Source organism: Massilia sp. P1_C10, assembly GCF_056406475.1.
The window spans coordinates 111,984-567,910 of the sequence record NZ_JBFUAC010000001.1 but is presented as its reverse complement, the minus strand read 5'-3'; the positions used below and the strand labels follow the sequence as shown (position 1 = coordinate 567,910).

At 65.0% G+C, this 455,927-nt stretch carries 422 protein-coding genes, 3 tRNA genes, 2 other RNA genes, 1 pseudogene and 1 riboswitch (2 of these 429 cut by a window edge); of the genes and pseudogenes, 185 read left to right on the top strand and 243 right to left on the bottom strand.

The genetic code is table 11. The features are described 5' to 3' along the window. The 5 genes in view from aroA to serC are tightly spaced (at most 48 nt apart) and all read right to left on the bottom strand, a layout consistent with a single transcriptional unit that may run on beyond the window. Positions 1-841, bottom strand: the 5' portion of a protein-coding gene (gene aroA / locus AC1D02_RS02695; RefSeq protein ID WP_477313435.1) for a 3-phosphoshikimate 1-carboxyvinyltransferase. The gene continues 464 nt to the left of window position 1, outside the view; the window shows 841 of its 1,305 coding nt (coding positions 1-841); it begins with the start codon at positions 839-841; its stop codon lies beyond the left edge, outside the window. Positions 842-858: 17 nt separating this feature from the next. After that, positions 859-1,758: a prephenate dehydrogenase gene (locus AC1D02_RS02690; protein WP_477313433.1), complete on the bottom strand. Its 900-nt coding sequence runs from the start codon at positions 1,756-1,758 to the stop codon at positions 859-861. Next, the gene (gene hisC, locus AC1D02_RS02685) at positions 1,758-2,864 is read right to left on the bottom strand and encodes a histidinol-phosphate transaminase (RefSeq protein WP_477313431.1); all 1,107 of its coding nucleotides are present in this window, start codon (positions 2,862-2,864) and stop codon (positions 1,758-1,760) included. The genes AC1D02_RS02690 and hisC overlap by 1 nt, the downstream gene beginning before the upstream one ends. A 21-nt stretch (positions 2,865-2,885) precedes the next feature. Next, positions 2,886-3,956 carry a prephenate dehydratase gene (gene pheA / locus AC1D02_RS02680; RefSeq protein WP_477313429.1) on the bottom strand — a complete coding sequence of 357 codons (1,071 nt, stop codon included), beginning with the start codon at positions 3,954-3,956 and terminating at the stop codon, positions 2,886-2,888. A gap of 48 nt (positions 3,957-4,004) precedes the next feature. Next, the gene (serC, locus tag AC1D02_RS02675) at positions 4,005-5,090 is read right to left on the bottom strand and encodes a 3-phosphoserine/phosphohydroxythreonine transaminase (RefSeq protein WP_477313427.1); all 1,086 of its coding nucleotides are present in this window, start codon (positions 5,088-5,090) and stop codon (positions 4,005-4,007) included. A 42-nt stretch (positions 5,091-5,132) separates the two neighbouring features. Here serC and AC1D02_RS02670 point away from each other — a divergent pair, with 42 nt between their 5' ends. Next, complete coding sequence (locus AC1D02_RS02670; RefSeq protein WP_477313425.1) at positions 5,133-5,294, top strand: hypothetical protein; 162 nt, start codon at positions 5,133-5,135, stop codon at positions 5,292-5,294. Positions 5,295-5,340: 46 nt separating this feature from the next. Here the strand turns inward: AC1D02_RS02670 and AC1D02_RS02665 are convergent, their stop codons facing one another. After that, on the bottom strand, positions 5,341-5,880 hold the full coding sequence (locus AC1D02_RS02665; RefSeq protein ID WP_477313423.1) for a DUF2059 domain-containing protein: 540 nt from the start codon (positions 5,878-5,880) through the stop codon (positions 5,341-5,343). Positions 5,881-5,939: 59 nt separating this feature from the next. Beyond that, positions 5,940-8,558, bottom strand: a complete 2,619-nt coding sequence (gene gyrA, locus AC1D02_RS02660) for a DNA gyrase subunit A (RefSeq protein ID WP_477313421.1) — start codon at positions 8,556-8,558, stop codon at positions 5,940-5,942. Positions 8,559-8,925: 367 nt separating this feature from the next. On the opposite strand from gyrA, the gene ompA reads away from it, so the two are divergent. The 8 genes from ompA (at position 8,926) to AC1D02_RS02620 (ending at position 18,017) form a co-directional block, all read left to right on the top strand. Then, positions 8,926-9,645 carry an outer membrane protein OmpA gene (gene ompA, locus AC1D02_RS02655; RefSeq protein WP_477313419.1) on the top strand — a complete coding sequence of 240 codons (720 nt, stop codon included), beginning with the start codon at positions 8,926-8,928 and terminating at the stop codon, positions 9,643-9,645. A 119-nt stretch (positions 9,646-9,764) separates the two neighbouring features. Beyond that, positions 9,765-10,460, top strand: a complete 696-nt coding sequence (gene ubiG / locus AC1D02_RS02650; protein WP_477313417.1) for a bifunctional 2-polyprenyl-6-hydroxyphenol methylase/3-demethylubiquinol 3-O-methyltransferase UbiG — start codon at positions 9,765-9,767, stop codon at positions 10,458-10,460. Between the two features lie 28 nt (positions 10,461-10,488). Continuing rightward, a complete protein-coding gene (locus AC1D02_RS02645) occupies positions 10,489-11,184 on the top strand; it encodes an HAD family hydrolase (protein WP_477313415.1) in 696 nt (231 codons plus the stop codon). 146 nt (positions 11,185-11,330) lie between these two features. Beyond that, positions 11,331-11,876: a glycine zipper 2TM domain-containing protein gene (locus AC1D02_RS02640; RefSeq protein ID WP_477313413.1), complete on the top strand. Its 546-nt coding sequence runs from the start codon at positions 11,331-11,333 to the stop codon at positions 11,874-11,876. 72 nt (positions 11,877-11,948) lie between these two features. Continuing rightward, positions 11,949-12,309, top strand: a transfer-messenger RNA (tmRNA) gene (gene ssrA / locus AC1D02_RS02635). A 163-nt stretch (positions 12,310-12,472) separates the two neighbouring features. Next, on the top strand, positions 12,473-13,681 hold the full coding sequence (locus AC1D02_RS02630) for a tyrosine-type recombinase/integrase (RefSeq protein ID WP_477313411.1): 1,209 nt from the start codon (positions 12,473-12,475) through the stop codon (positions 13,679-13,681). A 2,433-nt stretch (positions 13,682-16,114) separates the two neighbouring features. Beyond that, on the top strand, positions 16,115-16,537 hold the full coding sequence (locus tag AC1D02_RS02625) for a hypothetical protein (protein ID WP_477313409.1): 423 nt from the start codon (positions 16,115-16,117) through the stop codon (positions 16,535-16,537). Beyond that, positions 16,530-18,017, top strand: coding sequence for an ATPase domain-containing protein (locus tag AC1D02_RS02620; protein ID WP_477313407.1), 1,488 nt, complete (start codon positions 16,530-16,532; stop codon positions 18,015-18,017). The genes AC1D02_RS02625 and AC1D02_RS02620 overlap by 8 nt, the downstream gene beginning before the upstream one ends. Before the next feature lie 35 nt (positions 18,018-18,052). Here the strand turns inward: AC1D02_RS02620 and AC1D02_RS02615 are convergent, their stop codons facing one another. Beyond that, complete coding sequence (locus AC1D02_RS02615; protein ID WP_477313405.1) at positions 18,053-18,625, bottom strand: type 1 glutamine amidotransferase domain-containing protein; 573 nt, start codon at positions 18,623-18,625, stop codon at positions 18,053-18,055. A gap of 355 nt (positions 18,626-18,980) precedes the next feature. Between AC1D02_RS02615 and AC1D02_RS02610 the strand changes: the two genes are divergently transcribed. From AC1D02_RS02610 to AC1D02_RS02585, 6 genes are all read left to right on the top strand, one after another. Continuing rightward, positions 18,981-20,312: a sigma-54 dependent transcriptional regulator gene (locus tag AC1D02_RS02610; RefSeq protein WP_477313403.1), complete on the top strand. Its 1,332-nt coding sequence runs from the start codon at positions 18,981-18,983 to the stop codon at positions 20,310-20,312. 439 nt (positions 20,313-20,751) lie between these two features. Continuing rightward, entirely contained in the window at positions 20,752-22,926 is a 2,175-nt protein-coding gene (locus AC1D02_RS02605; RefSeq protein WP_477313401.1) for a hypothetical protein, read from the top strand. A gap of 59 nt (positions 22,927-22,985) precedes the next feature. Next, positions 22,986-23,399 (top strand): hypothetical protein, encoded by a 414-nt coding sequence (locus AC1D02_RS02600; protein WP_477313399.1) that lies wholly within the window; start codon positions 22,986-22,988, stop codon positions 23,397-23,399. An 11-nt stretch (positions 23,400-23,410) separates the two neighbouring features. Further along, entirely contained in the window at positions 23,411-24,082 is a 672-nt protein-coding gene (locus AC1D02_RS02595; RefSeq protein ID WP_477313984.1) for a C39 family peptidase, read from the top strand. Between the two features lie 13 nt (positions 24,083-24,095). Then, positions 24,096-24,635, top strand: coding sequence for a hypothetical protein (locus AC1D02_RS02590; RefSeq protein WP_477313397.1), 540 nt, complete (start codon positions 24,096-24,098; stop codon positions 24,633-24,635). Between the two features lie 30 nt (positions 24,636-24,665). Continuing rightward, the gene (locus AC1D02_RS02585; protein ID WP_477313395.1) at positions 24,666-26,024 is read left to right on the top strand and encodes an acetate kinase; all 1,359 of its coding nucleotides are present in this window, start codon (positions 24,666-24,668) and stop codon (positions 26,022-26,024) included. An 80-nt stretch (positions 26,025-26,104) separates the two neighbouring features. Here the strand turns inward: AC1D02_RS02585 and AC1D02_RS02580 are convergent, their stop codons facing one another. Beyond that, entirely contained in the window at positions 26,105-26,419 is a 315-nt protein-coding gene (locus AC1D02_RS02580) for a chaperone modulator CbpM (RefSeq protein ID WP_477313393.1), read from the bottom strand. Further along, positions 26,420-27,343, bottom strand: coding sequence for a DnaJ C-terminal domain-containing protein (locus AC1D02_RS02575; protein ID WP_477313391.1), 924 nt, complete (start codon positions 27,341-27,343; stop codon positions 26,420-26,422). A gap of 311 nt (positions 27,344-27,654) precedes the next feature. On the opposite strand from AC1D02_RS02575, the gene AC1D02_RS02570 reads away from it, so the two are divergent. Then, positions 27,655-28,302, top strand: a complete 648-nt coding sequence (locus AC1D02_RS02570) for a lysozyme inhibitor LprI family protein (protein ID WP_477313389.1) — start codon at positions 27,655-27,657, stop codon at positions 28,300-28,302. A 123-nt stretch (positions 28,303-28,425) separates the two neighbouring features. Then, positions 28,426-29,331 carry a c-type cytochrome gene (locus tag AC1D02_RS02565; protein WP_477313387.1) on the top strand — a complete coding sequence of 302 codons (906 nt, stop codon included), beginning with the start codon at positions 28,426-28,428 and terminating at the stop codon, positions 29,329-29,331. 43 nt (positions 29,332-29,374) lie between these two features. On the opposite strand, the gene AC1D02_RS02560 is transcribed toward AC1D02_RS02565, so the two are convergent. Beyond that, positions 29,375-29,917 carry a PH domain-containing protein gene (locus AC1D02_RS02560; RefSeq protein ID WP_477313385.1) on the bottom strand — a complete coding sequence of 181 codons (543 nt, stop codon included), beginning with the start codon at positions 29,915-29,917 and terminating at the stop codon, positions 29,375-29,377. Between the two features lie 89 nt (positions 29,918-30,006). On the opposite strand from AC1D02_RS02560, the gene AC1D02_RS02555 reads away from it, so the two are divergent. Beyond that, on the top strand, positions 30,007-31,395 hold the full coding sequence (locus AC1D02_RS02555; protein ID WP_477313383.1) for an MATE family efflux transporter: 1,389 nt from the start codon (positions 30,007-30,009) through the stop codon (positions 31,393-31,395). Positions 31,396-31,428: 33 nt separating this feature from the next. Here the strand turns inward: AC1D02_RS02555 and AC1D02_RS02550 are convergent. After that, positions 31,429-31,686 (bottom strand): annotated as a pseudogene (locus tag AC1D02_RS02550) (DeoR family transcriptional regulator); the annotation flags it as partial. Positions 31,687-31,817: 131 nt separating this feature from the next. After that, entirely contained in the window at positions 31,818-32,066 is a 249-nt protein-coding gene (locus AC1D02_RS02545) for a hypothetical protein (RefSeq protein WP_477313381.1), read from the bottom strand. 214 nt (positions 32,067-32,280) lie between these two features. Here AC1D02_RS02545 and AC1D02_RS02540 point away from each other — a divergent pair, with 214 nt between their 5' ends. Next, positions 32,281-34,488 (top strand): S9 family peptidase, encoded by a 2,208-nt coding sequence (locus AC1D02_RS02540; RefSeq protein WP_477313379.1) that lies wholly within the window; start codon positions 32,281-32,283, stop codon positions 34,486-34,488. Between the two features lie 88 nt (positions 34,489-34,576). Here the strand turns inward: AC1D02_RS02540 and AC1D02_RS02535 are convergent, their stop codons facing one another. The 6 genes from AC1D02_RS02535 to AC1D02_RS02510 form a co-directional block, all read right to left on the bottom strand. Then, positions 34,577-34,756, bottom strand: a complete 180-nt coding sequence (locus AC1D02_RS02535; protein WP_477313377.1) for a CsbD family protein — start codon at positions 34,754-34,756, stop codon at positions 34,577-34,579. 156 nt (positions 34,757-34,912) lie between these two features. After that, on the bottom strand, positions 34,913-35,095 hold the full coding sequence (locus tag AC1D02_RS02530; RefSeq protein ID WP_477313375.1) for a CsbD family protein: 183 nt from the start codon (positions 35,093-35,095) through the stop codon (positions 34,913-34,915). Positions 35,096-35,167: 72 nt separating this feature from the next. Then, on the bottom strand, positions 35,168-35,791 hold the full coding sequence (locus AC1D02_RS02525; RefSeq protein WP_477313373.1) for a class I SAM-dependent methyltransferase: 624 nt from the start codon (positions 35,789-35,791) through the stop codon (positions 35,168-35,170). A 60-nt stretch (positions 35,792-35,851) separates the two neighbouring features. Then, positions 35,852-37,870: a M13 family metallopeptidase gene (locus AC1D02_RS02520; RefSeq protein WP_477313371.1), complete on the bottom strand. Its 2,019-nt coding sequence runs from the start codon at positions 37,868-37,870 to the stop codon at positions 35,852-35,854. Positions 37,871-37,940: 70 nt separating this feature from the next. Then, complete coding sequence (locus tag AC1D02_RS02515) at positions 37,941-39,995, bottom strand: M13 family metallopeptidase (protein WP_477313369.1); 2,055 nt, start codon at positions 39,993-39,995, stop codon at positions 37,941-37,943. A gap of 34 nt (positions 39,996-40,029) precedes the next feature. After that, complete coding sequence (locus AC1D02_RS02510; protein WP_477313367.1) at positions 40,030-42,657, bottom strand: M1 family metallopeptidase; 2,628 nt, start codon at positions 42,655-42,657, stop codon at positions 40,030-40,032. A gap of 256 nt (positions 42,658-42,913) precedes the next feature. Between AC1D02_RS02510 and AC1D02_RS02505 the strand changes: the two genes are divergently transcribed. The 3 genes from AC1D02_RS02505 to AC1D02_RS02495 all read left to right on the top strand — a co-directional run bounded on the left by AC1D02_RS02505 (position 42,914) and on the right by AC1D02_RS02495 (position 43,974). Further along, a complete protein-coding gene (locus AC1D02_RS02505) occupies positions 42,914-43,192 on the top strand; it encodes a flagellar protein FliT (RefSeq protein WP_477313365.1) in 279 nt (92 codons plus the stop codon). Positions 43,193-43,384: 192 nt separating this feature from the next. After that, a complete protein-coding gene (locus AC1D02_RS02500) occupies positions 43,385-43,651 on the top strand; it encodes a type II toxin-antitoxin system Phd/YefM family antitoxin (protein ID WP_477313363.1) in 267 nt (88 codons plus the stop codon). Further along, positions 43,648-43,974, top strand: a complete 327-nt coding sequence (locus tag AC1D02_RS02495; protein ID WP_477313361.1) for a type II toxin-antitoxin system RelE/ParE family toxin — start codon at positions 43,648-43,650, stop codon at positions 43,972-43,974. The genes AC1D02_RS02500 and AC1D02_RS02495 overlap by 4 nt, the downstream gene beginning before the upstream one ends. A 324-nt stretch (positions 43,975-44,298) precedes the next feature. Here AC1D02_RS02495 and AC1D02_RS02490 read toward each other — a convergent pair whose 3' ends face one another. Further along, positions 44,299-45,288, bottom strand: coding sequence for a type IV pilus assembly protein FimV (locus AC1D02_RS02490; RefSeq protein ID WP_477313359.1), 990 nt, complete (start codon positions 45,286-45,288; stop codon positions 44,299-44,301). A gap of 113 nt (positions 45,289-45,401) precedes the next feature. Here AC1D02_RS02490 and fumC point away from each other — a divergent pair, with 113 nt between their 5' ends. The 3 genes from fumC to AC1D02_RS02475 all read left to right on the top strand — a co-directional run bounded on the left by fumC (position 45,402) and on the right by AC1D02_RS02475 (position 47,482). Then, entirely contained in the window at positions 45,402-46,790 is a 1,389-nt protein-coding gene (fumC, locus tag AC1D02_RS02485; RefSeq protein ID WP_477313357.1) for a class II fumarate hydratase, read from the top strand. A gap of 54 nt (positions 46,791-46,844) precedes the next feature. Continuing rightward, entirely contained in the window at positions 46,845-47,063 is a 219-nt protein-coding gene (locus tag AC1D02_RS02480) for an RNA-binding S4 domain-containing protein (protein ID WP_477313355.1), read from the top strand. A 134-nt stretch (positions 47,064-47,197) separates the two neighbouring features. Continuing rightward, positions 47,198-47,482 (top strand): DUF883 family protein, encoded by a 285-nt coding sequence (locus AC1D02_RS02475; RefSeq protein WP_477313353.1) that lies wholly within the window; start codon positions 47,198-47,200, stop codon positions 47,480-47,482. An 89-nt stretch (positions 47,483-47,571) separates the two neighbouring features. Here the strand turns inward: AC1D02_RS02475 and bufB are convergent, their stop codons facing one another. The 8 genes from bufB to AC1D02_RS02435 all read right to left on the bottom strand — a co-directional run bounded on the left by bufB (position 47,572) and on the right by AC1D02_RS02435 (position 53,908). Beyond that, entirely contained in the window at positions 47,572-49,179 is a 1,608-nt protein-coding gene (gene bufB, locus AC1D02_RS02470; protein WP_477313351.1) for an MNIO family bufferin maturase, read from the bottom strand. Between the two features lie 18 nt (positions 49,180-49,197). Beyond that, a complete protein-coding gene (locus tag AC1D02_RS02465; RefSeq protein ID WP_477313349.1) occupies positions 49,198-49,461 on the bottom strand; it encodes a BufA1 family periplasmic bufferin-type metallophore in 264 nt (87 codons plus the stop codon). Between the two features lie 92 nt (positions 49,462-49,553). After that, entirely contained in the window at positions 49,554-49,745 is a 192-nt protein-coding gene (locus tag AC1D02_RS02460) for a YjfB family protein (protein ID WP_477313347.1), read from the bottom strand. Positions 49,746-49,799: 54 nt separating this feature from the next. Continuing rightward, positions 49,800-50,318 carry a molybdopterin-guanine dinucleotide biosynthesis protein B gene (gene mobB / locus AC1D02_RS02455; protein ID WP_477313345.1) on the bottom strand — a complete coding sequence of 173 codons (519 nt, stop codon included), beginning with the start codon at positions 50,316-50,318 and terminating at the stop codon, positions 49,800-49,802. After that, entirely contained in the window at positions 50,305-50,877 is a 573-nt protein-coding gene (locus AC1D02_RS02450) for a general secretion pathway protein GspB (protein WP_477313343.1), read from the bottom strand. The genes mobB and AC1D02_RS02450 overlap by 14 nt, the downstream gene beginning before the upstream one ends. A gap of 1 nt (position 50,878) precedes the next feature. Then, positions 50,879-52,486, bottom strand: coding sequence for an ExeA family protein (locus AC1D02_RS02445; protein WP_477313341.1), 1,608 nt, complete (start codon positions 52,484-52,486; stop codon positions 50,879-50,881). Between the two features lie 4 nt (positions 52,487-52,490). Beyond that, positions 52,491-52,973 carry a hypothetical protein gene (locus AC1D02_RS02440; protein ID WP_477313339.1) on the bottom strand — a complete coding sequence of 161 codons (483 nt, stop codon included), beginning with the start codon at positions 52,971-52,973 and terminating at the stop codon, positions 52,491-52,493. 8 nt (positions 52,974-52,981) lie between these two features. After that, positions 52,982-53,908 carry a LysR family transcriptional regulator gene (locus AC1D02_RS02435; RefSeq protein WP_477313337.1) on the bottom strand — a complete coding sequence of 309 codons (927 nt, stop codon included), beginning with the start codon at positions 53,906-53,908 and terminating at the stop codon, positions 52,982-52,984. 114 nt (positions 53,909-54,022) lie between these two features. Here AC1D02_RS02435 and AC1D02_RS02430 point away from each other — a divergent pair, with 114 nt between their 5' ends. The 17 genes from AC1D02_RS02430 (at position 54,023) to AC1D02_RS02350 (ending at position 72,462) form a co-directional block, all read left to right on the top strand. Then, positions 54,023-54,238 (top strand): hypothetical protein, encoded by a 216-nt coding sequence (locus AC1D02_RS02430; protein ID WP_477313335.1) that lies wholly within the window; start codon positions 54,023-54,025, stop codon positions 54,236-54,238. 127 nt (positions 54,239-54,365) lie between these two features. Continuing rightward, entirely contained in the window at positions 54,366-56,309 is a 1,944-nt protein-coding gene (locus AC1D02_RS02425) for a CocE/NonD family hydrolase (RefSeq protein ID WP_477313333.1), read from the top strand. 241 nt (positions 56,310-56,550) lie between these two features. Then, a complete protein-coding gene (locus AC1D02_RS02420) occupies positions 56,551-57,423 on the top strand; it encodes a glucosamine kinase nucleotide-binding domain-containing protein (protein WP_477313331.1) in 873 nt (290 codons plus the stop codon). Further along, a complete protein-coding gene (nagA, locus tag AC1D02_RS02415) occupies positions 57,420-58,532 on the top strand; it encodes an N-acetylglucosamine-6-phosphate deacetylase (RefSeq protein WP_477313329.1) in 1,113 nt (370 codons plus the stop codon). The genes AC1D02_RS02420 and nagA overlap by 4 nt, the downstream gene beginning before the upstream one ends. Then, the gene (locus AC1D02_RS02410) at positions 58,525-59,535 is read left to right on the top strand and encodes an SIS domain-containing protein (protein WP_477313982.1); all 1,011 of its coding nucleotides are present in this window, start codon (positions 58,525-58,527) and stop codon (positions 59,533-59,535) included. Before nagA ends, AC1D02_RS02410 begins: the two co-directional genes overlap by 8 nt. Before the next feature lies 1 nt (position 59,536). Next, a complete protein-coding gene (nagZ, locus tag AC1D02_RS02405; RefSeq protein WP_477313327.1) occupies positions 59,537-61,015 on the top strand; it encodes a beta-N-acetylhexosaminidase in 1,479 nt (492 codons plus the stop codon). A gap of 237 nt (positions 61,016-61,252) precedes the next feature. Further along, the gene (locus AC1D02_RS02400; RefSeq protein WP_477313325.1) at positions 61,253-62,569 is read left to right on the top strand and encodes a tetratricopeptide repeat protein; all 1,317 of its coding nucleotides are present in this window, start codon (positions 61,253-61,255) and stop codon (positions 62,567-62,569) included. Positions 62,570-62,707: 138 nt separating this feature from the next. After that, entirely contained in the window at positions 62,708-63,778 is a 1,071-nt protein-coding gene (locus AC1D02_RS02395; RefSeq protein ID WP_477313323.1) for a flavodoxin family protein, read from the top strand. An 85-nt stretch (positions 63,779-63,863) separates the two neighbouring features. Then, a complete protein-coding gene (locus AC1D02_RS02390) occupies positions 63,864-64,535 on the top strand; it encodes an ABC transporter ATP-binding protein (protein ID WP_477313321.1) in 672 nt (223 codons plus the stop codon). Next, positions 64,532-66,475 (top strand): HlyD family secretion protein, encoded by a 1,944-nt coding sequence (locus AC1D02_RS02385; RefSeq protein ID WP_477313319.1) that lies wholly within the window; start codon positions 64,532-64,534, stop codon positions 66,473-66,475. The genes AC1D02_RS02390 and AC1D02_RS02385 overlap by 4 nt, the downstream gene beginning before the upstream one ends. Next, entirely contained in the window at positions 66,472-67,782 is a 1,311-nt protein-coding gene (locus AC1D02_RS02380) for an efflux RND transporter periplasmic adaptor subunit (RefSeq protein WP_477313317.1), read from the top strand. Before AC1D02_RS02385 ends, AC1D02_RS02380 begins: the two co-directional genes overlap by 4 nt. Beyond that, positions 67,779-69,014, top strand: coding sequence for an ABC transporter permease (locus AC1D02_RS02375; protein WP_477313315.1), 1,236 nt, complete (start codon positions 67,779-67,781; stop codon positions 69,012-69,014). The genes AC1D02_RS02380 and AC1D02_RS02375 overlap by 4 nt, the downstream gene beginning before the upstream one ends. A 77-nt stretch (positions 69,015-69,091) precedes the next feature. Next, a complete protein-coding gene (locus AC1D02_RS02370; protein WP_477313313.1) occupies positions 69,092-69,412 on the top strand; it encodes a hypothetical protein in 321 nt (106 codons plus the stop codon). Positions 69,413-69,549: 137 nt separating this feature from the next. Beyond that, complete coding sequence (locus AC1D02_RS02365; protein WP_477313311.1) at positions 69,550-70,569, top strand: energy transducer TonB; 1,020 nt, start codon at positions 69,550-69,552, stop codon at positions 70,567-70,569. A 313-nt stretch (positions 70,570-70,882) separates the two neighbouring features. Continuing rightward, on the top strand, positions 70,883-71,260 hold the full coding sequence (locus AC1D02_RS02360) for an energy transducer TonB (protein ID WP_477313309.1): 378 nt from the start codon (positions 70,883-70,885) through the stop codon (positions 71,258-71,260). 35 nt (positions 71,261-71,295) lie between these two features. Next, on the top strand, positions 71,296-71,745 hold the full coding sequence (locus AC1D02_RS02355) for a hypothetical protein (RefSeq protein WP_477313307.1): 450 nt from the start codon (positions 71,296-71,298) through the stop codon (positions 71,743-71,745). Between the two features lie 162 nt (positions 71,746-71,907). Beyond that, positions 71,908-72,462, top strand: a complete 555-nt coding sequence (locus tag AC1D02_RS02350; protein ID WP_477313305.1) for a sugar O-acetyltransferase — start codon at positions 71,908-71,910, stop codon at positions 72,460-72,462. A gap of 39 nt (positions 72,463-72,501) precedes the next feature. On the opposite strand, the gene AC1D02_RS02345 is transcribed toward AC1D02_RS02350, so the two are convergent. The 10 genes from AC1D02_RS02345 to rpsP form a co-directional block, all read right to left on the bottom strand. Next, positions 72,502-73,287, bottom strand: a complete 786-nt coding sequence (locus AC1D02_RS02345) for an SDR family oxidoreductase (protein WP_477313304.1) — start codon at positions 73,285-73,287, stop codon at positions 72,502-72,504. Between the two features lie 111 nt (positions 73,288-73,398). Continuing rightward, positions 73,399-76,110: a M16 family metallopeptidase gene (locus AC1D02_RS02340; protein ID WP_477313302.1), complete on the bottom strand. Its 2,712-nt coding sequence runs from the start codon at positions 76,108-76,110 to the stop codon at positions 73,399-73,401. Between the two features lie 109 nt (positions 76,111-76,219). Further along, positions 76,220-76,708 carry a CBS domain-containing protein gene (locus AC1D02_RS02335; protein WP_477313300.1) on the bottom strand — a complete coding sequence of 163 codons (489 nt, stop codon included), beginning with the start codon at positions 76,706-76,708 and terminating at the stop codon, positions 76,220-76,222. Between the two features lie 131 nt (positions 76,709-76,839). Then, positions 76,840-77,166 (bottom strand): DUF3579 domain-containing protein, encoded by a 327-nt coding sequence (locus AC1D02_RS02330; RefSeq protein WP_477313298.1) that lies wholly within the window; start codon positions 77,164-77,166, stop codon positions 76,840-76,842. Between the two features lie 131 nt (positions 77,167-77,297). After that, entirely contained in the window at positions 77,298-78,257 is a 960-nt protein-coding gene (locus AC1D02_RS02325) for a CobD/CbiB family protein (RefSeq protein ID WP_477313296.1), read from the bottom strand. 93 nt (positions 78,258-78,350) lie between these two features. Then, positions 78,351-79,013: a CoA pyrophosphatase gene (locus tag AC1D02_RS02320; RefSeq protein ID WP_477313294.1), complete on the bottom strand. Its 663-nt coding sequence runs from the start codon at positions 79,011-79,013 to the stop codon at positions 78,351-78,353. Between the two features lie 98 nt (positions 79,014-79,111). After that, on the bottom strand, positions 79,112-79,498 hold the full coding sequence (gene rplS / locus AC1D02_RS02315; protein WP_477313292.1) for a 50S ribosomal protein L19: 387 nt from the start codon (positions 79,496-79,498) through the stop codon (positions 79,112-79,114). A 102-nt stretch (positions 79,499-79,600) separates the two neighbouring features. Then, positions 79,601-80,347: a tRNA (guanosine(37)-N1)-methyltransferase TrmD gene (gene trmD / locus AC1D02_RS02310; RefSeq protein ID WP_477313290.1), complete on the bottom strand. Its 747-nt coding sequence runs from the start codon at positions 80,345-80,347 to the stop codon at positions 79,601-79,603. 38 nt (positions 80,348-80,385) lie between these two features. After that, positions 80,386-80,922: a ribosome maturation factor RimM gene (gene rimM, locus AC1D02_RS02305; protein WP_477313288.1), complete on the bottom strand. Its 537-nt coding sequence runs from the start codon at positions 80,920-80,922 to the stop codon at positions 80,386-80,388. Positions 80,923-80,938: 16 nt separating this feature from the next. Continuing rightward, positions 80,939-81,190 (bottom strand): 30S ribosomal protein S16, encoded by a 252-nt coding sequence (gene rpsP, locus AC1D02_RS02300; RefSeq protein ID WP_477313980.1) that lies wholly within the window; start codon positions 81,188-81,190, stop codon positions 80,939-80,941. Positions 81,191-81,415: 225 nt separating this feature from the next. On the opposite strand from rpsP, the gene AC1D02_RS02295 reads away from it, so the two are divergent. Continuing rightward, on the top strand, positions 81,416-81,832 hold the full coding sequence (locus AC1D02_RS02295; RefSeq protein ID WP_477313286.1) for a hypothetical protein: 417 nt from the start codon (positions 81,416-81,418) through the stop codon (positions 81,830-81,832). 85 nt (positions 81,833-81,917) lie between these two features. Here the strand turns inward: AC1D02_RS02295 and AC1D02_RS02290 are convergent, their stop codons facing one another. From AC1D02_RS02290 to AC1D02_RS02255, 8 genes are all read right to left on the bottom strand, one after another. Continuing rightward, on the bottom strand, positions 81,918-83,894 hold the full coding sequence (locus tag AC1D02_RS02290; RefSeq protein ID WP_477313284.1) for a hypothetical protein: 1,977 nt from the start codon (positions 83,892-83,894) through the stop codon (positions 81,918-81,920). Between the two features lie 179 nt (positions 83,895-84,073). Then, positions 84,074-85,864 carry an acyl-CoA dehydrogenase gene (locus AC1D02_RS02285; protein WP_477313282.1) on the bottom strand — a complete coding sequence of 597 codons (1,791 nt, stop codon included), beginning with the start codon at positions 85,862-85,864 and terminating at the stop codon, positions 84,074-84,076. Positions 85,865-86,015: 151 nt separating this feature from the next. Then, positions 86,016-86,948 (bottom strand): electron transfer flavoprotein subunit alpha/FixB family protein, encoded by a 933-nt coding sequence (locus tag AC1D02_RS02280; protein WP_477313280.1) that lies wholly within the window; start codon positions 86,946-86,948, stop codon positions 86,016-86,018. Positions 86,949-86,986: 38 nt separating this feature from the next. Then, positions 86,987-87,736 carry an electron transfer flavoprotein subunit beta/FixA family protein gene (locus tag AC1D02_RS02275; protein ID WP_477313278.1) on the bottom strand — a complete coding sequence of 250 codons (750 nt, stop codon included), beginning with the start codon at positions 87,734-87,736 and terminating at the stop codon, positions 86,987-86,989. A gap of 147 nt (positions 87,737-87,883) precedes the next feature. After that, complete coding sequence (locus AC1D02_RS02270) at positions 87,884-88,111, bottom strand: sulfurtransferase TusA family protein (RefSeq protein WP_477313978.1); 228 nt, start codon at positions 88,109-88,111, stop codon at positions 87,884-87,886. A gap of 229 nt (positions 88,112-88,340) precedes the next feature. Then, positions 88,341-90,950, bottom strand: coding sequence for an alanine--tRNA ligase (gene alaS / locus AC1D02_RS02265; protein ID WP_477313276.1), 2,610 nt, complete (start codon positions 90,948-90,950; stop codon positions 88,341-88,343). A gap of 157 nt (positions 90,951-91,107) precedes the next feature. Further along, positions 91,108-91,845: a glycerophosphodiester phosphodiesterase gene (gene ugpQ, locus AC1D02_RS02260; protein WP_477313976.1), complete on the bottom strand. Its 738-nt coding sequence runs from the start codon at positions 91,843-91,845 to the stop codon at positions 91,108-91,110. A 2-nt stretch (positions 91,846-91,847) separates the two neighbouring features. After that, positions 91,848-92,846, bottom strand: a complete 999-nt coding sequence (locus AC1D02_RS02255; protein WP_477313274.1) for a GlxA family transcriptional regulator — start codon at positions 92,844-92,846, stop codon at positions 91,848-91,850. Positions 92,847-92,944: 98 nt separating this feature from the next. Here AC1D02_RS02255 and AC1D02_RS02250 point away from each other — a divergent pair, with 98 nt between their 5' ends. After that, positions 92,945-93,733 carry an MBL fold metallo-hydrolase gene (locus AC1D02_RS02250; RefSeq protein ID WP_477313272.1) on the top strand — a complete coding sequence of 263 codons (789 nt, stop codon included), beginning with the start codon at positions 92,945-92,947 and terminating at the stop codon, positions 93,731-93,733. Here the strand turns inward: AC1D02_RS02250 and AC1D02_RS02245 are convergent. Together AC1D02_RS02245 and AC1D02_RS02240 are read right to left on the bottom strand one after the other, a co-directional pair. Beyond that, positions 93,704-94,291, bottom strand: coding sequence for a hypothetical protein (locus AC1D02_RS02245; protein WP_477313270.1), 588 nt, complete (start codon positions 94,289-94,291; stop codon positions 93,704-93,706). The genes AC1D02_RS02250 and AC1D02_RS02245 overlap by 30 nt on opposite strands. A gap of 60 nt (positions 94,292-94,351) precedes the next feature. Beyond that, a complete protein-coding gene (locus AC1D02_RS02240; RefSeq protein ID WP_477313268.1) occupies positions 94,352-94,717 on the bottom strand; it encodes a DUF1294 domain-containing protein in 366 nt (121 codons plus the stop codon). A 198-nt stretch (positions 94,718-94,915) separates the two neighbouring features. Between AC1D02_RS02240 and AC1D02_RS02235 the strand changes: the two genes are divergently transcribed. The 3 genes from AC1D02_RS02235 to AC1D02_RS02225 all read left to right on the top strand — a co-directional run bounded on the left by AC1D02_RS02235 (position 94,916) and on the right by AC1D02_RS02225 (position 97,736). Further along, the gene (locus AC1D02_RS02235) at positions 94,916-95,440 is read left to right on the top strand and encodes a hypothetical protein (RefSeq protein WP_477313266.1); all 525 of its coding nucleotides are present in this window, start codon (positions 94,916-94,918) and stop codon (positions 95,438-95,440) included. Between the two features lie 36 nt (positions 95,441-95,476). Further along, positions 95,477-95,872: a DUF3597 domain-containing protein gene (locus tag AC1D02_RS02230; protein ID WP_477313264.1), complete on the top strand. Its 396-nt coding sequence runs from the start codon at positions 95,477-95,479 to the stop codon at positions 95,870-95,872. 109 nt (positions 95,873-95,981) lie between these two features. After that, positions 95,982-97,736 carry a cation:proton antiporter domain-containing protein gene (locus AC1D02_RS02225; protein WP_477313262.1) on the top strand — a complete coding sequence of 585 codons (1,755 nt, stop codon included), beginning with the start codon at positions 95,982-95,984 and terminating at the stop codon, positions 97,734-97,736. Positions 97,737-97,787: 51 nt separating this feature from the next. Here AC1D02_RS02225 and AC1D02_RS02220 read toward each other — a convergent pair whose 3' ends face one another. Together AC1D02_RS02220 and AC1D02_RS02215 are read right to left on the bottom strand one after the other, a co-directional pair. After that, positions 97,788-99,410 (bottom strand): NAD(P)-binding protein, encoded by a 1,623-nt coding sequence (locus AC1D02_RS02220; RefSeq protein WP_477313260.1) that lies wholly within the window; start codon positions 99,408-99,410, stop codon positions 97,788-97,790. Next, entirely contained in the window at positions 99,410-100,921 is a 1,512-nt protein-coding gene (locus tag AC1D02_RS02215; protein WP_477313258.1) for a polyamine aminopropyltransferase, read from the bottom strand. Before AC1D02_RS02215 ends, AC1D02_RS02220 begins: the two co-directional genes overlap by 1 nt. Before the next feature lie 66 nt (positions 100,922-100,987). Between AC1D02_RS02215 and AC1D02_RS02210 the strand changes: the two genes are divergently transcribed. The 7 genes from AC1D02_RS02210 (at position 100,988) to AC1D02_RS02180 (ending at position 106,575) form a co-directional block, all read left to right on the top strand. After that, a complete protein-coding gene (locus tag AC1D02_RS02210) occupies positions 100,988-101,374 on the top strand; it encodes a DUF350 domain-containing protein (RefSeq protein ID WP_477313256.1) in 387 nt (128 codons plus the stop codon). Positions 101,375-101,400: 26 nt separating this feature from the next. Further along, positions 101,401-102,441 carry an SPFH domain-containing protein gene (locus AC1D02_RS02205; RefSeq protein ID WP_477313254.1) on the top strand — a complete coding sequence of 347 codons (1,041 nt, stop codon included), beginning with the start codon at positions 101,401-101,403 and terminating at the stop codon, positions 102,439-102,441. Positions 102,442-102,451: 10 nt separating this feature from the next. Next, complete coding sequence (locus AC1D02_RS02200) at positions 102,452-103,912, top strand: DUF4178 domain-containing protein (RefSeq protein ID WP_477313252.1); 1,461 nt, start codon at positions 102,452-102,454, stop codon at positions 103,910-103,912. An 82-nt stretch (positions 103,913-103,994) separates the two neighbouring features. Continuing rightward, positions 103,995-104,174 (top strand): hypothetical protein, encoded by a 180-nt coding sequence (locus AC1D02_RS02195; RefSeq protein ID WP_477313250.1) that lies wholly within the window; start codon positions 103,995-103,997, stop codon positions 104,172-104,174. Beyond that, on the top strand, positions 104,171-104,548 hold the full coding sequence (gene speD, locus AC1D02_RS02190) for an adenosylmethionine decarboxylase (RefSeq protein ID WP_477313248.1): 378 nt from the start codon (positions 104,171-104,173) through the stop codon (positions 104,546-104,548). The genes AC1D02_RS02195 and speD overlap by 4 nt, the downstream gene beginning before the upstream one ends. Positions 104,549-104,703: 155 nt before the next feature. Continuing rightward, positions 104,704-105,939, top strand: a complete 1,236-nt coding sequence (locus tag AC1D02_RS02185; protein WP_477313246.1) for a CaiB/BaiF CoA transferase family protein — start codon at positions 104,704-104,706, stop codon at positions 105,937-105,939. Positions 105,940-106,056: 117 nt separating this feature from the next. Next, positions 106,057-106,575, top strand: coding sequence for a hypothetical protein (locus tag AC1D02_RS02180; protein WP_477313244.1), 519 nt, complete (start codon positions 106,057-106,059; stop codon positions 106,573-106,575). 14 nt (positions 106,576-106,589) lie between these two features. Here AC1D02_RS02180 and AC1D02_RS02175 read toward each other — a convergent pair whose 3' ends face one another. Further along, positions 106,590-106,883, bottom strand: a complete 294-nt coding sequence (locus AC1D02_RS02175; RefSeq protein WP_477313242.1) for a hypothetical protein — start codon at positions 106,881-106,883, stop codon at positions 106,590-106,592. A 173-nt stretch (positions 106,884-107,056) separates the two neighbouring features. On the opposite strand from AC1D02_RS02175, the gene AC1D02_RS02170 reads away from it, so the two are divergent. Beyond that, the gene (locus AC1D02_RS02170; protein WP_477313240.1) at positions 107,057-107,851 is read left to right on the top strand and encodes a hypothetical protein; all 795 of its coding nucleotides are present in this window, start codon (positions 107,057-107,059) and stop codon (positions 107,849-107,851) included. A gap of 86 nt (positions 107,852-107,937) precedes the next feature. Here the strand turns inward: AC1D02_RS02170 and AC1D02_RS02165 are convergent, their stop codons facing one another. The 3 genes from AC1D02_RS02165 to AC1D02_RS02155 all read right to left on the bottom strand — a co-directional run bounded on the left by AC1D02_RS02165 (position 107,938) and on the right by AC1D02_RS02155 (position 110,362). After that, positions 107,938-108,264 carry a hypothetical protein gene (locus AC1D02_RS02165; protein ID WP_477313238.1) on the bottom strand — a complete coding sequence of 109 codons (327 nt, stop codon included), beginning with the start codon at positions 108,262-108,264 and terminating at the stop codon, positions 107,938-107,940. A gap of 62 nt (positions 108,265-108,326) precedes the next feature. Further along, positions 108,327-109,085 carry a DUF1223 domain-containing protein gene (locus tag AC1D02_RS02160; RefSeq protein ID WP_477313236.1) on the bottom strand — a complete coding sequence of 253 codons (759 nt, stop codon included), beginning with the start codon at positions 109,083-109,085 and terminating at the stop codon, positions 108,327-108,329. Positions 109,086-109,156: 71 nt separating this feature from the next. Further along, complete coding sequence (locus AC1D02_RS02155; RefSeq protein ID WP_477313234.1) at positions 109,157-110,362, bottom strand: MFS transporter; 1,206 nt, start codon at positions 110,360-110,362, stop codon at positions 109,157-109,159. Positions 110,363-110,462: 100 nt separating this feature from the next. Between AC1D02_RS02155 and AC1D02_RS02150 the strand changes: the two genes are divergently transcribed. Further along, entirely contained in the window at positions 110,463-111,422 is a 960-nt protein-coding gene (locus AC1D02_RS02150; protein ID WP_477313232.1) for a LysR substrate-binding domain-containing protein, read from the top strand. Here the strand turns inward: AC1D02_RS02150 and AC1D02_RS02145 are convergent. Genes AC1D02_RS02145 through AC1D02_RS02130 form a run of 4 tightly spaced genes read right to left on the bottom strand, consistent with a single transcriptional unit; the run spans position 111,413 to position 113,896 of the window. Further along, positions 111,413-112,285 carry a hypothetical protein gene (locus tag AC1D02_RS02145; RefSeq protein ID WP_477313974.1) on the bottom strand — a complete coding sequence of 291 codons (873 nt, stop codon included), beginning with the start codon at positions 112,283-112,285 and terminating at the stop codon, positions 111,413-111,415. The two genes, AC1D02_RS02150 and AC1D02_RS02145, sit on opposite strands and share 10 nt — an antisense overlap. A gap of 17 nt (positions 112,286-112,302) precedes the next feature. Further along, positions 112,303-113,082 carry a hypothetical protein gene (locus tag AC1D02_RS02140; protein ID WP_477313972.1) on the bottom strand — a complete coding sequence of 260 codons (780 nt, stop codon included), beginning with the start codon at positions 113,080-113,082 and terminating at the stop codon, positions 112,303-112,305. Further along, positions 113,079-113,573 carry a hypothetical protein gene (locus AC1D02_RS02135; RefSeq protein ID WP_477313230.1) on the bottom strand — a complete coding sequence of 165 codons (495 nt, stop codon included), beginning with the start codon at positions 113,571-113,573 and terminating at the stop codon, positions 113,079-113,081. The genes AC1D02_RS02140 and AC1D02_RS02135 overlap by 4 nt, the downstream gene beginning before the upstream one ends. Positions 113,574-113,605: 32 nt before the next feature. Then, positions 113,606-113,896: a DnaJ domain-containing protein gene (locus tag AC1D02_RS02130; protein WP_477313229.1), complete on the bottom strand. Its 291-nt coding sequence runs from the start codon at positions 113,894-113,896 to the stop codon at positions 113,606-113,608. Positions 113,897-114,022: 126 nt separating this feature from the next. Here AC1D02_RS02130 and AC1D02_RS02125 point away from each other — a divergent pair, with 126 nt between their 5' ends. The 5 genes from AC1D02_RS02125 (at position 114,023) to AC1D02_RS02105 (ending at position 122,663) form a co-directional block, all read left to right on the top strand. After that, positions 114,023-115,774, top strand: coding sequence for a glutamine--tRNA ligase/YqeY domain fusion protein (locus AC1D02_RS02125; RefSeq protein ID WP_477313227.1), 1,752 nt, complete (start codon positions 114,023-114,025; stop codon positions 115,772-115,774). Between the two features lie 188 nt (positions 115,775-115,962). Then, positions 115,963-117,801 carry a CHASE domain-containing protein gene (locus AC1D02_RS02120; protein ID WP_477313225.1) on the top strand — a complete coding sequence of 613 codons (1,839 nt, stop codon included), beginning with the start codon at positions 115,963-115,965 and terminating at the stop codon, positions 117,799-117,801. Positions 117,802-118,088: 287 nt separating this feature from the next. Continuing rightward, positions 118,089-118,814, top strand: coding sequence for a glycine-rich domain-containing protein (locus AC1D02_RS02115; protein WP_477313223.1), 726 nt, complete (start codon positions 118,089-118,091; stop codon positions 118,812-118,814). A 348-nt stretch (positions 118,815-119,162) separates the two neighbouring features. Continuing rightward, a complete protein-coding gene (locus AC1D02_RS02110; RefSeq protein ID WP_477313221.1) occupies positions 119,163-119,744 on the top strand; it encodes a glycine-rich domain-containing protein in 582 nt (193 codons plus the stop codon). 21 nt (positions 119,745-119,765) lie between these two features. Then, positions 119,766-122,663: a TonB-dependent receptor domain-containing protein gene (locus AC1D02_RS02105; RefSeq protein ID WP_477313219.1), complete on the top strand. Its 2,898-nt coding sequence runs from the start codon at positions 119,766-119,768 to the stop codon at positions 122,661-122,663. A 100-nt stretch (positions 122,664-122,763) separates the two neighbouring features. Here AC1D02_RS02105 and AC1D02_RS02100 read toward each other — a convergent pair whose 3' ends face one another. From AC1D02_RS02100 to AC1D02_RS02090, 3 genes are all read right to left on the bottom strand, one after another. Continuing rightward, entirely contained in the window at positions 122,764-123,024 is a 261-nt protein-coding gene (locus tag AC1D02_RS02100; protein ID WP_477313217.1) for a hypothetical protein, read from the bottom strand. Between the two features lie 111 nt (positions 123,025-123,135). Next, complete coding sequence (locus tag AC1D02_RS02095; RefSeq protein WP_477313215.1) at positions 123,136-123,339, bottom strand: hypothetical protein; 204 nt, start codon at positions 123,337-123,339, stop codon at positions 123,136-123,138. 22 nt (positions 123,340-123,361) lie between these two features. Further along, the gene (locus AC1D02_RS02090) at positions 123,362-124,255 is read right to left on the bottom strand and encodes an SDR family oxidoreductase (protein WP_477313213.1); all 894 of its coding nucleotides are present in this window, start codon (positions 124,253-124,255) and stop codon (positions 123,362-123,364) included. A gap of 12 nt (positions 124,256-124,267) precedes the next feature. On the opposite strand from AC1D02_RS02090, the gene AC1D02_RS02085 reads away from it, so the two are divergent. The 5 genes from AC1D02_RS02085 to AC1D02_RS02065 all read left to right on the top strand — a co-directional run bounded on the left by AC1D02_RS02085 (position 124,268) and on the right by AC1D02_RS02065 (position 128,706). Next, positions 124,268-125,299: a CDP-6-deoxy-delta-3,4-glucoseen reductase gene (locus AC1D02_RS02085; RefSeq protein ID WP_477313211.1), complete on the top strand. Its 1,032-nt coding sequence runs from the start codon at positions 124,268-124,270 to the stop codon at positions 125,297-125,299. Positions 125,300-125,389: 90 nt separating this feature from the next. Further along, entirely contained in the window at positions 125,390-126,121 is a 732-nt protein-coding gene (locus AC1D02_RS02080) for a class I SAM-dependent methyltransferase (protein WP_477313209.1), read from the top strand. Positions 126,122-126,235: 114 nt separating this feature from the next. Continuing rightward, positions 126,236-127,468 (top strand): MFS transporter, encoded by a 1,233-nt coding sequence (locus AC1D02_RS02075; protein WP_477313207.1) that lies wholly within the window; start codon positions 126,236-126,238, stop codon positions 127,466-127,468. A 40-nt stretch (positions 127,469-127,508) separates the two neighbouring features. Beyond that, a complete protein-coding gene (locus AC1D02_RS02070; RefSeq protein ID WP_477313205.1) occupies positions 127,509-128,180 on the top strand; it encodes a DUF1345 domain-containing protein in 672 nt (223 codons plus the stop codon). A 151-nt stretch (positions 128,181-128,331) separates the two neighbouring features. Continuing rightward, positions 128,332-128,706, top strand: a complete 375-nt coding sequence (locus AC1D02_RS02065) for an HPF/RaiA family ribosome-associated protein (RefSeq protein WP_477313203.1) — start codon at positions 128,332-128,334, stop codon at positions 128,704-128,706. Positions 128,707-128,760: 54 nt separating this feature from the next. Here AC1D02_RS02065 and AC1D02_RS02060 read toward each other — a convergent pair whose 3' ends face one another. Beyond that, on the bottom strand, positions 128,761-129,555 hold the full coding sequence (locus AC1D02_RS02060; RefSeq protein ID WP_477313201.1) for a helical backbone metal receptor: 795 nt from the start codon (positions 129,553-129,555) through the stop codon (positions 128,761-128,763). Positions 129,556-129,697: 142 nt separating this feature from the next. On the opposite strand from AC1D02_RS02060, the gene AC1D02_RS02055 reads away from it, so the two are divergent. From AC1D02_RS02055 to sbcB, 3 genes are all read left to right on the top strand, one after another. After that, positions 129,698-130,645: a GGDEF domain-containing protein gene (locus AC1D02_RS02055; RefSeq protein WP_477313199.1), complete on the top strand. Its 948-nt coding sequence runs from the start codon at positions 129,698-129,700 to the stop codon at positions 130,643-130,645. 120 nt (positions 130,646-130,765) lie between these two features. Continuing rightward, the gene (locus AC1D02_RS02050) at positions 130,766-130,924 is read left to right on the top strand and encodes a diguanylate cyclase domain-containing protein (protein WP_477313197.1); all 159 of its coding nucleotides are present in this window, start codon (positions 130,766-130,768) and stop codon (positions 130,922-130,924) included. Positions 130,925-131,106: 182 nt separating this feature from the next. After that, positions 131,107-132,552, top strand: a complete 1,446-nt coding sequence (sbcB, locus tag AC1D02_RS02045) for an exodeoxyribonuclease I (protein WP_477313195.1) — start codon at positions 131,107-131,109, stop codon at positions 132,550-132,552. Between the two features lie 43 nt (positions 132,553-132,595). On the opposite strand, the gene pyrF is transcribed toward sbcB, so the two are convergent. After that, positions 132,596-133,414, bottom strand: coding sequence for an orotidine-5'-phosphate decarboxylase (gene pyrF / locus AC1D02_RS02040; RefSeq protein WP_477313193.1), 819 nt, complete (start codon positions 133,412-133,414; stop codon positions 132,596-132,598). A 122-nt stretch (positions 133,415-133,536) separates the two neighbouring features. Between pyrF and AC1D02_RS02035 the strand changes: the two genes are divergently transcribed. The 16 genes from AC1D02_RS02035 (at position 133,537) to AC1D02_RS01960 (ending at position 148,184) form a co-directional block, all read left to right on the top strand. After that, complete coding sequence (locus AC1D02_RS02035; RefSeq protein WP_477313191.1) at positions 133,537-134,148, top strand: LemA family protein; 612 nt, start codon at positions 133,537-133,539, stop codon at positions 134,146-134,148. After that, positions 134,149-134,961: a TPM domain-containing protein gene (locus AC1D02_RS02030; protein ID WP_477313189.1), complete on the top strand. Its 813-nt coding sequence runs from the start codon at positions 134,149-134,151 to the stop codon at positions 134,959-134,961. It abuts the gene before it with no gap. Further along, entirely contained in the window at positions 134,961-135,473 is a 513-nt protein-coding gene (locus tag AC1D02_RS02025; RefSeq protein ID WP_477313187.1) for a TPM domain-containing protein, read from the top strand. Before AC1D02_RS02030 ends, AC1D02_RS02025 begins: the two co-directional genes overlap by 1 nt. Before the next feature lie 76 nt (positions 135,474-135,549). After that, a complete protein-coding gene (locus AC1D02_RS02020) occupies positions 135,550-136,314 on the top strand; it encodes an SDR family NAD(P)-dependent oxidoreductase (protein WP_477313185.1) in 765 nt (254 codons plus the stop codon). A gap of 606 nt (positions 136,315-136,920) precedes the next feature. Then, positions 136,921-137,244, top strand: coding sequence for a hypothetical protein (locus tag AC1D02_RS02015; RefSeq protein WP_477313183.1), 324 nt, complete (start codon positions 136,921-136,923; stop codon positions 137,242-137,244). Positions 137,245-137,326: 82 nt separating this feature from the next. After that, entirely contained in the window at positions 137,327-137,719 is a 393-nt protein-coding gene (locus tag AC1D02_RS02010) for a VanZ family protein (protein ID WP_477313181.1), read from the top strand. A 300-nt stretch (positions 137,720-138,019) separates the two neighbouring features. After that, positions 138,020-138,511 (top strand): hypothetical protein, encoded by a 492-nt coding sequence (locus AC1D02_RS02005; protein ID WP_477313179.1) that lies wholly within the window; start codon positions 138,020-138,022, stop codon positions 138,509-138,511. Positions 138,512-138,664: 153 nt separating this feature from the next. Continuing rightward, complete coding sequence (locus AC1D02_RS02000) at positions 138,665-139,522, top strand: pirin family protein (protein WP_477313177.1); 858 nt, start codon at positions 138,665-138,667, stop codon at positions 139,520-139,522. 123 nt (positions 139,523-139,645) lie between these two features. After that, positions 139,646-140,977 carry a sigma-54 dependent transcriptional regulator gene (locus AC1D02_RS01995; protein WP_477313175.1) on the top strand — a complete coding sequence of 444 codons (1,332 nt, stop codon included), beginning with the start codon at positions 139,646-139,648 and terminating at the stop codon, positions 140,975-140,977. 358 nt (positions 140,978-141,335) lie between these two features. Further along, on the top strand, positions 141,336-142,880 hold the full coding sequence (locus AC1D02_RS01990; protein ID WP_477313173.1) for a hypothetical protein: 1,545 nt from the start codon (positions 141,336-141,338) through the stop codon (positions 142,878-142,880). A gap of 65 nt (positions 142,881-142,945) precedes the next feature. Further along, on the top strand, positions 142,946-143,368 hold the full coding sequence (locus tag AC1D02_RS01985) for a hypothetical protein (protein ID WP_477313171.1): 423 nt from the start codon (positions 142,946-142,948) through the stop codon (positions 143,366-143,368). Between the two features lie 2 nt (positions 143,369-143,370). Continuing rightward, positions 143,371-144,051, top strand: coding sequence for a C39 family peptidase (locus AC1D02_RS01980; RefSeq protein WP_477313169.1), 681 nt, complete (start codon positions 143,371-143,373; stop codon positions 144,049-144,051). Between the two features lie 12 nt (positions 144,052-144,063). After that, on the top strand, positions 144,064-144,579 hold the full coding sequence (locus tag AC1D02_RS01975; protein ID WP_477313167.1) for a hypothetical protein: 516 nt from the start codon (positions 144,064-144,066) through the stop codon (positions 144,577-144,579). A gap of 35 nt (positions 144,580-144,614) precedes the next feature. Next, positions 144,615-146,012 carry an acetate kinase gene (locus AC1D02_RS01970; protein WP_477313165.1) on the top strand — a complete coding sequence of 466 codons (1,398 nt, stop codon included), beginning with the start codon at positions 144,615-144,617 and terminating at the stop codon, positions 146,010-146,012. 141 nt (positions 146,013-146,153) lie between these two features. Then, the gene (locus tag AC1D02_RS01965) at positions 146,154-147,179 is read left to right on the top strand and encodes an asparaginase (RefSeq protein WP_477313163.1); all 1,026 of its coding nucleotides are present in this window, start codon (positions 146,154-146,156) and stop codon (positions 147,177-147,179) included. A gap of 165 nt (positions 147,180-147,344) precedes the next feature. Further along, positions 147,345-148,184 carry an alpha/beta hydrolase gene (locus AC1D02_RS01960; protein ID WP_477313161.1) on the top strand — a complete coding sequence of 280 codons (840 nt, stop codon included), beginning with the start codon at positions 147,345-147,347 and terminating at the stop codon, positions 148,182-148,184. Here AC1D02_RS01960 and AC1D02_RS01955 read toward each other — a convergent pair whose 3' ends face one another. Beyond that, the gene (locus AC1D02_RS01955; RefSeq protein ID WP_477313159.1) at positions 148,185-148,772 is read right to left on the bottom strand and encodes a DUF4337 domain-containing protein; all 588 of its coding nucleotides are present in this window, start codon (positions 148,770-148,772) and stop codon (positions 148,185-148,187) included. It lies immediately after the preceding gene. A 188-nt stretch (positions 148,773-148,960) separates the two neighbouring features. On the opposite strand from AC1D02_RS01955, the gene AC1D02_RS01950 reads away from it, so the two are divergent. Next, the gene (locus AC1D02_RS01950) at positions 148,961-149,221 is read left to right on the top strand and encodes a hypothetical protein (protein ID WP_477313157.1); all 261 of its coding nucleotides are present in this window, start codon (positions 148,961-148,963) and stop codon (positions 149,219-149,221) included. A 94-nt stretch (positions 149,222-149,315) separates the two neighbouring features. On the opposite strand, the gene AC1D02_RS01945 is transcribed toward AC1D02_RS01950, so the two are convergent. Both AC1D02_RS01945 and AC1D02_RS01940 read right to left on the bottom strand, forming a co-directional pair. Next, positions 149,316-149,687: a hypothetical protein gene (locus AC1D02_RS01945; protein ID WP_477313155.1), complete on the bottom strand. Its 372-nt coding sequence runs from the start codon at positions 149,685-149,687 to the stop codon at positions 149,316-149,318. Then, on the bottom strand, positions 149,674-151,521 hold the full coding sequence (locus AC1D02_RS01940) for a carbamoyltransferase family protein (protein WP_477313153.1): 1,848 nt from the start codon (positions 151,519-151,521) through the stop codon (positions 149,674-149,676). Before AC1D02_RS01940 ends, AC1D02_RS01945 begins: the two co-directional genes overlap by 14 nt. A 255-nt stretch (positions 151,522-151,776) precedes the next feature. Between AC1D02_RS01940 and AC1D02_RS01935 the strand changes: the two genes are divergently transcribed. The 3 genes from AC1D02_RS01935 (at position 151,777) to AC1D02_RS01925 (ending at position 153,626) form a co-directional block, all read left to right on the top strand. Continuing rightward, the gene (locus AC1D02_RS01935; protein ID WP_477313151.1) at positions 151,777-151,983 is read left to right on the top strand and encodes a DUF6494 family protein; all 207 of its coding nucleotides are present in this window, start codon (positions 151,777-151,779) and stop codon (positions 151,981-151,983) included. Positions 151,984-151,990: 7 nt separating this feature from the next. After that, positions 151,991-152,272: a KTSC domain-containing protein gene (locus tag AC1D02_RS01930; protein ID WP_477313149.1), complete on the top strand. Its 282-nt coding sequence runs from the start codon at positions 151,991-151,993 to the stop codon at positions 152,270-152,272. Positions 152,273-152,351: 79 nt separating this feature from the next. After that, positions 152,352-153,626 (top strand): M28 family metallopeptidase, encoded by a 1,275-nt coding sequence (locus tag AC1D02_RS01925; RefSeq protein WP_477313147.1) that lies wholly within the window; start codon positions 152,352-152,354, stop codon positions 153,624-153,626. A gap of 96 nt (positions 153,627-153,722) precedes the next feature. On the opposite strand, the gene AC1D02_RS01920 is transcribed toward AC1D02_RS01925, so the two are convergent. The 3 genes from AC1D02_RS01920 to acs form a co-directional block, all read right to left on the bottom strand. After that, a complete protein-coding gene (locus AC1D02_RS01920; protein ID WP_477313145.1) occupies positions 153,723-155,255 on the bottom strand; it encodes a glutamate carboxypeptidase in 1,533 nt (510 codons plus the stop codon). A gap of 175 nt (positions 155,256-155,430) precedes the next feature. Next, positions 155,431-155,521: transfer RNA gene (locus tag AC1D02_RS01915), tRNA-Ser, on the bottom strand. A gap of 76 nt (positions 155,522-155,597) precedes the next feature. Then, on the bottom strand, positions 155,598-157,598 hold the full coding sequence (gene acs, locus AC1D02_RS01910) for an acetate--CoA ligase (RefSeq protein WP_477313143.1): 2,001 nt from the start codon (positions 157,596-157,598) through the stop codon (positions 155,598-155,600). Between the two features lie 204 nt (positions 157,599-157,802). On the opposite strand from acs, the gene AC1D02_RS01905 reads away from it, so the two are divergent. From AC1D02_RS01905 to AC1D02_RS01885, 5 genes are all read left to right on the top strand, one after another. Then, a complete protein-coding gene (locus AC1D02_RS01905) occupies positions 157,803-159,344 on the top strand; it encodes a fumarate hydratase (protein ID WP_477313141.1) in 1,542 nt (513 codons plus the stop codon). A 3-nt stretch (positions 159,345-159,347) separates the two neighbouring features. Continuing rightward, entirely contained in the window at positions 159,348-160,193 is an 846-nt protein-coding gene (gene murI, locus AC1D02_RS01900; protein WP_477313139.1) for a glutamate racemase, read from the top strand. Between the two features lie 84 nt (positions 160,194-160,277). Continuing rightward, positions 160,278-160,353, top strand: a tRNA-His gene (locus AC1D02_RS01895). A 405-nt stretch (positions 160,354-160,758) separates the two neighbouring features. Next, positions 160,759-162,597, top strand: coding sequence for a S8 family serine peptidase (locus AC1D02_RS01890; RefSeq protein ID WP_477313137.1), 1,839 nt, complete (start codon positions 160,759-160,761; stop codon positions 162,595-162,597). Positions 162,598-162,813: 216 nt separating this feature from the next. Continuing rightward, a complete protein-coding gene (locus tag AC1D02_RS01885) occupies positions 162,814-163,173 on the top strand; it encodes a response regulator transcription factor (RefSeq protein WP_477313135.1) in 360 nt (119 codons plus the stop codon). Here AC1D02_RS01885 and AC1D02_RS01880 read toward each other — a convergent pair. Continuing rightward, positions 163,098-163,556 (bottom strand): hypothetical protein, encoded by a 459-nt coding sequence (locus tag AC1D02_RS01880; RefSeq protein WP_477313133.1) that lies wholly within the window; start codon positions 163,554-163,556, stop codon positions 163,098-163,100. The genes AC1D02_RS01885 and AC1D02_RS01880 overlap by 76 nt on opposite strands. A gap of 217 nt (positions 163,557-163,773) precedes the next feature. Between AC1D02_RS01880 and AC1D02_RS01875 the strand changes: the two genes are divergently transcribed. After that, the gene (locus tag AC1D02_RS01875) at positions 163,774-164,109 is read left to right on the top strand and encodes a PilZ domain-containing protein (RefSeq protein ID WP_477313131.1); all 336 of its coding nucleotides are present in this window, start codon (positions 163,774-163,776) and stop codon (positions 164,107-164,109) included. On the opposite strand, the gene AC1D02_RS01870 is transcribed toward AC1D02_RS01875, so the two are convergent. From AC1D02_RS01870 to AC1D02_RS01755, 24 genes are all read right to left on the bottom strand, one after another. Further along, entirely contained in the window at positions 164,087-164,296 is a 210-nt protein-coding gene (locus AC1D02_RS01870) for a hypothetical protein (RefSeq protein WP_477313129.1), read from the bottom strand. The two genes, AC1D02_RS01875 and AC1D02_RS01870, sit on opposite strands and share 23 nt — an antisense overlap. 152 nt (positions 164,297-164,448) lie before the next feature. Then, positions 164,449-165,762 (bottom strand): DUF3422 family protein, encoded by a 1,314-nt coding sequence (locus AC1D02_RS01865; protein WP_477313127.1) that lies wholly within the window; start codon positions 165,760-165,762, stop codon positions 164,449-164,451. Positions 165,763-165,828: 66 nt separating this feature from the next. Continuing rightward, positions 165,829-167,043 carry an MFS transporter gene (locus AC1D02_RS01860; RefSeq protein WP_477313125.1) on the bottom strand — a complete coding sequence of 405 codons (1,215 nt, stop codon included), beginning with the start codon at positions 167,041-167,043 and terminating at the stop codon, positions 165,829-165,831. A gap of 156 nt (positions 167,044-167,199) precedes the next feature. Next, a complete protein-coding gene (locus tag AC1D02_RS01855) occupies positions 167,200-167,550 on the bottom strand; it encodes an energy transducer TonB (RefSeq protein WP_477313123.1) in 351 nt (116 codons plus the stop codon). Between the two features lie 44 nt (positions 167,551-167,594). Next, a complete protein-coding gene (locus AC1D02_RS01850) occupies positions 167,595-167,933 on the bottom strand; it encodes an energy transducer TonB (protein WP_477313121.1) in 339 nt (112 codons plus the stop codon). A gap of 54 nt (positions 167,934-167,987) precedes the next feature. Then, positions 167,988-169,748 carry a methyl-accepting chemotaxis protein gene (locus AC1D02_RS01845; RefSeq protein ID WP_477313119.1) on the bottom strand — a complete coding sequence of 587 codons (1,761 nt, stop codon included), beginning with the start codon at positions 169,746-169,748 and terminating at the stop codon, positions 167,988-167,990. Between the two features lie 406 nt (positions 169,749-170,154). After that, on the bottom strand, positions 170,155-171,153 hold the full coding sequence (gene dusA, locus AC1D02_RS01840) for a tRNA dihydrouridine(20/20a) synthase DusA (protein ID WP_477313117.1): 999 nt from the start codon (positions 171,151-171,153) through the stop codon (positions 170,155-170,157). 33 nt (positions 171,154-171,186) lie between these two features. Next, a complete protein-coding gene (gene typA, locus AC1D02_RS01835) occupies positions 171,187-173,022 on the bottom strand; it encodes a translational GTPase TypA (RefSeq protein ID WP_477313115.1) in 1,836 nt (611 codons plus the stop codon). A 208-nt stretch (positions 173,023-173,230) separates the two neighbouring features. After that, a complete protein-coding gene (locus tag AC1D02_RS01830; protein WP_477313113.1) occupies positions 173,231-173,380 on the bottom strand; it encodes a hypothetical protein in 150 nt (49 codons plus the stop codon). Between the two features lie 94 nt (positions 173,381-173,474). Further along, a complete protein-coding gene (locus tag AC1D02_RS01825) occupies positions 173,475-173,720 on the bottom strand; it encodes a type II toxin-antitoxin system Phd/YefM family antitoxin (RefSeq protein WP_477313970.1) in 246 nt (81 codons plus the stop codon). 94 nt (positions 173,721-173,814) lie between these two features. Then, the gene (locus AC1D02_RS01820; protein WP_477313111.1) at positions 173,815-174,363 is read right to left on the bottom strand and encodes a DUF2059 domain-containing protein; all 549 of its coding nucleotides are present in this window, start codon (positions 174,361-174,363) and stop codon (positions 173,815-173,817) included. A 76-nt stretch (positions 174,364-174,439) separates the two neighbouring features. Further along, positions 174,440-174,988: a DUF2059 domain-containing protein gene (locus AC1D02_RS01815; RefSeq protein ID WP_477313109.1), complete on the bottom strand. Its 549-nt coding sequence runs from the start codon at positions 174,986-174,988 to the stop codon at positions 174,440-174,442. Between the two features lie 74 nt (positions 174,989-175,062). Beyond that, positions 175,063-175,983 (bottom strand): tRNA pseudouridine(55) synthase TruB, encoded by a 921-nt coding sequence (truB, locus tag AC1D02_RS01810; protein WP_477313107.1) that lies wholly within the window; start codon positions 175,981-175,983, stop codon positions 175,063-175,065. 51 nt (positions 175,984-176,034) lie between these two features. Beyond that, complete coding sequence (rbfA, locus tag AC1D02_RS01805) at positions 176,035-176,445, bottom strand: 30S ribosome-binding factor RbfA (protein WP_477313105.1); 411 nt, start codon at positions 176,443-176,445, stop codon at positions 176,035-176,037. 85 nt (positions 176,446-176,530) lie between these two features. Continuing rightward, positions 176,531-179,350 carry a translation initiation factor IF-2 gene (gene infB / locus AC1D02_RS01800; protein ID WP_477313103.1) on the bottom strand — a complete coding sequence of 940 codons (2,820 nt, stop codon included), beginning with the start codon at positions 179,348-179,350 and terminating at the stop codon, positions 176,531-176,533. A 46-nt stretch (positions 179,351-179,396) separates the two neighbouring features. Beyond that, the gene (nusA, locus tag AC1D02_RS01795) at positions 179,397-180,962 is read right to left on the bottom strand and encodes a transcription termination factor NusA (protein ID WP_477313101.1); all 1,566 of its coding nucleotides are present in this window, start codon (positions 180,960-180,962) and stop codon (positions 179,397-179,399) included. Beyond that, positions 180,959-181,447: a ribosome maturation factor RimP gene (gene rimP / locus AC1D02_RS01790; RefSeq protein WP_477313099.1), complete on the bottom strand. Its 489-nt coding sequence runs from the start codon at positions 181,445-181,447 to the stop codon at positions 180,959-180,961. Before rimP ends, nusA begins: the two co-directional genes overlap by 4 nt. 315 nt (positions 181,448-181,762) lie before the next feature. Further along, entirely contained in the window at positions 181,763-183,610 is a 1,848-nt protein-coding gene (gene rluB / locus AC1D02_RS01785) for a 23S rRNA pseudouridine(2605) synthase RluB (RefSeq protein WP_477313097.1), read from the bottom strand. Then, the gene (scpB, locus tag AC1D02_RS01780; protein WP_477313095.1) at positions 183,597-184,346 is read right to left on the bottom strand and encodes an SMC-Scp complex subunit ScpB; all 750 of its coding nucleotides are present in this window, start codon (positions 184,344-184,346) and stop codon (positions 183,597-183,599) included. Before scpB ends, rluB begins: the two co-directional genes overlap by 14 nt. Before the next feature lie 370 nt (positions 184,347-184,716). Continuing rightward, positions 184,717-185,754: a glucokinase gene (locus AC1D02_RS01775; protein WP_477313093.1), complete on the bottom strand. Its 1,038-nt coding sequence runs from the start codon at positions 185,752-185,754 to the stop codon at positions 184,717-184,719. Between the two features lie 135 nt (positions 185,755-185,889). Then, positions 185,890-186,678: a VTT domain-containing protein gene (locus tag AC1D02_RS01770; protein ID WP_477313091.1), complete on the bottom strand. Its 789-nt coding sequence runs from the start codon at positions 186,676-186,678 to the stop codon at positions 185,890-185,892. Between the two features lie 130 nt (positions 186,679-186,808). Then, positions 186,809-188,497, bottom strand: a complete 1,689-nt coding sequence (locus AC1D02_RS01765) for an ABC transporter ATP-binding protein (RefSeq protein ID WP_477313089.1) — start codon at positions 188,495-188,497, stop codon at positions 186,809-186,811. Between the two features lie 7 nt (positions 188,498-188,504). Further along, positions 188,505-189,524 (bottom strand): ABC transporter permease, encoded by a 1,020-nt coding sequence (locus AC1D02_RS01760; protein WP_477313087.1) that lies wholly within the window; start codon positions 189,522-189,524, stop codon positions 188,505-188,507. A 4-nt stretch (positions 189,525-189,528) separates the two neighbouring features. Beyond that, a complete protein-coding gene (locus AC1D02_RS01755) occupies positions 189,529-190,467 on the bottom strand; it encodes an ABC transporter permease (protein WP_477313085.1) in 939 nt (312 codons plus the stop codon). A 325-nt stretch (positions 190,468-190,792) separates the two neighbouring features. On the opposite strand from AC1D02_RS01755, the gene AC1D02_RS01750 reads away from it, so the two are divergent. Continuing rightward, the gene (locus AC1D02_RS01750) at positions 190,793-193,579 is read left to right on the top strand and encodes a TonB-dependent receptor plug domain-containing protein (protein WP_477313083.1); all 2,787 of its coding nucleotides are present in this window, start codon (positions 190,793-190,795) and stop codon (positions 193,577-193,579) included. Between the two features lie 508 nt (positions 193,580-194,087). After that, entirely contained in the window at positions 194,088-196,868 is a 2,781-nt protein-coding gene (locus tag AC1D02_RS01745) for a TonB-dependent receptor (protein WP_477313081.1), read from the top strand. A 65-nt stretch (positions 196,869-196,933) separates the two neighbouring features. Here the strand turns inward: AC1D02_RS01745 and aroG are convergent, their stop codons facing one another. Beyond that, positions 196,934-197,992 (bottom strand): 3-deoxy-7-phosphoheptulonate synthase AroG, encoded by a 1,059-nt coding sequence (aroG, locus tag AC1D02_RS01740; RefSeq protein ID WP_477313079.1) that lies wholly within the window; start codon positions 197,990-197,992, stop codon positions 196,934-196,936. Between the two features lie 408 nt (positions 197,993-198,400). On the opposite strand from aroG, the gene AC1D02_RS01735 reads away from it, so the two are divergent. Next, positions 198,401-201,205, top strand: coding sequence for a TonB-dependent receptor plug domain-containing protein (locus tag AC1D02_RS01735; protein WP_477313077.1), 2,805 nt, complete (start codon positions 198,401-198,403; stop codon positions 201,203-201,205). A 148-nt stretch (positions 201,206-201,353) separates the two neighbouring features. After that, positions 201,354-201,641: a hypothetical protein gene (locus tag AC1D02_RS01730; RefSeq protein ID WP_477313075.1), complete on the top strand. Its 288-nt coding sequence runs from the start codon at positions 201,354-201,356 to the stop codon at positions 201,639-201,641. A 75-nt stretch (positions 201,642-201,716) separates the two neighbouring features. Here the strand turns inward: AC1D02_RS01730 and tldD are convergent, their stop codons facing one another. From tldD to AC1D02_RS01715, 3 genes are read right to left on the bottom strand one after another with little or no spacing between them, the layout of a single operon-like run. After that, positions 201,717-203,177, bottom strand: coding sequence for a metalloprotease TldD (tldD, locus tag AC1D02_RS01725; protein ID WP_477313073.1), 1,461 nt, complete (start codon positions 203,175-203,177; stop codon positions 201,717-201,719). A 59-nt stretch (positions 203,178-203,236) separates the two neighbouring features. Next, complete coding sequence (locus AC1D02_RS01720) at positions 203,237-204,034, bottom strand: carbon-nitrogen hydrolase family protein (protein WP_477313071.1); 798 nt, start codon at positions 204,032-204,034, stop codon at positions 203,237-203,239. A 13-nt stretch (positions 204,035-204,047) separates the two neighbouring features. Next, positions 204,048-208,211, bottom strand: a complete 4,164-nt coding sequence (locus tag AC1D02_RS01715) for a YhdP family protein (RefSeq protein WP_477313069.1) — start codon at positions 208,209-208,211, stop codon at positions 204,048-204,050. A 181-nt stretch (positions 208,212-208,392) separates the two neighbouring features. Here AC1D02_RS01715 and glnE point away from each other — a divergent pair, with 181 nt between their 5' ends. After that, positions 208,393-211,131: a bifunctional [glutamate--ammonia ligase]-adenylyl-L-tyrosine phosphorylase/[glutamate--ammonia-ligase] adenylyltransferase gene (gene glnE / locus AC1D02_RS01710; protein WP_477313067.1), complete on the top strand. Its 2,739-nt coding sequence runs from the start codon at positions 208,393-208,395 to the stop codon at positions 211,129-211,131. An 84-nt stretch (positions 211,132-211,215) separates the two neighbouring features. Here glnE and AC1D02_RS01705 read toward each other — a convergent pair whose 3' ends face one another. The 5 genes from AC1D02_RS01705 to tkt form a co-directional block, all read right to left on the bottom strand. Further along, entirely contained in the window at positions 211,216-213,018 is a 1,803-nt protein-coding gene (locus AC1D02_RS01705; RefSeq protein ID WP_477313065.1) for a DUF885 domain-containing protein, read from the bottom strand. 161 nt (positions 213,019-213,179) lie between these two features. After that, a complete protein-coding gene (locus AC1D02_RS01700) occupies positions 213,180-216,008 on the bottom strand; it encodes a TonB-dependent receptor plug domain-containing protein (RefSeq protein ID WP_477313063.1) in 2,829 nt (942 codons plus the stop codon). Positions 216,009-216,280: 272 nt separating this feature from the next. Next, positions 216,281-218,260 (bottom strand): alpha/beta hydrolase family protein, encoded by a 1,980-nt coding sequence (locus AC1D02_RS01695; protein WP_477313061.1) that lies wholly within the window; start codon positions 218,258-218,260, stop codon positions 216,281-216,283. Between the two features lie 207 nt (positions 218,261-218,467). Then, positions 218,468-219,481, bottom strand: a complete 1,014-nt coding sequence (gap, locus tag AC1D02_RS01690; protein ID WP_477313059.1) for a type I glyceraldehyde-3-phosphate dehydrogenase — start codon at positions 219,479-219,481, stop codon at positions 218,468-218,470. A gap of 77 nt (positions 219,482-219,558) precedes the next feature. Next, positions 219,559-221,553, bottom strand: coding sequence for a transketolase (tkt, locus tag AC1D02_RS01685; RefSeq protein ID WP_477313057.1), 1,995 nt, complete (start codon positions 221,551-221,553; stop codon positions 219,559-219,561). Positions 221,554-221,686: 133 nt separating this feature from the next. Here tkt and AC1D02_RS01680 point away from each other — a divergent pair, with 133 nt between their 5' ends. After that, the gene (locus AC1D02_RS01680) at positions 221,687-222,412 is read left to right on the top strand and encodes a 16S rRNA (uracil(1498)-N(3))-methyltransferase (protein ID WP_477313055.1); all 726 of its coding nucleotides are present in this window, start codon (positions 221,687-221,689) and stop codon (positions 222,410-222,412) included. Between the two features lie 7 nt (positions 222,413-222,419). On the opposite strand, the gene AC1D02_RS01675 is transcribed toward AC1D02_RS01680, so the two are convergent. Both AC1D02_RS01675 and AC1D02_RS01670 read right to left on the bottom strand, forming a co-directional pair. After that, entirely contained in the window at positions 222,420-223,193 is a 774-nt protein-coding gene (locus AC1D02_RS01675) for a tetratricopeptide repeat protein (RefSeq protein WP_477313053.1), read from the bottom strand. Positions 223,194-223,372: 179 nt separating this feature from the next. After that, positions 223,373-226,477, bottom strand: coding sequence for a TonB-dependent receptor (locus tag AC1D02_RS01670; RefSeq protein WP_477313051.1), 3,105 nt, complete (start codon positions 226,475-226,477; stop codon positions 223,373-223,375). A 403-nt stretch (positions 226,478-226,880) separates the two neighbouring features. Here AC1D02_RS01670 and AC1D02_RS01665 point away from each other — a divergent pair, with 403 nt between their 5' ends. Together AC1D02_RS01665 and AC1D02_RS01660 are read left to right on the top strand one after the other, a co-directional pair. Continuing rightward, positions 226,881-228,509 carry an NAD(P)/FAD-dependent oxidoreductase gene (locus AC1D02_RS01665; RefSeq protein WP_477313049.1) on the top strand — a complete coding sequence of 543 codons (1,629 nt, stop codon included), beginning with the start codon at positions 226,881-226,883 and terminating at the stop codon, positions 228,507-228,509. Positions 228,510-228,873: 364 nt separating this feature from the next. Continuing rightward, positions 228,874-231,585, top strand: a complete 2,712-nt coding sequence (locus AC1D02_RS01660; RefSeq protein WP_477313047.1) for a TonB-dependent receptor — start codon at positions 228,874-228,876, stop codon at positions 231,583-231,585. Positions 231,586-231,646: 61 nt separating this feature from the next. On the opposite strand, the gene corA is transcribed toward AC1D02_RS01660, so the two are convergent. From corA to glnA, 5 genes are all read right to left on the bottom strand, one after another. Beyond that, on the bottom strand, positions 231,647-232,612 hold the full coding sequence (gene corA, locus AC1D02_RS01655) for a magnesium/cobalt transporter CorA (RefSeq protein ID WP_477313045.1): 966 nt from the start codon (positions 232,610-232,612) through the stop codon (positions 231,647-231,649). 106 nt (positions 232,613-232,718) lie between these two features. Then, entirely contained in the window at positions 232,719-234,203 is a 1,485-nt protein-coding gene (ntrC, locus tag AC1D02_RS01650) for a nitrogen regulation protein NR(I) (protein ID WP_477313043.1), read from the bottom strand. Between the two features lie 70 nt (positions 234,204-234,273). Next, positions 234,274-235,350 (bottom strand): nitrogen regulation protein NR(II), encoded by a 1,077-nt coding sequence (gene glnL, locus AC1D02_RS01645; protein ID WP_477313041.1) that lies wholly within the window; start codon positions 235,348-235,350, stop codon positions 234,274-234,276. After that, a complete protein-coding gene (locus tag AC1D02_RS01640) occupies positions 235,347-235,847 on the bottom strand; it encodes a DUF4124 domain-containing protein (protein ID WP_477313039.1) in 501 nt (166 codons plus the stop codon). Before AC1D02_RS01640 ends, glnL begins: the two co-directional genes overlap by 4 nt. A 180-nt stretch (positions 235,848-236,027) precedes the next feature. Further along, the gene (gene glnA, locus AC1D02_RS01635; RefSeq protein WP_477313037.1) at positions 236,028-237,443 is read right to left on the bottom strand and encodes a type I glutamate--ammonia ligase; all 1,416 of its coding nucleotides are present in this window, start codon (positions 237,441-237,443) and stop codon (positions 236,028-236,030) included. Positions 237,444-237,705: 262 nt separating this feature from the next. On the opposite strand from glnA, the gene AC1D02_RS01630 reads away from it, so the two are divergent. Next, a complete protein-coding gene (locus tag AC1D02_RS01630; protein ID WP_477313035.1) occupies positions 237,706-238,164 on the top strand; it encodes a rhodanese-like domain-containing protein in 459 nt (152 codons plus the stop codon). Here the strand turns inward: AC1D02_RS01630 and AC1D02_RS01625 are convergent. The 8 genes from AC1D02_RS01625 to AC1D02_RS01590 all read right to left on the bottom strand — a co-directional run bounded on the left by AC1D02_RS01625 (position 238,161) and on the right by AC1D02_RS01590 (position 247,662). Further along, positions 238,161-239,498, bottom strand: coding sequence for a TAXI family TRAP transporter solute-binding subunit (locus AC1D02_RS01625; protein WP_477313968.1), 1,338 nt, complete (start codon positions 239,496-239,498; stop codon positions 238,161-238,163). The genes AC1D02_RS01630 and AC1D02_RS01625 overlap by 4 nt on opposite strands. A 161-nt stretch (positions 239,499-239,659) precedes the next feature. Continuing rightward, on the bottom strand, positions 239,660-243,157 hold the full coding sequence (locus AC1D02_RS01620; RefSeq protein WP_477313033.1) for a transglycosylase domain-containing protein: 3,498 nt from the start codon (positions 243,155-243,157) through the stop codon (positions 239,660-239,662). A gap of 329 nt (positions 243,158-243,486) precedes the next feature. Continuing rightward, positions 243,487-244,323 (bottom strand): EI24 domain-containing protein, encoded by an 837-nt coding sequence (locus AC1D02_RS01615; RefSeq protein WP_477313031.1) that lies wholly within the window; start codon positions 244,321-244,323, stop codon positions 243,487-243,489. Beyond that, positions 244,323-245,288, bottom strand: a complete 966-nt coding sequence (locus tag AC1D02_RS01610; RefSeq protein ID WP_477313029.1) for a sterol desaturase family protein — start codon at positions 245,286-245,288, stop codon at positions 244,323-244,325. The genes AC1D02_RS01615 and AC1D02_RS01610 overlap by 1 nt, the downstream gene beginning before the upstream one ends. Further along, a complete protein-coding gene (locus tag AC1D02_RS01605) occupies positions 245,285-246,052 on the bottom strand; it encodes a polysaccharide deacetylase family protein (RefSeq protein ID WP_477313027.1) in 768 nt (255 codons plus the stop codon). The genes AC1D02_RS01610 and AC1D02_RS01605 overlap by 4 nt, the downstream gene beginning before the upstream one ends. Beyond that, a complete protein-coding gene (locus AC1D02_RS01600) occupies positions 246,052-247,023 on the bottom strand; it encodes a YncE family protein (protein WP_477313025.1) in 972 nt (323 codons plus the stop codon). Before AC1D02_RS01600 ends, AC1D02_RS01605 begins: the two co-directional genes overlap by 1 nt. A 157-nt stretch (positions 247,024-247,180) precedes the next feature. Continuing rightward, positions 247,181-247,357 (bottom strand): hypothetical protein, encoded by a 177-nt coding sequence (locus AC1D02_RS01595; protein ID WP_477313023.1) that lies wholly within the window; start codon positions 247,355-247,357, stop codon positions 247,181-247,183. Next, positions 247,354-247,662, bottom strand: a complete 309-nt coding sequence (locus AC1D02_RS01590; protein ID WP_477313021.1) for a hypothetical protein — start codon at positions 247,660-247,662, stop codon at positions 247,354-247,356. Before AC1D02_RS01590 ends, AC1D02_RS01595 begins: the two co-directional genes overlap by 4 nt. A gap of 152 nt (positions 247,663-247,814) precedes the next feature. Here AC1D02_RS01590 and AC1D02_RS01585 point away from each other — a divergent pair, with 152 nt between their 5' ends. Both AC1D02_RS01585 and AC1D02_RS01580 read left to right on the top strand, forming a co-directional pair. Next, positions 247,815-248,171 carry an FKBP-type peptidyl-prolyl cis-trans isomerase gene (locus AC1D02_RS01585; RefSeq protein WP_477313019.1) on the top strand — a complete coding sequence of 119 codons (357 nt, stop codon included), beginning with the start codon at positions 247,815-247,817 and terminating at the stop codon, positions 248,169-248,171. Positions 248,172-248,206: 35 nt separating this feature from the next. Then, a complete protein-coding gene (locus AC1D02_RS01580) occupies positions 248,207-248,464 on the top strand; it encodes an acyl-CoA-binding protein (RefSeq protein WP_477313017.1) in 258 nt (85 codons plus the stop codon). Positions 248,465-248,508: 44 nt separating this feature from the next. Here AC1D02_RS01580 and AC1D02_RS01575 read toward each other — a convergent pair whose 3' ends face one another. Together AC1D02_RS01575 and AC1D02_RS01570 are read right to left on the bottom strand one after the other, a co-directional pair. Further along, a complete protein-coding gene (locus AC1D02_RS01575) occupies positions 248,509-248,790 on the bottom strand; it encodes a polyhydroxyalkanoic acid system family protein (protein ID WP_477313015.1) in 282 nt (93 codons plus the stop codon). Positions 248,791-248,837: 47 nt separating this feature from the next. Continuing rightward, on the bottom strand, positions 248,838-250,037 hold the full coding sequence (locus tag AC1D02_RS01570; protein ID WP_477313013.1) for a citrate transporter: 1,200 nt from the start codon (positions 250,035-250,037) through the stop codon (positions 248,838-248,840). Between the two features lie 135 nt (positions 250,038-250,172). Between AC1D02_RS01570 and AC1D02_RS01565 the strand changes: the two genes are divergently transcribed. The 7 genes from AC1D02_RS01565 (at position 250,173) to AC1D02_RS01535 (ending at position 259,291) form a co-directional block, all read left to right on the top strand. Beyond that, on the top strand, positions 250,173-251,648 hold the full coding sequence (locus tag AC1D02_RS01565; RefSeq protein ID WP_477313011.1) for a hypothetical protein: 1,476 nt from the start codon (positions 250,173-250,175) through the stop codon (positions 251,646-251,648). A 254-nt stretch (positions 251,649-251,902) separates the two neighbouring features. Then, positions 251,903-252,226: a ferredoxin FdxA gene (gene fdxA, locus AC1D02_RS01560; RefSeq protein WP_477313009.1), complete on the top strand. Its 324-nt coding sequence runs from the start codon at positions 251,903-251,905 to the stop codon at positions 252,224-252,226. Positions 252,227-252,274: 48 nt separating this feature from the next. Further along, the gene (locus AC1D02_RS01555) at positions 252,275-253,366 is read left to right on the top strand and encodes an NAD(P)/FAD-dependent oxidoreductase (RefSeq protein WP_477313007.1); all 1,092 of its coding nucleotides are present in this window, start codon (positions 252,275-252,277) and stop codon (positions 253,364-253,366) included. A gap of 259 nt (positions 253,367-253,625) precedes the next feature. Next, the gene (locus AC1D02_RS01550) at positions 253,626-254,861 is read left to right on the top strand and encodes a polyhydroxyalkanoate depolymerase (RefSeq protein ID WP_477313005.1); all 1,236 of its coding nucleotides are present in this window, start codon (positions 253,626-253,628) and stop codon (positions 254,859-254,861) included. 73 nt (positions 254,862-254,934) lie between these two features. Beyond that, a complete protein-coding gene (rsxB, locus tag AC1D02_RS01545) occupies positions 254,935-255,627 on the top strand; it encodes an electron transport complex subunit RsxB (protein ID WP_477313003.1) in 693 nt (230 codons plus the stop codon). Next, a complete protein-coding gene (gene nth, locus AC1D02_RS01540) occupies positions 255,624-256,271 on the top strand; it encodes an endonuclease III (RefSeq protein WP_477313001.1) in 648 nt (215 codons plus the stop codon). Before rsxB ends, nth begins: the two co-directional genes overlap by 4 nt. A 74-nt stretch (positions 256,272-256,345) precedes the next feature. Further along, the gene (locus AC1D02_RS01535) at positions 256,346-259,291 is read left to right on the top strand and encodes a bifunctional diguanylate cyclase/phosphodiesterase (RefSeq protein ID WP_477312999.1); all 2,946 of its coding nucleotides are present in this window, start codon (positions 256,346-256,348) and stop codon (positions 259,289-259,291) included. 36 nt (positions 259,292-259,327) lie between these two features. Here AC1D02_RS01535 and proB read toward each other — a convergent pair whose 3' ends face one another. The 5 genes from proB to rplU all read right to left on the bottom strand — a co-directional run bounded on the left by proB (position 259,328) and on the right by rplU (position 262,698). Further along, complete coding sequence (gene proB, locus AC1D02_RS01530; RefSeq protein ID WP_477312997.1) at positions 259,328-260,446, bottom strand: glutamate 5-kinase; 1,119 nt, start codon at positions 260,444-260,446, stop codon at positions 259,328-259,330. A gap of 12 nt (positions 260,447-260,458) precedes the next feature. Further along, positions 260,459-260,854, bottom strand: coding sequence for a DUF4345 family protein (locus tag AC1D02_RS01525; protein ID WP_477312995.1), 396 nt, complete (start codon positions 260,852-260,854; stop codon positions 260,459-260,461). Position 260,855: 1 nt separating this feature from the next. Then, positions 260,856-261,971, bottom strand: coding sequence for a GTPase ObgE (gene obgE, locus AC1D02_RS01520; protein WP_477312993.1), 1,116 nt, complete (start codon positions 261,969-261,971; stop codon positions 260,856-260,858). Between the two features lie 102 nt (positions 261,972-262,073). After that, entirely contained in the window at positions 262,074-262,346 is a 273-nt protein-coding gene (gene rpmA / locus AC1D02_RS01515) for a 50S ribosomal protein L27 (RefSeq protein ID WP_477312991.1), read from the bottom strand. A 40-nt stretch (positions 262,347-262,386) separates the two neighbouring features. After that, entirely contained in the window at positions 262,387-262,698 is a 312-nt protein-coding gene (rplU, locus tag AC1D02_RS01510) for a 50S ribosomal protein L21 (protein WP_477312989.1), read from the bottom strand. Positions 262,699-262,959: 261 nt separating this feature from the next. Here rplU and ispB point away from each other — a divergent pair, with 261 nt between their 5' ends. From ispB to AC1D02_RS01480, 6 genes are all read left to right on the top strand, one after another. Beyond that, on the top strand, positions 262,960-263,949 hold the full coding sequence (ispB, locus tag AC1D02_RS01505; RefSeq protein WP_477312987.1) for an octaprenyl diphosphate synthase: 990 nt from the start codon (positions 262,960-262,962) through the stop codon (positions 263,947-263,949). A gap of 177 nt (positions 263,950-264,126) precedes the next feature. After that, positions 264,127-264,435 carry a hypothetical protein gene (locus tag AC1D02_RS01500; protein ID WP_477312985.1) on the top strand — a complete coding sequence of 103 codons (309 nt, stop codon included), beginning with the start codon at positions 264,127-264,129 and terminating at the stop codon, positions 264,433-264,435. Positions 264,436-264,443: 8 nt separating this feature from the next. Beyond that, positions 264,444-264,875 carry a hypothetical protein gene (locus tag AC1D02_RS01495; RefSeq protein WP_477312983.1) on the top strand — a complete coding sequence of 144 codons (432 nt, stop codon included), beginning with the start codon at positions 264,444-264,446 and terminating at the stop codon, positions 264,873-264,875. 51 nt (positions 264,876-264,926) lie between these two features. Further along, positions 264,927-265,003 (top strand) — tRNA-Pro (locus tag AC1D02_RS01490). Between the two features lie 71 nt (positions 265,004-265,074). Then, on the top strand, positions 265,075-265,464 hold the full coding sequence (locus AC1D02_RS01485) for an ASCH domain-containing protein (protein ID WP_477312981.1): 390 nt from the start codon (positions 265,075-265,077) through the stop codon (positions 265,462-265,464). 94 nt (positions 265,465-265,558) lie between these two features. Then, positions 265,559-266,764 (top strand): cyanophycinase, encoded by a 1,206-nt coding sequence (locus AC1D02_RS01480; RefSeq protein ID WP_477312979.1) that lies wholly within the window; start codon positions 265,559-265,561, stop codon positions 266,762-266,764. A gap of 8 nt (positions 266,765-266,772) precedes the next feature. Here AC1D02_RS01480 and AC1D02_RS01475 read toward each other — a convergent pair whose 3' ends face one another. The 5 genes from AC1D02_RS01475 to AC1D02_RS01455 are packed head-to-tail and all read right to left on the bottom strand — an operon-like array spanning position 266,773 to position 271,770. Continuing rightward, complete coding sequence (locus AC1D02_RS01475; protein ID WP_477312977.1) at positions 266,773-267,294, bottom strand: cytochrome b/b6 domain-containing protein; 522 nt, start codon at positions 267,292-267,294, stop codon at positions 266,773-266,775. Then, on the bottom strand, positions 267,281-267,550 hold the full coding sequence (locus AC1D02_RS01470; RefSeq protein WP_477312975.1) for a PepSY domain-containing protein: 270 nt from the start codon (positions 267,548-267,550) through the stop codon (positions 267,281-267,283). The genes AC1D02_RS01475 and AC1D02_RS01470 overlap by 14 nt, the downstream gene beginning before the upstream one ends. A gap of 22 nt (positions 267,551-267,572) precedes the next feature. Beyond that, entirely contained in the window at positions 267,573-268,256 is a 684-nt protein-coding gene (locus AC1D02_RS01465) for a Fe2+-dependent dioxygenase (protein ID WP_477312973.1), read from the bottom strand. Then, on the bottom strand, positions 268,250-269,359 hold the full coding sequence (locus AC1D02_RS01460) for an alpha-hydroxy acid oxidase (RefSeq protein WP_477312971.1): 1,110 nt from the start codon (positions 269,357-269,359) through the stop codon (positions 268,250-268,252). The genes AC1D02_RS01465 and AC1D02_RS01460 overlap by 7 nt, the downstream gene beginning before the upstream one ends. Before the next feature lie 53 nt (positions 269,360-269,412). Next, entirely contained in the window at positions 269,413-271,770 is a 2,358-nt protein-coding gene (locus AC1D02_RS01455) for a TonB-dependent receptor (RefSeq protein WP_477312970.1), read from the bottom strand. A 270-nt stretch (positions 271,771-272,040) separates the two neighbouring features. On the opposite strand from AC1D02_RS01455, the gene AC1D02_RS01450 reads away from it, so the two are divergent. Together AC1D02_RS01450 and AC1D02_RS01445 are read left to right on the top strand one after the other, a co-directional pair. Continuing rightward, a complete protein-coding gene (locus AC1D02_RS01450; protein ID WP_477312968.1) occupies positions 272,041-272,310 on the top strand; it encodes a hypothetical protein in 270 nt (89 codons plus the stop codon). A gap of 473 nt (positions 272,311-272,783) precedes the next feature. After that, a riboswitch (cyclic di-GMP riboswitch) is annotated at positions 272,784-272,872 on the top strand. A gap of 93 nt (positions 272,873-272,965) precedes the next feature. Continuing rightward, the gene (locus tag AC1D02_RS01445; RefSeq protein WP_477312966.1) at positions 272,966-274,723 is read left to right on the top strand and encodes a S8 family serine peptidase; all 1,758 of its coding nucleotides are present in this window, start codon (positions 272,966-272,968) and stop codon (positions 274,721-274,723) included. 76 nt (positions 274,724-274,799) lie between these two features. On the opposite strand, the gene AC1D02_RS01440 is transcribed toward AC1D02_RS01445, so the two are convergent. Beyond that, positions 274,800-275,513: a PEP-CTERM sorting domain-containing protein gene (locus AC1D02_RS01440; protein ID WP_477312964.1), complete on the bottom strand. Its 714-nt coding sequence runs from the start codon at positions 275,511-275,513 to the stop codon at positions 274,800-274,802. Between the two features lie 457 nt (positions 275,514-275,970). Here AC1D02_RS01440 and AC1D02_RS01435 point away from each other — a divergent pair, with 457 nt between their 5' ends. Beyond that, on the top strand, positions 275,971-278,328 hold the full coding sequence (locus tag AC1D02_RS01435) for a S9 family peptidase (RefSeq protein WP_477312962.1): 2,358 nt from the start codon (positions 275,971-275,973) through the stop codon (positions 278,326-278,328). Between the two features lie 43 nt (positions 278,329-278,371). Here AC1D02_RS01435 and AC1D02_RS01430 read toward each other — a convergent pair whose 3' ends face one another. From AC1D02_RS01430 to AC1D02_RS01405, 6 genes are all read right to left on the bottom strand, one after another. Continuing rightward, a complete protein-coding gene (locus tag AC1D02_RS01430; protein WP_477312960.1) occupies positions 278,372-278,641 on the bottom strand; it encodes a hypothetical protein in 270 nt (89 codons plus the stop codon). Positions 278,642-279,241: 600 nt separating this feature from the next. Beyond that, the gene (locus AC1D02_RS01425) at positions 279,242-280,798 is read right to left on the bottom strand and encodes a tryptophan halogenase family protein (RefSeq protein ID WP_477312958.1); all 1,557 of its coding nucleotides are present in this window, start codon (positions 280,796-280,798) and stop codon (positions 279,242-279,244) included. Positions 280,799-280,814: 16 nt separating this feature from the next. Then, entirely contained in the window at positions 280,815-281,507 is a 693-nt protein-coding gene (locus AC1D02_RS01420) for a DUF6445 family protein (RefSeq protein WP_477312956.1), read from the bottom strand. Between the two features lie 4 nt (positions 281,508-281,511). Further along, positions 281,512-282,378 (bottom strand): PEP-CTERM sorting domain-containing protein, encoded by an 867-nt coding sequence (locus AC1D02_RS01415; protein WP_477312954.1) that lies wholly within the window; start codon positions 282,376-282,378, stop codon positions 281,512-281,514. A gap of 269 nt (positions 282,379-282,647) precedes the next feature. Continuing rightward, positions 282,648-283,877: a M20/M25/M40 family metallo-hydrolase gene (locus tag AC1D02_RS01410; RefSeq protein ID WP_477312952.1), complete on the bottom strand. Its 1,230-nt coding sequence runs from the start codon at positions 283,875-283,877 to the stop codon at positions 282,648-282,650. A gap of 8 nt (positions 283,878-283,885) precedes the next feature. Then, positions 283,886-285,088, bottom strand: a complete 1,203-nt coding sequence (locus AC1D02_RS01405; protein WP_477312950.1) for a urate hydroxylase PuuD — start codon at positions 285,086-285,088, stop codon at positions 283,886-283,888. 121 nt (positions 285,089-285,209) lie between these two features. Here AC1D02_RS01405 and AC1D02_RS01400 point away from each other — a divergent pair, with 121 nt between their 5' ends. After that, a complete protein-coding gene (locus AC1D02_RS01400) occupies positions 285,210-286,145 on the top strand; it encodes a LysR substrate-binding domain-containing protein (RefSeq protein ID WP_477312948.1) in 936 nt (311 codons plus the stop codon). A 60-nt stretch (positions 286,146-286,205) separates the two neighbouring features. Further along, complete coding sequence (locus tag AC1D02_RS01395; RefSeq protein ID WP_477312946.1) at positions 286,206-287,960, top strand: allantoate amidohydrolase; 1,755 nt, start codon at positions 286,206-286,208, stop codon at positions 287,958-287,960. 55 nt (positions 287,961-288,015) lie between these two features. On the opposite strand, the gene AC1D02_RS01390 is transcribed toward AC1D02_RS01395, so the two are convergent. Beyond that, positions 288,016-289,176 (bottom strand): zinc-dependent alcohol dehydrogenase, encoded by a 1,161-nt coding sequence (locus AC1D02_RS01390; protein WP_477312944.1) that lies wholly within the window; start codon positions 289,174-289,176, stop codon positions 288,016-288,018. Between the two features lie 256 nt (positions 289,177-289,432). On the opposite strand from AC1D02_RS01390, the gene AC1D02_RS01385 reads away from it, so the two are divergent. Continuing rightward, positions 289,433-290,635, top strand: a complete 1,203-nt coding sequence (locus AC1D02_RS01385) for an ammonium transporter (protein WP_477312942.1) — start codon at positions 289,433-289,435, stop codon at positions 290,633-290,635. A 56-nt stretch (positions 290,636-290,691) separates the two neighbouring features. Here the strand turns inward: AC1D02_RS01385 and AC1D02_RS01380 are convergent, their stop codons facing one another. The 7 genes from AC1D02_RS01380 to aptA form a co-directional block, all read right to left on the bottom strand. Continuing rightward, positions 290,692-291,933 (bottom strand): Zn-dependent hydrolase, encoded by a 1,242-nt coding sequence (locus AC1D02_RS01380; protein WP_477312940.1) that lies wholly within the window; start codon positions 291,931-291,933, stop codon positions 290,692-290,694. A 17-nt stretch (positions 291,934-291,950) separates the two neighbouring features. Continuing rightward, on the bottom strand, positions 291,951-293,345 hold the full coding sequence (gene hydA, locus AC1D02_RS01375) for a dihydropyrimidinase (RefSeq protein WP_477312938.1): 1,395 nt from the start codon (positions 293,343-293,345) through the stop codon (positions 291,951-291,953). 24 nt (positions 293,346-293,369) lie between these two features. Continuing rightward, entirely contained in the window at positions 293,370-294,848 is a 1,479-nt protein-coding gene (locus tag AC1D02_RS01370) for an NCS1 family nucleobase:cation symporter-1 (RefSeq protein ID WP_477312936.1), read from the bottom strand. Between the two features lie 80 nt (positions 294,849-294,928). Beyond that, positions 294,929-296,200 carry an NAD-dependent dihydropyrimidine dehydrogenase subunit PreA gene (preA, locus tag AC1D02_RS01365; protein WP_477312934.1) on the bottom strand — a complete coding sequence of 424 codons (1,272 nt, stop codon included), beginning with the start codon at positions 296,198-296,200 and terminating at the stop codon, positions 294,929-294,931. After that, the gene (locus AC1D02_RS01360) at positions 296,188-297,564 is read right to left on the bottom strand and encodes an NAD(P)-dependent oxidoreductase (RefSeq protein ID WP_477312932.1); all 1,377 of its coding nucleotides are present in this window, start codon (positions 297,562-297,564) and stop codon (positions 296,188-296,190) included. The genes preA and AC1D02_RS01360 overlap by 13 nt, the downstream gene beginning before the upstream one ends. Before the next feature lie 83 nt (positions 297,565-297,647). Continuing rightward, on the bottom strand, positions 297,648-299,150 hold the full coding sequence (locus AC1D02_RS01355) for a CoA-acylating methylmalonate-semialdehyde dehydrogenase (protein ID WP_477312930.1): 1,503 nt from the start codon (positions 299,148-299,150) through the stop codon (positions 297,648-297,650). A 13-nt stretch (positions 299,151-299,163) separates the two neighbouring features. Then, positions 299,164-300,480 carry an omega-aminotransferase AptA gene (aptA, locus tag AC1D02_RS01350; RefSeq protein ID WP_477312928.1) on the bottom strand — a complete coding sequence of 439 codons (1,317 nt, stop codon included), beginning with the start codon at positions 300,478-300,480 and terminating at the stop codon, positions 299,164-299,166. A gap of 174 nt (positions 300,481-300,654) precedes the next feature. Here aptA and AC1D02_RS01345 point away from each other — a divergent pair, with 174 nt between their 5' ends. Genes AC1D02_RS01345 through AC1D02_RS01335 form a run of 3 tightly spaced genes read left to right on the top strand, consistent with a single transcriptional unit; the run spans position 300,655 to position 303,312 of the window. Continuing rightward, complete coding sequence (locus AC1D02_RS01345) at positions 300,655-302,112, top strand: aminotransferase-like domain-containing protein (RefSeq protein ID WP_477312926.1); 1,458 nt, start codon at positions 300,655-300,657, stop codon at positions 302,110-302,112. Next, a complete protein-coding gene (locus tag AC1D02_RS01340; protein WP_477312924.1) occupies positions 302,109-302,768 on the top strand; it encodes a TetR family transcriptional regulator C-terminal domain-containing protein in 660 nt (219 codons plus the stop codon). The genes AC1D02_RS01345 and AC1D02_RS01340 overlap by 4 nt, the downstream gene beginning before the upstream one ends. After that, complete coding sequence (locus tag AC1D02_RS01335; RefSeq protein ID WP_477312922.1) at positions 302,755-303,312, top strand: GNAT family N-acetyltransferase; 558 nt, start codon at positions 302,755-302,757, stop codon at positions 303,310-303,312. Before AC1D02_RS01340 ends, AC1D02_RS01335 begins: the two co-directional genes overlap by 14 nt. Here the strand turns inward: AC1D02_RS01335 and AC1D02_RS01330 are convergent. Further along, positions 303,302-304,429 carry a GGDEF domain-containing protein gene (locus AC1D02_RS01330; protein ID WP_477312920.1) on the bottom strand — a complete coding sequence of 376 codons (1,128 nt, stop codon included), beginning with the start codon at positions 304,427-304,429 and terminating at the stop codon, positions 303,302-303,304. The two genes, AC1D02_RS01335 and AC1D02_RS01330, sit on opposite strands and share 11 nt — an antisense overlap. 265 nt (positions 304,430-304,694) lie before the next feature. Here AC1D02_RS01330 and AC1D02_RS01325 point away from each other — a divergent pair, with 265 nt between their 5' ends. The 6 genes from AC1D02_RS01325 to AC1D02_RS01300 are packed head-to-tail and all read left to right on the top strand — an operon-like array spanning position 304,695 to position 307,892. Continuing rightward, positions 304,695-304,943, top strand: coding sequence for a hypothetical protein (locus AC1D02_RS01325; RefSeq protein WP_477312918.1), 249 nt, complete (start codon positions 304,695-304,697; stop codon positions 304,941-304,943). Between the two features lie 2 nt (positions 304,944-304,945). Further along, positions 304,946-305,836 (top strand): sensor histidine kinase, encoded by an 891-nt coding sequence (locus tag AC1D02_RS01320; protein ID WP_477312916.1) that lies wholly within the window; start codon positions 304,946-304,948, stop codon positions 305,834-305,836. Further along, the gene (locus AC1D02_RS01315; RefSeq protein WP_477312914.1) at positions 305,836-306,597 is read left to right on the top strand and encodes a LytR/AlgR family response regulator transcription factor; all 762 of its coding nucleotides are present in this window, start codon (positions 305,836-305,838) and stop codon (positions 306,595-306,597) included. Before AC1D02_RS01320 ends, AC1D02_RS01315 begins: the two co-directional genes overlap by 1 nt. A 60-nt stretch (positions 306,598-306,657) precedes the next feature. Continuing rightward, complete coding sequence (locus tag AC1D02_RS01310) at positions 306,658-307,089, top strand: VOC family protein (protein ID WP_477312912.1); 432 nt, start codon at positions 306,658-306,660, stop codon at positions 307,087-307,089. A gap of 14 nt (positions 307,090-307,103) precedes the next feature. Continuing rightward, on the top strand, positions 307,104-307,490 hold the full coding sequence (locus AC1D02_RS01305; protein ID WP_477312910.1) for a VOC family protein: 387 nt from the start codon (positions 307,104-307,106) through the stop codon (positions 307,488-307,490). A gap of 9 nt (positions 307,491-307,499) precedes the next feature. Next, positions 307,500-307,892 carry a YybH family protein gene (locus tag AC1D02_RS01300; protein WP_477312908.1) on the top strand — a complete coding sequence of 131 codons (393 nt, stop codon included), beginning with the start codon at positions 307,500-307,502 and terminating at the stop codon, positions 307,890-307,892. Between the two features lie 54 nt (positions 307,893-307,946). On the opposite strand, the gene AC1D02_RS01295 is transcribed toward AC1D02_RS01300, so the two are convergent. The 7 genes from AC1D02_RS01295 to xapA all read right to left on the bottom strand — a co-directional run bounded on the left by AC1D02_RS01295 (position 307,947) and on the right by xapA (position 316,504). After that, a complete protein-coding gene (locus AC1D02_RS01295; RefSeq protein WP_477312906.1) occupies positions 307,947-309,164 on the bottom strand; it encodes a nucleoside deaminase in 1,218 nt (405 codons plus the stop codon). A 1-nt stretch (position 309,165) separates the two neighbouring features. Next, positions 309,166-309,570: a cytidine deaminase gene (locus AC1D02_RS01290; RefSeq protein ID WP_477312904.1), complete on the bottom strand. Its 405-nt coding sequence runs from the start codon at positions 309,568-309,570 to the stop codon at positions 309,166-309,168. Between the two features lie 10 nt (positions 309,571-309,580). Continuing rightward, on the bottom strand, positions 309,581-310,903 hold the full coding sequence (gene deoA / locus AC1D02_RS01285; RefSeq protein ID WP_477312902.1) for a thymidine phosphorylase: 1,323 nt from the start codon (positions 310,901-310,903) through the stop codon (positions 309,581-309,583). 190 nt (positions 310,904-311,093) lie between these two features. Continuing rightward, positions 311,094-313,472: an aldehyde dehydrogenase family protein gene (locus AC1D02_RS01280; RefSeq protein WP_477312900.1), complete on the bottom strand. Its 2,379-nt coding sequence runs from the start codon at positions 313,470-313,472 to the stop codon at positions 311,094-311,096. Between the two features lie 17 nt (positions 313,473-313,489). Beyond that, positions 313,490-314,446, bottom strand: a complete 957-nt coding sequence (gene deoC / locus AC1D02_RS01275; protein ID WP_477312898.1) for a deoxyribose-phosphate aldolase — start codon at positions 314,444-314,446, stop codon at positions 313,490-313,492. Beyond that, positions 314,443-315,636 (bottom strand): phosphopentomutase, encoded by a 1,194-nt coding sequence (locus AC1D02_RS01270; protein ID WP_477312896.1) that lies wholly within the window; start codon positions 315,634-315,636, stop codon positions 314,443-314,445. Before AC1D02_RS01270 ends, deoC begins: the two co-directional genes overlap by 4 nt. A 25-nt stretch (positions 315,637-315,661) precedes the next feature. Continuing rightward, entirely contained in the window at positions 315,662-316,504 is an 843-nt protein-coding gene (xapA, locus tag AC1D02_RS01265) for a xanthosine phosphorylase (protein WP_477312894.1), read from the bottom strand. 272 nt (positions 316,505-316,776) lie between these two features. Here xapA and AC1D02_RS01260 point away from each other — a divergent pair, with 272 nt between their 5' ends. The 7 genes from AC1D02_RS01260 to AC1D02_RS01230 all read left to right on the top strand — a co-directional run bounded on the left by AC1D02_RS01260 (position 316,777) and on the right by AC1D02_RS01230 (position 324,783). Further along, positions 316,777-317,913, top strand: a complete 1,137-nt coding sequence (locus tag AC1D02_RS01260; RefSeq protein ID WP_477312892.1) for a carbohydrate kinase — start codon at positions 316,777-316,779, stop codon at positions 317,911-317,913. A gap of 2 nt (positions 317,914-317,915) precedes the next feature. Then, complete coding sequence (locus tag AC1D02_RS01255) at positions 317,916-318,845, top strand: pseudouridine-5'-phosphate glycosidase (protein ID WP_477312890.1); 930 nt, start codon at positions 317,916-317,918, stop codon at positions 318,843-318,845. A gap of 10 nt (positions 318,846-318,855) precedes the next feature. Continuing rightward, a complete protein-coding gene (locus AC1D02_RS01250; RefSeq protein ID WP_477312888.1) occupies positions 318,856-319,764 on the top strand; it encodes a LysR family transcriptional regulator in 909 nt (302 codons plus the stop codon). Between the two features lie 352 nt (positions 319,765-320,116). Continuing rightward, a complete protein-coding gene (locus AC1D02_RS01245; protein ID WP_477312886.1) occupies positions 320,117-321,112 on the top strand; it encodes a BMP family lipoprotein in 996 nt (331 codons plus the stop codon). Between the two features lie 87 nt (positions 321,113-321,199). Beyond that, on the top strand, positions 321,200-322,729 hold the full coding sequence (locus tag AC1D02_RS01240; protein WP_477312884.1) for an ABC transporter ATP-binding protein: 1,530 nt from the start codon (positions 321,200-321,202) through the stop codon (positions 322,727-322,729). Then, positions 322,726-323,811 (top strand): ABC transporter permease, encoded by a 1,086-nt coding sequence (locus AC1D02_RS01235; RefSeq protein WP_477312882.1) that lies wholly within the window; start codon positions 322,726-322,728, stop codon positions 323,809-323,811. The genes AC1D02_RS01240 and AC1D02_RS01235 overlap by 4 nt, the downstream gene beginning before the upstream one ends. Before the next feature lie 3 nt (positions 323,812-323,814). Beyond that, entirely contained in the window at positions 323,815-324,783 is a 969-nt protein-coding gene (locus tag AC1D02_RS01230) for an ABC transporter permease (RefSeq protein ID WP_477312880.1), read from the top strand. Positions 324,784-324,863: 80 nt separating this feature from the next. On the opposite strand, the gene AC1D02_RS01225 is transcribed toward AC1D02_RS01230, so the two are convergent. From AC1D02_RS01225 to AC1D02_RS01205, 5 genes are all read right to left on the bottom strand, one after another. Further along, on the bottom strand, positions 324,864-325,676 hold the full coding sequence (locus AC1D02_RS01225) for a MipA/OmpV family protein (RefSeq protein WP_477312878.1): 813 nt from the start codon (positions 325,674-325,676) through the stop codon (positions 324,864-324,866). Continuing rightward, entirely contained in the window at positions 325,676-326,725 is a 1,050-nt protein-coding gene (locus AC1D02_RS01220) for a S1/P1 nuclease (RefSeq protein WP_477312876.1), read from the bottom strand. The genes AC1D02_RS01225 and AC1D02_RS01220 overlap by 1 nt, the downstream gene beginning before the upstream one ends. 12 nt (positions 326,726-326,737) lie before the next feature. Next, complete coding sequence (locus AC1D02_RS01215) at positions 326,738-328,408, bottom strand: bifunctional metallophosphatase/5'-nucleotidase (RefSeq protein ID WP_477312874.1); 1,671 nt, start codon at positions 328,406-328,408, stop codon at positions 326,738-326,740. Positions 328,409-328,554: 146 nt separating this feature from the next. Further along, complete coding sequence (locus AC1D02_RS01210) at positions 328,555-330,939, bottom strand: TonB-dependent receptor (protein WP_477312872.1); 2,385 nt, start codon at positions 330,937-330,939, stop codon at positions 328,555-328,557. A 532-nt stretch (positions 330,940-331,471) separates the two neighbouring features. Beyond that, entirely contained in the window at positions 331,472-332,965 is a 1,494-nt protein-coding gene (locus tag AC1D02_RS01205) for an adenosine deaminase (RefSeq protein ID WP_477312870.1), read from the bottom strand. Positions 332,966-333,238: 273 nt separating this feature from the next. Here AC1D02_RS01205 and AC1D02_RS01200 point away from each other — a divergent pair, with 273 nt between their 5' ends. Together AC1D02_RS01200 and AC1D02_RS01195 are read left to right on the top strand one after the other, a co-directional pair. Further along, the gene (locus AC1D02_RS01200) at positions 333,239-333,562 is read left to right on the top strand and encodes a hypothetical protein (RefSeq protein ID WP_477312868.1); all 324 of its coding nucleotides are present in this window, start codon (positions 333,239-333,241) and stop codon (positions 333,560-333,562) included. 11 nt (positions 333,563-333,573) lie between these two features. Further along, the gene (locus tag AC1D02_RS01195) at positions 333,574-333,939 is read left to right on the top strand and encodes a response regulator (RefSeq protein WP_477312866.1); all 366 of its coding nucleotides are present in this window, start codon (positions 333,574-333,576) and stop codon (positions 333,937-333,939) included. A gap of 55 nt (positions 333,940-333,994) precedes the next feature. Here AC1D02_RS01195 and guaD read toward each other — a convergent pair whose 3' ends face one another. The 5 genes from guaD to puuE all read right to left on the bottom strand — a co-directional run bounded on the left by guaD (position 333,995) and on the right by puuE (position 341,180). Next, positions 333,995-335,302, bottom strand: coding sequence for a guanine deaminase (gene guaD, locus AC1D02_RS01190; RefSeq protein ID WP_477312864.1), 1,308 nt, complete (start codon positions 335,300-335,302; stop codon positions 333,995-333,997). Positions 335,303-335,322: 20 nt separating this feature from the next. Continuing rightward, the gene (gene xdhC / locus AC1D02_RS01185) at positions 335,323-336,321 is read right to left on the bottom strand and encodes a xanthine dehydrogenase accessory protein XdhC (RefSeq protein ID WP_477312862.1); all 999 of its coding nucleotides are present in this window, start codon (positions 336,319-336,321) and stop codon (positions 335,323-335,325) included. Next, complete coding sequence (xdhB, locus tag AC1D02_RS01180; RefSeq protein WP_477312860.1) at positions 336,321-338,648, bottom strand: xanthine dehydrogenase molybdopterin binding subunit; 2,328 nt, start codon at positions 338,646-338,648, stop codon at positions 336,321-336,323. The genes xdhC and xdhB overlap by 1 nt, the downstream gene beginning before the upstream one ends. Next, a complete protein-coding gene (gene xdhA, locus AC1D02_RS01175) occupies positions 338,645-340,126 on the bottom strand; it encodes a xanthine dehydrogenase small subunit (protein WP_477312858.1) in 1,482 nt (493 codons plus the stop codon). Before xdhA ends, xdhB begins: the two co-directional genes overlap by 4 nt. 118 nt (positions 340,127-340,244) lie before the next feature. Next, positions 340,245-341,180 (bottom strand): allantoinase PuuE, encoded by a 936-nt coding sequence (gene puuE, locus AC1D02_RS01170; RefSeq protein WP_477312856.1) that lies wholly within the window; start codon positions 341,178-341,180, stop codon positions 340,245-340,247. Positions 341,181-341,252: 72 nt separating this feature from the next. Here puuE and uraH point away from each other — a divergent pair, with 72 nt between their 5' ends. The 8 genes from uraH to AC1D02_RS01130 all read left to right on the top strand — a co-directional run bounded on the left by uraH (position 341,253) and on the right by AC1D02_RS01130 (position 348,801). Continuing rightward, positions 341,253-341,606 carry a hydroxyisourate hydrolase gene (gene uraH, locus AC1D02_RS01165; protein WP_477312854.1) on the top strand — a complete coding sequence of 118 codons (354 nt, stop codon included), beginning with the start codon at positions 341,253-341,255 and terminating at the stop codon, positions 341,604-341,606. Positions 341,607-341,672: 66 nt separating this feature from the next. After that, positions 341,673-342,233: a ClpP family protease gene (locus tag AC1D02_RS01160; protein WP_477312852.1), complete on the top strand. Its 561-nt coding sequence runs from the start codon at positions 341,673-341,675 to the stop codon at positions 342,231-342,233. A gap of 141 nt (positions 342,234-342,374) precedes the next feature. Next, on the top strand, positions 342,375-343,667 hold the full coding sequence (locus tag AC1D02_RS01155) for an HlyC/CorC family transporter (RefSeq protein WP_477312850.1): 1,293 nt from the start codon (positions 342,375-342,377) through the stop codon (positions 343,665-343,667). A 206-nt stretch (positions 343,668-343,873) separates the two neighbouring features. After that, on the top strand, positions 343,874-345,559 hold the full coding sequence (pilB, locus tag AC1D02_RS01150) for a type IV-A pilus assembly ATPase PilB (protein ID WP_477312848.1): 1,686 nt from the start codon (positions 343,874-343,876) through the stop codon (positions 345,557-345,559). An 8-nt stretch (positions 345,560-345,567) separates the two neighbouring features. Beyond that, positions 345,568-346,797, top strand: coding sequence for a type II secretion system F family protein (locus tag AC1D02_RS01145; RefSeq protein WP_477312846.1), 1,230 nt, complete (start codon positions 345,568-345,570; stop codon positions 346,795-346,797). Positions 346,798-346,972: 175 nt separating this feature from the next. After that, on the top strand, positions 346,973-347,155 hold the full coding sequence (locus AC1D02_RS01140) for a hypothetical protein (protein ID WP_477312844.1): 183 nt from the start codon (positions 346,973-346,975) through the stop codon (positions 347,153-347,155). A gap of 32 nt (positions 347,156-347,187) precedes the next feature. Continuing rightward, positions 347,188-348,237, top strand: coding sequence for a GAF domain-containing protein (locus AC1D02_RS01135; RefSeq protein ID WP_477312842.1), 1,050 nt, complete (start codon positions 347,188-347,190; stop codon positions 348,235-348,237). Positions 348,238-348,297: 60 nt separating this feature from the next. After that, the gene (locus AC1D02_RS01130) at positions 348,298-348,801 is read left to right on the top strand and encodes a hypothetical protein (RefSeq protein ID WP_477312840.1); all 504 of its coding nucleotides are present in this window, start codon (positions 348,298-348,300) and stop codon (positions 348,799-348,801) included. Positions 348,802-348,856: 55 nt separating this feature from the next. Here the strand turns inward: AC1D02_RS01130 and AC1D02_RS01125 are convergent, their stop codons facing one another. From AC1D02_RS01125 to AC1D02_RS01110, 4 genes are read right to left on the bottom strand one after another with little or no spacing between them, the layout of a single operon-like run. After that, positions 348,857-349,693, bottom strand: coding sequence for a copper resistance D family protein (locus AC1D02_RS01125; RefSeq protein WP_477312838.1), 837 nt, complete (start codon positions 349,691-349,693; stop codon positions 348,857-348,859). A 33-nt stretch (positions 349,694-349,726) separates the two neighbouring features. After that, positions 349,727-350,080 (bottom strand): copper homeostasis periplasmic binding protein CopC, encoded by a 354-nt coding sequence (copC, locus tag AC1D02_RS01120; protein ID WP_477312836.1) that lies wholly within the window; start codon positions 350,078-350,080, stop codon positions 349,727-349,729. Between the two features lie 38 nt (positions 350,081-350,118). Continuing rightward, positions 350,119-350,574 carry a universal stress protein gene (locus AC1D02_RS01115; protein WP_477312834.1) on the bottom strand — a complete coding sequence of 152 codons (456 nt, stop codon included), beginning with the start codon at positions 350,572-350,574 and terminating at the stop codon, positions 350,119-350,121. A gap of 9 nt (positions 350,575-350,583) precedes the next feature. Then, the gene (locus AC1D02_RS01110; RefSeq protein ID WP_477312832.1) at positions 350,584-351,411 is read right to left on the bottom strand and encodes a universal stress protein; all 828 of its coding nucleotides are present in this window, start codon (positions 351,409-351,411) and stop codon (positions 350,584-350,586) included. A 214-nt stretch (positions 351,412-351,625) separates the two neighbouring features. Between AC1D02_RS01110 and AC1D02_RS01105 the strand changes: the two genes are divergently transcribed. From AC1D02_RS01105 to AC1D02_RS01090, 4 genes are all read left to right on the top strand, one after another. Continuing rightward, the gene (locus tag AC1D02_RS01105; protein WP_477313966.1) at positions 351,626-352,495 is read left to right on the top strand and encodes a prepilin peptidase; all 870 of its coding nucleotides are present in this window, start codon (positions 351,626-351,628) and stop codon (positions 352,493-352,495) included. 25 nt (positions 352,496-352,520) lie between these two features. Beyond that, positions 352,521-353,168: a dephospho-CoA kinase gene (gene coaE, locus AC1D02_RS01100; protein WP_477312830.1), complete on the top strand. Its 648-nt coding sequence runs from the start codon at positions 352,521-352,523 to the stop codon at positions 353,166-353,168. 64 nt (positions 353,169-353,232) lie between these two features. Then, positions 353,233-353,988: a cell division protein ZapD gene (gene zapD, locus AC1D02_RS01095; RefSeq protein WP_477312828.1), complete on the top strand. Its 756-nt coding sequence runs from the start codon at positions 353,233-353,235 to the stop codon at positions 353,986-353,988. 18 nt (positions 353,989-354,006) lie between these two features. After that, the gene (locus AC1D02_RS01090; protein ID WP_477312826.1) at positions 354,007-354,189 is read left to right on the top strand and encodes a DNA gyrase inhibitor YacG; all 183 of its coding nucleotides are present in this window, start codon (positions 354,007-354,009) and stop codon (positions 354,187-354,189) included. A 39-nt stretch (positions 354,190-354,228) separates the two neighbouring features. Here AC1D02_RS01090 and AC1D02_RS01085 read toward each other — a convergent pair whose 3' ends face one another. Genes AC1D02_RS01085 through argJ form a run of 4 tightly spaced genes read right to left on the bottom strand, consistent with a single transcriptional unit; the run spans position 354,229 to position 358,137 of the window. Next, positions 354,229-355,524, bottom strand: coding sequence for a D-amino acid dehydrogenase (locus AC1D02_RS01085; protein ID WP_477312824.1), 1,296 nt, complete (start codon positions 355,522-355,524; stop codon positions 354,229-354,231). A gap of 30 nt (positions 355,525-355,554) precedes the next feature. Then, entirely contained in the window at positions 355,555-356,019 is a 465-nt protein-coding gene (locus AC1D02_RS01080; protein ID WP_477312822.1) for an NUDIX domain-containing protein, read from the bottom strand. Then, complete coding sequence (locus tag AC1D02_RS01075; protein WP_477312820.1) at positions 356,016-356,894, bottom strand: ATP-binding protein; 879 nt, start codon at positions 356,892-356,894, stop codon at positions 356,016-356,018. Before AC1D02_RS01075 ends, AC1D02_RS01080 begins: the two co-directional genes overlap by 4 nt. Positions 356,895-356,898: 4 nt before the next feature. Further along, positions 356,899-358,137 (bottom strand): bifunctional glutamate N-acetyltransferase/amino-acid acetyltransferase ArgJ, encoded by a 1,239-nt coding sequence (argJ, locus tag AC1D02_RS01070; RefSeq protein WP_477312818.1) that lies wholly within the window; start codon positions 358,135-358,137, stop codon positions 356,899-356,901. Positions 358,138-358,318: 181 nt separating this feature from the next. On the opposite strand from argJ, the gene AC1D02_RS01065 reads away from it, so the two are divergent. Next, complete coding sequence (locus tag AC1D02_RS01065; RefSeq protein WP_477312816.1) at positions 358,319-359,893, top strand: DUF945 family protein; 1,575 nt, start codon at positions 358,319-358,321, stop codon at positions 359,891-359,893. Between the two features lie 15 nt (positions 359,894-359,908). Further along, a complete protein-coding gene (locus AC1D02_RS01060) occupies positions 359,909-360,973 on the top strand; it encodes an AI-2E family transporter (RefSeq protein WP_477312814.1) in 1,065 nt (354 codons plus the stop codon). 2 nt (positions 360,974-360,975) lie between these two features. Here the strand turns inward: AC1D02_RS01060 and AC1D02_RS01055 are convergent, their stop codons facing one another. Both AC1D02_RS01055 and secA read right to left on the bottom strand, forming a co-directional pair. Beyond that, complete coding sequence (locus tag AC1D02_RS01055; RefSeq protein ID WP_477312812.1) at positions 360,976-361,995, bottom strand: lipase family protein; 1,020 nt, start codon at positions 361,993-361,995, stop codon at positions 360,976-360,978. A gap of 83 nt (positions 361,996-362,078) precedes the next feature. After that, positions 362,079-364,841, bottom strand: coding sequence for a preprotein translocase subunit SecA (gene secA, locus AC1D02_RS01050; RefSeq protein ID WP_477312810.1), 2,763 nt, complete (start codon positions 364,839-364,841; stop codon positions 362,079-362,081). A 226-nt stretch (positions 364,842-365,067) separates the two neighbouring features. Here secA and AC1D02_RS01045 point away from each other — a divergent pair, with 226 nt between their 5' ends. After that, positions 365,068-365,562 carry a DciA family protein gene (locus AC1D02_RS01045; RefSeq protein ID WP_477312808.1) on the top strand — a complete coding sequence of 165 codons (495 nt, stop codon included), beginning with the start codon at positions 365,068-365,070 and terminating at the stop codon, positions 365,560-365,562. 171 nt (positions 365,563-365,733) lie between these two features. On the opposite strand, the gene lpxC is transcribed toward AC1D02_RS01045, so the two are convergent. The 19 genes from lpxC to mraZ form a co-directional block, all read right to left on the bottom strand. Beyond that, positions 365,734-366,669 (bottom strand): UDP-3-O-acyl-N-acetylglucosamine deacetylase, encoded by a 936-nt coding sequence (gene lpxC, locus AC1D02_RS01040; protein ID WP_477312806.1) that lies wholly within the window; start codon positions 366,667-366,669, stop codon positions 365,734-365,736. Positions 366,670-366,687: 18 nt separating this feature from the next. Then, on the bottom strand, positions 366,688-367,584 hold the full coding sequence (locus AC1D02_RS01035; protein WP_477312804.1) for a DMT family transporter: 897 nt from the start codon (positions 367,582-367,584) through the stop codon (positions 366,688-366,690). A 65-nt stretch (positions 367,585-367,649) separates the two neighbouring features. Continuing rightward, positions 367,650-368,153, bottom strand: a complete 504-nt coding sequence (locus tag AC1D02_RS01030) for a redoxin family protein (protein WP_477312802.1) — start codon at positions 368,151-368,153, stop codon at positions 367,650-367,652. A gap of 74 nt (positions 368,154-368,227) precedes the next feature. Continuing rightward, entirely contained in the window at positions 368,228-368,761 is a 534-nt protein-coding gene (locus tag AC1D02_RS01025; RefSeq protein ID WP_477312800.1) for a TlpA disulfide reductase family protein, read from the bottom strand. 161 nt (positions 368,762-368,922) lie between these two features. Continuing rightward, positions 368,923-370,125 (bottom strand): cell division protein FtsZ, encoded by a 1,203-nt coding sequence (gene ftsZ / locus AC1D02_RS01020; RefSeq protein WP_477312798.1) that lies wholly within the window; start codon positions 370,123-370,125, stop codon positions 368,923-368,925. A gap of 166 nt (positions 370,126-370,291) precedes the next feature. Then, complete coding sequence (ftsA, locus tag AC1D02_RS01015; RefSeq protein WP_477312796.1) at positions 370,292-371,524, bottom strand: cell division protein FtsA; 1,233 nt, start codon at positions 371,522-371,524, stop codon at positions 370,292-370,294. An 11-nt stretch (positions 371,525-371,535) separates the two neighbouring features. Then, positions 371,536-372,354 carry a cell division protein FtsQ/DivIB gene (locus AC1D02_RS01010; protein ID WP_477312794.1) on the bottom strand — a complete coding sequence of 273 codons (819 nt, stop codon included), beginning with the start codon at positions 372,352-372,354 and terminating at the stop codon, positions 371,536-371,538. A 4-nt stretch (positions 372,355-372,358) separates the two neighbouring features. After that, positions 372,359-373,321: a D-alanine--D-alanine ligase gene (locus AC1D02_RS01005; RefSeq protein ID WP_477312792.1), complete on the bottom strand. Its 963-nt coding sequence runs from the start codon at positions 373,319-373,321 to the stop codon at positions 372,359-372,361. 2 nt (positions 373,322-373,323) lie between these two features. Continuing rightward, positions 373,324-374,715, bottom strand: a complete 1,392-nt coding sequence (murC, locus tag AC1D02_RS01000; RefSeq protein ID WP_477312790.1) for a UDP-N-acetylmuramate--L-alanine ligase — start codon at positions 374,713-374,715, stop codon at positions 373,324-373,326. Further along, positions 374,712-375,791: an undecaprenyldiphospho-muramoylpentapeptide beta-N-acetylglucosaminyltransferase gene (gene murG / locus AC1D02_RS00995; RefSeq protein WP_477312788.1), complete on the bottom strand. Its 1,080-nt coding sequence runs from the start codon at positions 375,789-375,791 to the stop codon at positions 374,712-374,714. Before murG ends, murC begins: the two co-directional genes overlap by 4 nt. After that, entirely contained in the window at positions 375,788-376,999 is a 1,212-nt protein-coding gene (gene ftsW / locus AC1D02_RS00990) for a putative lipid II flippase FtsW (protein ID WP_477312786.1), read from the bottom strand. Before ftsW ends, murG begins: the two co-directional genes overlap by 4 nt. Then, a complete protein-coding gene (gene murD, locus AC1D02_RS00985; protein ID WP_477312784.1) occupies positions 376,999-378,495 on the bottom strand; it encodes a UDP-N-acetylmuramoyl-L-alanine--D-glutamate ligase in 1,497 nt (498 codons plus the stop codon). The genes ftsW and murD overlap by 1 nt, the downstream gene beginning before the upstream one ends. After that, positions 378,495-379,664, bottom strand: coding sequence for a phospho-N-acetylmuramoyl-pentapeptide-transferase (gene mraY, locus AC1D02_RS00980; protein ID WP_477312782.1), 1,170 nt, complete (start codon positions 379,662-379,664; stop codon positions 378,495-378,497). Before mraY ends, murD begins: the two co-directional genes overlap by 1 nt. 1 nt (position 379,665) lies before the next feature. Next, positions 379,666-381,051: a UDP-N-acetylmuramoyl-tripeptide--D-alanyl-D-alanine ligase gene (locus AC1D02_RS00975; RefSeq protein ID WP_477312780.1), complete on the bottom strand. Its 1,386-nt coding sequence runs from the start codon at positions 381,049-381,051 to the stop codon at positions 379,666-379,668. Continuing rightward, on the bottom strand, positions 381,051-382,580 hold the full coding sequence (locus AC1D02_RS00970) for a UDP-N-acetylmuramoyl-L-alanyl-D-glutamate--2,6-diaminopimelate ligase (RefSeq protein ID WP_477312778.1): 1,530 nt from the start codon (positions 382,578-382,580) through the stop codon (positions 381,051-381,053). The genes AC1D02_RS00975 and AC1D02_RS00970 overlap by 1 nt, the downstream gene beginning before the upstream one ends. A 6-nt stretch (positions 382,581-382,586) precedes the next feature. Then, the gene (locus AC1D02_RS00965; protein WP_477312776.1) at positions 382,587-384,347 is read right to left on the bottom strand and encodes a peptidoglycan D,D-transpeptidase FtsI family protein; all 1,761 of its coding nucleotides are present in this window, start codon (positions 384,345-384,347) and stop codon (positions 382,587-382,589) included. Further along, complete coding sequence (ftsL, locus tag AC1D02_RS00960) at positions 384,344-384,616, bottom strand: cell division protein FtsL (protein WP_477312774.1); 273 nt, start codon at positions 384,614-384,616, stop codon at positions 384,344-384,346. Before ftsL ends, AC1D02_RS00965 begins: the two co-directional genes overlap by 4 nt. Continuing rightward, positions 384,613-385,575, bottom strand: coding sequence for a 16S rRNA (cytosine(1402)-N(4))-methyltransferase RsmH (gene rsmH, locus AC1D02_RS00955; RefSeq protein ID WP_477312772.1), 963 nt, complete (start codon positions 385,573-385,575; stop codon positions 384,613-384,615). The genes ftsL and rsmH overlap by 4 nt, the downstream gene beginning before the upstream one ends. 9 nt (positions 385,576-385,584) lie before the next feature. Continuing rightward, a complete protein-coding gene (gene mraZ, locus AC1D02_RS00950) occupies positions 385,585-386,013 on the bottom strand; it encodes a division/cell wall cluster transcriptional repressor MraZ (protein ID WP_477312770.1) in 429 nt (142 codons plus the stop codon). A 428-nt stretch (positions 386,014-386,441) separates the two neighbouring features. Between mraZ and AC1D02_RS00945 the strand changes: the two genes are divergently transcribed. Continuing rightward, positions 386,442-387,434, top strand: coding sequence for an AAA family ATPase (locus tag AC1D02_RS00945; protein WP_477312768.1), 993 nt, complete (start codon positions 386,442-386,444; stop codon positions 387,432-387,434). Between the two features lie 68 nt (positions 387,435-387,502). Then, positions 387,503-387,679: a DUF3606 domain-containing protein gene (locus AC1D02_RS00940; protein WP_477312766.1), complete on the top strand. Its 177-nt coding sequence runs from the start codon at positions 387,503-387,505 to the stop codon at positions 387,677-387,679. Here the strand turns inward: AC1D02_RS00940 and glpK are convergent, their stop codons facing one another. From glpK to AC1D02_RS00925, 3 genes are all read right to left on the bottom strand, one after another. Continuing rightward, complete coding sequence (gene glpK / locus AC1D02_RS00935; RefSeq protein ID WP_477312764.1) at positions 387,680-389,182, bottom strand: glycerol kinase GlpK; 1,503 nt, start codon at positions 389,180-389,182, stop codon at positions 387,680-387,682. A 54-nt stretch (positions 389,183-389,236) separates the two neighbouring features. Next, an RNA gene (gene rnpB, locus AC1D02_RS00930) (RNase P RNA component class A) lies at positions 389,237-389,576 on the bottom strand. A gap of 129 nt (positions 389,577-389,705) precedes the next feature. Further along, positions 389,706-390,098, bottom strand: coding sequence for a hypothetical protein (locus AC1D02_RS00925; RefSeq protein WP_477312762.1), 393 nt, complete (start codon positions 390,096-390,098; stop codon positions 389,706-389,708). Between the two features lie 212 nt (positions 390,099-390,310). Here AC1D02_RS00925 and AC1D02_RS00920 point away from each other — a divergent pair, with 212 nt between their 5' ends. Further along, positions 390,311-392,020, top strand: coding sequence for a thiamine pyrophosphate-binding protein (locus tag AC1D02_RS00920; protein ID WP_477312760.1), 1,710 nt, complete (start codon positions 390,311-390,313; stop codon positions 392,018-392,020). Here AC1D02_RS00920 and AC1D02_RS00915 read toward each other — a convergent pair. The 9 genes from AC1D02_RS00915 to AC1D02_RS00875 all read right to left on the bottom strand — a co-directional run bounded on the left by AC1D02_RS00915 (position 392,010) and on the right by AC1D02_RS00875 (position 399,893). Next, on the bottom strand, positions 392,010-392,816 hold the full coding sequence (locus AC1D02_RS00915; protein WP_477312758.1) for a DUF1365 domain-containing protein: 807 nt from the start codon (positions 392,814-392,816) through the stop codon (positions 392,010-392,012). The genes AC1D02_RS00920 and AC1D02_RS00915 overlap by 11 nt on opposite strands. A gap of 295 nt (positions 392,817-393,111) precedes the next feature. Then, the gene (locus AC1D02_RS00910; protein WP_477312756.1) at positions 393,112-393,543 is read right to left on the bottom strand and encodes a nuclear transport factor 2 family protein; all 432 of its coding nucleotides are present in this window, start codon (positions 393,541-393,543) and stop codon (positions 393,112-393,114) included. Then, positions 393,540-394,307 carry an SDR family NAD(P)-dependent oxidoreductase gene (locus tag AC1D02_RS00905; RefSeq protein WP_477312754.1) on the bottom strand — a complete coding sequence of 256 codons (768 nt, stop codon included), beginning with the start codon at positions 394,305-394,307 and terminating at the stop codon, positions 393,540-393,542. The genes AC1D02_RS00910 and AC1D02_RS00905 overlap by 4 nt, the downstream gene beginning before the upstream one ends. Then, positions 394,304-394,825 (bottom strand): DUF3833 domain-containing protein, encoded by a 522-nt coding sequence (locus tag AC1D02_RS00900; protein ID WP_477312752.1) that lies wholly within the window; start codon positions 394,823-394,825, stop codon positions 394,304-394,306. The genes AC1D02_RS00905 and AC1D02_RS00900 overlap by 4 nt, the downstream gene beginning before the upstream one ends. A 12-nt stretch (positions 394,826-394,837) precedes the next feature. Beyond that, on the bottom strand, positions 394,838-396,067 hold the full coding sequence (locus AC1D02_RS00895) for an MFS transporter (protein ID WP_477312750.1): 1,230 nt from the start codon (positions 396,065-396,067) through the stop codon (positions 394,838-394,840). Then, positions 396,064-396,588 (bottom strand): chalcone isomerase family protein, encoded by a 525-nt coding sequence (locus AC1D02_RS00890; protein ID WP_477312748.1) that lies wholly within the window; start codon positions 396,586-396,588, stop codon positions 396,064-396,066. The genes AC1D02_RS00895 and AC1D02_RS00890 overlap by 4 nt, the downstream gene beginning before the upstream one ends. Beyond that, positions 396,588-397,817, bottom strand: a complete 1,230-nt coding sequence (locus AC1D02_RS00885) for a class I SAM-dependent methyltransferase (protein ID WP_477312746.1) — start codon at positions 397,815-397,817, stop codon at positions 396,588-396,590. The genes AC1D02_RS00890 and AC1D02_RS00885 overlap by 1 nt, the downstream gene beginning before the upstream one ends. Then, the gene (locus tag AC1D02_RS00880) at positions 397,814-398,617 is read right to left on the bottom strand and encodes a DUF1365 domain-containing protein (protein ID WP_477312744.1); all 804 of its coding nucleotides are present in this window, start codon (positions 398,615-398,617) and stop codon (positions 397,814-397,816) included. The genes AC1D02_RS00885 and AC1D02_RS00880 overlap by 4 nt, the downstream gene beginning before the upstream one ends. After that, positions 398,604-399,893, bottom strand: coding sequence for an NAD(P)/FAD-dependent oxidoreductase (locus tag AC1D02_RS00875; protein WP_477312742.1), 1,290 nt, complete (start codon positions 399,891-399,893; stop codon positions 398,604-398,606). The genes AC1D02_RS00880 and AC1D02_RS00875 overlap by 14 nt, the downstream gene beginning before the upstream one ends. Before the next feature lie 316 nt (positions 399,894-400,209). Here AC1D02_RS00875 and AC1D02_RS00870 point away from each other — a divergent pair, with 316 nt between their 5' ends. The 6 genes from AC1D02_RS00870 to AC1D02_RS00845 all read left to right on the top strand — a co-directional run bounded on the left by AC1D02_RS00870 (position 400,210) and on the right by AC1D02_RS00845 (position 405,692). Beyond that, on the top strand, positions 400,210-401,154 hold the full coding sequence (locus AC1D02_RS00870) for a MerR family transcriptional regulator (RefSeq protein WP_477312740.1): 945 nt from the start codon (positions 400,210-400,212) through the stop codon (positions 401,152-401,154). 109 nt (positions 401,155-401,263) lie between these two features. Continuing rightward, entirely contained in the window at positions 401,264-402,394 is a 1,131-nt protein-coding gene (ftsY, locus tag AC1D02_RS00865; protein WP_477312738.1) for a signal recognition particle-docking protein FtsY, read from the top strand. A 6-nt stretch (positions 402,395-402,400) separates the two neighbouring features. Then, positions 402,401-403,063 (top strand): cell division ATP-binding protein FtsE, encoded by a 663-nt coding sequence (locus tag AC1D02_RS00860; protein ID WP_477312736.1) that lies wholly within the window; start codon positions 402,401-402,403, stop codon positions 403,061-403,063. Then, positions 403,060-403,980, top strand: a complete 921-nt coding sequence (gene ftsX, locus AC1D02_RS00855; protein WP_477312734.1) for a permease-like cell division protein FtsX — start codon at positions 403,060-403,062, stop codon at positions 403,978-403,980. Before AC1D02_RS00860 ends, ftsX begins: the two co-directional genes overlap by 4 nt. A 304-nt stretch (positions 403,981-404,284) precedes the next feature. Further along, positions 404,285-405,184 (top strand): RNA polymerase sigma factor RpoH, encoded by a 900-nt coding sequence (gene rpoH / locus AC1D02_RS00850; protein WP_477312732.1) that lies wholly within the window; start codon positions 404,285-404,287, stop codon positions 405,182-405,184. A gap of 106 nt (positions 405,185-405,290) precedes the next feature. Continuing rightward, on the top strand, positions 405,291-405,692 hold the full coding sequence (locus AC1D02_RS00845) for a hypothetical protein (protein WP_477312730.1): 402 nt from the start codon (positions 405,291-405,293) through the stop codon (positions 405,690-405,692). Between the two features lie 136 nt (positions 405,693-405,828). Here AC1D02_RS00845 and AC1D02_RS00840 read toward each other — a convergent pair whose 3' ends face one another. The 9 genes from AC1D02_RS00840 to AC1D02_RS00800 form a co-directional block, all read right to left on the bottom strand. Continuing rightward, positions 405,829-406,377, bottom strand: a complete 549-nt coding sequence (locus AC1D02_RS00840; RefSeq protein WP_477312728.1) for a hypothetical protein — start codon at positions 406,375-406,377, stop codon at positions 405,829-405,831. Between the two features lie 135 nt (positions 406,378-406,512). Further along, complete coding sequence (locus AC1D02_RS00835; protein ID WP_477312726.1) at positions 406,513-406,746, bottom strand: hypothetical protein; 234 nt, start codon at positions 406,744-406,746, stop codon at positions 406,513-406,515. An 11-nt stretch (positions 406,747-406,757) separates the two neighbouring features. Next, on the bottom strand, positions 406,758-408,134 hold the full coding sequence (locus AC1D02_RS00830; protein ID WP_477312724.1) for a hypothetical protein: 1,377 nt from the start codon (positions 408,132-408,134) through the stop codon (positions 406,758-406,760). After that, on the bottom strand, positions 408,131-408,853 hold the full coding sequence (locus AC1D02_RS00825; protein WP_477312722.1) for an ABC transporter ATP-binding protein: 723 nt from the start codon (positions 408,851-408,853) through the stop codon (positions 408,131-408,133). Before AC1D02_RS00825 ends, AC1D02_RS00830 begins: the two co-directional genes overlap by 4 nt. After that, positions 408,850-409,248 (bottom strand): GntR family transcriptional regulator, encoded by a 399-nt coding sequence (locus AC1D02_RS00820; protein WP_477312720.1) that lies wholly within the window; start codon positions 409,246-409,248, stop codon positions 408,850-408,852. Before AC1D02_RS00820 ends, AC1D02_RS00825 begins: the two co-directional genes overlap by 4 nt. Positions 409,249-409,428: 180 nt before the next feature. After that, complete coding sequence (locus tag AC1D02_RS00815) at positions 409,429-410,010, bottom strand: TerD family protein (RefSeq protein WP_477312718.1); 582 nt, start codon at positions 410,008-410,010, stop codon at positions 409,429-409,431. 15 nt (positions 410,011-410,025) lie between these two features. After that, positions 410,026-410,724 (bottom strand): TIGR00266 family protein, encoded by a 699-nt coding sequence (locus AC1D02_RS00810; protein WP_477312716.1) that lies wholly within the window; start codon positions 410,722-410,724, stop codon positions 410,026-410,028. Between the two features lie 160 nt (positions 410,725-410,884). Beyond that, positions 410,885-411,460 carry a TerD family protein gene (locus AC1D02_RS00805; RefSeq protein WP_477312714.1) on the bottom strand — a complete coding sequence of 192 codons (576 nt, stop codon included), beginning with the start codon at positions 411,458-411,460 and terminating at the stop codon, positions 410,885-410,887. A 91-nt stretch (positions 411,461-411,551) separates the two neighbouring features. Then, positions 411,552-412,601, bottom strand: coding sequence for a DUF475 domain-containing protein (locus AC1D02_RS00800; RefSeq protein WP_477312712.1), 1,050 nt, complete (start codon positions 412,599-412,601; stop codon positions 411,552-411,554). Between the two features lie 104 nt (positions 412,602-412,705). Here AC1D02_RS00800 and AC1D02_RS00795 point away from each other — a divergent pair, with 104 nt between their 5' ends. Together AC1D02_RS00795 and AC1D02_RS00790 are read left to right on the top strand one after the other, a co-directional pair. Next, a complete protein-coding gene (locus tag AC1D02_RS00795) occupies positions 412,706-413,614 on the top strand; it encodes a LysR family transcriptional regulator (RefSeq protein WP_477312710.1) in 909 nt (302 codons plus the stop codon). Positions 413,615-413,686: 72 nt separating this feature from the next. After that, a complete protein-coding gene (locus AC1D02_RS00790; protein WP_477312708.1) occupies positions 413,687-415,027 on the top strand; it encodes a hemolysin family protein in 1,341 nt (446 codons plus the stop codon). A 19-nt stretch (positions 415,028-415,046) separates the two neighbouring features. On the opposite strand, the gene AC1D02_RS00785 is transcribed toward AC1D02_RS00790, so the two are convergent. From AC1D02_RS00785 to AC1D02_RS00755, 7 genes are read right to left on the bottom strand one after another with little or no spacing between them, the layout of a single operon-like run. After that, positions 415,047-415,277 carry a hypothetical protein gene (locus AC1D02_RS00785; RefSeq protein WP_477312706.1) on the bottom strand — a complete coding sequence of 77 codons (231 nt, stop codon included), beginning with the start codon at positions 415,275-415,277 and terminating at the stop codon, positions 415,047-415,049. 56 nt (positions 415,278-415,333) lie between these two features. Beyond that, positions 415,334-416,407 carry an AI-2E family transporter gene (locus tag AC1D02_RS00780; RefSeq protein WP_477312704.1) on the bottom strand — a complete coding sequence of 358 codons (1,074 nt, stop codon included), beginning with the start codon at positions 416,405-416,407 and terminating at the stop codon, positions 415,334-415,336. Continuing rightward, the gene (locus tag AC1D02_RS00775) at positions 416,407-416,991 is read right to left on the bottom strand and encodes an SCO family protein (protein WP_477312702.1); all 585 of its coding nucleotides are present in this window, start codon (positions 416,989-416,991) and stop codon (positions 416,407-416,409) included. Before AC1D02_RS00775 ends, AC1D02_RS00780 begins: the two co-directional genes overlap by 1 nt. A 2-nt stretch (positions 416,992-416,993) precedes the next feature. Beyond that, a complete protein-coding gene (gene cyoE, locus AC1D02_RS00770) occupies positions 416,994-417,896 on the bottom strand; it encodes a heme o synthase (RefSeq protein ID WP_477312700.1) in 903 nt (300 codons plus the stop codon). Next, positions 417,893-419,002, bottom strand: a complete 1,110-nt coding sequence (locus tag AC1D02_RS00765; RefSeq protein WP_477312698.1) for a COX15/CtaA family protein — start codon at positions 419,000-419,002, stop codon at positions 417,893-417,895. Before AC1D02_RS00765 ends, cyoE begins: the two co-directional genes overlap by 4 nt. Before the next feature lie 3 nt (positions 419,003-419,005). Next, positions 419,006-419,638, bottom strand: coding sequence for an SCO family protein (locus tag AC1D02_RS00760; protein WP_477312696.1), 633 nt, complete (start codon positions 419,636-419,638; stop codon positions 419,006-419,008). After that, the gene (locus AC1D02_RS00755; RefSeq protein WP_477312694.1) at positions 419,616-420,332 is read right to left on the bottom strand and encodes an SURF1 family protein; all 717 of its coding nucleotides are present in this window, start codon (positions 420,330-420,332) and stop codon (positions 419,616-419,618) included. Before AC1D02_RS00755 ends, AC1D02_RS00760 begins: the two co-directional genes overlap by 23 nt. 32 nt (positions 420,333-420,364) lie before the next feature. Here AC1D02_RS00755 and AC1D02_RS00750 point away from each other — a divergent pair, with 32 nt between their 5' ends. Further along, a complete protein-coding gene (locus AC1D02_RS00750) occupies positions 420,365-420,568 on the top strand; it encodes a twin transmembrane helix small protein (RefSeq protein ID WP_477312692.1) in 204 nt (67 codons plus the stop codon). 229 nt (positions 420,569-420,797) lie between these two features. On the opposite strand, the gene AC1D02_RS00745 is transcribed toward AC1D02_RS00750, so the two are convergent. From AC1D02_RS00745 to AC1D02_RS00720, 6 genes are all read right to left on the bottom strand, one after another. After that, positions 420,798-421,655 (bottom strand): cytochrome c oxidase subunit 3, encoded by an 858-nt coding sequence (locus AC1D02_RS00745; RefSeq protein ID WP_477312690.1) that lies wholly within the window; start codon positions 421,653-421,655, stop codon positions 420,798-420,800. Positions 421,656-421,741: 86 nt separating this feature from the next. After that, on the bottom strand, positions 421,742-421,957 hold the full coding sequence (locus AC1D02_RS00740; protein ID WP_477312688.1) for a DUF2970 domain-containing protein: 216 nt from the start codon (positions 421,955-421,957) through the stop codon (positions 421,742-421,744). A 9-nt stretch (positions 421,958-421,966) separates the two neighbouring features. Then, positions 421,967-422,515, bottom strand: a complete 549-nt coding sequence (locus tag AC1D02_RS00735; protein WP_477312686.1) for a cytochrome c oxidase assembly protein — start codon at positions 422,513-422,515, stop codon at positions 421,967-421,969. Positions 422,516-422,648: 133 nt separating this feature from the next. Further along, positions 422,649-424,250, bottom strand: coding sequence for a cytochrome c oxidase subunit I (gene ctaD / locus AC1D02_RS00730; RefSeq protein ID WP_477312684.1), 1,602 nt, complete (start codon positions 424,248-424,250; stop codon positions 422,649-422,651). A 13-nt stretch (positions 424,251-424,263) separates the two neighbouring features. Continuing rightward, positions 424,264-425,448 carry a cytochrome c oxidase subunit II gene (coxB, locus tag AC1D02_RS00725; RefSeq protein WP_477312682.1) on the bottom strand — a complete coding sequence of 395 codons (1,185 nt, stop codon included), beginning with the start codon at positions 425,446-425,448 and terminating at the stop codon, positions 424,264-424,266. 306 nt (positions 425,449-425,754) lie between these two features. Further along, positions 425,755-426,654: a methyltransferase domain-containing protein gene (locus AC1D02_RS00720; RefSeq protein WP_477312680.1), complete on the bottom strand. Its 900-nt coding sequence runs from the start codon at positions 426,652-426,654 to the stop codon at positions 425,755-425,757. Between the two features lie 72 nt (positions 426,655-426,726). Here AC1D02_RS00720 and AC1D02_RS00715 point away from each other — a divergent pair, with 72 nt between their 5' ends. Next, positions 426,727-427,455 carry a ComF family protein gene (locus AC1D02_RS00715; RefSeq protein ID WP_477313964.1) on the top strand — a complete coding sequence of 243 codons (729 nt, stop codon included), beginning with the start codon at positions 426,727-426,729 and terminating at the stop codon, positions 427,453-427,455. 119 nt (positions 427,456-427,574) lie between these two features. Beyond that, the gene (gene trmL, locus AC1D02_RS00710; protein ID WP_477312678.1) at positions 427,575-428,045 is read left to right on the top strand and encodes a tRNA (uridine(34)/cytosine(34)/5-carboxymethylaminomethyluridine(34)-2'-O)-methyltransferase TrmL; all 471 of its coding nucleotides are present in this window, start codon (positions 427,575-427,577) and stop codon (positions 428,043-428,045) included. A gap of 216 nt (positions 428,046-428,261) precedes the next feature. On the opposite strand, the gene rfaE2 is transcribed toward trmL, so the two are convergent. Genes rfaE2 through AC1D02_RS00695 form a run of 3 tightly spaced genes read right to left on the bottom strand, consistent with a single transcriptional unit; the run spans position 428,262 to position 430,181 of the window. Beyond that, complete coding sequence (rfaE2, locus tag AC1D02_RS00705) at positions 428,262-428,741, bottom strand: D-glycero-beta-D-manno-heptose 1-phosphate adenylyltransferase (RefSeq protein ID WP_477312676.1); 480 nt, start codon at positions 428,739-428,741, stop codon at positions 428,262-428,264. A gap of 8 nt (positions 428,742-428,749) precedes the next feature. Next, the gene (locus tag AC1D02_RS00700; protein ID WP_477312674.1) at positions 428,750-429,004 is read right to left on the bottom strand and encodes a DUF3717 domain-containing protein; all 255 of its coding nucleotides are present in this window, start codon (positions 429,002-429,004) and stop codon (positions 428,750-428,752) included. A gap of 4 nt (positions 429,005-429,008) precedes the next feature. Beyond that, entirely contained in the window at positions 429,009-430,181 is a 1,173-nt protein-coding gene (locus tag AC1D02_RS00695) for a PilT/PilU family type 4a pilus ATPase (RefSeq protein ID WP_477312672.1), read from the bottom strand. Positions 430,182-430,339: 158 nt separating this feature from the next. Between AC1D02_RS00695 and AC1D02_RS00690 the strand changes: the two genes are divergently transcribed. The 5 genes from AC1D02_RS00690 (at position 430,340) to AC1D02_RS00670 (ending at position 433,259) form a co-directional block, all read left to right on the top strand. Further along, a complete protein-coding gene (locus AC1D02_RS00690; RefSeq protein ID WP_477312670.1) occupies positions 430,340-431,284 on the top strand; it encodes a hydrogen peroxide-inducible genes activator in 945 nt (314 codons plus the stop codon). Between the two features lie 115 nt (positions 431,285-431,399). Then, positions 431,400-432,254, top strand: coding sequence for a 4-hydroxybenzoate octaprenyltransferase (gene ubiA / locus AC1D02_RS00685; protein WP_477312668.1), 855 nt, complete (start codon positions 431,400-431,402; stop codon positions 432,252-432,254). 59 nt (positions 432,255-432,313) lie between these two features. Continuing rightward, the gene (locus AC1D02_RS00680) at positions 432,314-432,637 is read left to right on the top strand and encodes an ElaB/YgaM/YqjD family protein (protein WP_477312666.1); all 324 of its coding nucleotides are present in this window, start codon (positions 432,314-432,316) and stop codon (positions 432,635-432,637) included. Positions 432,638-432,640: 3 nt separating this feature from the next. Next, positions 432,641-433,024 carry a phage holin family protein gene (locus tag AC1D02_RS00675; RefSeq protein WP_477312664.1) on the top strand — a complete coding sequence of 128 codons (384 nt, stop codon included), beginning with the start codon at positions 432,641-432,643 and terminating at the stop codon, positions 433,022-433,024. Beyond that, the gene (locus tag AC1D02_RS00670; protein ID WP_477312662.1) at positions 433,011-433,259 is read left to right on the top strand and encodes a hypothetical protein; all 249 of its coding nucleotides are present in this window, start codon (positions 433,011-433,013) and stop codon (positions 433,257-433,259) included. Before AC1D02_RS00675 ends, AC1D02_RS00670 begins: the two co-directional genes overlap by 14 nt. Before the next feature lie 36 nt (positions 433,260-433,295). On the opposite strand, the gene proC is transcribed toward AC1D02_RS00670, so the two are convergent. Together proC and AC1D02_RS00660 are read right to left on the bottom strand one after the other, a co-directional pair. Further along, positions 433,296-434,114 carry a pyrroline-5-carboxylate reductase gene (gene proC / locus AC1D02_RS00665; protein WP_477312660.1) on the bottom strand — a complete coding sequence of 273 codons (819 nt, stop codon included), beginning with the start codon at positions 434,112-434,114 and terminating at the stop codon, positions 433,296-433,298. Next, on the bottom strand, positions 434,111-434,827 hold the full coding sequence (locus tag AC1D02_RS00660; RefSeq protein WP_477312658.1) for a YggS family pyridoxal phosphate-dependent enzyme: 717 nt from the start codon (positions 434,825-434,827) through the stop codon (positions 434,111-434,113). Before AC1D02_RS00660 ends, proC begins: the two co-directional genes overlap by 4 nt. Positions 434,828-434,918: 91 nt before the next feature. Here AC1D02_RS00660 and AC1D02_RS00655 point away from each other — a divergent pair, with 91 nt between their 5' ends. The 4 genes from AC1D02_RS00655 to AC1D02_RS00640 all read left to right on the top strand — a co-directional run bounded on the left by AC1D02_RS00655 (position 434,919) and on the right by AC1D02_RS00640 (position 439,691). Beyond that, entirely contained in the window at positions 434,919-435,962 is a 1,044-nt protein-coding gene (locus tag AC1D02_RS00655) for a type IV pilus twitching motility protein PilT (protein ID WP_477312656.1), read from the top strand. Positions 435,963-435,979: 17 nt separating this feature from the next. Continuing rightward, complete coding sequence (locus tag AC1D02_RS00650; protein ID WP_477312654.1) at positions 435,980-437,116, top strand: PilT/PilU family type 4a pilus ATPase; 1,137 nt, start codon at positions 435,980-435,982, stop codon at positions 437,114-437,116. 2 nt (positions 437,117-437,118) lie between these two features. Beyond that, positions 437,119-437,601 (top strand): glutathione peroxidase, encoded by a 483-nt coding sequence (locus AC1D02_RS00645; protein WP_477312652.1) that lies wholly within the window; start codon positions 437,119-437,121, stop codon positions 437,599-437,601. Between the two features lie 170 nt (positions 437,602-437,771). Then, entirely contained in the window at positions 437,772-439,691 is a 1,920-nt protein-coding gene (locus AC1D02_RS00640) for a PAS domain-containing hybrid sensor histidine kinase/response regulator (RefSeq protein ID WP_477312650.1), read from the top strand. Positions 439,692-439,757: 66 nt separating this feature from the next. On the opposite strand, the gene glcF is transcribed toward AC1D02_RS00640, so the two are convergent. The 3 genes from glcF to AC1D02_RS00625 are packed head-to-tail and all read right to left on the bottom strand — an operon-like array spanning position 439,758 to position 443,519. Beyond that, a complete protein-coding gene (gene glcF / locus AC1D02_RS00635) occupies positions 439,758-440,978 on the bottom strand; it encodes a glycolate oxidase subunit GlcF (RefSeq protein ID WP_477312648.1) in 1,221 nt (406 codons plus the stop codon). Further along, positions 440,978-442,030: a glycolate oxidase subunit GlcE gene (gene glcE, locus AC1D02_RS00630; protein ID WP_477312646.1), complete on the bottom strand. Its 1,053-nt coding sequence runs from the start codon at positions 442,028-442,030 to the stop codon at positions 440,978-440,980. Before glcE ends, glcF begins: the two co-directional genes overlap by 1 nt. Positions 442,031-442,037: 7 nt before the next feature. Beyond that, a complete protein-coding gene (locus AC1D02_RS00625; protein WP_477312644.1) occupies positions 442,038-443,519 on the bottom strand; it encodes an FAD-linked oxidase C-terminal domain-containing protein in 1,482 nt (493 codons plus the stop codon). 64 nt (positions 443,520-443,583) lie between these two features. On the opposite strand from AC1D02_RS00625, the gene AC1D02_RS00620 reads away from it, so the two are divergent. Continuing rightward, complete coding sequence (locus AC1D02_RS00620) at positions 443,584-444,135, top strand: cob(I)yrinic acid a,c-diamide adenosyltransferase (protein ID WP_477312642.1); 552 nt, start codon at positions 443,584-443,586, stop codon at positions 444,133-444,135. Between the two features lie 61 nt (positions 444,136-444,196). On the opposite strand, the gene dxs is transcribed toward AC1D02_RS00620, so the two are convergent. From dxs to AC1D02_RS00605, 3 genes are read right to left on the bottom strand one after another with little or no spacing between them, the layout of a single operon-like run. Continuing rightward, positions 444,197-446,065: a 1-deoxy-D-xylulose-5-phosphate synthase gene (gene dxs / locus AC1D02_RS00615; protein WP_477312640.1), complete on the bottom strand. Its 1,869-nt coding sequence runs from the start codon at positions 446,063-446,065 to the stop codon at positions 444,197-444,199. After that, positions 446,066-446,962, bottom strand: a complete 897-nt coding sequence (locus tag AC1D02_RS00610) for a polyprenyl synthetase family protein (protein WP_477312638.1) — start codon at positions 446,960-446,962, stop codon at positions 446,066-446,068. It abuts the gene before it with no gap. Beyond that, positions 446,959-447,219 carry an exodeoxyribonuclease VII small subunit gene (locus AC1D02_RS00605; protein WP_477312636.1) on the bottom strand — a complete coding sequence of 87 codons (261 nt, stop codon included), beginning with the start codon at positions 447,217-447,219 and terminating at the stop codon, positions 446,959-446,961. Before AC1D02_RS00605 ends, AC1D02_RS00610 begins: the two co-directional genes overlap by 4 nt. A gap of 342 nt (positions 447,220-447,561) precedes the next feature. Between AC1D02_RS00605 and AC1D02_RS00600 the strand changes: the two genes are divergently transcribed. The 3 genes from AC1D02_RS00600 to AC1D02_RS00590 are packed head-to-tail and all read left to right on the top strand — an operon-like array spanning position 447,562 to position 450,459. Next, the gene (locus tag AC1D02_RS00600) at positions 447,562-448,677 is read left to right on the top strand and encodes an aromatic ring-hydroxylating oxygenase subunit alpha (protein WP_477312634.1); all 1,116 of its coding nucleotides are present in this window, start codon (positions 447,562-447,564) and stop codon (positions 448,675-448,677) included. After that, on the top strand, positions 448,677-449,600 hold the full coding sequence (locus AC1D02_RS00595; protein ID WP_477312632.1) for a DMT family transporter: 924 nt from the start codon (positions 448,677-448,679) through the stop codon (positions 449,598-449,600). Before AC1D02_RS00600 ends, AC1D02_RS00595 begins: the two co-directional genes overlap by 1 nt. A gap of 7 nt (positions 449,601-449,607) precedes the next feature. Then, complete coding sequence (locus tag AC1D02_RS00590; RefSeq protein ID WP_477312630.1) at positions 449,608-450,459, top strand: sulfurtransferase; 852 nt, start codon at positions 449,608-449,610, stop codon at positions 450,457-450,459. Between the two features lie 37 nt (positions 450,460-450,496). On the opposite strand, the gene AC1D02_RS00585 is transcribed toward AC1D02_RS00590, so the two are convergent. From AC1D02_RS00585 to AC1D02_RS00560, 6 genes are all read right to left on the bottom strand, one after another. Beyond that, positions 450,497-451,147, bottom strand: a complete 651-nt coding sequence (locus AC1D02_RS00585; RefSeq protein ID WP_477312628.1) for a hypothetical protein — start codon at positions 451,145-451,147, stop codon at positions 450,497-450,499. Then, a complete protein-coding gene (locus AC1D02_RS00580; RefSeq protein WP_477312626.1) occupies positions 451,110-451,286 on the bottom strand; it encodes a hypothetical protein in 177 nt (58 codons plus the stop codon). Before AC1D02_RS00580 ends, AC1D02_RS00585 begins: the two co-directional genes overlap by 38 nt. A 91-nt stretch (positions 451,287-451,377) precedes the next feature. Then, positions 451,378-452,187 carry a ZIP family metal transporter gene (locus AC1D02_RS00575; RefSeq protein ID WP_477312624.1) on the bottom strand — a complete coding sequence of 270 codons (810 nt, stop codon included), beginning with the start codon at positions 452,185-452,187 and terminating at the stop codon, positions 451,378-451,380. A 92-nt stretch (positions 452,188-452,279) separates the two neighbouring features. Then, positions 452,280-453,680 (bottom strand): DUF4382 domain-containing protein, encoded by a 1,401-nt coding sequence (locus tag AC1D02_RS00570; protein ID WP_477312622.1) that lies wholly within the window; start codon positions 453,678-453,680, stop codon positions 452,280-452,282. Positions 453,681-453,907: 227 nt separating this feature from the next. Then, positions 453,908-455,125, bottom strand: coding sequence for a DUF4382 domain-containing protein (locus AC1D02_RS00565; protein ID WP_477312620.1), 1,218 nt, complete (start codon positions 455,123-455,125; stop codon positions 453,908-453,910). 237 nt (positions 455,126-455,362) lie between these two features. Continuing rightward, positions 455,363-455,927, bottom strand: the 3' portion of a protein-coding gene (locus tag AC1D02_RS00560; RefSeq protein ID WP_477312618.1) for an IS4 family transposase. Its footprint extends 623 nt past the window's final position; 565 of the gene's 1,188 nt are visible here — the last part of the coding sequence; its start codon lies beyond the right edge, outside the window; the stop codon is at positions 455,363-455,365.

Sequence of the window (455,927 nt, the reverse complement as noted above, 5' to 3'; positions counted from 1 at the left end):
CGCCCTGGATGCTGTTGGCGCCCACGCCTTCGACCCGCACCGGACCGCCGCCGATCGCCCCGGCCGCGAGGAAGTACGAGGCCGACGAGGCGTCGCCTTCGACGTGGATCACGCCGGGGCTGCGGTATTTCTGCCCCGGCCGCACCGTAAACGAGCGCCAGCCGTCCTGCTCCACCGTCACGCCGAAGCGCCGCATCAGGTTCAGCGTGATCTCGATGTAAGGCTTGGAAATGAGCTCGCCTTCGACGTCGATGCTGACCGGGCCATCCTTCGCCATCAGCGGCGCGGCCATCAGCAGCGCGGTCAGGAACTGGCTCGACACGTTGCCGCGCACCGACATGCGTTCGGCGCGCAGATCGCCGCTGCCGATGCGCAGCGGCGGGAAACCCGGCTCGCCGGTGTATTCGATATGCGCGCCGACCGCGTTGAGGGCGTCGACCAGGTCGCCGATCGGGCGTTCGTGCATGCGCGCGACGCCGTGCAAGGTGTAGTCGCCGCCGATCACGGCCAGCGCCGCGGACAGCGGGCGGATCGCGGTGCCGGCGTTCCCCATGTACAGGTCGGCCTGCGCCACCGGCAGCACGCCGCCGGCGCCATCGACCACGTGGGTGCGCGAATCGGTCTGCTCCCACGCGATGCCGAGCGAGCGCAAGGCCGCCAGCATGACCTGGGTGTCGTCCGAATCGAGGAGGTCGACGATGGTGGTGCTGCCTTCGGCCAGCGCGGCCAGCAGCAAGGTGCGGTTGGAGATGCTCTTCGAGCCTGGCAGGCGCACGGTGCCGGCGACGTGCGCCACCGGCGCGAGATCGATGTGGTGCGGGTAGGTTTTTTGCTGCGTCATGCGGTGATCCTTGAAAGCTATTCGGCGCTGCGCGGCGCGGGAGATTCGGCGGCCTCGATTTCGCCGGTCCAGCGGCGGCGCGCGCGGCGGGCGTTGGCGTAGACGGCTTCGATGGCGGCGCCGTCGGAGGCGGCCAGCATCGCGCGCAGTCCGGTCAATTGTGACAGATATGCGTCGAGCTCACCGAGCAGCGCTTGCTGGTTGGCCAGGCTGATGTCGCGCCACATTTCGGGCGACGAGGCGGCGATGCGGGTGAAATCGCGAAAGCCGCTGGCCGCGTATTGAAACAGCAGGTCGGCGTGCGGCTTGCGGGCGATGTCGTCGACCAGCGCGAAGGCCAGCAGGTGCGGCAGGTGGCTGACCGCGGCGAACACCTTGTCGTGCTGCGCCGGCGTTAGCTGGTGGACCATGGCGCCGCAGGCTTCCCAGGCAGCGGCCACGCGCGCCACATCCCCGGCGGCGTTTTCGGGCAGCGGCGTCAGCACGGTCTTCTTGCCCTGGTAAAGGTCGGCGATGGCGGCGTCCGGGCCGTTCGATTCGCGGCCGGCGATCGGGTGGCCAGGCACGAACTGGCCGATGCGCGCACCCAGCGCCTCGCGGGCGGCCGCGACGACATCGGACTTGGTGCTGCCGGCGTCGGTGACGATGGTGCCGTCTTCAAGGTGCGGCAGCAGCGACGCGAGAATCGCCTCGGTCTGCGCCACCGGCGCCGCGATCAGCACCAGACTGGCGCCGCGCATCGCCGCTTCGACCGACTGGCCGACGCTGTCGACGATGCCCAGTTCCAGCGCGCGCGCCATCGCTTCCGGCGAACGGCCCATGCCGACGATTTCGCGCGACGCGCCGGCGCGCTTGAGCGCCAGCGCGAACGAGCCGCCGATCAGGCCCACGCCGAAGATGACGACCTTTTGCAGCATCAGCCGAGCGCTTTCTTCAGCGCGGCGATGAAGACGGCGTTCTCCGCCGGCAGGCCGATCGAGACGCGCAGCCAGTTGGGCAGGCCATAGTTGCCGACCGGGCGGACGATGACGCCCTGCTTGAGCAGCGCCAGGTTGACGCGCGCGCCGGCCTGCTCGTCGCCGCCCACGCGCACCAGCACGAAGTTACCGTAGGAAGGCACGAACTCGAGCCCCAGCTCCGTGAACGCTTCGACGAACTGTTGGTAGCCCGCGGCGTTGTTCTTTGCGCCCTGCTCCAGGAACTCCTTGTCGTTGAGCGCGGCGATCGCGGCGGCCTGCGCCAGCGAGTTGACGTTGAACGGCTGGCGGATGCGGTTCATCAGGTCGGTCACGTGCGGCTGCGCGATCGCGAAGCCGACGCGCAGGCCGGCCAGGCCGTAGGCTTTCGAAAAGGTGCGCGAGACCATCAGGTTCGGGTACTTGCGGACCCAGTCGGCCGACTCGAACTGGTGCTCGGGCGCCAGGTATTCGTTGTAGGCCTCGTCGAGCACGACGATCACATGGTCCGGCACCTTGTTCAGGAAGGCTTCGATGTCGGCGGCCGGAATGAAGGTGCCGGTCGGGTTGTTCGGATTGGCGATGAACACCAGGCGGGTGTCGGGCTCGATCGCGGCGGCCATCGCGTCGAGATCGTGGCCGTAGTTCCTGGCCGGGACGACGATGGCGCGGGCGCCGACGCCCTGGGTCGCCAGCGCGTACACGGCGAACGAATACTGCGCGTACACCACCGACTGGCCGGCCTGCACAAAGGCGTGGGCGGCGATTTCGAGGATGTCGTTGCTGCCGTTGCCAAGGGTGATCCAGTCGGCCGGCACGTTGTAGCGCTTCGACAGCGCGGCCTTCAGCTCGAAGCCGTTGGCGTCCGGGTAGCGCCCAAGTTCGGCGGCAGCTGCGGCCATCGCGGCGCGGCTGGACTCGGGAATGCCGAACGGGTTTTCGTTCGATGCGAGCTTGACGATGGACGCCTCGTCGAGGCCGAACTCGCGCGCTACTTCGGCGATCGGTTTGCCGGCCTGGTAAGGAGCGATGGCGCGGACGTAATCTGGACCGTATTGCTTGGACATGGACGATTCTCTGTTAAAAAGTTAGTGGCTGCGCGGATAGGACCCGAGCACCTTGAAGAAGGCGGCGTTGTCTTTCAGTTCTTCCATCGCCTTGGCGACGGACGGATCGAAGATGTGGCCTTCGATGTCGACGTAAAAATAGTATTCCCAGGTGCCGATGCGGGCGGGACGCGATTCGAACCGCGTCATCGACACGCCGTGCGTGGCCAGCGGCGCCAGCATGTTGTATACCGCGCCGGCCTTGTTGGGAACCGCCAGCACCAGCGAGGTCTGATCGATGCCCGACGGGTTGGTCTGCAGGTGGCCGATCACGGCGAAACGGGTGCGGTTGTGCGGGTCGTCCTGGATGTGGGCCTGCACTACGCCGAGCTTGTACTGCTCGCCCGCCATCTCGCTGGCGATCGCCGCGATCGTCGGATCATTGCTGGCCATGACGGCCGCTTCCGCGTTCGAGGCGACGGCGCGCCGCTCGATTTGGGGATAGTGCTGGTTCAGCCAGACCTGGCACTGCGCCAGCGCCTGCGAGTGCGCGCACACGACCTTGACGCCGTCCATCGAGCCGGTCCTGGTCATCAGGCTGTGGTGCACGGGAATCGCGACTTCGCCGCTGATGATGGTGGTGGTGGCGAGCATGAGGTCGAGCGTGCGGTTGATCGCGCCCTCGGACGAATTTTCGACCGGGACCACACCAAAGTCCGCGGTGCCGGCTTCGGTGGCGCGGAACACTTCGTCGATCGACACGCAAGGCAGGCCGTCGACGGCGCCGCCGAACTGCTGGTACACGGCCTGTTCGCTGAAGGTGCCGGCCGGCCCGAGGTAGGCGACGGTGACGCGCTTTTCGAGCGAGCGGCAGGCCGACATGATTTCGCGGAAGATGGTCTGGACGTCGTCGTTTTTGAGCGGGCCGGGATTGCGGTCGGCCACGCCGCGCAGCACCTGCGCTTCGCGCTCGGGGCGAAATACCGGCGCCCTGGTTTCTGCCTTGATGTGGCCGACGTCCTGCGCCAGGCGCGCGCGCTGGTTCAGCAGGTCGAGAAGCTGCGCATCGATCGCGTCGATCTGTTCGCGCAGTGGTTTGAGTTTGTCTGTCATTGTCTGCTTGGATTGGTTCGATTGGGGCCGCTGGTGTCTATTATTAGACTACCTGCCGGCGAACTCGTTCAAATAATCGACCAGGGCTTGCACGCCCTCGATCGGCATCGCGTTGTAGATCGATGCTCGCATACCGCCGACGGACTTGTGGCCCTTCAGTTGCAGCAGGCCGCGCGCTTTTGCACCAGCCAGGAATTTGTCGTTCAGCGATTCGTCGCGCAGGAAGAACGGGATGTTCATGCGCGAGCGGTCGGCGACAGCCACACGGTTCGAATAGAAGTCGTCGGCGTCGAGCGCGGCGTACAGCAGGCGCGCCTTTTCGATATTGATTTTCTCCATCGCCGCGACGCCGCCCATTTTTTTCAGATGCGCGAACACCAGTCCGGCGATGTAGATGCCGTAAGTCGGCGGCGTGTTGTACATCGAGTCGTGGTCGGCGACGACCTTCCAGTCGAACGCGGACGGGCAGATCGGCAGCGCGTGGCCGAGCAGGTCTTCGCGCACGATCACCAGCGTCAGGCCGGCGGGGCCGATGTTCTTCTGGGCGCCGCCGAAGATCACGCCGTATTTCGACACGTCGATCACGCGCGACAGGATGTGCGAGGACATGTCGGCGACGATCGGGGTGTCGCCCTGCACGGTCGGCACGAAGTTGTACTCGACGCCGTCGATAGTCTCGTTGGTGCACAGGTGCAGGTAGGCGGCGCCGGGTGTGAGCTTCCACGATTGCTGCGGCGGCACGCTGGTGAAGCCGTCGGCCGGCGCGGCGGCCACGTTGACATTGGCGTAGCGTGCGGCTTCCTTGATCGACTTGCCGGACCAGGAGCCGGTGTGGACGAAATCGATGGTGGCGCCCTGCCCCACACGGCCGACGAGGTTCATCGGCACGATGGCGTTTTCGGCCAGGCCGCCGCCTTGCAGGAACAGGATCTTGTAGTTGTCGGGGACGGCGAGCAGCTCGCGCAGGTCGGCCACGGCCTGCTGGTAGATCGAGATGAATTCGGGACCGCGGTGGCTCATCTCCATCACCGACATGCCGCTGCCGTGCCAGTCGAGCATTTCGGCGGCAGCCTGCTGCAAGACTTCTTTGGGAAGGACGGCGGGGCCGGCGGAGAAGTTGTAGATGTGGGTCACGTGAGGTCAGCTCGATGAAAATGAACACAAGGCAGCCGACCCATGACTGTCGTTCCGGCGAAGGCTGGAACCCATACCCTGCCAGATCTGGCATCGGCGCAATTCACATGGCGCATGGGTTCCAGCCTGCGCTGGAACGACATTCATTTCAGGGCCGGCGGCATTCGCACAGCCTTCTTTATGAAGACGGACCACAAAGTGTAGCCCGTCCGCCGACTTTCCGCTCAGCGGACCCAAAAAAGCAAAGCGATTACTGGGTCTTTACCACTTTTTCCATCGCCGCTTTGATGCGGGGCATCATGACCTTCTGGCTGACGGCCATCGATTCGTTCATCAGCTGCGGCATGGTGGCCATCATCTTGACGCCCACAGGGGAGCGGTAGAACGCGGCGATCTGCTTCAACTCCGGCACGGTGTAATGGCGGGCGTAGAGCGGAATCATTTCGGCGGCCAGCTCTTCCATCAGCGCGGGATCGTTGAAGGTCGCGCCGAACGAAGCGGCGGCGCGCGGGATTTCCTCGCGCGCGTCCTTCAGCGCGGCGGCCTTCTGCTCCGCATTCATTTTCGGATTGCTTTCGATGGCGGCCGTGGCGCCTTGCAGCATCATGGCGGGCATGCTCTGCTGGACCTGCGCCATCATCGCCTTCATTGTGCTGCGGTAGTTCATCGCCTCGAGCACGTCGCGAGCGGCGGAAGTGGCGGCTGGACTGACCGGCGCGGCGCTCTGGGCGTACACGGACGGCATGGCGAAAGACAGAGCGAGGCAAGCTGCGAGAACGATCTTTTTCATGGGTGTGCTCTTCGGGTTAGGCAAAAAAAGGGAGGGCCAAAGCCCTCCCCCGCACTGATTTATTCCGGCGCCTGTTCGACGTCCGGTTCTTCCAGGTCGGTTTCGACGATGCGCTGGAGGCCCGACAGCTTGGTGCCGTCTTCGACCGCGATCAGGGTCACGCCCTGGGTCGCGCGGCCCATCTCGCGGATCTCCGAAACACGGGTGCGAATCAGCACGCCGCCGGTGGTGATCAGCATGATCTCGTCGGTCTGCACGACCAGGGTCGCGGCAACGACTTTGCCATTGCGCTCGCTGGTCTGGATCGCGATCATGCCCTTGGTGCCGCGGCCGTGGCGGGTGTACTCGGTGATCGGAGTACGCTTGCCGAAGCCGTTTTCGGTTGCCGTGAGCACGGACTGCTGCTCATTCTCGGCGACCAGCAGCGCGATCACGTTCTGGCCTTCTTCGAGGTTCATGCCGCGCACGCCGCGGGCGGTACGGCCCATCGGACGCACGTCGTTCTCGTCGAAGCGCACCGCTTTGCCGGAATCGGAGAACAGCATCACGTCGTGCTCGCCGTCGGTCAGCGCGGCGCCGATCAGGAAGTCGCCTTCATCCAGGTCGACCGCGATGATGCCGGCCTTGCGCGGATTGCTGAAGTCCTTCAGCGGCGTCTTCTTGACGGTGCCCAGACTGGTGGCCATGAAGACGTAGTGGTCTTCCGGGAAGGTGCGGTTGTCGCCCGACAGCGGCAGGATGACCGTGATCTTCTCGTTGTCCTGCAGCGGGAACATGTTGACGATCGGCTTGCCGCGCGAATTGCGCGAGCCTTGCGGCACTTCCCATACCTTCAGCCAGTACATGCGGCCGCGGTTCGAGAAGCACAGCATGTAGTCGTGCGTGTTGGCGATGAACAGCTGGTCGATCCAATCCTCTTCCTTGGTCGCCATCGCCTGCTTGCCGCGGCCGCCGCGCTTCTGCGCGCGGTACTCGGCGATCGGCTGCGACTTCATGTAGCCGGTGTGCGACAGGGTCACGACCATGTCCTGCGGCGTGATCAGGTCTTCGGTTTCGAGGTCGGTGGCGTTCATCTCGATGGTCGAGCGGCGCACGTCCTTGTTGCCGGTCCCGTAGTCGTTGACGATGACGGTCAGTTCGTCGGTGATGATGGTGGTGACGCGCTCCGGCTTGGCCAGGATGTCGAGCAAGTCGGCGATGTGCGTCATGATGTCTTTGTACTCATTGACGATCTTGTCCTGCTCAAGGCCGGTCAGGCGCTGCAGGCGCATCTGCAGAATCTCTTGCGCCTGTTCGTCCGACAGCTTGTACAGGCCATCGGCCTGCATGCCGTAGTGCTTCGGCAGGTGCTCGGGACGGAATGCCTCGATGCCGCCGACGGTCGTGCCTTCGGCGGTCCGCTGCAGCATCTCGCGCACCAGCGACGAGTCCCAGCCGCGCGCCATCAGCTCGGTCTTGGCGACCGGCGGGGTCGGCGCGCTCTTGATGATGGCGATGAAGTCGTCGATGTTGGCCAGTGCGACGGCCAGGCCTTCGAGCATGTGGCCGCGTTCGCGCGCCTTGCGCAGTTCGAACACGGTACGGCGCGTGACCACTTCGCGGCGATGCGACAGGAAGTAGAACAGCATCTGCTTCAGGTTCAGCAGCTTCGGCTGGCCGTTGACCAGCGCCACCATGTTCATGCCGAAGGTGTCCTGGAGCTGGGTCTGCTTGTACAGGTTGTTGAGCACAACTTCCGGCACTTCGCCGCGCTTCAGTTCGATGACCACGCGCATGCCCGACTTGTCGGACTCGTCACGGATGTCGGAGATGCCCTCCAACTTCTTGTCGCGCACGTTTTCGGCGATGCGCTCGAGCAGCGACTTCTTGTTGACCTGGTAAGGCAGCTCGTCGACGATGATCGCGATGCGGCCGCCGTCCTTGCCGTATTCCTCGAAGTGGGTCTTGGCGCGCATCACCACACGGCCGCGGCCGGTGCGATAGCCGTCGCGCACGCCCGAGACGCCGTAGATGATGCCGGCGGTCGGGAAGTCCGGCGCCGGGATGATCTCGATCAGTTCGTCGATCGTGCAGTCCGGGTTGCGCAGAACGTGCAGCGCGCCGTTGATGATCTCGGTCAGGTTGTGCGGCGGGATGTTGGTCGCCATGCCGACCGCGATGCCCGACGAGCCGTTGATCAGCAGGTTCGGGATGCGCGTCGGCAATACCGTCGGCTCTTTTTCCTTGCCATCATAGTTAGGCTGGAAGTCGACGGTGTCCTTGTCGATGTCGGCCAGCACTTCGCTGGCGATCTTGTCGAGGCGGCACTCGGTGTAACGCATTGCCGCGGCGGAGTCGCCGTCGATCGAGCCGAAGTTGCCCTGGCCGTCGACCAGGGTGTAGCGCAGCGAGAAGTCCTGGGCCATGCGGACCAGGGTGTCGTAAATCGACGCGTCGCCGTGCGGGTGGTACTTACCCATGGTTTCGCCGACCACGCGCGCGCACTTGACGTACGGGCGGTTGTAGACGTTGTTCATTTCGTGCATGGCGAACAACACACGGCGGTGCACAGGCTTGAGGCCGTCGCGCACATCCGGTAATGCGCGGCCGACGATCACGCTCATCGCGTAATCGAGATAGCTCTTGCGCATCTCTTCTTCGAGGGAAATAGGGATTGTTTCTTTTGCGAATTGATCCATTGGCAGGGACTGGTCTCAGGCTGTGGTTATGTTACAAGCGGGCGATTTTACCATGCGGCTTATAGCATTAGCGCAATTCCAGCGTGTTGATTTTTTGTCTAAATCTCAGCGTGAAACGGGCCTGTCAAGCCCGGCAAGTACGGGGTGTCACGATGTTGCAAATAAACAACGTGAGTTTCAGAATGCATCACGTTTGATTTACGGGGCGTCGTGCGGAATCGGTTGCTGTGGCAAAATGGCCGAGAAGTCAATTGCCTGTTTCGCAAGCCGAGGCGGGCAAGGCATGAAAAGTGTTAGTATTCTGACCATGCACGCCACGTTGCGCAGATTTTGCTGCGGATATTACCCCCGAAAGGAAGAAAATTACATGAATAAATTAGCCACCTTCATCCTCGCCGCCTCCGCAGCGCTGGCGGGAAGCGCCTTCGCGCAGACCTCGGCCGCGACCTCGCCGCCGTACGCGCCGCTGACCACCGACATCAAGGCCCCAACGCCGTACAGCGCCTACGTGCAGGATTCGCGTGGCATCATCGCCCGCAACCCGTTCGGCCTGTGCTGGCGCACCGGCTACTGGACCCCGGCCGACGCCGTGCCAGGTTGCGACCTGCCGCTGTGCGTGGCGCCTGAGACGCTGGTGAATGGCCGTTGCGTCGCTCCGCCACCGCCGCCAGTCGTGGCCGCTCCGGCTCCTGCCCCGGCACCGGCCCCCGTCGTCGCGCCAGTGCCGACCTCGGAAAAAGTCAGCTACTCGGCCGACGCGTTCTTCGACTTCGACAAGGCAGTGCTGAAGCCAGCCGGCAAAGCCAGCCTGGACGACCTCACCTCGAAGCTGAGCGGCATCAACCTGGAAGTCATCATTGCCGTCGGCCACACCGACTCGATCGGCACCGATGCGTACAACCAGAAGCTGTCGATCCGCCGCGCCGAAGCCGTCAAGGCCTACCTGCAGTCTAAGGGCGTGGAAGCGAACCGCATCTACACCGAAGGCAAGGGCGAGAAGCAGCCAGTTGCTGACAACAAGACCACCGCCGGCCGTGCCAAGAACCGCCGCGTGGAAATCGAAGTCGTCGGTACCCGCAACAAGTAATTCCTGGGCGGTTCGCCGCTCTTCTTAAGAACCCCGCTTCGGCGGGGTTTTTTTATATGGCGCCGCAGCGCGCGCCAGTTGTTCGCCCACCGTTTGAATTTCCCGTTATTATTCCGCCTATGAACGCCGACCAACACGAAATCCAAAAATTCAGTGACCTCGCCCACCGCTGGTGGGACCCGACGTCCGAGTTCCGCCCGCTGCACGACATCAATCCGCTGCGCCTCGAATGGATCAACGCGCGCGCGCTGCTGACCGGGCGCAAGGTGATCGACATCGGCTGCGGCGGCGGGATCCTGGCCGAATCGATGGCGCGCAAGGGCGCCGACGTGACCGGCATCGACCTGTCCGACAAGGCGCTCAAAGTGGCCGACCTGCACAGCCTGGAGTCAGGCGTGCAGATGCGCTACGAGCTGATCTCGGCCGAGGACATGGCCGAGCGCGAAGCGGGCCAGTACGACGTCGTCACCTGCATGGAGATGCTCGAGCACGTGCCGGACCCGGCGTCGATCGTGCGCGCCGCGGCCAAGCTGGTCAAGCCGGGCGGGCACGTGTTCCTTTCGACGCTGAACCGCAATCCGAAGTCCTACCTGTTCGCCGTGATCGGCGCCGAGTACCTGCTGCGCATGCTGCCCAAAGGCACGCACGATTACGCCAAATTCATCACGCCGGCCGAGCTGTCGCAGTTCGTGCGCCAGGCAGGCCTGCAGCTCGATGCGATGAAAGGCCTCGGCTACAATCCGCTGACCAAGCTGTATTCGCTCAACGACGATACCGACGTCAATTACATGGTGGCCTGCACCCGCCCGCTCTGACCGGCGCCCTCTTTTTCTCAAGACTTCCATGAACCGCGCACTCCCAACGCAGGCACCGCGTGCCATTTTGTTCGACCTCGACGGCACGCTGGCCGACACCGCACCCGACCTGGCGGCGGCCGTCAATTACCTGCGCGCCCAGCGCGGGCTGGCGCCGACCCCGTACGACGTGCTGCGGCCGACCGCTTCGGCCGGTGCGCGCGGCATGATTGGCGCCGCTTTCGGGCTGACGCCGGCCGATGAAGGCTACGAAGAGCTGCGCCTGCAGTGGTTCGACCGCTACCAGTCGGCGATGGCGGTGGAGAGCTCGCTGTTCGGCGGCGTCGCCGAACTGCTGGACGGCATCACCGGCGCCGGCATGGCGTGGGGCATCGTCACCAACAAGCCGGCGCGCTTCACCGATCCGCTGATTCCGCAGATCGGGCTGGCGCACGCCGGCTGCATCATTTCGGGCGACACCACGCCGCATCCTAAGCCGCACCCGGAGCCGCTGCTGGAAGGCGCGCGCCGGCTTGGCGTTGCGCCGGAGCATTGCTGGTATGTCGGCGACGACTTGCGCGACGTCGAAGCGGGCGTGGCCGCTGGCATGGTGACGGTCGCTTGCGCCTGGGGCTACTGCGGCGCGATCGAGCCGCGTACCTGGGGCGCGGACTTCCTGCTCGAGACGCCAGGCGCGCTGCTCGACACTTTGCGCGCGCTGTCCGGCAACGTCGTGGCAGCGTAACGCGCCACCGCGTCGTACCAGCCTTCGCTGGTACGACATCCCGTACTTACACCTTGTAACGACTGAAACAGCCTACGCCTATCTTGCCCCGGGGCGGCGCGGTTAATCTGTTCCTGCAGCACAACTTAACGCTCAGGAGCAAAAAAATGGAATCGATCAAAACCGCAACCCGTATTCACCCGCTGATGGCAGCGGCCGCCGCCTCCGTCATCGTCGTGAGCCTGGCTGGCACGGCGGCGATCACCGGCCTGCTGCCCTCCTCCCGCGGCGCCGTCGCGCCCGAGCAAACTCCCCTGACCAGCGCGGCGACCTTGTCGGCACTGCCGGCGGCGCCAATGAACCTGGCAGCGGCCACGCCGCAGCCGGTCCAGCCGCAGCAGTTGTACGTCGACGAGCCGGAGCCAGCTCCAGTGCGCAAGGCGCCGGTGGTCAAGCACGCCGCGCCGCGCCACGTGGTGCATCACCACCCTCAGCAGGTCGCGCGTAACGACTACAACGACAACTACCGTGCGCCCGTGCAACAGGCGCCGCGGCCAGCCCAGCCGAACTACGTCGGCATCGGCGTGGGCGCGGTGGTCGGCGGCTTGCTCGGCAACCAGGTCGGCAGCGGCAACGGGCGCAAGCTGGCGACGGTGGCCGGCGTGATCGGCGGCGGCATGCTGGGCAACCAGATCGGCAATCAGAACCGCTGATTGTCCGCGCTCACGCGCGGCGGCGCGCAGGTACCGCACGCGGGAGCAGATTGCGCTACAATGGAGTTCTGTGGGGGCGACCTGGTTTCGACGTGGGTTGCGAAGCAGCGCAGGGCATACCGAGGGCGGGCTACCTCGTAAATACAACCTGAAAAAACTTAACTGCAAACGATAACTCGTACGCACTGGCAGCTTAATTGCTGCTAGCTCTAGAACACCTCGTCCCTGGGGTGGGCCGTTAAAAGCTCTAGAGTCATTTACAGGGACTCGTCTGATACTGGGTTACTTAGTATTCGACTAAATAATAGGTAACTCGCTTGTACACAGCGTGCACGTCCGCGTTGTACCGGTTAAATTAAATGGCAGTGCTAAGTATGTAGAACTGTCTGTGTAGTGCTTGCGGACGCGGGTTCGATTCCCGCCGCCTCCACCATGAGCTTGCTTTGAGATGTATCAGGATTTGCTGAAAACCGCGTTCTCCCTAGGGAAACGCGGTTTTTTTGTGCGTGGAAGTCTGCGGAAGTCCGTTGACGTCCGACCCCAGAGAGGGGCATTCTAGGCGGCATACGGTGACCCTTATTTTCCGGTGCCCCCAAATGCCGCTCAGTGATCTCAGCGTTCGCAACGCCAAGCCAGGCATAAAGGCAGTCAGGCTCTACGATGCTGGCGGCCTTTATCTCGAAGTTGCGCCCACCGGGAGCAAGTTGTGGCGATGGAAATATCGGTTCAACGGGAAGGAAAAACGTTTGGCATTGGGTATTTATCCCGATACAAGCCTGAAGGATGCGCGCGGAAAACGAGACGCCGCGCGCAAGCTGCTTGCAAACGACGTCGATCCAGGCGAACACCGGAAAGCGCAAAAGGCAGCGCAGCGCTCGAGCGTCGAGAATAGCTTCGAGGTCATCGCCCAGGAGTGGTATGGAAAGTATTCTCCGAACTGGGTCGAGAACCACGCTAATCGCATCATTCGCCGGCTTCAACGCGACATATTTCCGTGGATCGGGGCGCGCCCGATCGACGCCATCAAGCCGCCAGAGCTGTTGGCTGTGTTACGCCGAATCGAGAATCGCGGCGCCATCGAAACTGCCCATCGCGCTTTGGCAAATTGCGGCCAGGTGTTTCGGTACGCAGTAGCCACCGGAAGGGCCGAGCGCGACCCTTCCGGCGATTTGCGGGGCGCTCTGCCACCAGTACGAGGCGAGCACTTTGCCGCGGTCACAGAGCCGTTTGAAGTCGCGAGGCTGCTGCGCGAAATTGATAGCTATCAAGGAACGTTGGTGGTCGCTTGTGCGCTCAAGTTGGCGCCTCTCGTCTTCGTGCGACCTGGCGAACTGCGAACTGCCGAGTGGGCCGATATCAACTTCGACCTTGCAGAATGGCGTTACACAGTAACGAAGACCGACACTTCCCACATCGTTCCGCTGTCCACACAGGCGATTGCAATTTTGCGTGAGGTACGTCCGCTGACCGGCGACGGGAAATATGTTTTTCCCAGCGCGCGATCGTCTACACGGCCAATGAGCGACAACGCAATCCTTGCGGCGATGCGGCGCCTGGGAATAGCGAAGGACCAGATGAGCGGCCACGGCTTTCGCGCGATGGCGCGGACGATTCTGGATGAAGTGCTGGGCGTTCGTCCCGAACTAATCGAACACCAACTCGCACATGCGGTTCGAGATCCCAACGGACGCGCCTACAACCGGACCGCGCATCTCCTGGAACGAAAGAAAATGATGCAACAGTGGGCAGATTATCTGGATATACTTAAATCCGGCGAGCAACTACGTCGCAGAAACGGTAACTAATTAATCGATGAGAACCCGAAAAATGGATTGCTCGGTGAAGTAGCGGACCGGTGAGGTAGCGTCAACAACGCTCAAGCACAAAACGGCATTCCATTCTTTAGGCGTCTGCTAACGGCCAGAAGCAGAAGTTCCGCTTATCCATCATCTTGAGGAAAAATAGATGTATAACTGCCCGGCTTGTCACTCCAACGCCATACCAATGTATCGCGCTCTGCTAAATTTTCGGGGAATGAAGCACGATTGCCCCCAGTGCCACACGCCTTTGCGCATACGCGCTTCGACGTTAGGTAATTTGTGCCTCGTCGCATCATTCTGTCTGTCCTTTCCTTTCGCCAGTTTTATCTGTGCGCCGCCCGCTGTGATAATCCTCGGTGGCTTCGTACTGCCGTTTGTGGCCGGGATCTCACTTTGCTTACATACCGTCAAAATTGAGGTTGCTGAGCATGAAGCCGGGTTTACGCCTCATACGCGCGAACTAAGGTTTTAGGAGGAATCCGTGGTGAACGCAGTTCACTAGCAATACTTCAGTGTCCGCTTTGGGTCGCTTGCTGCCGGTCGCGACCGCCTGTGTAATTTTCCTCGTTGGCAACATGCTATGCTGGACCCAACGGCCGGCTTCGGCCAGAAGCGGACTCAAGCGTCGGACTTTTTGTCACTTCATCGGTGGTCCAATTGTTATCGGAGAGTTAAATTGCGGAAGGCGATACAGCGCTTCACAGTTCTAATCGCTGTCGTTGCGCCGCAGGCTTACGGCAGCGCATCAAGCATGACTGACGACTATATCTGGAGAGCGGCCGCGAAGCCCGTGATCGCCAAGTATGAATGGCAGCGGGACTTGGTAATAGTAATAGGTTCTAAGTTGCCTCCGGATGCGGCCAAGGCAATTATGAAACTACATAGGTCAATTCCTGAGAGTGACCTACCTGAGAGCGATAGCTTCGTCCTGCACTCAACAGCTGCGGCGTCACGACAACGTACATAATTGTCCGAGGCGTGGGCGCAAAGTGGAAGCTTTCGGATCTCGTTTCGGTTGCCGTTTGTTAAATCCGAGTGACTAGACGGCAGGCGTCGCACTACGCCCAATTTTTGGTTCCAACCGTCCGCTTTGGGTCGGAAGCGGACGCCCACAAATGGCTGCCATCAGCAGTCGGTAGTGGCTGCTCATGATCCTCACAAGAACAGCGGTCGTGGGTTCCCCGAGCGAGCGAAAGGACAGCATTGCGAGCGCGGAATGCGTCACTTCGCCGAGGGCTGTTGAAGGCGGCGTCGTGTTCATAAGAGCGTCGGATATGCTTTCAACGGTGTCGCTGACGCAATTGGTTGTCTGCGGTATTTTTGCTTTCGCGGGAATTGCTAACATTGCTCGACGCTGCTCGTCTGCCGCCGGTGCAATCAGCATATGGTGGTGGTCGCCGAGTCGCCGGTTAGGAGCAAGCCATATTTTCGCTTCGCTCAAACGGCTTGCCCTGCGGGGCATCCTCGCTGCGCTCGTCACAAACCACCCCAAGGCTTTCCACGCGCAAACCAGACATGCTGATGCAGCGGAGCCCAAATCCGCGAATGGCAAGGATGAACGCTGAGCTGTTCCGTTCCGGCTAAAGAGCCATCGTTTTTCTCCGTAGACGCATTTTGTTCGCGATCGTGGACATATCCGAGCATGGTGTCGCCCGCCCCGCGCTCAGCGGGGTTCGGCCGCCTACCGGCCGAACGACATGCGAACCAGGGACGCCGCCCGCAAAGTTTTCCCCTTGGTGGGGGGCATCTGAGAAGTGGCGCAGGGGCATTGTTAGGATATGGACGAAATGGCACGAACACCACCTGCATGGAGGATTCAAGCTCGCGATTACAGTTGGGGGCATCCACGGGGGCATAGCGTTTTTCAACAAAGCTGAAACGCCCTGTTCAAGCGGATCTCTGAAGGTTGTTCGGTAGTCGCCGCCTCCACCACCGCATTCTAAAAAACCGTCCAGTGGACGGTTTTTTTTCGCGTGCGTTCGCGGGCGGCGGGAATCGAAGCCGCGGGACGCGGGGCGTAAGCGGGAATTCGCCGAGCACTGCTCGGCGCCGCTGAAGCGACTTRCGCTTGCAAGCGCAAGGCTCTCCGATTCGTCTGACCAGAGGGAAATCGCAACGGCGCGCAACGGCGATTTCCTGCCTTCGCCGCCACTACCGCATGGTACAGGTCCACGCGAGCAGACCCCGATTCTGATGCTCACTTCGTTCCAATGGCCGCGCCGGTCCGGACTTTCTTTCCCTCTGAGCACTTCACGCGGAACACAGCACCCGGCGCTGCAGAATCGAAGCGAGGCGATTATTCGGGCCGTTTCGCCGAGCGAAACCCCGGCGCGAAGTGCCGCGCGGCACTTCGCTTTGATTCCTGCAAGTTTAGACTTAAAATGTCTTGAATTTCGACATATACATCCGGCTAATCATATGGCAACAGACGAGGATTCACCGCGGGCCATTATCGAGCTAGCCTTGGCGCGCGATCCTGGCGCAGTCGTCGACACGAGCATCGAGTTACTCGAACTCCTGGCGAGCAGCTTGATCGGCATGATTGGCGAACAAGCGTTCGAGACCTTGCTGTTTCGTAGCGCCCATCGCGTCAACGCGGAATTTCCGTGGATGATCTTCGATCCGCGCGCGCGCCCCGCCGACCCGGAATTCCATCTGTTGCGGCGCTGCTTCGAAGGCCAGAGCCTGACGCAGGCAAGCGCTGCAAGCACACTGCTGTTCAACACCTTGATCGACATCCTCTCGACCTTGATCGGGACACACATGACCATGCTGATTCTGCAATCGGCTACGGGCCGGGCCGAAGCAATAAAAAAGAGCAAGGAGCAGGATAATGGGTAAGCGCGTAAACATCGGCAAGCTGGTCACCGGCGTGCCGGGGTTCGATGAATTGCTCGGCGGAGGCGTACCCGAGTTCTCATTCAACCTGATTGCCGGCACGCCCGGCAGCGGCAAGACCACGCTCGCGCACCAGTTGATGTTCTCCCTGGCTAACCCGGGTCGGCGCGCGCTGTTCTTCACCGTGCTCGGCGAACCACCGCTGAAAATGCTGCGCTACCAGCAGCAATTTTCGTTCTTTGATTTCGACAAGATCGAAAGTTCGATCCGCTTCGTCAACCTGGCGGCCGATATGGTGGACGGCAATTTCGACCGCGTCATGGCGCGCATCATCGACGAAGTGCAGGAATATTCGCCCAGCCTGGTATTCGTCGATTCGTTCCGCTCGGTGGTGCAATCGGCGCCGGCCAACGACCAGGGATTCGCCGACCTGCAGGTGTTCATCCAGCAGCTCGGCATGCATATGACCAGCTGGCAGGCGACCACTTTCCTGATCGGCGAATACCTTCAGCCCGATACCGAATCGGGCCCGGTGTTCACGGTGGCCGATGGCATCCTGTGGCTGTCGCAGCTGGTCCAGGGCGATTCGATGGTGCGCAAGATGCAGGTGGTCAAGATGCGCGGCGCGGCGCAGAAACTGGGGTCGCACACCTTCCGTATCGGCAGCGCCGGCATCCAGGTGTTTCCACGCGCGGTACTGCAAGAGCCCGAACAGGCCGCGCGCGCGAATGTATCCGATCACCGCATGTCGATGGGCCTGCCGGTGCTGGACGAAATGCTCGGCGGCGGCGTGCCGGAGGGCTACTCGATGCTGGTGGTCGGGCCGTCGGGATCGGGCAAGACCATCCTGGCCACCGAATTCCTCGCGGAAGGCGAGCGGCGCGGCGAGTACGGCATCATCGCCGCATTCGAGAAAAGCCCAAATCAACTGTTAAGCCAAAAGCTCACGCAGCTCGTCGAGCACGGCAAGGTCGGGATGATCAACACGCGCACGCTCGACCTGTCCATCGACGAGATCCTGCACGACCTGGTGTCGATGATCCGCAAGAACGGCGCAAGGCGCGTCGTGATCGATTCGCTGTCCGGATTCGAACTGGCGCTGTCGTCGATTTTCCGCAACGACTTCCGCGAGTCGCTGTATCGCCTGGTCGCAGTGCTGACCAACATGGGCGTGACCGTCCTGATGACGGCCGAACTGGAAGACCGTTACACAACCTTGAGCTTCAGCTCGTACGGCAACGCTTTCCTGGCCGACGCCATCATCATGCAGCGCTATGTCGAACTGGCCGGGCAGTTCCGCCGCGTGATGTCGGTGATCAAGGTGCGCGGCAGCGAGCACAGCAAAGACGTGCGCTTCTTCGACATCGTCGAGGGCCGCACACAGATCGGCGAACGGCTCACCAACTACAGCGGCGTGCTGTCGGGCCAGCCGGTGCGCCGCATCCGCGCGCCCCGCGTCAAGAAAAATTTTTACAAGCTCTGATCGAAGGGGGCAGGTCCGCGGGACCGCCCCCTCGATTACGACGACGGCCCGATGTCGGCGTCGTCCTCCGCGGCCAGTTCCTTCAGCAGCGCGTCATTGAATTTCGGCAGGTCGTCCGGCTTGCGGCTGGTGATCAGGCGGCCGTCGACCACCACCTCCTCGTCGGTCCATTCGGCGCCGGCGTTGCGCAAATCCGTTTGCAAACTGGGCCAGCTGGTCATGTGCTTCGACTTCGCCACGCCGGCGTCGATCAGGGTCCACGGGCCGTGGCAGATCGCCGCGATCGGTTTGTCGGCATCGGCAAACGCGCGGATGAAATCGATAGCCTCCGGACTCAGGCGCAGCATGTCTGGATTGGCCACGCCGCCCGGCATTACCAAGGCGTCATAGTCGTCCGCCTTCGCTTCCCCGACGTTTTTCTCCACCTTGAATTTGTCGCCTGGCGTCATGTGATTGAAGCCCTGGATATCTTCGCCGGTTTTCTTCGGCGACACCAGCGTCACTTGCGCGCCGTGCTGCTCGAGGAACTCGCGCGGCGACGTGTACTCGATTTGTTCGACGCCGTCCGTCATCAGCACGGCGATGTGCTTGCCATTCAATGTCTGCATCTTCTGCGCCATTATCGCTCCTCGTGTTCATCAATATCGATCACCATTCTCGCAGCCGATTTTAGTGCGGGTCCCGCAACGGCGGCGCGCGCATGCCGCGCATCAACGAACAGCGCGGCGCGTAAAGCTGAACAATATGCGCGGAGAATTCCTGAAGAGAACAGCCTACGAACGCATGAACATCTGCAATGAATTCCACGCGGAATGTAAGCCACTAATGGTCGTGTTTTTTTTACGACGCACACGCGCATCCTGATGATGTTGAGCATAGAATAGGCCATATGCAAAGCGGGTACTGAAGAAACTCTGCGCCTTAACAATACTGCGTCAGCAGAGATGGCAACGGAAGAATAAGATGACAGTAAAGCGGCTGATTTGCATCTCGCCGAAGGGGGGTGGCGCGGTCCGTGACAAGTGCGGCGCGTTGAGCGGCTGGGATGTGTGCACTGTATCGAATCTGCATGAAGCGAACCGCGTGCTCGAATCGCAGCGCTTCATGGTGGGACTGCTGCTCGATTTTTTCGGCATGGAACCGAACGCCGAGTGCGACCAGTTCCTGCGCCGCCACTGCGACGTGCAGTGGGTCGGCGTGATCGACCGCCAGTTGCTCGATCATGGCGAGTGGCGCGCGCTGGTCACCGACCACTTGTGCGATTTCCACACCAATCCGCTCGACCCCGCGCGCCTGCGCCACACGCTGGGCCACGCGCACGGCTGGGCCATGCTGCGCGAGCGCGCGGTGGAACAATCCGGTCCTGACGCGATCAGCACGATCCATGGACAGTCGGCCGCGATCATTACTTTGCGCGCGCAGATTCGCAAAGTCGCGCCGGTCAATGCGCCGGTATTGATCTGGGGCGAGAGCGGCAGCGGCAAGGAACTCGCGGCGCACGCGATCCACGCGCTGTCGTCACGCAAGCACGGCCCGTTCGTGCCGATCAACTGCGGCGCCCTCCCGCCGAGCCTGATCCAGTCCGAGCTGTTCGGCTACGAGCGCGGCTCGTTTACCGGCGCGCAGAAAGAGAAAGCCGGCCTGATCGAATCGGCGGCCGGCGGCACCATTTTCCTCGACGAGATCGGCGACCTGCCGAAAGAGATCCAGTCGAACCTGCTGCGCTTCCTGCAGGAGCGCACCATCACGCGCATCGGCGCCACGCGCGAAGTGAGCGTCGACGCGCGCGTCATCGCCGCCTCGCACGTGAACCTGAAACGCGCGGTGGCGCAGGGCCTGTTCCGCGAAGACCTGTACTACCGCCTGAACGTGCTGCCGATCGAAGTGCCGCCGCTGCGCGACCGCAGCGCCGACATCCCTTTGCTGGCGGCGCATTTTTTCCAGATGTATTCGGCCGAAAAAGGCGCGCACGTCAAAGGCTTTTCCAGCAAGGCGATCCGCGCGATGCAGCAGCATGATTGGCCCGGCAATGTGCGCGAGCTGATCAATTGCATCCGGCGCGCGATGGTGCTGGCCGACGGGCGCCTGATCACGCCGGCCGACCTGTCGCTGGCCGACGACGCCTTCCCCTTCCACGGCGACGCGCTGGTCGAGTCGCGCGTGCGCGCCGAGCGCGACGCCATCTGCGTCAGCCTGGCCAATGCCGGCAAGAACGTCACCCATGCCGCGCGCGATCTCGGCGTCTCGCGCATGACCTTGTACCGCCTCCTCGCCAAGCACAACATCACCGTTTGACGGCACCCCCGCGCGCCTCTTCCGACGTCACGACGGCATGCTGTCCGACGTCGCTTCGGCCACCCCTCCGACGTCCCTGTTGAGCACTTTGTGCCGAATGTTCGCGCAGATTTTTCGCGCACTGTCACGCGAACGTTACAGTTCGGACGCCGCAAAGCGCGCTGCCGATGCCTCGCGCACCTGGTCCCTACGGTCGACTGAACGATTTCTGTATCGGTTTTGCGGACACTGTCACACCAATGTGACACCTAGGCGCGGTCCCATTGGCAGACGGCATCCAATCCTACAAGCGAATTAACGCATCGGAAATTTCCGCTTGCGTTTCAACCACTTGAAGCGAGCCCATGCGCTGGCATCAAGCTTGCTACTGACCCTTCTGTCCGGGCAACGCTTCGCCGGTCGCAACTTTATCGCATCTCAATCTGGGAGGGGCTTTTCCATGAAACGAACTACAATCGCAGCGGCCATCTTGATGGCGTTCAGTCTGGCGGCGCAGGCACAAACCAACGACAATCGCAGGGGGGACAACAATACGCAGACCGCAACTGCTAACTCGGATCAGAACAATAACAAGAGCAATAACGACGTCAACAACGACAAGAGCACCGGTCAAAACAACAGCACTGGCGATGCCGCTGCCAGCGCGCGCGGTTCGGCAGCCGCCAACAATGGCAGCAACGCCTCGGTCAACAGCTCGTTCAACACTTCCAATGCCAATGTCACCAGCAACATGACTGGCAACGTCTCCGGCAACACCATCAGCGGCATCGGTAACGTCGCCAACAATACCGGTAACGCCGACGGCGGCTCCGGCAGCGGCGCGACGGGCGGAACCGGCAACGGCGGCAACACCGGCAACGCCAATGGCGGCGACGGCGGAACCGCACGCGGCGCGAATGCCGGCTCGGCCTCGAACGGCGGCGACGCCACCAGCGGCGCATCGACCTCCGGCACCACCAGGGTCGGCCAGGCGACGGCCGGCGCTGGCGGCAATGGCGGAGACGCCAGCGGCGCCACCAGCGGTCCTGCAGGAGCTGGCGGCAACGGCGGCCGCGGCGGAGCGGGCGGCGCGTCAGGCGTGAGCAGCGGTGATGGCGGCGCCTCGATGGCAGGCGGCGGCGACGGCGGCCGCTCGCGCACGGGCGATGCGACTGGCGGCACGGCAAGCGGCGGCACCAACACGGCCGGGGCGGCAAGTGCGGGCGGCGGCAATGGCGGCCGCGGCGCGGGCGGCGCCGGCAGCGGCGGCAGCGCCACCGATGGCGGCGGCGTGGGTGGATCCTCGACGGCTGGCGGCGGTGACGGCGGAGCAGCGGCCGCAACCGGCGGCAGCGGCGCACGCGGTGCGCGCGGCGGCGACGCCACCGGCGGGATGGGCGGACAGGCCGGTCCGCAGGATGGCGCAAACGGCGCCGCCTCCGGCCTGGCACGCGGCGCGAACGGCGGACGCGCCGGTAACATCGGCGACGCCAGCGGCGGCATGTCGAACGGCGGCGCTGCCAACGGCGGTGGCGGCGACGGCGGTGGCGGCGGCGCTGCCAGCGGCGCCGGCCAGTCTGCTTCGAGCAGCGCCGGCGGCGGCGCAGCCAGCAACGGCGGCGACACTGCCCGCTCGCGTGAGCGTGGCGATGGCAGCAGCACCGCCAGCACCGGCGGCACCAACAGCAGCACCGGCGGCGCCGGCACCAGCGGCGCCAACGGCAATACCGCCGGCTCCTCCACCGGCGGCAACGGCGGCGCAGGATCGGCCAACGGCGGCGGCGCCGCGGGCGGCACCGGCGGCGGGGTAGCCAACACCTCGGGCGCCGGCGGCGCAGGCGGCACGGCAACCAGCGGCGCGGGCGGCGCGGGCGGCACCCAGACCAGCACCGGCGGCGCCGGCGCATCGGGCACCGGCGGCGCAGGCGGCTCGGGCGGCGCGGGCGCAGCGGCCACTGCCAGCGGCGGCGCAGCTGCCGGCGGCACGTCGACGGCGGGTGCAGGCACCGGCGGCACGGCCACTGCGGGGGCGGGCACCGGCGGCGCAGGTTCGGGCGGCGCGGGCGCGGGCGGCACGGCGGGCGGCGGGGCCGCCAGCGGTGCGAATGCGACGGCAGGCAACGGTAGCAGCGGCGCATCGACGGGCGGCAACGGCGCGGGCGGCACCTCGACCGCCGGCAATTCCAGTGGCGGCACTTCGACCGGCGGCGCAGGTGCGGCCGGTGCAGGCGGCGGCGCAGGCGGCAGCACCGGCACGGCGTCCAACACCGGCGGCGCAGGCGCGGCGGGCGGTAACGCCAGCGGCGGCACGGCAACCGGCGGCGCCAGCACCAGCGGCAGCGCAACCGGCGGCGCCGGCGGCGCAGGCGGCAACGGCGGCAGCAATACCGCCGGCGCAGGCGGCATGGGCGGCACCAACACCGGCGGCGCAGGCGCAGGCGGCATGGGCGGCGCGGGCACTGGCGGCGCGGGCGGCAACGTCTCCAACAGCGCCGGCGTGTTCGACATGTCCAACACCATGAGCAACATCGCCACCGGCGCGGCAGGTATCACGGTCCTGAGCCAGAGCAACGGCTTCTCGAACCTGGTCCAGCAAAGCGTGAGCGTCCAGGCGAATCTCGCTGTAGGCAAGTAAGGCCCTTCGCCGTCATCCCTGCCCGGGGATGACGGCGTTTTTTCACCAAGGGGGACAAGATGCAACAACATTGCTTGCAGATGATTTTGGCGGGCGCCCTGCTCGCCGGTTTCAGCTGTAGTGGCGCCTGCCAGGCGCTGCCACCCGCACCGGCGCCCGACGCCGGACCCGCTGTCGCGGCTCCTCAACCGGCCGCACCAGAGAAGGAAACCCCGCTTGCGGTGGACGGCCTCGGCCTGCCCGCCCAGCAAGCGACGCTGGCGCGCCAACGCGGCCGCGCCGATACCGCCATCTCCAGCGCCACGCTGGGGGGAACGGTCGCCAATAACTCGGCCAACTATGTCGTCACCGGCAGCAACTATATCGACAACGGCTCGTTCGCCAACATGACGGGCATCCCGATGGTGATCCAGAACACCGGCGCCAACGTGCTGATCCAGAACGCGACGGTGATCAACTTGCAGATGAAATAGCCATGAACACGATGCGCATGACCGCGTGGCTGACGCTGGCAATGCTGTTGCCGGCGCCCGCGGCGTGGGCGATCGACTTGCCTTCGGTGGGCGGCGGCCGGATGGTGGTGCCGCTCAAGACCTGGAAGGAGGCGCGCTTCGTCGCGACGGTGCGCCAGCAGCACGATTTCAGCTGCGGCTCGGCCGCGCTGGCGACCTTGCTGACGCACCACTACAACACGCCTGTCACCGAGCAGGTGGTGTTCGAACAGATGTACAACAACGGCGACCAGGCCAAGATCCGCCAGCAAGGTTTTTCGCTGCTCGACATGCAGCGCTTCCTGGCCACCCGCGGCTTTCGCGGCGACGGCTTTCAATTACCGCTCGAAAAACTGATCGAGGCCAAGCTGCCTGCCGTGGTGCTGGTGTCCGACCACGGCTACAACCATTTCGTCGTGATCAAGGGCGCCGCCGACGGCCGCATCCTGGTGGGCGACCCGTCGAAAGGGGCGCGCGCGATTCCCGTTGAGCTGTTTCGCACCATGTGGCTGAACAAGTTATTATTTGTCATCCATGGCTACCCGGGCAACGTCGCGTTCAACCTGCCGTCCGATTGGCGCGCCGCACCGCTGGCGCCGCTGGCGCAGGCGATGACGCCGGGCACCATGATCACCCTGCCGAAGTTCGGGCCCGGCGATTTCTGATATGGAGCACTGCATGCGCACTCTTTCCTTTTCGCTCCTGCTGCTGGCGACGGCAGGCGCGGGCGCGGCCGAACCGGACCGCCTGCCCACGCTGGCCGAGCGCGCGCTCGATTTCGAACTGATCGGCAGCGCCTGTCCCGATGGCTGGGTCGCCGCCAGCGCCGACCAGCTCGACACGATGCGCGGCGGCTTCGATGGCCCCGGCGGCCTCGCCATTTCGCTCGGCATCGAGCGGCTGGTCTCGATCAACGGCGACCTGGTGTCGCGCACCAGCTTCCAGATCGCCGACATGAGCAACATCAGCGTCGACGAAGCGCGCCAGGCGCACGACGCGCTGAACTCGGTGCGGCTGGTGCAGAACGGCGCCAACAATTTCGCCGGCAGCGACGTCGCCGGCGCGCGCGGCACCTTCATCCAGAATACCCTGAGCGACCAGATGATCGGCACCCAGACCATCATCAATTCCAGCGTCAACAGCATGTCGCTGCTGAAGGACCTGAACTTCCAGGACGGCATGCGCGATGCGGCCATCCGCGCGATCGGCACCCACTGACCAATTTCGTGACCACCACCGGAGGAACTGATGCATGGAAAACTTGTTCTGGGTCTGGGAGGGGCCGGCTTGTCGGCCCTGCTGTTGTCGCCAAGCGCGCTCGGACAACAGCAAGCGCCGCAGCCGCAGCCGAAACCGGCGGCCAACCTGCAGGAGATGGAGCAGCAGCTGATCAAGATGCAGCGCGCGCTGGAGGACCAGCGCCGCCTGGTCGAGCAGCTCAGTGGCGAAGTGACGGCGCAGCGCGAACAGTTGCGCGCGTTGCAGGCGGCGCCGCGCGAGGCCCTGGCCGAGCAGCGCGGCGCCGGGGCCGGCGGCGCCGGCCAGACGCAGCCGCCGCTCACCCAGGCGCAGCAGCAGGTGCAAATGCAGGCGCAGGCGGCGGCCCAGGGCCAGCAGCCGGTCGGCAAGGCGCCCGCGCGCGACACCCGGCCGCCGGAGGTGGCGCCGCTGTTCGAGGCGCCCGGCGTGCTGACCCAGAAAGGCAAGTACGTGCTGGAGCCCTCGCTGCAGTTCGGCTATTCGTCGAGCAACCGCGTGGCCCTGGTCGGCTACACCATCATCCCGGCCCTGCTGATCGGCCTGATCGACGTGCGCGAAGTCAAGCGCAACACCTTCAGCGCGGCGCTGACCGGACGCACCGGGCTGACGAACCGGTTTGAAGTCGAACTGAAGGTGCCGTACGTGTACCGGTCCGATGCGACCGTCAGCCGCGAGCTGTTTACCGGCACCGCCAACGAGCGCGTGTTCGACACCGCCGGCAAGGCGATCGGCGACATCGAACTGGCGGCGCGCTACCAGCTCAACGACGGCGGCGCCGACAAGCCCTACTACATCGGCGGCCTGCGCTTCAAGAGCCGCACCGGACGCGACCCGTTCAGCGTGGTCACCGATTGCGTCAAGCGCTGCATCGGCGAGAACGCCACCGGCACCGGCTTGCCGCTGGACCTGCCGACCGGCTCGGGCTTCTATTCGATCCAGCCGAGCCTGACGTGGCTGTTCCCGTCCGATCCGGCGATTTTCTTCGGCACCTTCAGCTACCTGCACAGCTTCAAGCGCAGCGGCGTGTCCCGGCTGGTGCTCAACGGCGAGCGCGATCCGATCGGCGAACTGGCGCCCGGCGACGTGATCGGGTTCAACTTCGGCATGGGCCTGGCGCTGAACGACAAGGCGTCGCTGAGCCTGGGCTACGACCACAGCTCGATCGCCCGGATGAAGCAGAACGGCGCGCCGGTGCCGGGCTCGGTGCGCACGCAGCTGGGGACCTTGCTGATCGCGTATTCGTATCGGCTGAGCCCGAAGCGCACGCTGAACGTGGCGATCGGCGCCGGCGTGACGCGCGATACGCCGGACATCTCGCTGACGGTCCGGATGCCGATGAGTTTCTAGCGCGCCGCGGCCTAAGGTCTGGAGTCAGGTCCGCCGGACCCGACCCCGGGTTTGTCGACGGCGCCGTCCGAAGGCAGGACCTATTCGCCGCCCAGCACGCGCAGCCGGGCCCGCAGCCGGTGGATTTCGTCCCCCAGGTCGAGCACCAGCGCGGCGATGTCCTCGTTGGCGTCGAACGCCGACTCCACGCTCAGCAGCCGGCGCGCGCGCGCCAGGTCGTGGCTCTGGAAATGCCAGGTGCTCACTTCGACGCTGTCGCCGCTGCCGAGCACGCCGGCGCGCACGTGCCGCACCACCCAGTCCGGCTCGACCGCGCAGGCGCGCGCCAGTTCTTCCAGGCTGAGCGCGACTTCATCGACCAGCACGACGTCCAGTGGATTGCCTTGCCCCATCATCTACGCTCCTATCCGGGCGCGCGGATCGAAGGCCAGCTCGCGCGCCATGGTTTCGTATAATTTGCGCGCCTGCTCGCTGTCGGCTGGCGGCAGCACCACTTCCAGCACCAGGTACAGGTCGCCATGCGGATGGGCGGGGATGCCCCTGCCCTTCAGCCGCAGCTTGCGCCCGGTCTGCGAGCCGGCCGGCACCGTCACCTCGACTTCGCCCGCCGGCGTCGGCACCGCGATGTTCGCGCCCAGCGCCGCTTCCCACGGCGCCACCGGCACGGTTTCGTACACGTGGCTTCCCTCGACCGTGTAGCGGCGGTCCGGGTTCAGCTGAATCTCCAGGTACAGGTCGCCATTGCCGCCGCCGCCGCTGCCGGGATGGCCCTGGCCAGTCAGGCGCATCTGCTTGCCCGGCAAGATCCCCTTGGGAATCTTGACCTCGATGGTCTTCTCGGTGGTCACCACGCGGCCCGACGCGTCGTGCTGCGGCACGCGCAGGCTGACCTTGCGGGTGGCGCCGTGATAGGTGTCGTGCAGGTCGATCGCGATGGTCGCGTGCATGTCTTCGCCGCGCATCTGGAAGTGGCCGCCTCCTCCGGCGCGGCCGCGCCGTCCCACGTGCGCGAACAGGTCGGCGAAGAAATCGCTGTCCATGCCGCCGCCGGCGCCGAAGGCCGAGCCCCAGTCGGGCGGCGGCTGGAATTCCTGGCCGGCGCGGCGTCCGCTGCCGAGTTCGTCGTAGGCGGCGCGCTTTTCGGCGTCGCCCAGCACGCCGTAGGCTTCGTTGATTTCCTTGGTCTTGGTGTCGGCGTCCTTGTGCTTGCTGACGTCGGGATGGTACTTGCGCACCAGCTTGCGGTAAGCCTTCTTGATGTCGTCAGCCGAGGCGTTCTTTTCGACCCCGAGGGCCGCGTAATAATCCTTGTATTCCACGGACGGTTCCCACTGTTCTGAATGTTGTCGGATTTTGTCTATCGTACAACGGCTCTGACCCGCGCAGCGCACGGTTTCTCGCGCGGTGTTGAATCGCGCTGGCCTTTGCACACCTCGGCCACTTATTCGGCAACAAGGGGGGCTCGCAGCGCACGGCTTCCGGCATGGAAATTGCCGCCAGCGTTTAACCGTGCGGCGCAGTTAAGAATGGGCTAAGGCATCTGGCGATTATCAGACTTACAATGATCCTGGAAACGCACTATGCGGGATCCCGCTGAATGCAGCGAGATCCATAATCAAAAGGGGTGGAAATGAGAGGATTCTGTTTTTTGTTGTGCCTGGTGGTTTTTAACGCGGCGTCGGCTGCCAGTTTCGACTGCAAAAATGCCCGGACGCAGACCGAAAAATTGATTTGTTCCGATGCCGTAATCGGGAGGATGGATGAGGATCTGGCACGAACGTACGACGAGACTTTGAAGTCCTTGGACCCCGGCTACAAGAGTAAATTCATCGCCGAACAAAAATCCTGGCTTAGCCTTTCCCGCAGTTTATGCGACGATGTTTCCTGCCTGCGACGCGCTTATCAAACCCGTATCGCCTTGCTGAGAGAATGCACATCCCGATGTGCGAATATCGCGGAAATTTATGCGCTCGACGGCCAGTCCTACAACCTGCTCACGATGCGGAATGCGAATGAACGCGTTGCGTCATTTAGTAAGGAATTAATTCGGCGCAAGATGGCGCCGGTTGCAAGCTGCGAGAGCCTGGTCGACGTCGCGGTGGGCACGGCGCATGGCAATAACAGCTTCGGCGGGATCTGCAAACTCCAGCACCAGACCGCCTTTTTCATGGTGTGCGATGACGACATGATTGGCCATTTCAGCGTCATCAAAGTCGCCGGCCAGGCCACGCGACAAGGGTTAGCCGATTTCACCATCAGGAACTGTTTCGGCGGCTAGTGCCCGATTTCCCCGACGCGGATTTGCAAAAATCGCACTCTTGCCCCATTTTTAGGTTTCCGCTTCCTTGCCATGATGATAAATTGACACAACGGTCAGTTTGTTGAGGAAAGGTACTTAACAATGGTGAGCAAATGGACGAAACGAACCGGCATCGTGCTGGCGGTGCTGGCAGTGGCCGGCCTCGCCGTCGCCTTCGGCGGCAAGGCGGCAGGTGAGCGCAAGCTGGCGCGCAAGATCGCGGTGCCCGTCACGGCGGTGAGCCTGAGCACCGACCCGGCGCGCATCGAGCAGGGCCGCTACCTGTTCAGCACGCGCGGCTGCGCCGACTGCCACGGCGCCAACGGCGCGGGCAAGACGGTCATCAAGGAAGGGGCGATGCTGGTGATGTCGCCCAACATCACCTCGGGCGCCAACAGCGTCACCAGCGCCTATAAAGTCGAGGACTGGGTGCGCACCGTGCGCCACGGGGTCAAGCCGAACGGCAATCCCGTGCTGATCATGCCAAGCGAGGACTACAACCGCCTGACCGACGCGGACATGGCGTCGCTGATCGTCTACATCAAGTCGCTGCCGCCGGCGGCCGGCGCCCCGCCGGTGATCCAGCTGCCCACGGCGGTAAAAGTGCTGTACGCGTTCGGCGTGATCAAGGACGCCTCCGAGAAGATCGACCACTCGCTGCCGCCATCGACGCCGGTGGCGCCGACTGTCTCGGTCGAGCACGGCGCCTACGTCGCCAACACCTGCATGGGATGCCACGGCGCCCACCTGTCGGGCGGCAAGATCCCCGGCGCGCCGCCGACCTGGCCGGCCACCGCCAACCTGACGCCAGGCAAAGGCAGCGTGATGCCGCGCTACCCGACGCCCGAGGTGTTCATGGCGACCCTGCGCAGCGGGCGCCGGCCCGACGGCAGCGCCATCAGCGAGGTGATGCCGTTCGGCTCGCTCAAGCAGATGAGCGAGACCGACCTGCGCGCTCTGTACAGCTTCCTCAAGACGCTGCCGCCGGTCGAGGCCGGAAGGCGCTGATCGGCCCTGGGGGTCTGGTCCCGCGGACCTGACCCCGATGCTGCTAGCGCCGCTCGCGCAGCAGGCCTGCGATTTCCTCCAGTTTCGCTTCGATGCCGCGCAACGCGGCCAGTTGCGCTGTGCCGGTCGCCGCGTCCGCGGCCGGCACGGCCGGCGCATGCTTCAACGTTTCGCGCGCCGCCATGATCCGGTTGCGAAACTGCTGCGCGTCGATGATGCCGGTCAGGTGCATGTCGGACGCCTGGCCCACGCTGTGGCCGGCCGTCTCGAACTTGAGCGTGCTCAAGTGAAACCGGCGCAGGATCGGGCCTTCGACGAAGGTGACGTCCTGGATGTTTTCCAGCGGGATGGTCTTTTCGGTGCTGACCAGTATGCCTTTGCGAAAGCGCAGGCTGCGCTCGCCCAGCTGGCATTCGAGCAGGTCGAAATAATGCTGCGCCCACCAGCGGCCTACGCCCAGAAACCAGACGATCGCCAGCGGTATGCCGACGATGGTCGCCGCCATCACCAGCCCGATCCGCACCACCAGGAAAGGCTTGATCAGCGGATTGAAGCTGGCTTTGAAGGTCACTGGTTCGGTCGACACGATCACTCCGCTGGCAGTTGGAATGCAGACAGTGTATTCCAGTGAAGCAATTGCCGGTAAAATCGTTCCTTTCGCACAAAGTTTCCTCCATGTCCGCTCCGCGCCCGTCCGCCCCCGTCCTGCAAGAAATCCGCGCCATGTGGCACCTGGCCTGGCCGATGCTGGTCGGCCAGATCGCCACGGTCGGCATGGGCGTGGTCGACGTCGCCATGACCGGCCACGTCAGCGCCGAGGAACTGGCCGCCGTGTCGCTGGGCGCCTCGGTGTGGTCGATCGTGCTGGTGACGGTGATGGGCGTGGTGATGGCGATCAACACCGTGGTCGCGCACGAAGTGGGCGCCGGCAATTTCGCGCGGATTCCCCATTCGGTGCGCCAGGCGCTGTGGATGGGACTGGGGACCGGCCTGGCCGGCGCCGCGGCGCTCAATCTCGCCACCTTCCTGTTCGACCATATCGGCCTGGACGCGGCGGTCAACGCCAAGGCGTCGATGTTCGTGCACGTGATCAGCCTGGGCATGCCCGCGTTCGGCTGTTACCGCGCGCTGTACGGCTACACCACCAGCATCAACCAGACCAAGCCGGTGATGGTGATCGCGCTGGGCGGGCTGGCCTTCAACGTGATCGTCAACTGGCTGCTGGTGTTCGGCAATCTCGGCATGCCGAAGCTGGGCGCGGTCGGCTGTGCGGTCGCGACCGCCGCCGGCATGTGGCTGATGCTGGCGGCGATGATCGCCTGGATGCGCGTGGCGCCGGAGTACCGGCGCACCTTCCCGTTCACCCATTGGGAGTGGCCGAACCGGGCCGAGATCGGCAGCATGCTGCGCCTCGGCCTGCCGATCGGCGTCACCTACTTCGCCGAAGTCAGCGCATTCGGCGGGGTCGCCCTGCTGGTGGCCCGCTTTGGGGTGGTGCAGGTGTCGGCGCATCAGGTCGCGCTCAATTTCGCGTCGCTGGTGTTCATGGTGCCGCTCAGCTTCGGCATCGCGCTGATCACGCGGGTCGGCCAGTCGCTCGGCGAAAGCAATCCGCGCAAGGCGCGCTTCGTGTCGTGGGTCGGCGTGGCGATGTCGGTGGGTTTCGGCGTGCTGTCGGCGGCCTTCATCGCCGTCTTCCGCTGGCAGATCGCGCGCGCCTACACGTCCGATCCGGCGGTGCAGGAACTCTGTGTGCAGCTGCTGCTGTTCGCGGCCGTGTTCCAGCTGTCCGATTCGACCCAGGTGGCGGCGTCGAGCGCGCTGCGCGGCTACAAGGTCACGCGCGAGCCGATGATCATCCAGCTGCTGGCGTTCTGGGTGTTTTCGCTGCCGCTCGGCTACGTGCTGGGGCTGGCGCCGGCGTGGTTTCCGTTCTCGCCGCGCGAGCCGATGGCGGTGTTCGGATTCTGGATCGGGCTGGTGCTCGGGCTGACAGTGGCGGCGGTGCTGCTCACGGCGGCGCTGTACAGGCTGGCGCGGCAGCGGGTCGCCGCTTCCGCTTGAATTGGTCACGCGCCGCAGCCCAAAACAGCGGAATCAAGCCGAAACGATCACCACCTGCGCGGCCTTCAGCGCATTCGCCAGTTCCGCCGGCAGCTCGCTGTCCGCCACCAGGGTATCGGCCAGCGCTAGCTCGCCGATCTTGTAAGCTGACGCGGCGCCCAGCTTCTCCTTCGACGCCAACACTACCGTTTCCGCCGCGTGCTGCGACAAGGCGCGCTTGATATAGGCCTCCTCCAGATCGCCGGTGCTGAATCCAGCATCCTGGTGCACCCCGGTCACGCCCATGAAATACTGATGGTGATACTCGTCTGATGATTGCTCGCCAAAAGCGTTTTCAGTGCGACACTAACGTCAATTTTCCGTGTCGATTTTGGATATTCATTCCCTTGGCGCGGCTCCACTAACGAGATCCTTTCGGCGGCTCACAGCCCGACAATTTCTGCCGTGATTGTGTCGTCGGCATCGAATAACCCGATGCTCTCATGTCTGGTCCTGGCGTTTTCCGCAACGATCAATAGGGCCAATGCATTACGCAACACCTGTGACTTCTCCATTTTGGTTCGGGATGCCAATTCCTCGATCGCATCCAGCACTTCCTGCGTGACGGTGAGTTCCAGGCGAGCTGGCCTTTTAGCATCTTCCAGTTGCAATTCAATCGATTTCGCCGACATGTTGACCACCTCTAAAGATCCATCTCCTACATCAGACTAGTTCACGCACAGACGGCGCGCAATGGTCATGCGTTTTCTGCGGCTCCCAAAATTAGGAGCAGGCTCGACAGAGTGTTCCCCCCCCCCCCGCGCGGCCGTAATTACAGCTTTTCGCATCCGACTCTGGTATCGTCTCGGGGTTGTTCCAGTTCAACCATAATTCCGAGACCACACCATGCGCTTTTCCCTTTGCCTCATTGCCGCACTGTTGGCCGCTCCCGCATTCGCCGAGCGCCTGACCCTGGACCGAGTTCACGCCGACCCGGCGCTGTCGGGTCCGGGCGTGCGCAACCTGCGCGTGTCGCCCGACGGCGAACACATCACCTTCCTGCGCGGCCGCGAGGACAACCAGTTCCAGCTGGACCTGTGGGAATTCAACATGAGGGACAAGACCACGCACCGCCTGGTCGACTCCAAGCTGCTGGTGCCGAATGAATCGCTGTCGCTGGAAGAGAAAGCGCGCCGCGAACGCGCGCGCACCGCCAGCCTGTCCGGCATCCTCAATTACAGCTGGTCGCCCGACGGCAAGCAGATCCTGGTGCCGATCGCCGGCGACCTGTACCTAATCGAGGCGGCCCATCCCGAGAAGGCGCGCAAGGTCGCCTCGGGCAACGTCGCCGATCCGAAGATCTCGCCGAAAGGCCGCTACGTGTCGTTCGTGCGCAACCAGAACCTGGTGGTGATCGACCTGACCACCGGCGCCGAAAAGCAGCTGACCACCGATGTCAAGGACACCGTGCATAACGGCGAAGCCGAATTCGTGGCGCAGGAAGAAATGGGCCAGCGCACCGGCTACTACTGGGCGCAGGACGATTCCGCGATCGCCTACAAGCGCTTCGACGAAGCCCAGGTGCCGGTGGCGCGCCGCTTCGAAATCTTCGCCGACCGCACCGACGTCGTCGAACAGCGCTACCCTGCCGCGGGCGATCCGAACGTGGTCGCCGAGCTGTTCATCGTGTCGCCGGCCACCGGCGTGCAGCGCAAGGTCGACATCGGCGCCGACAAGGACATCTACCTGGTGCGCGCCGACTGGTCGGCCGACAGCAAGACCCTGGTCTACCAGCGCCAGACGCGCGACCAGAAGCGCCTCGACCTGATCGCCGTCGACGCGGCCACCCTCGCGCAGCGCACCCTGCTGACCGAAACCTCGAAGACCTGGGTCAGCATCCACGACGACCTGCGCTTCCTGAAAAACCAGAACGCGTTCCTGTGGTCGTCCGAGCGCACCGGCCGAAATCACCTGTACCTGTACGACATGAACGGCAAGCTGCTGCGCGCCGTATCGAGCGGCGACTGGGGCATCGACAACGTCCAGGCGGTCGACGAGAAAACCGGCCGTGTGTTCGTCGCCTCGAACCGCGACGCCGTCGTCGACAAGCAGATCTACTCGCTCGCGCTGGACGGCAGCACCGCCAACAAGCCGACCCGCATCACCAAGGCCGACGGCTGGCACGACGCGGCGTTCGCGCGCAACGGCGAAGTGTTCGTCGACACCTTCTCTGATCCGTCGACGCCGCCGCAGGTGTCGATCCGCCGCCCGGACGGCTCGATGGTCGGCTGGCTGCAGCAGAACGAACTGAACGCGAACCACCCGTACGCCAAGTACAAGGCCGACCTGCTGCCGACCGAATATGGCACGCTCAAAGCCAACGACGGCCAGGCGCTGTACTACTCGATGATCAAGCCGGCGAACTTCGACGCGACCAAGAAGTATCCGGTGTTCCTGTACACCTACGGCGGCCCGCACTCGCAGCAGGTGCAGCGCAAGTGGGACAACCAGTTCTACCAGTACATGGCGCAGCAGGGCTTCATCGTGTTCCGCCTCGATAACCGCGGCTCTTCGCGGCGTGAGCGCCAGTTCACCGACGTGATCTACAAGGAACTGGGCAAGCACGAAGTCCAGGACCAGGTCGCGGGCATCGACTGGCTGGCCAGGCAGTCCTTCGTCGATCCGAAGCGCATCGGCGTGTTCGGCTGGAGCTACGGCGGCTTCATGACCTTGCGCCTGCTGTCGGCGGCGTCCGACAAGATCGCGATGGGCGTGGCGGTGGCGCCGGTGACCGACTGGTCGCTGTACGACACCCACTACACCGAGCAGTTCGTCGGCGCGACGCCGAAATCCGATCCGGATGCGTACAAAAACAGCGGCGTGTTCACGCACCTCGACGGCCTGAAGTCGCCGCTGCTGCTGGTGCACGGCATGGCCGACGACAACGTCCTGTTCACCAACACGACCAAGCTGATCGACGGGCTGGTCAACCGCAACATCAAGTTCGACCTGATGACCTACCCGGGCGCCAAGCACGGCATCTCGTCGCGCGCCGGCCAGCGCCACGTGTACGGCACGATCGAAGCGTTCTTCAAGAAGCACATCGGCGGTTGATGCCCCGGGGGTTAGGTCCAGCGAACCGGACCCCCAGCAACAAAAAAAGCCGCGAAACTCGCGGCTTTTCTATTTCATGCGGACCGGATCAGTTGGTCGCGTCCTTGATCACTTCTTCGGCGTCGCCCAGCTTCTTCTGGGTCTTGCCTTCGACCTGGTTGGCCAGGCCTTTGGCCTGCTGCTCGGTGCTGCCGACCAGTTTGCCAGCTTCTTCCTGAATTTTGCCGCCGATGTCTTTCAGCTTGCCGTTGACTTGGTCTTGATTCATGGTGATCTCCTTGGGTTGGTAAGCGCATGCCGGAATCGCCATGCAGTGAAGCCAGAATACCGCGCGCAGCCAAGCTCTTCTGTTCGTGAACGAACGCTCTGGTCAATAAAAAAACAGCCGCGAAAATTCGCGGCTGCGGTTTGAGTCCTGCTTCGATCAGCGATTGCCGCGATCCTTGATGATTTCCTTCGCATCGCCGGCTTTTTCCTGCAGCTTGCCTTCAGCCTGCTTCGCCAGTCCCTCGGCCTGTTGCTTGTTGCTGCCCACAACCTTGCCGACTTCCTCCTGGATCTTGCCGCCGATGTCTTTCGCCTTGCCTTTAACCTGGTCCTTGTTCATCTGGATCACCTCCTTCCGCGATTAGCAAGGCTCCACCTTAAGGCGCATCCCTCCCCCCACTCTGTTCGCCATTTAACGCACCGGCTTACGCCAGACGCTCGCCAGCCACGGTTGCTGTTCGCGCGGCAACCCGGCCGGCCGGTAGTAATGATGCACGTGGGAAAACCCAGCTGCCGTCAGGTATTGCTGCCACATATCGAAATCGTAATGGCTGCCGTAGCGCGGGCCGTGCCAGCCCTCTTCGTTCTGGCCGCGCGGGTTGGAGCTGAACAGCACGCCGCCCGGTTTCAGCGCCGCGTACAGCTCGCCCAGCACTTTCGGCAAGGCGCGGCTGGGCACGTGGAACAGCGAGGCGTTGGCGAAGATGCCGTCGAACATGGCGGCCGGCAAGTCGAGGTGAACGAAATCCTGATGCCACACTTCGCAGCCGCTGTAGGCGCGCGCCATGTCGACGAAGTGTGCGGCGCCGTCCAGGCCGATGGCGCGGTGCCCGAGCGCGCTGAAGGTCTTCAGGTCGCGGCCGGGGCCGCAGCCGAAATCGAGGATGGTGAATGGCGGCGCCGCTTCGATCGCCTTCAACAGCGCGTCGATGTTCTGCGACACGTCGTGATCGATGGTGCCGGCAAAAAACTGCTGCGCGTTGCGCTCGTAGTGGTCGAGGGTGCGGCGGGTGATGTCGTCGAGGTCGTCGGTCATGGGCTTCCAGGGATATGGGGGTCTGGTCCTGCGGACCTCCCCCCATTTTGCCCTAAACCCTTACCACACGCGCACGCGGTCCGCCGGCGCCAGGTACAGCCCCTGCCCAGGCTTGACGTCGAATGCTTCGTACCACGCGTCGAGATTGCGCGCAGTCGCGGCGCGGTACGCCGACGGCGAATGGCCGTCCGACAGGATGCGCTGGCGCATCGCCGGCTCGCGCATCTTGTTGCGGTTCTTCAGCGCGTTACCGATGAAGAATGCGCGGTCGCTTTCGACCGTCGCCTTGCCGCCCATCGCCGCGCGGTAGGCTTCGTAGGACGCGCCCATGCCGGCCAGGTCGGCCAGGTTTTCGCTCAAGGTCAGGTTGCCGTTGACGGCCAGGTCAGGGAAAGGCTTGTAGGCCGAATACTGCGCCACCAGCCTGGCCGAAGCGGCCTTGAAGTGCGCCAGGTCTTCCTTGGTCCACCAGTCGCGCAGGCGGCCCTGGGCGTCGAACTGCGCGCCCTGGTCGTCGAAGCTGTGGCTGACTTCGTGGCCGATGGTGGTGCCGATCGCGCCGTAGTTGTGCGCGTCCGACGCCGCCGGATCGAAGAACGGAGGCTGCAGGTAGCCGGCCGGGATGTTGATCGCGTTCTGCATCGGCATGTTGACCGCGTTGATCGTGTGCGGCGACATCGCCCATTCGGTGCGGTCGACCGGCTTGTGCAGCTTGGCGAACTGCTGCGCGGTGCGGAACTCCTCGGCGCGCATGGCGTTGCCGAAAGCGTCGCCCGGCTTCACGTCGAGGCCCGCGTAAGACTGCCACTTGTCCGGGTAGCCGATGCCGACGTACAGCGTATTGAGCTTGGCGTGGGCCTGGGCGCGCGTCGCCGGCGCCATCCAGTCAAGCTTGTCGATGCGCTTGCCGAAGGCGGCGATGATATTGGTCGCCATCTGGCGCACCTTCGCCTTGTGCTCGGCGGGGAAGTAGCGGTCGACGTACATGTGGCCGACCGGCTCGCCCAGCGCGCCGCTGGTGGCCGCCAGCGCGCGCTTCCAGCGCAAGGTCTGCTCAGGCGTGCCGGAAAGCGCCTTGCCATAGAAGGCGAAGCGCTGGTCGGCGAAAGCCTTCGACAAGGTCGGCGCGAAGTGGTTGATGTGGTGGAAGGCGAGGAAGTCCTTCCAGGTCGCCAGGTCGGTCGAGGCGACCAGCGCCGCGGCGCCCTTCACCGCGGACGGATGCCAGACGATGAACTTCTTCTGGTCGCCCAGTTTGGCGGCCTTGAACAACGCCGGCCAGTCGATGCCGGGCGCGTTGGCGCTGAAGTCCTTCAGGGTCCACTGGTTGTTGGCCTTCAGGACGTCGGCCGAGTCTTCGCGGCTGGCGTGCGATTTGGCGATCGCCATTTCCAGCGCCATCACCTTCGCGGCGCGCGCTTCGCTGTCGGCGTAGCCGGCCAGCGCCAGCATCGCGGCGATGTGCTGCTGATACTTGGCCCGCAGGTCGGCCATGCGCGCGCTGTCGGTCAGGTAGTAGGCGCGGTCCGGCATGCCCAGTCCGCCCTGCAGGATGTACGGCACGTTGTGCATTGGGTCGTTCAGGCCCTGCGCGATCCACACGCCGAACAGGTTCTCGGTGAAGAAGTTGGTGGCGTTGAGCGGGTCGACGTCGGCGCGCAGCGAGGCGCCGATCGCGCGCTGCAGCGCGGCCTTGTCCTTGATGGCGTCGATCTTCGCCAGCGTCGGCTTGAGCGGCGCGCCGCCCTTCGCTTCGATCGCCGCTTCATCCATGTAGCTGCTGTAGAAGGCGGCGACCTTGCGCGCTTCGGCGCTGGCCTTCGGATCGGCGGGCACCGCTTCGATCAGCTTGAGGATGCGCGCATTGGTTTCCTCGGACATCACGGAGGTCGCGCCCCACGCCGCGCGGTCGGCGGGAATATCGGTCTTGGCGATCCATTCGCCGTTGACGTAGTTGTAGAAGTCGTCGCCCGGCAGCACGGTCATGGCGGCTGGTTTGGTGTCCTGGGCGAGCACGGGGTTGCACGCCAGCGCGGCGAGCACGATGGCGGTCTTGATCGGGGTCCAGCGGATGTTCATTGAGGTCTCTCGGCGGGGAAACGGTCTGACCCGAAGTGCGGATCAGACCCAGGTGTTGCGGTTTATTGATTTACCAGACGCGCACGCGCTCGGCCGGCGCCAGGTACAGCGACTGGCCCTGCTTCACGCCGAACGCGTCGTACCACGCGTCCAGGTTACGGACAGTGGCCGCGCGGTACTGCGACGGCGCGTGGCCATCGGTCATCACCTGGCGGCGCATCTGCGCTTCGCGGATCTTGCTGCGCTCGCTGTGCGCGAAGCCGAGGAAGAACTGCTTGTCGCCTTCGGCAGTCGCCTTGCCGCCCAGCGTGGCGCGGTAGGCGTCGTACGCCGCGGCCAGTCCGGCCAGGTCGGCCAGGTTCTCGCTCAGCGTCAGCTCGCCGTTCACGTTCAGGTCAGGGAAAGGCTTGTAGGCCGAATACTGCTTTGCCAGCTTGGCCGAGGCTTTCTTGAAGTGCTCCATGTCTTCCTTGGTCCACCAGTCGCGCAGCTTGCCCTGGGCGTCGAACTGGGCGCCCTGGTCGTCGAAGCTGTGGCTGATTTCGTGGCCGATCACGGTGCCGATGGCGCCGTAGTTGGTCGCGTCGGACGCCTTCGGATCGTAGAACGGCGGCTGCAGGATCGCGGCCGGGAACACGATCGCGTTCTGCAGCGGCATGTTGACGGCGTTGACCAGCTGCGGCGGCATCGACCATTCCGACTTGTCGATCTTCTTGTGCAGCTTGGCCAGCTCCTGCTTCGTGTGGAACTCTTCGCCGCGCACCACGTTGCCGAAGGCATCGCCCTTGACCACCTTCAGCGCGTCGTACGAATCCCACTTGTCCGGATAGCCGACGCCGACGTACAGGGTCTTGAGCTTTTCCTGCGCCTGCGCGCGGGTGGCCGGCGCCATCCAGTCGAGCTTCTCGATGCGCTTGCTGAACGCGGCGATGATGTTGCTGACCATCTGCTTGATGCGCGCCTTGTCTTCGGCCGGGAAGTTCTTCTCGACGTAGACATGGCCGACCGGCTGGTCGAGCGCGGTGTTGGTGGCGGCCAGCGCGCGCTTCCAGCGCACCGACTGCTCCGGGGTGCCCGACAGGGCCTTGCCGTAGAACGCGAAGCGCTGGTCGACGAAGGCCTTCGACAGGTTCGGCGCGAAGTGGTTGATCTGGTGGAAGGCGAGGTAGTCCTTCCAGGTCGCCAGGTCGGCGCTGGCCATCAGGGCCGCTTCGCCGGTCGCGGCGCTCGGATGCCAGACGATGAACTTGTCCTGCCCCTTCAGGCCGGCCGCGTCGAAGAAGGCTTTCCAGTCGATGCCGGGCGCCTTGCTGGCGAAGTCCTTCATGGTCCAGGTGTTATTGCCCTTCATGACGTCGGCCGAATCGGCGCGCGTGGCGTGGGTCTTGGCGATCGCCGTCTCCAGCGCGAAGATCTTCGCGGCGCGCGCATCGCTGTCGGCGTAGCCGGCCAGCTTGAGCATCGCGGCGATGTGCTGCTGGTACTTGGCGCGCAGGTCGTCCATCTTCGGATTCTGGTCCAGGTAATAGGCGCGGTCCGGCATGCCCAGTCCGCCCTGCAGCAGGTAAGGCATGTTGCGCGATGTGTCGGTCAGGCCCTGGGCAATCCAGACGCCGAACACGTTCTCGGTGAAGAAGTTGGTGTTGTTGAGCGGGTCGACGTCGGCACGCACCGAGGCGCCCAGCGCGCGTGTCAGCGCGGCCTTGTCCTTGATCGCGTCGATCCTGGCCAGGATCGGCTTGATCGGCGCGGCGCCCTTCGCTTCGATCGCCGCTTCGTCCATGAAGGTGTGATAGAAGGTCGACACCTTGCGCGCTTCGGCCGTGGCGTTCTTGTCGGTTTCGATGGCGTCGAACATCTTCACGATGCGCTGGTTGGTGTCCTCGGCGATCGACTGGAACGCGCCCCAGCTGCTGCGGTCCGCCGGGATCTCGGTCTTGTCCAGCCACTCGCGGTTGGCGAAGGTGAAGAAATCGTCGCCCGGCAGCATGGCCATGTTGGCCTGCTTTGCGGCCGGCGCCGGCTTGGCGGCCGGCGCGGGAGCCTGCGCAAAGGCCGGCGCGAGCGAAGCGCCGCACAGGGCGAGGCTGACGGCGGTCTTGATTGGAGTCCAGCTGGTGTTCATGGTGTCCCTTTTCTTATGAGTCGATTGCGGTATTTTATTTCAATGCGGCGCGCAGCTGCGGCCACAGGCGCGCCTTTAGTGCGGCGCGGGTGCGGATGGCGTTGGAGACGCGCTGCGCTTCCACCAGCGCGTCGGGCCCGAAGTGCTGCTTCACATAGGCTTCGAGCATGTCGGCGTGCGCCGGGTTCGACGAACTGGAGACGATATTGCCGAACGCGTGGTTCTGCCCATACGTGTCCTGGCTCTTCATCAGCGCCTCGCGATGGGCCACGGCGAACGCCCAGGCCTGGTCGATATGCTCGTTGGCCGCGACCGACGGCACGACCCACATCGTCGCCTGCGCCGGCAGGTCCGGCGACAAGGCCAGCTGCAGTGTGCGCGCGGCCAGTGCCGGATCCTGCGCCTTCGACAGCGCATTGCTGAAGCGGCTGCGCTCTTCCGAGCTTTCGGTGCGCAGCGTGCGCGTTTTCAGCGCTTCGTAGGTGGCGGCGTCGGCGTAGCGGCCGGCCACGCCCAGCACGAAGCCGATCATCGACGGGCTGACGCTGGATGGATCGGCCAGGTAGCGCGCGAAGCGCTTCTGGCCTTCGGCGATGGCGGCCGGGTCGCCGGCGCGCGCCAGCGTAGCGGCCATTGTGGCGCGCAACTGGCGCTCCTCGACAGTGTCGCCGGGCTTCTCGTCCCAGCCCAGCTTCGCGAACTTCGGCGCGATCAGGTCGATCATGAAGCGGCGCACGCGCGGCCGCTCCGCTTCGCCCAGCGCGAGGTTGTCGAGCGTGGTCAGGTTGTTCAGGATGGCTTCCCACACCGACAGGCGCGGCTCGTCGCCGTACTTGGCGACCAGTTTCAGGTAGCCGTCCAGCTGCATGCGGTCGGCCATGACCATGCCCCAGGCGTCGGCCTGCAGTTTCAGGCGCGTGGTGTCGGGCAGCTTGGCCACCTGCGCGGCCAGCGCGTCGAACGAGGCCTGGTCGTACTGCACGCGGAAGAAGCCGACGCTCATCGGATCGACCACCAGCGCGTCGTCGCAACCGCCCTGCACCACCGTGGTCGAGGCGCCGGACAGCAGGGTGTAATACGCCTTGCCGCCGACGGTGCCGACCTGCACCGGCACGTTCCACAGGCGCTGCTCCTTGGCCGGCTCGTCGAGGCGGAACTGCTCCTGCGACAGCGTCACCTTGCGCTTGCCGCCTTCGCACGCCTGCGCCACCTTCACCACCGGGAAGCCCGGCTGCGTGGTCCAGTCGGAAGCGAGCTTCTCGACAGGCTTGCCGGACGCCTTCTCCAGCGCGGCCCACAGGTCGGCGCTGGTGGTGTTGGAGTACTGGTGCTTGGCCATGTAGGCGCGGATGCCCTTGCGGAAGTGGTCCTCGCCGAGATAGGCCTCGAGCATGCGCAGGAAGGCCTGGCCCTTGCCGTAAGTGATGCCGTCGAAGGCGTTGGCGGCCTGCGCCTCGTTCAGGACCGGCGTCTGGATCGGGTGCGTGGTCTTGCGCGCGTCCAGGTTCATCACGCCTTCACGCTCCACCTGGACATCGAGGTAGGGACGCCACTCGGGATGGAAATGGTCGGTCGCCTTGGTCGCCATCCAGGAGGCGAAGCCTTCGTTGAGCCACAGGTTGTCCCACCAGGCCATCGTCACCAGGTCGCCGAACCACTGGTGCGCGACCTCGTGCGCGTTGACGCCGAAGGTGCCCTGCTTGACCCGGTCGGGACTCTTTTTCGGATCGTACAGCAGCGCCGTGTCGTTGTAGACGATGCCGCCCCAGTTCTCCATCGCGCCGTTGATGCCGCCCGGGATCGCGATCTGGTCGAGCTTCGCCAGCGGATACGGCACGCCGAAGTAGTTGTTGTAGTAGCGCAGGACGTCGCGCGTGACCGCTAGCGGATAGGCCGCGGAAGCGAGCTTGCCCTCGGTGGTGACGATGCCGATGTCGACGCCGTCCTGTTTGGCGGACAGGCGTTCGAGTTCGCCGGCGACCAGCACCACCAGGTAGCTCGGCATCTTCGGCGTGACGCCGAACCAGATGCGCTGCAGGCCGCCCTCGAGCTTTTCCTGCTTCTCGACCGGGGTGTTGGAATAAGCCTTGAAGCTGGCCGGCACGTCCACGGTCAGCTTGAAGGTGGCGCGGAACGACGGCTCGTCCCAGGTCGGCAGCATGCGGCGCGCGTCGGTCGGCTCCATGGTCGTCGCCAGCATCTTCTTGTCGACGCCGTTGGCCTTGTACGCCAGGTGGAACATGCCGCGGCCCTCGCGGTTGATCAGGCCATGGAATTTCAGCGCCAGCTTGTAGCGCCCCGGCGCCAGCGGCCGCTCGAGGCGGAACGTCAGGGTTTCCTGCTCCTTGTCGATGTGCGGCGCCAGTTTCATCTCGCCGATATCCTTGCCGGCCAGGGTGGCGCCGTCGATCTCGATGTTGACGGCGTTGAGCATGATCGTCGAGGTCGCGCTCAGGACCTCGATTTCGACCGTCTCCGAGCCGAGGAAGGTGTTGTCGGCCAGGTTGGGAATCAGGTGGGCGGCGTATTGCAGCGGGATCACGTCTTTCGGCAGCTTGCCGGGCGTGGCGCTGAATTTGTAGGGGGCTTCGGCATGGGCGGCGAAGGTGGCGGCGGCCAGCGCTACGCCGGCGGCCAATCGCTTGGCAGGAAACTGTCTCATGGGATCCTTGTTGTTTTTGAAAGTCAGGTTGGCATTATTAGTGCAGCGTGCACTGTAACCGAGCCCAGGCGGTGCATGTCCACAAATGCGACAAACTGCAAAAACCGGGGCCAGAGCGTCGAAATCGCGGAATGGCGGGGACGGGTAACAAATTGAAAGAATTTTCAATTATTTTTCAAAATCCCCTAAAGTTCGCTTCGCGGGGGCCGTTATGTAGGGACACGCGGTACTCCGCCCAAACCAAGATGGTGCAAGAATGACATCAAACGACGTACTCAACATGTACGAAAGCCTCGCGGGACTGACAGCCAAGATGTCGCTGGCAGCGCAAGCAGGTGATTGGACTTCGCTGGCCTCACTGGAAAAGCAGTGTGCGACCCATGCCAAGACGGCCGAAGCGGGCGTGCCTGCCCTGTCGGGTGCATCGCGCCTGCGCAAGATCGACCTGCTCAAGCAGATCATGGCCAACGACCGCGCCATCCGCGACGTGACCGAGCCATGGATGAACAACGTGATGGCGGAAGCGGCGCACTAAGCGCTTGCTGCCACCTATATAGAAAGCGCCCTGCGGGGCGCTTTTTTGCATTTCTGGGCTGTGCTCCTGCGGACCTGACCTCATTTTTGTCGCTGCGCCTGGCTCGGCCGCGCGGTGCCTGGCGAACTTGAAATGAGACCAAATATGGACTATATTTAGCCGTATTCGATATACACGGCAGGAGAAACTGCAATGACACTCGCGAACCAAATCAAGCCGATTTCATATCTAAAGAGCAATGCGGCCGACATCGTGAAAAATTTCGCGACCAATCCAGAGCCGCTGATCATCACTCAGAACGGCGAAGCCAAAATGGCAGTGATTGAAATCAATCAGTACGAGAGGCAACAAGAGCAGCTCGCGCTTCTTCGTCTGATCGCTTTTGGCCGAAAAGAATATCAAGCTGGTAATTACACGGATGCCCAGGCCTTTTTCGACGAAATGGACAAAGAGGAATGACCCGGCAGGTCATCATTCTGAATGTTGCCAAGCCCGACTTCCGAGAAATCAAAACGTATGTGAAGGCTCAGTTCGGTAATGCAGTTTGGAACGACGTTAACGAGGAACTCAAAAACGTAATTCATAGCATCGCCATGAATCCTGAAGCTGGCAAGGAGATTGAAGAGCTGAGGGAGTTGGGACAAGAGAATTTTAGAACAAGACTGGTAAGACAGACCAGGATTGTCTATGAATACAATGACAAGGAAGTGTTGATCCACATGTTGATTCACACGAAGCGAGACTACCGTGCTCACCTGATGCAGCGGCTGTTTAACGTGTAGCTATTTTCGCGTGTCCGTACCGGCAAACAAAAAAGCACCCCGGAGGGTGCTTTCGTGGAATTCTGGAAGGCGAACACCAGGTATCTCCTGGCGTCGCCTCTTGGCCGGTTGCATCCGGCGCCTGCGCGACATTGTCGCCGCACAGACCGCTTCCAGGACAGGCGTTTCTTCAACGGTCACCTGGTTGTCGCGCCACGCTATCGGTGGTGGCTGCGCCAGGCCTCTGCCCTGTTTTTTGCGGTCCCTCAGGACCACGAAACCGAGTATAGCCGAAAAAGCAATCTTGTGTAGACAAATTTTGAAATTATGCAAAATTTCGCATAATCACCCCGGCACGGCCTCCGCTTCGGGCTCCGGAGCGGCCTCCACTTTTGCTGCCGGCTTGAGTCGGTCGCGCACGCTGGCGATGAAGCGCGGCACCGCGGCCTGGGATGCAACCTTTGCTACCTTGACCCTCTTCTTGCGTTTGCCGCGCATGACGAAGGCCAGAACGCCGGCCAGCGCCAGCATGATGACGCCGGCGATGGCGATGAACAGCCATGGCGTCGCCCCGGCCGGCTTCTTGACCGGCTCGCCCATCGGCGCCAGCTTGGCCGGCAGCGGCTTGGCGGCTGGCGAATGCGGCTTGACCACCGGCGCCGGTTTCGGCGCAGGCGCTGCGCTCGCTTCCAAGGCCGCCCCCAGGGTCTTCACTTTCTCTTCCAGTTCGACGATGCGGCCGCTCAGCGCGGCATTCTTGGCATCGAGCAGCGCGGCGGTGCGGATCTGGGCCGCGGTGAACGGCTGCGCAGCCGGCGCGGCGCGCACCACAGGCGGCGCGACTGCGACCGGCGCCGGCGCCGTCACGGGAAGCGGAGCCGGCGTTCTGGCTACTGCCGCAGCGGGAGCCGCGACTGGTGCGGGCGGCGGCGGCGGAGCCGGATTCGGATCGGGCGTGAACCACAAGGTCGCCTGGCGCACCGAGCGCTGGCCGTTTTCCGTCAGCGCGAAGAAGATCAGCAGATGGTCCGCATCCACCGTTTTGCCCGAGGAGATGTGAATGAAGCGCTTGCCGTCGCGGCGGATCAGGGTGATGTTCAGCCCCGCCAGCGCCGGATGCATGGCGACATTCGCGCCGATGTACACGTCCGGGTCGGCCACCGCCGCCTGCACCGAGGCGGTGTCGCTGGCCAGGCCGGTCAGCTCGATGTCGGCCGACAGAGGTTTGCCGATGTAAGAGCGCACCAGGGTGTCGCCCAGCTCCACCGCGTGCGCGCAGCAGAACAGGCCGGACAGGATGATGGCGCCGAGGCGCGCAACGTGGCGATGAAACATGTGGTGGAACCGATCAGCGGTGACAATTGGACATCAAAAAAAGGGACTTCCAGAGTCGTTAACGAGCGTTGGAGTAAACTCTTTAATCCGAGCCCTCAAAAACAGGATGTGAAATGGACAGCAGGATTGAAAAGGACAGTTTCGGCCCGATCGACGTGCCCGCCGGCCAGCTGTGGGGCGCGCAGACCCAGCGCTCGCTGGAACATTTTCATATTTCTACCGAACGCATGGCGCCGGAGCTGATCGCCGCACTGGCCGAGGTCAAGCGCGCCGCCGCCCAGGTGAACCGCGAACTGGGCCTGCTGAAGGACGAATACGCCGACGCGATCATCCAGGCCGCCGACGAAGTCCTGGCCGGCGACCACGCGGGCGAGTTCCCTCTGGCCGTCTGGCAGACCGGCTCCGGCACCCAGACCAACATGAACATGAACGAGGTGCTGGCCAACCGCGGCTCCGAGCTGATGGGCGGCGCGCGCGGCGAGGCACGCCTGCTGCATCCGAACGACCAGGTCAACATGGGCCAGTCGTCCAACGACATCTTCCCGACCGCGATGCACGTTGCGGCGGCGCTGGCCGTGTCGCAGCAAGTGCTGCCGGCGCTGGCCCAGTTGCGCGGCACGCTGAAAGCGAAGGCCGCGGCGTTCGCCGACATCGTCAAGATCGGCCGCACCCACCTGCAGGACGCCACGCCGCTGACGCTCGGCCAGGAGTTTTCCGGTTATGCCGCGCAGCTGGAATACGCCGCGCAGACGATCCAGGGCGCCCTGCCAGGCCTGATGCTGCTGGCGGCCGGCGGCACCGCGGTCGGCACCGGCCTGAATGCGCATCCGCAGTTTGCCGCGCGCATCGCCGACGAACTGGCAAAGCGCACCGGCGCCGGCTTCCGCTCGGCGCCCAACAAGTTCGCCGCGCTGGCCGGCCACGATGCGCTGGTCGCCGCGCACGGCGCGCTGAAAACGCTGGCCACCGCGCTGATGAAGATCGCCAACGACGTGCGCTGGATGGCGTCAGGTCCGCGCTCGGGCCTGGGCGAAATCACGATCCCCGAAAATGAGCCGGGCAGCTCGATCATGCCGGGCAAGGTCAACCCGACCCAGTGCGAGGCGCTGACGATGCTGTGCTGCCAGGTGTTCGGCAACGACGTCGCAATCACCGTCGGCGGAGCCTCGGGCAATTTCGAGCTGAACGTGTTCAAGCCGATGATCGCCCATAACTTCCTGCAAAGCGCGCGCCTGCTGGCCGACGGCATGCGCTCGTTCGACGAACACTGCGCGCACGGCATCGAGCCGAACACCGCGCGCATCGCCGAGCTGATGGAGCGCTCGCTGATGCTGGTGACGGCGCTGGCGCCGCATATCGGCTATGATCGCGCCGCGCAAATCGCCAAGCTGGCGCAGCACGACGGCCTGACCTTGAAGCAGGCCGCGCTGCAGTTGGGCTTCGTCACCGAGGAACAGTTCGAGCAATGGATCGTGCCGATCGACATGACGCGCCCCGGCTAAAAACGGGCACAAGTGTGCGCGTTCTAACCAACAATCAATATTCACAAGGATAAAATGCAACAACTAACTTTCGAATTGACCTCGGAATTTATCGAGGTCAACCAGCTTTTGAAATTGTCGGGACTGGTCGACAGCGGCGGCGCGGGCAAGAACTTGGTCGCCAGCGGCGCGGTCAAGGTCGACGGCAAGCAGGAGCTGCGCAAGACCGCGAAGATTCGCGCCGGCCAGACGGTCAGCCTGGGCGATGTGCGAATCAGCGTGATTGCCGGCTGACGCAGTTCCCTGCGCGGCCGCATCCCCAGGTTAGGACAGCGGCGCGCGGGCCCTCACATTTGCGGCGACACAAGGATGGATGGGCTTGCTTGCTTATATCATAAGACGTGATCAACCGCCCCAAGGTGAGCGACATGAACAGGCCCGAAGAGAGTCCCCAAACGCAGGAACGACTGATCGGCGATTTGCGCCTGGTGATCCAGAACGCGGAAGAATTGCTGAAGAACACCGACAACTACACCAGCGTGCTGTATCAGAACGCGCGCGAAAAGCTGGCGCTGGCCTTGAACGCGGCGACCGAGGAGCTGACGCGCTTCGAAGACGCGCAGCTCGAACGCATGATCATCGCCACGCATGAAGCGAGCGCGCAGCATGACGAAACGAGCGGCGAAGCGCTGATCCTGCGCGCGTTCCACTAGCTTCAACCGGGGTCTGGTCCCGCGGACCTGGAAGGAGTCGAGCCTCGTAAGGCTCGACCGTTCCGCAGGAGCGAAGCTCCTCCGCTTCGCTAAACCCCTGCTCCACCCCCATTTTCGAATACTCCCAGCCTTAACCACTCCCCCAAATTCGCCGCGACATCGAACTCCTCGTCGATGTCGAACGCCGCGTCGAGCCCTTCGCCAAACGTCCCACCCGACGCCAGTTCGCTAAGCGCCGCATGCGCGGCAGCGCCGATTGCCACCAGCTCCGCCTTCCACTTCGGCCGCGCGACCAGTGCATGACTCGGCTCCGCCATCTGTTCCGGAAACGCGATACCGCCCGGCTGGTGCGCCTGCCACAACTGCACCACCGCCCACTCGGATGCGAGCAGCGCGCACGCCGGATGCAGCTTGAAGCGCGCCGACTCGAGCTGCTCCGGCGCGCCCAGATCAGCGGCGCCGATCGCCTCCACATCGGCCGCAAAATGTGCGCGGTGCAGCGCCCATTCCAGCCGCGCCATATCCGGCAAGTACGGATACTCCGCCACGTGCGCGCAGCTTTCCAGGAATTGCGCGAACGTCGCGCCGAAGCGATTCAGGTCGGCGTCCTCGGACGGATGCGCCATGCCGTATTCGCGCGCAAGGCCGCCAAAGAACTCCGCCCCGACCAACTCGCGCAGCACCGGATAGGCTGCCGCCAGCGTCTTGTCCCACGTCGCTACCAGATTGCCGCGATAGATCGCCAGCCGCTCCTCGCCGCCCTTCAGACGCGCGACAACCGGCCCGGCGGCGTCGGGCGAAAACAGCGCGTCCGCAAACTGCTGCTGGTGCGCCGCCAAGTCGCGGCGCGCTTCTGCCGTAACCGCGATGATCGTTTGCGCGGCGGGACGAACCCGGACTGCGCCGGCGATCGCCTCCGCCTTGCTCACTTCATCCAGCAAAGTGGCAAGCGGCGGTATATCGGTATCCCATTCGACCAGCGTCGGCACTTTGCCGAAGCGTTCAAGCGCGCCGCGGTACAGCTCCCACACGGGCTGCGCCACGGCGGCCCCGTGGTGGTCTATCACGGCGGCCGGCGTCGCCAGGTGCCCGGCCAAGTGAATTTCGCCGACGGTGCCGGGCGCGATCGCGGCCAGCGCGGCATACGCGTCTTCGCCGTGATTACACTGGTTGACGTACAGGTTGTTCACGTCGAGCAGCAGCCCGCATCCGGTGCGCCGCGCCAGCGCCGCCATGAATTCGGCCTCGCTCATTGCATCGTCGCGAAAGCGCACCAGCGCCGAGACGTTTTCCAGCAGGAGGGTGCGGCCCAGCGCCAGCTGCACGCGTTCGACCCGTTCGGCCAGCAAGTCGAGGGCAGCGTGATCCAGCGTGATCGGCAAGAGGTCGTTGAGATTGCGGTCGTGGACGGCGCCCCAGCTCAGGTGCTCGGAGACCAGGAAGGGTTCGATGCGCTCGGCCAGCAGGCGCACGCGTTCGAGATGATGCTCGGAGAAGCCGCGCGCCGAGCCGAGTCCGAGGCCGACGCCGTGCAGGCTGACCGGATAATCGCGCCGCAGTTGCCGCAGCACGTGCCAGTCCCAGCCCGATTGGGCGATGTAGTTTTCAGTATGGACCTCGAGCCAGCCGACGCGCGGCCGCTGCTCGAGGAAGTCGCGGTAATGCGGAACGCGCAGGCCGACGCCGACTCCAGGCATCGCGCCCTCGCCCGCCGCTTACTTCTTCGGCGCCGCCAGCTTGCCGCCGACTTTTTCGCAAGTGCCCTTGGCGACGAACTTCCAGTCGGCCAGGCCATTGTCGACCTTTGCATCGCCGGCGCATCCGTGCGCGCCGTCGGACGACGAGCAGTCGTTCTGGCCAGCCTTGGCGACGCCGTAGCATTTTTCCTTTTCGGCCTTGGCGGTATCGGCGGCGGATGCGGCGCCGGCGGCGCAAACGGAGGCGATAGCGGCGGCGATGATGGCGTGGCGTTTGGTCATTGTTCTGTCTCCAAGGTGAAAAGGCGATTTTACACGCAAAAAAAAACGGCGCCTCCTTCCGGATGGCGCCGGCTTCTTGCCGCGTTCTTGAATCAGGCCTTGGTATTGATCGTGTTACCGAGGTGCGACGGCAGGCTCTGCACGCTCTGCGCCGGCTGGATCGCGTCGATCAGCTGCGTGGCCGTCGATACCGCGATATCCTGCGCTTTTTTCTGCACGGCGAACTGCACGTCCTGCCTGGTGCCTGTTTCAGCCATGTTCGTTGCAGTCTTTGCAATGTCCATTCAATTCTCCGGTGGGGGGCGTCTACCTCGTTATCGGAGCGATCGGCGAAATCTTTAGCCCTCGGCGCCGATCCGGCCATTGAGCCAGCTCAAAACCGCTTCGGGCGCATTCAGGTCGAGCCACGCGGTGGATTCGCGCACGCCGTCGGGCCGCGGCGCGTCGGACGCCACCGCGACTACGTTCGCGTCGTCCGGATACAGGGCCGGCTTGCCCAGCGACGGCCGGAACACCTCCAGCTTCGGGATCGGCTCCCACTTGTAGCCTTCGACCAGGGTCAGGTCGGCCGGCGCCAGGCGCGCGATGTGCTCGGCCAGCGACGGCTCCTCCGCGCCGCGCAGTTCGCGCATGATCGCCACGCGGTACGGCGACGCCAGCATCACCTCGGCCGCGCCGGCCATGCGCAGGCGCGCGCTGTCCTTGTGCGGCGGCTCGAGCAGCACGTCGTGATGGCTGTGCTTGATGACGTTGACGCGCAATCCGCGCGCGGCCAGCCGGCCGACCAGGAATTCGAGCAGCGTGGTCTTGCCGCTGCCGGACCAGCCGACGACGCCCAGGGTCTTAGTAAGGGACAAGGTAACGATATCCTTTGTAATTCATGACCGCCGCCTTGGGCTGCAGTTTTTCCAGCACCAGTCCGGGCGCCACCTCCTCGCCTTCGTGGCGCAACGCCTTGTCGACCAGGATCAGGCGATCGGCCGGGTTGGCCGAATACATGTAGCCGCCGAACGCCACCTGCGGCACCGAGCGCTGGATCGCATCCGGCAGTTCGCGCAACAACGGCAAGCGCTCTTCCGCCGGCGCCGCGGGCTTGACGACGGGCGGCGCCGGCTTCGGTGCGGGCGCCGACGGCGGCACCACCGCCAGCGCACGCGGCGCCGCGACCACGACGGGCGCTGGCGGCGGTGTCGGAATCACGGCCGCCGGCTGCGGCGATACCGGCGCCTGCATGCGCCACACGCCGACAGCGACGGCCAGCGCCAGCGCGACGCCGCCGATCGCCAGCCACGGAAGGCGGCGCCTGCGCGCCGCTGGCACGGACGCGGCGCCCAGCGGCATCGCCTGCAGCGTGGGTGCGCTGCCCAACTGGCGCTCGGCCTGCGATTTCTTGAGTGCTTCGAGAATGTATGACATGTCAGTGAGCCTTCGGCGCGGGGTCTGGTCCTGCGGACCTGACCCCATCCTGCAGCAAGCGCGGCTCGGCCACGCCGCCCAGCTGATTGAGTCGCATGTACGTGCGTGGCCCGGTGACGCCGTCGGCCTTCAGGTTCTGCTGCTTCTGGAATTCGCGCAGCAGCTTGCGCATGCGGGCGTCGAGCGGCTGGTTCAGCGCCGGCGCGGCGACCTTGTTGATCTGCGCGAGGCGCGCCGCGATCCAGTCCACGTCCGGCCCCACCTCGTCGGCCGCGACCTGGTCGCGGAAGCCGCGCGGCGCCGACCACAGCGTCGTGTACTCGCCGTCGAAGCGCGCCGCCAGCGCCGCCACGCCCAGCGTCTGCGACTTGCCGTTGACGCGCAGCGTCGCCTGGTTGTCGTCGAGTTTGGTCAGCACCGCGTAGGCCACTTCCTGCCCATCGTGCAGGGTCAGGATCGCCGGCCGGTCCAGCAGGCGCACTTCGTACAGTCCGCCCTTGCCCTTGTGGCAGTGCAGGTTCAGTTGCAGCGCCGCCTGGCACGGCTCGCCGGCAGGCAGCGGATCGCCCCACAGGCCGGCCAGTTCGCGCAGCGCGTCGTCGATGCTGGCGTAGACAGGCATGGCCGCGGGCGGCGGCGCAGGCGGCTTCACGGCCGGCGCCGCCACCTTCACCGGCGCCGGCGGCGCTGGTTTGTTGGCGAACAGCTGCCACGCGGCCGCCGCGCTGATCACCGCGCCGGAAAGCACCGCGGCGACGACCGCGGGCCAGCGGCTGGCTGGCGGTCGCTCGCCGCCGAACACTTCCTCGGCGGCGCGGCGCAGGATCGGGCGCGTCACTTCGCTGGAGTTCTCGACATACGCACCGAGCAGCGCGCGGTCGCACAGCAAGTTGATCCGCCGCGGCACGCCGTGCGTCAGGCGGTGCACCAGCGCCATCAGGCGGCGCGGGAACGGCGTCGCCGCGCCTGCCCCGGCCACCGCCAGGCGGTGCGCGACATAACTGCCGGTCTCGTCTTCCGACAGCGATCCGAGGTGGTAGCGCGCGATCACGCGCTGCGCCAGCTGTTCGAGCTCGGGCCGCGCCAGCATCGCGCGCAGCTCCGGCTGGCCGATCAGGATTATCTGCAGCAGCTTGCGCTCACTGGTCTCGAGGTTGGTCAGCAGCCGCAGTTGTTCCAGCACGTCGGCCGACAGGTTCTGCGCCTCGTCGATCACCAGCACATTGTTCTTGCCCTGCGCGTGGCTGGCCAGCAGGTAGGCGTTGATCGCGTCGACGTAGGCCTTGACGCTGACCGCGCCGGCGCCCGCGGGCGGCAGCACAATGCCGAATTCGTCGCAGATCGACAGCAGCAGTTCTTCCACCGACAGCTTCGGATTGAAGATATAGGCCAGCTTACAGTTTTCGGGAATCTGCTCGATGAAGCAGCGGCACACGGTGGTCTTGCCGGCGCCGATCTCGCCGGTCAGCAGCACGAAGCCGCCGCCGCTGCCGATCCCGTACAGCAGGTGCGCCAGCGCCTCGCGATGGCGCTCGCTCATGAACAGGTAGCGCGGATCGGGCGCGATGGCAAACGGCGCTTGCTTCAGGTTGAAAAATTGGGTGTACATGATGCTAGTTCGCCGGCAGCGGCTTGTACTTCACGCAGTAGATCTTCGACTTCTGGTTGAAGTAGACGATCTGGCTGCCGGGGATCGAGGCGCGCACCGGGAACTGCGACGCATCGACCGGCCGGTGCCGCACGCCGGCCGCCGCGCGGATCGCCTCGTCCAGCTTGTCCGGGGTGGCCTCGGTCACGGCGCCGACGAATACCAGTTCGCTGGTGTCGTCGCTGACCATCACTTCGGTCACCTGCGTGCCCCACAGCGCCCCTTCGGCCTTGAACCAGTAAGCGCCGCCCTCGTGCTTGTAGGCCGGGCCGAACGCGGTGGTGAAGTAATTGTAAAAATAGGCGTTGTCCATGTGGCTGCGGCACAGCAGCGCATTGCCGATCACCGGGCCGAAGGTCGACGGCGCCGCGCACGCCAGCGGCGCGGCCAGGCACGCCAGCGCGGCGGCCGCAAGTCGGAACGATCGGATCGGTTGTAGCTTGGACATGGGGAGCATTATGACATTGCGCGGGGCGGAAGCCACGGGTCGGACTCGGGACGCGGAAACTGCGCGCTCATGAAATCGACGAAGCTGCGCACCTTGGCCGACAGAAGGCGCCGGCTCGGATACACCATCATGATCGACAGCTGCTCGACGTAATGCCCTTCCAGCAGCTGCACCTGGCGCCCGGTCTCCAGGTCGTCCTCCAGCGTGTACGACGAGCGCAGCATGATGCCCATGCCGGCCAGCGCGGCCTGGCGCAGCACGGCGCCATTGTTCGACACCATGCGGCTGTGAACCGGCACGTTGACCCGTTCTCCGCCCGTCGTCACCGGCCAGTGATGGCGCAGCTGCTCGAAAGCGAAGTTCAGGCAGTCGTGCTTCGAGATGTCCATCAGCGTGGCCGGCGTGCCGCGCCGCGCCAGGTAATCGGGCGAAGCGCACAGCACCACGTTCGACGTCGCCAGCCGGCGCGCGATCATGCTGGCGTCGAATTTCTGCAGGCCGATGAAAATGCCGACGTCGAAGCCCTCCTCGACCAGGTCGACCGCGTGGTCGGACAGGGTCACATCCAGCACCACGCCAGGCACCAGCTGGGCGAACTTGGGCAGCAGCACCGCGAGCTGCGACTGGCCAAAGCCGGGATGGCAGTAGACGCGCAGCGTGCCGCCCGGCTCGCGCGCCGACTGCGAGGCGATGGCGTCGGCGTCCTCGATGTCGGCCAGGATCTGGCGCACCCGCTCGAGGTACTGCTGGCCGGTCTCGGTCAGCGACAGGCGGCGCGTGGTGCGGTTCAGCAGGCGCGTGCCGAGGTGCGCTTCCAGGTCGGCGACATTGCGCGTGACGACCGCCGCCGACATGTCGAGCGCCTGGGCGGCGCCCGCGAAGCTGCCCTGCTCCACCACCTTGGCGAATACCCGCATCGATCCCAGCCTGTCCATACCCCTCCTGATTATTGCGATCCGCGCAATTGTGCATTGCGATTATTCGTCTTTTTTGCGGAAGACGCAATGTGTAAAGTGGACACATCAACCAAACACAACCAGGAGAACACCATGAACGCATCGAAATTCCTCGCCGCCGCTGCCCTGATCGCCGCCGCCGGTTCCGTCATTGCCGGCGAGCCGCCGATCGCCGAATCGAAGCTGAACGTGCCGTCCGTAACCATCTCCTCGACGCGCAGCCGCGACGAGGTGCGCGCCGAGGCGATCGCCGCCGCCAAGAGCCACAAGACCACGCTGGCGGTCCAGCTGGAGCAGTACAAGAACTAAAGCATGAAAAATGGGGGCCGCGCGCACGCGCGGTCGCCATTTTGTTGAAAGCGTGCCATTGTGATAATGTACCTGCGCGCCAAGCGAGCCCCGCCTGGCATAGCCGGTTACGCTCACAAGGACGCCCATGACGCCATCCCTCCTCCGCCTCGCCCCGCTCGCCCTCGCCTTCGCGGTTGCCGGCTTCGCCCACGCGCAAACCGCCACCTACCCCAACCTGCCGTCCGAAACGCCGGCCGAATTCGTCCCCGTCGTCTCCAGCTTCAACTACATCAAGCGCACCGTGATGGTGCCGATGCGCGACGGGACAAAGCTCAACACGATCATCATCGTCCCGCGCAACGCGCGAAACGCGCCGATGCTGCTGACCCGAACGCCGTACGACGCCAGCGGCATCACGAGCCACAACGAGAGCTCGGACATGATGTCGATCCTGCAGGGCTACGACAACGCGGCCGACGTGATCGTCGAAGGCGGCTACATACGCGTGGTGCAGGACGTGCGCGGCAAGTACGGCTCGGAAGGCGACTACGTGATGAACCGCCCGCTGGCCGGCGGCTCGCTCAATCCCACGCCGGTCGACCACTCCACCGACACCTGGGACACGATTGAGTGGCTGACCAAAAATGTGCCGGAGTCGAACGGCAAGGTGGGCATCATCGGCATCTCCTACGACGGCTTCCTGCCACTGATGGCGCTGGTGAACCCGCACCCGGCGCTGAAAGTGTCGGTGCCGATGAACCCGATGGTCGACGGCTGGATGGGCGACGACTGGTTCCACCACGGCGCTTTCCGCCAGATCAATATGTCGTACATGCTCGAACAGGTCGTCACGCGCAAGAACGACGCCAAGTGGTTCACCTCCACCTACGACGACTTCGACACCTACCTGCGCGCCGGCTCGGCGTCCGAACTGGCGCGCCAGCGCGGCGTGACGCAAAGCGGCTTCTGGAAAAAGCTGTCGGCCCATCCGACTTACGACGCGTTCTGGCGCGAGCAGGCGATGGACAAGATCCTGGCGCGCCAGCCGGTCACCGTGCCGACCATGCTGGTGCACAGCCTGTGGGACGCGGAAGACATCTACGGCGCCATCGCGGTCTACAAGGCGATCAAGCCGAACGACAAGAACAACGACAAAGTGTTCCTGGTGATGGGGCCCTGGTCGCACGGCGGCGGCATCGGCGACGGCAGCAAGCTCGGTGAAGTCAAATTCAACAGCGACACCGCGCTGCACTTCCGCCAGGAGATCCTGCGCCCCTTCCTCGACCGCTACCTGAAGGACGCGCCGGGACCTGCGGCCGACATCGCGCCGGTGTCCGCGTTCGAGACCGGCACCAACAAGTGGCGCAGCCTGGCCTCGTGGCCGAGCGGCTGCAACAGCGGCTGCGCGATCCGGCCGGTGCCGCTGCGCCTGGTCGCGGGCGAAAAGCTTATCCTCGGCGGCGCCGGCGACCGCGGCTACGACGAATACATCTCCGATCCGGCCAAGCCGGTGCCGTACCGCGCGCGCCCGCTCAATTACGGCTACGACGAAGCGAAGGGCCAGACCTGGCCGCGCTGGCTTACCGACGACCAGCGCGAAGCGTCGGGCCGCACCGACGTGCTGACCTTCACCTCCGATGTCTTGAGCTCGCCGCTGAAGATCAGCGGCGAGCCGATCGCCAACCTGGTCGCATCGACCAGCGGCACCGACTCGGACTGGGTGGTGAAAGTGATCGACCTGTATCCCGACCAGGTGGCGAGCCAGCCGGCGATGGGCGGCTACCAGCTGATGATTTCGGCCGATATCTTCCGCGGCCGTTATCGCGAAGGGTACGAGACCGCGAAGCCGATCCGGGCCGACAAGGCGCTGCCGTACAAGTTCGCGCTGCCGACGGCGAACCACGTGTTCCTGCCGGGGCACAGGATCATGGTGCAGATCCAGTCGAGCTGGTTTCCGCTGTACGACCGCAATCCGCAGACCTTCGTGCCGAGCATTTTCGACGCGCAGCCGGCCGATTTCAAGAAGGCGACGCAGCGGATTTACCACACCAGCTTCGTCGAGCTGCCGGTGGTCGAAGCCGCGAAGTAAGCAAACATGGGGTCAGGTCCGCCGGACCTGACCCCGATTCTGTCGGCGCCTCCAATAATACCGCCCACCCGCGCTCCCCCTACGAGCGAATGCATTAAATATCAATGAGTTATCGTCATAACGGCGAGTTATTCGATGATGCTGATTCGGCATATTTCAATACCACTTAAATACCTGTTGACAAGCAAGGGTGCGAATCCTATAGTGCCCTGACCTCACTTTCGCCCCCCAACAACACAACATGATCGAATACTTCATCGGCGTCGACGGCGGCGGAACCGGCACCCGCGTCCGCCTCGCGAACGCCGACGGCGCCGAACTGGCGCAAGCGCAGGGCGGCCCGTCCGGCCTCGCGCACGGCATCGACAACGCCTGGCAAGCCATCGGCGATGCGGTCGCCAAAGCGTTCGCGCAGGCTGGCATCACGACCGCGCCGATCGGCACGACGGCGATCGGCCTCGGACTGGCCGGCGTCCACAACAAGCAATGGGCCGCGCAGTTCATCGCCGCCAATCCCGGCTTCGCCGCGATTCGCCTCGAGACCGACGGCTTCACCACCCTGATGGGCGCCCACGCGGGCGCGCCAGGCACCATCGTCGCCATCGGCACCGGCAGCGTCGGACAGGCGCTGCTGCCGAACGGCGAACAGCGCGAAGTCGGCGGCTGGGGCTTCCCCGCCGGCGACGAAGCGAGCGGCGGCTGGATCGGCCTGCGCGCCATCAACCACATCGAAAAAGTCATCGACGGGCGCCAGCCTGACAGCGCCTTCGCGCAAGCCGTGATCGACGCCTGCGGCGGCCATCGCGACGCGATCCAGGTGTGGCTGGCCAACGCCAACCAGACCGCCTACGCCAAGCTGGCGCCGATCGTCGTTGCGCATGCCGCGACCGACGACACCGCGCGCGGCTTGCTGGCGGCAGCGGGCCGCGAGGTGGCCAGCATCGCCCACGCGCTCGACCCTTCCGGCACCTTGCCGCTTGCCCTGTGCGGCGGCCTCGGCGCGCCGCTGCGCGCATTCCTGCCGGCCAACCTCCTCGCGCGCAGCAGCGCACCGCAAGGCGACGCCGCCGCGGGCGCACTGCGCATGATCATGACTACGGAACCACGCCAATGAGCGCTGCAATCAAAGGTAATATCCTGACCCCGCAAGGCTGGGTCAACGGCGAGATCGGATTCGACGGCCGGGTCAACCGCATCGACGGCGCCGCGGCCGATCCCTCGGCCAACGGCGACGACTACATTATTCCCGGCTTCATCGACCTGCACGTGCACGGAGGCGGCGGGCGCGACGTGATGGAAGGCGGCGACGCGCCGCACGTGATCGCCGCGATGCACGCAAAGCACGGCACCACCAGCCTGCTGGCCACCACCATGACCGCGCCGCCCGAAGACATCGTGATGGCGCTCAAGGCCATCGGCGCCGCCTGCGCCGCGCCGCGCCCGAATGCGTCGCGCATCCTCGGCGTGCACCTCGAAGGCCCGTACATCAATCCCGGCAAGCTGGGCGCCCAGCCCGACTACGCGCGTCCGGCCACGCTTGCCGAAGTGCGGGAACTGGAAAGCTACGCCCCGATGCGCCTGATCACCGTGGCGCCCGAAATGGAAGGCCATCTGGCGCTGGTGCGCCAACTGGCCGACGCCGGCATCCGCGTGCAGATTGGCCACACCACCGGCTCTTACGACGACGGTGTGAAGGCGCTGGAGCACGGCGCGGCCGGCTTCACCCACCTGTTCAATGCGATGAACCCGCTGCACCACCGCGCGCCCGGCATGGTCGGCGCCGCGCTGGCGCACGCAGACTACGCCGAGATCATCCCCGACCTGCTGCACGTGCATCCGGGCGCGATCAAGGTGGCGCTGCGCTCGATTCCGCACCTGTTCTGCGTGACCGATTCGACCGCCGCCACCGGCATGCCGGACGGCGAATACATGCTGGGCCGCCAGCTGGTCCATAAGTGCATGGGCGGCGTGCGCCTGCCCGACGGCACGCTGGCCGGCAGCACCCTCACCATGGACCAGGCGCTGCGCAACCTGGTCGGCATCGGCCTGGACCTGGCCGACGCCTCCAGGCGCGTGTCCACCAACGCCGCCGACTACCTGGGCGAAACCCAGCGCGGGCGCCTGGCGCCGCGCTGCTTCGCCGACATCGTGGTCCTCGACCGCAACCTGAACATCAAAGCCGTATATATCGAAGGAGAAGTTTGTGACCTCACTGATGCTTAAAGAGGCTGTATCCGCAGCCGAATGCGTTTCGCTGCAACTGTCGCAAGACGTCGAGCGCTACGCCGAACTTGGCCGCAAACTGCGCTCCACCAATTTCAACACCGCGCTGACCATCGCGCGCGGCAGCTCGGACCACGCGTCGAACTATGTCGCCTACCTGATCATGGCGCGCCTGGGCCGCGTGGTCGCGTCGCTGCCGATGTCGCTGCTGACGCTGTACAAGTCGCCGATCATCACGCGCGACACCCTGACCATCGCGATCTCGCAGTCGGGCCAGAGCCCGGACGTGGTCGAGCCGACCCGCTACTTCCGCGACGGCGGCGCCACCACGATCGCGCTGGTCAACGACATCGATTCGCCGCTGGCCCACGCCGCCGAATGGGCGATGCCGCTGCATGCCGGCAAAGAGCAGAGCGTCGCCGCCACCAAGAGCTTCATCACCAGCCTGGTGGCAGGCGCGCGACTGGTCTCGCAATGGCAGAACGATCCCGAGCTGGCCGAAGGCCTGGCCGCGCTGCCGGAGGCGCTCGCCGCCGCCGCGCAGGCCGACTGGTCGGCCGCCATCGACGTGCTGGCCCCGGCCCGCAACATCATGGTGGTCGGACGCGGCATCAGCTTCCCGATCGCGCTCGAATCGGCGCTGAAATTCAAGGAGACCTCGGCGCTGCAGGCCGAAGCATTCAGCGGCGCGGAAATCAAGCACGGCCCGATGGCGCTGATCGACGAAGGCTACCCGCTGCTGATCTACGCAACCCGCGGACCGACGCAAGCGAGCTTGGTGCAGCTGGCGACCGAGATGCGCGGCCGCGGCGCGCGCGTGCTGCTGGCGGCGCCCGCCGACATCGCCGAGCGCGACCTGACCCTGCCGGTCGCCGCCACGCCGGACCTCGATCCGATCGTCGCGATCCAGTCGTTCTACGTGATGGCCGCGCAGCTGTCGAAAGCGCGCGGGATGGACCCGGACCGCCCGCGCCACCTGAGCAAAGTCACCAAGACCAACTGATATGACCGACTCCCGAAACCTGGCCGGCCGGCTGATCATGGTGCGCATCGGCGGCACCGAACTCGATACCGCCACCGCGCAATTCCTGAAGACGAACAGCGTGCGCGGCGTGTGCCTGTTCCGCAATAACATGACCGACGCAAACCAGCTCGCGCGCCTGACAGCCAGCCTGCGCGCGGTCATGGGCCCGGATGCGCTGATCGCGCTCGACCAGGAAGGCGGCGCCGTGGTGCGATCGACCTGGGTGCCGGCGCCGCCATCGGCGATGGCGCTCGGCGCGGCCGACGACGCCGAACTGGCGCGCAAGGTCGGCGCCGCGGTCGCGCGCGCGGTCAAGGCGCTCGGCTTCAACTGGAATTTCGCGCCCGTGCTGGACCTGAACAACAACCCGCACAACCCGGTGATCGCCGAGCGCTCGTTCGGCGCCGATCCGCGGCGCGCCACCGAGCTGGCCATGGCCTGGATGGCGGGCAGCGAATCGGAAGGCGTGGCGTGCTGCGTCAAGCACTTCCCCGGCCACGGCGACACCCACGTCGATTCGCACCGCGACCTGCCGACGGTCGACAAGCCGGTGGCCGAACTCGAGCAGTTCGAGTTCGCGCCGTTCCGCATGGCGGCCGGCCGCGCGCCGGCGATGATGACCGCGCATATTATTTATCCGACGCTCGATCCCGAGTTCCCGGCCACCATGTCGCGCCGCATCCTGACCGGGCTGCTGCGCGAGCAGTGGCATTACGACGGCGTGATCATCACCGATGCGATGGACATGCACGCGATCGCGCACCGCTACGGCGCCGGCCATGCGGCCGTCAACGCGCTGGTGGCGGGCGCCGACATGGTGATGGCGCTGGGCGACGCGGCGATCCAGGAAGAGACCATCGCGGCGATCGCCGCCGCCATCGACAACGGCAGCCTGAGTGATGACGACGTCGCCCGGCGCCTGGCGCGCCTGGAAGCGCTGGCGAGCGCCTATCCGTGCGTGCAGCGCGGCTATCCGGAAGACAGCGGCGACCGCGCACTGATGGCCGACGCGTGGCGGCGCGCGCTGACGCTGCGCGGCGAAGCGCGCCGTCCCGCCGCTGGCGCAAAGGTGCGCCTGGTGGTGCGCCAGGACCGCGTCAGCGACGGCGTGTCCGAAGCGGGCGTGCCGGCGGCGGCGGTGGCCGCGTCGCTGCAGCGCCTGTACGACGTCGAGCTGGTGACGTTTGCCGACGCCGAAACGTTCGACTGGAGCGCGCTGCCGGACGACGGCCGCTTCACGATGCTGGCGTCGACCTCGCGCCTGCGCTACGGTCCGAACGCGCGCGCCAACTGGAAGCCCGACCTGCACCTGTGCCTGTGGAATCCGTACCAGGCGCTCGACATCGCGGCGCCTGCCGTGATCACCTACGGCTTCGCCGCGCCGGCGCTGGACGCCGTCAACGGCTGGCTGGCGGGAGAACTCGAAGCGCGCGGCCGCGCCCCGGTCGCCGGCTTCTGAAGTCCGGGGTCAGGTCCGGCGGACCTGACCCCATGTTTCGACCTCGGCGCGGAACGCACCGCCGCCGCAAAACTCCCTTACAGACGCTCACACAATTGCAGCGTCGATTTATCTGGTTTATGGGACAATACGCGCTCTTCGATACCGCATTGTCGAATCAGCATGTCCACGGAGCGACGCCTTCGCGCGTTATCCCAGCCTCAGCTCATTTTTTTGTCATTGATTGAAGGGTTTTCCATGTCCCAATTCCGCCTTGCCCGTATCAGCCTGATGATGGCCGCGATCGGCCTCGCCGCGCCTGTCCTGATGACCAGCGCGCACGCGCAGCAGAAGCCGCCGGTCCCAGCGGCAGCGCCTGCCAAGCCCGCCGACACCCTCCGTCCCGAGCTGTTCAAGCTGCTCGACCCGGCGGCCGTGAAGCAACTGATCACCGACAAGAAATTCGACGAGCTGCAGACCCGCATCACCCAGGCCGAGGCCATCCCGGCCAAGACTCCCTACGAGCAGTACGTGCTGGACCGCATGAAAGTCGCGTTCGCTTCGGCCACCAACAACGATGCGATGTTGACCAGTTCGCTCGAAGCGGTGATCAATTCGGGCCGCATGGCGCCGGCCGACCAGGCCGAGTTCGTGCTCGCGCTGGGCAACTCCTACTACAACGCCAAGAACTATCCGAAGGCGATCGAGTGGTTCACGCGTTACCAGAAGGAAAGCACGACGCCGCTCAAGGCGCGTCCGGCGCTGATCCGTTCCTACTACCTGAGCAACGACTTCGCCACCGCCAAGACCATGCTGGCGCCAGTGATCGCCGAGGCCGAGAAGGCCGGCCAGACGCCGTCGCTGGAAGACCTGCGCCTGCTGGGCAGCGCCGCGGCCAAGGTCAAGGACGATGCCGTGTATGTGGAGACGCTGGAAAAGCTGGTCGCGTTCTACCCGACCGACGACTTCTGGACCGACCTGCTGCATCGCATGCAGAGCAAGAAGACCTTCAATCAGGCCCATGACATCGACGTGCTGCGCCTGAAGATGGTCGCCGAGAAGACGCTGGCGCCGGAAGAATACACCGAGCTGGCCGAACTGGCGCTGCAAGCGGGCTTCCCGACCGAAGCGAAGAAGGCGCTCGACGCCGGTTACGCCGCCAACGTGCTGGGCACCGGCTCGAACGCCGCCAAGCACAAGGCACTGCGCGACCGCGCCAACAAGGGCGCGGCCGACGACGCCAAGAACATCGCCAGCGGCGAGGCCGGCGCGGCCAAAGCCAAGGATGGCACCGGCCTGGTCAACCTGGGCTACGCCTACGTGACCATGGACCAGTTCGACAAGGGCATCCCGCTGATGGAGCAAGGCATCGCCAAGGGCGTCGGCAAGCGTCCCGAAGACGCCAAGCTGCGCCTGGGCATCGCCTACGCCAAAGCCGGTAAAAAAGCCGAAGCGATCAAGACCTTCGAGTCGATCAAGGGCGCTGACGGCTCGGCCGACCTGGCCAAGTACTGGACCCTGTGGGTCAACCGCGCGCCTGCCGTTGCGGCGGCGCCGGCGCCAGTGGCCAAGTAAGCTTCGCCACATCGCGCATGGGGGCAGGTCCGCAAGGGCCTGCCCCTTTTTTGTATCCGGGGGCAATAGGTTAGTTGGCGTACATAAACGTCACGAATTTTCTTGGATACTCGATTCACATCCATGAAAGGTTCCGCCATGACCGACGTACGCAAAGGACAGGCCCCGGGCAAGCTGGGGCGCGACGAGTTCCACCTGGTGTTCCGGCGCTCGTTCATGGACCCGGCGTTCAACAAGGTCGGCGGCGAGCTGGCCAAGGTCGAAGAAATCGCCTGGAACAACTACAAGGAATCGCACAAGGCGCCGGTCACCGAAAAGGCCGGCCCCGGTTTCGCCGATCCCGACTACGACTTGTCGGTCGAATGGAAGGCGGCGCGCGAACGCCTGCTGGCCGCGGAAAAGGCGCAGAAGGATCCCGCCACCAAATCGCGCGTCCTGCTGATCAACGGCTCGGCGCGCAACGACGGCACCTGCCCCGGCGAAGTGTCCAAGACTTGGCGCATGACCGGGTGGGCGCGCGAAGTGCTCGAGGCGCAGGGCATCGAGGTCGACCTGCTCGACCTGTCGCTGCTCACCTCCGACTATGATCGCCACATCCATCCGTGCAAGGGCTGCGTGTCGACCGCCATGCCGCTGTGCCACTGGCCGTGCAGCTGCTATCCGAATCACTCGCTGCACCAGACCAGCGACTGGATGAACGAGATCTACGAGAAGTGGGTGGCGGCGCATGGCGTCATCATCATGACGCCGGTGTACTGGTACCAGACGCCGGCCGTGCTCAAGCTGATGATCGACCGCCTGGTGTGCGCCGACGGCGGCAATCCCGATCCGACCACCACGCACGGCAAGAAGGCCGAGGAAGCCAAGGCGCTGGAGCTGGCCGGCTGGGACTATCCGAAGCATTTGCAGGATCGCGCGTATGGGCTGGTGGTGCATGGCGACGTGGCCGGCATCGAGGGAACCCGGCGCGGGCTGTCGGACTGGCTCGACTGGATGGGCCTGATCGACGCCGGCAGTTTCGCGCGGCTCGACCGCTACATCGGCTACTACGAATCCTATGCCGAGAGCCACGAGCACCTCGACAAGGACACCGCGTTCCAGGAGGAAGTGCGCAATGTGGCGCGCGCAGTCGGCACGGCGGTGAAGGAGCTGCGCGCCGGCCACCTGTCGGCGCCGGACCGGCGCCTGGCAGCGCCGCGGCCCAAATAGAACGGAGGCCCGCCCGCATTTGTCATTGCACCAATATTATTTTCCAAGTAACATCGACGGAATATAGCTTGGTGGAAAGACACAGATGATCGAGTTGAGCAACATCCGCAAAACCTATCGGCAAGGCGGAGCGGACATCCGCGCGCTGGACGGCATCGACCTGACCATCCGGCGCGGCGAATTCGTCGCGGTGATGGGGCCGTCCGGTTCAGGCAAGTCCACCTTGCTCAACGTTCTCGGCGCCCTTGACCGCCCCGACGCCGGCCGCTATCGTCTCGGCGACGACGAAGTCGGCGCGCTCGACGACGACGCCGCCTCTGCCCTGCGCAATCGCCGCATCGGCTTCGTGTTCCAGTCCTTCCACCTGCTGCCGCGCCTGACCGTGCTCGAAAACGTCCTGCTGCCGCAGCGCTACGCCACCCTGGTCGACGACGGCGCCCCCGTCCGCGCGCGCGAATTGCTGACGCGCATCGGCCTCGGCGAACGGATGGACCACCGGCCGGGTGAGCTGTCCGGCGGCCAGTTGCAGCGCGCCGCCATCGCGCGCGCCCTGCTCAACCGGCCCGCGCTGCTGCTGGCCGACGAACCGACCGGCAACCTCGACTCGAAAAGCGCGGCCGAGGTGATGGCCCTGCTGGCCGAACTGAACGCCGCCGGCCAGACCCTGGTGATGGTCACCCACGACCCCGACATCGCCGCCCTCGCCGGCCGCACCATCCACCTTCACGACGGCCGCATCGCCCGGACCGAATCATGAAAAAGCGCACCCTGTATGCCGCGTCCGCGATCGCGGCCGCGGCCGCCGCCACGCTGGCCTGGCACGGCGCGCCGGCTGGTGCGAAGGCGACGCCGCAACCCAGGCCGGCGTCAGCCGCCGCGCTCGAACGCCCCCTGCTGCTTAGCGGGATGGTCGATGCGATGGACTCGCAGCCGATCATCGTGCCGCCGTCGAATTCAGCCCCGGTCGTGCTGCGCAATTTCATCGACGAAGGCGCCGTCGTCAAGGTGGGCGACGTGCTGCTGCAAACAGAAACCAGCGAATCGGGCAGCGTGCGCCAGTTGAAGCTTGACGCCGAACTGGCTCGCTCGCGCGCCGAAAAGGAAATCGCCGACGTCGACGTGAAAGCCGTCGAAGCCGAACTCGAACTCGCCAAGGCCGCGGCGGCGCTGGCCAAGGCCAAGGTCGATGCTGCGCTGCCGAAAGCGCAGATCTCCGCGCTCGACTTCGACCGCTACCAGGGCGAACGCGAACGCGCCGCGCGCGATTTCGAGGTCAAACAGAAAGCCAGCGCCGGCGCGGCCGAAGCGGTCGCGCGGCGCCGCACCGACGCCGAGCTTGAAATGAAAAAGCTGCAGGTGAATATCGCCTTCAGCGAGGCGCAGCAGGAGCTGGTCATCGTCCGTGCCAAGCGCGCCGGGGTGGTGGTGCACGGCTACAGCGAATGGCGCGGCGAGCGCTTCGACGAAGGCTCCAGCGCCTTCCCCGGCAACACGGTCGGCCAGGTGATGGGCACCGATCAGATGCGCGTGCGCGGCTGGGCGCTCGAGGCGGACCGGCGATTCATCGCCGAGGGTCAAACCGTGCGGCTCGGATTCGACGCCCTGCCGCGCGGCACGGTGACCGCAAAAATCAAGACCATCGCCAGCGCACCGGAAGCGCGCGGAAGCTGGGGCAACGGCCGCTATTTCCGCTTCGACGTCGAGCTGCCCGCGAACCACGCGCTGCCGCTGGTCGCCGGCATGAGCGTGCTGATCGAACCGGTGGGCGTGCCGTCAGCCAGCGCCGCGACGCCCGCGCCGGCCGAGCTGGCGATCGAAGGCGAAGTCGCCTCGCGCGTCGCTTCGCCGATCTCGCCGCCGGCGATCCCCGATGTCTACCAATTCACGCTCGCGCGGATGGCGCCCGAGGGATCGCCAGTACGCGCCGGCCAGCCGATCGCCACGTTCGACGCCAACCAGATCGCCAGCCAGCTCGCCACGGCCGTCAGCGCGTTGAAAGAAAAGCAGAGCGCGCTGGCCAAGACACGGCTGGAGAACGCCGAGCGCGAACGCAGCGCGGCGCTGGCGATCGCGGAAGCGCAGTCCAATTATGAACGGGCGCAGCGCAAGGCCACGCAACCGAAGGAACTGATCCGCCGGGTCGACTACGACAAGCTGGTCATCGAACGCGACCTGGCAGAACGGCTCGCCGCGCTGGCCGTTCGTCAGGGCGAGGCCCAGCAGCGCGCGCGCAAGGCCGAAGTCGCGGGGCTGCTCGGCGAAATCGGCAAGCACGAAGATACTATCGGACTACTGACGAAAGGCCAGGCCGCGTTGACGGTGAAGGCGGCGCGCGACGGCATCGTCATGTATCGCAAGCAGTTCAACGGCGAAAAATTCGTCGTCGGCTCGCAGGTGTGGAAAGGCCTGTCCGTCGCCACGCTGGCCGATCCGGCCCAGCTGATCGTCCGCGCCAAGGTGCCCGAGGTGCAAGCCGCGGCGATCCGGCTTGGCCAGGGCGCGCGCGTGACGGTGCCGGGTGCGAACACCACGCTGGCCGCCAGGGTCAGCGGCCTGGGACACACCTATCACGGCAAATCGCAAAGCCAGCCGATCGTCGTGCTCGATATCGAGCTTGAATTCGAGAGCGCGCCGAAAGACCTCAAACCCGGCGCCGCGGTCCAGGTGAGCTTGCAGCCGGCGAAAGGAAAAACATGATGAAACGCGCCGATACCAGCATGGAGTCAGGTCCGGCGGACCTGACCCCGCCTTTGCACGCCGCCGTCTCCCGAACCCGCATGCAGCTGCTTTGCCTGGCCGTGCCGCTGATCGTAGCCGCCTGCGGCGAGAAGGCCGCGCCCGCGCCGACAGAGACGCTGGCCGCGCGCGCCTGGGTCGAGACGCTCGAAGTCGACGGCGAAATCAAGGCCGCCGCGGCGACCGGATTGACGGTGCCGGGCGGTCAGTGGGAAAACCGCGCGCTGTTGACGGTGATCGAAGACGGATCGCGCGTCAAGACCGGCGACGTCATCGCCCGCTTCGATGCGCCGCGCTCGCGGATGGAGCTGTCGCAGGCCGAACTGGAGCTGCTGCGCAAGGAACTGCTGGAGCAAACGCAGACCGCCACCACCGACCTGAATGGCGCGCAGCTGTCGGCCGACACGGCCAAGGTCAACAGCGAGCTCGAACTGAGCACGCGCTACGCCGGCATCAAGGCAGAATCAGGCGTCCTGACGCGCAATCAGGTGCTCGACGCGCTGCAGGACACCGGCTTCCTGACGAACAAGCGCAGCTACCTTGGCTGGAAGGGCGGCCAGGCGGCGACGCGCGATGCCGCCGAGCGCGCGGTGATCGTCTCGCAGAAAAACAGCGTGAGCCTGACGGCCGAGCAGCGCCGCAAGAGCCTGAACTCGCTTGAGCTGACGGCGCCGCACGACGGCGTGTTCCTGATGGCGGCGAAATGGGACGGCAGCAAGCCGCAGATCGGCGCCAGCATGTGGTCGGGCCAAGAGTTCGGCTCCCTGCCCGACGTGCGCCAGCTGCTGGCCAAATTCAGCGTGCCGGAAGGCGAGGCGTTCGGCCTGAAGGTCGGGCAAGCCGTGCGCGCGCGGCTGGCCGGCACCGGCGTCGAGTTCGAACTCAAGATCAGCAAGGTCGGCGGCAACGCCAGCACCAGGTCGCGCGAGTCGCCGGTCAAGTACAGCGAATTCGAAGCGGCGATCGGGCCGGAAGTGGCCAGCAAGCTGGCGTTGGGTCCGGGCCAGGCGGTGCACGCGAGCGTGCGGCTCGTGGACCGGCCCGCCGCGCTGACGGTGCCGAACCTGGCGCTCGAACAGAACGGCGCCAGCTACGCCGTGTATGTGGGCGACGCGGCGCCTGGTGTGAAGCAGGCGGTGGAATTGGGCCAGCGCGGCGCTGTGCGCAGCGAAATCAAATCCGGCGTGGCCGCCGGCGCGCGCGTGTTGCTGCTGCCGCCGAACGCAAAGCCCAAAAGCGACAAGGACAAGGAAGTGAAGAAGACATGAACCGCGCGCTGATTATCGAAGCGATCGCCGAACTGCAACGCCGCAAGCTGCGCACCGGCCTCACCCTGCTGGGCATGGTGTTCGGCGTCGGCGCGATCGTGGCCATGCTGGCCGTCGGCGAAGGCAGCAAGCGCGAGGCGCTACGGCTGGTGTCCGAACTGGGCCTGAACAATGTGCTGGTCGAGTCGAAGAACTTGACGCCCGAGCGGCTCAAGGATATTCGAACCCGCTCGCTCGGCCTGTCCGCCGCCGATGGCGCCGCGGCCTTGTCGGTGGTGCCGGGCGCGCAGTCGGTCGCCTTCAGGAAGGAGCTCAAGGTGGATCAGTTGTCGCGTGGCGCCACCGTCGCCAACGCGAGCGCGTTCGCGGTGTCGCCGGCCTATGCGGAGCACAGCGGCGTCAGCGTCTCCGGCGGGCGCTGGTTCACCGCGCAGGATGGCGCCACGCTGGCGCCGGTATGCGTGCTGGGCGCGCGCCTGGCGCATACCCTGTTCGGCAACGAGCCGGCGGTAGGCGGGCGCATCAAACTCAATCACCAGTGGCTCGAGGTGGTCGGCGTGCTCACCGACCGATCGGCCGGCAAGACCGAATTCGAAGGCGTCAAGCTGGGGCTCGACGACGGGCGCCTGTTCGTGCCCTGGGAGACCGGCCGCGCGCGCTTTCGCTTCACCCTGATCGAGGACGAAGTCGATGGACTGAGCCTCAGGCTCGACGGCAAGACGCCGCCGGACATCGCCGCGCGCGTGCTGCAGCAACTGATCGAACAGCGCCATGCGGGCGCCGAGGATACCAACCTGATCGTGCCGATGGGGTTATACCTGCAGCACCAGCAGACGCAGCGCATCTTCACCATCGTCATGAGCTCGATCGCCGCGGTGTCGCTGCTGGTGGGCGGTATCGGCATCATGAACATCATGCTGGCCAATGTGCTCGAGCGCAGGCGCGAGATCGGCCTCAAGCGGGCATTGGGCGCACGCCGGCGCGACGTTGTCGAACAGTTCCTGGCCGAAGCGCTGGTGATCGCCGTCAGCGGCGCGGCGCTTGGCGTGGCACTCGGCGCGGTGGCCGCGTACAGCATCGCCGCGCTGGCCGGATGGTCGGTGGCGTGGTCGCCGTTGCTGATGACGGTGGCGGTCATGCTGTGCGTCGGAGTCGGCATGGCGTTCGGCATTTTCCCGGCGCGCCAGGCGGCCTCGCTCGATCCGATCGCCGCCTTGCGCAGCGATGGGTGACGTCAGCGAAAACGGAGCGGCAATGTTCGATGACGTTTTTTCACCCCGACCATCCCTGATCGAAAGGAAGCATTAACATGCCCGACCCGTTCCTGATCATGGCACTGGTGTTTCTCGTCATTTGCGCGCTGCTGTATTGTGCGCCGCGCGTCAAGCTGCTGAACTTCGTCGACTATGGAACCGATGCGGACGTCGTCGGCACGAACCGTTACGCCGCGGTGCGCTTGCTGATACCGGTGATCGTGACGGTTGCGTGCAGCTGCATCGCCGCGCGTCGCCCCGACCTCATGGTGCCGCTTCTTTTCTTGATACCGCTGTCCGTGCTCGGCGCAGTGGTATGGATCGGCGCCGGGATCAGCCGGCTCCGAAGTAAGGCGGCGAGCGCAAATGAACCGTGACCGGCGAGCGATCAACGCTACGCTGCAGGAAGCTGTCACCGCCCAGCAAGAAGGCCGCGACGACGATGCCTTGCGCCTTTTGCTGACGCAATCGTCGCCCCACCGCCCAACAAATTCAAGGAAAGTGAACTGACCTGATGGATTCCGCCAAACAAAGTGATCGCCCGAAGAGCCTGAGCCGCTTCGCCGGCATGGCGTTGCTGGCAGCATGTCTCGCGCCGCATATTGCGCGCGCCGATACGATGCAATTGCCGCCATCGCCCGCCGTCTCGTGCCTGACCGTCCGCGGAGAGCAGGGGCGGCCGAAATATCCTGGCGACGCCCTGCTTCACAGGATCGGCGGCGTGGTCCGGGTACAGCTGGCATTCGAAGCGCCCGATGGGCGGCCGGATGTGAAGTTCCTCAAGCGTTCCGGGAACGACGAGCTCGACGACGCCGTCGAAAATTTCGTCACGAGGTACCGGGTTCCATGCATGCGTGCGAACGGCGCGCCGGTATTACTGACGCAGGAATATACCTTCGATCCCGACGGCAGGGGCCGCGTGGTGAACGCCGAAACGACCGACAGCGCCGATGAACTGCGCGCCGAGCAACTCAAATGCATCACCCACACGGAGCGCATGAGCAAGCCGGCGTGGCCGAAAATCGCCCTGCGCAACGAGTACATGGGCAACGTGATTATCTCGATGAGGTTCACTGCCCGGGATGCGCCGCCCGAGCTGACGTTCCATACGCAGGCCGAACACCAGTCGCTGCGCACCGCGGTCGCCGAGTATGCCGCGGGAATGCGCATGCCGTGCTTGCGCGACGCCCCGGTCCACACCTACATTAAATTTGCCTTCACGCTCGACGGTCACCCCGGAGAAATCGGGCTGCCCGACTTGGGACTGCTCGCTTTGCTGCGCGGCGCGAAAGACCTGGAGACGCCTGTCGCGTTCGACACCAGCAAGATGGCATGCCCGTTCGACCTGCGGCTGACCTACCGCCGGCCTTTTCTTCCCAACAAGGTGGAACAACTGGACAGTGATGTAGGCGCGCGCGCGCCGTTCTTGCAATGGCTCAGGGGCCTGCAATTGAACGTCGATGCAGGGCGAGCCTCCATGCTGTTCGGACAAACGTTGATCGTCAGCGTGCCGTGCGTGAAATTTGAACTTTGAACCCATGGGACTTCTCCAACTGCGGCCCAAATAGTCCGGACGGTCGGGTCCTGCCCTTCATTTGTCGTTGTTTCAATATTGGTTTCCAAGTAATATGCGGGAAACGATAACCTGTGGCAATAAACTGTGAAGGCGGCGCCCGTGCTCCCGCAGATCGCCTTGAAGCGGACCACTGAACATGCGCGCAACGCCCTCTATCTGGTGCTCCAGCCCCACAAGCTGACAAAGATGGCGGGAACGGGGCAGCGGCAAGGCGGGCCGTCGGTAGGCCCGCTTTTTTCGAATTGAATCGGCTTGTCAAGAAGGGATACCGATGATGCGTAGTACTTTCCTGGTCGTCGCCATCGCCGCAAGTGCCGCGATGGCAAGCGTTAGCGCGGCACGGGCGCAATCAACCCGGGCCGCCGGCCCGACTCCGGTGCTGGACCGGAGCGAGCAATGCACAGACGCCGTCGTGCGATCCGCGATGCCGATCTGGCCCAAAGCAGCGCTCCGCTCGGGCGCCGCCGGCTGGACAATTGTCAGCTACGATCTGGACGGCAGCGGACGCGCCAGCAACGCCGTCATCGTGACGTCGACGCCCGCACAGGTATTCGACAAGGCGTCTTTGGACAGTGTTCAGCGATCCCAATTCACGCCAGGATTGGTCAAGGCAGGTTGCAAGATCCTGTACACATTCTCGCTGACTTAATGTGGCTCTTCCCGTTATCGACCATGAAAAAATATATGCTTAAGCGTTGGCCCCTTTTGCTGGCCGTCGCGCTGCTGCCCCTCCATGCAAGTGCCCAGTCGTCGCTCACATCGTTTTTGCCCCAGAAGGACCTGGGCTTGTTCCTTGCCTCGAACTTTGACTTGCATTCGATACGCAGCTCGTTCGGGCCACGCCACGCCACGGGCCTGCACAGCTTCGTCGACTTTGGACTCAAACCGCTCAAGGTCACTGCGGACAGCGTGGAATTCCGGGAAGGTGAATGGCTCTACAGGCTGACGATTGGCGCTCGCGGCGACATGAACAGCGATGGCATCGAAGATGTCGTCGTCTGCCTGTTCGAGCAGCGCGAAGGCGTTGGCGGTTACCTTGGCGACCAGGCGCTGCTGCTCACGCGCTATTCCGCCACCACCCCGGTCATCGCGATTCGATTCGAAGTCGAGGACTGCGCGAAGACCGGAAAATGATTCGACCGTTACGATTGTCGATGGAGGCGATATGAGGTAGTCCCGCCGAGCCGCCGATTAGAATCGCTACTTTGTGCCGCGGCTCAAATTGCTGCAATGCAGACGCGGCGCGATTGAGCATCGCATGGCGATGGACGCACCGAGGCCGTAACGAAAGCGAAGATGAACCTGACAGAGAAACAAAAAATGCTGGCGGGGGAGCTATACAGCCCCGCCGACCCTGAAATCCAGGCTGACCTGGCCGCCGCGCAGGAGTGGATGGACCACTACAACTCACTGCACGGCGTCAGCGCGGAAGCAGCGCACGCCTTGTTGGCGGACCGCCTGGCGCACGTGGGGGAAGGCACGCTCGTGCGCGCGCCATTCCATTGCGACTACGGTTTCAACATCACGCTGGGGCGCGACGTCTTCCTGAATTTTAATTGCGTGATCCTCGATGGGACGCAGGTAACGATCGGCGACATGACGAAGATCGGTCCGGGCGTGCAGATCCTGACTGCGGACCATCCGCGCGACCCTGCCGTGCGGGCGCAGGGCCTCGAATTCGGACGGCCGGTCGCCATCGGAAAAAATGTCTGGATTGGCGCCGGGGCGCTGATCATGCCCGGCGTGACGATAGGAGACGACGCCATCGTCGGCGCGGGCAGCGTGGTGACGCGCGATGTGCCGGCCGGCGTGACGGTGATGGGGAATCCCGCGAAAGCGCGGGCTGGTTGAAGATAGGGTCAGGTCCGGCCGACCCGACCCCGTGTTGAATCAGATTGCGGTGAGCCCGCCATCGACCGTCAGCTGGTGCCCGGTCACGAACGACGCCTGGTCGGAGCACAGCCACAGCGCGGCATTGGCGATCTCGCTCGCTTCGCCGAAGCGTCCGATCGGGTGCAGGTTGCGCAGCGTCTTCTGGCGCGACGGCTCGCGCTCGAGCGCGCGCGCCAGCATCGGGGTGTTGATCACGCCGGGACAGACGCTGTTGATGCGAATGCCCGAACGCCCGTACTCCGCCGCCGCCGTCTTGGTCATGCCGACCACCGCGTGCTTGCTGGCCGCGTAGATCGCTTGCGTCGGCGCGCCCACCAGGCCCGCCACCGACGCGGTATTGACGATCGCGCCGTTGCCCTGCTTGACCATCTGGCGCAGCTGGTACTTCATGCACAGCCACGCGCCCTTGACGTTGACGTTGATGATGCGGTCGAACATCGCTTCATCGCTGTCGGCCAGGTGCAGGTGCTCTTCTTCGATGCCGGCATTGTTGAACGCGCAATCGAGCTTGCCGTAGTAAGACACGGTCTTGTCGATCAGCGCTTCGACTTCGCTGGCGCGCGTGACGTTGGTCTGCACGAACAGCGCCTTGCCGCCCGCTTCGACGATCATCGCCGCCGTCGCATGGCCGCCGTCGACCGACATGTCGGCCACCACGACGCAGGCGCCGGCGCGGCCGAACGCCAGCGCCGTCGCGCGGCCGATGCCGCCCGCCGCGCCCGTCACCATCGCTACCTTGCCTTCGAACGCCTTTTCCAACTGCACCTTGTTCTTGCCGACCATCACGCACCCCATTATTGAACATAGGAAGCAAATGCTGCCTCATGGCAACATCATACTGTGATATGAGCAATCAGGCAAACAATGCAATGCGATTGGCTTGTGCGATTGATACTATTTCGTTGCGACTTTGGCCTTTTGCTGATCTCCCGCAATCACCACGCTCAATTTTGCCGGGTCGATCGCCTTGCGGAACGCCGCGTTCAGCTGCGCCAGCGTGACCGCCATCAGCTTCTGCTCGAACTGGCGGCTCCACTCGAAGGTCTTGCCGCGGTAGAGGTAGGCGGCCCAGCCGCCGGCCAGCGCCGCGTCTTCGGCGCGGGTCTGCAGGCGCTGCTGCATCAGGCCCGACTTCGCGCCGGCCAGTTCGGCGGCCGTGAAGCCGCCCTTCACCGCGCGCGCCAGTTCGTCGCGCACCGCGCCATCGAGCTTGCGCAGGTTCTGCGGCGCGGCGATGGCGCTGATCTCGAAGCGGCCGGCGCGATCGAGGTCGCCCGCGTCGAGCTGCGAGCCGCCGCCGTATGACAGGCCGTCCTTCTGGCGAATCCGGTCCATCAGGCGCGACTTCAGGCCGCCCTCGCCGAAGATGTAATTGGCCAGCATGAGCGCCGGGTAGTCGGGATCGTCGATGTTCAGGTCGAGGTTCAGGCGCGCGGTGTAGAAACCGTTCTCCTTGTCCGGCGTGTCGAGCGTGGCGCTCGCCGGCGCGACGTCTGCGTGGCGGCGCAGCACCGGCGCCACATGGGCGGGCGCCTTCCATTTGCCGAACAGTTCGTCGATCAGCGGCAAGATCGCATCGGCGTCGAAGTCGCCGACGATCGCCAGCTCGCTCGGCGCGGCGCCGTAGTACTCGCGATGGAAAGCCTTGACCTGGTCGAGCGTGGCGCCGCGCACGTTGGCGATGTCCTCGTCGATGGTGGTGGCGGCGCGCACATCGCCGCGCGGGTAGATGTTGAAGTGCTGGGCCAGCGCGCGCGAGGCCACCGCCTGCGGTTCGCTGCGGCTCGACTCGATCCCCACCAGCACCTGCTGGCGCAGCTGTTCGAATTCGGTGTCCGGGAAGCTCGGCTCCTTCAGCACGTGCGCCATCAGCTTCAGCGCCGCCGGCAGGTTGGCGCGCGTGGTTTCGAAGCTGCGCGGCCCCCCCGTCATGCGCAGGCGGTCGAATTCGTCGGACAGCGCGATGCGGCTGTACTTCGTGGTGCCGCGCGTGAGCATGGCGCCGGTCAGCGCCGGCACCATGCCTTTGCCGAACAGGTTCTGTTCGTCGCCGAAGTGCTGCACGAAATGCACCGACACCGCTTCGCCGCGGTTCTTCTTCGGCAGCAGCGCCAGCTTCACGCCGCCGGCCGTCACCAGGCGCGTGCGCTTCATGATGTTGTCCTGGCTCGGGTCGAAGTCTTCCGACACCAGCGACGCCGCCTTCGGTTTGAAGTCCTTGAGCAGCTCCGTCACCGTCGGCGCGGCCGGGATGTCGGCGCGCAGCGGCGTATCGTCGGGCGTGAAGTAGCCGGTGACGCGGTTGTCGCGCCTGAAGTATTTGGCGGCCACGCGCGCCACGTCGGCAGTGCTGATGGTGGCCACGCGCTCGCGCCCGACGAAGTACAGGCGCCAGTCGCCCAGCGCGATCGCTTCGGACAGCGCCACGCCGACCTGCTGCGGATCGTTCAGGCTCTTGTCGATCTCGTTGGTGATGTTGCGGCGCACGCGCTCCATTTCTTCGCTGGTCGGCGGATGGGTGGCGAAACCTTCGACCGCCTCGGTCAGCGCCGCGCGCACCGGCTCGATCGGATCGCCCTTCTTGACCATCGCGCCCATGATCTGCAGGCCCGGTGCGTAGCCGGTCTGGCCGAACGAGAACACCTCGCTCGCCTTGCCGCTGTCGATCAGCAGCTTGTGCAGGCGCGACGCCGGCCCGCTGCCGAGGATGTCGGAGGCGAACTGCAGCACGTCGCTGTCGTCATGCAGCGACGACGGCACCTTGTAGGCCAGCGCGACCACCTGCACGTCGCCCTGGCGCCGCACGCTGAAACTGCGCTCGCCGTCCTGGATCGGCTCCACCGTCCAGTACTTCGGCAGCTCGCGGCGCGGCCTCGGGATCGCGCCGAACTTCTGGGCGATGAAGCCGAGCGTTTTGGCCGGATCGAATTTGCCGGCCACCAGCAGCACCGCGTTGTCGGGCTGGTACCAGGTGCGGTAGAAGGCCTGCAGGTTGCCGATGCCGACGTTCTCGATATCGCTGCGGTTGCCGATGGTGGCGCGGCCGTAGCTGTGCCAGTCGTAGGCCACGCTCTGCATCCGCTTGAGCAGCACGCCGGTGGGCGAGTTTTCGCCGCTCTCGTACTCGTTGCGCACCACGGTCATCTCGGAGTCGAGGTCCTTGCGCGCGATGAAGGAATGGACCATGCGGTCGGCCTCCATCTGCAGCGCCCATTCGAGGTTGTCGCCGCCGGCCTGGAACACTTCGTAGTAGTTGGTGCGGTCGAGCGAGGTGGTGCCGTTGAACTGCATGCCGCGTTCGGCGAACTGCTGCGTGATCGCGCGGTTCCTGGTGGCGCCCTTGAACATCAGGTGTTCGAGCAGGTGCGCCATGCCGGTCTCGCCGTAATTCTCGTGGCGCGAGCCGACCAGGTAGGTGACGTTGACGGTGACGGTCGGCTTGGACGTATCGGGGAACAGCAGCACCTTCAGGCCGTTCTGCAGTTTGTATTCGGTGATGCCTTCGACCGAGGGGCCCTGGGTGACGCCCTTGGGCAGGGGCGACGCGGAGGCGCCGGCGGCGACCAACAGGACGCAGGCGCCCAGCTTCAAACTGAATGGAGTCATGCTATCTCGCGATGGTAGGGTAAGCGGGATAGTAGCATGGGGGTCAGGTCCGTCGGACCGACGGGGACGCCTGGCAGTCCCCGGGGTCGACGCTGCAGGCCGCGCTTCCTCAGTGGCGGGCGCGCTTTTCCTGCGACTGCTGGTGCGGCGCGATGCGCGCCAGTTCGCCCATCTCTTCGGCCAGGAAGCCGAGCATGTCGTCGGCGCTGACGATGCCGGCCAGGCCGCCGTTCGCGTTCAGCACCGGCACCCGGCGGATGCCGCGCAGGCGCATGCGTTCGATGGTCTCGTAGACGTCGTCGCCCTGGTTACAGGTGAGCAGGTCGTCGCTCATGATGTCGCCCACCAGCAGGCTGGCCGGGTCGAGTTCGAGCGCGATCACGGAGACGACGATGTCGCGGTCGGTGACGATGCCGACCGGGACCGGCTCGCCGTCAGGCTGGTCGACGACGACCAGGTCGCCGACGTGGTGCTTCCGCATCAGCAGCGCGGCCGCCTGGACGGTCTCGTCGCGCTTGCAGAAGATGGTGTTGGTGGTGCAGATTTCGCCGATGTGCATGGTGCTCTCCCCCAGTTGAACGTCGCCTACTCTCAGCATAGCGCGCCTGGCGAGGATGGCAACGGTTGTCGTACCAGCGGATGCTGGTACCCATGCTGAATCAGGGCAGAGGTGCTGCGTGCTCGGTATGGGTACCAGACGAGGGGGGCGCCTAGCCCTGGTACGACGGACTAGCTGGCGCTCGGCGGCTCGGGCAGGATGCAGGCTTCGATCACCCGCAGGTCGTTGTCCTTGGCGAAATCCTTGATGAAGTGGTAGGCCAGCGGCTCGATCGCCTGCAGCGCGCTGTCGACCGCGACCGCCTTGACGCCTTCGACCATGGTCGATTGCACGTACGGGGAAAATTGCAGGCGCGAGTTGTAGCCGGCGCCCTGCGGCTGGAAGCACGACATCACGCCGCACAGGCGCTCGGCCCAGTCGCTCGGACGAAACTGCTTGCCGTCGCTGGTGACGCCAAGAATGAAAAACTCGTTCTTGATTTGCGGGGACTCGGCCATTGGGCGGCTTGCTCGAACTCAATGCTGCGTGAATGGGCCCGATGCTGGCATCGGGCAGCTGACGCAGTATTATATCTTATAGAAGACTTGAAGTCCGAACTTTGGCGCCCCGCCCTGCGCCCAGTGGGGACCTAGCCCAGCCAGACCGCGCCGGACAACAGCAACAGTAACATCATCCACAGCAGCAAGGCGCGCCACACCAGCCCCACCGTGCTCTGCAAAGCGCGCACGTTCGGCTCGACGCCAGGCAGCACTTCGGCTTCGTTATCGGACGAATCGACCGTGGCCGCGTCCGGCGGCAAGGCCAGCCCGGAGGCGTTTTCCTCGGGCGTGCCGAGGCGCACGCCCATCGCGCCGCCGCCGGCGGTGAGGATGATGCCCTTCGCTTCGTCGGCCCAGCGGTGGGCGAAGTTGCGCCAGGCGTAGATCGCGTCCTCGAAGTTGCCGACCACGGCGAAGGCGACGGCGGTCAGGCGCACCGGCAGCCAGTCGATCCAGTAGAAGGCGCGCGCAGCGAACTGGCCGAACGCTTCGTTGCGCATGTGGTCCGGCTCGTTCCAGGCGCGCGCCAGGTATTCGGACACGCGGTACATCACCGCGCAGGCCGGCCCGAGCGGCATCAGGAACCAGAAGAACACGCCGAACACGTTGCGGTGGGTGGTCACCAGCGACTTTTCGACGGCGATGCGGGCGATCTCGGTGGCCTCCATGCCGACCGTGTCGACCTTGGTCCATTCGGCCAGCAAGCTGCGCGCGGTCGGCTCGTCGCCGGCGTTGAGCGCCATCTGGATCGACGTGAAGTAGTGGCTGTAGTGGCGAAAGCCCAGCGTCAGGTAGACGATCAGGACGTTCCAGGCGAACGCGGCGAACACGTTGAAGCGCAGCAGGCCCCAATAAATCAGGGCGGTCGGCGCCATCAGCGCGCCCATCATCAGGAACCAGCCCAGGCGGCCGTCGGATCGATTGCCGGCGTTGAACCAGCCTTCCATGCGCATTGCGAAACTTTTGATCTCGGCATAAATCATGTTATCCGCGCGCAAGGGCTTGAGTTGCTCGATCAGCAACGCGCACAGAATGGAGAGAAAAGTCATGAACGTCCTTTGTGAAAAATAGCAATACTGCCCGGCCCCGTTACGATAGCGCAGAGCAACGTCAGAATCAAACTAAATGGGTCTCGCCATTCTTCACGCGCGCAGGAAATGGAACAGGTTGCGCAGCATGCCCGCCGTCGCGCCCCAGATGAAGTGACGCTGGTACGGCATCGCGTAGAAGCTGCGCCGCCCGCCGGTCGGCAGGTCGATCGACAGGCGCTGGTGGTGCGCGCCGTTCATCAGGTGCGCCAGCGGCACTTCGAAGATCTCGGCCACTTCGTTGTGGTCGGCCGCCAGCGCGAACGGCGGCGTCAGCAGCCCGACCACAGGCACCACGTGGTAGCCGGTACCGGTCAGGTAGTCGGGCATCCTGCCGATGATTTCGACGTGACCTGGATCGAGGCCGATCTCTTCCTGCGCCTCGCGCAGCGCGGTCTCGATCGGCGAAGCGTCGGACGCTTCGGCGCGCCCGCCGGGAAAGCTGATCTGGCCGGCGTGGTTGTTCAGGTGCGCGGTGCGCCGGGTCAGCAGCATGGTCAGCCCCTCGGGGCGGGCGACCAGCGGGATCAGCACGGCGGCGGGGATCATCACTGGCCGCCGCCCGACCGATTCGTCCAGCGCCTCCGGCTCCCACGCCGGCGGCGCGGCGAAGTGGCTGCGCAGCCAGTCGGCCGTCAGCCGCGCAGGATCGACCGGCGCTTCGCCGGCGATGCTGTCTATCGGTAACTGTTCGGGATCGAATGGAAGCTTGGGCAAGCGCGTTTCCTCCGGCTAAAAACAAAAAAGGCACCCGGTTGGATGCCTTTTCCAGGCGCCCGGGGGCACCCTTTTCGTTCGCAACGCAGACGCTATTATTACTTGGCAGCGGCTGGAGTTGCAACGCGACGTTGTGGCAGCTTCTCTTTGATACGTGCCGACTTGCCCGAACGCTCACGCAGGTAGTACAGCTTGGCGCGACGGACGTCACCGCGACGCTTGACTTCGATCGAAGCGATCAGCGGGGAGTACAGCTGGAACGTACGCTCGACGCCTTCGCCGGACGAGATCTTGCGAACGATGAAGTTCGAGTTCAGGCCGCGGTTACGACGCGAGATGACCACGCCTTCGTATGCCTGGGCGCGCTTGCGGGTGCCTTCGACTACGTTGACGTTGACGATAACGGTATCGCCTGGTGCAAAGTCAGGAATAGTCTTGCCGAGACGGGCAATTTCTTCTTGCTCGAGAGTTTGAATCAGATTCATTTTATGACTCCTATTACCATCATGCCGGCGCTGCTTGGTGCCCGGTAGAGGATGGGGTTGAAACGGACGGGCAACATGCCCGCCGGGTGCTGCAACAGGTTTTTATAAACCTGCCAAAAACTTTTCGTCGGCCTTGGTCAGGATGCCGGCTTCGCGCGCCCTGGCCAGTAAATCCGGCCGCTTGCGCGCGGTCGCTTCCAGCATCTTCTGGCGCCGCCACTTGACGATCTCGGCGTGGTTGCCGCCCATCAGGACGGCCGGCACGCTGACGCCTTCGTACGTTTCGGGGCGCGTGTAATGGGGGGAGTCGAGCAGGCCGTTGACGAAACTGTCTTCGACCGCCGAAGCGTCGTCGCCCAGCACGCCCGGCAACTGCCGCACCACCGCATCCATCAGCGCCATCGCCGGCAGCTCGCCGCCGGACAGCACGAAATCGCCGAGGCTGATTTCTTCATCGACCACCCGGTCCAGCAGGCGCTGGTCGACCGCTTCGTAGCGTCCGCACAGCACCACCAGGCCCGGTTCGTCCTTCAACTGCATCACCCGCTCGTGGGTCAGCGGCCGGCCTTGCGGCGACATGAACACCACCCGCGGCGCAGCGAGCCCGAGTGCGGCCTGGCGCTCCTTGGCCGCCGCGATCGCCGCCTCCAGCGGCTTGGCCAGCATCACCATGCCGGGGCCGCCGCCGTAAGGCCGGTCGTCGACGGTGCGGTGATTGTCGGTGGTGAAATCGCGCGGATTCCACAGCGACAGGCCCCAGCGCTGCTGCTCGAAGGCGCGGCGGGTAACCCCCGACTGCGTCAACGCGGCGAACATCTCGGGAAACAAGCTCACGACGTCAAATTGCATCGCGGTTTCGCTTCATGACTCGCTTCGTGCACCGGGGCTTAATAATCCAGGCCCCAGTCCACTGTGATTTTTTTGCCTGCAAGGTCAACCTGCCTGACGTATTGGTCGACATACGGGATCAGACGTTCGGGCGATTTCTCGCCTTCCTGTGCGACCGGCGTAATGCGCAGGATCGATTGCACGCCATTGTCCATCATGTCGGTGACCGTGCCGAGCGCTTCGCCCGCCAGGTTAACGACATCCAGCCCGATCAGGTCGGACCAGTAAAATTCATCGGCCGGCAGTTGCGGGAACTGGCTGCGCGGGATCGTCACTGCGGCGCCTTTCAGTGCCTCGGAGGCATCCCGCCCCACCACACCAACCAACTGGGCCACGACGTCGCCGCCGTGTAGCTTCGCAGTCCGCACTTGCACGGAATGCTGGCCGGGTTTATCCAGCCACCAGGTCTTCACGTTCAGCAGCGCATCGGCGTCGGTCGAGAACGGGGTGACCCGAATCGATCCGGTGACGCCGAAGGCGCCCGATACATACCCGACTTGAACCAGGTCGTCGGGGAGTTGCTGCTGCTCGGTCAAACCCGGTCCAGGCAAATTACGCTGCTACTGCTGGCTGCGAAGCCACCAGGCGGGCAACGGTTGGCGACAGTTGTGCGCCAACGCCTTGCCAGTAAGCCAGACGGTCTGCGGTGATACGCAGGCCGACTTCGCCACCGGATGCCATCGGGTTGTAGAAACCGATGCGCTCGATGAAGCGGCCGTCGCGGCGATTGCGCGAGTCCGTTGCAACGATGTTGAAGAACGGGCGCTTCTTGGCGCCTCCACGAGCTAAACGAATAACGACCATAATTAAATCCAAAAAGTTATGCTGGGCGGAAAAAGCCGACAATTATAGCGCGCAATGCCGCACAGCAGCAAGCGGTAATGATACAGGGCGCGCAATTCGGGCCGAAGTCGAGCATTATCGCCGATTTATGGCCTCTTCGGCAAAGCCATTTCCCCAAAAAAGCCGGACGGGTGCGGCTTTTTGGACGATACTGCGTGCTTTCCTGACAATCGCTGGCATCAAATCATGAGTGCAACGCACAAGAACAAGACTTTCGCGACCTGGACGGCGCTGCTGGCGGGCGCCGCCGGCGCGCACCGGATCTACCTGCGCGGGCCGCGCGACCGGCTGGCGATCGCGCACTATGCGGGGGTGGCGGGGACGCTGGCGATGATGGTGGCGGCGCCGGAAGCGAATGGGTTCTGGAAGCTGCTGCCGCTGACGGTGTCGGCGATCGCCGGCTTCATCGAGGCGCTGGTGATCGGCGTGATGCCGGACGAGAAATTCGATGCGCGCTACAACGGCGCCAGCGGACGCAGGTCGGACTCGGCGTGGATGCTGGCGCTGGGACTGGTGGCGACCATGCTGGTGGGCGCCACGGTGGTGATTGCGACGATGGCGCGATTGTTCGACTTGCTCTATACCGGCGGCGCGTACGGCTAACCACTGACGCCGGAACGATGGGGTCAGGTCCGTCGGACCTGGCCCCGGGTTTGCCGGCGCCGCTGATTTATCTCCGGGCCAGCTCTTAGTGGTTCCGGCGCGCGGCCTGCAGGTCGTCGCGCACCGCGCGCGGCGCACTGCTCGCCACCCCCATCCTCAGGCTCGACGGCTGCACCGCTGCGCCAGCGGGGCTGATCGCCAGGTTGGCCGTCCAGCTCAGGCCAGGCGTCATCATGATCGGCGCCTTCAGCCTGTCCATGAAGTCCTTGTTTTCCGCCAGAATCCACGGCGCGATCCTGCTGACGACCAGCGCGACGCGCGGCTTGATCGCCGGCTCGCCAATCCTGCCCCGCTCGCCCCACGCGACGATCACCTGCGAGCCGGTCGAACCGGCCGGATAAACGTCGCTGAATGCGATGTCGTACTGCACGTCGTGACGGTAAGCCATCATGAATTCCTCGAACAGCATCGCCAGGTCTTCACGCGAGTTGTTGTCCTTGTAGATCGAGTAGGCGTAGTCGTCCGAGGCCACGTCCGGCCCGAAGAAGCCGCCGATCTGGGTTGCGGTGTAGGCCTTCTGAACAGCGGTGGCGGTGGCGCCCTGGAACAGCACCTGTCCCAGCCCCTTCATCTCGGCCGAGCGCAACGGATAACTGGTCGCGAGTGCGTCCGACGGCAACGATTTGGCCGAAATGCGCGGCACCACGTTCGCCCAGATCGACAAGGAAGGCGTGAGCGTGCGGTCGGTGGACGGGTAGAAATCGCTGGCGTGGCTCAGTTCGTGGTAGAGCAAGCGCCCGAGCGTGAACACCAGCTCCGGCATGTCGCGGACATTGCGCTCGGAGGTGGGCAAACTGCGCTGGGCGTACGCATTGTTCTTGACCAAGCGCCCCAGGCCCATGTAACTGAGCCCATCCTGAAATGCGATCCGGTAATCCGGCACTTCCGTGACCACGTCGCGTTGCTGCGGCGTGAGCCAGAAGTTATTGGCGTCGAGGTAAATCGCTCCCGTCGCGGCGGTGTAGTAGCTCGGGCGCACGTGCGAACCGAGCACGATTGCCGACACGCCGGCGAACAAGCGTTTGAAATCGTCATGCGGATCCTGGGTCAGCAGGAACTGCTCGAAATTGGCGCCCAGGAAATCGTGCGACACCAGCACCCGGCTCATGATCTGCGCGACGCTTGGCACGGCGCCCGGCCCCGCTTCCGCCTGCAGCAGCGGCAAGGTAGACGCCGGGCAGAAATTGTTGTTGCCCTTGTCGTCGTAGAACAGGCTGATGTCATACACGCAGCGGGCCAGCACGCTGGTGTACACGCCGGTGGCGCGGTACGGATGGACGCGCTCGGTGTTGTCGAACATGTAGCCGTTCGGCTTGGCCGCCTGGGTCTCGACGCCGACCATCACGTCGTCGGCATCCTGGCGTCCGCTGCTGGTGGTCATCACCGCGTGGAACTTGAGCACCGTGTCGGTGGTCGTCGCAGGCGACTTGAACATCATCAGCCTGGAGCCGTCGTCCAGCTTCATTTCGACCGTCGGCCCGGCGGTCTGTGTCCAGGCGATGCTGGTCAGCGTTTCGCCGGCGGCCAGGGTCGGCCACGCGCGTACCGAGGTGTCCACCTGCGGGCGCACGGAATGGTCGCCGCGCACGGTCAGCGAGCTGCCGGCCACTGCCGCGGTCACAACGATGTCGGCGGTGGTGCTGGCGGCGGTGCCGTCGGCCAGGTGGCCGTCGGCGCGCAGCTTGACGGTGCCCTCCGCGCCAGGCTCGAACGAGACGGTCGGGCTGCGCGATGCCAGCAAGGTCACTGCCGGTCCGCTGACCTGGGTCCATGTCACGTCGGCGAGCGTGCCGGCGCAGGCGAACGCGGTCGCGCCGGCGGTTTTGCCCGCGGCGACGGTGGCGTCGGCGTCAATCCGCACGGTGGCGCAGGCCGGCGTCGGGGCCGGCGCCGGCGCCGGTGTGGAAGCAGTCGATGAACCGCCTCCGCCGCCGCATGCGGCGAGCAGCGAGCCCAGAAACAGTGCGCCGGTCAGGCGCGATGACAAGGTGACCAGATTCACGATAGTTTTCCCGTTGTGTTCAGTTAGTGACGCGCGGATAAGATACCTCAAATAAACGCGCGAATTACGGCAAAAAGTAACAAGCGGTGAAAAATTTCAGGCATGATTCGCCGCCCATTGCGTTTTCATAAATGAAAAAAGCAGCCCGAAGGCTGCTTTTTTGGACGAACGGACAACAATCAGAACTGGTCTTCAGCCAGCGCCAGCACGCCGGCGCTGCCCTCCACGATCGCCGTGCGCAGGCTGGCCGCCTGCGACAGGATGTGGTCGGCGAAGAAGCGCGCCGTGGCGATCTTCGCTTTGTGGAACGCCGCGTCGCCATCGCCGCCATCGAGCTTGCGCTGCGCCGCCAGCGCCGCGCGGCCCATCTGCCATCCGCCCAGCACGATGCCGGCCAGGCGCAGGTAAGGCACGCTGCCGGCGTACACGCCCTTGATGTCCGACTTGACCGTCGCGACCATGAACTCCACCACGGATTCGAGCGCCGCGGCGCCCTCGCCCAGCGCGCGCGCGATCGCATTGAAGTCGTCGCCGGCGCCCAGCTTCAGTCGCCCTTCGGTGGCGCGCACTTCGGCGATCAGGCCCTTGGCCACGGCGCCGCCGTCGCGCACCGTCTTGCGGCCGACCAGGTCGTTGGCCTGGATCGCGGTGGTGCCTTCGTAGATGGTCAGGATCTTGGCATCGCGGTAGTGCTGGGCCGCGCCGGTCTCCTCGATGAAGCCCATGCCGCCGTGGACCTGCACGCCGTCGCGCGTGACGTCCTGCGACATCTCGGTCGACCAGCCCTTGATGACCGGCACCAGGTACTCGTAGATCGCCAGGTTGGCCTTGCGCGTGCCGGCGTCGGGATGGTGATGCGCCAGGTCGCTGATGGCGGCGCCGACGTAGGCCAGCGCGCGCGCCGCCTCGGTGTGGGCGCGCATCGACATCAGCATGCGGCGCACGTCCGGGTGATGAATGATCGAAACGGGGCCTGGCGAGCCGGCCAGGTCGCGCGACTGCACGCGGTCTTTGGCGAACGCCACCGCCTGCTGGTAGGCGCGGTCGGCCAGGCCTATGCCCTGCATGCCGACGGCGAAGCGCGCCGCGTTCATCATGATGAACATGTACTCGAGGCCGCGGTTCTCTTCGCCCACCAGCGTGCCGATCGCGCCGCCGTGGTCGCCGAACTGCAGCACCGCGGTCGGGCTGGACTTGATGCCCAGCTTATGCTCGATCGAGACGCAGTGCGCGTCGTTGCGCGCGCCCAGCGAGCCGTCTTCGTTGACCATGAACTTCGGCACCAGGAACAGCGAGATGCCCTTCACGCCCGGAGGCGCGTCCGGCGTGCGCGCCAGCACCAGGTGGATGATGTTCTCGGCCATGTCATGCTCGCCGTAGGTGATGAAAATCTTGGTGCCGAAAATCTTGAAGGTGCCGTCGCCTTGCGGCACCGCGCGGGTGCGCACGGCGGCCAGGTCGGAGCCGGCCTGCGGCTCGGTGAGGTTCATCGTGCCGGTCCATTTGCCGGAGATGAGCGGCTCGAGGTAAGTCGCCTTCTGCGAATCGGAACCGGCCGTCATCAGCGCCTCGATGGCGCCGTCGGTCAGCAGCGCGACCAGCGCAAACGAGATCGACGAGGCGTTGAGCATTTCGATGCATGGCGTGGCGACGAGTTTCGGCAGGCCCTGGCCGCCGAATTCGGACGGGTGCTGCACGCCCTGCCAGCCGGCTTCGCCGAAGCCCTTGAAGGCTTCCTTGAAGCCGCCGGCGGTGGTGACTTCGCCGTCGTGCCAGAAGCTGGGATCCTTGTCGCTGGAGTGGTTCAGCGGCGCGACGACGTTGCCGCAAAATTTCGCGTTCTCTTCCAGCACCGCTTCGACCGTGTCGGCGGTGGCGTCTTCGCAGCCTGGCAGCTGGTTGATGGTGGACAGTCCGGCCAGTTCGTTCATCACGAACAGCATGTCTTTCAGCGGGGCTTTGTAGCTCACCTTGGTCTCCTGATTAGAATGTACACGTAAAACCGTCGTTCCCGCGAAGGCGGGAACCTATGCTGCGTATGATCTGCTTCAGCATGGGTTCCCGCCTGCGCGGGAACGACGTTGTATTGCGTTTGTAGTGATTCGAGTATAGCGACTTGGATCAGCCCAGTTGCTTGACCAGGTCGGGCACCACTTCGAACAGGTCGCCCACGATGCCGTAGTCGGCCACCGAGAAGATCGGCGCTTCCGGATCCTTGTTGATGGCGACGATGGTCTTCGAGTCCTTCATGCCGGCCAGGTGCTGGATCGCGCCCGAGATGCCAACGGCGATGTACAGCGTCGGCGCGACGATCTTGCCGGTCTGTCCGACCTGCCAGTCGTTCGGCACGAAGCCGGCATCGACGGCGGCGCGCGATGCGCCCATCGCCGCGCCCAGCTTGTCGGCCAGCGGTTCGAGGATCTTGAAGTTTTCGCCCGAGCCCATGCCGCGGCCGCCCGACACGATCACTTTGGCGGCGGTCAGTTCGGGACGGTCCGACTTGGCCAGCTCGCGGCTGACGAAAGCGGACTTGGCGAAATCGGCCACCGGAGCGATGGTTTCGGTGGTCGCGGAACCGCCGGTGGCAGGCGCCGAATCGAAGCCGGTACCGCGCACGGTGATGACCTTGATCTTGTCGGACGACTGCACGTAGGCGATCGCGTTGCCGGCGTAGATCGGACGCTCGAAGGTGTCCGGCGCATCGACCTTGGTGATTTCCGAGATCTGCGCGACGTCCAGCTTGGCGGCCACGCGCGGCAGGATGTTCTTGCCGTAGGCAGTGGCCGGCGCCAGGATGTGCGAGTAGTTCGCCGCCAGCGCGAGCACCTGCTCGGCGATGTTCTCGGCCAGGCCGTCGGCGAAGTACGGCGCGTCGGCGACCAGCACTTTGGTGACGCCGGCGATGGCGGCCGCTTGCGCGGCGGCGGCGCCGCAGTTGCTGCCGGCGACCAGCAGGTGGACTTCGCCGCCGCACTGTGCGGCGGCGGTGACGGTGTGGTGGGTGCTTCCCTTCAGGGATGCGTTATCGTGTTCTGCGATGACTAATGCGACCATGATTGATTCCTATTCTTGTGTGAGCGAGCGGACCGCGATCAGATGACTTTGGCTTCGGTGCGCAGCTTGGCCACCAGCGTCGCCGCGTCAGGCACCTTGATGCCGGCCGAACGCTTGGCTGGCTCCACGACTTTGAGCGTCTTCAGGCGCGGCGTCACATCCACGCCGAGGTCTTCCGGCTTGACCACGTCGAGCGGCTTCTTCTTCGCCTTCATGATGTTCGGCAGCGTCACGTAGCGCGGCTCGTTCAGGCGCAGGTCGGTGGTGACGATGGCGGGCAGCGTGAGCGCCAGCGTTTCCAGGCCGCCGTCGACTTCGCGCGTGACCGTGACCTTGCCGTCTTCCAGCACCACTTTCGAGGCGAACGTCGCCTGCGGCCAGCCCAGCAGGGCCGCCAGCATCTGGCCGGTCTGGTTCGAGTCGTCGTCGATCGCCTGCTTGCCCAGGATGATCAGCTGCGGTGCTTCCTTGTCGGCCAGCGCCTTGAGCAGCTTGGCCACGGCCAGCGGCTCGAGGTCGGCGGACGTCTCGACCAGGATCGCGCGGTCGGCGCCGATCGCCATCCCGGTGCGCAGGGTTTCCTGGCACTGCGTCACGCCGCACGACACCGCGACCACTTCGGTGACCTTGCCGGCTTCCTTCAGGCGCATCGCTTCTTCGAGCGCGATCTCGTCGAACGGATTCATCGACATTTTGACGTTGGCGATATCGACGCCGCTGCCGTCGGATTTGACGCGGACCTTGACGTTATAGTCAACCACACGTTTGACGGGGACCAGGACTTTCATGGGGGGCCTTTGGAAAAAGTGAAATTCAGTGACTGCCTTGAGTGGCCTAGATTATAAGAGAAAAACGCCTTCAAGTCGGAATTAAAGCATGGTCGTGCTATTTTAGCGCGGAGAAAAGGGGTCTGGTCCTGCGACCTGACCCCATTTTTATTTGCGACGCATCAAAAAGGTGAACTCGAGGCCGTTCTGGCTGTGCGCCAGCAGGGCGTTGCCGGTCTGCTTGGCAAAGGCCTGGAAATCGCGCACGGAACCGGAATCGGTGGCGACGATGCGCAGCACTTCCCCGGTTGCCATTTCGGCCAGCGCCTTCTTCGCCTTCAGGATCGGCAAAGGGCAGTTCAGGCCGCGCGCATCGAGTTCCTTCTGGTATTCCATGACGTCGCTGTCTGACGTGATCGTGCTCATCGGTTGGTTCGCAGTGTGGGTTACGGTGCTCATGGCGCAATACTACTCCAATTCCGCAAATATGCGGCACCGCACAAAAATAAAGTTTGATCGTTGCAAAAGAACAACGAGCGTGTCCTGCTTGCAAACTTTAACTCATTCGGCAGACGCGGTCGCCAAAGGCGGGGTCAGGTCCGGCGGACCTGACCCCAAACCCCGATCAGGCGCGCTGGCCGACCCACTCCACCACGCCGGCCAGTGCCGCCGGCAAGCCGCTCGGATCGGTGCCGCCGGCCTGCGCCATGTCGGGACGCCCGCCGCCCTTGCCGCCCACCTGCTGCGCGACGAAGTTGACCAGCTCGCCGGCCTTGACCTTCGAGGTCGCGTCGGCGGTGACGCCGGCGATCAGGCTGACTTTTCCGTCGGCCACGCTGGCCAGCACGATGGCGGCCGTCTTCAGCTTGTCCTTCAGCTTGTCCATCGTCTCGCGCAGGCGCGCCACGTCGGCGCCTTCCAGCGTCGCCGCCAGCACCTTGATGCCGTTGACGTCGACCGCCTGCGATACCAGCTCGTCGCCCTGCCCCGCCGCCAGCTTCGACTTCAGCGCGGCCAGTTCCTTCTCCAGCGACTTGACCTGGTCCTGCACCTGGCCGATACGCGCGGTCAGTTCTTCCGGATTGGTCTTGAGCGCGCCGGCCGCTTCCTGCAGGCGGCGATTGAGCGACTGCACCAGCGCCAGCGCGCCTTCGCCGGTCACCGCTTCGAGGCGGCGGATGCCGGCGGCGACGCCGCCTTCATTGATGATCTTGAAGAGGCCGATGTCGCCGGTGCGGCCGACGTGGACGCCGCCGCACAGCTCTTTCGACGAGCCGACGTCGAGCACGCGCACTTCGTCGCCGTACTTCTCGCCGAACAGCGCCATCGCGCCATGCTTGACGGCGTCGTCGAACGACATGTGCTGCGCCTTGGTCTCCTGGTTCTGCAGGATTTCGCGGTTGACGATCGCCTCGACCCTGGAAATCTGCTCGGCCGTCAGCGGCGCGTTGTGGCTGAAGTCGAAACGGGTCTTGTCCGGATCGACCAGCGAGCCTTTCTGCGCCACGTGGCTGCCCAGCACTTCGCGCAGCGCCTTGTGCATCAGGTGCGTCGCCGAGTGGTTGCGGATGGTGCGGCCGCGCTTTTCTTCGTCGACCACCGCGTCGACCTTGTCGCCCACTTTCAGCGAACCCTGGGTCAATACGCCGTGGTGGCCGAACACGTCGGCCTGGATCTTCAGCGTGTCTTCGACTTCGAAGGCGCCGCCTTCGGCGCGGATGATGCCCTGGTCGCCGACCTGGCCGCCCGATTCGGCGTAGAACGGGGTGGTGTCGAGCACCACGATGCCGCTCTGGCCGGCCTTCAGTTCCTGCACCGGGGCGCCATCGGCGTACAGCGCGATGACCGACGCGTTGTGGGTCATCGACTCATAGCCGACGAACCTGGTCTTGGCGCCCGAGTATTCGACGCTGGCGGCCATCTTGAACTTGCCGGCGGCGCGCGCGGTCTTCTTCTGCTGTTCCATCGCGGCGGCGAAGCCGGCTTCGTCGAGCGTCACGCCGCGTTCGCGGCAGATGTCGGCGGTCAGGTCGAGCGGGAAGCCATAGGTGTCGTACAGCGTGAAGGCGGTGGCGCCGTCGAGGCTCTTGCTGTCTTTCGCCAGCTGCGCCTCGAGGATCTTCATGCCGTGTTCCAGCGTTTCGCCGAAGCGCTCTTCTTCCTGCTTGATGGTCTGGGTGACGCGATCCCTGGCGTCGGCCAGTTCCGGATAGGCTTCGCCCATTTCCTTCGTCAGGTCGTCGACCAGCTTGTAGAAGAACGGCTTGCTCTGGCCTAGCATGTGGCCGTGGCGCAGCGCGCGGCGGATGATGCGGCGCAGGACGTAGCCGTGGCCTTCAGGGCCGGGGATGATGCCGTCGACGATCAGGAACGAGGCGGCGCGGATGTGATCCGCGATCACGCGCAGCGATTTGCTTTCGAGGTCGGTGACGCCGGTTTCGCGCGCGGCCGCCTTGATCAGGTTCTGGAACAGGTCGATTTCGTAGTTGCTGTGGACGTGCTGCAGCACGGCGGCCAGTCGCTCCATGCCCATGCCCGTATCGACGCACGGCTTCGGCAGCTTGTGCATCACGCCCGCTTCGTCGCGGTTGAACTGCATGAACACCAGGTTCCAGATTTCGATGAAGCGGTCGCCGTCTTCGTCGGGCGAACCTGGAGGGCCGCCGGGAATGTCGGCGCCGTGGTCGTAGAAAATCTCGGTGCACGGGCCGCACGGGCCGGTGTCGGCCATCTGCCAGAAATTGTCCGACGCGTAGCGCGAGCCCTTGTTGTCGCCGATGCGGATGATGCGCTCTTTCGGCACGCCGATCTCATTGGCCCAGATGTCGTAGGCTTCGTCGTCCTCGATGTAGACGGTGACGGTCAGCTTCTCGGCCGGCAGGCCGTAGACCTTGGTCAGCAGCTCCCACGCGTAGTTGATCGCGTCGCGCTTGAAGTAGTCGCCGAAGCTGAAGTTACCCAGCATTTCGAAGAAGGTGTGGTGACGCGCGGTGTAGCCGACGTTTTCCAGGTCGTTGTGCTTGCCGCCGGCGCGCACGCAGCGCTGCACCGAGGTGGCGCGGGTGTACGGGCGGCTGTCGGTGCCGATGAAGACATCCTTGAACTGCACCATGCCGCTGTTCGTCAGCAGCATGGTCGGATCGTTGCCCGGCACGAGAGGACTGGACCGGACAACCGTATGGCCCTTCGATTCGAAGAATTTGAGGAATTTGTCGCGAATTTCAGATGATTTCATGTCGTATGGGCGAAGGATGGCAGCATGCTTTAAAAAACTGATTATAGCGTAGGCAGGATATATGTTGTCGTGCCTGCGAAGGCAGGCACCCATACCGAGCATGCCTTAACTCTGGGACCGGCTCAGCATGGGTCCCTGCCTCCGCAGGGACGACGGACTACCTGAAATCCGGGCCGATCAGGTCGATCCGGTCGGTGCAGAAGCCGTCCACGCCCCACATCAGGAGCTCGCGCGCGCGGATCGAGTTGTTGACCGTGTAGCAAAACAGTCCGAAGCCGGACAGGCGGATCTCGCGCGCCACCGCCATCGTCAGGTGCTTGTGGTTGGTGTGGATCGCGACCGCCCCCAGCGCACGGGCGCGGTGCAGCCAGTCGCGCGGGACCACGTCGAGCAGCAAGGCGCGCGCCACTTCGGGCGCTGCGTCGCGGGCGGCAGCCAGCGCAACCTCGCTGAACGACGACAGCAGTGGCGCCTGCGCCGCCCCGCCCTGCAACATCGCGCGCGCGGCGGCGGCGACCACCGCGCCGGTCTGCGCCTCGAAGCCCGGCGCCGGCTTGATCTCGATATTCATCCAGATGCCGTTGGCCTTGCAGAAGCCGGCGAAATCGGCGAACAGCGGCACCGGCTCGCCCTTGTACTGCTTGCCGAACCAGGCGCCGGCGTCCATGCGCGCTAACTCGGCGGCGTCGTAGTCGTACACGTTGCCGGAGCCGGCCACCGTGCGGCCGAGGTAGGGGTCGTGCATCACCACGGGCACGCCGTCGCGCGCCAGCATCACGTCGAACTCGACGGCATGGAAGCCGTGCGCCAGGCCGCACTTGAGCGCCGCGATGGTGTTCTCGGGTGCGAGCTTGCCGCCGCCGCGATGGGCGACCACTTTGGGATAGGGCCACATGCTCATGACGATACACCAATAGATCTTGCGCCGCTGTTGAACGCGCGGCGATACTGCGCCGGGGACTGCCCGACCAGCCGCTTGAACAGCGCGCCGAAGGTGGCGACATCCAGATAGCCGACGCGCTCGGTGATCTGCGCCATGCTCAGCGTCCCCGATTCGAGCAGCCGCTTGGCGGCGTTGATGCGCTCGCCCTGCAGATAGCCCAGCGGCGTCTGCCCGGTCTCGGTTTTCAGCCGGCGCAGCATCGTGCGTTCGCTGACGTGGAAGGCGGCTGCCAGCACCGCCAGGTCGAACGGCTCGGCGAGGCGCTCGGACAGCCAGCTTTGCACGTGATCCGAGAACTGCGACGGCGGCCGGGCGATCATCGCGGTGTCGACCCACGCCGCCTGGCTGGCGCGCGCATTGAGCAGCGCCATGCGCGCCACCGCCCTCGCCTCTCTCGGCGCGGCGACCCGGCGCACCAGGTGCATGGCGAGATCGAACGCGGACGAGAAGGAGCCCGTGGTGGTGACGCCGCCATCCTCGACCAGCATCGCGTCCTGGTCGACGCGCGCCAGCGGGAAGCGCCACGCCAGGTCGGGCGCGAACATCCACGATGTCGTTGCGCGCCGCCCGTCCAGCAGGCCCGCCTCGGCCAGCAGGAAGGCGCCGACGCACATCGACGCGACCGGCGCGCCGCGCGCGAACGCGCGGCCGATCGCCGCCACTTCTGGCGCCAGCTGGGTGTGCGGCCGGGTGCAGCCGTCGCGGTCGCCGATGTCCATGCCGGGCACCACCAGCAAATCCGCCGATGCGCGGAACTTGCGCGTGCCGATCGTGAGGCCGCCGGCCGCCGCCACGTTGCCGCCGGCGAGGCTGCTCACGCGCACGTCGAACAGGGGCGCGGCCTTGGCTCCGCGCACCGCCTGCGCGACGCGGTTGGCCAGCAGCAGCGTGTCGCACAGGCCGAACACTTCCATGCCCATGCAGCCGTCGTAAGCGAGTACCTTGATTTTCATATTTGGCGATATTGCCATAAATATGGGCGTTATCGCCAATTTACCGCTATCGGGATCCGGCCGACACTCGTCTCATCATGTTCAAGAGGGGCACTGGCATGCGCATTACCCAGCTAAGAAACGCCACCGTCATCATTCACGTTGGTCCGCATCGCATCCTGGTCGATCCGATGCTCGCGCCCAAGGGCGCCTTGCCGGCGCTGCGCCTGTTCGACGGCAAGCGGCTGCGAAACCCGACCGTCGAACTTCCGCCGTCTGCGGAGGCGGCGCTGGCCGAGGTCACGCATTGCCTGATCACGCACTGCCAGAAAGGCCACTTCGATCACCTGGACCGCGCCGGAACGCGCTGGCTGCGCGAGCGCCAGGTGCCGGTAATCTGCACGCCGCACGACAGCGAGCACCTGCGCCGGCGCGGGCTGAACGTGCTGCCGCTGTCCGACGATCACGCGCGGCCGCAGCCTTTCCTCGGCGGTGAGATCCGCACGGTGCGCTGCCGCCACGGCCGCGGCCTGGTCGGCGCGGCGATGGAGCACGGCGTCGGCTATTTCATCGAGATGCCCGGCGAGCCGTCGCTGTACCTGGCCGGCGACACCGTGCTGACCGACGAGGTGCGCGAATTCGTGCGCGCGCATCAGCCGCAGGTGTGCGTGGTGCCGGCCGGCGGCGCGCGCTTCGACCTGGGCGGCGAAATCATCATGGGCATCGACGAAGTGATGGAGTTCGCCCGCATCGCGCACGGCGCGCTGATCGCGAATCATATGGAGGCGATCAGCCACTGCCCGGTGACGCGCGAACAACTGCGCGCCGCGGCAAAAGGCCGGATACAGGCGCCGGCCGATGGGGAGACGGCGACTTTCCTAGTCGCTCGTGATGCGCGATGCGCTTAACGACACCACCTTGCCGCCGCTGGTCTGCACCGACAGCTCGCTGGTGAGATCGTACTTGCCGCGTTTGCCGGCGTAACCGTAAGTGGTCCATCCGTCCGGCGCGGCGCTGGCTTCACCGAGCCATGCGCCGCGATCGAGCCGCACGGGCAGGAATTTTGCCGGCAGTGGGGGGCAATTCGCGGTCGGCGCTTCGTTCGGAGTGCGCTGCGCCTGAACGCTGGTGATGCGGTGTTCGGGACCGCCCATCGAGCCATCGGCGACAATCCAGATCCGCTGCGCATGCGTGCCGGCGCCGGCGGTGTAGCACAGCCAGTATTCGCTCGTGCCGGCCTCGCCCTGGTGGCCGATCGATCCGGCCTTGATCGCGTCGCGCACCTTCGACAGGCGTGTTTCTTCGAACTGCACGCTGAACGCGCCCATCGCGAGCGTGGAGACCGGCTGCTTCAGCGATCCAACCTGTCCGCGAAAAAAGTCGGGTTGTGCGGGCGGGGGCAACTGCCCGGCGAGCGCGATGCAGGGGAAGGCGATCGCCAGCGCCGCGATAGTAACCTTGTGCATCGGGCTCTTTCCAGGAATGGGGATGAGCCGATTCAATCACGAATCCCGATGTTGTGTCTATTACCAATTTGCAATAGAGACAATTCTGCCGACGCCCGCGCCGGACGCGATCCACGCGAACGCGCACACGTTCAGGCCGACCGTGGCCCAGAAGCGCGCGCCGAACGCCGGCTTGATCGATTTGTGGCGCAGCCATTGCTGGGCCAGCATGGCGCCCGGCCAGCCGCACATCAATCCCAGCAGCAGCAGGTTGCGTTCCGGCGTGCGCCAGCGGCCGGCGCGCGCGTTCGCCTTGTCCATCGCGTAGGCGGTAAAGCAAACCACGCTGGCGCCGAGATAGAACAAGCCGATCGCCATCGGCAGCTGCCACTCGATCGTGGCGAACGCGTACAGGACGGCGAAAGCGAGGAGCGTGGCGTAGCGCATGGCTTTAATTGATTAAAGGAAACATACAGCTTATCTGTACCGGTGTCATATTGTCCACAGGAAAATGGAGTCCTGCCGCGCGCGCGCGTTCGACCGCGACGGTGCAGTAGCGAACAGATAACTTCTTTCGTGCGGCATACGCTGGTCGTCTCGGCATCGCGCAAGCGCATGCTTCATTCAAATTACGTGGAGGTCGACATGGGTTTCGATTTAGGTAGTCTGCTTCAGCAATACGCGGGTTCGCATCCCGCCAACCCGGACCAGGCCGAAAACGATTTCGACCAGGTCGCACAGAACGCGTCGACGACCGACCTGGCGCAGGGCGTGACGCAAGCGTTCCGCTCGGACCAGACGCCGCCGTTCCCGCAGATGGTTGGCCAACTGTTCGGCAATAGCGATGGCGGCCAGCGCGCCGGCATGCTCAACCAGCTGATCAGCGGCATTGGCCCTGGCGTGCTGTCGTCGCTCGCCGGCGGGGTGCTGGGCAATATGTTCGGCAATCACAACAGCAACGCCGCGCCGCAGATCACCCCTGAGCAGGCGCAGCAGATGTCGCCGCAGCAGGTGCAGGAGATCGCCGAAAAAGCCCAGCAGGAAAACCCGGGCATCATGGACCGCATGGGCGAGTTCTATGCGCAGCACCCGCAGCTGGTCAAGGGCCTCGGCGGCGCCGCGCTGGCGATCGCGCTCGGCCACATGGCCCAGGGCATGCGCCGCAGCTAATCGATTTTTCCACCCAACTCAAACAAGGACAACATCATGGGCATCCTCAGCAATATTTTCCACAAGATCTTCCCTTCGTCGCATCCGGCCAACACCGGCGCGGCGACCACCACGACGGCGGCTCCGGCTCCAGGCGCCGCTCCTGCCGCGCCGGCCGCGCCGACGCCGATGTCGGAGGTCGATGTGGAATCGGTCCTGAACGGCATGGCGTCGTCGGCCGGGCAGCCGCTGAACTGGCGCACCTCGATCGTCGACCTGCTGAAACTGCTCAACCTCGACAGCAGCCTCGATTCGCGCAAGGAACTGGCGAAAGAGCTGAACTACTCGGGCGACATGAACGATTCGGCGTCGATGAACATCTGGCTGCATCGCCAGGTGATGAACAAGCTGGCGGCCAACGGCGGCAAGGTGCCGGCTGATTTGAAAGACTAAGTGAAGTACGGGGTCAGGTCCGGCGGACCTGACCCCAGACTTGTCACCGCCGCATCCCTACCCCCACGTTATAGAATGAAGGAATAACAACCACTCCTCCAGGCCCTCCGTGCAAGAACACCACGCCTTCCCCTTTCTGCGGGAAATCCTCCTGTTCCTCACCCTGGCCGGCATCCTGATTCCCCTGCTGCAGCGCCTGCGCATCAACCAGGTGCTCGGCTTCCTCGCCGTCGGCGCCCTGCTCGGCCCGTTCGGCCTCGGCCTGATGGCGGCGCAAACGCCGTGGCTGAACTACCTGACTTTCCCGCGCATCGAAGGCGTCGAAGTGCTCGCCGAACTGGGCGTGCTGTTCCTGATGTTCATGATCGGCCTCGAACTGTCGGCCGCGCGCCTGTGGGCGATGCGGCGCTGGGTGTTCGGCGCCGGCAGTGCGCAGATCGCAATCAGCGCGCTGCTGATCGGCGGCGCGCTGATGCTGCTCGGCCAGCCGATCGAAGCGGCGGTGATCCTCGGCCTGGTGCTGTCGCTGTCGTCCACCGCCGTCGTCATGCAGCTGATGAACGAGCAGCACACCACCGCCACGCCGCTCGGCCAGGCCACCTTCGCCGTGCTGATGCTGCAGGACCTGGCCGTCGTGCCGCTCCTGATCCTGATCGGCGTGATGACCAAAGGCGCCGGCGCAGGCGCGGCCACGCTCGTCGCCATGACGCTGGCCAAGGCCGGCGTGGCCATCGCGCTGATCTACCTTGCCGGCAGCCACGTCATCCGCCCGCTGTTTCGCGTCTTCGCGCGGCGCCACCAGCCCGACGTGTTCATGGCGCTGATCCTGCTCACCACCCTCGGCATCGCCGGCGTCAGCGCCGCCGCCGGCCTGTCGATGGCGCTCGGTGCGCTGATCGCCGGCCTGCTGCTGGCCGAGACCGAATTCAAGCACGAAGTCGAACTGATGATCGAGCCGTTCCGCGGCCTGTTGATGGGACTCTTCTTCATGACCGTCGGAATGGGCATGGACACGCGCCAGGTGCTGCAAGCGCCGCTGTTGCTGGCCGCCTCCGTGTGCGCGCTGGTCGCCATCAAGGGCGCGGTCGTCGCGCTGCTGTTCCGCCTCGGCGGCCTGAATTGGGGCCGCGCGGTCGAAGGCGGCCTGCTGCTCGGCCAGGGCGGCGAGTTCGCCTTCATCGTGATCGGCTACGCGATGGCCGGCAAGCTGGTCGATCCGGCGCTGGGACGGCAAGCGATGCTGGCCGTCGGCCTGAGCCTGTTCGTCACGCCGCTGCTGGCGCGGCTCGGACGCGCCATCGGCGACCAGTGGGAGATCCGTCAGCACGCCATCGTCGCGCACCGCGACGGCGGCGCGCTCGCTTCGGCGCGCGGCCGCATCATCATCGCCGGCTTCGGGCGGGTCGGGCAGATGCTGGGCAAGCTGCTGTCGGACCAGGGCATCGAATTTGTCGCGTTCGAAAACGATGCGCGGCTGGCGTCGGAGCTGCACCAGAGAGGGCTGCCAGTCTTCTTCGGCAATGCCTCGCGCGCCGAGCTGCTGCGGCGCGTGCACGCGCAGGAGGCGCCGGCCATCGTGCTGACGATGGACCATCCGCAGTCGGCGCTGCAGGCAGTGCGCGGCATCCGCCGCGAGTTCCCCGACGTTCCGCTGTTTGCCCGCGCGCGCGACGAGAAGCAGGCACGCTTGCTGAAGGCGGCCGGCGCCACCGTCGTCGTGCCAGAAACGCTGGAAGCGAGCCTGCAGCTGTCCGCTTTCGTGCTTGAAGCGATGGGCCTCGAAGAGATGGAAGTGGACGGCATCGTCGACGAAGAGCGCGCCCTGTTCAACGAAGCGCTGTCGCATATCCAACCAAAGGCTTGAGCCGCAGCCCAAGGGCTGGGGTCAGGTCCGGCGGACCTGACCCCGGGTTTGTCACCGCCTCGGGCCCTTGTCACCGGTCTTCGCTTTGAGCGCGGCCTGCACGCCCCACCACGCCGCTTCCTCGAAAACGGAAAAACCTGACAGGTCGGCGTGCGCGAACACGATCGGCCCGTCCGCCTCGCGCAGCGCGCGCGTGCCCGCATTCGCGCGAAACCCCGGCAGCGGCGCCGCCATCGCGTGCCCGCGCAGGGTAATGTCGACCCGTTCCACGCACGGCGCGAACTTCCACCCATACGCGCTTTTCAGGTCCGCGCTGGCAAGTTCGATCAGCTGGTCCGGCGTCGCCGTCATCATCCACTTGCGCGCCTGTTCCGGCGTGCGGTCGGACAGCGCCACGTACGCGGAGAACACGGTCTTCTCCGGCGGACGCACGCGGATGTCCTGGTGCGTCGACACCACATACCCCAGCCCCGGCTCCTGGTACACCACGTTGTCCCAAGACAGCGGCGCCTCCGGCAGCTCCGCCGGAAAATCCTTCATCAGGAAGTTCGCCACCATCCACGGCGCGTAGCTCGGCACGTGCAGCTTCGGATCGAAGCCGTAATCCTCGATCGACTCCACAACCCGCGCCGCCACATACAGCGGCATCGCGCAAATCGCCTTGCGCGCCTTGACCACGTAGGTGCGCGCAACCCCGCCCTCCAGCGTGAAGCACAGGGCCTCGACTCCCTCGCCCGCCTTCTTCAGCGACACCGCGGTGCCGGCCTGGCGCCGGATGCCGGACTTCGCCGCCATCGCCTCGGCCACCGGCGCCATCCCGCCCGGCCAGGTCAGCCACGCCCCGTTGCCGGCGTTGGCCGCTTGCCCCCAGCGGCTGCAGTAGTAATGCAGTCCAGCCCACGCCGAAACCTTGTCGTAGCGCGTGCCGTAATCGTCGCGGCAGCAGTAGTTCAGGTACCAGTGCAGGGTCGGCGAGGTATAGCCGTTCTGGTCCAGCCAGGCCTTCAGTGTGATCCGGTCCAGCGCATCAAACGCCGGATCGCTTGAGGACTGTACCGTCGGGAACACGAAGATGCGCTTGCGGTCGGCCCCGCGCAGCGCGCGCAGCCGCTCGACCTCCGCAAAAAAACGCTTGTGCTGCGCCAGTTCGTCGGCCGGCACGCCGTGCGTCGGGATGAAGCCGTCCTGCCATTCGCCGTTGAACAGCAGCCGCTCCTCCGGCCCGTGCAGGATGAAGCGCTCATCGTAGGTCGGCTTCTCCGCATACGGGTCGCGCTGCAGGATGCCGAGGTCGAACAGGATCTCGCGTACGTGCGTCGATTCGGGCGACGGCAGCGGCAGGTAGTGGCCGCCGGTCGGATACGCCAGCTCGCCGAAGTGTCCGCCCGCCGCGTTCCCGAAGGGCTGCGGCCCGTCGATCATCAGCGCGCCGCGATGCCCGTCCTTGTTCAGCCTCCACGCCGCAGCCAGCCCCGCGATGCCCGAGCCGAGGATGACGATGTCGGTCTCGACGACGCTGGACGGCGCTGGCAGCTTGCCCTGGTCGCGCAGGAAGTGGCCCTCGGCGCGGCCAGGATAATTCACGCTCGCCGTGATCTCCTGCCACTTGTGGAATCCCGCAGCGCCGGCCAGCGCCGACACGCCGGCGGCTGCAAGGAAGGAACGCCGGTCCATCAGCGGATCACCTGGCGCCAGTCCTGTTCGAACTCGTGCACCAGCGACTGGGTGTTGAGCCGGTTCGGCGCCATGTCGATGCGCTTCATGTCGGGCGGGAAGCTGAACATCTCGCGCGTGGTGTCGGCATTCAGGAAGCGCATCGGCAGCCGGTAGCTGGCCGGCGGCGCGTAGTCCTGCTGCGGCGACGCCAGCACGAAGCCCCACTCGCCGAACGACGGCACGTAGGCGTGATACGGATAGGTCTTCATGCCGACGTCGCGCAAGGTGGCGTCGATGGTCCAGTAGGCATGCGGCGCGAAGAACGGCGACGTCGACTGCACCACCACCAGCCCGTTGGCGGCGACGTGCTTCTTCAGCACGCCGTAGAACGGCACCGAGTACAGCTTGCCCAGCGCGAAGCTGGACGGATCGGGGAAGTCGACGATCGCCGCGTCGAACATCTCCGCACTGTTCTGCAGCCAGATCGCCGCGTCGGCGTTGACCACTTTCACGCGCGGGTCCGAGAACGAACCGTGATTGAGCTTGGCCAATTCAGGCCGCGTGGTGAACGCCTTCGTCATCGCCGGATCGAGGTCCACCAGCGTGACGCTCTTGATGTTCGGGTAGCGCAGGATCTCGCGCAGCGCCAGGCCGTCGCCGCCGCCGAGCACCAGCACGCTGCGCGCCCACGGAAGGGCCTGCAGCGCCGGATGCACCAGCGCCTCGTGGTAGCGGTACTCGTCGCGCGACGAGAATTGCAGGTTGCCGTTGATGTACAGGCGCGTGTCGTCCTTCCAGCGGGTGATCACCAGGCGCTGGTACGGCGTGGTGGTCGAATACACGATCTCGTCGCCGAACAGGCCATGCTCGCCCCACTGCACCATGCGGTCCGACAGCGCGAAGCCGAACACCAGCACCAGCATCACACAGGACGCGCGCAGCACGCGTCCGCCGGTGCGCGCCAGCTCGTGGCGGAAGGCGTGCAGCGTCCAGAACGCGACGGCCACATTCAGCATCCCGAACAGGAAGCCGGTGCGCACCAGCCCGAGCTGAGGCGCCAGCACCAGCGGGAACAGCAGCGACACGGCCAGCGCACCCAGGTAATCGAAGGTCAGCACGCGGCTCACCAGCTCATTGAACTCGGTCTTGCGCTCGTTCAGCGCGCGCATCACCAGCGGGACCTCCATGCCGACCAGCGCGCCGACCATGAACACCAATACATATAACAGTGTGCGAAACGGCGCGGCCGACCACGAGAACGTCATGAACAGCAGCGCCGCCGACACGCCGCCGATCAGGCCCACGGCCAGCTCGATGTCGATGAAGCGCGCCAGCACGTCGTTATCCTTCACGTACTTCGAGAAGTGGGCGCCCACGCCCATCGCGAACAGGTAGCAGCCGATGATGGTCGAAAACTGCAGCACCGAGTCGCCGAGCAGATAGCTCGAAAGCGCGCCGGCGATCAGCTCATACGCCAATCCGCAGGAAGCCACCACAAATACGGAAAGGATCAGAATTCTTTTGGTCATAGATGGTCTTTTGCACTAAGATTGCCGTGTCCTGTCAATCTGACTATATTTATTAGGGGAAACCTAATGCCCGCCATCCTAGCCTATCTGCTGCACCTTTTGACGGCAGTCGCCATGGTTTTGGTGTTTTTTGTGATTTACACGCGCGTCACGCCCTTCAACGAAGTGCTGCTGATCCGCCAGGGCAACCAGGCCGCCGCGTTCTCGCTGGGCGGCGCGCTGATCGGCTTTTCGGTCACGATATCGTCGGCGCTGCTGCACACCACCGACTACTACCAGTTCACCGGCTGGGCCGCGGGCGCCATGCTGGTGCAGATCCTCGTCTACACAGTCGCCACCCGCCTGCTGCAAATGTCGAAGGACCAGATCGAGTCGAACAACAAGGCGTTCGGCGGCCTGCTCGGCGCCATCTCGCTGTCGATTGGCCTGGTCAACGCCGGCTGCATTTCCTGATCAACCCTGTTCATCGGAGACCCATCATGTCACTTGGCTCATTCATCAAGAAGCAGTTTATCGACGTCCTGCAATGGAACGAGGAGACCGAGGGCGTGCTCGCCTGGCGCTTCCCGATGCAGGACTTCGAAATCCAGAACGGCGCGATCCTCAATGTGCGCGAGTCGCAAGTGGCGGTGTTCGTCAACGAGGGCACCATCGCCGACGTGTTCGGACCGGGCACCCACAAGCTGACCACGCAAACGCTGCCGGTGCTGACCAACCTGAAAAACTGGGACAAGCTGTTCGCCTCGCCGTTCAAGTCCGACGTGTACTTCTTCAGCACGCGCGTGCAGACCGGCCGCAAGTGGGGCACGCCGCAGCCGATCACGATTCGCGACAAGGACTTCGACATGATCCGCGTGCGCGCCTTCGGCATGTTCTCCTACCGCGTGGCCGACGCGCGCAAGTTCTTCACCGAAATCAGCGGCACGCGCGAGATCTACACCCGCGAAGAAGTCGAAGACCAGCTGCGCGGCCTCTTGATGGCGACGATGGCCAGCTCGCTGGGCGGCTCGAACGTCGCCTTCCTCGACATGGCTGCCAATCAGGCGCTGATGGCGCAGGCGATCAAGGGGGACCTGGCCGCCGCGTTCGCGCGCTACGGCATCGGCCTCGATGAATTCAACGTGGCCAGCGTCAGCCTGCCGGAAGAACTGCAGGCCGCGCTGGACGAGCGGATCGGCGCCGGCATGAAGGGCGGCATGTCCGCCGACAAGATGGGCGGCTTCACCAAGTTCCAGGTCGCCAGCAGCATCCCGCTGGCGGCGCAGAACGAAGGCGGCCTCGCGGGCATGGGCGCGGGCCTTGGCGCCGGCGTCGCGGTCGGCCAGGCGATGGCGCAGGGCCTGGGCGGCGCGTTCGCGCAGCAGCCGGCCGCCGCGCCGGCAGCCGCACCAGCCGCACCGGCGCAGGAATCGATCGAAGACCGCCTGGGCAAGCTCAAAGGACTGCTGGACAAAGGGCTGATCTCGGCGGCCGACTACGACAGCACCAAGGCCGAACTGCTGAAGAAGCTGATCGGCTAAGCGGCTGTCCATGCAGATCGTATCGTGTCCCAGCTGCGGGGCTGAAGTCCAGTTCAAATCGCATGCCTCCGTAGTGGCGGTGTGCGAGTACTGCCGCGCCACGGTGATGAAGGACGCCGACGCGGTCAAGGACCTCGGCAAGATGTCCTCGGTGCTGGAGGACTTCACGCGCATCCAGATCGGCACCGCGGGCGTGCTGGGCGGGCGCAATTTCACCGTGGTCGGGCGCATCCAGCTGAAGTACTCGGCCGGCATGTGGAACGAATGGTTCCTGATGTTCGACGACGCCGGCACCGGCTGGCTGGGCGATTCGTCCGGCCTGTACACGGCCACCACCGAGATCGACGCCACCGATCCCCTGCCCGCCTTCGACGCGATCGCACCGGGGCAGCTGTACACCATCAACGGCCAGCGCTTCACTGCGTCCGAAAAGCGCGTGGCGCAATGCATCGGGGGCCAGGGCGAGCTGCCGTTCCGCGTTGGCGAAGGCTGGCAGGCGCGCGTGGCCGACTTCCGCGCCGACAGCGCCTTCGTCACGCTCGACTACTCCGTCGGCGACGCGCCGGCTCTGTACAACGGCGTGTCGGTGACGCTGGAAGGCATGAAGTGCCAGCTGCTGCGCGACGACGAGCAGATTAAGGCCAGCGCCGGCAAATACCGCGGCAAACTCGATGCGCTCGAATGCCCGTCGTGCGGCACCGGCATCACGTACCTGCCTGGCGTGACCACTACATTGGTGTGCCCCAGCTGCCAGGCGCAGCTCGATGCGGCCGGCCCGCAGGCGCAGATCCTCGCCAAGAGCGAAAACGTCGAACGGGTGCGCACCACCATCCCGCTTGGATCGACGGCAAAGATTTTCGAGCTCGATTACCAGGTGATCGGCGCCATGGTCCGCGCCGACGACGAAGGCACCGCGTGGACCGAGTACCTGCTGTACAACGCGCGCGCCAATTTCTTCTGGCTGGTGGAGACCAACGAAGGCTGGTCGCGTTCGAGCGTGATGACCACCTGGCCGCGCTGGGATTCGACCGCTGCGAGCAGCGCCAATGTCGAAAACGCCAACTACGAAAAACTGTACGACTATCCGGCGACGGTGCAATGGGCCGCGGGCGCCTTCAACTGGCGCGTGGCGGCGGGCGACGTGGTGCATGTGTTCGAATTCGAGAACGGCCAGACGCGGCTGGCGGCGGAGCTGACGGCGGAAGAGATGACCTGGTCGCGCTCGACCAAGGTGTCTGTCGACCAGCTGAAGGCGTGGTTCGGCAACGCGCTACGCGGCGACCCGCTGAAAAACCTGCCCGACGTCGCGCTGCCGTCGGCGAACGTCGCGACCAAATTCCTGTGGTGGATTCTCGGCCTGAACGCGATCCCGTTGATTTTCAATTTCTCCGGCACCTTCTTCTACGTGGTCCTCGCGATCCTGGCGATCTACCTCCCGGCCAAACTATTTGCAGACAAAGGAAAGCAATGAGCACCGGACCGTATGCAAAGGCGGGGTCAGGTCCGGCGGACCTGACCCCATTTTGGTCGGCGCATCGAATGAGTGTGCACGCGTGAATAACAAATTTTTACTATACGCGGTCGTCGTCACCGCCCTCACCACCGGCACCAGCTGGGTGAAGATGTTCACCTCCGCGGCGAACCGAGGCGCCGGCAGCAGCTGGAGCTCGCACTCCGGCGGCGGCTACTACGGCGGCAGCGGCTACAGCGGCGGTGGCGGCGGCCACAAGTGAACGCTCCCCTGCACCGTCCCGCCGGCGTCCACCTGCTGGCCGACCTGCACGGCGTCGATGGCGCCCTGCTCGTGTCGCCCGAATCGATCGACGCCCTGCTGCGCGAGGCCGCGCTGGCCGCCGGCGCCACCATCCTGCACAGCCACTTCCACAGCTTCGGCCCGCAGCAAGGCGTCACCGGCGTGCTGCTGCTGGCCGAATCGCACATCTCGATCCACACCTGGCCGGAGTTCGGCTTCGCCGCAGCCGACATCTTCATGTGCGGCCGCGCCGCGCCGAACCTCGCGCTTGAAGTAATCGACCGCGCGCTCCAGCCGGAGCAGCGCGACATCAGAACCATTCAACGCGGCGTGCCTGCCTTCCAGGATGAATAGCCTGTCGTACCCGCGAGGGCGGGTATTTATGCTCAGCGTGCCTACCACGAGAAGATCGCTCAGTACGGGTACCCGCCTTCGCAGGCACGACGACGGCGCCGCCGGGCCCACCGATATAATCACCGCATCGTAAAGCCAATGAATAAGGAAGCACCATGACCCCAGAATTACCGAAGGCGCTCGGCCACATCCGCGTGCTCGATTTATCGCGCGTGCTGGCGGGACCGTGGTGCTCCCAGAACCTGGCCGACTTGGGCGCCGACGTGATCAAGATCGAGCGTCCCGGCACCGGCGACGACACGCGCGCCTGGGGACCGCCGTACGCAAAGGACGCCGACGGCCGCGACACCACCGAAGCGGCCTACTACCTCGCCGCGAATCGGGGCAAGCGCTCGGTCACGTGCGACATCGCCACGCCCGAAGGCCAGGCGCTGGTCCGCGAACTGGCGGCGCACGCCGACGTCGTGCTGGAGAACTTCAAGGTGGGCCACCTGAAGCGTTACGGCCTCGATTACGAATCGCTGAAGGCGATCAAGCCGGACCTGGTCTACTGCTCCGTGACCGGCTTCGGCCAGGACGGACCGTACGCGCACCGCGCCGGCTACGACTTCCTGATCCAGGGCATGGGCGGCTTCATGTCGATCACCGGCGAGCGCGACGACCTGCCTGGCGGCGGCCCGCAAAAGGCCGGAGTGGCGATCGTCGACCTGATGACCGGGATGTATTCGACCGTGGCGGTGCTGGCCGCGCTGACGCACCGCGACCGCACCGACGAAGGCCAGCACATCGACATGGCGCTGCTCGACGTGCAGGTGGCGATGCTCGCAAACATGGCCAGTAATTTCCATAACACTGGCAAGGCGCCGAAACGCTGGGGCAACGCCCACGCCAACATCGTGCCGTACCAGACCTTCGCCACGTCGGATGGCCACATCATCGTCGCCACCGGTAACGACGGACAGTACGTCAAGTTCGTCGAAGCCGGCGGCTGCCCCGAACTGGCGACCGATCCGCGCTTCGTCACCAATCCGCTGCGCGTGCAGAACCGCGCGGTGCTGGTGCCGCTGCTCGAAGAGATGGTCAAGCGCCGCACGCGCGACGAGTGGATCGACAAGCTCGAGGCGGTCGGGGTGCCGTGCGGGCCGATCAATGATATCGGCGAAGTGTTCGAGAACCCGCAGGTGCAGGCGCGCGGTATCGCAGTGGACATCCCACATCCGACTGCTGGCAAGGTGACGCTGGTGCGCAGCCCGATGAAGCTATCGGCGACGCCAGCCGGCGCTGCCACCGCACCGCCCCTGCTGGGGCAGCACACCGACGAGGTATTGCGAGAGGTGCTGGGGCGCAACGCTGACGAAATTGCGACGTTGCGCGAACGTGGCGTGGTTTGAACGGGTGCTGGCGACGGTTGGGTGGCAAACCATCGACTGCGATGTGATTTTTAACGCATTTTGAGCGGCTTTCGTTTAGTAACATTCATTCTGCCCTAAACGCACGATTGGATCACGATGACGCCCATCTCGAAAAAGCTTTTTCTACCGCTGCTCCTGTTCTGCGGCCTGCCTTCTTCCCCAGCTAACGCTTGCGTAAGCCTGCCGAAGGAGCGCGCGGCCGAACTGCACCAGCAGCACATAGAAAAATTCAAGAAGGCGGCCTCCGCACTCAAGGAGGAAGCCGACCTGGTTTTCGTTGGTCGTTTGTCCCAGCTGACCTTCAGCAAGGACATAGTGAAATCGCCTTCAGGGCAAGATCAAGTACTGCAAACGCATCAGGCCGTGTTCAGCGTCGATCAAGCGATCAAGGGGCAGTACGTGAACGGCCAGGTGCTCGAATACACGATCAACAAGAACAGGATTTCGATTGGCTGCACCAGGCCTTTTATTCAGTTCCCAAAGGAAACCGGCACCGGCGAGACGTATTTAGTCTACGCGAAGGAAGGCAAGATACTTCGGACGAACCATATTCCCACCGACGCGCAAGAAATGAGCGGACGGGAGGAAGCGGCATTCATCGGCGAGCAGCAATGACCAGATAGCTCCATTTAGCGATCCCAAAATTCTCGCATAAAGACTCGATTCGCACGCCATGAAAAAATTTTCTGATCGTTTTTTTCGCGACGGCGGTTGGCACTTTGATATACACCGGCCTCCTGAGTAACACGCATAAATTCGACTGTTCCGCGCATCCTTTGTTGGCGCGTTTTTTTGGTATTTTTTTCAGCGTTTTGACCGAAGAAAAAAGCAGCGCGATAGACTGTGCGCGGCTGAATGTCGAGGCTGACCCCGCCTCCGCTGTGCGAACGTCGGCGTTGCCAGTTCAGTGACGAGATGCTCACTCAGGACAAAAGAAAAGTACTTAAATCACCATGATAAAGGCGCAGAAGAAATGTCTCGATTGGGTATAGATATCGATACCGGGCTAGTGTACGAAGGACGCGATGGCCCAACACACCCCGTTTGGCCTACACCGCCCATCTGCAACGCTACCTTGATTGAAAAGCCTAGCGACATGCAAAAAGTGCCGCGAAGCTTCCATAGTGCGCCGTTCGGTTGGATATTTGTCGAGACATCATTCGACTTCGGCACACGGATTCGGCGAGGTCGGCTGTTGCAAAACTTTGGAAACGTAAGTCGTGAAATAGTCCAAGTAGAGGCACATCCTGCCGTCCATTCCGACCTGATAAAGGCCGCAAACAATGGTTGGCGCGTACCGAAGAATTTAACGGTTTATATCGAATGCACCGACCTTCTTAGCCTCCCTAACATTGGAGCGGGCACACGGATGATGCTGGGGCAAGCAGACGCAGTTTCGAGTTGGAAAATCGTTCAAATAGAACGCTCGATCGGATCTGACATAATCGTCACACTCCGAGCCGATTCAGCGTTTGGGGTTCTGCCCGAACTAGACAAGAGCAAAATTAATCCAACTAGTTTTGCGAGTGTACAGTCAGCGTATAACAGGGCTCTAGATGCCGCGTATCGCGAATTGCCCACTTCGATAGTAGATCAAAGTAGAAATGCAGCTGTGGTCTTTGTGTCGAGGTGGATGCAAAAAATAGTCGATGCCGAATTCCCACTTGAACAGGACCTTGGTGCCTGGATTAGGACCATAAAGATCCACTTCGGTGACAACGAGAAAGTAGCGCTTCGATCTGCCTTAGAAATCATTAACAAACTTCATCCACGGGGTAAGGATAACGAGCGCCATAAGATGTCGCTAAGAATAGTGAGCGACGATGACGCGACGTTTGCTGTCCACGCGTTGGGTTTCGTGCTGCGTGAAATCGGATGGGAGCGAAATTAAGAACTGAAGGCGCCGATCCTTCCTCCCAACACGGTAGGTAGGCTGGAGCGGCGCGTCCTTCCGGTATCTTTCCACCGGCAACAGAATCAGTGCAGCTTGTGCTTCAGCGCCGACAGCTCGGCATGCACTTTGGTGACAGCCGATTCCACTTGCGGCGAGATGTGCGAATCGCTGCGGCTCAGGCGGCGTGCTTCGTCGCCCATGTCTTCTAGGTCGTCGACGCATTGGATGATGCGCGACTCGTCGTTCGATTTGATGACGTCGCCCGCCGTCCTGGCGTCGCGGGCCATCTTCGAGATGCAGGCCTTCAGGTCCTGTGGCGTATCGGCGGAGGCATTGCAGGCTTGCTCGGCCTGGCCGATGGTTTGCTGGATTTTGCTGAACGTCTGCTGGATTTCGTTTGCTTGCAACATGATGCTACTCCCCATCAAGGTTTGGATTGGTTAGACCCGCCCTCTGATGTTAAGTTGCATTTTCATTTAGCCGGGCTGTCACACACCGGCAGCGAAAATGCCTGCAGCACCTCGCCCTGGGCGGCCTGGACGAAGGCCGTGACGGCCAGGTCGGCCACCGGCGCCCCGCTCGGCAGCGGCAACGCGCGCGCCAGTTGCACGCGGCCGTCGCGCCCGATCGGCAGCGGCGCCAGCCACTCGCGCACCACATAATCGTGGTGCAAAGTGCGGCCGCCGTTTTCGCCGGCAGTGACCCTGCTCGCCACTTTATTATGGACCAAGGCCACGTGCAGCAGCGCGCCGTTGGGACCGTTCGCACTCACCTCGACAGGCAGCCCAGCCGTTGTGGCGCGGCCGAGCGTGATCGCGATTGATGCCTGCGCGGGCTTGGCGTTGATGCGCTTGACCTCGTCGCGCAGGCCGCCGCTCCAATTGCGCAGCTCGCGGCCGTTGATGAAGAACTCGGGCGTGTAGATGGTGCGCGTGTGGACCAGGTCGGACAGCGCGCGTTGGCGTTTGGTGAACACGGCGCTGGAGAACGGGTCCTTCCAGCCGATGGCGTTCCAGTAGTCGACGTGCAGGGAGAGCGGGACTGCTTGCGCGGCACTCACCCCGGCGCCGCGCAGCTCGCTCACAAAGCGGTCGGCCGGCGGACAGCTGCTGCAGCCTTCGGAGGTATAGAGCTCGACCAGCGCTACGGTGTGCGCGGGACTGCGGGCGGTGCAGGTTTGGGCGTTGGCGACGCTCGCCGACAAGGCAAGGAGCAGAACGATGAATTTCATGGCGCCTCCGAAAATGGGGTCAGATCGCGCTGGACCTGACCCGGGCTTTGTCGGGGGCGCGGGAAATATCCTTACACTGTCGCCAACACCGGCGTTGGCAAGGGCGCGAGGCCGCGCAGCTTCACGCCGATCACAAAGCCGACGCACAGTGTACCGCCCAACAGCGCGACCACGCCAGGCCAGCCGGCGGCGCTCCATACAGTGCCGCAGAACGAACCGAGCACGCTGGAGCCGAGGTAGTAGAAGAAGAGGTAGATGGCCGATGCGAGCGCCTTCGGTTCCTGCGCGCGCCGGCCGACCCAGCTGCTCGCCACCGAATGCGAGGCGAAGAAGCCGAAGGTGAACAGGCCCATGCCGAGCACGATGGCGATCAGCGAGCTGGCAAGCGTCAGCAGCAGGCCGCCCAGCATCACCGCCATCACCAGCCACAGCACGTTGCGCCGCCCAAGCCGGTCGGCCAGGCGCCCTGCCCACACCGAACTGAAAATGCCGAGCAGGTAGAGCGCGGACAGCAATCCGACGCCACTCTGGCTCAGCCCATACGCTGGCCCCAGCAGCCGATAGCCGATGTAGTTGTACAGGCTGACGAAGCATCCCATCAGCAGGAACGCCAGCGCGAACAGCCATGGCAGGCCGGGATCGGACAGGTGCTGGCGCACGCCGGTCATCAACGCCGCCAAGCCGCGCTGGCCCTGTTTAAAGTTCTGCGACGCCGGCAGGCTGCGGCGGAATTCCCACGCCGCGTAAAGGCCGGCCACGCCCATCACCGCGAGCGCCACGCGCCACGAATAGAAGTCGCTCAGCACCGACGTAATCACGCGCCCCGCCATGCCGCCAAACGCGCTGCCGCCAATGTAGAGGCCCATCGAGAGGCCCAGCGACGCCGGTTCGATCTCTTCGCCGAGGTAGGCCATGGCGATGGCCGGCATGCCGCCGAGCGCGACGCCGAGCAAAGCGCGCAGCACCAGCAGCTGCGCAAAGTCCTGCGCGAACGCCGACGCCACCGTCAGGACCGCGCCGCCCATCATCGCGGCCACCATCATTGGCTTGCGGCCGATGCGGTCCGAGACGACGCTGGAGAACAACAGCGACAGCGCCAGCGCGAAGCTCGACACCGACAGCGCGAGGCTGCTCTGCGCCGGGGTCAGCGTGAACTGGTGCGCCAGCAGCGGCATCAGCGGCTGCACGCAGTACAGCAGCGCGAAGGTGGAGAAGCCGCCGAACACCATCGCGCGGTTGATGCGCTTGAAGGCGGGGCTGCCGGCGTGGATGGACATGGAATGCTTTCGTGGAGGGACCAGTCCATCTTAGGATTGCGGTTTAATACTGTCCAATATATATTTGAGGCGTTTCTAATACTTTAAAACGATTAATGGCATGGAGTTAAGACACCTGCGCTACTTCATCGCGGTCGCCGAAGAGCTGCATTTCACCCGCGCCGCCGAGCGCTTGCACATCGGCCAGCCGCCGCTGAGCCACGCGATCCGGGTGCTGGAGGCCGACGTGGGCGCGCGCCTGCTCGAGCGCACCAAGCGCTCGGTGCGGCTGACCGAAGCGGGCAAGCTGTTCCTGGCGGATTCTCGCAAGATCCTGGCGCTGGCCGAGCAGGCGGCCGAAACGGCGCGGCGCGCCGAGCGCGGCGAAGCGGGAGAGCTGCGCATCGGCTTCACCTACTCGACGCCGCTGACGCCGCTGTTTGCCGATGTGATCAACCGCTACCGGCAGGAGTTCCCGCTTGTGACTCTGACCTTGCACGAGACGGCGACCCTGCGGCAGCTGGAGGCAATCGGGGACCGCACGCTCGACCTGGGATTCATCCGGCCGCCGGAGGTGCCGGTGTCGCCGGCCATCAAGCTGACGAACCTGCGCGAGGATCCGCTGGTGGCGGTGCTGCCGGCCGCGCATCCGCTGGCGGCCAAACAGCAGATCGCGATCCGCGAACTGGAACACGAGCCGTTCGTGATGTATCCGCCGGGCGCCGGCACCGGCATCTATCCGCAGATTTTCAGGCTGTGCCGCGAGGCGGGCTTCGTGCCGCGCGTCGGTCAGACGGCGGGCGAGGCGTCGACGATCATCGGCCTGGTGGCGGCGGGCAGCGGCGTGACCTTGCTGCCGGCGTCGTTCGACCGGATCAAGATGGATGGGGTGTGTTATCGGCCGATTGTCGACAAGGGGGCGACGACGATGCTGCTGCTGGCGCAGCGCGGCGGGGAACATGCGCCGCTTGTCGATGCGTTTGTGGCGCTGGTCACGGCCGCGGCCCAACACCTGGGGTCAGGTCCGGCGGACCTGACCTCGCCCTTGTCGGCGCCGCGTGCCAACAGCCGTCAGTCGTAATTGGCTTCGAGCTCGGAGCCGGCGTAGTTCTCCAGCTCCGCGAACAGCGTCTTCATCGCCGCGCGCGTCCGAATCTTCAGCAGCACCGTGCAGTGCTCGCGGTACGACGCGATCCGCTCGGCCATCACGGCCTGGTGCTGCGCCGGGATCTTGGCCATCAGCTCGGCCCACCCGGCGTCGCAGTCGGGCTTGTTCTTTCGCACCGATCCCACCAGCCGCTCGAACTCCTTCTGCCCGGTGCGCGCGACAATCCGCCCGCCGCCTTCGATCGCGAAAATAATCGCCAGCGCGATCACGCCTTCCGCATTCAAATCCGGATCGTTGATCGGACCTTCGTAGTGATGGCGCCGCAGCCAGCCGGCCGCGCGCACGATCGCCTGTACGCCCTTGCGCTGCTTCAGCTGCAGCTGATAACGCTCCGGCCCCGACCAGTTCTGGCCTGGATCGGCGCTGCAGATGTCGACGAACAGCTCCTTCAACCGCCGCTGCATGTACACCGGATCCTGGTCGTACTCGCCGACCAGCGCATCCTCGGGCAGCGCCGACAGTTCCTTGATCATGCGGAAGCCGACCTGGAATGCCGCCTCGGCGCCCTCCCCGATCAGGTACTCGAGCGCCGTCTCGTCGTCGGTCTCTTCGATCGCATGGTCGATCCCCAGCGACACGCCGCCCACCGTCAGGAAGAACGCGCGCTGGATGCCTTCGGCGGTGCGGTCGTTGGTGAACTTCTCTGCCACCATCGCGGTGATGCCGGCCAGTTCGTCGGCCAGCATCACCGCGTCGTCGTCAACCGGCCGCGCGCCGAGCGCGCGAATCGCCCGCACCAGCCGCGGCAGCTTTTCTTCGACGACCGCAATCTGCATCGTGCTCGCTTCGGCCATCACGAGAAGATGTCCGTGCCGATGCTCTTGCGTGCGCCGGCCTTGCGCACGATGCTGCGCGTCGTCGGCACTTGCTTGCGCAGGCGATACAGCAGTTCCTTGGTCGAACGCTGCAAAAACTTCGGTTCGTCGTCCGGATCGTCCGAGAACTCGGCGTCGGCCAGGTCGGCGCTGTGGCGGAAGTCGGGGAACAGTTCGAACAGCGCGCGGTCCCAGCCGTCTTCGCTGGCCTTGGCCAGTTCGATCGCCAGCGGCACGATGTCGCTGTCGCCCGAGGTCAGGCCGGTGATGTAGCTGCCCTTCGAGATGATCTCGCCGGCCACTTCCAGGATCTCCTTCGGCGCCATCGAGAACAGGATCGCGAACACGGTCGACCCATGGTCGCTGGCGGACGCCTGCTCGAGCAGTTCGCGGCGACGGTCTTCGTCGTCGGTCGAGAACACCACGCCGTGCACGTGCGAGAACAGGGTCTCGGCCACGCGCTCCGGATCGTCCTCGATCTGGTCGTCGGACCAGGTGGCGGCGATGAAGGCCAGGCTGTCGGCCCACGCTTTCGGCGGCACCAGCAGCGTCGCCAGCGAGGTCTTGCCGCCGTCGAAGCCGGACAGGTGCAGCGCGGTCACTTGCGGCGCCAGCGTGCCCAGGACTTCGACCACGGCCAGGTCGCCGTGCGCCTCGACGGCGTCGGAAAACGCCTGCTCGGCGTGGCTCAGCGAGCCGGCCAGCACCAGCTCGCTGACCTGCTTCGACAATGCGGGCAGATTGGAACTCATGATCAGTCCTCCTGGTCGAACATCTGTGCGAAGTCGTCGGTGACGTCGTCCTCGTCGTGCTGGTCGTCGCCGTCGTCGTTGCGGGTGATCTGCTCGAGCGACTGGTCGTCGTCGTCCCACTTGCGCGGGTGCTTGAACAGGAACGCCGTGATGATCGCCTGGCGCGCCAGTTCGGGGTGGTTCTCGGTCATGGCCGCATACATCTTGCCGGCCTCGCCGTCGCAGGACGCCATCGCGAACACCTGGGCCGGGTCGCCGCCTTCGTATTGGCCGGCTTCGCGCAGCAGGCCCTTGGGATCGGAGAACTTGATGTGGTCGACCAGCGCGAAGCTCATCATGTTGACGTCTTCGATGCCGCCGCCGCTGGCGTATTCGCCGGCCAGCGCGTCCTGCATCAGCTTGTAGTTCTTGCGGTCGGGCGGGTCGCCCAGGATGCCGTCGATCTGGCCCTCGAGTTCACGGGACTGATAGGCAAATTCGGGATGTACTTTTCTCATTGGGGATTCTTTTCTCTACTACGTTGTATGGCTCAGGCGGGCAGCGCGACGCCGTTCAGGTTGAACAGCGAGCGCCACAGTTCGAACGCTTCGGCCTCGGCGTCGAGGATGATGCGATGATTCACGCTCTGGTCGTATTCCGCGCGCTTGGCGTGGTCGGACAGGATTTCGTAAGCCTTGGTCACGCTCTTGAAGCGCACCTCGGCCGCCGGGGCGTCGTTGCGGTCCGGGTGGTAGCGCATCGCCAGCGAGCGGTAGACCTTCTTGATCTCGTCGTCGGTCGCATTCGGCGCCACGCCGAGAACGGCATATAAATTTTCCACGTGGAATCCTTGGCGTTACAGCCAAAACCATTAAAGCGAGATTATCCTATAGAACGCGCCGGCCCGCCCAAGTTCCCCCTTCCATACGGTAAAATGCCGCAACCCCATCATTCTTAAGCCTTTTTAATGAGCAACGATAAAAATAATGCAGCGCCCAACGCGCCTTCGTCGAATTTCCTGCGCGCCATCGTCGAATCGGACCTGGCGGCCGGCACCCACGCGCGCGACGGCTTGCCGCCGGTCATCACCCGCTTCCCCCCGGAGCCGAACGGCTACCTGCACATCGGCCACGCCAAGTCGATCTGCGTGAACTTCGGCATGGCGCGCGACTACCGCGGCCTGTGCCACCTGCGCTTCGACGACACCAATCCGGCGAAAGAAGAGCAGGAATACGTCGACACCATTATCGATACGGTCAAATGGCTGGGCTTCGACTGGGAAGAAGCGGGCAAGAGCCACCTGTACTACGCCTCGGACTATTTCCAGCAGCTGTACCTGATGGCCGAATACCTGATCACCTCGGGCCACGCCTACGTCGACAGCCAGAGCGCCGAAGACATGGCGAAGAACCGCGGCAACTTCGGCACGCCGGGCACCAACTCGCCGTTCCGCAACCGCCCCGCCGACGAGTCGCTGGCGATCTTCCGCGACATGAAGGCCGGCAAGTACAAGGACGGCGAGCACATCCTGCGCGCGAAGATCAGCGAAGACGGCATGGCCTCGCCGAACATGAACATGCGCGACCCGGCGATCTACCGGATCCGTCACGCGCACCATCATCGTACCGGCGACGACTGGTGCATCTACCCGATGTACGACTACACGCACCCGATTTCGGACGCGCTGGAAAACATCACGCATTCGCTGTGCACGCTCGAATTCCAGGATCACCGCCCGTTCTACGACTGGCTGCTGGCGACCCTGGCCGAAGGCGGCTTCTTCAAGGCGCCGCTGCCGCGCCAGTATGAATTCGCGCGCCTGAACCTGACCTACGTCGTCACCAGCAAGCGCAAGCTGCGCCAGCTGGTCGACCAGGGCATCGTGTCCGGCTGGGACGATCCGCGCATGCCGACGCTGGTGGGCCTGCGCCGCCGCGGCTACACGCCGGAATCGATCCAGCTGTTCTGCGAGCGCATCGGCGTGTCGAAGGCCGACGGCTGGATCGACATGAGCACGCTGGAAGGCGCGCTGCGCGACGACCTCGACCCGAAGGCGCCGCGCGCGACCGCGGTGCTGCGTCCGCTCAAACTGATCATCGACAACTTCCCGGAAGACAAATCCGAGGAATGCACCTCGCCCGTGCACCCGCACTTCCCGGAGCGCGGCCTGCGCATCTTCCCGATCACCAAGCACCTGTGGATCGAGCAGGAAGACTTCATGGAAGTGCCGGTCAAGGGCTACTTCCGCTTCTTCCCGCCGGTCGGCGACACGCCGGGCAGCCGCGTGCGCCTGCGCCACGGCTACGTGGTCGAGTGCACCGGCTACGACAAGGACGACAGCGGCGCCGTCACCGCGGTGCACGTGAAGTATTTCGAAGACAGCAAGTCGGGCACCGAAGGCTCGAACGCGTACAAGGTCAAGGGCAACATCCACTGGGTCAGCGCCGCCACCGCGCTGGAAGCTGAAGTGCGCCTGTACGACCGCCTGTTCACCGAAGCGCAGCCGGACGCCGGCGGCAAGGACTTCATCGCCGCGCTCAATCCGAACGCGCTGGAGACGGTCACCGCCTACCTCGAGCCGGGCATGAGCGCGGCCGAGCCGGACCAGCGCTTCCAGTTCGAGCGGCACGGCTATTTCGTCGCCGACCGCGTCGACAGCAAGCCGGGCAAGCCGGTGTTCAACCGCGTCACGACCTTGAAGGACAGCTGGGTCAAGTAAGCCGCCCGACTGCGCAGGAATCCCGCTCCGGCAAGTGCCGCGGCGGGATTTTTTACGTCCGCGTTGCGCCTCCTAGTCGTTCTGCTAGCTACGCGCAGGCGCGATTGTGCGTACCTTAATTTATGCCAATGCGTCCAATTCAATCCACGTAGCTGCCGCCGCCAATCATGTCATTCAGGGCCAGTCAATTGAAGCAGCCTATCGCGACGAGGCCGGCATTCTGGATCGGCGCCCTGCTCACCTGCGGGGTGGGCCTGGCCTTGTATTTCGCCACCGCCCGCGCCAACGAAAGCGCGGCGCAGCAGCGCTTCGATAACATGGCGCGCAGCGCGCGCACCACGCTCGAGGGGCGCATCAAAAGCTATAGCGACGTGCTGCGCGGCAGCGCCAGCCTGTTTCAGACCACCACCAACCTGACGCGCGACCAGTTTCACCGCTACGTGGACGGCCTGGGCCTTGAAAAGGCGTTCCCCGGAATCGAGACGATCAACTACGCCCGCTACGTCACCGAAGCCGAGCGCCCGGAGTTTGAAGCGGCCATGCGCAAGGAGATGGCCGTGCTGGCGAGCGGCTATCCCCCGTTCCGCATCACCCCGCCCGGGAAACGCGACAGCTACACGGTGCTCACCTATATCGAACCCATCTCTGCCTGGGGAAACCGGTTCGGCGCCGATATTTCCGCGAAAGGCAACGTGCCCGCCCTTGAAGCGGCGCGCGACAACGGCGAAATATCCGCCTCCGGCATGCCGATCGTGCCGCTGTCGGGAAGAAATCGCACGGGACTGGCGATGCGCCTGCCAATCTATCGCAGCGACATGCCGACGGCGACCACCGCGCAGCGCCATGCGGCCTATGTCGGGTCGGTCGGCATCGGCTTCAGCGTCAACAAGCTGATGCAAGGCGTGCTCGAGCAGATGCCGGTGCGTGACGTGAGAATGACGCTGACCGACGTCACGGACCGGACCGAAGCGAGCGCCGCCACCCATCGGATCATGCTGTTCGACAGCCACGCAACCGAGGCCGCGCCCTCCCCGCCCGAGGCATTGGCCGACCGCTGGACCTTCGTCGCGAATTTGCCGATGGAATTCGGCAAACGCAGCTGGGAGGCCCGCTTCAGCGTCAGGAAGGCAAATCTCTACACCGAATTCGAAGTCTACCTGCCGTGGCTGGCGATGCTGGCCGGCTCGGTCAGCACCTTGTTGCTGTACACCTTGTATCACACGCTGGCCTCATCGCGCCGCGGCGCCGTGGCCCTGGCCGAGAGCATGACCCAGGAATTGCGCGCCAGCGAGTCCAAGCTGCAAATGTCGAATGAGAACCTGCGCCGGCTGGCCGCGCACGCCGACCACATCAAAGAAGGCGAGCGCAAGCGCATTGCGCGCGAGATCCACGACGACCTCGGGCAGAACCTGCTGGCCCTGCGGATCGAAGCCGACATGCTGTCGGCGCGCACCAGCGAACGCCATCCGCGCCTGCACGCGCGCGCCCAGTCGACCCTGCAGCAGATCGACGCGACCATCAAGAGCGTGCGCCAGATCATCAACGACTTGCGGCCGAACGTGCTCGACCTTGGCCTGAACGCGGCAGTCGACTGGCAAATCACGGAATTCCGGCGCCGCACCGGCATTCTCTGCGAGCTGGTGGAGAACCATCAGGAGATCCAGGTCAGCGACCGTTGTGCCACTGCCCTGTTCCGCATCTTGCAGGAATCGCTGAGCAATATTTCGCGACATGCCAAAGCGAGCCGGGTGCGCATCGAACTGCGGGTCGAACGCGGCTGGATCGCGATGACGGTCGGCGACAACGGCGTCGGCCTGCAGACGAATGGCCGCCACAAGCCCGGCTCGTTCGGCCTGGTCGGTATCGAAGAGCGCGTGAATATCCTCGGCGGCACCTTCGAGGTTACCAGCGGTCCGGCCGCCGGCACCACCATCCAGGTGGCGGTACCCGCATTCGGCGACCCGATCGCGCCGGCCGCGTCCGCCGAGACGCCCGCGGCGCTGCCCGTGCCCATCACATTGGCCTAATCAGCCTTCACTTGTCCTACGCAGACACTTCGCTCCCGCCGTAGGAGCGTGTCGGCGCATCCACATCCCAATTAGGAATCGACTGCTTATTTTGTTGACCGAAGTCAAGTTCCACTCAGCCTCCGTACGCAAGAATTACCTCACTGCTCGGAATCAATACCAGCAGAGCCAGGCCGCCCCCCACTCGGGGATTCCATCAAGGAGGATCCAGAACCGTGAGCGTGAACGACGAAGTTTGAAGTAAATTATAACTAATAGTTACAAACTCCAAATACTAAGGATATGCCATGAAACCGAACGCAGAATTCAACACGATCGCCGCCCTTGACCTGGACCCGATCAAAGTCAAGCTGATGCACAAGGAGTCCGGCGAAGGCTGGTCGCTGGAGCATGCCAATGCCATGGAATTCGAATACCGGCGCTTCCTGTACCTGATGAAAAAGTTCCCGCAAGAGCAAACCGCGCCGCTGTTCGACGTCGACATTTTCTGGCACTACCACATCCTCGACACGATGAAATACGCGGCCGATTGCGAGCAGGTGTTCGGCTATTTCCTGCACCACTTTCCGTACATCGGCCTGCGCGGCGAAGACGACGAGGCGGCGCATCACCGGATCGGCGTGCGCATGCAGGAACTGTATGAAGAGACGTTCGGCGAGGCATATCATCAGCAGGATGCGGCCGCCGGATCGGCAGCGCGCGGCGCCTCGGTGACAAGCGCCTGGTCGTCCGCGACCGCGAAAACGGCCTGGTCGTCGGCCACTGCAAAAACCGCCTGGTCCTCGGCGACGGCGAAAACCGCGTGGTCGTCGGCGACGGCGAAAACGGCATGGTCGTCGGCGACCGCGAAAACGGCCTGGTCCTCCGCCACCGTGAAGACCGCCTGGTCATCGGCAACGGCCGCTGCCAACGACCGCGCCGCAGCGTCGCCGGGCGGCGCAGCCGACCAGGCGCGCGCAGTCCAGGCCGGGCACTTCTATTCGGAGCGGCCGACCCTGTCCGCGGCGGCGTAGCAAGCGCACTGCAGGCCAGCAAGCCGCAGGCGGAAACGCCATCCACCTCAGGGCCGCCTTCGTCGCGGCCCTTGTTTCGTCATCCGCGCCCGCCCCGCGACGCCCCATTGACGCGACCGGCGAGCGCCACTTTCCTCCTCAGGGACCGCGCCCGCGCGTTGATCAATACGTGGGTCAATTGATAATTCTCAACGTCCGCGCACATCAATTGCAGCATATTTGCTTTTCGTCATATCAAACAATGTCGTTGAGACAATGGCCTACTGGAAATGGCCCAATTCTCGGCTGTCAGCAAGCGTTGAAAAGGCGAACCGACCTTCCATGAATTTAACAAGAAAGGATTCAAGCATGATCTCCTTCAATGACTTCGCTGCGATCGCCGCCCTCGACCTCGACCCGATCAAAGTGAAACTGATGCGTCAGGACGACGGCAAAGGATGGACCCGCGAGCAGGCCGATACGGTCGAAGTCGAATATCGGCGCTTTCTGTACCTGATGAAAATGTTCCCTCACGAGCCGACCGCCCCGCTGGTCGACGTCGACACCTTCTGGCACTACCACATCCTCGACACGATGAAATATGCCGCCGACTGCGACCAGGTGTTCGGCTACTTCCTGCACCATTTCCCTTACATGGGCCTGCGCGGCAAAGCAGATGCGAAAGCGCTGGCGCAGATGGGCCAGCGCATGCGCGAACTGTACGAAGAGGTGTTTGGCGAAAGCTATATCCGGCCTGTGGCCGATCGCAGCCCACGGCTGCGCGGCCCGGCGCAGCCGGCCTACTGCACCAGGGCCGCGGCCCAGCCGGCATACTGCACCAGGGCCGAGCCGGAGGTGGCCGGCAGCGGCAGCAGCGCAAACGACTGCGCGCCCGCTGGCACGTTCATTGGTGGCCACCGCACCGATCGCCCTGCCCTCGCCCGGGTGTAGGCTTCCATGATGGCGCCTGCCATGGACTGCGAGACAATACTGGCGCGCAGGCTGCGCCGGATGCTTTCGTGCGTCGCCGTGGCCAGCCTGGCGCTTGTACCGCAGTCGCCGCGGGCGCAGGAAAAAATGGAGGTGGTCGTGGTCACCGGCACCCGGATCACCGCGCCGGGCACCACCTCCAACAGTCCGATTTCATCGATCCGGGCCGACGACATCACGGCTTCCCAACCGATCGCCGTCGAAGAATTTTTCAAGAACTTGCCGGCCGCGGCGCCGGCAATGGGACCCGGCACCAACAACGGCTCCGCCGGCGCCGCCACCGTCGACCTGCGCGGCCTCGGCCCGAACCGCACGCTGGTGCTGGTCAACGGGCGCCGGCTTGTCCCGTTCAACCTGAACAGCGCGGTCGACACCAATGCCGTCCCGCTGGCGTTGATCAGCCGCGTCGACCTGATCACCGGCGGCGCGTCGGTCGTGTACGGCGCCGATGCGGTGTCGGGCGTGGTCAACTTCAACCTGAAGCGCAACTTCACCGGCGTGGAGTTGAGCACCTCGTACGGCGCCACCACCGGCCAGCGCGACGCCAGGCGCCGCCGCGCCGACCTGACCGTCGGCGCCAACCTGCCCGACAACCGCGGCAGTGTGGTGCTGAGCGTGGGCAAGACGCGCGCCGATCCGCTGACCCAGGGCGCGCGCAGCTACGGCGTCACCAGCCTGAACTCACTGAACGGCGCGCCGACCGGATCGACGACCACGGTGCCGTCGGCGTTTTCGACCAGCAAGGGCGCCGGCGGCAGCGACGCGCTGTCCGGCGTCTGGCAGATCGATCCGGCCAGCGGCGCGCTGGTGCAGCCGGTCCAGCTCTACAACGGCAACCCGCCCAACTATTACGTGACCGGCTTCGACCGGACGCAGGCGACCTCGCTGGGCAACTTCAGGTTCAACGAACATGCGGAAGCGTACGCCGAACTGCTCTACACCGACAGCAAGGTTGGCGCCAGCATCGCCGAGGCCGGGACCTTCAGCAGCACCTTCAATGTCCCGATCGGCAATCCCTTCATTCCCGCCGCGGCGCGCCAGCAATTGTGCGCGCGGCGCGGCATTGCCGCCGCCAGCTGCGTCGAAGGCGACCCCACCATCGTCCCGCTGATGATCAACCGACGCTTCGTCGAACTGGGACCGCGCCACTTCGACTTCGATACCCGGACGCGCCAATACACGGTCGGCCTGAAGGGTGCGCTCACGGCCGACTGGACCTACGACCTTTACTTTAGCCGCGGCGACGCGGACCAGGCCCAGACGCGCGTCAACTGGGGCTCGCAGTCGAAGCTGGTGCAGTCGCTGAATGCGCTCAGCACGACCGCCTGCGTCAACCCCGCCAACGGCTGCGTCCCGCTCAACGTGTTCGGCGCCGCCGGCTCGATCACCCGCGACCAGCTCGATTTCATCAACCTCAGCACGCTGATGCTGCAGTCGCTGCGGCAGGACGTCGGCGCGCTGACCGTCTCCGGCGACCTGGGCCGGCGCCTGGCCAGTCCGCTCGCCGCGCGACCGGTCACGCTGGCGCTGTCGCTCGAGCGGCGCAAGGTGCGCGCGTCCACGCAATCGGATCCCGCCTTGCAGATCGCCGGCGAGGTGCTGGGCAATACGGCGACGGCGCCGGATCGCTCGGGCGCATTCGATCTCAGGGAGTACGCGCTCGAAACGCTGGTGCCGCTGGCGAGCGACAAGCCGCTGGTCAAGGCGCTGAATCTGGAATTCGGATATCGGCGCACCGGGTTTTCCACTGCCGGCAAGTCGCTGCGCTACGGCAGCTGGAAGTCCGGCGGCGCGTGGGCGCCGGTGCAATCGCTGCGCCTGCGCGCCATGGTCCAGAAGGCGACGCGCTCGCCGAACATCAACGAATTGTTTGCCCCGCTGGTCTCCGGCCTGTCCAACCTGGCGGTCGATCCGTGCCAGGGCAGCCGCATCAGCCAGGCCGAGTCGAACGTGGCGGGCACCCTGTCGAACCTGTGCCGGCTGACCGGCGTGCCGCAAGGCGAGATTGGCGCGGTGCCGGCGCCGACCACGGGCCAGATCAGCATCCAGACCGGCGGCAACCCGGCGCTGGGGCCAGAGGAAGCGAAAACCCGCACCATCGGCTTCGTGTGGGAACCGCTGCCGAGATTTGCGCTGACGGTCGACTACTACAAGATCGATATCGACAAGGCGATTTCGAGCCCGAGCACCACCGACATCGTCGACGGCTGCTACAGCACCGCGTTCAATCCGGGCCTCGCGCCAAACGCCTCCTGCGCATTATTGGGCCGCAATACGGTGACCGGCAGCTTCAACGGCGTCGAGGCAAAAGGCGTGCGGCTGGCGCTGTCGAACCTCGGCACGCAGAACATCAGCGGCGTCGATGTGAATGTGGCTTACCGGCTGGGTGCGGGGACTTTCGGCGTCGATGCGCGGTTCGGCAGCATCGAACTGGGCGCCGGCTTCAACCAGGTCCAGCGTTTTCGCTTCCGTGCCACGCCGGCCGCGATGGAACGCGATTGCCTGGGCTTATACAGCGTGGCCTGCGGCGGGCCGACCTACAAGCGCAAGTTCAGCCAGCGCACCACCTGGACGGCCGGCGCCTTCTCGCTCGGCTACCACTGGCGCTATGTCGGCAGCGTGATCGAGGAGCCGGGAGGCGCCGAGTTCCTGCCGGCGTTTGCGCGCATCGCCCCCTACCACTACGTCGATGTCAGCGCCGGGTGGAACGTGTCGCGCAAGCTGCGCCTGAACATCAGCGTGAACAACGTCGCCGACAAGCGTCCGCCGATCGTCGGCGGCACGATCGGCACCACCGCCACCAACGGCGGCAATACCTTCCCGCAGTATTACGACGCGGTGGGGCGCTACGTCACGTTGGGCGTGCTTCTTAAGTTTTGATCGGCGCCGGCGACCAAGGCGGGGACTAGGCGTCCCCGTCGCTCCGCCGGACCTGACCCCAGAATTTCGGCTGCGGCTCGGACCTGAATGGGGACTGAAGTCAGCGGGAACGTGGGAGGGAGACGGCGCGCGATGCGGCGTACATCCAGTCGAGCAGGAGCTGCGCGGTCAGTTGGCCGCAGGCCGATGACAACATGCAGAACTGCAGCAGCGCGGTGTCCTCGTGCGGTGCCTCTTCGAGGCGCCAGCCCAATTGGCGGCGGATCTCGGCCGGCGCCGGCGGCGGACGGTGCGCCGCCTCGCGCCGCATCATGTAAGCCCGCACTTGCTCCTTGGTCGGATGAGTGATCTGATGGTCCATGATGGCTGGCGCATGTGGAAAGATCGGAAGGGTGACATCTTCACGATAGAACCTGTGGGCAATGATGGCTTGACGATTGTCAAACGTACGCGCAAACCCTACAGGCTGGGCCTATTTCTTCTGGGTGGCCTGGTAAAGGGTCTTGGCATCCTTGTGGGCGTTGTCGAGCGTGCGCAGTTTGTCGTCCTGGTCGTGCGGCACGAAAAACTCGGCATCCTGCGCCTTGACCACCAGGTCGATGGCGGCGGCGTCGCTCAGGTTGTATTTTTCAGCGATCAGGGTGGTTACTTCATCCAGGTATTCTTCGTAGGTCATGGCGCTCTTCCTTGTTGGGATGTCATTTTACCAGCGCCATGCGCGCCAGCGCCGGACGCACCTCGGGATACGCCAGCCGCACCCCCAGTTCGCGCTTGATGCGCTCGTTGCGCAGGCGCCGCGACTCCGACATGAACGTCATCAGCACCGGCGACACTTCGCGCGCCAGCTCCGCGCGCGCGAGCCGCGGCGGGCGCGCCATGCCGAAGGCGTCCGCCACGGCGTCGAAGTACTCCGCCATCTTCATGTCCGAGTCGTCGACCGCGTTGTAGACCCGGCCCGGCAGGCCGCGCAACAGCGCCAGCGCGACGATGCGCGCCAGGTCGTCGGCGTGAATGTGGTTGGTGTAGACGTCGTCGGCGTCGACCAGCGCCGGCGTGCCCTTCGCCAGCCGCTCGAGCGGCAGCCGGTCGCGCGCGTAGATGCCGGGCGCGCGCACGATCGCCAGCCGGCCGCCCGCGCGGCGCGCCCAGCCGCGCAGCACGCGCTCGGCGTCGACCCGCCGCGTGGCGCGCGCGTTGTGGGGTGCGACCGGGCGCGTCTCGTCAATCAGCCGCCCCTGGCAATCGCCATACACCCCGCTGGTGCTGACATAAACCAGGCGGGCCCCGTCGGGTAAAATGGCGGTCAGCCGGCGGGTGCGCAGGTCGAGCGCGCCGCTTGGCTGCGGCGGCGCCAGGTGCACCACCCAGGGCGCCAGCCGCGCCAGGCGCCGCAGGCTGGCCGGCTGGTCGAGGTCGGCGACGATCGGGATCGCGCCGGCGGCCCGCAGTTCGGCGCGGCGGTCAAGGCTGCTGGTGACGGCGAACACGCGAAAGCGCTCGCGCAGCAGCGGCAGCAGGCGCATGCCGATATCGCCGCAGCCGACGATCAGCAGGCGCGGCCGGCCAATTTTTTGAATCGTATTGTTTTTCATGTTGAGGATTGTATGACTTTCCAGATCACTGTCCAGCCGAGCGGCCACCGCTTCGAATGCGAAGCCGATGAAACCGTGCTGGGCGCCGCCATCCGCGCGGGCGTCGGGCTGCCGTACGGCTGCAAGAACGGCGCCTGCGGTTCGTGCAAGGGCAAAGTGGTCGAAGGCGCGGTCACGCACAAGGCGCACCAGCAGCGCGCGCTGTCGGAGCAGGAAGCGGCCGACGGGTTTTCGCTGTTCTGCTGCGCCACGCCGTCGGCCGACCTGGTGATCGAGGCGCGCGAAGTGGCCGGCAGCAGCGAATACCCGGTGCGCAAGATGCCGGCGCGCGTCGCCAAGCTGGAGAAGGTCGCGCCGGACGTGATCGTCATGAGCCTGCAGCTGCCGGCCAACGAAGCGCTGGCCTACCGCGCCGGCCAGTACATCGAATTCATGCTCAAGGACGGCAAGCGCCGCGCCTACAGCGTGGCCAACGCGCCGTCGGCGCTCGACTCGCCGGTCACGCTGCACATCCGCCACATGGGCGGCGGCCTGTTCACCGAACACGTGTTCAACACCATGAAGGAGCGCGACATCCTGCGCTTCGAAGGCCCGCTCGGCACCTTCTTCCTGCGCGAAGAGTCGGACAAGCCGATCGTGCTGCTGGCGTCGGGCACCGGCTTCGCGCCGGTCAAGGCGCTGGTCGAGCACCTGGTCCACCTGAAGTCGCCGCGTCCGGTCACGCTGTATTGGGGCGGACGCCGGCCGCAGGACCTGTACATGAACGAACTGTGCGAACAGTGGGCGCAGATCCTGCCGAACTTCACCTACGTGCCGGTGATTTCGGACCCGCTTCCGGAAGATAACTGGACCGGCCGCGGCGGCTTCGTGCACGCGGCCGTGATGGCGGACCTGCCCGATATGTCGGGCCACCAGGTGTATGCCTGCGGCGCGCCGATCATGGTGGAATCGGCCCAGCGCGACTTCATCGGCAAGTGCGGCCTGCCGACCGACGAATTCTTCGCCGACTCGTTCACCTCCGAAGCCGACCTGGCGCAGCCGTAAAGATATATCGCAGAGCTCCGATTTGAGGTAATTTATGGGGCCGGGCGCAAACCCGGCGCCAGAATTCCAACCTACCTGAAGGGGCTCCACATGCACAAACGAATTGCCTCCCTGCTGCTCGCCTGCTGCGCCAGCGCGCTGGCCGCGCCGGCGTCCACGTCGCCCGAACTCGAAAAACAATACAAGGCCGCGATCGCGCATCCGGCCCGCACCGACGACGACCGCAAGGGCGACGCCAAGCGCAAGCCGGCCGAATTCCTGCAGTTCGCCAAGGTCCGCACGGGGATGAAGGTGCTCGACGTGTCGGCCGGCGCCGGCGCCACGTCGGCCCTGCTGGCCGCGGCGGTGGGGCCGACCGGCGAAGTGTGGGCGCAGGGGGCGAAGGCGTCGCCGAAGCTCGAGGCGCGCCTGGCCGCGGCGCCGATGGCGAACCTGCATCCGCTGGTGGCGCCGTACGACAATCCGGTGCCGGCCGGGACGCCGCCGCTGGACCTGGTGACCATCAATATGTCGTACCACGACATCGCCAACACGCCGACCGACCGGGCGGCGATGAACAAGCGCCTGTACGACGCGCTCAAGCCGGGCGGCACGCTGGTGGTGATCGACAATGCGGCGAAGGCCGGCAGCGGCTTGAGCGCGACGCAAACCCTGCACCGGATCGAGGACGCGGCGGTGATCGAGGAAGTGACCAGGGCCGGCTTCGTGCTGGACGCGAAGAGCGACTACCTGCACGTGCCTTCGGATCCGCGCGAGCAGGCGTTCTTCAAGATGGAAGGCAAGCCGGATGACAAGTTCGCGCTGCGGTTTGTGAAGAAATAGCGCCGGCGTTTATCACGCGGCGCCGAAAACACCGGGGTCAGGTCCGGCGGACCTTACCCCATTCTCCCGGCGCCGCGTGCAAAAAGCCGGATTCAATTCTTTTCGAAAGCTTCAATGTCTTTGCAGTTCCCCTCCGTCCTCCGCAATCGCAACTTCGCCTTTTACCTGTCCGCCCGCGTGCTCGGCACCCTCGCCGTCCAGATGCAAAGCGTCGCCATCGGCTGGCAGGTCTATGAAATCACCGGCAACCTGTACGACCTCGGCCTGATCGGCCTGGCGCAGTTCGCGCCCTTCCTGGCGCTGATCCTGTTCGCCGGCCACGCCGCCGACCGCTACAACCGCCGCAACATCATCGTGCTGTGCCTGGCCGCGCAGATGGCGTGCTCGCTGCTGCTGCTCGCCTTCACGCTCTCCGGCAGCCACGTCGTCGCGCCGGTGTTCGGGATCCTGGTGCTGTTCGGCAGCGCGCGCGCCTTCATGATGCCGGCCACCCAGGCCATCCTGAAGAACCTGGTGCCGATCGAGCGCTTCAGCCAGGCCGTCGCACTGAGTTCGTCGAGCTTCCACGTCGCCGTCATCACCGGCCCGGTGCTGGGCGGCCTGTTGTACCTGGCCGGCCCGAAGATGGTGTACACGACCTCGGCCGCCCTGCTGTTGCTGTCGGTGTTCCTGATGAGCCGAACCGTCAACGGCCCGCAGGCGGTGAACACCGCGCCGGCCACCTGGCACACCGTGCTGGAAGGCCTGCGCTTCGTGCGCTCGCGCCCGGTGGTGCTGGGCGCGATGTCGCTCGACCTGTTCGCGGTGCTGTTCGGCGGCGCGACCGCGCTGCTGCCGGCCTACGCGCGCGACGTGCTGCATGCCGGCCCCACCGGCCTCGGCCTGCTGCGCACCGCGCCCGGGGCCGGCGCCGCGCTGTGCTCGGTGATGCTGGCGGTCGCGCCGATCCGGCGCCACGTCGGCGCCTTCATGTTCGGCGGCGTCGCGCTGTTCGGGGCGGCCACGCTGGTGCTGGGCGCGACCACCAGCTTCGCGATCGCGCTGGCCGCGCTGTTCCTGCTCGGCGTCGGCGACATGGTCAGCGTCTACATCCGCCACCTGCTGGTGCAGTTCGAGACGCCGGACGAGATCCGCGGCCGCGTCAGCGCCGTCAACTCGGTGTTCATCGGCGCCTCGAACGAACTGGGCGAATTCGAATCGGGCCTGACCGCCGGCTGGTTCGGCCTGGTGCGCGCGATCCTGCTGGGCGGCGCGGCCACCCTGGTGGTCACCGGCGCCTGGGCCTTGCGGTTCCCGGTGCTGTCGCGCATGGACCGGTTCCCGCATCACGGCAAGGATGCGGCCTGATGTGGAATAATGGGCCGCATTAACATTTCCCCAACATAAAATGGCCTCCGAAAAAAAGAAGCACAAGTGGCACAGCATCGTTTCCAGCCGGCCGCACCTGCTCATTGCCATCGCGATCGGCGCCCTGGCCTGGTTTTTCCTGCCTGACGAACTCGAGCTGATGACGCGCGCGCTGATCGTGTGGAACGTGGCGATCTGGTCTTTCCTTGGGATGATGATGTGGGTGGTGATGACGTCGAGCCACCACGAAGTACGCGCGCTGGCCGACAAGCAGGACGAGAACGCCGGCGTGGTGCTGATAACGCTGCTGGTCGCGGCGATCGTCAGCCTGAGCGCGATCTTTTTCGAGCTGAGCAAGCTGACCGATGCCGAGGGCGCCGAGGCGGCCGGCCGCTACACGCTGACGGTGGCCACGCTGTTCGGCTCCTGGATCCTGGTGGGAGTGCTGTTCTGTTTCCACTACGCGCACAAGTACTACCGCTGCGACGACAAGAAGCCGCCGCTGAAATTTCCCGATGACGAGAAGGAGCCCGACTACTGGGACTTCATGTACTTCTCGTTCACCATCAGCGTGGCGGTGCAGACCTCCGACGTCAGCGTCATGTCGCGCGGCATGCGCAAGCTGGTGCTCGGGCATTCGGTGCTCAATTTCTTTTTCAACCTGGTGATCCTGGGGCTGTCGATCAACATCGCGGCCGGCCTGATCAAGTGACGCGCGTCCAGCAGGGCGTTGTCATTTTGACGAAAGGTGTAAGATAAATTCATGTGCGCACTGCATCGCCAACCATTGGCTCGACGCGGTATTCGCGCGATCGGCACGCCTATGGTTGGGGCAGGCATTTGATAACAACCAGGAGCAACCTATGCAAATCAACATCAACACCGACAAGACCATCGAACGTCACCAGGGTCTCGACGAGCACGTCGAGTCCGTCGTCAGCGCCGCCGTTGCACGGTTCGGCGAACAGATCACCCGCGTCGAAGTGCACCTGTCCGACGAGAACAGCCAGAAGTCGGTCGACGGCGGCAGCCGCTGCATGCTCGAAGCGCGCGTCACCAATTACCAGCCGATCGCCGTCAGCGACCATGGGCCGACGCTGCACCAGGCCATCAGCGGCGCGGCCGACAAGCTCAAGCGCGCGGTCGACAGCGCGCTGGGCCGCCTGCACGACAAGCAGCTGCACAAGACGCCGACCTTGGCAGACCAGGCCGACCAGGCCGACGAAATCAACGAGTAATTCCCGCGCTTTCGGGGACTGGTCCTGCGGACCTGTCCCCACCGCCACCCTCCTTTACACCAACAATTTGCCCTCGGCGATCGCGCGCAAGTAGCGCAGGCCGGCCAGCGAGCGGCTGCCGTACCACGACATCATCTCCCCATCGATCAGGTGCACCGGCTTGCCGATCTGCTTTTCGAGGGCGTCCGCGTGCGCCTCGGTGAAGCGGTAGGGTTCGCTCGACAGCAGCACGCCGTCGATCGCCTCGACCAGCGCGGCATGCCATTCGAAGCGCGGATAGCGCGCCGGATCCGGCAACGCGGGCAGGCGCCAGCCGATCTCGGCCATCATGCGTGCGATGTAGGTGTCGGGCGACACGCTCATCCACGGGTCCTGCCAGATGCAGTACAACATCGTCTGTGGCGGGCCTTTCGGCGTGGCCTGCAGCGCCGCGTATTCGGCCTCGAACTGCGCGCACCAGGCGGCCGCTTCGGCGTCGCGGCAGAACACTGCCCCCATCAGCCGCGCCAGCGCGAGGTTGTCGCGCGGCGCCAGCGGATGGGTGACGACGATGTGCGGGATGAATCCGGCCAGCGCCTCGACGGTGGGCTTCTCGTTTTCGTCGATGTTGACCACCAGGTGGGTCGGCGCCAGCTTGCGGATCTTGTCGATATTCACGTCCTTGGTGCCGCCCACTTTCGGGATCGCCGCCACCTGGTCGGCCGGATGGATGCAGAAGCCGGTGCGGCCGACCAGCTGGCCGGCGAGGCCGAGGTCGCACAGCAGTTCAGTGATCGACGGCACCAGCGAAACGATGCGGGCGGCCGGATCGGGCGTGTGAAGGGTGCCGGCGGCGTCGACGAGGGTCATGTGCGTGATTTTCCAAAAAAGGCCAGGACGCCATTGAAACACTGTTGTTTATCGGGCGCCAGCCCTCTTGGCGACGTTGCAATGGGTTATCATGCTATTGCTTAGCAGAATTGTATTTCCAGCACGAAACCCAAGGAATATTGTGGACCACATCGGCACCTTCGGCGCCTCCCCCTACCGCATCGGCGACCTGCAACTGTTCCGCGACGCCGACGAAGGTCAGCTGGCCGCGGCGTTGGCGCAGTGTTCGCTGTGCCGGCTGGCGCACGGCAAGCGGCTCGAGGACACGTTCCGCGCGCGCCTGTACATCGTGCTGCGCGGCGCGCTGGCGGAGACGGCGCCGGACGGGACGGTGAGCAAGATCCTGCCGGGCGAGAGCGTGGGCGAGCAATCGGTGCTGGACGAGGCGACCAACCTGGCCGACATCAGCGCGATCGACGACACCGAACTGCTGCTGATCGAAGCGGACCTCGTGTGGCAGCTGATCGACCAGTCGAACGGCGTCGCGCGCAACCTGCTGCGGCTGCTGTCGTTCCGCATTCGCGCGGCGAGCGCCTTGCTGCGGCGGCGCCAGAAGCTGGGCGAATTTTATCGTCAGCTGTCGATGAACGACGGCCTGACCGGGCTGTACAACCGCGCCTGGCTGGCCGACATGCTGCCGAAGATGGTGGCGACGGCGCAGCGGGCGGGCAATCCGCTGTCGCTGGTGATGATCGACCTCGACCACTTCAAGCGCTTCAACGATACGCACGGGCACATGGCGGGCGACGAAGCGCTGCGCGCCGCCGCGGGCGTCATCCATGCCGCGCTGAGGCCATCCGACTTCGCGGTGCGCTACGGCGGCGAAGAAATGCTGGTCATCCTGCCCGAGACCAGCGAAACGCTGGCGCGCGTCGTCGCCGAGCGCCTGTGCCAGCGGTTGCGCCAGGTCGTGATTTTCGACGACATGCGCCTGCCGATGCCGCAGCTCACCGGCTCTTTTGGCGCCGCCAGCCTGAACGACGACATGGACGAAGACAAGTTGCTGGCGGCTGCCGACGCCGCGCTGTACCGCGCCAAGGAATCCGGCCGCGACCGCGTCTCCCTCTAAAAATCCTCAAATTCAAATTGGGGTCAGACCCGCTTTTTCGCTGCCCCCGCGCGGTTTGCGCCGAACAAAAAGCGGGTCTGACCCCAAAGTGTTTTCCTGTGCCAGCGGTTGCGCCAGGTCGTGATTTTCGACGACATGCGCCTGCCGATGCCGCAGCTCACCGGCTCGTTTGGCGCCGCCAGCCTGAACGACGACATGGACGAAGACAAGTTGCTGGCGGCGGCCGACGCCGCGCTGTACCGCGCCAAGGAATCCGGCCGCGACCGCGTCTCCCTCTAAAAATCCTCAAATTCAAATTGGGGTCAGACCCGCTTTTTCGCTGCCCGCGCGCGGTTTGCGCCGAACAAAAAGCGGGTCTGACCCCAAAGTGTTTTTTGGAATTTGCGCGCGTCGCTGATGCCGCCACTAGCCGCTGGCGCCGTTTCGTGACACCATACGCCCGCCTCCACTGAGCTTCCGACATGAGCAATCACACTTTCCTCTGGCACGACTACGAAACTTTCGGCGCCAACACGCGCCGCGATCGCCCGGCGCAGTTCGCCGCGATCCGCACCGACGCCAACCTGAACGAAATCGGCGATCCGATCATGCTGTACTGCCAGCCGGCGCCGGATTTCCTGCCCGATCCGCAGTCGTGCCTGATCACCGGCATCACGCCGCAGCAGTGCCTCGAGTGGGGCGTGCCCGAGCATCAGTTCGCCAAGACGATCGAGGCGGCATTCAGCCAGCCAGGCACCATCGGCGTCGGCTACAACACCATCCGCTTCGACGACGAGATCACCCGCTACATGTTCTGGCGTAATCTGATCGATCCGTACGCGCGCGAATGGCAAAACAATTGCGGCCGCTGGGACTTGCTCGATGTGGTACGCATGACCTACGCGCTGCGCCCCGAGGGCATCGAGTGGCCGCTGCGCGAAGACGGCAAGCCGAGCTTCCGCCTCGAGGACCTGGCGCGCGCCAACGGCCTGCTGCACGAGGCCGCGCACGATGCGCTGTCGGACGTGCGCGCCACCATCGCCCTCGCCCGCCTGATCCGCGACAAGCAGCCCAAGCTGTTCGAGTTCTGCCTCGGCCTGCACAAGAAGGACAAAGTCGCCCACGAGATGGGCATGCACCTGGCGGCCGCGTCGCGCCAGCCTTTCCTGCACGTGTCGGGCATGTTCCCGGCCGAGCGCGGCTGCCTGGCGCTGGTGTGGCCGCTGGCAACCCACCCGACCAACAAGAACGAAGTGCTGGTGTGGGATTGCAGCTACGACCCGGCCGAACTGTTCGCGCTCGACGCCGACACCATCCGCCTGCGCATGTTCACGCGCGGCGCCGATTTGCCGGAAGGCGTGACGCGCCTGCCAATCAAGAGCATCCACGTCAACAAGTCGCCGATGCTGGTCGGGAACCTGAAGACGCTCAGTCCGGCCATGGCCGAGCGCTGGGGCCTCGACCTCGAGCAGGGCCGCGCGCACGCGCAAGCCGCCGCCAATGCGCCGGACATGAGCGCGCTGTGGGCCGAAGTGTACCGCCGGCCCGCGATGGCGAGCCTGGATGTGGATGAGGATTTGTACGGCGGCTTCGTCGGCAACAACGACCGCCGCAAGCTCGACGCCCTGCGCGCCGAGACGCCGGAGAAGATGGCGACCGCGCGGCCGTCATTCGACGACGATCGCCTGGAGGAGCTGTTCTTCCGCTACCGCGCGCGCAACTTCCCGCAGACGCTGGGCGACGCGGAACGATTTCACTGGGAGCAGCATCGCGCCGCGAAACTGTTCGACGGCGAAGGCGGGGCGCGCACGATCGAGCAGCTGTTCGCCGAGATCGATGCGCTGTCGGAGGATGCAGACGAGCGCGCCGAAAACATCCTGGGCGCGCTGTACGACTACGCAGAAATGATCGCTCCGAGCCGCCGGTAAAAAAAACGGGGTCAGGTCCGACCTGACCCCGGCAGTCTGTCGATTAACGCGACAGGTTGATCTCATCCCGCGTCTGCAACGCCACCCTGCGCGCCGCGGCGGCGAAGTCTTCACCACTCTCCGGCTTCGCATACAGAATCGCCCGCGACGAACTGATCATCATCCCGGTCCCGTTCGCGGTCTTGCCGCCCTTGACCGTCGCCTCGACATCCCCGCCCTGCGCGCCGATGCCCGGCACCAGCAGCGGCATGTCGCCGACGATCGCCCTCACCTGCGCCAGCTCGCCCGGAAACGTCGCGCCCACCACCAGCGCGCACTGCCCATTGCGGTTCCACTTGCCGGCCACCATCGCCGCCACGTGCTGATACAGCGGCTTGCCGCCGACGTCGAGGAACTGCAAATCCGAGCCGCCCGGGTTCGACGTGCGGCACAGGATGATCTGCCCGCGGTCGCGCCATTCCAGGTACGGCTCGACCGAATCGAAGCCCATGTACGGGCTGAGGGTGACCGCGTCGGCGCCGTAGCGGTCGTACGCCTCGCGCGCATACTGATGCGCGGTGGCGCCGATGTCGCCGCGCTTGGCATCGAGGATCAGCGGAATCTGCGGGTAATGCTTGCGCAGGTAGGCGCAGATGGTTTCCAGCTGCCGCTCCGCGCCGAGCGCCGCAAAGTAGGCGATCTGCGGCTTGAACGCGCACGCCAGGTCGGCCGTCGCGTCGATGATGGATTTGCAGAATTCGGCGATGCCGTCGCCGCGCCCTTGCAGGTGCGCCGGCAGTTTGGCCAGGTCGGGATCGAGCCCGACGCACAACAGTGAATCGTTCCGGGTCCACGCCGCGGACAGCTTGTCGATGAAATTCACGTCATGCCTTTCGTCTTTTTTTGCAAACGCAGCATTGTACCGCGCCCACGCACGGTTGAAACGGCAGGGTCGATCCGATTAGGGTATATTTTGTGCATTCGACAACTTGCCAGGACTTCATCATGACCCACCAAGGATTCTCGCGCTGGACGCGCTTGCTGCTGACGCTGTCTTTCATGGCATCCGTGCTGTCCGGCTGCGGCTACAACAAATTCCAGTCGCAGGACGAGGCCACCAAGGCCGCCTGGAGCGAAGTGGTCAACCAGTACCAGCGCCGCGCCGACCTGATCCCGAACCTGGTCAACACCGTCAAGGGCTATGCGACGCACGAAAAAGATACGCTCGAAGCGGTGACCAAGGCGCGCGCCGCCGCCACCAGCATGACCGTCACGCCGGAAGTGCTGAACGACCCGGCCGCCTTCGAAAAGTTCCAGAAGGTGCAAGGCGAGCTGTCGAGCGCCCTGTCGCGCCTGATGGTGGTCACCGAGAACTATCCGAACCTGAAGGCCGACGCCGGTTTCCGCGACCTGCAGTCGCAGCTCGAGGGCACCGAGAACCGCATCACCGTGGCGCGCCAGCGTTACATCGCCGCGGTCCAGGAATACAACGTGTCGGTGCGCAGCTTCCCGAACAACCTGACCGCGATGATGTTCGGCTACAAGGCCAAGCCCGCGTTCACGGTGGAAAACGAGAAGGCGATTTCGACCGCGCCGACCGTCAACTTCGGCAAATAAATGAGTAGCCGGCTACGCTTTGTGTGGATGGCGCTGCTGGCGCTGATGCTGGCCGGCGCCGCCCACGCCCAGCTGGCGCCGGTGCCGAAACTGACCGGCCACGTCACCGACCAGGCAGGCATGCTCGACGCCACCCAGCGCGACAAGCTCGAAGCGGTGCTGACCGATTACGAAGCGAAGACCGGCAGCCAGATCGCCGTGCTGCTGGTCAAGACCACCGAGCCTGAGCAGATCGAGCAGTACAGCATCCGCGTGGCCGACGCCTGGAAGCTCGGCCGCAAAGGCGTCGATGACGGCGTGCTGCTGCTGGTCGCCAAAGACAATCCGACCGCGCTGCGGCGCCTGCGCATCGAAACCGGCCGCGGCGTCCAGGGCGTGCTGACCGACGCCAAGTCGAACCAGATCCTGCAGGATGTGATCGCCCCCCATTTCCGCAAGAACGAGTATTACGACGGCCTGGTGGCCGGGGTCGGCGCGATTGCCACCCTGCTCAACAAAGAACAATTTCCCGCCGCGCCGGAACAGCAGCGACAGCCGCAAGGCCAGTCGTCCGACGGCGGCATTCCCCTGCTCCCCTTGCTGATCTTCGGCTTCTTCATCCTGGTGTCGATCTTCCGGCCGCGGCGCCGTTCGCGCCTGTCGGCCGGCGGCTGGGGCAGCGGCGCCACCGGCTTCGTGCTCGGCGCGGCGCTCGACAGCCTGAGCCGCGGCGGCGGCGGTGGCGGCGGCTTTGGCGGTGGCGGCGGCGGAGGCGGCGGCTTTTCGGGCGGCGGCGGCAGCTTTGACGGCGGCGGCGCCTCGGGGAACTGGTAATGCGCACATTTTCCGAACGCCTCAGCCGCGCCCTGCGCCACTGGAAATCGAGCAACGCCCACGGCCGCCAGGTCTTTCCGCAGGACGCGCTGGCCGAGATCGGCGCCGCCATCAGCGAAGGCGAGCGCACCCACCGAGGCGAACTGCGCCTGATCGTCGAGGCTTCGATGCCGTTCGACGCGGTGTGGAACGACGTCAGCAATCGCCAGCGCGCGCTGGCCTTGTTCGCCGAGCACGGCGTCTGGGACACCGAGGAAAACTGCGGCGTGCTGATCTACGTGAACCTGGCCGAGCGCGCAGTCGACATCGTGGCCGACCGCAACATCGGCCGCAAGATCGACGCCGCCACCTGGCAGGCGGTGTGCCGCACCATGACCGACGGCTTCGCGCACGAGCAATACCGCGAAAGCACGCTGGCCGCGATCGCCCAGGTCAATTCGCTGCTGCGCCAGCACTTCCCGGCCAACGGCGCGCGCGCCAACGAATTGCCCGACAACCCGATCATGCTGTAGGCGCTTGCGCAAAAGCTTCCCCGCGCCGGCCGCCACTGGGTAAAATTCGCTCTTTCGAATTCACTGAAAGCGATCCATGAAACTAGCCGACAAAGTTGCCATCGTCACCGGCGCGACCCAGGGCATCGGCCTGGCCTGCGCCGAACGCCTGGTGCGCGAGGGCGCCCGCGTCATGCTGGTCGACATCAAGCCCGAGGGCGATCAGGCCGCGCACCAGTTCGGCGACGCCGCGCGCTTCTTCGCCGCCGACGTCAGCCAGAAGGCCGACGTCGACGCAATGATCGCCGCCACCCTGCAAGCCTTCGGCCGGATCGACATCCTGATCAACAACGCCGGCGTGACCCACGCCGCCGATTTCCTCGATTTGCACGAGGACGATTTCGACCGCGTGCTGCGCATCAACCTGAAATCGATGTTCCTGTGCGGACAGGCCGCGGCGCGCGAGATGGTCAAGCAGCGGAGCGGCTGCATCATCAACATGTCGAGCGTCAATTCCGAACTGGCGATTCCGAACCAGGTGCCGTACGTGGTGTCCAAGGGAGGCGTCAACCAGCTGACCAAGGTAATGGCGCTGAACCTGGCGCCGCACGGCATCCGCGTCAACGGCATCGGGCCGGGCACGATCCTGACCGAACTAGCCAGGAAAGCCGTGCTGGCCAGCCCCGAGGCGCGCCACACGATCCTGTCGCGCACGCCGATGGGACGCTGCGGCGAGCCGGAAGAAGTCGCCTCGATCGCCGCCTTCCTGGCCAGCGACGACGCGAGCTACATGACCGGCCAGACGATCTACGCCGACGGCGGCCGCCTGGCGCTGAACTACACCGTCCCGGTCGAGGAATAGCCCCGCAAAAACGGGGGCAGATCCGCGCGACGGGGACGCCTGGTCCCCGCCTTTGTCGCCGCCGCGTTAATTAGCGTTCAGATATAACCATGGCCCATGTCTGATATCTGAATTCACAATTAGACATATATGTCGCGGCGCAGCATAATCTCACCTGTCTCCACTATTCTCCTCCAAGAAAATAGTCTTCAAGCCCGCTTTCATCAGCGGGCTTTTTTTTGCCCGCACCTCCCGCCGACCGGGCCCAGCCGAAAACGTTCGCCGCGCCCGCGCCGAACTTGCGCCACGTCATACCCCCGTCATATTCGCCGCCTATACTTTTCCTCATCTGCCATACATGCAACCGATATGCGTGATCGCAGCCAGGCGTGCCTCCCTCCAACGTTGGCACGCCACAACGAATTGATCTCTCTTGGCCCATCGCGGGTTTGCCCTCCTCCACCGGCGGGCATTTTTTTGTGCCACATCAAGGCAGGAACTCCACTGCGTCAATCGGCATGGATAACAGCTTGCAGCCGTCCCCCGATCAACTATAGTGAATATCCCCCGACAGGTTTACCGAATTAATATCTTTCCGCTGCCTCGCAGCAAAAGGGAGTCTATCGAATGAGCTTGCAAACCTTGGAACATCCGTCCAGTCATGCCTCCGACACCCGAGTTCACGGCCGCCGCCAGCGCCACGCCGACGACAATCTCCTCCTCACCGAACTGAACCCGTTCGCCGTGGTCGACCACCTCGACGGCGACCAGGCGCCCGTCAACCTCACCAGCTTCGGCGTCGTGCGCGAAACCTGCCCGAAATGCCTGCAAACCCACCTGCATCTCGTGCTGCGCCAACGTAACGTGCGCGCCGCCCACCTGTTCTGCGCCGACTGCCACAGCTGTTTCGACGCCCACTACGCCAGCGGCGCACCCGCGCTGACGATCTGAGCGACGAACTGGCGCCGCCACCACGCTGTGCGCGGCGCCACGGGCGTGCTATCGTTGCGCCTTTCACTTCGTCCGTCTCCGCATGATTGCCCTGTTGTCGCACCTGGTCCTCGCCCCGAAACTGCGCAAGCTGCGCCTGCGCCTTGCCCTGCTGATGTACGCCGCGATCCTGATCATGGGATCGATTCCGGGCGCCCGCGCCGAAATCGGCTACGTCGCCTCCGGCTTCGTGCTGCACGCGATCGCCTACGGCTCCCTGGCCTTCCTGATCTTCACCGGCAGCAGCGGCAGCGCCGCACGGCGCGCGCTGAAAGCCGTGGCGACCGTCGCGCTGATGGGCGCGGCCGACGAACTGGTGCAGAGCATGTTCCCTTACCGCGGGGCCGCCGTCGGCGACTGGCTGGTCGACTGCGGCGCCGCCGTGCTCACCGCCGGCGTCCTCTGGGCCTGGCTGCCCGACCCGTCCTCGAAATAAGCCCGCGCACCGACTCCCCGACTGTTTGATCTGGCTCACGCTGCCCCCGCTTGAGCTGAACATTACGCCGCCGCGCCGCTCTTACTGGAGTGGCACGCCGTACCGTCGCGCACACACCGCCCCCCAAAAAAACAGGGGCGAACCGCGGCAAAAGAGCCACACGCAGCCGTTTCGTTTGATGTGCGTCAGCGATTGCCCGGTTCTGCCTGAACGTCTTTCCGGTTTGCCCCTCTTACCCTCGTGAACACGCGGCATCGTCACGCACACACCCATTGCAGGACCCAACCCAAGGAGTTGATCATGAATCGAAAACAACAGAGCGTGGTACTGGCGAGCTTGCTCGCGCTGGCGCTGGCCGGATGCAGTTCGACCAAAACCGGCGACGACATGACGGCCGGCACCACCGCCAGCGGCGCCGGCGCCAGCACCATGCCGAGCACCCCCGCCACCCCGCCGGCGCCCGCGCCTGGCGCCGCCACCAGCGCCGCCACCGAAACGCCGATGGCCATGCCACCCCAGGAGCCGGGCGCCCAGCCGCCGGCCACCATGCCCGCCGCCACGCCGAACGCGGTGGTGGTGTCGATCGAGACCGTACCGCGCATGGGTCCCGGCAGCACCTCGGTGGGCGGCAGCACCAGCGGCGCCACCGGGTCGTCGATGGGCCAGGACAAGCAGTACCGCATTACCCTGCGCACCGACGATGGCGCTACCCGCATCGTCACCCAGGACAAGGCGCCCACCTTCCGCAGCGGCGACCGCGTCAACCTGACGGACGGAATGATCAACCGCTAGCGCGGCCGGTGGCGTGGCCGATGGCGCGGCCGGAATCCAGGCGCCCGCGGGGCGGCCTGCGCGCACGCAATGCGACGCGCCGCCTTGCGTGACGCCACGTCTCGCGCTCTTGATGTATTGTCATGCTGATCCCCTCCACTGGAGCATTTCGGCATGAGCGACAAGACCATCAGGCGGCTGCACCAGGCAGTGCGCGACGACATCGGCGACCTGCTCACGCAGCGGCCGCTGCCCAACCCGCACCTCGACCAGCTCGACCCTTTCCTGTTCCTGAACCACCACGGCCCGCAAACCTACGGCCCGGACAACCACGGCCTGCCCTTCGGCCCGCATCCGCACCGCGGCTTCGAAACCGTCACCTTCATCCTCGACGGCATGCTGACCCACCAGGACAGCGCCGGCCACGAGAGCATCATTCGCGCCGGCGGCGTGCAGTGGATGACGGCCGGGCGCGGCATCATCCACGCCGAGATTTCGCCGCGCGAATTCCTGCGCGAAGGCGGCCGCCTCGAACTGCTGCAACTGTGGATCAATCTGCCCGGGCGCCTCAAAATGAGCCCGCCCGCCTACACCGGCCTGCAGCGCGAGCAGATTCCCGCGCTGCCGGTGGCCGGCGGCAAGGGCATCCTGCACCTGGTCGCCGGGCAGTGGGATGGCGTGACCGGCCCGGTCGCCTCGCTGACGGGCGTGTTCATGAGCACCCTCGACCTCCAGGCCGGCGCCACCCTGCGCGTGCCCGACCTGCAGGCGCGCGCCGTCTTCCTGTACGTGGTGCGCGGCAGCCTGACCATCAACGGCCAGCGCGTCGCCGGCTTCCATCTGGCCGAACTGAACGCGGGCGGCGATGCGCTCGAACTGTCCGCCGAAGAAGACAGCCTGGTGCTGTTCGGCCACGCCGAGCCGATCGGCGAGCCGCTGGTCGCGCACGGCCCGTTCGTGATGAACACCCGTGAGGAAATTGCCGCAGCGATCGCCGACTACCAGGCCGGCCGCTTCGGCGCGCCGTTGTAGGCCAACCCGGGCGGGCCGTTACGCATTTCGCGGCGGCCCGCAGCAATCTGCATCAATGGTTCGCTGCGAACCAAGTTCAGCTTCCGACGATCCGATAAGGACACGCTCAGCGCGGGCCTTGTCATGTCGCTCAAAAAACTGTTGTGCATCGCATTCGACGGCGCCGCCGGCGCGGCCGAGCCGTGCGCCGCGCTGGGCGACTGGGACGTGCGCATCGTCACCGGCTGGCGCGACGCCGCGCGCGCGCTGCGCAGCCGCAGCTACCTGGTCGGCCTGGCGCTCGACCTGCCGGGGCCGGATGGCCCTGACGAAGCCGAGCGTTTCTTCCGCGAATACTGGAACGTCCAGTGGATCGGCGTGCTGCCGCCCAACGCCCTCGCCGCGGCCGCCTGCCGCGCCCTGGTGGCCGGCCACCTTGCCGACTTCCACACCCGCCCGGTCGACCCGCAGCGCCTGCTGCACACGCTGGGTCACGCGCACGGCATGGCGCTGCTGCGCGCCCAGCCCGACGGCGTCGCGGCCGCGCCCGACCTGATGGCGCTGACCGGCACCAGCGCCGCGATCGCCCGCCTGCGCGCGCAGATCGCCAAGGTCGCGCAATCGCACGCGCCGGTGCTCATCTGGGGCGAAAGCGGCAGCGGCAAGGAGCTCACCGCGCAGGCCATCCACGGCCAGTCGGCGCGCGCGGCCGGCCCGTTCGTGCCGATCAACTGCGGCGCGATTCCGCCCGCGCTGATCCAGTCCGAGCTGTTCGGCCACGCGCGCGGCGCGTTCACCGGCGCGGCGCGCGACAAGATCGGCCTGATCGAATCGGCAGCCGGCGGCAGCGTGTTCCTCGATGAAATCGCCGACCTGCCGAAAGACCTGCAATCGAACCTGCTGCGCTTCCTGCAGGAGAAAACCATCTACCGGGTCGGCTCGACGCGCGCCGTCACCATCGACGTGCGCGTCATCGCCGCCTCGCACGTCAACCTGCAGCAGGCGGTGGCCGACGGCCTGTTCCGCGAAGACCTGTACTACCGCCTCAATGTGCTGCCGATCGACGTGCCGCCGCTGCGCGAACGGCGCGACGACCTCGACATGCTGGCGCACCACTTCTTCCGCACCTTCGCCGCCGAAAAGGCGCCGCACCTGAAGGGCTTCGGCAGCGACGCGCTGCGCGCGATCCGCGAGCACGACTGGCCCGGCAACGTGCGTGAGCTGATCAACCGCACGCGGCGCGCGATGGTGCTGTCCGAAGGCCGCCTGATCGGGCCGCACGATCTTGGCCTGGCGCCGCGCCGCGCGCCATCGCGCGGCGCCGGCCTCGACGCCTCGCGCATCGACGCCGAGCGCGCCGCCATCGGCGCCAGCCTGGAACGGGCCGGCCGCAACATCACCCATGCCGCGCGCGACCTCGGCGTGTCGCGCATGACGCTGTATCGCCTGCTCGCCAAGCACGGTATCGAGCCGTGAACCCGACTGTATCGCCCGCGTTACCGGGCCCGGCCCCGTGCGCACCGACGTACCTCGCTTCTGTCACAGCGCTGCGACACGATGCGCCGCATCATGCCCGCGCCCGCCTCACTGTGCTGACGCCGGGTTGCGCGGACGCCGGCCGCATCGCCATGCATCTCAGCCGTCGCAGCACCGATACGGCGGCGTCGCGCGGGCGCCCTCGCCGCTCCGCCCCGCGCACGCTTTTTCCCTGTGTTTTCAAGGGCCTGGCGTAGCCGCCGGCGCGCTGGCATCGTCTTTGCAGTAGTACTGCTGCCGGACCAGTCGCCGGACACATCGACCAACTTCACTTCAGTACTCCAAAGGGGCCACTACTATGAAACGAACTCTCTTGGCGGCAGCGATCGCGCTCGCATTCTGCGCAACCGCCAGCGCAAATCCAACCAACACTGCCGGCGGGCCGACCGTCGACGGCCGGCTCATTCAGGTCGCGATCGCGACCAATGCACAAAGCGGCCCCGGGCCACAGGCGAATGAAAATTCGACGGCCACGGACAGCTCGACGCACGACAACGACAACAGCACCGAGCACCATAACGACAACAGCACCGGCCAGAACAACAGCACCGGCTACTCCGAGTCGTACGGCTACGGCACCGCCGCCGCCAACAACGGCGGCACCGCAACGGCGACCGTCAGCGATTCGTTCAACACCAACAAGGCAATCAACGCCAGCAACCTGAGCGGCGAGGTGACGGGCAACACCGTCAGCGGCGTCGGCAGCGTCGCCCTCAACGCCGGCAACAGCACCGCCGGCAATGGCGGCGCCGGCTACGGCGGCAACGGCAAGGGCGGCTCCGCGCTGGGCATCGGCGGCAATGGCGGCCATGCCAAAGGCGCCAACGCCGCCTCGGGCTCCACCGGCGGCAACGCCACCAACAACGGCTATGCCAGCAACGGCGACGCCAACGTCGGCGACAGCACTGCCGGCAACGGCGGCAGGGGCGGCGACGCCATCGGCGCCATCAGCGGCGACGGCGGCAAAGGCGGCGCCGGCGGCAACGGCGGCAGGGGCGGCGCCGGTGGCGACGTCTACGGCGGCAACGGCGGCAAGGGCGGCCTCGCTGTCGGCGGCTGGGGCGGCGATGCGGGCTACACCAAGGCGGGCGGCGGCGGCCGCACGGGCAGCGCGGGCAGCGCCAACGGCGGCGACGCCGGCCATGCCCTGGGCGGCATAGCGGCAGCGGGCAGCGCCGCCAGCGGCAGCAACACCAGCGGTGACGGCGGCACCGGCACGGCCGCAGGCGCAGCAGTGTCGGTCGCCGCGGCTGCGGGCGGCGCTGGCACATCCGGCGCCGGCGGCGCCGGCGGCACCGGCGGCACCAGCGGCGCGGGCGGCGCGGGCGGCACTGCCGCCAGCACTGCCGGCAATGGTGCGGCAGGCACTGGCGGTGCGGGCGGCGCAGGCGCCGGCGGCACCAGCTCCGGAGCGGCTGGCGGCAATGGCGCCGCGGGTGCCGCGGGCGGAGCCTCCGGCGACGCGTCGAACACCGCTGGCAACGGCGCGACGGGCGGCGCTTCGTCGAACGGCAACGCCAGTAACGGCCCATCCACCGTCGGCGATGCGACGGCCGGCAATGGCGGCGCGGGCGGCAGCGGCGGCACCAACACGGCGGGCAATGGCGGCGACGGCGGCACCAATACCGCCGCTGCTGGAGCTGGCGGCGCGGGCGCCGGCGCGGCGGGCGGCGACAGCGGCGCGGTCAGCGTTGATGCGGGCACCTTCAATGCGTCCAACACCATGACCACTGTGGGTCAGTCGGCGGCCGGCATCTTCCTCGCCAGCCAGAACACCGGCATTGCGGCGCTCGTGCAGCAAAACGTCAACGTCCAGGCCAACCTGAACGTCGGCAGCCACTAAGCGGCTGGCCGCCGCACCGAGCCCATCCGGTGCGGCGGCTTCACCTGCCATCGAAAGGAGAAGCCATGCTTCCTTTATCCAGCCGCCGCGGCATCATGATTGCCGCCATGCTCGCGTGGTCGGCCGGCGCCCACGCGCAGCAATCCGGTCCCGGCGCCGAAGCAGTCGCCGACGCCGGCGCCCCTCTCGCGCAAGCGTCCGCGCTACCACGCCAGCAGGCGCCGGAGCCGCGGGAGCCGTTCGCGTCCGCGGTGCCCGCCGATGACGCCCAGCTCGAGCGCTCGCGCGGCGGCGACGTCCGCACCCTGATCGACACCAGATTCACCGGCGCCGTCAACGGCAATTCGGCGACCAACATCAGCACCGGATGGAACATCATCGAAGGAGGATCGTTCGCCAACATGAGCGGCATTCCGGTCGTGATCCAGAATTCCGGCGCCAACGTGCTGATTCAAAGCGCCACCGTCATCAATCTTCAGATGCAATAGCCATGAACATCAAGCGCCTCGCCGCCGCGTTGCTGCTGCCCTGCGCGGCCCAGCAGGCCGCGGCCATCGATCTGCCCGGCATCGGCGGCGCCCGCTATTCGGTGCTGGTGGCGAGCATGAAGGAAATGCGCTTCAAGAGCACGCTGCGCCAGCAATACGATTTCAGCTGCGGCTCGGCCGCCGTGGCCACCCTGCTCACGCATCACTACGGCGTGGCGGCCAGCGAGCAATCGGTGTTCGTGCAGATGTATGCGCAAGGCGACCAGAACAAAATCCGCAAGGAAGGCTTCTCGCTGCTCGACATGAAGCGCTTCCTGGCGGCCAAGGGCTTCCAGGCGGACGGCTTCAAGCTGCCCTTGCAAAAGCTGGTCGACGCCAAACTTCCGGCCATCGTGCTGGTTTCCGAAAAGGGCTACAACCATTTCGTCGTCATCAAGGGCGCCGCCGACGGCCGCATCCTGATCGGCGATCCGGCCAACGGCACGCGCTCGCTGCCGCGCGCGGCCTTCGAACAAATCTGGGGCAACAAGCTGCTGTTCGTCATTCACGGCGCCGCCAAGGCGCCCGCCTTCAACCGGCTCGCCGACTGGCGCGCCGCGCCGCACGCGCCGCTCGGCGCCGGCATCAATCGCGAGGGCCTGAGCGGCATCACCATGGCCAAGCGCGGACCGGGCGACTACTAACGGGAGATCTTCATGCGAAGCACCAATGAACTCTTGCACGTGAGCCTGTGGCTCGCGCTTGCCGGCTTCGGCGCGCCGGCGCTGGCTGCCGATGGCGCAGGCCCGGCCGACGACTGGCAGCCGGTCGACGCCGCACAGCTCGAGGCCACGCGCGGCGGCTTCACCTTGCCGAACGGCCTGGCGATGTCGCTCGGCATCGAGAAGACGGTCTCGATCAATGGCGACATCGTCGCGCACACGCGCATCGAGATTGCCGACCTGAACCGGCTCAGTTCTGCGCAGGCAATCCAAACCCACGATGCCCTGTCGTCCGTCAAACTCATCCAGAACGGCAGTGACAACATCTATCAAGCGGGCGACGCCGCGCACGCGCTTGGCGGCGTCGTCATCCAGAACACGCTGAACGATCAACTGATACGCAGCGAGACCGTGATCAGTGCGAGCGTGAACAGCGGCAGCCTGGCCAGGAGCCTCAATTTTCAAAGCAGCCTGAACGATGCGCTGGCGCGCGCCGTCGGCGCCCAATGATGTCGCGCCACCCCAGCCATCCGATCGGAGGAAGCATGCAGCACATTCTCGCCACTGGTTTGCGCAGCGCCGGACTGTCGGCCCTGTTGCTCAGTCCCATCTCGCACGCGCGTCCGCAGGAGGATCTCACGCACCGGGACCTGACCAACCAGCTCAACATCATCAAACAGGAACTGGCGGCCCAGCGCAAGGCGCTCGAGGCGCTGGCGCGCGAAGTGGCGGCGCAACGCGCGCTGGAGCGCGAGCTCGGCGCCACCTTCGCCGGCAGCGTGCGCAGCGTCAGTGCGGAACAGCTCGAGGCGCAGCGCGGCACCGGCCATGGCGCCGGCCAGGAACTGCCCGGCGCCGAGGCCGCTAATGGCCAGACAGCGCCCGTGCCCAGCCAGCCCATCGTGGCCCAGCAGCCCGCGCCGCAGCCGCCCCCCGCGGTGCTGCCGCGCGGCGCGGTGGGCCGGCCGCCGGCGCGCGACAACCGTCCGCCCGCGGTCGCGCCGCTGTTCGAGCAGCCCGGCGTGCTCACGCCGCGCGGCAAGGTCGTGCTCGAACCGTCCGCGCAATTCGCCTACTCATCCAGCAACCGGATTTCGCTGGTCGGCTACACCGTCATCCCGGCGCTGCTGATCGGACTGGTCGACGTGCGCGAAGTAAAGCGCAACACCTTCACCGCCGCGCTGACCGGCCGCCTCGGCGTGTCGAACCGGCTCGAGGCCGAACTGAAAATTCCGTACGTGTACCGCTCCGATTCATCCGTCAGCCGCGAAGTGTTTACCGGCACCGCGGTCGACCGCGTGTTCGACACCAGCGGCCGCGCCATCGGCGACGCCGAATACGCGCTGCGCTACCAGATGAACGACGGCGGCGCCGACAAGCCCTACTTCATCGGCGGCATGCGCTTCAAGTTCCGCACCGGGCGCGATCCGTTCAGCGTCGTCACCGACTGCCTGAAACGCTGCATCGGCGAGAACGTCACCGGCAGTGGCCTGCCGCTGGACCTGCCGACCGGTTCCGGCTTCTACTCGGTGCAGCCCAACCTCACCTGGCTGTTCCCCTCCGATCCGGCAGTGTTCTTCGGCAGCGTCAGCTACCTGCACAATTTCAAGCGACGCGACATCAGCCGCCTGGTGCTGGGCGGCGAGCGCGAATTCCTCGGCGAGATCAAGCCGGGCGGCGTGGCCGGCTTCAATTTCGGCATCGGCCTGGCCCTCAACGACAAGGCTTCGTTCAGCCTCGGCTACGACCATCAGTCGATCGCCCGCACGCGCCAGAACGGCGTGCCGGTGCCGGGCGCGGTGCGTACCCAGCTTGGCACCCTGCTGCTCGGCTACTCCTACCGCCTCAGCGAAAAGCGCACGCTCAACGTCTCGGTCGGGGCCGGCCTGACGCGCGACACGCCCGACGTCTCGCTCACCGTCCGCATTCCCACCAGCTTCTGACAAAGCCTGGAGTCAGGTCCGGCGGAGCGACGGGGACGCCCAGTCCCGGTCGCCTATCCGCCCCTCGTCGCCGCGCCGCGTATTGGTGCGGCGACGGATTTCGATTACATTAGGAGCGCCCGTCACAACCGAGACCGATCAATGAAGCTTGCTCCCCTGGTGGAAACCACCCGCGGCTATCCGTCCTCCGGCTACGCCGCCGAAAACCTCCACCTCGGCTCGGTCGCCGTGGTCGACACCGACGGCAAGCTGCTGTGGCATGCCGGCGACCCGGACTTCATGACCTTCACGCGTTCGGCCATCAAGCCGTTCCAGGCCCTGCCTTTCCTGCTGGCCGACGGCCCCGCGCGCTTCGGCCTCACGTCGTCGGAAGTCGCGCTGCTGTGCGCCAGCCACTCGGGCGAGCCGAAGCACATCGCCACGGTCAGCGCCATGCTCGCGAAAATCGGCCTGGACGAAAGTGACCTCGAATGCGGCTGCCACGCGCCGCTGTATTACGACAGCGTCGGCCAGCCGGCGCCGCCCGACGGCCGCTGGAACCAGCTGCATCACAACTGCTCCGGCAAACACAGCGGCTTTCTCGCGTGGTGCCGCCTGCACGACAAGCCGACCGCCGGCTACGTCGATCCGGCCCATCCCTTGCAGCAAGCGATCCGCGCGAGCCTGGCCGACAGCGCGGGGCTCGACGCCGGCGCCATGCCCACCGGACTGGATGGATGCTCGGCGCCGAACTACGCGCTGCCGCTGTCGCGCCTCGCGCACCTGTACGCGCGCCTGGCGCAGGGCCATGGCGATCCGCGCCTGGGTGCGCCGATGGGCGACCTGTTCGACGCCATGACCGCGCACCCCGACCTGGTGTCGGGCGAGGCGCGCTGCGACTTGGCCTACATGGCCGCCGGCGCGGGCGACTGGGTGACCAAGGTCGGCGCCGACGCGGTGCAAACCATCGGCGTGCGTTCCGCCGGCCTCGGCATCGCCATCAAGATCGCCGACGGCGCCGTGCGCAGCCTGCAGTGCGCCACCTTCAGCGTACTCGACCAGCTTAGGCTGCTCGATGCGCGCCAGCGCGCGATGCTCGAGCACTATCGCGAGCCCGAACTGAAAAACGTGCGCGGCGCAAAAGTGGGCACGATCAGGCCGGTGTTCAAGATGCAGCGCGCCCAATAACGGCGCCGGATTCCCGCGAACGAACCCGCGTCTGATACCCAGCGCACGCTGTTCGTCGCAGCGCCGTTGTAAGCGAGCCACGCACGCGAAAAACTTCAATTGCGCGGGGCCGCACGAATGCGCTGGACTCTGCAAATCGTTGCCAACGGGAGTACACTTGTGCTCATGAACAATACCAAAAAAGTCGCGGGTTTCGCCGGCATTGCGAGCATGCTCTGGCTCGGTTTTGCCGGTGCAATCGCGGCCAGCCAGCGCCGGCTGGTGTTCAACCCCACGGTCAAACGCGAAGTCGATCGTCCGCGCAGCAGCGGCCACCGCACCCGGCCCATCGTGCTGCGCGCCGCCGACGGCACCAAGCTTTCCGGCTGGCTGATGACGCCGGCGGTGGTCGGGCCGCATCCCGGCGTCATTTATTTCGGCGGCCGCTCCGAAGAAGTGTCGTGGGTGGCGCGCGACGCCGGCAAGCTGTTCCCCGGCATGGCGGTGCTGGCCGTGAACTACCGCGGCTACGGCGACTCGCAAGGCGATCCGGCCGAACAGCACATGGTCGACGACGGCCGCATGCTGTTCGACTGGCTGGCCCAGCGCGGCCACGTCGATCCGCGCCGCATCGCCATCGTCGGCCGCAGCCTCGGCTCGGGCGTCGCGGTGCAGGTCGCGATGCAATGCGCGGCCCACTCGGTGGTCCTGATCACTCCCTACGATTCGATTCTCGCGATCGCCAAGCGGCGCTTCCGCACCATGCCGATCGAGTACGTGCTGCGCCACCGCTTCGAGTCCGTCAAGTATGCGTCGTCGCTGACGGCGCCGACCTACGTGCTGCGCGCGGCCTTCGACGACATCGTGCCGCACTCGCACACCGACCTGCTGGTGGCCAAGCTGGGCAAGCTGCACAAGGACGAAATCGTGCCCGACTCCGACCACCTGAACATCCCCTATCTCGAAGGCACGCAGACCCGCATCGCCGACTTCCTCAGCAACCAGTTCCTGCAGCCGCGCGCCTGATCACGACAGCAGCCCCATGATCCAGGAGGGGTGAAACGGCAAGCCCGCCAGGCCCGCCACGCCGAAAAACACGCCGATCGCGGTCGGCACGATGGCCGCCCAATACAGCCAACGCTGCGCCGTCAACGTGGTAATCGCCAGCAGCGAAATGGCGATCGCCAGCAGCGCGTCGGACAAGTCGAACTGGTCGTCGCGGTAGTTCGATGCGTCGTAGGTTTTCTGGTCCTGCTCCGCCTGCAGGCGCACCTGCTCCTTTTTTACCTTTTGGTCGGCCGCGAGCGCTTCGTATTTCTTCACGGCGTCGGCGTACGCGCCCTGTTCCGCCGCCGGGCGCGCCAGGGCCGCCAGCTTCATCTGCGTCGCAGTGGCGGCGGCGATTTCCTCGCGCACGTTGCGCGCCTGGTAGTAGGACCAGTGGTCGATCTTGTCGGCCTGCGCCTGCTGCATTCCCTGCACGATGTTGTCGTCCTTGACCTTGCAAACGCCCATGAAGGTCGCCAGAAGGGCCACGGTGACGGCGACGCGCCGGTTCAGGGAGGCGGCGTGACTGGCTTCGCCGGCGATGTCGACGACTTCGGTAATTTCCATGAATGTGGACGATGTGGTGAGTAGGCCAGCTCGAAAAACGTCCTGGACTGAGGACGCGTTGACAACACCTTACATCCAGTAACCTGGCGGTAATGATTCGATGGGTACTATGCGGGTTGTCGCACATACGCGGCCCCGCTGGCGACCTATGCTATCCCGACTTACTCAATTCATCAGGAAGGCAACATATGAAAACCAAACTCGTTTCGCTCGCTCTCGCCATGTCGCTCGCTTCGGTATCGGGCGTGTCGAGCGCAGGCTGCCTCAAAGGCGCGCTGGTCGGCGGCGTGGCAGGACACGTGGCAGGACGTCATGGACTGGCGGGAGCGGCCGCCGGATGCGCGGTCGGCCATCACATGAGCAAGAAGAAGCAGCGCGAGCAGGCGGCGCAGCAGCAGGCCGCGGCGCAAGCGCAGGCTAACGCACAGGCAGCGGCGAAGAAGAAATAACAGCTTCGGACGCGCCGCCGACCAAAGGCAGGGGTCAGGTCCGGCGGACCTGACCCCGGGTTTGAAGCCGGTGCATGAACTGCCTCGTGAACGCTCAGAACATCGCGTACACGTAGGGCGACAGTTCCGCCTCGGGCGCGTCGCCCGCCAGCGCAGCTTTCGCGGCCCGCGCCGCATCGGCGAACTGGCCGGCCTGAGCCGCCAGCTCGTTGCGCCCCAATGACAGCCAGTGCGCTGCCAGGCGCTGTTCGAGGTCGGCAAAATCCGAGCACGATGCGCTGGTGAAATCGGCGCGCGTCATCGATGCGCGCTTGCGCCGCACGTAGTAGCTCAACCACGAAACGTCCGGCTCGAGCGGAAACGCCTGCACGCCGGCCTCGCGCATGCGCTGCGCCATCGGCAGCAGCACCTCGTCGAACAGCGGGCCCATCGCGCTCGCCATCTTTGCGTCTTCAATCGAGTTCATAGGTCTTCCTCCAGTCTTCCTGCTCGTTCAATGCGGGCTGCTCGTGGCGCCACAGGATCACGTCTTCCAGCACAAGCATGTCCATTTCCGTCCGCACGAAGCAGCGGTACGCATCTTCCGGCGAGCACACGATCGGCTCGCCGCGCACGTTGAATGAGGTGTTCACCAGCATGCCGCAGCCGGTCAGCGCCTCGAACGCGCGGATCAAAGCGTGGTACTCGGGATTGGTGGCGGCGTCTACCGTCTGCACGCGCGCCGAATAATCGACGTGGGTGATCGCGGGCACGTCGCTGCGCGCCTGGTTGATCACGGCCAGCATGTCGTCGTTGCCTTCGTCGAAACGCACCCTGTCCATCTCGATGCGCCGCTCTTCGCGCACCGGCGCGATTAGCAGCATGTAGGGGCTGTCGCAATCGAGCTCGAAGTATTCGCCGCAGCGCTCGCGCAGCACGCTCGGCGCGAACGGCCGGAACGACTCGCGGTACTTGATCTTCAGGTTCATCGTCTCCTGCGTGGTCGGACTGCGCGGATCGCCCAGGATCGAGCGGGCGCCCAGCGAGCGCGGGCCGAACTCCATCCGTCCCGAGAACCAGCCGACGATTTTGCCCTCGGCCAGCGCGGCGGCCACCAGCGCCAGCCGCTCGGCCTGGTCCGCCACCAGCGTGTGCGGGTAGGCGTGGCGGTTGACGAAGGCCAGCACCTCGCTGGTCGAATACGCCGGGCCCAGATAGCTGCCCTGCTGGGCGTCGCCGCCGTCAGCGGTCATCACGCGCGGCCGGTCGAAGTAGACGTGTTCGGCCAGCAGCGCCGCGCCCAGTGCGCCGCCGGCGTCGCCCGCCGCCGGCTGGATCCACACCTTGTCGAAGATGCCCTCGGCCACCAGCTTGCCGTTGGCGACGCAATTGAGCGCCACGCCGCCGGCCATCACGAGGTTCGATTCGCCGGTGATCGAGCGCAGGTGGCGCGCGGTGCGCAGCATGATTTCCTCGGTCAGCTTCTGCACGCTGGCGGCCAGGTCCATCTCGCGCCGCGTGATCGGCGACTCCGGCCGGCGCGCCGGCCCGCCGAACAGCGCCGCGAAGCGCTCGCCCGTCATCACCATGCCGCTCAGGTAGCCGAAATAGGAGGTGTCGAGCCGATACGAGCCGTCGTCGCGCACGTCGATCAGGTGCTCGATGATCGCCTTGTAGTAGCGCGGCTCGCCGTACGGCGCCAGCCCCATCAGCTTGTACTCGCCGGAGTTGACCTTGAAGCCGCAGAAATAGGTGAAGGCGCTGTAGAGCAATCCGAGCGAATGCGGATAGTTAATCTCCGAGAACAGGCGCAAGTCCTTGCCGTCGCCGGCGCCCAGGCTGGTGGTGGCCCACTCGCCGACGCCGTCGATGGTCAGCACCGCGGCGCGCTCGAACGGCGATGGGTAGAAGGCGCTGGCCGCGTGCGCCATGTGGTGCTCGGCGAACAGCACCTGGCCTTCGCGCCCGAGCGAGCCGAGCGCGCGCCGCACGTGGTCGTTGACCCACACCTTGTCGCCGAGGATCTGGCCGGCCGCCTTGAGGAACTGTTCGCGCCCCTCCTCGCCGGCGGCCAGCGCGTTCTCGACCACGCGGTCGAAGGTCGCCAGCGGATTGTCGTAGAAGATGATCGCGTCGAGCTCGTCGGGATTGACGAAGCCCTCTTCCAGGCAGTAATTGATGGCATTGACGGGGAAACGCGGATCGTGCTTCTTGCGCGAGAAACGTTCTTCCTGCGCGGCCGCGACGATGGCGCCGTCGCGCACCAGCGCGGCCGCCGAGTCGTGATAAAAGGCGGAAATACCGAGAATGGTTTTGCTCATGTCATGTGCCTCATCGTGCGTCGCTCCACAGGTTCAGGGGAAACCAAACGGAAAGATAGGCGGCCGAATCTTTGCGATCAGGCATGCCGACATCCCATTCTGCGGCGCGTTGTCGTTTGTGCATTTGGGCGGTATCAACTTCAGGTGCGGGTCCGCGGCAATTCGCACGGGCTGCCTGGATCGCAGATGCGGTTGCGCGAACGCTAAAAGCAGGTAAAGTGATGGCTTAACAACCGATCAATTCAGAGGTGAGCCATGAACGACGAAAATTTCAACCTAAGCCTGCGCAAGTTCCTGAAGATGGTCGGCGTGAGCTCGCAAAACGAAATCGAGAAAGCGGTCGCCAAGGCCATCGCCGACAAAACCATTTCCGGCAACGAAGCGCTGCCGGCGACGATGACGCTGGAAATTGCTGGCGTTAAATTGAACGTGAAATTCGACGGCGTCATCTCGCTCGAATGAGTCCATCATGGAAATGAAGAAGATCAATGCAGGCAAGCTGCGCGCGATCGGCTACGACGCACGCGAACGCATCCTGCGCGTCGAGTTCGACGATGGCAGCGCGATCGATTACTCCGGCGTGGGCAACGAAACCTGGCGCCGGTTTTCCACGTCCGGCGTAGCCTGGAGCTTTTACCGTGACAATATCGAGGAAGAGTTCCACGGCACGCGTGGCCGCGCCACCCCGCGCCGGAAGCCGGCCGGGCTCGATGAGCTGTTCGGCGGTCCGACTGGCGATTCGGACACCTGATCAGCCCGGTGTCAGGTCCTGCGGACCTGGGACCCTGTTTTCTCGCCGCATGGAATTTCACCCGTTAGAAGGATGTCCTTTGAATTCGAACTCCCTGATCGCACTCTCCTTGTCGCTCGCTTTCTCGATTCCCGCCGCGGCCCAAACACCCGCGCCACCATCTTCCGCCACCGACCCCATCACGACGCTGGTCGGCCAGCTCGACCTCGAAAAGTACAAGGCCACCATCAAGGGGCTGACGCGCTTCGGCGACCGCCGCCAGGGCACCGAGCGCAACCGCCAGGCGCTCGACTGGATCGAAGCGCAGCTCAAGTCCTACGGCTGCACCAACACCGAACGGCTGCGCTACGAATTCACCCAGCCCGCGCCGCCGCCCGCTGGCGCACTGGCGCCGAAGCGCGCCGTCGTGCCGGGCGGCCGCGGCGGCCCCGCTGGCCAGGGCGGCAGCATCCTGTTCGGCAATCGCGCCGCAACCGGCGTCAACACCGATCCGATGCTGCAGCGCGACGAACGGCTGCGCGCGCTGAACGCCGAGCAGACGCCGGTCGGCACGACGCCGCGCGAGAATGTGTACTGCACCAAGATCGGCACCACCCATCCCGAAGAAATGTACATCGTCAGCGCGCACATGGACGGTATCGGCTTCGGCGAGGCCGCCAACGACGATGGCTCAGGCACCGCGCTGGTGATGGAACTGGCCCGCATTCTGAACGCGCCCGGCGTCGAGACCGACCGCTCGATCCGGTTCGCGCTGTGGAATAACGAAGAGACCGGCTTGAACGGCGCGCGCGCCTATGTCGATCAACGCAAGGACCTGCAGGGCATCGAATCGCCGAAAGGCTCCGGCAAGTATCCCGAACCGAAGTGGCTCGGCGTGATCCAGCACGACATGATGATGTGGGATCACGGCATGCCGATCCCGCAGCTCGACGGCGCCGGCAAGCCGGTGCTGGACGCCAAGGGACAAGTCATCTATGTGTCGCCGAAGGAGCAGCGGCGCGAGGCCGACGTCAACATCGAATTCCAGTCGGCATCGAAGCAGGCCGACGCGTCTGCCAAGCTGGCGTGGGTGTTCCACGCGGCCAACGGCAAGTATGCGACCGATTATCCGGCCGCCGTCGGCCCCCACATGACCAACACCGACTCGACGCCGTTCATGGACTACGTGCCGTCCATCTCACTGCGCGAGAACGAGCGCGGCATGCAGATCGGCGCCGGATGGAATCCCAACTGGCACCAGCCGAGCGACATCTACAGCACCTATTCGGACAAGGACTTCCTGCTCGGCCTGAATGCCGCGCAGACGACGCTCGCTGCGATCGCTCAGCTGAGCGGGGTCCGAATCAGGAAGTGAGGAGGGGCGGGGTCTGGTCCTGCGGACCCGACCCCATTTTGGTCGCCCGCACCAATCGCCCAGGAACCATCCTCATCGAACCGGCGTCAGGAGCAATCAGGGTTTCGCACGACTCTCGATAATCATCCTGACGAGCAGGTACAGGCGCGGCGCAATGCTGTTCAGTTCCACGTATTCGTCTTCGCCGTGGAAATTGCCTCCCACCGGACCGAAGCCATCGAGCGTCGATGCGCCCACCGCGGCGGTGTAGTTTGCGTCTCCCGCGCCGCCCGATCCTTCCAGCGCCAGCGTTTTTCCGAGTTCAGCGTAAATTGCCTGTGCGCGCGCGGCCAGCACCTGGGTGCGCGGGTTGAGCGGCATCGGGGCCATGCCGCGTTCCACGCTGGTTTTCACCTCGGTTCCGGCGATAAGCTTTTTCTCGGCCAAGCGCGCCATGTCCTTTTCCACCCGATCGAATTCGTCGCTGGTGGCGGCGCGCATGTCGCCGCGCACAGCGGCCGCATCGGGGATCACATTATCGCGATCGCCCGAATGGAATACGGTGAAGTTCACGGTCGTCTGTTTGCCAGCGTCGCCGAGGTTGGCCATCTGCAGCACCTGGTGCGCCGCTTCCATCGCCGCATTGCGTCCCGCGCCAGGATTGTTCCCGGCGTGCGACGCCTTGCCTTTGACATCAATGTGCAGGGTGCCCGACCCCTTGCGCCACACGACCATGCCGTCGGAAGGCCGCCCGCCTTCGAGGCTCAGCGTGACGTCATGCTGTTTGGCCAGGGTCTCGATCAGCTTGTAGCTTCCCTTCGAGAAGGTCTCTTCGTTCGAATTGACGAACAGCGTGATCTGCGCGAAATCGTCGAACTTCATTTGCTGCAGCAGCTTGATCGCATGGAGCGCAAGGACCATGCCGCCCTTGTCGTCCACCACGCCAGGACCGTACGCACGGTCGCCCTCGACGCGGAATGGCCGCGCCTTCGCGCTGCCGTCGGCGAATACCGTGTCCATGTGGGTCATCAGCAGAATCTTCGCTTTGCCTTTGCCGGTCAGCGTCGCCACGATGTTGTTGCCGATCGCTGGCGCGGCCGACACCAGCTCCACCTTCATGCCGCGCTTTTTCGCCTCCGCGACGATGATCGCACTCACCTGTTCCAGCCCTTTTTCGCTGCCGGTGCCGGAGTCGATATTTACCAGCGTGCCAAGCAGCTTGACGAATTCGGCACGCTGCTCACCGGCGCGCTCGAACAGCTCCTTGTCCATCGGCGCAGCCGCCATGGCCGGCAAGCTGCAGGCCAGGAGAAGTGCGATACAGCCTTTTTGCATCAGGGAAGATACGAATGGCATGGCGTCCTCGTGTCGATGGTTGTGCAGGAAGGGAGCACACAGGGTAGCATGCAAGTAACAAAAAAATGCAAAACATGCAATTTTATCCGGAATGTGCGCCAGCGCCATGAGTGCCGGCGAAGCGCGCACTGCGCCCTGCGGGGCGACCGCTTTCCAATCTCCGATGCAAGGCCCGCAGGGAGAAGCAGGGATTTTCGATGGGGCTTTGCGGCGCGCCAGCGAAAACGAACGCGGAGCGTCTTGCTTCCACCATGAAACAAATGCAAAAAGCCACCCGAGGGTGGCTTTTTCCACATTTGTATTCTTGGCGGAGAGAGGGGATCCGGCCACGTCCCGCGGCCCCGCTGCGCCCTGCAAGGCGACAGCTTTCGAATCCCCCACGCAAGGCGCGCAGGCGCCTTGCTTCTCTCCGCCACGAAACAAATGCAAAAAAGCCACCCGAGGGTGGCTTTTTCCACATTTGTATTCTTGGCGGAGAGAGGGGGATTCGAACCCCCGTTAGGATATTATCCTAAACACGCTTTCCAGGCGTGCGCCTTCAACCACTCAGCCATCTCTCCTGCTTGCTTCGCTTTCACGAAGCCGCAGATTATATCAAACATTCCGGCTGAGCACCAAGAAATTCCCCGCCCTCTCCTATGAAGCTTCCTTCAGCTGCTCCAGGATCGCCGGATTTTCCAGCGTCGACACGTCCTGCGTGATCGTCTCACCCTTGGCCAGCACACGCAGCAGGCGCCGCATGATCTTGCCCGAGCGCGTCTTCGGCAGGTTGTCGCCGAAGCGGATCTCCTTCGGCTTGGCGATCGGCCCGATCTCCTTGGCCACCCAGTTGCGCAGCTCGAGCGCCAGCTTCTTGGCTTCCTCGCCCGTCGGCCGCGCCTGCTTGAGCACTACGAACGCGCAGATCGATTCGCCCGTGGTCTCGTCCGGCTTGCCCACCACCGCCGCTTCGGCCACCAGCGGATTGGCCACCAGCGCCGACTCGATTTCCATCGTGCCCATCCGGTGTCCCGACACGTTCAGCACGTCGTCGATGCGCCCGGTGATGGTGAAGTAGCCGGTTTCCTTGTTGCGGATCGCGCCGTCGCCGGCCAGGTAGTACTTGCCGCCCAGCTCTTCCGGGAAGTAGCTGGTCTTGAAGCGCTCCGGGTTGCCCCAGATGGTGCGGATCATCGACGGCCACGGCCGCTTGACCACCAGGATGCCGCCCTGCCCGTTCGCCACGTCGGCGCCGGCCTCGTCGACGATCGCCGTCATGATGCCCGGCAGCGGCAAGGTGCACGAACCCGGCACCATCGGCGTCGCGCCCGGCAGCGGCGTGATCATGTGGCCGCCCGTCTCGGTCTGCCAGAACGTGTCGACGATCGGGCAATGCTCGTTGCCGACGTTCTTGTAGTACCACATCCACGCTTCCGGATTGATCGGCTCGCCCACCGATCCCAGCAGGCGCAGGCTCGACAGGTCGTAGTTCTTCGGATGCACTTTCGGATCGACGTCGGCGGCCTTGATCAGCGAGCGGATCGCCGTCGGCGCCGTGTAGAAAATCGTCACCTTGTGCTTGGCGATGGTCTCCCAGAAGCGCCCCGCGTTCGGATACGTCGGGATGCCTTCGAACACGATCTCGGTGCCGCCGACGGCCAGCGGGCCGTAGGCGATGTAGCTGTGCCCGGTCACCCAGCCGATGTCGGCGGTGCACCAGAAAATGTCGTCCTTTTTGAGGTCGAACGTCCACTTCATCGTCAGCGCGCACCACAGCAGGTAGCCGCCGGTCGAGTGCTGCACGCCCTTCGGCGTGCCGGTCGAGCCTGACGTGTAGAGGATGAACAGCGGATGCTCGGCGTCGACCCACTCCGGCTCGCATTCGGCCGGCTGGTTCGCCACCAGGTCGTGCAGCCACAGGTCGCGCCCTTCCTTGAACGCGATGTTGCCGCCGGTGCGCTTGTAGACGATGACGTTCTTGATGCTGTCGCAGCCGCCCAGCGCCAGCGCCTCGTCGACGATGGCCTTCAATGGCAGCTGCTTGCCGCCGCGCAGCTGCTCATCCGCGGTGATCACGGCCACCGCGCCGGCGTCGATGATGCGCTCCTGCAGCGATTTGGCCGAGAAGCCGCCGAACACGACGGAATGCGTAGCGCCGATCCGCGCGCAGGCCTGCATCGCCGCCACGCCTTCGATCGACATCGACATGTAAATGATGACGCGGTCGCCCTTCTTGATGCCGCGCGCCTTCAGGCCGTTGGCGAATTTGCACACGCGCTCGTACAGCTCCTGGTAGGTCGCGCGCATGACGGCGCCGTCGTCGGCCTCGAAAATGATCGCGGTCTTGTTGGCGTTGCCGTTCTTCAGGTTGCGGTCGAGGCAGTTGTACGAGGCATTCAGCTGGCCGTCGCCGAACCACTTATAGAACGGCGCACCGGACTCGTCGAGCGTGCTGGTGAACGGCTTGTGCCAGTCCAGGTTCTCGCGCGCCAGGCGCGCCCAGAAGCCTTCGTAATCGGCCGCCGCCTCGGCGCACAGCTTTTCGTATGCCGGCATGCCGGAAATGGCCGCGTTCGCGCTGAACTGGGCCGGCGGCGCGAACACGCGGTGCTCGTGCAAACCCTGGTTGTCCTGCTGGTTGGTGTCTGTTCCGGCCATGATCGTCTCCCTAATTTTTTTATCCACATTAGACATGCTCGCTTACTGAGCGCTTACATCCGCTTGCCCAGCCTGCAAGGTGTCGATTTTACCAACCTTTGGGCCGGCCATTGCGCTTATCCGCAAGCCATTTGCGACGCGTGTAAAATGACGCGTAGAAAATTTTGCCTTGCCTCCCCGTCCTTACTACCCGCGAGAACCTCCATGACTATCATCAAGCAGGAAGACCTGATCGAATCGGTCGCCGCCGCCCTCCAGTACATCAGCTATTACCACCCGGCCGACTATATCCAGCACCTGGCGCGCGCCTACGACGCCGAGCAGAGCCCGGCCGCCAAGGACGCGATCGCGCAGATCCTGACCAACTCGCGCATGTGCGCCGAAGGCAAACGCCCGATCTGCCAGGACACCGGCATCGTCAACGTGTTCCTGAAGATCGGCATGGGCGTGCGCTTCGAAGGTTTCTCCGGCACCGTCACCGACGCCGTCAACGAAGGCGTGCGCCGCGCCTACAACTTCGACGACAACAAGCTGCGCGCTTCGATCGTCGCCGACCCGCAGTTCGAGCGCAAGAACACCAAGGACAACACGCCAGCCGTGGTGCACATGGAGCTGGTCGAGGGCGACACCGTCGACGTCAAGGTCGCGGCCAAGGGCGGCGGCTCGGAGAACAAGTCGAAGTTCGTCATGCTCAACCCGTCCGACTCGCTGGTCGACTGGGTCATGAAGACCGTGCCGACGATGGGCGCCGGCTGGTGCCCGCCCGGCATGCTGGGCATCGGCATCGGCGGCACCGCCGAGAAGGCGATGCTGATGGCCAAGGAGGTGCTGATGGACGACATCGACATGTTCGAACTGAAGCAGCGCGGCCCGCAGAACAAGACTGAGGAACTGCGCATCGAACTGTGCGACAAGATCAACGCGCTGGGCATCGGCGCCCAGGGCCTGGGCGGCCTGACCACCGTGCTCGACGTGAAGATCATGATGTACCCGACCCACGCCGCCTCCAAGCCGGTCGCGATGATTCCGAACTGCGCCGCCACGCGCCACGCGCACTTCGTGCTCGACGGCTCGGGCGCCGCCTACATCGAGCCGCCGTCGCTGTCGACCTGGCCCGACGTGCACTGGACGCCGGACACCGAGAAATCGCGCCGCGTCGACCTGAACACGCTCACCAAAGAAGAAGTCGCCTCGTGGAAGCCGGGCCAGACCCTGCTCCTGAACGGCAAAATGCTGACCGGCCGCGACGCCGCGCACAAGCGCATCCAGGACATGCTGGCCAAGGGCGAGCCGCTGCCGGTCGATTTCACCAATCGCGTGATCTACTACGTCGGCCCGGTCGATCCGGTGCGCGACGAAGCGGTCGGCCCGGCCGGCCCGACCACCGCCACGCGCATGGACAAGTTCACCGACATGATGCTGGAAAAGACCGGCCTGATCGCGATGATCGGCAAGGCCGAGCGCGGCCCCGCGGCGATCGAATCGATCCAGAAGCACAAGTCGGCTTACCTGATGGCTGTCGGCGGCGCCGCCTACCTGGTGTCGAAGGCGATCAAGTCGGCCAAGGTGCTCGGCTTCCACGACATGGGCATGGAAGCGATCTACGAATTCGACGTCACCGACATGCCGGTCACCGTCGCGGTCGATTCGAACGGCACCTCGGTGCACAACACCGGGCCGAAGGAATGGGCGGCGAAGATCGAATCGCTGTCCTCCGTCGGCAAGATTCCGGTCACCGTCGCCTAAGGCATGGCGACGCCGGCAGACGCCCCGATCGGGGTGTTCGACTCGGGTGTGGGCGGCCTGTCCGTGCTGCGCCACATCCGCGCCCTGCTGCCGCACGAGCACCTGCTGTACTTTGCCGACTCGGCCTTCGCGCCCTACGGCGACAAGACCGAACAGGCGGTCGCCGAGCGCTCGCTGGCGATCGCCGGCTTCCTGGTCGCGCAAGGCGCCAAGGCGCTGGTGGTGGCGTGCAATACCGCCACCGTCGCCGCCATCAAGATCCTGCGCGAGCATTTCCCCGACATGCCGATCGTCGGCGTCGAGCCCGGTCTGAAACCGGGCGCCGCTGCCAGCCGCAACGGCAAGGTCGGCGTGCTGGCCACCGACCGCACTTTGGCGGGCGAAAAATTCCTGTCGCTGCGCGAGCAGATCAGCGCGGCCAGCCAGGCGCAGTTCCTGCTGCAGGGCTGCACCGGGCTGGCCGACCAGATCGAATTGGGCGAACTCGATTCCGAGGCCACCGAGGACATGCTCAGGCGCTACATCCTGCCGCTGCTCGACCAGGGCGCCGACACGCTGGTGCTCGGCTGCACGCACTACCCGCTGGTGCAGGCGGCGATCGAGCGCATCGTGGCGCAGGCGGGGTCGACCGATGTGGTGCTGGTCGACACCGGCGAGGCGGTCGCGCGTCAGCTTGCGCGATTGCTGGAAATCGGCGGCAGCGCCCGCGGCGACGCGGCGGCCGGCAGCCTGCAGGGTTACACCAGCGCCAGCGGCACGGCGCTGGAGGCCGCGTTTTCCACCCTGCTGGGACTGGCGGTGCCGGTTCAGGAAGTGGCGATCGGAACAAAATTAGCCGATCCCGCATGAGTCGCAATTAGATTTGCCAGTTTCCCCAGATGTTTGTATAATCTCGCTCTGTTCCGGGAGCATCGGAACAAATGTCAGTCAGTGGTGGCTGTAGCTCAGTTGGTAGAGTCCAGGATTGTGATTCCTGTTGTCGTGGGTTCGAGCCCCATCAGCCACCCCATTTTCTGCATGGATTCAAACGAAAAGCGCCACCCTCGAGGTGGCTTTTTTTCGTCCGGGGACACGGCGTCACTCGCGAGAGAAAAGCTGACGGCCCTCAGCCTGGGTGAGCAGGACAAAACAACTTCTCCCGCGGCTGCACTTCGGCGCTATGCGCGTCAAGGGAAAGCAGTTCCGGGCGCACGCGCAAGTGCGCCGCCGACGCGGCACTCGAATTTCCATCCTTCATCGAGAACCTCAATCAATTGTTGAGCTGCGATAGTCAGTCGGCACAGCCGTGCTCGCCGTGATTGGAATTGCCGAATGGCGTCGCCGGGGGCGCTCATCTAGATTGAGAAAAGCGTGTCGCTGCCGGGCTCCCGCGGGGCGATGCCGTCCTCCCACCCAAGTCCGATGAAAGCCAAAAATGAAAAACCCTTCCCGATCATCTGCCGCCCTCCCCCGTCCATTGCGTCACCCGCGCCGACTCGCGCGCGGCGCCGCGGCGCTTGCACTGCTGTGCGCGCTGCCTGCGTTCGCGGCGACCAGCATCGTCAGCCCCGCCGTGTTCAGCGACGGCGTCCACCAGTATGCGCGCGGCCGCATCCTGGTCGAGGCGCGCGCCGGGCTGTCGCGTGACGACCTTGACCAGCTGCTGGCACTGCACGGCGGAAAGGCCCAAAAACTCGGCCAAAGCACGACGCACCTTGTCATCCTGCCGGCCGGCGTTTCCGAGCAAGCCGTCGTCCGGCAATTGGCCGCCCACCCCTTCCTGAAGGCTGCGCAGCTCGACCGGCTTTACCAAAGCACGCTCGCCGTCAACGATCCGTATATCGGCAGCGAATGGCATATTGGGAAAATCGGCGCCTCGACTGCGTGGGACACCACCCAGGGCGCCGGCATCACGATTGCGATTCTCGACTCCGGCATCGAAGCCACGCATCCCGACCTGGCGCCCAACCTGGTGCCTGGCTATAACTTCATCGACAACAACACCAACGTCGCCGACATATGCGGCCACGGCACCTGGGTGGCCGGCTCGGCGGCGGCGCGCGACAGCAATGGCATCGGCGTCGCCGGCGTAGCGCCGCGCGCAAAGATCATGCCCTTGCGGATCGCGTTTCCCTACAACGGCACGTGCTATGCGTACTCGAGCACGATCGCCTCCGGTATTACCTATGCCGCAGATCACGGTGTGCGCATCGCCAACGTCAGCTATGGCCCCCTGGCCGATGACCCCGCGATCTTGAGCGCGTCGCAATACATGAAGAGCAAGAACGGCCTCGTCTTCGTTTCAGCCGCCAACAATGGCATCGACGAGCAAGAGGCGCCATCGACGTCGCTCATCGCCGTCTCGGCCACAGGTACCTCCGACACGATCACCAGCTGGTCCAGTTACGGCGCCTTCGTGTCGATGTCGGCGCCGGGCGAAGGCATCGTGACCACCGGCCTGAACAAATCCTACGGCTCGGTGAATGGCACCTCGTTCGCCAGTCCGATCACGGCCGGCGTGGCCGCCCTGATGATGGCCGCCGCGCCTTCGCTCGACAGCACCGAGATCGAAGCGGCGATGTTCTCGTCGGCGCGCGACCTGGGCGTTGCCGGCCGCGATCCGCTATACGGTTACGGCCGGGTCGACGCGAACGCCGCGGTTCAGGCCGCATTGAAGACCGTCATCCTCAAGGATACGCAGCCCCCCACCTCGGTCATCACCGCGCCGAAAGCGAACAGCACGGTCAAAGGCAATGTGACGGTGGCCGTCACCGCTACCGACAACCTGGCGCTGGACCGGGTCGAGCTCCGGGTCAATGGCACCATGGTGGCGTCCGACAACGCCGGCCCCTTCAGCCTGATATGGAATTCGACCGGCGTGCCGAACGGTATGAGCACCTTGCTGGCCACCGCTTTCGACAAGGCCGGCAATTCCACCGCGTCCGCGGCGGTCGCCGTCAACGTGGCCAATCCGGCGCCACCGATCGTCAAGGATAAAGTCAAGCCGGTGGTCAAGATCGACAATCCGGTTGCCGGCAACGTCAGCGGCGCGGTGACCGTGAGCGCCTCCGCCACCGACAACAGCGGCGCCGCCGGCATCACCCAGGAGCTGTCGATCGACAATGCCGTCGTCGCCCAGGGCAGCGGCGCGACCCTTTCCTACGTGTGGCAAACGGCGAGTGTGAAATTGGGCAGCCACACCTTGAAGGTGGTGGCGAAGGACGCGGCTGGCAACTCGGCCAACGCCACCGTGAAGGTGAAAGTGACGCGATAACCCGTCGCCCGCAATTCGCCGGCCCTGCAGCCCCGCTCGCGGACGGGGCTGATGGTCGCAGTCAGTTCTCAAAACGCCACGGTGACGGTCCGCGGCGCTGGACAACCGCCACCTTTATCTCCACGCAACAACAGTCTTGGTACAATACGCGATCCGCAGATTTCCCAGCGCTAATCACTACCCCTCACTATGAAGCACGAAGCGCTTATCCTCAACGTGGAAGACAACGATGCTGCGCGTCATGCCAAGACACGCCTGCTGATCAACGCCGGCTTCCGCGTCGAAGAAGCGTCCGACGGCGCGCAGGCGCTGGCGTTGGTTGCCGCGCTTCATCCCGCCCTGGTTCTGCTCGACATGAAGCTGCCCGACATGTCGGGCTGGGAAGTGTGCCGCCAGATCAAGACCAATCCGCTGAGCGCCAAGGTGTTTGTGCTGCAGACTTCGGCCGCGCTGATCAGCACGGAGGACAAGATGCGCGGCATGAACAGCGGCGCCGACGATTACATTTCCGCGCCGTTCGAGCCGAACACCTTGATTGCCAAGGTGCGTGCGATTCTGGCGCCGTCTGCCGGCTGATTTTCAAACCGCAATAAGGCAGGCGCCGGCTCAGACCGCGGCCGCGGCGCCGGCTGATCGCCGCAGTTCAGCCGATACGCTAATTGGGCCGAGGGCGCCCCGCCTTGCGGCTCGGCTGGCCCTGCCGCGCCGGTGTCGATTTCGCCTGACAGGTCCATCTGATCGGTCGGTTGGCGGATGTGGGCGTCGCTGCCGCGCCCCACTTCGCACTGCCGCAGCCTGACCGTCGAACTCTTAATCCCGCACAGCATCCCCCACGCGCCCACCCATCTCGCGGCTCGCTCTTTTTCCTTGCCGGTGGCCGCGCCCACGGCGCGCTCGATGGCCTTGGCCATGCGTTGCATGGCGTAAGACTTCTTCTGGATGCGCGTGTCGCTGCTCATGACGGTCGTTTACTTAAATTCAAGGAAAGGCCCAAAACACGTGGTGACTATTTGTCACATTGTAACCAATGTACACACGTCGCTATGTGCGCCAGTTCACTTAGCAGCCCCGGCCAGACGGGCAAAGCTCGGAATTTTTATTCTTGCCATGTGGAAATTAATATATACTGCAAGGCAAGATGCCGCCGTATTGAAACGAGAAGAGAGTCGGACTCAGATGGACGAGCAAAGAGCACATTCGCGACGACTGATGCATGAGGCAGCGTGGATCGCCGCGTCTGCGGAAAGCGCGTGGACGCCGATGGTGTTGCTGGAGATATCCACCAATGGCGTCACGATCGCCAGCACGCAGTCGCTCGACAGCGGCGACGTGCATGCTGTCCGATTCACCCTGCCTGGCGATGCGGCGCCGCATGACGCGTTCGTGCGCTTGTTGTACCGGTCGACGGACGGTGTTCCGGCCGGATTCCGCTACGGGGCGCGCTTCACCAGGATCGACCTGAAAACCACGGAACACATCGTGGATTTCCTCAGTCTTCCGGTGCTCGCCTGATCCGGGCCGCGCCGCAAGCAAGTAAAAGCGCGCTGACCACCCACGTGGTGACGCTATTTTTCGCCTCAGCGACATCGGCCTTGGTGGCCCAGTCAGATCTGATCACCGCGACGTCACGCTCGAGCACGGTCATCCGATCGGCAAGGTTGTCGACTCTTGCTTCTACCGCCGCGATTCGAGTTTCCAACTGCTCACCTCCGGGCGGCTCGCCGCCACCACTCCAGTGTACTCCGTTGTCTCGTGATCGCATTGGCGACCCTCCCCAACCCGGGCGTCCCTCATCGCATGCGAGCCAGCATTTCCTTCGCTACAACGGACACCTTTCGCCGCAGCGCATCTCTACGCATGCATGCGCCGATGCATGTGCCGCAAACCCAGCCACACCCCGGCCGCCACCACCGGCACCAGCACACCGACCAGCACGTCGGGATTGACGCTCATCCCCAGCCCCTTGGCGCCCTTGCCCAGATAGCCGAGCAGGCCGATCACGTAATACGAGATCGCCGCCACCGACAGCCCTTCGACCGCCTGCTGCAGCCGCAACTGCTGCGCCGCGCGCGCGTTCATCGACTGCAGGATCTGGCGGTTCTGCATCTCCTGCACGATGCCCACGCGGGTGCGCAGCAGGTCGTTCGTGTTGGCGATGCGCCGCCCCAGCGCGTCCTGGCGCGCCGCCGTCGCCTCGCAGGTGTTCATCGCCGGCGTCAGGCGCCGGTCCATGAATTCTTCGACCGTCGGGACGCCTTCGATGCGCACTTCGCGCAGTTCCTCGATGCGCGCCCTGACCAGCCCGAAGTAGGCTTTCGACGCCGAGAAGCGATAGCTGTTGTCGAGCGATAGCTTTTCCAGCCGCGCCGCCAGCCGGGTGATCTGGTCGAGCAGCGCCTGGTCCGACCCGGCGCCCTGCTGCCCCGCGTCGGTCGCCACCATCGCGCCGGCCAGCGCCGCCAGTTCGGCCTCGATCGCGTTGAGCACGGTTCCCGCCTCCTGCGCCGACGGCAGCCCGAGCAGCGCCATCATCCGGTAGGTGTCGATTTCCAGCACGCGCTGCACCAGCCGCCCCGCCTGCTGCGCGCGCATGCCGACGTCGCGGATCACCACGCGCGAAAAGCCGTCCGACTGGATCGCGAAGTCGGTCCACAGCTGCGCGCCCTGCATCACCGCGGCGCCGACCAGCAGGTTGCCCTCGAACGCGCGCGCCAGCTCGTCGCCGCTGTCCGCGCCGCGCTCGAGCACCACGTGCGCCGCCACCATCAGCCGGCCTTCCAGGCTCTCCAGCCACTGCTGCGGCAAGTGAACGATCGGCATGCGAGCGAACTTGTCGGCCAGCGCTTCGCCATCGCGCGACGGCTGCGCGAACGTGTAGGTGGCAAATTCGGTATGGCACTCCCACTTCAGGCGGAAGCGCCCGAAGTCGTGATAGAAGTAGGATGCGCCGGCCACCGGCGCGGCGACGCCGAAGTGGCCGCACAGCGCCGCCAGGATGCCGTGCTGGGCCAGCGCGTTGCCGTTCGGCGGGCCCGCGGCGTCGCGCACCACGGCGAGATGGGTAATCGTCTCGGGCGCCTCGAGCTTGAGGAAGGGCCGCGAATGGATTTCGGCGGCCAGCGGCACGCGCAGCGCGTGGTTCAGGCGGGAATAGACGAGGGACATGGAAGGGACCGGAAGTATCTTTCCGACAATGGTATCACCGCCTCCGGTCTGGCGAATGGCGTCGGCCTAATTTGGCGCCGGCGCGGGCGTGACGAGCGCCTGTCGCCAGCCCTGCAGGCGCCAGCCGGCCCACGCCGACAGCGCGGCGCCCAGCAGCAGCACCAGGCGCGTGTCGAGCAAGGTCAGCACCGAGCCGGCCAGCGCCATCAGGATGTTGGCGATGCAGAAGATCGTCGACAGCAGGCCCATCACCGCGCCCTGCCCGTGGGCGCCGAAACGCTCGGAGCACCAGCCGGGCATGATGGCGTTGTAGAACGCATTCGGAATGCCAAACAGCACGATTGCCGCCAGCCCCACCGCCGTGTTGCCGGCGGCCAGCAGCGCCACGGCGCTCGCCACGCCGAACGCATGCCACGCGGCGCGGCGCAGCGGCGGCAACGCGCTCGGGCGGCCGGCGAACACCAGCGAGGTGAACGTCATCAGGCCGCACAGGAGTGCGGTGATCCAGGCGATGCCTTGCGCGTCATAGTGGGCCGTCTCCACCAGCCACAAGGGATAGAACTCGTAGAACGCGGTCACGCCGCAGGTATAGGCCAGCTGCACCACGAAAAGTATGCGCAATTCCGCATAACGCAGCAGGTTCAGCGAATGGTTCTTGTGCGCCACGTGCCACCACGACGTCGTCAGCTTCGAGGGCGCCTCGCGCGGCAGCACCGCGGCCACCAGTGCGGCCATCAGCACCAGCGCGCCGACCGCCACCCAGAACGGCGTCGTGATGCCCCAGCGCAGCGTCAGGCCGGCCAGCAGCGGTCCGGCCAGCCAGCCCATGTAGAAGGCGCCGTTCAGCCACGAGAAAGCGCGCAGGCGCAGAGGGCCGTCGAGCCGGTCGGCCAGCATCGCGCGCGCCACCGAGCCGTTGCCCTCGAGCAGACCGGTGAAGAAGCGCGCCGCGATAAACAGGGGATACGATTCGACGATCAGCGCCAGCGCGGTGAGCGCGTGGCCGGCCGCGGCGCCGAGCGCGGTGGCCAGCAGCACCGGACGGCGGCCGAAGCGGTCCGACAGCGGGCCCAGCAGGGCCGAGCCGATCATCAGGCCGAACGGATTGATGGTCAGCGCGATGCCGAACAGCAGCTTGGGCGGCAGGCCGAGGAAATGGTTGAGGTTGTTCGACACGCCGGACGCGAACAGCGGCGGCAGGATCGGATATGGCAGCGAGGCGCCGATGGTGGAGAACAGCGCCAGGAGACAGGCGGCGGCAATCAGCAATGCGTTTTTCATGCCCGGAATATACGGACAGACGCATTCGATGTAAATGCAATATTGCTTATCCCCTGCTGACTGCAAGGGATAGCAAGGAAGATGGGGCCAGGTCCGCGGGACCAGACCCCGATGCTGCGAATCGCCGCGATTCAGCGATCGGCGGCAGTCTACGTCTTAGTCGAGCTTCCAGCCGTAGTCGACCTTGGTCCAGGTCTGGGCCGGCGCGCCGTCCTTGGTGCCCGGCTTGAACTTGCAGGCCGAGATCGACTTGAGCGCCGCCTTGTCCAGGTTCTTGAAACCGCTGGACTTATCCAGCTTCGACTCGACCACCGAACCGTCCGGCGAGACCAGGAACGACATCGAGGTCGTGCCCTGCTCTTCGTTCATCAGGGATGCCTTCGGGTATTCCGCCTTGCAGGTCTTCGAATCGAAGCTGGCCGGAACTTCCGCGGCCGACGCGGCCACGGTCACGGTGGACAGCGCCAGGGCTGCGAACACACTCAGATAACGCGAATTTGTAGACATACCGTTTCCCCAATCATTGAAATCGCTACACCATTACCGCTTGATTACAGCTTCCAGACGTAGTCCACTTTGGTCCAGGTCTGGGCCGGCGCGCCATCCTTGGTGCCCGGCTTGAACTTGCACGCCGACAGGCCCTTGATGGCAGCCTTGTCGAGGTTCTTGAAGCCGCTGCTCTTTTCGATTTTCGAATCGAGCACGTGGCCGTCCGGCGACACCAGGAACGACAGGGTGACGTCGCCCTGCTCTTCATTCATCAACGACGCTTTCGGATACTCGGCCCGGCAGGTCTTCGAATCGAACGATGCCGGTACTTCGGCTGCAAGGGTGGTGCTGGCAAAACCGCTCAACAACAGCGCGGCGATGATACTGACGTTCTTATTCATGATTCCATTTCCACTTCGTGTTAAACAAACTTGTAAAGCCAATCAACTGCTGACTTAGAATTCTTCCCACTCGTCGCCGGTCACTGGCGCCGCGACTTTTTTCGACTTTGGCTGCTCGGACGGCGCGGCGGCTGCGGCCGGCTTTTTCAGCGCCGGGCGGGCGGCGGCGCGCAGTTGCGGCGCGGCCTTGGCTGCCTTGGCGACGGGCGCCGAGACGGCCACCGGGGTCGGCGCCACATACGCCACTTCGCCTTCGACCAGCTTGAAGATGCTGACCACGTGCGCCAGCTCGCTGGCCTGGTCTTGCAGGCTCTGCGCCGCGGCGGCCGCTTCTTCGACCAGTGCGGCGTTCTGCTGGGTCATGCTGTCCATCTCGATGATCGACAGGTTGACCTGTTCGATGCCGGCGCTCTGCTCCTGGCTGGCGTTGGCGATCTCGCTCATGATGTCGGTGACGCGCTTGACGCTGGCGACGACTTCGTCCATCGTCACGCCGGCCTGGCCGACCAGCTTGCTGCCGCGCTCGACCTTCTCGACCGAATCGCCGATCAGGGTCTTGATTTCTTTTGCCGCCGCCGCGCTGCGCTGCGCCAGGTTGCGCACTTCCGACGCCACGACCGCGAAACCGCGGCCCTGCTCGCCGGCACGGGCCGCCTCGACTGCCGCGTTCAGCGCCAGGATGTTGGTCTGGAAGGCGATGCCATCGATCACGCCGATGATGTCGACAATCTTGTTGGCCGACGTGTTGATCGAACCCATGGTCTCGACCACTTGCGACACCACGTCGCCGCCCTTGCGGGCCACGTCCGATGCGGTCGCCGCCAGCTGGTTCGCTTCACGGGCATTGTCGGCGTTCTGCTTGACCGTCGAGGTCAGCAGTTCCATGGCCGACGCAGTCTTCTCCAGCGAGCTGGCCTGCATTTCGGTACGCGACGACAGGTCGATGTTGCCGGCTGCAATTTCACGCGATGCGGTGCCGATGGTCTCGGTGCCGACGCGGACCTGGCCGACGATGCCCACCAGGCTGTTGCGCATTTCTTTCATCTCGACCAGCAGGCTGCCCTTGTCCGACTCGGCCGTGTCGATCGCGATCGACAGGTCGCCGTGGGCGATCGAGCCGGCGATCCTGGCGGTGTAGCCAGGCTCGCCGCCGAGCTGCTTGAGCAGGCCACGGGTGATGAACCAGGCTGCCAGCACGCCCATCGCGGCGGCCATCACGCCCATCAGCAGCATGAAGTTACGGGCATTCTCGAACGCCGTATTGGCTTCGACCGAGCTCTGGGTGTTGACCTTGTCTTCCAGCGCGGCCAGTTGCTCGAGCGCGTCCATCCACTTCTTCTGGGCCGGCTTGATTTCCTTGATCATCACGCGGGTTGCGTCTTCGGCCTTGTTGGCCAGCCACAGTTCCTGCGCCTTGGCGATGGCCGGCATGGCCACGGCTTCATGTTCTTTCACCTGGGCCAGCAGCGCTTTTTCCGCTGGCGAGCCTTCGGCGGCGAACTTGTCGGACAGTTTCTTCTCGATTTCGTCGTACTTGGCGGTCTGGGCCTTGATGCGGTTCAAGTCCGATTCCATTTCGTCGGGGCTCGACATCATGGTCAGGATGCGCAGCGAATTGATGCGGTCGCCCACATTGCCCTTCATATCGATCACGTAGCGGGTGACGACGTTGTTCACGCTGACGACGCGGTCGAGGCGGTCCTGGATCTGCGCCATGCGCAGGATGCCGACAATGGTCACCGCGACGAGGAAGAACAGCACCAGCGCGAAGCCGAGGCCGAGTCGCACTCCCACTTTCATGTTTGATAAATTCATTTCGTGTGTCTTATATAGAATCGATTGATCGAATTCGCCTGCAGCGCCGGCATTTCCTGTCATCCCTGACTTGCCATCACGCAATCTGTGATGAAGTGTGGATATTGCTCCAAGGATAGATCAAAAAAATGACTGCGGATGCAAAATTGCGTGAATCTGTAAGCAGTTGTTTCAACAGAACAACAAATTATGCTGGAAGACACGGGGAACGCGATGAAGCAGAGTCAGAATTATAGGCGCGACATTTGCTCCACAGCAAGCTTTTGCCCTCAAAACAGTGGCTTGTGTTGTTTCTATGTGGAAACGCCGGGTGGGTAGGGAATGCAGTGTTTGAGCCAATACACGGAAAAAAGGGGACTTGCCCCGCGGACCTGTCCCCCATGTTCAATCAGCGCCGCGTCAAGGCTTACTCGCCGCGCCGCATCCCCGCCGCCGCTTCCAGCAGCAGCCGCGCATCGCCCGCCGCCAGCTTCTTCGAGTCCGACAGCACCTGCCGGAACCCGCGCGCGCCCGGCAGCCCCGCCATCAGCCCCAGCATGTGGCGGGTGATGCTGTTGAGCTTGAGCCCGCGCTCGCCGTGCGCGGCCAGCTGCGCCTGAATGTACGGAATCATCGCCTCGAGCACCTCCAGCCGCGATTTGACGGCCGTCTCGTCGCCATAGAAGCGCGCGTCGTAATCGGCCATCGCGTACGGATTGTGATACGCTTCGCGCCCCATCATCACGCCGTCGACGTGCTGAAGGTGAAGCGCGATCTCGTCGCTGGTCTTGATGCCGCCGTTGATGATGATCTCCAGCTGCGGAAACTCGCGCTTGAGCTGATACGCCACGTCGTACTTGAGCGGCGGGATCTCGCGGTTCTCCTTCGGCGACAGGCCCTTGAGGATCGCATTGCGCGCGTGGACGATGAAGGTGTTGCAGCCGGCGTCGGCGATGGTGCCGACGAAATCGCGCACGAAGCCGTATTCCTCGACCTTGTCGATGCCGATGCGGTGCTTGACCGTGACGTCGATCGTCACCGCGTCGCGCATCGCCTTGACGCAGTCGGCCACCAGCTGCGGCTCGGCCATCAGGCAGGCGCCGAACGCGCCCTTCTGCACGCGCTCGGACGGGCAGCCGCAATTGAGGTTGATCTCGTCGTAGCCGTACTGCTGCCCCAGCCTGGCGCTGGTGGCCAGGTCGGCGGGATCGCTGCCACCCAGCTGCAGGGCGACCGGATGCTCCTCCTCGTTGAAGCGCAGGTGGCGCTCGACGTCGCCGTACACCAGCGCGCCGGTCGTCACCATCTCGGTGTACAGCCAGGTGTGCCTGGTGATCTGCCGGTGGAACACGCGGCAGTGGCGGTCGGTCCAGTCCATCATCGGCGCCACGGAGACGCGGCGCGACGGTAAAGTTTTTTGGGTCATATTGAAAAAGGGCGCCGAAGCGCCCCTTGTTAATTACGCGGCTTCGCGGCCAGCTTTTTTACGCTCGTGCTCTTTCAGGTAGCGCTTGCGCAGGCGGATCGACTTCGGCGTGATCTCGACCAGCTCGTCGTCGGCGATGAATTCGACCGCGTACTCGAGCGACATCTGGATAGGCGGCACCAGGCGCACCGCTTCGTCGGTACCCGACGAACGCACGTTGGTCAGCTGCTTGCCCTTGATCGGGTTGACGACCAGGTCGTTGTCGCGCGAGTGGATGCCGATGATCATGCCTTCGTAGACAGGGTCGTTGTGCACAACGAACATGCGGCCGCGATCCTGCAGCTTCCAGATGGCGTAGGCGACAGCGGCGCCGTCGTCCTGCGAGATCAGCACGCCGTTGCGGCGGCCGGCCATTTCGCCACGGGTGTTGTCGACCGGTGCGTACTCGTCGAACACGTGCGACATCAGGCCGGTGCCGCGGGTCAGGGTCATGAATTCGCCCTGGAAGCCGATCAGGCCACGCGCGGGAATGCGGTACTCAAGGCGCACACGGCCCTTGCCGTCCGATTCCATGTTAGTCAGGTCGCCGCGGCGACGGCCCAGTTCTTCCATCACGCCGCCCTGGTTGGCTTCTTCGACGTCAACCGACAGGTTCTCGAACGGCTCGTGGCGCACGCCATCGACCATTTTGAAGACCACGCGCGGGCGCGACACGGCCAGCTCGAAGCCTTCGCGACGCATGTTTTCGATCAGGATGGTCAGGTGCAGCTCGCCGCGGCCCGATACTTCGAAGATCGTGTCGTCGTCGGTCGGCGCGACGCGCAGCGCGACGTTGGCTTTCAGTTCGCGGTCCAGGCGGTCGCGCAGCTGGCGGCTGGTGACGAACTTGCCTTCGCGGCCGGCCAGCGGCGAGTTGTTGACCATGAAGTTCATGGTCAGGGTCGGCTCGTCGACGGTCAGCATTGGCAGCGCTTCCGGGGTGTCCGGTGCGCACAGGGTCGAACCGATGCCGATTTCGTCGATACCGTTGATCAGGCAGATGTCGCCGGCGATCGCTTCGTCGACCAGCACGCGCTCGAGGCCCTTGAAGTTCAGAACCTGGTTGATGCGGCCCTTGATCGGGGTGCTGTCAGGACCGTTCAGGACGATGACGTCCTGGCCGACCTTGACGCGGCCGCGGTTGACGCGGCCAATGCCGATCTTGCCGACGTACGACGAGTAGTCGAGCGAAGTGATTTGCATCTGCAGCGGGCCGTCCGGATTGTCGTCACGGACCGGCACGTGTTCCAGGATCGCGTCGAACAGCGGCTTCATGTCGCCCGAGCGCACGTCTTCGGTCAGGCCGGCGTAGCCGTTCAGGCCCGATGCGTAGATGACCGGGAAGTCCAGCTGCTCGTCGGTGGCGCCGAGCTTGTCGAACAGTTCGAAGGTCTGGTTGATGGCCCATTCCGGGCGCGCGCCCGGACGGTCGACCTTGTTGACGACGACGATCGGCTTCAGGCCCAGGGCCAGTGCCTTGCGGGTCACGAAACGGGTCTGCGGCATCGGGCCTTCCTGGGCATCGATCAGCAGCAGCACCGAGTCGACCATCGACAGCACGCGCTCGACTTCGCCGCCGAAGTCGGCGTGGCCTGGGGTGTCGACGATGTTAATGTGGGTGCCGTTGTATTCGACCGCGCAGTTCTTCGACAGAATCGTGATGCCGCGTTCCTTCTCGAGGTCGTTCGAGTCCATGACGCGGGTATCGACCGCCTGGTTTTCGCGGAAGGTGCCGGACTGGCGCAGCAGCTGGTCCACGAGGGTGGTTTTGCCGTGATCGACGTGAGCGATAATGGCGATGTTACGAATTGCGCGTTTTTGAGTAGACATGGTCGTAATGAACTGAGAAGGTACGTACTGAGGTACGAGGTGTACGAAGGTGTACGGTGTTTCTGATTCCGGGAACCGACTAGTATAGCACGCAAGCAGCGCATTGCATCGCAACAGCGGAAAAACAGGCGCAATTTCAATGGCTTGCTTATTTGAACCGCAGGGAATTGGGGAGCGCTCTGCCCGACCTGGGTAAGGAATGGTCAGCCTAAATGCGTTGAACCGGTCCAGGATATTGCGCCAGTACGGAATCCGCGGTGACTAATGTGACGCCTTCAACAATTGATTGCGCGATCAAAATGCGGTCAAACGGATCTTTATGAATGTCCGGCAAGCCATCGATCCACAGCGTGCTCACTGGTGACGAGCACCTCGGTGTAGCCGTTGTCGATCAGGCTTCGGCGCTGGGGCCACGGCGCACCATAGAAGCACATGGGTATCTAACAGCAGATTCACTTACCACTTCCGAACAACTGTTCTATCTCCTGGGCGCCCATGGAGTCGAAGTCGTCGGGGATCGAAAATGCGCCGGCCAGGAAGCCCAGGCGCCTTGGCTTGGCCGCGCTTGGGGCATCCAATGCAATCACCTTTACCAAAGGCTTGCCAGCCTTTGCGATGATGAACGGCTCACCTTGGAGCGCGCCGTCCACCAAGCGGGAAAGATGGGTTTTTGCCTCCAGCATATTCACGGTCCGCATCATGTACTCTAGCTAAACCAGACTAAGTTAGTCTAGTCTCTTTTGAGTAACGGTCAAGTTCACGCCCAGCAATTGGTTGATATCGTTGGCGGCGTTAGCGCGGATCGGCCTTATAGCGCGCGATCAGGTCGCGCAAGCCTTCGCGGTAAGCGATGCCGGCGGCATCGCCCTGCGCCGAGCGCTGCATCATCGCGCCCTGCACCGCCTGCTGTGCCTTGGCCACGCCGGCCAGCACCCGCTTGCCCTCGGCCGAGCCGTAAAACGCAATCGCCGCGTCGATCTCCGCTCTCGACATTTCCTTGCTGACGGCCTCGGCAAAGGTGTCGACCGGGCTCTTGACGTTCGGACACTGCGCGCTGCGGAACTGGTAGAACAGTTCCTCGACTTCCGGCCAGTAGTACGACTGGGGCGAAATGCCGCCGTAGACCATCGACATGTTCAGGTAGTCGCGCTTCATCTTCTCGCTGAAGGCGGTGCGGTCGGGCGGACAGGCGTTTTCCTTGGCTGCGGCCTCGCCTTCCTGGCTGCGCAGCACCAATTGGGCAAGCTGCCTCGCAGGATCCGGTTTCGGCGCCGGCTCGGCGGCCTGGGCAGCGGTGGCGACGGCGAAGGAAAAGGTGATTGAGGCGAAACTCAGGCGCATGACGGACGATCTCGGGTGAAATGAGATGTCAATGTACCACGAACAAATGGGGTCCGGCCCGCAGGCTCAGTTCATCTTATTTAGGATCCTGTTTGTACTTATTCCTCAGGATCAGCATCGACTGACGGTATGTCAGTGCCGCTGCAGTTGACGCGGCTTCGTTCGCGCTTCGGTAGGCAAGCTCGGTGACGTCCTCAAAGATTTTCCTGTTCGCAGCTTGCAGCGCCCGTCCGGCGGGCGACGAATAAAATGCCTCGGCCGCACGCAAGTCCGCCACGGTCATCGTCTCCGCGTAATTCTTGACAAACAGTGGTTCCAACCTGTCTCCCGATGTCAGCTCGCAAGCCGAATCGACATATTCACGATAGGCCGCGCGCGCTTCGGGCCAATAATCGGATTTCGGCGAGAGTCCACCAAATTCAGCGGGATGTTTGACGAGCAGCTCCAGCAATCCACGTTCGAGATCTGCGTCCGATTGGCGGCACTTTGCGTTGGCGAGCGCGTATTGGGTGCGGATCTCGAGCAGGTCCGCCAGCCGCTGCGCAAGCCCGGCGCGCTCCGCGGCATCATCCGCATGCGCCCGCAAGCAGGAAAATAACAGAACGAGGGCAAAAATGCGGCGCAAGAGATTCTCCTTGGGCGGTTATCACAGTGGCAACCTCCAGAATATAGCCACGCGCCAACTCGTGTAAAGGAGATTCAGGCTTTGAACGCGATCAGGCGCTCCGGCGCGAGGATGGAGAACTCCTGCAGGATCGCGGTGCCGAGCAGCTTGTCGGCCAGGTACACGCGCACCCTGCCCTGCTCGGCCGGCACGGCGACGTCTTCCTTGCCCAGCGCCAGGCGCTGGCCGTTCAGGAAGCGCTTGGCCAATTCCTCGGTCAGTTGCACCGCGGGGAAGCTCGCCAGCAGCGCGTCGACCGGCGCCAGCATCGACAGCGGCGCCGGATTAGCCTGCATCTGTTCCAGCGTGACCATGCCGTCGGCCGTCAGCGCGCCGACCTGGGTTCGGCGCAGCGCGTGCAGGTGGGCGCCGCAGCCGAGCGCGTTGCCGATGTCTTCGCCCAGCACGCGGATGTAGGTGCCCTTCGAGCATGTGACAGATAATTTCAAAAACGGCGCAGAATATTCCAAAAATTTCAGGTCGAGAATCGTCACCGGACGCGCTTCGCGCTCCAGCACGATGCCTTCGCGCGCGTATTCGTAGTAGGCCTTGCCGTCGCGCTTGAGCGCCGAATACATCGGCGGCACCTGCATGATCGGCCCGCGGAACTGCGCCAGCACGGCTTCGATCTGCTCGGGCGTGACGTTCACGTCGGCCGTGGCGATGGTCTCGCCTTCGGTGTCGCCGGTGTTCGTGGTGATGCCCAGGTGCACCGTGGTCTCATAGGTCTTGTCCGCTTCCAGCAGGTCCTGCGAGAACTTGGTCGCCTCGCCGAAGCACAGCGGCAGCAGGCCGGTGGCGAACGGGTCGAGCGTGCCGGTATGCCCGGCTTTCTTGGCGTTGAGAATGCGTTTGGCCTTGATCAGCGCGTCGTTCGACGACAGGCCGACCGGCTTGTCGAGCAGCAGCACGCCGTCGACCAGGTCGCGGACTTTCTTGGGGTGTTGTGGTTTCATTGATTCCGGCGTCAAGCCCGGGATCAGGTCGGGCGGACCTGACCCCATCGTTTATTCTTCGGTCGGCGCAGGCGCATCCGGCTCGGCGTCGGCCGCGCGGCTGGCGTTGGCCTGGTCGATTAGCAGCGACAGTTCCATGCCGCGCGCGGTCGAGGTGTCGTGCACGAAATGCAGCATCGGCAGCGTGTGGATGTGCAATTGCTTGCCCAGCTGGTTGCGGATGAAGCCTGCCGCGGCGTTCAGCCCGTCCGCGGTGTTCTTGATGACTTCCTTCTTGTCGCTCAGCAGGGTGTAGAACACCTTGGCGTGCGCGTAGTCGGGCGTCAGCTGCACTTCGGTCAAGGTGACCATGCCGATGCGCGGGTCCTTGAGGCCGCTCGCGAGAATCAGCGACAGGTCCTTCTGGATCTGGTCGGCCACGCGCAAGCCGCGGGCCGGAATGTTTTTGCTATGTTTAGCCATGTTCGTATCTTACTTCTTATGAAAAACACAGGGCGCCAATCAGCGCGATGCCGATTGGCGCCCTGCGGGTGACGCGTAGGTCAAATTACAGCGTACGGGCGATTTCCTGCACTTCGAACACTTCCAGGGTGTCGCCAACCTGGATGTCGTTGTAGTTCTTCAGCGACAGGCCGCATTCGAGGCCGGCGCGCACTTCTTTCGCATCGTCCTTGAAACGCTTGAGCGAGTCGATCTCGCCCGACCACACGACGATGTTGTTGCGCAGCAGGCGCACCGACGACGAACGCTTGACCACGCCATCGGTGACCAGGCAACCGGCGACCGCGCCGACCTTCGAGACCAGGATGACCTGGCGAATCTCGACCTGGCCGATGACGGTCTCGCGCTTCTCCGGCGCCAGCATGCCCGACAAGGCCGCCTTGATCTCGTCGATCGCATCGTAAATGATGCTGTAGTGACGGATGTCGACGCCGTTCGACTCGGCCAGCTTGCGCGCCTGGGCGTCGGCCCGGGTGTTGAAGCCGATGATGACCGCTTTCGAGGCGACCGCCAGGTTGACGTCCGACTCGGTAATGCCGCCGACTGCCGCGTGCACCACCTGGACCCGCACTTCCGAGGTCGACAGCTTCTGCAGCGAGCTGACCAGCGCTTCCTGCGAACCTTGCACGTCGGTCTTGACGATGACCGGCAGGTTCTTGACTTCGCCTTCGCCCATGTTGTCGAACATGTTCTCCAGCTTGGCCGCTTGCTGCTTGGCCAGTTTGACGTCACGGAACTTACCTTGACGGAACAGACCGATTTCACGCGCCTTGCGCTCGTCGGCCATGACCATGACTTCTTCGCCGGCAACCGGCACTTCGGTCAGGCCCTGGATCTCGACCGGAATCGATGGACCGGCTTCGGTGATCGGCTTGCCGTTCTCGTCCAGCATGGCGCGCACACGGCCATACGAGGAGCCGGCCAGAATCACGTCGCCGCGCTTCAGGGTACCGGACTGCACCAGGATGGTCGCGACCGGGCCGCGGCCCTTGTCGAGACGGCCTTCGACCACCAGGCCGCGCGCCGGCGCGTCGATCGGCGCCTTCAGTTCCAGCACTTCGGCCTGCAGCAGCACCTGCTCGAGCAGGTCGTCGATGCCCTGGCCGGTTTTGGCCGACACGGGCACGAATGGCGACTCGCCGCCGTATTCTTCAGGCACAACCTGTTCGGCGACCAGTTCCTGCGTCACGCGATCGACGTTGCCGCCCGGTTTGTCGATCTTGTTGATCGCGACCACCAGCGGTACGCCGGCAGCTTTCGCGTGAGCGATCGCTTCCTTCGTCTGCGGCATCACGCCGTCGTCCGCCGCCACCACCAGGATGACGATGTCGGTGGCCTTGGCGCCGCGAGCACGCATCGCCGTAAAGGCTTCGTGACCCGGGGTGTCGAGGAAGGTGATCATGCCGCGCGGCGTTTCGACGTGGTAAGCGCCGATGTGCTGCGTGATGCCGCCCGCTTCGCCCGACGCGACCTTGGCGCGACGGATGTAGTCCAGCAGCGAGGTCTTGCCGTGGTCGACGTGACCCATGACGGTGACCACCGGTGCGCGCGAGCTCGACTCGAAGTGGGTGTGCTCGCCCTGGTCGGCCAGCAGCGCTTCCGGATCGTCCTCGGCGGCGGCAAACGCCTTGTGGCCCATTTCTTCCACGAGAATCATCGCGGTTTCCTGGTCCAGCACCTGGTTGATGGTGCACATCTGGCCCAGCTTCATCAGCTGCTTGATCACTTCCGATGCCTTGACCGACATCTTGTGCGCCAGTTCGGCGACCGTGATGGTCTCAGGGACGTGGACGTCCTTGATGACCGCTTCGGTCGGCGCCTGGAAATTGCTCTCGCGATCGTCGTGGTGCGAAGGACGGCGGCCCTTGGCGCCACCGCGCCAGCCGTCGCGTCCGCCGGTGCCGACGTTGCCGCGCGGCTTGATCGAGCCAGGCGCGCCGCGTTTCTTGGCGTCGTCCGACCAGGTCGACGAGACATTGGCCGACTTGATCGACTTCTTGTCCGGTCCCAGCACCTTTTTCTCGCCCGGCTTGTCGCCCGGCTTCTTGGTGTCGGCCGGCTTGTGCAGCGTGCCTTCCGGCGACTTCGGCTTGAGGGCGGCGACCGGCGGCGCGACCGGCTCGGGAGCCTTGATCGCACGGCGCGGCGCATTCATCATGGCCTTGATCTGGGCGACTTCGTCGGCCACGGCCTTGCGCGCCTTGTCGTTCGCTTCGGCGCGGGCGGCAGCTTCCTTGGCGGCAGCGGCAGCCTTGGCCTTCGCTTCGTCGTCGGCAAGCTTCTTGGCGGCGGCGTCGTCGGCGGCGCCGGCGCTCGCAGCCTGCGCGGCGACGCGCTTGGCTTCTTCGGCGGCCTGCTTCTTCGCGTCGGCTTCGGCCTGCTTGGCCTGGGCTTCTTTTTCGGCGTCGAGCTTGGCGAGGCGGTCCTGCTTCTCGCGCAGGTCGGCTTCCTGGCGAGCGATCAGCTCGGCCTGGCGGCGCGCTTCTTCTTCACGGCGCGCCACTTCGGCGGCGTCGATCACGGGAGCGGCCGGGGCGGCGGCCTCGACCGGCGCAACCGGCTCGTCGCGCTGCACGAAGGTGCGCACTTTTTTGACGGCGACCTGGATCGTGCGCGACTTGCCCGAGGCGTCGGCCTGCTTGATCTCGGTGGTTTCCTTGCGCGTCAGCGTGATCTTCTTCTTTTCCGTGTCGCCCGCTGCACCGTGGGTACGGCGCAGGTGAGTCAACAGCTTATCCTTATCATCTTTCGACAATGGATCTGACGTCGAACTTTTCTCGACGCCGGCAGAACGCAGCTGCGTCAGCAGCAAATCTGCAGGCATCTTCAGTTCGGTGGCAAATTGGGCTACGTTGTTACTCGCCATTCAGTCCTCTTTTCTATGTGTCGCTGAGATGATAAAGATATGCAAATTACGCCTTGGCCACTTCTGCCAGGCTCCAGGCTTTCGCCTGCAGCGCCTTGGCGCGGTCATCGTACTTTGCGTCGACCAGCTTCATCTCGTCGTCGGTCACATCGTTAAATTCATTCTTGATCAGTTCGCGGGCGCGCTCCGACGACAGGGCCAGGATGGCGCCGAATTCGTCGTAGGCCAGCGCGCTGAACGCTTCCACGGTCTTGATCCCCGCCAGGCCAAGCTTGCCGGCGGTGCTGCGGTCCATCCCTTCCAGGTTGACCAGCGCTTCTTCCATGCCTTCCAGGCCTTCTTCCGAAGCGATCGCCTCGGTCACCAGCGCGTCGCGGGCACGGGTACGCAGTTCGTTGACGGTGTCTTCGTCGAACGATTCGATGTCGAGCATTTCCGAGATCGGCACGTAGGCGATTTCTTCCAGCGAAGCGAAGCCCTCTTCGACCAGGATGTCGGCCACTTCCTGGTCGACGTCGAGCTTCTCCATGAACAGCGCGCGCACCGCGGCCGTTTCCGCCGCCGACTTGTTCTCGGATTCTTCGGCCGTCATGATGTTGATCTTCCAGCCGGTCAGTTCGGCGGCCAGGCGCACGTTCTGTCCCGAGCGGCCGATCGCGATCGCCAGGTTTTCTTCGTCCACGACGACGTCCATCGCGTGCTTCTCTTCGTCGACCATGATCGACGACACGTTGGCCGGGGCCAGCGCGCCGATCACGAACTGCGCCGGATCGTCCGACCACAGCACGATGTCGACGCGTTCGCCGCCCAGTTCGCCGGTGACGGCCTGGACGCGCGAACCGCGCATGCCGACGCAGGTGCCGATCGGGTCGATGCGCTTGTCGGCCGTGTAGACGGCGATCTTGGCGCGCACGCCGGCGTCGCGGGCGGCCGATTTGATTTCCAGCAGGCCCTGCTCGATCTCGGGCACTTCCAGTTCGAACAGCTTCATGATGAATTCAGGCGCGGTGCGCGACAGGATCACCTGCGGGCCGCGCATGTTGCGGTCGATGCGCAGGATGTAGGCGCGGACCCGGTCGCCGATACGCAGGTTCTCTTTCGGGATCATCTGGTCGCGCGGCAGGCGCGCTTCGATCTTGCCCGATTCGACGATCGCGTCGCCGCGTTCCATGCGCTTGATGGTGCCGGTCACGAGCGAGTCGCCGCGCTCGAGGAAGTCGACCAGGATCTGTTCGCGCTCGGCGTCACGCACGCGCTGCAGGACTACCTGCTTGGTGTCCTGGGCGAAGCGGCGGCCGAACTCGACCGACTCGATCGGCTCTTCGATGTATTCGTCGACTTCGATGTCGGGAATCTGCTCGACCGCCTCGAAGTGCAGGATTTCCTGGTCCGGCAGCTGCAGGCCGGCGTCGTCCTGCACCACGTGCCAGCGGCGGAAGGACTCGAACTCGCCCGACTCGCGGTCGATGGAGACGCGAATGTCGACCTCGCCCTCATAGCGTTTTTTCGTGGCCTGGGCCAGGGCGAATTCGAGCGCGCCGAAGACGACATCCTTATCGACGTTTTTCTCGCGCGCCAGCGCATCTACCAGTAACAATACTTCGCGACTCATGCTTTGCCCTTCTTAAAATCCACCTGCGGCACCAGACGTGCCTTATCCAGATCGGCGAGCGTAAACTCCAGCTGCGCCGGTCCATCCTTACTTTCAAATTCCAAACCGATCTTGTCGCCCTGCGGCGCCTGAATCACGCCGGTGTAGGTCTTGCGATTCGCGCTGCCCGGGAAGGCGGTGCGCAGCTTGACGGTGCACTCGTGACCGGCGAAACGCTCGAAGTCGGCCAGGGTGCGCACCGGGCGGTCCAGCCCCGGCGACGAGATCTCGAGCCGTTCGTAGTCCACGTTCTCGACCGTCAGCACGTGCGACAGCTGGTGGCTGACCGTGGCGCAGTCTTCGACCGTAATCGGGCCTTTTTCCGCCGCGTCCTCTGCAGTGAAGTCGATGTACACGCGCAAAATCCCGCGCTCGCCCCGCTCCACATCGACGAGGTCGTAGCCCAGGCCAGTAACTGTCTTGGCGATCAAATCAAACTGCTGCAATCGAACTTCTCCAGGCCGTAAAAACGTTTTACCAAAAAAAAAATGGGCATCTGCCCATCTTCCAAAATCACTACCAGATGAAAGCACTTGCACGAAGAAAACGTAGCGAAGAAACTTTTATTAGGTTACGGATTATAGCGCGTTTCGCCATACACCGCAATCGCGCAAAAGGCAAATGAACATTCCAACAACACCTGCACGTCGTTCCTGCGAAGGCAGGAACCCATGCTGAATACGATTGATTCATATTGCATCGCCATGCCGCTTCAGCATGGGCTCCCGCCTGCGCGGGAGCGACGGTCTTTCGGCCGCGCCTTAACCGCGGCGGCCGCGGCGCGGCAGGCCGTGGTCGTTGCCGCGCGGGCCTTGCGCGCCCTGCGGACGGCGCGAGCCGCCGGCATTGCCGAAGCCGAACGTGGTCTGCAGCGGATCCGGCTGGCGCGGCTTGCCGCCGCCCGTGCCGCCGCTGCCTGGCCGGCCGCCCTGCCCGCCCGGACGCCCCTGTCCTTGCGGACGGCCGCCCTGGCCTGCCGGCTTGCCCTGGCGCGGACCCTGGCCCTGGCCCGGCTCCTGCGGACGGCCGCCGGCGGTCGGATGCCCTCCCGCCATGCCGCCGTAGCCGGCGCCGACCAGCGGCGTGCCGCGTCCCTGCGGACGGCCGCCACGACCTCCGCGTCCGCCCATGCCGGCGAACGGATCGACATTGCGGTTCACGTCGGCGCGGTCGATGCGGTTGCCGTCAGGCTCACCGCGCTCGCCACGTTCGGCGCGTTCGCCGCCACGGGCCTGCTGCGGGCCGCGCGCTTTCGGGCCGCGGTCGACGGCGACTTTCTCGCCCTTCTTCTCGACGCCGAACGCGGCCAGCAGCGCGCGCACGTCGTTTTCTTCCAGCTCTTCCCAGCGGCCGCGCTTCAGGCCGGACGGCAAGGTCATCGCGCCGTAGCGGGTGCGGATCAGGCGCGACACGGTCAGGCCGATCGCCTCGAACATGCGGCGCACTTCGCGGTTGCGGCCTTCGCCGATCACCACGCGGTACCACTTGTTGATGCCTTCGCCGCCGCCGTCGGCGATCTTGGTGAAGTTCGCCGTGCCGTCTTCCAGCTCGACGCCGGCCAGCAGCTTCTGGCGCATGCCTTCTTCCAGTTCGCCCAGCGTGCGCACCGCGTATTCGCGGTCGATGTTGTAACGCGGGTGCATCAGCCGGTTGGCCAGGTCGCCCGAGGTGGTAAACAGCAGCAGGCCTTCGGTGTTGAAGTCGAGGCGGCCGACGGCCAGCCACTTACCGGCCTTCATGGTCGGCAGGCGGTCGAACACGGTTGGACGGCCTTCCGGATCGTCCTGGCTGACGATTTCGCCGGCCGGCTTGTGGTACACCAGCACGCGCGGCGGCTTGGTGCTCACCTTACGCTGAATCAGCTTGCCGTTGATGCGGACCGCGTCGGACGGCAGGATGCGCTGGCCGATGTGGGCCGGCTCGCCGTTGACCGACACGCGGCCGGCGACGATCAGGTCTTCCATGTCGCGGCGCGAACCGAGGCCGGCTTCGGCCAGCACCTTGTGCAATTTCGGCGCGTCGTCGTCCGAGGTCAGGTCGCGGCGCACCTGCTTGGCGGGCTGCCCGCGGCCGCCGTCGTTGGCGTCGTAAGCGTCGGAGGTGACGTACGAGAAGGCCTCGTCGGCATCGCTGGCGCCGCCGCGCGGCTTCTTGTGGTGCTGCAGGCCGGGATTGCCCTTCTTGTTTTTCTTCTGGCGCGGCTTGCCGTCGGCCAGGCGCTCCGGACGCGGACCGCGCTCGCGGCGCGGCTCGCCTTCAGCGGCGACGGCGACCGCTTCGGCGCCTTCGGCGGCCGGCTGCGGCTGCGGCGCGTTTGCCTGGCGGATCTGGCGCTGCTCGCGCATCTGGCGCGGGCCGCGCGGCGGACGCGGGCCGCGCTCGGCGGGCGCCGCAGCCTGCCCGGCCGGCGCCGGGGCGACAGGCGCCTGATCCACCGGCGCGGCTTCGGCCTTCGGCGCGACTGCCTTCTTGGCGCGCGGCCTGGTGATGCCGGCCGCTTCGTCGGCGTCGATCTGCGCGCGGGTGCGGCGCTTGGCCTTGGCCGGCACTGCTTCGTCCTGGCCGGCCATGTCGGCGGCGTTCGTCTCGGTTGCTTTAGTTGAATTCATCGTTCGTTTCTTGGTTGTGCAGACCCGGCGCGGGGTCGTGAATGGGGACTTCAACGAGTGAAGTGTCGGCGCCTGCCGCGACATCCATGTCGCCCGCGCCATCGTCGGCGGCCACCGGGGCCGCCGCCTTGTCAAAATTTTCCTGCAGCGCCGCTTCCAGCGCCTCCATCTCGGCGCCGCTGTTGCGCGTGTCCGCCAGGTCCTGCAGCGGCGGCAGCTGCGACAGCGAGGCCAGTCCGAGGTCGTCGAGGAAGGCCTTGGTGGTGCCCAGCAGCGCCGGACGCCCGATCACTTCGCGGTGGCCGATCACGTCGATCCAGCCGCGGTCTTCCAGCATCTTGATCGTCTGCGAATTGACCGCGACGCCGCGGATTTCCTCGATGTCGCCGCGCGTGACGGGCTGGCGGTAGGCGATGATCGCCAGCGTTTCCAGCGTCGCGCGCGAATATTTGGGCGGCTTCTCGGGACTGATGCGGTCCAGGTACTGCTTCATTTCGGGCCGGCTCTGGAAGCGCCAGCCGGACGCCAGGCTGACCACTTCGATGCCGCGCTCGCGCCAGTCGTAGCGCAGCTCTTCGAGCATCAGCTTGATGGCGTCGGCGCCGACGCCCTCGCCCAGCTCGCGGCCCTTGTCGTCGACGTCGATAAACAGCTTTTTCATCGAATGGATCGACATCGGCTCGCGCGCGCACAGCAAGGCGGTTTCGAGGACTTTTTTAGCCTCATCAGTATTCATAGCGAATGTCGTCAGCGGATCTTGCACATGCAATGCAAAGAAAATATCAAACAAAAACCAATCAACGAAACGCGGCGACCGTCATCGAGTGAGGCCGGCTGCCGAAGAACTGTTGTCGTAGCTGGAATCCGTTGTCCGGGCCGGGATGCGGCGGACACGATGGTACTGGTGGCGAGATCCGTACTCTGCCACACGGCTGCCCGTACACCTGGCGGGCTTGTGCGCCGTTGATTTTCAAGCGAAACGCTTCACTCCGGGAGCCGGTCAGGAGACGGGGCTCCGGGCGCGCTCTGCGGGAACGATCGACATCGCCTCTTCAAAACTGCGGCCATTGTACCTGATAAAACGGCACGTGGGCTATCGCGCGCCCTCAGCCGGCAACAGGTGTTGCCGCCAGCCGCTCGGCGAGGATGGCCGACACGCCCACGAACGCCGGGTATTCGGCGGTGATGACCCAGGTCGGCACCTGCGCCAGGTAGCTGACGAAACGGCCCTTGTGCTCGAAGCGGCGGCGGAACGGCGAGGCGGCGAAGCGCGCGCCCAGCCGCGGCACGATGCCGCCACCGATGTACACGCCGCCCTGCGCGCCCAGGGTGATGGCCAGGTTGCCGGCCACCGTGCCGAGCATGGCGCAGAAAGTGTCGACCACCCGGTCGCACAGCGCGCACTCGCCGGCCAGGGCACGCCGCACGATTTCCGCGGCGCCCAAGGGTTCTGGGGTCTCGCCGGCCTGGTCGGCCAGCGCGCGGTGCAGCAGTTCGATGCCGACGCCGGACAGGAAGCGCTCGGCCGAGACGTGCTCGAACTCCTTCCAGGCGAACTGGAGGATGGCGATTTCGGCCGGATTGGATGGCGAAAAGGTCACGTGGCCGCCTTCGCTCTTCAGCGCGGTCCAGCTGTCGCCGCACGGGATCAGGCCCGACACGCCCAGGCCGGTGCCGGCGCCGACCAGGCCAAGCGGCGTGCCCGGATGGGCCGCGCCGCCGCCGACCTGCTGCTTCTGGTCCTCGCGCAGGTGCGGCAGCGCATAGGCCAGCGCGCTGAAATCGTTGACCACCAGCAGCGTATCGAAGCCGCACTCCTGCTGCAGCGCGGAAATCGAAAACTCCCAGTGGTGGTTGGTCATCCTGACGTAGTCGGCCACCACCGGGTTGGCGATCGCGATCGCGGCGTGGCGGATCTGGGTGACGCCCGCCGCGGCCAGCGCCGGCGAGGCGCGGTAGGCGCGCAGCGCATCGGCCAGGGTCGGGTAGTTGGCGCAGGCCAGCACCTCGATCAGTTCGATCCGCCCGGGCGCAGTCTCCAGCGCGAAGCGCGCATTGGTGCCGCCCACATCGGCCAGCAGGCGCGGGCCGTCGGCGAACGGGACGGGAATTGGGGACGGCACGGATTGAAGCGGAGCGGTCATGGCAATGAGAGAAGGATGAACCATCCTATCGTAAGGACTTCTCGCGCCCGATGCAAGCTCTCTTTGTAGTTTAGGTACATCGTCGCGCAACAACGGCAATCCCGCGTCTCGCAGCCAAGGGCGCATTGCGCGTAGTCAAGCTACGTTCGCTCGGCCTTTTTCCGCCGCTTGCCGGGCGTTCCAGGCATCGAGCCCGCCGTGCAGGGCGCGCGCGCGGTGAAAGCCGTTGGCCAGGAACTGGCGCGCGACCTGGGCGGCCGTGACGTCGTTGGGGCAGCTGCAATAGACGACGATGTGGCGGTCCTTGTCCAGCGACGCCATCAGCTGGCCCGGTTCGCAGCCCGCGTAGTTGAGCGCGCCCGGGATCGCCTGCTCGAGCCGCTGGGCGGTGAGGCTGCGCGCATCGACGATCAGCGGCGCCTGGCCGCCGTCGATCAGCGCGGCCACCTCGTCGACCTGGACCCGCTCGACCGGCAGGCTGCGCAGGAAGCGGCGCCGCTCCACATACTTATAGAGGACGAACAGCGCCAGCAGGGTCAGCAAGCCGGCCAGCGCCGCGCCGCCCATGGTGTCGAGCGTGTCGAGCACGTCGTCGATGCTGTCGTGGAAAATGGCGCCGGCGCCGATGCCCACCCCGCTCCACAGCACGCCGCCGATGACGGACAGGCCGAGGAAGCGCGGCGTGGTGGTGCCCATGGCGCCGGCCAGCGGCGGCGCGATTGTGTTGAAGCCGGGGATGAACTTCGCGACCACCAGCGACTTGGCGCCGTAGCGGTTGAACTTATCCTCGGTCTGGCTGACGCAGTAGTCGGGCGACAGCGAGATTTTGCACAGCAGGCGCAGCACGCGCTTGCCGTAGAAGCGCCCCGCCTTGAACCAGAAATAGTCGCTGATCAGGCAGGCGGCCAGGCTGGCGGCGAGCACCGATCAGCACGCCGTAGGTCTGGATCAGGTGGAGTAGTTGCGACATTCGGCAATGGTAGCTTAAACCATGCGCCGGCGTCGGCAACAACCCCGGGGTCGGGTCCGGCGGACCTGACCCAGTCCCCGGTTGCTATACGCCGCGGGGAATCGCGCTCAGGAGCGTCTTCGTGTAGGGATGCTGGGGATTGCGATACAGCTCGTCCGAATCGGCCAGCTCCACCACGCTCCCCTGGTGCATCACCATCACCTGGTCGGCGATGTACTTCACCACCGACAGGTCGTGCGAGATGAAGATGTAAGACAGGCCGAATTCGTCCTGCAGATCCTGCAGCAGATTGAGCACCTGCGCCTGCACCGACACGTCGAGCGCCGACACCGATTCGTCGCACACCAATATCTCCGGCTTCATCGTCAGGCAGCGCGCGATCGCGATGCGCTGGCGCTGCCCGCCCGAGAATTCGTGCGGATAGCGGTGGAAGGCTTGCGCCGGCAGGCCGACCTTGTCCAGCAGCGCCATCGACATCGCCACGCGTTCGCTGTCGTTGGCGCCGATACGGTGGATGCGCATCGGCTCCATCAGAATCTGGCCGACCGTGAAGCGCGGATTCAGCGACGCATACGGGTTCTGGAAGATGATCTGGATGCGCCGCTTGTACGGCATGTACTCGCGCGCCGGCATGGAAATCAGGTCGCGGCCTTCGAACATTGCGGTGCCGGACGTGGCCTGATGCAGCCGCAGCAGGGTCAGTCCCACCGTGGTCTTGCCCGATCCGGACTCGCCCACCACGCCCAGCGTCTTGCCGCGCGCGAGCGTGAACGAGACGTCCTTGACGGCCTTGAACTCGCGCTTGCCGAACAGGCCCTCGCGGAAGTAGAAGCTCTTCGACAGCTTGTCGACCACCAGCACCGGCTCATCGCCAGGCGCAGTACCGCGCTTGCGCTGCGGCTGCCCGGCCAGCACGCCGCCGCCCGCGATGTAGTCGTCGATCACCGGCAGGCGCATCGGCCGCGCGTCGAGGCTCGGCCGGCAGTTCAGCAAGGCGCGCGTGTAGACGTCGGCCGGCCGCTCGAAAATCTGGCGCACCTCGCCCTCCTCGCGCACTTCGCCGTGGCGCATCACGATCACGCGGTCGGCGATCTCGCCCACCAGGCCCAGGTCGTGGGTGATGAACAGCACCGACATCTGGCGCTTCTTCTGCAGGCTGGCGATCAGCGCCATGATCTGCTTCTGGATCGTGACGTCGAGCGCGGTGGTCGGCTCGTCGGCGATCAGCAGCCTGGGCTCGCAGGCGATCGCCATCGCGATCATCACGCGCTGCTGCTGGCCGCCCGACATCTGGCTCGGGTAGGCGTCGATCTTGCGCGCCGGGTCGGGGATGCCGACTTCGTCGAGCAGCTCCAGGGTGCGCGCGCGCGCCTGCTTCTTGTTCATGCCCATGTGAAGGCGCAGCACTTCGCCGATCTGGAAGCCGACCGTGAACACCGGATTGAGCGAGGACATCGGCTCCTGGAAGATCATCGAGATGTCGCGGCCAGCAATGCGGCGCCGCTCGGCCAGCGGCAGCGCGAGCAAGTCGCGGCCGTCGAACAGGATGCGGCTGGCCGGGTCGACGATGCTGTTCTCGGGCGCCAGCAAGCCCATGACCGCGAGCGAGCTGACCGATTTGCCGCTGCCCGATTCGCCCACCAGCGCCACCGTCGCATTGCGCGGCACGTCGAAGGAAATGCCCTTGACCGCTTCGAAGCTGGTCTTCTTGTCGAGCCGGAAGGTGACGCGCAAGTGGCGCACTTGCAGCAGCATGCTGGAGTCGTTCGTCATGGCCGCCTTATTTCAGTTTCGGGTCGAGCGCGTCGCGCAGCGCGTCGGTGAACAGCGAGAACGCCGTCACCAGCAGCGCCATCGCCATCGCCGCGGCGGTCAGCTGCCACCACTTGCCGAGAATGAGCTCGTTCTGCGCTTCGTTCAGCATGCTGCCCCACGAGACGGTGCCGACCGGGACGCCGAAGCCGAGGAAGGACAGGATCACTTCGGCCTTGATGAAGCCGACCACCAGGATCGACAGCTGCACCAGGGCCACGTGGCTGACGTTGGGGAAGATATGCGAGAACATCTTGCGCCAGGTCGAAGCGCCGATGGCGTCGGCCGCCATCACGTATTCGCGCGCCTTGTGTTTCATGTATTCGGCGCGGATCAGGCGGTACGGCCCGGTCCAGCCGGTCAGCCCGAGAATCAGCACGATGGTGGCGATGCCCTTCTGCTGCAGCACCGCGGCCACGGTCAGGATCATCAGGATCGACGGAATCGAGGTGAAGATGCTGTAGAACCAGTTGAACATGTCGTCCACCAGCCCGCCGTAGAAGCCCGACACGGCGCCGAACAAAGTGCCCAGCGCCACCGCCAGCGTGGCGGCCACCAGCCCGACCACGATCGAGGTCTCGGCGCCCTTGATGGTTTTCTTGACGATGTCGTGGCCCCACTTGTCGGCGCCGAACGGCAGCGTCGGACGGCGCACCGCATCCAAGCTGGCGGCGCGGTAATGGGGATCGGCCTTGATCGCGCGGATGTCGTCCCCCAGCGGGTCGAAGGCGTTGTCGGGCGCCGGCGCCTCGGCCACGGCGGCGGCGCGCGTCAGGCCGGCGTCGCCCGCGAAAGCCGGCGGCGCGTAGTTGACGCCGACTTCCTTTTCCCAGTCGGCGGCGACCAGGCCGCAGGCCGACAGCACCAGCAGCGCGAGGAAGGCGGCGACGATCGCCAGCGACACCATCGCCACCTTGTCGGCGCGCAGGCGGCGCCAGGCCAGGGTCCACAGGCCGGGCGAAGTTGGCAGGTCGGTCAGTGCTGTCATCGGGTCAGGAAAGTTGAACGCGCGGGTCGACGGCCTGGTACATCAGGTCGGCCAGCAGGTTGAAGAGCATGGTCGCGGCGGCCACGTAGACGGTGATCGCCTTGATCACCGGGAAGTCGCTGCGCTCGACCGCGAGGATCACTTCGCGCCCGATGCCGGGGATGCCGAAGAAGCGCTCGAGCAGGAAGGCGCCGATCAACAGCGCCGGCAGGCTGGCCATCACGTGCGTGATGATCGGGATCGCGGCGTTGCGCAGCACGTGCACCCACATGATGCGGCGTTCGCCCAGGCCCTTGGCGCGCGCGGTGCGCACATAGTCCTGGCCCACTTCGTCGAGCACGAAGCTGCGGTACAGGCGCAGGGTCGGCGCGATCGACACGGCCAGCCCGATCAGGATCGGCAGGGTCGCGTAGCGCAGCAGGTTTTCGAGGAAATGCTCGCCCCAGCCCTGCACCGGGAACAGCCCCAGTTTGTAGGCGAAGCCGTACTGGAACACGATGATGTAGACCAGGATCGAGATCGACATGCCGACCGTGCAGGCGATCATCACGGCGCGGTCGGTCAGCGAGCCGCGCACGAAGGCGATCGCCAGCGCCAGCGCGATGCCGAACACGGTCTCGAGGATGGTCAGCGGCACCAGCACCGTCAGCGACGGCCCGAGCCGCGTGGCGATGATGTGCGACACCGCTTCGCCGGTGCTCCAGGCGTTGCCGAAATCGAAGGTGAGGATCTGCCTGACGAAGATGCCGAGCTGGACGTAGTACGGCTGGTCGACGCCGAGCTGCTTGCGGATGTTGGCGATCTGCTCGGCGCTCGACATCTTGCCGGCCAGCAGATAGGCCGGATCGCCGCCTACCCAGTTGAACAGGAAGAACACCAGCACGACCACGCCGGCCATGGTCGGCAGCATCTGCCACAGGCGGCGCAGGATATAGGCAAGCATGTCGAAACTCCGTGGTGGACAGGCCCGGTTCGGCCGCGCCGCAAAAAAGGCGTAACGATAGCGCAAATCGGCGCCGGCGGCGACGTTTCCGTCCAGTCCGCCCGGCCAAAGTCGTCTAGACAGCAAGAACTGGTACAAATGTTGTTTTTCAGGCTAGCGCGATGCCGTTCAGTATTGACAGGATGTCCGCCGCGATGCTCTGATGTTGCCTGGAAAAAAACTTTTCCCAAAAAGCTTGCCGACTCCTGACCGGGGGCCGGCAATTTTCAAGGCAGCGGCCCCACCCATGCCGTTGTGAACACACTATTCAATATTGGAGTCAAAGATGATGGTTGAAACAATTTTATCGCGTTCGGTGCGCGCAATTTGCGCCGGCGGCATGCTGCTCGGCATGCAATTGGCCGCGGCGCAAACGGCCGACCAGCCGATCCAGCGCGTGGAAATTACCGGCTCGAGTATCAAGCGCATCGCCGCCGAAGCGGCATTGCCGGTTCAAACTTTCAACCAGAAAGACATCCAGCGCAGCGGCGTCACCTCGGTGACCGACTTCATCCAGCAATTGCCAGTGATGCAGGGCTTCACCGTGGCGGCCGATTCGGTCGGCGGCGGCGGCGGCGGCATCACCACCGCGTCGATCCACGACGTCGGCTCGTCCTACACCCTGGTGCTGCTGAACGGGCGCCGCATCGCCCCGGCCACCTCGGGCACCACCATCGACGTCAATTCGATCCCGTTGTCGGCCGTCGAGCGCATCGAAGTGCTGACCGACGGCGCCTCCGCGCTGTACGGCGCCGACGCGATCGCCGGCGTGGTCAACTTCATCCTGAAGAAAGGCGCCGGTCCCCTGACCATCGACGCCAAGATTACCAAGCCGCAGCACCCTGGCGCCAAGGGCAAGTCGGCCAGCATCAGCAAGGGCTTTGGCGACGTCGACACCGACGGCTACAGCCTCTACCTGTCGTACAGCCACCAGGAAGAAGACCGCCTGAAAGCGTCGCAGCGCGACTTCGCCAAGACCGGCATCATCAACTTCACCGACGGCGGCCGCCAGCTGCAGTTCTTCAACGGCTCGTCGCGCTCGATTCCGCCGAACGTCGCCGTCAAGTACCTCAACGCGGCCGGCGCCAGCAAGACCGTCAACATCAACCCTTACCTGAAGATCAACGGCCATTGCCCCGCGGCCCACGTCGACCTGGGCGACGGCAACTGCTACTTCGACTACACCACCACCGTGGAAATCTCGCCGGAGATCAAGCGCGACGGCTTCTACGCCTCGGGCCAGCTGAAGCTGGGCGAGTCGGGCTTCCGCGCCTTCGGCGACCTGGCCCTGAACGACGCGCACGTCTACGCCAACATCGCGCCCTACCCGGCCGAATTCTCGCTGGACAAGAGCTCGCCGCTGTTTACCAAGTACGTCGCGCCTTACCTGACCGCGCAGCAGCTGGCCACCGAAACCTCGGCCACCGTCAAGTACCGCCTGCAGGACCTGGGCGGCCGCGCCTACGACTACGCCAGCAAGACCACCCACCTGGTCGCCGGCGTCGACGGCAATGCGATGGGCTGGGACATCAACTCGGCCGTGACGTACTCGCGCAACAAATCGCCGACCAACTACGTCGGCGGCTTCCCGCTGGCCGACAAGTTCAACGCGGCGCTGGCCAACGGCACCATCGATCCGTTCCCGTACGCGCTGGGCGAGATGCCTGACGCGATGAAAAAAGCGCTGGCGGCGACCCAGTACGTGGGCAACTACACCAACACCGAAATCGAGATGAAGGGCATCGACGCCCGCGCCTCGCGCGAAGTGTTCAAGGTGCCGGCCGGCACCGCCCAGCTCGGCACGGGCGCGGACTTCCGCACCACCCGCTACTCGCAGAAGGGCAACCCTGCGGTCAGCCATTCGGAAATCCTGTTCGACGACGACCAGCCGCAATTCGACTACAAGCGCCGCAACGCGGGCGCGTTCGCCGAATTGCTGGTGCCTGTCATCAAGGACCTGGACGTGACCGGCTCGCTGCGCTACGACAGCGTCAGCAAGATCACCGACAACCTCAAGGGCGCCAGCGTCGGCCACGACCAGTCGGCCACCACCTACAAGATCAGCACCCGCTACCAGCCGACCAAGACGCTGCTGTTCCGCGGCGCCTACGGCACCGGCTTCAAGGCGGCCAGCATGCTGGAAATCGGCCAGCCACAGACCGACTTCGGCGTCACCGGCGGTTCCTACAACTGCCCGTTCACCGCGGCCAACGGCCTGGCCAACCATCCGCTGGCGCAGTACTGCGATTCGAACAAGGGCCAGCTGGAAGAGTTCACCGGCGGCAATCCTGAGCTCAAGCCGGAGCACTCGAAGCAGTGGTCGCTCGGCACCGTGTGGGAGCCGACCAGCAACTTCAGCGTCAAGCTCGATTACTGGAGCGTCGCCATCAAGGACGCCGTCACCAGCGTCAGCGAGTCGCTGATCGTCGCCGATCCGAACAAGTACCTGTCGCTGTACACCACCAAGTTCAAGGCCTCGACCGGCCTGAAGACGCTGGCGATCCTGCTTGCCCCGATCAACATCGGCCAACAGGAAAACCAGGGCATCGACTACGACTTCCTGCTCAAGAACCGCTTCGGCGATACCCGCCTGACCAGCCGCCTGGCCGGTACTTACCTGGTCAAGTCGCGCTATACGACGCCGGGCACCAGCGACCAGTGGGAAACCAGCCTGGGCAAGTTCGGCAGCAATGATGCGGTCAGCTTCCGCAACATCGTCAAGGCATCGACCAGCGCCGACATCGGCAACTGGACGCATACCCTGTCGGCGAACTACCGCAGTGGCTACAAGGACAAGGCGTACTCGGAAGACGACTGCGCCGTCAGCGTCGGCGACGCCAACGGCGATTGCGCCGCGGTCCAGCTGAACGTCAAGGCTTACTACACGTTCGACTGGCAGACCCAGTACCGCCTGATGAAGGGCCTGGAGCTGACCGCCGGCATCCAGAACCTGGCCGACGTCAAGCCGCCGCTGTCGCTGCGCGCCACCGGTTCGCACCAGCTGGGCTACGATCCGCGTTACGCCAGCGCGATCGGCCGCACGTTCTACCTGAGCGCGCAGTACAAGTACTGATCGCAGGGTAGCTCCGCAAAAACCGCCGGCATCCGCCGGCGGTTTTTTTTGGCCCGGCCGGCCCGCGCCGCTGTGCGGAAAAACAACAAAACGCCAGGTGCACACGCCGCCCTGCGTTGCGAGTCAACAAAAAATATAATTTGCGTGCAAGGTTGCGGCGCAACATATTTTCTCGCCGTTAGCGGTACCCACCCTGTCGAAAACCCCGGCGCCGCGATCCACCGCGCCGCCGGAGCGGTCATGTTGCAGCGCAGTATTTCCGTTCATTAACATCCGTCCACTGTTGTGCGCTTACAAATGCATTGTCAAGCGAGTATTGACACTCTCTTACCGGGATGGTGAGATGGCTGCGCTTTTAAAACAGGTTCACCCCTGAATTGAAAAGCACCACGATGGACGTCACGTTTCCGTCGCGTATGCAGAACGTTCCTGCTGCCTATCATGCCGGAAGAAAATATGCATACGCGCGGGCGCCGGTTCGTATCTCAGTAATTCTCCTGGAGTCAACATGTACAAGAAAACAGCACTCGCACAAGCTGTATCGTTCGCCGTCGCCGCCCTGGCCATGGCGCAGCCGGCCATGGCGCAAGACGCCGCTGGCCCGATCCAGCGCGTTGAAATCACCGGTTCGAGCATCAAGCGCGCATCGGCCGAGACCGCCTCCCCGGTCCAGGTCATCAGCCGCGAAGACCTGGCCAAGTCCGGCAAGGGCACGGTCGCCGAATACCTGCAGACCCTGACCGCCGACGGCGCCGGTTCGCTGCCGACCGGCTTCGGCAACGGCTTCGCCGCCGGTTCGACCGCAATCTCGCTGCGCGGCCTGGGCGCGACTTCGACCCTGGTGCTGCTCAACGGCCGCCGCATGGCGCCGTTCGCCCGCGCCGATGACGGCCAGAAGAGCTTTACCGACCTGTCGACCGTGCCGATGGAAGCGGTCGAGCGCATCGAAGTGCTGAAAGACGGCGCCTCCTCGACCTACGGCGCCGACGCGATCGCCGGCGTGGTCAACATCATCCTACGCAAGGACTTCACCGGCGTTGTCGCCAAGCTGACCGGCGGCACCTCCAAGTACCGCGACGGCGAGACCTACAAGGCGTCGCTGACCTGGGGCAAGGGCAACCTCGACACCGACGGCTACAACGTGCTGTTCAACGCCGAGCTGTTCGCCAACAACGAACTGTTCAACAATGACCGTGCCGGTCGCGAGTGGATCGGCAAAGGCGACCTGCGTCCGTACGGCTACCCGCTGGCCACCCAGTTCGCCGCGGGCGACATTCGCGGCGGCGTCGCCGGCGCGACCCCGACCGGCGCGCTGCGCAACCCAACCACCCTGGCCTACGAGTACCTGCCCGGCTGCGCCCAGTTCTCGACCTCGGTCCAGCCAGTGCCGGCCAACGGCTGCGTGTGGCACCAGGACCAGTTCCGCTCGATGCAGCCGCAAATCAACGGCGGCAACATCTATACCCGCGGCACCAAGCAGATCAACGCCGACCTGCAGGTCTACGCCGAAGCCGGCTTCTCGAAGCGCGACACCTCGTTCACCCTGACCCCGCCGTCGATCACCCCGACCGTCGCGTTCCCATCGACCGCGGCCAACCCGAGCGGCGTGATCAACTACGGCTCCGGCGCCGGCACCACCATCGTGCTCGCCGCCAACCACCCGCAGAACCCATACGGCGTGCCGGTACGCGTGCGCTACGCCGCGTTCGACGTCGGCCCAAGCACCCGCTCGGTCGACAACTCGTTCAACCGTTTCGTGATCGGCGCCAAGGGCAACTCCATGGGCTGGGATTTCGACACCGCCTACGTGCACTCGGAGTCGAAGCTGGACCTGAACTACAGCAACATGCTGAAAATGAACGTGCTGAAGGATGCGCTGGGTAACCCGGCCAGCCCGTATTTCCCGTACTACATCGGTAACCAGGCCGGCAAGAACCCGGCCTCGCTGTACGCGGCGATGGTGACGAACGCGAAATCGCACTCGACCACCAAGCTCGACATGGTCGACTTCAAGGCATCGCGCGAGCTGTTCCAGCTGCCGGGCGGCGCCATGGGCCTGGCGGTCGGCGCCGAACACCGCCGCGACAAGCTCGACAATCCTTCGCTGTCGGGCACCTCGGACGGTTCGATCAACGCGTCGTACGTGGCCGCCAAGGGCGACACCAACGTCTCGGCGGTATTTGTCGAAGTCGCCGCACCGGTGATCAAGACGCTCGAGCTGAACGGCGCACTGCGTTACGACAAGTACAGCGCGTTCTCGTCGACTACCCCGAAACTGGGCGCCAAGTGGACCCCGGTCAAGACCTTCGCCCTGCGCGGCACCTACTCGGAAGGCTTCCGCGCTCCAGGCCCAGCCGAATCGGGCATCGAGTCGCAGTCGACCGGCACCGCCACCGCGCGCGATCCGATCCGCTGCCCAGGCGGCACCCCGGCCCCAGGCGCCAGCGCCAATGACTGCTCCGCTTCGGTGGCCGCGGTCAAGGTCGGCGAGCCGAACCTGGCGCCGGAAAAATCGAAGGGCGCCACGCTGGGCATGGTCTGGGATCCGTTCAACGGCACCAGCCTGTCGCTCGACGGATGGAAGATCAAGCGTTCGAACGAGATCAACCCGCTGCCGTACAACGAAGCGGCCGCCCTGCCGACCGCGGTGCGCGCGGATAACAACCTGATCGGTGCAAACGGCCAGGTGATCCCGAACTCGGGCACCCTGCTGATTTCGAAGGCGCCTTACCGCAACTCGAGCTACACCGAGATCAAGGGTGTCGACCTGGACGTCAAGCAGCGCTTCAACATGGGCGCCTATGGCCGCTCGACGGTTGGCCTGACCTGGACCCACATCGCATCGTGGATGCGTGCCGAATCGGCGACCGTCAAGTACCAGTATGCCGGCACCCACGGCAACTGCGATACCTCGAACTGCGCCGGTACGCCGAAGGACAAGATCAGCGTCGTCGCTGGCTGGGACTACAACGCACTGAACCTGACGGCAACGGCGAACTACCGTTCCGACATGAAGAACGTGCTGTTCGAAGGCGACCTGTGCGCTTCGAAGTTCGCCAACGGCACCGATGCGCCAAACGGCTGCAAATTGGCATCGTTCACCACGGTGGACCTGTCGGCACGCTACAACCTGTCGAAGAACCTGCAACTGTTCGGCTCGATCACCAACCTGTTCGACAAGATCGCACCTCTGGATCCGTTGACCTACGGCGGCATGAGCTACAACCCGATGGACGCCAGCGGCGCGATCGGCCGTTACTTCAAGGCCGGCCTGCGTTACCAGTTCTAAACTGCTGACCGCTAGCTGAAACAACAAGGGCGCTGAGAAATCAGCGCCCTTTTTTTATTTGCCGGTCAATCCTCGCGCAGGCGGCGCTGGCGCACCGCGGCGGCCAGGTTGTCGAGCACCGCCACGCTCTGCTCCCAGTCGATGCAGCCGTCGGTCACCGACTGGCCGTACACCAGCTCCCTGCCCGGCACCAGGTCCTGGCGCCCCGCCACCAGGTTCGACTCGACCATGACGCCGACGATACGGTCGTTGCCGGCCGCTACCTGGGCGGCGATGTCGGCGCACACCGGCACCTGGTTCTCCGGCTTCTTGGAGCTGTTCGCATGCGAGGCGTCGATCATCAGGCGCGCCGCCAGCCCTTGCGCGGCCATCTGGCGGCAGGCTTCCTCGACACTGGCCGCGTCGTAGTTCGGAGTCTTGCCGCCGCGCAGGATGATGTGGCAGTCCTCGTTGCCGTTGGTCGACACGATGGCCGAGTGGCCGCCCTTGGTCACGGACAGGAAATGGTGCGGCTGCGAGGCCGCCTTGATCGCTTCGACCGCGATCCTGATGTTGCCGTCGGTGCCGTTCTTGAAGCCGACCGGACACGACAGCCCGGACGCCAGCTCGCGGTGCACCTGCGACTCGGTAGTGCGGGCGCCGATCGCGCCCCAGCTGATCAGGTCGGCGATGTACTGCGGGCTGATCACGTCGAGGAACTCGGTGCCGGCCGGCAGGCCCAGCTCGTTGATGTCGCGCAGCAGCTCGCGCGCCATGCGCAGCCCGTCGTTGATGCGGAAGCTGTTGTCCATGTAGGGGTCGTTGATCAGGCCCTTCCAGCCCACGGTGGTGCGCGGCTTCTCGAAATACACGCGCATGACGATTTCCAGGTCGGCCGACAGGCGTTTGCGCTCGCCGGCCAGGCGCTGCGCGTATTCCATCGCCGCGCGCGTGTCGTGGATCGAGCACGGGCCGATCACCACCATCAGGCGGTCGTCCTGGCCGTGCAGGATGCGGTGCAGCGCCACCCGCGCGCCGGCCGCCGTGTCGCCCGCCGCCTCGGTGCACGCATACTCGCGGATCAGGTGCGAGGGCGGCGTCAGTTCCTTCATTTCGCGGATGCGTAAGTCGTCGGTGCGTTGCATGCGTTTCTCCGTTGTCGTGTGCGGGTGTGCCGGGATAAAAAAAAGACCGCCATCGCTGGCGGTCTTTCGAAGTTCTGGGGATCCGGTTCTTGCTGCTGCGTGAACCTGCCGCCTACTCCGCCGCCTTGGGCTGGACATGGCTAAAATAAAAAAAGCAGGTAAACAATTTCGCGTTGTGCATGGCAATTCCTGAATCGATGCAACGACTATAGCAACATTGTGCGGCGCTTGGCAAGCGCTTTGTCCGCCCGCCTTTCCCGCGTGCAGGTTGCGCCGATCCCACAACGGCGGGCGAAGCCGGAGACGATTGACCTAGCTCAGTGGTGCGCCGGCAGCGGATGCAACACTCTCAACCCTACACCGCACCCACGCGCGCTGCGGCTTGCCCCTGCCACTTTGGAGTTGACCATGAAAGAAACCGTCTTGTCCCATTCCCTGCGCCGCCTGTTCGCCGGCGGCGCGTGCGCCGGCCTGGCCGTGCTGGCACTGCCGGCGCAAGCCCAGGAAGAACAGCCCGCCGCGCCGATCCAGCGGGTGGAAATCACCGGCTCGTCGATCAAGCGCATCGCCGCTGAAGGTGCGCTGCCGGTCACGGTGATGACGGCGGCGGCAATTCGCGAATCGGGCGTGACCTCGGCCGCCGACCTGGTCAAGAAACTGTCGACCGTGCAAGGCTCGACCGGCGAGTCGGCATCGGTCGGCGGCGCCAGTTTCGGCTTCTCAGGTATTTCCATCCACAACGTCGGCGAGACGCGCACCCTCGTGCTGCTCAACGGTAAGCGCCTGGCGCAATTCGGCGGCCAGACGCTGACCGGCTTCGCCGCCGGCTTCGACCTCAATTCGATCCCGCTGTCGGCCATCGACCGCGTCGAGCTGCTGACCGACGGCGCCTCGGCCCTGTACGGCGCCGACGCGATTGCCGGCGTCGTCAACTTCATCACCAGGCACGACCGCACCGATGGCGACGTCACGCTCGGGTATTCGCATCCGCAGAACGGCGCGCGCGAAAAGCGCATCAGCGCCACCAAGGGATTCGGCTCGCTCGACACCGACGGCTACAACGTCATGCTGACCTTGGGCCATGACGAGCGGACCAAGCTCGCGTCGGTCGACCGCCCGTTCGCCAATACCGGGAAAGTGGAATTTTCCGCCAACGGCAAGCGCTACCGCAAACAGCAGTTCTCGGCCAGCCCGATTCCCGCCAACGCGCTCGACGATCAGGGCCAGCTGATCAGCCCCTTCCAGAAAACCACCGGCGCCTGCCCGCCCAAGACCTTCCGCGTCATCGAACCGTACAACGACGGCTCGGGCCTGGCCGATGACTATTGCGGCTACGACTTTGTGCGCGACCTGGAGATCTTCCCCGAACGCAAGCGCGACAACTTCATGGCTTCCGGCACCGCCAAGTACGCCGGCCAGGAACTGTTCGCCGACCTCCTGCTGTCGAGGAGCACCCAGGTGTCGCGCATTGCGCCGGTGCCGGGTTCGATCTCCATCGATGCCGGCTCGCCGCTGGCGGTCAAGTACTTGCAGCCGATCGGGATCGTGGGCGACAGCCTGGCGTTCTATCGCCTGTTCGACATGGGCCCGCGCGCCTCGGACGATGAAGCGCGGTTCGCCAGCCTGGTGCTCGGTTCGCGCGGCGTGATCGCCGGATGGGACTACAGCGCGTCGTACAACTTCTCGGAAAGCAAGGTCAAGGGCAATATCTCCGGCTACCCAGGCGCGCTGGCCGTCAAGGCGCTGACCGGCGGCGGCCTGCTCGATCCCTTCGTCGGCCCGGGCCAGCAAAGCGCCGCGGCGCAGCAGGCCATCAGGGCGGCAACCTACTCGGGCTACTGGGACGGCGGCACCTCCAAGCTGCATTCCCTGACGGCCAACGGCTCGCATGAACTGATGCGCATGCAAGGCGGCGGCCTGATTCTCGGTCTCGGCGCCAACATCAACCACGAATCGTTTGCGTCCCTCCCGGGCTTGTTCGCGCAAGGCAAGCTTGCCGATCCGGCCGCCGGCGTGCTGTGCGGCGGCGCGCTTGCGTGCGACCAGCGTTTCGGCGACGCTGCCAGCGCCTTGCCTTACGACGCGTCGCGCACGTCGCAAGGCCTGTTCGCCGAACTGGTGATCCCGGTATACAAGACGCTCGAATTCGGCACCGCCGTGCGTTACGACCATTACTCCGATTTCGGCAATGCCACTACCGCCAAGGCCAGCTTCAAATGGACCCCGCAGCCCACTATGATGATTCGCGGCTCGGTCGGCAATGGCTTCCACGCGCCCACCGTGCCGCAAGTGAATGCTCTCCAGCAAGGCTATGGCGTCACGAGCGAAAAATACACCTGCACGCCGGCGCTGCAGGCCGTCGCCGACGCCCACAACGCCTTATGCCAGCCCGGCAACCGGCAGTACGATCAACTCGCCGGCGGCAACGCCGACCTGCAGCCGGAACGATCGAAGCAGGCGACCCTGGGCTTTCGTTTCGAGCCGGTCGGCTATCTCACCCTCGGCGCCGACCTGTGGCACGTGCAGATCCGGGATACCTTCGGCCAGCTGACCGAACAGGTCGTGTTCGCCGACCCGGCGCGCTTCTCCAGATCCTGGGGCTCGCTGGTCGACATCGGCACCGGCAAGAACTACCTCGCCTTCCTTGCCGACAATCAGAACCTGGGCAAGTCGTACACCACAGGGATCGATTATGAAATCACCGGCCGCTACCGCAGCCCGATCGGCCTGCTGACCTCGCAGCTGAACATGACGCGGATGATCCGGGAGGTGAGCCAGCTGGAGCGGGACGGCCCGTACTACTCGGCGATCGGCAACTTCGCCGAACTGGGAGGCGTGACGTTCCGCAACCAGGGCCATTGGAGCAATACCCTGAAAACGGGCAAATGGACCAACACCCTCGCGATCAATTTCAAGTCCGGCTACCGCGACCAGGAAACCACGGTGGACGTGCTCGATGCCGCCGGCGATGTCACTGGACAGGAAGACGTGCGTAAGGAAGTGGGATTCTATTCGACCATCGACTGGCAGGCGGTGTGGAGCCCGAACAAGAACTGGTCTGCCACGGTGGGCGTATTGAACCTGACGAACAAGGCGCCGCCGTTCGTGCCGTCCACGTCGGGCGCCAACCGCGGCCAGCAATTCGGCTATGACGACCGTTACTACGATTCGCGCGGCCGCACGGCTTACATCAACGCGTCGTACAAGTTCTGACAGCGCGCGGCGTGGCTACTGAAAAAGTCCAGATTTCCGGGCTTTTTTCGTGCTTGCGGAGATCGCTTCCAGCCCACGCCCGAGCCCGTGAATCGGCGCGGAACAAGTGTGAGAGTGTCCATATTGCGAATTACAAGAGGTGATTTCTATGAGCGATGTGATCTTCACCTTCCTGGTCGATGAAGACTTGAGAAAGGCGTTTGCGGCTGCCGCAAAATCGACCGACCGCACCGATGCGCAGCTTTTGCGCGATTTCATGCGCGACTTCGTGTGCCGCCAAGACGCAATAGGCCACGACGCATGGTTTCGGCGCGAGGTGCTAGCTGGTCTTGAATCTGCCAATGTGTGTGACACCATCACCGACGACGAGGTCGAGACGGAAGCTGCAGCATGGCGGGCCGCGACACGGCGCAAAATGGTCGGCCCTGACGCATGAAATCGGACGCCGCGGCGTGCAAGGGCGGGTCAGGTCCGGCGGACCTGACCCCATTTTCTGCGGGACGCGTATATCTTATGCGGTGCCGCCCACCGTCACGTCTTCGATGCGGAGGGTTGGCTGGCCCACGCCCACCGGCACGCTCTGGCCTTCCTTGCCGCACACGCCCACGCCCGAGTCGAGGCGCATGTCGTTGCCGATCATCGAGACGCGATTGAGCACGTCCGGACCGTTGCCGATCAGGGTGGCGCCCTTGACCGGATAGGTCACCTTGCCGTTTTCGATCATGTAGGCTTCGCTGGCCGAGAACACGAACTTGCCGTTGGTGATGTCGACCTGGCCGCCGCCGAAGTTGACCGCGTACAGGCCGTTCTTGACCGACGCCAGGATCTCCTCCGGGTGCTTGTCGCCGCCCAGCATGTAGGTGTTGGTCATGCGCGGCATCGGCAGGTGCGCGAACGATTCGCGCCGCGCGTTGCCGGTCACCGGCATCTTCATCAGGCGCGCGTTCATCGTGTCCTGGATGTAGCCTTTCAGGATGCCGTCCTCGATCAAGGTGGTGCACTGGGTCGGATTGCCTTCGTCGTCCATGTTCAGCGAGCCGCGGCGGTTCTGCAAGGTGCCGTCGTCGACCACGGTGACGCCCTTGGCCGCCACGCGTTCGCCGATGCGTCCCGAGAACGCCGACGAGCCCTTGCGGTTGAAGTCGCCCTCGAGCCCGTGGCCGATCGCTTCGTGCAGCAGCACGCCGGGCCAGCCCGGTCCGAGCACGATGGTCATCGGCCCCGCCGGCGCCGGGCGCGCGTCGAGGTTGACCACCGCGGCCTTGACCGCTTCGTCCGCATACTGCTGCAGGATTTCGTCGCTGAAGTAGGCGTAGTTGTAGCGCCCGCCGCCGCCCGACGACCCCATCTCGCGGCGACCGTCCTGTTCGACGATGACGGTGACCGACACGCGGACCAGCGGCCGGATGTCGGCCGCCAGCACGCCGTCGCTGCGCACTACCAGCACCACGTCGTATTCGCCGGCCAGGCCCGCCATCACCTGCACCACGCGGCTGTCCCTGGCGCGCGCCATTTTCTCGACGCGCTCGAGCAGCTTGACCTTGGCCGTCGCATCGAGCGAATCGAGCGGATCGTTCGGCAGGTACAGCGAGCGCCCGCCGGTCGGCAGCGCCGAGGTGGCGACCTTGATCTTGCCGTTGCCGACGCGCGCGATGGTGCGCGTGGCCGCCGCCGCTTCGAGCAGCGCGAATTCGGAGATTTCGTCGGAATACGAGAACGCGGTCTTGTCGCCCGAGATGGCGCGCACGCCGACGCCCTGGTCGATCGAGAAGCTGCCGGTCTTGACGATGCCTTCTTCCAGGCTCCAGCCTTCGCTCTTGGTAAATTGGAAATACAGGTCGGCGTAATCGACCTTGTGCGTGAACATCGTGCCGAGCGCCTTGAGCAGCTTCGCTTCGTCCAGGCCGAACGGCGTCAGCAGCACATCGCGCGCCACGGCCAGGGTCGACAGGTTCGGTTCAAATGGTTTCATTGTGCGGCTCTTTCATGGTGATGCTGGCATTGTGCCATAGAGCGACACCGCGCACCCGGTCACATCCGGCGATGCTTGAGCGCCGGCAAGCTTTCGCGCACATTGGCCAGCACGGCCAGGTCGATCTCGCCGCGAATCACGCCCTCGCCTTCGGCCAGCACCGCCTTGATCGCGCCCCAAGGGTCGATCAGCATGCTGTGGCCGAAGGTGCGGCGGCCGTTCTGGTGGGTGCCGCCCTGCGCCGCCGCCAGCACGTAGCACTGGTTTTCGATCGCGCGCGCGCGCAGCAGCACCTCCCAATGCGCGCTGCCGGTGGTGTAGGTGAAAGCGGCCGGCACGACGATCAGCGCGCACTCGCCCATCGCCCGGTACAGCTCGGGGAAGCGCAGGTCGTAGCAGACCGACATGCCGACCCGGCCGAACGGCGCCTCGAAGGTGCCGATGTGGGCGCCCGGCACGATGGTGCGCGCCTCGTCATAGGATTCGTCGCCCTTGTTGAAGCCGAACAGGTGGATCTTGTCGTAGCGGCCGGCCGGCTCGCCGTCCGGGTTGTAGACCAGCGTGGTGTTCATCACCTTGCCGGCGTCGGGCGAAACGAGCGGCAAAGTGCCGCCGATCAGCCAGATGCCGTGGCCGCGCGCCGCGTCGGACATGAACTGCTGGATCGGACCGGCGCCGGGATGCTCGGCGTGGCCGACCTTGTCGGTGTCGCTCATGCCCATGATGGGCCAGTATTCGGGCAGGCTGACCAGGGTGGCGCCGCCGGCCGCGGCCTGCGCCACCAGGCGGCGCGCGGTGGCGATGTTGTCCGCCACGTCGGGCGTCGAGACCATCTGGATTGCGGCTACTGTCGGCATGCTGTGCGCTCCCTTATTTTTTGACCGCCGCGGCCGGCAGCGGCGTGCGGCGGTCGAGCTTGGTGATCACCGGGGCTTTCCACGGCCCTTCGACCTTCATCTGGTAGGTCAGCGCCTTCATCATCGGCGCGCGCAGGAACAGCTGCGCCAGGAAGCTGCCCAGCCCGATCACCGGATTGACCGCCAGCGCATACACCAGCGGCCCGGTGCCGAGATTGAATTCGGGGATCACCACCACGTGCAAATTCGTGGTCTCGTGCGCGATGTCGGCCGTGCCGTCCATCAGCACCGTGGCGGCGACGCCGTGCATCTTGAGGTTGTCGGTCTTGAGCACGCCCTTGGCGATGATGGCGTTGGCGCTGATGCCGTCGAACGCCAGTCCCTCCGAGAACACGTCGTGGAAGTCGAGCTTGAGCAGGCGCGGCAGCGCTTGCAGGCTGAGCACGCCGAGCAGCTTGGCCGCGCCCGGGTCCTGCTTGAGGAACTGGCCCGATTCGACCTTCATCTCGATCTGGCCCGACAGGCTCGGTATGTCGAGCGAGTACGGCAGCCCCATCCAGGCGATGTCGCCCGACAGCTTGCCCTTGCCGCGCTTGAGCGTGCCCGGGAAGCCGAAACGGTCCAGCAGGCGCCCGGCGTCGGCGATGTCCATCGTGAAGTTGACGCTGGTGTTGCTCTTGCCGTCGCGCGTCAGCCATTTGCCGGTGGCCTTCAGGTCGCCGTCCGGATTGACCAGCGACAGCCGGTTGATGCGCCACTCGCGCCCCGCCAGCGCCTTCTCGTTGCTGGCCACCAGTTCGAGCCGGCCCAGCTGCTTGTTGAACAGTTCGAAGCGCTCTGCCACGATGTCGAGCGCGGGCACGCTCGCCGTCGCGCTCCTGCTCCCTTCGAGCAGGTCCTTCACTTCCGCTTCGGCCGACTCCGGAATGATCAGGGTGGCCAGGCGCGCTGTCACCTTGCCCAGGCCCTGCCCGCTCGGCCCCTCGTTCCACGTCACGTAGCCGGACGCCTGCTTCGAATCGATGCTGGCCTGCCAGGTGTCCTTCTGGTGCGAGGCGCCGACCACCACGTTGTCGAGCTTGCGATCGGCGACGATCAGCTCGTTCGCGCGCGCCGCCATCACGTCCGGCACCACGTACTGCGCCAGGCCCTGCGGCCCGCTCGCCGCGTCGGGCGCCGGCGCCGTCGCCGCCGGCCCGGCGATGCCGCTGCCCAGCGCGATCCACTGGTCCACGTTGAGCGACTTCATGTTGGCGTTGACCATCACGCCGCTGTCGGGCTCGGGCGCCGGCACGTTGACGCCGATGCCGCCGCGCACCACGTTCCACGGCGCCTTGCCCGACTTCTGGCGCAGGTAGCGCGCCGAGATGGCCGATCCGAGCGTGATGCGGATGTCGTCGCGCGCGATGGCCGGGTCGCCGGTCGGCATGCCGGTCAGCACGAAGTGCAGCGGCAGCGTCTCGGCGGCGGCCGGCTTGTTCAGCGGCGCCGGGAACGCCAGCCCGAGGCCGCCCAGGGTCGAATCGACCGTCACTTCAACCTTGCGGTCCTTCACGGCGATCGCGCCGGTGAAGCGCGCCGCGCCGCTGAAGTGGCTGACCAGGCGCTGCATCGCCGGCGCCGGCCAGGTCTTGCGCATGCCGTCGGCGCTGGCCGTGCCGGCCATGCGGATCACGATGCCGCCTTCTTTCTGGGTGCCGCCGGTCAGCGCCAGCGGCCCGCCGAGGAAGCTGGCGCCGACGCCGTTCAGCGCCACGGCGCGCTCGGTAAAGTCGATCTTGCCGATCGCCGCCTGCAACGGCGGCAAGTCGTCGAACAGCACGATGTCGTTGCTGAGCAACTGCAGGCTGCCGGCGACCTTGGTGTCGGCCAGGCGCGCCAGCGGCATGCGCAGCTTCAACCCCAGCTTGGCGGAGTTGCTCGTCCTGGCGTCGTCGGTGAAGTGGCCGATCCAGTCGGTCACCGGGCTGGCCGCGACGTACTTGAGGAACTCCTGCAGCGGGCCGGCGGCGCCGCCGTCGATCTCGAGCTGCATGTCGTGCGTCATCAGGTCGGGGATCACCGCCTTGACGCCGACCAGCTGGACGCCGCCGGTCTGCGCGGTGTCGGCCTTGATTTCCAGGCGGCTGCGGTCGAACACGATGCTGCCGTCGATCTTTTCGGCCTGCGGCCATAGCGGCGCCTTGCCGTCCTTGCCGAAGCGCCCCGGCGTGTAATTGAGCTTGGCGCCCGCGAGGCGGCCGGCGACGTGGAACTCGCCGCGCGCGCGCTCGGCGGCCGTGTCGGCCCGATACGGGAACTGCGCCAGCTCGCCGCGCAGGCGCACGGTGGCGTCTTCCAGCGTGCCGTCCTCGAGCGCGCCGACCAGCCAGGCGCGCAGGTGCGGCGGCGTCTGCAGCGGCAGGAAGCGGTCGATGCGGTTGATCTGGAATCCGTCCAGGGTGCCGTGCAGGTCGGCCACGCCGAACTTGCCGGCGCCCGGCGTGAGCGGCATCAGGTGCTTGCCGGCCAGCGAGCCGTGCAGCTTGCCCTGCGCAAAGGAGAGGCCGTCGAGCTGCAGCGCCAGCTGGTCGGCCTTCGGGTAGGACCAGCGCGCCTGCATCTTCAGCTGGTCGAACGGCATCGCCGGCTCGGCGAAGAAGTGCGGCATCTGCAGCACCAAGTTGGTCGAGTCGAGCGCCAGCGCGCCGCCCTGGTCGCTGGCGTCGATGGTGCCGGTCAGGCGGTCGAAGCCGGGAATCGCCGGCATCGCCGCCACCGCCGGCGTGCTGGCCGTCTTCGGCTGCGCCGGGCGCGGCGGCTGGGCGTTCAGGCCGAGGTTCTCGACCCGGCCGCGCACCCGGTAGGTCGAGATGGCGGGATAGGCGCCTTCCCATTCGGCCGAGAAATCGAGCAGCTTACCGCGCGGCTTGAAGTCGTCGAGCATCGCGCGCTTGCTCGGCTGCATCGGCAACTGCGCCGCCAGTTCGGCCAGTGTCGCCAGGTCGATCGCGCGCGCGCTGACCACGACCTTTTCCGGCTTGCCCCTGGACGCCGGCGTGAACATTTCCGACAGCGTGGTCGGCGGCAGGGTCAGGCCGTCGACGGTGACGACCGAAAAATTGTCCAGCGTGACGCTGTGGCCGTGCGCGCCGAACGAAGGCCTGCCGTCTTCGACGCCGTCGGGGAACTGTTCGCGCGCCGACAGGCGCCCGGTGGCGCTGGCCAGCTCCAGCGGCGGCAGGTCCCGGCCCAGCTTCGCGCTGACTGCGGCCAGCGCGACGTCGGCGGTGAAGCCGGCCAGCTTGGCGTGGTCGAGCGAGAGCCAGGCGCGCACCGAGCCCCTGCCCTGGGTCAGCTGGAACGGATAATCGAAGTAGGGCTTCCAGCCGGCCAGGTCGGTGTCGCGCAGGTCGGCGTACAGCTCGCCCTTCCACAGCGAGACGTCGGCGCGGTTGCCGGCGAAGCGCGGGCTGGTGAAATCGGCGCGCACGTCGAGCGGCTGCGCGAGGCTGGCCGGCGGCGTCGCGTGCAGCGCCACGCGGTGGTGGTTCCAGGTGTTGAGCAGCAGCAGGTCGACGTTGTCCAGCGCCAGCTCGGGCGCGCCGCGCAGCTGGTCGGTCCAGTTGATCTTGCCCTGGCGGATCAGGATGTGGCTCTGGCGCAGCACCCAGTCGTTCGGCGCGCCGCCGGCCTGGCTCTTGAGCACGATGCCGGCCACCGACAGCTTGCCGGCCGGGTCGCGCCGCACGTCGAGCGTGGGACGGATGATTTCGAGCGACTCGAAGCGGGCCACGCCGGTAAACAGGCTCGACCAGCCGAGGGTGGCCGACACGCTCGGCAGCGACAGCGCGGCGCGGCCTTGCGGATCGCGCAGCATCACGTCGCCCAGGAACAGGTTGGGCCGCAGTCCGTCCCACGAGGCGTAGATCCGGGCGATCGTGACCTGGTTGCCGACCGCGCGGCTGGCCAGGCGCTCGATGTCGCCCTTGTAGTAGTCGATGTTGGGCAGGATCGCGTAGCGCAGCGCCAGGAACAGCAGGGTGAAGGCGAAGTACAGCAGCAGCGCCAGCTTGACGGTGAAGCCGAGGATATGGTGCGAGGCGAGATTGCAGATACGATAGGCCGCACGCAGCCTGCGCCAGCGCTCCGCCAGCGGCAGGTGCGCGGTGACGCCTTCGGATTCAGGCTGCTGCATCAAAACACTAATAGGTCGCTCGCGGGTGAGAAATTCGTCAAAAAACAGCGCGCTTGCGCCAACGCGTCCGCCTGCCGTACCATCTTGCTGACCCGACACTTGCCGGGCGGCCCAATTCTACCCCATGGCGGGCGATTCCCAAGCGCACTTTCACTCTGTTTCACTCTGCCGGACAGTTTCCATGCACCCACTTTCGCAGGCCTCGACATCGCGCTTCTACCAACGCTGGCTGGCGGCCGATCCGGGCCGCGCCGCGCGGGTCGAAGCGCTCAGCCGATTATCGCTTGACCAGCTGGATTTTGGCGCGGAACTGGCCACCGAGGCGGCAGCATCGGCGGACCGGCCCGCCCTGCCCTTGCCGCGCGCGCTGCGCCGCCTGCGCAACCTGCTGGTGGCGGCGATCATCCGGCGCGACCTGGACGGCCAGGCCGACCTGGCCGAAGTGGTGGCGGCGATGACGGGCCTGGCCGACTTCGCGATCCAGGCCGCGCTGGCGCCGCTGATGGACGAACTGGTCGCGCAGCACGGCATGCCGATCGGCGCCGAGTCCGGCCTGCCGCAGCAGATGATGGTGCTGGCGATGGGCAAGCAAGGCGGCGGCGAGCTGAATGTATCGTCCGACATCGACCTGATCTTCGTCTACCCGGAGGACGGCGACACCGCCGCCGGCCCGGGCCAGCGCACCCTGTCGAACCATGAATTTTTCGGGCGCCTGGGCAAGAAGCTGATCGCCGCGCTGTCGGAAGTGATCGAGGACGGCTTCGTGTTCCGGGTCGACATGGCGCTGCGCCCGAACGGCAATTCGGGACCGCTGGTGGCCAGCCTGTCAATGGTCGAGAACTACCTGATCGTGCAGGGACGCGAGTGGGAGCGCTACGCCTGGGTCAAGGCGCGCGCGGTCACCGGCACGGCGGCCGACATCGCGGCCCTGGACGCGATCGTGCGGCCGTTCGTGTTCCGGCGCTACCTCGATTTCGGCGTGATCGACGCGATCCGCACCATGCACGGCCAGATCCGCGCCGAGGTCGATCGCCAGGAGCGCCTGCATCCGGACCGCAGCAACAACGTCAAGCTGGGACGCGGCGGGATCCGCGAGATCGAATTCCTGGCGCAGGTGTTCCAGCTGATTCGCGGCGGGCGCGACGCCACGCTGCGCGACCGCTCGACCCGCGCCACCTTGCGGGTACTGGCCGACAAGGACCTGCTGCCGCGCGAGACGGTCGACCGCCTGCTCGACTCCTACACTTTCCTGCGCAACCTCGAACACCGCCTGCAATACCTCGACGACGCGCAGACCCACACGCTGCCGGCGGGCGATGCCGAGCGCGCCATCATCGCGCGCATGATGAACCTGCCCGGCACCGGGGCGCTGCTGGCCGCGCTGGCCGCGCACCGCGAGTTCGTCGCCGCGCAGTTCGACGCCATCTTCTCCGACAAGAGCGACAGCGGCGACTCGGTCAACCCGCATTCGAGCGACGCCGCGGCGGACCTCGACAACCGCGCCTCGATCGAAGCGCGCCTGACCGAGCTTGGCTTCGACAATGCGGCGGCAGCCGCCAGCCGGCTGATGGCGACCTGGCAGGCGCCGCGCCTGCAGGCGCTGCCCGAAGCGAGCCGCACGCGCCTGCTGGCCCTGCTGAACGCCGCGCTGCCGCTGATCGCCCGCGTGATCGGCGAAGCGGGCGTGGGCAGCCACAGCGCGACGCTGGCGCGCCTGCTCGACTTCTTCGAAGCGATCGCGCGACGCTCGGCCTACCTGTCGCTGCTGACCGAATACCCGCACACGCTGGAGCGCGTGATCCGCATGATGAACGCCAGCGGCTGGGCCGCAACCTTCCTGGCGCAGCACCCGATCCTGCTCGACGAACTGCTGGACGACCGCCAGCGCGGCGCGGCGCCCGACTGCCCTGCCCTCGCGCTCGAACTGCAGTCCCAACTCGATGGCGCGGCAGGCGACACCGAGCGCCAGATGGACGTGCTGCGCGAATTCCACCACGCCCAGCTGTTCCGGCTGCTGGCGCAGGACCTGGGCGGCACGCTGACGGTGGAGCGGCTGGCCGACCACCTGTCGGCGCTGGCCGACCTGATCGTCGCGGCCACCATCGGCGCCGCCTGGCAGGCCATCGCCACGCGCCACCGCGAAGTGCCGAAGTTCGCCGTGATCGCCTACGGCAAGCTCGGTGGCAAGGAGCTGGGCTACATCTCCGACCTCGACGTCATCTTCCTGTTCGACGACGACGACCAGGACGCGCCGCACAACTACGCCAAGCTGGCGCAGCGCTTCATCACCTGGATGACGGCGCATACGTCGGCCGGCATCCTGTTCGACGTCGACACCGCGCTGCGGCCGGACGGCGCCTCGGGCATGCTGGTGTCGTCGGTGGTCGCGTTCGAGCGCTACCAGAACGACGCGGCGTGGGTGTGGGAGCACCAGGCGCTGACGCGCGCGCGCTTCTGCGCCGGCGACGCCGCGATCGGCGCGCGCTTCGAGGCGATCCGCGAGCAGGTGCTGCGCAAGGACCGCAGCGCGCCAGGCGATCCTTTGATGTCCGAAGTGCTGAAGATGCGCGCGCGGATGCACGATGCGCGTTCGCCCGGCGGCACCGGCTTCGATCTGAAGCAGGACGCCGGCGGCATGATCGACATCGAATTCATGGTGCAGTACCTGGTGCTGCGCCATGCGCACCGGTACCCGCAGCTGACGGCCAACAGTGGCAACATCGCGCTGCTCAAGGTGTGCGGCGAGCTGGGACTGATCGATGCAGGACTGGCGGGTGCGGTGGCCGACGCTTATCGCGCGATGCGCAAGCTGCAGCACCAGGTGCGCCTGCAGGGGCAGGACAATGCGCGGGTCGAGCCGGCGCTCGTCGCAACGCACGCGGCCAACGTGGTCGCGCTCTGGCAGTCCATCTTCGGCTAGAGCGCCGCCGGATTCAGCGGCGCCGACATACCCGGGGTCAGGTCCGCCGGACCTGACCCCAGACCTTGGGCCGCGGCTTGGCTTCTACTTGGTCGCCGCGATCCAGCGATCGACGCGTGCTTCCAGGATCGGCAGCGGCAACGTGCCCTCCCCCAGAATCACCTCATGGAATTTCGGCAGGCTGAATTTTTCGCCCAGCGCCGCCTGCGCGCGCGCCCGCAGTTCCTGAATTTTCAGCGCGCCCATCTTGTAGCTCAGCGCCTGCGCCGGCCACACCATGTAGCGCTGCACCTGGTTGGCCGCCCCTGCTTCGCTCGCGCCCAGATGCTGCTGCATGTACCCGATCGCCTGCTCGCGGCTCCATCCCTTCGAATGGATACCGGTGTCGACCACCAGGCGCACCGCGCGCGTCAGCTCCGCGTTCAGGTGGCCGAAGTACGCCGCCGGATCGTCGAACAGTCCGAACTCCTTGCCCAGCGTTTCCGCGTATAGTCCCCAGCCCTCGGCAAACGCCGCGCTGGCCATGTACTCGGTGTTGAATTTCCTGAAGTCGGGCAGGCCCAGCTCCTTCAGCAGGCCCGCGTGCAGGTGATGGCCCGGTTGTCCCTCATGCAGGAACAATGTGGTCATGCCGGTGGTGTTGACGGCTTTCGGATCGTTGACCACCACCCAGAACACGCCGGGATGCGAGCCGTCGGCGGCGGCCGGCGTGTAGTGGTTCGATGCGGTAGCGCGCGACAGTTCCGGCTCCAGCTGGATCTCCAGCGCCGACTGGGGCAGCTTGCTGAAGTAAGCAGGCAGCTTGGCCTTGACGACGGTGTCGAGCTGGCGATAGGCGTCGAGCACCTGCTGCTCGGTGGTGAACGGCTTGAACTTCGCTTGGGCGGCGACCCACTGCGACAATCCGTTGGCCGGCCCGGTGTAGCCAAGCTTCGGTCCCAGCGCCGCCATCTGCTGCTCGATGCGCGCCACTTCCTTCAGCCCGATGGCATGGATCGCTTCCGGCGTCAGCGACAGCGTGGTGCGGTTCTTCACCAGCGCCTGGTACCAGGCCACGCCGTTCGGCAGGTCGCTCCAGCCGGTGCTTGCGCGGCTGGCCGGCAGGTAGTCGTTTTCCAGGTAGGCGACCAGACGGTCCAGCGCCGGCGCGATTTGCTCGACCGCCTGGCCGTAGGCGGCGGTCAGGGCCTGCTTGTCGGCCGCAGGGAAGCTCGCCGGCAGGTTCCGGATCGGCGTGTAGTAGATGCTGGTGTCGATGGTGGCGCTGCGCAGCTGGCGGAACTGCGGCAGCATTGCCAGCGTGATCGCCTTCGGCTGCACGATCCCGCGCCGCACGCCTGCGCGCATGTTGGCGATGGCCTGGTCGATCCAGCCCGGCAGCTGGCGGAGGCGGCCCAGGTAGGCGTGGTACTGCTTCACCGTCGCCAGAGGCTGCGAGCCGGTGCCGCTGGCGTAGTTGGCCAGCGTGCTCGGGACGTTGTCGAACTGGTCGAGCGGCAGCAGATAATCGGGAAACGCCTCCATCGCCAGCGCGCTATCGAGCTCGTAGGCCAGCAGGTCGTAATTGAGCTGGGCGCGGTCGTCCAGGCGGCCGCGCGGAATCGCGGACAGCTGGCGCCGCAGCCGGCGATAGCGCTCGTAGTGGGCGGCGCGCACTTTCGGCGCGATGCCCAGGCCCAGCTGGTCGTCGTAGCGGCCGTCGCCGTTGGCGGTCATCATCAGCGGCTCGAAGTCGGCGCGCGCGGCGTAGAACGCCGTGGCCAGCTGGTCGAGCCTGCGCGCCTGCACGACGGGGGCGGCCGATGCCTGGGCGGCAGTGACTTCGGGGGAGGCCGCGCCGAAACACAGGCAGGCGGCGAGAAGGAAACGGGGAAGGCTGGAGGGCATGGCAGGATCCTTGAGTGAAGGCAGGCGCCTTGGGTGCCTGCATTCTACGGAAACTTGCGCACCGCGGCCAGCGGCAAAGAATCAGGGCCTCGCTGGACGGTGCGGGCAAAAAAAATCCGGCGCGAACGCCGGATTTTCTGGTTCAAACAACTAGCCGCGAATTACTTGAACTTGTAGCTTGCGCCCAGGCGGAACATACGGCCAGCGCCGTTCGACAGCGCCGAGTTGAAGCCAGAGGTGCCGAAACGTGGATCGTACGGCTGCTTTTCATCCAGGAAGTTCTGGACGCTCAGCGACAGGGTCAGGTCCTTGAAGCCGGTGTACGTGTAGCCCAGGTCGAAGGTGGTGAAGCTGTGAACGCTGCAACCAGGGTAGTACTTGCTGTACTTCGACAGGCCGCCCAGCGAGTAAGCGGTCGAAGGCTGGCCCGTGCCATAGTGGCAGTAAGGCACTGGGTACTCGACGTTGTTGTCGTAGCGGCGCAGCAGCGAGATGTCACCCTGATAGCGAACCATCAGGCTGGCTTCATGCGGGCCCTTCTTCCAGCTGTTGACCAGCGTCGACTTGAAGCGTGGAATGTCGCCGACCGAGGTAGCCCAGTCGGACAGGCCGCCGTTGGTGCCGGCCGCATTGTGCTCGTAGTCGCCTGGCTGCTCCGAACGCAGGTAGGCCAGGGTGTAGCCGACGTTGAGTTTGGTGGTCAGGCTGCCGCGCTCACCCATGTTGGTGCGCAGGGTAGCGTCAACGTCGATACCGCGAACTTCGGTGGCGCCCTGGTTCACGAACGGAATCAGGATCTGCTGCAGCGAACCCGAGTCAGGGATGATGTTGCCGTTGGCGTCACGCAGCCAGTTTGCCTGGTTCTGGTCGCGGATCACGCGGCCTGGGAACTGGCTCTGGTGCTCGAGCACGAAGGTCGAGCTCGACAGCGCGGTCTCGTTTTCCTTGCGGATCTTGTAGTAGTCGATCGACAGGTCCAGGTTCTTCATCGGCGACATGATCATGCCGAAGGTCAGGCTCTTCGATTTTTCCGGCAGCAGGTTCGGGTTCGCCGCGGCGGTACCCGAAATGCCCTTGGCGCAGTCAGCGGCATCGGCGCCTGGATTAGGCGTCACGCCGTTGGTGCAACGGACTGGATCGACCACGGTCTGGAAGAACTGGACGCCGCCTGGCGACACCTGGGTCAGACTCGGTGCGCGGAAGCCGCGGGCCGCATTGGCACGGAAGGCCACCATCGGGCTGACGGTCCACTTGGCGCCGACTTTCGGTGCGAAGTTGGTCGAGAAGGTTGGGTACTTGTCGACGCGGGCTGCGAAGTCCATTTCGAACGACTTGGTGAACGGCGTACGCAGTTCCATGAAGCCCGACTTGACCACGCGGCTGCCGGCGGCCGACGCGTTCGACAGGCCGACGATGTTACCGGCCTGGGTTTCAGGATCCGAGGTCAGGCCGATTTTCTCTTCGCGCAGCTCGGCGCCGATTGCAACGCCGATCGCGCCGCCGCCCAGTTTGCCGAATTCGGTCGATGCCTTGGCATCCCACTGGGTGGTTTGCGAGAAGCCGTGGTTTTCCAGGTCGCGGGTCGACGTCGGGTCGGCCAGCAGCTGGGCGATCGTCATGCCGTTGTTCATGACCTTGTTGAAGGTAGGACGGTACAGCATGCCGAGGTAGTTCTCGGTACGCTCGCTGCGGTTCCACAGCAGGCCCGATTCCCAGTCCCAATTGCCGGCGGTGCCCTTCAGGCCAACCAGGCCGCGGTAAGTCTCGTTGACGTTCTTCTGGCCAGCGGTGTGGCCTTCCATGCGCAGGCCGACGGCGGTGCGGAAACCAGGGAATGGATTGTCAGGGTGATTGCCTGGCAGGATGAACTGGAACTGCTGCGGTGCGCCCTGTGCCAGGAACACGGCGGTCGGTGCGGTACCCTGGGTCGAACGCGGTGCGGCGAGGTAATTGCGCTCCGAGCGCGTCGCGGCGAATTCGCCGAAAGCCTGGATGTTCTGGGTGACCTGGAAGTTCACACGGCTCAGCACGCTGGCGTCCTTGCCGGCACCTTGCGCTTCGGTGTAGTCGTTCAGGTTGAAGTTACAGAAGCGGCGCCCAACCAGCGCGCTGGTGGTCGACAGGTTCTGGGTGGCCGGGTCGCCGACCAGCTGTTGCGACGGGTCGCAGTTCAGGCGGTTGATGACCTGGGAACCCAGCGCCAGGCTGTTCGAGAACGCGCCGAGGAAAGGCGCCGAGCGCTCACGGTAGAAGAACGGCGAGGCCGACAGGTTCGACGACAGCGGCGCGAGGCGGAAGTTGATGTCCGCGTACTGGGCTTTTTCGATGTCGTCGACGTCCCTGATCAGGACGCTCTGGCGCTCCGACACGTCAACCGACACGAAGCCGTTGAAGCGGTCGGTGGCCAGGTTGCCGAAACCGAAAGTGCCATTGGCCTTCTTGGTCTGGAACTTGTTCTTGTCGTTCGCGGTGTAGCTCGCCGACACCTGCGCACCCTGGTAGTCCTGCTTGGTGATGAAGTTGATCACGCCGGCGATCGCGTCGGAGCCATACACGGCCGACGCGCCGTCCTTGAAGATTTCGACGCGTTCGATGGCCGACAGCGGAATGTTGTTCAGGTCGTAGGCGGTCGACTTGCCGTTGTTCGGGTCGGCGTAGGCCGACGGGGTCAGGCGGCGACCGTTGAGCAGCACCAGGGTCGACGACGGGCCGAGGCCGCGCAGCGACGCGGTCGAAACGCCGCGCGAGAAGCTGCCGTCGGTGCTGTCGAACGAACCGCCAGCGCCCAGCGCCGGGATCTTCTGCAGCAGTTCCTGCACGGTGTTCGCGCCGCTGGCACGAATGTCGAGCGCGGTGATGGTGGTGATGGCCGACGTGCCTTCGGTGTCGACACGCTTGATGTTCGATCCGGTGACGGTAACGCGGGTCATCGGCTGATCAGCGGTTTGCTGCGCCATCGCGATGTGCGAGCCGGCAAGGGTCAATGCCACTGCAACAACGCTTTTTTTCAATTTAAATGAATGATTCAAAACACTCTCCGGTTTCAATTTTAAAATTTTTTTAAACTACTGGTTCCTGCCTGATCGGGGCCATTCGCCGCCCCGATCTACCACCACGTTGGCGCCCGCGTTTATTGCGAATTGTCCAAGGGCACGATCAAACCATTTCGCATACGCACGCGTCAATGTGTCGGGAGAAATTTCTCCGGAAAACAACATTTTCCGAGGAAATAGTTTCCCTAAATTACATTGTCAGGAATGCGTTATTTCGCCAGGTGTTTCGCCAGGAAGCGCTCGATGCGATTCCAGAAGTCGACGTTGTTGGCGGTCTTGTTCCAGCCGTGCGCCTCCTCCGGGTACACCACCCATTCCACCGGCACCTTGTTGTCGAGCAAAGCGTCGCGCATCTTCTCGCCGTGCACCAGCGGCACCCGCACGTCCTTGCCGCCGTAGGCCATCATCACCGGCCTGGTGATTTTCTTGACCTGGTACAGCGGCGAGGTTGCGCGCAGCTGCGCGGCGTCCTTGACCGGATCGCCGATCAGGTTCGGCATGCCGTATTTTTCCCAGTCGCCGCCCGAGGTGTCCGACCACGTCGAGCTGTACAGCAGGTCGATGTCGGTGACGCCGACCCAGTTGATGCCGCAGCGGTACAGGTCGGGATCCTTGGCCAGGCCCATCATGACGGCGTAGCCGCCGTAGCTGGCCCCGGCGATGCAGACGCGGTCCTTGTCGACGATGCCCTGCGCGACCAGCCAGTTGACGCCGTCGGTGACGTCGTCCTGCATGGTCAGCCCCCACTGCTTCCACGACTTGCGGAAGTGCTGCCAGCCGTAGCCGGTGCTGCCGCGGAATTCCGGCTGCAGCACAGCGTAGCCGCGCGCGGCCAGGAACTGGGCGTCTTCGTGGAAGCCCCACGATTCGCCATGCACGAACGGGCCGCCGTGCACGTACACCACCAGCGGCAGCTTCTGCGCCGGCACACCCGGCGGCAAGGTCAGGAAGCCGGGAATCTCGAGGCCGTCGCGCGCCTTGTAGCGCACCGGGCGATACTCGGCCATGCGCTCGGGATCGATCCATGGACGCTGAGACAGCAGGAAATCGAGGTTCTTCTTGTTGTCGTCGTAAAGGTAATAGCTGCCCGGATCGCGGTCCGAATACGAGCGCACCAGCATCAGGCCTGTTTCGGAGGTGCTCAAGCCGCTGATGTTGTTGACGCGGCCCGGCAGCGCGTCGTCGATCGACGCCTGCAGCGCGCGGAACTTCGGATCGACCCAGTGGATGCCCGGCTTGTCGGCGTCGTAGGAAACGCCCAGCAGGCGGCCATCCTTGCGATTGCTGATCAGGCCGCCGTTGAGGTCGACCTGCGGATGCAGGAACACGGGCGTCGGGTCCATGCGCTTGTTGTCGACGTCGAACTTGTACAGGCCCTGCTTGTCTTGGCCCGGCGCGCGCGCCAGCACATACAGGGTCTTGTTGTCGGCGTCGAACGCGACGGGCGCGATGCCGCCGGCGATCTCGCGCCCGTAGGTGCTGAGCACCTGCCACGGCGCGCCGGCCGCGGCGCGGTAGTAAACAGTGGTGACGTCCTTGATGGTCGAGGCGGCCACGCGCGGCACGCCCGCATGGTCGAGCACCCAGGAGCCAGCCTGCTCGGGCGCGTCGAACGTCAGCAACGTCTTGCGGCCGGTGCTGGTGTTGAGACGGTACAGGTCGGTCTGCTTGGCGTTGCGCTCGTAGCCGGCGACGATGATGTCGGTCGAATCGAGTTCCGGCACCGGGCCGAAATAGCTGAGCGGGCGCTGCTCCATGTTGCGGGCCTTGGGCGTGATGGTGCGGGCATTCTGGCCGTCGCGGTCGATCACGAACAGGCCGCCGCCAGTCTGTTCGCCCTTGCCGGCCTCTTCCTCGCCGACGGTATAGCGCAGGCGGTCGTTGTTGATCCAGGCCACGCCCATCACATCGTAGGTCGGCGAGCCGGCCACGACCGCCGAGGTCTTGTTGACGACGTCGATGACGACCAGCTTCTTGTGCCCGTCGATCGGCCGCAGCGCCGCCAGGTACTTGCCGTTGGGCGATAGCGACAGTTGCGAAAACTCGGCCTTCTTGAAGAAATTCTCGGTCGGGATCGGGGCGGCAACCTTGACCGCCGGCGTGGCGTCGGCGGCGGCGACGGCGGGCGCGGCTGCGGCAAGCGCCAGCAACGCGGCGAGGCAGGCGGTGTACAAACGTGTGTGCGGCATGGCGGTCCAAAAGGAAAGTGGATGAGATGTTGGTGCATGGGGCACGCGGCATCCGTGCAAACAATGCAAGAGCGCAAGATTACAACGTCACAATTACTTTTGGCAATATATCCATACCCGCTATATGCCTCGCGATATACGAAAAAAGGCGGGAAAACGTCGCCGTTTTCCCGCCCCTGTCGCTATGGCGCGCCGTGCGCGCCCGCCTTATTTGGCGTTCATCAAGGCCACGGTGGTATCGAGCATGCGGTTCGAGAAGCCCCACTCGTTGTCGTACCATGACGACACTTTGACCAGGCGGCCGGACACCTTGGTCAGGGTCGAATCGAAGTTCGACGAGGCCGGGTTATGGTTGAAGTCGATCGACACCAGCGGCTCGGTCTGGTAGGTCAGGATGTCCTTCAGCGGGCCTTCCGACGCGGCCTTCTGCATCAGCTGGTTGATTTCCTCGACCGTGGTGTCGCGCTTGGCGATGAAGGTCAGGTCGACCAGCGACACGTTGATGGTCGGCACGCGAATGGCGAAGCCGTCCAGCTTGCCGTTCAGCTCGGGCAGCACCAGGCCGACCGCGGCGGCGGCGCCGGTCTTGGTCGGGATCATGCTCATCGTGGCCGAACGGGCGCGGCGCAGGTCTTCGTGCATCACGTCCGACAGCACCTGGTCGTTGGTGTAGGCGTGGACGGTGGTCATCAGGCCGGTTTCCAGGCCGATCGCGTCGTTGAGCGGCTTGACCATCGGGGCCAGGCAGTTGGTGGTGCACGAAGCGTTCGAAATGACGGTGTCGGTCGACTTCAGCACGTCCTGGTTGACGCCGTAGACGATGGTCGCGTCGACGTCCTTGCCGCCCGGCGCCGAGATGATCACTTTTTTGGCGCCGCCCTTCAGGTGGGCCGAAGCCTTTTCCTTGGTGGTGAAGAAGCCGGTGCATTCGAGCACCACGTCCACGCCCAGCTCGCCCCATGGGATCTCGGCCGGGTTGCGCTGCGCGAACACGCGGATCGAATCGCCGTTGACGATCATGTTGTCGCCTTCGACGGTCACGGTGCCCGGGAACTTGCCGTGCGCGGTGTCGTAGCGGGTCAGGTGGGCGTTCGACTTGGCGTCGCCGAGGTCGTTGATGGCGACGATCTGGATGTCTTGTTTCTTGCCGCCTTCATAGTACGCGCGCAGCACATTGCGGCCGATGCGGCCATAACCGTTGATTGCAACTTTGATCGTCATACCTTCTCTCCTAGTGAAAAAAAATCCGTTCGCATGCGACACGGGCAGGATAACCCTGCCCGTGCCGTCCTCCAAATTTAAGCCAGTACCGACTTGACCTTGCTCACCACGTTGTCGACGGTGAAGCCGAAGTGCTTGAACAGCTCCGGCGCCGGGGCCGATTCGCCGAAGGTGTCGATGCCCACCACCGCGCCCTCCAGGCCGACGTACTTGTACCAGAAATCGGTCACCCCGGCCTCGATGGCAACACGCGGCACGCCCTTGGTCAGGACGCTGGCCTTGTAGGCGGCGTCCTGGCGGTCGAACACGTCGGTCGACGGCATCGACACCACGCGCACGGCAACGCCCTGCTCTTTCAAGGCCGCGGCCGACTTGACCGCCAGCTCGACTTCCGAGCCGGTGGCGATCAGGATGACTTTGGCGTCCGCGGCGTCCTGCAGCACGTAGCCGCCGCGCGCGATGTCGGCGATCTGGGCCGCGCTGCGCTCCATGAACGGCAGGTTCTGGCGCGAGAAGATCAGCGTCGACGGGCCATCCTTGCGCTTGACCGCGGCGCCCCACGAGACGGCCGATTCGACCGTGTCGCACGGACGCCAGTTGTCCAGGTTCGGGATCAGGCGCAGCGACGAGACGTGCTCGACCGACTGGTGGGTCGGGCCGTCTTCGCCCAAGCCGATCGAGTCGTGGGTGAACACGAAGATCGAGCGCAGCTTCATCAGCGCGGCCATGCGGATCGCGTTGCGGCTGTAGTCCGAGAACGTCAGGAAGGTGGCGCCGAACGGGATGTAGCCGCCGTGCAGGGCGACGCCGTTCATGATGGCGCTCATGCCGAATTCGCGCACGCCGTAGTTGATGTGGTTGCCCGGCTTGCCGGAACGCAGGTTGATGCTTTCCTTCCAGTTGGTCAGGTTCGAGCCGGTCAGGTCGGCCGAGCCGCCCAGGAACTCAGGCAGCATTGGTGCCAGCGCCTGGATCGCGTTCTGGCTGGCCTTGCGGGTGGCGATGTTTTCCTTCTTGTCGACGCAGGACGCGATCGCCGCGGCCAGCGTTTCTTCGAAGTTGGCCGGCAGGTCGCCGTTCATGCGGCGCTCGAGTTCGGCCGCTTCTTTCGGGAAGGCGGCGCGGTAGGCGTCGAAAGTGGTGTTCCACTCGGCTTCGACGGCGGCGCCCTTTTCCCTGGCGTCCCACGAGGTGTAGACGTTGGCCGGGATTTCGAACGGCGCGTGGCTCCACTCCAGGTGCTCGCGCACGTTCGCCACTTCCTTGTCGCCCAGCGCGGCGCCGTGCACCTTGTCGCCGCCCTGCAGGTTGGGCGAGCCCTTGCCGATCACGGTCTTGCAGCAGATCAGGGTCGGCTTGTCCGACTTGCGCGCCTGCACCAGGGCGGCGTCGATCGCGGCCACGTCATGGCCGTCGACGTCGGGGATCACGTTCCAGCCGTAGGACGCGAAACGCTTCGGGGTGTCGTCGGTGAACCAGCCTTCGACCTTGCCGTCGATCGAGATGCCGTTGTCGTCGTACAGCGCGATCAGCTTGTTCAGGCCCAGGGTGCCGGCCAGCGAGCACACTTCGTGCGAGATGCCTTCCATCAGGCAGCCGTCGCCGATGAAGGCGTAGGTGTAGTGGTCGACCACTTCAAAGCCCGGCTTGTTGAATTCGGACGCCAGCAGGTACTCGGACAGCGCCATGCCGACCGCGTTGGCGATGCCCTGGCCGAGCGGGCCGGTGGTGGTCTCGACGCCCGGCGTGATGTCCACTTCCGGGTGGCCCGGAGTCTTCGAATGGAGCTGGCGGAAGTCCTTCAGGTCGTCCATCGTCACGGCGTAGCCCGACAGGTGCAGCAGCGAGTAGTGCAGCATCGAGCCGTGCCCGTTCGACAGCAGGAAACGATCGCGGTTGGCCCACTTCGGATTGGCCGGGTTGTGGCGGTAATGGCCGTCCCACAACGCGACGGCGATTTCGGCCATGCCCATCGGCATGCCAGGGTGGCCGGAGTTGGCTTTCTGGACAGCGTCCATTGCCAGCGCGCGGATTGCGTTGGCCATCAGAGTAGTGGTTTGCATAGGTTTCATCGATCGAATTGTAGAAAGCGTAAGAATGGGGAATGCGGGGCGGGACTGGCGTCACTGAACCAACTATTTTACCAGAGCGCGGGCTGGCGCCTTAAAATGCGCCAGATTACTTAGCTCAAGCACAGGACTTTGCATGCCGCGTTTCTACTGTCCCCAGCCGCTGGCGGTGGGCAACACCATCGACCTGCCCGACCCGGTCGCCCACCACGCCTGGGTGGTGCGGCTGCAGCCGGGCGCCGAACTGACGCTGTTTTGCGGCGATGGCGGCGAATACCTGGCCCAGCTCGACGTGCTGGAGAAGCGCCGCGCCACCGCGCGCGTGCTGGCCTTCGTCGAGCGCGACCGCGAGTTGCCGTACGAAATCACGCTGGCCCAGGCCCTGCCCGAAGCGGCCAAGATGGACTGGATCATCGAAAAAGCGGTCGAGCTGGGGGTGGCGGCGATCCAGCCGCTGGCGGCCCAGCGCAGCGTGGTGCGGCTGTCGGCCGAACGGGCCGAAAAGCGCCAGGCCCACTGGCAGGGCGTGATCGTGGCGGCGTCCGAACAGAGCGGGCGCAACCGGCTGGCGCGGCTCGCGCCGCTGGACAATTACAATGCCTGGATCAGCCAGAACGGCTTGCACAAGCGCATCCTGCTGACCCCGCGCGCGACCGAGTCGCTGACCGGCTGGGCGCGCCACCAGCCGCCGCAGGCGGTGACCCTGCTGGTCGGCCCTGAAGGCGGGTATACCGAGCAAGAAGAAGACGCGGCGGTCGCGCGCGGCGCCATTGCGCTGTCAATGGGACCGCGCGTGCTGCGCACCGAGACGGCCGGCATGGCCGCGGTGGCCGCGCTCAACGCGCTTTGGGGCGGCCTGTAGCGCGACCTTATTTCTTGCCGATCGACACTGGGACGCTGCCCGACGCCGGCCGGAACCCGATCATCTTGTTGCGCAGCTGATCTTCGTTCTTCTGCTGCTCCTCCACGCTGCTGGCGTATTTCTGGACACGGGCGTACCAGGCGTCGTTGGCGGCCGTGAAGGCCTTGACCTGGCTGGCGGCGTCGGCGGCGGCGGCGGCGTAGGCCTTGTCCATCGCCGCGCGCGCGCGTTCCAGTTCGGTCAGGTTCATCAGCTTGGCGACGTCGGCGGGAATCGCCTTGCCGGCCGGCAGCTGGGCCGCCAGGCGCGCGGCGAAGCGGTCGTAGCAGGCGCGCCACTCCTTGATCTTCGCATCGGTCGCCTTGATTTCGGCCGCCGACAGGGTCACGTCGGCGATGACCGGCTGGGTGCAGCCGGCCTTGGCCAGGGTCACGTCGCCGGCGTCGCCGCCCGCCACGTAGCGGGCGATGTCGGCCTTGCGGGCGCCGCGCTGGCGCACGTTGGCGCGCGACTCGGCGGCGTCCTTGTTGCCGTTGGCCTGCGCCTGGCTGAGCCAGCGCTCGGCCAGCGCCGGGTCTTCCGGCACGCCTTCGCCGAAGCCGTACATCTCGCCGAGCATCAGCTGGGCTTCCGGGTTGCCGGCCTGGGCCAGCTTGCTGAACACCTGCTGGGCACGCGCGAAGTCGCGCGCTTCCCACGCCTTGACGCCTTCGGAAAGTTCGTCGGCCAGGGCGGCGGTCGACACCAGCGCCAGCACACACATCGCAAGCAATTTCTTCATCACCATCTCCTGGTCGAAATATTGTTCGTACTGCATCATATTCCGATATTCCCGCCGCGACACAAGGCGCCGGAAAAAAATTTGCAAGGTCCATACGCAAGACGAAAAAAAACCACAGGCTCGCGCCTGTGGTTTCGCCCACGCCGGACGGTCCGCAAGCGGCCCGTCCGGGTGGATCATCAGAACTTGATGTTGTACTCGGCCGACAGGCGCACCGAACGCGGCGCGGTGTAGCTGAGGACGCGGCCGTAGGTAGCCGACACCGTGTTGGTGCTGGTACCGTCGGTGTACTGCTCGTCGATTGCCTGGACGGTCTGCTTGTTGAACACGTTGAACACGTCCAGCTTCAGCATGACACCCTTGATTGCCGCTGGCTTGTAGGCCAGGTTCAGGTCGAGACGGGTATCCCATGGCAGGTTGCCGCGGTCGCCACGTGGAGCGGCAACGCCGTCGCAGAAGTGGAAGCTCGAGCCGTAGCCGAAGGTCGTGTACTGCATCACGCCTGCAGCGTTCTTACCCAGTGGATACTCACCCAGGCAGCTCTTCGGACGACCCGAAGCAAGCAGGGCGTTACCGCCGGCGGTCCACTCAGGCGTCGCCTGCCAGAAGCCGTAGGCCTTGATCTGGTGGGTACGATCGCTTGGCAGTTTGCCGTTGGCGTTGACCATGATTTCCGGGAAGTCCCAGGTCTGGGTCGCCGCCACGTCGGTCTGGCCAACGTCCGACAGGGTCTGGCCTTCGGTGTTACCCGAGCTGCGCGACCAGGTGTAGTTGATCTTGCCGTACCAGCCGTTGCGCATTGGATGCTCGGCGAACAGGTCGACCGCAGCGTAGGTACGCTTGGCCTTCTCGAAGCCCAGGTCGGCTGCGGACAGCTTGACCAGCGTGTGGGTCTTGCCCGCCAGCGCAGGATTCTGGTCGTTGAAGTCGATCAGGAAGGAGTTCGCTTCGCCTGGATTGAACGATGCGCAGCCGAAGCCGCCGTAGTTGTCTTCGCTCACGCCGTTACGCGCGGCCCAGGCGTCGATCGGGCGGGCATCGCAGAAGTCGTCGATGGTCTGACGCAGCTTGCGGTAGGTGGCCTTGGCGCCGAAGTTCAGGCTAGGCGAAAACGCTTTTTCGAAACCGAGGGTGACTTCATCCTGGTAAGTTGGCTTGATGTCGACCGCGGTGACGCTCAGCGGATCCTTCTTCTGGTAGTACTCGTTGTTGGCCGAGTACGGCTGGGTCAAGGCGGTCAGGCCGGACGGGGTGCCGTCGGCGTTGGTGCCGGTGTAGGTGTAGAACTTGACCGTATTGAGCGAACGGCTGGCGCCGCGCACCGAGATGTGGGTCGGGATCTGCAGGCTGTAACGGCCGGCGCTACCGAACACCTTCATCGACGAATCGCCGAACACGTCCCACGATGCGGACACGCGCGGAGCGATCTGGTTCTTCACCTTCAGGAAGGTTTCCTTGTCGCCGTTGATGTTCTCCATCTGTTCGACGCGTACGCCGCCGGTCAGCAGGATGTCCTTGGTGATCTGGAAACGGTCTTCGATGAACTGGGCCGACTGGTTCGAGTAGGTGTTGGTGGCGTCGTTGAAGATCGATTCACGGACGTAGTAACCCTGCGCAGCCAGGCTGCCAGGGGCAGCGCCGGCGCCGACGGCGACCTTGTCGGCGCCGAGCGTGATCGGGGTCAGCGGCGTACCGGTGCGGCGATAGCTCCAGATACCGCCGCCGGCGGTCACGTCACCGGCGTTCAGCGAGGTCAGTTTGTTGTCGTCCAGACCTGCGCGCAGCGTATGACGGCCCAGTTTCCACTCCAGGTCGACACGGTTGGACTTGATTTCGTCCTGGGCGCCGACTGGCAGGATGGTGCCGGTCAGGAACTGCGGGCTGGCGTAGTTGATGCCAGGAGCGAAGCCGGAACCAGCGGCGCCCGTCAGCTGGGTGACCTGGTACAGCGGCTTGGTGACGTCGTAGTTGTCGAACGTGTTGCGGTGCGGCGAGGTGCTGCGGCCGGTCAACAAGGTCAGGGTCAGGTTTTCGGTCAGGTTACCGGTGTACTTGGCGATCTGGGCGTCGATCGAGTTGCCGCCGACGTCGTAGAAGTGCTGCGACGAGGCAACCGTGCGGTTGATCGCGCCGGTGGCATAGTCGTAACCCATCAGCTGGACATCACGCTGGGTGTTGTCGCCGATCTGGGTCAGTTCGATACGATGGTTGTCGGTGATGTTCCAGTCGAGTTTCTCGAGGTGGCGACGGATCTGGCGCTGGGTTGCGCGGTAGCCTGCCTTGCCGGTCGACGAGGCGCTTGCCGCGGTCGAGTTGATCACCTGCTCGTAATCCGAATTGAGGTTTTCAGCAGCGATGAACAGGAACAGCTTGTCCTTGATCAGCGGGCCGCCGATCGAACCGCCGTAGGTCTTGCCTTCGTTGGTGTTCTGCGAATTGCGGAACAGCAGCGTGCCGTCGGTGGTCGGGTTCTTGCCCGTGTTGCCGTAGAACTGGTCGCGCTCCTTGCTGCGCCACGAGTTCGGGGTGACCGTCACGCTGACGCCGGCTTCCCAGTTGTTGGTACCGCTCTTGGTGGTGATGTTGACCACGCCGCCGACCGAACGGCCGAACTCGGCGCCGAAACCGCCGCTGATGATGTCAGCCTGGGCGATCGAATTGAACGGCAGTTCCGCGCCACCCAGCTGCGACAGCGGGTTAGTGACAGGGAAACCGTTGATGTAGTACGCATTTTCCGATGGGCCGCCGCCGCCGATACTGGCGCCGCCCTGGTAACGTGGGTCGGCGCGGGTGGTGTTCGGCGCCAGCTGGATGATCGCGTCAACGCTCTTGGCGAGTGGCAGGGCTGCCAGTTCGCGCGCGGTGAACGTGGCGCTGTTGTTGGTGTTCGACACGTCGATACGGCTGCGGCGGCCTTCGACGCGCACTTGCTGCACGCCCGATGCGGCGGCTGCGACGAACGATGCCTCGACGCCCTGGCCGATGACCAGGTCGACTTCGTTCGTGCCGGCGACGGCGCCATTGCGGACCAGTTCGACCTTGTAGTGGCCGGTTGGCAGCGCGGTGACGGTGTAGCGACCGGTGCTGTCGACGCTGACGGTACGCTTCAGGCCGGTGTCGGTGTTCAGCAGGTTGATGCTGGCGCCGGCAGGGGAATCGACGCGGCCGTAGATGTTACCGGTGGCGTTCGACTGGGCCATCGCTGGCGTCATCACAACGGCACCGAGAGCGGCGGCGCTGAAGGCGATCGACAAGGCGCGCACTAAAACTGTTTTTCTCAACATGTGATTTCCTAATTAATTATTTGAGCCGCTCGGGTAGATTGGCTCCGGTAAAGGACATTTTTTCTATCACGGTAAAACTACTTCTTACTTCTTCCTCCAACTCGCCGGGTGCGACGAAACTTAAAAATTGTTTGTTGAAGAAGATAAACAATAATTAAGTTGAACATAAAACCACATGGAAACTCCGAGTGTCAACGCAACGAAGGAAATTGTGCATATAAACAACACGCGCCCGGTTTTTCATAGGGGGAACGTCAATACGACACCTCACTCATGGTGCAGTGCAGCGTAAATTGCCCTCGAATGGATCGCAATTGCACCGCGATGGCGCCGGATCGCGGAACAACGCTGCACTGCGGTTAAAATAGCGAATTGCATTAAATTCCCCGCCCCAGAATCTGCCATGTTGCGAATCAACGAACTCAAACTCCCGCTCGACCATCCAGAAGCCGCCCTGCGCGCCGCCGTGCTGGCGCGCCTGGCCATCGACGACGACGCCCTGCTCGGCTTTTCAGTGTTCAAGCGCAGCTACGACGCGCGCAAGAAAAGCGCGATCGTGCTGATCTACGCGATCGACGCCGAGGTGCGCGACGAGGCCGGCGTGCTGGCCCGCATGCGGCACGACCGCCACGTCATGCCGGCGCCCGACACCGGCTACCGCTTTGTCGCCGGCGGCGAGCAGCTGCAGGGCCACGACAAGAACGAGCGCCCGGTGGTCATCGGCACCGGCCCGTGCGGCCTGTTCGCCGCACTGATCCTGGCCCAGATGGGCTTGCGCCCGCTGATCCTCGAGCGCGGCAAGGTGGTGCGCGAGCGCACCGTCGACACCTTCGGCTTCTGGCGCAAGCGCGAACTCAATCCCGAGTCGAACGTGCAGTTCGGCGAAGGCGGCGCCGGCACCTTTTCGGACGGCAAGTTGTATAGCCAGATCAAGGATCCCAAGCACTACGGCCGCAAGGTCCTGACCGAGTTCGTCAAGGCCGGCGCGCCGGAAGAAATCATGTACGTCAGCAAGCCGCACATCGGCACCTTCCGGCTGGTCAAGATGGTCGAACAGATGCGCGAGAACATCATCGCGCTGGGCGGCGAGTACCGCTTCTCGAGCAAGGTGGTCGACCTCGAGATCGAGCGCGACGGCGGCGACGGCCAGGTTCGCGGCGTGGTGCTGGCCAGCGGCGAGCGGATCGCCACGCGCCACCTGGTGCTGGCGGTCGGCCACAGCGCGCGCGACACCTTCGAGATGCTGTACCAGCGCGGCGTCTACATCGAGGCCAAGCCGTTCTCGATTGGCTTCCGGGTCGAGCACCCGCAATCGCTGATCGACGTCTGCCGCTTCGGCCCGAACGCCGGCAACAAGATCCTCGGCGCGGCCGACTACAAGCTGGTGCACCACGCTTCGAACGGGCGCTCGGTCTACAGCTTCTGCATGTGCCCGGGCGGCACCGTGGTGGCCGCGGCGTCCGAGCCGGGCCGCGTCGTCACCAACGGCATGAGCCAGTATTCGCGCAACGAGCGCAACGCCAACAGCGCCATCGTGGTCGGCATCACGCCCGAGGTCGACTATCCGGGCCATCCGCTGGCCGGCATCGAACTGCAGCGCCGCCTCGAGGAAGGCGCGTTCGCGCTCGGCGGCGGCACCTATGACGCGCCGGGCCAGCTGATGGGCGACTTCGTGGCCGGCCGCGCCTCCACCGCGCTGGGCTCGGTGATTCCCTCGTTCAAGCCGGCGGTGCGCCTGACCGACCTGGCCGGCGCCCTGCCGGAGTACGCGATCACGGCGATGCGCGAGGCCTTCCCCGCCTTCGACAAGCAGATCAAGGGCTACTTCCACCCGGATGCGCTGCTGACCGGGGTCGAGACGCGCACCTCGTCGCCGATCCGCATCAAGCGCCGCGACGACGACCTGCAAAGCCTGAACACGCGCGGGCTGTTCCCGGCCGGCGAAGGCGCGGGGTACGCCGGCGGCATCCTGTCGGCGGCGGTCGACGGCATCAAGGTGGCCGAGGCGGTCGCGCTGTCGATGGCGAAGTAGGTTTCAGCGCGCCGATCAAGCCGCCTTCGGGCGGCTTTTTTGCGCCCGCGCGGCGGTCGATACATTCATTCGAATGTAACAATGTGTGTCGTTTGTAAAACGATTTACGCCGATTTCCTTTCCTCCACCTTTCCGCGATCGCGCAAGCCGCCGTTGCGCCCTGCAACCGCAGCGGCTCCGTCATCTGTCAAGGTCCGCACTGTATGGAAACATTGCCGTTGCAATACGGCGTACGTACCGCCGTGTAAGGATTGACGCTCGGACATCGCAACACAATCATGCTCCATCCGGATTTTTGATAAGCACGATCCGGCCGCGGCGCCCCACCCTCGCGCCGCGCCAAGAACACCTACAAGGAGTTGTAATGATGATGGAAACCGTGTTGTCCCGCTCGTTGCGCCTGATGTTTTCCGGCGGCGTGGCCATCGGCCTGGGCTTTGCCGCCCAAGGCGCCCTGGCGCAGGACGCGACCGCCCCGATCCAGCGGGTGGAAATCACCGGCTCGGCGATCAAGCGCATCGACGCCGAAACCGCCGTCCCGGTCACCGTGCTGAAGATGGAAGACCTGAAGAAACAGGGCATCACCACCATCGAACAGGTCATGGCCAACCTGAGCTCCTCGCAGGCCTCGACCGGCACCAGCCAGGTGGTCGGCTCGAGCACCGGCGGCGCCTCGTTCGCCGACCTGCGCGGCATCGGCGCCAACAAGACGCTGGTCCTGCTGAACGGCCGCCGCCTGGCCAATAACGCCTTCGACAGCTCGGCGCCGGACCTGAACATGATCCCGTTCGCCGCGCTCGAGCGCGTCGAAGTGCTGCGCGACGGCGCCTCCTCGCTGTACGGCTCGGACGCGGTCGGCGGCGTGATCAACTTCATCACCCGCAAGGACTTCAAGGGCGGCACTATCACCCTCGGCGCCGACTCGCCGAAGGCCAAGGGCGGCTTCTCCAACAGCGTCAACGCCGGCTACGGCTTCGGCGACCTGGGCAGCGACGGCTACAACGTGTTCGCGATGGTCGACCACCAGCAGCAGCACCGCATCGGCGGCCTGCAGCGCCCGTACAACACGCGCTACGCCGGCGGCCTGTCGTCGTCGACCAGCCCGGCCAACTACTACCAGGACGACGCCAGCTACAACCCGGCGGCGCCCGACTGCACCAGCGGCAACAACCTGATTCCCGGCGGCGACGGCACCAGCTGCAAGATGACCACGTCGAGCTTCGTCGATTACATTCCGAAGAGCGAGCGCACCACCGGCCTGGTCAAGGCGACCTTCCGCATCAACGCCGACCATGAACTGGGCGTCGAATACCTGGGCAGCCAGAGCAAGGTCCAGAGCGCGATCGCGCCGGTGCCATATGGCGGCCTGTTCCAGAACCGGACCCGCGCCGACGGCTCGCCGAACCCGTTCTACCCGGTCAATCCGGCGCTGAACCCAGGTTTCTCCGACGGCTCCGAGGCGTTCACCGACGGCCTCAAGCCTGGCTACATCCACCTGAAATGGCGCGACCTGCCGAACGGACCTCGTTCGGACGACAACACCAACAAGCAGCAGCGCCTGGTCGTGTCGATGAACGGCACGCTGGCCGGCTGGGATTACCAGGGCGCCCTGACCTATAACGAAAACAAGGTCCAGGAAAACCTGAAGGGCTACAGCGACGGCGGCATCATCACCGCCGGCGTGCTCAACGGCATCATCAACCCGTTTGGCCCGCAGGATTCGGCCGGCGATGCCCTGATCGCCAGCGCGGCGCTCGACGGCACCGTGCAGACCGCCAAAGGCACCACCAAGACCGCCGACTTCCGCGTCAGCCGCGAACTGACCGACTGGTTCGGCGCCGGCCGCGGCGCCGCCCTGGCGCTGGGCGCCCAGGCATCGCGCGAAAACTTCCTGAGCGAAGCGAACTTCGACTATGCCTCCAAGGTCGTCGCCAGTACCGGCATCGATCCGAACTCGCACAACGAGGGGTCGCGCAACGTCTACGCCGCGTATGGCGAGCTGAACGTTCCGATCACCAAAGAGCTGGACGTGACGGCATCGGTGCGCTACGACAAGTACAGCGACTTCGGCAGCAGCACCAATCCGAAGTTCAGCTTCCGCTACCAGCCGACCAAGGCGCTGCTGGTGCGCGGCTCGTACTCGACCGGCTTCCGCGCGCCGTCGCTGTATGAAATCAATTCGGCCCAGGCCTACACCAACTCGGCCGACACGATCAGCGATCCGGTCAACTGCCCTGACGGCAAGAACGCGATCCCTGGCAAGTCGACCGCGGCGAACTGCAAGCAGCAGTTCCAGGTCCTGACCGGCGGCAACAAGAACCTGGAGCCGGAAAAGGCGCAGAACGCCACGCTGGGCCTGGTGTTCGAGCCGGTCAACAACCTGACCATCGGCGTTGACCTGTGGGCGATCCGCATGAAGCATGCGATCAGCTCGCTGTCCGACAACGACATCATCGGCGACCCCGCCACCTTCGCCTCGTACTATCACCGCAATGCGGCCGGCGACCTGGCGACGGACGGCTCGCAGTGCCCTAACCCGGCCACCTGCGGCTACCTGGACCTGCGCACGCAAAACCTGGGCAATACCAACACCAACGGTATCGACCTGAGCGCCACCTACCGCCTGCGCACCGCCGACTACGGCACGTTCAACTTCACGATGAACGACACCTACGTCAACAAGTACGAGTACCAGAACTTCATCGGCGACGTGTTCCACCAGAACGTCGGCGTGTACTCCGGCTCGAGCCCGGTGTTCAAGTGGCAGGACAACTTGAGCATGAACTGGAGCCGCGGCAACTTCGGCGGCGGCCTGTCGGCCCATTACAAGTCGGGCTACCTGGACCAGGAAAACGACTATAAGGCGAACCACCGCGTCGCCTCGTACTCGACCTTCGACGGCTACCTGTCGTACCAGGTCATCAAGGGCTTGACCTTGACCGGCGGCATCAAGAACATGTTCGACCGCAATCCGCCGCTGAGCTACCAGACCTCGACCTTCCAGGCTGGCTACGATCCGCGCTACACCGATCCGACCGGCCGCACGTTCTACCTGCGCGGCACCTACAACTTCTAAGTTGTCATGCGCGTAAAAAAGCCCGGGAGGATGATCTTCCCGGGCTTTTTTTCGTTCCGCGCTACAGCCAGCCGGAGCGCTTGAAGCGCCAGTACAGGTAGCCGCACACGCCGACCATCACGCCCACCGCGGCGAAATAGCCGTACTTCCATTCGAGCTCCGGCATGAACTTGAAATTCATGCCCCAGATGCCGGCGAACGCCGTGAACACGGCGAAGATCGCGGCCCATGCCGCCAGCCGCTTGTTCACTTCGCTCTCGTCGATCGCCACCATCGACAGGTTGACCTGGATCGCGGTGCTGATGGTGTCGCGGATGGTATCGAGGGTGCCGGCGATGCGGTACAGGTGGTCGTGCACGTCGCGGAAGTATTCCTGGGTGTCGATGCAGATCGCCGGCACCCGGCCGCCGTACAGCCGGCCGACGCCTTCCATCAGCGGCATCACCGCGTGGCGCAGGGTCAGCACCTTGGACTTGAGTTCGTACAGGCGCTCGATGTTGGCGCGCTGCGAGCCCTGGATGAAGATGCGGTCCTCGATGGTCTCCAGTTCCGATTCGAGCATGTCGACCACCGGGAAGTAGCGGTCCACCACCGCGTCCATCAGCGCGTACAGCACGAAGGCCGAGCCTTGCGCCAGCAGGTGCGGCTCGCGCTCGGCGCGCGCGCGCACGCCCAGGAATCCCTGGGTCGCGTTGCGGCGCGACGACAGCACGTAGTTGGGGCCGACGAACACGTCGACCTCGCCCACCACCATCTTGCCTTCGACCAGTTCGACGGTCTGCATCACGGCGAACAGCGAGTCGCCGTACTCCTCGACCTTGGGACGCTGGTTGCCGCGCCGGGCGTCCTCCACCGCCAGTTCGTGCAGGCCGAATTCCTCCTGCATGGTCTTCAGCTCGGCGGGATCGGGTTCGCGCAGCGCGACCCAGACGAAGGTGCCGGGCTTGGCGAGGTAATCGCTGATTTCCTCGACCGGGATGTCGGAGAGTTTTTTGCCTTCCTGGTAGGCGACGCAGTTGATCAGCATTTGATGAGGTTATGGACGCGATGGCGCCCAGCTTACTATATCGGCGCGCAGGATGAGGTTACAGCTTGCAAAGGTCCGACCCGTGGGGTCAGACCCAGGTGTGAAGCTACTCGTCTTTCGCGCCGTCGATCCCCAGCTCGGCGATCTTGCGGGTGATGGTGTTGCGGCCGATCCCGAGACGCACAGCGGCGTCGTTCTTGCGCCCGTGCGTGTGCTTGAGCGCCGTCTTGATCAGCGCCGACTCGAACTGCTTGCCCAGCACGTCCATCACCTCGCCCTCGCCGGCACTGAGCATGCTGGCCGCCTGCAGCTCCAGCAGGCCGATCCAGCCGCCCGCCGCGCCCATCTCGGCCAGCGTCGGGCCGCCGTGGTGGACCCGCCCCCAGGGGCCGGCCTCGGCCAGCGGGGCCGGCGCCATCGGCTCGGCGATCGCGTCCTGGGTCTTGGTCAGCTCCAGCGGCAGGTCCTTGACCTCGACCGTCTGGCCGGGCGCCATCACGGTGATCCAGTTGCACAGGTTTTCCAGCTGGCGCACGTTGCCCGGCAGGTCGAGGCCGGACAGGAAGTGCAGCGCCGACTCGCTCATGCGCTTCGCTTCGACGCCGAGCTGGCGCGCGCTCTGCACCAGGAAGTGGCGCACCAAAATGGGGATATCCTCGCGCCGCTCCCGCAAACTGGGCAGGCGCAGGCGGATCACGTTGAGGCGATGGTACAGGTCTTCGCGAAACAGGCCGTCGCGCACCCGCTGCTCGAGGTTCTGGTGGGTCGCGGTGATCACGCGCACGTTGGCCTTCATCGGCTGGTGCCCGCCGACCCGGTAGAAGTGGCCGTCGGACAGCACCCGCAGCAAGCGGGTCTGCAGGTCGAACGGCATGTCGCCGATCTCGTCGAGGAACAGGGTGCCGCCCTCGGCCTGCTCGAAGCGGCCGCGCCGCGTCGCCTGCGCGCCGGTGAAGGCGCCGCGCTCATGGCCGAACAGCTCGGACTCGAGCAGGTCCTTCGGAATCGCCGCGGTGTTCAGGGCGATGAAGGGCTGCTGCGCGCGCGGGCTGTGCTTGTGCAGCGCGCGCGCCACCAGCTCCTTGCCGGTGCCCGACTCGCCGGTGATCAGCACCGTCACGTTCGACTGCGACAGGCGCCCGATCGCGCGGAACACTTCCTGCATCGCCGGCGCCTGGCCGAGGATCTCGGGGGTGTCGGCCGGCGCCGCCTCGACGCTGGCCTCGCGCAGGCTCTCCTCCAACGCGCGGCGGATCAGCTCCACCGCCTTGTCGATGTCGAAGGGCTTGGCCAGGTATTCGAAAGCGCCGCCCTGGAACGCGGCGACCGCCGAGTCGAGGTCGGAGAAGGCCGTGATGATGATGACCGGCAGGCCGGGGTGGCGCTCCTTCACCGCCGACAGCAGGTCGAGGCCGGACTCGCCCGGCATGCGGATGTCCGACACCAGCACTTGCGGCGTCTCGTTTTCGAGCGCGGCCATCGCGTCGCGCGCATTGGCAAAGCTGCGCGTGGCCAGGTTCTCGCGCGCCAGGGCCTTTTCCAGCACCCAGCGGATCGAGGCGTCGTCGTCGACAATCCAGATTGGTTTCATGTAGTTCAGCTTCCCCGCAATATGGATCTTCAATTGGTCGGGATCTGGTCCCCCGCCCCTGCGCCGCGGCTTATGGCAGCGGCAGCAGGATCCGGAAGTCCGTCAATCCAGGCCGGCTCTCGCATTCGATCACGCCCAGGTGCTGCTGCACGAAGGTCTGCGCCAATGTCAGCCCCAGCCCGCTGCCGCCCTCCCTGCCCGACACCAGCGGATAGAAAATGCGGTCGCGGATCTGCGGCGAGATGCCCGGTCCATTGTCGATGATATGCAAGTCTAATGCCAGCCCGTAGCGAACCTTCGCCAAGGTCACCTGGCGCGCCACGCGGGTGCGGAAAATCAGCTCGGCGTCGCCAGCTTCGATGCGCTCGCCCAGCGCCTGGGCGGCGTTGCGGGCGATGTTCAGCACCGTCTGGATCAGCTGTTCCTTGTCGCCCCTGAACTCGGGAATCGAGGCGTCGTAGTCGCGCCGGATCGTCAGGCCGTTGGGGAATTCGGCCAGCATCAGGCTGCGCACCCGCTCGCACACCTCGTGGATGTTAACGTCGCCGACGATGTGCGGCCGGCGGTGCGGCGCCAGCAGGCGGTCCACCAGCGTCTGCAGGCGGTCCGCTTCCTTGATGATCACCTGGGTGTATTCGCGCAGCGCGGTCAGGTGCAGCGCCGGCAGCTCCAGTTCGAGCAGCTGCGCGGCGCCGCGGATGCCGCCCAGCGGGTTCTTGATCTCGTGCGCCAGGTTGCGGATCAGCTCCTTGTTGACCTGGCTCTGGTCGAGGATGCGCTCCTCGCGATCGAGCTTGAGCTGCTGGACGTTCTCGCGCAGTTCGACCACCACGTCGCCCTCGCCGGTGGCGCTGACGATGCTGTGCACGTGCAGCGGTTCGCGCCCGGCGCGTTCGAGCATCAGGTCCTGGCGCAGGTCGGCGTACTTGTGCGCCAGCGCCTGCGCGCACAGCTTGACCAGTTCGTCGGCGTTGGCGAACAGCGCCGCCAGCTGCATGCGCGCCAGCGATTTGGCGGACGTCTCGAGCAGGTGTTCGGCGGCGGCGTTGGCGTAGACGATGCCGCCGTCGGGGCCGACCAGCAGCACCGCCGACGCCAGCAGGTCGAGGCCGGCCAGGCGCGCGTCGCCGGCAGCGCTGCGGCTCATCGGATGTTCGCGATCTCGCGCTTGAGGGCGTCGACGTTCTTCTCGGCGCGGCCGATGCTGTCCTTCATCTGCGCCACGCGCTCCTGGTACTTGGCGTAATTGCGCTCGCCGCCCTGGCGTTCCGGCTCGCCGTTGTTGAAGTCGCGCCGCAGGTCGGCCAGCTTCTTCTCTTCGTCGCGCAATTCGTCGGTGAGGATGCCGCGGCGGTCGTCGTCGCGCGCCTTCTGCTGCGAGGTGTTCACCTTGGGGAAATCGGCCGGCACCACCGCCGGCGCGCGCGCGGGCGACGGCGCGTTGCTGCTGCGGTGCTGCGGCGGCGCCGGAATCTGGCCCAGGCCTTCCAGCACCTTGCAATTGCGCTTGTTGATGTCGGTGAATTCGATGCGGCCGTCGGCGTCGACGCACTTGTAGATCGTGCTGTCGGCGTGCGCGGCGGCGCCGCACAGCAGCAGCGAAAGCGCTGCAATAGCGGCAGGTACGGCGAGACGGCTTGTCATTGGCATCAGGGCAGCACGCGGCGGGCGTGCGATAAATTGGCTCAACCCGAATATACAACATTCGAAAAAAAACGCGATGAAAGACGTGGCTTTCATCGCGTTTTTTACACGGCATTTACACATTCGATGTCAGCGCATTCACAGCTGCTGCCATCGCGATAACGCCTTTTGTCGAAATGCTTACAGCGAGTAGTACATGTCGAATTCGGCCGGGTGCGTGGTCATGCGCATGCGCTGCACGTCCTGCATCTTCAGCTCGATGTAGGCATCGATCATGCTGTCGCTGAACACGCCGCCGCGGGTCAGGAACTCGCGGTCCTTGTTCAGCGCGTCGAGGGCTTCTTCGAGCGACGAGCAGACGGTCGGGATCAGCGCGTCTTCTTCCGGCGGCAGGTGGTACAGGTCTTTCGACGCTGCCTCGCCCGGATGGATCTTGTTGGCGATGCCGTCCAGGCCGGCCATCAGCAGCGCGGCGAAGCACAGGTAGACGTTGGCCAGCGGATCCGGGAAGCGCGTCTCGATGCGGCGGCCCTTCGGGTTCGCCACGTGCGGGATGCGGATCGAGGCCGAACGGTTGCGGGCCGAGTAGGCCAGCTTGACCGGCGCTTCGAAGCCCGGCACCAGGCGCTTGTACGAGTTGGTGCCCGGGTTGGTGATTGCGTTCAGGGCCTTGGCGTGCTTGATGATGCCGCCGATGTAGAACAGCGCGGTCTCCGACAGGCCGGCATAGCCGTCGCCGGCGAACAGGTTCTTGCCGTCCTTCCAGATCGACTGGTGCACGTGCATGCCCGAGCCGTTGTCGCCGACGATAGGCTTCGGCATGAAGGTCGCGGTCTTGCCGTAGCTGTGCGCCACGTTCCACACCACGTACTTCAGGTTCTGGGTCCAGTCGGCGCGCTCGACCAGGGTCGAGAAGCGGGTGCCGATTTCGTTCTGGCCGGCGCCGGCCACTTCGTGGTGGTGCACCTCGACCGGGATGCCCATCGCTTCGAGGATCAGGCACATCTCCGAGCGCATGTCCTGGAACGAGTCGACCGGCGGGACCGGGAAGTAGCCGCCCTTGACGGTCGGACGGTGGCCATGGTTGCCGCCTTCGGTTTTCGCGTCGGTGGCCCACGAGGACTCGTCCGAATCGATCTTCACGAAGCAGCCCGACATGTCGATCTTCCAGCGCACGGAATCGAAGATGAAGAATTCAGGCTCGGGACCGAAGTAGGCGGTGTCGCCCTGGCCCGACGATTTCAAATAGGCTTCGGCGCGCTTGGCGATCGAGCGCGGGTCGCGGTCGTAGCCCTTGCCATCGGACGGCTCGATCACGTCGCACTGCATGAACAGCGTGGTCTCTTCCATGAACGGGTCGATGTTGGCGGTCGACGGATCCGGCATCAGGATCATGTCGGACGCTTCGATGCCCTTCCAGCCGGCGATCGAGGAGCCGTCGAAGGCGTGGCCGGACTCGAATTTGTCGAGATCGAAGTGGGACACAGGCACGGTGACGTGCTGCTCTTTGCCGCGCGTATCCGCGAAACGGAAATCAACGAATTTGACTTCGTTGTCCTTGGCCATCTTCAACACTTCTGCGGCGGTCTTTGCCATTCAAATCTCCTAAATTAAAAAGGGGGTGCGCTTCGCCAAGAGGCGACGCAAACTCACAGCGCATTCGTAGCAGATTCCATGCCAGCCGAAATTGGGCAGCGGCAAGCTGAACAACGACGGGGGCAACGTGTTGGGGAGAAAATATTGCACCATTTTGGTGCATTTTACGTCAAACGCACCATTTTGGTGCATCGCGCCCCAAAAGTGCGAATTTGCTACTGACTCTATAATAGGCTATCCACTGCCCATCGGGAACCCAGCCATGAACGTCGTCGACCAACTTCTCGCCACTGCCCGCCAGCGCGGGACCGACCAGCCGTATGCCGGCGCCGTGACGCCGCAGGAAGCGTTCGCGCTGTTGCAGGCCGCACCGAACGCCAAGCTGGTCGACGTGCGCACCAATGCCGAGCGCCACTGGGTCGGCCAGGTGCTGCTGCCGCCCGGCCAGCACACAGCGGTGGAATGGAGCAGCTGGCCGAGCGGCACCGCCAATCCGCAGTTCGTCGAGCAGCTGTGCGAAGTGGCCGGCAAGGACGACGTGCTGCTGTTCATGTGCCGCTCCGGCGTGCGCTCGCGCCATGCGGCCAAGCTGGCGACCGAGCATGGCTTCCACAACGCCTTCGACATCCTCGAAGGCTTCGAGGGCGACAAGGACGCCGCCGGCCACCGCAAGCAGGTCGCCGGCTGGTGCAAGGCCGGCCTGCCCTGGATCGGCGGCTAGCGCGCCACCGCGGCGGCGGTCTTCATCGTCAGCACGCGCTGGCGCACGAAGTTGATGTGGCTGCGCAGGCCGTACAGGCTGTCGGCGAACGCCAGCGGGATCGACATGCGGTTCACGCGCTCCTCGATGTCCTCCAGACGCTTGAGCAGCTCGGCGCAGATCTGGTCGCGGCGCGGGCCGTCGGCCTCGTCGAGCGCCTGCTCCACCGAGCGCAGCTGCCCGTACCAGCGGTACACGCGCGACTTGATGCGCCACACGTACAGCGGCGGCACCACTTTCGAAAACGGGATGATCAGCGCGGCCAGCGCGACCACCACCACCCACAGGCGGTCGAACAGGTTGGCGACCCAGAACGGCATATAGCGCTGCAGCAGCGGCGGGCCGTCCTTGTAGAACTTGGCCGCTTCGCGCGCGACCGGAATTTCGGTGTATTGCGGCGACGGGAACTGGCCCTGCTTCTGGAACCAGCCGGCGCCGCCGTGGATTTCGCTGGCGGCCTGCACGAACAGTTCGACCAGCGCCGGATGCAGGTTGGCGCGCGCGACCAGGGTGGCGGTCGGCGCGATCAGGTGATAGTCCTGCGGCGGCAGGTCGCGTCCGAGGTCGACGATCCCGCGCGGCAGCACCACGTGCGACAGGAACGGCAGGCGGCGCGCGTAGGCCTCGGCCTGGTCGAAGTTGAACAGCTTGATGCCAGGCGTCTGCAGCAGCATCTGCACCAGCAGCGCGTCGGGTCCGGACGAGAACACCAGGCCGTCGATGCGCCCTTCCAACAGTTCCACCACCGCCGGCGTGTTTTCCAGCGCGCCGATGGTCAGGTCGGCCGGTTCGACGCCGTTCAGCGACAGCACCTGGCGGAACAGTTTCGGGATGCCGGTGCCTTCCGGACCGAGATTAATTTTCAGGCCCTTGAGCTGATTGAGCTGGGTGACCTTCACCGGTTCGCGCAGGAACAGCCACACCGGTTCGGTGAACAGGCTGCCCAGCGACACCAGGCCCTTGCGATGCGCCTCGGCTTCGCTGGTCGAGCCGCTCTGCACGAACGCCACATCGACCTTGCCTTCCTGGAGCCGCTGCAGGTTGTCCTGCGAGCCGAGCGAGCGCACCTGCATGACCTTGACGCCGTCCCTGGCCAGCACGGCCGCGTACTTCCTGCCGAACTCCTCGTAGGCGGTATTTTCCTGGCCCGTGGCGAGCGACACGTGGCGCGGCGGCGCCGGATCGACGATCACGTAAGCGAGCGCGCAGACGGCGGCGATCACCAGCATGGTTGGGCCGGCAGCGGCCACCAGGTCGCGGAAAGAGAACTGGGTGAACTTGCGAATGCGGGACATCAGGCGGCGTGGAGGTTTCATGGATCGCTAAGATGCCCACATTCGCGCGACTATGCAAGCGCCGCATGAAAAATGGGGTCAGGTCGCGCAGGACCTGACCCCGATGCTTTCGGCGCCGCGTGAATGCTCGGGGTCTGGTCCTGCGGACCTGACCCCATTTGCTAGAACAGCTCTTGCGGCCGCTGCGGCACTTCCTCTTTCGGTTTCGGCGCCGCCTTCTTAACCGCTTTCGGTTTGTCCTCCACCGCGGCCGGATCTTTCGGTTTGGCGACGGCCGCTTTGGGTTTGTCTTCAGCGACAGCAGGCTCCTTCGGTTTCAGCGGGGCTGCCTTCGGCTTTTCAGCCCCTTCCGGCGCCTTCTCGACCTTCGCCTCTGCGACAACCGGAGCAGCCTTCGCCGCTTCCGCCGCGGCCTTGTGCTTTGCCGCCGCCTCGGGATCGATCATCGGCATCAAGGTCGGCGCCAGGGCCACCAGCAATTGCACCGGCAGCGCGCTGGTGAAGTCGTAATGCTCCGCCTCCGGCCCGTGTACATATGCCGTCATGCTGCCGAAGAAGCGCTCGCCGATGTTGAAGACGAAGGTCGCCGAGCGGTTGACGAAGCGCGACTCGATCAGCCGTCCGCCTCCGCCATACACGTCGAAACGCTGGTCGCCGGTGCCGGTCTTGCCGCCCACCGCGATGATGTTGCCGTCGGCCGCGACGAACGCCGACTTGACGCGCTTGGCGGTGCCGTCCGAGACCACGCCGCGGATCTCTTCGGCGACGACCCGCGCCACCTCCGCTGAAATCGGCTGCTCGAACTTGTCGTTCTTGACGTGCCTGACGACGGTCTCGTACGGCGTGTCCTTGGCGAAGTGCAGCGTGTCGATCTTCTGGATCGGCTTGCGCTGGCCCTGATTGACGATGATGCCCATCATCTCGGCCAGCGCGGCCGGCCGGTCGGCCGACGCACCCAGCACGGTGGCGTACGACGGCACCAGCGAGTCGAACGGATAGCCCATCTTCTTCCACTGTGCGTGGATCTTCTGGAACGCTTCGATTTCGATCAGGCCGGCGATGCGCTTGTCCTGCGCGTGCTTGCGGTGCGTGTTGATCAGCCACGAATACACTTCCTGGCGTTCCTTGACGCTGGCGTCGGCCACTTCTTTCCAGCCCGCGCCCTGGTGCAGGCGCATGTAGCCGACCGCCCACAGTTCGAGCGGATGCAGCGACGACAGGTAGCCGCGGTCCTGCAGCGACATGACGTTTGGCGCGTAGGTCTCGTACATCTTGGCGATCTTCTCGGCCGGCACCTCGTTGGTCGACGGCAGGTTGGCGTTCAGGTAGGCGCCGAATTCGGCCAGCGTCGCCTGCGGATACACGGTGCGGTGCACCGCGGCCAAACGCGCCGGCGTCGGACGGAAGCTGGCGAGCAGGATCTTGTCCATTTCGGCCGGCGTCTTGCCCTTGTACTTGTTGAAGAACTTGCCGAGGAATTCGCGGCCCTCGCGATCGGCGAAGCGCGCCAGGTACTCGGCGCGGCGCGGGTCGTCCGAATCGGCCAGCAGCGACGCCGAGGAACCGGGCAGCTGGAACATGTAGTAGCGCACCACGTCGCGCATCATGCGCACGAACACCAGGTTGGTCGAGTTGCGCAGCGCCTGGCGCAAGGTCAGGATGCGCGAGTCGTCCAGCTTGCTGAAGTTGCCGAAGTGGTGCAGGCCGCCGCCGGTAAAGAAGCCTTCGCCCGGATTGCCCGAGTACTTGCGCTCCATCGCCGCTTCGAGCATCGCCTTCAGGCTGCGGTCGCCGCCCGACTTCAGGCCCTGGAAGTATTCGACGCCCCACAGCGACATGCGGTCCTTCGGATCGATCGCCACCTTTTTCAGTTCGGCCGGCGTCATCGGCTCGAAGCGCTGGTGCAGCTGCTCGACGATGTCCATGTAGGTGACCAGCGTGCGCAGCTTGGCGGTCGAGCCGAGATCGAGCTTGGCGCCTTCGTTGATGTCGAGCGGCTGGTCGTAGTTGTCGGTCTGGACGCGCAGGAAGTTGGCGTTCGGCCCGCGCTCGATCAGCGTGAAGCTGTACACCACGTTGGCCGGATTGCCGTTGCCCAGCATGCCCTTGCCGGTCAGGCCGGCGGCGACCGCGTTCTCGTTGTTGGTCAGGCTGCGCAGCTTTTCGGTGACGGCCTTCTGCGCTTCGGCGTTCAGCGTGCTCGATACCGACAGATCGAGGCGGTCGAGGTTATACAGGCGCGAGTCGCCCAGCAGGCCGGCCAGGTGGGTGCGCACCGCGTTCGACGCCTTGCGCGTGGTGAAGCTGTTGGCCGCGGGCGGCGCGACGCCGGTGCCGGCCGCCGGATGCAGCTTCTGCGCCGCTGCGAGGTCGCGCAGCGCGGGCGTGATCACGCCGGCCTGCGCCAGCACGCGCAGGTGGGTGTTGGTCAGCTCTTCCAGGTCCTGCGCGCCGGCGCCGAGGTAGTGCGCGGGACGGCGCTGGGCGATGAACAGCGACAGCGCCTGCTTGTAGGCGAGCGCCGCTTCCGGCGTGTCGACCGGGCCGCGCAGCGCGCGGTTGAGCTCATTGAATTCGCGGCCGTACCACACCCACATGCCGTCGCCGATGCCGTTCACTTCGCCGTAGCCGAGCTTGGCCGACAGCGGCACCGTATTGATGTAGTCGACCACGATCTGGCGCCGCGCCAGCGTGGTGTCCTCGCCGCCCTGGTAAGCGCGCAAGGCGGCCGAGACCATCTGGTGGTATTTGTCGGACAGGGAACTGGTGCGCCCATCGGGCGAGTGGCGGTACTTTTCGATCTGGGTGGCCAGCGTGCTGCCGCCGGCCGAGCGTTTGTCGCCGCCTTTGACGACGTGCAGCGATTTATCGAACACCGCCTTGCTGAAGCGGTCCCACTCGACGGCCGGATTGCGCTTCGGGTAGGTGGTGTCGAGCAGCTCGCGGTTCTCGATGAACAGCAGGCTTTTCACCAGCAGCAGCGGAGTCGTCTCGAAGCCGTTGTAGACGCGCTCCGGGAAGCGCGCGGTGAAGATCGGCTGGTTCTTGTAGTCGAAGATGTCGAGGCCGACGCGGGTCTTTTCGCGGTACGTGGAAAAGAAGCCCATGTCGGCCAGCTCGACCATCTTGGGCGACATGCGTGCCTGGGCGGTGACTTCGTAGTCGTGCGCCTTCAGCTTGGCCAAGTAGTCCGGCATGTTGGCGTAGCCAAGCCGCTCGTCGTACGGGCTGTCGGATGGGAAGCGGATCGCATTGCTCGGCCCCGGCTCGACCTTGTAGCTGATCTTCCTGGCGAGGCCGGAGAAGAAGCTGGCCTGCATCGACGAGGTGCGGGTTTCCTGGATCAGCAGCCAGGTCAGCACCGACAGCAGCATGAGCAGCACAAGCAGCAGCGCCGGCTTGATGCGGCTGCGCTTGCGCTTCGGCGGCACCTGGTCGGGCGCGGCGCCGTCGGGCGGCGGCGCGCCGCCTTCGGTCCCGGGCTCGGGCACCAGTTGCAGGTGCGGCTGGGGATAATGCGGACGGGACGCATCGGCGCCCTCGCCCTCCACCGCCGGCGCGGTGCGCGTGCGGCCCAGATTGATCGACGCGGCGCGCTCGCGCAGCTTGCGCACCGCGTTGGCGACGCTGTTCGGACGATCTTCGATATTACTTTCCATGATGGCTCAACCAGTTTGAATCTTTGCGTTCCGCGTTTTTCGTGCCGACCATCGCCATCCTTGCAGGGGTCGGTTTCGAACAACGCGGCCGTTTCGAATTAGTGCGAATTTCAACCAAAACCCGACGTCGGAAATTGGCACTCGCATACGTACATTCCACCACATCAACGCTCCGGACACGTCAGACATATCGACAAATAGTCGCGCGCCCGATTTTTTTCGCAAAAAAACAACGCCCGCATCCGCACAGGCGGCCACGAGCGTTATGTAGTTCACATAAGGATGAGATCGACACGACAACAAGGCCGCGCGTTGGCGATTCGATGCTGTTAGTTTGCCACGATTTCGGCGCCCGCCTGCGCCGATTTTTCGCCGGCGCGCAGCTCGGCCAGCGCCTGCAGGCAGAAGTACTGGAACCACAGGCCGGTGAAGATGAAGATCACCAGATACAGCCAGATCGAGATCATCGCCAGGAACGGGAACAGCACCACCGAGATCAGCGCGCCGCCGATCCAGACGATGCCGGGCAGCGCGCCGGCGGCGCCCGACAGCATGCCGATCGCCAGCAGCGCGCCGCGGCGCGCATGGATGATCGCGCGGCGCTCGTCGGCGCTGGCGTAATCGGCCAGCGCGTCGTAGCTCATCACGCGCATGGTCAGCCAGCCCCACAGCGCCACCTGGGCAGCCAGCGCCAGCGGCGGGAAGAAGTACAGCGGCAGCGTGCATAGCCACAGCAGCAGGAACAGCAGCGCCGATCCGAGCGACAGCATGACGCTGCCGGCCAGGCTGCCGCCCTTGCGCTTCTCGAGCGTCGCGAACTGGCGCGCGCCGACGTGGCGGGCGATCGCCGGCATCGCCGCCACGCCCATGAACAGCAGCGACGTCATGATCATCAGCGGCAGCAACAGCAGCATCGCCGCCAGCGGCACCGCGACCGTTTTCAGCATGCCCATGCCGAACATCGACAGCAGGCTGCCGCTGGTCTTGTAGCCGCCGTAATCGGTAAACAGCGACTGCACGTAGTCGACCAGCGGCTGGAAGCCGAAATACAGCAGCGCGGCCCACAGCGCCACCGACAGCAGGAAAGGCACGATCGACAGCAGCAGCATGCGGCCGCTGAACTGCGACGCCAGCGCCCGCCCGTAGGCGTTCAGCACCGCGCGCATCACGCGGCGCCCTTGCGCGCATATTCGACCATGCGCTTCAGGCCGAACCACTGCTGCTGCCAGAAACCGCGCCCGTAGTTGCGGCCTTCCAGCTGGTCGCGCACGCCGGTGCGGGCGAACTGCGTGTCGAAGCGCGCGGTGCGGAACAGCAGGTCCCATACCGGCAGCAGCACGCCGAAATTGCAGCCGCCCAGCGTGCCCTTGCCGGCCGATTCGTGGCCGACGCCGATCGCGTGGTGGGTGCGGTGATAGCGCGGCGACACCAGCAGGCGTTCGCCGATGCGGCCGAAATGGATCCGCACGTTGGCGTGCTGCAGGCTTTGCAGCACGCGCGACAGCGACACCAGCAGCACGAACTGGCCGGGCGGCACGCCGATCGCCAGCGCGACGATGGCCATCACGATATCGCGCAGCAGGTCGTCGAGCAGGTGGTTGCGGTTGTCGCTCCACAGGTTCATGTCGCGCTGGCTGTGGTGAAGGCTGTGCAGGCCCCACCACCAGTCGAAGTGGTGCTGGGCGCGGTGGAACCAGTAATCGCAGAAGTCCAGCACCACCAGGTACAGCAGGAAGCTGGCCAGCGGCGGCATCGACGGCAGCAGCGATTCGAGGTTGAACGGATGCACGCCTTCGAGGCGCAGCAGGCCGGCAATGTGGTCCATCAGCGGATCGAGCGTGAAGAAGATCGCGATCGAGAACAGGCCGAGGCGGTGCACCAGCGTGTAGATGAAATCGTTCCAGCGCGCGCGCTTGTCGGACAGCGGGTGCACCGGGATCAGCGCTTCGAGCGGCCGCAGCACCAGGTACAGCGCGGCCAGTTCGACCAGGCCGATAAGGAACCACTCGGTGCCTTCGAAGGCCTCTTCGGTGAACTCACCGAGGCCGCTGATGAACATGAAGGGCTCGACGGCGTGCTCGAACAGCCAGCCCTGGGCGGCGCCAAACAGGTCGATGAAAAACTGGATCATGGCTTTTTCGGAAAATCGGGATGCTCACGCAGTGTAGCGAAACACATGCCTTTTTGCTGGAGTCCGGTGATCAGGGGCTCGAGCACGGCCGGCGCCCACGGGTCCTTGCGCGACCAGATGCCCAGGTGCGCGACGAAGATGTCGCCGTCCTTCAGCCTGGCCAGCGCGCGCTTGAGCAGCACGCTGTTGGGGAAGGCCTCGCTCGAGGTCTCGTCGCCCGAGAAGCCGGCCGGCGCCCAGCCGAAGTGGGTGTAGCCGCAGGCCTTGCCGGCGGCCAGCGTGCGCGGCGACACCTTGCCGCCCGGCGCGCGCCAGATCGGATCGAGCCGGCGGCCGGTCAGTTCATTGAAGCGCCGGTCGACGCGTTTCAGTTCGGCGCAATACTCGGCCGGGGTCCACGACAGGGTCTTGCCGGCGCTGGCGCCGAACTGCGGCTTGACCTCGATGTTGCCGTTCGCGCCGTCGCCCTTGTAATAGACGTGGTCGAAGGTGTGGGTGCCGAACGCGTGGCCTTCGGCGGCGCGCGCTTTCCAGAACGGCGCCCAGGACGGGTCGAGCGACCAGTCGCCGCGCGTGGTCTTCTCGTTGGCCATGAAGAAGGTGGCCTTGACGTGATGGCGGTTCAGGGTCGCGGCGATGAACTCGGCCTGCGACTGGCTGCCGGTGTCGAAGGTCAGGTAGACCGTGCCGCGGCAGGCGTCGGCGGCATCGGTCTGGGATGCGGCCGCCAGCAGCAAGGCGGCCAGCGCGCGGCGGCGGCTCATCACATCCGCGGCGCGGAGTCGGCGAAGAACACGCCGTGGGGCGAGCGCCCGACCGGGATCAGCTTGACGATCTTGCGCGTGGCGACGTCGATCACGGCGACCTTCTTGATCCAGCGCAGCGTGACCCAGAGGGTCTTGCCGTCGCGGGTCAGCTCCATGCAGTCCGGGCCGCCGGGCACGTTGATGGTGCCGACGTTTTCCAGCGTGACCTGGTCGATGATGTTGATCGAGTTCGACACGCGGTTCGACACGAAGGTGTGGCGCTTGTCGCCCAGCGAGCGGAAGTTGTGGGTGCCATCGCCGGCCTTGATGCGCTTGACGGTTTTCTGGGTGCGCCAGTCGATCACCTCGACGTAATCGGATCCCATGATCCCGACCAGCAGGTACTTGTCGTCCGGCGTCATCGCGATCCCCGCCGGCAGCTTGCCGACCGGGATGGTCCACTTGACCGCGCCGGAGGCCAGGTCGATGGCGCTGACCTGGTCGCTGCCCTGGCGCGTGATGAAGACGGTATCGCTGGCCTTGTTGAAGGCCATGTGGCTTGGCAGCTTGCCGAGCGGGATGCGGCGGGTCAGGGTCAGGTTGGCGCCGTCGTACTTGTAGATGTCGACGCGGTCGAGGCGCAGCGAAGCGCTGACGAACCATTTCTGGTCGGGCGAGAAGCCGATCTGGTACGGGTCGAACACATCCTTGAGCTTGCGCTGGATCTGGCCGGTGATCGGGTCGAGGAAGATCAGTTCGTTGCCGACGGAGCTGGCGACGATGACCGACTTGTTGTCGGGCGTGGCCATCAGGTGGTGCGGCTCCTTGCCGACGGCGAACGTCGCCACCTCGGCATAGGTTTCCTGGTTCAGCAGCTTGACGGTGGCGTCGCGCGAATTGAGGACGACCACGACATTGGCGTGGGCCGCGCCGGCGAGCAGGGCAAGACAGAGGAAGGACGACAACAACCTGTGAAAACTGCGCAGCATGGGAGGATATTCGCTCGTAGGGGGCCAAAGTACATATTCTACGTGGAAATCCCTGGTGCGTTCTGCTTTAACGCGACAATCGAACCCGGCGGCAACATCCGGCGCGCGAAGACGGGAGCAGGTCTTGACCTGACCCCGCCGTTAACGCTGCAGCCGATCAGTGCGGGCCGGGCGTAACGGACGGCTTGCCTTTACCGTCTGCGACAGGACGAGCATCCCGCAGCTTGCGATAGAGTCTTGCAATCAGCTTGGGCAAGAATGCGAGTACCTCAGCGGCTATCAGAAAACTGCCGAAAAAGCCTCGCTTCGCTGCGTCCAGGTATTCGTTGCTCATTTGGTCGCCTCCCATCCCCTCATGATAATCCGATATGCGCCGACCGAGATCACCGACGCGAATAAGAGTGAGTCTCCATAAACTAAATAAAGTTCAATCAGGTTGAAAAATTCATTTAGCTGAGTCGAAAACGGATGCGTAGCTTGCAAGGAAGCCAGCCCCCAGGACATTCCCCACGCCAAGACAACCAGCGTCAGGAAAAGGACGGTCGACCCAACAAAATGGAAGATCAGCTCGATCACAGCCTTCACATATTGCCGGAACTCCCTGGTACGTACGGCGAACAAGATGTATTCCCAGAGCATTGAGGGTCTCCTAGAGAAGGGTCAGCGTATCAGCCGAAGGGGGCATCCATGAGACGTTCAATTTTTCGCAAAGTTCGCCAGATCCCCCCAATTGGCGCTTTGATACGCCATGCACTACAATTCCCCAACACTCTCATTCTAGAAAGACAACCATGACCACGACCACCACAGATTCCGGCCTGCAGTACGAAGACACCACCGTCGGCAGCGGCGCCGAAGCGAAGGCCGGCCAGCACGTCACCGTGCACTACACCGGCTGGCTGCGCAACGACGACGGCAGCACCGGCGCCAAGTTCGATTCGAGCAAGGACCGCAACGATCCGTTTCAGTTTTCGCTGGGTGCCGGCCAGGTCATCCGCGGCTGGGACGAAGGCGTGCAGGGCATGAAGGTCGGCGGTTCGCGCCGCCTGACCATCCCGGCCAGCCTCGGCTACGGTGCACGCGGCGCCGGCGGCGTGATTCCCCCGAACGCCACGCTGATTTTCGACGTCGACCTGCTCGCCGTCTAAGCAGCACCCTTCCCGTCCCGTCCACAGGAGTTTTTATGAGCTTGCAAGAACAGTTTGCCCAGGCCCAGGCCGATTCGAAGAACCTGCCCGAGCGTCCCGACAACATGACCTTGCTGAAGATTTATGGCTTGTACAAGCAAGCGTCGGCAGGCGATGCGACCGGGGAGCGTCCGGGCTTTACCGACATGATCGGCCGCGCCAAGTTCGATGCGTGGGATGGCTTCAAGGGCACCTCGAAGGAAGAAGCGATGCAGCAGTACATCGACCTGATCGAGGAATTGAAAGAGGAATAAGCAGTACCGGGCTCGGGTCGCGCTGACCTGAGCCTGTTTTCGCGTCACGCCGCAGCGAACACCTTCTTCATGCTTTCGGCGACCTTCGCTTCGATGGTCGACGCAAACGCCCCCATTAAAAATCCCAGCTTGATCACCATGCGCGCCTGCTGCTCCTGCAAGGTCAGCGCGCCCTGCACGCCGCTGCGCTCGAAATGCAGCACGTCGCCCTGCCATCTACACGCCAGCTGATAATCGCGCGCCAGTTTGTCCGCCACCTTTTGCGCCGCTTCGCGCGCCGCCGTTGCGCTCAGGCCGTGCGCCTGAACGATGCTGATATCCGCCATCCGTTGCTGCCTTCCGATTTCGAGTAATCCGCCATGATGCCAGCAGCTCAGCCAGGATGCCAGCCCAGCAGCGCCAGCATCACGAAAAATCCGACGACATAGGCGACGATTACGTGCCAGCCGTGGCGCACCCACAACTTCACCGAGCGCGCTTCCGGATACATGTTCGACAAGGCCACGCCGGCGGACGAGCCGAACCAGATCATCGACCCGCCGAAGCCGACCGCGTAGGCCAGGAAGGCCCAGTCGAAGCCGCCCTGGCGCAGCGCCAGCGCGGTCAGCGGGATGTTGTCGAACACCGCGGACACGAAACCGAGCGTCAGCGCCGACTGCCAGCTTGGCGCCGGCAGCGCCTCGACCGGCATCGACGACGCGGCCCACACCAGCGCCAGCAAAAAGGCCGCGCCCTTGGCCGCGCCGGGCAGCACGCTCCAGTCGGGCCGGCGCAGCGCGGCGGTGACGAGGATCGCGGCCCACAGCGCCAGTCCGAGGAAAGGCGCGGTCTCGCTCCAGTGGCGCAAGCGCAGGTTGAGCAGCAGGTTGGCGCCGATCGCCGCCAGCAGGATCAGCACGACGATGAGCACGCGCGCCCAGTCGACGCGGGCGCCGGCCGGCGCGTCCCTGACGATGGCGCAATGCGCGTGCTGCGCCAGCGACGCCGGCACCGCGCACACGGCCAGCGCCGCCACGCCCGCCACATAGGCCGGGAACACCTGCATCGGACGAACGCCGGCCAGCCACATCATCGTGGTGGTGGTGTCGCCGACGACGCTGCCGCAGCCGCCCGCGTTGGACGCGGCGACGATGGCCGCCAGGTAACCGATGTGCACCTTGCCGCGAAAGACCGAGTGCGCGACGGTGCCGCCGATGATCGCCGCGGCGATGTTGTCGAGGAAGCTGGAAATGACGAACACCGACGCCAGCAGCACCAGCGGCCCGGTCCAGCCGTCGGGCAGGTAGTCGGGCAGTCTGGCGGGGATGCCGCTGTCCTCGAAGTGGCGCGCCAGCAGCGCGAAGCCGAGCAGCAGCGCCAGCAGGTTGGCCAGCCCGACCCACTCGGCGCCGGCGTGGCCCAGCAATCCGGCCAGCCCCGCCCCTTCGTGATACGGCGCGAACAGCACCTTGTACAGCGTGATCGCGGCCGCGCCGGCCAGCGCCGTGGCCAGGGTGCTGACGTGGGCGAACGCGATCATGCCCAGCACGATCGCGAACAGGAAAAACTCCAGGGGAATGCCGGCGATGAGCATGAAAGTTCCCGATTGTTGTCGTTATCAGCGGGGCATTTTATCCCACCGAATTGTCAATTGATGAGTATCAAGCGGCTGTCCGGCACAAGGCGCGACTATTTCTTCGGGAAAGCAACGCTTTCAGAGGAGAAAACCATGGATTCCCGCGACATCCCCGGCCAGCAGCTGGCCGACCCGACCCCGGCATCGCCGCTCAGCTATGTGCCCATCCCCAGCGCCGCCTACCGCGCCCACCGCAAGGCGGCGCAGCTGCTCGACGAGCCGGGCCCGCCGCGCGGCGAGCAGCCTCCGCCCACGCCGGTGCCGCTGCCGTTCGCCTTCGGCGCGCGCGTGCTGATGTGGAAACAAGATCCCTCGGTGGCCGAAATCGGTACCCGCAAGGCCTTCCTGCCCGGGATCGTGCTCGACGGACCGCGCGACGCCCGCATCGTCTCGGGCGACCCGGGCATCGCGCAGGTCAGCCCGAACGCGTTCGGCGACTTCATCACCGCGCCCGACACGCCGCAGTTCGACGCGGTGCACACCTTCGCCGTGGTGCGCCAGACCCTGACGATGTACCAGCGCGCCCTGTCGAAGGTGGGCGACGACATGCCGCTGCCGTGGCAATGGAACAGCAGCGTCGACACCGCGCCGATCCAGGTCTATCCCTACGGCCTGCCGAACACCATGAATGCGTTCTACAGCCGCTCGCAGTGTTGCCTGAAGTTCGGCGACTTCGTGCCAAGCGGCCAGGCCGAGCGCGTGTTCACCTGCCGCTCGCTCGACATCGTGTCGCATGAAACCGGCCACGCGGTGCTCGACGGCCTGAAACCGGCCTGGCTCAACGCCGACAATCCGCCCCAGACCGGCGGCCTGCACGAATCGTTCGGCGACCTGACCGCGATCTTCCTGGCGCTGTCGCAGCTCGACCAGTGCGAGGCGATCGTGGCCCAGACCAAGGCGCGCCTGCACGATAAAACCTTTTTGGCCGACATTGCCGAGCAGTTCGGCCTGGCCTTGGGCGCCTCCACCGGCCTGCGCAACGCCGACAACGACCTGACCCTGACCGACGCCGGCAGCGAAGTGCACGCGCTGTCGCAGGTATTTACCGGCGCCGTCTACGACATCCTGGCCGACCTGTTCGCGTTCGAGCGCAATCCGGCGCTGCTGGACGACGCGATGGTGCTGCACGACGTCGGCGCCTACCTGCGCGCGCTGGTGCTGCGCGCGCTGGTGGCCGCGCCCGACAATGCCCCCGCCTACGCCGACGTGGTCAACCAGATGCTGCGCCTGACCGTGGAAGACGGCAAGCCGGTGGCTTACCGCAACGCGATCCGCAACCGCTTTACGGTGCGCGAGGTGGTCGAGTCGCCGGTGCCGCTGACCGAGGACCACAGCGACCCGCTGGTGCTGCCGGCGGGCGTGCGCGACCGGCCCGGCACGGTGCAGGACCGGCGCGCCTGCTGCGGCACCATGAACCTGGCCGAATATTACGACGTCGCGCACGTGCTCGACGGCGAGGCGCAGGCGCTGGCGCGCTGGTGCGCCGAGCATGGGCGCACCGGGCCGGCGGCCGCGCCCGAGCCGATGGCCGACGGCTGGCCGCAGGGCGAGTCGCTGCGGCTGCGCTAGGCGTCAGCGCCCAACTCGGGGCCAGGTCCGGCGGAGCGACGAGACGCCCGGTCCCCGTTCCCTGCGCTGCGCCGTCCCACCGCCCGGCTGAGCTAACATCGGCCGGCAGGACCCGCATATGCTTATTTATATTGTGTATGAGCCCGATTTGTGGCCAAAACCGAATTGCCGTAAAATACAGTGCTCTGCCATGGTTGGCGAACCCGGTTCGCGTATCGCCACGCCGCAACACCCCATTCACTGATAGGACTGTTATGACCCACGTTGTCACCGAATCATGCATCGCCTGCCGCTATACGGACTGCGTCGATGTGTGCCCGGTAGATTGTTTCCGGGAAGGCCCGAATTTTCTGACGATCGATCCTGACGAGTGCATCGACTGCGCCGTCTGCGTCGCCGAGTGCCCCGTCAACGCGATCTATGCCGAGGAAGACGTGCCGGCCGACCAGGTTCAGTTCATCAAGATCAACGTCGACCTGGCCCGCACCTGGCCGTCCATCACCAAGACCAAGCCGGCCCTGCCCGACGCCGACCAGTGGAAAGACGTCAAGGACAAGATCGGCCAGCTGGTTCGCTGATCCCTCGCGCCACCGCACCACGCACCAACAATTACAGGAAGTAAAAGCATGACGATTCCTCACGACGCGGCCAGTGTCGCCCCTAACAGTTCCTTCGCCGGCGCCATCGACACCGATGCCGTCATCATCGGCGCGGGCCCGGTCGGCCTGTTCCAGGTGTTCGAGCTGGGCCTGCTGGAAATCAAGGCCCATGTGATCGATTCGCTGCCGGCCGTGGGCGGTCAATGCGTCGAACTGTATCCGGACAAGCCGATCTACGACATCCCGGCCGTGCCTGTGTGCACCGGCCAGGAACTGACCGACAACCTGCTCAAGCAGATCGAGCCGTTCGAGCCGACTTTCCACCTGGGCCAGGAAGTGACCGTCGTGCAGCGCCGTGAAGACGGCCGCTTCAACGTCGAGACGTCGACCGGCACCCAGTTCATCACCAAGACCATCTTCATCGCCGCCGGCGTCGGCTCGTTCCAGGCGCGCACGATCAAGGTCGACGGCATCGAAAAGTTCGAAGGCACCCAACTGCACTACCGCGTCAAGGAACCGGCGATCTTCGAAGGCAAGAACCTGGTCATCTGCGGCGGCGGCGACTCGGCCCTCGACTGGGCCCTGAATTTCGTCGGCAAGGCCGAGTCGGTCGTGCTGCTGCACCGCCGCGAGGACTTCCGCGCCGCGCCGGCATCGGTGGCCAAGATGAAGGCCCTGTGCGACGCCTACGAAATGCAGCTGATCATCGGCCAGGTCACCGGCTTCGACGAGAAGGCCGGCCAGCTGACCGAAGTGAAAGTCACCGGCGCCGATGGCGTCACCCGCCGCGTCCCGCTGGACATGCTGCTGGTGTTCTTCGGCCTGTCGCCGAAGCTCGGCCCGATCGCCGAATGGGGCCTCGACATCGAGCGCCGCCAGCTCAAAGTCGTCAACACCGAAAAGTTCGAGACCAACGTGCCCGGCATCTTCGCGGTAGGCGACATCAACACCTATCCAGGCAAGAAGAAGCTGATCCTGTCCGGCTTCCACGAAGCGGCGCTGGCCGCCTTCGGCGCGGCGCCGTACATCTTCCCGGACAAAAAAATTCACATGCAATACACCACCACTTCGCCCAAGCTGCACAAGATCCTCGGCGTCGAGAGCCCGGTGTTCGACTAAAATCGCTCAGTCTCATTGGCGATACAGAGATGCCCCGCTTGCGGGGCATTTTCTTTTTATGTGGTGCGTCGCACCAAGCGGCGCGCCGATCTATGGTCCAATCGTGTCTGAAGGAATCGACGTGACTTCACCTTGATCTGCCTTGAGCATTTGCCATGAGGCACATCAAGTTGCAGCAGGGAGCGCCGTATAGCCTATAATTAATTGGTCGCCTGACGCAGAATCCTGCGCCGTGACAGAAATCACGAAGGATCTATTTATGCTTTACCAATTACACGAGATGCAGCGCTCGCTCCTGACGCCGATGATGCAGTGGGCCGAAGCCTCTTCGAAGCTGTTCTCGAATCCGGTGTCGCCGTTCGCGCACACCCCGTTCTCGCAGCGCATCGCTGCCGGCTACGAGCTGATGTATCGGCTCGGCAAGGACTACGAAAAGCCAGCCTTCGACATCGCCGACACCACCATCGCCGGCGAAACCGTCGGTATCATGGAGCGTACGGTCGTCAACAAGCCGTTCTGCAAGCTGTTGCACTTCAAGAAGGACCTCAGCGACACCAGGCTGGCGAAGCTGAAGCAGCCGAAAGTGCTGCTGGTCGCGCCGCTGTCCGGCCACCACTCGACGCTGCTGCGCGACACCGTGCGCGGGCTGCTGCCGAACCACGACGTCTACATCACCGACTGGACCGACGCGCGCATGGTGCCGCAGTCGGAAGGCGCTTTCCACCTGGACGACTACATCTTCTACGTGCAGGACTTCATCCGGATGCTGGCGCCCGACCTGCACGTGATCTCGGTGTGCCAGCCGACCGTGCCGGTGCTGGCGGCGATTTCGCTGATGGCCACCAATAAGGATCCGAAGCTGCCGAAGACGATGACGATGATGGGCGGCCCGATCGACCCGCGCAAATCGCCTACCGCGGTTAACGACCTGGCGGCGGAAAAACCGTTTTCGTGGTTCGAAAACACCGTCATCTACGGCGTACCGGCGAATTATCCAGGTTTCGGCCGCAAGGTGTATCCGGGCTTCCTGCAGCACGCCGGCTTCATCGCGATGAATCCTGGCCGCCACGCGCAGAGTCACCGCGAGTTCTATCAGCACCTGGTGCTGGGCGACGACGAGCCGGCTGAAAGCCATCGCCAGTTCTACAACGAGTACAACGCCGTGCTCGACATGCCGGCCGAGTACTACCTCGACACCATCAAGACGGTGTTCCAGGACTACGCCCTGCCGCGCGGCACCTGGGAAGTGGGCGGCCAGCTGGTCCGTCCGCAGGACATCACGACGGTCGCGCTGTTCACGGTCGAGGGCGAGCTGGACGACATTTCCGGCGCCGGCCAGACCCAGGCGGCGCACGAATTGTGCAGCGGCATTCCGGCCGACATGCAGCAGGACTTCGTGGCGCCTGGCGCCGGCCACTACGGCATCTTCTCGGGCCGCCGCTGGCGCGAAGTGATCTGCCCGAAAATCGGCGAGTTCATCAAGAAGCACGGCTGATCTACTTGCGCCGCAGGCCATGGGGTCAGGTCCGTCGGACCTGACCCCATTTTTTTGGCCGCCGCATGACATAATGGCGTTTTCAGCATCTTCCAGCGCCGTGACCAAGACCCTCGCCGACCAGATCGAAGACGTGCTGCCGCAAACGCAGTGCACCAAGTGCGGCTATCCCGCATGCCGGCCCTACGCCGAAGCGATCGCAAGCGGCGAAGCCGACATCAACCAGTGCCCTCCCGGCGGCCTCGAAGGCGTGCGCCGCATCGCCGCGATCACCGGGCGCGCCGTGATCCCGATCAATCCCGTCAACGGCTTCGAGCGCCCGCGCCCGGTCGCCTTCATCGACGAGAACCTGTGCATCGGCTGCACCCTGTGCATCCAGGCCTGCCCGGTCGACGCCATCGTCGGCGCCTCCAAGCAGATGCACACGATCATCCCGAGCCTGTGCACCGGCTGCGACCTGTGCGTGGCGCCCTGCCCGGTCGACTGCATCGTCATGTATCCGGTCACCGACGAGCGCACCGGCTGGGACGCCTGGACCCAGCAGCAGGCCGACGCCGCGCGCGAGCGCCACGACTTCCGCACTGCGCGCCTGCAGCGCGAGCGCGAGGAAAACGACGCGCGCCTGGCCGCCAAGGCGGTGGCCAAGATGCGCGAAGTGACGGCAGAGGAAACCAACACTCCCGAGCAGCTGGCCGAGAAAGAGCGCAAGCGCGCCATCATCGCCGCCGCCATCGAACGCGCCCGCCAGAAGGCCGCCAAAGAATGAACCCCGCCAAACGTCTCGAAATCTTCACGCGCTTTCGCCAGGCCAATCCGCACCCGACCACCGAGCTCGAATATAGCACGCCGTTCGAGCTGCTGATCGCCGTGCTGCTGTCGGCGCAGTCGACCGACGTCGGCGTCAACAAAGCCACGCGCAAGCTCTATCCGGTCGCCAACACGCCGGCCAAGCTGCTGGCCATGGGCCTGGACGAGCTCAAGACCTACATCTCCACCATCGGGCTGTACAACACCAAGGCCAAGAACGTGCTGGCCACCTGCCAGATCCTGGTCGACCAGTACGGCGGCGAAGTGCCGCACTCGCGCGAGGCGCTCGAATCGCTGCCGGGCGTCGGCCGCAAGACCGCCAACGTCGTGCTCAACACCGCGTTCGGCGAGCCCACCATGGCGGTCGACACCCACATTTTCCGCGTGGCCAACCGCACGAAAATTGCGCCCGGCAAGAACGTCGACATCGTCGAGCAGAAGCTGCTCAAGTTCGTGCCGAAGGAATTCCTGCACGACGCCCATCACTGGCTGATCCTGCACGGCCGCTACACCTGCCTGGCGCGCAAGCCGCTGTGCTGGAACTGCATCATCGCGGACCTGTGCGAGTACAATCAGAAGACACCCGCCCCCGACGGGGTTTGACAGCTGCGCTGCCGCGCGAACTCCGTTGACCGCAGCCGGTCTTACTTGGGTGGACGTGACAGGGACGCGGCAACATGGAGCCCATCGAACCGGACGACACCATTTCGGCAGAGCTGGAGCGGGCCTGCGCGCAGGAGCCGATCCACCTGCTGGGTACGGTGCAGCCGCACGGTTTCCTGATCTCGGTCGACATTGCCAGCGAACGCATCGTGCAGGTATCGAGCGGCATCGCGCGCCACTGGCCGGGCCTGGCGCGCGCCGAAATGCTGGCCGGCGAACCGGTGTTCGACTGGGTCGAACGCAAGGCGCCGCAGGACAAGCTGGAACTCGATGCCTTGCCCGATTCGCAGCCGATGGCGCTGCCGTGGCGCGCGCGCTTCGAGCGCACTTCGCCCGGCCAGGCGCCAGGCGATCCCGCCGATTGGGAATGCCTCGGCCATCGCTCGGGCGGGCTGGCGGTGCTCGAATGGCTGCCGCAGGCCACCTGCGCGGTCCAACTGCAGAAGCAGAACCATAACTTTTCCGACATCGCCGCGGTCATCGGACGCCTGCGCCATGCCGACAAGATCGACACCTTCCTCGACGAATGCGCCAGCGTCGTCCAGAACTTCGCCGACTTCGACCGCGTGATGGTCTACCGCTTCCTGTCGGATGGCTGCGGCGAAGTGGTGGCCGAGCGCACCGCCCCGGGATACGAAACGAAATACCTCGGACTGCGCTTCCCCGCCTCCGACCTGCCGGCCCAGGCGCGCGCGCTGTACCTGACCAACCGCCTGCGCGTGCTGGCCGACGTCGAAGCCGTTCCGGACACGCTGGTCCCGCTGGCCGCGCCATCCGAGGCTCCGCTCGACCAAAGCCACTGCATGCTGCGCGGCCTGTCGCCAGTGCACCTGTCCTACCTGCGCAACATGGGTGTGCGCGCCACGTTGACGATGTCGATCGTCATGGACGGCAAACTGTGGGGCCTGATCGCCTGCCATCATCACTCGCCGAAGGTGCCGCCGCACCAGATCCGCGAAGGCCTGCGCCAGGTATGCGAACTAACCGCCGAAGTGACCAACATGCGCATCGAAACGCTGTGCCGGCTGGAGGCCGTGGCGCGGCGGCTCGCGCTGAACAACATGCTCGGGGAGCTGCACCAGGCGCTCCTGCTGGGCGACGAAATCGAAACGGTTCTGCGCGCGCGCCTTCCCGAACTGCTCAAGGCCTTCAAGGCCGACACGCTGGGCGTGCAGATCGGCGCCCTGTCCTTCGTCAGCGGCCCTGGCCGGCGGCCCTGCCCGGCCCAGCGCGCGGCCAACGAAGTGCTCGCGCTGATCGATCCGGCCTCGCGCGCACCGGGCGTGCTGATGATGGACGACCTGCTCGCCGCGCCGAAGCGCGCGCTGGCCTGCCTGCCCGCGGCGGCCGGCATGCTGCTGGCGCACCGCTTCGAGGAAAACATGATCTTCTGCTTCGCCACGCGGCCCGAGGTGGTGCAGCAAGTGCGCTGGGCCGGCGAGCCGCACAAGGAAGTGGCCGAGCTGCCGGACGGCCAGGTGCGCCTCGAGCCGCGCCGCTCGTTCGCCGAGTGGCAGCAGTCGGTCAAGGGGCGCAGCGCGCCGTGGGATGCGGCCGAAGCCGAAGCGCTGCAAAAGCTGCTGCACATACTCAGCGAAATAAACACGCTGCGCATCAATCGCACCTTGCACGAAAAGCTGCACTGGCGCGCGCACCACGACCAGCTGACCGGCTTGTTCAACCGCCGCACGATGGAAGAAGAAGTCACGCGCCGCCTCGAGGACGGCCAGTTCGACTGCGCGCTGATGCTGCTCGACCTGGACCATTTCAAGGAAATCAACGACGCCTACGGCCATGCCACCGGCGACCAGCTGCTGCTGCAGTTCGGACGCCGCCTGGGCGCGGTGATCCGCGACTGCGACCTGCTGGCACGGCTGGGCGGCGACGAGTTCATGCTGCTGTTCCAGATGGACCATCCGGAGCCGGCGCAGGCCCTGAACTTCGCCGAGCGGCTGCACCAGACCGTGATCACGCCGTTCGACATCAACGGCAAGCAGCTGCGCATGACGGCGTCGGTCGGCATCGCCATCCCGCCGGCGCATGGGCGCACCGTCACCGACCTGCTGCGGCGCGCCGACCTTGCTCTGTACCATGCGAAAGCGCAGGGACGCGCGGGCAGCGCCATGTTCGAACCCTCGATGGAGACCGACCAGCTCAACACCTTCCTGCTCGAGCGCGACCTGAATGAAGCGGTAGAGCAGAACGAACTGTCGCTGGCGTTCCAGCCCAAGGTCGACCTGGCGAGCCGGCGCGTGGTCGGCATCGAGGCGCTGGTGCGCTGGGACCATCCGACGCGCGGGCGCACGCCGCCGGCCACCTTCATCCCGCTGGCCGAGCGCAGCGACCAGATCATCCAGATCGACCGCTGGGTGATGCGCCACGCGATCGAAGCGCTGGCGCGCTGGCGCGACCAGGGGCTGGCGCCGCTGCCGCTGGCGATCAACCTGTCGATGGCCGACATCATGTCGCCCAACCTGGTGGAGTACCTGAGCGGGCTGCTCGAAGAATTCCAGGTGCCGCCGGAGGAGCTCGAGGTGGAAGTGACGGAATCGTCGGCGATGCGCGAGCTGGGCAAGACCCGCAGCGTGCTGGCGGAGCTGAACCAGCGCGGGATCTCGACCACGATGGACGATTTCGGCACCGGGTTTTCGTCGCTGAGCTACCTTCGCACGCTGCCGCTGCAGTCGATCAAGATCGACCAGTCGTTCACCTTCAGCATGCTGGACGACCCGAACGCGGAGAAGCTGACGCAGGCGATCGTCGCGATGGGACTGGCGCTGAAAATGCTGGTGGTGGCCGAGGGAGTGGAGACGGAGCAGCAGATGGACTGGCTGCTGGCGCATGGCTGCCACCTGGGGCAGGGATTCTTCTTCAGCCATCCGGTGCCGTCGGACGATATCCACGAGGTCATCCGGAATATCGAGTTGCGCCTGGCCGCTGCACCGCCGGCCGTGCACTAGGGGTCTGGTCCTGCGGACCTGACCCCGGTTTTGACGCTACAGCAAAACCAGGTTATCGCGGTGAATCAGCTCCGGTCCTTCCATGAAGCCGAGCACCTTCTCGATCTCCGCCGACGGCTTGCGCATGATGCGCCGCGCCTCGCTGCTGCTGTAGTTCGACAGGCCGCGCGCCACCGCCACGCCGTCCTCGCGCACGCAGGTGATCACCGCGCCGCGCCCGAATTCGCCGGAGACGCCAACCACGCCGATCGGCAGCAGCGACTTGCCCTCGCGCGTCAGCTTCTGCACCGCGCCGGCGTCGAGCACCACCTTGCCGGCGGTGTGCAAATGATCGGTCATCCACTGCTTGCGCGCGGTCATGCGGCCGGTGTCGGCGGTCAGCTGGGTGCCGATCGCTTCGCCGGCGGCGAGCCGCGACAGCACGTCGCTGTCGCGCCCCCACGCGATGATGGTGTGCGCGCCCGAGCGCGCGGCGCGCTTGGCCGCCAGGATCTTGGTCAGCATGCCGCCGCGCCCAAGGCTGCTGCCGGCGCCGCCGGCCATCGCTTCCAGCGCCGGATCGCCGGCCCTGCCCTCGGCCACCAGCGTGGCCGCCGGGTCCTTGCGCGGATCGGCCGAGAACAGCCCATGCTGGTCGGTCAGGATCACCAGCGCGTCGGCCTCGATCAGGTTGGCCACCAGCGCGCCCAAGGTGTCGTTGTCGCCGAACTTGATTTCGTCGGTCACCACGGTGTCGTTCTCGTTGATGATCGGGACCACGCCCAGGCGCAGCAAGGTGGTCAGCGTGGACCGGGCGTTCAGGTAGCGTTCGCGGTCGGCCAGGTCGGCGTGCGTGAGCAGCACCTGCGCGGTGCCCAAGCCATGCGCGCGGAAGCTCGACTCGTAGATCTGCGCGAGGCCCATCTGGCCGACGGCGGCGCAGGCCTGCAGTTCATGGATGTCGGTGGGACGGGCGTCGAAGCCAAGGCGCAGCATGCCCTCGGCGATGGCGCCGGAGCTGACCAGCACGACTTCCTTGCCCAGCGCGCGCAAGGCGGAGATTTGCGCGGCCCAGCGCGCGATGGCGGCGTGATCGAGCCCGCGGCCGTCGTTGGTGACGAGCGAGGAGCCGACTTTGATGATGATGCGGGATGCTTGTTGTATGACGGATTTCATCGGCGGCGGTTCTTATTTGATCGCGGGCCTCAACGCCAGCAGCGCAAGGCCGCAAGCCAGTTCGATCCCGCATACGACTAATAAAAATCCCTGGGGCAGTCCGATTGCGAACGCCGCGATGAAGCGGCCGGCCGGCTGCGCCAGGACGAACAATGCAGTGACATCGCCGAGGACAGGCGGTTCGCCCTGCCTTGCCGCTAACAACGCCAGGGCCGCGGTAGCGAGCCTGGTGCCGACATAGATGGCGTAGAACTGGCTGTAGCCGTTCACGCCAACGAGAAACTCGCCCATGACGGTGGCGACGCGGTCCGGGTCCAGCATCGCAACCAGCGCCGCCAGCGAACTGGCGTACGCGATCAGCTGAAGCAGCTGGCGCCGCAGCGCCGCGCGCGTCATGGGTACTGCCAACTTACTCTTCTTCGAGGATCTTGAAACGCGGATCGTCCGGGTCGATCGACGCGATGCCGCGCGCTTCCTCGGTCATCTGCGTTTCTTCGGCGCGGTATTCGCCGGCCTTCTTCTCTTCGAGGTGCTTGTAGATCGCGTTGACCAGCTCAGGGCAGCCTTCGTGGCTCAGCGCCGAAATCTCGAACACAGGGCCCTTCCAGGCCATGCGCTTGATGAAGTCCTTGACCAGCTTCTTGCGGTCTTCCTCCGGCACCACGTCGAGCTTGTTGAGCACCAGCCAGCGCGGTTTTTCGACCAGCGTCTCGTCGTACTTTTCCAGTTCCTTGACCAGCGCCTTGGCTTCCTTGACCGGATCGACATTGGTCTCGAAGGGCGCGATGTCGACGATGTGCAGCAGCAGGCCGGTGCGCTGCAGGTGGCGCAGGAACTGGTGTCCCAGGCCCGCGCCTTCGGAGGCGCCTTCGATCAGGCCGGGGATGTCGGCGATGACGAAGCTCTTCTCGTGCGACACGCGCACCACGCCCAGGTTCGGGTGCAAGGTGGTGAACGGGTAGTCGGCGATCTTCGGCTTGGCGTTCGACACCGCGGTGATGAAAGTCGACTTGCCGGCGTTCGGCATGCCGAGCAGGCCGACGTCGGCCAGCACCTTCAGCTCGAGGCGCAGTTCGCGGCGCTCGCCTTCCTTGCCCTCGCCCTTCTGGCGCGGGGCGCGGTTGGTCGACGACTTGAAGTGGATGTTGCCCCAGCCGCCTTCGCCGCCCTTGGCCAGCAGTTCCATCTGGCCGTGTTCGGTCAGGTCGGCGATGATCTCGCCGCTGTTGTTATCGACGATCAAAGTGCCGACCGGCATGCGCAGCTCGATGTCGTCGGCGCCCTTGCCGTAGCAGTCGGCGCCGCGGCCCGGTTCGCCGTCCTTCGCCTTGTGCATCTTGGAGTAGCGGAAGTCGACCAGCGTGTTGATGTTGCGGTCGGCTATGGCCCAGATCGAGCCGCCCTTGCCGCCATCGCCGCCGTCCGGTCCGCCGAACGGGCGAAACTTTTCGCGGCAGAAGGAGGCGCAGCCGTTGCCGCCGTCGCCGGCGATCACTTCGATTCTTGCTTCGTCGATAAACTTCATATTTTGTACCGCCATAAAACTAAAAAGGCTCTACCGTGGGGAGAGCCTTTTTGATGGAAGGCTTGCGCCTTACAAGTGTACGCCGGAAACCGGCGTGAATACTTAAGCTGCTACTGCTTCGTTCGCGACGACGGTAACGAATTGCTTCGAACCGGCGCCTTTGACGACGAACTTGACCTTGCCGTCGACCAGCGCGAACAAGGTGTGATCCTTGCCGGTGCCGACGTTTTCGCCTGCGCGCACTGGGGTGCCGCGCTGACGGATGATGATGCCGCCGGCGTTGATGGTCTGGCCGCCGTAAACCTTAACGCCAAGGCGTTTTGATTCTGAATCACGGCCGTTGCGCGTTGTGCCGCCGCCTTTTTTGTGTGCCATTTAGAGCTCCTTGATGACTGGGTGTACCGGGCAACAGCGATTAGCCGTTGATCGAAACGATTTGGATTTCGGTGTAATTCTGACGATGGCCCTGGTGCTTCTGGTAGTGCTTACGGCGGCGCATCTTGAAAATTTTCACTTTATCGTGACGACCCTGTGCCACAACAGAAACGGTAACCGTTGCACCTTCGACCAATGGCGCACCAAACTTGATGGTGTCGCCCGCGCCTACTGCGAGTACTTGATCGATGGTGATTTCGGAACCAATGTCTGCCGGTATCTGTTCTACTTTAAGTTTTTCGCCAGCGACAACTTTATACTGCTTGCCACCGGTTTTTATGACCGCGTACATGATTTGAAACCTCATCAAATGTTGAAAGAATGTCCCACGGCGACGTCACGTCGAGCATGTGCAGAGCCGGGGGAACCTGTGATTATACATGGATTGAAATTGATCGTCAAAAGCATTCACAACCGCGACAGTTCGTGGTATGTCGGCAACGTTACGCCGTTTGAGCCGGTCGGCCTCCCCCGTTCGCCGGGCCAGATCGTCGGGCTGAAACGCCGGGGTTGTCGTATAATCCACGCAATCCATGTCACTAGCAGGTCCGCCTTGTCAGTCGCTCTCACACCCGCCAAAACGAACAACATTGCCCAATCGATTGCCGCCGACGTCGAGGCGGTCAACCAGGTCATCCGCCAGCGCCTGCACTCCGAGGTGAGCCTGGTGAACCAGATTGCCGAGTACATCATCAGTGCCGGCGGCAAGCGCATCCGGCCGACCCTGGTGTTGCTGGTGGCAAACGCGTACGGCTACATGGGCACGGCGCACCACGAGCTGGCGGCGGTGGTCGAGTTCATCCATACCGCGACCCTGCTGCACGACGACGTGGTCGACGAATCGTCGATGCGGCGCGGGCGCCAGACCGCCAACGCCCTGTTCGGCAACGCCGCCTCGGTGCTGGTGGGCGACTTCCTGTACTCGCGCTCGTTCCAGATGATGGTCGGCCTGAACAACATGCGGGTGATGCAGATCCTGTCGGACGCGACCAACGTGATCGCCGAAGGCGAAGTGCTGCAGCTACTTAATATGCACGACCCGGACGTGACCCAGGAATCGTACCTGAACGTGATCCGCTCGAAGACGGCCAAACTGTTCGAGGCGGCGGCGCAACTGGGCGCGCTGATTTCGGGCGCGACCGACGCCGAGATCGACGCCGCCGGCGAATACGGCCGCTCGCTGGGCACCGCGTTCCAGCTGATCGACGACGTGCTCGACTACGCCGGCGACGCCGACACCATCGGCAAGAACGTCGGCGACGACCTGCGCGAAGGCAAGCCGACCCTGCCGCTGATCTACCTGATGGAAAACGGCACGCCCGAGCAGCGCGAGCTGGTGCGCAACTGCATCGAGCAAGGCGACGAGCAGCATTTCGAAGCGATCCTGGCGGCCATCACCACCAGCGGCGCGCTCGACTACACCCGGCGCGAAGCCGAACAAGCGGCGCAGCGCGCATCGAGCGCCATCGCCGGCCTGCCGGAAAGCGAGCACAAACAAAGCCTGCTGCAACTGTGCGTCTTCGCAGTGGACCGAAACCATTAAGGTGCTTTACTGCCGCCTTATTCAGTGCAGCGGTAGTCAAAAGTTCGCGTCCTTCGCGTCCATTTACTCTTCGGTCAAAGTCCTTGTCTTTTGCCGCGCACTGAAGCGACGACCACTGGTAGATGGCGCGCATTCATGGTACAAGAAGGGCAGATAACGATCTTCGGGAACGCCACCATGAACATCGCCAAGCTTCAACCCCTCATGTCGCAGTACGGCATCACCGCCGAAGACTTCGAACAACTGAGTCGCGCAGCAAGTCTGCTACCGGAGTCGTATATCTCGGTCACTATGCCCACCTTGAACGATGTGGAATCGGCCACGCTCATGTCGCGCCTGCTGCGACGTCTCGCTCCCGAAATCGGGGTGGTTTTCGAGCATCCGGACGTCATAGAACAAGTAAACTTTCCAATTCACGAACCTCCGCACCAGATCGAACCCGAGGCAGAGGAATCCGAACAGTATGCCCGCGGCAGTGCCGCTTAGAGCTCACGGTGGAGCAGCACTGGCTCACCTTCCTGAAGGCCGCGATGTCGCGCATCATCGGCCTGAAGCGATATTGGAAAGCGATTGTCGAATTCGTCTCGCGCATTGCAATGCTGAACGAGACGCGAGAAGCTCGTCGTATCGAAAACATGGCGAAATACCTGGATGTCGTGTCCAAATCGCTGTCCATTATGAAGCGCAACGGTTGCCCGGAAGAGGTGCTGCGCAGATTAGCAGTCGACCTGAACGTGCCGCTGATTGAGGCCAACCTTGAATCCATGATCGTTGCTCGACAGTTCGCGGTGGTCCACGACGCACCGCACACCGCCTGTTCCGATAAGGAGCTCCCTTTGCCTCCCGGCCCGCCGCCGACCGACAACCTCCCCACCCGGATCCGCAGTAACTCGCTTCAACCAACACCTGTTTGCCTTCCTAGTTGACAGGAACCATCAAGCTTTTTACACTAAAAGCCTGCGTAATTCTTCTACCGTCGGGGTGTGGCTCAGCCTGGTAGAGCGCTGCGTTCGGGACGCAGAGGCCGGAGGTTCGAATCCTCTCACCCCGACCAGTCGTTCGCTCCAAAACATACGACCGAGCCCCAGGAAATGGGGCTTTGTTATTTCTATCCCATGGAACGCCATGCTTAGACGAAAACGACTGACATTCTGGGGCGCGGACGAGCACGACGATTCTTTGCCGAGAAGTGTGATCGACGGGCGCAAGACCGTCACCGCCGACACGGTCGAGGACTACTACAAGCCGTATGGCGAATACGGCGACGGCAGTTACGCGCCGGGCGACATCATCGAGGTCTATGACTTGCAGCGAAAATTACGCTGCATCATCGAAGCGACCAAGGTCTACAACATCAGGTTTGGCGATATTCCAGAAGAGGTGTGGCGCGGGGAGACTTTCTCAAGCGCCGAAGAGTTTCGAGATGTTCACATCAAAGCGCTTTCACACCTGCATCTGCATGACGACTTCGAGCTGGTGACTCTGCATTTCCGGCTGCTCGAAGTGATCGAGTAAATTGCGCCGCTCGGACTGATAAGTTCGTGTCGCGGTTGCCCTGCGATCCTTTCCGGTCTATGGTGTACAGACACATCCATCACCGGGAGCTATCGTGACTGCGCTATTTTCCAAACAGAACTGGCGCGGCGTGCTGCTCGCGCTGGCACTCACTTCCGTGATGGGCGTCGCCGACGCGGGCAAGGGAGCGGGCGGTGCGAAGCCGCCCTACACCTACTACGCGGTTGGCAACCCCGCCACTGTCCCGAGCATCCAGCAAGCGCAAGCGCACCCTTCGTATGTCCTGATGGGCGGAGGTCCCGACGTCGACGAGGCGTTCCGGTGGATGATCAAGCAGGCCGGTGTCGGCCCGGCCACCGGCGGCCGCCTCGTCGTGATCCGCGCGAGCGGGGATGGCGCCTACAATCCGTACATCTACTACAGCAACGCCGCGTCGTCGACCAACTCCAGCGACATCGCCGACGGCTGGGTCGGCGGAGCGTCGCTGGGATTGACATCGGTCGAGACGCTGGTGATCCCGAATGCTGCCGCCGCAGACGATCCGTTCGTCAACACGGTAGTGGGCCGGGCCAACGCGGTATGGATCGCCGGCGGCGACCAGGCCGATTACATCAAATACTGGAAGGGCCGCACGCTTGCAGCCACGCTGAACACCCTGATGGGCAAGAACGTGCCGGTCGGCGGCACCAGCGCCGGCTTGGCGGTGCTCGGGCAGTTCGACTACGCCGCATTGCGCGGCACGGTCACGTCGGCGGAGGCCATGGGCAACCCGTACAACAAGTACGTGACGCTCGATCCCGATCCTCTCGGCACATCCGGCGGTTTCATTGCGCCGCCCGCGTTGGCAAACACGATCACGGACTCGCACCTCGATTCGCGGGACCGCATGGGACGGCTGATCACCTTCGTGTCGCGGCTGGTCGCCAGCTATCCGGGAAGCGGCTCGCAGGTATTCGGGTGTACGGGAGGCGTACTGTCCAACAACAGCGCCAGGGGAATCGGACTGGACGTCGAAGCGGCGCTGCTGGTACACCGCGATCCGGGCACCATGCAATTCAGCGGCCGGCGCGTAACCAACACGCCAGCCCCGGCAAGCGACGCAGCGGTGTATTTCGTCAACGTGACGCAAGGGCCAACGGTGTGCAGCGCCGGCAAGCCGCTGACCATCGGCGCATCGGCGGTGCAGATCCGGAAACTGGCTGATTCGAACACGACCATCAATCTGTCGGACTGGTCGACGTTTCCCATCTATCGGAATGTTGGCGTGACTTCAGGCGTGCTGGCGCCGGATCCGTATTGAAGATGGGGTCACGCTTCCTTGTCGCCGGTGATCATTGCGGCGACCAGGTTTTCGCGGTGCTGCCAGCTGGTGAACACCACGCCGGCGACGTGCAATACGATTAAACCGACCAGCGTCCACGCTAGAACTGTGTGTAGCAGCACCGGCCACGCATATCCCCACAGCAGGTCGGTGGTGGCAGCCCAGCCAGTCAGCGCGACCACGCCGACGCAGGCAAGCAGCGCGACGACCATCCAGCCTCCCAGCGGATTGTGACCAAGGTAGCGCGGCGCGGCGCCCGCCATGACGGAGCGCAGATAGCCGGCGGTGGCGCCAACCGGGCGCACGAACTGGCTGAAGCGCGCGTAACCTCTTCCGACGAATCCCCACGCCAGCCGCGCGGCGACGATGGCCGCCGCGGCGTAGCCGACATACTCGTGCGCGGCGCCGGTCTGCCCCCTGGTGAACCAGGCGCCGGCGATCGACAGGACCAACAGCCAGTGCATCACCCGCACCGGCGCGTCCCACACGCGCAGCTTATTTTTCTTCAACGCGTTCCAGGGTCACCGGATTGAAGAACGCTTCGATGCGCTTGCCCTGCGGGTCCTTGGCGTACACCTCGTAGCAGGTCTTGGTCATCTCCATGCGGCGGATCTGCCAGCCTTCCTTGATTAATTTCTGCTCCAGCTCCGTGTGCGGCTTCCATTCCGCCTTCGGACGGTCCGTGCATTTCACATCGCCGTGGGCGGACGCCGCGCCGGCCGACAGCGCCAGCAACAGGGGGATGAATAATTTCGCGAGTTTCATGGTTGTCCTTGTAAATCGGTGTTCAGGTGACGGCCCAGTGGCGCAGCAGGTTATGGTACACGTTGGTCAGCTTGAGCAGGCGCGCGTCATCGCCTGGCAGCGCCGGGGTCAGTTGCTGGATTGCCTGGTCGAGGTCGAACAGCAAGGCGCGCTCGCCGTCATCGCCCACCAGGCTTTCGATCCAGAAGAACGATGCGACGCGGGCGCCGCGCGTGACCGGCGTGACCCGGTGCAGGCTGGACGCCGGATAAAGCACCATGTCGCCCGCCGCCAGCTTGATTGCCTGGGCGCCGAACTCGGTTTCGATCTGCAGCTCGCCGCCGTCGTATTCGTCCGGCTCCGACAGGAACAGTGTCGCGGCCAGGTCGGTGCGCAGGCTCAGGTGACTGCCCGGCATCTGCATCACCGCGCTGTCGACATGCGTGCCGTAGGTCTCGCCGCCTTCGTAGCGGTTGAACTTCGGAGGGTAGATCTTGCGCGGCAGCGCCGCCGAAATGAACAGCGGATTGCGGCCCAGCGCGCGCAGGATGTGGTTGCCCAGGCTGATTGCCACTTCCGCTGCGTCGTCCAGCTGGCGGTTGCGCTTGACCTGGCGCGCCAGCGTGCCGCCTGTGCCGGCCCCGTCCTGCCACTCGGCCTGCTCCAGGTAGCCGCGGAACTGCCGCACTTCGTCCTTGTCCAGCAGTTGTTCGATGGTGGTCAGCATGGTCGCCTCATTAGATTGTCCGGGCCGATCTGGTCGAGCGTCGCGCAGCCGGCCAGCGCCATGCAGACCTCAAGCTCTTCGCGCAGCAGCTTGATCATGTGGGCCACGCCCAGCGCGCCCGCCACGGCCAGCGCGTACAGCTGCAGCCGCCCGATCATCACCGCGTCGGCGCCCAGCGCCAGCGCCTTGAACACGTCGCTGCCCGAACGGATGCCGCCGTCGAACAGCAGCGGGAAGCCGTCGCCCAGCGCGCCGCGGATTGCCGGCAGCGCATCCAGGCTGGCAGGCGCGCCATCGAGGCTGCGGCCGCCGTGATTCGACACCACGATGCCGGCGACGCCCATGTCGCGCAGCGCGACCGCATCGTCCGGATGCAGCACGCCCTTCACCCACACCGGCAGCGACGTTTGGGTAATCAGCCACGCAAGGTCGTCCCAGGTCGGCGCGTCGCGCATCGCACCTTGGAAGATGCGGCTGTCGCGCTCACCGAGTTCGATGGGCGCCGGGGCCCACTGCCCGCGCACGTTAGCGGCGACGCACTGCTCTGGCATGCGGAAACCGGCGCGCAGCGCACGCGCGCTGGCGGTCTGGATGGTGGCGTCGAGCGTGACGACGATCGCCTGGTAGCCGGCCGCTTCGGCGCGCGCGACCAGGGACAGCGTGTCGTCGCGCCGCGGCTGAAAATAGAGCTGGAACCAGCGCCGCGGCCCCGCGATGTCTTCCAGCGCGGTCGACGACAAGGTGCTGACAACCATGCAGGTGTCCGTCGCCTGCGCGGCGCGCGCAGTGTCGATTTCGCCCTGGGGGTGCGCCAGCTTCTGGAAGGCGACCGGCGCCAGCATGACCGGATGCTCGAAGGGAATGCCGGCGATGCTCGAACGGGTGTGGCCCGCGGTCACGTCGCGCAGCAGGCGCGGATAGATCGCCCATTGCGCAAACGCCGCCGTGTTGGCGGCCACCGTGACGTCGCGCCCGCAGCCGCCCGCGACGTACTCGTGGCTGGGCGTCGCCATGAAGCGCGGCGCCAGCAGCTCGTAGTCCCCGGCGCAGTGAATCTCCGGGGGTATCGTGCCGAGTGGCGCCTGCGCGGGAGTGGATGTCATATCAGTTCAGGATGGCGGGATAACCGGATTGTACCGGCCTCCGCCCCGCCCGATCAGATTTCGTAGTTCAGGGTCAAGCGCACTGCGCGCGCATCGCCCTTGTACAGGAAGGCGCCGGAACGGTACACCGCGGTGTAGTAGTCCTTGTTGCCGACGTTGAGCACGTTCAGGCGCACATCCAACTTCTTGTTGAAGCGATAGGCGGCGAACACGTCGGCCACGGTGAACGACGGCACCGGCTGGGAGCAGACGCCGTTGGCGACAACCGCGCCAGTGTCGGGCTGGCCGCCGCAACGATCGCTCTCGTGACGCACCGTGGTGCCGAACGAGAAGGCGTTGGTCAGCTGGTACTTCAGCTGCGCCGATGCAGTGCGCTCGGCGAAGTTGCTGAGCGGGTTGCCGATGTTGGCGGCGACGGCCGAGCCGAGTACCTTCGACTTCATGAACGACACGCCCATCTGCGCCGTCAGCTTGTCGGTGATGTCGCCGGTCAGGCTGAACTCGGCGCCGCGCACGCGGTTCTTGCCGGTGTTGAAGGTGCCGACGGTGTCGTAGTTGGCGCCTTCCATCACATCTTTCTTGGTGGTCTGGAACAGCGCGCCGGTGGCCAGCAGCTTGTCGTTAAACAGGTTCCACTTGGTGCCCAGCTCGAGGTTGATCGAGGTCTCCGGCTTGGCGCCTGCGATCTGGCCCTGGTACAGAACCGCGCCGCCGTAGCCGCTGGCGGTGCCCGCATCGGCCTCGCCGCCGTTGATGTCCTGGGCGCTGGCCACGCTGCCGTAGACGATGCCCTTCGGCGCGACCTTGTAGCTCAGGCCGAGATGGCCGTTGACCAGCGTGTCCTTGTAGCCGTAGTCGCCGACCATGACGTTGGTCAGGTTGTTGTAGCGGACCAGGTCGAGGTCGAAGTGGTCGACGCGAACGCCGCCGAACGCGGTGAACTTGTCGGTAATGTCGACCGTGTCCATCGCGGTCAGGGCGATGGTCTTGACGCGCCAGTCCTGGTTCTGGCCCAGGCGGGTCGAGCTGCGGCCGGCGAAGCTGGTCAGGTTGCTGGTGGCCGGATTGCCCTTGCTGTCGGTGAAGCAGAAGCCGTTGTTGGCGCCGATGCCGGCAGTGGTCTTGCAGTTGTACGGCGTGGTGTTGGTGAACGCGTAGTTGCCCGAGACGACCTGGTGGTCGGTGTATTCGGCGCCAATGATGAATTCGTGCTTCAAGCCGCCCAGCAGCGTATCCCAGCGCAGGTTGCTCTGGTGGGCGAAGTAGTCGATGTCCTGCCAGCCGCTATGGCCGTTGTCGAGCGAAACGGTGGTGTACTGCTCGCCGGTCGCGCCGTTGAAACGGGTCGCGCTGTTGGCGCCAGTCGTGTTGTAGCTGTTTTCCGATTTGCCGTAGCGGGTCAGGCTGGTCAGGGTCAACGCAGGCGCCAGCTTCCAGTTGATGCGCGCGGTGACGGTGTCGACTTCGGACTTGAGGAAGTCGTTGGTCTGGGCGTACACCGGCACGTTGGTGGCCGGCACGCGGTTCGGCACGGTGCCGACCAGGTAGCCGCCCAGGTCGGGCATGTGGTCCTTGGTGCGCAGGCCGTAGTAGTCAAGGGTGACCGACAGGTCGCGGTCGCGTTCCCACAGGCCCGATACCGCCAGACCCTTGCGGCCGCGGTCCGACGGGGCGCGGTCAGGCACGCCTTCGTCGCCGTACAGCGCATTGGCGCGCAGCGCGAAGTGGTCGCCGAAGCCCTTGTTGATGTCGGTGCTGACGCGCTTGTGGCTGTCGCTGCCGACGGCCGCCGAGACGCGCGTGAAATCCTTGTCCAGCGTGGCCTGCTTGGTGATCGCGTTGATCGCGCCGCCGGCGGTGCCCCGGCCGGCGAAGCTCGAGTTCGGGCCCTTCGAGATTTCCAGCTGCTCGATCGCGAAGCTCTCGCGGGTGCTCATGCCCGGGTCGCGCAGGCCGTCGACGAACACGTCGCTGCGCGCTTCCTGGCCGCGGATGATGTAGCGGTCGCCGAACGCGTTGCCGTTCTCGCCGGTGCCTAGGGTGATGCCCGGCTGGGCGCCCAGCACCTGTTTCAGGTCGGTCATGCCGGAATCGTCGATCGCCGCCTTGGTGACCACCGCGATCGTTTGCGGAGTCTCGGCCAGCGGACGCGTGTGGCGCGCATCGCCCGACTTCTTCGCCTTGTACGCCACGCCCTCTTCGGCGTTCGGGTTGGACTCGATCTTCTTGCCCCACACCGTCACTTCGCCCAGGTCCTTGACCTGCGCGCCGTTCGGGCCGGAGACGACCTGCGCGCCGGCCGCGAACGGCATCATCAGCACCGCGCCGGAAATGCTCATCGCCAGGGTGGTTTTCTTCATGGCGCGCAGGGCGTCGTCGGTGTCGCGGATGGATGCTGGCGAATGGTTCAAAACAGATTCCTCGTTTATTAGTAGTGGTTGCGCCTCGATGCGGCGCCGGCAAATGCGCCGAGTCGGTAAGCATCATAACGAAGATTTAATCGTCTGTAAATGGGAATCAATCTCATTTGCATCCGCATCTGCAGAAATGTGTTTTCATGACTATTTTTGCCGACAACATTCATATAGGTTATAGCTGCTATCAGAAATCGAAAGTTCATTTATGGCCGTACGGCATTTATACTGCAACGCAACAATCGCACTACAGCCTAAGGAAACGCCATGACCACCGCCATTTTTTCTCAAGCGCCTGCCGCCAGCCCGCTGCGCCAATACCTGAGCGACGTCGGCTACGCCGCGCGCGCCTTCGCCGAAGCCCTGTTCGCCGCCCAGGGCCGCCAGTTCGTTGCGCATGAAGTGCGCGCCGCCGAAGCGTCGGACGCCCGCGCCAAAGCCCAGGGACGCCGCCAGCTGTTCGCGCTGGCCAAGGACTACGACCGCTTCTCGCCGAGCCTGTCGGCCGAGCTGCGCGCCATCGCCGCGAGGGATTAATCATGGAAATCCTCGAATACGTTCCTGTGGCTTTGGCCGCCGTCGCCGTCGTTACCCGCCTGATCATGTTCCGTCCGCGTCCGCGTTCGGCCAAGAACAAGGCCGCCTGATCCTTCCTGGCGCCCTTCCCCGGGGCGCCGTCCGCGGCACCAAACGGCCGCGCAATGCGGCCGTTTCGCCTTGCGCCCGCTTGCGCCCGAGCGCCCTGCGGTTTCCCGCCCACCAATGTTGCTAAAAATGGCAATCGATTTGATATTCAATAAATATTTCAATAAATACCGAGTCTTTTAATATTTGGAAATGGTGAATTTTCCTTAATTATTCCTATTGGAAATTGATTTGATATTTAATCAATCTGATCGCCAGCAATCTTATTCAATATCAAATTTCTTACAATTTAGTTGAACAGAAATATCCACAATTGGATGAATCCAATTGAACACCGGAATTTTTCCAAGTAGTATTTACTTGCATCTGAAAAACGGCAAACCCCGCGAAAGCGGGCGACGCAATGTCATCGGTCTAACGGGCCGCAGTGCCCCACGACGGCAGGACTGCCAGAGAAACCCCGCGTTCATCGCGGCGGGTTAACTGCCCATGGCAGTTGACGTATCGGCGTCCTGTTTTCTGCAATTAATTGAAATCAGGAAAATTCATGCGCCACTCAGCCTCGTCCCTTCGCTTCCCTCTGTTCGCATTGACGCCCGTGGCGTTCGCCGCCGGCGCGCTGCTGCTCGCCGGCGCAGCCCAAGCGGCGCCAGCCGATCCGGCACAGTACGCCAGCGGGCGCATCCTCGTGGCACCACGCGCCGGCCTGCCCGCGGCCGAATTCGACAAGATCATCAAGACCCATGGCGCCCACGGCGCCCGCAAGCTGAACGGCCTGAACGTGTTCGTGGTGGACTTGCCGCCGGGACGGGAAAAGGCCCTGGCCCAGGCGCTGGCGCGCCATCCGAGTGTAAAGTTTGCCGAACTCGACGGTGCGGTGGCGATGCAGATGACGCCGACCGACCCGCAATACGGCAGCGAATGGCACCTGGCAACGATCCAGGCGCCGGCGGCGTGGGACATTGCCACGGGCGGCGGCATCACCATCGCCGTGCTCGACGGCGGCGTCGAGTCGACCCACCCCGACCTGGCCGCGCATATCGTGCCGGGCTGGAACTTCTATGACAACACCAGCAATACCAGCGACGTCAATGGCCACGGCACCAAGGTCGCGGGCGTGGCCGCGGCAATCGGTAACAATGGCGTCGGCGTCGTGGGCAGCGCCTTCAATGCCAAGATCATGCCAATGCGCATCAGCGACCCGGCCGGCAACCTCACTTACTACAGCATTGTCGCCAACGCGCTCACGTATGCGGCCGACCACGGCGCGCGCGTGGCCAACATCAGCTACATCATCTCGAACGTGTCGACCGTGCAGACTGCCGCGCAGTACATGCGCAACAAGGGCGGCGTGGTCGTCGCATCGGCCGGCAACACCGGCGCCTACGACGCCAGCCCGAACACCTCGACCATCCTGACCGTGGCCGGCACCGACTCGGCCGATCAGCGCGCCAGCTGGTCCGCATACGGCCCGATCGTCGATGTCGCCGCGCCCGGCGTCGGCATCATGACCACGGCCGTCGGCGGCACCTACGGCGCCTACAGCGGGACCTCCTTCTCCAGTCCGCTGACGGCCGGCGTCGTGGCGCTGATGCTGTCGGCCAACCCGGCGCTGCAGCCGTCGCAGGTCGACAGCATCCTGACCTCGACCGCGGACGACCTCGGCACGCCGGGACGCGACGATTACTTCGGCTACGGACGCATCAATGCGGCCCGTGCCGTGGCCGCCGCCAAGTCCGCAGCGACCAGCGATACCCAGGCGCCGACGGTGAACCTGGCGTCGCCTGGCGGCACGGTCAAGGGCATCGTCACGGTCGATGTTTCGGCTGCCGACAACGTCGGGGTCAACCGCGTCGAACTGTACGCCGGCGGCGCGCTGATCGCCAGCGACATCGCGGCCCCGTACAGCTTCAGCTGGGACACCACCACACGTCCTGACGGCGCCACGTCGCTGGTCGCAAAGGCCTATGATGCGGCCGGCAACTCCGCCTCGAGCACGGTCAACGTAAATGTCGCCAATACCGCTGCCAGCGCGGATGTCACGCCGCCGGTGGTATCGATCGGCAATCCGAAGTCGGGCTCGGTCGTCAACGGCAATGTGAGTGTGTCGGCCAGCGCCAGCGACAACGTGGCGGTCTCGAACGTGAGCCTGTATATCGACGGCGCGCTGGCCGCGACCGGCAACAGTTCGATCTCGTATAACTGGAACACGCGCAAGGCGGGCAAAGGCAGCCATACGATTACAGCGACCGCGCGCGACGCGGCCGGCAACACGTCGTCCCAGTCGGTCCAGGTTTCGAACTAATCCCGGCGTGAATCGAGCAAGGGGGCGGAATCAATTCCGCCCCCTTTTTTTGCACCGGTGTCGCAGGCAAGGAGATTTACGCTTTGCGGCGGCGGCTCAGCGCCCCGGCCGCGACAAGTCCGATTCCCAGCATGGCCAGCGTGCCAGGTTCCGGAACCTCCTGAGGCCCGCAGCTTTCCAGTTGAGGATTGCAAGGTGGCGCGCCCTCGCCCCTGAGAATGAAGAAGGTTTCAAGCCCGCCGTCGGCCTGCGACACATCGGCAGAAAGGCCGATGCGATTTAGCGCCGAGACCGAAGGATCCGCCAAAATGATCTGAGCGGCGTCGAGCATGAACTCGAAACCCGAATTTCCAGTGCCAGGCTGGGTATTTGGAAAAAAGACGGGCGCAAATGCACCTGAATTGAACAGCGCGGTGCCGTCGGGCGCATAGATGGTCATCACCAACCTGTCCAGACTCACCGATCCTCCACTAGGCTCGGCAGCGTTGAAGATGATCCGGATCGCCGCCGCGCTGGTGATGCCGATATCGCCGAACAGTTGCGTTTTGGTCTGGACGTTCGGGCCGACGACGTTTCCGGTTGCAAAGTTAGCGCTTCCATTCCAGCCCACCGTGCCGGTCTCGGTGCCGTCGTTGTCATGCACCGTGAGGATGGTTGCCACACGGCCGAGTCCCGTTCCCTGCAGGTCGATCACTCCCCCGGGAATCAGTGAGGCCTGGCTTGAGGATGCGGCCAAAATACTTGTCGCAACGACAGCAAATTTCAAGACTTTCCAATCTAGTTTTTTCACGATATTTCTCCGTATTTAGAATATTATCGATATATTTTTTTAAAAGAACATCCCGGTACCATTGCTTTGTATCGAAAACCCAAGAGGAATTAAAAGTCTGGCATCGCCCTTTACTGAAATGCAAATTATCGAATCGGCTATTGAGTCGCAGCCGAAACCGGTTGATCGAAAGAAACCGAGTTTCTGCGAATTCATTTCTATGCAGCTCGCATACAAATACGCATCAATCGTTCCACCCGCGCTAAGCCTTTGAAAAATCTCTCACTTTTCATTAGGCAAATAATTAATCAGCGGCAGGTGTAAATTATTCCGACACAATAGAAATGAATGCGATTTTCTGAAGCAATGAAATGGAGAATCAAACCGTTGGCCATTCTGAGCTCGCCGCGCGCGCCCGCATCCGCTAGAATGTGCCCGCCGCTAGCTAAAATTTCTTTTAACCATTTTCCGACCAACCATGCGCCTATTCGCACTGCCCCTGCTTGCCGCTTTGTGGACCTGTTCCGTATCCGCCGCCCCCCCGATCACCCTCGACCAGGCCATGGCCAATCCCGACTGGATCGGCACGCCGGTCGAAGCCGCGTGGTGGAGCTGGGACGGCAAGCACGTGTTCTACAAGCAGAAGCGCGCCGGCTCGCCGCTGCGCGACACCTTCGAAGCGACCGGCGCCAAGGCGCGACTGGTGGGCGACGCCGAACTTGCGAACCTCGACAGCGCCGCCGTGGTCTACAACCGCGAGCGCACCCGCAGCGTCCTGCTGCGCAACGGCGACCTGTTCGAGCGCGACCTGAAGACCGGCGCGCTGACCCAGATCACCCGCGGCAGCAACGGTCTGGCCGCGCCGCAGTATTCCGCCGATGGCCGCAGCGTGCAGTTCCGCGTCGGCCACGAGTGGCTCAGCTGGAGCCGCGCCGACCGCATCGTCTCGCCGCTGGCGATGGTGCGCGCGACCAAGGATCCCGCCGCCGCGCCGGACGATGACGCGATGCGCGAGGACCAGCTGCGCCTGATCGCCACGCTCAAGCGCCTGAAGGACGAGCGCGATGCCGGGCGCGAACGCGCCGAGCAGGAACGCCGCGCCGACCCGACCCGCGCGCCCGCTCCGATCTACCTGGGCGACAAGGTCGTCATCGACGGCAGCGCACTGTCGCCGGACGGCCGCTGGTTGCTGGTTGTGACGGCGCCGAAAGTGACCGAAAAGGGCCGCATTGGCAAGATGCCGCGCTATGTGACCGAATCGGGTTACGAGGAATTCGACGACCAGCGCACCCGCGTCGGCCGCAACATGCCGGCGCCGCACACGCTCAAGCTGATCGACCTGGCGACGCGCAAGATCGTCGACCTGGCGTACGACACGCTGCCGGGCATCGCCACCGATCCGCTGGCCGCGATGCGCGCGGCGCGCAAGCTCGATCCGCTCAAGGGCAACCGCGGCGTGCGCATCGACGACGACGGCGCCGCCCTCGCGTGGAGCGCGAACGGCGCGCAGGCCGCCGTGATCGTGCGCTCGATCGACAACAAGGACCGCTGGATCGCCACCGTCGACCTGGCCGGCGCGGCGCTCAAGCCGGTGCACCGTTCCTCCGACGTCGCCTGGATCAACAACGGCAACAACGACTTCGGCTGGCTGCCCGACAACAGCACGCTGTGGTACCAGTCCGAGGAAAGCGGCTACGCCCACCTGTACACGCGCGCGGCCGGCGGCCAGGTGCGCGCGCTCACCCAGGGCAAATGGGAAGCGACGGCGATCAACTGGACGTCCGACGGCGCCATCGCGTACATGCTGTGCAACCGCAAAACGCCAGGCGAGTACGAGGTGTGCGCGGTGTCGGCCAGGGACGGCGCGATCCGCGAAGTGACCTCGCTGGGCGGCGGCGTCGAGCGCTTTGCGTTGTCGCCGGACCAGGGCAAGCTGCTGGTGCACTACTCGTCGAGCTACATGCCGGCGCAGCTGGCCAGCGTGCCGCTGCACGGCGGCGCGGCGATTCCGCTGACCGACACCCGCAGCGCCGACTTCAAGGCGCGCGAATGGATCGCGCCGCAGTTCGTGGCGGTGCCGTCGACGCACGGCGCGGCGCCGGTGTGGGCGAAGGTGTATCGCCCGGCGCAGCTGGAGCCGGGCAAGAAGTATCCGATCGTGATGTTCGTGCACGGCGCCGGCTACCTGCAGAACGTCAGCAAGCGCTATCCGAACTACTTCCGCGAGCAGATGTTCCACAACCTGCTGGTCGAGAAGGGCTACATCGTGATGGACATGGACTACCGCGCGTCCAGCGGCTACGGGCGCGACTGGCGCACCGCGATCTATCGCCAGATGGGCTATCCGGAGCTGGAAGACTATGTCGACGGCGTGAACTGGATGGCCGCCAACCTGCAGGGCGACGTCAAGAACGTCGGCATCTACGGCGGCAGCTATGGCGGCTTCATGACTTTCATGGCGCTGATGCGCGCGCCGGACGTGTTCAAGTCGGGCGCGGCGTTGCGGCCCGTGTCGGACTGGACCACCTACAACCACGACTACACGGCCAACATTCTGAATACGCCGGATCTCGATCCCGAGGCGTACCGCAAGTCGTCGCCGATCGAGTACGCGGACAAGCTGCGCGGCAGCCTGCTGATCGCACACGGCATGGTCGACGACAACGTGTTCTACCAGGACTCGGTGCGCATCGCGCAGCGCCTGATCGAACTGAAGAAGGACCACTGGGAGCTGGCCAGCTATCCGCTCGAGCGGCACAGCTTCGTGCAGCCGGAGAGCTGGTATGACGAGTACCGCCGGATCTATCAGCTGTTCGAAAAGACGCTGAAGCAGTAGACGCAGCTGGGGTCTGGTCCCGGGGACCTGACCCCATTTTGTGTCAGGCCGCGACCTCGGATGTTGTGAACTCGAGGCCGCCCACCTTCGACGCGACCAGGTTGTACACCCACGCCGCGATCAGTGTGCCGATGTATCCGCCCACCGCATACCCGATCGGGATCCCGATTACCAGGCTCATCGGGATCCCGCCGATGCCGAGCGAGGCGAGCAGCATGAACACCCCGCACACCGGCAGCGCGGTGACCAGGTAAATCATGGCGACCACCTTGGCCGGCTGCATCGCCGAAATTTTTAAGATTTGTTTCTTCATGGTCCGCCCGTTTTCAAGAATGGCCCGCCACCATTGACGTGCACCGGACGACCATAGCGCGATTCCCGCCAGCAACTCATGCATTTACTCAACAGGGATGCGCTCGGGAACTGTGCGGCATCATCCCGCTCCGCACAAGCGCGTCCCTGATCTACAGCAGCGTCCGCCGGCGCCTATCGCCACTTCGTTGCCGGCATCCCGGTGAGGGCGCAGCGTCGGCGGCGCCGCGGCTGGCCGGGCACGGCGCGGTCGACACGCTGGCGCTGCCGGTGCGGTCAAGCTCCGGCGAGCGGATCCACGCGGCAAGGATCATCGCGCCGGAACTGGCCGCGCGACCCTGGCGCAGCAGCTGCTGGCCGGCCTTCGTGGCACAGGTGGCGTTGCGGCATAAGCTGGAAAAGCAGGCGTCCCGTGCTGGCGGTACCAGCGACCGGGGAGACCTACCAGCAGATTTTCGGGCGTGGCGATGACGGCTTGGCGACCGGGGTGCGGGGCCGCTGCAAGTGACGGACATCGGGGCAGATCCACCCGGCATCCCCCATTGTTTGACCGATCGCGGTTTCGAAGGCGCAGCGATCGCCGCCCTCCGTGGCGGCGCAGTCAGCTGCGCGGCGCGTTACGCACCGCGGCGCTCACTTTGCGCGCGTAATCGCGCATGGTCGGCGACTGTTGCGCCGCCATGCCGCGTACCGTGGCGACGTAATCGAGCACGCCGCGGCTGAGCTTGGGGTCGATGTAATACGATTGGCCGATCCCATGCGCAGGCAGCCGGTTCATGCCCGCCAGGATGAAGAAGTAGTTGGCGGCGCCAAACAGCGACATCTTGCGCTGCAAATCCGTGGCGTGCGGCAGCTTCTCGTCCCACAGGTCGAGCAAGGCCTGCAAGCGCGCCGGAATCTTCACCTGCTGGGTGTAGGCGCGCCAGAAGGGCGTATCCGAACGCATCGAAATCACGTAGTGCAGCAGGATGAAGTCGTGCAGCTCGTCGTACAGGTCGCTCATCAATTCGTTGTACTTGGCCTGTCCATGGGTCGCCCCCGCGCGCGCCGGAAGAAAATCGATGAACAGTTGAAGCGCGTGTTCGACCAGGTAGATGCCGGTCGACTCGAGCGGCTCGATGAAGCCGCTGGCCAGGCCGAGCGACAGGCAATTCTTCTCCCACATGCGGGCCTGGTGGCCGATGCGCATTTTCAGGAAACGCGGTTCGGCCAGCGGCACGGCATCGCCATGCAGGCGCCTGAGCGTGGCGAGCGCCTCGGCGTCGGAACAATGGGCCGAGGAATAGACGTAGCCGGTGCCGCGCCGCGATTGCAGGTCGATCTCCCAAGTCCAGCCCGAGTCCTGCGCGGTGGCCCTGGTGTAGCTGCGCAGCGGCGCATTCGGATCGGAATGCGCGACCGGACAGGCGACGGCGCGGTCGCACAACAAGGTATCGCTGTACGACACCCAAGGCACGCCCAAGGCCTTGCCGTTCAGAATGGAGGCGAACCCGGTGCAATCGACGAACAAGTCGGCGGCCAGGCGCTGACCGTCCTCCAGGTGAACCGCCTCGATGCCCTGCTCGTTCACATCGACTTTCTCAACTTTGCCAATGGTGTGCTGCACGCCGCGTTGCGTGGCCACGCGCATCAGTACGCCCGCCAGCTTGACCGCGTCGAGATGGTAGGCGTAGCTGACCGGCGCCTCGAACGGTGGCGAATTCATCAGTTTCGGCGACAGGTCCTTGTCGAACAGCGCGGTCTGTACCGTGCCGGCCTCGGCATACGGCCGGTCCGTCATGCCGCGCTGCTTCAGGTTCAGCCAATGCGCGATAGTCGAGTATCCCTCCATCACCTGCGGCGGATCGAACGGGTGGTCGTAGCTGTCCGATACCGCATCACCGCCGTGGCGCCAGCCGACGAAGCGGATGCCATTTTTCAAGGTGGCATCGGCGTCGCTGAACAGCATGGTTTCCGGGATATCGAGCACGCGCATCATGTTGCGCAAGGTCGGCACGGTCGCCTCGCCGACCCCGATGGTGCCGATGTCGGCCGACTCGACCAGCCGGATCGCCACCGGCGCGTCCGGATTGTTGCCCAGGATACGCTGCAAGTAGGCGGCAGCCATCCAGCCGGCGGTGCCGCCGCCGACGATGAGGATAGAACGATAGGGAACCACGGGAAGGCCTTTCCGGTCAGCGCGCAGGGGCGGTGACGCGCTTGACAAAAAAACGCTGGGTCAGCCGCGCACTGCTCAGCGACATATTCCTGGCGACGTCCTGCATCGCGATCGAATGGAAGGCGATCCCGGGGTACATGACCAGGCGGTTGAACTTGCCCTGTGTCGTGTACAGATGCTCCCAGGTCTCGTCGTCGGCGACCGCGTAGGTTTTCGGCTGGGTCCGCTCGCCCTCGGCACTGAGCCAAGCGGTATACGCGGCAATTTCGGCGTCGGTACGCAAGAACGCCAGGCCGAGCGGGCGATGGCGAAAAAAACTGGTGCCGATTTCGTAGTCGGGATTGAGGTACAGCACGCCGGCCAGCGGAACGCCGTCGACGTGGGGGTGCTTCTGGTTGGACAGCATTTCGCTGGCCGGCGTGGTCACCAGCGAAAAATCGGAATCGATCGAGCCGGGGTCGGCCTCGCCACTGCCCAGCGCCGCGAGGATCTGCGTGAGCGACTCGAACAATGGCTGCAGCGTTCGCGGCTCGATCGGAGCGTGCACGCCCGGATAGTAGGCAAGCGACGAGTCGTACCCGCTCCCCAGCGCCAACGCGCGCACCGCCATGGGGTCGGCGTAAAAATCGTCGATCACCAGCACTGGGCATCCGGAGGCGATCGTTTCAATTCGGATCTTCGCGTCCGGATTGAGGGCCAACGCGCTCATCGGCTTACTTCTTGCGACGGCGGCGCGCCAGCGCCAGCGCGGCGGCGCCGCCTGCCAGCAACAGCCCCGAAACCGGCTCCGGCACGGCGTTCGGCGCCACCTGGTCTGCGACGTCGAGCTGGAAGGTGATCGAATCGAGATGGAACTGGCCGAGCGCTTGCATGGTGACGTTGACCAGGCCGTCAGCCGTCAGGTCGCTCAGTCCGGCCGCGTCGAACAGCACGGTGGCGTCGAGCGCGCCGAACACGGCTTCGTAGGTGTCGCGTTCGCGGCTGTAGTAGGTCTGATTGCCGCAATTGCCATAATAATCATAATTGCAGACGTTCGTCACATACTGGTAATTGCCGTAGCCGTTCGCCGATGCGCTGTGCTCGCTCGCGACGGCGGTATCGGAGGCCCCGCCGACCGAGACGGTCATCGTGTCGGCGACATTGTCGATGTGGGCGATATCGCGGTAGCGGACCATGGTGCTGTCGGTCACGGCGTAGGAGAAATAGCTGGTGTAGCCTGGTGAATAGTAGCAGCCGCCCCACCAGCTGCACGACGAATAACCCGGCGAATAATACGAGCCGTAGACGGTGCGGTTGGACGAGCCTTCGTTGAGGTAGCCGCTGTAAGGGGTCGCTTGCGGCGCGCCGTAGCTCGCCTCGGAGAAACCGTGCACGACAACCGAGCCGCCGATGACGCGGTCGGCAGACACGCCATTGCTGACAAGGAAGGGATTGAGGTCGAACCCCAGTACCGCGGTGTTCGAATTCATCAGGTTGTTGAGCGTGACCGTCTGGCTGACGCTGATCGGCGCAGCTGCTGCCTGAGCAGCTGCGACCACACCGATTGCCGCGATGGCGAGCTTTAATTGTTTTTCTTGCATCTTATTCCCTCAAGGATCAGAGTTCGGTTGTTGTTAAGCGAAGCGCGAAGACGACCTAAGAAAAGTCAGTGCCGAAAGATCATCAGATGTTTTGTTTAAGCACTTAAAATTTCCTGTTAAAAATTATACGGGATTTGATAACTGATCTGAAAAATTTTGTTGTAGATGTTGTAATTTGCCGACGCGAAAGCCGCGCAGCCGATGTGGCCGAAGAAAAAGGCGCACGCGGCGCCATTGGATGCGTCCGGGCGCCCGGCGGGTGCCGAGTGTCAGGCCGCGAGGAAATCCAGCAGCGTCAGCGCCACCACCTTGGTCGCCTTGCGCAAATCGTCCAGCGCCAACCGCTCGTCCGCCTTCTTCGCGTTCGACTCGGGCACCGTGCGCGGACCGGCGCCGTACAGCACCGCCGGAATCCCGTGCTCGCCGTACAGGCGCGCGTCCGCATACAGCGGCGTGCCCTGCGCCGCGATCTCTTCGCCGATCACGGCGCGGCCGTTCTTCTGCAGGCTCGCCACCAGCTTGTCCGATCCCGGCAGCGGCCGCAGCGCGTGCGACAGCAGCAGGCGCTTGATCTCGACTCTGATGCCGGGCTGGCCGGCCACCGCGTTCTCGATCAGCGCGCGCACGTGCGCCTCGACTTCCACCGGGTCTTCGTCCGGAATCATGCGGCGGTCCAGCTTCAGCACCACCTTCCCCGGCACCACGTTGGTGTTGGTGCCGCCATCGATGCGGCCGACCAGCATGGTCGGCGAATCGATGCCGGCCACCTTCGACTTGATCTTCTTCAGTTCCGGCAGCTCGTTGTAGATCGCATTCAGGATGCGCGTGGCCGCCTGCAGGGCGTCGTGGCCCGTCTCCGGCATCGCGCCGTGGCCCGACTTGCCGTGCACCGTCACTTCGAGCTGCAGGCAGGCGTTGTGCGCGGTGACGATGTTGTAGCTGAAGCCGGCCGCGATGACGAAGTCCGGCCTGGTCAGCTTCTGCTCCAGCAGCCAGCCCGGCCCCAGCAGGCCGCCGAATTCCTCGTCGTAGGTGAAGTGCAGCTCCACTCCGCCCTTGAGCGGAATGCCGGCCGCTTCGAGCGCGCGCACGGCGAAGATGAAGGTCGCGAAGTCGCACTTCGACACCGCCGCCGCGCGGCCGTAGATGAAGCCGTCCTCGATCGCGCCGCCGTACGGCGGCCTGGTCCAGCCCTCGCCCGGCGGCACCACGTCGCCATGCGCATTCAGCGCGATGGTCGGCCCTCCGGCAGCGTAGGGACGGCGCACAATCAGGTTGGTGATGCTTTCCATGCCGTAGTCGTGCACCGCCTGCGCAGGCACCGCGTGCTTCTCGGCGCTCCAGCCGAAGCCGGCGACCATATCGGCCACCGCGTCGGCGTGCGGCGCGTTGTTCCCCGGCGGCGTGTCGGTCGGGATCTGGATCACCTTCTGCAGGAACGCGACTTCCTCGTCGAAGTGGGCGTCGATCCAGCTGGTGAGTTTTTCTTGTGCTTGCATGTCAGTCCTTATTTGGCGCCGGCTTCGAACCAGGCGCCGATTTGCGCGCGCTCGGCGTCGGTCATGTTGGTCAAGTTCGCCAGCGGCATCGCCTTCAGCTGCACCGCCTGCTGGTAGATTTTTGCCGCGTTCTGGTGGATTCCCTCCGGCGTGTTCAGCGCAATCCCGGCCGGCGCAGTGGCGAAGCCGGGCTGGGTCGGATGATCGGAGTGGCACGCCGCGCAGCGTTGCATGACGATCGACTGCACCTGGGCGAACTGCGTCGCCGGCGCGGCCGCCGGCGCCTTCGGGGCGATCGCGATGGCCAGCGCCAGCAGCAGCGCCACGCCGGCAGCCGGCCAGACGTATTCGGTGCGGCCCTTGTGGCGCAGGTTGAAGAAGTGGCGGATCAACACGCCCGCCGCCATGATCGCCGCGAGCACGGCCCACGCGTGCTCGTGGCGGTAGGTCATCGCGTAGTGATTGCTGATCATGATGAACAGCACCGGCAGCGTGAAGTAGTTATTGTGGACGCTGCGCTGCTTGGCGCGCAGGCCGTGGATCGGATCGGGCTTGCCGCCGGCCGCCATTGCCGCCACCATCCTGCGCTGGCCGGGAATGATCAGCATCAGCACATTGGCCACCATGATCGTGCCGATCATCGCGCCGACGTGGATGTAGGCCGCGCGCCCGCTCAGGTATTTGTTCAGCACCCACGCGCTGGCGACCAGGAAGGCGAACATCACCACGCCGAACGCGAGGTCGTGCTGGCCCAGTTTCGAGCGGCACAGCAGGTCGTACACAGTCCAGCCGACCAGCAGGCTGCCAAGGCCAATGCCGACCGCCTGCAGCGACGACAGGTCGGCCACCGACTTATCGACCATCATCGCCTGCGCGTTGAAGTAGTAGACGATGGTAAGCAGCGCGAAACCGGACAGCCAGGTGGAATACGCCTCCCACTTGAACCAGTGCAGTTCCTTCGGCAGTTCCGCCGGCGCCACCAGGTACTTCTGCGGGTTGTAGAAGCCGCCGCCGTGCACCGCCCACAGTTCGCCCGACACGCCCTTCTTCGCCAGCTCGGAGCCGGGCGCCGGCGGACGGATCGTGTTATCGAGCCAGACGAAGTAGAACGAGGCGCCGATCCAGGCGATGCCGGTGATGACGTGCAGCCAGCGCACGACGAGGTTGAGCCAATCGAGGATATAGGGGGTCAGATAGCCGAAAACTTCCATGGGGTTCCTGGTTGCAGATGCGACGAAAACAGTGGCGGGAGTGTGTGGAAGATAGCCTGATTCGCTCCCCACGTCATGAAAAATGACGTATATTCGACATATTCGTTTTCATATACTCAACATGTCCAGCCTTCCCCAGCACCTCGACCTGCACCTGATCCGCATCCTGTACCTGCTGCTGGTCGAGAAAAACGTCTCGCGCGTGGCGCTCAAGCTCAATCAGCCGCAGCCTTCGATTTCGGCGTCGCTGCGCAAGCTGCGCGAATTGACCGGCGATCCGCTGCTGGTGCGCGGCGCGCGCGGCATGGTGCCGACCCAGCACGGCGAAAGCCTGCTCAAGCCGGCCAAGCGCATCCTCGACGAGACCGAAAGCCTGTTCGTGAAGAAGTCGCCGTTTGTGCCGCAGGAAGAAGCGCGCACCTTCCACATCGCCGCGCCCGATTACCTCGACAGCCAGTTCCTGCCGAACGTGGTGGCGGCGCTGCGGCGCGGCTCGCCCAACAGCCGCGTGGTGATCCACAGCCTCGGACCCGGCGTCGATTACCTGCGCATGCTGTCGGACGGCGACATGGACCTGGTGATCGCCAACTGGGACGAGCCGCCCGCGCACCTGCACATCTCCAAGCTGTTCGAAGACCCCATCGTGTGCACAATGCGCGCCGACTGCCCGTATGCCAAGCGCACCGCGCCAGATGCGATGACGGTCGAGGAATACCTCGCGCTGCCGCACGTGGCGCCGGCGCAGATGGTGCCCGGCTACCTGGGCGTGATCGACGCCTTCCTCGACCGCCAGGGCATGCAGCGCAACGTCGCGGTGGAGTCGCCCTATTTCGGCCTGATCCCGTACATGCTGACCCAGACCGACCTGGTGCTGACAACCGGCCGCCAGTTCCTGCGCTATTACGAGAAGACGCTGCCGCTGAAAAGCTTTGCCGTGCCAATCAAGTTCCCGCCGATGCGCTTCTACCAGCTGTGGCACGAGCGCGTGCACCAGTCGCCCGAGCACAAATGGCTGCGCGACCAGGTCAGCGCCGCGGCCAAGGCGCTGCAGAAATGATCCGCCGTATATGGCGCGGCGTATGAATCGAGCCTCTTGAAGCGATATCATCACATCATCATGACGACACTTTCCGAACTCAATAACTGCGACGAAGCCGCCTTCGTCGCCGCCCTGCACGGCATTTACGAACACTCGCCGTGGATTCCCCAGCGCGCCGCGGCGCAGCGGCCGTTCGCCACCGTGGCCGCGCTCAAGCTGGCGCTGCAGGCGGCGGTTTCCGACGCCACCGTGGACGAGCAACTCGGCCTGATCCGCGCGCACCCTGAACTCGCGGGCAAGGCCGCCATCGCCGGCGAGCTGACGCAGGAATCCACCAGCGAGCAGGCCAAATCCGGCCTGAACCTGTGCAGCGCCGAGGAGTATGCAACGCTGCACAAGCTCAACGCCGACTACAACGTCAAATTCGGCTTTCCGTTCATCCTCGCGGTGAAAGGCCCGACCGGCGAAGGCCTCACCCGCGAAACGATCATCGCCACCTTCACGCGCCGCCTGAAAAACCAGCGCGCCGACGAGATGGCCGAATGCCTGCGCCAGATTCACCGCATCGCCGAGATCCGCATCAACGTGCTGCTGGATGTGCAGCTGGAATTCGGCCCGCAAATCATGCAATGGTCCGAAGTCATCGGCGCATGGAGCGATGCCGACGACGGCCTCACCTGCTCGTACATGACGCCGGCGCACCGGCGCACCGCCAGCCAGCTGATGGAGTGGATGCGCGAAGCCGGCATGGAGGCGCACATCGACGCGGTCGGCAATGTGGTCGGCCGCTACCTGTCCGACGTGCCTGGAGCGAAGACCCTGCTCACCGGTTCTCATTACGACACGGTGCGCGACGGCGGCAAGTACGACGGCCGGCTCGGCATCCTTCTGCCGCTGGCGATCGTGCGCCACCTGCACGCGCGTGGCGAACGGCTGCCGTTCCACCTCGAAGTCATCGGATTCGCCGAAGAGGAAGGCGTGCGCTTCAAGAGCACTTTCCTGGGCAGTAACGCGATCACCGGCCAGTTCGACATGGCGCTGCTCGATGCGGTCGACGCCGATGGCACGACCATGCGCGACGCGCTGGCAGGCGCGGGTCATGACGTGGGCGCCATCGCCGCGATCGCGCGCAATCCGGCAGACGTGCTGGGATTCGTCGAGGTGCATATCGAACAGGGGCCGGTGCTGCTGGAGCATGGGCTTGCGCTGGGCGTCGTCACTGCGATCGCTGGCAGCTCGCGCTACCTGGTCGAACTGACCGGGCTTGCGAGCCATGCCGGCACCACGCCGATGAACATGCGCAAAGACGCTGCTGCTGCTGCAGCGGAAATCGTGCTGATGGTGGAACAGCGCTGCAGCCAGGGCGCGTCGCTGGTCGGCACGGTCGGCCAGCTTGAAGTGCCGAATGGGTCGGTCAACGTGATTCCGGGGCACTGCAAACTGTCGCTGGATATTCGCGCGGCCGATGACGCGGTGCGGCTGGCGGCGGCGAAGGAGGTGCTCGATTCGATCGCCACGATCTGTGCGCGCCGTCAGGTCGAAGCGAGCGTAAAACAGGTCGTGTCGGCGGCTGCGGCGCCATGCGCGCCCTGGATGATGGATCAACTGGGCGCTGCGGTGGAACGCGCGGGATTGCCACGCTACGACCTGCCGTCGGGTGCGGGACACGATGCGATGGCGATGGCCAAGATGACCGACGTCGCGATGCTGTTCACGCGCTGCGGCAACGGCGGCATCAGCCACAACCGGCTCGAGACCATGACGGCGGACGATGCCGATATCGCGGCGCGCGTGCTGCTCGATTTCTTCGGTTCGTTCCGCGCCGCGGCCTAACCCCTGGGGTCAGGTCCGGCGGAGCGACGGGGACGCCGAGTCCCCGCAGTTGACGCTACGGCGTCATCACGACCTTGCGGCAGTCGTCTTCCTTCTTGTCGAACATCTTGTAGCCCTCGGCCGCCTGCTCCAGCTTGAGCCGGTGCGAGATGATCGCGTTCGGATGTAGCTTGCCCTCCTCGATCGCCTTGAGCAGCTCCGGCATGTGCTTCTGCACGTGCGTCTGCCCCGCCTTGATCCCGATGCCCTTTTCGAAGATGTCGCCGAACAGGAAGCCGTGGATGAAGCCGGCGTACACGCCCGGCACGCTGATCGTCCCGCCGCGCCGCACCGCCGCGATGCACTGGCGCAGCGCCTTGCCGCTGCTGCCTTCCAGCTTCAAGTCGGTCAACACCGTTTCGACCTTGCTGCCCTTGGCCTCGAAACCCACCGCGTCGACCACGCCGTCGACGCCACGTCCGTCGGTCGCCTGCAGGATGAAGTCGGCGGCGTCGCAGTCTTCGAAATTGATCGGCACCACGCCGTAGGTCTTGCATGCAAAATCGAGGCGGAACTTGTGATGGTCGACCATGAAGATCTTCTCGATGCCGAGCATGCGCGCGCTGGCCGCCGCCATCTGCCCGACCGGGCCGGCGCCGAAAATCGCCAGGCTGCCACCCTTGCCCACGCCGGTGTTGAGCACGGCCTGGTAGCCGGTCGGCAGGATGTCGCTCAAGAACAGCACCTGTTCGTCGGCCAGGTTCTTGGGAATCTTGATCGGCCCGACGTTCGCCTTCGGCACGCGCACGTACTCGGCCTGCCCGCCCGGCACGCCGCCGTACAGGTGGCTGAAGCCGAACAGCGCGGCGCCGGAGCGCAGGCTCTTCTTGTTCATGATCGCGCCGCGGTCGGGATTGGTCGTTTCGCACGCCGAGTACAGGTCCATGTCGCAGAAAAAGCAGCTCCCGCAGGCGATCACGAACGGCACCACCACGCGGTCACCCTTCTGAAGCCTGGTCACCTGGGAGCCGGTTTCGACCACCTCTCCCATGAACTCGTGGCCGAGAATGTCGCCGCTCTTCATCGCCGGGATCTTCCCGCGGTACATGTGCAGGTCCGATCCGCAGATCGCGGTGGCGGTGACCTTCAGGATTACGTCGTCCTGCTCAACGATTTTTGGATCGGGAACCGTATCGACCTTGACGTCAAGACTGCCGTGGTAAGTGAGCGCTCGCATTGTATCCCTCGTGTGGTTAGGTCAAAGTGGCAAGCCTAACAACATTACGAGGGCGTTCTCATCGGACGGAGGCGGGTGCGGCTGTCAGTTATCGCTGACGCCATCAAGGCAACATGCCGCACCAAATTGGTGCATATTTGGTCATAGGCGGTGCATAAGCGCGAACAGATCAGGCACCGCCCCGCACCTAAATGGCACGTTTTTTGCTCTGTACCAATGCATCGACAATAAGCTGCACATTTTCAGGGAGTTTTGGATGGACGGATACAAAACAGGTGCCGACGCGCTCTTCATCCTGCTCGGCGGAATCATGATCCTGGCGATGCACGCTGGCTTCGCCTTCCTCGAGCTCGGCACGGTGCGCAAGAAGAATCAGGTCAACGCGCTGGTGAAGATCCTCGCGGACTTTGCGATTTCCACCATCGCCTACTTCTTCGTCGGCTACAGCATCGCCTACGGCGTCAACTTCCTTGGCGCGACCGACACCCTGGTCGCGAAGAACGGCTACGAGCTGGTCAAGTTCTTCTTCCTGCTGACGTTCGCCGCGGCGATTCCGGCGATCGTCTCGGGCGGCATCGCCGAGCGTGCGAAATTCCATCCGCAGATGATGGCCACGGCGCTGCTGGTCGGCCTGATCTACCCGCTGTTCGAGGGCATCGCCTGGAACCACCGCTTCGGCGTGCAGGCCGCGCTGCAGTCGCTGTTCGGCGCCGAGTTCCACGACTTCGCCGGATCGGTGGTCGTACATGCGGTCGGCGGCTGGGTCGCGTTGCCGGCGATCCTGCTGCTGGGCGCGCGGCGCGGGCGCTACACCAAGGACGGCAAGATCGCCGCGCACCCGCCATCGTCGATCCCCTTCCTTGCGCTGGGCGCGTGGATTCTGACCGTCGGCTGGTTCGGCTTCAACGTGATGAGCGCCCAGACGCTCGACAAGATGAACGGGCTGGTGGCCGTAAACTCGCTAATGGCGCTCACCGGCGGCACGCTGACGGCGCTGCTGATGGGCCGGAACGATCCGGGCTTCGCCTACAATGGGCCGCTGGCCGGCCTGGTCGCGGTGTGCGCGGGCTCGGACCTGATGCATCCGCTCGGCGCGCTGGCTACCGGCGCGGTTGCGGGCGCCATCTTCGTCCTGATGTTCACCTGGACCCAGAACAAATGGAAGATCGACGACGTGCTGGGCGTGTGGCCGCTCCACGGCTTGTGCGGCGCCTGGGGCGGCCTGGCGGCGGGCATCTTCGGCAGCAAGGCGCTGGGCGGGCTTGGCGGCGTGTCCTTCCTGTCGCAGCTTGCCGGCACCGCGCTGGGGATCGCGATCGCCGCCGGCGGCGGATACGCGGTCTATGGACTAATTAAGCTGGCGGTCGGCCTGCGCCTCGACGCCGAACAGGAATTCAACGGCGCAGATCTCTCGATTCACAACATCAGCGCCACGCCGGAGCGCGAGACTTCGTTCTGAATGCGCGGCGCCGGCAAAACCGGGGTCAGGTCCGGCGGACCTGACCCCATCTTCGATCAGCCGGCGACGACCTTCGCCCGTTCCAGCATCGCCAATAACAGCACATTGCACCCCGCCTCCAGGTGATCCGACTTGGCGTCCTCGATCTCGTTGTGGCTGATGCCGTCCTTGCAAGGCACGAAGATCATCCCGGCCGGCGCAAGCCGCGCCGCGTAGATCGCATCGTGGCCGGCGCCCGAGACGACATCCATTGTCGAATATCCCAGCTTCTCGGTCGCCGCGCGTACCGCGCCGACGCAGTCCGGATGGAACGGGCAAGGCGGATAGTAAGACACGCGCTCGATGCTGATCTGAAGGCCGCTCTCGCTGCGCGTCTTCTCGATAAACGCCAGCATCTCCTCGTGCATCGTGTTGAGCAGCTCGTCGTTCACGTTGCGCAGGTCGATGCTGAATTTAACTTCGCCCGGAATCACGTTGCGGCTGTTCGGGAACACCTGCACCATGCCCACCGTGCCGCGGCCGTACGGCGGATAGCGGTTCGCGATCTGCACCACTTCCTGCATGATGCGCGTCGATACCTGCAGCGCGTCCTTGCGCAGTCCCATCGGCGTCGGCCCCGCGTGCGCCTCCATGCCGGTCACCACGCAGTCGTACCACGACAGGCCCATCACCGCCGGCACCACGCCGATCACTTTGTCGGCGTCCTCCAGCACCGGTCCCTGCTCGATGTGCGTCTCAAAATAAGCGCCGATCGGATGGTCGCCCGGCACCTGCTCGCCCATGTAGCCGATCCGCGCCAGTTCGTCCTTCACCGTCAGGCCTTCGGTGTCCTTCGCCGCGTACGCCGTCTCCAGCGAGAACGCGCCGCAGAACACGCCCGAGCCCATCATCACCGGCACGAAGCGCGAGCCTTCCTCGTTGGTCCAGAACGCGACTTCGATCGGCGCCTCGGTCTGGATCTTCAGGTCGTTCAGCGTGCGCACGACTTCGAGGCCGGCCAGCACGCCGTAGTTGCCGTCGAACTTGCCGCCGGTCGGCTGCGTGTCGATATGGCTGCCGGTGACGACAGGCGGCAGCGACGGGTTGGTTCCTTCGCGGCGCATGAACACGTTGCCGATCTGGTCGACGGTAATCGACAGGCCGGCCTCGCGCGCCCAGCCGACGACCAGGTCGCGACCCTGGCGGTCCAGGTCAGTCAGCGCCAGGCGCTTGACGCCGCCTTTCGGCGTGGCGCCGATCCGCGCCAGCTCCATCAGCGACGACCACAGGCGGCTTCCATTAATTCGCAGTTCGTTCATGTTTTTACTCTCTTCGTTCAGGCTGCGCTGGTTGCGGTGAATGCGGGACGATCGATGTGGCGGCCGGCGCCTTCGACGGCGCGCAGCTCCCCGCGCTCGAACACCACTTTGCCGGCGGCCACCGTGTACGTCGGGATGCCGCGCACGGTGCGGCCCTCGAACACGTTGAAGCCGCCCTTGGCGAACTGCGTCCTGGCCGATATCGTGCGGGTCCCTTCCGGATCCCACACCACGATGTCGGCGTCGGCGCCCGGCGCCACGACGCCCTTGCGCGGATACATATTGAAAATCTGCGCCGCGTTGGTGGACGTGACCCGCACGAACTCGGAAGGCGTCAGCAGGCCATTGTTGACGCCCTCATCCCACACCACCGACATGCGGTCCTCGACGCCGCCGCAGCCGTTCGGGATGCGCGTGAAATCGTCCTTGCCGGCCGCCTTCTGCTCGGCGCAGAAGGTGCAGTGATCGGTCGCGGTGGTATGCAGGTTCCCGCCGCGCAGGCCCTGCCACAGCGCGGCCTGGTGGTGCTTGCTGCGGAACGGTGGGCTCATCACGTGGGCGCGCGCGTACTCCTTGTCCGCGCTCTGGTACACGCTGTCGTCAATGACCAGGTGGCCGGCCAGCGCCTCGCCGTACACGCGCTGCCCTTTGGCGCGGGCGCGCGAAATCGCATCCAGCGACTCGGCGCACGACACGTGCACGATGTACACCGGCGTGCCGAGTACGTTGGCGATCGCGATGGCGCGGTTGGCCGCTTCGGCCTCCACCTCCGGCGGGCGCGACAGCGGATGCGCCTCCGGTCCGGTGATGCCCTTCTTGAGCAGGTCCTGCTGCAGCTGGAATACCAGCTCGCCGTTCTCCGCATGCACCGTCGGGATCGCGCCCAATTCCAGCGCGCGCGAGAAGCTGTGCACCAGCGTTTCGTCGTCGGCCATGATGGCGTTCTTGTACGCCATGAAGTGCTTGAAGCTGTTCACGCCGTGATCGCGCACCAGCGTGCCCATGTCGGCGTGCACCGATTCGTCCCACCAGGTCACCGCGACGTGGAAGGTGTAGTCGCACGCGGATTTTTCCGCCCAGCCGCGCCAGGTGTGATACGCCTCGATCAGCGACTGCTGCGGCGCGGGGATGACGAAGTCCATGATCGTCGTGGTGCCGCCGCCTACGGCCGCCGCGGTGCCGGTAAAGAAATCGTCGGCGGTAACGGTGCCCATGAACGGCAGCTGCATGTGCGTGTGGGTGTCGATCCCGCCCGGCATGACGTACTGGCCGTGCGCATCGATGACGGTCGCACCGGAAGGCGGGTCGAGGTTTTCGCCGACGGCGACGATCTTGTCGCCCTCGCAAATGACGTCGGCCTTGAATGCGCGGTCGGCGTTGACCACGGTTCCACCGCGGATGAAGATGCTCATGTGATCCTCCAGACTAAACCAGAACTAGCCCTGTGCAACGGCCATGGCGGGGCGCGCGCGCCCCTTCATCATGACGCCGTACACCAGCGCGGAAATTGCGATGCCGACGAACCAGGCATACGTGTAAACCAGCTTGAAGCCCTCGCCCACCGACGGAAACGACGCCGGGAAGGCGGCGTTCAGGAAGCCGGGAATATTCGGCAGCACGCCGGCGACGAAGGCGACGATGGCGGCCATGTTCCAGCCGTTGCCGTACGAGTAGATGCCGTCGTGGCGGTACAGTGCGCGCACATCGAGCTCGGTCTTGCGGATCATGTAGTAGTCGATGATCAGGATGCCTGCGATCGGCCCGAGCAGCGCGGAGTAGCCGATCAGCCAGGTGAAGATGTAGCCCTGGGTGGTCTCGAGGATCTTCCACGGCATCATGACCAGCGCGATACCCGCGGTCATGTAGCCGCCGGTGCGGTACGAGATGTGCTTCGGCGCCAGCGCCGAGAAGTCGTAGGCCGGGCCGACCAGGTTGGCCGCCAGGTTCACGCTAACGGTGTCGACCAGCAGCACGATCAGCGCGATCAGCACGGCGCCGCCGGTCATGCGGCTGGCCAGGTCGACCGGATCCCAGATCGCCTTGCCATACAAAACGACGGTGGCCGAGGTGACGATCACCGCGAGGGCAGCGAGAAGGCCCATGGGCACCGGCAGGCCGACCGACTGGCCCACAAGCTGGTCACGCTGCGACTTGGCGAAGCGGGTGAAGTCGGGGATGTTCAGCGCCAGCGTGGCCCAGAAGCCCACCATCGCCGTCAGCGACGGCCAGAAGGTCGACCAGAACTGGCCGGCCTTTTTGCCGCCGGCGACGAATTGCGACGGCGCCTCGAGCAGCGGCCCGAAGCCGCCGGCCTTGTTGTGGACCCAGCCGAGCAGCACGAAGCAGATCAGGATCTTCAGCGGCGCGGTATAGGTTTCGAGCTTGCGGATCGAATCCATGCCGTGCACGATGTAGTAGAACTGGACAGCCCAGAACGCGAGGAAGCACGCCAGCTGTGCGCCATTGATGCCAAGGCCAGGCAACTTGTCGCCGCCGATTTCGTGGCCCATCATCACGCCGAGCAGCGTGTAGATCATGCTGCCGCCGAACCAGGTCTGGATGCCGTACCAGCCGCAGGCGACAATCGCGCGCATCAGCGCCGGGATCCGCGCGCCGGTGGTGCCGAACGAGGATCGCGCCAGCACCGCGTAGGGAATGCCGTACTTGGTGCCTGCGTGGCCGATGGCCAGCATTGGCAGCAGCACGATGGCGTTGGCCAGGAATACCGTCAGCACCGCCTGGTAGCCGGACATGCCGGCTTCGATCAGGCTGGCGGACAGGGTGTACGCGGGAATGCACATGACCATGCCGACCCACAGCGCGGCGAAGTGATACCAGCGCCAGGTACGCTGCGCCGCCGTGGTCGGGGCCAGGTCTTCGTTCCAGAGATGCGTGCTGCCGTTTTGTTCGCTCACTGTGGTGGCTCCATCTTGTTGATCGCAGCGTGAGTGTAGCTCAAAGCGGGGGCTGGTCCCGCGGACCTGACCCCATTTCTTTATGCCACTCGGTGCGGATTGCGCGCGTCCTGCGTCCAGTTCATGTACGCCTTGCCGGTCTCCTGCGGCACCATCGTGATGCAGGCTTCCACCGGGCAGGTGATCTCGCACAGGTTGCAGCCCACGCACTCCGACCTGATCACCTCGTACGTGCGCACGCCGGCCGCATCGATCAGCTGGGCGATCGACTGGTGCGAGGTGTCTTCGCAGGCCACGTAGCACTTGCCGCACTTGATGCACTTGTCCTGGTCGATCTGCGCGATCACCTGGTAGTTCATGTCCAGGTATTTCCAGTCGGTGGTGTTCGGCACCGCCTTGCGCGTGAAGTCCTCGATGGTTTTGTAGCCCTTCTCGTCCATCCAGCGCGACAGGCCGTCCTTCATCTCCTCGACGATGCGGAAGCCATGCAGCATCGCCGCCGTACAGACCTGCACCGAGCCGGCGCCCAGCGCGATGAATTCGGCCGCGTCGCGCCAGTTGCCGATGCCGCCGATGCCGGAAATCGGCAGGCCCGCGGTCTGCGGGTCGCGCGCGATCTCGGCCACCATGTTCAGCGCGATCGGCTTGACCGCCGAACCGCAGTACCCGCCGTGGGTGCTGGCGTTGCCCACCACCGGGAACGCCACCATGCGGTCGAGGTCGAGGTGGGTGATCGAGTTGATCGTGTTGATCAGCGAGACCGCGTCGGCGCCGCCGGCCTTGGCCGCTCGCGCCGGGGCGCGCACGTCGGTGATGTTCGGCGTGAGCTTGACGATGACGGGCAGCTTCGAGTGCTTCTTGCACCAGCGCGTAACCATCTCGACGTATTCCGGCACCTGGCCGACTGCCGCGCCCATGCCGCGCTCCGGCATGCCGTGCGGGCAGCCGAAATTGAGCTCGATGCCGTCGGCGCCGGTCGCTTCCACCTTCGGCAGGATCTCGGCCCACAGTGCTTCTTCGCACGGCAGCATCAGCGAGACGATCATCGCGCGGTCCGGCCAGTCTTTTTTGACCTGGGTGATTTCGCGCAGGTTGATCTCCAGGCTGCGGTCGGTGATCAGCTCGATGTTGTTGAAGCCGAGGACTTCGCGGTTCTTGCCGTAGTGCGCCGAATAGCGCGACGACACGTTGACCGCGGCCGGGTCTTCGCCCAGCGTCTTCCACACGACGCCGCCCCACCCTGCTTCGAAGGCGCGCACCACGTTGTAGGCTTTGTCGGTCGGCGGCGCCGACGCCAGCCAGAATGGGTTGGGCGATTTGATGCCGCAGAAATCGATGCTCAGGTCGGCCATGCTGCCCCCGCTTTGGTCTGGATGTCGTTGTGAATCGCGTGTGCCGCGAGTTTGCCGTGCTGTACCGCCTGCACCGTCAGGTCCTGCCCCGGCGCGACGCAGTCGCCGCCGGCGTAGACGCCTGCAACCGCAGTGCGGAAGTGGCCATCGACATTGATCTTGTCGCCCTTGCGCTCGAGCTGCTGCGCCATCGGGTCGGACAGGCCTGCCGTATCCATGCTTTGGCCGATCGCCTTGAACACGGCGTCGGCGGCGATCTCGATGAAGGCGCCGGTGCCGGCCAGGCGGCCGTTGTCCATGCGCGTCTCTTCGAAGCGCATGCCGCGCACATTGCCCGATTCGTCCAGCAGCACTTCCAGCGGCGCGGCCCAGGTGCGCATGCGCACGTAGTTAGTCTTGGCGATGTCCTGCTCGTGGTGGGTCGCGGTCATCGACTCGAAGCCGCGGCGGTACACCAGGGTCACGTCCTCGGCGCCGAGGCGCTTGATCTGCACCGCCATGTCGATCGCGGTATTGCCGGCGCCGATCACGATCGCGCGGCGCGGCACCGGCAGCGCAGACAGGTCTTCGGCCTGGCGCAGCGTGGCGATGTAGTCCACCGCGGCCATCAGGCCCGGTGCGTTTTCGCCGGTCAGGCCCAGCTCGCGGCTGGCGTTCAGGCCCAGGCCGAGGAACACGGCGTCGTACTGGCTGTGCAATTCGGCCAGCGTGAGGTTCTCGCCCAGCCTGAAGCCGTGGCGCACCTCGATACCGCCGATCGACAGCAGGAAGTCGACTTCCCGCTGCGCGAAGTCGCCGGTGAGTTTGTACTTGGCGATGCCGTATTCATTCAGGCCGCCCGATTTCTCGCGCGCCTCGAAGATGACGACGTCGTTGCCCAGCATTGTCAGGCGGTGCGCGCACGACAGGCCGGCCGGGCCGGCGCCGACGATGGCGATCACTTTGCCGGTCGATGCGGCGCGCTGGAACGGGTGCTCGGCAAAGCTGGCGTGATCGAGCGCGTGACGCTGCAGCAGGCCGATCTTGACCGGCTGGCCTTCTTCGTCGTGATTGCGCACGCAGGCGTCCTCGCACAGGATTTCGGTCGGGCAGACGCGCGAGCAGCTGCCACCCAGGATGTTCTGCTTGAGGATGCCTGCCGCGGCGCCGTGGATGTTGCCGTCGTGGATATTGCGGATGAAGCTGGCGACGTCGATTTCGGTCGGGCAGATGCGCGTGCATGGCGCGTCGTAGCAGTACAGGCAGCGTGCCGCTTCGATCGCCGCCTGGCGGCTAGTCAGCGGCGGCGCGAGGTCGGTGAACTGCTCCGCCAACGAGCCGTCGGCCACGCTGGTGCGCGGCAGGTGTTTCAGTGAGTCGATCATGTGCATCCCTGGTGTCTTATATTTATGCGAGAACCGGGGTCTGACGGGGACGCCCAGTCCCCGATGGGTCAGACCCGTACTATCTACTTCATCTGAGGAAAAGCAAATTCCGCGCCCGAGCTCGCGGTGTTCGGCCAGCGCTGCATCACGGCCTTGTGGCGCGTGTAGAAGCGCACGCCCTCTGGGCCGTAGGCGTGGTGGTCGCCGAACATGCTGCGCTTCCAGCCGCCGAAGCTGTTGAAGGCCATCGGCACCGGCAGCGGCACGTTGACGCCGACCATGCCGACCTGGATCTGGCGCACGAACTCGCGCGCCACGCCGCCGTCGCGGGTGTAGATCGCCACACCGTTGCCGTACTCGTTGGCGTTGATCAGCTCTACCGCGCTGCCCACGTCCGGCAGGCGCATCATGCACAGCACCGGTCCGAAGATTTCTTCTTTATAGATGGTCATGTCGGGCGTGACGTGGTCGAACAGCGTGCCGCCGACGAAGAATCCGTTCTCGCGTCCCGGCACCTTGAAGTTGCGGCCATCGACCAGCAGGGTCGCGCCCTGCTCGACGCCTTCGCCGATCAGTTTTTCGATGCGCTGCTTGGCGGCGCTGGTGACCACCGGCCCCATTTCGGCGCCATGCTCCATGCCGTCGCTGATTTTCAGTGCGCCGGTGCGCTTTGCCAGTGCGTCGGCCAGCTTGTCGCCGGCGTCGCCGATCGCGACCACCACCGAGATCGCCATGCAGCGCTCGCCGGCCGAGCCGTAGGCTGCGCCCATCAGCGCGTCGACCGTCATCTCCATGTCGGCGTCGGGCATGACGACCATGTGGTTCTTGGCGCCGCCCAGCGCCTGCACGCGCTTACCCATTGCGCTGCCGCGCGCGTAGATGTATTCGGCGATCGGGGTGGAGCCGACGAAGCTGATCGCCTGCACGTCGCGGTGATCGAGCAGCGCGTCGACGGTGACCTTGTCGCCCTGGATGACGTTGAACACGCCGTCCGGCAGGCCGGCTTCCTTGAGCAGCCTGGCGTGCAGCAGCGACGGCGACGGATCGCGCTCGGACGGCTTGAGGATGAAGGTGTTGCCGCAGGCGATAGCGACCGGGAACATCCACATCGGCACCATCACCGGGAAGTTGAACGGGGTGATGCCGGCCACCACGCCGAGCGGCTGGCGCATCGCCCAGGCGTCGATGCCGCGCGCGATCTGGTCGGTGAACTCGCCTTTGAGCAGCTGCGGAATGCCGACCGCGAATTCGACGATCTCGATGCCGCGCGCGACTTCGCCCTGGGCGTCGGAGAAGGTCTTGCCGTGTTCGCGCGTGAGCATCGCGGCGAATTCGTCGGTGTGCTGCTGGCACAGCTGCAGGTACTTGAACAGAACGCGGGCGCGCGCCAGCGGCGGCGTGTTGGACCAGGCCGGGAACGCGGCCGACGCGGCGGCGACGGCGGCATCGACTTCGTCGGCGGTGCCCAGCGCGACGCGCGCGCATGGCTCGCCGACAGCCGGATTGAACACGTCGGCGTAACGGCCGCTGGTGGTATCGACCTTGTGGCCGCCGATGAAGTGGGTGATGGTGTCGAGGTTGCTCATTGTGTGCTTTCGGTCAGTCGAGGTTTTTCAATACGGTGGCGAGCTTGCCGAACAATTCGTCGATGTGCTGCTTGTCGATGATGAGCGGCGGCGACAGGGCGATGATGTCGCCCGTGGTGCGAATCAGGATGCCGTCGGCGAAGGCCTGCTTGAAGGCGGTGAAGGCGCGCACGCCAGGCTTGCCGGGAATCGGCGCCAGTTCGATGCCGGCGATCAGGCCGATGGTGCGGATGTCGATCACGTGCGGCAGGCCCTTGAGCGAGTGCACCGCGTCGGCCCAGTACTGCTGCACTTCCTGGGCGCGGCCGAGGATGTTCTGCTCTTCGAACACGTCCAGCGTGGCCAGCGCCGCGGCGCAGGCGACCGGGTGGCCCGAGTAGGTATAGCCGTGGAACAGTTCGATGCCCGGCGGCGCGTCCATGAACGCGTCGTGGATATGCTGCTTGCTGAACACCGCGCCCATCGGGATCACGCCGTTGGTCAGGCCTTTTGCGGTGGTCATCATGTCCGGCTCGACGTCGAAGTAGTCGGCGGCGAACGGCGTGGTCAGGCGGCCGAAGCCGGTGATGACTTCATCGAAGATCAGCAGGATGCCGTGCTTGGTGCACAGCTCGCGCAGGCGCTTCAGGTAGCCTTTCGGCGGCACCAGCACGCCCGTCGATCCGGCGACCGGTTCGACGATGACGGCGGCGATGTTGGAGGCGTCGTGCAGCGCGACCAGGCGTTCGAGTTCGTCGGCCAGGTTCATGCCGTGTTCAGGCTCGCCGCGGGTCCAGGCGTTCTGTTCGAGGTTGTGGGTGTGCGGCAGGTGGTCGACGCCGGGCAGCAGCGGGCCGAAGCTCTTGCGGTTGCCGCCGATGCCGCCGACCGACAGGCCGCCGAAGCCGACGCCGTGGTAGCCGCGCTCGCGGCCGATCAGGCGGGTGCGTGTGCCCTCGCCGCGCGCGCGGTGGTAGGCCAGCGCCATCTTCAGCGCCGTGTCGACCGCCTCGGAGCCGGAGTTGGTGTAGAAGACGTGGCCGAACTTGCGGCCGCTGTATTCCATCAGGCGCTCCGCCAGGTCGAAGGCGGCCGGGTGGCCCATCTGGAAAGTCGGGGCGAAGTCGAGCTGGCCGATCATCTCGCGCACGGCCGAGACGATTTTCGGCTGGGCGTGGCCGCACGGCACGCACCACAGGCCGGCGGTGCCGTCGAGCACGCTGTTGCCGTCGACGTCCTTGTAGTACATGCCTTCAGCCGAGACCAGCAGGCGCGGGTTGGCCTTGAAGTCGCGGTTGTTGGTGAACGGCATCCAGAATGAGGACATCGATGCTGGGCGGGATTCGTTCATTCGACTCTCCAAAGATTTTGACGGCTAAAAAAATTATTTACCAGTTGGCAAAATGATGGTGCAATAATAGTCAGCAGATTACCACTGGCACATATACACAAACGGCAAAAGCGGCCAACCGTATCGGTAATGCGGGCAGTACAGTTTTGCGCAATGCAGCAATAGGGACACTCGATGGCGGATGCTGAAAATATTCCTGCTGGAAATGGGCCGGCGGCCTGGCCGGTGCTGGCGATCGACCGCTCGAAAAGAGGCAGCCTGGTCGATCAGATTGTGGCAGCGATCGCGCAGATGGTAAACCGTCGGGAATTACGGGTAGGGACCAAGATGCCGTCGGTGCGCCAATTCGCAAAGTCGAATGGCGTCAGCACGTTCACGGTGGTCGAATCGTACGACCGGCTGCTCAATGTTGGACTGCTTTCGTCGCGCCGTGGTTCCGGCTTTTTTGTCGCGCGCAGCGAAACGGCGGCAGCGCCGGCATTGGCGCTGGCGGCTTCGCCGACCGCGATCGACGCGCTCACGCCGGACCTGTATTCGGGCGTATCGGACGCGCTGCCGGTGGGCGCCGGCTGGCTGCCGCCCGAGTGGTACGGCGAGACCACCATCCTCGACGCGGTGCGCCACGCGATGAAGATCCCGGCCAACCGCCTGCGCGGCTACGGCCATCCGCTCGGCTTCCCTACCCTGCGCCAGCACCTGGCGACCACGCTCACCGAGGACCTGTTCGCGGCCGAACCGGACCAGGTGCTGCTGACGCATGGCGCGACCCACGCCTTCGACCTGATCCTGCGCACCCTGACCAAGCCGGGCGACACGGTGTTCGTCGAAGATCCCGGCTACAGCAACCTGACCTCGCTGATCCGCCACCATGGCTGCATCCCGGTGGGCATCCCCCGCGGCGCCGACGGCATCGATTTCGCCGTGCTGACGGCGCGCGCCGCCGCGGCCCAGCCCAAGCTCATGTTCGTCAACACGGTGCTGCAAAACCCGCTCGGCACCTCGCTGCCGCAGGCGCAGGCGCACCGGCTGCTGGGGGTGGCCGAGCAGTTCGACTTCTGGCTGGTCGAGGACGACATCTACCGCGAACTGGCGGCGCCCGGCGAAGCGTCGCTGGCGGCGATGGACGGGCTGCGCCGCGTGATCCGGGTCGGCAGCTTCTCCAAGACGCTGTCGCCGGTGCTGCGGGTCGGCTCGATCTGCGCGTCCAATTCGCTGGTGCCGGAACTGCTGCGCGTGAAGATGCTGGCCGGCCTGACCACGTCCGAAATCAACGAGCGCGCCGTGTACCACGCGGTGTCGGCGCGGCCTTACAAGCGGATGGTGGAAAAGCTGGTCGACCAGCTGAAATCGGCGCGGGAACGCACGACCGAACGGCTGCTCGAGGCGGGCATGGCGCCGATCGCGAAGCCGCGCGGCGGCATGTTCGTCAGCGCCGGCTGGCAATGCGCGCCGACGTCGGAATGGAACGGCAAAGTGATCGCCGACCAGGCGCTCAAGGCCGGCATCCTGCTGTCGCCGAACGAATTTTTCATGCTGCGGCCATCGGAATCGGTCTGGTTCCGCTTCAACGTCGCCTACGCCGGCGACTCGCCCGCGCTGATCGACTTCCTCAAATCGATGAAGGCCTCATGACCATCACCAAGATCAAGCGGCAGACGCTCAATCGCGACAAGCTGGAGGCCGACATCGTGGCCGAAGCGGTGCGCGTGTTCGCCGAATGCGGCTACGAAGGGACGTCGATCGCCACCGTGGCCGACAACGCCGGGCTGTCGAAGCAGAACCTGATGTATTACTTCCCGACCAAGCAGGCGCTGTACCAGCGCGTGCTGGACGACGTGCTGGACGAATGGCTCACGCGCATGGACCTGCTGGCCGATCCGGCGCAGGAGCCGAGCGACATGCTGCGCGCCTACGTGCAGGCCAAGCTGCGCTTCTCGCGCGAGCATCCGCTCGGGTCGCGCGTGTATGCGATGGAGGTCATCAGCGGCGCGCCGCTGTACGGCGAGCAGATCCGCGATCGCGTGGTGCCGCTGGTGCGCAAGGACATCGAGGTGTTCGAACGCTGGATCGCCGAAGGCCGCATCGCGCCCGTCAACGCGACCCACCTGCTGTTCGCGATCTGGGCCATGACGCAGTCGTACGCCGACTTTTCGGCGCAGATGGCGCTGGTCCTGAACCGCAAGCAGCTCGCGCGCAAAGACTTCGACGACGCCGAGCAAATGATCGTCGAGATGGTGCTGTGCGCGGTCGCCATCAAACCAAAGGGAGACAGCAATGCCAGTGTTTGACATCGGGACCATCGCTACCGAGCGGCTGGCGCTGCGCCTTCTGACGCCGGAGGACGCGCCCGCGATGTACGAGATATTTTCCGATCCCGAGGTGATGCGCTACGGCGCCGGTTCGCCGTGGACCACGATGGAACAGGCCGATGACTACCTGGTCAAAGGCGCCGAAAACCTGGCCAGCGGGACGGCGCTTCGTGTCGGCATCGTGGTTCAGGCGAGCGGCATGCTTGTCGGCCAGGCCGCGCTGTGGGCGTTCAGCGAGCAGAATCGGCGCTGCGACATCGGCTATTCGCTCGCCCGCGCGCACTGGGGCAAGGGCTACGCCGGCGAAGCGGTGCGCGCCCTGCTCGGATTCGGATTCGACCGGCTCGACCTGAACCGGGTGGAGGCGGACATCGACCCGCGCAATGCCGCTTCGGCGCGCGTGCTGGAGCGGCTGGGATTTCAGCGCGAGGGCTACATGCCGGAACGCTGGATCGTCGGCGGCGAAGTGTGCGATACGGTGTTCTACGGGCTGCTGCGGCGCCACTGGAAAGCTACGACCTGACCTGGTTGCGGCCGCCGTTCTTCGCTTCGTACAGCAGGCGGTCCGCCGCCGAAATCAGTTCGCGCAGCGTTTTGGGCGCATCGACGGCGAAGTCCACCGACGCGACGCCGATGCTGGCGGTGATGCTGGCGCCGGGCAGGATCACGGAGCCGGCGAGCGCGGCGCGCAGGCGTTCGGCCAGCATCACGCCGCCCTCCAGCGTGGTTTCGGGCAGCACCAGCAGGAATTCCTCGCCGCCGTAGCGCACCACGCTGTCGATGCGCGCGCGCGTCATGCCGGTCAGCAGGCGGCCGAAATGGGCCAGCACCAGGTCGCCGCCGAGGTGTCCATGCTTGTCGTTGACCTGCTTGAAATGATCGAGGTCGCACATGATGACGGTCAGGTTCAGCTTGAAGCGCTGGGCGCGCGCCAGTTCGGACTCCAGCAGGTCCTGCTGCAGGTAGTTGCGGTTGAAGCAGCCGGTCAGCGTATCGTGGAGCGACATCTGGTGCAGCACCGACTGGACGCGGTACTCCTCGCGCCACACGATTTGATAACGGCGCGCGGCGACGGAGCCGAAGGCATTGGCCAACAACAGCAGCATCGACATCGTCAGCAGTTCCGACGCGTTCAGCCTGCCCATCGTCAGCACGATCGCGATGAATCCGGCCGTGGCGGTCAGCGCAATCGCGAACGAATACATCAGCCGATTCGGGATATACAGGTAGACCACGATGAGCATCAGCGCCATCGACATCGCATGCCAGGCGATTTCGTTCGGCCGGTACACGACGACCAGCTGGAACGCGAGCAGGCCGACGATTTCGGTGGCGCAGGCGGCCAGCCGGGTCGCCGAGACCGATTGCGGCCGGAGGTAACTGAGGACGCATCCGGCGCCCGCGGTCAGCGCCACCAGCAGGCGCGCAAGCAACAGCAGGCCGGCGTCGCCGCCGTAGCCGAGCACGCTGAAATCGGTGAGGCTGAAGGCAACGTAGAAACAGGAACAGAACAGCAGCGTGGAGCGCAGCTGCGGCCCGATTTTCTCCAGCTGGCGTTGGTTGAAGGCGGCTTCGTACTGCGCGTCCTCAAATTCGCCGCGGCGCGGCGAAATGACAGCGGCGGCTGGATCGGATGGCAAGCTGACAGAAATGAGATCGCGAACCGCTGAATTCATGAGGACAAGTCACGTATGTATATTTGGTACAAATTATATAGCATCTTGTTACCCGTAATAAATTATCATTCACAGATCGAAACACGCCGAACGGCGCCCCCGCCGCCCCATTAATCGGCCCGGAACACCGTTTATCCCATGGTTTGCGCGCTTCATCGGACCGGCATGTCATTCGCCGCGAGCACTTGCTAAAGTCCAGTCATCGACAACCCACCCCTGGAGCATCCGTATGAAAAACGCCACATTCGCGTCGCTGAACGAACTGCTGGACGAGATCGGCCGCTCCCTGATGCACGCCGTGCGCCAGGGAGCGCGCGCGGTCGGCCGGATGTCCTGGCCCCAGCTGCTGGCCGCCTGCGTCATGCTGGCCCTGGTGCTCACCATCCTGCCGCTGGCGATTTGCCTGTTCATCTTCTTCATGATCGTCAAGCTGGCCGTGGCCGCGATCGTGATCAACACACGGCGCAACAAGGACTGATCATGAGCGCATCGCACCTCAACCGCGGAATCGACCTGCTGCGCGAAGCGGCCGACGTGGCCAAGGCAACCTGGTGGCGCTTCTTCGACTGGGTCGCAGTGGTCGAGTGGCGCCAGCTGCTGATCATCTGGGCGTTCGCGCTGGTCGGATTCGGCATGCTGCAGGCGCCCGAAGCGGCCGTCTGGTTCATCTTCGTCTCGTTCGCCATCAAGGTGCTTGCCGGCGGCAAGCGCAAGGCCGAACTGGACGCCGCGGCCGCCGACCGCAAGGCCGACGCCGCAACCGTCGAACGCAAGCTGACCGAGGCACAGATGGCGACCCTGCAGGCGCAGGTCGAGCCGCACTTCCTGTTCAACACCCTGGCCCTGATCGGCCAGCTGATCGAGACCGATCCGCCCGAGGCCGCGCGCATCCATGCGCACCTGATCGACTACCTGCGCGCGACCTTGCCGCAGATGCGCAGCAACGGCGGCGGCACGCTGGGCAAGCAGGTCGAGCTGTCGCGCGCCTACCTGGCCATCATGCAGGCGCGCATGAAGGAACGGCTGGCGGTGCAGTTCAGCGTTCCCGATTTCCTCGGCAGCGCGCCGTTCCCGCCGATGATGCTGCTGATCCTGATCGAGAACGCGATCAAGCACGGGCTGGAGCCGAAGATCGACGGCGGCCGCATCGAAGTCGCGGCGCACGTCGAGCATGCGACCCTGCACGTGGACGTGCGCGACAACGGCGCCGGCTTCAATCCGCTGTCGGACGAAGGTGTCGGCCTGGCCAATATCCGCGAGCGACTGCGCCTGCTGTACGGCGCCAGCGCCGAACTGGTGATCGAGGCGCCGGCCGAAGGCGGGACCCTGGCCTCGGTGCGCGTACCCTACTCGATGATGGAAGGCGCGTGATGGTGCGCGCACTGATCGCCGACGACGAGGCGCCGATGCGCGACCAGCTGCGCGCGCGCCTCTCCGAAGCATGGCCGGCGCTGGAGATAGTCGGCGAGGCGGCCAACGGCATGGAAGCGGTGGCGATGGCCGCCGAGCATGCGCCCGACATCGTGTTTCTCGACATCCGCATGCCGGGCCTGTCGGGCATCGACGCGGCGCGCCAGCTGTACAGCCGCTGCCACATCGTGTTCGTCACCGCTTACGACCAGTACGCGATCGACGCCTTCGAGCAGGGCGCGATGGATTACCTGCTCAAGCCGGTGACGGCGGCGCGGCTCGAAACCACCTGCGCGCGGCTGCGCCAGCGCCTCGCATCGGCGCCGCAGGACATCGGCGCAAAGCTGGCCGAGCTGACCGCCGCGCTGCACACTGGCGGCGGCGCCGCGAAGCCGGCCTACCTGCGCTGGATCCAGGCCCAGGTCGGCGGCAGCCTGCGCATGGTCAGCACGCGCGAAATCCTGTTCTTCCAGTCCGACGAAAAATACACGCGGGTGCAGACCGCGCAGGCCGAGCTGCTGATCCGTAAAACGCTGAAGGAGCTGGCCGACGAACTCGATCCCGACGAGTTCTGGCGCATCCACCGCTCGACGCTGGTGCGGGTCGACGCGATCGCCTCCGTCACGCGCGACCTGCGCGGCCGCCAGATGCTCAAGGTGCGCGACTTCCCGCAAGAGCTGGAAGTGAGCCGCAACCACGCGCACCTGTTCCAGCAGATGTAGCGCAATCCGGAAAATGGCTTACCATGAGATAGTGAATTGGCCATTTCCCGGGAGCGCGCGATGCCACCAGACCCCAGCAGTACCGGCTCCACCCTGATCCCCTGCCTGCGCTACCGGGACGCCGCGCGCGCGATCGACTGGCTATGCGCGGTGTTCGGCTTCACGCGGCAACTGGTGGTGCCGGGACCGAACGACACCATCGCGCACGCGCAGCTGGCGCTCGGCCGCGGGATGATCATGCTCGGCTCGGCCAGCAACGAGGGCGCATACGGCCCGCTGGTGGTGCAGCCGGAGGACATCGGCGGCTCGGAAACCCAGACCACCTATCTCGTCGTCGCCGATGCGGACGCGGCGTACCGGCGCGCGGTCGACGCCGGCGCCACGATCGTCATCGACATCGTGGACGAGGAATACGGCGGGCGCGGATTCACCTGCCGCGACCTCGAGCAGCACATCTGGAGTATCGGCACCTACGACCCCTGGCAGCAATAACCGAGGAGAACCCCATGTCACGTCCCATGCATTTCGAAATCCAGGCATCCAATCCGCAGGCGCTGATGGATTTTTATTCGGCGCTGTTCGGCTGGGCTTTCCACAAGTGGGAAGGCGGCGATTACTGGATGATCCACACCGGGCCGGACGACCAGCCCGGCATCAATGGCGGCCTGCTGCCCCGGCGCGGACCGCCGGCCGCGGACATGGCGCCGGTGAACGCGTTCGTGTGTACGGTCGGCGTGGACGACGTCGATGCGGCGGCGGCCAAGGCGACCGGCGCCGGCGCGCAGGTGGCGGTGCCGAAGATGGCGGTGCCGGGCATCGGCTGGCTGGCCTACATCAAGGACCCGGACGGGAACATCGTCGGGATGATGCAGGCCGATCCGAAGGCGGCGTAAGGAGGCATCATGAATACGGATGAACAGGCGATACGCGAGCTGATCGACACCTGGCTGCGTGCCACGCGCCAGGGCGACGTCGACACGGTGCTGGACCTGATGACGCCCGACGTGGTGTTCCTGGTGGCCGGACAGCCGGCCATGCATGGGCGCGAAGCGTTCGAGCAAGGACTGCGCGGCATGCTGTCGACGCACGCGATCGAATCGCACAGCGAGATCGAAGAGATCGAGGTGGCGGGCGATTTTGCCTGGTGCCGCACGCGCTTGTCGGTGACCATCACGTCGAAGCACGGCAATACGCCGATGCAGCGCAGCGGGCATACGCTGTCGATTTTGCGCAAGCAGGAGGACGGCAAGTGGCGGCTGGCGCGCGACGCGAATCTGCTGGGAGCGCCGGCTTAGGCAAGCGGCGGCAACAAAGACGGGGTCAGGTCCGCCGGACCTGACCCCATGTGTTCATACGGCGATGACTTTGACAAGTTCAGGGTCCGCCACCTGCACCGGCCGAATCTTGATAGTCTCGCTGTACAGCGGCGGCATCGCATTGCACAGCGCGTGCAGTTCTTCCTCGGCGATCCGCGGCAGCACATACTGAAACTGCGCCGGATTATTCGGCGGCAGCGGTCCTTCCATCGTCGAGCCATACGCGCCCAAGTCCATGAAGCTTTGCGCGTCCGCGCCCGGTCCGCGCGCGAACACGAACGTGCCCTCCTTCGGATGCGCCAGGTGGCGCCTGACCGTCTCGCGCATTTCGGCATTCGCACCGAGCATCAGCTTGTAGCGCAGCTGCGCATACTGGCGCGTGCATTCCATGAAGGCGGTGCAGATGGCCGACTGCGCGCGCCGGCCCGGCACGCACAGCAGCAGGTTGCCGAAGCTGTCGAGCAGCGCGGCGCAGTCGCCCTCCCCGCCGTTGCGCACATCCTGCTCGATCGCTTCGCGCAGGAACGGCGCCAGGCCGGCGTCCGGCCGGTGCGGCGCGCAGCGGTAGGCCAGCGCGTTCGGATACAGCGACTTGAGCTTGCGCACCAGCGGATGCGACGACGGCAAGGTGGCCGGATCCATCAGCGCTTCGGGTGCGACGTCGGCCGAGACGAACGCCTGCACCTTGTCCGAGGTCGCCTCGATCGCCAGCGCACACAATGCCTGGGTCGGCTCGGCGATGGTCTTGCCGATGAAGAAGGACTTGGGCATGGCGCCCGATCCTTCGCGCGCGTACTCGGAAAATCCCAGCACGGCCGGATACGAGAACGCCGCCGCGGCGGCCTCGCGCAGATTGGGCGGCAACGATGGAAAGGCGGCGCTGCGGTCGTGGTTGACGCCCGCATCCGGATCGTTGGCCGCGACGACGACGTTGAAACCGGCCGCCAGGATCGCGCCGCTGCACATCGCGCACGGATCGAGCGAGGTGACCAGCGTGATTTCGGAGGGCTGCGGCAGCTTGCGGCCCTTGGCGCGCTCGGCGAAATACCAGTCGATCAGCTGGCGCTCGCCATGCGCGGTGGGATCGAATACAAGGCCGTCGCGGACCACGTTGTTCGGCACCGACTTGAGCACGTTGCCGAACTGGTCCAGCAGCACGCCGCCGACGCCGAAGGTGCCCTGCGACTTGGCGGCGATGGCTTCGCTTGCCGCGATGGCCACCGCGGCCTGGACGTCGATCGTCTTCTTCAACTTACTTCTTCAGGTCCCAGCCGCCGAACGCGTTGGGCAGTTGGGCCGCGGCGGTGGTTTCGAGCAGGTCGCCATTGAGGTTGGTGAGAATGACCGGCAAGTCGTTGCCGCCCAATTCGAGCACCACCTGGCGGCAGGCGCCGCACGGGGCGATCGGGCCGTCGGTCGCGCCGATCACGGCCAGCGCCGTGAAGTCGCCAGGCTTGTAGCCGTGCGCGATCGCGCTGAAGAATGCGGTGCGCTCGGCGCAGTTGCACAGGCCGTAGGACGCGTTTTCGACGTTACAGCCGCGGAACACCCGCCCGTCCTTGCATTCGAGGGCGGCGCCCACCTGGAAGTTCGAGTACGGCGTGTAGGCCAGCTCGCGCGCGGCGCGGGCTTCGTCGATCAGTTTTGCGTATTTCATGGTGTGCCTTTTACGGACGAATGGTGCGATACGTGATCGGGTTCGGCGCGGCCTTGACGGCGCCGATCTGGTACGCGGCCTGCACTTCGCGCACCGCCTGTTCGGCGGCTTGCTGCGTGCGCGCGTGGACCATCGCCAGCGGCTCGCCGACGGCGACCTGCCGGCCCAGTTCCGCCAGGCCCGTCAGGCCGACGGCGAAATCGATCGGGTCTTCCGGACGACGGCGGCCGCCGCCCAGGCTGACCACCGCGAGGCCCAGCGAACGGCAGTCGGTCGCGGTGGCGAAGCCGGCTTGCAGCGCGGGGACCGGCACGATGACTGGCGCGGTTTCCAGGTAGGCGTCGGGACGATCGACCAGGTCGGCCGGGCCGCCCAGCGCGGCGACCATGCGCGAGAAGCGCTCGGCCGCTTCGCCCGAATCAAGGCCGGCCTGCAGCTTGGCGCGCGCTTCGGTGTCGTTGGCCGCCAGCTTGCCCAGCACGAGCATCTCGGCGCACAGCGCCATCGTCACTTCGTGCAGGCGCGCAGGGCGCGACTTGCCGGTCAGGTAATCCATCGCCAGGCGCACTTCCAGCGCGTTGCCGGCGACCGGTCCGAGGGACTCGTTCATGTCGGTCAGGATGGCCGAGGTGCGGGTGCCTGCGCCGTTGCCGACGTTGACGATGCTCTCGGCCAGTTCGACCGATTTGTCGAAGGTCGGCATGAAGGCGCCGGTGCCGACTTTCACATCCATCACCAGCGCGTCGAGGCCGGCCGACAGCTTCTTCGACAGGATCGAGCCGGTGATCATCGCGACCGATTCGACGGTGGCGGTGGTGTCGCGGATGCTGTAGAAGCGCTTGTCGGCCGGCGCCAGTTCTGCGGTCTGGCCGATGATGGCCACGCCTACTTCGCGCACGACCTTGCGGAACAGCGCCGGATCGGGCACGGTGCTGTAGCCGGGAATCGAATCGAACTTGTCGAGCGTGCCGCCGGTGTGGCCCAGGCCGCGTCCCGAGATCATCGGCACGAAGCCGCCGCATGCGGCGATCATCGGCCCGAGCATCAGCGACACCACGTCGCCGACGCCGCCGGTCGAATGCTTGTCGACGACCGGACCTGGCAGGTCGAGCGAGCGCCATTCCAGGACCTGGCCCGAGTCGCGCATCGCCAGCGTGAAGGCGACGCGCTCGTCCATGTTCATGTCCTTGAAATAGACGGCCATCGCGAGCGCCGCGATCTGGCCTTCGGTGGTCGCGCCGGTGGTGATGCCGGCGACGAAGGACTGGATCTCCTGCGCGGTCAGGGCTTCGCCGTTGCGCTTTTTACGGATGATCTCTTGATTCAAAAACATAAATTCTCGCTTTCAATAAGAAACCCGGTATCAGGCTGCATTCCTGAACACCGGGTCAGACCCGTTTTTTGTACGGGCGGGCCGCCCTCGGGTATTAAAACAAACGTGGCCAAACAAATCGGACCGCATTTTCATGCCGGCGGGCCGCCCTTCGGTATTTGAACAAGGGGGTCTGACCCCGCTTGTTTATTTAAACGCCGTAAGGGATCCAGACGTTCTTGACCTGGCTGGCATGCGCCAGCACCGCGCGGCCGCCGGCCTGCTTGGCGCTGTACCAGTCGCGGCCCTTGCCGCCGCTTACCCAGGTGCGCTTGAGCGATTCGGCCGACAGGCGCTCGACTTCGGCGCAGCCCTCGGCCGAGCCGTCGTGGCGCCACACCGCGTCGACATCCGAGTGCGACGCCAGCGTACGCGCCAGTTCGTCGGCGCTGCCGGTCACAATGTTCAGCACACCGCCTGGCAGGTCGGACGTATCGAGCACCTGGTACAGGTCGGTCGCAGCCAACGGATGCGCTTCCGACGGCACCACGATCACGCGGTTGCCCAATGCGATTGCAGGAGCGACCAGCGAGATGAAGCCCAGCAGCGGCGCTTCGTTCGGGCAGATGATGCCGATCACACCGACCGGCTCGTTCAGCGCGACGGTGATGCCGTGCATCGGCGGCTGGTGCGCCAGGCCGTCGTACTTGTCGGCCCACGCGGCGTAGTAGAACAGGCGCTCGATCGATGCCTGCACTTCCTTCTCAGGATTCTTCGAACCGGTCATCGCGGCCAGGCGCGCGGCGAATTCGTCGGCGCGGATCGCGAGGTTTTCGGCGATGTAGTACAGCACCTGCGCGCGGTTGTGCGCGGTGGCCTTGGTCCAGCCGGTCGCCTTGTGCGCGGCTTCGACAGCATTGCGGATGTCCTTGCGGTTGCCTTCGCCGACATCGGCCAGGAAGGAGCCGTCGGCGCCGGAGATCGCACGGCTGTAGGCGCCGTCTGGGCGTGCCTGCTTGCCGCCGATGTACAGCTTGGCGGTGCGGTCGACCGCGAACGGGTTGCCCGACTCCGACGACTTGACCTTGCCCTTGGCTTCGACCACCGGCAGCGCCGGACGCGCGTCTTCCGACAGCGCGGTCATGTACTCGTACATTCCTTCCTTGCCGCCTTCGCGGCCGAAGCCCGATTCGCGGTAGCCGCCGAAGCCGCATGCGGCGTCGAACTGGTTGGCCGTGTTGATCCACACGACGCCGGCCTTGATCTGCGGCGCGATGTCGAGCGCGAGGCTGATCGACTCGGACCACACGCATGCGGCCAGGCCGTACACGGTGTTGTTGGCCAGCTGGACTGCTTCAGCCGGAGTGCGGAAGCTCATGGCGACCAGCACCGGTCCGAAGATCTCGGCTTGCGCTACGGCGGCCGAAGTCGAAGCGCCGGTGATCAGGGTCGGCAGGTACCACGAGCCGGCTTCCGGCATGCCGCACGACGGCTGGTACACGGTGCAGCCTTCTTCGCGGGCCGATTCGACCAGCGCGTGGATGCGCTGCTGCTGGATCGGATCGACCAGCGCGCCGACGTCCATCGACTTGTCGAGCGGCGAGCCGACGCGCAGGTTGTCCATGCGCGCGCGGACCTTGGCGAGGAATCGCTCTTCGACCGATTCCTGGATCAGCAGGCGCGAGCCGGCGCAGCAGACCTGGCCCTGGTTGAACCAGATCGAGTCGACCAGGCCTTCGACGGCCGCGTCGAGGTCTGAGTCTTCGAACACGATGAACGGCGACTTGCCGCCCAGTTCCAGCGACAGCTTCTTGCCGCTGCCCGCGGTGGCCTTGCGGATGATGCGGCCCACTTCGGTCGAACCGGTGAAGGCCAGCTTGTCGATGCCCGCATGGTTGACGATCGCTTCGCCCACGCTGCCGTCGCCGGTCACGATGTTGACGACGCCGGCCGGCACGCCGGCCTGCACGCAGATCTCGGCGAACAGCAGCGCGGTCAGCGAAGTGAATTCGGCCGGCTTGAAGACGATGGTGTTACCGGCGGCCAGCGCCGGCGCGATTTTCCACGCCAGCATCAGCAGCGGGAAGTTCCAGGGGACGATCTGGCCAACCACGCCGACGGCGCGGTAGTCGGCGAATTCTTCCGACTGCAGCTGGGCCCAGCCGGCGTGATGGTAGAAGTGGCGCGCGGCCAGCGGCAGGTCGGCGTCGCGGGTTTCGCGGATCGTCTTGCCGTTGTCGAGCGTTTCGATGACCGCGAACAGGCGCGAATGCTTTTGCAGCAGGCGTGCCAGCGCGTACAGCACGCGCGCACGGCCATGGCCGCCCAGCGCGACCCAGCCCGGCTGGGCGCGGCGCGCCGCCTCGACGGCGCGGTCGACGTCGGCCGACGTGGCCTGGGTCAGCTGCGCCAGTTCCTTGCCGTCGGCAGGGTTGGTCGAGGCGAAGGTGTCGGACGCCTCTGTCCATGCGTTGTCGATGAACAGGCCGAATTTGCGGCCATGCTGGTCCAGCCAGGCTTGCGCTTCTTTGGTGCTTTCCGGGGCTGGGCCGTAATCCATGGTAGTGAGAATCTCGTTGATAGTTGGCATGACGAATCCGTTGGTATTTATGGTTGCGCGTGGCGGTGATTCGCCGAGTAATTGCCGGTGACGTAGTGTTCGAGCTGGCGTTCGATGTCGGTCAGCAGGCTCGATGCGCCAATGCGGAACAGGTGCGGCTCGAGCCAGTCGCGGCCCAGTTCTTCCTTCATCAGCGACAGGTACTGCAGCGCGCCCTTGGCCGAGCTGACGCCGCCGGCCGGCTTGAAGCCAACCTGGAAGCCGGTCTGCTCGTGGTATTCGCGGATCGCGCGCACCATCGTCAGCGCGACCGGGATGGTGGCGTTGACGCCTTCCTTGCCGGTCGAGGTCTTGATGAAGTCCGAGCCCGCCATCATGCAGACCCACGACGCCTTGGCGACGTTTTCCAGCGTGACCAGGTCACCCGTCGCGAGAATCGCCTTGACGTGGGCGTCGCCGCAAGCCTGGCGGTAGGCGACCATCTCGTCGTACAGCGCTTGCCAGTTACCGTTCAAGACGTGCTGGCGGGTGATGACGATGTCGATTTCGGTGGCGCCGGCGGCGACCGACAGTTCGATCTCGCGCACCTTGGTTTCCATGCTGGCCAGGCCGGCAGGGAAAGCGGTCGACACCGCGGCGATCGGCAAGCGGCCCTTCAGGATCTTGACCGCCGGCTGGATCATCTCGTGGTACACGCAGACGGCGCCGGTGGTCAGGCCCTGCACGCCCAGCGCTTCGACCAGGTCGGTGCGCAGCGGACGCATCGCCTTCATGCACAGGCGCTCGACGCGGCCCGGCGTGTCGTCGCCGCCGAGGGTGGTCAGGTCGATGCACTTGATCGCCTGGACCAGCCACGCGGCCTGGTATTCCTTCTTCACCGTGCGGCGATTCGCCAGGCTGGCGGCGCGGCGGTCGGCGGCATTGCGGTTGACCTTGATCTGGTTGACCCAGCCGAGATCGAGGCCAACGGCCTCATTGCGTTTGAAATCGTGTGGTTGGGTCATAGCAGAGGTGTTCCGTTGGAGAGAGGTTTGACGCCCAGGTGTTTGGCCAGCGTTGCGCCGATGTCGGAGAACGTTTTGGAAACCGGCAGCGCGCGCGACGCTACGCCAGGGCCGAAGAAAATCATTGGAATGTGCTCGCGCGTGTGATCCGAACCAGGCCAGCTCGGATCGCAGCCATGGTCGGCGGTGATCACCACCAGGTCGCCTTCCTTGAGCTTGGCGATGAATTCCGGCAGCCGCGCGTCCATCTCGTGGAGCGCGTTCGAGTAGCCGGCGATGTCGCGGCGGTGGCCGAAGGCCTGGTCGAAGTCGACGAAGTTCACGAACGTGAGCGACTTGTCGCCCGCCTCGTCGGCCACTTTCAGCAGCGCGTCGAAGAGCGCCATGTTGTCGGCGCCCTTGACCACGCGCGAGATGCCCTGCGCGGCGAAGATGTCGCTGATCTTGCCCAGGCCGATCACTTCGCCGCCTTCGTTCTTCACGTGGTCGAGCAGGGTCGGCGCCGGCGGCGGCACGGCGTAGTCGTGGCGGTTGCTGGTGCGGCGGTAGTTGCCGTTCTCGCCCAGGAAGGGACGCGCGATCACGCGGCCGATGTTGTACGGCTTGACCAGTTCGTAGGCCGCTTCGCAGACCGCGTACAGGCGATCCAGGCCGAACGACTCTTCGTGCGCGGCGATCTGCATCACCGAGTCGCCCGAGGTGTAGATGATCGGCTTGCCGGTGGCGACATGCTCGTCGCCGTGCTTGTTGATGATGTCGGTGCCGGACGCGTGGCAGTCGCCCAGGAAGCCCGGCACGCCGGTGATTTCCTTGAGCTTGTCGGTCAGCTCCGCCGGGAACGACGGCACGGTGCGCGGGAAATAGCCCCAGTCGAAATTGACCGGCACGCCGGCGATTTCCCAGTGGCCGCTCTGGGTGTCCTTGCCGGTCGACTGCTCGTGCGCGACGCCGTACGCGCCGGTGAAGCCGTCGCGCTGGTTGAAGCCGGCCGCCCATTCGCCGCAGGCGATGTGGGCCGCGGCGGCCAGGCCGAGGCGCTCGAGGTTGGGCAGCGACATCGGCTTGCCGGAGTCAAAGGCCCAGCTGGCGATGTGGCCGAAGGTATTCGCGCCGGTGTCGCCGAATTTGTCGGCGTCGGGCGCGGCGCCCAGGCCGAAGGAGTCAAGCAAAAGTATGAATGCGCGGGACATGGTATGCCTCGTTAGTGTGTGACGATCAGGCGTCGGCGCGCGGCGTCTTGGCCACGTTTTCCAGGAACGCGAGAATCAGGGTGACCAGGTCCTTGGCGCCGATCGCGGCGTACTTCAGGGTCTGCTCATGCGACAGCGGGAATGGCGACATGCCTTCGGCCAGGTTGGTGATGACCGACACGCCGGTGACCTTCAGCCCACAGTGGCGGGCCGAGACGACTTCCGGCACCACTGACATGCCGACCACGTCGGCGCCCAGCTTGGCCATCGCGCGGATCTCGGCGGCGGTCTCGAAGTTCGGGCCCGGGTAGGCGATGAACACGCCTTCGTGCAGGGTGATGCCCTTGTCGGCGGCGGTCTGCTTGACCAGCCCGCGGATGTCGGCGTCGTAGGCGTTGGCCATGCTGAAGAAGCGCGGGCCGAAGCGGTCGTCGTTCGGGCCGATCATCGGCGTGCCTGGCAGCCAGTTGATATGGTCGGTCAGCGCGACCAGGCTGCCGGCGTCGACTTCGGTGCGCAGCGATCCGGCGGCGTTGGTCACGAACAGCATCTCGCAGCCGAGCAGCTTCATGGTGCGCACGGCCGACGTCATCACGCCCATGCCGTAGCCCTCGTAGAAGTGGCCGCGGCCTTTCATGCAGACGACGTCGACGCCGGCCAGGGTGCCGAGCACCAGTTCGCCGGCGTGGCCGTGCACCGTGCTGATCGGGAAGCCAGGCAGTTCGTCGAAGCCGATCGACACGGCGTCGGTCATCTGCTCGGCCAGCACGCCCAGTCCGGAACCCAGGATCATCGCCACGCGCGGCGTGAATCCAGGCTTGCGCGCGCGGATCAAATCGGCGGCTTCGAATGGGGTGTTGTTGGACATGCGATTTCCTTGTTCGGTGAGAGGAGCTTCAATCAGGGTGGAAGGCGCGGGCACGTGAGGCCAGCCTAGTATTATAACTATGCATGAAGTTGGATATGTATGGCAAATACCCTTTTTCTTCGCTATTTATATATACTCGATATAAATCGGCGCACTCCGTTGGCCCGGCGCGACAGCACGGACCACCCCACTCCGACCGGGAAGCGATCAGTGATTGACATCAATTCAACAACTGTCTACCATCAAAAACAAATGTTTTTGAAAAGCGTCCCGTGACCGAGCCGTCGAAAAAAGACCAGTTGTACGAGCTGATTCGTGCGAACCCTTTCATCTCCCAGCAGGACCTGGCGGTGCAGTTGCGGCTGTCGCGCTCCGCGGTGGCCGGCCATATCGCGGGCCTGATCCGCGAGCGGCGCCTGCTCGGGCGCGCGTATGTCCTGCCGGGGAAGCGGCCGATCGCCTGCGTCGGCGCGGCCAACCTCGATCGCAAACTGCGTTCGCTGGGCACGCTGACGATGGGCACCTCGAATCCGGCGCGCCAGGACGAGTCGTTCGGCGGCGTGGCGCGCAACATCGCCGAGAACCTGGCGCGTCTCGGCGCCCCGGTCGCGCTGACCACCGCGATCGGCAGCGACTCGTCGGGCCGCGCGCTGCTGGCGCACGCCGAGGCGGCCGGGATCGACACGCGAGGCACGCTCAAGCTCGAAAACACCTGCAGCGGCACCTATACCGCGGTGCTGGACGATCACGGCGAAATGCTGGTCGCGCTGGCCGACATGGCGCTGTATGACGCGCTCACGCCGGCCTTCCTGGCCGAGCGCGCGCCTTCCGCCCTGCCCGCGCTGACCATCGCCGACCTGAACCTGCCGCTCGACACGGTGGCCGCGCTGATCGCCGAGGCGGCGCACGGCGCGGCGCCGCTGGTCGTGGTGGCGGTGTCGCAGCCGAAAATGGCGCGCCTGCCGCTCGACCTGCATGGCGTGCGCCTGCTGATCCTGAACCACGGCGAACTGGAGACCCGCATCGGCAGGAAGATCGTCACCGACGCCGACCTCGCCGCCGCCTGCGCGCTGGTGCGCGAGCAAGGCGCGCAGGACGTCATCGTCACGCGCGGCGGCAAGGGCGTTGTATATAGCCGCGCCGACGGCGTGAACAAGCTCGAAGCGCCCGAGGCGCGCATCGTCGACGTCACCGGCGCCGGCGATGCTTTCGCGGCGGCCGTGTGCTGGTCGCTGTTCCAGGGCAGCGAAGACCTCGAGCTGGCGTGCCGGCGCGGCCTGAAGCTGTCGGCCATGACGCTTGAATGCGAGGAGACGGTCTGCCCTTACCTGGACATCGACAGCCTCGACGAGATCCACAGCTTCGGCGGCGTCGCGCCGCAACCGTTCAACGCCCTTTACCAAGAATGACCATGCAGCAGTTCCTCTTGTTCTCGCCCGAAGTGGCGGCAGCGCGCGCAGCCGGAAAGCCCGTCGTGGCGCTCGAATCGACCATCATCTCGCACGGCATGCCGTATCCGCAGAACGTCCAGATGGCGCGCGAAGTCGAGCAGTTGATCCGCGACGCGGGCGCCGTGCCGGCCACCATCGCGATCATCGGCGGGAAGATCTGCATCGGCCTCTCCGCGGAACAGCTCGAACAGCTGGGCACCTCGCCGGACGCGATGAAGGTGAGCCGGCGCGACCTGCCCTTCGTCGTCGCCTCGCACCGGCTGGGCGCCACCACCGTGGCCGCGACCATGATCTGCGCGGCGCTGGCCGGCATCAAGGTGTTCGTCACCGGCGGCATCGGCGGCGTGCACCGCGGCGCCGAGACCAGCTTCGACATCTCGGCAGACCTGCAGGAACTGGCGCGCACCAGCGTGGCGGTGGTGTGCGCCGGCGTCAAATCGATCCTCGACATCGGCCTGACGCTCGAATACCTGGAAACCCACGGCGTGCCCGTGATCGGCGTCGGCCAGCCGGGCTTCCCCGCCTTCTTCACGCGCGAGAGCGGCTTCAAGGCCGACTTCCAGATGGACGGCGCGCTGGAGCAGGCCGCGTTCATCCAGACCAAGTGGGCGCTGGGCCTGGCCGGCGGCGTGGTGGTCGCCAATCCGGTGCCGGAAGCGTTCGCGATGCCGAAGGAAGAAATCGACCGCATCACCGGCCAAGCGCTGGCCGAGGCGGGACAGCGCGGCGTGACCGGGAAGTCGGTGACGCCGTTCCTGCTGGCGCGCATCAAGGAGCTGACCGGTGGACGCAGCCTGGCCACGAACATCGCGCTGGTCAAGCACAACGCGGTCGTCGGCGCGCGCCTCGCCATCGCGCTGCACGACCTGCCTGGCCTGCAACCGATCTGAGAACCCGTCCATGTCCATCGACCTGAAACAGCTGAAATACTTCCTCGCCGTCGCAGAAGAAAAGAGCTTCAGCCGCGCGGCCGAACGGCTGCACATTTCGCAGCCGCCGCTGTCGCAGCAAATCATGAAGCTCGAGAGCGAGCTTGGGGTGAAGCTGTTCGCGCGCACCACCCGCACGTTCGAGCTGACCGTGGCCGGCAAGGCGCTGATGGCCGAGGCGTCCGACCTGCTGGGGCGCATGCGCATGACGATCGACACGATCCGCCAGATCGACCGCGGCGAAGTCGGGCGCCTGCGCGTGGGCATCGTCGGCTCTGCGATGTGGGGGCCGATCCCCAGCCTGCTCGAAGAATTCCAGACCAAGTTCCCGCGCGTGACGTGGACCCTGCACGAGTCGGGGCCGAACGTGCAGTACGAGGCGCTGCGCGCCAAGCAGATCGACGTCGGCTTCTGGCGCGAGCCGCGGCTCGATCCGGACGAACTCAAACACGATAACCTGCGCCAGGAACTGTGCTTCCGCGAGAACGTGTGCGTAGCGGTCAACGAGCACCATCCGCTGGCGGTGAAGGGTCACGTGGAGCTGATCGACATTGCCGACCAGCCGATGCTGACGCTGGCGCTCGACAAGTCGGCGTTCCCGCGCTACCTGATCCAGTGCTGCGTCGACGCCGGCTTCCAGCCGTCGATCTTCCAGGAAGCGACCGAGCCGCAGACGCTGCTGGCGATGGTGGGCGCCGGCCTGGGCGTGGCGCTGATGCCCGAGACCACCAGCCGGATCGGCTGGCCGGGCGTGATCTTCTTGCCGATCAAGACCGACCCGCCGTCGGCCAACCTGTACATCGCCTACACCACGCAGGACGACGCGCCTGTCGTGCGCGCCTTCCTCAACATCCTCAACCCGGTCGCGCACCAGATCTGAGCACCCGGGTTTGACCCGACCGGATCAGCCCCTTGGAAGCCACACTGTCAGACCCTTCCTATGCCACTTCCGAAATATTGGGGTCAGACCCCGGGGTTTGTTCCAATATATTTCGCAAAAATATAAATCATCAAGAAAAATCGTATTTGCCATACATATTGCCATTGATGCATAGTTCATACTGGAATTACACTCGATACAATCGGTAACTACTTCTCGCGCTCAGGCCTGACACAATCCGTGTCGGCGACGTGGAATCGCTGGCTTTGCCTGTTTAGTTACTATTAAGCTACACAGTCCCTCCCAACGCAGCCGTTGCGCCGGGTACAATATCGATATTCCAGGAGCCTTCATGAAATTAAAGCAACTTAGTATCACGATCGCGGCGCTGTGCGTCGCTGCCAGTGCCTCGGCTGCCGACCCGAAACTGGGTATCGTTTATGACGCCGGCGGCAAATTCGACAAGTCGTTCAACCAGTCCGCCTTCGAAGGCGCCAACCGCTTCAAGGCGGAGACGAAGATCAACTACATCGAAGCGCAGGCGAGCAGCGACACCCAGGCCGAGCAGGTGCTGCGCGGCCTCGCGCGCAAGAAGCTCGACCTGATCGCGGCGATCGGCTTCTCGCAGACGCAGGCAGTGCAGAAGGTCGCGGCGGAATTCCCGAACGTGAAATTCGTGTTGATCGACAGCGTCGCCAAGGGCAACAACATCAATTCCGTGCTGTTCCGCGAAGAAGAAGGCTCCTACCTGGTCGGCGTGGCGGCATCGATGGCGTCGAAGTCCAAGAAGCTCGGCTTCGTCGGCGGGATGGACATCCCGCTGATCCGCGCCTTCGCCTGCGGCTACACACAGGGCGCCAAGGCCAACAACCCGAAAGTCGAAGTCCTGCAGAACATGGTGGGCACCACCAGCGCGGCCTGGAACGATCCGGCCAAGGGCGGTGAGCTGGCGCGCGCGCAGTTCGATCGCGGCGTCGACGTGGTGTTCGCCGTTGCCGGCGGCAGCGGCATGGGCACGCTGCAGACCGCGAAGGAAAAAGGCAAGCTGGCGATCGGCGTCGACTCGAACCAGAACTACCTCCACCCGGGCACGATGCTGACCTCGATGGTCAAGCGCGTCGACGGCGCCATCTACGACTCCTTCATGTCGGTCAAGAACGGCACCTGGAAACCGGGCGTGACCTACCGCGGCCTGAAAGAAGGCGGCGTTGATTGGGCGCTCGACAAGGACAACCGCAACGTGGTCTCGCCGGAGATCGAGAAGAAGGTCAACGAAGCCAAGGCAGGCATCATCAGCGGCAAGATCAAGGTGATCGACTACCGCGAAAAGAGCAGCTGCCCGGTCTGATTTTTTTGTATTAACTGAAAGCGCGCCGCACCGGCCAGCCCGGTCCGGCGCGTTTTTGATGCATTTACCCTTACCTACTGATTCGCTATGCAGCCAGCCGTAGAATTTCGCAATATATGCAAGGCCTTCGGCCCGGTGCAGGCGAACGCCGACGTCAGCTTTTCCATCGCCAAAGGTTCGATCCATGGCGTGATCGGCGAGAACGGCGCCGGCAAGTCGACCCTCATGAGCATCCTGTACGGCTACTACAATGCCGACAGCGGACAGCTGCTGATCGACGGCGAGCCGCGCAATATCCGCACCAGCCACGAGGCGATCGCGCTGGGCATCGGCATGGTGCACCAGCACTTCATGCTGGTCGAGAACATGACCGTGCTCGATAACGTCATGCTCGGCACCGAGGGCGGCTTCCGCCTGGCCGCGCACCGCGCCGCCACCGAAGCGAAGCTGCGCGAAATCTGCACGCGCTACCGCCTCGACGTCGATCCGCTGGCGACCATTCACGACCTGTCGGTCGGCGCGCAGCAGCGCGTCGAGATCCTCAAGCAGATCTACCGCAGCGCCAACATCCTGATCCTCGACGAGCCGACCGCGGTGCTGACCGCGCAGGAAACCGCGTCGCTGTTCGAGATCCTGCGCCTGTTCAAGGAGCAGGGCAAAACCATCATCCTGATCACCCACAAGCTGGGCGAGATCATGGAGATCACCGACCAGGTGACGGTGATGCGTGCCGGCCGCGTGGTCGGCGCCGTCGCCACCGCGACCACATCGAAAGAAGAACTGGCCAACATGATGGTCGGCCGCCCGATCCAGAGCGAACTGCCGCGCGCGCCGTTCAAGCCGGGCGCGCCGGTGCTCGCGGTCTCGGACCTTCAATTGAAGGACAAGGACGGCGTGCGCCTGCTGGCCGACATCGGCTTCACGCTGCGCGCCGGCGAGATCGTCGCCATCGCCGGCGTGTCCGGCAACGGCCAGAGCGAATTGATGGAGATCCTGTCGGGCATGCGCCTGCCGACGTCGGGCAAGGTCGAGATGCTGGGCAAGGCGCTGCCCTTCGCCGGCCGCCACGACGCCGACGGCCTGCCCGCCACGTTCCGCAACCTGGGCATCGGCCATGTGCCGGAAGACCGCCTGCGCGACGGCGTGATCAAGGATTTCTCGGTCGAGCAGAACACCGTGTTCGGCTACCAGGACCGGGTGAAGAACCGCTGGGGCCTGTTCGATTTCGGCGCCATCGCCAGGCGCTGCGCCGGCCTGCTCAAGGCCTTCGATGTGCGCCCGGCCAATCCGGACCTGCGCATCGGCCTGCTCTCGGGCGGCAACCAGCAGAAGGTGGTGATCGCGCGCGAAGTGTCGGCGGCGCCGAAGCTGATGCTGGTCGGGCAGCCGACCCGCGGCGTCGACATCGGCACCATCGAGTCGATCCACACCCAGCTGCTGAAGATGCGCGACGAAGGCGTCGCGATCCTGCTGGTCTCGGTCGAACTGGAAGAAGTGCGCGCGCTGGCCGACCGCATCATCGTCATGTCGGGCGGCCGCATCACCGGCGAATTGAACATCGAAGAATTTGACACCACCCGCATCGGCTTGCTGATGGGCGGGATGCATACCTCATGAAAACGACTGAACTTCCACGCTGGGCCACCGCGGTCGTCCTGCCCCTCCTGAACCTGCTGTCGGCGCTGCTGGTCGCCGCATTGGTGATCCACCTGCTCGGCGAGAGTCCGACCGAGTCGATGGGCATCCTGATCAACAGCGCGATCATCAATCCGGAAGGCCTGAGCTACACCCTGTTCTACGCCTCCACGTTCATCTTTACCGGCCTGGCCGTGTCGATCGCGATGAAGGCCGGCCTGTTCAACATCGGCAGCGAAGGCCAGATGTATTTCGGCGGCCTGGGTCTGACGCTGGCCATGCTCGCCCTCGACGGCACCCTGCCCGGCTGGCTCCTGATCCCGGCCGGCATGGTGGGCGCCGCGCTGTTCGGCGCCGCCTGGGCCTTCATCCCGGGCTACCTGCAGGCCAAGCGCGGCAGCCACGTGGTGGTCACCACCATCATGTTCAACTTCATCTGCGCCAGCCTGATGAACTTCATCATCGTCAAGTACCTGATCCCGGAAGGCCAGCAGAATCCGGCCAGCCGCGTGTTCGCCGCCGCCGCCGAAATGCCGCGCCTGAACCAGTTTTTCCCGATCCTGGGCGACACCCCGCTGAACATCAGCTTCCTGCTCGCGATCTTCGCGCTGGTGGTGTACGGCGTGATGGTGTGGCGCTCGTCGTGGGGATACCAGCTGCGCGCCACCGGCCTCAATCAGCACGCGGCGCACTACGCCGGCGTGAAGATCAGCCGCATGATCATCGTCGCGATGCTGGTGTCGGGCGCGCTGGCCGGCCTCGCCGCGGTCAACTCGATCATGGGCTCCACCCATTACCTGTCGCTGAACTTCCCCGCCGGCGCCGGTTTCGTCGGCATTGCGATCGCGCTGATGGGGCGCCAGCATCCGGTCGGCATCTTCCTGTCGGCGGTGCTGTTCGGCGCGCTGATCCAGGGCGGATTCGACTTGTCGCTGGAAAAGCCGAACATCCCGCAGGAGACCTTCATTTTCATCCAGGGCCTGATCATCCTGTTCTGCGGCGCGATGGAGAACTTCTACGCGCCGGCGATCCTGAAACTGATCAACGTCGGCAAGAAAGGATAAGCCATGTTTGAAGATCTCCATTTAGCCAGCATCGTGGTCTCGACCATCCGCAATGCGCCGGTGCTGATGTTTGCCGCGATGGCGGGCCTGTTCGCCGAACGCAGCGGCGTGATCGACCTGGCCCTGGAAGGCAAGATCCTGGCCAGCGCGTTCGCCTCGGCCGCCGTCGCCTTCACCACCCAGAACGTCTGGTACGGCGTTGCGGCAGGCGTTGCCGTGTCGGCCGCGTTGGCGATGGTGCAGGCATTCGTCAGCATCACGCAAAAAGGCAACCAGCTGGTCGCGGGCATTGCCATCAACATCGCGATGAGCGGGCTGACCTTCGTGCTCGCGCAGTTCTTCTACCAGCAGGGCGGACGCACGCCGGACCTCGGCCAGGCGCGCCTGTTCGACGTGGTCCTGCCGGGCACCGCCGCGCTGGAAAACGTTCCCTTCATCGGCTGGCTCTACGGCCACGTGATCGGCGGCCATTCGGTGCTGGTGTACCTGGCGTTCGCGCTGGTGCCGCTGGTGCACTGGGTGGTCTACCACAGCCGCTTCGGCCTGCGCCTGCGCGCCTGCGGCGAGAACCCGCACGCGGCCGACGCGGCCGGCGTCAATGTCGAAGCGACCCGCTACATCGCGATGCTGATCGCTGGCGTGCTGTGCTCCTTCTCGGGTGCCTACCTGGCGATCGTGCAGAGTGGCTTCTTCTTGCGCGACATGTCGGCCGGCGCCGGCTACCTGGCCCTGACCGCGCTCGTGTTCGGCAACTGGCGCCCGATGTTCACGGCGCTCGGCTGCATCATGTTCGGCTTCTTCAGCGCCGTGCAGATCCAGATGGAAGGCGTCGACCTGCCGGGCGTGGGCCGCATCCCGGGCTCGCTGATCCAGATGATTCCGTACGTCGTCACCGTCATCGTGCTGGCCGGCCTGATGGCCAAGTCGGTAGCGCCGAAAGCGATCGGCAAGCCGTTCGTCAAATCGCGCTAAACACCGGGGCTGACCCGAAGTGCGGGTCAGACCCCATACGCAAAAAAATGGCGCCATCGGCGCCATTTTTTTATCATCGTTTATTGCGCGCTGACGGAATCCCGTTCCGACCGGCCCAGCGTCCAGCGTACGCCGACGCCGAACGAGGCGCCATTGCGGCCCTTGACCAACGGGCTGTCCAAATTAGCAGAACCGGCGTAGCTCTCCTCGCGCGCGTAGGCATACACCCTCACATCCGGGCGGAAACGATAACTGACCGACGTGCCCGCGCGCAGCAGCATCAGCCCACCGGAGGCACTGTACGCGGGCCGCGCGGCGGTGGCATACTGCGGCGCCACGTCGTACAGGTAGCGATTGATGCCGCGGTCGCCAAACACCGCGCCCAGGCTCACGTCGTAGCCGAACGGGCTGCCGTTCTCGCGCGTGTCCCACACCAGCCGCGGCTCGAATGTGGTGCCTTGGCGCCGCACGCCCGCATGCACTTCGAACACCGCGCGCAGCGGCAGTTCGATGCGCAGGCGGCTGCTCGGCGTGGGGTTGGCGATCAGGTATTTCAGGCGGGGGCCGAATTCGACCAGAAGCCCGAGGTCGGGCATCCCGTCGCGCACCGCCACATCATGCGATGGCAACGACCCTGCAAAGCCGACATCGAAATCGACCCGGTCCGTGTGCACCACGCGGGCGCCGATGCCGCCCTGGTCGGTGCGGATCACCTCGCCGCGATAGACGAAAAATGGCAGCGCCAGCGCACGGTTGGTTCGTTCCGTCGCGCCCGGATAGGCCGGCGAGGTGACGGCGGCAGCGACCACACCTGCTTCCCACAGCGGCAAGGTCTGCGCGGTCGCCGCCACGCTGGCACAGAACGCCAGCCCGCCGATCAGCGTGCGCTTCATCAGTTAGGCCAGATGGCTTGCAGCAGTGCGGCCAGGTGGTAGCCGCCCTTGATCAGCTGGGTCTTGGCGATCGCGGAACTCGGCACCGGATAGTTGGCCGGCACTTCGATGTTCCAGTTGTAGTAGACGTCGCCCTTCTTGCTGACCTGGCGGTTGCCGGGTCCGAGGGTGACGTCGGCGTAGGCAAGCTTCGACACCACCAGCGCGTCGTCGGCCCACTGGTACGGCCAGGTCACCGGATCGCCGCTGTTCTTGACCACGCCCGGATTGCTGGCGATGACAGCCTCCGCGAACTTCTCCGGCGTGCGGGTGCCGATGCGGCGCATCGCGTAATCGACCGAGGTCGAATCCCAGTACGAGTGGAACGGCTTGGTCAGCGCGCGCGGCACGCCTTCGCGCGGCTTCGGGTTCTCGCCTTCGATCTGCTTGCCCATGGTGGCGACCTTTTCATCGTCCATCAGGAAGTTGTTGCCGCCGCGCGAATCGAAGATCGCCACGGTGTCAACGTCGGTGTGCTTGTTCGGCACGACGAACTTGCCGTCGGCGCCAACGAAGGCCGCGCCCACGTGCAGCGGCTGGTGGATGTCGCCGGTCATGTGGGTGATCAGCAGCAGCGCTTGGCGCTTGCTGAAGTTGTGCGGGTTGAGCGCCGGATCGGTCTTGCCCTGCAGGACGGCGATGGCCTGCTTGAGCGTCTGCACGATGTCTTCCGGCGCGGTTCCGACGTCGCCGTCATGGTAGTGGTCCTTCTGGAACGGCACGTCGGTGTAGTGGTATTCGCTCGCCTTCGGATTGGCCGCCACGTAAGCAACCATTTCCGGCGTCTGCGGACCGCAGTAATTGCCCTTGACGCAGTCGGCCCAGTTGGCGACCGACTCCAGGCTTTCGCCCGGCTGCAGCAGCGCCGCGACCTGCTTCTCGGCGTTGCTGCCCTTGATCAGTTTGTCGGCGATGGCGCCGACGGCGCGGTGGCCGTCGTTGCCCCATGCGAGGGCGTCGACGGAAACGAATGCGCTTGCCAGCGCGAGTACACAAGCCAGTTTTTTCATGTTCGCTTTTCCTTATTTGATGCGTTCGATACGAGGGGCCGGCGCGGCCAACGATGCCGCCGCGCCTTCGCGTTCTTTTTTGACCAGCAAGCCGATGAAGGCGTCCAGGTCGATGATGTTGGTGTCCTTCTTGTTGGTCGCGCTGGCGAACATCGGGTAACCGTCTCCGCCTTCGGCCAGGAAGTTGTTGGCCACCACGCGGTAGGTCTTCCGGTCGTCGAGCGGCGCGCCGTCGATGCGGATGCTGCCCGGGACCACCTTGCTGCCCCGTGGCCGCGTATCGTCCCACTGGTAGCGCAGGCCGCTCGATACCTGCAGCATCGAATGCCCATCGTGGTCGCCAGGCCGCAGGAACTGCTGTTCGAGCAGGCCGCGGATCTGCGCGCCGGTCATGTCCATCACCACCAGCGTGTTCGAGAACGGCAGCACGACCTGCGCCTGGCCGAAGGTCGCAACCAGGTTGTCGCCGGCGTCGAAGTCGGCGCGCATGCCGCCGACGTTCATGAAGCCGACCTGCACGCCCTGCGCGCGGGTGGCTTCGACGATGGCGTCGGCGATCAGGTCGCCCAGCGGCGTCTCGCCTGCGGTATTCGCCTTGCGCCCGACGCTCTTCGAGGCCACGCGCGCGACCGGGCGCGCCAGCGCCGCCGTGCTGCGCGCCTTGACCGACGCCAGGAAGGCCGATACGGCCGGATCGGCCGGATACTGGTTCGCCAGCACCGGCACGTTGCGCACGCTGACGTCCTGCACCGCGCCGCTGGCCGGATCGACCTTCAGCTTGATGCGCGAGAGGACGTGGCCGCCCATCTGCGCCTGGGTGATCGTGCGGCCGTCGACCTTGCACTGGAAGCCCTTGTGGGTGTGGCCGCTGACGATCAGGCGGATCGCCGGATCGAGCTTGCGCGAGATGCCGACGATCGGGCCCTTGAGCTGGCTGCAATCGGGCTGGTCGAACGGCTCGGGCGTGCTGCCGCCTTCGTGGATCAGCACCACGAACGCGGTCGCGCCCTGCGCGCGCGCTTCAACAGCCGCCTTGTTGATCGCCTCCGCTTCGTCGATGAAGGACAGGCCGGCGATGCTCGACGCCACCACCACCGACGCGGTGTCTTTCAGCACGGCGCCGATGAAGGCGATCTTCACGCCCTTCACGGTCTGGATCGAATAGGCTGGGAAGAACGGACGGCCGGTGCCATTGTCGATCACGTTCGACGCCAGGTAGGTGTAGCGCGCGCCGCGAAAGTCGGGCGCGTACTTGCAAGCCTTGGCCGGCTGCGCCGCCGTGGCGCAGCCGCCAGTCTGCTTGCGCATCAGCTCCACGCGGCCCTGGTCAAATTCATGGTTGCCGACCGAGGACACGCGCAGTCCCAGCATGCCCAGCGCGTCGACGCTCGGCTCGTCAGCCCACATCGACGACATCGCGGGGCTGGCGCCAACCAGGTCGCCGGCGCCGACCAGCAGCAGGTCCTTGTCTTCCTTGCGAAATGCCTGCAGCGCCGCGGCGATGTTGTCGATGCCGCCGGCCGTGGTGGTCACTTCCTTGCCGTCGGCCGCGCTCTTGTAAGTGAACTTGCTCGCTTCAAGGTGGCCGTGGAAGTCGTTCAGGCCGACCAGGTTGATCTCGACCGGAGCGGCCGGCGCCGGCGCGCGCGCGGCGCAGCCGGCCAGCGCCAGCGATACGGCCATTGCAATCGCGGTAATTGGGGAACGCAAGATCATGGTTTGTAAGTACTTAGTTAATCGGAAATGAAAAACAGGCCCGAAGGCCTGTTGGATTATGCACTGTTCCGCATGGCGCCGATACGGCTGGCGCCACGCGGCAGGGAACAATCTTAGATGTCCACCGACAGGGTGACCGACGCGAAGCGCGGGGCGCCCAGGTAGTAGCGCAGCGTGCCGGTCGAGGTCACAGCACCCGGGAATGGCGTGGTGTTGGTGATCGCGGTCGACGACGGATTGCGGTACTGCTTGTTGGTGATGTTGCTGAAGTTGAAAGTCAGCTTCGGACGCTTCAGCAGGCCGTAGTTGGCGAAGGTGTAACCAGCGTCGACACCGAACGTGGTGTAACCAGGCGCCTTCTCGTCGTTCACCAGGGTCGACTGCTGTTCGCTGGTCGACTTGGCCTTGACGCGAGCCCAGAATGCGTTCTGCGAGTACTCGAGCGACAGGCCGGCCTTCAGGCGCGGCGAGTTAGGCAGTTCCTTGCCGGCCGTCGGCAGAATGCCGGTCAGCGTAGGCGTTGCAGCCACGATCTGCATGTTGTTCTGGATTTCGCTCTTCAGGTAACCGAACGAACCATACAGCGCCCAGCCGTTGATCGGCATGTTGTTCATTTCGATCTCGAAACCCTTGGTCTTCACATCGCCTACGTTGGTGTAGATCGACGCATTGGCCACTGGATCGAACGCCGTCGCCTGGCGGTTCTTGAAGTTCACGCCGAAAGCGGTGAACGTGGCGATGAAGCGGTTATCCTGGTGACGGTAGCCGATATCGGTGTTCCACGAGGTCTCTTCACGCACGTCGCCGGCCAGTACTGGCGAACCATTGATGATCTTGACGTTGGTGCCGACGTTCGAGAACACGAAGTTCGGTGGCGCCTTCATGTTCTTGGCGACGCTGATGAACACCTGGTCGTCGTTGGTGATCTTGTAGCGGGCGCCGAACTGCGGCAGGATGGTCTTGTAGGTCTTGACCATCTGGTACGTCGCGTTCTGATTGCCTTCGCTGGCGTAGTTCGTGAAATCACGCTTGATGTGCGGCGTGCGCAGGCCGATGTTGACCAGCGCCTTGTCGTCCAACATGCTGATGGTGTCCTGCACGAAGCCCTGGTAAGCAGTCGAGATGGTGCGGTTGTCGCGGCTCTCGAACGGGGTGCCGTCAGGACGCACGATCTTGTCCTGCTGCAGCCACCAGTCGTAGGTGCCATCCTGGTTGACCTTGACCATCGGGCCGGTCTGCTGGTGGGTGGCCTTCTCGTACCAGAAACCGGCCAGCAGTTCGTTGTTGCCGATGGTGTGGGTGACCGAGGTGGTGACGCCAGGACGCTGGGTGCGGGTGACCGACGCGTTGGCGACCAGCACGGTGTCGAGGGTGTCGCCGTCGCCGTTCAGGTCCACCGTCGCGGTGTTCTTGTTGGTGGCGCGGTTCAGGAACGCGGCTTCCGACTGGGCGCGCTGCTGGATGCCGCCGTTGCCGAAGCCATACCAGTAGTAAGGAATGATCTTGATATCGGTGCCCTCAGCCAGGCGGAACTTTGCCGTTGCCGAGAAGATGCCATTGCGGAATGGGTTGTTGAACAGGCCGTAGTACGGCGGCGTCTGGGTCGCTTCCTTCTGCACGGTGCCCTTGACCGGGGTCAGGTGGCCGACGAAGGTTGGCGAGGTATCGTAGAAGTAGCCGTTGTTATTGATTTCGCTCAGCGTCAGGTTGTTGATGCTGTTGTTCTTTGCATCGTTCCACAGCAAGGTGGCGGCGATGTAGTTGAAGCGATCCCACTCGTAGCTGAAGCCGGCGTCGATGTGTTCGCGGTGACCGGTGCCGTAGCCCTTCCACTTGTCGGTCTCGGCGTTCGAGTACGAAATGAAGGCTTTCGAGCGCTTGTCGCTGAACAGGCCGGTGTCGAAGCGCACGAAGGTCTTGTGCATGGCCAACTGGCCGATGGTTTGCATCATGCGCACGCGCTGGACGTTCTCCGGCTTGCAGGTGACGATGCCGAAGTTACCGCCCGATGCGCCAACCTGCGGCGAATCGACGTCGGTGGAGCCTTGGGTGACGAACTGCGAGCAGGTGTTTTCCTGGTCGACGTATTCTTGCGGGTAGACAGCGAAGTTACCCGAGTCGTTGACCGGCACGCCGTTGATGGTGGCGCCGATCTGGTCGCTGTTGAAGCCGCGCAGCGACAGGCCGCCGCCGAACAGGCCGGTGGCGTCGTAGTTGTAGCTGTTGACCGATGGGAGCATCTCCAGGGCTTCGTACGCGTTGCCGGTTGGGCGCTGCTTCTCGAGTTCCTCTGCAGTGATGGTGGAGCGCGCTTTTGGCGCATCTTCCGTGACCATCAGACCCATACCCAGCTTTTTGCCGGTAATGACAACTTCAGCTTTCGGCGCGGTCGCCGAGACTTCTTGCGCATTGGCCGACAGGCTCACGCACGCCAGCTGGCATGCCAGAGCGATCAGGCTCAGACGCAGCTTAGGTTGTTGATGAAAAGCGGATTGCATTAAGAACTCCCTAGAGTGTTATTGTGAATACGACATCTGCAAGCTACACACACCTGCGGCAAAAAAGAACTTTTCCGGTCAAGGCCCTGCGCGGCGCAGCGGAGCGTATCGCCCTCGCGTGACACCGGCATGACATGATCTTATTAACGACCTGCACCCATTAAAGTTGCCAACTGAACACTATCGGCAAGTTGCTCAACAACTATGCATTAAGGGCACATTGTTGACAAATACCATTTCATTTCAATATTTATATGCCAAAAATATAAATGACGCGAAATGTCCGTGTTTCTTGTCGTGACCACCGACAACAGGTGGCAGGAGCGTCAAGGCGCGATTATAAGGGCTGCATTCCCCAGTGAAATCGTTTCACTGGGAAATATTAAAAAGGCGCTATGGCAGTGCGAATTGTGTAGCGGGATGACCACAAAGTTGTGGCTTTGTCCATCTTTTCGGAAGGGCTGTATGGACGCGGCGCGGCCGAAAATGGGGCCGGGTCCGCAGGACCAGGCCCCGGATTGCGCCGACGCGCTCAGCGGCGGGTGCGCGCAGCTTCGCGGTCGAGCACCGCGATGTCGGCTTCGAACTTGCTGAAGCGCTGATCGAGCTGGCGCTTCAGCCGCTGCTTCTGCGCCTCCGGCAGGAAGGCGTAGCGCACGCTGTTGTACGACAGCTTCTTCACCTCGGCGTAGTCGGGACGGTAGCGGCTGGCAAACAGCATGTACTCGTTCGACAGGTCGTGGCGCGTCACGCCCGCATCGTCGGTCGAGATGACGAAGGGCACGCCATGCTTGCGGTACAGCGTCACCGGATGGTTCTCGCCGCGCACGCCGTTGATGAAGTCGTTGCTGGTCAGGTTGATCTCGACCGGGATGTCGGCCTCGCGCATCTTTTTCATAATGCCCAGCACGTTGCTCTCGTGCGCCAGGTCGATGCCGTGGCCGATGCGGTCGGCGCGGCCCAGCGCCAGCGCCTGGTCGATGTGGAACTTCAGGCCTTCCGGGGCCACGTCGCCCAGCGCCAGCTCGCCCGCATGCAGCGCGACCTTGACGTTCGGATATTGTAATTTCAGGAACTGGAACATCTTCATGTGCAGCGTGTAGTCGCGCATCGACACCATCTGGCTTTCCTGGCCGACGATGTTGACGCCGACGATCAGCTCGCTCTGGCCGGCCGCCTTGAAGCCGGCCACCATCGACGAAAACACCTGCGAGGGCGCGAGCAGGCGCAACACGTAGGTCTGGTAGCGCATGGTGAAGTTGGCGTCGTCGATGCCGGCCGCGGCTTGCGCGACGCTGGCCACATAGTCGTCGATCCTGCGCTGGAATCCGGCATCCTGGTTCAGCTGGGCGAGCTGGATACGCATCAGTTCGGTGAGGGCCGCGTCGTCCCCGGCCTGCCAGGCGAAGGCGTCGAATTTCGGGTCGGTGGAAAACGGCGCCATCTTGAACATCGTTTCGATGTAGCCGACGTTTTCGGCGATGGCGCGCTGCTTGAGGGTTTGCAGGCCGTCGTTGAAGTTGGCGTTCGACACCGGGCCGAAGTAGCCGAAAGTCTGGAAGAACTGGCGGTCCGGCGGCGGCTGCACCGCGCCGTGGTTGCGGAAGTCCTTGGAGGACCAGCGCTGCAGCAGCTCGCGGTAGGCGGCGTCGTCGGCATACACTTCGCTTGATGACAGGCAGTTGCGCTGGCCGGCCGGCAGCGCGCGCTCGGCCTCGATCACGGCCTTGCTGGTTTCGATGCGGTAGGTGGTCTTGTTGACGCAAAAGCCCTGCTTGTCGAGGAAATCGACGTACTGCTCGGCGTACAGCGCGCCGGAATAGTGATGGTGCAGGTCGCCGCCCTTCGGCATTTGCGAAAAGAACATCGTCAGTTCGGCCAGTTTCGGATCGTGACCGCCGACCAGGCTGGCAAAATAGTGCGCCGTGGCCGCTTCGTTGCCCGTGGCAGGACCCTTGGCGCCCGCGTCGACGGCGAAGCCCGCCAGGGCCAGGGCGACCATGGCGCCGCTTAATGTCTTGTGCATTCGATGTTCTCTCGGTGAAGTTTGTGCGTGCTGCGCGGCTACTTTATAGCCTTCATGCCTAGTTTGCAACACGCCGCCCGATGTTGCTTTTTAGAACCATTTATCGCCGTTGCGCGTTATAATATGTCCGAGTCCGACGCCCGTGCGCGGACGAAATTTGCGCCTTCCTTGACCCCGACGGGTTGACGACGGACAACACATCATATCTACTGGTGAATGCGCCGCCCAGACGCGCGCCTTCCACTTTTCGTCATTCGATCGGGGCTTTAATTCATGTCGAACGCCAGGTTCCTCAGTCCGGAGCTGTTCAAAGCCGTGAAGCGCGATGTGGCCAAGCACATCAAGAAAAAGCTGCGCGGCATGGAAATCGACGTGACCGACATGGAGCTGCACAATTCGACGCAGACCAGGACGCTGCGCGTATACGTGACGCTGAGCCGGACCACCAATCTGAAGGCGCTGTACCTGGCCGAGTCGATGATCTGCAAGGAGCTGCAGGACGAATTCTCGATGCAGCCGCATGCGTTCTACTGGCGCTACCTGCCGGAAGAAAAAGCGGCCGAGCAGCAGGCGCCCTCCCCGACATCCGCAACCTGACCCACACTGCCATGGCCAATCAAAAAATATTAGTAGTGGACGATTCCCTGTCGCAGCGGCTGGTCCTGAACGCCCTGCTGACCAAGGAAGGGCACCGCGTCATCATGGCCAACGACGGCGAGGAAGCGGTCGCCAAGGCCAAGAGCGAGCTGCCGGACCTGATCATCATGGACATCGTCATGCCGGGCCTGAACGGTTTCCAGGCCACGCGCGCGATCACCAACGACGAGACCACCTGGCATATCCCGGTGATCCTGTTGACCAGCAAGGACATGGATTCGGACCGCGTCTGGGCGCTGCGCCAGGGCGCGACCGCCTTTCTCAACAAGCCGCTGGACCACGTCAAGCTGCTCGACCTGATCGAGACGCTGGCCTAAGCCGCGGCCCAACACCTGGGGTCAGGTCCAACGGGACCTGACCCCGCCTTGGACGCTATCGCTGGTGAACCATCCTGCCGCCTGAATACGTCGCGGCGATCGCCCGATCGTCCCCAAGCAATGCCAGCGCAAACAGCAGCTCCTCCAAATTACTCAGTTCCCCGCTGCGGCGCGCCAGCAGCGGCGTCGCCTGCGGATCGAGCACGATGAAGTCGGCCTCGGTCCCCGCCGCGAAATTGCCGATCGTCCCTTCCAGCTGCATCGCGCGCGCCGCGCCCAGCGTCGCCAGAAAGAACATTCGCAGCGCCGGCAAGTAGCTGCCCTTCATGCGTGCCACCTTGTACGCCTCGTTCATCGTCTGCAGCATGCAGAACGAGGTGCCGGCGCCCACGTCCGACGCCAGCGACAAGGGCACGCGCGCCACGTCGGCGCGCTCGAAATCGAACAGGCCGCTGCCGAGGAACAGGTTGGAGGTCGGGCACACCGCCGCTGCCGACTGCGTCTCGGCCATGCGCGCGAAATCCTGGTCGTCGAGCCAGATGCAGTGGCCGAAGAAGGCGCGCGGGCGCAGCAGGCCGTAGTGGTCGTACACGTCGAGGTAGCTGCGCGAGGGCGGGAACAGCGACTTGACCCATTCGCACTCGTCGCGGTTCTCCGACACGTGGGTCTGGATGAAGGTGTCCGGATAGGCGCGCGCCAGCTCGCCCGTCAGGGTCAGCTGCGCCTCGGAGGACGTCGGCGCGAAACGCGGCGTCAGCGCGTACAGCGAACGCCCGCGCTTGTGCCATTTGCGGATCAGCTCTTCGCTGTCGCGCGCCCCGCCCTCCGCCGTATCGGCAAGGAACTCGGGGCAGTTGCGGTCCATCAGGACTTTGCCCGCCACCATGCGCAGGCCGCGCGCTTCGCTCGCTTCGAAAAATGCGTCGACCGATTCCTTGTGCACGGTGCAGTAGACCATCGCGGTGGTGGTCCCGCTGCGCAGCAGCTGGTCGAGGAAGAACTCGGCCACCTCGCGCCCGTGCGCCGGGTCGGAAAACTGGCGCTCGGTCGGGAAGGTGTAGGTCTCGAGCCAGGGCAAGAGACCGGGCGCCGGCGAGGCGATCATGTCGGTCTGCGGGAAATGCAGGTGGGTGTCGATGAAGCCGGGGACGATCAGCTTGCCGCGGTAGTCCGCGACTTCGACGCCTTGGGGCAAGGTCGGCGCCAGTTGCGCGTAGTCGCCGGCGGCGTGGATCTTGTCGCCGTCGACCAGCAGCAGTCCGTCCTCATGCCACGAATAGGCATGTTCGGCGAACGCCGGATCGGCGTGGAAGTGCAGCAGGCTGGCACGATAGGCCCGCAGGCTTGGCATTACAGTGGACATCAGGGTCTTTCTTGTTACGGTCAGCAGGAGCCTACCAGTCTAATGGGCGGTGCGCCAGCGTCGAGCCGCGCGGCCGCTTCCCACAGCATCAGCAACTGCGCCGACACCGACGCGGCGATCACCGCCGGTTCCTTGCCGGTGATGCCGGGCAGGCCGATCGGGCATGCCATCGCGTCGATGCGGGCCGGGTCGAGGCCGCGCGCGCGCAGCCGGTGTTCGAACTGCTTGCGCTTGGTGTGCGAACCGATCAGGCCGAACCAGCCGACCTGCGGCCGCGCGAGGATCGCTTCGGCCAGGCGCTGGTCGAGCGCGTGGGAGTGCGTCATGACGAGATAGCTGGCGCCGGCCGGCGCGCTGGCCACCACGTCTTCGGGCGCATCGGTCGCTTCGATGCGCACGTTGTCGGGTACGTGTTCGGGGAACAGGTCGTCGCGTTCGTCGACCCAGGTGACGGTGCACGGAAGGTGCGCCATCGCGCGCACGACGGCGGCGCCGACATGGCCGGCGCCGAACAGCACCAGGTGAGCGCGCGGCGCTTCAACCTGCGCGACCAGCCAGCGGCGGCCGTCCTGCTCCTGCATTACGTGGGTGCCGCGGGTGCGCGCGAACACCGGCGCATTCGAGCCCGCCAAATGCTTGCCATCAGCGTCGAACAACGCGGTATCAGGAGCGCCATCGAGCGCGCTCAATCGCCAGCTGTCGCTGTCGCGGCGCGCCTCCAGCAAAGCCGCTTGTTCAGGGTCGGCCAGTTCGAACGCCAGGTGCACCACTCCGCCGCAGCATTGGCCGAGGCTGGGGCCGAGCGCGAACCGCTCGAAGTGGCGCGCACGGCCGTCAACCAGCATGGCGCGGCCGATTTCGATGGCGCGCAGTTCGAGGTGCCCGCCGCCGACCGTGCCGGCCAGGCCCGCTTGCGTGACCATCATGCGGGTGCCGGATCCGCGCGGGACCGAGCCTTCGCCGATGGCGACCGTCACCAGTACTGCCGGCGTGGTGCTGGCCAGGCGCCATTCGTCCATCACGCGCCCACGGCCGCTTCGACGGCGGCGATCGATTTGATGATTTCTTCGCTGGTGGCCGGGGAATTCAACGGCGGATTGACCTTGTGGCCGCCGACCGCCGACACCGCGTCGCGGATCGCGAAGAACACCGAGAACGGCAACAGCAGCGGCGGCTCGCCCACCGCTTTTGAGCGGTGGATGCTGTCGGAGACGTTGCTGTTCTTGAATAGCTTGACGCGGAAGTCTTCCGGGCAGTCCGACACGCCGGGAATCTTGTAAGTGGACGGCGCATGCGTCATTAGCTTGCCGCCGTCGTTCCACCATAGCTCCTCGGTCGTGAGCCAGCCCATGCCCTGGATGAAGGCGCCTTCGACCTGGCCGATGTCGATGGCCGGGTTGAGCGAGTTTCCGGCGTCGTACAGCGCGTCGGCGCGCAGCAGTTTCCATTCGCCGGTCAGCGTGTCCACCACCACTTCGGCCACCGCGGCGCCGTAAGCGAAGTAGGAGAACGGATTGCCGCTCATGGTTTTCGGGTCCCAGTGCAGGTTTGGCGTGGCGTAGAAGCCGTCGGACCACAACTGCACGCGCGCCAGGTAGGCTTTCTGCACCAGTTCCGGGAAGCGCACTTCGTGGCCATTGACGTGGACGATGTCGGCGGCGAAGCGCACTTGCCCGACCTCGCCTCCATACAGTTTGACCGCGTAGGCGGCCAAACGTTCCCGGATCTGGCGCGCGGCGTCCTGCGCGGCCTTGCCGTTCAGGTCCGCGCCGGTCGATGCGGCGGTGGCCGAGGTGTTGGCGACCTTGCTGGTGTCGGTGGCGGTGGCGCGCACGTGCGCCATGTCGACGCCCAGTTCGTGCGCGACGACCTGCATCACCTTGGTGTTGATGCCCTGTCCCATCTCGGTGCCGCCGTGGTTGACCAGGATCGAACCGTCCACGTACACGTGCACCAGCGCGCCGGCCTGGTTCAGGTGCGTTACGTTGAAGGCGATGCCGAATTTGACGGGCGTGAATGCGAGGCCTTTTTTGAGCACCGGGCTGGCGGCGTTGAAGGCGTCGATCGCACGGCGCCGCGCGCGGTAATCGCTCGACGCTTCCAGCTCGGTGGCGATGGCGCCGATGACGTTGTCGACCACGACCTGGCCGTAGGGCGTGACGTTGCGCGTGTCGTCGCCGTAGAAGTTGACGCGGCGGATGTCGAGCGCGTCGCGTCCCAGGTTGCGGGCGATTTCGTCGATCACGTATTCGATCGCGATGGCGCCTTGCGGCCCGCCGAAGCCGCGGAAGGCGGTGTTCGATTGCGTGTTGGTCTTGCCGCACGCGGCGCGGATGTCGACGTCGGACAGGTAATAGGTATTGTCGAAGTGGCAGACGGCGCGCGTGGCGACGGGGCCGGACAGGTCGGCCGAATAGCCGGCGCGGGTGACCATGTCGACCTTGGCGGCGACGATGCGGCCGTCGTCGCCGTAGCCGACTTCGTATTCGTAGTGGAAGCAGTGGCGCTTGCCGGTGACGAGCATGTCGTCGTCGCGGTCGGCGCGCAGCTTGACCGGGCGCTTGAGCTTTGCCGCGGCGATGGCGGCGGCGGCGCACCACAGCGCCGACTGCGATTCCTTGCCGCCGAAGCCGCCGCCCATGCGCCGGCATTCGACCGTGATGTTGTGCGAGTGGACGCCGAGCGCGTGCGCGACGACGTGCTGCATCTCGCTCGGGTGCTGGGTCGAGCACAGCACCAGCATGCCCTTGTCCTCCTTCGGCACGGCGTAGGCGATCTGGCCCTCCAGATAAAACTGCTCCTGGCCGCCGACGTACAGCTCGCCCTTGACCGAGTGCGGCGCGCGTTCGAACGCGGCCTGGTAGTCGCCGCGCGCCAGGCGCATCGGCGGCAGCACGTAGGACTGCGCGGCCTTGGCGGCCTGCGGAGTCAGGATCGCCGGCAGTTCTTCGTAGACCACGTCGGCCAGGCGCGCGGCGCGGCGGGCCTGGTTGTGGGTTTCGGCGACGACGATGAAGATCGGCTGGCCGACGTACATCACCACGCCGTCGGCGAAGATCGGGTCGTCATGGATGATCGGGCCGCAGTCGTTGGTGCCGGGGATGTCGCCGACGGCGAACACGCCGACCACGCCGGCGGCCGCGCGCACCTTGGCCAGGTCGATCGAGACGATGCGCGCGTGCGGCTTGGCCGACAGGCCCAGCGCGCCATGCAAGGTGCCCTGCACTTCCGGTATGTCGTCGGTGTAGGTGGCCTGGCCGAGCACGTGCAGCGCGGCAGATTCGTGGGCGCGCGGAACGCCGACGGCGCTCCAGGGCTTGACGACGGGGGTATCCGCTTCGCTCATGCTGCTTCTCCTTCAGCGCGCATGGCGAACGCGTTGACCGCGCCCGCCGCCAGCGGCTGCGCGCTGCGCGTCTCGAACCAGTAACGGCGCAGCAGGTTTTGCGCGGCTTTCATCCGGTAGGCGCTCGAGGCGCGCATGTCGGACAGCGGCGCGTAATCCTGCGCCAGCATCGCCATCGCTTGCTTCAATGTGTCTTCGGTCCAGGCGCGGCCGGCCAGCAGGGCTTCGGTCTGCGCGGCGCGCTTCGGAGTCGCGGCCATGCCGCCGAAGGCGATGCGGGTGTCCGCTATAACGTCGCCATCGATGCGGAACGCGAACGCGGCGCACACCGCGGAGATATCCTGGTCGAAGCGCTTGGCCAGCTTGTAAGTGCGGAACTGCACGCCGGCCTTGGGCATCGGCACGCGCACGGCCTGCACGAATTCGCCGGCTTTCAGGTCCTTCTGCTGGTAGCCGAGGTAGAAGTCTTCCAGCGGCATGGCGCGCACGCCGTCCGGGCCGCGCAGCACCAGTTCGGCGCCGAGGGCGATCAGCCACGGCATCGAGTCTCCGATCGGCGAGCCGTTGGCGACGTTGCCGCCCAGGGTGCCGGCGTTGCGGATCGGCAGCGACGCGAAGCGCTGCGCCATCTCGGTCAGCTGCCCGGGGTAGTGCTTGCAGATGGCGGCGTAGGCGTCTTCCAGCGTGGCGCCGGCGCCCACTTCGATCATGCCGGCCGATTCGGTGATGGTTTTCAGTTCGTCGACGTGGCCGAGATAGATGATGTCGCTAACGTCGCGCAACTGCTTGGTGACCCACAGGCCGATGTCGGTGGAGCCGGCCAGCAGCAGCGCCTTCGGCTGCGCGGCGCGCACTTGCGCCAGCTCGTCGAGGGTGCGCGGCGCGTAGAAGGTGGCGCCGGCGGCGCTGTAGACGGCCATCGTATCGCGCTTGAGCGCGGTCAGTTGTTCGGCGAGGGCGGCGCGGTCGAATTCGACGCGCGGCAGTTCGCCCATGCGGTAGGCGGCGTCGATGATCGGGCGGTAGCCGGTGCAGCGGCACAGGTTGCCGGACAGGGCGTCGTCGACCTGGCAGCGGGTCGGCTGCCTGCCTTCGTGTTTCAGGTACATGCCCCACAGGGACATCACGAAGCCGGGAGTGCAGAAGCCGCACTGGGAGCCGTGGCATTCGACCAGCGCCTGCTGGACCGGGTGCAGCGCGCCGTCGGGCTGCTGCATGTCTTCGACCGAGAACAGGGCCCTGCCGTCGAGCGTGGCGGCGAACTGGATGCAGGAGTTGACCGCCTTCAACGACACTTCGCCGTCCTCCAGCGAGCCGATGACCACCGTGCAGGCGCCGCAGTCGCCTTCGGCGCAACCTTCCTTGGTGCCGGTGCAGTGCAAATCCTCGCGCAGATGCTGCAGAACCGTGCGGGTGGGCGCCACGTTGCCGAGCTCGCGGACCTTGCCCTGATAATAAAAACGAATTGGATCTGACATGCTTGCCTCGGTTTTCTCCCAGCTTACTAGGTTAACACCGGCGATCCACCCTCATATATTAGTTTTACGATGTCGGTTATATCGGATTTCGCATAAATTATGCGGAATTTTGCATAATTCAGAACGGGTGCACGGCTTTCCAGTGGTTGGCGATGTCGATCCGGCGCGCGACCCACACTTTGTCGTGCGACTGCACATAGTCGAGGAAGCGCGCCAGCGCCGCCGCCCGTCCCGGCCGGCCGACGATGCGGCAGTGCAGGCCGATCGACAGCATCTTCGGCTGGTTCAGTCCGTCCGGGTCGCCCTCGGCGTACAGCGTGTCGAACGAGTCTTTCAAATAGTCGAAGAACTGCGTGCCACTGTTAAAACCCTGCATCGCAGCGAAGCGCATGTCGTTCGAGTCGAGCGTGTACGGCACCACCAGCTGCGGCTTGACGGCGCCGTCGCTGGTCGTCACCCGCTCCCAGAACGGCAGGTCGTCGCCGTAATTGTCGGCGTCGTAGGCGAAGCCGCCGTGCTCGACCACCAGCCGGCGCGTATTGGGCGAGTCGCGCCCGGTGTACCAGCCCAGCGGCGCTTCCCCGGTCAGCGCGCGCATGATCTGCACCGCCTCGGCCATGTGGGCGCGCTCGGTCGCCTCATCGACATTCTGGTAGGAGATCCATTTCAGGCCGTGGCAGGCAATCTCGTGGCCCAGCTCGCGAAACGCGGCGACCGCGTCCGGATTGCGCTTGAGCGCCATGGCGACCCCGAAGATGGTCAGCGGCATCTTGCGCTGCTCGAACATGCGCAGCAGCCGCCACAGGCCGGCCCGCGAGCCGTATTCGTACAGCGACTCCATGCTCATGTGGCGCATCGGGAAGGCCTGGGCGCCGATGATTTCGGAAAGAAAGGTCTCGGAGGCGGGATCGCCGTGCAGCACATTGTTCTCGCCGCCTTCCTCGTAGTTGAGCACGAACTGCAGCGCGATGCGCGCCTGCCCGGGCCAGGCCGGATGGGGTGGATTGCGGCCGTAGCCGGCCAGGTCGCGGGGGTAATTGTCATAGGTGCTCATATTCACCATCATATAATGTTCGCAACACCTTGGTATATGATCGCGGCGATAACCGACATATAGGAATAAACCATGGGCAAACTCAGTACCCACGTCCTCGACACCACCCAGGGCAAGCCGGGCGCCGGCGTGCGCGTCGAGCTGTACCGCCTCGACGGCGGCGCGCGCACGCTGGTCAAGACCGACACCACCAACGCCGACGGCCGCTGCGCCACCCCGCTGCTCGAAGGCGACACGATGGCGGCCGGCAAATACGAGCTGGTGTTCGCCGCGGGCGACTATTTCGCCGCCCAGGGCGTCGCGCTGCCCGAGCCGCGCTTCGTCGACCAGGTCACGATCGCCTTCGGCATCGCCCACGCCGACCAGAACTACCACGTGCCGCTGGTGGTGACGCCGTGGTCGTACTCGACCTATCGGGGCAGCTAGGTCAGCAAGACGCCAGCCGGAGCCCGGATTTGCTATTGTGGGAATGATTGCAATCCGGGAGTTTTCATGGCGTTACACATCGTTCATTTCATCGGGCCCATCAATCACGGCTCGGCCTGCACCGTGCGCAATTTGTGCCTGCAGGCCCTGCAGGCGGGCGCCAGCGAAATCGAGCTGCACTTCTCCTCCGAGGGCGGCAACATGACCGCCGGCTTCGCGCTGTACTACTTCCTCAAGTCGCTGCCGGTTCCGTTGACCACCCACAACATGGGCAACATCGAATCGATCGCGGTGGTGATCTTTTTGGCCGGAACCAGGCGGCGCGCCTGCCCGGGCTCGCGCTTCCTGGTCCATCCGCTCAACTGGGGCTTCGGCAACCTGGTCGCCGCCGACCATTCCCGCGTCTCCGAATGGCGCGAGTGCCTGGACTTCGATGCCGAGCGCTACGCCAGCATCTACGAAGAGGCCACGCACGGCAACGCCGAGCAGGAAGACATCCGCACTCACCTGTTCGGCAATGCGCGGCTGTACACCGCCGAGCAGGCGCTGGCGGCCGGCGTCATCCATGAGGTGAGCCAGGCCAGATTGCCGGCGCACGGGACGACCTCGCACTGGTGGAACGGCTAGCCCCACACTGGACAAACTTGCAAGGAAAGCGCGGGAGCCGTAGAATTCCAAGCTCTGCGGCAGCATTTCGCCGCGCCATCCTGGGCCCGGCCCGCTGTCGATGCACCCTGCATTACTTTGCCTTCCTCCTGGCGGTGAGCCTTGAACAACGTGCCCATATGGGCCCTGGTGCTGGCCCTCGCCGTCCTGATCCTTTGCTCGGCGTTTTTCGCCATGGCGGAAACGGCGCTGATGGCGGCCAACAAATATCGCCTGCGCCACCTCGCCAAACGCGGCAACCGCGGCGCCATCACGACGCTGTGGCTGCTCGAGCGCACCGACAAGCTGCTGTCGCTGGTGCTGATCGCCAACACGCTGATCAACGCGATGGCCACCGCGCTGGTGACCACCATTGCGATCCTGTTCTTCGGCCATGACGAGAGCGTCTTGACGATCGCCACCGCCGTCGTGGCCTTCCTGCTGATCGTGTTCGCCGAAATTTCGCCGAAGGTGATCGGCGCGACCTACCCGGAAAAAATCTCGCTGGCCACCAGCGTCTTCCTCAAGCCGCTGATGGCCGCGGCCAAGCCGGTGATCTGGTTCGTCAACCTGTTCGTCAAGGTGGTGCTCAAGCTGCTGCGCATCAAATCCGGCAACGACATCCACCAGCACCGCCTGTCGCCCGAGGAACTGCGCTCGATCGTGCTGGAAGGCGGCAACTTCATTCCGCAGAAGCACAAGAGCATCCTGCTCAACCTGTTCGACCTGGAAACCATTTCGGTCGAGGACATCATGACCCCGCGCGCCCAGGTCGAGGCGCTGAACCTGGCCGTGCCGGTCGAGGAAATCAAGCACCAGCTGACCACCTGCTATCACAACAAGCTGCCGGTCTACGAAGGCGAGATCAACCAGATCGTCGGCATTTTGCATGTGCGCAAGGCGGTGGCGCTCCTGAACCAGGCCGAGGAGCTGACGGTCGAGCACTTCCGCGAGCTGCTCAGCGCGCCGTACTTCATCCCGGTCGAAACCGGCGTGTTTACGCAGCTGCAGTATTTTCAGGAAAACAAGGAACGCCTCGGCATCATCGTCGACGAGTACGGCGAGGTGCAGGGCCTGGTGACGCTCGACGACATCATCGAGGAAATGATCGGCGAATTCACCACCTCGGTGCCGGGCGCCTCGCGCAGCGAAACCTTCGGCTGGGACGCGCACGGCGAAGCCCTGCTGGAAGGGTCGACGCCGCTGCGCGACATCAATAAGCAATTAGGGCTAAATTTCCCGCTGGATGGCCCGAAGACGCTGAATGGCCTGATGCTCGAGCTGCTGCAGGAAATCCCCGAGGCGGCGATCAGCCTGAAGACGGCGAACTGCGTCATCGAGGTGGTGCAGGTGCAGAACCAGTCGATCAAGGTGGTCAAACTGAAACGGCCGGCAGGGCATAAACGGCATCATTAAATGCACCAAGCCGGTGCGTGCCATTTCGTCTACGTGGTATGCATGCCTCCTGCCTGCGACAAACGCTTTACAAAAGTAGTGCTCGGAGGCATCATCCAAGGCAGTTTCGCCCCATTTCCCGATGGTGATGGCGAATTTTCAACGTCCTTCCCTCACCCCGCGCGCATATGGCAGCTGTGATTTCGAACCCCGCTTCAGGCACTCCGATGTCGGGATTGGCGCGCGCGCTGACCCAGGCGGGGCGCCTGACCGCGGCGCAGGCCGACACGCTGCAGAAGAAAGCGGCGACCGACAAGGTGCAGTTCATCGACAGCCTCGTCACCAGCGGCCTGATCGACGCGCGTTCGCTGGCGGTGTTCTGCGCCGAGACCTTCGGCTATCCGATGATGGATCTGCAGGCCTTCAATGTGGCGCTGCTGCCGCCGAAGGCGATCGACGACAAGCTGATGCAGGCGCAGCGCGTGATCGCCCTGGCCAAGCGCGGCAACAAGATGTCGGTGGCGATTTCGGACCCGACCAACAACCAGGCGCTCGACCAGATCAAGTTCCAGAGCGAGGCGTCGGTCGAGCCGGTGATCGTGCCGCACGACGCGCTGATCGCACTGCTGGCCAGCCTGGGCAAGAGCGCCGAGCAGAGCCTTCAGGAAATGGCCGGCGAGGACCAGGACATCGAGTTTGCCGAGGACGCGCCGGTCACGGTGGCGGCGGACACGGCCAACGAAATCGAAGACGCGCCGATCGTCAAGTTCCTCAACAAGATCCTGATGGACGCGATCAACCTGGGCGCGTCCGACATCCACTTCGAGCCGTTCGAAAAGTTCTACCGGATCCGCCTGCGCGTCGACGGCGTGCTGCGCGAACACGCCCAGCCGCCGATCACGATCCGCGACAAGCTGGTCTCGCGCATCAAGGTGCTGGCCAAGCTCGACATCTCGGAAAAGCGCGTGCCGCAGGACGGCCGCATGCGCCTGGTGCTGTCGCCGGTCAAGACGATCGACTTCCGCGTCTCGACCCTGCCGACCCTGTTCGGCGAGAAGACCGTGATGCGTATTCTCGACGCGACCCAGGCCCAGATGGGCATCGACGCGCTCGGCTACGACCCGGACCAGAAGGAGCTGCTGCTCGAGGCGATCCAGCGCCCTTACGGCATGGTGCTGGTGACCGGTCCGACCGGCTCGGGCAAGACGGTGTCGCTGTACACCTGCCTGAACGTGATCAACAAGCCGGGCATCAACATCTCGACCGCGGAAGACCCGGCCGAGATCAACCTGCCAGGCGTGAACCAGGTCAACGTCAACGACCGTGCCGGCCTGACCTTCCCGGTCGCCTTGAAATCCTTCCTGCGCCAGGATCCGGACATCATCATGGTCGGCGAGATCCGCGACCTGGAGACCGCCGACATCGCGATCAAGGCCGCGCAGACCGGCCACATGGTGTTTTCGACCTTGCACACCAACGACGCGCCGTCGACCCTGACGCGCCTGATGAACATGGGCGTGGCGCCGTTCAATATCGCCTCGTCGGTCATCATGATCACCGCGCAGCGCCTGGCGCGCCGCCTGTGCACCTGCAAGAAGCCGCTCGACACCAGCCGCGACATCCTGCTGGCCGCCGGCTTCCGCGCGGAAGAACTGGAAGGCGACTGGAAGCCGTACGGCCCGGTCGGCTGCGAGCGCTGCCTCGGCGGCGGCTACAAGGGACGGGTTGGCATCTACCAGATCATGCCGATCACGCCCGCCATCGAAAAACTCATTCTGGCGCATGGCAACTCGATGGAGATTGCCGCGCAGTCGGAGGCGGAGGGCGTCAAGTCGCTGCGCCGGTCCGGCCTGATGAAAGTCAAGCAGGGCCTCACCAGCCTCGAAGAAGTGCTTGGCTGCACTAACGAATAGGAAACTCAATGGCAAGCTCAACATCGAAAGCCGGCCTGGCCCAGGTCAAGGAAAATGTCTATGCCTGGGAAGGCAAGGACAAGTCCGGCAAGACCGTGCGCGGCGAGCTGCGCGCCGGGGGCGAAGCCGTGGTCAACGTCACCCTGCGCCGCCAGGGCGTGATGGTCACCAAGATCAAGAAGAAGGTCTACCGCAGCGGCAAGAAGATCACCGGCAAGGACATCGCGCTGTTCACGCGCCAGCTGGCGACCATGATGAAGGCCGGCGTGCCGCTGCTGCAGTCGTTCGACATCGTCGGCAAGGGCCACTCGAACCCGTCGATGGCCAAGCTGATCATGGACCTGCGCAACGACATCGAGACCGGCACCAGCCTGAACAACGCGTTCCGCAAATACCCGCTGTACTTCGACCCGCTGTTCTGCAACCTGGTCGGCGCCGGCGAGCAGGCCGGTATCCTGGAAGACCTGCTGACCCGCCTCGCCGTCTACAAGGAAAAGACGCTGGCGATCAAGGGCAAGATCAAGTCGGCCCTGACCTACCCGATCTCGATCTTGGCGATCGCCTTCATCGTCACCGCGGTGATCATGATCTGGGTGGTGCCGGCGTTCAAGCAGGTGTTCGCCAGCTTCGGCGCCGACCTGCCGACGCCCACCCTGGTGGTGATGGCGATCTCCGAATTCTTCGTCGCCTGGTGGTGGATGATCTTCGGCAGCCTCGGCGCGGCGATCTATTTCTTCTTCCAGGCCTGGCAGCGTTCGCCCAAGGTGCAGCGTTTCATGGACGTCACGCTGCTCAGGGCGCCGATCTTCGGCGCGGTGATCCGCAAGGCGGCGATCGCGCGCTGGACGCGCACGCTGGCGACCATGTTCGCGGCCGGCGTGCCGCTGGTCGAAGCGCTCGATTCGGTCGGCGGCGCGGCCGGCAACGTGGTCTACCTCGACGCGACGCGAAAGATCCAGAGCGAAGTGAGCACCGGCACCAGCCTGACCGTGGCCATGCAGAACGCCAACGTGTTCCCCAGCCTGGTGACGCAGATGGTGGCGATCGGCGAAGAGTCGGGCGCGCTCGACTCCATGCTGGGCAAGGTCGCCGATTTCTTCGAAGAGGAAGTCGACGAGGCTGTCGCCGCGCTGTCGGCGCTGATGGAGCCGATGATCATGGTGATCCTGGGCGTGCTGATCGGCGGCCTGGTGATCGCGATGTACCTGCCGATCTTCAAGCTCGGTTCGGTTGTGTAAGCCACAAGGGCGGCATCGAAAGCTTTCCGATGCCGCCAGATTCCCTTGGCCGGAAGCGGCGTTGATACGCCACAGGATTGATGTTACACAGCGGGGCGCAGTGCTATCAAACGGCGTATAGTGGTTTCGCAGAGTCGCATGTTGCTTGCGATTTTGGCCACAATGGGATACGCATATGGAAACGGAAACTCAATACAAGCTGAGCCGCAGCAGAGTCGAAGGCATTTCCGAAAATAAACGTGAGGTTTCAGAGTGTGAAAGCGAGCACGCCGGCGGCGAACAATCTCACACGCGTGTCACCCTGGGCTGGAAAGAGTTCAAAAGGGCGTGGCACAATTTTCGTGTGCAGAAGCGCTGAGTGATCGATTCCAGCCCGTTTGACGCTGCTACGTGTCCTCCGATCACGACGCCGCCGAGTCCGGGGACAAGCCCGTAACTCATCCATCCGGGGCGCCGCGCACCGAACATCCGCCGCCACCCGCCCCGCCGAATAAAATTGACCCTGGCGAACACCAGCGCGCACTCATTCATCAAGCCCGCCTGGCGTTGCGCCAGGCTTTCGCATTTTCTCCCATCGCGCTGTATTTTTGGGGATATTGGCCGGTCAAGGAATACGCCCGTCGCGCACTTCGGGTGGGCGCCGTCTCCGTCCTTTTCCTGTCTCTCCTTCTGTTGACGATCGAAGTGGTCGGCGAACTTGTCGGCTCTGACCGGCTTGCGCACGGGATCCTTGAACCCAAAAGCGAAATACAAAAAATGGCCAGGCACGTCGCGTTCATCCTGGCCGTGACTTACCTTTTCTGGGACCACTGGCGGGAATTCAACCATCAGCGATCCCGCGACATGATCGGCGGCGAAGTTTGGCAAATGCTCGAAAGTCGCGCCACGGACGACCTGAGTTTCCTCGAGCGCGCGCTGCCCTTGGTCGAAGCCGCATTTTCGAAGTTTCATGCGCAACGCGTGTGCGTCTGGCTGCCGGACGAGGCAGAGCTGAAAACCACCAATGCGGCCATCTCCGGCAAAAAATCGGAGCGCTTACAAGACATTGTAGCCAGCGCCACCTATCGGCAGCAGCTAATGCACTACGTTCCTCGCTTCGGGTTTCCGTTCACTTGCAAGGCCCTGGCCTGCGCCTCGCTGGACTTTCCGCATGCCTTATCGTTCGAAACCGGTCATAACGAGAAATTTCAGCCATTCGTACACAAGGGAAACTTGTCGACCTATGTCGGCCCTTTGGAAACTTCGTGGCGAGAGGACAGTTTGCGCGCCTTCTTGATGGTTCCCCTAAAAACCAGTGAGCGAGATTGTTATGGCGTGCTGACCGTGGAATTCGCCCGCAACGATCCGATCGACAGCGACCAGATGAAGGTTGCCGCGTCGTTCGCCATCCTCATTGCAGAAGAATTACGCCGGCAAAAAGGCCAATCACGCGGCCATTAGCGACGTGGCGAAGGTGCGGGCGTGCGCCGGTCCACTGCTCAGTTATGGCAACATGGGCGGATGAAAATACTCACTGTCATGTTCAGCTCCGTGCACGCGCTGATGGCGTTCCTGTTCGCAGGCGCCGCGCTGATGCTCATCGTGATTTCCGCCCGCATGGGATGGGATGCCTTTGCCGGCGGCACGACCGGCGCTGCGGCGCTGATGGTCATCGAGGCGATGGGACTGCTGGCCGCCGGCGTCGTCGCACTGCAGATCGCCGAGACCATCGTTGAGGAAGAAGTCATCCGCAACACCGATATCAGCGCGCCGACTCGGGTGCGGCGCTTCCTGTCGCGTTTTTTTGTCGTCGTTGTGGTAGCACTGGCGGTCGAAGGACTGGTCGCCACGTTCAAGGCGATTCACGAGAATCCCACCCATCTCCCCTACGCCGCCAGCATCCTCGTCGCCGTCGGCATCATGCTCGCCGCGTGGGGACTATTCGTCCACCTGAACACCTCGGCCGAGGAACTCGAGCCGGAGGCGATGGAGGAAGCGAAGGCCGAGGACGTCAAGCTCAAGTAGCCGCTGGGACGCCGCACCGCCGCGGTGCGGATAGCGGCCAGCGGGTTCACACGCCTCACCCCAATGGCGGAGGCGTCGAACTGAGTATCGCGGCCAGCACCAGCACCACCATCAGCACGGCGCCTTCGACGCGCAGCACGAGCAGGAATCGGCGCGCGGATCCGCCGGCAAGCACCGACGGCATCACTAAGAAGCGGTTGAAGGCGCCCAGCCCGACCGCCGCGGCCACGCACGCCAGCTTCACCAGCAGCGTGGCGCCGTAAGGACTGCCGCCCAGGTAGGCGGAAGATCCCACGTTATGCCATGCGCTGTATGCGCCCGTCGCGACGACCACTGCAAGCGCGACGGTTGCCGATGACGACAGCGCCCTCACATGGTCAGTCACGCTGGTCCGCGGGCCCTCGCCGGCCAGCGACGCAAGGCCGGCGACGATCACTTCGCCGGACCACGCGCTGATCGCCATCAGGTGGATCCAGTCGACGGCGATCGTGAGGCTGATGTCGCCATCGGCGGCTGCGTGACTCACCATGCTGCGCGAGTACAGGAAGGCTGCCAGTGCGAGCAGAGCGCTGCGACTAAAGCCCGGGGTCAGGTCCGGCGGACCTGACCCCAAGGCCAATGCCGCCGCCGTCAAGGAAGCCGCGCCGATTTTCCAGGCGACGCCGTAGTGGGTTTGGGTCAGCATCGACAAGACCGCGGGCAAGGCTTCCATCAGCGGCGTCTCGGACATCATCGCGGCCTCGATCCACAGCAGGACCGCGCTTGCCAGCAGCGCCGCGACAGTAGCCGCCAGCGCAATCGCGCGAACGCGGCGGCGACGTGATGCAGCCCAGTCGCTCATGTCGCGCGCCAGGAACAGGCCGAGCAGGCAGGCCCCGACTGCGATCGCCACGGCCAGGTTGAGGATCACCGTGGCGGCGATCATCTATTTGACGGTGAAGCTGAATTCGCCCTTCGTCTTGTGGCCGTCATGGCCCATCGCCGTCCATCGGACGCGGTACTCGCCCGCGCGCAAGGCCGGCACCGATACGGCAAGCGCCTTGCGGTTGTCGTTGTCGGCCACTGCCTTCACCGCGATCTCGGTTCCCTGTACATTGGTCAGCGCGACTTTGCTGAAGGCCGGTTCGATCGACTCGTTGAACTGCAGGCGGATGCGCGCCGGCGCTTGCGCCAGGACGCTGGACGCCTTCGGTTCCGACGCCTCGAGCTTGGCGTGCGCGGATGCTGACATGGCCGCGAATCCAAGGACCACGGCCAGGGCGAGTGAGCTGATTTTCATGGGGTTCTCCGTTTCCGGGATTGTACCCCTAGCCGGCGTCATGCGGCCGGCAGCTCCGGCCGCAGCACCAGCACCGGCACGCGCGAATACGCCAGTACCTTCTGCGTCTGGCTGCCGGCGAGCAGGCGCGACAAGCCGCGCCGCCCGTGCGAGGCAATGAAGATCACGTCGCAGCGGTACTCCTCGGCGGCGCGGATGATCTCCTCGTACGGCAGGAACGACATCGCCGTGTGCGTCTCGCAGGCGACGCCGCCGTCCTTTGCCGCGCGCGCCACCTCGTCCACCGACTGCTGCGCGATCTGCTGCAGCTCCTTGCTGTCGATGCCGGGATCGATCATCATCGCGCCGTCCACCGCCGGCAGGATCGGGTACGGCTGCGCGACCGAGAACGCGACCACCACCGCGCCGCTGGCGCGCGCGTAGTCGATCGCCGCGGCGACGGCCTGAGCGGCGAGCTCCGATCCGTCGGTGGGTACCAGGATTCGCTTGTACATGTGTGCCTCCTAATGGGACATCAAGACGGGAATGGTCATGCTTGCGAGGATGGCTTCGGTCGGCCCGCCGATCAGCACTTCGCGAAAGCGCGTGTGGCCGTAGCCGCCCATGACGAGCAGGTCGGCGCCGCGGTCGGTCGCCAGCGACAGCAGCGCGCTGCCGACGCCGCCCTGGGTTTCGGCGCGCAGCACTTCGACGTTGACGCCGTGGCGCGCCAGGAACAGCGCGATGTCGGCGCCGGCCAGGCGCGGCAGCTCGCCAGTGTTGAACACCGCCAGCCACACTTTGCGCGCGGCCTTCAGCACCGGCAAGGCGCTGCCGATGGCGCGCCGCGCCGGGATGCTCTCGTCCCACGCAGTCAGCACCTCGTCGCCCACCGCGGCGGGCGCGCCGGAGAAGGGCACGATCAGCACCGGGCCGGCGCTATTGAGCATGACGAACGCGGGCAGTTCGGGATCGATGCGCGCCACCGGATCGTCGGGATCGAACTGGCTAATGACCAAGGCGTCGGCGTAGCGCGCCTGCACCGCCAGGCCGGCAGCGGCGTCGTCGTCGACCAGACGACGCTCGAACGACAGGCCGTCGATCGCGCCGGCGATGGCGTCGAAGCGGTCGAGCGCATCGTTGGCGCGCACCATCAGCTGGTCGAGCTGGGGCGCCAGCGCGGTGCGCGCGATGTCGACGTTGGCGCCGTGGTAGATCAGGCTCGACATCCCGGTGGTCGCTGCGCCGACCAGGTGCGCGCCGTGGCGGGCCGCCAGCGCGGCCGCGACGCGGATGCGGCCGTCGGCGTGCCGCGACTGGTCGACATGGACGACGATGGTCTTGTACGACATGGCCGCTCCTTTCCAACCGGGCGCCGAAATTGCCCTGCCCTTGCAGTTTGTCGGTTTGCCATTAACATATCTTTGATCCACATCAAGCCGCTGACGGGCGCAATTTAGCGGTATTGATTTGCATATTCGCGCGGAACGCGTCTATGATTCGTAATCTTCCTGAGATGCAACATATCGGCATCGGCACGGGCCTTTCGTCACACACTGGAGCGTTATTCTTTTGGAAACCCTATTGTTTGCCGCCCCCGGCTCGCTGGGCGCGACCCTGGCCGCCGGCCTGTTCGGCCTGTTGATCGGCAGTTTCCTCAACGTCGTCATCTACCGCATGCCGAAGATGATGCAGCGCGACTCCGACAATTACGTCGCGCACGAGAGCGGCAAGGAACTGCCGCACCAAGACAACTTCAACCTGATGGTGCCGCGCTCGGCCTGCCCGCATTGCGGCCACCATATCACGGCGCTGGAAAACATCCCGGTGGTCAGCTACATCGCGCTGGGCGGCAAGTGCAGCGCGTGCAAGGCGCCGATCTCGATCCGCTATCCGGCCATCGAACTGTTCACCGGCCTGCTGTCGGCCCTCTTGATCTGGAAATTCGGCAGCGGCTGGGCCGGCCTCGCCACGCTCGGCTTCGGCTGGGCGCTGCTGGCGATGACGGCGATCGACTACGACACCCAGCTGCTGCCCGACGACCTGACCTTCCCGCTGCTGTGGGCCGGCCTGCTGGTCAACCTCAACGCCACCTTCGTGCCGCTGCAGGACGCGGTGATCGGCGCGGCCGCCGGCTACCTGGTGCTGTGGGCGGTGTACTGGCTGTTCAAGCTCGCCACCGGCAAGGAGGGCATGGGCTACGGCGACTTCAAGCTGCTCGCCGCGCTCGGCGCCTGGCTGGGCTGGCAGATGCTGCCGGCGATCGTGCTGCTGTCGTCGGTGGTCGGCGCGGTGGTCGGCATCTGCCTGATCCTGTTCGCCAAGCACCGGCGCGAGAACCCGATCCCGTTCGGCCCCTACCTGGCCGCGGCCGGCATGATCGCGCTGCTGTGCGGGCCGCAGATCACCGCTTACTCGCACCAGTTTTTCGGCTGACGCTACCCGGGCCGGCGAGGACATCATGGACAAGGCGCACGGCCCACTATTACAGATCGGACTGACCGGCGGCATCGGCTGCGGCAAGACCACCGTGGCCAACATGTTCGCCGCGCTAGGCGCTTCGGTGGTCGACACCGACCTGATCGCCCACGCGATGACCGCGCCAGGCGGGCCGGCGATGGCCGCGATCGGCGCCGAATTCGGCCCCGCCTTCGTCACCCCCGACGGCGCCCTCGACCGCGCCGCGATGCGCGCCCTGGTATTTTCCGACCCGCCCGCCAAGCAACGTCTGGAAGCGATCCTGCATCCGCTGATCCGCGCCGCCGCCGAGAGCGAAGCCGCTGCGGCGACCGGCGCCTACGTCATTTTCGTCGTGCCCCTGCTGATCGAATCGGGCAACTGGCGCGACCGGGTCGCGCGCGTGCTGGCGATCGACTGTCCCGAGGAGATGCAGATCGCCCGCGTGATGGCGCGCAATGGCTTGCAAGAAGCGCAAGTCCGCGAGATCATGGCGGCGCAGGTCACGCGCGCGCAGCGGCTGGCCGCGGCCGACGACGTGATCGTCAACGACGACGGAATTGGTGCTTTGGCGCCGCAAGTGGAAGCGTTGCACCGGCAATACATTACAATGTCGTCCAGAATGACAGATTTACCATTGGAGAATTTGTAATTTTGCGTCGACTGGTTCAGAATCACGTGATTCTTCTCCGGCCTATAAGAAAAGGGATGTCATTTTGATCGTCTACGAATACCCTTTCAACGAGCGCATACGCACGTTATTGCGGCTGGAAGATTTGTACGAGAAATTCAAGTTCTTTGTTCACCAGGAACACGCGATGCAGCACCACGTCGCGCTGTCCACTATTTTCGACATGCTGGAAGTGGCCGGCCGCGCCGACCTCAAGTCTGACCTGCTGCAGGAGCTCGAGCGCCAGAAGCAGAGCCTGCTGAGCTACCGTTCCAATCCGAATGTGGTCCCCGAAATGCTCGACGCCGTGCTCGGCGAACTGGAAACCGTCAGCGCCAACCTGGTCGCGGCGCAGGGCAAGACCGGCCAGAACGTGCGCGACAACGAATGGCTGATGAGCATCCGCGGCCGCACCATCATTCCGGGCGGCGCCTGCGAATTCGACCTGCCCTCGTATTACGCGTGGCAGAAGCGTCCGTCCGAGCAGCGTTACAATGACATCGTCGCCTGGTTCGCGCCGCTGGCGCCGCTGTTCGACGCGCTGGCCCTGGTGCTGCGCCTGCTGCGCGACTCCGGCGGGCCGGTCAAGATGATCGCCAACGCCGGCAGCTACCAGCAAATGCTGCAAGGTAAGGTCTACCAGATGCTGCGCTTGAGCCTGGACGAGAACCTGGGCGCGATCCCGGAAATATCCGCCAACAAATACATGCTGTGGGTTCGCTTCACGAGCCAGGGCGGCGACCTGAAACCGAAGCCGCTGGAAGACGACGTACCGTTCGAACTCACGCTGTGCAATTTTTAAAGAAGTGAGTGATTTGCCATGCCAGTAGTAGCCTGCCCCACCTGCGCCAAGAAGGTCGAATGGACCGAGGCCAACAAGTACCGCCCGTTCTGCTCGGAGCGCTGCAAACAGATCGACCTGGGCGCCTGGGCCGAAGAGAAGTTCGTGATTCCCGGCGGCGCGCCGACCGACCCGCTTGACGATCCGCTGGCCGACGAATAGCAAGGGTCTGACCCCGCGGGGTCAGACCCAGGTGTTGCTTTAAGCCGTCACGCCCTGCGGCACGAAGATCGGCTTGTTGCCGCTGCCGTAGCGATCCATGAACAGCCCTTCCAGCCCGATCTCCGGCTGGCGTCCCGACACCAGGTCGGCCAGCACGCGGCCCGATCCGCACGCCATGGTCCAGCCCAGCGTGCCGTGGCCGGTGTTGAGGAACAGGTTGCGGTAAGGCGTCGGCCCGATCACCGGCGTGCCGTCCGGCGTCATCGGCCGCAGGCCGCACCAGAATTCGGCCTTGCTGGTGTCGCCGCCGCGCGGGAACAGGTCGGTCACCGAGTGCTCCAGCGTGTCGCGGCGCGCCTTGCGCAAGGTCAGGTCGTAGCCGGCGATTTCCGCCGTGCCGCCGACGCGAATGCGGTCGCCCAGGCGCGTGATCGCCACCTTGAACGTCTCGTCCATCACCGTCGATTCCGGCGCGCCGGCCGCATCGACGATCGGCACCGTGATCGAATAGCCCTTGACCGGATACACCGGAATGCGGATGCCGATCTGCTTCGCCAGCAGCGGCGAATAGCTGCCCAGCGCCAGCACGAAGGAATCGGCCTTCAGCTCGCCCATCGAGGTCACCACGCCGGTGATCTTGTCGCCTTCCACGGTCAGGCGCTGGATGTCGACGCCCTGGCGGAACTTGACGCCGAGTTCCTTGGCCATTTCGGCCAGGCGCTGGGTGAACTTGAAGCAGTCGCCGGTCTCGTCGCCCGGCAGCTGCAGGCCGCCGACGAATTTGCCGCGCACGATCGACAGCGCCGGCTCGGCCTTCTCACAGCCCTCCGGATCGAGCACCGAGTACGGCACCTTGTACTGGTCCAGCACCGCGATGTCGCCGGCCGCGCCATCGAGCTGCTTCTGGGTGCGGAACAGCTGCAGCGTGCCCTGGCTGCGCTCGTCGTAGGCGATGCCGGTGTCGGCGCGCAGCTGCACCAGGCAGTCGCGCGAGTACTCGGCCAGGCGCACCATGCGGCCCTTGTTGACCTCATAGCTCTTGTGGTTGCAGTTGGCCAGCATCTGGAACATCCAGCGCCACATCTGCGGGTCGAGCGCCGGGCGCACCACCAGTGGGCTGTGCTGCATCAGCAGCCATTTGACGGCCTTCGCCGGCACGCCCGGGCCGGCCCACGGCGAGGCGTAGCCCGGCGAGACTTCGCCGGCGTTGGCAAAGGAGGTTTCGAGTCCGGCCGCCGGCTGGCGGTCGATGACGGTGACTTCGTGCCCGGCCTTGGCCAGGTAATATGCGGACGTGGTGCCGATGACGCCACTACCCAAGACGATGATTTTCACAGAGATCCTTGTACAGATTTATAGAGCGGCCTACGCGCTTGCCGGCGGGGTCGCCGCAGCGTCGGCCGACGCAGTCTCCGACGGGTAGGTCGGGTACCGCAGCTGGTCCAGCCATTCAAGCAGGGGGATGGTTGCCGGCAGCAGCGGCGCGACGCCGACCGTGCCCTGCCACGCAAAAGCCTGCCCCTCCAGGCTTTGCGCTTCGCCGCGCCATGCTCGGCTGATGAAAAAATGCAGGCGCACGTGCGCGTGCTCGTACACGTGTTCGACGCCGCACCATTCCTCGGCGCTATCCACGTGCAGTCCCAGTTCTTCGACGAATTCACGCTGCAGCGCCGCGAACAGCGCTTCGCCCGCTTCGACTTTCCCGCCGGGGAATTCCCAGTAGCCGGCGTACGGCTTGCCTTCGGGACGCTGGCCGAGCAGCACGTCGCCGTTCGGCTTCATCAGGATCCCGACCACGACATCGATCGGGCCCGCCTTCACATCACTCATGCGCCCTGCCCTTGCAGCTTGCCCGCGTAGTCCTTGGCGAACTGCCACGCCACGCGGCCCGAACGCGAGCCGCGCTGCAGCGCCCAGCGCAGCGCCTCGGCCCGCGCCGCCTCGACCTGCGCGGCGTCGCAGCCGAAGCTGCCCAGCCAGTGCGCGACGATGTCGAGGTAGTCGTCCTGCTTGAACGGATAGAACGACAGCCACAGGCCGAAGCGCTCCGACAGCGATATCTTCTCTTCGACCGTCTCGCCCGGGTGCAGGTCGCCATTGTCGTCGCTGGTGTAGCCGGCGTTGTCCGACATCCGCTCCGGCATCAGGTGGCGGCGGTTCGAGGTGGCGTAAATGAGCACGTTGTCGGACTGCGCCGAGATGCTGCCGTCGAGCGCCACCTTCAGCGCCTTGTAGCCGCTCTCGCCTTCCTCGAACGACAGGTCGTCGCAGAATACGATGAAGCGTTCAGGCCGGCCGGCGACCAGGTCGACGATGTCGGTCAGCTCGGCCAGGTCGGCCTTGTCGACTTCGATCAGGCGCAGTCCGTCGCCGGCGAACTGGTTCAGGCAGGCCTTGATCAGCGACGACTTGCCGGTGCCGCGCGCGCCCGTCAACAGCACGTTGTTGGCCGGGCGCTTCTGCACGAACTGCCGCGTGTTCTGCTCGATCTGCTGCTTCTGCGTGCCGATGTTGTGCAGGTCCGACAAGGTGATAGCCGCGACGTGCGCGACCGGCTGCAGGTAGCCGTGGCCGCCCCGCTTCTTCCAGCGGAACGCGAAGCTGCGCTTCCAGTCCGGCTCGCGCGGGACGGCAGGCGGCAGCACGCCTTCCACGCGCAGAAGCAGTGCTTCGGCGCGCTGGAGCAACTGTTCGAGCGGCGTCATCTTCTTACGAGCGGTAGTCCGCGTTGATGGTCACGTATTCGTGCGACAGGTCGCAGGTCCACACGGTGGCCGACGCAGTGCCGCGGCCGAGCGTGACGCGGGTGAGGATCTCGCTCTGCTTCATCACGCGCTGGCCGTCCGCTTCCTGGTAGTCCGGATTGCGGCCGCCGTTCTTGGCGACCCACACGTCGTCGAGGTACAGATTGAGCTTGCTGACATCGAGGTCGTCCACGCCGGCATAGCCGATCGCGGCCAGGATGCGGCCCAGGTTAGGATCCGACGCGAAGAACGCGGTCTTGACCAGCGGCGAGTGGGCGATCGAGTAGGCGATCTTGCGGCACTCTTCGACAGACGCGCCTTCTTCCACCGTGATGGTCATGAACTTGGTGGCGCCTTCGCCGTCGCGGATGATCTGCTGCGCCAGGTTGCGCGAGATATCGGTGACGGCGTCACGCAGCGCGGCGTAATCGGCGCTCTCGAGGCTGTCGATCTCCAGCGATCCGGCGCCGGTGGCGATCAGGATGAACGAGTCGTTGGTCGAGGTGTCGCCGTCGATGGTGATGCAGTTGAACGACTGGTCGGCGGCGTGGCGCACCAGCTGGTCGAGCACCGGCTGCGCGACTTTCGCGTCGAACGCAAGGTAGCCCAGCATGGTCGCCATGTTCGGCTTGATCATGCCGGCGCCCTTGCTGATGCCGGTCATCGTCACTTCGTGGCCGCCGATGGTCACCGTGCGCGATGCCGCTTTCGGCTGGGTGTCGGTGGTCATGATGGCTTCGGCCGCGTTGAACCAGTTGTCGGCCTTCAGGTTGGCGATGGCCGCGGGCAGGCCGGCGACGATCTTCTCGACCGGCAGCGGCTCGAGGATCACGCCGGTGGAGAACGGCAGCACCTGCTGCGGCTCGCAGCCGAGCAGCCTGGCCAGCGCGGCGCAGGTTTCGTGCGCCTTGGCCAGGCCGGTCTCGCCGGTGCCGGCGTTGGCGTTGCCCGTATTGACCACCAGCGCGCGGATCGGCGCGCCGCCGGCGTTCACCGCCGCCAGGTTCGCCTTGCTGACCTGCACCGGCGCGGCGCAGAAGCGGTTGGTGGTGAACACGCCGGCCACGGTCGCTCCGGGCGCCAGGCGCATCACCAGCACGTCCTTGCGGTTCGGCTTCTTGATGCCGGCTTCGGCAAAGCCGATTTCAATGCCGGCGACCGGCTTGAGGCTGGCGGCGACGGGGAGCGGGGAGTTGACGGCCATGGGATTCCCTAGCGTAAAAATTTGAATCCGATATTGTACCGCCAGCAGCCCCGCAGAAGCGCGATGCTGCTCCCGCAGGCCAACACTTTTGTGCGGTGGCAATTAACTTTAACGAATACCTTGATGACTTTTAGAAACACGTAGTTGATAATAGAAAACATTTTCAAACATATAATTTCCCATGAAAACTCTCGTCCTGAGCAGCACCCTCGCCGTCGCGCTCGCCGGCATGCCTGTCCACGCTGCCGATGCGCCGAACCGGCCCGTGGTCAAACCGTCGGCCGTGATGGACGCGATGACGTCGATGATGCGCGAGTTGCAGGCTGCGGACAAAGCCAGGCTGCCGATGCGCGAGCGCCTCGATGCGATCGCCGAGTTCCGTCACGGGCCGGAGACGGCGCAGAAACTGAAAACGGTATTCGGCAGCGAGCGTCCATGGACGCTGGCGCGGCTGCCGGTCGCCAATGGCCGCTACGATTACGTGGGCACGCTGGCGCCGCTGCATTACACCAGCGAAGCGGGCGAGAACTACGAATGGGCGCCGCTGACGCTGAAAGTCTCGCTCGACAAGGCAAGCCGCAACGCGACGACCCATGGTTCGTGGCCGTCGATGGTCTTCGAAGACAAGGACGCACACGTCGCCGTGCGCGATATCACCCTGACCGCAAAGCAGAAACGCGGCTTCGGCGATATCTGGTTCGGCACCAGCGAGGCGAGCATCGCCAGCGTGCAGATCGACGTCAAGAAAGACGGCACCAGGGTGGCGCTGGAGGATATCCGGTTCCACGGCGACCTGATCGAGCGGCCGAAGTCGGTCGACATGGCCTACGGCTTCAGCGTCAAGGCCATCAGCGCGATGGAACAGAAGGTCGACAACGTCAAGTTCGCCATGCGCATGACGAACATCGACAAGGCGACGATTGCGGAGATGAAGGCGCTGGGCGAAAAAGCCCAGGCCAGCGCGGCGACGCCCGAGCAGCAACTCGCCGCCATGCAGCCCATCTTCAAGAGCTTGGGCAAGGCCGTGATCCAGCGCGGCGCGGCCTTCGAAATCGATGAACTGAGCGCCGGCTACAAAGGCAACACAGCCATCCTCAAGGGCCGCGTGACCGTCGAAGGCGCAAACGAAGCGGATCTCGCCACGATTCCGGCGCTGATCAAGAAGATCGTCGCCCGTTTCAACGTGCGGGTACCGGTCGCGATGGTGCGGGACATCGCCGCCAACGTCGCGGAGAAACAGGCCAGCGCCCAGGCAAAAGGCGGCGTCGCGAATCCGCAATCGGTCGCCCAGATCGCGCAGAGCATCAACGACATCGTCATCGGCAAAATGGTGGGCGGCGGCTTCGCGCGCATCGAGAAAGATGTGCTGGTGTCCGACATCGAGTTCCGCGGCGGGGTCTTGCGCATCAACGGCAAACAGATCGCCCTGCCGGCTTTCAATGCACCGAAGGCGCCGAGCGCGCCGCCGGCACTGCAGGCGCGCCGTATCGAGAGCCGCTGCGTGCTGCCGGATTATCCGGAAGACGTGGTGCGCGGCGAGCGTCCGTTCGAACTGTCGATCCGCTTCGTCGTCAAGGCCGACGGCAAGGTCGCCGACCTGGCGCTGGTCAAACCGAGCCAGGTTCCGGCTTATGACCAGGCGCTGCTCGCGGCGATGGAGCACTGCGCTTACATGCCGGCGCTGGTCAACGGCAAGCCGGTCGACATGCCGACCACCTGGCGCATCGTCAGCGAGCCTGGCCAGGCCCGCCCTTGATGACGGAGCGCTCCGATGAGTGAAACCCAGCGCGACATCCTCAGCACCTGTTTTTCGCTGGCGATCATCCTGTTCGCCGCGTTCGTCACGCAGCGCTTCTTCCTGCCGCTGGTATGGGCCGCGATCCTGTGCATCGCGACCTGGCCGCTGTTCGAGCGCGCCTTGCGCGCGTGCGGGGACCGCTCGATCCCGGCGGCGCTGATCGCGACTGTGGCCAGCGCGCTGCTGTTCCTGGTGCCGCTGGCCGTCGGCCTGGCCGAAGTGGCGCACCAGGCGCCGGCGCTGGCGGCCTTCATCGCGGAAGCCAACACCAACGGGCTGGCGGCGCCGGCGTGGGTGGCGCGCATCCCGATGGCGGGACCGGCGATCTTCGAATGGTGGACCAATACCCTGAGCCAGCCGCACGGCATGGCGCACCTGCTGCAGGACGGCTCGGTGGGCCGCCTGCACACCGCCAGCGAACTGCTGCGCAATTTCGGCGCGCACCTGCTGCACCGGCTGATCGACATCGGCTTCGCCTTCGTCGCGCTGTTCTTCTTCTACAAGGACGGGCCGGCGCTGGTGCGCCAGATGGACGCGATCGGCAGCCACTGCGTCGGCCGCGCGCGCTGGGAGCTGTATGCGACCAAGGTGCCGACGGCGATCCGCGCCACCGTCAACGGACTGGTGCTGGTCGGACTGGCCGAAGGCCTGCTGCTGGGGATCGTGTACGCGTTCGCCGGCGTGCCGTCGGCGGTGCTGTGGGGCGCCGCGACCGGCATCCTGGCGATCATCCCGTTCGGCGCGCCGATCGCGTTCCTGATCGTGTCCGGCATCCTGGTGGCGGGCGGCCATACCGGCGCCGCGCTGGCGGTGTTTGCCGCCGGCGTCATCGTGCTGTTCATCGCCGACCACTTCGTGCGGCCCACCATCATCGGCAGCGCGACCAAGCTGCCGTTCCTGGCGGTGCTGTTCGGGATCCTCGGCGGCGTCGAGACCATGGGCCTGGTGGGACTGTTCATCGGGCCGGTGGTGATGACGCTGTTCGTCACGCTGTGGCACGAAGAGAAGCTGTTCGGACCAGGCGTGCGCCAGGCGTAGCGTTAGCGCGGGGCGCGTGCCCGCAGGCGCGCCTCGGCGACGCGGACCGCCGCCTCGATCAGCTGGGGGCGCGGAAAATCATTGCGGTTGACGCCCAGCAGGCGCGCGCCCGCCATCGGCAAGGCGATGGCGAAATGGTCGGCGTTGGCGTAGCCGAGCAATTCACTGCGCGGCAGGATAGCGTCTGCATAGATCATCTGGCCGTCGTTACGCGCATCGATGCGCGCCAGGCCGTGCCGGAACACGGAAAACACGGACGAGACCCGCTCCGGAGCCGGCAGGCCCACAATGGAAAAATACAAGGGCGCGGCCGGCAATCGGTGCGTCGCGAGCCAGGCACGCCGGTAGTCGTGCGTCAGGGTGCGCACTTCCCCGCCATCGCCGCCGGGGCAGCGCGCGTAGGGCAGCAAGCCGGCGGTAACGCCATACAGCCGCTGCGACTTGTCGGCGGCGCTCGAGCCGTTGACCACACCCGCCACGCTGATGAACGCGGCGACGCTGCCGGCCAGCTCGGGATACGCCGCCAGCGCGGTCATGGTGTCGGCGACACCTTTCGAGTAGGCGACGATCACCAGCGGCACGCCAGGAACCGCCGCCCGTTCCCGCGCCACGTGCCCTCGGATGATCGCGGCATTGACGTCGGCGCCGGCCCGTCCCTTGACCGGCGCATGGCTGACGCGATAGCCGCCGGCGCGCAGCCGCAGCGTCGCATCGCCGAAGGTGAAACCGGCCGGCAGGCATTCGCTGAACAGTCCGCCCACGATCACGACGTTTACCGCGGGCGCGTGGCTGGTCGCCGGAGCAACCGCCGCAGGCGCTGCTTCGTCCGGAAAGCGCCGCAGCCAGTCGTTGCAGCCGGCGCCCGGATGGTCGCGCTGCATCAGCTGACAGAACACCGCACGGAATTCGGATCGCCCGTCGGCGACGCCCCGCTGCGCGGCCGGGCCGAGCGCGGACGACGCCGAGGCAACCGCCGCCGCCAGCGTCAGCGCGCCGCCCGGCAGAATCCATCGTAACGCCATGTATGCCTCCCCGGCCCGAACGTAAAAAAAGCGGCGGGGCTTTCACCCTGCCGCTTCGTTTGCAGTGACTGCGCTGCCGGCAGTTACGCCAGCTTGCCGTGGCACTGCTTGAACTTCTTGCCGCTGCCGCAAGGGCAAGGATCGTTGCGGCCGACCTTCATGCCCATGTAGGTGGTGCCGTCGTCCGCAGCCGCCGCCACTGGCGCCAGCAGGTCTTCCGGCGCCGCGTCAGGGTTGAAGTCGGCGTGCTGGTAGCTGACGTTTTCGATGTGCGCCTGCTGCGCGGCCATCGCCGCTTCCGCCGCCTCGACTTCCTCGCGCGACTGGATGCGCACCGTCATGACCATGCGGATCACTTCGTTCTTGATCTGGTCGAGCATGCTGCCGAACAGTTCGAACGCTTCGCGCTTGTACTCCTGCTTCGGGTTCTTCTGCGCATAACCGCGCAGGTGGATACCCTGGCGCAGGTGGTCCAGCGCGGCGAGGTGCTCGCGCCAGTGCGAGTCTACGCTCTGCAGCATCACGTTGCGCTCGAAGCTGCCGAACGAATCCTTGCCGACGATAGCGATCTTGGCGTCGTACGACGCGTCGGCCGCCTCGATCACTTTTTCCAGGATGTCGTCGTCGGTGAGGTTCTGGTCGGCCGCCAGCATCTCGGTCAGCGGAACGGCCAGGCTCCAGTCGTTCGCCAGCACCTTCTCGAGCGACGGAATGTCCCACTGCTCTTCGACTGACTCGGCCGGCACGAAGGCGCGCACCACGTCGGTGAACACGCCGACGCGCAGCGATGCGATCAGTTCCGAAATGTCGGTCGTCTCGAGCAGCTCGTTACGCTGGGTGTAGATCACCTTGCGCTGGTCGTTGGCGACGTCGTCGTATTCGAGCAGCTGCTTGCGGATGTCGAAGTTGCGCGCCTCGACCTTGCGCTGCGCCGATTCGATCGAGCGCGACACGATGCCCGCCTCGATCGGTTCGCCTTCCGGCATCTTCAGGCGGTCCATGATGGCGCGCACGCGGTCGCCGGCGAAGATGCGCAGCAGCGCGTCGTCCAGCGACAGGTAGAAGCGCGACGATCCCGGATCGCCCTGGCGCGCGGCACGTCCACGCAGCTGGTTGTCGACGCGGCGCGATTCATGGCGCTCGGTGCCGATGATGTGCAGGCCGCCGGCGCCGACCACGTGGTCGTGCAGCGACTGCCATTCGTCGGTCAGCTTGGCCGATTGCGCGGCCTTGTCGGCGTCTGTCAGGTCGGGATTGGCTTCAATCAGCTGGATCTGCTTCTCGACGTTACCGCCCAGGACGATGTCGGTGCCGCGGCCCGCCATGTTGGTGGCGATGGTGATCATCTTCGGACGGCCGGCCTGCGCGATGATTTCCGCTTCGCGCGCGTGCTGCTTCGCGTTCAGGACGTTGTGTTCGAGGTTGGCCTTGGTCAGGATCCCCGACAGCAGCTCGGAGTTCTCGATCGACGTGGTGCCGACCAGGACCGGCTGGCCGCGCTCGTAGCAGTCGCGGATATCGGCCAGCATCGCGCCGTATTTCTCGTCGGCCGATTTGTACACCTGGTCCTGGCGGTCGATACGCTTGGACGGACGGTTCGGCGGAATCACCACGGTCTCGAGGCCGTAGATCTCCTGGAACTCGTAGGCTTCGGTGTCGGCGGTGCCGGTCATGCCCGACAGCTTGCTGTACATGCGGAAGTAGTTCTGGAACGTGATCGAGGCCAGGGTCTGGTTCTCGTTCTGGATGCGTACGCCCTCTTTCGCTTCGACTGCCTGGTGCAGGCCGTCGGACCAGCGGCGCCCGGTCATCAGGCGGCCGGTGAATTCGTCGACGATCACCACTTCATCGTTCTGCACCACGTAGTGCGTGTCCTTGTGGTACAGCGCGTGGGCGCGCAGCGCCGCGTACAGGTGATGGATCAGGGTGATGTTGGCGGCGTCGTACAGCGAGGCGCCAGGCGGCAGCAGGCCCATGTTGGTGAGGATCGCTTCGGCGTGCTCGTGGCCCGCCTCGGTCAGCAGCACGGTGTGCGCCTTCTCGTCCTTGGTGTAGTCGCCGGGGACTTCGACCACGCCCTTGCCGTCCGGCGTCTCTTCGCCGATCTGCAGGGTCAGCATGCCCGGCACCGCATTGATCTTGTGGTACAGGTCCGTGTGGTTCTCGGCCTGGCCGGAGATGATCAGCGGGGTGCGCGCTTCGTCGATCAGGATCGAGTCCACTTCGTCGACCACGGCGAAGTTCAGGCTGCGCTGCACGCGCTCGCGCGCTTCGTAGACCATGTTGTCGCGCAGGTAGTCGAAGCCGAATTCGTTGTTGGTGCCGTAGGTGATGTCGGACGCGTAGGCCTGCTGCTTGGTGTCGTGGTCCATCTGCGACAGGTTCACGCCGGTGGTCAGGCCCAGCCAGCCGTACAGGCGGCCCATCCACTCGGCGTCGCGCTGCGCCAGGTAATCGTTGACGGTGATGACGTGCACGCCCTTGTCGGACAGCGCGTTCAGGTAGGTCGGCAGGGTCGCCATCAGCGTCTTGCCCTCGCCGGTGCCCATCTCGGCGATTTTGCCGTAATGGAGCACCATGCCGCCGATCAGCTGGACGTCGAAGTGGCGCATCTTGAGCACACGCTTGGCCGCCTCGCGGCACACCGCGAACGCTTCCGGCAGCAGGTCGTCGAGCGAGGCGCCGGCGGCGACACGCTTTTTGAAATCGGGCGTCATCGCCTGGAGTTCGGCATCGGACAGCGCTTCCATCTGCGGTTCGAGCGCATTGATCTGGGCAACTGTCTTTTTGTATTGCTTGAGCAGCCGCTGGTTGCGGCTACCGAAAATCTGGGTCAGTAAGGACATGCTTTGAATTCTTAAAAATGCGCCGCGAAAAAGAGCTGGAATGATATCAAAAAGATATCGTCCGGAGCCCGCCTATGGCAAAAAGAGGGTGATTTTATCATGCGATCCGGCCACACTTGGGGATATACGGTTGGATAACAAGTACGGCGGGAAAAGAAAGTTGCCATTCTGACCCTTTCCCGACATTCCGCCGCAAGCCGAGGCCGCCTGTGATATCTTGCGGCTCATGCGGTTTACTACTTCCAATCAATTTTCCGGCCACATCTACGGGACCAAATCGCGCCAGACTTCGATCGGCGCGACGGACTTTCTCGGCGCCAATGCCCGGATGGCAAGCCTGTTGCCGACCGCGATGCGCATGGGGCGGCTGCAGAAGGATTGCGCCGACGCGCTGCCGCCGATGTTCGCCAGTTGCGACGTGCTGTCGTTCGAGGATGCGCAGCTGGTGCTGGCCACGCCGACCTCGGCGGTGGCGGCCAAGCTGAAGCAGCAGCTGCCCAAGCTGCAGGCGGCGCTGATGAAGCGCGGGTGGCAGATTAACAACATCAAGCTGAAGGTGCAGGTCACGCGCAGCATCGCGCCGGTCGTGCACACGCGCCAGCTGGACTTTCCGAAGACGGCGGTCGATGCGTTTGCGGAGCTGGGCGAGACGCTGCCGGACACGCCGGCCAACGCCAAGCTGATAGCGGCGATCAAGGCGATGGCGGCCAGGCGCCGCTGATTTAATCCGGGGTCTCCCCCTGACGCCTTCAAGTGAAGCTATCGGACACGCGGCGCTGCTTCGAGCGCCGGCGTCAATACACGGGGTCAGGTCCGCCGGACCTGACCCCGGGCTTGGCGCCGCGGCTTGAATTCAAGTCAACTCAATGGTATCGGGGCCCAACCCCCAGCTTTAAGTCAGCGCCCACTCGCGCGCCATCTGGCGCACATACGAGGCCGGCGCGCTGCCCGGCGCGTCGAACGAGACGATTTCGTACGCGTCCGGCCGCTCCAGCAGCGCCAGCAGCAGCTGGTTGTTGAGCGCGTGCCCCGACTTGTGCGCGTGATAGCTGGCCAGCAGCGGATGCCCCACCAGGTACAAATCGCCGATCGCGTCGAGGATCTTGTGGCGCACGAATTCGTCTTCGTAGCGCAGTCCGTCCGAATTGAGGATGCGGTATTCGTCCATCACGATGGCGTTTTCCAGCGAGCCGCCGCGCGCCAGGCCCATGCCGCGCAGGCTTTCCACGTCCTGCATGAAGCCGAAGGTGCGCGCGCGCGCCACGTCGTGCACATATGACACGTCGCCGAAATCGACCAGCGCGCGCTGAGTGGTGCCGTCCACCGCCGGGTGGTTGAATTCGATGTAGAAGTCCAGCTTGAACCCGTCGTGCGGCGACAGGCGCGCCCACTTCTCGTTGTCGCCGGTCCCGTGGCGCACTTCGACGTCCTTCAGCACGCGGATGAATTTCTTGGCAGCGCCCTGCTCCTGCACGCCGGCCTGCTGCAGCAGGAATACGAAGGACGAGGCCGAGCCGTCCATGATCGGGATCTCTTCGGCCGACACGTCGACGTACAGGTTGTCGATCCCGAGGCCGGCGCAGGCCGACATCAGGTGTTCGACGGTCGATACGCGCGCCTCGTCCTTGATCAGGACCGAGGCCATGCGGGTGTCGCCCACCACGCCGGCGCTGGCCGGAAATTCGACCACCGGGTCGAGGTCGACGCGGCGAAACACGATGCCGGTGTCGACCGCCGCCGGGCGCAACGTCAGTTCGACCTTGGTGCCGGAATGCAGGCCGACGCCGATCGTGCGTACCAGCTGTTTGATGGTTCTTTGTTTGAGCATCCGGCGATTATAGCTGCTCTACGGATGCTCGGCTTCGGCGTGCCCGCCTTCGTGGCGGATCAGGTACAGGCCGCTGGCGATGATGATCGCGGCACCGATCAGGGTGTAGCGGTCGGGCAGCGTGTGCCACAGCAGCCAGTCGAAACCGACTCCCCAGGCCAGCGCCGCATACTCGAACGGCGCCACCTTGGACGCTTCGCCGGAGCCGAACGCCTCGGTGATGGCCAGTTGGCCAAGGAAGCCGCTGACCGCCAGCACGCACAGCAGCATCGTGTCGCTGGCGCGGACCGGCACCCAGTTCGGCGCCGCCAGCGCCGTGGCGCCGATCGACATCATCACGATCAGCGACAGCACCAGGTGCTCGCTGCGGTCGGTGCGCGACAGGATGCGCGCGGTGACCGCGGAGATCGCGTACATCGTCGCGGCGCCCAGGATGGCCAGCCCGCCCAGGGTGAAGAAGCCCGCCGCGCTCGGGCGCAGCACCACCAGCACGCCGGCCATGCCGACCACGATGGCGGCCCAGCGCGCGGGGTTGACGCGCTCTTTCAGGAACAACACCGACAGCGCGGTGATCAGGGCCGGCGCGATGAAGAAGATCGAATAGGCTTCGGCCAGCGACAGCGTCTGCAGGCCAAACGCGAACAGCGCCAGCATCGTCACGCCCATCGCCGCGCGCGCCAGGTGCATGTTCCAGCGGATGTTGAGGGCGGTGGCGAAGGCGCCGCGCCAGGCGACGTAGGCGCACACCAGTGGCAGCGATACCAGCGCGCGCAGGGACGCCACCTGCATCGCCGGATAGTGCTCCGACAGCAGTTTCATCACGGTGTCCATCGCCGAGAACAGGGTCACGGCGGCCAGCATCATGTAGATGCTGCGCAGGTTTGCGCTACGCGCGGTGGTCAGTGTCTGTTCCATGAAACGATCTCGGTAAAACGAAAAACGGCGCCGCGGCGCCGTCCTGGTGTCGCTGCGAAAAAGGCTTAGGCCAGTTGCGCCAGCATGGTTTCGGCGTTCGACACTTCGAAACCCTTGCCTTCGACGTTGAGCTGCTTGACGACGCCGTCTTCGACCAGCATCGAGTAGCGCTGCGAGCGCGTGCCCATGCCGTGCTTCGAGAAGTCGGCGTCCAGGCCCAGCGCCTTGCTGTAGTCGCCATTACCGTCGGCCATCATGCGAACAATGCCGGTGGCTTTCTGGTCGCGGCCCCACGCGCCCATGACGAAAGCGTCATTGACCGAGATGCACCAGATTTCGTCGACGCCCTTGGCCTTCAAGGCGTCGGCGTTGGCGACGTAGCCTGGCACGTGCTGTGCGGAGCAGGTCGGGGTGTAAGCGCCCGGCAGGCCGAAGATCGCGATCTTCTTGCCCTTGGCCAGTTCGGTCACTGAGAATTTATTCGGGCCGAGCGAGCAGCCTTCGGTTTCGGTTTCGATGAATTCAGCCAGCGTGCCTTCTGGCAGTTTGTCGCCGATTTTGATGGTCATTCAAGACTCCTGGGATCAGATTGTGGAAGTGACAGCAGTATGCCTGATCCCGGATTTTCTTGCAGGCGGCGGGCTTACGGCGCCCCGCCGGCCGGCGCTGCGCCGATCGCGCGGTTGATATCCGCGGTGATGGCATCAAGGCTCGATTCGCCGTAGCCGCGGTGCACGGCGACGATCTTGCCGTCGCGGCCGATGATCACCATGTGCGGGATGCCCTTGACGCCAAACGCCGCTTGCGCGGTCTCGCCCGGGTCGTACACGAGGTCGATGGCGAGCTTCCCGTCCAGCAGGCGCCGAACCCTTCGGAATACATCGCGGTCCTCGGTATTCACCGCGATCACGTGCACGCGCTCTTTGCCGACACGCTGGATGCCATCGAGGATCGGCAGCTCCTTCAGGCAGTACGGACACCACGTGGCCCAGAACGAAACCACCACCGCGCTGCCCTTGTATTTGGACAGCAGTACGGGGTCGCCGTCGAACGAGGTTCCTATGCGGTCGGGCGGCGTATCTCCGGCGCCGGGAACCGCCGCGGAGGCGCTGAACGAGACGAACAGCAGCAAGGACGCGGCCAGCAGGCGGGCGCGCGAAAACAGGGTTGGAGTCATGGCTCTCTCTTCGGTGAGTTTCCGGACATCGTTGCAATTATGCAATATATCGCATAATTCACCTGCCGCAACATTAATCGACAAATAAAAAGGACCCGCCCTCGCGGACAGGTCCCTTCTTTTCATGCGATCGCGTCCCCCCCGGGGCGCGGCGCGTGCTCTTAGTCGGCTTGCTTGCGCAGGAAGGCCGGGATGTCGTACGTCTCGACGCCGTTACGCTGCATCGCCTGCACCTGTTCGGATGCCTGCTCGCGGCGCCACACGGCCGGCTGCTTCATGCCTGCGTCATGGCCGACCGAGGCCGAACCCATCGTGATGCCGGCCGACGCGTGCAGGCCGGCGGCCGACGCCATCAGCGGCGTGTTGTGGGTGCCGGTCATCTTCATCGGCTGCTGAACCAGCTGCATCGCCTTCTTGGCTTTGCCCAGGCCCGTCGCCACCACGGTCACGCGGATGTCGTCGCCCATGTTGTCGTCGTACGCGATGCCCTGCGCGATCGACGCATCCGGCGCCGCGAACGCGCGCACCGCGGCCATGACTTCCTTGATTTCCTTGCCCTTCAGGCCACGGCTGGCGGTCACGTTGACCAGCACGCCGCGCGCGCCCGACAGGTCGATCCCGTCCAGCAGCGGCGAAGCGACTGCCTGCTCGGCGGCGATGCGCGCGCGGTCCACGCCCGACGCGGTCGCAGTGCCCATCATGGCCTTGCCCTGCTCGCCCATGATGGTCTTGACGTCGTTGAAGTCGACGTTGATGTGGCCCGGCACGTTGATGATTTCGGCGATACCCGCAACCGCGTTGTTCAGCACATCGTCGGCGTGCTTCATCCAGTCCAGCATGGATTCATCTTCGTAGATGTCTTCCAGCTTTTCGTTGAGGATGATGATCAGCGAGTCGACGTGCTTGGTCAGTTCGTCCAGGCCCGCCTCGGCGATGTCCATGCACTTCTGGCCTTCGTACGAGAACGGCTTCGACACCACGGCCACCGTCAGAGCGCCCATCTGCTTGGCGATTTCGGCGACGATCGGCGCGGCGCCGGTGCCGGTGCCGCCGCCCATGCCGGCAGCGATGAAGACCATGTGCGCGCCGCGCAACGAGTCTTCGATGCGGGCACGCGATTCTTCGGCCAGCTGGCGGCCGACCGACGGCTTCATCCCGGCGCCGAGGCCGGACTCGCCGATCTGGATCACGTTGTGCGCGCTGGAAGCGGCCAGTGCCTGCGCATCGGTGTTCGCCGCGATGAATTCAACGCCGGACACGCCCTTGTTGATCATGTGCTGAACCGCGTTGCCGCCCGCGCCGCCGACGCCGACGACCTTGATGATAGTACCCAGTGCTGCGTTGTCGACCATATCGAACTCCATGATGAAACTCCTAATCAAATTGCCGTTTCCAAGCGCCAGGACTCATAGCATTGGCATGAAACCTGGAGATTGAAAACCGCGACTTCAGTTAAATAAATAAAATGTGTTCAAATTTTTTGCTGCCGAACCCGAACCCGAACCGCCTGCCTGTACCGCCCCGCCCCGCCTAGAAATTCCCTAAAAACCACTCTTTCATCCGCTGCCACACCGCCTTCACCGAGCCGTCCTGGCGCGTCACGATGTGACCGCGCAGGTACTGTTTCTTCGCCTCGAGCAGCAGCCCGAGGACCGTCGCGTAGCGCGGGCTGCGCACCACGTCGGCCAGCTGGCCGCGGTAGTCCGGCGTGCCGAGGCGCGCCGGCTTGAGGAAAATGTCTTCGGCCATTTCGACCATGCCCGGCATGATCGCGGTGCCGCCGGTGAGCACGATGCCCGACGAGAGCACGCCCTCGTAGCCGGACTCGCGCACCACCTGGTGCACCATCGCGAACAGCTCTTCGACGCGCGGCTCGATCACCGCCGCCAGCGCCTGGCGCGACAGGTTGCGCGGACCGCGGTCGCCCAGGCCCGGCACTTCCAGCGTCTCGCCCGGATCGGCAAGCACCTGCTTGGCGACGCCGTAGCGGATCTTGATTTCTTCCGCTTCCGACGTCGGCGTGCGCAGCGCCATCGCGACGTCGTTGGTGATCTGGTCGCCGGCGATCGGAATCACCGCCGTGTGGCGGATCGCGCCGTCCGAGAACACCGCAATGTCGGTGGTGCCGCCGCCGATGTCGATCAGGACCACGCCCAGCTCTTTCTCGTCGGCCGTCAGCACCGCGTCGGCCGAGGCCATCGGCTGCAGGATCAGGTCCGACACTTCCAGGCCGCAGCGGCGCACGCACTTGACGATGTTCTGCACCGCCGACACCGCGCCGGTGACGATGTGCACCCGCACTTCGAGGCGGATGCCGCTCATGCCGATCGGCTCGCGCACGTCTTCCTGGCTGTCGACGATGAACTCCTGCGGCACGGTGTGCAGCAGCTGCTGGTCGGTCGGGATGTTCACGGCCTTGGCCGTTTCGATCACGCGCGCCACGTCGGTCGAGGTGACTTCCTTGTCCTTGATCGCGACCATGCCGCTCGAATTGAACGAGCGGATATGGCTGCCCGCGATGCCGGCGTAGACGTTGCGGATCTTGCAGTCGGCCATCAGCTCGGCTTCTTCGAGCGCGCGCTGGATCGATTCGACCGTCGCCTCGATGTTCACCACCACGCCCTTTTTCAGGCCGCGCGACTCGTGCTGGCCCAGTCCGATGACTTCATGGCGTCCGTCGGACATCACTTCGGCCACCACGGCCACCACTTTCGAGGTGCCGATATCGAGTCCGACGATCAGGTTTTTAGCGTCTTTTGTCATTTTGCAGGGGCCTAGTGCTTGCTGGTTTTCTTGGTTGTTGTGGTAATCATTTTTGCGACGGCCTTCACAGGCTTGCTTCCATCTTTCGGAATTTTCAGTCCCGCCGCCGCCAGCGCCAGCCCGTTCTGGTAACGCATGTCGATCGATTCGATGCTTTGCACGCGCGCGGCCAGCTGCGGATAAATCTTCACCAGCCGCTGCACGCGGTCGCGCAAGGTGGTGTGATCCTTCTCGCGGCCCAGCGCCACCTGCATGCCGTTATCGAGCGTCACCGTCCACGCATAACGCGTGGACAGGCTCAATGCTTCCGGCACCAGCTGCACCGGCGCGAACCAGGAACGCAGCTCGGCGAACCGCGCCAGCACTTCCTTCTCGCTGCCGTCGGGACCGTCGAACTGCGGCAGCGCATGATCCTCGTCGGCCTCGGCCAGGTTGGCGGTGAACACGTCGCCCTTGACCGACAGCAGGCGTCCGTCCTCGCCCCACGTGCCGAGCGGCTCATGCTCCTCGACCGACACAATCAGCTGGTCCGGCCACTCGCGCCGCACCTGCGCGCGCCGCACCCAGGGCACCGCTTCGAACGCCGTGCGCACCTGCTCCAGGTTGGTGGTGAAAAAATTTCCCTTGATCTTGCCCAGCACGCCGGCGCGCACCGTCAGTTCGCTCACCCGTTTCAGTTCCATGTCGTACATGCTCTCGACGCGCACCGTCTTCAGGGTGAACATCGGGCGCTGCGACACCCACCACACGCCGGAGGCTATGCACGCGAGCACCACCCCGGCCATCAGGCCGTTGGCGGTTGCGTTCAGAGCGCGGGCGTCCTGCCACATCTTGTTATGCCTTTACCATTTTCAAACGTGCCGACGCGACGATCTCGAGGCACAAATCTTCGTAACTGATGCCGTCGGCGCGCGCCGCCATCGGCACCAGCGAGTGCGTCGTCATGCCCGGCGAAGTATTCGCTTCGAGCAGGAACGGACGGTTGTCGGAGGCGCGCAGCAGCACGTCGACGCGGCCCCAGCCCTCGCATCCCAGCGCGCGGTAGGCCGCGAGCGCGATGCGCGACATCTCGGCCGCCATCGCCGCATCGAGCGGCGCCGGGCAAAGGTATTTCACGTCGTCGGTGAAGTACTTGTTCTGGTAATCGTAATTGCCCTGCGGTGCGACGATCTCGACGATCGGCAGCGCGCGCGCATCCTTGCCGCGACCGAGCACGGTCACGGTGAACTCGCGGCCGGTGACGAATTCCTCGGCCAGCACCAACTCGTCGTATTTCGCGGCCAGGTCGTAGGCGGCCTGGAACTCGCCGGCGGCGTTGACCTTGGTGATGCCGATGGTCGAGCCTTCGAGCGGCGGCTTGACGATCAGCGGCAGGCCCAGGTCGGCCGCCACTTTGGCCAGGTCGGCGCCCGCTTCGAGGGTGGCGTACTTCGGCGTCGGCAGGCCGTGCATCAGCCAGATCACCTTGGTGGTGATCTTGTCCATCGCGACGGCGCTGGTCATCACGCCGCTGCCGGTGTACGGAATGCCGAGCTGTTCGAGCGCGCCCTGCAGGCTGCCGTCTTCGCCGAAGCGGCCGTGCAGCGCGATGAACACGCGGTCGAATTTCTCCGCGGCCAGCTCGGCCAGGCTGCGCTGGGCTGGGTCGAAGGCATGGGCGTCGACGCCGCGGCTTTGCAGCGCGGCCAGCACGCCGGTGCCGGACATGATCGAGACGTCGCGCTCGGCGGAGCGGCCGCCGAACAGCACGCCGACCTTGCCGAGTGCCTTGACGTCAATGTTGGAAGGAGCGCTCACGGTCAGGCCTTTGCGTAAGAAGTGAGTTTGTTCGGGATGCCGGAAATCGAGCCGGCGCCCATGGTGATCACGACGTCGCCGTCGCGCACCGCGTTCATGATGGTGTCGGGCATGTCGGCGATCGATTCGACGAAGATCGGCTCGATCTTGCCGCCCACGCGCAGCGCGCGCGCCAGGGCGCGGCCGTCGGCGGCGGCGATCGGCGCTTCGCCGGCGGCGTAGACGTCGGCCAGCACCAGCACGTCCGGCGTCGACAGCACCTTGACGAAGTCTTCGAACAGGTCGCGCGTGCGGCTGAAGCGGTGCGGCTGAAACGCCAGCACGATACGGCGGCCCGGATAGGCGCCGCGCGCGGCCGCCAGCGTGACTTCGGTTTCGATCGGGTGGTGGCCGAAATCATCGACCAGGGTAAAGCTGCCGCCGCCCGGAATGGCGACGTCGCCGTAGCGGGTGAAGCGGCGGCCGACGCCGTTGAAGCCTTCGAGGCCGCGCTGGGTGGCGCTGTCTTCGATGCCGATTTCGCGCGCGATCGCGATCGCCGAGCAGGCGTTGGCGACGTTGTGCAGGCCGGGCTGGTTCAGCACGAAGTCGGTGTCCGGGTAGCCTTGCTGGACCACGGTGAAGCGCATCTGCAGGCCGTCGGCGCGGGCGTTGATCGCGCGCACCTGGGCCAGCGCCGAGAAGCCGTAGGTGGTCACCGGCTTGGTCACGTGCGGGATGATCGCCGCCACGTGCGGATCGTCGATGCACAGCATGGCGCGGCCGTAGAACGGCAGGCGATGGGTAAAGTGCACGAACGCCATCTTCAGCTTTTCGAAGTCGTGCTCGTAGGTGTCCATGTGATCGGCGTCGATGTTGGTGATCACTTCGATCATCGGCGCCAGGTTCAGGAACGAAGCGTCCGATTCGTCCGCCTCGACCACGATGTATTCGCCGGTGCCCAGCTTGGCGTTGGCGCCGGCGCTGGTCAGCTTGCCGCCGATGACGAAGGTCGGATCGAGGTCGCCGGCGGCCAGCACCGACGCGACCAGGCTGGTGGTGGTGGTTTTGCCGTGGGTGCCGGCGATCGCGATGCCGCGCTTCAGGCGCATCAGTTCGCCCAGCATGATCGCGCGCGGCACGATCGGGATCATCGCGGCGCGCGCGGCCACCACTTCGGGATTGGCTTCGTTCACCGCGGTCGAGGTGACGACGGCGTCGACGCCGGCCACGTTGGCCGCGTCGTGGCCCAGCGTGACCTTGGCGCCCAGGGATTCCAGGCGCACCGTCGCGGCATTGCTGCCCAGGTCCGAGCCGGACACCTTGTAGCCCAGGTTGAGCAGCACTTCGGCGATGCCGCTCATGCCGCTGCCGCCGATGCCGACGAAGTGAATGTTCTTGATCTTGTGTTTCATGAATTCGGTCCCGCCAATTGTTCCAGAATGTCCGCGATCGCCTCGTTGGCGTCGCGCTTGCCGACGGCATGCGCCGCCAGCGCCATGTCGCGGCATTCGCCGCGCGACAGGCCGCCAAGCAGCTCGGCCAGCCGGGCCGCGTTCAATTCGTTCTGCGGCAGGTGGATCGCCGCGTGCTGGGTCTGCGCCCACTGCGCGTTGTCGCGCTGGTGGCTGGTGGTGCTGGCGACGAACGGCACCAGCACGCTGGCCACGCCGGCCGCGGTCAGCTCCGACATGGTGATCGCGCCGGCGCGGCAGATCACCACGTCGGCTTCGGCGTACGCCGCCGCCATGTAGTCGATGAAGGCGACCACGTTGGCGGCGACGCCCGCGTCCTTGTACGACTTTTCCAATGCTTCGATGTTCTTCTTGCCCGACTGGTGGGTGACCGTCGGACGCGTCGCTTCCGGGATCAGCGCCAGCGCCGCCGGCACCGCGTCGTTGAGCGCCTTGGCGCCCAGGCTGCCGCCGACCACCAGGATCCTCAAGGCGCCTTCGCGGCCGTTGAAGCGGGTCTGCGGCGACTCGACATCGAGGATCTCCTTGCGCACCGGGTTGCCGGTGACGCTGGCCTTGCCGGCGGCGCGGCCGAAATCGGCCGGGAAGCCGAACATCACGCGCTGCGCCAGCGGCGTCAGCGTCTTGTTCGACAACAGCAGCGCGGCGTCGGCATTGACCAGCGCCAGCGGCACACGGCGCAGGCGCGCCATCAGCCCGCCCGGCACGCAGACGTAGCCGCCCATGCCCAGCACCACGCTCGGCTTGCGGCGCGCGATGAAGCGCAGGCAGGAAGCGAAGCTGGTTGTGAGCTTGAAGGCGCCGGACAGGGTGTGCTGCAGGCCCTTGCCGCGCATGCCCGAAAAATCGATCGTGTCCATCTCGATGCCGTGTTTCGGCACCAGGTCCTGCTCCATGCCGAGCGCGGTGCCCAGCCACGTGACTTCCCAGCCGCGCGCGCGCATCGTCTGCGCGATCGCGATGCCCGGGAAGATATGCCCGCCGGTGCCGGCCGCCATGATCATCAGGCGCTTCATGGGCGGCCTCCGCGCATCATCACCCGGTTTTCGTAATCGATGCGCAGCAGGATCGCCAGGCCGACGCAGTTGATGAATACGCCGGTGCCGCCGTAGGACATCAGCGGCAGGGTCAGGCCTTTGGTCGGCAGCAGGCCCAGGTTCACGCCCATGTTGATGAAGGTCTGCACGCCGATCCAGATGCCGATGCCCTTGGCGGTGAGGCCGGCGAAGGTCTGGTCGATGGCGATGGCCTGGCGGCCGATGTCGAAGGCGCGCTTGACCAGCCAGTAGAACATCGCGATGGTGATCAGGACGCCCATCAGGCCCAGCTCCTCGCCGATCACGGCGAGCAGGAAGTCGGTGTGCGCTTCGGGCAGGTAGTGGAGTTTTTCGACGCTGCCGCCCAGTCCCACGCCAAACAGCTCGCCGCGGCCGAAGGCGATCAGCGAGTGGGTCAGCTGGTAAGCCTTGTTCAGCGCATTGTCTTCCTGCCACGGGTCGAGGTAGGCGAACATGCGCGCGCGGCGGAACGGCGACAGCGCGATGATGGTGCTGAAGATCACGACCAGCACGGCGCCGATGCCGCCGAACCAGATCGCGTTGATCCCGCCCAGGAACAGGATGCCCATGGCGATGCAGACGATCACGCCGAAGGCGCCCAGGTCCGGCTCGAGCAGCAGCAACAGGCCGACCAGGCCGATCGCGCCGGCCATCGGCAGGAAGCCCTTGGTCAGCTTGTGCATGTACTGCTGCTTGCGCACCGTGTAGTCGGCCGCGTACAGCACCGCCACCACTTTCATGATCTCGGACGGCTGCGGCTTGAACACGATCAGGTTGATCCAGCGGCGGCCGCCGTTCACGCTCACGCCCAGGCCAGGCACGAACACCAGCGCCAGCAGGACCAGCGTGACGCCGAACAGCCACGGCGCGAGGCGCTGCCAGGTGGCGACCTTGACGCGGAAAACGAACAATCCCGCGATCAGCGACACGGCGATGAAGGCCGCCTGGCGCTGCAGGAAGTATGTGTTTTTATAGGCGGCGAACTTTGGCGAATCGGGCAGCGAAATCGAAGCCGAATACACCATCACCATCCCGAACAGCATCAGCAGCAGGGTGACCCAGACCAGCGGCTGGTCGTATTCCATCATCTTCGACGCGCGCGCGCGGCTGCTCACCAGCGCGTCGGACGCGGAGCCGGAGAATTTGAATGGAATCTGGAAGGCCATCAGATCTCCTGGCCTTTCGACAGAGCGAGTTCGCGCACGGCATCGACGAACACCTGGGCGCGGTGCGCGTAGTTGGTGAACATGTCCAGGCTGGCGCAGGCCGGCGACAGCAGCACGGCGTCGCCGCTTTGCGCCGCCGCGGCGGCGCGCTGCACCGCGTCCGGCAAGGTGCGGCAGTCGATCAGCTCGACGCCGGACGGCTCGAGCGCCTCGCGCAGTTTCGGCGCATCGCGCCCGATCAGCACCACGGTACGCACGTAGCGCGCGCACGGCTCGGCCAGCGGCGCGAAGTCCTGGCCCTTGCCGTCGCCGCCTGCGACCAGCACGATCTTTTGCGATTCGCCGCCGAAGGCCTTGCCCAGGCCGACCAGCGCGGCGACGGTAGCGCCAACATTGGTGCCCTTGCTGTCGTCGTAGTAGTCGACGCCGTCGATGCTGGCGACCAGCTCGACCCGGTGCGGCTCGCCCTTGTATTCGCGCAGGCCGTGCAGCAGCTGGGCCATCGGCAGGCCGATCGCGCGGCACAGCGCCAGCGCGGCCAGCGCGTTAGTGGCGTTGTGCACGCCGCGAATGTGCAGCGCGTCCGACGGCATCAGGCGGTTGACGATCACTTCGACCGGCTCCGGCAAGGCGCCCTTCTTGCGTTTCTGTTCGCTCTCTTCGCCAGCAACGGCGTGGGTCAGCCACAGCACGCCGCGCTCGGCGACCAGGCCGAAGTCGCCCGGCACGGTCGGCGCGGTGGCGCCGAAGCTGACGTCCGGCGTGCCCGGCGCGGCCATGCGCATCACGACGTCGTCGTCGCGATTGAGCACGCGCACCGTGCGCTTGCCGAAGATGCGCGCCTTGTCGGCGGCGTACGAGGTCATGTCGCCGTGCCAGTCGAGGTGGTCCTGGGTGATATTGAGCACGGTGGCCGCATCGGCCTCCAGGCTGAACGTCGAATGCAGCTGGAAGCTGGACAGCTCGAGGATCCACGCCTGCGGCAATTCATCGGCGTCGAGGCATTCGCGCAGCACGTCGAGCGCGGCCGGACTGATATTCCCCGCCACGCGGGTCGACAGGCCGGCGCGCTGGCACAGCAGGCCGGTGAGGCTCGTGACGGTGGTCTTGCCGTTGGTGCCGGTGATGGCGATGACTTTCGGCGCGTAGCCGCGGTCTTCCTTCAGCTGCGCCAGCGCCTGGGCGAACAGTTCGATCTCGCCCCACACCGGAATGCCCAGTGCGCGCGCGGTCGGCACGATGGTGCGCAGTTCGCGCTGCGGCGCCAGGCCCGGGCTGAGGGTGACGAAATCGACGCCGTCGAGCAGCGCGTCGGTGAATTCGCCACAGAAGAATTCGACGGTCGGCACGGCCATGCGCAGCGCATGCAGGCGTTGCGGCTCGGTGCGGGTGTCGGCCACGCGCACGGCGGCGCCGCAACGGGCCAGCCATTGCGCCATTGCCAGCCCGGACTCGCCGAGTCCCAGCACCAGTGCCTGTTTGCCCGCGTAGCTCATTAGCGCAACTTCAAGGTGGACAGGCCGACCAGGACCAGCATCATCGTGACGATCCAGAATCGCACGACAACCTTGGTCTCTTTCATGCCCAGTTGTTCGAAATGGTGGTGCAGCGGCGCCATGCGGAACACGCGCCGCCCGGTGCCGTAACGCTTCTTGGTGAACTTGAACCACGACACCTGGATGATCACCGACAGGGTCTCGGCGACGAACACGCCGCCCATGATGAACAGGACGATCTCCTGGCGCACGATGACGGCGATGGTGCCGAGCGCGCCGCCCAGCGCCAGCGCGCCGACGTCGCCCATGAACATCTGCGCGGGGTGCGCGTTATACCAAAGGAAGGCCAGGCCGGCGCCGGCCATCGCGCCGCAGAAGATCAGCAGTTCGCCGGCGCCCGGGATGTGCGGAATGAACAGGTATTTCGAGTAGGTCGCCGAACCGGTCAGGTAGGCGAACAGGCCGAGCGCCGAGCCGACCATCACGGTCGGCATGATTGCCAGGCCATCGAGGCCGTCGGTGAAGTTCACCGCGTTCGAGGTGCCGACGATGACGCAGTAGGTCAGCGCGATGAAACCCCACACGCCCAGCGGGTAGCTGATGGTTTTCACGAACGGGACGATCAGGTCGGCCTTGGGCGGCAGCGACATCGAGAAGCCCGAGCGCACCCACGCGTAGAACAGTTCCCATACCTTGATCGGGGTCGGCGCAGACACCGAGAACGCCAGGTAGAAGGCCGCGGCGACGCCGATCAGCGACATCCAGAAATACTTCTCGCCCGAGCGCATGCCTTCCGGGTCCTTGTAGACCACCTTGCGGTAGTCGTCGGCCCAGCCGATGGCGCCGAAGCCGAGGGTGACGACCAGCACCGGCCAGATCAGGCGGTTGGAGAAATCGCACCACAGGATGGTCGACACGCCGATCGAGATCAGGATCAGGACGCCGCCCATGGTCGGGGTGCCGTGCTTGGCCAGGTGGGTTTCGGGACCGTAGGTGCGCACCGCCTGGCCGACCTTCATGCGGGTCAGCCAGCGGATCACGAACGGGCCGGCGCCCAGGCCGATCACCACCGCGGTAATGGTGGCGAACACCGCACGGAAGGTGATGAAGTTGAAGATCCGAAGCGGACCGAGGTCCTGCTGAAAGAATTGTGCGAGCCAGAGCAGCATGTTAGTGGGCTTCCTTGCCAGTGTTGTGTGTTCCAGTCAGGTGCTGGACCACGCGTTCCATCTTCATGAAACGCGAGCCCTTCACCAACACAGTCGCGTCAGATTTACTGCCCAGTGCTGTATCCAGTGCTGCCAATAACTCGTCAAACTGTTCAAAATGCGTGGCGCCCGCGCCCACCATGTGGCGCGTCAGTTCACCCGTCACCAGCACCGCGTCGATGCCGCGGCTGGCGGCGTAGGCGCCGATTTCTTCGTGAAACTGCTGTCCCTGCGTGCCGACTTCGCCCATGTCGCCCAGCACCAGGATGCGCGGCTGCGCGGCTTGCGCCAGCACGTCGATCGCCGCGCGTACCGAATCGGGGTTCGCATTGTAGCTGTCATCGATAACTGCTGCACCGTTCCGTGCGCGCTTGTGCTGCAGGCGGCCGTTCACCGGCGCGAAGGATTCGAGGCCGCGCACGATGGCTTCCTGTTCGATGCCGGCGCCCAGCGCGCAGGCGATCGCGGCGAGCGCGTTGCGCACGTTGTGCACGCCGGCCGCGGCCAGCTTGACCGGGAACTGGTACGGCGCCTTGCCGTCGATGCGCGCGGTCACCAGCAGGTCGCTGCCGAAGGCGTTCGCGGTGTGGTTGCAGCAGACGTCGGCGGTGGCGTCGAGGCCGAAGGTGATGGTGCGGCGCTGGTCGGCCAGCTTTTCCCACAGCGGTGTATAGGTGTCGTCGGCCGGATAGACCGCGGTGCCGCTTCTCGGCAGCGCGGACAGGGCGGCGCCGTTCTCCAGCGCCACCGCTTCCACGGTGTGCATGAATTCCTGGTGCTCGCGCTGGGCGTTGTTGACCAGGGCGACGGTCGGCGCGGCGATGGCGGCCAGGCGCGCGATCTCGCCGGGATGGTTCATGCCCAGTTCGATGACGGCGGCCTTGTGCTCGGGCAGCAGGCGCATCAGCGTCAGCGGCACGCCGATTTCGTTATTCAGGTTGCCGCGCGTGGCCAGCCGGCCGTCTTCGCCGTAAGCCTGCGCGAGGATGGACGCGATCATTTCCTTGACCGTGGTCTTGCCGTTGCTGCCTGTGACGCCGATGACCGGGATGGCGAATTTCTCGCGCCAGAAGTGGCCGACCTGGCCCAGCGCGGTGAGGGTGTTCGGCACCACGATGGCCGGCAGGTTCCAGCCTTCCGGCAGCTGCTCGGCGATCACCGCGCCGACGCCCTGCTGCGCGATGGTCGGCAGGAAGTCGTGGCCGTCGAAGTTCTCGCCGCGCAGCGCGACGAACAGCTCGCCCGCCTTGAGCGTGCGGCTGTCGGTCGAGACGCCCTCGAAGGCGACGTTCTTCGTCATGCGCGCTCCCGTGAGCGAGGCGACCAGTTGTGCCAGCGATGCGCGCATCAGTGTGTCCTCATCATGGTGACGCGCGCGGCCAGCGCCAGCGCGGCGTGGTCGGCGTCGGAAAACGTCATTTTGCGGCCCTTGATTTCCTGGTAAGGCTCATGGCCCTTCCCGGCCAGCAGGATCACGTCGACCTTGGCGGCGTGCTTGACGGCCGACAGGATCGCCGCGGCGCGGTCTTCGATCGCCTGGTAAGTCGATGTCGGGTGGGCGGCGTCCATGCCCGCGACGATTTCGGCGATGATCGCGGCCGGCTCTTCGCTGCGCGGATTGTCGGAGGTGACCAGCACGTGCTCGGCGATCTGCGAGATGGCGCCCATCTGCGGGCGCTTGCCCGGATCGCGGTCGCCGCCGCAGCCGAACACGCACCACAGCTGGCCGCCGCGTTCATCGGCCACCTGGCGCAGCGCCAGCAGGGTTTTCTCCAGCGCGTCCGGCGTGTGCGCGTAGTCGATCACGACCATCGGCGCTTCCTGGCCGCCGACCTGCTGCATGCGGCCCGGCGCCGGCGTCAGCGCGTCGAGCGCGTCGACCGCGGCGCGCAAGGCGACGCCCTTTGCCATCAGCGCGCCGAACACCGCCAGCGCATTGCTCATGTTGAAATGGCCGACCAGGTGGGTCTTGACCGTGGCGCCGCCGTACGGCGAGTCGAGATGGAAATCGGTGCCGGCGTGGCGGCTCTTGAACTGCGAGGCGCGCAGCATGGCGACGCCTTCGATGTCCGGCTGCAGCGCGGCATCCTGCAGCGTGTAGCCGATCAGCGCGACGCCGGCGGCGCGCGCCTTCAGGTGCGCGACGATGCGCAGGCCGGCCGGGTCGTCGAGGTTGATCACGGCCGCCTTCAGGCCGGGCCACTCGAACAGTTTCAGCTTGGCCGCCTCGTAGGCCTCCATGTCGCCGTGGAAGTCGAGGTGGTCGCGGGTCAGGTTGGTAAACAGCGCGACGTCGAAATGCATGCCCAGCGCGCGGCCCTGCTCCAGGCCGATCGACGACACTTCGATCGCCAGCGCGGTGGCGCCGGCGTCGCGCACTTCGGCCAGCTTTTCGGCCAGCAGCACGGCGTCCGGCGTGGTGTAGCCGGTCACGTCGAAATTCGGTTCGGTGCGGCCCTTGAACACGCCGACACCAAGGGTGCCGATGACGGCGGTGACGTCGCCCAGGCGCGACATCGCCTGGCCCAGCCACACGGCGCACGAGGTCTTGCCGTTGGTGCCGGTGACGCCGACCGCAAACATGCCGCGGTCAGGCATCGCGTGGCAGGCGTGAGCGATCGGGCCGGCGTTCTTTTTCAGGTCGGCCACCGCCAGGTGCGGCAGGGTCCATTCCGGATTCCATTCGAAGCCGCGCGGATCGTACACCACCGCGGCGGCGCCTTGCCTGACCGCGGCGCCGATGAATGCGCGGCCGTCGCCCGCATCGCCCGGATAGGCGAAGAACACGTCGCCGGCATTGACGCGGCGCGAGTCGGACGCGAGCCGGCCGTTCGGCGCGGCCTGGCGAATCCACTGGCAGGTGTCGGTATGGGTCATGGCGTCCTAGTCCTCGAGCGGATGCTCGGGAATGATGATCTCGGTGACCGACGAATCGGGCGGCACGTTGGCTGCGCGCAGCGCGTTGGCGGCCAGCGCGGCAAACGTCGGCGCGGCGACGCTGCCGCCGGTATGGAGGGCGCCGGCCGGATCGTCGACCATCACGGCGATGATGAAGCGCGGGTTCGACATCGGCGCGATGCCGGCGAACGAGCCGATGTAGTGGGTCTGCGAGTAGCGGCCGTTAATGACCTTCTGCGCGGTGCCGGTCTTGCCGCCGACGCGGTAGCCGGGCACCTGCGCCAGCGACGCGGTGCCGCCCGGGCCGACCACGGATTCGAGCATGACGCGCATTTCGGCGGCGGTCTTCGGCGAGATGACCTGCTGGCCGACCGGCTTGTCGCTGACCTTCTGGAACGACAGCGGAATGATGTCGCCGTCGCGCGCGAAGATCATGTAGGAGCGCGCCAGCTGCAGCAGCGACACCGAGATGCCCTGGCCAAACGACATGTTGGCCTGCTCGACCGGGCGCCAGGACTTGTACGGACGCACGCGGCCGGCGACGGCGCCGGGAAAGCCGAAACGCGGCGCCTGGCCGAAGCCGGACTTGGTGAACATCTCCCACATTTCCTGCGACGGCATCGCCAGCGCCATCTTCGACACGCCGATGTTCGACGACTTCTGGATGATGGTCGATACGTCGATGGTGCCGTGCGGATGGGTGTCGCGAATCGTGCGGTCGCCGACGATCATGCGGCCGTTGCCGGTGTCGAACATGGTGGTCGGCTTGACGCGGTTGGTGTCGAGCGCCAGCGCCACGGTGAACGGCTTGAGGGTCGAGCCAGGTTCGAAGGTGTCGGTGATGACGCGGTTGCGCAGCTGCTCGCCATTCAGCTTGCTGCGGTCGTTCGGGTTGTAGGTCGGCCAGTTGGCCAGCGCCAGCACCTCGCCGGTGTGCACGTCCAGCACCACCGCGGCGCCGGCCTTGGCGTGGAACTTCTCGACCGCCTCCTTGATGCTGTTGAAGGCGATGTACTGCAGCTTGCTGTCGACCGACAGGGTCAGGTCCTGGCCGTCGTGCGGATCTTTCGACAGGCCGACGTCTTCGACGATGTGGCCGAGGCGGTCCTTGATCACGCGGCGGCTGCCCGGAGCACCGACCAGGGTCTTCTGCTGCGCCAGCTCCATGCTCTCCTGGCCCACGTCCTCGACGTTGGTGAAGCCGACCATGTGGGTCATCACTTCGCCCTGCGGGTAGAAGCGCTTGTATTCCTTGCGGGTGTCGAGGCCTTCGATGTCGAGCTTCTTGATCTGCTCGATGACGTCCATCTCGACCTGGCGCTTCAGGTACACGAAGGTGCGGTCCGAATCGAGCTTCTTGCGCAGCTCAGGCTCGGTCATTTCCAGCAGCTTGGCCAGCGCGCGCAGCTTCTCCGGCGGCTCGCGCAGCACGTCGTCGGGATTGGCCCACACCGCCTTGACGGGGATCGACGAGGCCAGCACCTGGCCGTTGCGGTCCATGATCTTGCCGCGCGTGGCCGGCAGCGCCAGCGTGAATTCGTAGCGGCTCTTGCCCTGCTTTTGCAGGAACTGGGTCGACACGGCCTGCAGCCACAGGGCGCGCCCGGCCAGCGCCGCGAAGGCGGCGAACATCACGAACAGCACCACGCGCGAACGCCAGGTCGGCAGGCGGACCGCCAGCACCGGGCTTTTCGAAAAGGCCACGCCTTTCGAGGCGGCCACGCGCGAGTTCACGCCGCTCTTCATTTGGCGCCTTCCGTCAGGTACTGCGTGCGCGCCGGGGTCAGCGGCGCCATGTTCAATTCGGTGCGCGCGATCTGCTCGATGCGCGCGTTCTTGCCCAGCGTGGACTGGTCGAGCTGGAGCTGGGCCCAGTCGATGTCGAGCTGGCGCGCCTGCTGCTGCATCGTCTCGAGGTCGATGAACAGATGGCGCGCGATGTACTGCGCCTTCACCACCGACAGGCCGCACAGCACCAGCGCGGCGAGCAGGACCAGGTTGATCTTGCCGTTCATTGTGCGCCTTTCGCCGGCAGGCGTTCGGCCACACGCATCACGGCCGAACGGGCGCGCGGATTGGCGGCGATTTCGGCGTCGGACGGCTTGGACTTGCCGATCAGTTTCATCAGCGGCTGCGGCAGGTCGACCGCCTTGATCGGCAGGCGCCGGTCCGGCTGCTCGACCTTGACCTTGGAGGCGAAGAACTGCTTGACGATGCGGTCTTCCAGCGAGTGGAAGCTGATCACGGCCATGCGCGCGCCGGGCGCCAGCATGGCGTAGGCCGCGTTCAGGCCTGCCGCGAGGTCTTCAAGCTCCTGATTGATGAAAATCCGGATAGCCTGAAAGGTGCGGGTGGCCGGATCCTTGCCTTTTTCCCGAGTCTTGACCGCGCCTGCCACGATAGCGGCAAGCTGTCGTGTGCTTGAAATTGGTTCGACTGCCCGGCGAGCAACAATCGCCTTTGCAATCTGAAAAGCAAACCGTTCTTCCCCATAATCGCGTATCACCTTTTCCAGTTGTTGTTCGGTTTCAATGGCCAGCCATTGCGCCGCGGACATGCCTCGCGTGGTGTCCATGCGCATGTCGAGCGGGCCGTCGTTGCGGAAGCTGAAACCGCGCGCCGCGTCGTCCACCTGCGGCGACGAGATGCCGAGGTCGAGCAGGATGCCGTCGACCTGGTCGACACCGCGCTCGCGCAGCGCGGACTGCATGGTCGCGAAACTGTCGTGCACGATGGTGAAGCGCGGATCGGTGATTTGCTCGGCCGTGGCGATCGCCTGCAGGTCCTTGTCGAAGCCGAACAGGCGCCCCTTGGCGCCCAGTTTCGACAGGATCAGGCGGCTGTGGCCGCCGCGGCCGAAGGTGCCGTCTATATAAGTGCCGTCGGCGCGCGCGCCGGCCAGGTCGAGTGCATCGACCGCTTCATCGAGCAGCACCGTCTGGTGCTGGAACTCGGGCGCCGCCACTTCGGTCATCGCGGCGTCCTAGAAGGAGAAATTGGAAAGGACATCGGGCATGCCGCCGGCGACGGCGACTTCTTCGCTGGCGTCGAGCTTGGCGGCGTCCCAGATCTCGAAATGCGTGCCCATGCCGAGCAGCATCACGTCCTTGGACAGGCCGACCGCGGCGCGCAGTTCCGGCGAGATCAGCACGCGGCCGGCCGAATCCATCTCGACGTCGCAGGCGTTACCGAGGAAAATGCGTTGCCAGGCCTTGGCCGACATCGGCCAGGCGGCGATTTGTTCGCGGTGCGATTCCCACACCGGGCGCGGGAAGAACAACAGGCAGCCATCCGGGTGTTTGGTGAGCGTGAGGCGTCCTTCGCACTGAACTGCGAGTGCGTCACGGTGCTTGGCAGGGATAGACATCCTGCCTTTGGCATCGAGGTTGATTGCGGACGCGCCTTGGAACACGGTTTTACCTGATTTAGAGTTTGATGAAGCGGTTTAGTTTGCGCGTCGGGAGCTCATTTTTTCTCCCACAAAACTACACTTTTCCACACAGTTGCCCACTTTAGAGGATGCAAATCTCATGGTCAAGCGATTTCCAGTAGGAAAATATGAAATTTGCCAATGAAGTCAAGGACTTAGCGCACTTCCCTGAAGTCGGCTCAGGTAAAAATATGTCGATAAATTAGGCACTTATCAAAGAGCCTTAATGTGTCACCTCATCTGTATTCACGCCTATTTCCCCTAATACATAACGAAAAATAAATTTCAGCAGTTCAATAAATGCAACACGGCCGCGCACGCGGCCAAATTGCGCGCGGCCGCGGTCCGGGGTACGATTCAAGCGAAAGCCGGCGCGATTCGACGACGCCGGCCGTGGAAGGAGACTTGCCGTGAGCATCACCCTGGCCCGCACCCGCGCGCTGTACGACCTGGCCGACGTCGAAGGCGCGCTCGAACGCAGCAAGGGCCGCGCGCCCGAGCTCGAAGCGTTCTACGAGCGCATGCTCGACACCGGCGCCGAGCGCTTCGTCACCACGCCGTCGTCGACCGGCGCGCTGGCGCCGCTGGCCGAGGAGTGTCCCAATTTCGCGGAAGTGGTGGACGACCTGACCCGCTACCTGGGGCTGGCGCACGCCGGCGACGGCGGCTTCAACGTGATGCCGATCCTTCTGCTGGGCGACCCCGGCGTCGGCAAGACCCATTTCGCGCGGCGCCTGGCGCGGGCGCTGCAGACCGAGTACGAGCTGATCAGCATGAACGCGCTGTCGGCCGGCTTCGTCATCACCGGCAGTTCGGCCAGCTGGAAGGGCGCCAAGTGCGGCAAGGTGGCCGAGCGGCTGGTGCGCGGGCAGTACGCCAATCCGGTGGTGGTGCTCGATGAGGTGGAAAAGGCCAGCGGCTCCTCGCAGTCCGATCCGCTGGCGGCGCTATACCAGCTGCTCGAGCCGGAGACGGCGCGGGCGTTTCGCGACGAGTACATCGACGTCGAGATCGACGCCAGCCAGATTTTCTGGATCCTGACGGCCAACCGCACCGAGGGCATTCCTGCGCCGCTGCTGAACCGGATGGCGGTGTACGAGGTGCCGGCGCCGACGCCGGAGCAGGCGGCCGCGATCGCCCAAGGCATGTACGCGGCGCTGCTGCGCGAGCTGAAGCTGGCGAAGTTCGCGGCCAGGCTCGATGGCGCTGTGGCCGAGCGGCTGGCGGGCGTGTCGCCGCGCGACATGCGCAAGACGCTGCTCGACGCGCTGGGCTACGCGGTGGCTGCGGGCCGCCAGGAAGGCGGAGGATGTGCGGTTCAAGGCCGGGCCGGGCAAGTCGCGGATTGGGTTTTGAGGCGCTGCGAAAAGCACCACTTTTTGCGATGTGCGTACGGCAGCTAACGGTAGCGCTTCAAAGTGCGTGCGATTCTGCAGTCACCAACAACCGCCGCACTTTACGAGGCCACATCATGAACCAGACCATCGATACCCAGACCTCCGTCGACCGCTGCATCTACCTGCATGAAGAATTCGAAGTCGGCTACTGGACGACTGCGCTCGGCGTCGACAAGGCGAAGCTGATGAAGACCGTGCAGGAAGTGGGCAACGGCGCGACCGCCGTCAAGCGCGCGCTCGGCATTCACTAATCACGCATCCGCGCGGGCCGGGGCAGCCCACCCGCGCGAACGTTCGACCGCCCTCGCCCACGTCGCCATCAGTTCCTGACGGCGGCCTGCCGCCATCGCGGGCTCGAAGCGCCGCTCCGCCCGCCATTGCGCGCCGGCTTCCTCTTGCGACGCCCAGAATCCCACCGCCAGGCCGGCCAGCCATGCGGCGCCCAGCGCCGTCGTCTCGGTCACATGCGGGCGCACCACCGGCACGCCAAGCAGGTCGGCCTGGAATTGCATCAGCAAGTCGTTGCGCGCGGCGCCGCCGTCGGCCCTGACCTCGCGCACCGGCACCGCCGCATCCTTCCGCATCGCATCCAATAGCTCCGCGCTCTGGAAGGCGATCGCCTCGAGCGCCGCGCGCGCGATGTGTCCCCGGCCGCTTCCCCGGGTCATGCCGACCAGCGTGCCGCGCGCGTACGGGTCCCAGTGCGGCGCGCCGAGTCCGGCGAACGCCGGCACCAGGAACACGCCGCCGTTGTCCGGGACGCTGAGCGCGAGGGCCTCGACGTCCGACGATTTTTCGATGATGCCGAGGCCGTCGCGCAGCCACTGCACCGTGGCGCCGCCCATGAACACGCTGCCTTCGAGCAGATAGTCGGTGGCGCCTCCGGCCTGCCAGCCGACCGTCGCCAGCAGGCGGTGATGCGATTCCGGCGCCTTCGGCCCTGCGTGCATCAGCATGAAGCATCCGGTGCCGTAAGTGTTCTTGACCATGCCCGGCTTCCAGCAAGCCTGGCCGAAGGTCGCCGCCTGCTGGTCTCCCGCGATGCCGGCCACCGGAATCGGGGCGCCGAACCACGCCGCATCGGCCTGCCCGATCACTTCGGAGCTGGCGACGACTTCCGGCAGCAGCGCGGCGGGAATGTCGAACAGCGCCAGCAGCCGCTCGTCCCAGCGCAGGTCGTGGATATTGAATAGCATCGTGCGCGAGGCGTTGCCGGCATCGGTGACGTGGCGCCCGGTCAGCTTGAACGCGAGCCAGCTGTCGACCGTGCCGAAGGCCAGTTCGCCGCGCAGCGCGCGTTCGCGGGCGCCGTCGACGTGATCGAGCAGCCAGGCCAGCTTGGTGGCGGAGAAGTAGGCGTCCAGCTCCAGCCCGGTGGCCTGCTGGATCATCGTTGCGTGGCCTTCCGCGCGCAGCCGCTCGCAGGCGTCGGCGGTGCGCCGGTCCTGCCAGACGATGGCCGGCGCAATCGCGTGGCCGGTCTTGCGGTCCCACAGCACGGTCGTTTCGCGCTGGTTGGCGATGCCGATGGCGGCCACCTGCGCGGCCGTCGCGCCGCACTCGCGCAGCACCTGGCGCGCGCAGGCGAGCTGGCTCTCCCAGATGTCGGCGGGGTCGTGCTCGACCCATCCGGGCCGTGGGAAATGCTGGGGGTATTCTTGCTGGGCGCAGCCGCACAGGCGGCCGGCGTGGTCGAACAGGATGGCGCGCGAGCTGGTGGTGCCCTGGTCGAGGGCGAGGACGTAGTGTGTCAACGTACACCTCGACTCTGAAGAGGGTCAGGTCCGCGGGACCAGACCCCTGAATAAGTGTGAAGCAGGCCGGTAGGCCGGATTTTGTTACGGCGGATGCCCTTGCGAGCACCCGCTATGACAGCCATTCCTCTAGGCGCCTGATTGCTCAGGCGCTCAAGCTCCCTACCCGCACGCTCCGCGAGCCGCCTCAACGCGTGCCTATTTGGGATTGCTCCAGGTGGAGGTTACCGCGTTTCACCGTAACTTAATACGCTCGTCTCTGTGGCCCTATTCCTCGCCTTATACCTTGCGGCTTTCAGCGGACGGCCGTTAACCGTCACCCTGCTCTATGGAGTCCGGACCTTCCTCCCGCCGACGCATTACGCGCCAGCCAGCGGCTGTCCTGGCCTGCATCACGGCGCCATTGTACCCGCTGCAGACGACTTTCAGGGAACTGGTGTAGGCATCGACGGATTGCTCCGATCGGACGACCAACATCAAAAAGGCTCGCGTAGGCGAGCCCTGATTGATTCGATCGTTCGATTTATTGATTGAATAGCCCAGTCTTCTGTTTTACATCGGATTCGCTCATCGAATACCGCTTTACGATCCCGCCCTGATCGAACAGCACAACCAGTTCCTTCTTCTTCCCGCTCGCAGTGGCGCCGAAAAGATTGACGATCGGCACATAGCTCACCGCGTCCAGCGAAACGTTAGAAAACTCGTAGTTCCAGATTTCCAATCCGCCGTCCGTGAATGTCGTTTTCAGGGGCGAGCCGAACATTCCGCGGACTTCCGCTTTGCTGGTACGACCTTCCGTCATTTTCGTGGACATCGAGGTTTCCGACTCCTTGCGTAGAGCCTCATTTCCGACACTCGCACATCCGGTGGACAAGATTGTGATCGCGATCGCCGCTACAACTGTCAGTTTTTTCAAGATTACCCTTAATAAATAATTATGATTTAACAACTCGCAGATAGTATGTCAAAAGAAAATTTATTGCTATAGATTTTGAGTACGGGCCCGACGTCACTTTCTGTCGCAGCGAAGCTGGCCGATTCTGAAAGTTGGTGTCGCCATTTCAAAAGCCCGGCCAGAACGGCTCGCTTAGAATGGCCGCACGTGATTTCATTCATCGAGGCCCCCACATGACCCAACCATCCCGCACCGGCGGCCAGATCCTGGTCGACGCACTGAAGATCCACGGCGTCGACACCGCCTTCGGCGTGCCGGGGGAGAGCTACCTCGACGTGCTCGACGCGCTGCACGATTCGAGCATCCGCTTCATCATCAACCGCCAGGAAGGCGGCGCCGCGTTCATGGCCGAGGCCTACGGCAAGATGACCGGCCAGCCGGGCATCTGCTTCGTCACGCGCGGCCCCGGCGCCACCAACGCGTCGATCGGCGTGCATACCGCGTTCCAGGACTCGACGCCGATGATTCTGTTCATCGGCCAGGTCGGCCTCGACTTCATGGACCGCGAGGCGTTCCAGGAGATCGACTACCGCCGCATGTTCGGCCAGATGGCCAAGTGGGTCGCGCAGATCGATCGCGCCGACCGCATCCCGGAATACATCGCGCGCGCCTTCCAGGTCGCCACCAGCGGCCGGCCCGGCCCGGTGGTGCTGGCGCTGCCCGAGGACATGCTGATCTCGATGGCCGAAACGGCGGACGCGCGCCGCTATCAGCCGGTGCAGGCCTCGCCGTCGGCCGCGCAGATCGACACGCTGCGCACCATGCTGGCCGCGGCGAAGAATCCCCTGCTGCTGCTCGGCGGCGGCACCTGGAACGCGCAAGCCTGCGCCGACGTGCAGCGCTTCGCCGAAGCGAACGCACTGCCGGTCGGATGCGCATTCCGCTTCCAGGATTTGCTCGACAACGAGCATCCGAACTACGTGGGCGACGTCGGCATCGGCATCAATCCCAAGCTGGCCGCGCGCGTGAAAAACGCCGACCTGCTGATCGCCTTCGGCCCGCGCCTGGGCGAGATGACCACCAGCGGCTATTCGCTGATCGCATCGCCGGTGCCGCGGCAGAAGCTGGTGCACATCCACCCCGCCGCCGAGGAACTGGGCAGCGTGTACCAGGCCGACCTGATGATCAACAGCGGCGCGCCGCAGGCAGCGGCGATGCTGGCCGCGATGGCGCCGGTGAACGCGGACGCATGGCGCGGCACGGTCGCCGAGGCGAGGGCCGACTACGCGGCGTGGCAGCTGCAGCCGCCGATCTTCAAGGACGGCGGCGCCCCGCTCGACCTGTGGCAGCTGGTGCAGCAGCTGCAGGCCGCCGCGCCCAAGGACACCATCATCACCAACGGCGCCGGCAACTACGCCACCTGGGCGCACCGCTTCTTCCGCTACGGAGGCATGCGCACGCAGCTGGCGCCGACCAGCGGCGCGATGGGTTACGGCGTGCCGGCCGGCGTCGCCGCCAAGATCATCGACCCGCAACGCACGGTGGTCACCTTCGCCGGCGACGGCGAGTTCATGATGAACGGGCAGGAGCTGGCGACGGCGGTGCAGTACAAGGCCGGCGTGATCATCATCGTCTTCAACAACAGCATGTTCGGCACGATCCGCATGCACCAGGAGCGCGATTATCCGGGCCGGGTATCGGGCACCACGCTGCACAATCCCGATTTCGCGGCGCTGGCGACAGCCTATGGCGCGCACGGCGAAGTCGTCACGGCGACCGAGGAATTCGGTCCGGCTTTCGCGCGCGCGCTGGAACACACGCGCACGCAATCGCTGCCGGCGCTGATCGAGCTGCGCTACGACGGCAACCTGATCACGCCCGGCGCGACGCTGGACACGATCCGCGCGAATGCGCTCAAAACCGCCGCCGGCGTCACCGGCTGATATTGTCCGGCGGCGGCGGCGGCTTCGAATGCCATGGCACGCGCTTGAGCCACAGGCGCAATGCCTGCAGGTGAAAGCGCGCGACCACGCCTAGCGTCAGCAGGGGATACTTGAAAAAGGCCGCGGCCACGGCGGCGTTGCCGATCGGCGCGCCGGCCCCCGACACGCTGGTTTGCAGCACCGTCCCGCCGGCGTCCTCATAGTCGATCGCAGCGAGCGTGTGCTCGGTCAGCGCACCGCCGCGCGAGCGCATCACGCGCATGAAGCGAAAACGGTAAGCGCCTTCGACGGCGCTGAACGGCGACACGTGAAGCAGCTTGCGCGCCTTCATTTCGCCGCCATTGGGAATCTCGAAGCCGTCGTCGAGAAAATAGAAATGGCGCTCGCCGTGCGTGTTGCGCACGTCGCACAGCACCGCGCGCAACTCACCGCTGGCGCGGTGGCAGAACCAGAACGAGACCGGATTGAACACGAATCCGAGCACGCGCGGCATCGCCTGCAGCCAGATTTCGCCGTCGGCATCCGTCACCCCTTCCCTCTCGAGCAGCGCGTCTATCCATTCGACCAGGCCGGTGGCGCCGTCGCCATGATCGCGGTCGTGAAACGACAGCAGATTGAAGCGGTTGCGCGAAAACAGCGCGCAGCTCGGCGCGTTCGCGTCCAGGCTGCGCAGCGGCAGGCGCACGTAATAGGCTCGGTACTCGAACTCGTTGGGGACCGGGCGCAGGCGCTTGTGGCGCACGTGTCCGAAGCACAGTTGCGGCCCGGCGCGCCCCCCGGTTTCATGCGGCTGCATGCGGCCTTCTGCCCCTGCGGGTGGAGCAACACGCAACCTGGCGGCGGCATGCCCCCTCCATCGATACGACAACCACTTCGCGCCTCATCGCCCCCACCTTGATATTGCATTGCAGCGTCTTGGACAATCTCGCCAACTTAACGATTAACTTTGATAAATTCGTATCTGCAACTAAATTGTCGTGGACAATTTTTCTGCAGATAGTGTATACGTTGCTCCTGTGGAAATGGTGTCAATTTTGCACATATTTGTAAAATTGCTCTGTTCCCGGATTGCTTGCCTGCGCCGCCGTGCCTTAGCGAGTTGCTGCCCGTTTTAGCCAGCGCATCAAACCTCCCAGCACGGGCAGCTTTTCGTAGAGCTCCTCGGCCGCGTCCCAGTAGTCGCGGTGCACTGCCACCGCCCCGGCCGCATCGAATACGATGTGCGACGCTCCGCGAATGCACTGGGGCCCCTTCGAGAATCGCTTCATCCGGAACGTGAAGTCCCATACCAGGAACGCTTCGGCGCCTTGCTGCGCGCGGTTGTGGACCACAAACCGCGGATCGTCGACTTGCCGGTACATGTGCCGAAAAATCGCGACGATCGGGTCGATGCCGCGCACGTCATTGAACGGATCCTTGAACCGCGCGTCGCGCGCGTAAATCGCCGGCAGCTGCGCCAGCGACGCTTCGTTCAACTGTTCGTAAAACCGCACCAGGGTTTCGAGTTCGTGCTCGTAGTTCATAAGCCAGTCACCTTGTGAATCAACCAGAAATACAATCGGTACGGCAGCAGCCGCGCGAGCCGCATGCTGTTGGTGAAGCGCTTCGGGAAGTGAATATGGAAGTGGCCACGTTCGATCCCGGCGATCATTTCGGCGGCGGCGTCCTCCGCGCTCATTAAAGCAGGCATGGCGAAATCGTTGTTGGCCGTCAGCGGCGTGTCGACAAAGCCGGGATTGATTTGGTAGACGGCGATGCCGCGCGGGCGCAAGTCCAGGAACAGCGACTCGGTCAGGTTGATCAGCGCGGCTTTGGTCGGCCCGTACACCAGCGCCTTCGGCAGGCCGCCATATCCCGCGACCGAGGCAACGACGCCCACCCCGCCCGCTCCCTGGCGGAGCAGGATGGGAAGCGCCGCATCGAGGCAGTTGAAAACCCCCCGCAGGTTCAGGTCGATCATCCGGTTCGCCGCCGCCAGGTCGAAACTGTCGGCGCGCATCTCGTTGTAACCGCCGGCTACCACCAGCACCAGGTCGATGCCATCCCACGTCGCGACGATCGCGTCGCGCGCACGCAATATGCTGGCGTGGTCGGTCACGTCCAGCGGCGCGGCGAGCGCATGGGCCGACAACGCCGCCTCCTGCTCCAGCGCTTCGGCATTGCGGGCCGACAGCGCCACGCGGGCGCCGAGCCGCAACAGCTGCCGCGCGCAGGCCGCGCCGATGCCGGTCGACGCGCCGATCACCCACACGCGCCGGCCGGTCCAATCGGGAATGCGCGGGTTCATCGTTTCGAAAACGACAGCGTCACACTGCCCAGGCTCACGCCGAATTTGCTCATCGCGGTCCGGTTCAGCATGACCTTGTCGTCGATCAGGAACATCCAGTCCTCCATGTCGACGTTGTAGACCTTGTCGCCGACCGGTTGCGCCAGCACGTACTTCCAGCGCAGCGCGTTGCCGGACGCGACCCCATGCGCGGTGCCCACGACGTCGGCGGCGGTCGCGGTGAAGCTGCCGTCGCCGGTCTTGCGCAGGGTCCAGACGCGCTTCTGCTTCGTGCCATCCGAATAGGTGAAGTCTTCGTCCAGCGTGCCGGTGTCGCCCTGCCACTGGCAGCGCATCACGACGACGAAGCGTTTGACCACGGCGCCGGAGCGGTCCTGGAACATGCCATGGGCATCCAGCGTGCCGTTAAAGTAGCGCTGGATGTCGAGGCGCGGCTGCTGGGCGGCATATTGGTCCGGCATCGGCGCCGAACAGCCGGCGCACAGCGCGGCGATAGCGAGGGTGGCGATGATTTTCATGGTGGTCCTTTTTTAACAGTCTCTCAGGGGCGCGCGCCACAGCATCGAAGCCGCCGCCAGTTTCAATGCACACGGCAGCAGCGCGTACGCCGCCGCCAGCTCGGTCTCCGCGCCCGGCATTCCAGGCTGGTAGCCGAACCATCCCAGCAAGGGCAAGGCGATCCCCGCGGCCAGCGCCAGCGTGAGCTGCACGCCCCAGTTCCAGACGCCGAAATAGGCTGCTTCCCGCGCGCCGCCGTGGCCGGCCCCCGCAATGACCCCGGCCAGCAGGGCCGGCGGCAATGCCAGTTCGGCGCCCAGCGCCAGACCCGACAGGATGCAAATCGTGCCGAACGCGAAAGCGGCGCCTGGCGACAGCCCGAACGCCCAGACGAACACCAGCGCGGAGGCCAGCATCGCGCCGGCCCATGCGCGCGCCTCGCCAAAGCGCCGCGCCAGCGCGATCCACAAGGGCATCGACAGCGCGGCGGCACAGAAATACAGGATCAGGAACAGTCCGGAAAGGGCCCCCAGGCGCAGGCGGTCGGCGGCAAAGAACAGGAAGAGCGTGGCGGGAATCGCCGACGCCACGCCGTTTACGATCAGCACCGCGAACAGCGCGCGGAAGCGCGGCTGCCGGAACGGCAGCGCCAGCTCGCACCAGTGCGGAACCGCGGCCGATGCGCGCGCTGGCCTGCAGGCTTTCGCCAGCAGCAGCAACGCCCCCGCCGCCAGCGCCGCGGCGAAGGCGATCGACAAGCCGCCATAGCCGGCCGTCGCGGTGACCGCGGCGGCCAGCACCACACCGGCCAGGGCGCACGCTTCGCGCACGCCTGTCACGCGCGCGCGTTGCGCCGGCGCGCCCGTCAGCGCCGCCCCCCAGCTCTGGTGCGCGATGCTCGCCAGGCCGAAACCGAAGTAGACCAGCATCAGCGTGGCGCCGAACCAAGCCAGCGTGGCGCCGGCGCCCATCGGCGGCGGGTTGAACAGGCCGATGAAGCCCCCCAGCAGCGGCGCCAGCGCGATCATGACGAAGCGCGGATATGCGCCGCGGCCGCGCGCGATCCACCACCCTAACAGCGGATCGATGAAGGCGGCGCCGATGCGCGCGGCGAGCAGCAAGGCGCCGATCAGCGCCAGCGGCAGCCCGGCGCGCGCCGCATAGAACTGCGGCAGGTAGACGTAGATCGGCAGCGCGACCATCGCCAGCGGGAGCCCGAACGCGCCGTAGCACAGCAGGTTCGGCAGCCCGAGCGGTTTCATCGCGGCGCAGCCTGTTTCAGCAGGGCCGCGCGCAGTTCCGGCGCGGTGGTGGCCGGATCCAGCCAGATGCCGGAGAACGCGCGCGCGAAGTCTGGGTCATCGATGCGGCCCAGCGGCTTCCCGTCGAAGTAGAACTGCGCGCCGGCGCCCGGCGCGAATACGCCGGTGATGTGGCTGCCCTCCGCGACATCGGGGAACATCGCCAGCATCTTCTGCAGCCATACCTTGCGCTCGGCGGGCGTGCCGGCGCCGATCTTCTCCATCTGCTCCGCGCTCGCCTCGGCGATCTTCTTGCCGTACAGCTTGCGCGCGTAACGCAGGTCGAGGGCGAACGGCGCATCGAGGCGATAGCCCTGCTCGCCCACCCACAGGTCGGCCGTGTAGATCTTCAAGGCGAAGTAGGTGTAGGCGCCGGAGCCGGCCAGGCGCGCGTGCGGGAGCGCCGCTTCGATATGAGCCGGCGCGGCCTGCGCCAGCGCGGCCGAACATGCCAGCGCGACCATCGCAATCAGCCGCCGCATCACGCGCCCTCCTTCACCAGCGTGAAGTGCATGACGTCCGTGTTGCGCGCCCTGAACGCCGCCTCGCAGTAGCACAGGTAGAACTCCCAGGTGCGGATGAAAGTCTCGTCGAAGCCTTGGGCGCGCACCGCGTCGAGCTTCGCGTGGAAGGCGCGCCGCCACGCGGCCAGCGTGTCGGCGTAGTCGGTGCCGAACCCGAGCCGGTCGACCACGCGCAGGCCATGCTGGCTTGCCAGGCGCTCGAATACCGATGGCGACGGCAGCATCCCGCCGGGAAAAATGAACTGCTGGATGAAATCGGTGCCCTTGCGATAGCGCTCGAACAGTTCGTCGGCGATGACGATGGTCTGGATGCAGGCGCGCCCGCCCGGCTTCAGGCTGCGCGCGACGCACTCGAAGTAGCTCGGCCAGTAGCTCTCGCCCACCGCCTCGAACATCTCGATCGAGGCGACCGCGTCGTACTGGCCGCTGCTGTCGCGGTAGTCGCACAGGCGCAGGTCGACCTGTTCCGCCAGGCCGCCATTGATCATCCGCTCGCGGGCGTACGCCAGCTGCTCGGCCGACAGCGTCAGCGCGGTCACGTGAGCGCCGGCGCCGCGCGCGGCCATTTCCGCAAATCCGCCCCAGCCGCAGCCGATTTCGAGCACCCGCGCGCCGGGCGCCAGGTCGAGCTGGTCGAGGATGCGCCGGTATTTCGCCACCTGCGCCAGTTCGAGGTCAGACCCGGACTCCGCCGTGAACAGCGCGCTCGAATAGGTCATCGACGGATCGAGCCACAGCTTGTAGAACTGGTTGCCGATGTCGTAATGCGCGTGGATGTTCTTGCGGCTGCCCGCCTTGCTGTTGCGGTTCAGCAGATGGCGGATGCGGTAAGCCAGGCTGCCCCACCAGCTGCCGTACACCAGCGACTCCATCTCCGCGCGATTGCGCGCCAGCAGTTCGATCAGGCCGGGCAGGTTGTTGGTGCTCCAGTCGCCGTCGATGTAGCTTTGCGCGAAGCCGATGTCGCCGGAGCGCATCGACGCGGTGAACAGGTTCCAGTTCTTCAGCTCCAGCGCGGCCGGCGCGGACTGGTCGCCGTAGTGGCGGCTGGCGCCATCGGGCGTGCGCAGGGCCAGCGCGCCGTGGCGCAGCGACTCGAGCATTTTCAGGATGATGCGGGCGGCCGCGGGCGGCGGCACGGCACGGGCGGGCGAATCGGCTGGTGCGAATTTCTGCATGGAGGTCATCGGGTCACCTTTTGTTGGGGCGGTAGGGGTTTCGAACGGAAAGGCACGCGCTTGAGCCAGAGGCGCGCCGCCTGCAAATGGATGCGCACGACGACGCCGAACGTGAGCAGCGGATAGAGCAGAAATGCGTTGGCGACGCTGGCGACGCTGACCGGCGCGGCAATGCCCGACACGCTGGTCTGAAGCACCAGCCCTTCGGCGTCTTCATAATCGATCGCGGCCACGGTGTGCTCGGCGAGCGCGCCGCCGCGGGGGCGCATCACGCGCATGAAGCGGAAGCGATAAGCTCCTTCCACCGGCAGGAACGGCGACACGTGAAACAGCTTGCGCGCCACCATTTCGCCGCCATTCGGGATCTCGAAGCCGTCGTCGAGCAAATAAAAATGCCGCTCGCCGAAGGTGTTGCGCACGTCGCACAGCACCGCGCGCAGCTCGCCGCTGGCGCGATGGCAGAACCAGAACGAGACCGGGTTGAACACGAAGCCCAGTACGCGCGGCATGGCCTGCAGCCAGACCTCGCCATCGGCGTCATGCACGCCTTCCTTTGCCAGCAGTGCGTCGATCCACTCGACCAGGCCGGTTTCGCCGTCGCCGTGGTCCGCGTCGTGAAACGACAGCAGGTTGAAGCGGTTGCGCGAGAACAGCGCGCAGTGCGGCTGCCCTGCGGCCATGCTGCGCAGCGGCAGGCGCAGATAATAGGCGCGGTACTCGAACGCGTTGAGCGCGGGGCGCAGGCGCTTGTGGCGAATCTGCCCGAAGCACAACTGCGGGCAGGCATTGGCGGCATCACGCTGCAGCATCCTGCTGTGCCTCCATCAGCGTAGCGAGCGATGCGGCGACAGCGAGGCCGGACTTGAGCCCGTCCTCGTGGAAGCCGTAACCGGTCCAGGCGCCGGCGAACCAGGTGTTCTGAACGCCCTGCAGGGCTGCGATAGCGCCCTGGGCCGCCACCGCGGCGCGGTCGAACACCGGATGGGCGTAATCGAATTCGCCCAGCACGCAGGCCGGATCGGGCGCGTCGACCGGATTGAGCGAGACGATCACCGGCGTCTCGCAGGGCAGCGGCTGCAGCATATTGAGCAGGTAGTGCACGCACACTTGCGGCGCGGCGCCGGCGCCGCTCTGGTAGTTCCAGGCCGACCAGGCTTTGCGCCGCGCCGGCAGGCAGCTCGCATCGGTATGCAGCACGGCGCGGTTCGGCTGGTAGCGGATCGCCGCAAGCGGCGCGCGTTCGTCGGCGCGCGCATCACACAACAGCGCGAGCGCCTGGTCGCTGTGGCAGGCCAGGACGACATGGTCGAAATATTCGACTCCGGCGGCGGTCTCGATCCGCACCGGGCGCGGACCCGCGGCGCCGCGCTGCACTGAATGCACAGGGGCGTCCAGGCGGCGCGCCGGAATCGCGGCCAGCAGTTTGTCGACGTAATTGCGCGATCCGCCCTTCACGGTGCGCCACTGCGGACGGTCGCTTACCTGCAGCAGGCCGTGGTTGTGACAGAAGCGCACGAAGGTCGCCAGCGGAAACGCCAGCATCTGGTCGGATGGGCAGGACCAGATGCAGGCGGCCATCGGCAGCAGGTACCAGTCGCGAAACTGCGCGCTGTAGCCATGCGCGTCGAGCCAGGCGCCCAGCGCCATGTCCGGCATCGCCGCTTCGTTCCTGGCCAGCGCGGCGCCCTCGCGATTGAAGCGCAGGATGTCGCGCACCATCCGCAGGAAGCGCATGTCGAGCAGGTTGGCGCGCTGGGCGAAAACCGTGTCCAGATTGGCGCCGGCCCATTCCAGCGAGCGGCCATTCGCCCGCGGCAGCCTGACCGAAAACGACATGTCGCTCGGCGCGGTCTCGACCCCGAGTTCGGCGAACAGCGCGATGAGCTGCGGATAGGTGCGGTCGTTGAACACCAGGAATCCCGTGTCCACGCCGAACGTGTGTCCGTCCAGGCTGATGTCGACGGTGTTGCTGTGACCGCCGAAATACTTGCCTGCTTCAAACAATGTGACGTCGGCCCCGGCCTGCACTAGCCGGTATGCGCACGACAAGCCCGCGATCCCCGCCCCTACGACTGCGATTTTCATGAAGTCTCCGTCCTATTTCCACTATTTGTCTTGGACAATTCATATTTACCACGCAAAATACGTGAAATAATCAATGGTGTCCACAGTTTGTCGTGGACAAATTTACTGACAGGAGTTTATACGCCGGTATTGTCAAACTGGATTCACCGGTGCGATGTTTTTTCGAATTTGGGCGCACACCCGTTGACTAAATTCTTTTTGGAAATACACCACAGTTTTGTCTAACTAACTGTTAGTTAAAGTAGAATATGAAATACTGTTATTCCGCGCAAATGTCCTGCACAATTAGAGCTATCTGCTAAAAAAAGAACCCGCCATGTCAAACGCCGCCACCCCTGCCATTCTTTTCAGCATTAGTGATGTCGAACGCGATATCGGTGTCGCCAAGGAAACGCTGCGGGTCTGGGAACGACGCTACGGCTTTCCCCAGCCGCAGCGCGATGCGAACGGCGAACGCGTCTATCCGCCCGATCAGGTGCAGCGCCTGTCGCTGGTCAAGCGCCTGCTCGACCAGGGCTACCGGCCCGGCAAGATCATGGCGCTCGGCGCCGATGAACTGGCCGAGCTGGGCGCCAAGCCTGGCAGCGCGGCGCCGGTGCGCGGCCTGGAGGACCCCGAGATCCGTGCCTGCATCGACCTGCTCAAGGCGCACAAGCTGGCCGAACTGCGCCAGCGCCTGTCGCAATCGATGCTCTTGATGGGACTTCAGCGCTGCGTGCTCGAACTGGTGGCGCCGCTGACCACGGCCGTCGGCACCGCATGGGCGCGCGGCGAAGTGGCTGTATTCGAGGAGCACCTGTTTTCCGAGATCCTGCAAACGGTGATGCGCGCCGCGATCGCCGCCGCGACCCAGCAGGCGAGCCACGCGGCCGCGTCGCCGCGGGTGCTGCTGACGACCGTGCCGCAGGAGCGCCATGGCCTCGGCCTGCTGATGGCCGAAGCGCTGCTGGCGCTCGAAGGCGCTCACTGCGTCTCGCTCGGCGTGCAGACGCCGCTGGGCGAAATCGTCGAGGCGGCGCGCAGCCAGCGCGCCGACATCGTCGCGCTGTCGTTCTCCGGCGTCAGCACGCCACGCTCCGCGGTCGAGAACATCAACGAACTGCGCAGCCGGCTGGGCGAGCAGGTCGAAGTGTGGAACGGCGGCGCCGGCGTCGAACTGGCGCGCCGTCATCTCGGCCCGGGCGCGGTGCTCGACCTGGCGACGATTCCCGCCGCGGTCGCGCGCTGGCGCGCCCAGCGCGCCGGCGCGATTGCAGCTTAAACAAGACTCGCGCGGCGCCGCCGCCCTGCTCTGGTAAAATATCGGCCAATCGATTCGTCGTGGCCGGCCTTGCCGGCCATGTGCATGCAGCGCCCGCCCCCTCATACCAATGTTCAGTTTTTTCAAGAAGAAGCAGGCTGTCCCGGAGACAGCACCTCCAGCGCCGCAGCCCGCGGTGACGCCACCGTCCACACCCCCGATGGGGTCAGGTCCGCAGGACCAGACCCCGGCTACCGCGTCCTCGCGCCGCTACGGCTCGACCTCGACCTTCGTCGCGCCCGCGGCGCCGGTGCAGGAAGTGATCGCCGAAACCGCCGAACGCCCGGTGTCCGAAGCGGAGCGCAGGTCGTCGTGGATGGAGCGCCTGAAGGCCGGCCTGTCGAAGACCTCGTCGAACCTGTCGCTGCTGTTCGTCGGCGCGCGCATCGACGAGGACTTGTACGAGGAACTGGAATCGGCGCTGCTGATGGCCGACGCCGGCATGGACGCGACCCAGTTCCTGCTCGACGGCCTGCGCCGCAAGGTCAAGGAAGACAAGCTGCTCGACGCGGCCGCCGTCAAGGCCGCACTGAAGGTGCTGATGATCGACCTGCTGCGCCCCCTGGAAAAGCCGCTCGAACTGGGCCGCCATGTGCCGCTGGTGATGATGATCTCGGGCGTGAACGGCGCCGGCAAGACCACCACCATCGGCAAGCTCGCCAAGCATATGCAGAAGTACGACCAGTCGGTGCTGCTGGCCGCCGGCGACACCTTCCGCGCCGCCGCGCGCGAGCAGCTGATGGTCTGGGGCCAGCGCAATAACGTCACCGTCATCTCGCAGGCCTCGGGCGACCCGGCCGCGGTGGCGTTCGACGCGGTGCAGTCGGGCAAGGCGCGCGGCATGGACGTGGTGATGGTCGATACCGCCGGCCGCCTGCCCACCCAGCTGCACCTGATGGAAGAACTGAAGAAGATCAAGCGCGTGATCGGCAAGGGCATGGACGGCGCGCCGCACGAAGTCCTGCTGGTCATCGACGGCAACACCGGCCAGAACGCGCTGGCGCAGGTCAAGGCCTTCGACGACGCGCTGGACCTGACCGGCCTGGTGATCACCAAGCTAGACGGCACCGCCAAGGGCGGCGTGCTGGCCGCGATCGCGCGCACCCGCCCGGTGCCGGTGTACTTCATCGGCATCGGCGAGAAAATCGAAGACCTGCAGCCGTTCAAGGCGGACGAATTCGTCGAAGCGCTGCTCGGATAACCACACATGATCGAATTCCAGTCTGTCTCGAAACAGTATTCCGCCCACGCCGTCGCCCTGCGCGACGTGTCCCTCAATATCGCCAAAGGCGAACTGGTTTACCTGGCCGGCCCGTCCGGCGCCGGCAAGTCGACCCTGCTGAAGATGATCGCCGCGATCGAGCGCCCGAGCGCCGGCGCGATCCTGGTCAACGGCCAGGACATCGGCAAGCTGCGGCGCGAAGGCGTGCCTTTCCTGCGCCGTAACCTCGGCCTGATTTTCCAGCAGCAGAAACTGCTCAACGACCGCCACATCCTGGCAAACACCATGCTGCCCCTGCTGGTGATGGGCGCCTCGAAGTCCGAGGCCGAGCAGCGCGCCCGCGCCGCGCTCGACAAGGTCGGCCTGCTCGATCGCGCCAAGGCGCTGCCGCTCGAACTGTCCGGCGGCGAGCAGCAACGCGTGGCGATCGCCCGCGCCATCGTCAACCGTCCGCAGATCATCCTGGCCGACGAGCCGACCGCCAATCTCGATCGCGTCGCCGCCGACAAGGTGCTCGACGCGCTGCGCGCCTTCCACTCGGTCGGCGTGACCTGCCTGATCTCGACCCACGACGAGCAGGTGCTCGACGCGGCCGGCCGCGTGATCCATCTCGATCATGGCTCGCTGGTATCCGGAGGTGCGGCATGAAGGGCTGGCTGCGGCAACACCGCTTCGCGCTGCGCGCGGCGCTCGGCAACGTGCGCAAGGCGCCGGGCAGCTTCCTGTTCAACGTCGTCGTGGTGGCGATCGCGCTGGCGCTGCCGTTCGCCGGCCTGACCCTGCTCGACAACGTGCGGCCCATGTCGGAGCAGTTGTCGGTCGATCCCGAAATCAGCTTGTTCGTCAAGCCGCAGGCCACGCGTGAACAGGCGCTGGCGCTGGCGCCGTCGCTGCGCCAGATCCTCCATGCGAACAAGGCCAAGATCACCTTCGTGCCGCGCGAGCAGGCGCTCGAGTCGCTCAAGGCCAAGAGCGGCCTGACCGACGTGCTGGGCACCTTGGGCGAAAATCCGCTGCCGGACGGTTACGTGATGAAGCTCGACGGCTTCAAGAGCGCGGCCGACGCCGGCCAGGTCGATGCGCTGGCCGATCAGCTGCGCGCGCTGCCTGGCGTGGACACGGTGCAGGTCGATTCGGCCTGGGTCAAGCGTCTTGCCGCGCTGCTCGGCGTGCTGCGCCTGGCGCTGCTGCTGCTGGCCGTCACGCTCGGCATGGTCGTCATCGCCGTCGTGTTCAACACCATCCGCCTGCAGGTGCTGACCCAGCGCGACGAGATCGCGGTGTCCAAGCTGATCGGCGCGACCGACGTGTTCATCCACCGGCCGTTCTATTACACCGGCGCCCTGCTGGGCATGTGCGCCGGCGCGGTGGCGCTGGGTGCGGTGGCGCTGACGCTGCGCCCGCTGAACGTGGCGATCGCGGAATTCGCGCGGCTGTACGCCAGCGAGTTCCAGCTGATCCCGCTGGGGCCGGCCGGCGTCGCCGCCCTGCTCGCGGTCAGCGCGGGACTGGGGCTGGCCGGCGCGATCCTGTCGGTCCAGCGCCACCTGGCGCGGCTGAACTGATCGCAACGGGCGGATCCGCGCGACCGCCCCGTTCCCCGACGCAAGTGCGTGAACGAACAGAACCGCTCCTCCTTGCGCGCTATTCTGTGCGTAATCAACAACTTATCGGCGCAGTCCACTACAGTGGTGGCTGCCCGCCGAATAGATTCCATGCGGCAATATTCAGGCTATCGCGGCCATAGCTTCGGTCGATTGGCACTCTCCACAAGAGAGTGCTAAACTATGCGCGCAAGGCGGGGAAATCGACGACCCACCGCCCGCATCCGGAAGTACAACATGCTGCACCCATAGACGAGGCAACCACATGACGACAATGTCCGCACACTCCGCACTGGTCCCGACCGGCACCCGTGCGTTGGAGTTGGGCTTCACCGGCAATCTCGGCAACATCGACGCCTACATCTCGGCAGTGAACCGCCTGCCGATGCTGACGCACGAGCAGGAAATTTCGCTGGCCAAGCGCCTGCAGGAAAAGAACGACCTGGCCGCCGCGCAGGAGCTGGTGCTGTCGCACCTGCGCCTGGTGGTGTCGATCGCGCGCGGCTACCTCGGCTATGGCCTGCCGCACGCCGACCTGATCCAGGAAGGCAATATCGGCCTGATGAAGGCGGTCAAGCGTTTCGACCCGAACCAGGGCGTGCGCCTAGTGTCGTACGCGATGCACTGGATCAAGGCCGAGATGCACGAGTACATCCTGAAGAACTGGCGCCTGGTCAAGGTCGCCACGACCAAGGCGCAGCGCAAGCTGTTCTTCAACCTGCGCAGCAACAAGGTGGGCCTGGACGCGATGTCGCCGACCCAGATCGACGCGCTGGCCAAGCTGCTCGACGTCAAGCGCGAGGAAGTGATCGAGATGGAAACGCGCCTGTCGGGCCGCGACATCGCGCTCGAAGCGCCGACCGACGACGAGGACGACAAGTTCTCGCCGATCGCCTACCTGTCGTCCGACCTGTCGGAACCGACCAAGGTGCTGGAGGCCGAGCAGGTCACGCGCCTGCAGTCGGAAGGGCTGGAGACGGCGCTGGGCAAGCTCGATCCGCGTTCGCGCCGCATCGTCGAAGCGCGCTGGCTGGCCAACGACGACGGTTCGGGCGCCACGCTTCACACGCTGGCCGAAGAATTCGGCGTGTCGGCCGAGCGCATTCGCCAGATCGAAGCGGCCGCGCTGAAGAAGATGAAGGGATCGCTGTCGGCGTTCGTGTAAGCGAGCCGCAGTCCAGCAAAAAGGCGCCTGCGGGCGCCTTTTTCATGGGAGTCGGGGTCTGGTCCTGCGGACCTGACCCCATTTTTGATCGTGCTACCATGTCCCCATGATGAAAAAAACATCCTCGTGGGCGCGCCTCTGGTGCACCGCTACCCTGCTCAACCTGGCCGGCTGCGCCGGCATCGCGGCAGATCAGCCGCTGCGCAGCGGCAGCCATCCGATGGAACCGAACCAGGTCTTAGCCCTGACGCCGACCATCTCGGTGCGCTACGACCGGTTTACCGACAGCCGCTGCCCGAAGGGCGCGATGTGCATCTGGGCCGGCAAGGTCAGCTACGAATTCACCCTGACCAGCCGCGCCGGCAGCGAACATTTCGCGCTCGACTACGAGGGCGACCGTTTCGACTCCAAGATCCTGCCAGGAGTCCATTTCGGCATTTCGTTCGCCGGCGTGCGCGACCGGCCGATCGAACATCACGCGGTGGTGTTGGAGGTGATGGCGCCGTAAGCAAGGGTCATGTCCGCCGGAGTGACGGGGGCGCCGCCTCGCATACGCGGGCGCCCCAGGTACCATGCGCGTCAACTTCGCGCCCGAATGTTCGTCGACGCCAATCGAATTACCAACCAGATTCTCCGTAAATCAGCTATTTGATACGAGGGGGAGCTGCATTGCATCCCGCGACTAAAACTTGAGCAATATGCGATGATCCGACATACTTAAAAAGCGTCGCTTTCGTCAAATCGTACGGAATCTTATCGGAGAATTCCACATCCGTCAGATAACCAATTCCACACGGACGCTCTGAAATCAGATATAAAGCTGGACCTCCTCCGACTTCCGGCGAGATCGAGCGATTCTTGCGCAACAACGTCCGCACTGGGTCCCCAACGCCGACCCCGTCGCGGGTCTTCAATCCCGGTTTATTCACGGTCAGTCGCCAGATTTTACCATCGTAGATTTCAGCTTCGACCTCGCCTGCGCCCACAGTCGCACGCAATAGTTCGACGCGATCCCCATTTTCATCTGTTTGCCATTCTCGCCGCAAAACCCGTTCTTTTGCGAGCTGCGGAACGAATTGTCCAATTCTCAAACCGCCTATCGCGTTCCCATCGATCACAATATCGCTCGCGGTACAATTTCCTGCGATAACGACGGCAAAACAAAATAGCGCTGCAATGAAAACGACGCGCATTTGCGCTCCTGTGTTTGACCTTTTGATTATTTTGGACCCGAAACAATTCTACTAGGAAAATTCGGCCAGGCTAATTAATCTACGCTTCCAATGCGGCCGCACCCAGCATCCGCACCATTGGGTTGCGCTGACGGATCAAATAATGTGAAAGGAACGTATTCGCCGAAAGGATAATGGGAGCTGTCGTGGTGATTTCATTATTTTAGTGAACAGGGCGAGGACGGTTTCCGGATCGAGTTCGAGCTGGCGCGCTTCGAGGGCGGCACGTTCCAGCGTTGGGCGCAGCGGGTCGGCGCGCTTGGCGACGCCATGGGCGCGCGGCGCCACGTCGGCCACCGCCATGCCAGTGCCGCGGAGGCGGTTCAGCACTGCCTCCATTATCAGGCGCGCCGCGCCGGGAAGGCGGGCGCTGCGCGCACCATGCGCCTCCATCGAATTCCCACGAACGCCGCCGCCGCGCACACCGTCACCAGCGCCACGACACTCCACAAATGCATGCTGCCCTCCCCCCAGACAGCCAGAAACGCACAAACGCCGGCTCCCACCGCCAACACGCCCATGATCGTCGGTAACGGCTTGACAGCGCGCGCATGATCGGACAGCGGAATACCCATTAGCGGCAACCCGAAGGCGCACACGGCCAGCGCGCGCAAGGTCTCGTCCAGCGTCGCGCCAAGCACGAGCAGCGCCGCCACGCTCAGCGCCGAATACGCGCACCACATCTTCGCCAGGCGAAGGACGAAGTGCCGCGCCAGGATACGGTTCATCTCGGAGGCGTTCGGCGCTCCGGCCGCAAGCCGCACCAGGCCCTGTTCCTGGATGCGCGAGGAGAAGCTGGTCAGCATGCTCGAAGCGACAAGCAGTTGAATGCCCAGGAGGACGATCACAATCGACCCACGCACAAAGTGCAGTTCCGCATGCGCGTCCTCGCCCTTGTATGCGCTCCATCCTGCCAGCGCGGCGCAGGCCACGGTCAGCACCGCGAGCTCGAAACGAGGCACGCTGTCGCCCTGGCCCCCGAGAACGCGCATGAACAAGGGCCTGTCATCGCCCCGTTCGCGCGGCTCCAGGCGCAAGAAACGCGCGACTCGTCCCACCTTCGCCAAACTCCTGGCGATCATCGCTTCAAGGGGCGGCGTTGGAGTTGCTTGCGCCAGATGAGGCGATACGCCGAACTTGCGGCGCAGGAAGCGGCGCAGTTCGAATGCGACCACGATCAGGCCGGCCGCCGCCGCCGCGTCGCTGTTCCAGATCGCCTCCATCCATCCTGCAATCGGATGCCCGAGTGTCGACCCCAAGACGCCCATTAACCAACAGACGGCGACCACGCCGTTCAAATTGAGCAGGGCAAGACCGGCGATCGCCGCAATGTGCCAGGGATGGCCCAGTGGCAGCGCCAAAACCAGCACCATCAAAACGACTATCGCACCCCACGCCGCGACGGTGACGTTGCGTGCACGCTCGCGCAGGCGCGGAACCAGCCTTCCCGCCACCGGCCGGCACTGCTCGGCGATGGATCGCAGCAGGTAGACCCACCACATCAGGCACAGCATCGCCAGCGGAACGCCGGCGCAGAATGCGATGACGACCGCACGGGCGCGGGAGGGCTGCATCGCCGCGCCGCAGACCACCGCCGCCAGTGCGAGCAAGAGCAGGCTCCAGGTCAGGCCAAGGCTGCCAATACCACCCATGCTGCGCCGATGCTGGATCGGTTGCCTGACTATCTCGGCCCAGGCTTTGAGTTCGGTCGCCATCATTGCGTCACCTCGACGAACAGGTCTTCCAGCGACTGGCCGTTGGCGCGTTCCAGCAGGTCGTCGAGAGGGCCTTGCAGCACGATCCGGCCGTGCTTGAGGAAGGCCGCATCGAGCGCCACGCGTTCGAGGTCGGTCAGGATATGGGTCGAGAACACCACCGTCGTATCGCGCTCGATCACGCGTTCGACCAGCTCGCGCAGGAAGTCGCGCCGCCCCACCGGATCGAGCGCCGATACCGGCTCGTCGAGGATCAGCAATTGCGGATCGTGGGCCAGCGCGCGGATGATCGAGAGGCGCTGCTTCTCGCCGCCGGACAGCTGGCGGATCGGACGGGTGCGCATCGCATCGGTGAAGCCCCAGCGCGCCAGCAGCGCCTCGACCTTGGTCGTGTTCCAGTGCGGGTACAGCGACCGGAAGTAGGACAGCATCTGGTTCGGCGTCTGCCAGTCGAACAGGTCGGGGGTCTGCGGCACGTAGCCTATTTTTGCGCGCGCATCGGCCGACAGGTTGGCGACGTCCTCGCCGAAGATGGTGACGGAGCCCGCGTCGACTTCGCGCAGCCCGAGCATGCACTCGAGCAGGGTCGACTTGCCGGCGCCGTTGCGGCCGAGCAGGCCCACCACTTGGCCGGGCTCGATGGTCCAGTCGAGGCGGTCGAGGATGGTCTTGTCGCTGAATCGCTTGCTGATCGACGAAACGTGGATGATGGGAGCGGTCATGATGCCTCTTTCATTATTTTGGTGAACAGGGCGAGGACGGTTTCCGGATCGAGTTCGAGCTGGCGCGCTTCGAGGGCGGCGCGTTCGAGCGTGGGGCGCAGCAGCTCGGCGCGCTTGGCGACGCTGTGCGCGCGCGGCGCCACGTCCGCCACCACCATGCCGATGCCGCGGCGGCGGTTCAGCACCCCTTCCATTTCGAGGATGCCGTAGGCCTTGGACACGGTCATGGGATTGAGCGCCAGCGTCTGCGCAATGTCGCGCACCGACGGCATAGCGTCGCCGGGCGCGAGCTGGCCGCCGGCGACCAGGCGGCGCGCCTGCTCGACCAGCTGGCGGTAGATCGGCTCGGACGAACCGGGCGCGATCGAGAAAATCTGGGCGGTGTGTGTGGTCATCGTATTTGCTGTATTAATTAACTAATACAGTAAACATGATTATCGGAGAAGTCAAGCGGCTTCGACAAACCCGGGGCGTAAACAAAAAAAAGCAGGTCCGTCTGACGGGACCTGCAAAGGGGCACTACGGGAACGCGGTAAAAATGGAGACCGATCCGGGGGACCGGTCTCCGGTGCTGCTTACAGGTGCGGGGTGATCATCGGCATCAGGTCATCGAAGGTACGGCCGCTGCCGTTTTCGCCGATCGCGTGCATCTTCCATTCGCCGTTGTGGCGATACAGCTTGGCCATGATCTGCGCCGTGTGCGCGCCCTGCACCGACAGGTCGTAGCGCGCCACTTCCTTCTGGTCGGCGGCGTTGACGATGCGGCAGTAGGCGTTCTGCACCTGCGCGAAGTTCTGGCCGGTGAAGCTGTTCACCGTGAACACCAGCGACTTGACGTGGCCTGGCACGCGCGACAGGTCGACCATGATCTGCTCGTCGTCTCCGTCACCTGCGCCGGTTCGGTTGTCGCCGGTGTGGACGATGCTGCCGTCCGTGCTTTTCAGCTGGCGGAACCAGACCGCGTCGACCGTCTTGCCGCCTTCGTCGAACATCAGGCACGAGGCGTCCAGGTCGACGCTTTCGCTCCTGGCGCCGAAGCCGAACAGGCCGCCCTTCTTGATGGCGTCCCAGCCCAAGCCCATGACGATGCGCGACAGCGTGCCGCCGGCTTCCTTGTCGAGCGAGATTTTCTGGCCCTTTTGCAAATTGACTGACATGTGATTCTCCTTGAGTTAGCGCGACGCACCCTGCTGGGTCCAGGCGCGGAATGCGGCCCGGTTGCGCGAACAGACATATACTTTTCCACGGCCGGAAAACCGCAGCACCACGCCTTCTCCGCTGGTCTGGCTGTTTACCAGGTTGCCGAGAAAGCCGCCGCTGTTACCGGTCGTGATCGAGATTTCGTAGCGCAGCGTGCTGTCCCAGCAGACCACGTGCGAGTTGTCGATGATGGCGTCCTTGCCCGGTTCGACGTCGAGCACCGACATCGAACCGAAGCCGGACACCGCCACCTGGCCGCTGCCGCCCGTCTCGGTGACGAAAAATCCGCCGCTCTGGGCAAACAGCGCGTTGCCGATGCTTTGGGTCTTCACTTTGAGGTCGACTCCGGCGCTGGCGGCGACAAAGGCACCGTCGCTGATGATGTAGTTGCTCGGCCCGACGTCGACGATCTGCATCGCACCGGGCAGCGTCGGCGACAGCAGGCAATCGCCGTCGCCGCGCACCGCTTCGATGTGCTGCTGAAAGAACGATTCGCCGTTGGCGAAGGTGCGCATCAGCGCGCTGCCCAAACCGCCCTTCATCTTGCCCTTCAGGTCGAGCGTCGCTTCCATCATCACCATCGCGTCCGATTCGCAGTAAATCGTGTCACCGCGCTTCAGGGACACATGGAGGAACGGATCGACGTCTCCCGTCACTGTAAACACTGGCATCTGGAGCCTTCCTTTCGAGTGCTGCTAGTTGCACGGTAAGTGCGGACATTCGCGCCCCCGGTATTGGGGTCAGGTCCGGCGGACCTGAGCCCGGGTTTGACGCCGCACTTATTCTGTTGCAGCCCGACGCACGGGGCGCGGGCCGCAAACCGGTTGGGCGTTAAACGTTCACGCCGAAGTTCTTGGCCAGAGGCCCGAGGCCGCCCTTGAAGCCCTGGCCGATGGCGCGGAACTTCCAGTCGGCGCCGGCGCGATAGACTTCACCGAAGATCATTGCCGCTTCGGTCGAGCCGTCTTCCGACAGGTCGTAGCGGGCGATCTCGCTGTTGCCGGCCGCATTGACGCAGCGGACGAAGGCCTTGGACACCTGGCCGAAGTTCTGGCGCCGCGCCTCGGCATCGTGGATCGTGACGCAGACGGCGATCTTGTCGACGTCGGCCGGCACCTTGGCCAGGTCGATCGTCACGGTCTCGTCGTCGCCTTCACCGGCGCCGGTCCGGTTGTCGCCGGAGTGGGTCACCGACCCGTCGACCGACTTCAGGTTGTTGTAGAAGACGAAGTCGGCGTCCGAGCGCACCTTGCCGGCGCTATTGAGCATGAAGATGGCGCCATCGAGGTCGAACGCCGCGCCGTCGGTGCTGCGAATGTCCCATCCGAGGCCGACGACCATCTTGTTCAGGCCGGGAGCTTCCTTGCTCAGGTTGACGTTGCCGCCTTTTTGCAGACTGATAGCCATGATGTGAATCTCCTAGTAGGTAAATCAAAGTGAACACCTGGGTACTTCCACACACGCAGCGAACTGGTGTTCTGCCGTTCGCCGCGAATCCTTACGCCGCTACTTCGAGCTGCTTCATTTCCTTCTTGTGGCGCAGCGAGGACCACAGCGAGGCGACGATGAACGCGACTCCGATCAGACCCGTGAACACTTCCGGGATGTGGTACTTCATGCTGCCCAACATGATCAGGGCCAGGATGCCGATGGCGTAGTGCGCGCCGTGCTCCAGGTAGACGAATTCGTCGAGCGTGCCCTGCTTGACCAAGTACACCGTCAGCGAGCGGACGAACATCGCGCCGATGGCCAGGCCCAGCATGATGATCACGACGTCGGTGGTGATCGCAAAGGCGCCGATCACGCCGTCGAAGCTGAACGATGCGTCGAGCACTTCCAGGTACAGGAAGGCGCCGATGCCGCCGCGCTTGACCATCTCGCCGACATTGCTGCCGTCGCTCTCTTCCTTCTCCAGCAGGCTGCTGATCGCATCGACGCCGACGTAGATCAGGATGCCCCACAGGCCCGAGATCAGCACCACCATCTTCTGCGCTTCGCCCACCAGCGACAGGCTGCCCATCAGCGCGCCGATCGCGATCATCACCGAGATCGACGACACCTTGCCGAGCGATCCGATCTTCTCTTCGACGTGGCCAAGCCAGTGCATCTCTTTCGTTTCGTCGAGCAGGAAGTTCAGGAACACCAGCAGCAGGAACATGCCGCCGAATGCCGCCACTTCAGCGTGGTGCGCGGTCAGGTGCGCCGAGTACTGCTTCGGATCGTTCAGCGCCAGGTGCCACACGTCCATCAGGCCCAGGTCCGCGGCCATCGCCACGATCACCAGCGGGAACAGGAGGCGCATGCCGAACACCGCGATGATGATGCCGACGCCGAGGAACAGCTTCTGCCAGAATTCGTCCCAGGTCTTGAGCACCGAGGCGTTGACCACCGCGTTATCGAACGACAGCGACACTTCCATCACGCCGAGAATGGCGGCGACGCCGATCGCGGTCAGCGCGCCGGGCCAGCCGGTGTGCGAATATCCCCACCAGCCAGCTGCCGCGAGGCAGAGCGCGGTGACGATGAATGAAACCCGAAAGTGCTTCATGTTGTTTCCCCTTCTTGTTTGAGTTGATGGCGCTCAGTGTAGGTGCGTGCAGCAAATTGAAAAAGCGAAGATAATCGAACCTATACTTCTGAAAAACGGGAATCATGAAAAACACCGGGATGAATTTCCGCCACCTGTACTACTTCTGGGTGGTGGCCAAGGAAGGCGGCGTGACGCGCGCGGCGCAGCGACTCGGGCTGGCCGTCCAGACGGTCGGCACCCAGCTGTCGCTGCTGGAGCAGGCGGTCGGCAAGCAGCTGTTTTCGCAGCAGGGCCGGCGCCTGGTGCTGACCGAATCGGGCCGCACCGCGCTGGCGTACGCCGACCAGATCTTCCTGCTCGGCGAGCAGATGCAGGAGGCGCTGGGGGAGTCGGACAGCCACAAGACCCGGCTGACGGTCGGCATTTCGGACTCGCTGCCGAAGCTGACCGCCTTCCGCCTGCTCGAGGCGACCATGCACCTGGATCGCCCGGTACGGCTGGTGTGCCACGAGGGCCAGTTCGAAGCGCTGCTGGGCGAGCTGGCGCTGCACAAGCTCGATGTGGTGCTGACCGACCGCGCGGTGCGCTCGGGGACCACGCTGAAGGTGTTCAGCCACCAGCTGTTCGAGAGCGCGACCATCGTGGCCGGCGCGCCGGCGCTGGCGGACATCTACGCCCGGAACTTTCCGGCCAGTTTGAACGGCGCGCCGTTTCTGCTGCCGACGCGCAATAATGCCCTCCGCGGGCGAATCGACGAATGGTTCGAGCAGCATGCGGTGCGGCCCGATATCGTCGGCGAGTTCGAGGACAACGCGCTGCTCAATACGTTCGGCCGGCGCGGGCTGGGGCTGTTCTTCGCGACGGCGGCGCTGACGAGCGACATCTTCGAGCAGTTCGGCGCGGTGCTGGTCGGGCCGGTACCGCAGGTGCGCGAGCAGTTTTACGCGATCTCGAACGAGCGCAAGATCAAGCATCCGGCGGTCGAGGCGATCCTGTCGGCGCTGCACCAGGGCGGATTGAATCGCGGCTGAACTGTACAATGCTGCAAAGATGGGGTCGGGTCCGCAGGACCAGGCGTCGCCCTCCAATACCAACCATAGAATATGCAAAACGTCCTGCTAGTCCTGCTTGCCCTCGTCCTCGTCGTACTGAACGGATTTTTCGTGGCGGCCGAATTCGGCATCGTCACCCTGCGCAAGACGCGCGTGCGGGCGATCGCCAAAACCCAGGGACTGCGCGGACGCATCCTGTCGAAGGTGCACAGCCAGCTCGACGCCTACCTGTCGGCCTGCCAGCTCGGGATCACCCTCGCCTCGCTGGGCTTGGGCTGGGTCGGCGAGCCGGCCTTCGCGCGCCTGCTCGAGCCGCTGTTCGCCATCGTCGGCATCACCGCGCCCGAAGTGGTGCACGGCGTTTCTTTCGTCTTCGCGTTCGGGATGATCTCGTTCCTGCACATCGTGGTGGGCGAGCTGGCGCCGAAGTCGCTGGCGATCCGCAATCCGGAGATCATCGGCCTGTGGAGCGCGATCCCGCTGTACGGCTTTTACTGGGCGATGTACCCGGCGATCTGGGTGTTGAACAGCAGCGCGAACATGGTGCTGCGCATGGCCGGCCTCGATGGCAAGGGTGGCCACGACGCCCATTACTCGAACGAAGAACTGAAGCTGATCCTGCGCACCAGCCAGCCCGGCGAAAAATTCACCCGTGACGAGCGCCATATCCTGGCCCAGTCGCTCGACTTCACGCAGCTGACGGTGTCGGACCTGATGCGGCCGATCCGCGAAGTGATCGCGCTGCACGCCGGCAAATCGCTGGAGGACAACCTCGAGACGATGCGCCGCAACCGCTTCAGCCGCTATCCCTACTTCGATACCGACGGCGAGGACGTGCTGGGCGTGATCCACATGAAGGACCTGTTCTTCGCGCAGCAGACAGGACGTCCGATCGGCGACCTGGCGCAATACCTGCGGCCGGTCGAGACGATGTCGGCGCGCACCAAGGCGCAGGAGATGTTCAGGCGCTTCCGCGAAGGCGCGCCGCACTTCGCGCTGATCGGCGAAAAGGGCAAGCGGCCGGTCGGCTTCATCACGCTCGACAACCTGCTGGGCGCGATGGTGGGCGAGATCCATGACGAATTTCGCCTCAACGAAAACGACTGGCTGCGCCAGGAAGACGGCACGCTGGTCGGCAAGGCCAGCCTGCCGATCTTCTCGCTCGAGCGAACGCTCGGCATCGACATCAACAACGAAGAGATGGGGATGGACGAGGTGGAGTCGGTCGGCGGCCTGTTGATGGTCAAGCTGGGCGACATCCCGAAACAGGGACAGCGCATCGAGTTCCCGCGGTTCGACATCGTGGTCAAGAAGATGAACGGTCCGCGCATCGTGCTGGTGAAGGTAATCCCCCAGCTGCACCGCGAAGTCGACACCGACGACCACGATTAAACCAGGCTTGTCGTCGGACCTAGTCGACGATCTCTTCTTCGTCCACTTCCGCCGCGGCGCTGGCCCGGGGAAAGCTGGGGATCTCTGCTTCAGGCTCCAGCTCATCCTCGTTCAGGTCGTCCTCGTCGTCTGCGGCGAAGCGCGACTGCGCCGGCGCCGCGTGACGGCCGGGCGTCTTCCTCGGCGACTTCGCTTCATCGCTCCAGCCCAGCATTGCATTGACGATAATCTCGAATTTTTGAAGGTCCACGAGCGTCTCCTGAAACCAAGGTGCGTGGTTTCAGAATATGCCCGCGAGAAAGCCTTTCATTGATCTGCCGCAGCGTGCGGCGCTTCCTTGTCGGCGGCGACGGCGGTCCAGTCGTCCACCAGCGAATAGCCGACGGCCAGCAGGGTCGGGCCGATGAACATGCCGACGAAGCCGAACGCGATCACGCCGCCCAGCACGCCGAGGAACACCAGCAGGAACGGCAGGCTGCTGCCGCGCGAGATCAGCATCGGCCGCACCACGTTGTCGACGCCCGAAATGAGCACGGCGCCCCAGACGATCATGAAGATGCCCCAGCCCGACGAGCCCTGGGCGAACAGCCAGACGGCGGCGCCGCCCCAGATCAGCGGCGGGCCGACCGGCACCAGCGAGAACACGAAGGTCATCACGGCCAGCAAGGGCACCGCCGGCACGCCGGCGATCGTGAAGCCGATTGCCGCCACCACCGCCTGCGCCAGCGCCGTGCCGAGCAGGCCGTACATCACGCCGCGCACGGTCTGGCTGACCGTCACCGACACCTTGGCGGCGCGCTCGCCGTAGATGCGCGCCGCCGCCACGCCGATCACGCGCATCAGCTGCTCGCCGTCGCGGTACAGGAAAAAGCTGACGAAGGCGGCAATGCTCATCTGGACCACGCCGCCGCCCAATATCAGGCCGCCGGCGGTGAGGAAATGGCGCGCCGGGTCGAGCATGCGCTTGGCCAGCTCGGTCATCTGCTCGCGGCTCGCCACCAGGCCATTGATGTACTGGTCCAGCCACGGGCCGGCCAGCGGCACCCGCTTGAGCCACGCCGGCGTCGTCACGTCGCCGCTGTTGATGGTGGCCTTGACCTGCTCGAAGATGCGCGCGACGTCGTCGGCCATGTTGTAGGCGACCAGCGCGATCGGGATGATCACCAGCAGCGTGAGCGACAGCGTCATCGCCAGCGCGGCCAGCGTGCGGCGCCCGCGCATGCGCGCCAGCAGCCGCTGGTACATCGGCCACGACGAGATGACAACGGCGGCGGCGAACAGGATCGCCGCCAGGAAGGGACGCAGCACCACCACGCAGCCGAGGGTCAGCAGCAGGACGGTTCCGAGCTGGGCGTAGTTCTTGCCGAAGCGCGCTTCCATCAGTTCAGCAGCTGTTTGAGGTCATGCACGATCGGCGCGGCGCCCGCGCCATGGCGCACGAACAGGCGCACCTTGCCGTCCTTGTCGAACACGTAGCTGCCGGCGGTGTGGTCCATCGAATAGCTGCCCGGCTCCTTGCCCGGCACCTTGGCGTAGAACACCTTGAATTCCTTGGCCACCGCCGCAGTCGCGGCGGCGTCGCCGCGCAGGCCGAGGAAGCGCTTGTCGAACGCCGGCACGTACTGCGACAGCAGCTCCCGGGTGTCGCGCTCGGGGTCGACGGTGATGAACAGGACCTGCACCTGGTCGGCCTGCGGGCCCAGCTCCTTCATCACGTTGGCCAGTTCCACCATCGTGGTCGGGCAGACGTCTGGACACTGCGTGTAGCCGAAGAAGACCAGCACCACCTTGCCCTTGAAGTCGGCCAGGGTGCGCGGCTTGCCGGTGTGGTCGGTCAGCGCGAAATCATGGGCGTACTGCAGGCCCGTCACGTCGGTGTTCTGGAAGCTGGGCGGCTTGGTGCAGGCCGACAGCCCAAGCGCCATGGCGGCGGCGAGGACGGATACCGCGAGCAGTTTCTTCATTCTTAGAATTTGAGGTAGTGGTCGACCAGCAGCGCGGCGAACAGCAGCGACAGGTAAATGATCGACCAGGTGAACGCCTTGCGCGCAATTTGATCCGTGTAGTGGCGGTACACGCGCCACGAGTGCCACAGGAAGACGATGTTGAGGACGACGGCGGCAGCCAGGTAAATCAGGCCGCTCATGTGCACCGCGAACGGCAGCATGGTGGTGGCGGCCAGCGCGATCGAATACAGCCAGACGTGGAAGCCGGTGAACTGCATGCCGTGGGTGACCGGCAGCATCGGCAGGCCGGACTTGGCGTAGTCGTCCCGACGGTACATCGCCAGCGCCCAGAAGTGCGGCGGGGTCCACACAAAAATGATCAGCACCAGCAGCCAGGCCTGCATCGGCACGTCGTTGGCGATCGCGGCCCAGCCCAGCGCCGGCGGCATCGCGCCCGACAGGCCGCCGATGACGATGTTCTGCGGCGTGGCCGGCTTGAGGATCATCGTGTAGATCACCGCGTAGCCGACGAAGGTGACGAAGGTCAGCCACATCGTCAGCGGGTTGACGAGGAAATACAGCACCGCCATGCCGGCGCCGCCGATCAGGGAGGAAAAGACGATGGTCTGGGTCTTGGTCAGCTCCCCCATCGCGGTGGCGCGGCGCGCGGTGCGGGCCATGCGCGCGTCGATCTCGGCTTCGACCAGGCAGTTGACGGCGAAGGCGGCGCCGGCCAGCAGCCAGATGCCGATGGTGGCGGCGACCACCAGGCGCCATGGCGGCAGCGATTCGGTCGAGAGGAACATGCCGATCACGGCGCAGAACACCGCCAGCTGCGTCACGCGCGGCTTGGTGAGCGCCCAGTACTGGGCCATGCGGTTGGCCGGCTTGCGCGTTTTTTGTGTTGCGGTTTGACTTGTCATGAGGGGATGCGGCGCGCGATGTCGAGTTGGTACTTGACCTTGTAGTTTAACATGGTCACCAGCAGCACCAGCAGCGCCGCGCCGGCGTTATGCAGCACGGCGATGGCCAGCGGGAAGCTGAGGAACACGGTGGCGATGCCGCTTGCGGCCTGCGCCGCCAGCACGATCGCCATGGTGCGCGCGGTGGAGCGCAGCGCCGCGTGCGGCCATGCGCGCCAGGCGGTAAAGCCGAGCACCACGGCCACCACCAGCGCGAAATTGCGGTGCACCCAGTGGATCGCGGAGAGCGCGGCGAACGGCAGGTAGTGTCCCGCGGCGGTTTTGCCCAGCTCGCGCCACAAGGTGAAGCCGTGCTCGTAATCCATCGGCAGTCCGCCGCACGCGGGGAAATCGGTGCAGGCCAGGGTCGCGTAGTTGGTGCTGACCCAGCCGCCGAGGGCGATCTGCATGAACAGGACCACGAGCGACAGCACCGCCCACACGCGCACGCCGGCGAGCGAAGCGGGATGCGCATCGGCGCGCTGTGGCTTGACCAGGTAGTCTTCGCGTCCGCCCAGCCAGGTCAGCATCGCCAGCAGGCCCATGCCGAGCAGCAGGTGGATGGTGACGATCACCGGCTGCAGCTTCATCGTCACGGTCCAGGCGCCGAACGCGCCCTGCAGGCAGACGAACAGGAACAGCGCGGTCGGCAGCGCTGGCGCGAACGCGTCGTTGCGGCTGCGGCGCCATTGCAGCCAGGCCTTCGCCATCAGCGCCATGATCAGGACGCCGATGCCCATCGCGAGGTAGCGGTGGATCATCTCGATCCAGGCCTTGACCACGGTGACCGGGCCGGTCGGCATCAGCGCTTCGGCCGCGCTGATCTGCTCATGCGCGAGGAAGGGATTGGCCAGGCCGTAGCAGCCGGGCCAGTCGGGGCAGCCGAGGCCGGAATCGGTCAGGCGCGTGAAGGCGCCGAACACGATCAGGTCGAAGGTCAGGAATACAGCGGCCCAGACCAGCTTGCGGTACTTGTTGGCGTCCGCGGACATCCACACCATCGCCAGCGGCAGGCTGGCCGCCAGCAGTCCGGTGACCGCGAGTTGCGCGAGGGTCGACAGCTGCATCGCTTAACCGATCGCCGAGGCTTTGAGGAGTTTCGAAATATCCTTCTTGACCTTGGCGTAGTGCTCCACTTTCTGCGCTTCGGTGGCGCCGGCCGGCGCGGGCGGGAAGCGCATCATCAGGTTGCCGAGGGGGTCGATCAGGAAGATCGATTCGTCGAGCGTGGCGCCCTTCTCCAGCGGCAGCCATTTGGCCACGGCCGCGCGCGGCGCGCGCAGCATGTGCACGCCATCGAGTTCGCGGATCAGCATCGTCTCCATCGGTTCGGCGTCCGTCACCAGCCACACGCGCTCGATGCGCGCCATGTCCTTGCCCGTCATCGAGCGCACCTGGCGGATCGCGAACATCTGGGCCATGCAGTCCCTGGCGCAGGCAGACGGGCCGACCTTCAGCATGATCCACTTGCCCTTGTAGGCATCGAGCTCGGTCGGCTTGCCGTCCAGCGAAGTGGCGCCCAGCACCGGGACCGGATGCGCGCGCGGGTCGATCAGGTCGCCGTAATTGGTGCGGCCTGCCGGCTTGATGACGTAGTAGGTCAGGTAAGAGAAAATCAGCGGCGAGGCGCATACGGCCAGCACCGCCAGCAGCTTCCAGCGGCCGCGGGCCTGTTGCGATTTATTGGTTTGAGTCTGGTCCACGTCGAAATCCCGTCACGATAAAAAACAGCGCGGCCATCGCGGCCAGCGCATACCACTGAAATTGATACCCCTGGTGCTTCTCGACGCCGAGCGACGGCGCCGGCCAGTTGCGCGCCAGCTTGTCGCCGGCGTCGCCGGTCTGCTCGATGTAATACGGCGCCACTTGCAGGCCGCTGGCGGCGGCGAATCCGGCCGCGTCGACATTCTGCACGATCGCGCCCGGTTTGAGGGAGCCGGCTTCGCCCAGCTGCATCAGGTGTCCGAGGGTTGGCTTGACCACGCCTTCGATGGTCACGGTGCCGGACGGCGTGGTGAAGGGCGGCAGCTTGTTGACGTCGGCCGGGTCGCGCGGCAGCCAGCCGCGCGCCACCAGCACGTGCAGCGGCGAGCCATCGAGCTTGAACGGCATCACCAGCACGAGGCCAGCGCGGCCATCCTGCGGGCGGTTGTTCAGCGCCACCGGCCAGGCGGCGACAAACTGCCCGGTGGCCTTGACGCGCCGGTATGCCAGCGACGCCGGATCGGCGGACGGGTCGAGCGCCAGCGCCGCCAGCGCGCTTGTCGCGGCGAGCGCGTGTCCGATCGCGAGCTTGTCGGCGGCGCGCCGGCCCTGCCAGTTGCCGAGGGCGACGCCGAGCGCCACCAGCAGCAAAGTGGCCACGAAGGGAATCGGCCGAAACCTGAAACTACGCATTACAATGATTCCTTTGCCAAACTTCTTCCGCCATGAAAATCATCATCGCCCTCGCCTTCGTCCTGATCCTGAGCAGCCTGGGCGTGGCGCTGTTCTTCCTGATGCGCGACAAGGGCAAGAGCAACCGCACGGTGCAGGCGCTGGCGATGCGCGTGGGCCTGTCGATCACCCTGTTCCTGCTCCTGCTGGGCGCCTACAAGATGGGCTGGATCGCCCCCACCGGCCTGCGGTACTAACCGGGGTCAGACCCGCATAAAAATCGGTAGAACGCCCCGTTCCGCAATAAACAACCGGGTCTGCCCCTCTAACTATTTGGGGTCAGACCCGCTTAAAAAACGGGACAACACCCCTTTTCTCGACAAAAAAGCGGGTCTGACCCCAAATTGAATTTCAGAAAAAAGCCGCACGGGGATTCGATCCCGCGTGCGGCTTTTTCGTGCGGGCGGCGCCAGAGCCGCCCAGCCATTACATCCAGTAAATGACGACGTACAGGCCGAGCCAGACCACGTCGACGAAGTGCCAGTACCAGGCCGCGCCTTCGAAGCCGAAATGGTGGTCCGGCGTGAAGTGGCCCTTCAGGACGCGGTACAGCATCACCGACAGCATGATCGCGCCCATCGTCACGTGGAAGCCGTGGAAGCCGGTGAGCATGAAGAAGGTGGAGCCGTAGATGCCGGAGGTCAGCTTCAGGTTCAGCTCGCTGTAGGCGTGCATGTATTCGTAGGCCTGGAAACCCATGAAGGTCGCGCCTAGCAGGATCGTGGCGAACAGCCAGAACGCGGTCTTGGCGCGGTGGCCGGCGCGCAGGGCGTGGTGCGAGATCGTCAGCGTCACGCCCGAGGTCAGCAGCAGCGCGGTGTTGATGGTCGGGATCGGGAACGGGCCCATGGTCTGGAACGGTGCGATCGTGCCGGCAGGGCCGGTGCCGCCCCAGTGCGCGGCGTAGTCGGGCCAGATGATCTTGTGATCGAGGTCGCCCAGCCACGGCAGGGTGATCGAGCGGGCGTAGAACAGCGCGCCGAAGAAGGCGCCGAAGAACATCACCTCGGAGAAGATGAACCAGCTCATCGACCAGCGGTACGACAGGTCGATGCGGGCGTTGTATTTACCCGACTCGGATTCGCCGATGGCGTCGCCGAACCAGAAGTACAGCACGATCAGCGTCGACACGATGCCGGCGAGGTTGAGCATCGGGCCCCAGCTGGCGCCGTTGACCCAGCCGGCCGCACCAAGCATGGTGGCCAGCATCGACATGCCGGCCAGCATTGGCCACTTGGAAGGACCCGGCACAAAATAGTACGGCGCGGCGTTGTGTGAACTCATCTTCATCTCCTAAATCAAACTTTTTATTCGTTGAATTTCTTGATGCTTGTAAACCTTGGGTCGGACCAGCTGATCCGACCCAGATGTCATTTTGCGACTGCGATCTTCACCACCACCACCAGCACGCCGATGAACAGCGCCACCCCGAGCAGCGCCGCGATGATCAGGTGCAGCGGATTCAGGTTGGCCGAATCGTGCTCGTAATCGCTGCGCTTGCGGATTCCGAAAAACGACCAGAACACCGCCTTCATCGTGGCGCCGAACGACGCCTTGCGCCCGGCTGCCTGCTTCAGTTCGTCCATGCCGGCCCCTTACTTCGCCGCGACGGCGCCCGCCACTTCAAAAAACGTGTACGACAAGGTGATCGTCTTCACTTCCCGCGGCAGCGCCGGGTCGATGAAGAACACCACCGGCATCTGGCGCGCTTCCCGCGGGCCCAGCGTCTGCTGCTTGAAGCAGAAGCACTCGACCTTCTTGAAGTGCGGCGTCGCCGACTGCGGCGCGTAGCTCGGTATCGCCTGCGCCTGCACCGTGCGGTCCTGCGTGTTCACCACTTCGTACATCACCGTTGCCAGCTCGCCCGGGTGGACGTCGATGCTGCGGGTGGTCGGGCGAAACCGCCACGGTCCCTGCGCATTGCCGTCCAGCTCGACCGTGATGGTGCGGCTGGTGTCGACCTGGGTATTCGCCGGGCGCTGCACCGTGCCGTCCTTCTGCGTCAGCACGTTGATGCCGAGCAGCTCGCACATTTGCCGGTACACCGGCACCAGCGCGTAGCTGAAGCCGAACATCAACACGCCCACCACGATCAGCTTGCCGAGCATCGCCCGGTTCAGGCGCCCGGTCGGTTCGGTCGCCATCGTTACAGCCAGATGCGCTTGATGAACACCATCGCGAAAAAGAACAGCGCGATCCCGCCAAGGATCAGGCCCAGTTTCGCGTTGTTCGGTTTCTTCGGATCATTCATCGCAAGATACTTGACTACTCAACTAATTACTTGACCAGCGGCGGCGTCTCGAAAGTGTGGAACGGCGCCGGGCTCGGCACGGTCCACTCCAGGCCTTCGGCGCCATCCCATGGCTTGGCAGGCGCTTTGGCGCCGCCGCGGATGGTCGGGATCACCACGAACAGCAGGAAGTACAGCTGCGACAGGCCGAAACCAAAGGCGCCGATGGTCGCCACCACGTTGAAGTCGGTGAACTGCGCCGGGTAGTCGGCGTAGCGGCGCGGCATGCCGGCCAGGCCCAGGAAGTGCATCGGGAAGAAGGTCACGTTGAACCAGATCAGCGAGTTCCAGAAGTGCATCTTGCCGCGGAATTCGCTGTACATGTGGCCGGTCCACTTCGGCGACCAGTAGTAGAAGCCGGCGAACAGCGCAAACAGCGAACCGGCCACCAGCACGTAGTGGAAGTGCGCGACGACGTAATAGGTGTCCTGCAGCTGGATGTCGATCGGGGTCACCGCCAGGATCAGGCCGGTGAAGCCGCCCATGGTGAACACGAAGATGAAGCCGACGGCGAACAGCATCGGGGTTTCGAAGGTCATCGAGCCCTTCCACATCGTGGCGACCCAGTTGAACACTTTAACGCCGGTTGGCACCGCGATCAGCATCGTAGCGTACATGAAGAACAGCTGCGACGTCACCGGCATGCCGGTGGTGAACATGTGGTGGGCCCAGACAATGAACGACAGGATCGCGATCGACGCGGTGGCGTAGACCATCGACGCGTAGCCGAACAGCGGCTTGCGGGCGAACGCCGGCAGGATCTGCGAGACGATGCCGAATGCCGGCAGAATCATGATGTAGACCTCGGGATGGCCGAAGAACCAGAAAATGTGCTGGTACATGACCGGGTCGCCGCCGCCGGCGGCGTTGAAGAACGAGGTGCCGAAGTGGCGGTCGGTCAGCGTCATGGTGATGGCGCCGGCGAGCACCGGCATCACCGCGATCAGCAGGTAGGCGGTGATCAGCCAGGTCCAGCAGAACATCGGCATTTTCATCAGGGTCATGCCGGGCGCGCGCATGTTCAGGATGGTGACGATGATGTTGATCGAGCCCATGATCGACGAGGCGCCCATGATGTGCAGCGCGAAGATGGCCAGGTCCATGCCAGGGCCCATCTGGGTCGACAGCGGCGCGTACAGCGTCCAGCCGGCGGCGGTGGCGCCGCCCGGCACGAAGAACGACACGGCCAGCAAGATCGCGGCCGGCGGCAGCAGCCAGAACGAGAAGTTGTTCATGCGGGCGAACGCCATGTCGGAGGCGCCCACCTGCAGCGGGATCATCCAGTTGGCGAAGCCGACAAATGCCGGCATGATCGCGCCGAATACCATCACGATGCCGTGCATCGTGGTCAGCTGGTTGAAGAACTCCGGCTGGAAGAACTGCAGGCCCGGATGGAACAGCTCCGAACGGATCATCAGCGCCAGGACGCCGCCCGACATCAGCATGGCGAGCGCGAACCACAGGTACAGCGTGCCGATGTCCTTGTGGTTGGTGGCGAACAGCCAGCGGCCGATCCCGTGCGGGGCGCCGTGATCGTCGTGACCGTGCGCGTGGTCGTGTGCGTGATCGATGGTGGTGCTTGTGGTCATGTTCTACTCCCGATTACTTACGTGCAGCCAGGACTTCGGCTGGTTGAACGATGTTTTCCGCGGCCTTGTTCGACCAGGTGTTGCGGGTGTAGGTGATCACCGCAGCGATATCCGAATCCGACAGCTGCTTCCAGGCCGGCATCTCGGACGGGAACTTGCCGCTCTTCTTGCCGTTGAGCAGCACGTGGATCTGCTCGGCTTTCGGGCCGTTCACGACCGGCGAGCCGTCCAGCGCCGCGAACGCGTTCGGGACACCCTTGCCGTTGGCCTGGTGGCAGACCGCGCAGTTGGTCGAGTAGACTTTTTCACCCTTGGTCTTGAGTTCGTCGATCGTCCAGACTTTCGATGGATCGTCGGCCAGCGCCGCCATTTCCTTCTTCTTGCCGGCGACCCAGGCGGAGTAATCCGCGTCCGAGACGACTTTCACGACGATCGGCATGAAGGCGTGCTCCTTGCCGCACAATTCCGCGCATTGGCCGCGGAAGGTGCCGATTTTCTCCGACTTGAACCAGGTATCGCGCACGGCGCCAGGAATCGCATCCTGCTTGACGCCGAAGGCCGGGATCATCCAGGCGTGGATCACGTCGTTGGCGGTCAGGACGATGCGGACCTTCTTGTTGACCGGCACGACGACTTCGTTATCGACTTCCAGCAGGTAGTTTTCGGTGCGGTCCATGGTCGGCGCGACGCCCGGGGCGCCCACTTGCGAGCGCGGCGTCGACAGGGTCGACAGGAAGGAAATGCCTTCGCCTTCGCCCTTCAGGTAATCGTAGCCCCATTTCCACTGCATGCCGGTGGCCTTGATGGTGATGTCGGCGTTGGAAGTGTCCTTCATCGCGACCACGGTCTTGGTCGCCGGCAGCGCCATGCCGATGACGATCAGGAACGGGACGATGGTCCAGGCGATTTCGACGGCGGTCGATTCGTGGAAGGTGGCCGGCTTGTGGCCCAGCGAGCGGCGGTGCTTGAACACCGAATAGAACATGACGCCGAAGACGGCGACGAAGATGGCCACGCAGACGACCATCATCCAGGTGTGCAGGTCGTAGATCTCGGACGCGATGCGCGTCACGGGAGGCTGCAGGTTCAACTGGTAATCGACCGGACGTCCCGTCACTTCTGGCCCCGCCATCGCCGGGACGGTGGCAGAAATTGCCAACCCGAGCATCAAGGCTTGAAGTCGCTTTGCATATGTCATGTTTTCCCCAACCACCCAAGAATAAAAAATAATTTTTATCGTCAGCGAGCCAAACACGGTTCGCCGCATTCCCATACCGTCGCGCAAAAAGGCTCCCTGACTACGGGAACCACTGACATCGACCACGAGTGAGCAAAGCACACCGATGAACGACGACACTTGCTATTGCGGCTGCCGGCCACACATGCATATTGACGCCACGACTGCTGAATTTTTCATCACCCATGGCGGAGCCGACAAAATTAGTCGTTGATTATACTCAGGGAGTAGCAATACCATCAAGAAAAAAGGTTTCCTTTACTCCATCTAGCGACGCGGCTGGAAACGCACGATGGCTTCCCCGGCTGCCGTCACCCGCGGTGCCGGCCGGAAGGCGTGGCCGTAGATCACTTCGAAGGTCAGCGCCAGCTTGCCGTCGGGACGGCGGCCGCGTTCAAGCGCCTGTTCCAGCCTGGCACGCGCCGCCCGGCCCAGCAGCCCGCGCGCGCGCGTCGCCAGCGGGTTGCCGCCCAGTGCGCGGACGTCGGCCAGCAGCGCCGCGGTGCTGTCGTAGGTCACCGTGATCGCCTCCATGTCCATCACCGGCGTCGAGAAGCCGGCTTCGACCAGCTGGTCGCCGAAATCGTGCATGTCGACGAACGGCAGCGCGTGCGGATGCTCGTCGGCCTCGGCGAAGGCGGCGCGCAACTCGCGCAGGGTGTCCGGGCCGAAGCTGGAAAACATCAGCAATCCCTCGACGCGCAGCACGCGGCGCCATTCGGCGAACACGCGGTCCGGCTGCGGATGCCAGTGCAGCGCCAGGTTCGACCACACCAGGTCGATCGAGTTCGGGCCGAACGGCAGGTCGCCGAAATCGCCGGCCAGCACGTCGACGCCAGCCTTGGACGGCAGCAGGCGGCTCAATAGCCCCTTCCCCGCCGACACCGGCGCATCGGCCAGCATGACGGCGGACGCGTCGACGCCGATCACCTGGGCCGCCGGATAATCCTTCTGCAGCACGGCCAGGTCGGCGCCGGCACCGCAGCCGGCGTCGAGCACGCGCTGCGGCGCGATCTTCACCAGCTCCAGGCGGTCGTGCATGCGGCCGGCGATCTCGCGGCGCAGGAAGTCGGACGGGGCGATGCGCGCCGGCCGGCCGAACAGGCGGCGCACCCGCGACAGTTCGATCGGGGCGCTCATCTTGGAGGAGGATTGGGGGGAAACCATGGCGTCGTGCGGTGAAATGAGATAATGGCGGCAGTGTACATGGTTGTTCCCCATTCGTTCCAGGAGCGTCCGATGCCGAACCGCACGCGCCAGTGGCTGCGCACGATGGCGCATGCGCTGCTGCCGTCGTCGTGCGCGCTGTGCGGCGGGCGCTGCGAAGGCGCGGTCTGCCCGCCTTGCCACGCGCAGTTCGTCACGCCGGCGACGCGCTGTGCGCGCTGCGCCAATCCGGTCGGCAGCGCGGACGCGGGGCGCGAATGCGCTGCCTGCCTGAAGGAGCGACCGGCCTACGACGCCACCGTGGCCGGCGCCGATTACCTGGCGCCGCTCGACCAGCTGGTGCTGCAGCTGAAATTTGGCGGCAAGCTCGCGCTGGCGCCGTGGTTCGCCCAGGTGCTGCGCGATGCGGTCATCGACAGCCGCGGCTTCGCGCTGCCGAACGTGCTGTGTCCCGTTCCCCTCGGCCGCCAGCGGCTGGCCGAGCGCGGCTTCAACCAGGCGCTCGAGATGGCGCGGCCGCTGGCGCGCTCGCTCGGCGTGCCGCTGGCGGCGCGTCTGGCGATCAGGGCGCGCGACACGCTGGCGCAGTCGGGCGTGGCGCCTGACCAGCGCGGCAAGAACATCCGCCACGCCTTCGCCGTCGCGCCCGAGGCGCTGGCGATGGTGCGCGGGCAGCACGTCGGCGTGGTCGACGACGTCATGACCAGCGGCCACACGCTGCACGAACTGGCCGCCACGCTCAAGGCGAACGGCGCGGCGCGCGTGAGCAATTTCGTGTTCGCGCGCACCCCGCCAAAGTAGGGGTCAGGTCCGCCGGAGCGACGGGGACGCCTAGTCTCCGGGGCAGACGCCGCGGATAGATGTCACCGTCAACTTAACCTGGGCCCTGACCGATTTAACTGTATAGAAGGAGAATTATCTTGTTCCACGTCGTCCTGGTCGAACCCGAGATCCCGCCGAACACCGGCAACATCATCCGCCTGTGCGCCAACACGGGCGCCCAGCTGCACCTGATCGAGCCGCTCGGCTTCCCGCTCGACGACGCCAAGATGAAGCGCGCCGGCCTCGATTACCACGACTACGCGACCATGAAAGTGCACAAGAACTGGGATGCGTTCATCGCCGACACCCAGCCCGACCCGGCGCGCATGTTCGCGCTGACCACCCACGGCTCCTCGCCCTTCGCCAGCGCGGCCTTCAAGCCGGGCGACGTGTTCGTGTTCGGCGCCGAGACGCGCGGCCTGGCGCCCGAGCTGCGCGAATCGTTCCCGCCGGCGCAGCGCATCCGCCTGCCGATGCGTCCCGACAACCGCAGCCTGAACCTGTCGAACACGGTGGCGGTGGTGGTGTACGAGGCGTGGCGCCAGAACTGCTACGCCGGCGGCGCATAGGGTCTGACCCGCTGTTGGGGTCAGACCCCGGTGTAAAGGCCGGCTACACCAAGATCTAATCCCAAATGCCAGTGAGACCCGATCTCGCCTGTTCTCTCATGGCGCCTTCAATTTGTTGTCGAATTTACACAGTTAGAACTGTCAGTAACTACGCCTGGACGTACGGATAAGGTAGTGTTGGGGCATGCTTTCGACGACGACAAGTCGCCGGACCGCTCAAGTCTGCTGACGCACCTTCGTGAGCAGCTTGGTCGTCGAGCGGTCGTGCTCGAAGTCGATCGCGACCGCCTGGCCTCCGTAGGCCAGCACCGCCTGCCCTTCGGGGATCGCGGTCATGTCGTAGTCGCCGCCCTTGGCGTAGATGTCGGGGCGCGATTCCCGCACCACTTCGAGCGCAGTGTCTTCGTCGAAGTCGACCACCAGGCTGACCGACTCCAGCGCGGCCAGCACCGCCATGCGGTCCGCGCAGGTGTTCAGCGGCCGGTCGTCGCCCTTGCCGAGGCGCCTGACCGAGGCGTCGGTGTTGGCCGCCACCACCAGCGAAGCGCCCAGCGCGCGCGCCTGCGCGAGGTAGGTCACGTGGCCGCGGTGCAGGATGTCGAACACGCCGTTGGTCAGCACCACCGGCTTGGGCAAGGCGGCGACGCGCTGTTTGAGTTGGTCTCGGGTGCAGATCTTGGATTCGAAATCGGACATGGGTCAGTCTAAGATGGGGTCAGGTCCGCCGGACCTGACCCCGGGTTTGTCGTTGGCGCCCGCGAGTCGCGCCAGGTTTGCAGCAGCCGCCTGGCGCCGGCGTCGAGCCGGTCGAGCTCCAGATCGTGGACGTGACCGACGATCATCAGCGCATACACCCGCGCCAGCACCTTCACCTCGGCCGACAGCGCGTGCTCGTTGCCGCGCGCCGGCTGGCGCTCGCGCCACCAGTTGATCGCCGCCTCCAGCTCCTGCAGGCTCATTGCATCACTCCTCCGGCTCTTCCTCCACCAGCATCGACAGGTCGTCCGAGGTCGTCTTGCCGGCCATCTCGGGCTCCTTGCGGTCGCCGCGCAGCTTGATCTGCAGGCGCAGGCCGTTGGCCGAGTCGGCATTGCGGATCGCCTCCTCGTAGCCGATGAAGCCCTTGTTATACAGCTCGTACAACGCCTGGTCAAACGTGCACATGCCCAGCTCGCGCGACTTGTGCATGATCTCCTTGATGCCCTGGAAATTCCCCTTCAGGATCATCTCGCCGATCGTCGCGGTGTTGAGCAGGATCTCGATCGCCGCCTTGCGTCCCTTGCCGTCCTCGGTGCGCACCAGCCGCTGCGAGACGATCGCGCGCAGGTTCGACGACAGGTCCATCAGCAGCTGGTTGCGCCGCTCTTCCGGGAAGAAGTTGATGATCCGGTCCATGGTCTGGTTGGAGTTGTTCGCGTGCAGGGTGCCCAGGCACAGGTGGCCGGTCTCGGCGAACGCGATTGCGTGCTCCATCGTTTCGGTGTCGCGGATCTCGCCGATCAGGATCACGTCCGGCGCCTGGCGCAGCGTATTCTTCAGCGCGTTGTGCCACGAGTGGGTGTCGACGCCCACTTCGCGGTGGGTGATCAGGCAGCCCTTGTTCTTGTGGACGTATTCGACCGGGTCCTCGACCGTGATGATGTGGCCCGCCGAATTGGCGTTGCGGTAGTCGATCATCGCCGCCAGGGTGGTGGACTTGCCCGAGCCGGTGCCGCCGACGACCAGCACCAGGCCGCGCTTGGTCATGATGACGTCCTTCAGCACTTCCGGCAGGTCGAGCTTTTCGAAGTTCGGGATTTCGGACGCGATGGTCCGCACCACCATCGCCACGCACTGCTGCTGGACGAAGACGTTGACGCGGAAGCGGCACACGTTGGGCAGCGAGATGGCGAAATTGCACTCCATCTGGTCTTCGAATTCGGCCTTCTGCTTGTCGTTCATCAGCGACAGCGCCAGCGCGCGCGTGACTTCGCCCGACAGCTTCTGCTGACTCAGCGGCTTCATCGCGCCCTGGTGCTTCATCGACGGCGGGAAGTCGGCAGAGACGAACAGGTCGGAGCCGCCCTGGTGGTGCATGACGGTGAGGAGTTTGTGGATATAAGCCTGCGCTTCGGCCGGGCCAAAAGTCGTGGACATGCGCGCCTTTCAAGATGCAGCGGCGAGGGAACCGCCTTCGCGGTGATTATATCGACTGGCCTTCCGGTAAAATATAATTTCTTTGCTGACTAAAAAGCAACTATCTGGCAATATGGAGGCATTGGCGCCCTTCCCCTCTTGAAGGAACAATCCCCGACATGACCCTCACTGAACTGAAATATATCGTTGCCGTCGCGCGTGCGAGACATTTCGGGCATGCCGCCGAGGCCTGCTACGTCGCTCAGCCTACCCTGTCCGTCGCCATCAAGAAGCTCGAGGACGAGCTGGGCGTGGTGCTGTTCGAACGCGGCGGCGCTGAGGTGTCGGTGACGCCGCTCGGCGCCCAGATCATCGCCCAGGCCGAGCGCGTGCTCGAGCAGACCGCCGCGATCAAGGAGCTGGCCAAGCAGAACAAGGATCCGCTGGCCGGGCCGCTGCGGCTAGGCGTGATCTACACGATCGGCCCCTACCTGCTGCCGCCGCTGGTGAAGAACCTGATCGACAACGTACCGCAGATGCCGCTGATCCTGCAGGAGAACTTCACCGTGCGCCTGCTCGAACTGCTGCGCCAGGGCGAGCTCGATGCGGCCATCATGGCGCTGCCGCTGCCCGAACACGGCATGGCGATGCAGACGCTGTACGACGAACCGTTCGTGGTCGCCACGCCGAAGCATCATCCCTGGGCCGAGCGCAAGTTCGTCTCGGCCGAAGACCTGAAATCGGAGACCATGCTCCTGCTCGGGAACGGCCATTGCTTCCGCGACCAGGTGCTCGAGGTGTGTCCCGAGATGGCGCGCTTTTCGACGCCGGGTAACGGCATGCAGCGCACCTTCGAAGGCTCGTCGCTCGAGACGATCCGCCACATGGTCGCCAGCGGCATCGGGCTGACCGTGCTGCCGCGCGCGTCGGTGCCGGACATGAAGGACAGGAACGGCATGCTCAGCTTCGTGCCGTTCAGCGCGCCGGTGCCATCGCGGCGCGTGGTGATCGTCTGGCGCAAGAGCTTCACGCGGCGCGCGGCGATCGACGCGATCTGCGAAGCGGTGGCGCAGTGCGACCTGCCGGGCGTCGAGATGGTGGCGCCGGAAGCCGCCGCCGCATGAAAGATGGGTCAGGTCCGCCGTACCTGACCCCGCCCTTGTTTGCGGCGGGATTCGCACCGATGCCATCTTGCAAACCCGGTAGAATTCGGGCCATCGCCCATTCTCATCCGTTCCAATGACCAAGCTGGCCCTGTACTTCAAGCTGATCCGCGCCGACAAGCCGATCGGCATCCTGCTGCTGCTGTGGCCCACGCTGATCGCGCTGTGGCTGGCATCGAGCGGCGTCCCCGACGTCAAGTTGCTGCTGATCTTCACCGTCGGCACCGCGCTGATGCGCTCGGCCGGCTGCGCCATCAACGACTACGCCGACCGCGACTTCGACAAGCACGTCAAGCGCACCGCCGAACGCCCGCTCACCAGCGGCAAGATCGCGCCGTGGGAAGCGCTCGTCATCGCCGCCGTGCTGGCGATCGTCTCGTTCCTGCTGATCCTGCCCCTGAACGCGCTGACCAAACAGCTGTCGGTCGCCGCCGTCATCATCGCCGGCAGCTACCCCTACTTCAAGCGCTTCTTCGCCATCCCCCAGGCCTACCTCGGCATCGCCTTCGGCTTCGGCATCCCGATGGCGTTCGCCGCGGTGCAGGACCAGGTGCCGGCCGTGGCCTGGTGGCTGCTGGCGGCCAACGTGTTCTGGGCCGTCGCCTACGACACCGAATATGCCATGGTCGACCGCGACGACGACCTGAAGATCGGCATCCGCACCTCGGCCATCACCTTCGGCCGCTTCGACGTCGCCGCCGTCATGCTGTGCTACGGCGCCGCGCTGGCGATCGACCTGGCCTGCGGCTGGCTGCTCGGCCTGCGCTGGTGGTTCGTGGCCGGCGTCGCGGTCGCCGCAGCCATTGCCCTGTATCACTACACCCTGATCCGCGAGCGCGACCGGATGCGCTGTTTCGCCGCCTTCCGCCACAACAATTGGTTGGGTGCGGCCCTTTTTGCCGGAGTCGCGTTAGACTATGCATTAGGATAATGTTGTCCCAATTGCACGGCATCATCCCTCCAACAATAACGAACCAACGAGGCTATCCCATGATGGAAAAAATCCCTACCCAGACCGGCGCGCGCGACCAACTGATGAACGACCTGAAATCGGTGATCCATGACGCTGAAAGCTGGATCCGCAACAGCTCGCTGACCGGCGAAGACCTGAAGGCGGCCAAGGAAAAACTCGAGCGCACGATTTCCGGCGCCAAGGCCGACCTGATCCACTACCAGGAACTGGCGGTGGAGAAGACCAGGGAAGCGGCCAAGGCGACCGACCAGTACGTGCACGAAAATCCATGGAAATCGATCGCGATCGGCGCCACGGTCGGGCTGCTGCTCGGCGTGGCCATCTCGCGCGGCACGCGCTGATCGATGGCGATCGGCGAAGCGGTCGGCAGGATCGCGACGACCTTCGTCGCGATGTTCCAGACGCGGCTCGAGCTGGCGTCGGTGGAGATGCAAGAACAGTCGCAGCGCTGGCTCAACCACCTGCTGATGGCGATCGCCGCGCTGTTCCTGGGCGCGATCGCGATCGTGATGGCGGCGCTGTTCGTCATCATCGTGTTCTGGGACACGCACCGCCTCGGCGCGGTGCTCGGCCTGGGACTGGCGTTCGGCCTGTCCGCGATCGGCATCGGCTTCAAGGTGCGCAGCGGGATGAAAGCGCAGCCTGCGCTGCTGTCGGCCACCATCGGCGAGCTGCGCAAGGACATCGAGTTCCTTCAAGCGGAAAGGCACGCCGATGACCAACAGTGAACGCCAGGCCGCGCTGATCGCGCAGTGCGCGCGCCAGCGGGTCGATGCGGCCACGGAAGTGCGGGCGCTGCTGCATCCGGTCAGCTCCGGGCCGGGATTGAAGCTGCCGATGACGATTGCCGGCGTGGTGCTGGGAATGATCGCCACCCGCACGGGGCGCGCGATGCCGATCCTGACGGCCGGCTTGAGTCTCTGGAAGCTGGTGAAGAAAGTCCTGCCGCTGCTGCGCCGCTAAACATGGGGTCAGGTCCGCCGGACCTGCCCCGTCTTATTAGTCAGCGCCGAGCTGCTCGCCCAGTTCGCGCCCGCGCGCCGCCGCGGCTTTCACCGCATCCACGATTGCCTGCTTGACCCCCGCCTGCTCCATGCTGGTCAAGGCCGCATGGGTCGTGCCGCCCTTCGACGTCACCCGCTCGCGCAGCACCGCCACTTCGTCGGGCGACTGCGCCGCCAGCTGCGCCGCGCCGACAAAGGTCGCCAGCGCCAGCTGCTTGCCCTGCTCCGCCGACAGCCCGAGCTCCTCGGCGGCCTGCTGCATCGCCTCGATAAAATAAAACACGTACGCCGGCCCGCTGCCCGACACCGCGGTCACCGGATCGATCAGCGCCTCGTCGTCCAGCCACACCGTCGCGCCGACCGCACGCATGATGTCGCCCGCCGCCGCCTTCTGCGCGTCGCTCACGCCGGCCATCGCCACCATGCCGGTGATGCCCTGCCCGATCAGCGCCGGCGTGTTGGGCATCGTGCGCACGATCGCGCCGTAGCCGCCCAGCCAGCGCGACAAGTCGGCGCCGCGAATGCCGGCCGCGATCGACAGAAGCAGCGGCCGCCCTTGCGCCAGTTGCGGCAGCAGCGCGGCCGCCACCTCGCGCATCTGCTGCGGCTTCACCGCCAGCACGATGACGTCGCTGGCGCCGGCTTCCGGCCCCACCTGCGTCGCCGTGCTGACGCCGTAACTGTCCTTCAGCCGCGCCAGCTGCTCGCGGTTCGGGTCCACCACGCGGATGTTCTCGCCCGCGGTAAGCTGGCCGGCCAGGCCGGCGATGAGCGCCGACGCCATGTTGCCGCCGCCGATGAACGTGATCTTCATGCCTTGTCCTTGTTGTCGTAATTGCGTGAGCCGAAAATGGCGCTGCCGACGCGCACGATGGTGGCGCCCTCCGCGACCGCGGCCTCGAGGTCGGCCGACATCCCCATCGACAGCGTGTCGAGGTCGAATCCGTCGGCGCGTAGTTGTTCGAACAAGGCGCGCACCCGCGCGAACGCCGTCCGTTGTTTTGACACGTCAGTTTCCGGCTCGGGAATCGCCATCAGCCCGCGCAGTTTCAGGCGCGGCAGCGCCGCCACCTGGCGCGCCAGTTCCGGCAGATCTTCCGGCGCCACGCCGCTTTTGCTGGCCTCGCCGCTGATGTTCACTTGCAAACAGACGTTCAGCGGCGGCAGGCCGTCGGGCCGCTGCTCGGACAGCCGCTGCGCGACCTTCAGTCGCTCCACCGTGTGCGCCCAGGCGAAGCTGGCCGCAATGGGCCGCGTCTTGTTGCTCTGGATCGGGCCGATGAAGTGCCATTCGATGGCCTCGCACGGCAAGGCCGCAGAAACCGCGGCGATCTTGTCGATCCCTTCCTGCAGATAGTTTTCGCCGAACGCGCGCTGGCCGGCGGCGACCGCCTCGAGCACGGCGTCGGCCGGAAAGGTCTTGGACACGGCGAGCAAACTCACGGTTCCCGGATCACGCCCGGAGGCCTGGATCGCGGCCTGGATTGTCGCATCGACAGCTTGCAGTTTGTGGGCGATTGTGGACATAATCTTGTCAGCGGGCAATTAATAGCGGACCGAGTCGGTGCAACACGCGCATACTTGCAACTCGCGCCCTTCCACGGCACAGGGATTATAAATGGACATCTCCGAATTACTCGCTTTCTCCGTCAAGAACAAGGCATCCGACCTGCACCTGTCGTCCGGCCTGCCGCCGATGATCCGCGTGCACGGCGACGTGCGCCGCATCAACCTGCCGCCGCTCGAGCACAAGGACGTGCACGGCATGATCTATGACATCATGAACGACGGCCAGCGCAAGCAGTACGAGGAAGTGCTCGAGTGCGACTTCTCGTTCGCCATCCCGGGTCTTGCGCGCTTTCGCGTCAACGCCTTCAACCAGGAGCGCGGCGCCGCCGCCGTGCTGCGGACAATTCCGTCGAAGATCCTGTCGCTCGAAGACCTGAACGCGCCGAAGATTTTCGCCGATCTGGCGATGAAGCCGCGCGGCCTGGTGCTGGTCACCGGCCCGACCGGCTCGGGCAAGTCGACCACGCTCGCCGCGATGGTCAACCACCTCAACGAAAACGAGTACGGCCACATCCTGACGATCGAAGACCCGATCGAATTCGTGCACGACTCGAAGAAGTGCCTGATCAACCAGCGCGAAGTGGGCCCGCACACGCTGTCGTTCAACAACGCGCTGCGCTCGGCGCTGCGCGAGGACCCGGACTGCATCCTGGTCGGCGAGCTGCGCGACCTGGAAACCATCCGCCTCGCGCTGTCCGCCGCGGAAACCGGCCACCTGGTGTTCGGCACGCTGCACACTTCGTCCGCCGCCAAGACCATCGACCGTATCGTCGACGTGTTCCCGGCCGACGAAAAAGAGATGGTGCGCGCGATGCTGTCCGAGTCGCTGCAGGCGGTAGTCTCGCAGACCCTCCTGAAAACCAAGGACGGCTCCGGCCGCGTGGCCGCGCACGAGATCATGATCGGCACGCCGGCGATCCGCAACCTGATCCGCGAAGCGAAGATCGCCCAGATGTACTCGGCGATCCAGACCGGCAGCAATGTCGGCATGCAGACCCTCGACCAGAACCTGACCGACCTGGTCAAGCGTAATATCATCTCCCTTGGCGCCGCGCGCAATGCCGCCAAGACGCCGGATAACTTCCCCGGCTAATTTTTTCAGGACCGACGATGGAACGCGACCAGGCTTCAAAATTCATGTTCGACCTGCTCCGGCTGATGACCAGCAAGGGCGGTTCGGACCTGTTCATCACCGCCGGCTTCCCGCCGGCGATCAAGATCGACGGCAAGGTGACGCCGGTGTCGAGCCAGGCGCTGACCGCCGCGCACACCTCCGACCTGGCGCGGTCGATCATGAACGACAAACAGACCGCCGGCTTCGAGCTGACCAAGGAAGCGAACTTCGCGATCAGCCCGGGCGACCTGGGACGCTTCCGCGTCTCGGCCTTCGTGCAGATGAGCTGCGTCGGCATGGTGCTGCGCGTGATCACCACCACCATCCCGAAACTCGAAGAGCTCGACCTGCCGCCGGTCCTGGCCGACATCATCATGGCCAAGCGCGGCCTGGTGATCATGGTCGGCGCCACAGGTTCGGGCAAATCGACGACGATGGCGGCGATGGTCGGCTACCGCAACGAGAACAGCCACGGCCACATCATCACCATCGAGGACCCGGTCGAATACGTCCACCCGCACAAGAACTGCGTAATCACGCAGCGCGAAGTGGGCGTCGACACCGACAGCTTCGAGGCGGCGCTGAAAAATTCGCTGCGCCAGGCGCCCGACGTGATCCAGATCGGCGAGATCCGCGACCGCGAGACCATGGAGCACGCGATCGCGTTTGCCGAAACCGGCCACCTGTGCCTGGCCACGCTGCACGCCAACAGCTCGAACCAGGCGATCGACCGCATCATCAACTTCTTCCCCGAAGAGCGCCGCGCCCAGCTGCTGATGGACCTGTCGCTGAACCTCAAGGGCATGGTGTCGCAGCGCCTGATACCGCGCAAGGAGTCCAAGGGCCGCGTGGTGGCGATCGAAATCATGCTCAATTCGCCGCTGATCTCCGACCTGATTTTCAAGGGCCATGTGCACGAGATCAAGGAGATCATGAAGAAGTCGCGCGAGCTGGGCATGCAGACCTTCGACCAGGCGCTGTTCGACCTGCACGAGGCCGACAAGATCAGCTACGAAGACGCGCTGCGCAACGCCGACTCGGTCAACGATCTGCGCCTTGCGATAAAATTGGAAGGCAAGGACGCGAAAAACCGCGACCTGTCCGCCGGCACACAGCACTTGGGGATCGTCTGACCATGAACATTTTCGACTACTCGGCCACCAGCCTGGCCGGTGCGCCCGTCGACCTGGCGCAATACAAGGGCAAGGTCCTGCTGATCGTGAACACCGCCAGTGACTGCGGCTTCACGCCGCAGTACAAGGGGCTCGAGGAAGTCTACAAGCAGTTCAGCGACAAGGGCGTCGTGGTGCTGGGCTTTCCGTGCAACCAGTTCGGCGCGCAGGAAAAAGGCAGCGAAGCGGAAATCGGCGCCTTCTGCGAAAAGAACTACGGCGTGACCTTCCCGCTGTTTTCCAAGGTCGACGTCAATGGCGACGACGCGCACCCGCTGTTCAAGCAGCTCAAGAAGGATGCGCCCGGCCTGCTCGGCACCGAAGCGATCAAGTGGAACTTCACCAAATTCCTGGTCGGGAAAGACGGCAAGGTATTCAAGCGCTACGCGCCATCGACCAAGCCGGAAGAACTGACCGGCGACATCGAAAAGCTGCTGGCAGCGTGAGCGCCGGGGGCAGGTCCTGCGGACCTGACCCCATCTTCATCGCTACCGTCGCGAAACCGGCTGGCGATTCCAAAAAACTCCTTTCGGTAAAACCTGCGAAGCCGGCGTCGTCATTGGCGTTCGTCAGGTATAGTCGCTGCTTATTCGTTTAGCAGAATCGAGCAGCAGGCATGGATTCGCCCCTTCCGCAGCACCCACAGGAATCGTTCACCGACGGCTCCATCAACATGGATTGGGCGTTCGAACAAAGCCCGGACTGCATCAAGATCATGGAAGTCGACGGCGCCCTGCTTGCGATGAACCGCAATGGCATGTGCGCCATGGAGATCGACGATTTCACCAACGTGTTCGGCCATAAGTGGCCGGTCCTCTGGCCCGATGCCGCACGCGCGCAAGTCCAGACGGCGATGGACCGCGCGCTGACCGGGGAAGAAGGACACTTCCACGCGTTCTGCCCGACCGCCAAAGGCACGCCGAAATGGTGGGACGTTCTCGTCACGCCAATCCGCAATCGCGAAGGCCAGGTCGAGCGCCTGCTCGCGGTCTCGCGCGACATCTCCGAAGTGCGCCGCGCGGTCGAAGCCCAGCTCGAACTGGCGGCGCGCCTGCAATTTACCCTCGAGGCGACCGAAATCGGCGAATGGGACCTGGACCTCGAATCGCTCACAGCCACGCGCACGCTGCGCCACGACCAGTGCTTCGGCTACCCGGACGGCGCACCCGCGTGGAGCGTCGACATCATGCTCGGGCACGTTCATCCGAAGGACTGCGCGCACGTGCAGGCGGCATTTCACGAAGCGCTGCAGAATAAAGGAGCGCTGCGTTTCGACACCCGCATTATCTGGAACGACAGCAGCGTCCACTGGATCAGCGTGCATGGCAGCCGTTATCGCGCCGACAACCGGCCCGACCGCCTGATCGGCATTGTCTCGGACATCACCGAGCGCATGCGCACGACCGAAGAACTGAGGGAAGCGAGCCAGCGCAAGGACGAATTCCTGGCGATGCTGGCGCACGAGCTGCGCAACCCGCTGGCGCCGATCAGCGCCGCCGCGCAGATCCTCACATTGGGCAGGGCTGACGCCGCGCTCACGCTCAAGGCCGGCACCATCATCGACCGCCAGGCGCGCCACATGAACCGCCTGCTCGACGACCTGCTCGACGTCTCGCGCGTGACGCAAGGCCTGGTGACGCTGTCGATGACGCGCCTCGACCTGAAGCGCGTGATTGCCGACGCGGTCGAACAGGCACGCCCGATGATCGAACAGAACCAGCATCATTTCAGCGTGCAGCTCGACCCGGCGCAGGCGTTCGCGTTGGGCGACGACAAGCGGCTGGTGCAGGTGCTGGCGAACTTGCTCAACAACGCGGCGAAATACACGCCGCGCGGCGGCAATATCGCGCTGCGCCTGCGCTGCGATGGCGAAGGCGCGCACATCAGCGTCAAGGACGACGGCATCGGCATGGATTCTGCCACCCTGGAAAACGCGTTCGAACTGTTCTCGCAGGCGGCCCGTTCGTCCGACCGCACCACCGGCGGCCTGGGTCTGGGCCTGGCGCTGGTCAAGAGCCTGGTCGAGCGTCACGACGGTTCGGTCACCGGGCACAGCGCAGGCAAAGGACAGGGCAGCGAATTCGTTGTGACGCTGCCGCTGCTGGCGGCAGGGCCCAAGACGGAAGCATCCGAGGCGCCCAACGCGCCTCGCGCGGGTGCGCGCTTGCGCCTGCTGATTGTCGACGACAACCGCGATGCGGCGGAAACGCTGGGGATGGTGCTGGGCGCCGACGGGCATGCAATCCACCTCGCCTTTTCAGGGCAGGAGGCGCTCGACGCCGCGGCCGCGATTTGTCCCGACGCTTGCTTGCTCGATGTCGGCCTGCCCGACATGAGCGGCTATGAACTGGCGCGGCGACTGCACGCACTTCCCGAATTGCGCGACGCATCGATGATCGCAGTGACTGGCTACGGCAGCAAGAACGACCGCGAGCACTCGATCCATGCGGGCATCGACCACCACCTGACCAAACCCGTCGATACGGTGCTGCTCAATGAGGTGCTCGCTTCCATCGCGCCGAAGGTGGCGAATTAAACACGGGGCGAGGTTCACGCGGCGGCGCCAAACCCGGGGTCAGGTCCGGCGGACCTGACCCCATTCCTACGCCAGCGCGCGGTCGATCAGTTCGATCCAGTGCGTCACCGGAATGTCGGTCCCCGACTGCAGGTGGGTCAGGCAGCCAATGTTGGCCGAGACGATTTCCTCGGCGCCGGTGGCCGTCAGGTTGGCCAGCTTGCGGTCGCGCAGCTCGTGCGACAGCTCCGGCTGCAGCATCGAATACGTGCCGGCGGAACCGCAGCACAGATGGCTGTCGGCGCACAGCGTGACGTCGACGCCGGCCGCGCGCAGCACGCCTTCGACCTTGCCGCGGATCTGCTGGCCATGCTGCAGGGTGCACGGCGGATGGTAGGCGACCCGCTTGGCGATCTTCCCCTTCAGCTTCGCGCCCAGCTCCGCTTCGAATTCCGGCATGATTTCCGACAGGTCGCGCGTCAGCGCCGAAATGCGTGCTGCCCTTTCCGCATACGCGCTGTCGTTCGCCAGCAGGTGGCCGTATTCCTTCACGGTCACGCCGCAGCCGGAAGCGGTCATGACGATCGCCTCCACTTGTTCAATCATCGGCCACCAGGCGTCGATATTACGGCGCATGTCGTTCAGCCCCGCTTCCTGGTCGTTCAGGTGGAAGCGCAGCGCGCCGCAGCAGCCGGCCTTCGGCGCGACCACCAGCTGCACGCCGACGGCGTCGAGCACGCGCGCCGTGGCGCTGTTGATGTTCGGCGCCATCGACGGCTGCACGCAGCCATCGAGCACCAGCATCTTGCGCGCATGGACGCGGCTCGGCCACACGCCCGCATCGGGTGTCGGCGGCAGCTTGTCCTGCAGGTCGCGCGACAGCAACGGGCGCACCAGCTGGCCGGCCTTGAACGCCGGCTTGAAGATCCATTCGCGCGGCAGCGACTCCTTCAGAAGCGTGCGCGTGATGCGCTCGCCGATCGGTCGCGCGACGCGCTGCTCGACCACCTTGCGGCCGATGTCCACCAGCCGGCCGTACTTCACGCCGGACGGACAGGTCGACTCGCAATTGCGGCAGGTCAGGCAGCGGTCCAGGTGCAGCTGGGTCTTGCGCGTCGGCTCGGCGCCTTCAAGTACTTGCTTAATCAAGTAAATCCGCCCGCGCGGGCCATCGAGTTCGTCGCCCAGGATCTGGTAGGTCGGACAGGTCGCGGTGCAGAAGCCGCAATGCACGCAGGCGCGCAGGATCGCTTCGGCTTCGTCGCCCTCGGGCGTGCCTTTGATGAAGTCGGCGAGATTGGTTTGCATCAGTACATCCGTCCCGGGTTGAATACGTTCGACGGATCGAATGCCGCCTTGAGCCGTTCATGGATCTTCGCGACGGCCGGCGCCAGTGGCTGGAACACGCCGACGCGCTTGTCGCCGCCGCGGAACAGCGTGGCGTGGCCGCCCACCGCCGTCACCGCCGCGCGTATGTCCTGGGCCGAGCCGCCGCCCCTGAGCCAGCGCTGCGCCCCGCCCCACTCGATCAGCTGTTCGCCCTTGAGGACGATGGCGCCGGTGGTCGATGGCACCGACAGGCGCCACAGGCTCTCGGCGCCGCTGAAGAATTCGTGCTGCTGCTCGCGCAGGCTGGCCCAGAAGGCGCGGCCTTCGCCGACCGATTCGCCGCCGAACTCGCGCACCGCGGCGTCCACCGCGGCCTGCGCGCCAGCCAGGCGCACGGTGAGCTGACCGTTGTGCCAGCAGCTCGCCGTAATCGGCAGCGGCTGGCCGCCCCACTCGTTCAGGCGACGGATCGCATCGATCTCGCTCATCTCGAACCGCAGCGTCGCTTCGCGCACGGGGCGCGGCAGCACCTTGACCGAATGCTGCAGCGTCAGGCCCAGCGTGCCCATCGAGCCGGCCAGCAGGCGCGACACGTCGTAACCGGCCACGTTCTTCATGACCTGGCCGCCGAAGGTCAGCATCTCGCCCTTCCCGTCCATCATCACCGCGCCGAGCACGAAGTCGCGCACGGCGCCGCTGGCTGCGCGCCGCGGACCGGACAGGCCCGCCGCGATCGCGCCGCCGAACGTGGCGCCGGCGCCAAAGTGCGGCGGCTCGAACGCAAGCATCTGGTTGCGCTCGGCCAGCGCCGCTTCGATCTCGGCCAACGGCGTGCCGCTGCGCGCGGTGATCACCAGCTCGGTCGGCTCGTAGTCGACGATGCCGGAAAATGCGCGCGTGTCGAGGATCTCGCCATCGAGCGCCTGGCCGTACCAGTCCTTGGTGCCGCCGCCGCGGATGCGCAGGCTGCGCTTGTCGGCCGCGGCCGCGAGGATCCGGTCCCTGAATTGTTCGATGTCCCGCACTGTCATGTCCTCGTCAAAATCGCGGCAAGTCGGCAAACGGCAGCAGCCCGGCGCTGACTCGCATCTTGCCGAATTCGGCGCAGCGGTTCAGGGTCGGGATGGCCTTGTCGGGATTGAGCAGGAAAGGCACGTCGAACGCGCGCTTCACCGCGAAGAAGGCGTCCAGCTCCGCCCTGCCGAACTGGATGCACATCGAGTCGATCTTCTCCTTGCCCACGCCATGTTCACCGGTGATGGTGCCGCCCACTTCCACGCACAGCGCGAGGATGGCGGCGCCGAAAGCTTCGGCGCGCGCGAATTCGCCCGGCTGGTTGGCGTCGAACAGGATCAGCGGATGCAGGTTGCCGTCGCCGGCGTGGAACACGTTGGCGCAGCGCAGGCCGTATTCGGCCTCCATCAGCTCGATGCCGGTCAGGACCTGCGCCAGTTTCTTGCGCGGGATGGTGCCGTCCATGCAGTAGTAGTCGGGCGAGATGCGGCCCGCCGCCGGGAAGGCGTTCTTGCGGCCGGACCAGAACTTCATCCGCTCCGCCTCGCTCTGCGACACTTGGATCGCGCTGGCGCCGGCCGCTTGCAGCACGCCGGTCATGCGCTCGATCTCCTCGTCCACTTCGAGCCGGGTGCCGTCTGCCTCGCACAGCAGGATGGCGGCGGCGTCGGTGTCGTAGCCTGCCTTGACGAACGGCTCGACCATGCGCACCGAGGTGCGATCCATCATTTCGAGGCCGGCGGGGATGATGCCGGCGGCGATCACGCTGGCCACCGCGTTGCCGCCTGTGACCACGTCGTCGAACGAGGCCATGATCACGCGCGCCGACTGCGGCTTGGGCACCAGCTTGACGGTGACTTCGGTGACGATGCCGAGCATGCCTTCGGAGCCGATGAAGACCGCCAGCAGATCCAGGCCCGGCGCGTCGAGCGCCTCGCCGCCAAGCTCGATGATCTCGCCGTCGATGGTGGCCACGCGCACGCGCAGCACGTTATGCACGGTCAGTCCGTACTTTAGGCAGTGGACGCCGCCCGAGTTTTCGGCCACGTTGCCGCCGATGGTGCAGGCGATCTGCGACGACGGATCGGGCGCGTAATACAGCCCGTGCTGCGCGGCCGCTTCGGAGATGGCGAGGTTGCGCACGCCCGGCTGGACCACGGCGGTGCGGGCGTCGGGCTCGACCCGGACGATGCGGTTCAGGCGCGCGGTGGAGATGACCACACCGTCATGCAGCGGCAGCGCGCCGCCCGACAGTCCGGTGCCGGCGCCGCGCGGCACGATGGGCACCTTCAGCTCGCGGCAGATATTCAGGATCGCCAGCACCTCCTCTTCGGAGTCGGGCAAGGTGACCACCATCGGCAGCTGGCGGTAGGCCGCCAGGCCGTCGCACTCGTAGGGATGCGTGTCTTCCGGGTCGGACAGCACGCAGCGTTCGGGCAGGACCGCGCGCAAGGCTGCCGCGACTTGACGCCTGCGTTCGGGATCGATGGGGAGGGACTGGGACATATGTCGATTGTACTGGAATGGCGTTTTGCCGTATCCTCGGCTTATTCGATTTCAGGAAAATATCATGGGAAACAGGCTTTCAAAAATCGCGACGCGCACGGGCGACAACGGCACTACCGGGCTGGGCGACGGCAGCCGCACCGAGAAGGACAGCGCGCGCATCGCCACCCTGGGTGATGTGGACGAACTCAATAGCTTCGTCGGGCTGCTGCTGTGCGAGGACATGCCGGCCGACCTGCGCGAAGAACTCGTGACCATCCAGCATGACCTGTTCGACCTCGGCGGCGAGCTGTGCATCCCGGGCTTCCAGCTGATCACCGATGCGCACGTGGTGCGGCTCGATGCAATGCTGGAGAAGTACAACTCGGACCTGCCGGTGCTGAAGGAGTTCATTTTGCCGGCGGGGTCGCGCGCGGCGTCGATCGCGCACGTGTGCAGGACCGTATGCAGGCGCGCGGAGCGCAGCATCGTCACGCTTGGGAAGGCGGAGAAGATCAACGAGCATCCGCGCCAGTATGTGAACCGGCTGTCGGATCTGATGTTCGTGCTGGCGCGGGTGCTGAACCGGTTTGCCGGCGGCAGCGACGTGCTGTGGCAGCACGAGCGCAAGCGGTAACGGAGACTGCGGCGTTAAGTTCGGGGTCAGGTCCGGCGGACCTGACCCCAGCCTTTGGACGCTAGCTGTTGTTCACCACGAGTCGTGGCTCGGCCAGGGCAAAGCGCTGGCGAATCGACGCGGCGATTCCCTTGGCATCGAGCCCGACGCCGGCCAGCAGGGCCGCCGGGTCGCCATGGTCGATGAACTTGTCCGGCAAGCCGAGCATCATGATCGGCTTGACGATACCTTCGGCGGCCATGGCTTCCGCCACCGCCGCGCCGGCGCCGCCCATCACGCAGCCCTCTTCCACCGTCACCAGATAGTCGTGCTCGCGCGCCAGCTGCTTGACCAGCTCGACGTCGAGCGGTTTGACGAAGCGCATGTTGGCCACGGTCGCATCGAGCTCTTCGCCGGCCTTGACGCTCGGCGCCACCATCGAGCCGAACGCCAGGATCGCCACTTTGGCGCCGCGGCGCTTGATCTCGCCCTTGCCGATCTCGATCGAGGTCAGCTCTTTTTCGATCACCGCGCCGATGCCGGCGCCGCGCGGATAGCGCACCGCGGCCGGACCGTCGTAATGGAAGCCGGTGGTCAGCATGCGGCGGCATTCGTTTTCGTCCGACGCCGCCATCACCACCATGTTCGGGATGCAGCGCAGGTAAGCCAGGTCGTAATTGCCGGCGTGGGTCGCGCCGTCGGCGCCGACCAGGCCCGCGCGGTCGAGCGCGAACACCACGTCGAGGTTTTGCAGCGCCACGTCGTGAATCAGCTGGTCGTAGCCGCGCTGCAGGAAGGTCGAGTAGATCGCCAGCACCGGCTTCAGGCCTTCGGTCGCCAGGCCGCCGGCGAACGTCACCGAGTGCTGTTCGGCGATGCCGACGTCGAAGTAGCGTTCAGGGTACTGCTGCTCGAAGCGCACCATGCCCGAGCCTTCGCGCATCGCCGGCGTGATGCCGACCAGGCGCTTGTCGGCCGCCGCCATGTCGCACAGCCAGTTGCCGAATACTTCGGTGTAGGTGACCTTGCCCGCCGCCGCCGGCTTGATGCCTTCGGACGGATTGAACTTGCCGGTGCCGTGATACAGGATCGGCTCGGCCTCGGCCAGCTTGTAGCCCTGGCCCTTCTTGGTCACGACGTGCAGGAACTGCGGGCCCTTGAGCTTCTTGATGTTTTCCAGCGTCGGGATCAGGGATTCGAGGTCGTGGCCGTCGATCGGGCCGATGTAATTGAAGCCGAATTCCTCGAACATCGTGGCCGGAACCACCATGCCCTTGGCGTGTTCTTCCAGGCGCTTGGCCAGCTCGCGCACCGGCGGCGGCAGCACCGTCTTGCCGACCGACTTGGCGGCGGCGTAGAACTGGCCCGACATCAGGCGCGCCAGGTAGCGGTTCAGCGCGCCGACCGGCGGCGAGATCGACATGTCATTGTCGTTCAGGATCACCAGCAGGTCGACGTCCTCCTGGACGCCGGCGTTGTTCAGCGCCTCGAACGCCATGCCGGCCGTCATCGAGCCGTCGCCGATCACGGCGATCGCGTGGCGGTGCTCGCCCTTGATCTTGGCCGCCTGCGCCATCCCCAGCGCGGCCGAAATCGAGGTCGACGAGTGCGCGGTGCCGAAGGTGTCGTACTCGCTTTCGTCGCGCTTCGGGAAGCCCGACAGGCCGGCGAACTGGCGCAGCGTGTGCATGCGGTCGCGCCGGCCAGTAAGGATCTTGTGCGAATAGGTCTGGTGGCCGACGTCCCAGACGATGCGGTCGTGCGGCGTGTTGAACACGTAGTGCAGCGCGATCGACAGCTCCACCGTGCCCAGGTTCGACGACAGGTGGCCGCCGGTTTTCGATACCGACTCGAGCAGGTACTGGCGCAGCTCGTGCGCCAGCGGCGTGAGCTGGGTGCGCGCCAGCTTGCGCAGCTGGGCCGGATCGTTGATTGTCTCTAGCAAGTTCATTTACGCTTTCCGCTGCACGATGAGGTCCGCCAGTGCGCGCAACCTCTGTGCTCCTTCTCCAAACGGCGCCAGCGCATCGTGCGCTTCACGCCTCAATTTTTCCGCCAGCCGCTGCGATTCTTCGAGCCCCAGGATGGACACGTAAGTCGGCTTGCCGTTGGCCGCGTCCTTGCCGGCGGTCTTGCCCAGCGTGGCCGAATCGGCCGTCGCGTCGAGCACGTCGTCGACCACCTGGAACGCCAGGCCGATCGCGTTCGCATACGCGTGCAGCGCAACCCGTTCGTCGGCGCTCACTTCGCGCCCGGCCAGCGCGCCCAGCATCACGGACGCGCGCAGCAAGGCGCCGGTTTTCAGCTGGTGCATGCGCTCAAGCTGCTCGATGTTCAGCGCGATGCCGACACTGTCCAGGTCGATCGCCTGGCCGCCGCACATGCCGAGCGAACCGGAGGCGCCGGCCAGCACGCGCAGCATCGACACCAGGCGTCCGGGCGGCACGCTGTAATCGCGCGACAGCACGTCGAAGGCCTGCGCCTGCAGCGCGTCGCCGACCAGCAGCGCGGTTGCTTCGTCGTACGCGACGTGCACCGTCGGCTTGCCGCGGCGCAGGGCGTCGTCGTCCATGCACGGCATGTCGTCGTGAACCAGCGAGTACGCGTGGATCATTTCGACCGCCGCCGCGGCGCGTTTCAATACATCGGTCTCGGCGCCGAACAGGCCGCCGGCGGCGAACACCAGCAGCGGGCGCACCCGCTTGCCGCCGCCGAGCACCGTGTAGCGCATCGCTTCGTGCAGCCTGGCCGGCGCCACGTCCGGGCGCGGCAGGAACTCGTCGAGCGCGTCCTCGACATGCACCTGCACCGTCTGCATCCAGCCTTCGAACGAGGCGGCTATCGTCATTGGGCGCCCTGGTCGATGCCTTCGGCGGCGAACGGCTTGAGCATGTCGCCCTCGAGCACCTTGACCTGGGACTCCACCTTGTCGAGCTGGCCGGCGCAGTACTTGACGAGTTCCGAGCCGCGCGCATACGCCGCCACCGATGCCTCGAGCGGCAGCTGGCCCGACTCCATCCGGGTCACCAGTTGCGCCAACTCGGCCATCGCCTGCTCGAACGATTCGGGCGCCGGCGCCGCGTCTTCCATTAATTTCTTTGCCATAGATGCTTTATTCGTAACGGCCGCGCGCAACTTGTGCGCCGGCGGCGAGTCTAATTGCTTATTCTAGATCAATCCACCGCTTCGGTGATGACGCTTGGTCTTTTGGCAGCATGCGCACAAATGGACATTTTATCGCACTCGGTCCCTCCCCAATGAAAACGATGTACTTGCTGCAATACCTGCACCGATCCGCACCACATTCCCGCGCCGGCCCGCGACTGTAGAGCCCGTTCCACGGTATAATCGCCGGTTCTGTCCGAAATACCGTATTTCCGCAAGCTAATACTGGTCTTTGGATTCTTTCTCTTCTTTGCTCGGTGCACATATTAAAGGGGGGTTGGGATGTCCGATCTGGCTACCCACGCCAAGCTGGCGCGCCCGAACGCGCAGCTTCCGGTAGATGTCTATTTTGACGAAGCGCTGCTGAAGCGCGAGATACAACAATTGTTCCAGTCGGGGCCGCGCTACGTCGGCCACGAACTGATGGTGCCCGAGGTCGGCGACTTCGCCACGCTCGCGTCCGAGAAAGAAGGCCGCATGCTGGTGCGCAATCCGCACGGCATCGAAGTGCTGTCGAACGTCTGCCGCCATCGCCAGGCGCTGATGTTCAATGGCCGCGGCAATGCCGACAACATCGTCTGCCCGCTGCACCGCTGGACCTACGACCTCAAGGGCGAACTGATCGGCGCGCCGCATTTCCCCGAAACGCCGTGCCTGCATTTATCCAAGACCCCGCTGCAAAACTGGAACGGCCTGCTGTTCGAGCAGAACGGCTACAACGTCATGGAAAAGCTGTCGCAGCTGTCGGTGACCAAGGATTTCGACTTCACCGGCTACATGTTCGACCACGTCGAAGTGCAGACCTGCAATTACAACTGGAAGACCTTCATCGAGGTCTACCTCGAGGACTACCACGTCGAGCCGTTCCACGCCGGCCTGGGCGGCTTCGTCAGCTGTGACGACCTGCGCTGGGAATTCGGCCGCGACTACTCGGTGCAGACGGTCGGAGTCAACCGCGGCCTGCAGAAATCGGGTTCGCCGATCTACCAGAAGTGGCAGGAGCAGGTGCTCAAGTTCCGCGGCGGCGTGCCGCCCGAAAACGGCGCGATCTGGTTCACGCTGTACCCGAACATCATGGTCGAGTGGTATCCGCACGTGCTGATCGTCTCGACCCTGTGGCCGGACGGCCCGCAGAAAACCCGCAACGTCGTCGAGTTCTACTACCCCGAAGAGATCGTGCTGTTCGAGCGCGACTTCATCGAGGCCGAGCGCGCCGCGTACATGGAAACCTGCGTCGAGGACGACGAGATCGCCCTGCGCATGGACGCCGGCCGCCGCATCCTGATGGAGCGAGGCGTCAGCGAGACCGGGCCGTACCAGTCGCCGATGGAAGACGGCATGCAGCACTTCCACGAGTGGTACCGCGCCAACATCGACGTGCAGGGCGAGGAACCCTGATGGCGCCGGTGTGGATGCTGGCCGCCGCCTTCCTGTTTTCCGTGATGGGGGCGTGCGTCAAGCTGGCATCCGCCTCCTTTTCGATTTCCGAAATCGTGATGTACCGCGGCCTGATCGGCGTGGTGATGCTGTCGCTGCTGGTGCGCTTCCAGCGAGGCAGCCTGCGCACGGTGCACATCAAGGACCACCTGTGGCGCGGCTGCGTCGGCGTGGTGTCGCTGTGGCTGTGGTTCTTCGGGATTTCCAAGCTGCCGCTGGCCACCGCCGTCACCCTCAACTACATGTCGCCGATCTGGATGGCGGCCTTCCTGTTCTGCGCCGGCTGGTGGCATTCGAAGGACCACGTCGAATGGCCGCTGGTCGGCGCCATCCTGCTGTCGTTCGTCGGCGTCACGCTGGTGCTGCAGCCGGCGTTCGAAGCGCGCCAGTGGCTCGGCGCGATCACCACCCTGTGCTCCGGAATATTGTCCGCAGCGGCCTACCTGCAGGTGCGCAAGCTGTCGCTGCTGGGCGAGCCGGAATACCGCGTGGTGTTCTATTTTTCGGTGGTGAACCTGATGGCCGGCCTGGCCGGAAGCGCGACCACCGTCGTCGATCCGTCCGTCGATACCTGGCACGCGCTCGACCTGCGCGGCGCCGCGCTGATGTTGACCATGGGCGTGTCGGCCACGCTGGCGCAGATGGCGATGACGCGCGCCTACGGCACCGGCAAGACGCTGGTGGTGGCCAACCTGCAGTACACCGGCATCATCTTCTCGAGCGTCTGGGGCATGCTGCTGTGGGGCGACCGTTTCGACTGGCACGTCTGGCTCGGCATGGCGGTGATTCTCGGCTCGGGCCTGGCCGTCACCTATTACAATACCCGCAGCACCGACCGCGGCACCGCGGTCGAGAGGACCGATCCGATTGCAAGCGAGACGTAAGGACCCTATGAACACGACACTGATTTCCGCCAGCGAGCTGGCAGCGCGCATCGACGATCCGAAGCTGGTCGTGGTCGACTGCCGGCACGACCTGATGAACCTCGCGGCCGGCCGCGAAGCGTATGCGGCCGGGCACATTCCCGGCGCCGTGTTCGCCGACATGGAGCACGCGCTGTCGGGCGAGAAGCGCGGTGCCGACGGCCAGTTCCGCGGGCGCCATCCGCTGCCGGAGCGCGCCGCGCTGATCGACACGCTGCGCGCGTGGGGCATCAGCGACGACACCCAGGTGGTGGCCTGCGACGCGCACGGCGGCATGTATGCGGCGCGCGTGTGGTGGCTGCTGCGCTGGGTCGGGCATCCGGCGGTGGCGGTGCTCGATGGCGGCATCGCGGCGTGGCAGGCGCTTGGGCTGCCGCTGACGAGCGAGGCGCCGGTGAAGGCGCGCGGCTCGATCGCGGAACGCGAACCGCTGGTGGCGACCGTGTCGGCAGCGGAAGTGCTGGCCAATATCGGCACGGGCGAACGCATGGTGATCGACGCGCGCGCGCCGGACCGCTTCCGCGGCGAGAACGAAACCATCGACCCCGTCGGCGGGCATATTCCGGGCGCGCGGAACCGCTTCTTCAAGGACAACCTGCAGGCCGACGGCCGCTTCAAGGACGCAGCTCAGCTGAAGGCCGATTTCGCGCCGCTGATCGATGACGCGGCGAAGGCCATCATGCAGTGCGGCTCGGGCGTGACGGCGTGCCACAACCTGCTCGCGCTGGAAGTGGCCGGCATGCAGGGCGCCGCGCTGTATCCGGGCTCGTGGAGCGAGTGGTGCGCGGACCCGGCGCGCCCGGTCGCTACCGGCGAATGAACGGCCGGGGTCAGGTCCGGCGGACCTGACCCCATCTTCAGCCGCTGCCGCAACCTCCCCCGCACCCTCCTCCGCAGCCGCTCCCTCCACCGTCTCCTCCACCGCCTCCTCCGCCATCGCAACTGCCGCCATCTCCGACGCTGAAGCTTCCGCACCCGCCGCCATCCGCGTTCGAGCGCTTTACGCCCGGGCCGGCACCTGCGGCCGTTACCAGGCCGGCATCTGCATCCGCTATCAGGCCGGACGCCTGTAGCTGGGCGAGCGACAAACCATCCGGGCACCACAACCTACCCACCGGCCGCCCTTGCTGATCGAGGCGCTGGCAGGCGAGCCTACCCCGCTCAATTCGGTAGCCGAAGCCGTAGGGCATTTTCAAGTAGCCGTCCAGCGCGAAAAGCCGCGGAACGCAGGGTATGAACGGGTTACGCCGTTCCAGCCTGCGCGCGGCCACCACGCAGTTCGCCATGGCAAAATCCCCGTCCGCGCCCATCGCCCCGGACTCCACGTGTGGGATCGTCCTGCCAAAATGCCTGATAGTGAAGGCTTCGAGCGACGCCGCATCCAGCGCGATCCAGGCATGCCATACCGAGTCGGCGGCGGCAGAGGGGAGAACGCACGGCTTGCCGCTGGCGCGCACGCAGTCGAAGAAATCAAGCAGGCCTTCCGTGGCGCTGGCGAAAAAAAGCATCCTGCGGGATGCCTTTGAATTCGAACAGCGCGGTGCGCTTCCAGTATGCGTACAGCGTGGAGGGAATTTGCGCGGTCGCCTCGCAATAGCGTGAATTCTGGCGCACCTGCATGGCGCGGACGCCGTCGATCTGATTCATCAGTGTCATGATTTCGTCGCCTTTATTATTGTTCTTTATTGAGAAACAATATAGCGCCCAAAAATGCCTGCCTGATGACATACCGCAGGGATCAGGCGCGGTGGCCGCCCGTCAGGAACAGCACGATGACCACGCCCAGGCCGATCAGCAGCACCTGCGGCACCGACTCGCGCACCGTGGCGCGGCGCTGCATCTGCGGCATCAGGTCGCTGACGGCGATGTAGATGAAACCCGACGCGGCAAACACCAGCACATACGGGATCAGCCCACTGGCCTTGTCCAGCGTGAAGTAGCCGAGCAGGCCGCCGGCCACCGCCATCAGGCTGCACAGCAGATTAAAGAAATAGGCGCGCTTGCGCGTGAAGCCAGCGTTGAGCAGCACGATGAAGTCGCCGATCTCCTGCGGAATCTCGTGCGCGATGATCGCCAAGCCCGTCACCAGCCCAAGCTGCGGATTGGCCAGGAAGGCCGCCGCGATCAGGATGCCGTCGGTGAAGTTGTGCATGCCGTCGCCGATCAGGATCATCCATCCGGCCTTGCCCGCTTCGCGCGCGTCGTGCCCGTGCGCGTGATGGTGGCCGTCGCCCTCGTGATGGTGCGAGTGGCGCAGGATCGCCAGTTTCTCGAGCATGAAAAAGCACAGCAGCCCGGCCAGCAGGGTGGCGAACAGGCTGCGCGGGTCTGCGCTCGATTCGAACGCTTCGGGCAGTGCGTGCAGCAAGGAGGTCGACAGCATGATGCCCACCGACAGGCTGACCATGCGCTCGACCATCTTCGACAGCAGCGCGAACGAAAACACCGCCGCGGCGGTGATGGAAAACACGCCGGCGATAGTCGTCGCCAGCAGGATGGATAGGAGAATCGGGTCGATTTTGAAGCCTCGTGAACGCGCATTTGCCATGACGGCAACTCGGCATTGTACTGCACCGGGCGCCCGGCTCATCAGCGCCCGAGAGTCGGAACGCGGCGCCCCGGCAAGGGGCGCCGCTCACGTCAGTTCCCAGAGATCGGGAAAGGCAGCTCGTTCACAGTGGTGTAGCCAGGCGCGGACGCGGAGACCGTGTAGTAACCGAGTGCCGGAACCAGGGTGGTCTGCTCGACGAACACCAGCGGCTTGCCCTCGGCATAGGTGGCAAGCCAAGGATTCATCAGCGGCAGGTTCGAGAATCGGATCGCACCGGTGTCCAGCGCCGCATTGCGGAAGTTGATGGTCACCTCCGGGCCGGCGCCCAGTTTCTGCTTGGCGCTGCCGAACGCAGTCTGCACCGCGCTGACCGGGTTCATGAACAGCGAGGCATCGATCCGGCCCGTCGTGCTTGGCCGCAGCGTGATTGCAGTGGACGGAGCGTTGAGCGACGTCGTGCTCACGGCCGATGCCACCGGCACCGACGCGATCACCGCCGCGGCACGGCCGTTCGCGGTGATGACGACATCGTAATTGCCGACGTTCAGGCGCGACAGATTGAATTCGCCCGTCGTCGGATCTGGCAAGGTGGAACGGATCACGGCGCCATTTTGCTGGGCGCTGACGAGCACATTGGAGCCGAGCAAATCGGCGGCGACGTAGCCGTTGATGCCGTTCTTGACGGTCTGTACCGCCTTGACGTACGGCCGCAGCAGGAACCTGCCTGCGAACGGCACGACCGAGCGGCAGGCATCAAAGTCGGCCACCAGGGTCAGGGTCTGACCGTTGGCCAGATCAAAACCCTTGTCGAGCAAAATGCCTTCCGGCGCGATCGACTGGGTCGACAGCGGCAATTCCGCGCCAGCCAGCACCACGCTGTTGGTCAAGTCGTTGTTCGTGTTCGGATCGAGCACCAGGCGGGCCTGGGCGTACTGGCCCGGCGCCAATGCAGCCGTGGCCAGGGCTTCGAGCGAACCGTTGCGCATCTTGGCCAGATCGATGCGGCGCGCAGGTTGCAAGGCAATATCAGTCCAGCCGGCATCGCTCGGGCCGGCATTGGCGTTCATGTTGAAGCGCACCTTGGTGACGGTCACGTTGACGGCATCGAAACCGCACGCCGGTTCTGCGGAAAGGTTGAATTTCACGGTGCCGAACTGCACGGTCGGCGTTCCCGGATTCGGCGGGGGCGCCGGCGTCGGTACCGGGACCGGATCGGACGTCGGCACGGTCGCCGGCGTGGTCGCGCCGCCTGCAGGGAAGGTCCAGGTCGGCACGGGCGTCTGATCGGCAGACTGGGTCGGCACCGGAGCTGGCGCTGGCGTTGGGGCCGGCACGGGAGCTGGCACCGGCGCCGGTGCCGCGGGCGGTGGCGCCGGCGCCGGCGCCGGGCTGGTGGCCGCGCCACCGCCGCCGCCGCCGCAGGCGGTCACGAACGCCGCGGCGATGGAAGTCACTGCAAGCAGGCGGAGGGGACGGAACGTGGTTTTCATGGTAAGCCTCAAATTTCGTAAAGTGGGCAGCTTGCTACGACCGCAGCAAGGATCTCTGCCATTGAGTCGATCTTATAGATCAGCCCTAACATTTCCGTTCGCAAACTCACATAGCGGCTAGATTGTTGCAAATTCAAAATTGGCATTTATTTAATAACATTATACACACAGAAATAAAAAAAGCCCCGAAGAATTATTTCGGGGCTTTTTAGAGGGACAGGCCGGAGTTATGGCGTCAGCGTGATATTGACTGCGGCCTGGTTCGCCGTCGTGATATCGACCGGGGTGATCGACTTGGTGGCGTAACCGGTGGCCGACGCCTCCACCGTATACTTGCCGGCGCCCGGGGTGCTGGTCAGGTTTTGGGTGAACACCAGCGGCAAGGTCGCGCTGTAGGCCGTGTATTGCGGCGCGGCGACCGGCAGCTTGGCCAGCGTGTAGGCGCCTGTGCTGAGGTCGGCGCCGGTGTACTTGATGACGACCGTCGGGCCGGCGGCAAACGATTGCTTGGCGGCGACAAAGGCCGGCTCGGTGGCGCTGGCCGGCGTCATCGTCACGGCGCCGGCGATCGAGGCGCTGGTGCTGGTGGCCAGGGTAATCGGCGCCGCCGCCGTGCTCAACGCTGTGGTGCTGGTGGTGGACGCGACCGGCACCGCGGCCACGACCGAAGCGGCGCGGTCGTCGGCGGTGATGACGACGTCGTAGTTGCCCGGCGTCAGGCGCGACAGGAAGAACTCGCCGGTCGCGCTCGGCACGGTGGCGCTGACGATCGCGCCGTTCTGCTGCGCCGACACGCTGACGTGGCTGGCCAGCAGAGCCGGGCTGATAAAGCCGGATATACCGTTGATCGAGGTCGGCACGACCTTGACGACGGGCTTGAGCATGACCTTGCCGTTGCCGGTGGTGACGACCGATTTGCAGGCGTTGAAGTCGAGCACCAGGTCGACGCGCTGGCCGGCCACGACGTCGAACTCGTTCACCAGCTTGATGCCGCTCTGAACGGCGCTCGGCGTGGTCAGCGAGACTTCGGTGGTGCTGCCGGTGCGGACGACCGAGTTGGCCAGTCCGCTGCCGGTGTTGGCGTCGAGGACCAGGCGCAGCTGGGTGTAGTGGCCCGGCGCGAGCGTGGTCTGGCCGAGCGACTCGAGCACGCCGTTGGTCAGGTTCAGCAGGTTGATTTTCCTGGCCGGCGACAGCGTGATGTCGGTCCAGCCCGAATCGGTGTCGGACGCCGTGGAACTCTGGTGCACGCGCACCTTGTTGACGGTCACGTTGACGGCGTCGAAGCCGCAGGCCGGCGCGTCGGTCATCGAGACGCCGAGCGTGCCCATGGTGGCGGTCGGGGCCGGCGCGGGGCTGCTGCCGCCGCCGCCGCAGGCGACCAGGGTGGCTGCGGCGATGGCGGTGGATGCGAACAGGGCGATGCGGGAAGTCGGTGTAGTCATGAAGTTGCCTCTTGTCTTGTATGGTGCCCAGCCAACACAGCTGTACTGACACCTTACTATCCATACGGCAACTTATTCGTGCGCCAACCCACGTTGAAACGACTGCTTACACTAATTACAGCTTGGCATTGTCAATACGATCACGCAACGTTGTTAAACGCGCACAATGTTTCGGAATTATGCAAGATCTTGCATAATTTGGCTTCAAAAAATGGGGCCAGGTCCTGAGCCTTCCCCTCATATTTCCACTTTCATGACCATGGACGCCAGTTCGGACAACGCATCGTCGAGCTGGCGCTTCAACAGCATTCGTCGGGTCTCGTTCAGGTAGTGCCGCGCCAAGGAGATGATCGAAAGGGTGGAGCTCGCCTTCTTTTTGCTACCGTAGGCGATCTGACAACCCTGTTGTCTCGCCGCCAGGCCGATCAACCAAAGAGCGTATGTAATCAGAGCGCCTAGCAAGAGTAGTGCTGCTAGACGTGGAAGCTCTTGAGTCTGGCTATCGGTAAGGCCCAATCCCCACTTGCCATTCTTTAGGTCGCGGAAGGTCTGTTCGATCTGCATCCGGCCAGAGTATAGAGCGACTATCTTTGTCGCCGATAGTGGTTCCAAGCCCTCTGACACTGCGAGCAACCACGGCTCGATCTGTCCGGATCGATTCTTCAGGCTTTGCGTGCTCCGTGAAATCTTCCCGAACTTGGTTCGGTGATGGCGTCCCTTAGATTGCTTCTTGAATGCGACAAGCCGGCAAGCAGTTGGGTTGCTTCTGACATAAGCGAACCGCCCCAAGGTCTTGGGTCGA

Excerpts from the sequence above, each read along its gene's own strand:
- AC1D02_RS01280 (WP_477312900.1), bottom strand. The coding sequence starts at position 313,472 with ATGCCAACTATCAACGAGATTCTCACTACCATGGATTACGGCCCAGCC.
- AC1D02_RS02540 (WP_477313379.1), top strand. The coding sequence starts at position 32,281 with ATGCGCTTTTCCCTTTGCCTCATTGCCGCACTGTTGGCCGCTCCCGCA.
- AC1D02_RS01145 (WP_477312846.1), top strand. The coding sequence starts at position 345,568 with ATGGCAAGCTCAACATCGAAAGCCGGCCTGGCCCAGGTCAAGGAAAAT.
- AC1D02_RS02170 (WP_477313240.1), top strand. The coding sequence starts at position 107,057 with ATGCAAAAAGTGCCGCGAAGCTTCCATAGTGCGCCGTTCGGTTGGATA.
- nusA (WP_477313101.1), bottom strand. The coding sequence starts at position 180,962 with ATGAGTCGCGAAGTATTGTTACTGGTAGATGCGCTGGCGCGCGAGAAA.
- AC1D02_RS00655 (WP_477312656.1), top strand. The coding sequence starts at position 434,919 with ATGGACATCTCCGAATTACTCGCTTTCTCCGTCAAGAACAAGGCATCC.
- gap (WP_477313059.1), bottom strand. The coding sequence starts at position 219,481 with ATGACGATCAAAGTTGCAATCAACGGTTATGGCCGCATCGGCCGCAAT.
- AC1D02_RS01270 (WP_477312896.1), bottom strand. The coding sequence starts at position 315,636 with ATGTCCCGCGCATTCATACTTTTGCTTGACTCCTTCGGCCTGGGCGCC.
- AC1D02_RS01090 (WP_477312826.1), top strand. The coding sequence starts at position 354,007 with ATGCCAGTAGTAGCCTGCCCCACCTGCGCCAAGAAGGTCGAATGGACC.
- infB (WP_477313103.1), bottom strand. The coding sequence starts at position 179,350 with ATGGCGAGTAACAACGTAGCCCAATTTGCCACCGAACTGAAGATGCCT.
- fdxA (WP_477313009.1), top strand. The coding sequence starts at position 251,903 with ATGACCCACGTTGTCACCGAATCATGCATCGCCTGCCGCTATACGGAC.
- AC1D02_RS01400 (WP_477312948.1), top strand. The coding sequence starts at position 285,210 with ATGTCCAGCCTTCCCCAGCACCTCGACCTGCACCTGATCCGCATCCTG.
- AC1D02_RS01460 (WP_477312971.1), bottom strand. The coding sequence starts at position 269,359 with ATGACATCCACTCCCGCGCAGGCGCCACTCGGCACGATACCCCCGGAG.
- AC1D02_RS01825 (WP_477313970.1), bottom strand. The coding sequence starts at position 173,720 with ATGCGGACCGTGAATATGCTGGAGGCAAAAACCCATCTTTCCCGCTTG.
- AC1D02_RS02360 (WP_477313309.1), top strand. The coding sequence starts at position 70,883 with ATGATGCGTAGTACTTTCCTGGTCGTCGCCATCGCCGCAAGTGCCGCG.
- AC1D02_RS01980 (WP_477313169.1), top strand. The coding sequence starts at position 143,371 with ATGAACATCAAGCGCCTCGCCGCCGCGTTGCTGCTGCCCTGCGCGGCC.
- AC1D02_RS02430 (WP_477313335.1), top strand. The coding sequence starts at position 54,023 with ATGAACGCATCGAAATTCCTCGCCGCCGCTGCCCTGATCGCCGCCGCC.
- AC1D02_RS00720 (WP_477312680.1), bottom strand. The coding sequence starts at position 426,654 with ATGGTTTCCCCCCAATCCTCCTCCAAGATGAGCGCCCCGATCGAACTG.
- AC1D02_RS02585 (WP_477313395.1), top strand. The coding sequence starts at position 24,666 with ATGCATGGAAAACTTGTTCTGGGTCTGGGAGGGGCCGGCTTGTCGGCC.
- AC1D02_RS02545 (WP_477313381.1), bottom strand. The coding sequence starts at position 32,066 with ATGTCGGCGAAATCGATTGAATTGCAACTGGAAGATGCTAAAAGGCCA.
- AC1D02_RS01940 (WP_477313153.1), bottom strand. The coding sequence starts at position 151,521 with ATGAGCAAAACCATTCTCGGTATTTCCGCCTTTTATCACGACTCGGCG.
- AC1D02_RS01905 (WP_477313141.1), top strand. The coding sequence starts at position 157,803 with ATGACTATCATCAAGCAGGAAGACCTGATCGAATCGGTCGCCGCCGCC.
- AC1D02_RS01395 (WP_477312946.1), top strand. The coding sequence starts at position 286,206 with ATGACGACACTTTCCGAACTCAATAACTGCGACGAAGCCGCCTTCGTC.
- murI (WP_477313139.1), top strand. The coding sequence starts at position 159,348 with ATGGCGACGCCGGCAGACGCCCCGATCGGGGTGTTCGACTCGGGTGTG.
- AC1D02_RS02395 (WP_477313323.1), top strand. The coding sequence starts at position 62,708 with ATGACCGACGTACGCAAAGGACAGGCCCCGGGCAAGCTGGGGCGCGAC.
- AC1D02_RS02275 (WP_477313278.1), bottom strand. The coding sequence starts at position 87,736 with ATGAAAGTCCTGGTCCCCGTCAAACGTGTGGTTGACTATAACGTCAAG.
- AC1D02_RS01215 (WP_477312874.1), bottom strand. The coding sequence starts at position 328,408 with ATGGCCGTATCGCTGGCGCTGGCCGGCTGCGCCGCGCGCGCGCCGGCG.
- hisC (WP_477313431.1), bottom strand. The coding sequence starts at position 2,864 with ATGTCCAAGCAATACGGTCCAGATTACGTCCGCGCCATCGCTCCTTAC.
- AC1D02_RS01670 (WP_477313051.1), bottom strand. The coding sequence starts at position 226,477 with ATGTTGAGAAAAACAGTTTTAGTGCGCGCCTTGTCGATCGCCTTCAGC.
- AC1D02_RS01240 (WP_477312884.1), top strand. The coding sequence starts at position 321,200 with ATGCAGCCAGCCGTAGAATTTCGCAATATATGCAAGGCCTTCGGCCCG.
- AC1D02_RS01955 (WP_477313159.1), bottom strand. The coding sequence starts at position 148,772 with ATGGAAATTACCGAAGTCGTCGACATCGCCGGCGAAGCCAGTCACGCC.
- AC1D02_RS01325 (WP_477312918.1), top strand. The coding sequence starts at position 304,695 with ATGAAAAACGCCACATTCGCGTCGCTGAACGAACTGCTGGACGAGATC.
- AC1D02_RS02060 (WP_477313201.1), bottom strand. The coding sequence starts at position 129,555 with ATGACCCTCGTCGACGCCGCCGGCACCCTTCACACGCCCGATCCGGCC.
- AC1D02_RS02115 (WP_477313223.1), top strand. The coding sequence starts at position 118,089 with ATGAAACCGAACGCAGAATTCAACACGATCGCCGCCCTTGACCTGGAC.
- AC1D02_RS01765 (WP_477313089.1), bottom strand. The coding sequence starts at position 188,497 with ATGACGAACGACTCCAGCATGCTGCTGCAAGTGCGCCACTTGCGCGTC.
- AC1D02_RS01640 (WP_477313039.1), bottom strand. The coding sequence starts at position 235,847 with ATGACAAGCCGTCTCGCCGTACCTGCCGCTATTGCAGCGCTTTCGCTG.
- AC1D02_RS00815 (WP_477312718.1), bottom strand. The coding sequence starts at position 410,010 with ATGTCAGTCAATTTGCAAAAGGGCCAGAAAATCTCGCTCGACAAGGAA.
- AC1D02_RS01225 (WP_477312878.1), bottom strand. The coding sequence starts at position 325,676 with ATGAAGCGCACGCTGATCGGCGGGCTGGCGTTCTGTGCCAGCGTGGCG.
- AC1D02_RS01210 (WP_477312872.1), bottom strand. The coding sequence starts at position 330,939 with ATGCAATCCGCTTTTCATCAACAACCTAAGCTGCGTCTGAGCCTGATC.
- AC1D02_RS01385 (WP_477312942.1), top strand. The coding sequence starts at position 289,433 with ATGGACGGATACAAAACAGGTGCCGACGCGCTCTTCATCCTGCTCGGC.
- AC1D02_RS01305 (WP_477312910.1), top strand. The coding sequence starts at position 307,104 with ATGTCACGTCCCATGCATTTCGAAATCCAGGCATCCAATCCGCAGGCG.
- AC1D02_RS01960 (WP_477313161.1), top strand. The coding sequence starts at position 147,345 with ATGAACAATACCAAAAAAGTCGCGGGTTTCGCCGGCATTGCGAGCATG.
- AC1D02_RS01220 (WP_477312876.1), bottom strand. The coding sequence starts at position 326,725 with ATGAAAAAACTGGCTTGTGTACTCGCGCTGGCAAGCGCATTCGTTTCC.
- AC1D02_RS01055 (WP_477312812.1), bottom strand. The coding sequence starts at position 361,995 with ATGGCGTTACGATGGATTCTGCCGGGCGGCGCGCTGACGCTGGCGGCG.
- murG (WP_477312788.1), bottom strand. The coding sequence starts at position 375,791 with ATGAAGCGCCTGATGATCATGGCGGCCGGCACCGGCGGGCATATCTTC.
- corA (WP_477313045.1), bottom strand. The coding sequence starts at position 232,612 with ATGCTGATCAACTGCGTCGCCTACCAGGAAGGCAAAAAACTCTCCGAC.
- AC1D02_RS00660 (WP_477312658.1), bottom strand. The coding sequence starts at position 434,827 with ATGTCCACAATCGCCCACAAACTGCAAGCTGTCGATGCGACAATCCAG.
- AC1D02_RS02565 (WP_477313387.1), top strand. The coding sequence starts at position 28,426 with ATGGTGAGCAAATGGACGAAACGAACCGGCATCGTGCTGGCGGTGCTG.
- nagZ (WP_477313327.1), top strand. The coding sequence starts at position 59,537 with ATGACCGACTCCCGAAACCTGGCCGGCCGGCTGATCATGGTGCGCATC.
- AC1D02_RS02580 (WP_477313393.1), bottom strand. The coding sequence starts at position 26,419 with ATGATGGGGCAAGGCAATCCACTGGACGTCGTGCTGGTCGATGAAGTC.
- AC1D02_RS02440 (WP_477313339.1), bottom strand. The coding sequence starts at position 52,973 with ATGTCCAAGCTACAACCGATCCGATCGTTCCGACTTGCGGCCGCCGCG.
- AC1D02_RS00940 (WP_477312766.1), top strand. The coding sequence starts at position 387,503 with ATGAACCAGACCATCGATACCCAGACCTCCGTCGACCGCTGCATCTAC.
- proB (WP_477312997.1), bottom strand. The coding sequence starts at position 260,446 with ATGAAATCCGTCATACAACAAGCATCCCGCATCATCATCAAAGTCGGC.
- nth (WP_477313001.1), top strand. The coding sequence starts at position 255,624 with ATGAACCCCGCCAAACGTCTCGAAATCTTCACGCGCTTTCGCCAGGCC.
- AC1D02_RS01605 (WP_477313027.1), bottom strand. The coding sequence starts at position 246,052 with ATGAGCCGCCGCCGCGCGCTGGCCGCCTTGCTGCTGGCGGCCGCATCC.
- AC1D02_RS00975 (WP_477312780.1), bottom strand. The coding sequence starts at position 381,051 with ATGCGCGCATCGCTGGCACAACTGGTCGCCTCGCTCACGGGAGCGCGC.
- AC1D02_RS02185 (WP_477313246.1), top strand. The coding sequence starts at position 104,704 with ATGACCCCAGAATTACCGAAGGCGCTCGGCCACATCCGCGTGCTCGAT.
- AC1D02_RS01450 (WP_477312968.1), top strand. The coding sequence starts at position 272,041 with ATGACCACCGCCATTTTTTCTCAAGCGCCTGCCGCCAGCCCGCTGCGC.
- pheA (WP_477313429.1), bottom strand. The coding sequence starts at position 3,956 with ATGACAGACAAACTCAAACCACTGCGCGAACAGATCGACGCGATCGAT.
- AC1D02_RS02075 (WP_477313207.1), top strand. The coding sequence starts at position 126,236 with ATGTCTTTGCAGTTCCCCTCCGTCCTCCGCAATCGCAACTTCGCCTTT.
- AC1D02_RS01315 (WP_477312914.1), top strand. The coding sequence starts at position 305,836 with ATGGTGCGCGCACTGATCGCCGACGACGAGGCGCCGATGCGCGACCAG.
- AC1D02_RS01230 (WP_477312880.1), top strand. The coding sequence starts at position 323,815 with ATGTTTGAAGATCTCCATTTAGCCAGCATCGTGGTCTCGACCATCCGC.
- AC1D02_RS02015 (WP_477313183.1), top strand. The coding sequence starts at position 136,921 with ATGAGCTTGCAAACCTTGGAACATCCGTCCAGTCATGCCTCCGACACC.
- AC1D02_RS02230 (WP_477313264.1), top strand. The coding sequence starts at position 95,477 with ATGGGCATCCTCAGCAATATTTTCCACAAGATCTTCCCTTCGTCGCAT.
- AC1D02_RS00610 (WP_477312638.1), bottom strand. The coding sequence starts at position 446,962 with ATGACGATAGCCGCCTCGTTCGAAGGCTGGATGCAGACGGTGCAGGTG.
- AC1D02_RS02280 (WP_477313280.1), bottom strand. The coding sequence starts at position 86,948 with ATGGTCGCATTAGTCATCGCAGAACACGATAACGCATCCCTGAAGGGA.
- AC1D02_RS01335 (WP_477312922.1), top strand. The coding sequence starts at position 302,755 with ATGCCAGTGTTTGACATCGGGACCATCGCTACCGAGCGGCTGGCGCTG.
- AC1D02_RS01575 (WP_477313015.1), bottom strand. The coding sequence starts at position 248,790 with ATGGCGGATATCAGCATCGTTCAGGCGCACGGCCTGAGCGCAACGGCG.
- AC1D02_RS02595 (WP_477313984.1), top strand. The coding sequence starts at position 23,411 with ATGCGCATGACCGCGTGGCTGACGCTGGCAATGCTGTTGCCGGCGCCC.
- AC1D02_RS02460 (WP_477313347.1), bottom strand. The coding sequence starts at position 49,745 with ATGGACATTGCAAAGACTGCAACGAACATGGCTGAAACAGGCACCAGG.
- AC1D02_RS02605 (WP_477313401.1), top strand. The coding sequence starts at position 20,752 with ATGAAACGAACTACAATCGCAGCGGCCATCTTGATGGCGTTCAGTCTG.
- AC1D02_RS02100 (WP_477313217.1), bottom strand. The coding sequence starts at position 123,024 with ATGGACCATCAGATCACTCATCCGACCAAGGAGCAAGTGCGGGCTTAC.
- uraH (WP_477312854.1), top strand. The coding sequence starts at position 341,253 with ATGGGCAAACTCAGTACCCACGTCCTCGACACCACCCAGGGCAAGCCG.
- lpxC (WP_477312806.1), bottom strand. The coding sequence starts at position 366,669 with ATGCTCAAACAAAGAACCATCAAACAGCTGGTACGCACGATCGGCGTC.
- AC1D02_RS00645 (WP_477312652.1), top strand. The coding sequence starts at position 437,119 with ATGAACATTTTCGACTACTCGGCCACCAGCCTGGCCGGTGCGCCCGTC.
- AC1D02_RS01195 (WP_477312866.1), top strand. The coding sequence starts at position 333,574 with ATGGCCAATCAAAAAATATTAGTAGTGGACGATTCCCTGTCGCAGCGG.
- tldD (WP_477313073.1), bottom strand. The coding sequence starts at position 203,177 with ATGAAACCATTTGAACCGAACCTGTCGACCCTGGCCGTGGCGCGCGAT.
- AC1D02_RS02145 (WP_477313974.1), bottom strand. The coding sequence starts at position 112,285 with ATGCAGATTGCGGTCGTCGAAGAAAAGCTGCCGCGGCTGGTGCGGGCG.
- ntrC (WP_477313043.1), bottom strand. The coding sequence starts at position 234,203 with ATGAAACCAATCTGGATTGTCGACGACGACGCCTCGATCCGCTGGGTG.
- deoA (WP_477312902.1), bottom strand. The coding sequence starts at position 310,903 with ATGTTTTTGAATCAAGAGATCATCCGTAAAAAGCGCAACGGCGAAGCC.
- AC1D02_RS01500 (WP_477312985.1), top strand. The coding sequence starts at position 264,127 with ATGAACATCGCCAAGCTTCAACCCCTCATGTCGCAGTACGGCATCACC.
- AC1D02_RS01030 (WP_477312802.1), bottom strand. The coding sequence starts at position 368,153 with ATGACCATCAAAATCGGCGACAAACTGCCAGAAGGCACGCTGGCTGAA.
- proC (WP_477312660.1), bottom strand. The coding sequence starts at position 434,114 with ATGAAGATCACGTTCATCGGCGGCGGCAACATGGCGTCGGCGCTCATC.
- AC1D02_RS01610 (WP_477313029.1), bottom strand. The coding sequence starts at position 245,288 with ATGATCCAGTTTTTCATCGACCTGTTTGGCGCCGCCCAGGGCTGGCTG.
- AC1D02_RS01465 (WP_477312973.1), bottom strand. The coding sequence starts at position 268,256 with ATGCTGACCACCATCGAACAACTGCTGGACAAGGACGAAGTGCGGCAG.
- ugpQ (WP_477313976.1), bottom strand. The coding sequence starts at position 91,845 with ATGTGGCCCTATCCCAAAGTGGTCGCCCATCGCGGCGGCGGCAAGCTC.
- pilB (WP_477312848.1), top strand. The coding sequence starts at position 343,874 with ATGTCGGGATTGGCGCGCGCGCTGACCCAGGCGGGGCGCCTGACCGCG.
- AC1D02_RS01660 (WP_477313047.1), top strand. The coding sequence starts at position 228,874 with ATGATGATGGAAACCGTGTTGTCCCGCTCGTTGCGCCTGATGTTTTCC.
- AC1D02_RS02240 (WP_477313268.1), bottom strand. The coding sequence starts at position 94,717 with ATGCGCTACGCCACGCTCCTCGCTTTCGCCGTCCTGTACGCGTTCGCC.
- trmD (WP_477313290.1), bottom strand. The coding sequence starts at position 80,347 with ATGCAATTTGACGTCGTGAGCTTGTTTCCCGAGATGTTCGCCGCGTTG.
- AC1D02_RS02210 (WP_477313256.1), top strand. The coding sequence starts at position 100,988 with ATGCCCGCCATCCTAGCCTATCTGCTGCACCTTTTGACGGCAGTCGCC.
- AC1D02_RS01945 (WP_477313155.1), bottom strand. The coding sequence starts at position 149,687 with ATGAACTCGATTGAAGACGCAAAGATGGCGAGCGCGATGGGCCCGCTG.
- AC1D02_RS00840 (WP_477312728.1), bottom strand. The coding sequence starts at position 406,377 with ATGCGCGTCGTTTTCATTGCAGCGCTATTTTGTTTTGCCGTCGTTATC.
- AC1D02_RS02375 (WP_477313315.1), top strand. The coding sequence starts at position 67,779 with ATGAACCGCGCGCTGATTATCGAAGCGATCGCCGAACTGCAACGCCGC.
- AC1D02_RS01970 (WP_477313165.1), top strand. The coding sequence starts at position 144,615 with ATGCAGCACATTCTCGCCACTGGTTTGCGCAGCGCCGGACTGTCGGCC.
- AC1D02_RS01615 (WP_477313031.1), bottom strand. The coding sequence starts at position 244,323 with ATGCGCGCGGTGCTGAACGCCTACGGGCGGGCGCTGGCGTCGCAGTTC.
- ftsW (WP_477312786.1), bottom strand. The coding sequence starts at position 376,999 with ATGGCCTTCCAGATTCCATTCAAATTCTCCGGCTCCGCGTCCGACGCG.
- AC1D02_RS01075 (WP_477312820.1), bottom strand. The coding sequence starts at position 356,894 with ATGACGCCGCTCGAACAGTTGCTCCAGCGCGCCGAAGCACTGCTTCTG.
- AC1D02_RS01595 (WP_477313023.1), bottom strand. The coding sequence starts at position 247,357 with ATGAGCAACGAATACCTGGACGCAGCGAAGCGAGGCTTTTTCGGCAGT.
- AC1D02_RS00605 (WP_477312636.1), bottom strand. The coding sequence starts at position 447,219 with ATGGCAAAGAAATTAATGGAAGACGCGGCGCCGGCGCCCGAATCGTTC.
- AC1D02_RS00620 (WP_477312642.1), top strand. The coding sequence starts at position 443,584 with ATGGGAAACAGGCTTTCAAAAATCGCGACGCGCACGGGCGACAACGGC.
- nagA (WP_477313329.1), top strand. The coding sequence starts at position 57,420 with ATGAGCGCTGCAATCAAAGGTAATATCCTGACCCCGCAAGGCTGGGTC.
- AC1D02_RS01850 (WP_477313121.1), bottom strand. The coding sequence starts at position 167,933 with ATGAATAAGAACGTCAGTATCATCGCCGCGCTGTTGTTGAGCGGTTTT.
- ftsA (WP_477312796.1), bottom strand. The coding sequence starts at position 371,524 with ATGACAAAAGACGCTAAAAACCTGATCGTCGGACTCGATATCGGCACC.
- AC1D02_RS01205 (WP_477312870.1), bottom strand. The coding sequence starts at position 332,965 with ATGCACAAGACATTAAGCGGCGCCATGGTCGCCCTGGCCCTGGCGGGC.
- AC1D02_RS02255 (WP_477313274.1), bottom strand. The coding sequence starts at position 92,846 with ATGAAAATCAAGGTACTCGCTTACGACGGCTGCATGGGCATGGAAGTG.
- puuE (WP_477312856.1), bottom strand. The coding sequence starts at position 341,180 with ATGAGCACCTATGACAATTACCCCCGCGACCTGGCCGGCTACGGCCGC.
- bufB (WP_477313351.1), bottom strand. The coding sequence starts at position 49,179 with ATGCCTGGAGTCGGCGTCGGCCTGCGCGTTCCGCATTACCGCGACTTC.
- AC1D02_RS00735 (WP_477312686.1), bottom strand. The coding sequence starts at position 422,515 with ATGGCGACCGAACCGACCGGGCGCCTGAACCGGGCGATGCTCGGCAAG.
- AC1D02_RS01130 (WP_477312840.1), top strand. The coding sequence starts at position 348,298 with ATGAAAATACTCACTGTCATGTTCAGCTCCGTGCACGCGCTGATGGCG.
- AC1D02_RS02205 (WP_477313254.1), top strand. The coding sequence starts at position 101,401 with ATGTCACTTGGCTCATTCATCAAGAAGCAGTTTATCGACGTCCTGCAA.
- truB (WP_477313107.1), bottom strand. The coding sequence starts at position 175,983 with ATGAAACCACAACACCCCAAGAAAGTCCGCGACCTGGTCGACGGCGTG.
- AC1D02_RS02665 (WP_477313423.1), bottom strand. The coding sequence starts at position 5,880 with ATGAAAAAGATCGTTCTCGCAGCTTGCCTCGCTCTGTCTTTCGCCATG.
- AC1D02_RS01755 (WP_477313085.1), bottom strand. The coding sequence starts at position 190,467 with ATGCTTGCCTATATCCTGCGCCGCCTGTGGCAGATGCTGCCGACCATG.
- AC1D02_RS00910 (WP_477312756.1), bottom strand. The coding sequence starts at position 393,543 with ATGAACTACGAGCACGAACTCGAAACCCTGGTGCGGTTTTACGAACAG.
- AC1D02_RS02370 (WP_477313313.1), top strand. The coding sequence starts at position 69,092 with ATGCCCGACCCGTTCCTGATCATGGCACTGGTGTTTCTCGTCATTTGC.
- AC1D02_RS00740 (WP_477312688.1), bottom strand. The coding sequence starts at position 421,957 with ATGGACGAACTGAAGCAGGCAGCCGGGCGCAAGGCGTCGTTCGGCGCC.
- AC1D02_RS01730 (WP_477313075.1), top strand. The coding sequence starts at position 201,354 with ATGAGCGATGTGATCTTCACCTTCCTGGTCGATGAAGACTTGAGAAAG.
- AC1D02_RS00650 (WP_477312654.1), top strand. The coding sequence starts at position 435,980 with ATGGAACGCGACCAGGCTTCAAAATTCATGTTCGACCTGCTCCGGCTG.
- AC1D02_RS02620 (WP_477313407.1), top strand. The coding sequence starts at position 16,530 with ATGGGTAAGCGCGTAAACATCGGCAAGCTGGTCACCGGCGTGCCGGGG.
- AC1D02_RS02385 (WP_477313319.1), top strand. The coding sequence starts at position 64,532 with ATGAAAAAGCGCACCCTGTATGCCGCGTCCGCGATCGCGGCCGCGGCC.
- ftsX (WP_477312734.1), top strand. The coding sequence starts at position 403,060 with ATGAAGGGCTGGCTGCGGCAACACCGCTTCGCGCTGCGCGCGGCGCTC.
- AC1D02_RS00780 (WP_477312704.1), bottom strand. The coding sequence starts at position 416,407 with ATGGAAGCGCGCTTCGGCAAGAACTACGCCCAGCTCGGAACCGTCCTG.
- xdhC (WP_477312862.1), bottom strand. The coding sequence starts at position 336,321 with ATGGACGAATGGCGCCTGGCCAGCACCACGCCGGCAGTACTGGTGACG.
- AC1D02_RS02380 (WP_477313317.1), top strand. The coding sequence starts at position 66,472 with ATGATGAAACGCGCCGATACCAGCATGGAGTCAGGTCCGGCGGACCTG.
- xapA (WP_477312894.1), bottom strand. The coding sequence starts at position 316,504 with ATGTCCAACAACACCCCATTCGAAGCCGCCGATTTGATCCGCGCGCGC.
- AC1D02_RS01435 (WP_477312962.1), top strand. The coding sequence starts at position 275,971 with ATGCGCCTATTCGCACTGCCCCTGCTTGCCGCTTTGTGGACCTGTTCC.
- AC1D02_RS02410 (WP_477313982.1), top strand. The coding sequence starts at position 58,525 with ATGCTTAAAGAGGCTGTATCCGCAGCCGAATGCGTTTCGCTGCAACTG.
- glnE (WP_477313067.1), top strand. The coding sequence starts at position 208,393 with ATGCACCCACTTTCGCAGGCCTCGACATCGCGCTTCTACCAACGCTGG.
- AC1D02_RS01630 (WP_477313035.1), top strand. The coding sequence starts at position 237,706 with ATGAACGTCGTCGACCAACTTCTCGCCACTGCCCGCCAGCGCGGGACC.
- AC1D02_RS02640 (WP_477313413.1), top strand. The coding sequence starts at position 11,331 with ATGGAATCGATCAAAACCGCAACCCGTATTCACCCGCTGATGGCAGCG.
- AC1D02_RS02180 (WP_477313244.1), top strand. The coding sequence starts at position 106,057 with ATGACGCCCATCTCGAAAAAGCTTTTTCTACCGCTGCTCCTGTTCTGC.
- AC1D02_RS00600 (WP_477312634.1), top strand. The coding sequence starts at position 447,562 with ATGTCCGATCTGGCTACCCACGCCAAGCTGGCGCGCCCGAACGCGCAG.
- aroG (WP_477313079.1), bottom strand. The coding sequence starts at position 197,992 with ATGCAACGCACCGACGACTTACGCATCCGCGAAATGAAGGAACTGACG.
- AC1D02_RS01865 (WP_477313127.1), bottom strand. The coding sequence starts at position 165,762 with ATGTCCCTCGTCTATTCCCGCCTGAACCACGCGCTGCGCGTGCCGCTG.
- AC1D02_RS00595 (WP_477312632.1), top strand. The coding sequence starts at position 448,677 with ATGGCGCCGGTGTGGATGCTGGCCGCCGCCTTCCTGTTTTCCGTGATG.
- AC1D02_RS02630 (WP_477313411.1), top strand. The coding sequence starts at position 12,473 with ATGCCGCTCAGTGATCTCAGCGTTCGCAACGCCAAGCCAGGCATAAAG.
- AC1D02_RS00745 (WP_477312690.1), bottom strand. The coding sequence starts at position 421,655 with ATGAGTTCACACAACGCCGCGCCGTACTATTTTGTGCCGGGTCCTTCC.
- AC1D02_RS01695 (WP_477313061.1), bottom strand. The coding sequence starts at position 218,260 with ATGCCGCACACACGTTTGTACACCGCCTGCCTCGCCGCGTTGCTGGCG.
- AC1D02_RS02070 (WP_477313205.1), top strand. The coding sequence starts at position 127,509 with ATGGCCTCCGAAAAAAAGAAGCACAAGTGGCACAGCATCGTTTCCAGC.
- rpmA (WP_477312991.1), bottom strand. The coding sequence starts at position 262,346 with ATGGCACACAAAAAAGGCGGCGGCACAACGCGCAACGGCCGTGATTCA.
- AC1D02_RS02365 (WP_477313311.1), top strand. The coding sequence starts at position 69,550 with ATGGATTCCGCCAAACAAAGTGATCGCCCGAAGAGCCTGAGCCGCTTC.
- AC1D02_RS02475 (WP_477313353.1), top strand. The coding sequence starts at position 47,198 with ATGAACAGGCCCGAAGAGAGTCCCCAAACGCAGGAACGACTGATCGGC.
- AC1D02_RS00805 (WP_477312714.1), bottom strand. The coding sequence starts at position 411,460 with ATGGCTATCAGTCTGCAAAAAGGCGGCAACGTCAACCTGAGCAAGGAA.
- rplS (WP_477313292.1), bottom strand. The coding sequence starts at position 79,498 with ATGAATCTGATTCAAACTCTCGAGCAAGAAGAAATTGCCCGTCTCGGC.
- AC1D02_RS01550 (WP_477313005.1), top strand. The coding sequence starts at position 253,626 with ATGCTTTACCAATTACACGAGATGCAGCGCTCGCTCCTGACGCCGATG.
- AC1D02_RS01590 (WP_477313021.1), bottom strand. The coding sequence starts at position 247,662 with ATGCTCTGGGAATACATCTTGTTCGCCGTACGTACCAGGGAGTTCCGG.
- AC1D02_RS02200 (WP_477313252.1), top strand. The coding sequence starts at position 102,452 with ATGCAGATCGTATCGTGTCCCAGCTGCGGGGCTGAAGTCCAGTTCAAA.
- AC1D02_RS02325 (WP_477313296.1), bottom strand. The coding sequence starts at position 78,257 with ATGACTTTTCTCTCCATTCTGTGCGCGTTGCTGATCGAGCAACTCAAG.
- secA (WP_477312810.1), bottom strand. The coding sequence starts at position 364,841 with ATGTCCTTACTGACCCAGATTTTCGGTAGCCGCAACCAGCGGCTGCTC.
- AC1D02_RS01250 (WP_477312888.1), top strand. The coding sequence starts at position 318,856 with ATGTCCATCGACCTGAAACAGCTGAAATACTTCCTCGCCGTCGCAGAA.
- AC1D02_RS02535 (WP_477313377.1), bottom strand. The coding sequence starts at position 34,756 with ATGAATCAAGACCAAGTCAACGGCAAGCTGAAAGACATCGGCGGCAAA.
- AC1D02_RS02480 (WP_477313355.1), top strand. The coding sequence starts at position 46,845 with ATGCAACAACTAACTTTCGAATTGACCTCGGAATTTATCGAGGTCAAC.
- argJ (WP_477312818.1), bottom strand. The coding sequence starts at position 358,137 with ATGGCCGTCAACTCCCCGCTCCCCGTCGCCGCCAGCCTCAAGCCGGTC.
- AC1D02_RS01255 (WP_477312890.1), top strand. The coding sequence starts at position 317,916 with ATGCAGCAGTTCCTCTTGTTCTCGCCCGAAGTGGCGGCAGCGCGCGCA.
- AC1D02_RS01580 (WP_477313017.1), top strand. The coding sequence starts at position 248,207 with ATGAGCTTGCAAGAACAGTTTGCCCAGGCCCAGGCCGATTCGAAGAAC.
- obgE (WP_477312993.1), bottom strand. The coding sequence starts at position 261,971 with ATGAAGTTTATCGACGAAGCAAGAATCGAAGTGATCGCCGGCGACGGC.
- AC1D02_RS00875 (WP_477312742.1), bottom strand. The coding sequence starts at position 399,893 with ATGAAAATCGCAGTCGTAGGGGCGGGGATCGCGGGCTTGTCGTGCGCA.
- AC1D02_RS01380 (WP_477312940.1), bottom strand. The coding sequence starts at position 291,933 with ATGAACGAACTGCGAATTAATGGAAGCCGCCTGTGGTCGTCGCTGATG.
- AC1D02_RS01420 (WP_477312956.1), bottom strand. The coding sequence starts at position 281,507 with ATGAGCGCGTTGGCCCTCAATCCGGACGCGAAGATCCGAATTGAAACG.
- ftsY (WP_477312738.1), top strand. The coding sequence starts at position 401,264 with ATGTTCAGTTTTTTCAAGAAGAAGCAGGCTGTCCCGGAGACAGCACCT.
- AC1D02_RS01160 (WP_477312852.1), top strand. The coding sequence starts at position 341,673 with ATGGCGTTACACATCGTTCATTTCATCGGGCCCATCAATCACGGCTCG.
- AC1D02_RS02625 (WP_477313409.1), top strand. The coding sequence starts at position 16,115 with ATGGCAACAGACGAGGATTCACCGCGGGCCATTATCGAGCTAGCCTTG.
- AC1D02_RS01110 (WP_477312832.1), bottom strand. The coding sequence starts at position 351,411 with ATGTCGTACAAGACCATCGTCGTCCATGTCGACCAGTCGCGGCACGCC.
- AC1D02_RS01290 (WP_477312904.1), bottom strand. The coding sequence starts at position 309,570 with ATGAAATACGCAAAACTGATCGACGAAGCCCGCGCCGCGCGCGAGCTG.
- AC1D02_RS01880 (WP_477313133.1), bottom strand. The coding sequence starts at position 163,556 with ATGAGCAGCGACACGCGCATCCAGAAGAAGTCTTACGCCATGCAACGC.
- AC1D02_RS00585 (WP_477312628.1), bottom strand. The coding sequence starts at position 451,147 with ATGCTTTTTTTCGCCAGCGCCACGGAAGGCCTGCTTGATTTCTTCGAC.
- AC1D02_RS00565 (WP_477312620.1), bottom strand. The coding sequence starts at position 455,125 with ATGACTACACCGACTTCCCGCATCGCCCTGTTCGCATCCACCGCCATC.
- AC1D02_RS02530 (WP_477313375.1), bottom strand. The coding sequence starts at position 35,095 with ATGAACAAGGACCAGGTTAAAGGCAAGGCGAAAGACATCGGCGGCAAG.
- AC1D02_RS02420 (WP_477313331.1), top strand. The coding sequence starts at position 56,551 with ATGATCGAATACTTCATCGGCGTCGACGGCGGCGGAACCGGCACCCGC.
- AC1D02_RS02330 (WP_477313298.1), bottom strand. The coding sequence starts at position 77,166 with ATGGCCGAGTCCCCGCAAATCAAGAACGAGTTTTTCATTCTTGGCGTC.
- AC1D02_RS02065 (WP_477313203.1), top strand. The coding sequence starts at position 128,332 with ATGCAAATCAACATCAACACCGACAAGACCATCGAACGTCACCAGGGT.
- glcE (WP_477312646.1), bottom strand. The coding sequence starts at position 442,030 with ATGACAGTGCGGGACATCGAACAATTCAGGGACCGGATCCTCGCGGCC.
- AC1D02_RS01975 (WP_477313167.1), top strand. The coding sequence starts at position 144,064 with ATGCGAAGCACCAATGAACTCTTGCACGTGAGCCTGTGGCTCGCGCTT.
- AC1D02_RS01405 (WP_477312950.1), bottom strand. The coding sequence starts at position 285,088 with ATGGAAGTTTTCGGCTATCTGACCCCCTATATCCTCGATTGGCTCAAC.
- AC1D02_RS02465 (WP_477313349.1), bottom strand. The coding sequence starts at position 49,461 with ATGACCAAACGCCACGCCATCATCGCCGCCGCTATCGCCTCCGTTTGC.
- AC1D02_RS02525 (WP_477313373.1), bottom strand. The coding sequence starts at position 35,791 with ATGACCGACGACCTCGACGACATCACCCGCCGCACCCTCGACCACTAC.
- AC1D02_RS00700 (WP_477312674.1), bottom strand. The coding sequence starts at position 429,004 with ATGAGCCTGCAGGAGCTGGAGGCGGCGATCAACTGGTGGCGCGAGCGC.
- AC1D02_RS01860 (WP_477313125.1), bottom strand. The coding sequence starts at position 167,043 with ATGAAAAACGCATTGCTGATTGCCGCCGCCTGTCTCCTGGCGCTGTTC.
- AC1D02_RS02010 (WP_477313181.1), top strand. The coding sequence starts at position 137,327 with ATGATTGCCCTGTTGTCGCACCTGGTCCTCGCCCCGAAACTGCGCAAG.
- AC1D02_RS02005 (WP_477313179.1), top strand. The coding sequence starts at position 138,020 with ATGAATCGAAAACAACAGAGCGTGGTACTGGCGAGCTTGCTCGCGCTG.
- glnL (WP_477313041.1), bottom strand. The coding sequence starts at position 235,350 with ATGAGCCGCAGCGCTGCCGGCGACGCGCGCCTGGCCGGCCTCGACCTG.
- dxs (WP_477312640.1), bottom strand. The coding sequence starts at position 446,065 with ATGAACTTGCTAGAGACAATCAACGATCCGGCCCAGCTGCGCAAGCTG.
- hydA (WP_477312938.1), bottom strand. The coding sequence starts at position 293,345 with ATGAGCATCTTCATCCGCGGTGGAACCGTGGTCAACGCCGACCGCGCA.
- AC1D02_RS01140 (WP_477312844.1), top strand. The coding sequence starts at position 346,973 with ATGGAAACGGAAACTCAATACAAGCTGAGCCGCAGCAGAGTCGAAGGC.
- AC1D02_RS01845 (WP_477313119.1), bottom strand. The coding sequence starts at position 169,748 with ATGAATTTATCAAACATGAAAGTGGGAGTGCGACTCGGCCTCGGCTTC.
- AC1D02_RS01855 (WP_477313123.1), bottom strand. The coding sequence starts at position 167,550 with ATGTCTACAAATTCGCGTTATCTGAGTGTGTTCGCAGCCCTGGCGCTG.
- AC1D02_RS00580 (WP_477312626.1), bottom strand. The coding sequence starts at position 451,286 with ATGAATCAGATCGACGGCGTCCGCGCCATGCAGGTGCGCCAGAATTCA.
- AC1D02_RS02030 (WP_477313189.1), top strand. The coding sequence starts at position 134,149 with ATGAGTAGCCGGCTACGCTTTGTGTGGATGGCGCTGCTGGCGCTGATG.
- AC1D02_RS02090 (WP_477313213.1), bottom strand. The coding sequence starts at position 124,255 with ATGAAAAACAATACGATTCAAAAAATTGGCCGGCCGCGCCTGCTGATC.
- AC1D02_RS02610 (WP_477313403.1), top strand. The coding sequence starts at position 18,981 with ATGACAGTAAAGCGGCTGATTTGCATCTCGCCGAAGGGGGGTGGCGCG.
- AC1D02_RS00690 (WP_477312670.1), top strand. The coding sequence starts at position 430,340 with ATGACCCTCACTGAACTGAAATATATCGTTGCCGTCGCGCGTGCGAGA.
- AC1D02_RS01245 (WP_477312886.1), top strand. The coding sequence starts at position 320,117 with ATGAAATTAAAGCAACTTAGTATCACGATCGCGGCGCTGTGCGTCGCT.
- AC1D02_RS01995 (WP_477313175.1), top strand. The coding sequence starts at position 139,646 with ATGTCGCTCAAAAAACTGTTGTGCATCGCATTCGACGGCGCCGCCGGC.
- AC1D02_RS00870 (WP_477312740.1), top strand. The coding sequence starts at position 400,210 with ATGTCAAACGCCGCCACCCCTGCCATTCTTTTCAGCATTAGTGATGTC.
- AC1D02_RS00750 (WP_477312692.1), top strand. The coding sequence starts at position 420,365 with ATGAAAATCATCATCGCCCTCGCCTTCGTCCTGATCCTGAGCAGCCTG.
- AC1D02_RS02250 (WP_477313272.1), top strand. The coding sequence starts at position 92,945 with ATGCGCATTACCCAGCTAAGAAACGCCACCGTCATCATTCACGTTGGT.
- AC1D02_RS02445 (WP_477313341.1), bottom strand. The coding sequence starts at position 52,486 with ATGTACACCCAATTTTTCAACCTGAAGCAAGCGCCGTTTGCCATCGCG.
- AC1D02_RS00800 (WP_477312712.1), bottom strand. The coding sequence starts at position 412,601 with ATGAAGCACTTTCGGGTTTCATTCATCGTCACCGCGCTCTGCCTCGCG.
- rpoH (WP_477312732.1), top strand. The coding sequence starts at position 404,285 with ATGACGACAATGTCCGCACACTCCGCACTGGTCCCGACCGGCACCCGT.
- AC1D02_RS00675 (WP_477312664.1), top strand. The coding sequence starts at position 432,641 with ATGGCGATCGGCGAAGCGGTCGGCAGGATCGCGACGACCTTCGTCGCG.
- AC1D02_RS02350 (WP_477313305.1), top strand. The coding sequence starts at position 71,908 with ATGAACCTGACAGAGAAACAAAAAATGCTGGCGGGGGAGCTATACAGC.
- AC1D02_RS02555 (WP_477313383.1), top strand. The coding sequence starts at position 30,007 with ATGTCCGCTCCGCGCCCGTCCGCCCCCGTCCTGCAAGAAATCCGCGCC.
- AC1D02_RS02490 (WP_477313359.1), bottom strand. The coding sequence starts at position 45,288 with ATGTTTCATCGCCACGTTGCGCGCCTCGGCGCCATCATCCTGTCCGGC.
- AC1D02_RS00820 (WP_477312720.1), bottom strand. The coding sequence starts at position 409,248 with ATGACCACACACACCGCCCAGATTTTCTCGATCGCGCCCGGTTCGTCC.
- AC1D02_RS02615 (WP_477313405.1), bottom strand. The coding sequence starts at position 18,625 with ATGCAGACATTGAATGGCAAGCACATCGCCGTGCTGATGACGGACGGC.
- AC1D02_RS01680 (WP_477313055.1), top strand. The coding sequence starts at position 221,687 with ATGCCGCGTTTCTACTGTCCCCAGCCGCTGGCGGTGGGCAACACCATC.
- AC1D02_RS00775 (WP_477312702.1), bottom strand. The coding sequence starts at position 416,991 with ATGAAGAAACTGCTCGCGGTATCCGTCCTCGCCGCCGCCATGGCGCTT.
- AC1D02_RS01950 (WP_477313157.1), top strand. The coding sequence starts at position 148,961 with ATGAAAACCAAACTCGTTTCGCTCGCTCTCGCCATGTCGCTCGCTTCG.
- AC1D02_RS02245 (WP_477313270.1), bottom strand. The coding sequence starts at position 94,291 with ATGCACAAGGTTACTATCGCGGCGCTGGCGATCGCCTTCCCCTGCATC.
- AC1D02_RS02500 (WP_477313363.1), top strand. The coding sequence starts at position 43,385 with ATGACACTCGCGAACCAAATCAAGCCGATTTCATATCTAAAGAGCAAT.
- AC1D02_RS01445 (WP_477312966.1), top strand. The coding sequence starts at position 272,966 with ATGCGCCACTCAGCCTCGTCCCTTCGCTTCCCTCTGTTCGCATTGACG.
- AC1D02_RS01080 (WP_477312822.1), bottom strand. The coding sequence starts at position 356,019 with ATGAGTGATGTGAAGGCGGGCCCGATCGATGTCGTGGTCGGGATCCTG.
- AC1D02_RS00625 (WP_477312644.1), bottom strand. The coding sequence starts at position 443,519 with ATGTCCCAGTCCCTCCCCATCGATCCCGAACGCAGGCGTCAAGTCGCG.
- AC1D02_RS02645 (WP_477313415.1), top strand. The coding sequence starts at position 10,489 with ATGAACCGCGCACTCCCAACGCAGGCACCGCGTGCCATTTTGTTCGAC.
- AC1D02_RS00755 (WP_477312694.1), bottom strand. The coding sequence starts at position 420,332 with ATGCGTAGTTTCAGGTTTCGGCCGATTCCCTTCGTGGCCACTTTGCTG.
- AC1D02_RS01935 (WP_477313151.1), top strand. The coding sequence starts at position 151,777 with ATGAACGACGAAAATTTCAACCTAAGCCTGCGCAAGTTCCTGAAGATG.
- AC1D02_RS00890 (WP_477312748.1), bottom strand. The coding sequence starts at position 396,588 with ATGCGGCGGCTGATTGCGATGGTCGCGCTGGCATGTTCGGCCGCGCTG.
- AC1D02_RS00970 (WP_477312778.1), bottom strand. The coding sequence starts at position 382,580 with ATGACCCATACCGACACCTGCCAGTGGATTCGCCAGGCCGCGCCGAAC.
- AC1D02_RS01675 (WP_477313053.1), bottom strand. The coding sequence starts at position 223,193 with ATGAAGAAATTGCTTGCGATGTGTGTGCTGGCGCTGGTGTCGACCGCC.
- AC1D02_RS01470 (WP_477312975.1), bottom strand. The coding sequence starts at position 267,550 with ATGAAACTCGCGAAATTATTCATCCCCCTGTTGCTGGCGCTGTCGGCC.
- ubiA (WP_477312668.1), top strand. The coding sequence starts at position 431,400 with ATGACCAAGCTGGCCCTGTACTTCAAGCTGATCCGCGCCGACAAGCCG.
- ompA (WP_477313419.1), top strand. The coding sequence starts at position 8,926 with ATGAATAAATTAGCCACCTTCATCCTCGCCGCCTCCGCAGCGCTGGCG.
- AC1D02_RS02570 (WP_477313389.1), top strand. The coding sequence starts at position 27,655 with ATGAGAGGATTCTGTTTTTTGTTGTGCCTGGTGGTTTTTAACGCGGCG.
- mraY (WP_477312782.1), bottom strand. The coding sequence starts at position 379,664 with ATGCTGCTCTGGCTCGCACAATTCTTTCAGCAGGACCTCGGTCCGCTT.
- AC1D02_RS02515 (WP_477313369.1), bottom strand. The coding sequence starts at position 39,995 with ATGAACACCAGCTGGACTCCAATCAAGACCGCCGTCAGCCTCGCCCTG.
- glnA (WP_477313037.1), bottom strand. The coding sequence starts at position 237,443 with ATGGCAAAGACCGCCGCAGAAGTGTTGAAGATGGCCAAGGACAACGAA.
- AC1D02_RS00790 (WP_477312708.1), top strand. The coding sequence starts at position 413,687 with ATGCAAAACGTCCTGCTAGTCCTGCTTGCCCTCGTCCTCGTCGTACTG.
- dusA (WP_477313117.1), bottom strand. The coding sequence starts at position 171,153 with ATGACCCAAAAAACTTTACCGTCGCGCCGCGTCTCCGTGGCGCCGATG.
- rpsP (WP_477313980.1), bottom strand. The coding sequence starts at position 81,190 with ATGGTCGTTATTCGTTTAGCTCGTGGAGGCGCCAAGAAGCGCCCGTTC.
- gyrA (WP_477313421.1), bottom strand. The coding sequence starts at position 8,558 with ATGGATCAATTCGCAAAAGAAACAATCCCTATTTCCCTCGAAGAAGAG.
- AC1D02_RS00765 (WP_477312698.1), bottom strand. The coding sequence starts at position 419,002 with ATGCAGCTGTCGACCCTCGCGCAACTCGCGGTCACCGGACTGCTGGCG.
- AC1D02_RS02505 (WP_477313365.1), top strand. The coding sequence starts at position 42,914 with ATGACATCAAACGACGTACTCAACATGTACGAAAGCCTCGCGGGACTG.
- AC1D02_RS01115 (WP_477312834.1), bottom strand. The coding sequence starts at position 350,574 with ATGTACAAGCGAATCCTGGTACCCACCGACGGATCGGAGCTCGCCGCT.
- AC1D02_RS00590 (WP_477312630.1), top strand. The coding sequence starts at position 449,608 with ATGAACACGACACTGATTTCCGCCAGCGAGCTGGCAGCGCGCATCGAC.
- deoC (WP_477312898.1), bottom strand. The coding sequence starts at position 314,446 with ATGACCCAACCACACGATTTCAAACGCAATGAGGCCGTTGGCCTCGAT.
- AC1D02_RS00810 (WP_477312716.1), bottom strand. The coding sequence starts at position 410,724 with ATGCCAGTGTTTACAGTGACGGGAGACGTCGATCCGTTCCTCCATGTG.
- aptA (WP_477312928.1), bottom strand. The coding sequence starts at position 300,480 with ATGAACGAATCCCGCCCAGCATCGATGTCCTCATTCTGGATGCCGTTC.
- AC1D02_RS00570 (WP_477312622.1), bottom strand. The coding sequence starts at position 453,680 with ATGAAAACCACGTTCCGTCCCCTCCGCCTGCTTGCAGTGACTTCCATC.
- AC1D02_RS01310 (WP_477312912.1), top strand. The coding sequence starts at position 306,658 with ATGCCACCAGACCCCAGCAGTACCGGCTCCACCCTGATCCCCTGCCTG.
- rbfA (WP_477313105.1), bottom strand. The coding sequence starts at position 176,445 with ATGGCTAAACATAGCAAAAACATTCCGGCCCGCGGCTTGCGCGTGGCC.
- AC1D02_RS02295 (WP_477313286.1), top strand. The coding sequence starts at position 81,416 with ATGAGTGCAACGCACAAGAACAAGACTTTCGCGACCTGGACGGCGCTG.
- coaE (WP_477312830.1), top strand. The coding sequence starts at position 352,521 with ATGGACAAGGCGCACGGCCCACTATTACAGATCGGACTGACCGGCGGC.
- AC1D02_RS02155 (WP_477313234.1), bottom strand. The coding sequence starts at position 110,362 with ATGTCCATCCACGCCGGCAGCCCCGCCTTCAAGCGCATCAACCGCGCG.
- AC1D02_RS02340 (WP_477313302.1), bottom strand. The coding sequence starts at position 76,110 with ATGACTCCATTCAGTTTGAAGCTGGGCGCCTGCGTCCTGTTGGTCGCC.
- rsmH (WP_477312772.1), bottom strand. The coding sequence starts at position 385,575 with ATGACCGAAGTGGCGGCGCCCGAGTTCCAGCACCAGACGGTGCTGCTC.
- AC1D02_RS01345 (WP_477312926.1), top strand. The coding sequence starts at position 300,655 with ATGGCGGATGCTGAAAATATTCCTGCTGGAAATGGGCCGGCGGCCTGG.
- acs (WP_477313143.1), bottom strand. The coding sequence starts at position 157,598 with ATGGCCGGAACAGACACCAACCAGCAGGACAACCAGGGTTTGCACGAG.
- AC1D02_RS01415 (WP_477312954.1), bottom strand. The coding sequence starts at position 282,378 with ATGCAAGAAAAACAATTAAAGCTCGCCATCGCGGCAATCGGTGTGGTC.
- AC1D02_RS00860 (WP_477312736.1), top strand. The coding sequence starts at position 402,401 with ATGATCGAATTCCAGTCTGTCTCGAAACAGTATTCCGCCCACGCCGTC.
- AC1D02_RS01620 (WP_477313033.1), bottom strand. The coding sequence starts at position 243,157 with ATGGAAAGTAATATCGAAGATCGTCCGAACAGCGTCGCCAACGCGGTG.
- AC1D02_RS02450 (WP_477313343.1), bottom strand. The coding sequence starts at position 50,877 with ATGTCATACATTCTCGAAGCACTCAAGAAATCGCAGGCCGAGCGCCAG.
- AC1D02_RS00670 (WP_477312662.1), top strand. The coding sequence starts at position 433,011 with ATGACCAACAGTGAACGCCAGGCCGCGCTGATCGCGCAGTGCGCGCGC.
- alaS (WP_477313276.1), bottom strand. The coding sequence starts at position 90,950 with ATGAAATCATCTGAAATTCGCGACAAATTCCTCAAATTCTTCGAATCG.
- AC1D02_RS00695 (WP_477312672.1), bottom strand. The coding sequence starts at position 430,181 with ATGTCCACGACTTTTGGCCCGGCCGAAGCGCAGGCTTATATCCACAAA.
- AC1D02_RS02435 (WP_477313337.1), bottom strand. The coding sequence starts at position 53,908 with ATGGACAGGCTGGGATCGATGCGGGTATTCGCCAAGGTGGTGGAGCAG.
- ubiG (WP_477313417.1), top strand. The coding sequence starts at position 9,765 with ATGAACGCCGACCAACACGAAATCCAAAAATTCAGTGACCTCGCCCAC.
- AC1D02_RS01735 (WP_477313077.1), top strand. The coding sequence starts at position 198,401 with ATGAAAGAAACCGTCTTGTCCCATTCCCTGCGCCGCCTGTTCGCCGGC.
- AC1D02_RS01985 (WP_477313171.1), top strand. The coding sequence starts at position 142,946 with ATGCTTCCTTTATCCAGCCGCCGCGGCATCATGATTGCCGCCATGCTC.
- AC1D02_RS01430 (WP_477312960.1), bottom strand. The coding sequence starts at position 278,641 with ATGAAGAAACAAATCTTAAAAATTTCGGCGATGCAGCCGGCCAAGGTG.
- AC1D02_RS02335 (WP_477313300.1), bottom strand. The coding sequence starts at position 76,708 with ATGCTGAGAGTAGGCGACGTTCAACTGGGGGAGAGCACCATGCACATC.
- AC1D02_RS02520 (WP_477313371.1), bottom strand. The coding sequence starts at position 37,870 with ATGAACATCCGCTGGACCCCGATCAAGACCGCCATCGTGCTCGCCGCG.
- AC1D02_RS02105 (WP_477313219.1), top strand. The coding sequence starts at position 119,766 with ATGGACTGCGAGACAATACTGGCGCGCAGGCTGCGCCGGATGCTTTCG.
- cyoE (WP_477312700.1), bottom strand. The coding sequence starts at position 417,896 with ATGACAAGTCAAACCGCAACACAAAAAACGCGCAAGCCGGCCAACCGC.
- AC1D02_RS01535 (WP_477312999.1), top strand. The coding sequence starts at position 256,346 with ATGGAGCCCATCGAACCGGACGACACCATTTCGGCAGAGCTGGAGCGG.
- glcF (WP_477312648.1), bottom strand. The coding sequence starts at position 440,978 with ATGCAAACCAATCTCGCCGACTTCATCAAAGGCACGCCCGAGGGCGAC.
- AC1D02_RS01320 (WP_477312916.1), top strand. The coding sequence starts at position 304,946 with ATGAGCGCATCGCACCTCAACCGCGGAATCGACCTGCTGCGCGAAGCG.
- AC1D02_RS01355 (WP_477312930.1), bottom strand. The coding sequence starts at position 299,150 with ATGAGCAACCTCGACACCATCACCCACTTCATCGGCGGCCACAAGGTC.
- AC1D02_RS02510 (WP_477313367.1), bottom strand. The coding sequence starts at position 42,657 with ATGAGACAGTTTCCTGCCAAGCGATTGGCCGCCGGCGTAGCGCTGGCC.
- AC1D02_RS02020 (WP_477313185.1), top strand. The coding sequence starts at position 135,550 with ATGAAACTAGCCGACAAAGTTGCCATCGTCACCGGCGCGACCCAGGGC.
- AC1D02_RS01875 (WP_477313131.1), top strand. The coding sequence starts at position 163,774 with ATGGACGAGCAAAGAGCACATTCGCGACGACTGATGCATGAGGCAGCG.
- AC1D02_RS01555 (WP_477313007.1), top strand. The coding sequence starts at position 252,275 with ATGACGATTCCTCACGACGCGGCCAGTGTCGCCCCTAACAGTTCCTTC.
- AC1D02_RS00880 (WP_477312744.1), bottom strand. The coding sequence starts at position 398,617 with ATGCTGCAGCGTGATGCCGCCAATGCCTGCCCGCAGTTGTGCTTCGGG.
- AC1D02_RS01625 (WP_477313968.1), bottom strand. The coding sequence starts at position 239,498 with ATGTCCCGCATTCGCAAGTTCACCCAGTTCTCTTTCCGCGACCTGGTG.
- AC1D02_RS02165 (WP_477313238.1), bottom strand. The coding sequence starts at position 108,264 with ATGTTGCAAGCAAACGAAATCCAGCAGACGTTCAGCAAAATCCAGCAA.
- AC1D02_RS01720 (WP_477313071.1), bottom strand. The coding sequence starts at position 204,034 with ATGCCGACAGTAGCCGCAATCCAGATGGTCTCGACGCCCGACGTGGCG.
- rluB (WP_477313097.1), bottom strand. The coding sequence starts at position 183,610 with ATGAATTCAACTAAAGCAACCGAGACGAACGCCGCCGACATGGCCGGC.
- sbcB (WP_477313195.1), top strand. The coding sequence starts at position 131,107 with ATGAGCAATCACACTTTCCTCTGGCACGACTACGAAACTTTCGGCGCC.
- AC1D02_RS02400 (WP_477313325.1), top strand. The coding sequence starts at position 61,253 with ATGTCCCAATTCCGCCTTGCCCGTATCAGCCTGATGATGGCCGCGATC.
- AC1D02_RS01930 (WP_477313149.1), top strand. The coding sequence starts at position 151,991 with ATGGAAATGAAGAAGATCAATGCAGGCAAGCTGCGCGCGATCGGCTAC.
- AC1D02_RS01565 (WP_477313011.1), top strand. The coding sequence starts at position 250,173 with ATGGATTCCCGCGACATCCCCGGCCAGCAGCTGGCCGACCCGACCCCG.
- AC1D02_RS02670 (WP_477313425.1), top strand. The coding sequence starts at position 5,133 with ATGACTGTCGTTCCGGCGAAGGCTGGAACCCATACCCTGCCAGATCTG.
- AC1D02_RS00715 (WP_477313964.1), top strand. The coding sequence starts at position 426,727 with ATGCCGAACCGCACGCGCCAGTGGCTGCGCACGATGGCGCATGCGCTG.
- AC1D02_RS01750 (WP_477313083.1), top strand. The coding sequence starts at position 190,793 with ATGATGGTTGAAACAATTTTATCGCGTTCGGTGCGCGCAATTTGCGCC.
- fumC (WP_477313357.1), top strand. The coding sequence starts at position 45,402 with ATGGACAGCAGGATTGAAAAGGACAGTTTCGGCCCGATCGACGTGCCC.
- AC1D02_RS02135 (WP_477313230.1), bottom strand. The coding sequence starts at position 113,573 with ATGAGAAAAGTACATCCCGAATTTGCCTATCAGTCCCGTGAACTCGAG.
- AC1D02_RS02270 (WP_477313978.1), bottom strand. The coding sequence starts at position 88,111 with ATGGAATACCAGAAGGAACTCGATGCGCGCGGCCTGAACTGCCCTTTG.
- AC1D02_RS00845 (WP_477312730.1), top strand. The coding sequence starts at position 405,291 with ATGATGAAAAAAACATCCTCGTGGGCGCGCCTCTGGTGCACCGCTACC.
- AC1D02_RS02600 (WP_477313399.1), top strand. The coding sequence starts at position 22,986 with ATGCAACAACATTGCTTGCAGATGATTTTGGCGGGCGCCCTGCTCGCC.
- AC1D02_RS00640 (WP_477312650.1), top strand. The coding sequence starts at position 437,772 with ATGGATTCGCCCCTTCCGCAGCACCCACAGGAATCGTTCACCGACGGC.
- preA (WP_477312934.1), bottom strand. The coding sequence starts at position 296,200 with ATGGCCGACCTGAGCATCGATTTCTGCGGCATCAAATCGCCCAACCCA.
- AC1D02_RS01745 (WP_477313081.1), top strand. The coding sequence starts at position 194,088 with ATGTACAAGAAAACAGCACTCGCACAAGCTGTATCGTTCGCCGTCGCC.
- AC1D02_RS01665 (WP_477313049.1), top strand. The coding sequence starts at position 226,881 with ATGTTGCGAATCAACGAACTCAAACTCCCGCTCGACCATCCAGAAGCC.
- AC1D02_RS01360 (WP_477312932.1), bottom strand. The coding sequence starts at position 297,564 with ATGATCGACTCACTGAAACACCTGCCGCGCACCAGCGTGGCCGACGGC.
- AC1D02_RS01300 (WP_477312908.1), top strand. The coding sequence starts at position 307,500 with ATGAATACGGATGAACAGGCGATACGCGAGCTGATCGACACCTGGCTG.
- AC1D02_RS01820 (WP_477313111.1), bottom strand. The coding sequence starts at position 174,363 with ATGCGCCTGAGTTTCGCCTCAATCACCTTTTCCTTCGCCGTCGCCACC.
- ctaD (WP_477312684.1), bottom strand. The coding sequence starts at position 424,250 with ATGACCACAAGCACCACCATCGATCACGCACACGACCACGCGCACGGT.
- guaD (WP_477312864.1), bottom strand. The coding sequence starts at position 335,302 with ATGTCCACTGTAATGCCAAGCCTGCGGGCCTATCGTGCCAGCCTGCTG.
- AC1D02_RS01890 (WP_477313137.1), top strand. The coding sequence starts at position 160,759 with ATGAAAAACCCTTCCCGATCATCTGCCGCCCTCCCCCGTCCATTGCGT.
- AC1D02_RS01390 (WP_477312944.1), bottom strand. The coding sequence starts at position 289,176 with ATGCGAGCGCTCACTTACCACGGCAGTCTTGACGTCAAGGTCGATACG.
- AC1D02_RS01585 (WP_477313019.1), top strand. The coding sequence starts at position 247,815 with ATGACCACGACCACCACAGATTCCGGCCTGCAGTACGAAGACACCACC.
- AC1D02_RS01965 (WP_477313163.1), top strand. The coding sequence starts at position 146,154 with ATGAAGCTTGCTCCCCTGGTGGAAACCACCCGCGGCTATCCGTCCTCC.
- AC1D02_RS01045 (WP_477312808.1), top strand. The coding sequence starts at position 365,068 with ATGCGGTTTACTACTTCCAATCAATTTTCCGGCCACATCTACGGGACC.
- AC1D02_RS02215 (WP_477313258.1), bottom strand. The coding sequence starts at position 100,921 with ATGACCAAAAGAATTCTGATCCTTTCCGTATTTGTGGTGGCTTCCTGC.
- AC1D02_RS01065 (WP_477312816.1), top strand. The coding sequence starts at position 358,319 with ATGAAAACTCTCGTCCTGAGCAGCACCCTCGCCGTCGCGCTCGCCGGC.
- AC1D02_RS01025 (WP_477312800.1), bottom strand. The coding sequence starts at position 368,761 with ATGACTCCAACCCTGTTTTCGCGCGCCCGCCTGCTGGCCGCGTCCTTG.
- AC1D02_RS01570 (WP_477313013.1), bottom strand. The coding sequence starts at position 250,037 with ATGCTCATCGCCGGCATTCCCCTGGAGTTTTTCCTGTTCGCGATCGTG.
- AC1D02_RS02425 (WP_477313333.1), top strand. The coding sequence starts at position 54,366 with ATGACGCCATCCCTCCTCCGCCTCGCCCCGCTCGCCCTCGCCTTCGCG.
- AC1D02_RS00575 (WP_477312624.1), bottom strand. The coding sequence starts at position 452,187 with ATGGCAAATGCGCGTTCACGAGGCTTCAAAATCGACCCGATTCTCCTA.
- AC1D02_RS02390 (WP_477313321.1), top strand. The coding sequence starts at position 63,864 with ATGATCGAGTTGAGCAACATCCGCAAAACCTATCGGCAAGGCGGAGCG.
- AC1D02_RS02495 (WP_477313361.1), top strand. The coding sequence starts at position 43,648 with ATGACCCGGCAGGTCATCATTCTGAATGTTGCCAAGCCCGACTTCCGA.
- AC1D02_RS01715 (WP_477313069.1), bottom strand. The coding sequence starts at position 208,211 with ATGCAGCAGCCTGAATCCGAAGGCGTCACCGCGCACCTGCCGCTGGCG.
- AC1D02_RS02220 (WP_477313260.1), bottom strand. The coding sequence starts at position 99,410 with ATGGACCGGCGTTCCTTCCTTGCAGCCGCCGGCGTGTCGGCGCTGGCC.
- AC1D02_RS01035 (WP_477312804.1), bottom strand. The coding sequence starts at position 367,584 with ATGGAACAGACACTGACCACCGCGCGTAGCGCAAACCTGCGCAGCATC.
- AC1D02_RS01485 (WP_477312981.1), top strand. The coding sequence starts at position 265,075 with ATGCTTAGACGAAAACGACTGACATTCTGGGGCGCGGACGAGCACGAC.
- AC1D02_RS01200 (WP_477312868.1), top strand. The coding sequence starts at position 333,239 with ATGTCGAACGCCAGGTTCCTCAGTCCGGAGCTGTTCAAAGCCGTGAAG.
- AC1D02_RS01775 (WP_477313093.1), bottom strand. The coding sequence starts at position 185,754 with ATGACCGCTCCGCTTCAATCCGTGCCGTCCCCAATTCCCGTCCCGTTC.
- AC1D02_RS02345 (WP_477313304.1), bottom strand. The coding sequence starts at position 73,287 with ATGGTCGGCAAGAACAAGGTGCAGTTGGAAAAGGCGTTCGAAGGCAAG.
- murC (WP_477312790.1), bottom strand. The coding sequence starts at position 374,715 with ATGAAACACAAGATCAAGAACATTCACTTCGTCGGCATCGGCGGCAGC.
- AC1D02_RS02110 (WP_477313221.1), top strand. The coding sequence starts at position 119,163 with ATGATCTCCTTCAATGACTTCGCTGCGATCGCCGCCCTCGACCTCGAC.
- ftsL (WP_477312774.1), bottom strand. The coding sequence starts at position 384,616 with ATGAACGGCAAGATCAACCTGGTCCTGCTCGCCGCGCTGGTGCTGTGC.
- AC1D02_RS00920 (WP_477312760.1), top strand. The coding sequence starts at position 390,311 with ATGACCCAACCATCCCGCACCGGCGGCCAGATCCTGGTCGACGCACTG.
- tkt (WP_477313057.1), bottom strand. The coding sequence starts at position 221,553 with ATGAAACCTATGCAAACCACTACTCTGATGGCCAACGCAATCCGCGCG.
- AC1D02_RS01760 (WP_477313087.1), bottom strand. The coding sequence starts at position 189,524 with ATGACAGCACTGACCGACCTGCCAACTTCGCCCGGCCTGTGGACCCTG.
- typA (WP_477313115.1), bottom strand. The coding sequence starts at position 173,022 with ATGTCTACTCAAAAACGCGCAATTCGTAACATCGCCATTATCGCTCAC.
- AC1D02_RS00795 (WP_477312710.1), top strand. The coding sequence starts at position 412,706 with ATGAAAAACACCGGGATGAATTTCCGCCACCTGTACTACTTCTGGGTG.
- AC1D02_RS00965 (WP_477312776.1), bottom strand. The coding sequence starts at position 384,347 with ATGAAGAGCGGCGTGAACTCGCGCGTGGCCGCCTCGAAAGGCGTGGCC.
- AC1D02_RS01410 (WP_477312952.1), bottom strand. The coding sequence starts at position 283,877 with ATGCAAGCACAAGAAAAACTCACCAGCTGGATCGACGCCCACTTCGAC.
- AC1D02_RS02000 (WP_477313177.1), top strand. The coding sequence starts at position 138,665 with ATGAGCGACAAGACCATCAGGCGGCTGCACCAGGCAGTGCGCGACGAC.
- scpB (WP_477313095.1), bottom strand. The coding sequence starts at position 184,346 with ATGAATACTGATGAGGCTAAAAAAGTCCTCGAAACCGCCTTGCTGTGC.
- AC1D02_RS02355 (WP_477313307.1), top strand. The coding sequence starts at position 71,296 with ATGCTTAAGCGTTGGCCCCTTTTGCTGGCCGTCGCGCTGCTGCCCCTC.
- rfaE2 (WP_477312676.1), bottom strand. The coding sequence starts at position 428,741 with ATGTCCGATTTCGAATCCAAGATCTGCACCCGAGACCAACTCAAACAG.
- coxB (WP_477312682.1), bottom strand. The coding sequence starts at position 425,448 with ATGACATATGCAAAGCGACTTCAAGCCTTGATGCTCGGGTTGGCAATT.
- AC1D02_RS00830 (WP_477312724.1), bottom strand. The coding sequence starts at position 408,134 with ATGATGGCGACCGAACTCAAAGCCTGGGCCGAGATAGTCAGGCAACCG.
- AC1D02_RS00905 (WP_477312754.1), bottom strand. The coding sequence starts at position 394,307 with ATGAACCCGCGCATTCCCGATTGGACCGGCCGGCGCGTGTGGGTGATC.
- AC1D02_RS02035 (WP_477313191.1), top strand. The coding sequence starts at position 133,537 with ATGACCCACCAAGGATTCTCGCGCTGGACGCGCTTGCTGCTGACGCTG.
- rplU (WP_477312989.1), bottom strand. The coding sequence starts at position 262,698 with ATGTACGCGGTCATAAAAACCGGTGGCAAGCAGTATAAAGTTGTCGCT.
- AC1D02_RS00885 (WP_477312746.1), bottom strand. The coding sequence starts at position 397,817 with ATGACCTCCATGCAGAAATTCGCACCAGCCGATTCGCCCGCCCGTGCC.
- murD (WP_477312784.1), bottom strand. The coding sequence starts at position 378,495 with ATGAGCTACGCGGGCAAACAGGCACTGGTGCTGGGACTCGGCGAGTCC.
- AC1D02_RS02085 (WP_477313211.1), top strand. The coding sequence starts at position 124,268 with ATGACTTTCCAGATCACTGTCCAGCCGAGCGGCCACCGCTTCGAATGC.
- AC1D02_RS02125 (WP_477313227.1), top strand. The coding sequence starts at position 114,023 with ATGAGCAACGATAAAAATAATGCAGCGCCCAACGCGCCTTCGTCGAAT.
- AC1D02_RS02160 (WP_477313236.1), bottom strand. The coding sequence starts at position 109,085 with ATGAAATTCATCGTTCTGCTCCTTGCCTTGTCGGCGAGCGTCGCCAAC.
- xdhA (WP_477312858.1), bottom strand. The coding sequence starts at position 340,126 with ATGTCAGATCCAATTCGTTTTTATTATCAGGGCAAGGTCCGCGAGCTC.
- rsxB (WP_477313003.1), top strand. The coding sequence starts at position 254,935 with ATGGCGTTTTCAGCATCTTCCAGCGCCGTGACCAAGACCCTCGCCGAC.
- AC1D02_RS02025 (WP_477313187.1), top strand. The coding sequence starts at position 134,961 with ATGCGCACATTTTCCGAACGCCTCAGCCGCGCCCTGCGCCACTGGAAA.
- AC1D02_RS01990 (WP_477313173.1), top strand. The coding sequence starts at position 141,336 with ATGAAACGAACTCTCTTGGCGGCAGCGATCGCGCTCGCATTCTGCGCA.
- AC1D02_RS01235 (WP_477312882.1), top strand. The coding sequence starts at position 322,726 with ATGAAAACGACTGAACTTCCACGCTGGGCCACCGCGGTCGTCCTGCCC.
- AC1D02_RS01600 (WP_477313025.1), bottom strand. The coding sequence starts at position 247,023 with ATGCTGCGCAGTTTTCACAGGTTGTTGTCGTCCTTCCTCTGTCTTGCC.
- AC1D02_RS02080 (WP_477313209.1), top strand. The coding sequence starts at position 125,390 with ATGCACAAACGAATTGCCTCCCTGCTGCTCGCCTGCTGCGCCAGCGCG.
- AC1D02_RS01060 (WP_477312814.1), top strand. The coding sequence starts at position 359,909 with ATGAGTGAAACCCAGCGCGACATCCTCAGCACCTGTTTTTCGCTGGCG.
- AC1D02_RS01340 (WP_477312924.1), top strand. The coding sequence starts at position 302,109 with ATGACCATCACCAAGATCAAGCGGCAGACGCTCAATCGCGACAAGCTG.
- AC1D02_RS00900 (WP_477312752.1), bottom strand. The coding sequence starts at position 394,825 with ATGAAAATCATCGCCACCCTCGCTATCGCCGCGCTGTGCGCCGGCTGT.
- copC (WP_477312836.1), bottom strand. The coding sequence starts at position 350,080 with ATGAAAATCAGCTCACTCGCCCTGGCCGTGGTCCTTGGATTCGCGGCC.
- AC1D02_RS00825 (WP_477312722.1), bottom strand. The coding sequence starts at position 408,853 with ATGACCGCTCCCATCATCCACGTTTCGTCGATCAGCAAGCGATTCAGC.
- AC1D02_RS01705 (WP_477313065.1), bottom strand. The coding sequence starts at position 213,018 with ATGCCCTCCAGCCTTCCCCGTTTCCTTCTCGCCGCCTGCCTGTGTTTC.
- ftsZ (WP_477312798.1), bottom strand. The coding sequence starts at position 370,125 with ATGGAGTTCGATATGGTCGACAACGCAGCACTGGGTACTATCATCAAG.
- AC1D02_RS00915 (WP_477312758.1), bottom strand. The coding sequence starts at position 392,816 with ATGCAGCCGCATGAAACCGGGGGGCGCGCCGGGCCGCAACTGTGCTTC.
- AC1D02_RS01010 (WP_477312794.1), bottom strand. The coding sequence starts at position 372,354 with ATGTGGCAGGACGCCCGCGCTCTGAACGCAACCGCCAACGGCCTGATG.
- xdhB (WP_477312860.1), bottom strand. The coding sequence starts at position 338,648 with ATGAGCGAAGCGGATACCCCCGTCGTCAAGCCCTGGAGCGCCGTCGGC.
- AC1D02_RS02590 (WP_477313397.1), top strand. The coding sequence starts at position 24,096 with ATGCGCACTCTTTCCTTTTCGCTCCTGCTGCTGGCGACGGCAGGCGCG.
- AC1D02_RS02095 (WP_477313215.1), bottom strand. The coding sequence starts at position 123,339 with ATGACCTACGAAGAATACCTGGATGAAGTAACCACCCTGATCGCTGAA.
- AC1D02_RS00895 (WP_477312750.1), bottom strand. The coding sequence starts at position 396,067 with ATGAAACCGCTCGGGCTGCCGAACCTGCTGTGCTACGGCGCGTTCGGG.
- AC1D02_RS02235 (WP_477313266.1), top strand. The coding sequence starts at position 94,916 with ATGGGTTTCGATTTAGGTAGTCTGCTTCAGCAATACGCGGGTTCGCAT.
- AC1D02_RS00680 (WP_477312666.1), top strand. The coding sequence starts at position 432,314 with ATGATGGAAAAAATCCCTACCCAGACCGGCGCGCGCGACCAACTGATG.
- AC1D02_RS02150 (WP_477313232.1), top strand. The coding sequence starts at position 110,463 with ATGGAGTTAAGACACCTGCGCTACTTCATCGCGGTCGCCGAAGAGCTG.
- AC1D02_RS02690 (WP_477313433.1), bottom strand. The coding sequence starts at position 1,758 with ATGCTGCAAAAGGTCGTCATCTTCGGCGTGGGCCTGATCGGCGGCTCG.